This window comes from Marinobacter salinexigens, assembly GCF_008370345.1.
Classification (GTDB): domain Bacteria; phylum Pseudomonadota; class Gammaproteobacteria; order Pseudomonadales; family Oleiphilaceae; genus Marinobacter; species Marinobacter salinexigens.
Genome location: NZ_VTUU01000003.1, coordinates 57,672 through 519,044 on the forward strand (window position 1 = coordinate 57,672; position 461,373 = coordinate 519,044).

Annotated in this window: 395 protein-coding genes, 2 tRNA genes, 2 pseudogenes and 3 riboswitches (2 of these 402 running past the window's edge); of the genes and pseudogenes, 218 read left to right on the plus strand and 181 right to left on the minus strand. The window is 57.4% G+C overall.

Annotation, left to right across the window (positions count from 1 at the left end; translation table 11 throughout):
- A protein-coding gene (gene glnT, locus FWJ25_RS07645) for a type III glutamate--ammonia ligase (RefSeq protein ID WP_149599685.1) crosses the window boundary here: on the minus strand, window positions 1-21 show its beginning. 1,338 nt of this gene lie to the left of the window's left edge; 21 of the gene's 1,359 nt are visible here — the first part of the coding sequence; it begins with the start codon at window positions 19-21; its stop codon lies beyond the left edge, outside the window.
- 142 nt (window positions 22-163) lie between these two features.
- On the opposite strand from glnT, the gene FWJ25_RS07650 reads away from it, so the two are divergent.
- The 4 genes from FWJ25_RS07650 to atzF all read left to right on the plus strand — a co-directional run bounded on the left by FWJ25_RS07650 (window position 164) and on the right by atzF (window position 4,944).
- Entirely contained in the window at window positions 164-1,192 is a 1,029-nt protein-coding gene (locus FWJ25_RS07650) for an alpha/beta fold hydrolase (RefSeq protein WP_149599686.1), read from the plus strand.
- Between the two features lie 184 nt (window positions 1,193-1,376).
- A riboswitch (guanidine-I (ykkC/yxkD leader) is annotated at window positions 1,377-1,490 on the plus strand.
- 51 nt (window positions 1,491-1,541) lie between these two features.
- Window positions 1,542-2,357 (plus strand): ABC transporter permease, encoded by an 816-nt coding sequence (locus tag FWJ25_RS07655; protein WP_149599687.1) that lies wholly within the window; start codon window positions 1,542-1,544, stop codon window positions 2,355-2,357.
- Entirely contained in the window at window positions 2,357-3,142 is a 786-nt protein-coding gene (locus tag FWJ25_RS07660) for an ABC transporter ATP-binding protein (RefSeq protein ID WP_149599688.1), read from the plus strand. The genes FWJ25_RS07655 and FWJ25_RS07660 overlap by 1 nt, the downstream gene beginning before the upstream one ends.
- 8 nt (window positions 3,143-3,150) lie before the next feature.
- Entirely contained in the window at window positions 3,151-4,944 is a 1,794-nt protein-coding gene (atzF, locus tag FWJ25_RS07665) for an allophanate hydrolase (RefSeq protein ID WP_149599689.1), read from the plus strand.
- Between the two features lie 16 nt (window positions 4,945-4,960).
- Here atzF and FWJ25_RS07670 read toward each other — a convergent pair whose 3' ends face one another.
- From FWJ25_RS07670 to FWJ25_RS07755, 18 genes are all read right to left on the minus strand, one after another.
- On the minus strand, window positions 4,961-6,271 hold the full coding sequence (locus FWJ25_RS07670) for an MFS transporter (RefSeq protein ID WP_149599690.1): 1,311 nt from the start codon (window positions 6,269-6,271) through the stop codon (window positions 4,961-4,963).
- Window positions 6,272-6,349: 78 nt separating this feature from the next.
- Window positions 6,350-7,429 (minus strand): NAD(P)H-dependent flavin oxidoreductase, encoded by a 1,080-nt coding sequence (locus tag FWJ25_RS07675; protein ID WP_149599691.1) that lies wholly within the window; start codon window positions 7,427-7,429, stop codon window positions 6,350-6,352.
- A gap of 6 nt (window positions 7,430-7,435) precedes the next feature.
- On the minus strand, window positions 7,436-9,268 hold the full coding sequence (gene glmS / locus FWJ25_RS07680) for a glutamine--fructose-6-phosphate transaminase (isomerizing) (protein ID WP_149599692.1): 1,833 nt from the start codon (window positions 9,266-9,268) through the stop codon (window positions 7,436-7,438).
- 31 nt (window positions 9,269-9,299) lie between these two features.
- Window positions 9,300-10,664, minus strand: coding sequence for a bifunctional UDP-N-acetylglucosamine diphosphorylase/glucosamine-1-phosphate N-acetyltransferase GlmU (gene glmU, locus FWJ25_RS07685; protein WP_149599693.1), 1,365 nt, complete (start codon window positions 10,662-10,664; stop codon window positions 9,300-9,302).
- A 137-nt stretch (window positions 10,665-10,801) separates the two neighbouring features.
- A complete protein-coding gene (locus tag FWJ25_RS07690; protein WP_149599694.1) occupies window positions 10,802-11,224 on the minus strand; it encodes a F0F1 ATP synthase subunit epsilon in 423 nt (140 codons plus the stop codon).
- A 47-nt stretch (window positions 11,225-11,271) separates the two neighbouring features.
- Window positions 11,272-12,663 (minus strand): F0F1 ATP synthase subunit beta, encoded by a 1,392-nt coding sequence (gene atpD, locus FWJ25_RS07695; RefSeq protein WP_149599695.1) that lies wholly within the window; start codon window positions 12,661-12,663, stop codon window positions 11,272-11,274.
- Between the two features lie 55 nt (window positions 12,664-12,718).
- Window positions 12,719-13,582 carry a F0F1 ATP synthase subunit gamma gene (atpG, locus tag FWJ25_RS07700; RefSeq protein WP_149599696.1) on the minus strand — a complete coding sequence of 288 codons (864 nt, stop codon included), beginning with the start codon at window positions 13,580-13,582 and terminating at the stop codon, window positions 12,719-12,721.
- Window positions 13,583-13,656: 74 nt separating this feature from the next.
- Window positions 13,657-15,201 (minus strand): F0F1 ATP synthase subunit alpha, encoded by a 1,545-nt coding sequence (gene atpA / locus FWJ25_RS07705; RefSeq protein ID WP_149599697.1) that lies wholly within the window; start codon window positions 15,199-15,201, stop codon window positions 13,657-13,659.
- Window positions 15,202-15,229: 28 nt separating this feature from the next.
- Window positions 15,230-15,766: a F0F1 ATP synthase subunit delta gene (locus tag FWJ25_RS07710; RefSeq protein ID WP_149599698.1), complete on the minus strand. Its 537-nt coding sequence runs from the start codon at window positions 15,764-15,766 to the stop codon at window positions 15,230-15,232.
- Between the two features lie 15 nt (window positions 15,767-15,781).
- Complete coding sequence (locus tag FWJ25_RS07715) at window positions 15,782-16,252, minus strand: F0F1 ATP synthase subunit B (RefSeq protein WP_188093589.1); 471 nt, start codon at window positions 16,250-16,252, stop codon at window positions 15,782-15,784.
- Between the two features lie 66 nt (window positions 16,253-16,318).
- Window positions 16,319-16,576 carry a F0F1 ATP synthase subunit C gene (gene atpE / locus FWJ25_RS07720; RefSeq protein ID WP_012138088.1) on the minus strand — a complete coding sequence of 86 codons (258 nt, stop codon included), beginning with the start codon at window positions 16,574-16,576 and terminating at the stop codon, window positions 16,319-16,321.
- 80 nt (window positions 16,577-16,656) lie between these two features.
- The gene (gene atpB / locus FWJ25_RS07725) at window positions 16,657-17,529 is read right to left on the minus strand and encodes a F0F1 ATP synthase subunit A (RefSeq protein WP_149599699.1); all 873 of its coding nucleotides are present in this window, start codon (window positions 17,527-17,529) and stop codon (window positions 16,657-16,659) included.
- Window positions 17,530-17,548: 19 nt separating this feature from the next.
- Window positions 17,549-17,950 carry a F0F1 ATP synthase subunit I gene (locus tag FWJ25_RS07730; protein WP_149599700.1) on the minus strand — a complete coding sequence of 134 codons (402 nt, stop codon included), beginning with the start codon at window positions 17,948-17,950 and terminating at the stop codon, window positions 17,549-17,551.
- Between the two features lie 269 nt (window positions 17,951-18,219).
- The gene (locus FWJ25_RS07735; RefSeq protein WP_149599701.1) at window positions 18,220-19,095 is read right to left on the minus strand and encodes a ParB/RepB/Spo0J family partition protein; all 876 of its coding nucleotides are present in this window, start codon (window positions 19,093-19,095) and stop codon (window positions 18,220-18,222) included.
- A gap of 50 nt (window positions 19,096-19,145) precedes the next feature.
- Entirely contained in the window at window positions 19,146-19,940 is a 795-nt protein-coding gene (locus FWJ25_RS07740) for a ParA family protein (RefSeq protein WP_149599702.1), read from the minus strand.
- A 19-nt stretch (window positions 19,941-19,959) separates the two neighbouring features.
- Window positions 19,960-20,604, minus strand: a complete 645-nt coding sequence (rsmG, locus tag FWJ25_RS07745; protein ID WP_149599703.1) for a 16S rRNA (guanine(527)-N(7))-methyltransferase RsmG — start codon at window positions 20,602-20,604, stop codon at window positions 19,960-19,962.
- A 6-nt stretch (window positions 20,605-20,610) separates the two neighbouring features.
- Window positions 20,611-22,497, minus strand: coding sequence for a tRNA uridine-5-carboxymethylaminomethyl(34) synthesis enzyme MnmG (mnmG, locus tag FWJ25_RS07750; protein WP_149599704.1), 1,887 nt, complete (start codon window positions 22,495-22,497; stop codon window positions 20,611-20,613).
- Between the two features lie 331 nt (window positions 22,498-22,828).
- The gene (locus FWJ25_RS07755) at window positions 22,829-24,127 is read right to left on the minus strand and encodes an MFS transporter (protein ID WP_149599705.1); all 1,299 of its coding nucleotides are present in this window, start codon (window positions 24,125-24,127) and stop codon (window positions 22,829-22,831) included.
- Window positions 24,128-24,348: 221 nt separating this feature from the next.
- Here FWJ25_RS07755 and FWJ25_RS07760 point away from each other — a divergent pair, with 221 nt between their 5' ends.
- Window positions 24,349-25,623, plus strand: a complete 1,275-nt coding sequence (locus tag FWJ25_RS07760; protein ID WP_149599706.1) for a sensor domain-containing phosphodiesterase — start codon at window positions 24,349-24,351, stop codon at window positions 25,621-25,623.
- A gap of 15 nt (window positions 25,624-25,638) precedes the next feature.
- Here FWJ25_RS07760 and FWJ25_RS07765 read toward each other — a convergent pair whose 3' ends face one another.
- Together FWJ25_RS07765 and FWJ25_RS07770 are read right to left on the minus strand one after the other, a co-directional pair.
- On the minus strand, window positions 25,639-28,785 hold the full coding sequence (locus FWJ25_RS07765; protein WP_149599707.1) for an efflux RND transporter permease subunit: 3,147 nt from the start codon (window positions 28,783-28,785) through the stop codon (window positions 25,639-25,641).
- Window positions 28,786-28,788: 3 nt separating this feature from the next.
- Window positions 28,789-29,883 carry an efflux RND transporter periplasmic adaptor subunit gene (locus FWJ25_RS07770; protein ID WP_149599708.1) on the minus strand — a complete coding sequence of 365 codons (1,095 nt, stop codon included), beginning with the start codon at window positions 29,881-29,883 and terminating at the stop codon, window positions 28,789-28,791.
- A gap of 377 nt (window positions 29,884-30,260) precedes the next feature.
- Between FWJ25_RS07770 and FWJ25_RS07775 the strand changes: the two genes are divergently transcribed.
- Entirely contained in the window at window positions 30,261-32,081 is a 1,821-nt protein-coding gene (locus FWJ25_RS07775) for an acyl-CoA dehydrogenase C-terminal domain-containing protein (RefSeq protein ID WP_149599709.1), read from the plus strand.
- A gap of 85 nt (window positions 32,082-32,166) precedes the next feature.
- On the opposite strand, the gene FWJ25_RS07780 is transcribed toward FWJ25_RS07775, so the two are convergent.
- From FWJ25_RS07780 to rpmH, 6 genes are all read right to left on the minus strand, one after another.
- Window positions 32,167-32,916, minus strand: coding sequence for a substrate-binding periplasmic protein (locus FWJ25_RS07780; protein WP_149599710.1), 750 nt, complete (start codon window positions 32,914-32,916; stop codon window positions 32,167-32,169).
- A gap of 158 nt (window positions 32,917-33,074) precedes the next feature.
- The gene (gene mnmE, locus FWJ25_RS07785) at window positions 33,075-34,445 is read right to left on the minus strand and encodes a tRNA uridine-5-carboxymethylaminomethyl(34) synthesis GTPase MnmE (RefSeq protein WP_149599711.1); all 1,371 of its coding nucleotides are present in this window, start codon (window positions 34,443-34,445) and stop codon (window positions 33,075-33,077) included.
- 71 nt (window positions 34,446-34,516) lie between these two features.
- Window positions 34,517-36,232: a membrane protein insertase YidC gene (gene yidC, locus FWJ25_RS07790; protein WP_149599712.1), complete on the minus strand. Its 1,716-nt coding sequence runs from the start codon at window positions 36,230-36,232 to the stop codon at window positions 34,517-34,519.
- A 4-nt stretch (window positions 36,233-36,236) separates the two neighbouring features.
- Window positions 36,237-36,530 (minus strand): membrane protein insertion efficiency factor YidD, encoded by a 294-nt coding sequence (gene yidD / locus FWJ25_RS07795; RefSeq protein ID WP_149599713.1) that lies wholly within the window; start codon window positions 36,528-36,530, stop codon window positions 36,237-36,239.
- Window positions 36,530-36,937 (minus strand): ribonuclease P protein component, encoded by a 408-nt coding sequence (rnpA, locus tag FWJ25_RS07800; RefSeq protein WP_149599714.1) that lies wholly within the window; start codon window positions 36,935-36,937, stop codon window positions 36,530-36,532. The genes yidD and rnpA overlap by 1 nt, the downstream gene beginning before the upstream one ends.
- 14 nt (window positions 36,938-36,951) lie before the next feature.
- Window positions 36,952-37,086, minus strand: coding sequence for a 50S ribosomal protein L34 (rpmH, locus tag FWJ25_RS07805; RefSeq protein WP_149599715.1), 135 nt, complete (start codon window positions 37,084-37,086; stop codon window positions 36,952-36,954).
- Between the two features lie 657 nt (window positions 37,087-37,743).
- Between rpmH and dnaA the strand changes: the two genes are divergently transcribed.
- From dnaA to FWJ25_RS07835, 6 genes are all read left to right on the plus strand, one after another.
- On the plus strand, window positions 37,744-39,192 hold the full coding sequence (gene dnaA, locus FWJ25_RS07810; RefSeq protein ID WP_438616563.1) for a chromosomal replication initiator protein DnaA: 1,449 nt from the start codon (window positions 37,744-37,746) through the stop codon (window positions 39,190-39,192).
- Window positions 39,193-39,247: 55 nt separating this feature from the next.
- The gene (gene dnaN / locus FWJ25_RS07815; RefSeq protein ID WP_149599717.1) at window positions 39,248-40,351 is read left to right on the plus strand and encodes a DNA polymerase III subunit beta; all 1,104 of its coding nucleotides are present in this window, start codon (window positions 39,248-39,250) and stop codon (window positions 40,349-40,351) included.
- A gap of 10 nt (window positions 40,352-40,361) precedes the next feature.
- Window positions 40,362-41,633 (plus strand): ABC1 kinase family protein, encoded by a 1,272-nt coding sequence (locus FWJ25_RS07820; protein ID WP_149599718.1) that lies wholly within the window; start codon window positions 40,362-40,364, stop codon window positions 41,631-41,633.
- Window positions 41,634-41,763: 130 nt separating this feature from the next.
- On the plus strand, window positions 41,764-42,891 hold the full coding sequence (recF, locus tag FWJ25_RS07825) for a DNA replication/repair protein RecF (RefSeq protein ID WP_149599719.1): 1,128 nt from the start codon (window positions 41,764-41,766) through the stop codon (window positions 42,889-42,891).
- Window positions 42,892-42,973: 82 nt separating this feature from the next.
- The gene (gyrB, locus tag FWJ25_RS07830; RefSeq protein WP_149599720.1) at window positions 42,974-45,388 is read left to right on the plus strand and encodes a DNA topoisomerase (ATP-hydrolyzing) subunit B; all 2,415 of its coding nucleotides are present in this window, start codon (window positions 42,974-42,976) and stop codon (window positions 45,386-45,388) included.
- A gap of 227 nt (window positions 45,389-45,615) precedes the next feature.
- Window positions 45,616-46,308, plus strand: coding sequence for a P-loop NTPase family protein (locus FWJ25_RS07835; protein WP_149599721.1), 693 nt, complete (start codon window positions 45,616-45,618; stop codon window positions 46,306-46,308).
- Window positions 46,309-46,390: 82 nt separating this feature from the next.
- Here the strand turns inward: FWJ25_RS07835 and FWJ25_RS07840 are convergent, their stop codons facing one another.
- Entirely contained in the window at window positions 46,391-47,155 is a 765-nt protein-coding gene (locus tag FWJ25_RS07840) for a VC0807 family protein (RefSeq protein WP_149599722.1), read from the minus strand.
- 187 nt (window positions 47,156-47,342) lie between these two features.
- Between FWJ25_RS07840 and FWJ25_RS07845 the strand changes: the two genes are divergently transcribed.
- On the plus strand, window positions 47,343-49,148 hold the full coding sequence (locus FWJ25_RS07845; RefSeq protein WP_149599723.1) for an ABCB family ABC transporter ATP-binding protein/permease: 1,806 nt from the start codon (window positions 47,343-47,345) through the stop codon (window positions 49,146-49,148).
- A 56-nt stretch (window positions 49,149-49,204) separates the two neighbouring features.
- Here the strand turns inward: FWJ25_RS07845 and recD are convergent, their stop codons facing one another.
- The 3 genes from recD to recC are packed head-to-tail and all read right to left on the minus strand — an operon-like array spanning window position 49,205 to window position 58,754.
- The gene (gene recD, locus FWJ25_RS07850) at window positions 49,205-51,439 is read right to left on the minus strand and encodes an exodeoxyribonuclease V subunit alpha (RefSeq protein WP_149599724.1); all 2,235 of its coding nucleotides are present in this window, start codon (window positions 51,437-51,439) and stop codon (window positions 49,205-49,207) included.
- Complete coding sequence (gene recB / locus FWJ25_RS07855) at window positions 51,436-55,164, minus strand: exodeoxyribonuclease V subunit beta (RefSeq protein WP_149599725.1); 3,729 nt, start codon at window positions 55,162-55,164, stop codon at window positions 51,436-51,438. Before recB ends, recD begins: the two co-directional genes overlap by 4 nt.
- Entirely contained in the window at window positions 55,161-58,754 is a 3,594-nt protein-coding gene (recC, locus tag FWJ25_RS07860) for an exodeoxyribonuclease V subunit gamma (protein ID WP_149599726.1), read from the minus strand. The genes recB and recC overlap by 4 nt, the downstream gene beginning before the upstream one ends.
- Window positions 58,755-58,878: 124 nt before the next feature.
- Between recC and FWJ25_RS07865 the strand changes: the two genes are divergently transcribed.
- From FWJ25_RS07865 to FWJ25_RS07875, 3 genes are all read left to right on the plus strand, one after another.
- Window positions 58,879-60,612 (plus strand): VRR-NUC domain-containing protein, encoded by a 1,734-nt coding sequence (locus FWJ25_RS07865; RefSeq protein WP_149599727.1) that lies wholly within the window; start codon window positions 58,879-58,881, stop codon window positions 60,610-60,612.
- Entirely contained in the window at window positions 60,609-62,855 is a 2,247-nt protein-coding gene (locus tag FWJ25_RS07870; RefSeq protein ID WP_149599728.1) for an ATP-dependent DNA helicase, read from the plus strand. The genes FWJ25_RS07865 and FWJ25_RS07870 overlap by 4 nt, the downstream gene beginning before the upstream one ends.
- A 118-nt stretch (window positions 62,856-62,973) precedes the next feature.
- A complete protein-coding gene (locus FWJ25_RS07875; protein ID WP_149599729.1) occupies window positions 62,974-63,366 on the plus strand; it encodes a globin family protein in 393 nt (130 codons plus the stop codon).
- A gap of 12 nt (window positions 63,367-63,378) precedes the next feature.
- On the opposite strand, the gene FWJ25_RS07880 is transcribed toward FWJ25_RS07875, so the two are convergent.
- Together FWJ25_RS07880 and FWJ25_RS07885 are read right to left on the minus strand one after the other, a co-directional pair.
- On the minus strand, window positions 63,379-65,748 hold the full coding sequence (locus FWJ25_RS07880; protein ID WP_149599730.1) for a sensor domain-containing phosphodiesterase: 2,370 nt from the start codon (window positions 65,746-65,748) through the stop codon (window positions 63,379-63,381).
- A gap of 28 nt (window positions 65,749-65,776) precedes the next feature.
- Window positions 65,777-67,330, minus strand: coding sequence for a methyl-accepting chemotaxis protein (locus FWJ25_RS07885; protein WP_149599731.1), 1,554 nt, complete (start codon window positions 67,328-67,330; stop codon window positions 65,777-65,779).
- Between the two features lie 318 nt (window positions 67,331-67,648).
- Between FWJ25_RS07885 and FWJ25_RS07890 the strand changes: the two genes are divergently transcribed.
- The 3 genes from FWJ25_RS07890 (at window position 67,649) to FWJ25_RS07900 (ending at window position 72,435) form a co-directional block, all read left to right on the plus strand.
- The gene (locus tag FWJ25_RS07890; protein ID WP_438616564.1) at window positions 67,649-69,928 is read left to right on the plus strand and encodes a putative bifunctional diguanylate cyclase/phosphodiesterase; all 2,280 of its coding nucleotides are present in this window, start codon (window positions 67,649-67,651) and stop codon (window positions 69,926-69,928) included.
- A complete protein-coding gene (locus tag FWJ25_RS07895) occupies window positions 69,928-70,794 on the plus strand; it encodes a phosphate/phosphite/phosphonate ABC transporter substrate-binding protein (RefSeq protein WP_149599733.1) in 867 nt (288 codons plus the stop codon). Before FWJ25_RS07890 ends, FWJ25_RS07895 begins: the two co-directional genes overlap by 1 nt.
- Before the next feature lie 84 nt (window positions 70,795-70,878).
- Window positions 70,879-72,435, plus strand: a complete 1,557-nt coding sequence (locus tag FWJ25_RS07900) for a phospholipase D family protein (protein ID WP_149600055.1) — start codon at window positions 70,879-70,881, stop codon at window positions 72,433-72,435.
- A gap of 32 nt (window positions 72,436-72,467) precedes the next feature.
- Here the strand turns inward: FWJ25_RS07900 and FWJ25_RS07905 are convergent.
- Window positions 72,468-72,544, minus strand: a tRNA-Pro gene (locus tag FWJ25_RS07905).
- A 183-nt stretch (window positions 72,545-72,727) separates the two neighbouring features.
- On the opposite strand from FWJ25_RS07905, the gene FWJ25_RS07910 reads away from it, so the two are divergent.
- Window positions 72,728-74,173: a TrkH family potassium uptake protein gene (locus tag FWJ25_RS07910; protein ID WP_281292529.1), complete on the plus strand. Its 1,446-nt coding sequence runs from the start codon at window positions 72,728-72,730 to the stop codon at window positions 74,171-74,173.
- Window positions 74,174-74,186: 13 nt separating this feature from the next.
- Here FWJ25_RS07910 and gmhB read toward each other — a convergent pair whose 3' ends face one another.
- The 7 genes from gmhB to def form a co-directional block, all read right to left on the minus strand.
- Window positions 74,187-74,735 (minus strand): D-glycero-beta-D-manno-heptose 1,7-bisphosphate 7-phosphatase, encoded by a 549-nt coding sequence (gene gmhB / locus FWJ25_RS07915; protein ID WP_149599734.1) that lies wholly within the window; start codon window positions 74,733-74,735, stop codon window positions 74,187-74,189.
- Between the two features lie 27 nt (window positions 74,736-74,762).
- Window positions 74,763-76,844 carry a glycine--tRNA ligase subunit beta gene (glyS, locus tag FWJ25_RS07920; RefSeq protein WP_149599735.1) on the minus strand — a complete coding sequence of 694 codons (2,082 nt, stop codon included), beginning with the start codon at window positions 76,842-76,844 and terminating at the stop codon, window positions 74,763-74,765.
- Window positions 76,845-76,846: 2 nt separating this feature from the next.
- Window positions 76,847-77,875 carry a glycine--tRNA ligase subunit alpha gene (gene glyQ, locus FWJ25_RS07925; RefSeq protein WP_149599736.1) on the minus strand — a complete coding sequence of 343 codons (1,029 nt, stop codon included), beginning with the start codon at window positions 77,873-77,875 and terminating at the stop codon, window positions 76,847-76,849.
- A 128-nt stretch (window positions 77,876-78,003) separates the two neighbouring features.
- Window positions 78,004-79,407: a Trk system potassium transporter TrkA gene (gene trkA / locus FWJ25_RS07930; RefSeq protein WP_149599737.1), complete on the minus strand. Its 1,404-nt coding sequence runs from the start codon at window positions 79,405-79,407 to the stop codon at window positions 78,004-78,006.
- Entirely contained in the window at window positions 79,404-80,705 is a 1,302-nt protein-coding gene (rsmB, locus tag FWJ25_RS07935) for a 16S rRNA (cytosine(967)-C(5))-methyltransferase RsmB (RefSeq protein WP_149599738.1), read from the minus strand. The genes trkA and rsmB overlap by 4 nt, the downstream gene beginning before the upstream one ends.
- A complete protein-coding gene (gene fmt / locus FWJ25_RS07940) occupies window positions 80,705-81,640 on the minus strand; it encodes a methionyl-tRNA formyltransferase (protein ID WP_149599739.1) in 936 nt (311 codons plus the stop codon). The genes rsmB and fmt overlap by 1 nt, the downstream gene beginning before the upstream one ends.
- An 89-nt stretch (window positions 81,641-81,729) precedes the next feature.
- Entirely contained in the window at window positions 81,730-82,233 is a 504-nt protein-coding gene (def, locus tag FWJ25_RS07945) for a peptide deformylase (RefSeq protein WP_149599740.1), read from the minus strand.
- Window positions 82,234-82,647: 414 nt separating this feature from the next.
- Here def and FWJ25_RS07950 point away from each other — a divergent pair, with 414 nt between their 5' ends.
- From FWJ25_RS07950 to FWJ25_RS07985, 8 genes are all read left to right on the plus strand, one after another.
- On the plus strand, window positions 82,648-83,664 hold the full coding sequence (locus FWJ25_RS07950) for a LysM peptidoglycan-binding domain-containing protein (RefSeq protein WP_149599741.1): 1,017 nt from the start codon (window positions 82,648-82,650) through the stop codon (window positions 83,662-83,664).
- Between the two features lie 72 nt (window positions 83,665-83,736).
- Window positions 83,737-84,918 (plus strand): DNA-processing protein DprA, encoded by a 1,182-nt coding sequence (dprA, locus tag FWJ25_RS07955; protein WP_438616560.1) that lies wholly within the window; start codon window positions 83,737-83,739, stop codon window positions 84,916-84,918.
- 43 nt (window positions 84,919-84,961) lie between these two features.
- Complete coding sequence (gene tsaC / locus FWJ25_RS07960) at window positions 84,962-85,534, plus strand: L-threonylcarbamoyladenylate synthase type 1 TsaC (RefSeq protein ID WP_149599742.1); 573 nt, start codon at window positions 84,962-84,964, stop codon at window positions 85,532-85,534.
- Between the two features lie 8 nt (window positions 85,535-85,542).
- Complete coding sequence (hemF, locus tag FWJ25_RS07965) at window positions 85,543-86,469, plus strand: oxygen-dependent coproporphyrinogen oxidase (RefSeq protein WP_149599743.1); 927 nt, start codon at window positions 85,543-85,545, stop codon at window positions 86,467-86,469.
- Window positions 86,462-87,289 (plus strand): shikimate dehydrogenase, encoded by an 828-nt coding sequence (gene aroE / locus FWJ25_RS07970; protein ID WP_149599744.1) that lies wholly within the window; start codon window positions 86,462-86,464, stop codon window positions 87,287-87,289. Before hemF ends, aroE begins: the two co-directional genes overlap by 8 nt.
- Window positions 87,290-87,297: 8 nt before the next feature.
- A complete protein-coding gene (locus FWJ25_RS07975) occupies window positions 87,298-88,071 on the plus strand; it encodes a motility protein A (protein WP_149599745.1) in 774 nt (257 codons plus the stop codon).
- Window positions 88,072-88,075: 4 nt separating this feature from the next.
- A complete protein-coding gene (locus FWJ25_RS07980) occupies window positions 88,076-88,909 on the plus strand; it encodes a flagellar motor protein MotB (protein WP_149599746.1) in 834 nt (277 codons plus the stop codon).
- 180 nt (window positions 88,910-89,089) lie between these two features.
- Window positions 89,090-89,407, plus strand: coding sequence for a PA4642 family protein (locus FWJ25_RS07985; RefSeq protein ID WP_149599747.1), 318 nt, complete (start codon window positions 89,090-89,092; stop codon window positions 89,405-89,407).
- 88 nt (window positions 89,408-89,495) lie between these two features.
- Here the strand turns inward: FWJ25_RS07985 and FWJ25_RS07990 are convergent, their stop codons facing one another.
- The gene (locus FWJ25_RS07990; RefSeq protein ID WP_149599748.1) at window positions 89,496-90,038 is read right to left on the minus strand and encodes a gamma carbonic anhydrase family protein; all 543 of its coding nucleotides are present in this window, start codon (window positions 90,036-90,038) and stop codon (window positions 89,496-89,498) included.
- Window positions 90,039-90,247: 209 nt separating this feature from the next.
- Here FWJ25_RS07990 and prlC point away from each other — a divergent pair, with 209 nt between their 5' ends.
- Entirely contained in the window at window positions 90,248-92,293 is a 2,046-nt protein-coding gene (prlC, locus tag FWJ25_RS07995; RefSeq protein ID WP_149599749.1) for an oligopeptidase A, read from the plus strand.
- A gap of 55 nt (window positions 92,294-92,348) precedes the next feature.
- Window positions 92,349-92,615, plus strand: a complete 267-nt coding sequence (locus tag FWJ25_RS08000) for a YheV family putative zinc ribbon protein (protein WP_149599750.1) — start codon at window positions 92,349-92,351, stop codon at window positions 92,613-92,615.
- Window positions 92,616-92,993: 378 nt separating this feature from the next.
- Here FWJ25_RS08000 and FWJ25_RS08005 read toward each other — a convergent pair whose 3' ends face one another.
- Together FWJ25_RS08005 and FWJ25_RS08010 are read right to left on the minus strand one after the other, a co-directional pair.
- A complete protein-coding gene (locus tag FWJ25_RS08005; protein WP_149599751.1) occupies window positions 92,994-94,316 on the minus strand; it encodes a Na+/H+ antiporter family protein in 1,323 nt (440 codons plus the stop codon).
- 114 nt (window positions 94,317-94,430) lie between these two features.
- Entirely contained in the window at window positions 94,431-94,661 is a 231-nt protein-coding gene (locus tag FWJ25_RS08010; RefSeq protein ID WP_149599752.1) for a DUF1653 domain-containing protein, read from the minus strand.
- A 164-nt stretch (window positions 94,662-94,825) separates the two neighbouring features.
- Between FWJ25_RS08010 and FWJ25_RS08015 the strand changes: the two genes are divergently transcribed.
- Window positions 94,826-96,625, plus strand: a complete 1,800-nt coding sequence (locus tag FWJ25_RS08015; RefSeq protein ID WP_149599753.1) for a sensor domain-containing diguanylate cyclase — start codon at window positions 94,826-94,828, stop codon at window positions 96,623-96,625.
- A gap of 11 nt (window positions 96,626-96,636) precedes the next feature.
- On the opposite strand, the gene FWJ25_RS08020 is transcribed toward FWJ25_RS08015, so the two are convergent.
- The 3 genes from FWJ25_RS08020 to FWJ25_RS08030 form a co-directional block, all read right to left on the minus strand.
- A complete protein-coding gene (locus FWJ25_RS08020; protein WP_149599754.1) occupies window positions 96,637-97,023 on the minus strand; it encodes a DoxX family protein in 387 nt (128 codons plus the stop codon).
- A gap of 103 nt (window positions 97,024-97,126) precedes the next feature.
- Entirely contained in the window at window positions 97,127-97,780 is a 654-nt protein-coding gene (locus tag FWJ25_RS08025) for a hypothetical protein (RefSeq protein WP_149600058.1), read from the minus strand.
- A 193-nt stretch (window positions 97,781-97,973) separates the two neighbouring features.
- A complete protein-coding gene (locus FWJ25_RS08030) occupies window positions 97,974-99,245 on the minus strand; it encodes an MATE family efflux transporter (protein ID WP_149600059.1) in 1,272 nt (423 codons plus the stop codon).
- 264 nt (window positions 99,246-99,509) lie between these two features.
- On the opposite strand from FWJ25_RS08030, the gene coxB reads away from it, so the two are divergent.
- The 3 genes from coxB (at window position 99,510) to FWJ25_RS08045 (ending at window position 103,230) form a co-directional block, all read left to right on the plus strand.
- A complete protein-coding gene (coxB, locus tag FWJ25_RS08035) occupies window positions 99,510-100,634 on the plus strand; it encodes a cytochrome c oxidase subunit II (RefSeq protein WP_149599755.1) in 1,125 nt (374 codons plus the stop codon).
- Window positions 100,635-100,688: 54 nt separating this feature from the next.
- Window positions 100,689-102,272, plus strand: a complete 1,584-nt coding sequence (gene ctaD / locus FWJ25_RS08040) for a cytochrome c oxidase subunit I (RefSeq protein ID WP_149599756.1) — start codon at window positions 100,689-100,691, stop codon at window positions 102,270-102,272.
- A gap of 70 nt (window positions 102,273-102,342) precedes the next feature.
- A complete protein-coding gene (locus tag FWJ25_RS08045; RefSeq protein WP_149599757.1) occupies window positions 102,343-103,230 on the plus strand; it encodes a cytochrome c oxidase subunit 3 in 888 nt (295 codons plus the stop codon).
- Window positions 103,231-103,248: 18 nt separating this feature from the next.
- Here FWJ25_RS08045 and FWJ25_RS08050 read toward each other — a convergent pair whose 3' ends face one another.
- Window positions 103,249-103,452 (minus strand): twin transmembrane helix small protein, encoded by a 204-nt coding sequence (locus FWJ25_RS08050; RefSeq protein WP_149599758.1) that lies wholly within the window; start codon window positions 103,450-103,452, stop codon window positions 103,249-103,251.
- 39 nt (window positions 103,453-103,491) lie between these two features.
- On the opposite strand from FWJ25_RS08050, the gene FWJ25_RS08055 reads away from it, so the two are divergent.
- The 8 genes from FWJ25_RS08055 (at window position 103,492) to hrpB (ending at window position 112,547) form a co-directional block, all read left to right on the plus strand.
- Complete coding sequence (locus FWJ25_RS08055) at window positions 103,492-104,292, plus strand: SURF1 family protein (protein ID WP_281292531.1); 801 nt, start codon at window positions 103,492-103,494, stop codon at window positions 104,290-104,292.
- Window positions 104,273-104,917: a redox-active disulfide-containing membrane protein gene (locus FWJ25_RS08060; protein ID WP_246166708.1), complete on the plus strand. Its 645-nt coding sequence runs from the start codon at window positions 104,273-104,275 to the stop codon at window positions 104,915-104,917. The genes FWJ25_RS08055 and FWJ25_RS08060 overlap by 20 nt, the downstream gene beginning before the upstream one ends.
- Window positions 104,918-104,932: 15 nt before the next feature.
- The gene (locus FWJ25_RS08065; protein ID WP_438616561.1) at window positions 104,933-106,036 is read left to right on the plus strand and encodes a COX15/CtaA family protein; all 1,104 of its coding nucleotides are present in this window, start codon (window positions 104,933-104,935) and stop codon (window positions 106,034-106,036) included.
- Window positions 106,033-106,944: a heme o synthase gene (gene cyoE, locus FWJ25_RS08070; protein ID WP_149599759.1), complete on the plus strand. Its 912-nt coding sequence runs from the start codon at window positions 106,033-106,035 to the stop codon at window positions 106,942-106,944. Before FWJ25_RS08065 ends, cyoE begins: the two co-directional genes overlap by 4 nt.
- 134 nt (window positions 106,945-107,078) lie before the next feature.
- The gene (locus tag FWJ25_RS08075) at window positions 107,079-107,744 is read left to right on the plus strand and encodes an SCO family protein (protein WP_149599760.1); all 666 of its coding nucleotides are present in this window, start codon (window positions 107,079-107,081) and stop codon (window positions 107,742-107,744) included.
- Between the two features lie 82 nt (window positions 107,745-107,826).
- Window positions 107,827-109,038, plus strand: a complete 1,212-nt coding sequence (locus FWJ25_RS08080; RefSeq protein WP_149599761.1) for a YbfB/YjiJ family MFS transporter — start codon at window positions 107,827-107,829, stop codon at window positions 109,036-109,038.
- A 197-nt stretch (window positions 109,039-109,235) separates the two neighbouring features.
- On the plus strand, window positions 109,236-109,829 hold the full coding sequence (locus tag FWJ25_RS08085; protein WP_149599762.1) for a GNAT family N-acetyltransferase: 594 nt from the start codon (window positions 109,236-109,238) through the stop codon (window positions 109,827-109,829).
- 231 nt (window positions 109,830-110,060) lie between these two features.
- Window positions 110,061-112,547, plus strand: a complete 2,487-nt coding sequence (gene hrpB / locus FWJ25_RS08090; protein WP_149599763.1) for an ATP-dependent helicase HrpB — start codon at window positions 110,061-110,063, stop codon at window positions 112,545-112,547.
- 30 nt (window positions 112,548-112,577) lie between these two features.
- Here hrpB and FWJ25_RS08095 read toward each other — a convergent pair whose 3' ends face one another.
- From FWJ25_RS08095 to FWJ25_RS08115, 5 genes are read right to left on the minus strand one after another with little or no spacing between them, the layout of a single operon-like run.
- Complete coding sequence (locus tag FWJ25_RS08095; RefSeq protein ID WP_149599764.1) at window positions 112,578-113,324, minus strand: sulfite exporter TauE/SafE family protein; 747 nt, start codon at window positions 113,322-113,324, stop codon at window positions 112,578-112,580.
- On the minus strand, window positions 113,321-114,127 hold the full coding sequence (locus tag FWJ25_RS08100; protein ID WP_306462855.1) for an SDR family oxidoreductase: 807 nt from the start codon (window positions 114,125-114,127) through the stop codon (window positions 113,321-113,323). Before FWJ25_RS08100 ends, FWJ25_RS08095 begins: the two co-directional genes overlap by 4 nt.
- Window positions 114,127-115,068 carry an SDR family oxidoreductase gene (locus FWJ25_RS08105; protein ID WP_149599766.1) on the minus strand — a complete coding sequence of 314 codons (942 nt, stop codon included), beginning with the start codon at window positions 115,066-115,068 and terminating at the stop codon, window positions 114,127-114,129. Before FWJ25_RS08105 ends, FWJ25_RS08100 begins: the two co-directional genes overlap by 1 nt.
- A 4-nt stretch (window positions 115,069-115,072) precedes the next feature.
- Window positions 115,073-115,987, minus strand: a complete 915-nt coding sequence (locus tag FWJ25_RS08110; RefSeq protein ID WP_149599767.1) for a bile acid:sodium symporter family protein — start codon at window positions 115,985-115,987, stop codon at window positions 115,073-115,075.
- 6 nt (window positions 115,988-115,993) lie between these two features.
- Entirely contained in the window at window positions 115,994-117,292 is a 1,299-nt protein-coding gene (locus tag FWJ25_RS08115) for a flavin-containing monooxygenase (RefSeq protein WP_149599768.1), read from the minus strand.
- 99 nt (window positions 117,293-117,391) lie between these two features.
- Here FWJ25_RS08115 and FWJ25_RS08120 point away from each other — a divergent pair, with 99 nt between their 5' ends.
- Together FWJ25_RS08120 and FWJ25_RS08125 are read left to right on the plus strand one after the other, a co-directional pair.
- Window positions 117,392-118,363: an AraC family transcriptional regulator gene (locus FWJ25_RS08120; protein ID WP_149599769.1), complete on the plus strand. Its 972-nt coding sequence runs from the start codon at window positions 117,392-117,394 to the stop codon at window positions 118,361-118,363.
- Between the two features lie 68 nt (window positions 118,364-118,431).
- Window positions 118,432-119,250: an ATP-grasp domain-containing protein gene (locus tag FWJ25_RS08125; RefSeq protein ID WP_149599770.1), complete on the plus strand. Its 819-nt coding sequence runs from the start codon at window positions 118,432-118,434 to the stop codon at window positions 119,248-119,250.
- Between the two features lie 21 nt (window positions 119,251-119,271).
- Here the strand turns inward: FWJ25_RS08125 and FWJ25_RS08130 are convergent, their stop codons facing one another.
- Window positions 119,272-121,068: a PAS domain S-box protein gene (locus FWJ25_RS08130; protein WP_149599771.1), complete on the minus strand. Its 1,797-nt coding sequence runs from the start codon at window positions 121,066-121,068 to the stop codon at window positions 119,272-119,274.
- Window positions 121,069-121,353: 285 nt separating this feature from the next.
- Here FWJ25_RS08130 and FWJ25_RS08135 point away from each other — a divergent pair, with 285 nt between their 5' ends.
- Complete coding sequence (locus FWJ25_RS08135) at window positions 121,354-122,529, plus strand: type III PLP-dependent enzyme (RefSeq protein ID WP_149599772.1); 1,176 nt, start codon at window positions 121,354-121,356, stop codon at window positions 122,527-122,529.
- A gap of 151 nt (window positions 122,530-122,680) precedes the next feature.
- On the opposite strand, the gene FWJ25_RS08140 is transcribed toward FWJ25_RS08135, so the two are convergent.
- The 4 genes from FWJ25_RS08140 to FWJ25_RS08155 are packed head-to-tail and all read right to left on the minus strand — an operon-like array spanning window position 122,681 to window position 127,185.
- Window positions 122,681-123,883 carry an MFS transporter gene (locus FWJ25_RS08140; RefSeq protein WP_149600063.1) on the minus strand — a complete coding sequence of 401 codons (1,203 nt, stop codon included), beginning with the start codon at window positions 123,881-123,883 and terminating at the stop codon, window positions 122,681-122,683.
- Window positions 123,884-123,893: 10 nt separating this feature from the next.
- Window positions 123,894-124,289 carry an ectoine synthase gene (locus FWJ25_RS08145; protein ID WP_149599773.1) on the minus strand — a complete coding sequence of 132 codons (396 nt, stop codon included), beginning with the start codon at window positions 124,287-124,289 and terminating at the stop codon, window positions 123,894-123,896.
- 50 nt (window positions 124,290-124,339) lie between these two features.
- On the minus strand, window positions 124,340-125,770 hold the full coding sequence (locus FWJ25_RS08150; RefSeq protein ID WP_149599774.1) for a GTPase/DUF3482 domain-containing protein: 1,431 nt from the start codon (window positions 125,768-125,770) through the stop codon (window positions 124,340-124,342).
- Entirely contained in the window at window positions 125,767-127,185 is a 1,419-nt protein-coding gene (locus FWJ25_RS08155) for a DUF2868 domain-containing protein (protein ID WP_149599775.1), read from the minus strand. Before FWJ25_RS08155 ends, FWJ25_RS08150 begins: the two co-directional genes overlap by 4 nt.
- A gap of 87 nt (window positions 127,186-127,272) precedes the next feature.
- Between FWJ25_RS08155 and FWJ25_RS08160 the strand changes: the two genes are divergently transcribed.
- From FWJ25_RS08160 to FWJ25_RS08200, 9 genes are all read left to right on the plus strand, one after another.
- The gene (locus FWJ25_RS08160; RefSeq protein ID WP_149599776.1) at window positions 127,273-127,635 is read left to right on the plus strand and encodes a DUF6164 family protein; all 363 of its coding nucleotides are present in this window, start codon (window positions 127,273-127,275) and stop codon (window positions 127,633-127,635) included.
- A 295-nt stretch (window positions 127,636-127,930) separates the two neighbouring features.
- Entirely contained in the window at window positions 127,931-130,042 is a 2,112-nt protein-coding gene (locus tag FWJ25_RS08165) for a 3-hydroxybutyrate oligomer hydrolase family protein (protein ID WP_149599777.1), read from the plus strand.
- 147 nt (window positions 130,043-130,189) lie between these two features.
- The gene (locus tag FWJ25_RS08170) at window positions 130,190-131,602 is read left to right on the plus strand and encodes a sigma-54 interaction domain-containing protein (RefSeq protein ID WP_149600064.1); all 1,413 of its coding nucleotides are present in this window, start codon (window positions 130,190-130,192) and stop codon (window positions 131,600-131,602) included.
- Window positions 131,603-131,925: 323 nt separating this feature from the next.
- Window positions 131,926-132,978, plus strand: coding sequence for a TRAP transporter substrate-binding protein (locus FWJ25_RS08175; protein WP_149599778.1), 1,053 nt, complete (start codon window positions 131,926-131,928; stop codon window positions 132,976-132,978).
- Between the two features lie 114 nt (window positions 132,979-133,092).
- On the plus strand, window positions 133,093-133,731 hold the full coding sequence (locus tag FWJ25_RS08180) for a TRAP transporter small permease subunit (RefSeq protein ID WP_149599779.1): 639 nt from the start codon (window positions 133,093-133,095) through the stop codon (window positions 133,729-133,731).
- Window positions 133,731-135,095, plus strand: a complete 1,365-nt coding sequence (locus FWJ25_RS08185; protein WP_149599780.1) for a TRAP transporter large permease — start codon at window positions 133,731-133,733, stop codon at window positions 135,093-135,095. The genes FWJ25_RS08180 and FWJ25_RS08185 overlap by 1 nt, the downstream gene beginning before the upstream one ends.
- Window positions 135,096-135,107: 12 nt before the next feature.
- Window positions 135,108-135,887, plus strand: coding sequence for a 3-hydroxybutyrate dehydrogenase (locus FWJ25_RS08190; RefSeq protein ID WP_149599781.1), 780 nt, complete (start codon window positions 135,108-135,110; stop codon window positions 135,885-135,887).
- A 16-nt stretch (window positions 135,888-135,903) separates the two neighbouring features.
- Window positions 135,904-137,895 carry an acetoacetate--CoA ligase gene (locus FWJ25_RS08195; RefSeq protein ID WP_149599782.1) on the plus strand — a complete coding sequence of 664 codons (1,992 nt, stop codon included), beginning with the start codon at window positions 135,904-135,906 and terminating at the stop codon, window positions 137,893-137,895.
- A gap of 473 nt (window positions 137,896-138,368) precedes the next feature.
- A complete protein-coding gene (locus FWJ25_RS08200; protein ID WP_149599783.1) occupies window positions 138,369-140,612 on the plus strand; it encodes an NADP-dependent isocitrate dehydrogenase in 2,244 nt (747 codons plus the stop codon).
- A gap of 99 nt (window positions 140,613-140,711) precedes the next feature.
- Here the strand turns inward: FWJ25_RS08200 and ybaK are convergent, their stop codons facing one another.
- Window positions 140,712-141,182, minus strand: a complete 471-nt coding sequence (ybaK, locus tag FWJ25_RS08205) for a Cys-tRNA(Pro) deacylase (protein ID WP_149599784.1) — start codon at window positions 141,180-141,182, stop codon at window positions 140,712-140,714.
- A 219-nt stretch (window positions 141,183-141,401) separates the two neighbouring features.
- Here ybaK and FWJ25_RS08210 point away from each other — a divergent pair, with 219 nt between their 5' ends.
- Window positions 141,402-142,547 carry a sensor domain-containing diguanylate cyclase gene (locus FWJ25_RS08210; protein WP_246166709.1) on the plus strand — a complete coding sequence of 382 codons (1,146 nt, stop codon included), beginning with the start codon at window positions 141,402-141,404 and terminating at the stop codon, window positions 142,545-142,547.
- Window positions 142,548-142,671: 124 nt separating this feature from the next.
- A complete protein-coding gene (locus FWJ25_RS08215; RefSeq protein WP_149599786.1) occupies window positions 142,672-143,958 on the plus strand; it encodes a serine hydrolase domain-containing protein in 1,287 nt (428 codons plus the stop codon).
- 1 nt (window position 143,959) lies between these two features.
- Here the strand turns inward: FWJ25_RS08215 and FWJ25_RS08220 are convergent, their stop codons facing one another.
- Window positions 143,960-144,304, minus strand: coding sequence for a hypothetical protein (locus FWJ25_RS08220; protein WP_149599787.1), 345 nt, complete (start codon window positions 144,302-144,304; stop codon window positions 143,960-143,962).
- 223 nt (window positions 144,305-144,527) lie between these two features.
- Here FWJ25_RS08220 and FWJ25_RS08225 point away from each other — a divergent pair, with 223 nt between their 5' ends.
- Entirely contained in the window at window positions 144,528-144,782 is a 255-nt protein-coding gene (locus tag FWJ25_RS08225; protein ID WP_149599788.1) for a hypothetical protein, read from the plus strand.
- A gap of 15 nt (window positions 144,783-144,797) precedes the next feature.
- Here the strand turns inward: FWJ25_RS08225 and FWJ25_RS08230 are convergent, their stop codons facing one another.
- The gene (locus FWJ25_RS08230; protein WP_188093590.1) at window positions 144,798-145,805 is read right to left on the minus strand and encodes a hypothetical protein; all 1,008 of its coding nucleotides are present in this window, start codon (window positions 145,803-145,805) and stop codon (window positions 144,798-144,800) included.
- Between the two features lie 47 nt (window positions 145,806-145,852).
- Here FWJ25_RS08230 and FWJ25_RS08235 point away from each other — a divergent pair, with 47 nt between their 5' ends.
- From FWJ25_RS08235 to FWJ25_RS08245, 3 genes are read left to right on the plus strand one after another with little or no spacing between them, the layout of a single operon-like run.
- Window positions 145,853-149,461: a response regulator gene (locus FWJ25_RS08235; protein WP_246166710.1), complete on the plus strand. Its 3,609-nt coding sequence runs from the start codon at window positions 145,853-145,855 to the stop codon at window positions 149,459-149,461.
- Between the two features lie 33 nt (window positions 149,462-149,494).
- A complete protein-coding gene (locus tag FWJ25_RS08240; RefSeq protein ID WP_149599790.1) occupies window positions 149,495-150,052 on the plus strand; it encodes a hypothetical protein in 558 nt (185 codons plus the stop codon).
- 36 nt (window positions 150,053-150,088) lie between these two features.
- Window positions 150,089-150,502: a response regulator gene (locus FWJ25_RS08245; protein ID WP_149599791.1), complete on the plus strand. Its 414-nt coding sequence runs from the start codon at window positions 150,089-150,091 to the stop codon at window positions 150,500-150,502.
- A 37-nt stretch (window positions 150,503-150,539) separates the two neighbouring features.
- On the opposite strand, the gene FWJ25_RS08250 is transcribed toward FWJ25_RS08245, so the two are convergent.
- A complete protein-coding gene (locus FWJ25_RS08250) occupies window positions 150,540-150,812 on the minus strand; it encodes a hypothetical protein (RefSeq protein WP_149599792.1) in 273 nt (90 codons plus the stop codon).
- Between the two features lie 546 nt (window positions 150,813-151,358).
- On the opposite strand from FWJ25_RS08250, the gene FWJ25_RS08255 reads away from it, so the two are divergent.
- A complete protein-coding gene (locus tag FWJ25_RS08255) occupies window positions 151,359-151,598 on the plus strand; it encodes a hypothetical protein (RefSeq protein ID WP_149599793.1) in 240 nt (79 codons plus the stop codon).
- A 19-nt stretch (window positions 151,599-151,617) separates the two neighbouring features.
- On the opposite strand, the gene FWJ25_RS08260 is transcribed toward FWJ25_RS08255, so the two are convergent.
- Window positions 151,618-152,142: a 3'-5' exonuclease gene (locus tag FWJ25_RS08260; RefSeq protein ID WP_149599794.1), complete on the minus strand. Its 525-nt coding sequence runs from the start codon at window positions 152,140-152,142 to the stop codon at window positions 151,618-151,620.
- A 190-nt stretch (window positions 152,143-152,332) separates the two neighbouring features.
- On the opposite strand from FWJ25_RS08260, the gene queC reads away from it, so the two are divergent.
- Both queC and queE read left to right on the plus strand, forming a co-directional pair.
- On the plus strand, window positions 152,333-152,998 hold the full coding sequence (queC, locus tag FWJ25_RS08265) for a 7-cyano-7-deazaguanine synthase QueC (RefSeq protein WP_149599795.1): 666 nt from the start codon (window positions 152,333-152,335) through the stop codon (window positions 152,996-152,998).
- Window positions 152,998-153,654: a 7-carboxy-7-deazaguanine synthase gene (gene queE / locus FWJ25_RS08270; protein ID WP_149599796.1), complete on the plus strand. Its 657-nt coding sequence runs from the start codon at window positions 152,998-153,000 to the stop codon at window positions 153,652-153,654. Before queC ends, queE begins: the two co-directional genes overlap by 1 nt.
- On the opposite strand, the gene FWJ25_RS08275 is transcribed toward queE, so the two are convergent.
- The 4 genes from FWJ25_RS08275 to FWJ25_RS08290 form a co-directional block, all read right to left on the minus strand.
- Window positions 153,655-154,725 carry an AraC family transcriptional regulator gene (locus FWJ25_RS08275; RefSeq protein ID WP_149599797.1) on the minus strand — a complete coding sequence of 357 codons (1,071 nt, stop codon included), beginning with the start codon at window positions 154,723-154,725 and terminating at the stop codon, window positions 153,655-153,657.
- A 138-nt stretch (window positions 154,726-154,863) separates the two neighbouring features.
- The gene (locus FWJ25_RS08280) at window positions 154,864-155,751 is read right to left on the minus strand and encodes an alpha/beta fold hydrolase (protein ID WP_149599798.1); all 888 of its coding nucleotides are present in this window, start codon (window positions 155,749-155,751) and stop codon (window positions 154,864-154,866) included.
- Window positions 155,752-155,883: 132 nt separating this feature from the next.
- Complete coding sequence (locus tag FWJ25_RS08285; RefSeq protein ID WP_246166712.1) at window positions 155,884-157,599, minus strand: ExeM/NucH family extracellular endonuclease; 1,716 nt, start codon at window positions 157,597-157,599, stop codon at window positions 155,884-155,886.
- A 9-nt stretch (window positions 157,600-157,608) separates the two neighbouring features.
- The gene (locus FWJ25_RS08290; RefSeq protein ID WP_149600067.1) at window positions 157,609-158,511 is read right to left on the minus strand and encodes a helix-turn-helix transcriptional regulator; all 903 of its coding nucleotides are present in this window, start codon (window positions 158,509-158,511) and stop codon (window positions 157,609-157,611) included.
- A gap of 279 nt (window positions 158,512-158,790) precedes the next feature.
- Between FWJ25_RS08290 and FWJ25_RS08295 the strand changes: the two genes are divergently transcribed.
- The 6 genes from FWJ25_RS08295 to FWJ25_RS08320 all read left to right on the plus strand — a co-directional run bounded on the left by FWJ25_RS08295 (window position 158,791) and on the right by FWJ25_RS08320 (window position 164,800).
- Window positions 158,791-160,074, plus strand: a complete 1,284-nt coding sequence (locus tag FWJ25_RS08295; protein ID WP_149599799.1) for an MFS transporter — start codon at window positions 158,791-158,793, stop codon at window positions 160,072-160,074.
- 160 nt (window positions 160,075-160,234) lie between these two features.
- A complete protein-coding gene (locus tag FWJ25_RS08300) occupies window positions 160,235-160,660 on the plus strand; it encodes a MarR family transcriptional regulator (RefSeq protein ID WP_149599800.1) in 426 nt (141 codons plus the stop codon).
- Window positions 160,661-160,663: 3 nt separating this feature from the next.
- Window positions 160,664-162,055, plus strand: a complete 1,392-nt coding sequence (locus tag FWJ25_RS08305) for an MDR family MFS transporter (RefSeq protein WP_149599801.1) — start codon at window positions 160,664-160,666, stop codon at window positions 162,053-162,055.
- Window positions 162,056-162,103: 48 nt separating this feature from the next.
- A riboswitch (yybP-ykoY riboswitch) is annotated at window positions 162,104-162,295 on the plus strand.
- Window positions 162,296-162,302: 7 nt separating this feature from the next.
- Window positions 162,303-162,872, plus strand: a complete 570-nt coding sequence (locus tag FWJ25_RS08310) for a TMEM165/GDT1 family protein (protein WP_149599802.1) — start codon at window positions 162,303-162,305, stop codon at window positions 162,870-162,872.
- Window positions 162,873-162,988: 116 nt separating this feature from the next.
- Window positions 162,989-164,011, plus strand: coding sequence for a L,D-transpeptidase family protein (locus FWJ25_RS08315; RefSeq protein WP_149599803.1), 1,023 nt, complete (start codon window positions 162,989-162,991; stop codon window positions 164,009-164,011).
- A 36-nt stretch (window positions 164,012-164,047) separates the two neighbouring features.
- Window positions 164,048-164,800, plus strand: a complete 753-nt coding sequence (locus FWJ25_RS08320; protein ID WP_188093591.1) for an SDR family oxidoreductase — start codon at window positions 164,048-164,050, stop codon at window positions 164,798-164,800.
- A 90-nt stretch (window positions 164,801-164,890) separates the two neighbouring features.
- On the opposite strand, the gene FWJ25_RS08325 is transcribed toward FWJ25_RS08320, so the two are convergent.
- The 3 genes from FWJ25_RS08325 to FWJ25_RS08335 form a co-directional block, all read right to left on the minus strand.
- Window positions 164,891-165,172, minus strand: a complete 282-nt coding sequence (locus FWJ25_RS08325) for an Lpp/OprI family alanine-zipper lipoprotein (RefSeq protein ID WP_149599805.1) — start codon at window positions 165,170-165,172, stop codon at window positions 164,891-164,893.
- Window positions 165,173-165,369: 197 nt separating this feature from the next.
- Window positions 165,370-165,927 (minus strand): L,D-transpeptidase family protein, encoded by a 558-nt coding sequence (locus tag FWJ25_RS08330; protein ID WP_149599806.1) that lies wholly within the window; start codon window positions 165,925-165,927, stop codon window positions 165,370-165,372.
- A gap of 117 nt (window positions 165,928-166,044) precedes the next feature.
- Complete coding sequence (locus FWJ25_RS08335; protein ID WP_149599807.1) at window positions 166,045-167,769, minus strand: potassium/proton antiporter; 1,725 nt, start codon at window positions 167,767-167,769, stop codon at window positions 166,045-166,047.
- Between the two features lie 71 nt (window positions 167,770-167,840).
- Between FWJ25_RS08335 and FWJ25_RS08340 the strand changes: the two genes are divergently transcribed.
- Window positions 167,841-167,914, plus strand: a tRNA-Gly gene (locus FWJ25_RS08340).
- 25 nt (window positions 167,915-167,939) lie between these two features.
- On the opposite strand, the gene FWJ25_RS08345 is transcribed toward FWJ25_RS08340, so the two are convergent.
- Together FWJ25_RS08345 and FWJ25_RS08350 are read right to left on the minus strand one after the other, a co-directional pair.
- Complete coding sequence (locus FWJ25_RS08345) at window positions 167,940-169,250, minus strand: NAD(P)/FAD-dependent oxidoreductase (RefSeq protein WP_149599808.1); 1,311 nt, start codon at window positions 169,248-169,250, stop codon at window positions 167,940-167,942.
- Window positions 169,251-169,401: 151 nt separating this feature from the next.
- Window positions 169,402-171,528, minus strand: coding sequence for a NosR/NirI family protein (locus FWJ25_RS08350; RefSeq protein WP_149599809.1), 2,127 nt, complete (start codon window positions 171,526-171,528; stop codon window positions 169,402-169,404).
- A 166-nt stretch (window positions 171,529-171,694) separates the two neighbouring features.
- Here FWJ25_RS08350 and FWJ25_RS08355 point away from each other — a divergent pair, with 166 nt between their 5' ends.
- On the plus strand, window positions 171,695-172,255 hold the full coding sequence (locus tag FWJ25_RS08355) for an LOG family protein (protein ID WP_149599810.1): 561 nt from the start codon (window positions 171,695-171,697) through the stop codon (window positions 172,253-172,255).
- Window positions 172,256-172,302: 47 nt separating this feature from the next.
- Here FWJ25_RS08355 and FWJ25_RS19590 read toward each other — a convergent pair whose 3' ends face one another.
- Complete coding sequence (locus tag FWJ25_RS19590; RefSeq protein ID WP_188093592.1) at window positions 172,303-172,473, minus strand: hypothetical protein; 171 nt, start codon at window positions 172,471-172,473, stop codon at window positions 172,303-172,305.
- Window positions 172,474-172,548: 75 nt separating this feature from the next.
- The gene (locus FWJ25_RS08360; protein WP_149599811.1) at window positions 172,549-173,289 is read right to left on the minus strand and encodes a spermidine synthase; all 741 of its coding nucleotides are present in this window, start codon (window positions 173,287-173,289) and stop codon (window positions 172,549-172,551) included.
- 157 nt (window positions 173,290-173,446) lie between these two features.
- Here FWJ25_RS08360 and FWJ25_RS08365 point away from each other — a divergent pair, with 157 nt between their 5' ends.
- A complete protein-coding gene (locus FWJ25_RS08365) occupies window positions 173,447-174,070 on the plus strand; it encodes a YbhB/YbcL family Raf kinase inhibitor-like protein (protein WP_149599812.1) in 624 nt (207 codons plus the stop codon).
- A gap of 7 nt (window positions 174,071-174,077) precedes the next feature.
- Here FWJ25_RS08365 and FWJ25_RS08370 read toward each other — a convergent pair whose 3' ends face one another.
- On the minus strand, window positions 174,078-175,154 hold the full coding sequence (locus tag FWJ25_RS08370) for a substrate-binding domain-containing protein (RefSeq protein WP_149599813.1): 1,077 nt from the start codon (window positions 175,152-175,154) through the stop codon (window positions 174,078-174,080).
- A gap of 82 nt (window positions 175,155-175,236) precedes the next feature.
- Between FWJ25_RS08370 and FWJ25_RS08375 the strand changes: the two genes are divergently transcribed.
- The 13 genes from FWJ25_RS08375 (at window position 175,237) to FWJ25_RS08435 (ending at window position 192,126) form a co-directional block, all read left to right on the plus strand.
- Window positions 175,237-175,773, plus strand: a complete 537-nt coding sequence (locus FWJ25_RS08375) for a formate dehydrogenase subunit gamma (protein ID WP_149599814.1) — start codon at window positions 175,237-175,239, stop codon at window positions 175,771-175,773.
- A gap of 10 nt (window positions 175,774-175,783) precedes the next feature.
- Complete coding sequence (locus FWJ25_RS08380; protein ID WP_149599815.1) at window positions 175,784-177,322, plus strand: formate dehydrogenase beta subunit; 1,539 nt, start codon at window positions 175,784-175,786, stop codon at window positions 177,320-177,322.
- 22 nt (window positions 177,323-177,344) lie between these two features.
- Complete coding sequence (fdhF, locus tag FWJ25_RS08385) at window positions 177,345-180,245, plus strand: formate dehydrogenase subunit alpha (RefSeq protein ID WP_149599816.1); 2,901 nt, start codon at window positions 177,345-177,347, stop codon at window positions 180,243-180,245.
- Window positions 180,208-181,092: a formate dehydrogenase accessory sulfurtransferase FdhD gene (fdhD, locus tag FWJ25_RS08390; protein WP_246166713.1), complete on the plus strand. Its 885-nt coding sequence runs from the start codon at window positions 180,208-180,210 to the stop codon at window positions 181,090-181,092. The genes fdhF and fdhD overlap by 38 nt, the downstream gene beginning before the upstream one ends.
- Window positions 181,093-181,104: 12 nt before the next feature.
- Window positions 181,105-181,341 (plus strand): formate dehydrogenase subunit delta, encoded by a 237-nt coding sequence (locus tag FWJ25_RS08395; protein ID WP_149599817.1) that lies wholly within the window; start codon window positions 181,105-181,107, stop codon window positions 181,339-181,341.
- Window positions 181,342-181,469: 128 nt separating this feature from the next.
- Window positions 181,470-182,321 carry a UDP-2,3-diacylglucosamine diphosphatase gene (locus tag FWJ25_RS08400; RefSeq protein WP_149599818.1) on the plus strand — a complete coding sequence of 284 codons (852 nt, stop codon included), beginning with the start codon at window positions 181,470-181,472 and terminating at the stop codon, window positions 182,319-182,321.
- 281 nt (window positions 182,322-182,602) lie between these two features.
- On the plus strand, window positions 182,603-184,795 hold the full coding sequence (locus FWJ25_RS08405; RefSeq protein WP_149599819.1) for a dihydrolipoyl dehydrogenase family protein: 2,193 nt from the start codon (window positions 182,603-182,605) through the stop codon (window positions 184,793-184,795).
- On the plus strand, window positions 184,786-185,757 hold the full coding sequence (locus tag FWJ25_RS08410; RefSeq protein WP_149599820.1) for a radical SAM protein: 972 nt from the start codon (window positions 184,786-184,788) through the stop codon (window positions 185,755-185,757). The genes FWJ25_RS08405 and FWJ25_RS08410 overlap by 10 nt, the downstream gene beginning before the upstream one ends.
- 389 nt (window positions 185,758-186,146) lie before the next feature.
- Window positions 186,147-187,550: a sodium:solute symporter family transporter gene (locus FWJ25_RS08415; RefSeq protein ID WP_149599821.1), complete on the plus strand. Its 1,404-nt coding sequence runs from the start codon at window positions 186,147-186,149 to the stop codon at window positions 187,548-187,550.
- A gap of 10 nt (window positions 187,551-187,560) precedes the next feature.
- On the plus strand, window positions 187,561-188,505 hold the full coding sequence (locus tag FWJ25_RS08420) for a hypothetical protein (RefSeq protein WP_149599822.1): 945 nt from the start codon (window positions 187,561-187,563) through the stop codon (window positions 188,503-188,505).
- A gap of 153 nt (window positions 188,506-188,658) precedes the next feature.
- Entirely contained in the window at window positions 188,659-189,174 is a 516-nt protein-coding gene (gene ectA / locus FWJ25_RS08425) for a diaminobutyrate acetyltransferase (protein WP_149599823.1), read from the plus strand.
- Between the two features lie 180 nt (window positions 189,175-189,354).
- Window positions 189,355-190,623 (plus strand): diaminobutyrate--2-oxoglutarate transaminase, encoded by a 1,269-nt coding sequence (gene ectB / locus FWJ25_RS08430; protein ID WP_149599824.1) that lies wholly within the window; start codon window positions 189,355-189,357, stop codon window positions 190,621-190,623.
- A 51-nt stretch (window positions 190,624-190,674) separates the two neighbouring features.
- Entirely contained in the window at window positions 190,675-192,126 is a 1,452-nt protein-coding gene (locus FWJ25_RS08435; protein WP_149599825.1) for an aspartate kinase, read from the plus strand.
- 148 nt (window positions 192,127-192,274) lie between these two features.
- On the opposite strand, the gene FWJ25_RS08440 is transcribed toward FWJ25_RS08435, so the two are convergent.
- From FWJ25_RS08440 to pdxH, 3 genes are read right to left on the minus strand one after another with little or no spacing between them, the layout of a single operon-like run.
- The gene (locus tag FWJ25_RS08440; RefSeq protein ID WP_149599826.1) at window positions 192,275-192,856 is read right to left on the minus strand and encodes a DNA-3-methyladenine glycosylase I; all 582 of its coding nucleotides are present in this window, start codon (window positions 192,854-192,856) and stop codon (window positions 192,275-192,277) included.
- A 9-nt stretch (window positions 192,857-192,865) separates the two neighbouring features.
- The gene (locus tag FWJ25_RS08445) at window positions 192,866-193,621 is read right to left on the minus strand and encodes a 4'-phosphopantetheinyl transferase family protein (RefSeq protein WP_149599827.1); all 756 of its coding nucleotides are present in this window, start codon (window positions 193,619-193,621) and stop codon (window positions 192,866-192,868) included.
- Entirely contained in the window at window positions 193,590-194,225 is a 636-nt protein-coding gene (gene pdxH / locus FWJ25_RS08450) for a pyridoxamine 5'-phosphate oxidase (protein WP_149600069.1), read from the minus strand. The genes FWJ25_RS08445 and pdxH overlap by 32 nt, the downstream gene beginning before the upstream one ends.
- A 322-nt stretch (window positions 194,226-194,547) precedes the next feature.
- Here pdxH and FWJ25_RS08455 point away from each other — a divergent pair, with 322 nt between their 5' ends.
- Complete coding sequence (locus FWJ25_RS08455) at window positions 194,548-197,370, plus strand: DUF748 domain-containing protein (protein ID WP_149599828.1); 2,823 nt, start codon at window positions 194,548-194,550, stop codon at window positions 197,368-197,370.
- Window positions 197,371-197,381: 11 nt separating this feature from the next.
- Window positions 197,382-197,975: a 5'-deoxynucleotidase gene (yfbR, locus tag FWJ25_RS08460; RefSeq protein WP_149599829.1), complete on the plus strand. Its 594-nt coding sequence runs from the start codon at window positions 197,382-197,384 to the stop codon at window positions 197,973-197,975.
- A 5-nt stretch (window positions 197,976-197,980) separates the two neighbouring features.
- On the opposite strand, the gene FWJ25_RS08465 is transcribed toward yfbR, so the two are convergent.
- Together FWJ25_RS08465 and FWJ25_RS08470 are read right to left on the minus strand one after the other, a co-directional pair.
- On the minus strand, window positions 197,981-199,018 hold the full coding sequence (locus FWJ25_RS08465; RefSeq protein WP_149599830.1) for an SPFH domain-containing protein: 1,038 nt from the start codon (window positions 199,016-199,018) through the stop codon (window positions 197,981-197,983).
- A gap of 3 nt (window positions 199,019-199,021) precedes the next feature.
- Window positions 199,022-199,480, minus strand: a complete 459-nt coding sequence (locus tag FWJ25_RS08470) for an NfeD family protein (RefSeq protein WP_149599831.1) — start codon at window positions 199,478-199,480, stop codon at window positions 199,022-199,024.
- Window positions 199,481-199,707: 227 nt separating this feature from the next.
- Between FWJ25_RS08470 and FWJ25_RS08475 the strand changes: the two genes are divergently transcribed.
- From FWJ25_RS08475 to FWJ25_RS08485, 3 genes are all read left to right on the plus strand, one after another.
- Window positions 199,708-200,523 carry an SDR family NAD(P)-dependent oxidoreductase gene (locus FWJ25_RS08475; protein ID WP_149599832.1) on the plus strand — a complete coding sequence of 272 codons (816 nt, stop codon included), beginning with the start codon at window positions 199,708-199,710 and terminating at the stop codon, window positions 200,521-200,523.
- Between the two features lie 112 nt (window positions 200,524-200,635).
- Entirely contained in the window at window positions 200,636-201,748 is a 1,113-nt protein-coding gene (locus tag FWJ25_RS08480; RefSeq protein ID WP_149599833.1) for a GGDEF domain-containing protein, read from the plus strand.
- Between the two features lie 50 nt (window positions 201,749-201,798).
- Window positions 201,799-202,584: a class II glutamine amidotransferase gene (locus tag FWJ25_RS08485; protein ID WP_149599834.1), complete on the plus strand. Its 786-nt coding sequence runs from the start codon at window positions 201,799-201,801 to the stop codon at window positions 202,582-202,584.
- Between the two features lie 79 nt (window positions 202,585-202,663).
- Here the strand turns inward: FWJ25_RS08485 and FWJ25_RS08490 are convergent, their stop codons facing one another.
- Window positions 202,664-203,569: a metal-dependent hydrolase gene (locus FWJ25_RS08490; protein ID WP_149599835.1), complete on the minus strand. Its 906-nt coding sequence runs from the start codon at window positions 203,567-203,569 to the stop codon at window positions 202,664-202,666.
- Between the two features lie 221 nt (window positions 203,570-203,790).
- Here FWJ25_RS08490 and FWJ25_RS08495 point away from each other — a divergent pair, with 221 nt between their 5' ends.
- The gene (locus FWJ25_RS08495; protein WP_149599836.1) at window positions 203,791-204,897 is read left to right on the plus strand and encodes a helix-turn-helix domain-containing protein; all 1,107 of its coding nucleotides are present in this window, start codon (window positions 203,791-203,793) and stop codon (window positions 204,895-204,897) included.
- Window positions 204,898-205,263: 366 nt separating this feature from the next.
- The gene (locus FWJ25_RS08500) at window positions 205,264-205,671 is read left to right on the plus strand and encodes an NINE protein (RefSeq protein ID WP_149599837.1); all 408 of its coding nucleotides are present in this window, start codon (window positions 205,264-205,266) and stop codon (window positions 205,669-205,671) included.
- Here FWJ25_RS08500 and FWJ25_RS08505 read toward each other — a convergent pair whose 3' ends face one another.
- From FWJ25_RS08505 to FWJ25_RS08525, 5 genes are all read right to left on the minus strand, one after another.
- A complete protein-coding gene (locus FWJ25_RS08505; protein WP_149599838.1) occupies window positions 205,672-207,039 on the minus strand; it encodes a WS/DGAT/MGAT family O-acyltransferase in 1,368 nt (455 codons plus the stop codon).
- A gap of 108 nt (window positions 207,040-207,147) precedes the next feature.
- Window positions 207,148-209,025: an MFS transporter gene (locus FWJ25_RS08510; protein WP_149599839.1), complete on the minus strand. Its 1,878-nt coding sequence runs from the start codon at window positions 209,023-209,025 to the stop codon at window positions 207,148-207,150.
- Window positions 209,026-209,124: 99 nt separating this feature from the next.
- Window positions 209,125-209,490, minus strand: coding sequence for a nitrite reductase small subunit NirD (gene nirD, locus FWJ25_RS08515; protein ID WP_149599840.1), 366 nt, complete (start codon window positions 209,488-209,490; stop codon window positions 209,125-209,127).
- 159 nt (window positions 209,491-209,649) lie between these two features.
- Window positions 209,650-212,157 (minus strand): nitrite reductase large subunit NirB, encoded by a 2,508-nt coding sequence (nirB, locus tag FWJ25_RS08520; protein ID WP_149599841.1) that lies wholly within the window; start codon window positions 212,155-212,157, stop codon window positions 209,650-209,652.
- A 28-nt stretch (window positions 212,158-212,185) separates the two neighbouring features.
- On the minus strand, window positions 212,186-213,418 hold the full coding sequence (locus FWJ25_RS08525; RefSeq protein WP_149599842.1) for an NAD(P)/FAD-dependent oxidoreductase: 1,233 nt from the start codon (window positions 213,416-213,418) through the stop codon (window positions 212,186-212,188).
- Between the two features lie 346 nt (window positions 213,419-213,764).
- Here FWJ25_RS08525 and FWJ25_RS08530 point away from each other — a divergent pair, with 346 nt between their 5' ends.
- Entirely contained in the window at window positions 213,765-215,072 is a 1,308-nt protein-coding gene (locus tag FWJ25_RS08530) for a nitrate regulatory protein (protein ID WP_149599843.1), read from the plus strand.
- 6 nt (window positions 215,073-215,078) lie between these two features.
- On the opposite strand, the gene FWJ25_RS08535 is transcribed toward FWJ25_RS08530, so the two are convergent.
- Genes FWJ25_RS08535 through FWJ25_RS08550 form a run of 4 tightly spaced genes read right to left on the minus strand, consistent with a single transcriptional unit; the run spans window position 215,079 to window position 218,752 of the window.
- Window positions 215,079-215,936: an ABC transporter ATP-binding protein gene (locus tag FWJ25_RS08535; RefSeq protein ID WP_149599844.1), complete on the minus strand. Its 858-nt coding sequence runs from the start codon at window positions 215,934-215,936 to the stop codon at window positions 215,079-215,081.
- Window positions 215,937-215,945: 9 nt separating this feature from the next.
- Entirely contained in the window at window positions 215,946-216,941 is a 996-nt protein-coding gene (locus FWJ25_RS08540) for an ABC transporter permease (RefSeq protein WP_223163233.1), read from the minus strand.
- Window positions 216,942-216,964: 23 nt separating this feature from the next.
- Window positions 216,965-218,302: a CmpA/NrtA family ABC transporter substrate-binding protein gene (locus tag FWJ25_RS08545; RefSeq protein ID WP_438616565.1), complete on the minus strand. Its 1,338-nt coding sequence runs from the start codon at window positions 218,300-218,302 to the stop codon at window positions 216,965-216,967.
- Window positions 218,303-218,356: 54 nt separating this feature from the next.
- Window positions 218,357-218,752, minus strand: coding sequence for a hypothetical protein (locus FWJ25_RS08550; protein ID WP_149599846.1), 396 nt, complete (start codon window positions 218,750-218,752; stop codon window positions 218,357-218,359).
- Between the two features lie 106 nt (window positions 218,753-218,858).
- On the opposite strand from FWJ25_RS08550, the gene FWJ25_RS08555 reads away from it, so the two are divergent.
- Entirely contained in the window at window positions 218,859-221,549 is a 2,691-nt protein-coding gene (locus tag FWJ25_RS08555; RefSeq protein WP_149599847.1) for a nitrate reductase, read from the plus strand.
- Window positions 221,550-221,552: 3 nt separating this feature from the next.
- On the opposite strand, the gene FWJ25_RS08560 is transcribed toward FWJ25_RS08555, so the two are convergent.
- The 3 genes from FWJ25_RS08560 to FWJ25_RS08570 all read right to left on the minus strand — a co-directional run bounded on the left by FWJ25_RS08560 (window position 221,553) and on the right by FWJ25_RS08570 (window position 225,536).
- Window positions 221,553-222,251: a hypothetical protein gene (locus FWJ25_RS08560; RefSeq protein ID WP_246166715.1), complete on the minus strand. Its 699-nt coding sequence runs from the start codon at window positions 222,249-222,251 to the stop codon at window positions 221,553-221,555.
- 106 nt (window positions 222,252-222,357) lie between these two features.
- Window positions 222,358-224,070: a bifunctional protein-serine/threonine kinase/phosphatase gene (locus FWJ25_RS08565; RefSeq protein WP_149599848.1), complete on the minus strand. Its 1,713-nt coding sequence runs from the start codon at window positions 224,068-224,070 to the stop codon at window positions 222,358-222,360.
- A complete protein-coding gene (locus FWJ25_RS08570; RefSeq protein WP_149599849.1) occupies window positions 224,067-225,536 on the minus strand; it encodes a NarK family nitrate/nitrite MFS transporter in 1,470 nt (489 codons plus the stop codon). Before FWJ25_RS08570 ends, FWJ25_RS08565 begins: the two co-directional genes overlap by 4 nt.
- A gap of 70 nt (window positions 225,537-225,606) precedes the next feature.
- Between FWJ25_RS08570 and FWJ25_RS19595 the strand changes: the two genes are divergently transcribed.
- Window positions 225,607-225,780: a hypothetical protein gene (locus FWJ25_RS19595; RefSeq protein ID WP_188093593.1), complete on the plus strand. Its 174-nt coding sequence runs from the start codon at window positions 225,607-225,609 to the stop codon at window positions 225,778-225,780.
- Between the two features lie 130 nt (window positions 225,781-225,910).
- On the opposite strand, the gene FWJ25_RS08575 is transcribed toward FWJ25_RS19595, so the two are convergent.
- The 7 genes from FWJ25_RS08575 to FWJ25_RS08605 form a co-directional block, all read right to left on the minus strand.
- Window positions 225,911-226,429 (minus strand): Hcp family type VI secretion system effector, encoded by a 519-nt coding sequence (locus FWJ25_RS08575; protein ID WP_149599850.1) that lies wholly within the window; start codon window positions 226,427-226,429, stop codon window positions 225,911-225,913.
- A 210-nt stretch (window positions 226,430-226,639) separates the two neighbouring features.
- A complete protein-coding gene (locus FWJ25_RS08580; protein WP_149599851.1) occupies window positions 226,640-228,370 on the minus strand; it encodes a bifunctional protein-serine/threonine kinase/phosphatase in 1,731 nt (576 codons plus the stop codon).
- Window positions 228,371-228,414: 44 nt separating this feature from the next.
- Window positions 228,415-229,269, minus strand: a complete 855-nt coding sequence (locus tag FWJ25_RS08585) for a formate/nitrite transporter family protein (RefSeq protein ID WP_149599852.1) — start codon at window positions 229,267-229,269, stop codon at window positions 228,415-228,417.
- A 346-nt stretch (window positions 229,270-229,615) separates the two neighbouring features.
- A complete protein-coding gene (locus FWJ25_RS08590) occupies window positions 229,616-230,350 on the minus strand; it encodes a TonB family protein (protein ID WP_149599853.1) in 735 nt (244 codons plus the stop codon).
- Complete coding sequence (locus tag FWJ25_RS08595) at window positions 230,347-230,757, minus strand: ExbD/TolR family protein (RefSeq protein ID WP_149599854.1); 411 nt, start codon at window positions 230,755-230,757, stop codon at window positions 230,347-230,349. The genes FWJ25_RS08590 and FWJ25_RS08595 overlap by 4 nt, the downstream gene beginning before the upstream one ends.
- On the minus strand, window positions 230,754-231,149 hold the full coding sequence (locus FWJ25_RS08600) for an ExbD/TolR family protein (protein WP_149599855.1): 396 nt from the start codon (window positions 231,147-231,149) through the stop codon (window positions 230,754-230,756). The genes FWJ25_RS08595 and FWJ25_RS08600 overlap by 4 nt, the downstream gene beginning before the upstream one ends.
- Window positions 231,136-231,939 carry a MotA/TolQ/ExbB proton channel family protein gene (locus FWJ25_RS08605; protein ID WP_149599856.1) on the minus strand — a complete coding sequence of 268 codons (804 nt, stop codon included), beginning with the start codon at window positions 231,937-231,939 and terminating at the stop codon, window positions 231,136-231,138. The genes FWJ25_RS08600 and FWJ25_RS08605 overlap by 14 nt, the downstream gene beginning before the upstream one ends.
- Before the next feature lie 214 nt (window positions 231,940-232,153).
- Between FWJ25_RS08605 and FWJ25_RS08610 the strand changes: the two genes are divergently transcribed.
- Window positions 232,154-234,526 carry a diguanylate cyclase domain-containing protein gene (locus FWJ25_RS08610; RefSeq protein ID WP_306462856.1) on the plus strand — a complete coding sequence of 791 codons (2,373 nt, stop codon included), beginning with the start codon at window positions 232,154-232,156 and terminating at the stop codon, window positions 234,524-234,526.
- 3 nt (window positions 234,527-234,529) lie between these two features.
- On the opposite strand, the gene FWJ25_RS08615 is transcribed toward FWJ25_RS08610, so the two are convergent.
- Both FWJ25_RS08615 and FWJ25_RS08620 read right to left on the minus strand, forming a co-directional pair.
- Entirely contained in the window at window positions 234,530-235,294 is a 765-nt protein-coding gene (locus FWJ25_RS08615) for a sulfite exporter TauE/SafE family protein (protein WP_149599857.1), read from the minus strand.
- A complete protein-coding gene (locus FWJ25_RS08620) occupies window positions 235,285-236,421 on the minus strand; it encodes a transglycosylase SLT domain-containing protein (RefSeq protein ID WP_149599858.1) in 1,137 nt (378 codons plus the stop codon). Before FWJ25_RS08620 ends, FWJ25_RS08615 begins: the two co-directional genes overlap by 10 nt.
- A gap of 52 nt (window positions 236,422-236,473) precedes the next feature.
- On the opposite strand from FWJ25_RS08620, the gene FWJ25_RS08625 reads away from it, so the two are divergent.
- Entirely contained in the window at window positions 236,474-237,976 is a 1,503-nt protein-coding gene (locus FWJ25_RS08625; RefSeq protein ID WP_149599859.1) for an amidase, read from the plus strand.
- A 114-nt stretch (window positions 237,977-238,090) separates the two neighbouring features.
- Complete coding sequence (locus tag FWJ25_RS08630) at window positions 238,091-238,699, plus strand: hypothetical protein (protein ID WP_149599860.1); 609 nt, start codon at window positions 238,091-238,093, stop codon at window positions 238,697-238,699.
- A gap of 11 nt (window positions 238,700-238,710) precedes the next feature.
- Here FWJ25_RS08630 and FWJ25_RS08635 read toward each other — a convergent pair whose 3' ends face one another.
- The 4 genes from FWJ25_RS08635 to FWJ25_RS08650 all read right to left on the minus strand — a co-directional run bounded on the left by FWJ25_RS08635 (window position 238,711) and on the right by FWJ25_RS08650 (window position 242,772).
- Window positions 238,711-239,832 (minus strand): HupE/UreJ family protein, encoded by a 1,122-nt coding sequence (locus FWJ25_RS08635; protein ID WP_149599861.1) that lies wholly within the window; start codon window positions 239,830-239,832, stop codon window positions 238,711-238,713.
- Window positions 239,832-240,956, minus strand: coding sequence for a tetratricopeptide repeat protein (locus FWJ25_RS08640; RefSeq protein WP_149599862.1), 1,125 nt, complete (start codon window positions 240,954-240,956; stop codon window positions 239,832-239,834). Before FWJ25_RS08640 ends, FWJ25_RS08635 begins: the two co-directional genes overlap by 1 nt.
- A gap of 82 nt (window positions 240,957-241,038) precedes the next feature.
- Complete coding sequence (locus FWJ25_RS08645) at window positions 241,039-241,275, minus strand: hypothetical protein (protein WP_246166717.1); 237 nt, start codon at window positions 241,273-241,275, stop codon at window positions 241,039-241,041.
- A 12-nt stretch (window positions 241,276-241,287) separates the two neighbouring features.
- Window positions 241,288-242,772 (minus strand): DUF4331 domain-containing protein, encoded by a 1,485-nt coding sequence (locus FWJ25_RS08650; RefSeq protein WP_149599863.1) that lies wholly within the window; start codon window positions 242,770-242,772, stop codon window positions 241,288-241,290.
- Between the two features lie 154 nt (window positions 242,773-242,926).
- Here FWJ25_RS08650 and FWJ25_RS08655 point away from each other — a divergent pair, with 154 nt between their 5' ends.
- Together FWJ25_RS08655 and FWJ25_RS08660 are read left to right on the plus strand one after the other, a co-directional pair.
- Window positions 242,927-243,484, plus strand: coding sequence for a sigma-70 family RNA polymerase sigma factor (locus tag FWJ25_RS08655; RefSeq protein WP_149599864.1), 558 nt, complete (start codon window positions 242,927-242,929; stop codon window positions 243,482-243,484).
- On the plus strand, window positions 243,481-244,179 hold the full coding sequence (locus FWJ25_RS08660; RefSeq protein WP_149599865.1) for an anti-sigma factor: 699 nt from the start codon (window positions 243,481-243,483) through the stop codon (window positions 244,177-244,179). The genes FWJ25_RS08655 and FWJ25_RS08660 overlap by 4 nt, the downstream gene beginning before the upstream one ends.
- A gap of 5 nt (window positions 244,180-244,184) precedes the next feature.
- Here FWJ25_RS08660 and FWJ25_RS08665 read toward each other — a convergent pair whose 3' ends face one another.
- Window positions 244,185-245,603 carry an HDOD domain-containing protein gene (locus tag FWJ25_RS08665; RefSeq protein WP_149599866.1) on the minus strand — a complete coding sequence of 473 codons (1,419 nt, stop codon included), beginning with the start codon at window positions 245,601-245,603 and terminating at the stop codon, window positions 244,185-244,187.
- 209 nt (window positions 245,604-245,812) lie between these two features.
- Here FWJ25_RS08665 and FWJ25_RS08670 point away from each other — a divergent pair, with 209 nt between their 5' ends.
- The 4 genes from FWJ25_RS08670 to FWJ25_RS08685 all read left to right on the plus strand — a co-directional run bounded on the left by FWJ25_RS08670 (window position 245,813) and on the right by FWJ25_RS08685 (window position 249,890).
- Window positions 245,813-246,820, plus strand: coding sequence for a methionine ABC transporter ATP-binding protein (locus tag FWJ25_RS08670; RefSeq protein WP_149599867.1), 1,008 nt, complete (start codon window positions 245,813-245,815; stop codon window positions 246,818-246,820).
- Window positions 246,820-247,485 carry a methionine ABC transporter permease gene (locus FWJ25_RS08675; protein WP_149599868.1) on the plus strand — a complete coding sequence of 222 codons (666 nt, stop codon included), beginning with the start codon at window positions 246,820-246,822 and terminating at the stop codon, window positions 247,483-247,485. Before FWJ25_RS08670 ends, FWJ25_RS08675 begins: the two co-directional genes overlap by 1 nt.
- A 182-nt stretch (window positions 247,486-247,667) precedes the next feature.
- Complete coding sequence (locus FWJ25_RS08680) at window positions 247,668-248,450, plus strand: MetQ/NlpA family ABC transporter substrate-binding protein (protein WP_149599869.1); 783 nt, start codon at window positions 247,668-247,670, stop codon at window positions 248,448-248,450.
- A 177-nt stretch (window positions 248,451-248,627) separates the two neighbouring features.
- Complete coding sequence (locus FWJ25_RS08685) at window positions 248,628-249,890, plus strand: YncE family protein (protein WP_149599870.1); 1,263 nt, start codon at window positions 248,628-248,630, stop codon at window positions 249,888-249,890.
- Between the two features lie 3 nt (window positions 249,891-249,893).
- On the opposite strand, the gene FWJ25_RS08690 is transcribed toward FWJ25_RS08685, so the two are convergent.
- Window positions 249,894-250,547 (minus strand): peroxiredoxin, encoded by a 654-nt coding sequence (locus FWJ25_RS08690; RefSeq protein WP_149599871.1) that lies wholly within the window; start codon window positions 250,545-250,547, stop codon window positions 249,894-249,896.
- Window positions 250,548-250,664: 117 nt separating this feature from the next.
- Window positions 250,665-252,029, minus strand: a complete 1,365-nt coding sequence (locus FWJ25_RS08695) for an alanine/glycine:cation symporter family protein (protein ID WP_149599872.1) — start codon at window positions 252,027-252,029, stop codon at window positions 250,665-250,667.
- A gap of 249 nt (window positions 252,030-252,278) precedes the next feature.
- Here FWJ25_RS08695 and FWJ25_RS08700 point away from each other — a divergent pair, with 249 nt between their 5' ends.
- Window positions 252,279-252,710 carry a CBS domain-containing protein gene (locus FWJ25_RS08700; RefSeq protein WP_149599873.1) on the plus strand — a complete coding sequence of 144 codons (432 nt, stop codon included), beginning with the start codon at window positions 252,279-252,281 and terminating at the stop codon, window positions 252,708-252,710.
- A gap of 16 nt (window positions 252,711-252,726) precedes the next feature.
- Here the strand turns inward: FWJ25_RS08700 and FWJ25_RS08705 are convergent, their stop codons facing one another.
- Together FWJ25_RS08705 and FWJ25_RS08710 are read right to left on the minus strand one after the other, a co-directional pair.
- On the minus strand, window positions 252,727-253,851 hold the full coding sequence (locus FWJ25_RS08705; protein WP_149599874.1) for an HD-GYP domain-containing protein: 1,125 nt from the start codon (window positions 253,849-253,851) through the stop codon (window positions 252,727-252,729).
- Window positions 253,852-253,965: 114 nt separating this feature from the next.
- Window positions 253,966-255,384 carry an MATE family efflux transporter gene (locus FWJ25_RS08710; RefSeq protein WP_149599875.1) on the minus strand — a complete coding sequence of 473 codons (1,419 nt, stop codon included), beginning with the start codon at window positions 255,382-255,384 and terminating at the stop codon, window positions 253,966-253,968.
- A 157-nt stretch (window positions 255,385-255,541) separates the two neighbouring features.
- Between FWJ25_RS08710 and FWJ25_RS08715 the strand changes: the two genes are divergently transcribed.
- The 3 genes from FWJ25_RS08715 (at window position 255,542) to FWJ25_RS08725 (ending at window position 259,689) form a co-directional block, all read left to right on the plus strand.
- Window positions 255,542-256,411 (plus strand): carboxylate/amino acid/amine transporter, encoded by an 870-nt coding sequence (locus tag FWJ25_RS08715; RefSeq protein ID WP_149599876.1) that lies wholly within the window; start codon window positions 255,542-255,544, stop codon window positions 256,409-256,411.
- A 157-nt stretch (window positions 256,412-256,568) separates the two neighbouring features.
- Window positions 256,569-258,140: a methyl-accepting chemotaxis protein gene (locus FWJ25_RS08720; protein WP_149599877.1), complete on the plus strand. Its 1,572-nt coding sequence runs from the start codon at window positions 256,569-256,571 to the stop codon at window positions 258,138-258,140.
- 157 nt (window positions 258,141-258,297) lie between these two features.
- Window positions 258,298-259,689 (plus strand): sodium-dependent transporter, encoded by a 1,392-nt coding sequence (locus FWJ25_RS08725; protein ID WP_149599878.1) that lies wholly within the window; start codon window positions 258,298-258,300, stop codon window positions 259,687-259,689.
- 69 nt (window positions 259,690-259,758) lie between these two features.
- On the opposite strand, the gene FWJ25_RS08730 is transcribed toward FWJ25_RS08725, so the two are convergent.
- The 4 genes from FWJ25_RS08730 to FWJ25_RS08745 form a co-directional block, all read right to left on the minus strand.
- Complete coding sequence (locus tag FWJ25_RS08730; protein WP_149599879.1) at window positions 259,759-261,069, minus strand: TRAP transporter large permease; 1,311 nt, start codon at window positions 261,067-261,069, stop codon at window positions 259,759-259,761.
- A complete protein-coding gene (locus FWJ25_RS08735) occupies window positions 261,066-261,614 on the minus strand; it encodes a TRAP transporter small permease subunit (RefSeq protein WP_149599880.1) in 549 nt (182 codons plus the stop codon). Before FWJ25_RS08735 ends, FWJ25_RS08730 begins: the two co-directional genes overlap by 4 nt.
- 103 nt (window positions 261,615-261,717) lie before the next feature.
- Window positions 261,718-262,764 (minus strand): TRAP transporter substrate-binding protein DctP, encoded by a 1,047-nt coding sequence (gene dctP, locus FWJ25_RS08740; protein ID WP_149599881.1) that lies wholly within the window; start codon window positions 262,762-262,764, stop codon window positions 261,718-261,720.
- A 180-nt stretch (window positions 262,765-262,944) separates the two neighbouring features.
- Window positions 262,945-264,543, minus strand: a complete 1,599-nt coding sequence (locus FWJ25_RS08745) for a class I adenylate-forming enzyme family protein (RefSeq protein WP_149599882.1) — start codon at window positions 264,541-264,543, stop codon at window positions 262,945-262,947.
- 143 nt (window positions 264,544-264,686) lie between these two features.
- On the opposite strand from FWJ25_RS08745, the gene FWJ25_RS08750 reads away from it, so the two are divergent.
- From FWJ25_RS08750 to FWJ25_RS08815, 14 genes are all read left to right on the plus strand, one after another.
- Complete coding sequence (locus FWJ25_RS08750; protein ID WP_149599883.1) at window positions 264,687-265,481, plus strand: SDR family NAD(P)-dependent oxidoreductase; 795 nt, start codon at window positions 264,687-264,689, stop codon at window positions 265,479-265,481.
- Entirely contained in the window at window positions 265,481-265,921 is a 441-nt protein-coding gene (locus FWJ25_RS08755; RefSeq protein ID WP_149599884.1) for a PaaI family thioesterase, read from the plus strand. The genes FWJ25_RS08750 and FWJ25_RS08755 overlap by 1 nt, the downstream gene beginning before the upstream one ends.
- Before the next feature lie 75 nt (window positions 265,922-265,996).
- A complete protein-coding gene (locus FWJ25_RS08760) occupies window positions 265,997-267,199 on the plus strand; it encodes an acyl-CoA dehydrogenase (RefSeq protein ID WP_149599885.1) in 1,203 nt (400 codons plus the stop codon).
- 165 nt (window positions 267,200-267,364) lie between these two features.
- Window positions 267,365-268,132: an SDR family NAD(P)-dependent oxidoreductase gene (locus tag FWJ25_RS08765; protein WP_149599886.1), complete on the plus strand. Its 768-nt coding sequence runs from the start codon at window positions 267,365-267,367 to the stop codon at window positions 268,130-268,132.
- Between the two features lie 148 nt (window positions 268,133-268,280).
- Window positions 268,281-269,345, plus strand: a complete 1,065-nt coding sequence (locus tag FWJ25_RS08770; RefSeq protein ID WP_149599887.1) for a phosphotransferase — start codon at window positions 268,281-268,283, stop codon at window positions 269,343-269,345.
- Between the two features lie 14 nt (window positions 269,346-269,359).
- A complete protein-coding gene (gene surE, locus FWJ25_RS08775) occupies window positions 269,360-270,139 on the plus strand; it encodes a 5'/3'-nucleotidase SurE (protein WP_149599888.1) in 780 nt (259 codons plus the stop codon).
- Window positions 270,140-270,164: 25 nt separating this feature from the next.
- Window positions 270,165-271,829: a long-chain fatty acid--CoA ligase gene (locus FWJ25_RS08780; RefSeq protein WP_149599889.1), complete on the plus strand. Its 1,665-nt coding sequence runs from the start codon at window positions 270,165-270,167 to the stop codon at window positions 271,827-271,829.
- Window positions 271,830-271,996: 167 nt separating this feature from the next.
- Complete coding sequence (locus FWJ25_RS08785; RefSeq protein ID WP_149599890.1) at window positions 271,997-272,860, plus strand: branched-chain amino acid ABC transporter permease; 864 nt, start codon at window positions 271,997-271,999, stop codon at window positions 272,858-272,860.
- A gap of 2 nt (window positions 272,861-272,862) precedes the next feature.
- Window positions 272,863-273,897 carry a branched-chain amino acid ABC transporter permease gene (locus tag FWJ25_RS08790; protein WP_149599891.1) on the plus strand — a complete coding sequence of 345 codons (1,035 nt, stop codon included), beginning with the start codon at window positions 272,863-272,865 and terminating at the stop codon, window positions 273,895-273,897.
- Window positions 273,890-274,657 (plus strand): ABC transporter ATP-binding protein, encoded by a 768-nt coding sequence (locus FWJ25_RS08795; RefSeq protein WP_149599892.1) that lies wholly within the window; start codon window positions 273,890-273,892, stop codon window positions 274,655-274,657. The genes FWJ25_RS08790 and FWJ25_RS08795 overlap by 8 nt, the downstream gene beginning before the upstream one ends.
- A complete protein-coding gene (locus tag FWJ25_RS08800; protein WP_149599893.1) occupies window positions 274,644-275,351 on the plus strand; it encodes an ABC transporter ATP-binding protein in 708 nt (235 codons plus the stop codon). The genes FWJ25_RS08795 and FWJ25_RS08800 overlap by 14 nt, the downstream gene beginning before the upstream one ends.
- A 49-nt stretch (window positions 275,352-275,400) precedes the next feature.
- Complete coding sequence (locus tag FWJ25_RS08805; protein ID WP_149599894.1) at window positions 275,401-276,549, plus strand: ABC transporter substrate-binding protein; 1,149 nt, start codon at window positions 275,401-275,403, stop codon at window positions 276,547-276,549.
- A gap of 26 nt (window positions 276,550-276,575) precedes the next feature.
- Window positions 276,576-277,358: an SDR family NAD(P)-dependent oxidoreductase gene (locus FWJ25_RS08810; RefSeq protein ID WP_149599895.1), complete on the plus strand. Its 783-nt coding sequence runs from the start codon at window positions 276,576-276,578 to the stop codon at window positions 277,356-277,358.
- A gap of 34 nt (window positions 277,359-277,392) precedes the next feature.
- A complete protein-coding gene (locus FWJ25_RS08815) occupies window positions 277,393-278,328 on the plus strand; it encodes a ketopantoate reductase family protein (protein WP_149599896.1) in 936 nt (311 codons plus the stop codon).
- 56 nt (window positions 278,329-278,384) lie between these two features.
- On the opposite strand, the gene FWJ25_RS08820 is transcribed toward FWJ25_RS08815, so the two are convergent.
- From FWJ25_RS08820 to FWJ25_RS08830, 3 genes are all read right to left on the minus strand, one after another.
- A complete protein-coding gene (locus FWJ25_RS08820) occupies window positions 278,385-279,146 on the minus strand; it encodes a class II aldolase/adducin family protein (RefSeq protein WP_149599897.1) in 762 nt (253 codons plus the stop codon).
- A 111-nt stretch (window positions 279,147-279,257) separates the two neighbouring features.
- Window positions 279,258-280,400, minus strand: coding sequence for an acyl-CoA dehydrogenase family protein (locus tag FWJ25_RS08825; protein ID WP_149599898.1), 1,143 nt, complete (start codon window positions 280,398-280,400; stop codon window positions 279,258-279,260).
- A 10-nt stretch (window positions 280,401-280,410) separates the two neighbouring features.
- Window positions 280,411-281,607, minus strand: coding sequence for an acyl-CoA dehydrogenase family protein (locus FWJ25_RS08830; RefSeq protein WP_149599899.1), 1,197 nt, complete (start codon window positions 281,605-281,607; stop codon window positions 280,411-280,413).
- 326 nt (window positions 281,608-281,933) lie between these two features.
- On the opposite strand from FWJ25_RS08830, the gene FWJ25_RS08835 reads away from it, so the two are divergent.
- The 3 genes from FWJ25_RS08835 to FWJ25_RS08845 all read left to right on the plus strand — a co-directional run bounded on the left by FWJ25_RS08835 (window position 281,934) and on the right by FWJ25_RS08845 (window position 284,451).
- On the plus strand, window positions 281,934-283,247 hold the full coding sequence (locus FWJ25_RS08835; protein ID WP_246166719.1) for a DcaP family trimeric outer membrane transporter: 1,314 nt from the start codon (window positions 281,934-281,936) through the stop codon (window positions 283,245-283,247).
- A 203-nt stretch (window positions 283,248-283,450) separates the two neighbouring features.
- Window positions 283,451-283,777, plus strand: coding sequence for a hypothetical protein (locus FWJ25_RS08840; RefSeq protein ID WP_149599900.1), 327 nt, complete (start codon window positions 283,451-283,453; stop codon window positions 283,775-283,777).
- Between the two features lie 74 nt (window positions 283,778-283,851).
- A complete protein-coding gene (locus FWJ25_RS08845; protein WP_149599901.1) occupies window positions 283,852-284,451 on the plus strand; it encodes a CBS domain-containing protein in 600 nt (199 codons plus the stop codon).
- Between the two features lie 25 nt (window positions 284,452-284,476).
- Here the strand turns inward: FWJ25_RS08845 and FWJ25_RS08850 are convergent, their stop codons facing one another.
- The 4 genes from FWJ25_RS08850 to FWJ25_RS08865 form a co-directional block, all read right to left on the minus strand.
- Window positions 284,477-285,790, minus strand: a complete 1,314-nt coding sequence (locus FWJ25_RS08850; RefSeq protein WP_149599902.1) for a tetratricopeptide repeat protein — start codon at window positions 285,788-285,790, stop codon at window positions 284,477-284,479.
- A gap of 102 nt (window positions 285,791-285,892) precedes the next feature.
- Window positions 285,893-286,381 (minus strand): hypothetical protein, encoded by a 489-nt coding sequence (locus tag FWJ25_RS08855; RefSeq protein WP_149599903.1) that lies wholly within the window; start codon window positions 286,379-286,381, stop codon window positions 285,893-285,895.
- Window positions 286,378-287,064, minus strand: a complete 687-nt coding sequence (locus FWJ25_RS08860) for an anti-sigma factor family protein (RefSeq protein WP_149599904.1) — start codon at window positions 287,062-287,064, stop codon at window positions 286,378-286,380. The genes FWJ25_RS08855 and FWJ25_RS08860 overlap by 4 nt, the downstream gene beginning before the upstream one ends.
- A gap of 10 nt (window positions 287,065-287,074) precedes the next feature.
- The gene (locus tag FWJ25_RS08865; protein ID WP_246166721.1) at window positions 287,075-287,662 is read right to left on the minus strand and encodes an RNA polymerase sigma factor; all 588 of its coding nucleotides are present in this window, start codon (window positions 287,660-287,662) and stop codon (window positions 287,075-287,077) included.
- A gap of 299 nt (window positions 287,663-287,961) precedes the next feature.
- On the opposite strand from FWJ25_RS08865, the gene FWJ25_RS08870 reads away from it, so the two are divergent.
- Window positions 287,962-288,249, plus strand: a complete 288-nt coding sequence (locus FWJ25_RS08870; RefSeq protein WP_149599906.1) for a hypothetical protein — start codon at window positions 287,962-287,964, stop codon at window positions 288,247-288,249.
- 31 nt (window positions 288,250-288,280) lie between these two features.
- Here FWJ25_RS08870 and FWJ25_RS08875 read toward each other — a convergent pair whose 3' ends face one another.
- Window positions 288,281-289,486 (minus strand): 3-oxoadipyl-CoA thiolase, encoded by a 1,206-nt coding sequence (locus tag FWJ25_RS08875; RefSeq protein WP_149599907.1) that lies wholly within the window; start codon window positions 289,484-289,486, stop codon window positions 288,281-288,283.
- A 148-nt stretch (window positions 289,487-289,634) separates the two neighbouring features.
- Here FWJ25_RS08875 and FWJ25_RS08880 point away from each other — a divergent pair, with 148 nt between their 5' ends.
- From FWJ25_RS08880 to FWJ25_RS08910, 7 genes are all read left to right on the plus strand, one after another.
- Window positions 289,635-291,008 (plus strand): hypothetical protein, encoded by a 1,374-nt coding sequence (locus FWJ25_RS08880; RefSeq protein ID WP_149599908.1) that lies wholly within the window; start codon window positions 289,635-289,637, stop codon window positions 291,006-291,008.
- A gap of 256 nt (window positions 291,009-291,264) precedes the next feature.
- Window positions 291,265-292,089 (plus strand): IclR family transcriptional regulator, encoded by an 825-nt coding sequence (locus tag FWJ25_RS08885; RefSeq protein WP_149599909.1) that lies wholly within the window; start codon window positions 291,265-291,267, stop codon window positions 292,087-292,089.
- Window positions 292,090-292,268: 179 nt separating this feature from the next.
- A complete protein-coding gene (locus FWJ25_RS08890) occupies window positions 292,269-294,365 on the plus strand; it encodes a 3-hydroxyacyl-CoA dehydrogenase NAD-binding domain-containing protein (RefSeq protein ID WP_149599910.1) in 2,097 nt (698 codons plus the stop codon).
- Between the two features lie 64 nt (window positions 294,366-294,429).
- Complete coding sequence (locus FWJ25_RS08895; RefSeq protein WP_149599911.1) at window positions 294,430-295,614, plus strand: acetyl-CoA C-acyltransferase; 1,185 nt, start codon at window positions 294,430-294,432, stop codon at window positions 295,612-295,614.
- A 16-nt stretch (window positions 295,615-295,630) separates the two neighbouring features.
- Window positions 295,631-297,433 (plus strand): acyl-CoA dehydrogenase, encoded by a 1,803-nt coding sequence (locus FWJ25_RS08900; protein ID WP_149599912.1) that lies wholly within the window; start codon window positions 295,631-295,633, stop codon window positions 297,431-297,433.
- Between the two features lie 31 nt (window positions 297,434-297,464).
- Entirely contained in the window at window positions 297,465-298,571 is a 1,107-nt protein-coding gene (locus tag FWJ25_RS08905) for a zinc-binding dehydrogenase (RefSeq protein WP_149599913.1), read from the plus strand.
- 10 nt (window positions 298,572-298,581) lie between these two features.
- Window positions 298,582-299,997 carry an aldehyde dehydrogenase family protein gene (locus FWJ25_RS08910; RefSeq protein WP_149599914.1) on the plus strand — a complete coding sequence of 472 codons (1,416 nt, stop codon included), beginning with the start codon at window positions 298,582-298,584 and terminating at the stop codon, window positions 299,995-299,997.
- Between the two features lie 144 nt (window positions 299,998-300,141).
- Here FWJ25_RS08910 and FWJ25_RS08915 read toward each other — a convergent pair whose 3' ends face one another.
- Window positions 300,142-300,723 carry a QsdR family transcriptional regulator gene (locus tag FWJ25_RS08915; protein ID WP_149599915.1) on the minus strand — a complete coding sequence of 194 codons (582 nt, stop codon included), beginning with the start codon at window positions 300,721-300,723 and terminating at the stop codon, window positions 300,142-300,144.
- Window positions 300,724-300,980: 257 nt separating this feature from the next.
- Here FWJ25_RS08915 and FWJ25_RS08920 point away from each other — a divergent pair, with 257 nt between their 5' ends.
- The 4 genes from FWJ25_RS08920 to msrB all read left to right on the plus strand — a co-directional run bounded on the left by FWJ25_RS08920 (window position 300,981) and on the right by msrB (window position 304,778).
- A complete protein-coding gene (locus FWJ25_RS08920) occupies window positions 300,981-301,271 on the plus strand; it encodes a pentapeptide MXKDX repeat protein (protein WP_149599916.1) in 291 nt (96 codons plus the stop codon).
- A gap of 51 nt (window positions 301,272-301,322) precedes the next feature.
- Window positions 301,323-302,024, plus strand: a complete 702-nt coding sequence (locus FWJ25_RS08925) for a response regulator transcription factor (protein ID WP_149599917.1) — start codon at window positions 301,323-301,325, stop codon at window positions 302,022-302,024.
- 3 nt (window positions 302,025-302,027) lie between these two features.
- Window positions 302,028-303,488 (plus strand): sensor histidine kinase, encoded by a 1,461-nt coding sequence (locus tag FWJ25_RS08930; protein WP_149599918.1) that lies wholly within the window; start codon window positions 302,028-302,030, stop codon window positions 303,486-303,488.
- A 99-nt stretch (window positions 303,489-303,587) separates the two neighbouring features.
- Window positions 303,588-304,778, plus strand: coding sequence for a peptide-methionine (R)-S-oxide reductase MsrB (msrB, locus tag FWJ25_RS08935; protein ID WP_149599919.1), 1,191 nt, complete (start codon window positions 303,588-303,590; stop codon window positions 304,776-304,778).
- On the opposite strand, the gene FWJ25_RS08940 is transcribed toward msrB, so the two are convergent.
- The 4 genes from FWJ25_RS08940 to FWJ25_RS08955 form a co-directional block, all read right to left on the minus strand.
- The gene (locus FWJ25_RS08940; protein ID WP_149599920.1) at window positions 304,779-305,477 is read right to left on the minus strand and encodes a 3'-5' exonuclease; all 699 of its coding nucleotides are present in this window, start codon (window positions 305,475-305,477) and stop codon (window positions 304,779-304,781) included.
- The gene (locus FWJ25_RS08945; RefSeq protein ID WP_149599921.1) at window positions 305,470-307,344 is read right to left on the minus strand and encodes a putative nucleotidyltransferase substrate binding domain-containing protein; all 1,875 of its coding nucleotides are present in this window, start codon (window positions 307,342-307,344) and stop codon (window positions 305,470-305,472) included. Before FWJ25_RS08945 ends, FWJ25_RS08940 begins: the two co-directional genes overlap by 8 nt.
- Window positions 307,345-307,480: 136 nt before the next feature.
- The gene (locus FWJ25_RS08950; RefSeq protein WP_149599922.1) at window positions 307,481-310,483 is read right to left on the minus strand and encodes a parallel beta-helix domain-containing protein; all 3,003 of its coding nucleotides are present in this window, start codon (window positions 310,481-310,483) and stop codon (window positions 307,481-307,483) included.
- 20 nt (window positions 310,484-310,503) lie between these two features.
- Window positions 310,504-312,996, minus strand: coding sequence for an amidohydrolase family protein (locus tag FWJ25_RS08955; protein WP_149599923.1), 2,493 nt, complete (start codon window positions 312,994-312,996; stop codon window positions 310,504-310,506).
- 234 nt (window positions 312,997-313,230) lie between these two features.
- On the opposite strand from FWJ25_RS08955, the gene cobU reads away from it, so the two are divergent.
- Window positions 313,231-313,773, plus strand: a complete 543-nt coding sequence (gene cobU / locus FWJ25_RS08960; protein WP_149599924.1) for a bifunctional adenosylcobinamide kinase/adenosylcobinamide-phosphate guanylyltransferase — start codon at window positions 313,231-313,233, stop codon at window positions 313,771-313,773.
- Here cobU and FWJ25_RS08965 read toward each other — a convergent pair.
- Both FWJ25_RS08965 and cobT read right to left on the minus strand, forming a co-directional pair.
- A complete protein-coding gene (locus tag FWJ25_RS08965) occupies window positions 313,756-314,385 on the minus strand; it encodes a histidine phosphatase family protein (RefSeq protein ID WP_149599925.1) in 630 nt (209 codons plus the stop codon). The genes cobU and FWJ25_RS08965 overlap by 18 nt on opposite strands.
- A 2-nt stretch (window positions 314,386-314,387) precedes the next feature.
- Entirely contained in the window at window positions 314,388-315,443 is a 1,056-nt protein-coding gene (gene cobT / locus FWJ25_RS08970; RefSeq protein WP_149599926.1) for a nicotinate-nucleotide--dimethylbenzimidazole phosphoribosyltransferase, read from the minus strand.
- 142 nt (window positions 315,444-315,585) lie between these two features.
- Here cobT and cbiB point away from each other — a divergent pair, with 142 nt between their 5' ends.
- The 13 genes from cbiB (at window position 315,586) to map (ending at window position 331,837) form a co-directional block, all read left to right on the plus strand.
- Entirely contained in the window at window positions 315,586-316,518 is a 933-nt protein-coding gene (cbiB, locus tag FWJ25_RS08975; RefSeq protein WP_149600075.1) for an adenosylcobinamide-phosphate synthase CbiB, read from the plus strand.
- The gene (gene cobD / locus FWJ25_RS08980; RefSeq protein ID WP_149600076.1) at window positions 316,518-317,528 is read left to right on the plus strand and encodes a threonine-phosphate decarboxylase CobD; all 1,011 of its coding nucleotides are present in this window, start codon (window positions 316,518-316,520) and stop codon (window positions 317,526-317,528) included. Before cbiB ends, cobD begins: the two co-directional genes overlap by 1 nt.
- 21 nt (window positions 317,529-317,549) lie before the next feature.
- A riboswitch (cobalamin riboswitch) is annotated at window positions 317,550-317,779 on the plus strand.
- A 147-nt stretch (window positions 317,780-317,926) separates the two neighbouring features.
- Window positions 317,927-319,780 carry a TonB-dependent receptor domain-containing protein gene (locus tag FWJ25_RS08985; protein WP_149599927.1) on the plus strand — a complete coding sequence of 618 codons (1,854 nt, stop codon included), beginning with the start codon at window positions 317,927-317,929 and terminating at the stop codon, window positions 319,778-319,780.
- 22 nt (window positions 319,781-319,802) lie between these two features.
- Window positions 319,803-323,954, plus strand: coding sequence for a cobaltochelatase subunit CobN (locus FWJ25_RS08990; protein WP_149599928.1), 4,152 nt, complete (start codon window positions 319,803-319,805; stop codon window positions 323,952-323,954).
- Between the two features lie 30 nt (window positions 323,955-323,984).
- Window positions 323,985-324,890, plus strand: a complete 906-nt coding sequence (locus FWJ25_RS08995) for a cobalamin-binding protein (RefSeq protein ID WP_246166722.1) — start codon at window positions 323,985-323,987, stop codon at window positions 324,888-324,890.
- Entirely contained in the window at window positions 324,887-325,861 is a 975-nt protein-coding gene (locus tag FWJ25_RS09000; RefSeq protein WP_149599929.1) for a FecCD family ABC transporter permease, read from the plus strand. Before FWJ25_RS08995 ends, FWJ25_RS09000 begins: the two co-directional genes overlap by 4 nt.
- Entirely contained in the window at window positions 325,858-326,628 is a 771-nt protein-coding gene (locus FWJ25_RS09005) for an ABC transporter ATP-binding protein (protein ID WP_149599930.1), read from the plus strand. Before FWJ25_RS09000 ends, FWJ25_RS09005 begins: the two co-directional genes overlap by 4 nt.
- 16 nt (window positions 326,629-326,644) lie before the next feature.
- Window positions 326,645-327,988 carry a cobyrinic acid a,c-diamide synthase CobB gene (locus FWJ25_RS09010; RefSeq protein ID WP_149599931.1) on the plus strand — a complete coding sequence of 448 codons (1,344 nt, stop codon included), beginning with the start codon at window positions 326,645-326,647 and terminating at the stop codon, window positions 327,986-327,988.
- The gene (gene cobO, locus FWJ25_RS09015; RefSeq protein WP_149599932.1) at window positions 327,981-328,592 is read left to right on the plus strand and encodes a cob(I)yrinic acid a,c-diamide adenosyltransferase; all 612 of its coding nucleotides are present in this window, start codon (window positions 327,981-327,983) and stop codon (window positions 328,590-328,592) included. The genes FWJ25_RS09010 and cobO overlap by 8 nt, the downstream gene beginning before the upstream one ends.
- Window positions 328,593-330,092, plus strand: a complete 1,500-nt coding sequence (locus tag FWJ25_RS09020) for a cobyric acid synthase (RefSeq protein ID WP_149599933.1) — start codon at window positions 328,593-328,595, stop codon at window positions 330,090-330,092.
- The gene (bluB, locus tag FWJ25_RS09025; protein WP_149599934.1) at window positions 330,089-330,808 is read left to right on the plus strand and encodes a 5,6-dimethylbenzimidazole synthase; all 720 of its coding nucleotides are present in this window, start codon (window positions 330,089-330,091) and stop codon (window positions 330,806-330,808) included. The genes FWJ25_RS09020 and bluB overlap by 4 nt, the downstream gene beginning before the upstream one ends.
- Before the next feature lie 56 nt (window positions 330,809-330,864).
- Window positions 330,865-331,071 carry a ParD-like family protein gene (locus tag FWJ25_RS09030; RefSeq protein WP_149599935.1) on the plus strand — a complete coding sequence of 69 codons (207 nt, stop codon included), beginning with the start codon at window positions 330,865-330,867 and terminating at the stop codon, window positions 331,069-331,071.
- Entirely contained in the window at window positions 331,064-331,837 is a 774-nt protein-coding gene (gene map, locus FWJ25_RS09035) for a type I methionyl aminopeptidase (RefSeq protein ID WP_149599936.1), read from the plus strand. Before FWJ25_RS09030 ends, map begins: the two co-directional genes overlap by 8 nt.
- Before the next feature lie 35 nt (window positions 331,838-331,872).
- On the opposite strand, the gene FWJ25_RS09040 is transcribed toward map, so the two are convergent.
- Window positions 331,873-332,655 (minus strand): adenosylcobinamide-GDP ribazoletransferase, encoded by a 783-nt coding sequence (locus FWJ25_RS09040; RefSeq protein WP_149599937.1) that lies wholly within the window; start codon window positions 332,653-332,655, stop codon window positions 331,873-331,875.
- 66 nt (window positions 332,656-332,721) lie between these two features.
- On the opposite strand from FWJ25_RS09040, the gene FWJ25_RS09045 reads away from it, so the two are divergent.
- Entirely contained in the window at window positions 332,722-333,390 is a 669-nt protein-coding gene (locus FWJ25_RS09045; protein WP_149599938.1) for a DNA-3-methyladenine glycosylase I, read from the plus strand.
- 14 nt (window positions 333,391-333,404) lie between these two features.
- Here the strand turns inward: FWJ25_RS09045 and FWJ25_RS09050 are convergent, their stop codons facing one another.
- From FWJ25_RS09050 to FWJ25_RS09085, 8 genes are all read right to left on the minus strand, one after another.
- Window positions 333,405-335,153 (minus strand): ArnT family glycosyltransferase, encoded by a 1,749-nt coding sequence (locus tag FWJ25_RS09050; RefSeq protein ID WP_149599939.1) that lies wholly within the window; start codon window positions 335,151-335,153, stop codon window positions 333,405-333,407.
- A 20-nt stretch (window positions 335,154-335,173) separates the two neighbouring features.
- Window positions 335,174-335,842, minus strand: a complete 669-nt coding sequence (locus tag FWJ25_RS09055; RefSeq protein WP_149599940.1) for a TVP38/TMEM64 family protein — start codon at window positions 335,840-335,842, stop codon at window positions 335,174-335,176.
- 1 nt (window position 335,843) lies between these two features.
- Window positions 335,844-336,611: a glycosyltransferase family 2 protein gene (locus FWJ25_RS09060; RefSeq protein WP_149599941.1), complete on the minus strand. Its 768-nt coding sequence runs from the start codon at window positions 336,609-336,611 to the stop codon at window positions 335,844-335,846.
- 93 nt (window positions 336,612-336,704) lie between these two features.
- Window positions 336,705-338,126, minus strand: coding sequence for an ATP-binding protein (locus FWJ25_RS09065; RefSeq protein WP_149599942.1), 1,422 nt, complete (start codon window positions 338,124-338,126; stop codon window positions 336,705-336,707).
- On the minus strand, window positions 338,123-338,809 hold the full coding sequence (locus FWJ25_RS09070; protein WP_149599943.1) for a response regulator transcription factor: 687 nt from the start codon (window positions 338,807-338,809) through the stop codon (window positions 338,123-338,125). The genes FWJ25_RS09065 and FWJ25_RS09070 overlap by 4 nt, the downstream gene beginning before the upstream one ends.
- The gene (locus tag FWJ25_RS09075) at window positions 338,715-340,274 is read right to left on the minus strand and encodes an ArnT family glycosyltransferase (RefSeq protein ID WP_149599944.1); all 1,560 of its coding nucleotides are present in this window, start codon (window positions 340,272-340,274) and stop codon (window positions 338,715-338,717) included. Before FWJ25_RS09075 ends, FWJ25_RS09070 begins: the two co-directional genes overlap by 95 nt.
- Complete coding sequence (locus tag FWJ25_RS09080) at window positions 340,258-341,265, minus strand: glycosyltransferase family 2 protein (RefSeq protein WP_246166724.1); 1,008 nt, start codon at window positions 341,263-341,265, stop codon at window positions 340,258-340,260. The genes FWJ25_RS09075 and FWJ25_RS09080 overlap by 17 nt, the downstream gene beginning before the upstream one ends.
- Complete coding sequence (locus FWJ25_RS09085) at window positions 341,225-341,650, minus strand: GtrA family protein (protein WP_149599946.1); 426 nt, start codon at window positions 341,648-341,650, stop codon at window positions 341,225-341,227. Before FWJ25_RS09085 ends, FWJ25_RS09080 begins: the two co-directional genes overlap by 41 nt.
- 240 nt (window positions 341,651-341,890) lie before the next feature.
- On the opposite strand from FWJ25_RS09085, the gene FWJ25_RS09090 reads away from it, so the two are divergent.
- The 7 genes from FWJ25_RS09090 to FWJ25_RS09120 all read left to right on the plus strand — a co-directional run bounded on the left by FWJ25_RS09090 (window position 341,891) and on the right by FWJ25_RS09120 (window position 350,606).
- Window positions 341,891-342,610: a thermostable hemolysin gene (locus FWJ25_RS09090; RefSeq protein ID WP_246166725.1), complete on the plus strand. Its 720-nt coding sequence runs from the start codon at window positions 341,891-341,893 to the stop codon at window positions 342,608-342,610.
- Window positions 342,594-344,765 (plus strand): AMP-binding protein, encoded by a 2,172-nt coding sequence (locus FWJ25_RS09095; RefSeq protein WP_149599947.1) that lies wholly within the window; start codon window positions 342,594-342,596, stop codon window positions 344,763-344,765. Before FWJ25_RS09090 ends, FWJ25_RS09095 begins: the two co-directional genes overlap by 17 nt.
- Window positions 344,752-345,534, plus strand: a complete 783-nt coding sequence (locus FWJ25_RS09100) for an SDR family oxidoreductase (protein WP_149599948.1) — start codon at window positions 344,752-344,754, stop codon at window positions 345,532-345,534. The genes FWJ25_RS09095 and FWJ25_RS09100 overlap by 14 nt, the downstream gene beginning before the upstream one ends.
- Before the next feature lie 120 nt (window positions 345,535-345,654).
- Window positions 345,655-347,145 carry a sensor domain-containing diguanylate cyclase gene (locus FWJ25_RS09105; protein WP_149599949.1) on the plus strand — a complete coding sequence of 497 codons (1,491 nt, stop codon included), beginning with the start codon at window positions 345,655-345,657 and terminating at the stop codon, window positions 347,143-347,145.
- A 100-nt stretch (window positions 347,146-347,245) separates the two neighbouring features.
- Window positions 347,246-348,112 carry an MBL fold metallo-hydrolase gene (locus FWJ25_RS09110; protein WP_149599950.1) on the plus strand — a complete coding sequence of 289 codons (867 nt, stop codon included), beginning with the start codon at window positions 347,246-347,248 and terminating at the stop codon, window positions 348,110-348,112.
- 8 nt (window positions 348,113-348,120) lie between these two features.
- On the plus strand, window positions 348,121-349,854 hold the full coding sequence (locus FWJ25_RS09115) for a SulP family inorganic anion transporter (protein WP_149599951.1): 1,734 nt from the start codon (window positions 348,121-348,123) through the stop codon (window positions 349,852-349,854).
- A 92-nt stretch (window positions 349,855-349,946) separates the two neighbouring features.
- Window positions 349,947-350,606, plus strand: a complete 660-nt coding sequence (locus FWJ25_RS09120; protein WP_149599952.1) for an energy-coupling factor ABC transporter permease — start codon at window positions 349,947-349,949, stop codon at window positions 350,604-350,606.
- Between the two features lie 10 nt (window positions 350,607-350,616).
- Here FWJ25_RS09120 and FWJ25_RS09125 read toward each other — a convergent pair whose 3' ends face one another.
- The 3 genes from FWJ25_RS09125 to FWJ25_RS09135 form a co-directional block, all read right to left on the minus strand.
- Complete coding sequence (locus FWJ25_RS09125; protein ID WP_149599953.1) at window positions 350,617-352,743, minus strand: putative bifunctional diguanylate cyclase/phosphodiesterase; 2,127 nt, start codon at window positions 352,741-352,743, stop codon at window positions 350,617-350,619.
- Between the two features lie 242 nt (window positions 352,744-352,985).
- A complete protein-coding gene (locus FWJ25_RS09130; RefSeq protein ID WP_149599954.1) occupies window positions 352,986-353,519 on the minus strand; it encodes a response regulator transcription factor in 534 nt (177 codons plus the stop codon).
- Window positions 353,516-354,808, minus strand: coding sequence for a sensor histidine kinase (locus tag FWJ25_RS09135; protein ID WP_149599955.1), 1,293 nt, complete (start codon window positions 354,806-354,808; stop codon window positions 353,516-353,518). The genes FWJ25_RS09130 and FWJ25_RS09135 overlap by 4 nt, the downstream gene beginning before the upstream one ends.
- Before the next feature lie 136 nt (window positions 354,809-354,944).
- Between FWJ25_RS09135 and FWJ25_RS09140 the strand changes: the two genes are divergently transcribed.
- The 3 genes from FWJ25_RS09140 (at window position 354,945) to FWJ25_RS09150 (ending at window position 361,466) form a co-directional block, all read left to right on the plus strand.
- Window positions 354,945-356,963: a TonB-dependent receptor domain-containing protein gene (locus FWJ25_RS09140; RefSeq protein WP_246166727.1), complete on the plus strand. Its 2,019-nt coding sequence runs from the start codon at window positions 354,945-354,947 to the stop codon at window positions 356,961-356,963.
- A 214-nt stretch (window positions 356,964-357,177) separates the two neighbouring features.
- A complete protein-coding gene (locus FWJ25_RS09145; RefSeq protein WP_149599956.1) occupies window positions 357,178-358,248 on the plus strand; it encodes an efflux RND transporter periplasmic adaptor subunit in 1,071 nt (356 codons plus the stop codon).
- On the plus strand, window positions 358,245-361,466 hold the full coding sequence (locus FWJ25_RS09150; protein WP_149599957.1) for an efflux RND transporter permease subunit: 3,222 nt from the start codon (window positions 358,245-358,247) through the stop codon (window positions 361,464-361,466). Before FWJ25_RS09145 ends, FWJ25_RS09150 begins: the two co-directional genes overlap by 4 nt.
- Before the next feature lie 15 nt (window positions 361,467-361,481).
- On the opposite strand, the gene FWJ25_RS09155 is transcribed toward FWJ25_RS09150, so the two are convergent.
- Complete coding sequence (locus FWJ25_RS09155) at window positions 361,482-361,907, minus strand: potassium channel family protein (RefSeq protein ID WP_188093607.1); 426 nt, start codon at window positions 361,905-361,907, stop codon at window positions 361,482-361,484.
- A gap of 134 nt (window positions 361,908-362,041) precedes the next feature.
- Here FWJ25_RS09155 and FWJ25_RS09160 point away from each other — a divergent pair, with 134 nt between their 5' ends.
- Together FWJ25_RS09160 and FWJ25_RS09165 are read left to right on the plus strand one after the other, a co-directional pair.
- Window positions 362,042-363,274, plus strand: coding sequence for an efflux RND transporter periplasmic adaptor subunit (locus FWJ25_RS09160; protein WP_149599958.1), 1,233 nt, complete (start codon window positions 362,042-362,044; stop codon window positions 363,272-363,274).
- Window positions 363,271-366,441: an efflux RND transporter permease subunit gene (locus tag FWJ25_RS09165; protein ID WP_149599959.1), complete on the plus strand. Its 3,171-nt coding sequence runs from the start codon at window positions 363,271-363,273 to the stop codon at window positions 366,439-366,441. Before FWJ25_RS09160 ends, FWJ25_RS09165 begins: the two co-directional genes overlap by 4 nt.
- A 9-nt stretch (window positions 366,442-366,450) precedes the next feature.
- Here the strand turns inward: FWJ25_RS09165 and FWJ25_RS09170 are convergent, their stop codons facing one another.
- The 6 genes from FWJ25_RS09170 to FWJ25_RS09195 form a co-directional block, all read right to left on the minus strand.
- The gene (locus FWJ25_RS09170) at window positions 366,451-367,659 is read right to left on the minus strand and encodes an ammonium transporter (protein ID WP_149599960.1); all 1,209 of its coding nucleotides are present in this window, start codon (window positions 367,657-367,659) and stop codon (window positions 366,451-366,453) included.
- Between the two features lie 213 nt (window positions 367,660-367,872).
- Entirely contained in the window at window positions 367,873-368,790 is a 918-nt protein-coding gene (locus FWJ25_RS09175) for a flagellar motor protein MotB (RefSeq protein WP_149599961.1), read from the minus strand.
- Between the two features lie 3 nt (window positions 368,791-368,793).
- Window positions 368,794-369,570: a flagellar motor protein PomA gene (gene pomA, locus FWJ25_RS09180; RefSeq protein WP_149599962.1), complete on the minus strand. Its 777-nt coding sequence runs from the start codon at window positions 369,568-369,570 to the stop codon at window positions 368,794-368,796.
- A gap of 78 nt (window positions 369,571-369,648) precedes the next feature.
- Window positions 369,649-370,068 (minus strand): YkvA family protein, encoded by a 420-nt coding sequence (locus tag FWJ25_RS09185; protein WP_149599963.1) that lies wholly within the window; start codon window positions 370,066-370,068, stop codon window positions 369,649-369,651.
- 111 nt (window positions 370,069-370,179) lie between these two features.
- The gene (locus FWJ25_RS09190) at window positions 370,180-371,826 is read right to left on the minus strand and encodes a phytoene desaturase family protein (protein ID WP_149599964.1); all 1,647 of its coding nucleotides are present in this window, start codon (window positions 371,824-371,826) and stop codon (window positions 370,180-370,182) included.
- Complete coding sequence (locus FWJ25_RS09195; protein ID WP_149599965.1) at window positions 371,817-372,311, minus strand: DUF6231 family protein; 495 nt, start codon at window positions 372,309-372,311, stop codon at window positions 371,817-371,819. The genes FWJ25_RS09190 and FWJ25_RS09195 overlap by 10 nt, the downstream gene beginning before the upstream one ends.
- 337 nt (window positions 372,312-372,648) lie before the next feature.
- Here FWJ25_RS09195 and FWJ25_RS09200 point away from each other — a divergent pair, with 337 nt between their 5' ends.
- The 14 genes from FWJ25_RS09200 (at window position 372,649) to FWJ25_RS09265 (ending at window position 385,562) form a co-directional block, all read left to right on the plus strand.
- Window positions 372,649-372,885, plus strand: a complete 237-nt coding sequence (locus FWJ25_RS09200) for a hypothetical protein (RefSeq protein ID WP_149599966.1) — start codon at window positions 372,649-372,651, stop codon at window positions 372,883-372,885.
- Window positions 372,886-372,903: 18 nt separating this feature from the next.
- Window positions 372,904-373,326 (plus strand): TadE/TadG family type IV pilus assembly protein, encoded by a 423-nt coding sequence (locus tag FWJ25_RS09205; protein WP_149599967.1) that lies wholly within the window; start codon window positions 372,904-372,906, stop codon window positions 373,324-373,326.
- 52 nt (window positions 373,327-373,378) lie between these two features.
- Window positions 373,379-374,248 (plus strand): Flp pilus assembly protein CpaB, encoded by an 870-nt coding sequence (gene cpaB, locus FWJ25_RS09210; RefSeq protein ID WP_149599968.1) that lies wholly within the window; start codon window positions 373,379-373,381, stop codon window positions 374,246-374,248.
- Entirely contained in the window at window positions 374,238-375,392 is a 1,155-nt protein-coding gene (locus FWJ25_RS09215) for a type II and III secretion system protein family protein (RefSeq protein WP_246166729.1), read from the plus strand. Before cpaB ends, FWJ25_RS09215 begins: the two co-directional genes overlap by 11 nt.
- A gap of 4 nt (window positions 375,393-375,396) precedes the next feature.
- Window positions 375,397-376,557 carry a CpaE/TadZ family protein gene (locus FWJ25_RS09220; protein WP_149599969.1) on the plus strand — a complete coding sequence of 387 codons (1,161 nt, stop codon included), beginning with the start codon at window positions 375,397-375,399 and terminating at the stop codon, window positions 376,555-376,557.
- A 35-nt stretch (window positions 376,558-376,592) separates the two neighbouring features.
- On the plus strand, window positions 376,593-377,795 hold the full coding sequence (locus FWJ25_RS09225; protein ID WP_149599970.1) for a TadA family conjugal transfer-associated ATPase: 1,203 nt from the start codon (window positions 376,593-376,595) through the stop codon (window positions 377,793-377,795).
- Window positions 377,795-378,712, plus strand: a complete 918-nt coding sequence (locus FWJ25_RS09230) for a type II secretion system F family protein (RefSeq protein WP_149599971.1) — start codon at window positions 377,795-377,797, stop codon at window positions 378,710-378,712. Before FWJ25_RS09225 ends, FWJ25_RS09230 begins: the two co-directional genes overlap by 1 nt.
- Entirely contained in the window at window positions 378,705-379,574 is an 870-nt protein-coding gene (locus FWJ25_RS09235; protein ID WP_149599972.1) for a type II secretion system F family protein, read from the plus strand. Before FWJ25_RS09230 ends, FWJ25_RS09235 begins: the two co-directional genes overlap by 8 nt.
- A gap of 57 nt (window positions 379,575-379,631) precedes the next feature.
- Entirely contained in the window at window positions 379,632-380,318 is a 687-nt protein-coding gene (locus tag FWJ25_RS09240; RefSeq protein ID WP_149599973.1) for a tetratricopeptide repeat protein, read from the plus strand.
- Window positions 380,315-380,596, plus strand: a complete 282-nt coding sequence (locus FWJ25_RS09245) for a hypothetical protein (protein WP_149599974.1) — start codon at window positions 380,315-380,317, stop codon at window positions 380,594-380,596. Before FWJ25_RS09240 ends, FWJ25_RS09245 begins: the two co-directional genes overlap by 4 nt.
- Before the next feature lie 2 nt (window positions 380,597-380,598).
- Window positions 380,599-382,332, plus strand: coding sequence for a Tad domain-containing protein (locus FWJ25_RS09250; protein WP_149599975.1), 1,734 nt, complete (start codon window positions 380,599-380,601; stop codon window positions 382,330-382,332).
- Window positions 382,333-382,357: 25 nt separating this feature from the next.
- Complete coding sequence (locus FWJ25_RS09255) at window positions 382,358-384,442, plus strand: sensor domain-containing diguanylate cyclase (RefSeq protein ID WP_149599976.1); 2,085 nt, start codon at window positions 382,358-382,360, stop codon at window positions 384,440-384,442.
- A complete protein-coding gene (locus FWJ25_RS09260) occupies window positions 384,439-384,936 on the plus strand; it encodes a transporter substrate-binding domain-containing protein (protein WP_246166730.1) in 498 nt (165 codons plus the stop codon). The genes FWJ25_RS09255 and FWJ25_RS09260 overlap by 4 nt, the downstream gene beginning before the upstream one ends.
- Window positions 384,937-385,130: 194 nt before the next feature.
- A complete protein-coding gene (locus tag FWJ25_RS09265; protein ID WP_149599977.1) occupies window positions 385,131-385,562 on the plus strand; it encodes a hotdog fold thioesterase in 432 nt (143 codons plus the stop codon).
- Here FWJ25_RS09265 and FWJ25_RS09270 read toward each other — a convergent pair.
- Entirely contained in the window at window positions 385,559-386,548 is a 990-nt protein-coding gene (locus tag FWJ25_RS09270) for a GGDEF domain-containing protein (protein WP_246166732.1), read from the minus strand. The two genes, FWJ25_RS09265 and FWJ25_RS09270, sit on opposite strands and share 4 nt — an antisense overlap.
- Window positions 386,549-386,619: 71 nt before the next feature.
- Window positions 386,620-387,351: a sulfite exporter TauE/SafE family protein gene (locus FWJ25_RS09275; RefSeq protein ID WP_149599978.1), complete on the minus strand. Its 732-nt coding sequence runs from the start codon at window positions 387,349-387,351 to the stop codon at window positions 386,620-386,622.
- A gap of 97 nt (window positions 387,352-387,448) precedes the next feature.
- Between FWJ25_RS09275 and FWJ25_RS09280 the strand changes: the two genes are divergently transcribed.
- On the plus strand, window positions 387,449-387,907 hold the full coding sequence (locus tag FWJ25_RS09280; RefSeq protein WP_149599979.1) for a YchJ family protein: 459 nt from the start codon (window positions 387,449-387,451) through the stop codon (window positions 387,905-387,907).
- 4 nt (window positions 387,908-387,911) lie between these two features.
- Here the strand turns inward: FWJ25_RS09280 and FWJ25_RS09285 are convergent, their stop codons facing one another.
- Window positions 387,912-388,292 (minus strand): rhodanese-like domain-containing protein, encoded by a 381-nt coding sequence (locus FWJ25_RS09285; RefSeq protein WP_149599980.1) that lies wholly within the window; start codon window positions 388,290-388,292, stop codon window positions 387,912-387,914.
- Window positions 388,293-388,323: 31 nt separating this feature from the next.
- Entirely contained in the window at window positions 388,324-389,670 is a 1,347-nt protein-coding gene (locus tag FWJ25_RS09290; RefSeq protein ID WP_149599981.1) for a CHAD domain-containing protein, read from the minus strand.
- 237 nt (window positions 389,671-389,907) lie between these two features.
- Here FWJ25_RS09290 and FWJ25_RS09295 point away from each other — a divergent pair, with 237 nt between their 5' ends.
- The 11 genes from FWJ25_RS09295 (at window position 389,908) to FWJ25_RS09345 (ending at window position 403,125) form a co-directional block, all read left to right on the plus strand.
- Entirely contained in the window at window positions 389,908-391,584 is a 1,677-nt protein-coding gene (locus FWJ25_RS09295; RefSeq protein WP_149599982.1) for a methyl-accepting chemotaxis protein, read from the plus strand.
- Window positions 391,585-391,716: 132 nt separating this feature from the next.
- Entirely contained in the window at window positions 391,717-392,781 is a 1,065-nt protein-coding gene (locus FWJ25_RS09300) for a TRAP transporter substrate-binding protein (protein WP_149600083.1), read from the plus strand.
- Window positions 392,782-392,913: 132 nt separating this feature from the next.
- Window positions 392,914-394,032, plus strand: coding sequence for a spermidine/putrescine ABC transporter ATP-binding protein PotA (gene potA, locus FWJ25_RS09305; protein WP_149599983.1), 1,119 nt, complete (start codon window positions 392,914-392,916; stop codon window positions 394,030-394,032).
- Entirely contained in the window at window positions 394,025-394,882 is an 858-nt protein-coding gene (gene potB, locus FWJ25_RS09310) for a spermidine/putrescine ABC transporter permease PotB (RefSeq protein WP_149599984.1), read from the plus strand. Before potA ends, potB begins: the two co-directional genes overlap by 8 nt.
- A complete protein-coding gene (gene potC, locus FWJ25_RS09315; RefSeq protein ID WP_149599985.1) occupies window positions 394,879-395,649 on the plus strand; it encodes a spermidine/putrescine ABC transporter permease PotC in 771 nt (256 codons plus the stop codon). Before potB ends, potC begins: the two co-directional genes overlap by 4 nt.
- Window positions 395,646-396,683, plus strand: a complete 1,038-nt coding sequence (locus FWJ25_RS09320) for an extracellular solute-binding protein (protein ID WP_149599986.1) — start codon at window positions 395,646-395,648, stop codon at window positions 396,681-396,683. Before potC ends, FWJ25_RS09320 begins: the two co-directional genes overlap by 4 nt.
- 161 nt (window positions 396,684-396,844) lie before the next feature.
- A complete protein-coding gene (locus FWJ25_RS09325; protein ID WP_149599987.1) occupies window positions 396,845-397,930 on the plus strand; it encodes an extracellular solute-binding protein in 1,086 nt (361 codons plus the stop codon).
- Window positions 397,931-397,935: 5 nt separating this feature from the next.
- The gene (locus tag FWJ25_RS09330) at window positions 397,936-399,030 is read left to right on the plus strand and encodes an ABC transporter ATP-binding protein (protein ID WP_149599988.1); all 1,095 of its coding nucleotides are present in this window, start codon (window positions 397,936-397,938) and stop codon (window positions 399,028-399,030) included.
- Complete coding sequence (locus FWJ25_RS09335) at window positions 399,030-399,890, plus strand: ABC transporter permease (protein WP_149599989.1); 861 nt, start codon at window positions 399,030-399,032, stop codon at window positions 399,888-399,890. The genes FWJ25_RS09330 and FWJ25_RS09335 overlap by 1 nt, the downstream gene beginning before the upstream one ends.
- Window positions 399,891-399,893: 3 nt before the next feature.
- A complete protein-coding gene (locus tag FWJ25_RS09340; RefSeq protein WP_149599990.1) occupies window positions 399,894-400,748 on the plus strand; it encodes an ABC transporter permease in 855 nt (284 codons plus the stop codon).
- Window positions 400,749-400,836: 88 nt separating this feature from the next.
- Window positions 400,837-403,125 carry a sensor domain-containing diguanylate cyclase gene (locus FWJ25_RS09345; protein WP_149599991.1) on the plus strand — a complete coding sequence of 763 codons (2,289 nt, stop codon included), beginning with the start codon at window positions 400,837-400,839 and terminating at the stop codon, window positions 403,123-403,125.
- Here FWJ25_RS09345 and FWJ25_RS09350 read toward each other — a convergent pair.
- From FWJ25_RS09350 to FWJ25_RS09385, 8 genes are all read right to left on the minus strand, one after another.
- Complete coding sequence (locus tag FWJ25_RS09350) at window positions 403,093-403,536, minus strand: universal stress protein (protein WP_149599992.1); 444 nt, start codon at window positions 403,534-403,536, stop codon at window positions 403,093-403,095. The genes FWJ25_RS09345 and FWJ25_RS09350 overlap by 33 nt on opposite strands.
- A 28-nt stretch (window positions 403,537-403,564) precedes the next feature.
- Window positions 403,565-404,851, minus strand: coding sequence for a TRAP transporter large permease (locus tag FWJ25_RS09355; protein WP_149599993.1), 1,287 nt, complete (start codon window positions 404,849-404,851; stop codon window positions 403,565-403,567).
- Window positions 404,852-404,886: 35 nt separating this feature from the next.
- Window positions 404,887-405,480, minus strand: coding sequence for a TRAP transporter small permease (locus FWJ25_RS09360; protein ID WP_149599994.1), 594 nt, complete (start codon window positions 405,478-405,480; stop codon window positions 404,887-404,889).
- Between the two features lie 118 nt (window positions 405,481-405,598).
- On the minus strand, window positions 405,599-406,624 hold the full coding sequence (locus FWJ25_RS09365) for a TRAP transporter substrate-binding protein (RefSeq protein ID WP_149599995.1): 1,026 nt from the start codon (window positions 406,622-406,624) through the stop codon (window positions 405,599-405,601).
- Between the two features lie 149 nt (window positions 406,625-406,773).
- On the minus strand, window positions 406,774-407,307 hold the full coding sequence (locus tag FWJ25_RS09370) for a YqiA/YcfP family alpha/beta fold hydrolase (protein ID WP_149599996.1): 534 nt from the start codon (window positions 407,305-407,307) through the stop codon (window positions 406,774-406,776).
- Between the two features lie 51 nt (window positions 407,308-407,358).
- Window positions 407,359-408,357 carry an LLM class flavin-dependent oxidoreductase gene (locus FWJ25_RS09375; protein WP_149599997.1) on the minus strand — a complete coding sequence of 333 codons (999 nt, stop codon included), beginning with the start codon at window positions 408,355-408,357 and terminating at the stop codon, window positions 407,359-407,361.
- A gap of 117 nt (window positions 408,358-408,474) precedes the next feature.
- The gene (gene nadN / locus FWJ25_RS09380) at window positions 408,475-410,325 is read right to left on the minus strand and encodes an NAD nucleotidase (RefSeq protein ID WP_246166734.1); all 1,851 of its coding nucleotides are present in this window, start codon (window positions 410,323-410,325) and stop codon (window positions 408,475-408,477) included.
- A 123-nt stretch (window positions 410,326-410,448) separates the two neighbouring features.
- Window positions 410,449-412,932 carry an ExeM/NucH family extracellular endonuclease gene (locus FWJ25_RS09385; RefSeq protein ID WP_149599998.1) on the minus strand — a complete coding sequence of 828 codons (2,484 nt, stop codon included), beginning with the start codon at window positions 412,930-412,932 and terminating at the stop codon, window positions 410,449-410,451.
- Window positions 412,933-413,061: 129 nt separating this feature from the next.
- Between FWJ25_RS09385 and FWJ25_RS09390 the strand changes: the two genes are divergently transcribed.
- Both FWJ25_RS09390 and FWJ25_RS09395 read left to right on the plus strand, forming a co-directional pair.
- Window positions 413,062-413,916, plus strand: coding sequence for an Nmad3 family putative nucleotide modification protein (locus FWJ25_RS09390; RefSeq protein ID WP_149599999.1), 855 nt, complete (start codon window positions 413,062-413,064; stop codon window positions 413,914-413,916).
- Window positions 413,916-414,722 (plus strand): putative 4-mercaptohistidine N1-methyltransferase, encoded by an 807-nt coding sequence (locus FWJ25_RS09395; RefSeq protein WP_188093596.1) that lies wholly within the window; start codon window positions 413,916-413,918, stop codon window positions 414,720-414,722. Before FWJ25_RS09390 ends, FWJ25_RS09395 begins: the two co-directional genes overlap by 1 nt.
- A gap of 124 nt (window positions 414,723-414,846) precedes the next feature.
- Here FWJ25_RS09395 and FWJ25_RS09400 read toward each other — a convergent pair whose 3' ends face one another.
- A complete protein-coding gene (locus FWJ25_RS09400) occupies window positions 414,847-415,623 on the minus strand; it encodes a GntR family transcriptional regulator (protein ID WP_149600000.1) in 777 nt (258 codons plus the stop codon).
- A gap of 235 nt (window positions 415,624-415,858) precedes the next feature.
- On the opposite strand from FWJ25_RS09400, the gene FWJ25_RS09405 reads away from it, so the two are divergent.
- The 4 genes from FWJ25_RS09405 to FWJ25_RS09420 are packed head-to-tail and all read left to right on the plus strand — an operon-like array spanning window position 415,859 to window position 420,542.
- Window positions 415,859-417,547 (plus strand): L-lactate permease, encoded by a 1,689-nt coding sequence (locus FWJ25_RS09405; protein WP_149600001.1) that lies wholly within the window; start codon window positions 415,859-415,861, stop codon window positions 417,545-417,547.
- A 40-nt stretch (window positions 417,548-417,587) separates the two neighbouring features.
- Entirely contained in the window at window positions 417,588-418,415 is an 828-nt protein-coding gene (locus tag FWJ25_RS09410; RefSeq protein WP_149600002.1) for a (Fe-S)-binding protein, read from the plus strand.
- Window positions 418,412-419,869 carry a LutB/LldF family L-lactate oxidation iron-sulfur protein gene (locus tag FWJ25_RS09415; RefSeq protein ID WP_149600003.1) on the plus strand — a complete coding sequence of 486 codons (1,458 nt, stop codon included), beginning with the start codon at window positions 418,412-418,414 and terminating at the stop codon, window positions 419,867-419,869. Before FWJ25_RS09410 ends, FWJ25_RS09415 begins: the two co-directional genes overlap by 4 nt.
- A 1-nt stretch (window position 419,870) precedes the next feature.
- Window positions 419,871-420,542 (plus strand): LutC/YkgG family protein, encoded by a 672-nt coding sequence (locus tag FWJ25_RS09420; protein WP_149600004.1) that lies wholly within the window; start codon window positions 419,871-419,873, stop codon window positions 420,540-420,542.
- A 4-nt stretch (window positions 420,543-420,546) separates the two neighbouring features.
- On the opposite strand, the gene nfsA is transcribed toward FWJ25_RS09420, so the two are convergent.
- Complete coding sequence (gene nfsA / locus FWJ25_RS09425; RefSeq protein WP_149600005.1) at window positions 420,547-421,284, minus strand: oxygen-insensitive NADPH nitroreductase; 738 nt, start codon at window positions 421,282-421,284, stop codon at window positions 420,547-420,549.
- Between the two features lie 214 nt (window positions 421,285-421,498).
- Between nfsA and FWJ25_RS09430 the strand changes: the two genes are divergently transcribed.
- Window positions 421,499-422,911 (plus strand): ethanolamine ammonia-lyase subunit EutB, encoded by a 1,413-nt coding sequence (locus tag FWJ25_RS09430; RefSeq protein WP_149600006.1) that lies wholly within the window; start codon window positions 421,499-421,501, stop codon window positions 422,909-422,911.
- Window positions 422,904-423,734, plus strand: a complete 831-nt coding sequence (eutC, locus tag FWJ25_RS09435) for an ethanolamine ammonia-lyase subunit EutC (RefSeq protein ID WP_149600007.1) — start codon at window positions 422,904-422,906, stop codon at window positions 423,732-423,734. Before FWJ25_RS09430 ends, eutC begins: the two co-directional genes overlap by 8 nt.
- Before the next feature lie 36 nt (window positions 423,735-423,770).
- On the opposite strand, the gene FWJ25_RS09440 is transcribed toward eutC, so the two are convergent.
- From FWJ25_RS09440 to FWJ25_RS09465, 6 genes are all read right to left on the minus strand, one after another.
- Complete coding sequence (locus tag FWJ25_RS09440) at window positions 423,771-424,301, minus strand: cytochrome b (protein ID WP_149600008.1); 531 nt, start codon at window positions 424,299-424,301, stop codon at window positions 423,771-423,773.
- An 84-nt stretch (window positions 424,302-424,385) separates the two neighbouring features.
- Window positions 424,386-425,132: a siderophore-interacting protein gene (locus tag FWJ25_RS09445; protein WP_149600009.1), complete on the minus strand. Its 747-nt coding sequence runs from the start codon at window positions 425,130-425,132 to the stop codon at window positions 424,386-424,388.
- A 12-nt stretch (window positions 425,133-425,144) separates the two neighbouring features.
- Window positions 425,145-425,966, minus strand: coding sequence for an ABC transporter ATP-binding protein (locus FWJ25_RS09450; protein ID WP_149600010.1), 822 nt, complete (start codon window positions 425,964-425,966; stop codon window positions 425,145-425,147).
- Complete coding sequence (locus FWJ25_RS09455) at window positions 425,963-427,075, minus strand: FecCD family ABC transporter permease (protein WP_246166735.1); 1,113 nt, start codon at window positions 427,073-427,075, stop codon at window positions 425,963-425,965. The genes FWJ25_RS09450 and FWJ25_RS09455 overlap by 4 nt, the downstream gene beginning before the upstream one ends.
- Window positions 427,072-428,058 (minus strand): FecCD family ABC transporter permease, encoded by a 987-nt coding sequence (locus FWJ25_RS09460; protein ID WP_223163234.1) that lies wholly within the window; start codon window positions 428,056-428,058, stop codon window positions 427,072-427,074. The genes FWJ25_RS09455 and FWJ25_RS09460 overlap by 4 nt, the downstream gene beginning before the upstream one ends.
- A 20-nt stretch (window positions 428,059-428,078) precedes the next feature.
- Window positions 428,079-429,029 carry an ABC transporter substrate-binding protein gene (locus FWJ25_RS09465; protein WP_223163235.1) on the minus strand — a complete coding sequence of 317 codons (951 nt, stop codon included), beginning with the start codon at window positions 429,027-429,029 and terminating at the stop codon, window positions 428,079-428,081.
- A gap of 138 nt (window positions 429,030-429,167) precedes the next feature.
- On the opposite strand from FWJ25_RS09465, the gene FWJ25_RS09470 reads away from it, so the two are divergent.
- From FWJ25_RS09470 to FWJ25_RS09480, 3 genes are all read left to right on the plus strand, one after another.
- A complete protein-coding gene (locus FWJ25_RS09470; protein WP_149600012.1) occupies window positions 429,168-430,124 on the plus strand; it encodes a LysR family transcriptional regulator in 957 nt (318 codons plus the stop codon).
- Window positions 430,125-430,319: 195 nt separating this feature from the next.
- Window positions 430,320-432,341 carry a TonB-dependent receptor domain-containing protein gene (locus FWJ25_RS09475; RefSeq protein ID WP_149600013.1) on the plus strand — a complete coding sequence of 674 codons (2,022 nt, stop codon included), beginning with the start codon at window positions 430,320-430,322 and terminating at the stop codon, window positions 432,339-432,341.
- 129 nt (window positions 432,342-432,470) lie between these two features.
- Window positions 432,471-433,658: an MFS transporter gene (locus FWJ25_RS09480; protein ID WP_149600014.1), complete on the plus strand. Its 1,188-nt coding sequence runs from the start codon at window positions 432,471-432,473 to the stop codon at window positions 433,656-433,658.
- Between the two features lies 1 nt (window position 433,659).
- Here FWJ25_RS09480 and FWJ25_RS09485 read toward each other — a convergent pair whose 3' ends face one another.
- Window positions 433,660-433,977: a hypothetical protein gene (locus FWJ25_RS09485; RefSeq protein ID WP_149600015.1), complete on the minus strand. Its 318-nt coding sequence runs from the start codon at window positions 433,975-433,977 to the stop codon at window positions 433,660-433,662.
- 184 nt (window positions 433,978-434,161) lie between these two features.
- Here FWJ25_RS09485 and FWJ25_RS09490 point away from each other — a divergent pair, with 184 nt between their 5' ends.
- The gene (locus FWJ25_RS09490) at window positions 434,162-435,058 is read left to right on the plus strand and encodes a LysR family transcriptional regulator (RefSeq protein ID WP_149600016.1); all 897 of its coding nucleotides are present in this window, start codon (window positions 434,162-434,164) and stop codon (window positions 435,056-435,058) included.
- Window positions 435,059-435,064: 6 nt separating this feature from the next.
- Here FWJ25_RS09490 and FWJ25_RS09495 read toward each other — a convergent pair whose 3' ends face one another.
- From FWJ25_RS09495 to FWJ25_RS09505, 3 genes are all read right to left on the minus strand, one after another.
- On the minus strand, window positions 435,065-435,862 hold the full coding sequence (locus tag FWJ25_RS09495) for a transporter (RefSeq protein ID WP_149600017.1): 798 nt from the start codon (window positions 435,860-435,862) through the stop codon (window positions 435,065-435,067).
- Window positions 435,863-435,962: 100 nt separating this feature from the next.
- Window positions 435,963-436,994, minus strand: a complete 1,032-nt coding sequence (locus FWJ25_RS09500) for a sulfatase-like hydrolase/transferase (RefSeq protein WP_223163236.1) — start codon at window positions 436,992-436,994, stop codon at window positions 435,963-435,965.
- Window positions 436,951-437,928: a sulfatase-like hydrolase/transferase gene (locus FWJ25_RS09505; protein WP_188093597.1), complete on the minus strand. Its 978-nt coding sequence runs from the start codon at window positions 437,926-437,928 to the stop codon at window positions 436,951-436,953. The genes FWJ25_RS09500 and FWJ25_RS09505 overlap by 44 nt, the downstream gene beginning before the upstream one ends.
- 480 nt (window positions 437,929-438,408) lie before the next feature.
- Here FWJ25_RS09505 and FWJ25_RS09510 point away from each other — a divergent pair, with 480 nt between their 5' ends.
- Window positions 438,409-439,476: a BMP family ABC transporter substrate-binding protein gene (locus FWJ25_RS09510; RefSeq protein WP_149600020.1), complete on the plus strand. Its 1,068-nt coding sequence runs from the start codon at window positions 438,409-438,411 to the stop codon at window positions 439,474-439,476.
- Between the two features lie 60 nt (window positions 439,477-439,536).
- Here the strand turns inward: FWJ25_RS09510 and FWJ25_RS09515 are convergent, their stop codons facing one another.
- Window positions 439,537-440,898 carry an amidohydrolase family protein gene (locus FWJ25_RS09515; RefSeq protein WP_149600021.1) on the minus strand — a complete coding sequence of 454 codons (1,362 nt, stop codon included), beginning with the start codon at window positions 440,896-440,898 and terminating at the stop codon, window positions 439,537-439,539.
- A 536-nt stretch (window positions 440,899-441,434) separates the two neighbouring features.
- On the opposite strand from FWJ25_RS09515, the gene FWJ25_RS09520 reads away from it, so the two are divergent.
- The 9 genes and pseudogenes from FWJ25_RS09520 to FWJ25_RS09555 all read left to right on the plus strand — a co-directional run bounded on the left by FWJ25_RS09520 (window position 441,435) and on the right by FWJ25_RS09555 (window position 447,380).
- Complete coding sequence (locus FWJ25_RS09520) at window positions 441,435-442,466, plus strand: isopenicillin N synthase family dioxygenase (RefSeq protein WP_149600022.1); 1,032 nt, start codon at window positions 441,435-441,437, stop codon at window positions 442,464-442,466.
- A gap of 68 nt (window positions 442,467-442,534) precedes the next feature.
- Window positions 442,535-442,603: pseudogene (locus FWJ25_RS09525) on the plus strand (type II toxin-antitoxin system prevent-host-death family antitoxin); the annotation flags it as partial.
- Between the two features lie 162 nt (window positions 442,604-442,765).
- The gene (locus FWJ25_RS09530) at window positions 442,766-443,023 is read left to right on the plus strand and encodes a type II toxin-antitoxin system Phd/YefM family antitoxin (RefSeq protein ID WP_091812420.1); all 258 of its coding nucleotides are present in this window, start codon (window positions 442,766-442,768) and stop codon (window positions 443,021-443,023) included.
- Window positions 443,011-443,313: a type II toxin-antitoxin system RelE/ParE family toxin gene (locus tag FWJ25_RS09535; RefSeq protein ID WP_149600023.1), complete on the plus strand. Its 303-nt coding sequence runs from the start codon at window positions 443,011-443,013 to the stop codon at window positions 443,311-443,313. Before FWJ25_RS09530 ends, FWJ25_RS09535 begins: the two co-directional genes overlap by 13 nt.
- A gap of 11 nt (window positions 443,314-443,324) precedes the next feature.
- A pseudogene (locus FWJ25_RS09540) lies at window positions 443,325-443,588 on the plus strand (tyrosine-type recombinase/integrase); the annotation flags it as partial.
- A 280-nt stretch (window positions 443,589-443,868) separates the two neighbouring features.
- On the plus strand, window positions 443,869-443,964 hold the full coding sequence (locus tag FWJ25_RS19875; RefSeq protein WP_246166737.1) for a BREX-1 system adenine-specific DNA-methyltransferase PglX: 96 nt from the start codon (window positions 443,869-443,871) through the stop codon (window positions 443,962-443,964).
- A gap of 60 nt (window positions 443,965-444,024) precedes the next feature.
- Window positions 444,025-445,155, plus strand: a complete 1,131-nt coding sequence (locus FWJ25_RS09545) for an AAA family ATPase (protein ID WP_149600024.1) — start codon at window positions 444,025-444,027, stop codon at window positions 445,153-445,155.
- A 95-nt stretch (window positions 445,156-445,250) separates the two neighbouring features.
- Complete coding sequence (locus FWJ25_RS09550; protein WP_149600025.1) at window positions 445,251-445,916, plus strand: hypothetical protein; 666 nt, start codon at window positions 445,251-445,253, stop codon at window positions 445,914-445,916.
- A 117-nt stretch (window positions 445,917-446,033) separates the two neighbouring features.
- Window positions 446,034-447,380 carry a tetratricopeptide repeat protein gene (locus FWJ25_RS09555; protein ID WP_149600026.1) on the plus strand — a complete coding sequence of 449 codons (1,347 nt, stop codon included), beginning with the start codon at window positions 446,034-446,036 and terminating at the stop codon, window positions 447,378-447,380.
- A 257-nt stretch (window positions 447,381-447,637) separates the two neighbouring features.
- Here the strand turns inward: FWJ25_RS09555 and FWJ25_RS09560 are convergent, their stop codons facing one another.
- From FWJ25_RS09560 to xdhA, 7 genes are read right to left on the minus strand one after another with little or no spacing between them, the layout of a single operon-like run.
- Window positions 447,638-448,834, minus strand: coding sequence for a urate hydroxylase PuuD (locus FWJ25_RS09560; RefSeq protein ID WP_149600027.1), 1,197 nt, complete (start codon window positions 448,832-448,834; stop codon window positions 447,638-447,640).
- Window positions 448,835-448,837: 3 nt separating this feature from the next.
- The gene (guaD, locus tag FWJ25_RS09565; protein WP_149600028.1) at window positions 448,838-450,229 is read right to left on the minus strand and encodes a guanine deaminase; all 1,392 of its coding nucleotides are present in this window, start codon (window positions 450,227-450,229) and stop codon (window positions 448,838-448,840) included.
- Window positions 450,229-450,573 carry a hydroxyisourate hydrolase gene (gene uraH, locus FWJ25_RS09570; RefSeq protein ID WP_149600029.1) on the minus strand — a complete coding sequence of 115 codons (345 nt, stop codon included), beginning with the start codon at window positions 450,571-450,573 and terminating at the stop codon, window positions 450,229-450,231. The genes guaD and uraH overlap by 1 nt, the downstream gene beginning before the upstream one ends.
- Window positions 450,570-451,070 (minus strand): 2-oxo-4-hydroxy-4-carboxy-5-ureidoimidazoline decarboxylase, encoded by a 501-nt coding sequence (uraD, locus tag FWJ25_RS09575; protein ID WP_149600030.1) that lies wholly within the window; start codon window positions 451,068-451,070, stop codon window positions 450,570-450,572. Before uraD ends, uraH begins: the two co-directional genes overlap by 4 nt.
- Window positions 451,067-451,930: a xanthine dehydrogenase accessory protein XdhC gene (gene xdhC / locus FWJ25_RS09580; RefSeq protein WP_149600031.1), complete on the minus strand. Its 864-nt coding sequence runs from the start codon at window positions 451,928-451,930 to the stop codon at window positions 451,067-451,069. Before xdhC ends, uraD begins: the two co-directional genes overlap by 4 nt.
- Window positions 451,930-454,284 (minus strand): xanthine dehydrogenase molybdopterin binding subunit, encoded by a 2,355-nt coding sequence (xdhB, locus tag FWJ25_RS09585; protein ID WP_149600032.1) that lies wholly within the window; start codon window positions 454,282-454,284, stop codon window positions 451,930-451,932. Before xdhB ends, xdhC begins: the two co-directional genes overlap by 1 nt.
- Window positions 454,277-455,740 (minus strand): xanthine dehydrogenase small subunit, encoded by a 1,464-nt coding sequence (gene xdhA / locus FWJ25_RS09590; protein WP_149600033.1) that lies wholly within the window; start codon window positions 455,738-455,740, stop codon window positions 454,277-454,279. Before xdhA ends, xdhB begins: the two co-directional genes overlap by 8 nt.
- A gap of 237 nt (window positions 455,741-455,977) precedes the next feature.
- On the opposite strand from xdhA, the gene FWJ25_RS09595 reads away from it, so the two are divergent.
- The 6 genes from FWJ25_RS09595 to puuE all read left to right on the plus strand — a co-directional run.
- On the plus strand, window positions 455,978-457,513 hold the full coding sequence (locus tag FWJ25_RS09595) for an ABC transporter ATP-binding protein (protein ID WP_149600034.1): 1,536 nt from the start codon (window positions 455,978-455,980) through the stop codon (window positions 457,511-457,513).
- Window positions 457,500-458,606 (plus strand): ABC transporter permease, encoded by a 1,107-nt coding sequence (locus tag FWJ25_RS09600; RefSeq protein ID WP_149600035.1) that lies wholly within the window; start codon window positions 457,500-457,502, stop codon window positions 458,604-458,606. The genes FWJ25_RS09595 and FWJ25_RS09600 overlap by 14 nt, the downstream gene beginning before the upstream one ends.
- Window position 458,607: 1 nt before the next feature.
- On the plus strand, window positions 458,608-459,528 hold the full coding sequence (locus FWJ25_RS09605) for an ABC transporter permease (RefSeq protein ID WP_149600036.1): 921 nt from the start codon (window positions 458,608-458,610) through the stop codon (window positions 459,526-459,528).
- Window positions 459,529-459,589: 61 nt separating this feature from the next.
- Entirely contained in the window at window positions 459,590-460,366 is a 777-nt protein-coding gene (locus FWJ25_RS09610; RefSeq protein WP_149600037.1) for an outer membrane protein OmpK, read from the plus strand.
- Between the two features lie 69 nt (window positions 460,367-460,435).
- Window positions 460,436-461,125, plus strand: coding sequence for a TetR/AcrR family transcriptional regulator (locus FWJ25_RS09615; RefSeq protein ID WP_149600038.1), 690 nt, complete (start codon window positions 460,436-460,438; stop codon window positions 461,123-461,125).
- A protein-coding gene (puuE, locus tag FWJ25_RS09620; RefSeq protein ID WP_149600039.1) for an allantoinase PuuE crosses the window boundary here: on the plus strand, window positions 461,122-461,373 show its 5' end (the start). The gene runs 681 nt beyond the window's last position; the window shows 252 of its 933 coding nt (coding positions 1-252); its start codon is at window positions 461,122-461,124; its stop codon lies beyond the right edge, outside the window. The genes FWJ25_RS09615 and puuE overlap by 4 nt, the downstream gene beginning before the upstream one ends.

Sequence of the window (461,373 nt, forward strand, 5' to 3'; positions counted from 1 at the left end):
GGTGCTGGTCAATTCAGTCATCGTCGTTTCCTCTCTGCAGCCCTTTGGGCGGGCGCTCATTGAATAAGTGTTTCTGGCACAGAACTTTCATTCAACTTACATGCCAGCATGTATATATAATTGAATTTAACAGCCCTGAAGAGCTATCGGAAAGGAGAATTAAATGTCTGATTTAAATTGGGTTATTGAGGATTTCGAAGTTCAGGATTTTTCTCTGTCCAGTGGCAAAACACTCACGTCAGCCCGCCTTCGCTACCACAGAATCGGGACGTTGAATGCACCAAAAGATAACCTGATACTGCTTCCCACGTACTATGGTGGTGCAGCAGAGGGTAATTATCCCTGGGTTGGGGGTGACAGCCCACTGGACCCCGAACGCTACTGCATTGTTATCCCCTCATTGCTGGGAGCCGGCGAATCATCATCACCCTCCAATACCCACGATGATCAGGCTGGAGGCAACTTCCCGCACGTCAGCCTATATGACAATGTGATGCTGCAGAAGCGACTGGTTGATGAGGTATTTGGCGGAGCGTCTCTCGCCATGGTCATGGGCTGGTCCATGGGCGGCATGCAGGCGCTGCAATGGGGTTGCCTGTTCCCTGACAAAGTCAGATCCGTTCTCGCCACTTGCTGTACCGCACGCTGTTATCCCCACAATTACGTGTTCCTGGAGGGGGTAAAGGCTGCCCTTACCTGCGATCAGGACTATCAGGACGGGCAGTATCAGCATCCACCGGAACGCGGGCTTAAGGCATTTGCACGGGTGTATGCCGGCTGGGCATATTCCCAGTCATTCTTCCGCCAGCAGCTATGGAAAACCCTTGGTTTCCAATCCATCGGCGAACTGCTGAGCTTCTGGGAAGCGGATCATCTTGCCCAGGACGCCAACGACCTTCTGACCGTGCTTCATACCTGGCAACAGGGCGACATCAGCAACAACCCTGTATTCAACGGTGACTACGAGGCGGCACTGGCAGCCATCACGATGCCCACCCGGATCATGCCCAGCACCACCGACCTGTATTTCACCGAAGTGGATGCCGAAAGCGACGCACAGCGTATGCCCGGAGCCAGCTCTATCCCCCTGCCTTCAGACTGGGGTCACATCGCGGGTGGGGCCGGCCGCGAGCACGCGAGCCACGAACGGATTATGGCTGCTGCACACAAACTTCTCGGCGAGGCGCAATAACGGTGCACCAAAACAATGCAAGCACAGTTTTGGTGCGCGAAATTGCGCCAAAATTTCGAAATAACCCCATAAAAACCGGCTTTTACAAGCTGGCACATACCCTGCAAGTACCCAAGTGCATGCAAAAAGGTTTCAGAGCCTTTACCGCTGCGATACCGCAACACGCGCGGCACACACAATTTGATCAATGGGTGACTAGGGTTCCGGCCCGGGCAGAGAACTTCAATCAGCCTGGGCGGCTGGTCCGAGAGTTGCCGACCTCTGGGAGGTTACACGGCGGGACAAAAGCCCGGGAGATTGAATCGGACTCGATTCTGTTGCCGTGTTGTATAACCAGAGGAGACGCATAATGCGACTGATCAACCGCCACCCCGGGCGAAGTCTGGCCTTGATTCTTGGCCTGCTGCCGTTCCTGTTGATAATCCTTATCTACGGAATAGCCTCTCAGGAACGTCTGGCGGAGAACCCCAACGACAAACTTCTGCCCGGCCTCGAACAGATGACTGCCGCGGTTGACCGCATGGCCTTCCAGGAAGACCGCCGCAGTGGCGACATCCTGATGTGGCAGGATACAACCGCCAGCCTGGCCCGCCTTGGCATGGGCGTTGGTATCGCAGCCCTTCTGGCTCTTGCCGTTGGCCTGCTCAACGGGACCCTGCCTCTGGTTCGTGCCAATCTGGCTCCACTGGTTTCCGCGCTTTCCATGGTCCCGCCGCTGGCGATACTGCCGATACTGTTTATTGTCTTCGGCCTCGGGGAGCTCTCCAAAGTCATGCTGATTGTCATCGGCACCGCTCCAATCATGATGAGGGATGTCGCACAACGGGTAAGGGAGCTGCCCGGTGAACAACTGATCAAGCTCCAGACCCTTGGTGCCAATTCCTGGCAAGTGATCACCCGCATGGCGCTGCCCCAGGTACTGCCGCGACTGATCGACGCGGTGCGCCTGAGCCTCGGGCCCGCCTGGCTGTTTCTGATCGCTGCTGAGGCCATCGCTTCCACGGAAGGTCTCGGCTACCGAATTTTCCTGGTGCGCCGCTACCTCGCCATGGATGTGATCCTGCCCTACGTTATCTGGATCACTATCCTCGCCATCGTTATCGACCAGTGTCTGCGCCTTGCCAACCGCAGGCTGTTCCCGTGGTACAACGCAGGAGGCCACTGATGAGTTTTATTTCTGTTAATAACGTCTGGAAGGAATACGGCGATCAGGTGATCCTCGAAAAACTCAACCTGGAGGTTGATCAGGGCGAGTTCTGCACCCTGGTGGGCGCCTCAGGTTGCGGTAAATCCACCTTCCTGAAGATGCTGCTGGGGCAGGAACAACCCAGCCGCGGCGAACTCCTGCTCGAGGGCCAGCCCTTTCCGGGAGAGCCCGACCGCAACCGGGGCATCGTCTTCCAGCGCTACTCCGTATTCCCACACCTGACCGTTCGTCAAAACGTCCTGATGGGTCTGGAACTGGAACAGAAACCATTGCTCGGCAAGCTCTTTGGCAGTGCCCGTCGCAAGGCACTGGAGCAGGTCGACGCCATGCTGGAATCGGTGGGGCTCACGCCGGCAGCCCACAAATGGCCTCATGAACTGTCTGGCGGTATGCAACAGCGCCTGGCCATTGCCCAGTCACTGATCATGAAGCCCCGCGTCCTTTTGCTTGATGAACCCTTTGGTGCCCTCGACCCCGGCATTCGGGCCGACATGCACGAACTGCTGTTGAAGCTGTGGAAAGAGACCGGAACCACGATTTTCATGGTCACCCACGATCTCACCGAAGGTTTCTATCTGGGCACCCGTCTTCTGGTGTTCGACAAGATCCGCAGGGATCCGCACGACCCCCAGGCTTACGGAGCCACCATTACCTACGACCTGCCGATCGGTAAAAACGATCGGGCGACATTCCAGGATATTTCTGATTCGGTTTCGGCCACTGCCCGAAACCAGGCTGCTTGAGGTACCACATGAAGCCACAAAACAATCCACTTGCCCTGTCCACTCTCAGGGAAGCATACGAGAAAGGAACCTTGACGCCGCGGGCACTGATCAAGGATCTGCTGGCACGGGCTGAAACCTTTAAAGACCGCAATATCTGGATCCATCTCGCCACCGTGGAAGAACTGGAGCCCTACCTCGCCCGTCTGGATAAGGCGAGTATGGAGGATCTTCCTCTGTACGGCGTGCCCTTTGCGGTAAAAGACAACATTGACGTGGCCGGCATGCCCACCACCGCCGCCTGTGAAGCATTTCGCCATACCCCGGACAGCCACGCCACGCTGGTCCGGAAAATGGTCGATGCCGGTGCTATCCCCCTGGGCAAAACCAACCTCGACCAGTTCGCCACCGGCCTCGTTGGCACCCGTTCACCCTGGGGCGAATGCCACAACAGCTTCAATCCGGACTACATCTCCGGTGGTTCCTCTTCCGGCTCTGCCGTAGCCGTCGCCCTCGGGCTGGTCAGCTTTTCCTTTGGTACCGATACCGCAGGTTCCGGCCGGGTTCCCGCCTCATTCAATAACCTGGTTGGCGTAAAACCCACTCTGGGCCGCCTGAGTGTCAAAGGGGTTGTTCCTGCCTGCCAGACCCTGGACTGTGTGTCCATTTTCGCCCGCGATGCAGAGCAGGCTGGCGTACTACTGTCACTCTGTGACGGCACCGACCCTGAGGATCCGTGGCAACGCGCCATGCCGACTGGCATCCGCCCTATTCCACAGCAATTCCGGTTCGGCGTGCCAAAGCCGGACCAACTGGATTTCGACGGTGACGAAAGCGCCGCTGAGCTGTTTCAACACAGTATCGCCAACCTGGAACGCCTCGGCGGCATCCCCGTGGAAATTGATTTTGCGCCGTTCCTGGAAGCTGCACAGCTGCTGTACGAAGGCCCGTGGGTAGCGGAACGCTTCCTGGCGACCTCGCCACTGATCGAAGAACAACCTGATGCCCTGCTGCCGGTCACACGGACCATCATCGAAGCAGGTCGGGAAGGCGCAGCCAAAGATGCGTTTACCGCCCAGTATCGCCTCAAAGCGCTGAAACATCGGGCGGACCAGATTCTAGCCTCTGTCGATCTGATGCTTACCCCGACCGCTCCGACCATTTACACCATTGACGCTGTCAACGCCGACCCGATTGCCCTCAACAGCAAACTCGGCACCTACACTAACTTCATGAATCTGCTGGACTACGCTGCCGTCGCGGTACCGGCCGGACAGCTGGCCAATGGCATGCCCTGGGGTGTCACCCTGTTCGGTGATGCCTTCCAGGATGAAGAATTGCTCACTCTGGCCGACCGCCTGCATCCACTGGCCAGTGAGACCGTTGGCGCACTGCCGGACCGGGTCAGTGAAATTCAGCTGCCTCCTACAAGCCGCACCATTGATGTACTGGTGTGCGGTGCACACCTGAGTGGTCTCCCACTGAACCACCAGCTGACGTCCCGGGGAGCAACCCTGATCTCCGAAACCCATACCGCCGACGCCTATCGGATGTATGCGCTGGCGGGTGGCCCGCCATTCCGGCCAGGCATGATTCGCGACACCGAAAAAGGCACTTGGTTACCGGTGGAAGTGTGGCGGGTACCTGCCGATCAGTTCGGCAGCTTCGTAGCCGGCATCCCGGCTCCTCTCGGAATTGGCCAGGTGGAGCTGGAGAGCGGTGACTGGGTTTGTGGATTTATCTGTGAACCCGTGGGGCTTGAAGGAGCCACAGAAATCACCGAACTCGGCGGCTGGAGAAACTATATGGCACAGAAGTCCTGAATCGCGAAGGTGGGAATCAGCCTGCTTGCTTCCCACCGACCATTCCTCCGAGACGATCCAGTTCTGACTCATCGTAGAAACTCGGATCGTCAAACAGGTCCGGCTGGGACTGATCCAGAATCAACTGCAGAACTTCACCTCCGGTCTGCATCATGGGCTCAAAATGAGCCGTCTCGCCAGTAGTCAGATCCGAAACATGCCGCCTGCGGTAGGCAACGTAAATGCCCAGTACCGCCAGCACGACAGCGATGTATATGGGTAGTCCGTAGGGCCCTGTAAACGTCATGATTCCACCTGCGAGCAACGGAGCCACAGCGCAGCCTGCTCCGTGTAGCACCAGCATGTCTGAGGAACCGGATACAACCTCCTCCGCTGACAACTGGTCGATCAACTGAGCCACTGCCAGGGGGTATAGCGCAAACGCCAGTCCGCCCCACAGGGTAAACGCACCAAACATCAGTTCCCGGGTGAATGCCAACGGCATCAGAGCAGCGACAACGCCTGCTGCCGCCACAACCGCCAATAGCACAACCACACGGTCGTGGCTGTCCGAGTATCGTCCAATGGGCAACTGCAGCAACGCACCTCCCAGAATCGCCAGGCTCATGACCGTACCCACCTCGACAGCCCCGTAGCCGAGACCTGACACATAAACCGGCGTCATCCCCCAGAAAGCCCCCATTGCCAGCCCGGACAGGAGTGCGGTTACGACCGGCAACGGCGCTATCTTCACCCATTTCCTCAGGCTACTGCCGGCATGATCGGATAGCTGAGGCTGCGGGCGCCGTGTCAGCGTCATGGGCAACATTGCCCAGCAGATAAACAGGGTAACCAGGGCAAATAACAGGAAGGGAACGCCACTATCCAGCCGAAGGATCTGCTGGGCCAGAGCCAGGGCGCCCAGGTTAACCACCATGTAAATCGCAAAAATGCGGCCACGCTCATGACGAGCCGACTGCCCGTTAAGCCAGCTTTCGATCACCGTAATCAGGGTGATGTAGCAAAGGCCGTATATAAATCGCAGGAAAAGCCAGAACCAGGGATCGACCACCATGATGTGAAGCAAGGCACAGGTGGCACAAATTGATGCACAGAACGCAAAGGTACGAATGTGCCCCATTCGCCTTATCAGGCGACCGCTTACCCAGGTTCCGCAAATAAACCCGCCGAAATAGGCGGACATGATGGCGCCAAGCATCAGGCTTGAAAACCCCGCCTGGCTTCCGCTGAGCGTCAGTAAGGTATTGATCAGACCGTTACCCAGTAGCAGTAACGCCACGCTCCATAAGATAGAGCGGATCGGTTTGAGCAACTGGAAACTGAGCATTTGAGCACCTCCTGTTCGTGCAAGCACTGTTCAGGAGGTGCAGTTACCGTGCCAGCGAATGGCGGCTTAAGCCTTTACTCACATGCTGGAATTTTGAAAAAACCGACATTCCCGTATCAGATTCTCGATCAGTTCCCCTGCTGGCAACTCACGCGCCAGCGGAGCACCCTGCCCGGCCCAATAGGCGGAAAAGTCTTGGCTACCTTTTGATACAGCCGCAGCTGCAAGCGCTTTTCCTGCATCATAGGCAATCGGGTAGTCCGGTATCGTCGGAGCCTCGGTACAATCGATATCAGTATAAAACCGGTTTACCATACCCCGGGCGGGACGACCCGAGATGACGCTGGTGATCTGCGTTTCCCGGCTCTGCTCACTTTTCAGCATCGCCCGATAACCCGCATTGGCCGCCGATTCCGGACAGAGAATAAAGGCGGTGCCCAATTGGGCACCGACCGCACCGGCTTCCATAACAGCGCTGATTGCCTGGCCATCCATCAGGCCACCCGCCGCGATTACTGGCACCTTTGTAGCACCATTGATCAGACGGATCAGCGCCAGAGTACCGATCAGCCGGTCACCTTTCTCAGGCTCGAATACCCCGCGATGCCCACCAGCCTCAGCACCCTGAGCCACAATGAAATCAATGCCTGCTGCCTCAACGGCGAGTGCTTCTTCTGGCGTCGTTGCACAGCCAATTGTGACAATTCCGGCCTGGCGGAGTGCCTGAACCCATTCAACAGCTGGTACACCGAAATGAAAACTGACAACCGCCGGCCTCTCTTCCAGCAGCATGTTCAGGGTGGCACGGTGCTCGTTGAAACTTGGATAAGGCACGGCTAGTTGTTGGGGTGGCGGCGTATCAAACTCCTCGAAAAATGGTCGAAGGTAGTTGATCCAGCCTGATTCATGATCGTGGTCAGATGTCGCGGGCCGATGACAGAAAACATTGACGTTAAACGGCTTGTTCGTCAAAGCACGAGTCGCTGAAATCAGCTCTCGCGCTTTTTCTGTCGAGCTTGCGCCTATCCCGATCGAGCCCAGCCCTCCGGCATTGGATACCGCTGCCGCAAGCTCCGGGGTTGAAACGCCCACCATCGGTGCCTGAATGATCGGGTAGCAAAGCTCAACGACACGAGTCAGCTGATTCGAAAAAGCCATCAGGAATTACTCGACCGTCACACTCTTAGCCAGGTTGCGGGGCTGATCCACATCGGTACCTTTCAGGACGGCGACATGGTACGACAGCAGTTGCAGCGGCACGGTGTAGACAATCGGTGCTGTAATTTCATGCACGGACGGGATCTGCATGACGTGGAGGCCCTCTTCCGGCTTCACACCAGCATCCTGGTCGGCAAAAACAAACAGTTCACCACCCCGCGCCCGAACCTCTTCGAGGTTTGATTTAAGCTTTTCGAGCAGATCGTTATTGGGTGCCACGGTGACGACCGGCATTTCACTGTCCACCAGTGCCAGAGGGCCATGCTTGAGCTCACCGGCCGGATAGGCTTCGGCGTGAATGTAGGAGATCTCCTTGAGCTTGAGCGCACCTTCCATGGCCACCGGGAACTGGGAACCACGCCCGAGGAACAGGCTATGGTTCTTGTCCATAAAGGCCTTGGACATTTCCTCGATTTCACCATCCAGAGCCAGCACGTCATTCACCTGGCCCGGCAGCAAATGAATCGCTTCAACGATCTCTGTTTCCTTCTCGGTGGACAGGCCATTGTGGCGGGCCAGGGCGAGCGTAAAGATCAGCAATGCGGTCAGCTGCGTGGTAAAGGCCTTGGTGGAAGCGACACCGATTTCCGGTCCCGCCTGGGTCATGATCACCAGGTCTGACTCACGGACCAGTGAGCTGCCCGGAACGTTACAGATCGCCAGGGCTGCGCGGAAACCTGCTTGTTTTGCCTGACGCAGTGCTGCCAGCGTGTCTGCGGTCTCACCGGACTGGGAAATACACAGGAACAGGGTATCCGGCTGGATCACATGCTTGCGGTAGCGGTACTCGGAGGCGACTTCCACCGAACAGGGCACGCCAGCGAGATCTTCGATCCAGTAACGCGCCACCATGCCAGCATGATAGGACGTACCGCAGGCAATAATCTGGACGTGACGAACGTTCTCAAGCAGGTCCGCCGCTTCGGTACCCAGAGCCTGTTCCAGTACGCTTGTACCGGTCAGACGTCCTTCCATGGTGGCCTTCACCACCTTCGGCTGCTCGTAGATTTCCTTGAGCATGTAGTGACGGTACTCGCCCTTGTCGGCGGAATCTGTACCGTGCTCAAAACGGGTAATGCTGCGCTCGACCGGGTTGCCTTCGCGGTCGTGAATCAACACCTTATCCTTGCGGATATCGGCAATGTCACCTTCTTCAAGGAACATAAAGCGATCGGTCACCGGTAGCAGTGCCAGTTGATCAGACGCTATAAAATTCTCTCCAATACCTACACCGACCACCAGCGGGCTACCCTCGCGGCAGACTACCATGTGATCCGGCTCGTCAGCGTGGATAACCGCCAGGGCGTAGGCGCCGCGCAGGCGGCCGATAGCCGCTTTAACGGCATCATAAACAACGCCCAGGGAACGGTAGTTTTTCTCGATCAGGTGAGCGACAACTTCGGTATCGGTCTGTGAGGTGAAGACAAACCCATCCGCCTTCAGCTCTTCCCGCAGTTCCTGATAGTTCTCGATAATACCGTTGTGGACAATGGCCAGGCGTTCCCCGGACATGTGAGGATGGGCGTTGAGCTGTGAGGGCTCGCCATGGGTTGCCCAGCGTGTGTGGGCGATCCCCAGGTGACCGGACAACGGATTTGCTGCGACAGCATCCCCCAGGGCAGCGACCTTACCGACTTCCCGGGCTCGCTGGACCGTCTGTTCACCATCGATAACCGCCATACCAGCGGAGTCGTAGCCCCGGTATTCCAGACGGCGCAGGCCCTCCAGCAAAATCCCCTGGACATCCCGTTCCGAAACCGCACCTACAATCCCACACATACCACATTCACCTGTTCGTTAAGCGTTCTGATCAGTGTTTCTTCGGCCGTTCCCAGCCGGAAATATTACGTTGCTTGCCGCGGGCTACAGCCAACTCATTATCACTGACATCCCTGGTGATCGTTGAACCGGCACCAATCGTAGCTTCCTTCGCTACAGTCACCGGCGCGACCAGAGAGGTATTCGAGCCCACAAAGACGCCATCACCAATGGTCGTCCTGTGCTTGTTCACCCCATCATAATTACAGGTGATGGTTCCTGCACCCACATTCACATTACATCCCAGTGAGGCATCACCAACATAACTCAGGTGATTGATCTTGCTGCCTTCACCAACCACCGCTTTCTTTGTCTCAACGAAGTTGCCGACCTTGGTATTGGCAGCCAGCTCTGTCCCCGGACGCAGCCGCGCAAACGGGCCGATCTGTGCACCCGCACCGACAATCGCACCTTCGAGAACGCTGTTGGCCTTGATCTCCGCGCCGTCGGCAATCGTACTGTCGGTGATCACGCAACCCGGGCCAATCACCACGTTGCTGCCCAGGTTCACTTTACCTTCAAAGACCACGTTCACATCAATCCACAGATCATTGCCGATAGTCAGCTCTCCGCGGACATCCACCCGGGCCGGATCTGCCAGTGTCGCTCCCTCGGTCATCAATCGCTCAGCCTGCCGGCGCTGGAACCAACGCTCCAGTTCGGAAAGCTGAATACGATTGTTCACACCCTGGACTTCAAACGGGTTCAGCGGCTGTGACACCGTCACTGTCAGGCCATGAGCCACTGCCATGGCAATGATGTCGGTCAGATAGTATTCGCCTTGGGCATTGCTGTTGGACAGGGTAGGCAACCAGCTCTTCAGGTGCCGCGCCGATACCGCCAGAATACCGGTATTCACTTCCTTGATGTCCTGCTGCTCGGCAGTGGCATCTTTCTGTTCAACAATGGCCTGCACCAGACCATTCCCGTCACGGACAATCCGCCCATAACCGTGGGGGTTATCCATATCCACCGTCAGCAGAGCGAGATTGCTATCGTCGAGATCCCCAACCATAGCCTCCAGCGTCTCCCGGCGGGTCAGCGGAACGTCACCGTAGAGCACCAGAACCCGGGCGTCATCCGGCAGATCAGGAAGCGCCTGTGCCACTGCATGCCCGGTGCCCAGCTGTTCTGTCTGAAGTACCCAGTTCACTGCATCGTCCTGCAGTGATCCGCGAACCTGCTCCGCCCCATGGCCGATCACAGTATGAATTTTCTCCGCGCCCAGCTGCTTCGCGGTATCGATAACGTGATGCAGCATCGGTTTGCCTGCTACCGGATGCAGTACTTTGGGCAGGGCAGATTTCATTCTTGAACCCTGACCAGCAGCCAGGACGACGACGTGTAACGAGCTCATGGAACTTAAGGCTCCCGGAGTTTTTGGAATTCAATAAAAAAGCCGCTGCCCTTGAGGCTGGAGTACCAACGCCAGGCGTTGGTACTCCAGCCGCTCAGGATGCGGCTTTGGTGTTCGGCAAACCCGAAACGAAATGCTTAACGCATTTTGTTACGCAGCTGCTGAATGGTGCGAAGCTGGGCAACAGCTTCGGCCAGTTCTGCAGCCGCACGGGTGTATTCGAATTCACCGGTCTTGTCAGCAAGTGCTTTCTCGGCCTCTTTCTGGGCTTCGATAGCTGCAGCTTCGTCCACATCCTTTGCACGAACTGCTGTGTCTGCCAGCAAAGTCACCAGATTGGGCTGAACCTCCAGATATCCGCCGGATACGTAAAGAATTTCTTCTTCACCACCCTGCTTGATAATCCGTACAGGACCAGGCTTCAGCTGGGTCAGCAGCGGGGTGTGACCCGGGGCAATACCCAGGTCACCTTCAGAGCCCGCAGCGATCAGCATTTCTACCAATCCGGAATAGATCTTTGTTTCGGCACTTACGACGTCACAATGCACGGTAATACCCATGTCAGTTGCCTCTCTGATCGATCCGGAAATTCGTGCAAGGGCTCAGATTACTCGCCCTTGCTCTTCATTTCCTTCGCTTTCTCGACCGCTTCCTCGATGGAGCCAACCATGTAGAACGCCTGCTCAGGCATATCATCATAGTCGCCGTTGAGGATGCCCTTAAAGCTGCTGATAGTTTCCTTCAGCGGAACGTATTTACCGGGGGAACCGGTGAATACTTCAGCAACGTGGAACGGCTGGGACAGAAAACGCTCGATCTTACGGGCACGGGCAACAGTCAGTTTGTCTTCTTCTGACAGTTCGTCCATACCCAGGATGGCGATGATGTCTTTCAGCTCTTTGTAGCGCTGCAGGTTGGTCTGCACGCCACGAGCCACTTCGTAGTGCTCTTCACCGATGATCAGCGGATCCAGCTGACGAGAAGTGGAATCCAGCGGATCGATCGCCGGGTAGATACCCTTGGAGGCGATGTCACGGCTCAGTACCACGGTCGCATCAAGGTGCGAGAAAGTGGTAGCCGGAGACGGATCGGTCAAGTCATCCGCAGGTACGTATACCGCCTGGATGGAGGTGATGGAGCCGTTCTTGGTGGAGGTAATACGCTCCTGCAGCTCACCCATCTCCTGGGCCAGGGTCGGCTGGTAACCTACCGCTGAAGGCATACGGCCCAGCAGTGCAGATACTTCAGTACCGGCCAGGGTGTAACGGTAAATGTTGTCAACGAACAACAGTACGTCACGACCTTCGTCACGGAACTTCTCAGCCATGGTGAGGCCGGTCAGGGCCACACGCAGACGGTTTCCAGGGGGCTCGTTCATCTGGCCGTAAACCATGGCAACCTTATCGAGAACGTTGGACTCCTTCATTTCATAGTAGAAGTCGTTACCTTCCCGGGTACGCTCACCAACACCGGCGAATACGGAGAGACCGGAGTGCTCTTTCGCGATGTTGTTGATCAGTTCCATCATGTTTACGGTCTTGCCTACACCGGCACCACCGAACAGGCCAACCTTACCACCCTTGGCGAACGGGCAGATCAGGTCGATAACCTTGATGCCAGTTTCCAGCAGGTCGGCAGAGGCAGACTGGTCTGCGTAGCCAGGAGCTTTGCGGTGAATACCCCAACGCTCTTCTTCGCCGATGTCGCCCTTCTCGTCGATGGGACGACCCAGAACGTCCATGATACGGCCCAGGGTCTGAGTACCAACCGGTACAGAGATTGCCTTGCCAGTGTTTTCTGCTTTCAGGCCACGCTTGAGGCCTTCTGTGCTGCCCATTGCGATGGTACGAACAATGCCGTCACCCAGCTGCTGCTGGACTTCCAGAGTTGTTTCGCCACCTTCAAGCAGCAGTGCGTCATATACGTTGGGTACGGAGTCACGTGGGAATTCCACGTCGATAACCGCGCCAATGATCTGAACGATTTGTCCGCTACTCATGCTCGGTTCCTCGTTATCTTAGTAGTCAATAAAACCAGTTGGATTGTTGGGTGGATCAAACCGAAGCCGCACCGCTCACAATCTCTGAAATCTCTTGCGTAATGGCTGCCTGACGCGCCTTGTTGTACGCCAACTGAAGTTCGTCGATGATTCCACCGGCGTTGTCAGTAGCGCTCTTCATGGCAATCATCCGGGCTGCCTGTTCACATGCCAGATTCTCTACCACGCCCTGGTACACCTGGGACTCAATGAAACGCGGTAGGAGGCCATCGAGAATCTGTCTGGCATCGGGCTCGTAGAGATAATCCCACTGGTTCTTGATCTCTTCTTCGTCTTTACCTTCCGGCAGGGGCAGAAGCTGCTCCACCTTCGGGCTCTGGGTCATGGTGTTGACGAATTCGTTGCTGACAAGATAGAGACGATCAATCTTGCCCTCAGCAAATGCGTCCAGCATGACCTTGACGTTGCCGATGAGCTTGTCGGAGCTCGGGGTATCACCCAGATGGGTCAATGCCGCAACGACATTGCCACCATAGCTCCGGAAAAAAGATGTACCTTTCTGCCCGATGGCGCACAGATCGGTTTCTACACCTTTTTCTTTCCACGCTTTCATTTCACGGACAAGCGCTTTGAACAGGTTGATGTTCAGACCACCGCAGAGGCCACGATCAGTTGACACCACAATATAGCCGACACGCTTTACATCGCGCTCAACCATGAAGGGGTGCTTGTACTGAGCGTTCGCCTTGGCAATGTGCCCGATCACCTGACGCATCTTATCGGCATACGGGCGAGTCGCCTGCATGCGATCCTGAGCTTTACGCATCTTACTGGCAGCCACCATTTCCATGGCGCTGGTAATTTTCTGCGTGCTCTTGATGCTTGATATCTGGTTACGTATTTCTTTGCCGACGGCCATAACTCACTGCCTTCTCAAGTTAGACACTCGTTGCTACGAAAGCGGCCTGCGGCATTTGACGCAGGCCCCGTTTCTTACCAGCTCTGAGTGGTCTTGAATTTCTCAAGTGCAGCTTTGAGGCCGGCAGCGATATCGTCGTTGAAATCGCCTTTCTCGTTGATCTTGGCCAGAAGCTCGGATTGCTCCGCACGCATCCAGTCCAGAAGCTGCGCTTCAAAAGCAACAACCTTATCTACGTCAACGTCGTCCAGGAAGCCTTCGTTGGCTGCAAACAGAACCGTACCCATTTCAGCCACAGACAGCGGGCTGTACTGGTTCTGCTTCATGAGTTCAGTTACACGCTGACCGTGCTCGAGCTGCTTACGGGTTGCTTCGTCAAGATCAGAAGCAAACTGAGCGAAGGCAGCCAGTTCACGGTACTGGGCCAGAGCCAGACGGATGTTACCGCCAAGCTTCTTCATGATCTTGGTCTGGGCCGCACCACCAACACGGGATACGGAGATACCAGCGTTCATCGCCGGACGGATACCGGAGTTGAACAGGTTGGTTTCCAGGAAGATCTGACCATCGGTGATGGAGATTACGTTGGTCGGTACGAACGCAGATACGTCGCCGGCCTGTGTCTCAATGATCGGCAGAGCGGTCAGGGAACCGGTCTGGCCTTTCACTTCACCGTTAGTGAACTGCTCTACATAGTCAGCGTTAACGCGGGATGCGCGCTCAAGCAGACGGGAGTGCAGGTAGAAAACGTCACCCGGGTATGCTTCACGTCCAGGCGGACGACGCAGCAGCAGGGAGATCTGACGGTAAGCAACAGCCTGCTTGGACAGGTCATCGTATACGATCAGGGCGTCTTCACCGCGATCACGGAAGTATTCACCCATGGCTGTACCGGCATACGGTGCCAGGAACTGCATCGCTGCAGGATCAGCAGCGCCAGCGGCAACCACGATGGTGTGGCCCATGGCGTCGTGCTCTTCCAGCTTGCGCACAACGGCAGCAATGGAAGATTGCTTCTGACCTACGGCTACGTAGATACATTTGATGCCAGTGTTCTTCTGGTTGATGATCGCGTCGATCGCAACAGCGGTCTTACCGATCTGACGGTCACCGATGATCAGCTCACGCTGGCCACGACCGATGGGAACCATGGTATCGATGGCTTTCAGACCAGTCTGTACCGGCTCATCAACGGACTGACGAGCGATAACGCCAGGTGCAACCTTCTCGACCGGAGAGGTCAGGTCGGTGCCCAGGTCGCCCTTGCCGTCGATCGGGTTACCCAGACCGTCAACAACGCGGCCCAGCAGTTCCGGACCAACCGGTACTTCCAGGATGCGGCCAGTACAACGAACTTTCTGACCTTCGGCCAGGTCGTCGTAGTCACCCAGAACAACCGCACCTACGGAATCGCGCTCCAGGTTCAGAGCCATACCGAATGTGCCGTTGGCAAATTCAATCATCTCACCGTACATAACGTCGGCGAGACCGTGGATCAGTACGATACCGTCAGAAACGGCGAGAATCGTACCTTCGTTCTTAGCTTCGGAAGAGATGTCGAGTTTCTCGATTCTCTTCTTGATGATGTCACTGATCTCGGATGGATTCAGTTGCTGCATGCCAATATCCTCAAACCTTGTGCTGAAATCAGGAGCCCAGAGCGTCCGCCAGCTTGCTCAGCTTTCCGCGTACAGATGCGTCAATAACCAGATCGCCGGTGCGGATAACCACACCACCAATCAACGACTTGTCCAATGACGCTGCGAGTGACACTTTCCGCTCGAGTTTGGCGGAAAGGGCCTGGGCGAGCTTCTGCTGCTGTTCGTCGGTCAGCTCGAATGCGGCTGTAACGTCGATATCAACAGTGCGCTCCAGATCAGCCCGGTACATGTTGAAGAGCGTTGCAATCTCAGAGAGAAGAGGCAGCCGGCGGCTTTCCGCCAGTACAGTAAAGAAGTTCCGTACCTGATCGGTTACGCCGTTCTCGACGATTTCCAGAATCAGTTCGGCCTTCTTCTGCTCCTCCAGTCCTGGATTTGCGAGAAGCTGTCGAATGTCTTCATTCGCGGTGACCTGTCCTGCGACGGTCAGCACCTGCGACCACTCAGCCAGCTGATTCTGCTCCTGAGCGGCAGCAAATGCTGCTTTAGCGTATGGACGGGCCAGCGTTCTCAGTTCTGCCATGATGAACCTCGTCGTTTAGAGTTCTGCCGCCAGTTTTTCCAACATTTCGTTGTGCTTGGAGGCATCGACAGAGGTTTCCAGGATCTTCTCAGCACCAGAAACTGCAAATGCGGCAACTTCTGCACGCAGTGCGTCACGAGCCTGATTACGCTCCTGTTCAATTTCGGCCTTGGCCTGCTCAATCAGCTTCTCGCCTTCCCTGCGGGCATCGTCTTTTGATGCTTCCACAATCTGGTTAGCGCGCTTGTTGGCCTGCTCGATCAGGGCCGCAGCTTGCTGCTTGGCTTCACGCAGTTCCTGAGCTGACTTTTCCTGAGCCAGTTCCAGATCGCGCGCCGCACGGTCTGAAGCAGCCAGGCCGTCAGCGATCTTCTTTTGACGTTCCTGCAGTGCGGCCATAATCGGCGGCCACACGTACTTCATGCAGAAAACGACAAAGATAAAGAACGCGATGGCTTGACCAATCATCGTCAAATTAATGTTCACGTCTTCACCTCTCGCCTGTTTTGTTAAGAATCATCTGACCGGGGAACCCCCCGGCTGGAGACTCGATTAACCGGCGATCTGGCCGACAAACGGGTTGGCGAAAGTGAAGAACAGAGCGATACCAACACCGATCATGGTTACGGCGTCAAGCAGACCAGCAACGATGAACATTTTAACCTGCAGCATCGGAGTCATTTCCGGCTGACGCGCAGCGCCTTCCAGGAACTTACCACCGAGGATACCAAAGCCGATTGCAGTACCCAGGGCACCCAGGCCGATCAGCAGTGCAACAGCAATCGCGGTCATTCCAACTACAGTTTCCATAACAACTCCCAGTTTTCAGTTTAAGTTTAGGTTTTCAGTTTAACGGTTAGGGTTTCAAACTACGGTTCAACGATGCCCGATCAATGACTGTCTTCGTGAGCCATGCTCAGGTACACGATCGTCAACATCATAAAGATGAATGCCTGCAGGGTGATGACCAGAATGTGGAAGATCGCCCAGGGTACAGACAGTGCCCACTGAGCCCACAGCGGCAGCAATGCAATCAGGATGAAGATCAGCTCACCGGCGTACAGGTTACCGAACAGACGCAGCGCCAGAGAGATCGGCTTGGCAATCAGGCTCACGCCTTCCAGCAGCAGGTTCACCGGAATCAGGATGATCTTCAGAATCAGGTTGTCTGAGGAGAAGGGGTGCAGAGTCAGCTCACCGACGAAACCACCAACGCCTTTGACCTTCAGACTGTAGTAGATAATCAGCGCAAATACAGACAGAGACATGCCGAGCGTGATGTTAACGTCGGTGGTCGGTACGACCTTCATGTAGTCAGCGCCCATCAGATGGAACAGCTGCGGCAGGAAATCGACCGGGATAAGGTCCATCAGGTTCATCATGAACACCCAGCAGAAGATGGTCAGCGCCAGCGGGGCGATCACCTTGTTCTTGCCGTGGAAGGTTTCCTTGACGCTGTTATCCACAAACTCAACCATCACCTCCACAAAATTCTGGAGGCCTCCCGGCTGATCGGATGTGGCGCGCTTGGCCGCCATGCGGAAAATAATCAGGAAGATCAGCCCCAACGCCACAGACCAGCCGAGCGAATCGACATGAAGGGCCCAGAAGCCCATATCTGAGGCTTCCTGGGCATTGTGTGCCAATGTCCAGGTTGCTTGTTCAATTACGGTACCGTCGGCACGCTCATAGCCTGCCGGCAATTCTCCGTAGGTAAGGTTCTGGAGGTGATGCTTTATATATTCGGATGCACTTCCTGCCATAACGGGTTCCCAGGTCCAGTTAGCTTTGCTGCGTATTGCTGCCCGCCAGAAGCGGTGTCAACCAATTGGTGACCAGCATGATCGCAAATGTTAAAAAAAGTGCCGCAATATCAAGCGGCTGAATCCATTTAAACACCATCGTAAAGAGGATGGCGCACAAGATGAGCTTGCCGGCCTCACCCTGGTAAAAAGAACTCATGATCTTTTTGGCAGACCGCGCGCCGGAGTAGCGGAATGCCTTGAGCGCAAAGTAACCATGGGGCAGCAAGAAAATAAGACCGCCCACTAGCGCTGAATAACCTGAAACCTGGCCACGTAAAACGAGAAACGCCAGGCTCACGAAGACAAGTACCACACTTTCTATTACAAACCATCGTGCGATGGGCGGGCGGCGAATACCGCTCGGAGTTGCCTTCGTCATGCTTGTCCCGAAAAAACGGTGTTTTTCACTCGATTCCGTTTAAAAAATAAGCAAACACACGGATACGAGCGCCGAGATTATATGTGTTCAATGTGCACGAATCAACAAAACCCGGTTCCGCCAAACCGCACGAAAACGCCATAACGGCGCTATTTTCGGGCGTCTCGACACAAATAGGTGAGTGTAGACCAGAACACCACAATATGTTGTGTAATACACACATCAGGAACTTTGGTAGGGGGTCTAAAGATGGAGCGATTCTGTCGAATTTATTTGATGTGGCCCAGGATGCCATCCAGTTCATCGAGCGAGCTGTATTCGATCACCAGCTTGCCCTTGCCTTTCTGGCCGTGAGCGATGGAAACACGGGCCCCCAACCGTTCGGCAAGATCATCCTGCAGTGCACGAATGTTGGGATCCAGGGCCGGCTTTCCGGTGGTCTTCTGCTCGGGTGACTGCTGTTGAATCCGGCGGACCAGCGCCTCGGTCTGGCGCACTGACAGAGATTTGGCAACCACCTGCTTCGCCACCTGCATCTGAAGCTCCGGGGGCAGGGTCAGCATGGCCCGGCCGTGACCCATTTCCAGATCTCCGTGTTCGAGCATCAGGCGCACATCTTCTGTCAGTCCGATCAGACGCAACAGGTTGGTGATCGTGGTACGTGACTTACCTACAGCTTCCGCTACCTGGGCCTGGGTCAGACCAAACTCTTCCTGCAGCCGCTGGAGAGCGAAGGCTTCTTCGATCGGATTGAGATTTTCACGCTGGATATTCTCGATCAGCGCCATGGCGATGGCGGCTTCGTCCGGCACCTCACGAATGATCGCAGGAATGCTGTCCAGTTCTGCCATCTGAGTCGCCCGCCAGCGTCGTTCACCGGCAATCAGCTCGTACTGCCCATCCTCGATGGGGCGGACCACCACCGGTTGCATGACACCTTGCTGGCGAATGGAATCTGCCAGTTCCTGCAGGGCAGCGGGATCCATATCACGACGAGGCTGATAACGACCACGTTGGATAAGATCGATCGGGATCTGCCTGAGTTCACCGTCATGATCTTTCGGCTCCTGATCCAGGTTGACCTTGGAACCCGCCAGCAGCGCGCCCAGACCACGCTCACCCAATCCTCGTTTCTTCGCCGCCATGGTGTCAGTCTTTCTTCCCGTTGAAATTGGTCATGCAGAGGCGTTGTATGTTACACCGCAACCGGTGTGGCTGTCTTTTTCGAGCCATGCCGGCGAACCATTTCGCCTGCCAGGGCAAGGTAGGCCACCGCTCCCTTGGAACCGCGATCATACTTCAGGGCGGGCATGCCGTAGCTTGGCGCCTCCGCGAGACGTACATTCCTTGGAATAACCGCTCGGTAGACCTTGTCGCCGAAATATTCGCTGAGCTGGCCGGAAACATCGAGGGTGAGGCTATTCCGGGGATCATACATGGTACGCAGGATACCCTCGATCTGCAGATTCGGATTCACGGTTTCCTGAATCTGTTCAACCGTGTTCATCAGCGCCGCCAGGCCTTCCAGGGCGTAGTATTCGCACTGCATGGGAATCAGTACGGTGTCAGCCGAGGAGAGTGCATTGACTGTCAGCAGGCTCAGCGAGGGCGGGCAGTCGATCAGGATATAGTCGTAACGCTCACTGACCTCACTCAGCGCCAGTCGCAGGCGATGCTCACGACCGATTTCATTCATCAGTTCCACTTCAGCAGCGGTCAAGTCGCCATTGGAGGGGAGGATGTCAAAACCGGATGCCTCCGCCAGGAAAATCACCTCGGACGCCTTGGCCCGCTTGGTCAGGACATCATAGCCAGAGAGTTGCAGGCTGTTTTTATCCACACCACTGCCCATGGTGGCATTGCCCTGGGGATCCATGTCCACCAGCAGAACCCTGCGCTTGATGGCAGCCAGCGAGGCAGCAAGATTGACGCAGGTTGTGGTCTTGCCCACACCGCCTTTCTGATTGGTCACTGCAATCACGCGCGCCATGCTCGCCTCCTGTTGTGAGTTAGTGGGATTGTTCTGTCCGGGCGACCACCAGCAGGTGGCGCTCGCCGTCAGCACCGGGCACGTCCAGAGTGTGATGAGACATGACCTGCCAGCCTGCGGGAAGTGCCGCCACCTCATCATCCGGAAACTGGCCTTTCATGGCAAGGAACACGCCATCTTCTGCCAGCAATGAGCCACACCAGTCCACCAGGTTTTCAAGAGCGGTGAATGCGCGACTGCTGATCTGGGTGTAGGGCTGGTCCGGCTTGCAGGCTTCCGCCCGGCCGTGGATAACCTCCACGTTCTGCAATCCAAGCTCCAGCACACACTGGTTGAGGAAGCGGGTTTTCTTGCCATTGCTATCGAGCAGGGTAAAGCGTTTCTCTGGTAAGGCAATCGCTAACGGGATTCCCGGAAGCCCACCTCCGGCCCCCACATCCAGCAGGTGCCCGGTGGTTATCCAGGGGAAAATGCTCAGGCTATCCAGCAACTGGCGGGACACCATTTCCCGTTCATCACGAACGGCGGTGAGGTTATACGCCTTGTTCCACTTGGTGAGCAATGCGAGAAAGGCCAACAACTGATGCTGCTGGCCTTCGCTCAGGGACAGGTTCATAGCGGCCAGCCCGTCCCGGAGCTGGCGCGGCCACAATGGATTGGTCATAGGTTGTCAGGCGCTCTGTTTACGCAGCAGGTCCCGTTTCTTCAGATACACCAGGATCTGGCTGACCGCAGCCGGAGTCACGCCCTGGATCCGTGAGGCCTGTGCCACGGTTTCGGGGCGTATATCCTTGAGCTTCTGTTTGATCTCATTGGAGAGGCCACCGATCACGTCATAATCCAGATCCAGCGGCAACCGGGTATTTTCATTCCGGCGCAGGCGCTCGATTTCGTCGGCCTGACGGGAGATATACCCCTCGTACTTGATCTCAATTTCCACCTGGTCCGCGACATTCGGATCGTCGGCACGTTCTGCACCAATCTCAGCGATGTGATGGTATTCAATCTCGGGACGGCGCAACAGCTCTGCCAGAGACTGATCCCGGGTCATTGGTTGCTTGAGGAAGCCGTTGGCCCGATCTCCGGCATCGGTACCCGGATGAATTCGGGTCGTTTCAAGACGATTGCGCTCCCGGCCGATGCCGTCCCGTTTGTCGTTAAACTTCTGCCAGCGCTCATCGTCCACCAGCCCCAGTTTTCGACCGGTTTCGGTCAACCGCAGGTCGGCGTTGTCTTCACGAAGTATCAGACGGTATTCCGCACGGCTGGTGAACATCCGGTACGGCTCGTTGGTTCCCATGGTGATCAGGTCGTCAACCAGAACACCCAGATAAGCCTCGTCCCGGCGTGGATACCATTCATCTTTTTCCTGGGCCTTGAGGGCCGCATTGATTCCGGCCAGCAAGCCCTGTGCGCCTGCCTCTTCATAGCCGGTGGTACCGTTGATCTGACCGGCGAAGTAGAGTCCCGCGATAAACTTGGTTTCCAGGGTGTGTCGCAGATCCTGCGGGTTCAGGTAATCATACTCAATGGCATAGCCCGGGCGGGTAATATGAGCGTTCTCGAAACCCGGAATCGAGCGAACTGCTGCAAGCTGGATATCAAACGGCAGACTGGTTGAGATGCCGTTGGGGTACAGCTCGTGGGTCGTCAAGCCTTCCGGCTCGACAAAAATCTGGTGTGAGTCCTTGTCCGCAAAGCGGTTCACCTTGTCCTCAATCGACGGACAATACCTAGGGCCGACGCCTTCAATGGCACCGGCAAACATCGGCGAGCGATCAAACCCACTGCGAATGATGTCATGGGTCTGCTCGGTGGTGCGGGTAACATAGCAGCATACCTGCTCGGGGTGCTCTTCCTCGCTGCCAATAAAAGACATAACCGGTGTTGGCTGGTCGCCCCACTGTGTGTCCATGACAGAGAAATCCACAGAGCGGGCATCGATCCGTGGTGGCGTTCCGGTTTTCAGGCGGCCGACATTGAACGGCAGTTCCCGTAACCGCCTGGCCAGAGCATTGGCCGGCGCATCGCCAGCACGGCCACCGGCGTGGTTCTGCATACCAATGTGGATAACTCCGCCCAGAAAAGTGCCCGTGGTCAGAACGACTGTTTTGGCGTGAAAACGAATGCCGGTCTGCGTGACCACGCCGGTAACCTGGTCATTTTCCACGATCAGATCATCGGCGGCCTGCTGGAACAGCATCAGATTCTGCTGGTTCTCCAGAATATTCCGGATAGCCGCTTTGTACAGTACCCGGTCTGCCTGAGCACGGGTGGCCCGAACGGCCGGCCCCTTACGACTGTTCAATACCCGGAACTGGATGCCGCCCTTGTCTGTTGCACGGGCCATGGCACCACCCAGGGCGTCGATTTCCTTCACCAGATGACTTTTCCCGATACCGCCAATGGCAGGGTTACAGGACATCTGGCCCAGCGTTTCAATGTTGTGGGTCAGCAGCAGGGTCTGCGAGCCCATACGCGCCGCTGCCAGGGCAGCTTCGGTACCAGCATGGCCACCACCAATGACAATGACATCGAAACGAGTCGGAAAATCCACAGGTCACCTCAGAATTCGGGGGGGATAAATTAGGGCCGCGAAGTATAACGCCTGGCCGGGAAAATTGCAGTCTGAATGTGCAAATTTTAACCAGATATCGCGATCCATAAAAGCGTATTACCCGGAAACTCCTGGTCGTTTTACAAACAATCGGTAGGTGAATACCGAAATTTCCGTTTTTTCAGAGGCTTGGAGAGCCCTTCTCAGAAAAGTTTTCAAAAAAGTTATCCACAATATTGGATAACCGATATACCCCTCAAAAAAACACCTAACCTGTTATTTTTATTAATTAAAATATTATTGATCCAGAGCTTGTCACCGGATTATTCAATCAATTATCCACAGAGTACACCGGTACCCTACGGTGCAGACGCCATACCAGCCCCCAGGCCAGGGCATTAACCAGGGACAACAGGAGCAGAAAGCCCGGGATGGTGAACTCAAACACTCCAAGAAACAGAATTCCGGCCAACGCACTGACCACCATGAACAACGCATTGATCACATTCAGTGCTGCAATAATTCTGGCCCGTTTATCCACAGGGGTCTCATGCTGGATAAACGCGTACAGAGGCACAATGAACAGCCCGCCACAAACACCGATCCCCACCAGATCCAGCAACACCCGCAGATAGACCGGATCGGTGATCAGTGTCCACCAGGTCGAGCTGATTGGCTGTTCCGGCACCGCAAAGTAAAGATCAACACCCAACAGCGTAAGCCCGAGAGCTCCCCAGGGCACCGGCACAAGTGTAATACGGTGCCTGGTAATCCGTTCACAGAGCATGGAACCCAGGGAAATTCCGATGGTGAACATCGCCAGCAGCAACGTCACCACGGTTTCATCGCCCAACAGATTAACCCTGGCAAAGTTTGGAAACTGGGTCAGGTAGGCGGCACCAAGGAACCAGAACCAGGAGATGGCCAGCACGGCCAGCAGCACCTGGCGACGCTCGGCTGCAACCGACATCAAGTGCAGGGTCTCCCGCACCGGGCGGAAATTCACAGGCACATTGGCACTGAGGTCTCCGGTTGCCGGAACCTTACGAGCGGCTAGATAACCAAGAACAGCCATAACCAACACCCCGATTGCGATGAACCGGGCGGCAGACTCCAGGCCCATCAACAACCCCGCTGCAATGGTGCCCAGCAGAATCGCCACAAAGGTACCCATACCCACCAGGCCGTTGCCCCCTACCAGCTCATCGTCGCTGAGCACTTGCGGCAGGATGGCGTATTTGACCGGGCCGAAGAATGTCGACTGGGTTCCCATCAGAAACAGCAACACCAGCAACAGGCCATACCAGCCGAACCAGAGCCCGACGGCAGCAAGCAGCATTATGACAATTTCCAGGGCCTTCACCGATCGGATGATGCGGGACTTTTCATAATGGTCCGCCATCTGTCCGGCAATACCGGAAAACAGGAAAAACGGGAGGATAAACAGAAACGCTGCCACATTAACGACCACATTGGCCGACAAGCCCATCACACTGCCTGCACTGTAGGTAATCAGCAGTAACAAGGCGTTCTTGTAGAGATTATCGTTAAAGGCCCCGGAAAACTGGGTGAGATAAAAGGGAAGAAAACGCCGCTGACCGAGCAAACGAAACTGACTGTGTACTGCCATAAATGACCCTGATTGGTGCGCTTACACTGGAAACCTCCCCGGGATGCACTGAAATAGAACATACGGCCAGCCAAACCTTGGGGAAAGAATTGCCTCGGAGCGGTTCATACCGCAATTATCCTGTATTTTCAGCAAGCTGGCATAAAACCTGCGAACCGGATCTTCCCGATTCAAGTAACTCAGTGGCCAGGATGGCTCAGTTGTGACCAGGGTTCCTGACCATGAGCAGCGTAGTTCGATTTTCCCGACAAAGCCACAGACCCGGCCCCGAAGAGCCTGAGCCTGCCATAATAGACAGCCATCATTTCAGATCGGTTTATCAACCGATTGTCAGCCCCACCCATCAAAAACTGGTCGGGTATGAAGCACTGACACGGGTTATCCACAACCAGCAATCCGTATCGCCCGTGGATCTGTTCAAAGCCGCCAGCGATCGGGGACAGTTAGCCGAACTGGACAGACATCTGCTGAGCCTGCACCTGGACAGTTTTTCTGCGGCCTTGAGCCCTGTCTGGCTATTCCTCAATATCGAGCCCCACACCTGTGTAACAGACGACTCTCCCCTTGACCACCTGATCGGGCTCTGCCGGAAAAATGGACTCGCACCGGACCGGGTGGTACTGGAACTTGTGGAAACCGCTACTGACGACCCCGGCAGACTGATGGAATTTATCCACAGGGCCCGATCCTACGGTTTCCAGATTGCCATTGATGATTTCGGACAGGGCGATTCCAATTTCGAGCGCCTGTGGCTGATTAACCCGATGATCGTCAAACTGGACCGCACGTTACTGGTTAATGCTGAGAAAAACAGCCGGGCGAGACTGCTTCTTGAAAGCCTGGTGCGTATGATCCGAGAAAGCGGAAGCCTGGTTCTGCTGGAAGGTATCGAAAACGGTACTCAGGCAAGAATCGCTCTGGATACAGAGGCCGACCTTCTACAGGGGTTCCTGTTTGCCCACCCCGGGCATATAGAACAGGACAGCCGCTCGAAAGCTGAACGCCGCCTGCAGGCCGTTGTTACCGATTCCCGGGAGTGGTCGCTGCAGGATAGCCAGGATCAGGGCGACTACCTCAAACTGCTGCGTTATGAGATCCTCGACGCCTGCCATGAAATGATGCGTGGCCTGCCCTTCAGACAGGTGTGCCAACGCCTGCTCCAGATCAACGGCGTCAAACGCTGCTTCCTTCTGGATCACAACGGCGTGCAGCAAGGCAACCTTGCACACACACCCACTGGCGACCAGACCGGCCGGTTCAATCCACTCTATCAGTCAGCCGGCGCCAGCTGGGCACACCGGGAATACTTCCGAAACGCCCTTGAACGCCCAAACCACGTCAACAGCTCCCGGCCATATGTAGCCTTGCCGGATGCCCGCCGAACCATCACGTTATCCACAGGCTTGCGTATCCCAGACGGTCAACACGTTCTGTGTGTGGATATCCATCCGGATGAAGTGTTCGCCGGCAAGATGGTTTTTCCAACCACCCTCTGACGCGGTCATCATGATTCAGAACTCATCCGCCCTGCTCTGCGGAGCGGATGCCAGTCCAGTGCCACCAGCTGCCCCTGAAGCCTGCTTTTCCAGCTCCTGTTCAATGGCATTGGCGGATTTGGCAAACCGCGCCAGTAAATTGTATAGCACCGGAATGATAAACAGGGTCAGCGTCGTGGCGAAAATCAGCCCGCCAAGAATAACGGCCCCGATGGCTGCCCTGCTCTCGGCACCGGCCCCGGTCGCAATCACCAGAGGCACAGCACCAAATACCGTTGAAATCGTTGTCATCAGGACCGGCCTGAAGCGCAGGATAGCCCCCTGCAGGATGGCTTCCCGGACTTCATACCCCTTGTCGCGCAGCTGATTGGCAAATTCGACGATCAATATGCCGTTCTTGGCCATCAGTCCCAACAACATAATGATGCCGATCTGACTGTAGATATTCAGGCTGATGCCAGACCACAACAGCGCAAGCAGAGCACCGGTCAGCGCCAGCGGAACCGCCAGCATGATGATCAGCGGATGAATCCAGCTTTCAAACTGAGCAGCCAGAACCAGGAAGACGATCACAAACGCCAGCCCGAAGGTCACAAAGATTGCCGAGGAAGAATCCTGGAATTCCCGGGACAGCCCCTTGTAGCTGACCCGCGCTTCCGGCGGTAAGTTATCCACAGCCAGATTGTTCAGATAGGTCAGTGCAGAACCAAGATCATAACCATCAGCCAGTGATGCACTGATCACAACCGCCGGCAGACGGTCGATGCGCCGGAGATCCGGGTTAGCACCCACTTCATCCACAGACACCAGGGCCTGCATGGGGATCAGATCGCCCCCTTCCCTCGGCCGGAGAAATATCTGACCGAGATCCGCCGGGGTTGCCCGGTCACCGTCCGTGGCTTGAACAATCACATCGTATTCACGGCCGCGATCCATATAGGTTGTCACCTGTCGGGATGCCAGCATGGTTTGCAGTGTCAGCCCGACATCCTCAACGGTGATATCCAGATCTGCTGCCCGTTCGCGATCAATGGTGACCCTCAACTCGGGACGAGTCAGTTCAAAATCCGTCTCTACATTGAGCAGATTGGGATTCTCTTTGGCCCGCTCGGCGATTTCTTCACTCCAGGCTTGTACTGACTCGTAATCCGGGCCGGCAACCACAAACTCCACCGGCTGATTGAACCCGCGCTGACCTAACCCGGGTGGATTAACCGCGACTATCCGGATACCGGACACCTGACTCAGTTTACCCCGAAGCTCACTGGTGATCTGCTGCTGTTTGACGTCCCGCTCTTCCCAGGGTGCCAGCCCCATGATCATGAATGCTCTGTCTTCCTCATCGCGAAAGCCAGTGATCGAGAGCAGGCGCTCTGCTGCACCGCTTTTCAGATAAGGCAGCAAATAATCTTCTGCCTCGCGGACATAGTGATCAGTGAATTCCACTGTGGCGCCGCGGGGGGCATTCGCAGGCATGATAATCACGCCACGATCCTCAGTAGGCGCCAGCTCTTGGGGCAGCTTCGGATAAATCACCACAGCGATGACAAATCCAATCAGGCCAAGACCAAGCAGCAAGCCGGGCTGGTTCAGGGAAAAGCGCAGCAGCCGTTCATACCCGTTGGTCAGGCCTCCCAGCACCCGCTCACTGGCGGCCCATAAACGGTGCCCTTCCACTGTTTCGGGACTGTGCCGCAACCATTTGGAACAGAGCATAGGCGCAAGGGTCAGTGCCACCAGGCTCGACACCACCACAGCCGCCGCCAGGGTAAAACCAAACTCGGCAAACAGACGGCCGATATTTCCGCCCATAAATGAGATCGGTACAAACACGGCTACCAGGGTGAGCGTTGTCGCAATGACAGCAAACGCAACCTGCTTGGCGCCCCGGTAAGACGCTAACAATGGCGGCTCGCCTTCATCAATCCGACGCTGGATGTTCTCCAGCATCACAATGGCATCATCCACCACCAGGCCAATGGCCAGGATGACCGCCAGCAGGGTCAGTACGTTGATGGAAAAGCCCAGAAAGCCAAGGCCGATGAAGGCACCAATGACAGACACCGGAATCGTCACCGCCGGGATCAGCGTCGCCCGCCACGATCGCAGGAATACGAAAATAACCAGGATGACCAGAGATACAGCGATGATCAGGGTAGTGATGACCTCCTTGATCGAAGCGCGGATAAAGACCGATTCGTCATAGCTTTCCGCAATGGACACCTCCGGTGGCAGGGTCTCCCGAATTTTCTCAAGCTCTGCCCTAACGGCATCGGACACCGCTACGGTGTTGGCCTTGGACTGACGAATCACCCCCATACCAATGGCTGTCTGACCGTTGGCCCGTAACCGGCTTATATCCGACTCCACGCCCATCTGGACATTGGCAACCTCCCCAAGACGCAGCAGATCGTTGCCATCACGGCGAATCACCAGATCGCGGAACTGTTCGACTGTGGATAACCTGCCTTCTGCGCGCACGGTAAAGTTACGGGTCGAGGAATCCACGGAGCCGGCAGGTAATTCAACGTTGTTGGCCCGCAACGCACTTTCCACTTCAGCAACCGTGATATCCCGCGCTGCCAGCCTCTCGCGATCCAGCCAGACCCGGATGGCGTAGCGGCGCTCACCGCCAATACGCACGTCAGCCACGCCATCGAGTACGGACAGGCGGTCAGCCAGCACCCGGTCGGCAAAATCACTGAGCTCCGCACTGTCCCAAACGTCGCTGCGCAGCGTCACCCACATCATCGGGCGGGCATCGGAATCGGCTTTGCGCACCACCGGAGGATCGGCTTCGTCCGGCAACTGGTTGGCGACCCGGGATACCGCATCCCGGACATCGTTGGCGGCGATATCCACATCCCGCTCTGTGGAAAACTCGATACTGGTGCGAGATTCACCCTGCTCTGTGGATGACTCGATGGAGCGGATACCTTCGATACCACTGATCGCGCCCTCGATCACCTGGGTAATCTGGGAATCCACAACTTCCGCTGCAGCGCCGGTGTAATCGGTGGAAATGGAAACGACGGGCGGGTCAATATCCGGGTATTCCCGCACCGGCAGCCCTAGCAGGGCAGCCAGACCGAACACCACAATCAGCAAGCTCAGAACGGTTGCGAAAACAGGACGTTTGATGGAGACATCGGAGAGAATCACGGATCAGGACTCCACTGAACCGACAAAGCGATTCTCCGGGATAGCATTCTCTTTATCCACAGCCTGAACCCTGTCACCACTGCTGAGCCGGTCCTGGCCAGTCACGATCACCTCGTCTTCAGCCGTCAGTCCTTCTGCCACTTCCACCATTCCCGGCATCCGCGATCCAAGCACCACGGAACGGCGGCGGGCAATGCCGTCTTCAGCGACAAAGATATAGGTTTCGTCACCACGGATCATCACAGCCTGTTCTGGAATAACCAGAGCCTGACGCTCCCGCAGGGTCAGTGACGCAGACATGAACTGCCCCGGTCGCAGTTTACCATCGGGGTTATCGATCAGCGCACGAACCGGCAGGGTCCTGCTCAGCTCATTGATGCGACTCCCTAATTCCACCAGCTTTCCGGTGAAGTCCGTACCCGGAAACGCCGGAGACAGGCCATGAACGGTCTGACCCAACCCGACCTGTGACAGAAACCGTTCCGGAATGGAGAAATTCAGTTCCATCCGATCCACGGTATCCAACGTGGTAACGGTTGTTCCCGAGGTAATGTAGGCGCCAACGCTGAGATCGGTGAGCCCCACCACCCCATCGAACGGGGCTTCCAGGCGGTGATTTTCCAGCCGCACCCGGGCCGACTGCCCCTGAGCCTGGGCCACGTCCACGGCCGTTCTGAGTTCATCGACCTGGGATTGGGAAATGCTGTTGTTGGAGCGCAGGCTCTGGGCTCTCTGCAGCTGGCGGCGGGCATCGGCCAGCTGTGCTTCGATCACCTGCAGGTCAGCCCTGGCCTGACGATCATCCAGGCGCAGCAGCAGATCCCCCTTGCTCACGTGCTTTCCAGCCCGAATGTTCAGCTCAACAATCCGGCCACTTACCTCTGTGGTCAACTCCACCGCATTGCTCGCCTGAAGATTTCCCACCGCCTTGACCACGTCCGTCACCGTATTCATCTCCGGTAACCGGGTGTTCACCACACTGGCCGGGCGCTCTCCTGCCTGTTGCTGGCCCTTTCCAGTGTCAAAGGACTGATAGGTTACCGCGGCCCCAACCGCCACCACGACCAGAACCAGGGCAATGATCCATTGCTTCCACATAGGGTTTTCAACATCCATCAGACAGTAATAAGGGTTATTTGACCCGGTTGAAGGCCATAAGTTCGACGACAATTCCAGAGCTGGTAGCAACCTTATCGACTAACCATACAAAGGGCCGGGGAATCTCTCCAGTAGCCAAAACGATAACAGGGATTATTTGCATAACCTTTACACTCCCTGAAAAGTTATCCACAGCGTGTTTTGCGCATTCAAGCCCTCTCTGTAGCTAATCGTCATTTCGGCCAATTGATCATTCTGACAGGGTTCGTAGCGATTTTCGTCAATGGCAGCGCCTCAGGAATCCCGTACAACAAAAAGCATCAGGATCACATTCCGTGCTCCGACCCTTATTTAATGACAGGTACAGAGGAATCGTTATGCCGGTCTACAAGGCGCCCCTGCGCGATATGAAATTCCTGCTCAATGACGTGTTTGACTACCCGAAGCACTACGAGAGCCTGAACAGTGGTGAGAACGCCACTCCCGACATCGTCGATGCCATCCTCACCGAGTGCGGCCGGTTCTGCGAAGAAGTTCTGAGCCCTCTGAATCAATCGGGCGACGAGGAAGGCTGCAAGCTGGAAAACGGCGAAGTTACCACCCCTAAAGGCTTCAAAGAAGCGTACAACCAGTATGTTATGGGCGGCTGGCAGGGTTTGTCGGCACCGGAATCGTACGGCGGCCAGGGCCTGCCCGCGTCCATGGGGCTGCTCAAGCAGGAAATGATGGGCACCGCCAACTGGTCGTTCTCCATGTACCCGGGTCTGTCCATGGGTGCCATGAACACCATCTTCCTGCACGGTGATGAGCAGCAGAAGGAAACCTATCTGGCGCCGCTGACCGAGGGCCGCTGGGGTGGCACCATGTGTCTCACCGAACCGCAATGCGGTACCGACCTCGGCCAGGTGAAGACCAAGGCAGAACCTCAGGCCGACGGCAGCTACAAACTGACCGGCACCAAAATCTTCATCTCATCCGGTGAGCACGATCTGACCGAGAATATCGTACATATCGTTCTCGCCCGGCTGCCGGATGCTCCCAAAGGCACTCGCGGGATCAGTCTGTTTATCGTGCCGAAGTTCCTCCCCGATGGAAACGGCGGCGCAGGCGAACGTAATGGTGTTAGCTGCGGTAGCCTGGAAAAGAAAATGGGCATCAAGGCCTCCGCAACCTGCGTGATGAATTTTGACAATGCGACCGGCTTCCTGATCGGTCCCGAGAACGAAGGTCTGGAGTGCATGTTCACCTTTATGAACACTGCCCGGATCGGTACCGCTATCCAGGGTGTAGGGCCGGCAGAGCTGTCCTATCAATGGGCACTGGATTACGCCAGAGAACGTCGCTCCATGCGCGCACTGTCCGGCAAGAAAGAACCGGAACAGGTTGCGGATGCACTGATTCACCATGCCGATGTCCGTCGCATGCTGCTTACCCAGAAAGCCATCGCGGAAGGCGGACGTGCCATGCTGTATTACTCTGCCCGTCTCGCCGATCACATGGTGGAAGGCCATACCGAGGGTGACACTGAAAAGGCCGAAAGGTACGACGACAAACTTGGCTTCCTGACGCCGATCCTCAAAGGCTTCCTCACCGAAATGGGCAACGAAGCGGCCAACCTCGGAGTACAGGTCTTTGGTGGCCACGGCTATATTCGTGAACATGGCATGGAACAGATTGTCCGGGACACCCGTATTGCCACCCTCTATGAAGGTACAACGGGCATTCAGGCACTGGATCTGCTGGGACGCAAAGTGTTGTTGATGACTCAGGGAGGTGCGGTTCGTGAGTTCACCCTGAAAGTGGCCAACTTTGCCCGCAAGCACCTGACAGACAAGCGAACACGGCCGTTTGCTGTGGAATTGCTCAAGCTTACCGCGCAGTGGAACCTGCTGACCGTGCGGGTAATGCTGGCGGCCCGCAAAGACCGGGATGTGGTCAGCTCCGCTGCCTACGACTTCCTGATGTACAGCGGCTACGTCACCATGGCTTACATGTGGGCGCGCCAGGCTGCCGTCGCGGCAGACAGACTGGATAACGGTGGCGAGGAGTCGGAAGCTTTCTACAACGCCAAGTTGGCAACCGCAGAATTCTACTATGAGCGGCTGTTGCCCAGAGCCCAGACCCACGCAACCAGCATGCTCAGCCCTACCAAGAACCTGATGCAACTGGATGCGAACGATATGGCCTTCACCGGCTAGGCAAGCAAGTCCGGTGGCTTTGTTCCCGGGCTACGGCCCGGGATTTTTTATCCACAGGCTCACCAGCCTGGCTTTCTATAAAGCCTTACAGGCCGTATTTAGTCTCAATCGCTTCGTAAAGGCCATTGTTCTTGATGGTTTTCAGACCTTCATTCAACTTATCCACAACCTCATCCGGCGTTTCCAGATTCATGGCAAGAAACAGCTCAGTGTTGTTGAATGAATACACCGGAACAAGACCTTCCACATTCTGTTGGGATGCGAAGTAAGGTCCAGCCAGTCGGTCCGCTATCCACAGGTCGACCTGCCCCAGCTCCAGGCGCTTCGGGTTCAGATCGTCACTTTCCATTTGAGAGACCTCGTAGCCACGCTCCAGGAGGTACTCGGTCATGACATCACCGCGGTATCCTGCGTATACCATGTTTTTGGTGTCTTGGAGCTCATCAATCTTCAGATCAGAACCCGCGGGAGCAAAAATTGTCCACAGGTTGCTGGTCAGCGGCCCGACCCATTTGAACTGGGGCGCACGATTCTCTGTGTAGGTCGTACAGAAGATACCGTGGTTCTTTTTATTCAGTGCCCGGTTGTAGCCATAGTCCCAGTTGCGGAGCTTGATGACGTAGTCGAGACCGGAAGCCTCAAGAACCGCCTTGACCATCTCGGTACACAAACCATCAATTCCATCACCGTTGTGCTCGAAAGCCCGACCGGTTGAACTCATGTTGTACGGGGGGAAGTTCTCAGTGTAGATATACAGTTTTTCAGCCCCCAAAGCAGGAACTGAAGCACTGGCAAAGACCAGAAAAGCAGCAAAAGTGCTGATCAACTTACGCACGGGTTATCTCCTTGACCGTTAAAGCGTGTACTGCGGAAACCGCAGCAGGATCCAGAAAAGTGGCGGAGTTTACCCGAGCTGTTAACGTTGTTTTACAGATAAACTGTTAGTTTTCGTAAGGTCGGCAAGGGCTTCAGAGCCCGCCGGATAGAGTGTTGTTATTTTCCGATACAGAAACTGCTGAAAATCTTGCCCAGCAGTTCATCCGGCGTCAGGTGGCCGGTAATCTCACCCAGTGCATCCTGGGCCGCCCGCAGGTCTTCGGCGAGTAGTTCACCTGCACCAAAGCCTTCCAGTTGGGACTGACCCTGAAGCAATAACTCCCTCGCCCGTTCCAGAGCATCGAGATGACGACGGCGAGCCAGGAAGCCGCCTTCGGTGGTGGTAGCGAATCCCATGCACTGCTTCAGGTGATCTCTGAGCACGTCCAGCCCTTCGGACGACTTTGCCGCAAGCCGGATCACCGGTGCTGCCTGGTCTGGTTGGTCCAAGAGTCCTACCGTTTCACTGGAAAGATCGACTTTATTTCGGATAACAGTAACCGGTGCCTGCTTCGGTAGTTGGTCGATAAAGTCTGGCCAGATATCGTGGGGCTCGGTTTTATCCGTTGTGGTGGCATCTACCATGAGCAGGATTCGATCGGCCTGCCGGATTTCTTCCCAGGCCCGGGCGATGCCGATCTGTTCCACCTCATCGGGGCTGTCTCTTAGCCCGGCCGTATCGATGATATGCAGAGGCATTCCATCAATGTGGATATGTTCACGGAGGACATCCCGGGTCGTACCTTCAATCGCGGTTACGATGGCCGCTTCCCTGCCGGCCAGGGCATTGAGCAGGCTGGACTTGCCGGCATTGGGTCGCCCGGCAATCACCACTTTCATGCCATCCCTCAGGATCGTGCCCTGTTGGGCCTCGGCCAATATGGTTTCAAGCCGGTCCAGGAGGCTCTGCAGGTCCGTAGCGACTTTCCCGTCGGCAAGAAAATCAATTTCCTCTTCAGGGAAATCGATTGCGGCTTCAACGTAGATACGTAAATGGGTAACCGCATCCACCAGGTCATCCACCTGCCGGGAAAACACCCCCTGCATAGAGCGCACGGCGCACCGGGCGGCCTGCTCCGAGCTGCTTTCAATCAGATCGGCAATGGCTTCAGCCTGGGCAAGATCCAGTTTGTCGTTAAGAAACGCCCGTTCCGAGAACTCCCCGGGGCGGGCCAGGCGGGCTCCCAACGCGCAGACTTCCCGCAACAGAAGATCAAGAATAACGGTGCCGCCATGGCCCTGAAGCTCAAACACGTCTTCGCCGGTGAAGGAATGTGGGTTCGGGAAAAACAGGCCGATACCCTCATCAATGAGTTCACCGTTGCCGTCATGGAATGGGCCATAGTGAGCGTAACGAGGCCTGGGCTCAAACCCCAGCATCTGACTGGCAATCCTGGCGGCTGCCGGCCCCGAAACCCGGACAATCCCGACACCGGCCTGGCCGGGTGCGGTAGCAATTGCGGCAATGGTATCGGAACTGTGATTCATGACGGGTCCTTGGCAAAAACAACAGAGGCCCCGTAACGGAGCCTCTGTCGGGATCATATCAGCGGTACAGGTCAGTATTTCTTGCCTGCGGTTTCCGCCTCAATCTTACGGGTAATGTACCACTGCTGACTGATGGACAAAATGTTGTTAACCAGCCAGTACAGTACCAGACCTGCCGGGAACCAGAGGAAGAACACCGTAAAGATCAGCGGCATAAGCTTCATGATCTTGGCCTGCATGGGGTCCGGCGGAGTCGGATTCAGGTGCATCTGCAGGAACATACTTGCCCCCATCAGAATCGGCAGGATGAAGTACGGATCCATCTGTGAAAGATCGTGAATCCACAGCATGAACGGAGCCTGCCGTAGCTGAACGCTCTCGAACAGAACCCAGTACAGGGATATGAATACCGGCATCTGGACCAGAATCGGCAGGCAGCCGCCCAGCGGATTGATTTTTTCCCGCTTGTACAGAGCCATCATTTCCTGGGACATGCGTTGCCGGTCATCGCCGTATAGCTCTTTCAGGCGCGTCAGTTGCGGTGCGACAGCACGCATCTTGGCCATGGAGCGGTAGCTGGTTGCAGACAGGTGGAAGAACACAGCCTTGACCAGAACCGTCAGCAGGATGATGGCGGCACCCCAGTTACCCACAATGCTATGGAACCATTCCAGTACGATGAACAGCGGCAGCGAGATAAAGAACAACCAGCCAAAGTCCACGGTACGGTCGAGATTCGGGGCAACGGCTTCCAGACGATCAATAATCTTGGGGCCCACATAGGCCTGGGCGCCAACTTCAACGGTTTCGCCCGGGGCTACTGATGTGGCGGGATAGACAAATCCCATGACATGCAGATTACCGCGTTTGGTGGTCTGGTATTGAGCGGGCAGGTCTTTTGCAGGAACCCAGGCGGTCAGGAAGTAATGCTGTAGGAATGCCAGCCATCCATTCGTAACTGATTGATTTATATTGGTTTCTGACAGATCGTCGAATTCGAACTTCTCGTAGGGATCCTCCGGTGAACTCATCACCATACCGAGGAAAGCGCGGATACCTACGCTGGCCTGAGAAGTCGGATCGGCAGCCTCGTCACGGACAATTTTACCGGTAAAGTTGGCTTTCCAGGTTTGATCAGAGCCGTTTTCAATCAGGTAGCGGACGCCAATTTCGTAATCATCGCGGCCAAACTGGTAGCGTTTGGTGATCTTCACGCCAGAATCGGTCGTTGTCACCAGATCAACGGTCAGTTGATCCTCACCTTCGGACAATTCGTAACTTGTTTCCAGCGTCTGGTAAACAGGGGCAGCGCCGTTTTTGCGACTGTCCGGGCCATTCTGGCCAATCAGACCGCTTTCGAGCACATACGTTGATGTTTCTGTGCTGTTAAGCAACGCCAGAGGCTGTTCACTGTTCAGGGATTTGTCGTAATTGAGCAGGGACGCTCTGACCAGATTGCCACCTACCCGGTCGATGGCCAAATCATAGACGTCCGTGCGTACAGAAATATAGCGGTTTTCCAGCTCATCACCATTGGATTCACCGGTGCTGGCAGCCAGTTGCTGGCCGCTATCCGGCGTCGCGAACTCTTCGTTGCCCGCTGTGCTGGTTTGTTCACCAGGAAGCACCATGCCATCACCGGCACTTTCGCCCATTCCCGGATTGGCAATGCTTTCAACGACCTGTTCTGTCGCAGGCGGCTGGTGATAATCCTCATTCCAGGCAAGCACCATCAGATAACTGACAATAGCCAGGCCGGCAAATAATACGATGCGTTGAATGTCCATAGAGTTACTGTCTGGTCTGGGTTGTGGAGTGGGAAAAGTCAGCCTGCGAACAGGAATTCATTGAGCACTCACAGTCGGAGTGTGTGGTTCCCGGTACGGGATCATACCCGCCTTCGGCCCAGGGATGACACCTTAAAAGCCGTCGAATGGCGAGATAAGTGCCTTTGGCAGCACCATGATGATTGATTGCTTCAACAGCGTAATGCGAACAGGTGGGATAGTGGCGGCAGTGACTGGCCATCAGAGGACTGATTGCGTACTGATAGAAACGAATGGGCAGTAGCAGGAGTTTGCGCATTACCCCTTTCCTCTACCGGCAGGGCCTGTGTTCTCTACCCGGGATGACTGGGATTGACGGTGTTTTTTCTTCAACCGGTGCCAGAGATCGTTCAATGATGCCTGAACAGCGGTGTTATCGAGATGGGTCAGTCCCTGTCTTCCCAGAACCACAACATCAAGGTTCGGGAGATCAGTCTGCTGTCTGAAGCTTTCTCTGACCTGGCGTTTGATCCGGTTTCGCTGAACAGCCAGCCTGAGGTTCTTCTTGGAAAAAATCAGACCGACCCTGGCATGACCGAGAGAATTCGGTGTTGCCAGGATCAGGAAATTCCGATGCGGAACTTTCAGCTGAACGTCGTCGAAGACTTTGCCGTAATCAGCAGGTCGAAGAAGCCGATGTGATTTCGGGAAACTCAAAGCCTTCATCAGGCGAACAGGTCTTACGCAGACAGACGAGCGCGACCTTTCGCACGACGACGGCTAATAACCTTACGGCCATTGGCTGTAGCCATACGGGCACGGAAGCCGTGGGTGCGCTTACGCTTCAGGACGCTTGGTTGAAACGTTCTTTTCATGGTGATGATCTCACAATTCTGGTTAAAAATTCGGTTACTGGCTGGAAAATGTACAGCCAAAACAGGAGCGGCATTCTATGCAAATACCGAGGGAAATTCAATGGTTCTGCATAAGGGGTTTTGACAATGTGCCGTGAGGGAGGCTGTTGGCAATCGAATAATAGATTAATCAGGTTCTTTTAGAATTCTTTTAAGGATTATTTATTACTGTTATTAGTACCCTGTGTTTTTGTGGATAAGGGTAAAAAATACAATTTTGTCAGTGGCTTGTAAGGTTGACAAGGATATTGACAAGGCCGGATGAGCCCTGTGGAGAAATGACCAATGAATTGTGGGAAAGTCGGATCTCTGGTCAGAGTCCAGGTTATCCACTGATTGGTCCTGTGCTTCCTCACAGGGTTAAACGCAAGGTATACACACAGGGCTGTGGGTAAGTTTTATTGATGGAATTTTCTGTACACAAGCCTGTAGGTAAGTCTGTAAGAATCTGAAAAATAGAAAAGAAAGTTTCCACAGGCTGTTTATGAACAGGTCTGAAGCCCTTTTACTGGAAGGTCTGGCGGGTTAGAATCCGAGGTCTTCTCTTTAAGTCCGGAAGGGTGATTTTCCGGATGAGGCAATCTGGGTTATCAGGAGCAGGCTGTCGTGCCTAATAGTATGTGGCATCAATGTCTTGAAGTACTCCGGGATGAGTTTCCCGCACAACAGTTCAACACCTGGCTCAGGCCTTTGCAGTCCGATCAGCGGGATGGGCAGCTTATGCTGTTCGCGCCTAACCGCTTTGTTATGGATTGGGTCAATGAAAAGTACCTCCGGCGCATAGAGGAAGTCCTTAAAGATCTGCACGGCGGCCAGGCACCCCGGGTTAATATGAAGGTCGGGTCTGCACCCCGGGAGACCGAAGCGGTCTCAAGGTCTGTGGCCGAAGTGCCCGTAAGCAGAGCCAGGGTTCAGGAAGAAGCGGGAAGCCAGGTCACTGATGAGGAAAAAGGGGTAGCTGCGACCTTGGCTCCCGAGCCCGCGGCTGTAAAACCGAAGGCTGAGCCCGAGCGTCGGTCTGTTCAGGTCGAGGGTGACATCAAGCACCAGAGTTTCCTTAATGAAGGGTTCACGTTTGAAACCTTTGTTGAAGGTAAATCGAACCAGTTAGCCCGTGCGGCCTCAATGCAGGTTGCGGAGAACCCGGGTGGTGCCTATAACCCGCTGTTTCTCTATGGTGGTGTTGGCCTGGGTAAAACCCACCTTATGCATGCGATCGGCAACGAAATTGTTCGTCGTAACCCGAAGGCCAAGGTAGCTTATCTGCGATCCGAACGATTTGTGGCGGATATGGTCAAGGCGCTGCAGTTGAACGCGATCAATGAATTCAAGCGGTATTACCGGTCGGTGGACGCGCTGCTGATTGATGATATCCAGTTCTTTGCCCGCAAGGAGCGATCCCAGGAAGAGTTTTTCCACACCTTTAATGCGCTGCTTGAAGGTGGGCAACAGGTTATCGTGACCTGTGACCGTTTCCCGAAAGAAATTGCAGATATGGAAGAGCGCCTGAAGTCCCGTTTCGGTTGGGGGCTGACGGTCATGGTTGAGCCACCCGAACTGGAAACGCGGGTGGCGATTCTGATGAAAAAAGCCGAGCAGGTTAACGTTAAACTGAGCAGCGAAGCTGCCTTTTTTATCGCTCAGAAGATTCGTTCAAATGTTCGAGAGCTGGAAGGGGCACTTCGTTTGGTGATAGCGAATGCTCACTTCACCGGTTCGGAAATAACGCCGCCGTTTATTCGGGAAAGTCTGAAGGATTTGCTGGCCCTGCATGAGAAACAGGTCAGTATTGATAACATTCAGCGTACGGTGGCTGAGTATTACAAGATCAAGGTGGCGGATCTGTTGTCCAAGCGCCGGACCCGCACCGTAACCCGTCCCCGCCAGGTTGCCATGGCATTGTCCAAGGAATTGACCAATCACAGTTTGCCTGAGATAGGCGACGCTTTTGGTGGCCGGGACCATACAACCGTCTTGCACGCGTGCAAAAAAATCGTGGAACTCCAGGAGACAGATCCAGGCATCCGCGAGGATTATCAGAACTTTATGAGACTGCTGACCACCTGATTCGGGGTGTTTAGCGACACACATTCATCCTTTCAATCAAAGTAAGCTGAGTGCCATGAAACTGACGATCAGCCGTGAATCCCTGCTTACCCCGCTGCAAAGCATTGCTGGCGTGGTAGAGAAGAAACAGACCATGCCGGTGTTGTCCAACGTATTGTTGGTGGCAGAGGATAATACTCTCACTCTCACCGGTACCAATATGGAAGTGGAACTGGTTGGCCGGGTGACTCCGGTTCATGTGGATCAGCCAGGTCAGATTACGGTTCCTGCCCGTAAATTGGCGGATATCTGCCGTGCATTGGGTGATGAGGCACCGATTGAGCTATCTCTGGAAGGTGATCGCCTGCACCTGCGTTGTGGTGCCAGTCACTTTACTCTGTCCACGCTGCCTGCAGAACATTTTCCGAATGTAGAGGATGAAGCGGAAAGTTTCCGTCTGGAACTGCCCCAGAAAGAACTCGGGCGTATGCTGGACGCGACAGCTTTCGCCATGGCGCAACAGGATGTCCGTTATTACCTGAATGGGCTGTTGCTGGAAGTCGATGAACAGCATATTCGCACTGTAGCAACTGACGGCCACCGTCTGGCTATGGCCCATCTCGAACTGGCGACGGGCTGCCCGGACGCCCGTCAGGTCATTGTTCCCCGTAAGGGTGTGCTTGAGCTGGCCCGTTTGCTGGATGATGTGGAAACACCGGTAACTCTGGTGATTGGTGATAACCATCTGCGTGCTACGGTTGGTGCTTACACCTTTACCTCCAAGCTCATTGAAGGCAAATTCCCGGACTATAACCGGGTTATCCCCAGGGGTGGGGATAAAGTGGTGTTGGCGGACCGTGCGACGCTCAAGAATACCCTGCAGCGCGCCGGTATTCTGTCCCATGAAAACATCCGTGGGGTACGGCTGAACCTGGCATCGAATGAGCTGCAGGTGTTTGCCAACAACCCAGACCAGGAACAGGCCGAAGACGCGCTCTCTGTGGACTATCAGGGCGAATCACTTCAGATCGGATTTAATGTAGGTTATCTGGTAGATGTGATGAACGCGCTCGATGATGATCAGGTCAAGATCACGCTGTCCAACCCTAACAGCAGCGCCTTGATTGAAGCGCAGAACGATAACCGTTGCCTCTACGTGGTCATGCCGATGAGGCTATAGGAGAATACTGATGGGCACCGTGACGAATGGAATCAAGGGCGCTTTTCGCGTTGGGCAGACGTTGTCCGTGCTTGGACGTACCGGTGTCAACTGGCTCAGGGGGGATCGCCCCCCTGCCCCGCGCATGCTCCGGCAAACGTTCGAATCCCTTGGGGCGACCTACATCAAGCTGGGGCAATTCATCGCCAGCTCCCCGACTTTCTTCCCCAAGGAATATGTTGAGGAGTTTCAGTACTGCCTCGACAAAACACCGAACCTGCCGTTTGGTGTCATCAAGAAAATCATTCGTGAGGAAATTGGAAAGCCGCTCGATCAGGTCTATTCGGAAATCGATCCGGTAGCTCTGGCTTCTGCATCCATCGCCCAGGTTCATGCTGCCCGTCTGATAACCGGTGAGGAAGTCGTCATCAAGGTTCAGAAGCCCGGTGTGGAAAATATTCTGCTCACGGACCTTAACTTTCTTTACCTGTCGGCACGAATTCTGGAAACGCTGGCACCTAAGCTGTCCTGGACGTCGCTCTCCGGCATTGTGGAGGAGATTCAGCGCACCATGATGGAAGAGTGTGATTTCATCAAGGAAGCCAATAATCTCAAGGTGTTCCGGAATTTCCTCAATGATACCCATAATGAAGATGCAACCGTACCTCGGGTCTATGAGCAATGCAGCACCCGCCGGGTGCTGACCATGGAGCGGTTTTACGGAGTACCGCTGACGGATCTTGAAAGTATCCGGGGTTATGCACGGGACCCTGAGCGTACGTTGATCACCGCGATGAACACCTGGTTTTCGAGCCTTACCCAGTGTGAGTTTTTCCACGCGGACGTTCATGCCGGAAACCTGATGGTGTTGAAAGACGGGCGCGTCGGCTTTATCGATTTTGGTATTGTTGGCAGGATCAAGCCGGATACCTGGCAGGCGGTAAGCGACTTTATTTCCGCAGTGATGGTTGGAAACTTTGAAGGTATGGCCGATGCGATGATACGCATTGGGGTAACGCGACAGAGTGTTGCGGTCAACGATCTCGCGTCTGACCTGCGTCGTTTGTACCAACAGATGGACAAGATGGTTCCGGACCAGGTTCCTTACGAAGCGGATCAGGCGGAAGATGACGTCAACCATATTCTGATGGATATGGTGAGAATTGGTGAAAGCCACGGGCTGCACTTCCCCCGGGAATTTGCGCTGCTACTCAAGCAGTTTCTGTATTTTGATCGCTACGTCCATATCCTCGCACCGGAGATGGATGTGTTTATGGATGAGCGACTCAACATGCTGCATTGATTCATCGCCTTCCGCAGTAGGCTTTTGTACACTAAGGCAGCGTTGTTCAGAACATCGCTGCCTTTTTTATGGCTGTTGATAACGTTATCCACAATCACTCCCCGTGCTCTAATTTCCCGGCTTTTCGTTTATGGCGCTCGTAAAACTGCAGACCGAACACTTTCGTAACTTGTCGCCTGCGCCTGTCAGTTTTTCTCCTTCGTTCAATCTTCTTTATGGAGAGAATGGCAGCGGTAAAACCAGTATTCTCGAAGCCATTGGCTATCTTGGTTTGGGGCGTTCGTTCCGTGTAAGCCGGCACCAGGCTGTCGTTAGCCACGGCGAGCACAGGTTTACTGTGTTTGGCGGGTTGGATTGTGGCTTTGATGATACAGGCTTAGGCGAGGCCGGAGAGGTTATTCACCGGCTAGGAATAGCCCGCGACGTGGCTCAGAAGGAAACCATGCTGCGGGTTGATGGCGAGGGCGTTCGGAGTCTTTCGGCGCTGGCTGCTCATTTGCCTGTATCGGTTATTGATCCCGGGGTATTTGATGTAGTGGCGGGTGGTCCGGGAAAGAGACGGCAGTTTCTGGATTGGGCTGTGTTCCACGTGGAACATTCGTTCGCGTCGACGTGGCAACAGTGTCAGAGAGTAACATCGCAGCGGAATCAAACCCTGAGAAATGGTAGACTAGACGAATCTCTGCTCCGCGTGTGGGATGCCCAGTACACCGCTCTGAGTGAACGTATCACCGAGGTCAGACAATCGACGTTCGATCTCTTTAAAACGCATTTTGAAGCGCTGGTGGCGGAAGTGGATATCGGCTGGACTCAGGGGCTGAAACTGGAGTTCTATCCAGGGTGGGATACGAGCCAGTCTCTGGTGGACATACTCGCCAACCACCGAGAACAGGAAAGGAGGATGGGACATACGCTGTATGGGCCCAATCGCGCAGACATACGCCTTAAGTTTCAGGGGCGTCCTGTTGCTGAAACCTTTTCTCGTGGACAGCAGAAGACCCTGGTTATTTTGATGAAGATCGCCCAGGGGTCGATATTGAGTGAAATGGGCAAGCAGGTGACATTTTTACTCGACGACATTAACGCCGAGTTGGATATTGGTCATCGGGCTATGTTGGCCAGCAAACTGAGGTCACTGGGCTGCCAGGTGTTTATCACGTCGATTGAACACCCGGAACCTGATGTGTTGTGGCCTGGGGAAGAGGCGCCCGATTACAGGATGTTCCACGTGGAACATGGCAAATTGACGGAAGAATAAATTGTCCGGAGAGAGCTCAGTAGCTGCCTTCATTGCGAGCAGTTGCAGAGGTCATTCCGGTACATTCCTTCAGGAGTCTCGAATGAGCGAATCGAACTACAATTCCTCCAGCATCAAAGTCTTGAAAGGACTGGATGCGGTGCGAAAGCGTCCCGGCATGTACATCGGGGATACCGATGATGGTACCGGCCTGCACCACATGGTCTTTGAGTTGGTGGATAACTCCATCGACGAGGCTCTTGCCGGTTACTGCTCCGAAATTGGTGTGATTATTCACCCCGATGAATCCGTGACTGTAAAAGACAATGGTCGCGGTATTCCCGTGGATCTTCACGAAGAGGAAGGTGTTTCCGCGGCGGAAGTCATCATGACAGTTCTTCATGCCGGCGGTAAGTTCGACGACAACTCCTATAAGGTGTCCGGTGGTCTGCACGGTGTGGGTGTTTCCGTAGTAAACGCGCTCTCCTCTACCCTGACTCTCACGATTCGTCGTGAAGGCAAGGTCTACGAGCAAAGCTACACCCACGGTGTGCCGAATGCGCCATTGTCGGAAGTTGGCGACACTGACGCCTCCGGAACCAAAGTGCACTTTATTCCTTCTCCGGATACCTTCACCCATATCCAGTTCCACTACGATATCCTGGCCAAGCGTCTTCGTGAGTTGGCATTCCTGAACAGCGGCGTTCGGATTCGTCTGACGGACGAGCGCACGGGTAAGGAAGAAGTCTTTGAGTATGAAGGCGGTCTGAAGGCATTTGTAGAGCACCTGAACACCAACAAGACACCGTTGAACCGGGTGTTCCACTTTAACCAGGAACGTGAAGATGGCATTTCCGTAGAAGTGGCAATGCAGTGGAACGATGCCTTCCAGGAGAATATCTTCTGCTTCACCAATAACATTCCCCAGCGGGATGGTGGTACTCACCTGGCGGGCTTCCGTGCGGCCCTGACCCGTTCGCTGAACAACTACATCGAACACGAAGGGCTGGGCAAGAAATCGAAGGTGAGCACCTCTGGTGACGATGCCCGTGAAGGCTTGACGGCGATCATCAGCGTTAAGGTTCCCGACCCGAAATTCTCATCTCAGACGAAAGATAAACTGGTGTCGTCAGAGGTGAAGACCGCCGTTGAGCAGGAGATGTATCAGGTCTTTGCTGAGTATCTCCAGGAACAGCCTAATGAAGCCAAGCAGATCGTCAATAAAATGATCGAAGCTGCTCGCGCCCGGGAAGCGGCACGGAAAGCGCGGGATATGACCCGCCGCAAGGGTGCCCTGGATATCGCAGGCTTGCCCGGAAAACTGGCAGACTGCCAGGAGAAGGACCCTGCCCTCTCTGAACTGTTCATAGTGGAGGGTGATTCTGCGGGTGGCAGCGCCAAGCAAGGGCGTGACCGTAAGACTCAGGCCATTCTCCCGCTAAAGGGTAAGATCCTGAACGTCGAGAAAGCCCGATTCGACAAGATGCTGTCTTCTGCTGAAGTTGGCACCCTGATCACCGCTCTGGGATGTGGCATTGGACGGGAAGAATTCAACCCGGACAAATTGCGCTATCACTCCATTGTGATCATGACCGATGCTGATGTGGATGGTTCCCATATTCGGACCCTGCTTCTCACCTTCCTGTTCCGTCAGATGCGTGAAATCATCGAGCGTGGTCATGTCTTTATCGCGATGCCACCGCTGTACAAAGTGAAGCGTGGGAAGCAGGAGCAGTACCTGAAGGATGAGAAGGCTAAAGAGGCCTACCTTACCCAGACGGCTCTGGAAGGTGCTCAGCTGTATGTGAACCCGGAAGCCCCTGCGATCAAGGACTCTGCGCTTGAGACCATGGTTAAGGACTATCAGGCGGTGATGGCGATGATTGATCGCTTGTCTCGCGCTTACCCGGCCAAGGTACTTGAGCAGATGCTTCACAATGTGACGCTGAAGCCGGAACACCTGAAAGAAGAAGCGGACGTTGCCCGATGGGTAGCCCGTCTTGGCGAAGGTCTGAACCTGGATACCCGTACCGGCACCAAGTACACCTTCTCCGTAACCAAGGACGAAGAACGAGATCTCTATCTGCCGAAAGTGACCATTTACGTTCATGGCATGCCCAATGATCATGTATTTGGCCACGAGTTCTTTGAATCATCTTCATACGCAGCCATCGCCCGCATGGGTGAGACACTGGATGGCCTGATCGAAGACGGAGCCTACATCCAGCGTGGTGAGCGCAAGCAACCGGTACTTTCTTTTGAAGGTGCTCTTGAATGGCTGATGAAGGAAGCCCAGCGCGGACTGAATATCCAGCGCTACAAGGGACTGGGTGAAATGAACCCGGAGCAGTTGTGGGAAACGACCATGGATCCGGAAACCCGTCGCATGATGAAGGTAACGATCGAGGATGCCTTTGCTGCTGATCAGATCTTCACAACCCTGATGGGTGATGATGTTGAACCTCGGCGCGACTTTATCCAGACCAATGCACTGGAAGTGACCAATCTGGACGTTTGATTCTTCATTATGCTGTTTAAAAAACGAGGACCTTGTGTCCTCGTTTTTTTTGCCCTTCATAAACTGCCCGGTTGCCTCACAACCGCCCTCGCCCGCTTTCATTGGTTTTGCCATCAACCGGACATGGATTGGCGTTACGCTAAATAGATGAACCTTGGCGGGCACACCTATTGCTTTAGCCTTAAATGAATACGGTCATTCCAATAAGTCTCATACAGGGAACTCACATGAGTAGCATACATTTTATCGGTGGTGAAAAAGGTGGTGTAGGGAAATCAATGACCTCCCGGCTCCTGGCACAGTACTACATTGATCGGGAGACGCCGTTTCTGGGGTTTGATTCTGATGCATCCCATGGCACCTTTTCGCGGTTTTACGGGGAGTTCGCTTCGTCAGTGATTGTGGCGGAAGACGACAGCCTTGACGGGATTATCGAAGCCTGTGAATCGCAGCCGGATCACGACCTGATTGTTGACCTGGCCGCGCAAACCTCAACCAGACTCGGAGAGTGGATCGAAGAAGCGGATGTGTTCGGGCTGTTTTCCGAACTTGGTTATACGGTTTACCTCTGGCATGTGATGGATGACGGAGCGGATTCCGTAGACCTGCTGGCCAGGGTATTGTCACGTTATCCACAGCCGGAACTGCGGTTTGTGGTTGTACAAAACCTGGGGCGTGGTAGCAATTTCAGTGAGCTGCATGATTCCAAACCCTACCAGGAAGCAATGGCACGTGGTGCCTACCTGTTCGAGTTGGGCAAACTCAATCCAAAGCTTGCCCATAAAGTGGACTTTGCCAATGCCAGTTTCTGGGCGGCGGCCAATAACCGGGATCTTATGAATATGGCTGAACGACAGAGAGTCAGAGTTTGGCTGAGGAACAACTACGGCCAACTGGATAAACTACTGGCAAACGAATAGCCGAAGGAATTGGGCGTGGCAGGTATTTGCTCAGACACTGCCTGAGAGCGATGTCTGAGCAAGATGAAGGCTATGAAGCAGGCTACTTTCCGGTAGCTGATTCGTTTGATGCTTTTTTCTTCTCATCCTTTTCCTGAAGGTGTGGCGCCATGACCTCCTCCAGAGTGTAACCGGTGAGACGGCGAATGGTTCGCCACAGGTAATAGAAGATCAGCATCATCATGATCATCGAGGGAATGGCGATCATGGGATAACTCACCAGGGTCATCCTGCCGAGTTCTTCATTGAAAGCCTGGGTGCCTGCCGGGCTGGTGACAATCCAGCGGGCAATCACGTAGTTCATGATAGATGAGAACAGGAAGGTACCTGAGAAATAGTAACTCGCCTTAAGCAGCCGCAGCTCGAACTCATCGACACTGCCCTTCTCTTCCAGCGACCTGTGAATTTTATCCACATCCAGAACACTGGGATTGTAGAGCAAGGTACGAACCAGAGGGTACTTGGTTCGGGTGGATATCAGCACAGCGAGCCCGATAACGGCAGGGACTGCTGCTTCCTTGATGGCCAACCACTGTGGATCCAGTTCCATCAGACCAATGCCGCCGGTCAGACCTACGCTGACAAGACCGAGAACCGCAATGAAGTTCTTCTTGTTGTAGCGTATAAGCTCAAACAGCCCCCACCCGAGCGGGAAGGCCAGGCCGAGCAGCAGTGCGTTCACATTTCCCAGGTATTCATCGCCACTGAGTTTCATCAGGATGACGGACGGGATGACAATACTGACCAGTAAATCCACCCAGGGGCGGGGTTTGTGGTCGGGCGTGGCGGAATTGCTCGGAGAGGTCATAGATCAGCCTGGATTGGTTCGACAATAGCGGTGACAGGCTCCTTTCAGGGATCTGTCAGAAACAGGGTGTTCAGGCAGTATACGATGAATTCCTGGCCAATCGAAGGCCGGGAAAATCTATCAACTGGGGTAAACTCGTCTTTATCCACAGCTTTGAATAGACAGCTCTGAATAAAAAGGAATCTTTGTGCGCGCCTACGCTGATAACGATTACCCTGCTGACCATAAACCCGACTGGAAAGTGATCTCCGGGCTATGGCCCTATCTCGCCGAATACCGTGGCCGGGTTGTGTTGGCGCTGGTCTTTCTGGTGTTCGCCAAACTGGCCACGGTGGCAACGCCGATTGCCCTGAAATACATCATCGATTATCTGGATCAGAACCGCGGAGACGAGCTGCTGTTGTGGATACCGGTACTGCTCGTGGTTATCTATGGCGCACTGAGATTTGGCAGCACGCTGTTCGGTGAGCTAAGGGATGCAGTCTTTGCCAGGGTGGCGGAAAGGGCCATGCGGAGAATTTCCCTCAGGATCTTTCGACACCTGCATCAGCGTGAGTTGTCGTTTCATCTGGATCGGAAAACCGGTGGACTGGCCCGCGACATTGAACGCGGTACCAACGGCATCAGCTTCCTTTTGCGTTTCACCCTGTTCAATATCGTCCCTACCCTGCTCGAAATCCTCATGGTTGCCGGAATCCTGTTAGTGGCGTTCAACGTTGCTTACGTCGTGGCTATTCTGGTTTCGGTCGTTGTGTATGTCGCGTTTTCTATCAAGGTAACTGAATGGAGAACCCGGTTTGTGCGGGAGGCCAACGCCCGGGATAACCAGTCCAACTCCCGGGCTGTGGACAGTTTGCTGAACTACGAGACGGTGAAGTACTTCAATAACGAGGCGTTCGAAGCGGATCTCTATGATCGTGACCTCGAGGACTGGGAGCAGGCACGGCTGAAAAACCGGCTGTCACTGGCTACGCTGAATGCGGGACAGGCGCTGATTATCGGTGTGGCGCTGATCACCATCATGGCAATGGCGGTACAGGAAGTGGCTTTGGGCAAGATCACTCTTGGCGACTTCACCATGATCAACGCCTACCTGATCCAGCTGTTCATTCCCCTCAATGCGCTCGGTTTTGTTTACCGGGAAATACGCCAGGCGCTTGTGAACGTGGAGCGGTTATTCAAACTGCTTGGGGATAACCCGGTTGTTGTGGATAAACCCGATGCGCCACCGTTGATTGTGGATAACGGCAAGGTCTGCTTTGACCATGTGGATTTCTCCTACCGCCAGGACCGGCCGATATTGAAAGACGTGAGTTTTACCATTCCGGCCGGTAAGACCCTCGCCGTGGTAGGCGCCAGCGGTGCCGGAAAATCTACCCTCGCACGGCTGTTGTTCCGTTTTTTCGATGTGGATAACGGCAGTATCCGGATCGATGGCCAGGATCTCCGTGACGTGACTCAGGACAGCCTGAGGGCGGCGATAGGCGTGGTTCCCCAGGATACGGTACTGTTCAACGATACCCTGTACCGGAACCTGGCCTACGGTCGGCCGGGGGCCAGCGAAGAAGAAGTCCATCATGCTGCCAGGCTGGCGCATCTTGAGACATTTATCCACAGCCTGCCGGAAGGCTATGAGACCCGGGTCGGAGAGCGAGGGCTGAAACTGTCCGGAGGCGAGAAACAGAGAGTGGCCATTGCCCGGGTTATCCTCAAGAATCCGCCACTGCTGATCCTCGACGAAGCCACGTCGTCCCTGGATTCAATATCCGAACAAGCGATTCTTGGTGCGCTGAGGGAAATCAGCCGGCAGCGTACAACGCTGGTCATTGCCCACCGACTGTCTACCATTCGGGATGCTGACGCCATATTGGTGATGGATGCTGGCCGTATTGTGGAAGCCGGTCACCATGGGGAACTGCTGGCCCGGGGTGGACACTACGCCCGCCTCTGGGAACAGCAGAACTGCAGTGAGCAATCAAACGCTGATCTCTGACAACTTATCCACAAGTCGTGCGCTGTCCCCAGATGCTGTGGACAGCGTGCATTGGTTTACCGTTGCATTAACTGCCGTGCGAGCCCGGAAGCCCGGTTTACCTGTTGCCCGGTACTTTCTTTGAGTACCTCCGGGTTTCCGGTAATCAGGCTGAACCAGTTTTTTGCCCGGGTAATGCCGGTGTAGACCAGCTCTCTTGTCAGCACCGGGCTCATGCGGTCAGGCAGCACCAGGCAGGTGTGGTTGAACTCGGAGCCCTGGGATTTGTGAACGGTCATGGCGTAGACAGTTTCAAGCTGCTGCAAACGGCTGGGGGATATCCAGCGGATACCATCGGTACCGTCGCCACTGGGGAAAGCGACCCGGGACACCAGGGATACTCGCTCACCGTCGGGTTCGCCCCAGGGAACCCGGAACGTGATACCTATATCTCCGTTCATCAATCCGAGGTTGTAATCATTCCCGGTGATCAGCACTGGCCTGCCTGCATACCACCACCCTTCCGAGCTGTGGATAAGTTTTTCGGCCAGCAGTTGCTGAGTGATCAGTTCATTCAGCCCCTCGACTCCCCAAGGCCCCTGGCGCAGGGCGCACAAGATCTGGAAGTCATTGAAGGCGCCGATAACCTCGCGGGCAAGTTCATCCCACTCGGCCCGGGTACTGTGGGCGCCGAGCTGGTGGTTCCTGATCAATGAAAGGTAGTGGCGGTAGCCAGTGGGTGTGGATAACTCCTGCCCATGGACGATCCGGCCATTGCCGCCGTTGTGGAAAGCTTCTGGCGACCCGCTGACACTGTGCCGGGCGATACGGGCCAGGGTGGCGACAGGATCTGGCCTGTGGTCATGGCCGTTAAGCCAGATAACGTCGCTAAAGCCACCGGTACGGATTTGTTCCAGTATGTTGGCGCCCAGAGTGCCATCGTTGACCGCTTCGGCCAGCTGGCGTATTCCGCTGTCTTCGGTGAACCGGTAGCTTTTGCGCAGCATGGCCACCGCCTGGTCTAGGCCAATGCCATTGTTATCCACAAGCTCGTCAGGCAGTGACTGTCCGCTCACCGCGTTGAGCCATTTTACGGTCTGCGGTCGGTAGTGTGCTTTACGGGCCCGCTGGCAGAGCTCTCCGAGAACGGCTCCGGCGTCGACGGACGCGAGCTGGTCTTTGTCACCCAGCAGAACTAACTGGGCATGGGATGGCAGGGCGTCGAACACGGAGGCCATCAGGTCAACGTCGACCATGGAGGCTTCGTCAATGACGAGGATATCCACAAGCAGTGGGTTGTCGTGATTGTGGCGGAATTGTCGTGTGTCTGGTCGGCTACCCAGCAGTCGGTGCAGGGTCGTCACCCGGGTAGGAATATCCTCCTGCGTGACGTTGCCAGGTAGTTGCGTAAAGGGCAACTTGCTGACGGCGTTGCCGATGGATTCGTTTAACCGCGCTGCGGCCTTTCCGGTCGGAGCCGCCAGTCGGATACGGAAACGCCGGCCAGCCCGATCCGGGCTTTCGGTGGCAACCGCCTGCAGCGCGGCAAGCAGGTTAACCACCGTGGTGGTCTTGCCGGTACCCGGCCCTCCGGTAATCACCGCAAACCGATTACGGGCTGCCAGGGCACAGGCTGCCCGCTGATAATCCACCCCGGGCTGGGGTTGGAAAAGTACGTCCAGAGCCCGGGCCAGTGTTTGTGCTGCTGGCCCCTGAGGATTCTCCAGTGCGGTCTGTGCTGCCAGCCGGGTTTCAATACCTTCGGCTATGCGTTGTTCATAACGCCAGAGCCGGCGCAGGTAAAGGTGAGTACCATCCAGTACCAGGGGTGTAGTGTGTGAGCCATCACTTACTGCCTGGCTATTCTCCAACAAGGCCATAGCCTGAGATAGAGACACTTGAGCGAGAACCTCGGCGGGGTTCAGTGTGGCCAGAACCTCGAGCTGCTCGTCTGACAGATGTCCGTTCCGGCCCTCTTCGGGAGGGATCGCCAGGGCGCGGTCGGCATCGTCCAGCAGGGATGCCAGGTCGATGCAGACATGGCCGCGTCCTACCTGATGGGAAGCCAGGGCCGCCAGCAGCAGCACCAAAGGTTCTGGCGTCTCTCCCTGCTCTTTGCACAGAGAATGGATCAGGTTGGCAAAGGCGACATCCAGCGGGCGGATCCACTCCGCCTGGCGCCAGTGCTCCAGCAACTCATTGAGTTGTGTCAGGCTGTTCAGCTCCGGGGCCTGGCTGGTTTGTCGGGGCGTATCGTCTGGTGCGTCCAGGTCCAGCGTGAACTGGTTGTCAGTCTGTCGGGTGCGGCTCATGCGGCATCCTCCGTAGCCGGTCCGGCGCCATCGAAGAGCCGATCCAGCTGTTCAATCAGTGCTCGGGGAGGTTTGTCGGTGAACGCCCCTGCTCCCCGCGCATGGATGCCGCGAAGGAAAAGATAAACCGCGCCGCCAATGTGCTGGTCGTAGTCGTACTCCGGCAACCGGGCTTTCAGCAAACGGTGGAGGGCCAGCAGGTAAAGCACGTACTGCAGGTCGTAACGCTTGTCGAGAATGGCCTGGCCCATGGTCTGTTCGGTATAGGCATTGTGGTCATCGCCGAGGGCGTTGGATTTATAGTCGAGCACGTAGTATCGGCCCTCATGTTCAAAGACCAGGTCGATGAAACCCTTGAGCATGCCGTTGAATCGTCGGTTATCCACAAGCATCCGGTCGGCCTTCTCGAGGGTATGCTCACGGACCAGATTATCCAGAGCGCGGGTGGATACCTCACAGCTTTCAAACCAGAACTCCAGCTCTGCACGAGCGCCGACCAGCGCTTTCAGGGCAACCCGACGGTCCTGCTGCCGGTTCAGGGGCAGCGGGGTGGTAATCAGTGCCAATACCCACTGTTCCAGAGTGTCGACCCATTCGCTCCAACCCCGGGTGGCACAACGACGGGTCAGGTACTCCCTGAGTAATTCAGAGTTATCCACAACCTCTGCAAAGCCCTGCTGAGTGCACCATTCAAGCACCTCATGGAGGAAGGTACCGGGGCCAGCGCCTTTCGGGAACTGATGCAGGGAATACCCGGAGACGGACAATGCGACGCTCTCTTCGGTGTTCTGGGCAGCTTCCTCAAGCAGGTTCTGGCTTTCAGCATCTTCTACTTCTCCCGCAAACACGACGCCGGTACCGGCCAGCCCTGTGTACTCGATGGACGAGTAGCTGGCAATCCACCAATCCTCCCTGGCCTCCCGCGTGGATTCGAGGGCTGGGCCCAGAGCGTCAGGTGCCTGCTCGCTGTAGGCCAGTTCACTGGCCTCCGGCAAGGGCATCAGCGTTATCGTCTCGTCGCCGTTGGCCAGGGGTTGAAGACTCGCTGTCAGCCCTCGCTGTTCCATGGCCTCACCACCCAGCAGGTAGCCCAGTCCACTGCGGGACCAGCTTTCAATGGCGGCGACACCAACCCATGTGGCATAGCGGGCCCGGGTCAGTGCGACGTAGAGTTTCCGGATATCCTCACCTAGTCGTTCCCGGTCAGCCCGAACGAGGTCTTCAGGCTCCGGATCAAAGATGGTTGTCAGGTGGCCGTTGTTGTCGTGATAACGGACATAGGCCTGGCGTTCGTTTTCAGCGCGGAAAGCTGTGCCGAACGGCAGGAACACCAGCGGGTATTCCAGGCCCTTGGACTTATGCACAGTGATCACTTTCACCAACCCGGCATCGCTTTCCAGACGCAGAGTCCGGTATTCATCTTCTTCATCCGCGGCTCTCAGGATCTGGGCGTAGTGATGCACCAGAGCATGCTCGCCGTCGAGTTGCAGGCTGTCTTGCTGGAGTAGTTCGGCGATGTGCAGAATGTCCGTAAGCCGACGTTCACCGTCGGGCTGTTTGAGCAGCCGGGCAGGCACATCGAAATCCATCAGGAAACTGCGAAGCATGGGCAGGACGCCCTGGTTTTGCCATTGCTCGTGGTAACCCATGAAGCGCTGAATTTCACGTTCCAGGGCAATTTCGTCGGTCAGAAGCTGGTCCAGGTCCTGCCAGGACTGCCCGAGTGTCGGGGTGGCCAGGGCTGCCCGGGTCAGAGCCAGTTGCCGGGGCTCGGCAAAGGCCCGAAGCCAGGTCAGCACCTCTTTGGATTCGGTGGAAGTGAGTACCGAGTCCCGGTCTGACAGGTAGACGCTCTTGATCTGGCGTTGGCCCAGGGCGTTGCGCACCGCCGCCGCTTCGCCACGGTTGTTTACCAGAATGGCTATGTCCTTCGGCTGCACCGGTTCCAGATCCGAGGGGCTATCCGCCAGGCTGAACCCGGCCTTGCCCTGCTGCCCAAGCGTCAGCAGGCGCGCAATCTCACTGGCACAGGATTCTGCAACGTCCGCCGTGGCTGTGCCCTTTGCCAGGGCTTTGAGGTTGCCGTTTTTATCTTCTTCCTGGCTGTCCAGTGTCCAGAAGCTGAGACTGGGCTGGGCGATACCTTCGATACACCACTGCCGTTTGGTGCCATTGGCATCCACGCTCTGGAACGGGAGTGGCGTCGCGTTTCCCTTGCCAAACAGGAACGCGCCGTCCTGGCTGTGCTGGTCGGCGTGCTCGAACACCCGGTTAACGGCATCCACCATGGCTTTTGAGGAGCGAAAGTTCCGGCCCAGGGTCCAGGTACGGTCCCGGGCGCCCTCCCGGGCCTCAAGATAGGTGTAGATATCCGCACCCCGGAAACCATAGATGGCCTGTTTGGGGTCACCGATCATCAGCAGGCAGGTAGCGGGGTCGTTACTGGCAACCCGATAGATGCGATTGAAGATCCGGTACTGGACCGGATCCGTATCCTGGAATTCGTCGATTAATGCCACCGGGAACTGGCGACGAATGGTGGCCGCCAGTTGTTCACCCCGGGGGCCGTGCAGGGCATCATCCAGCCGGGTGAGCAGATCGTCGAAGCCCATTTCCGAGCGCTGCTGCTTTTCCGATTCCAGCCGCGCTGCCACCCATTGACTGGCATGGCGGAGGATGTCTGAACGGGCAGTGGGCGGGTTGCGGCCGAACTCCACCAGCTCATGGATGGCATCGAATGCCGGATGATGGGGGGCAGGCCCCTCACCTTTGAGGATGGCCTCTAACCCCTCCGGGGTCTGATTTCTGAATCCGGCTTTGTCGAGTCCGTCCGGGAGCAGGTCCTCGGATGTAGCCCAGGTTGCCAGCGTGTCCCAGACTTTAACCATGGCATTTTTACTGGCGCCATGCAGGCGTTTGGATTTGTTGAGGTCGTTGAGCAGAGCAACGACGTCTTCCTGCCACTGGCCCCAGGGCCGGGTCTTCAATTCCCGGGAGCGGGCCAGGCGTTCGCTGACCACCCCGTTGATGGTTTCGCGAACATCGCCTCGGGTTGGTTCGAGCTCGCTGGCATCCGGCAGCAGGTTGCGGATGGACTGACGCAGCACGTCCGGGGTTTTCCAGTGGTTCAGAACTTCATCGGTCAGTTCGTCGGGTAGCGGGTAAATAAAGGTTCGCCAGTAGTCCCGAACCACATCGTCCAGCAGTTCACTCTGATCTGTCTCCAGGGTCAGTTTGAACAGGCTGCCGCTGTCAAAGGCGTGCTCGCTGAGCATGCGGTTGCACCAACCGTGGATAGTGGAAACGGCGGCTTCGTCCATCCATTCCGCTGCCAGCAGCAGCTTCTTGCGGCAGTCAGGCCAGGTCTCCGGATCTGGATAGCAGGCGTCACGAAGGTCAAACAGCAGCTGTGTTTCAGCCGAGGGTTCACCACTGTGATCCGAGAATACCTCGGCGGCCTGGGTCAGTCGGTTGCGGATCCGGTCCCGCAGCTCCTTGGTGGCGGCATCGGTGAAGGTCACCACCAGCAGATTGGGTGGCAGAATGCCTCCGGCCAGTGGTTCCCCGTCTTGCTGCCCGTGGCCGAGTACCAGGCGCACGTAGAGAATGGCGATGGTGAAGGTTTTGCCGGTCCCGGCACTGGCTTCGATGAGGGTGCTGCCACTCAGTGGCAGGGTCAGGGGATCCAGGTTCGGATTGCGGTTGGGCGTCATTTCGTTGCTCATGCCATACCCTCGATCTGGTCTGCTGCTCGTTTGCCCTGTTCCGCCTCCCACAGGGGTACATACAGTTGGTGTAGCAATGCCTCGAATTCACCACTGAGTATCAGAGCATCAGGATCGTTAAATGATCCACGCAGATAGCCGGTGTCCCGTTCAAGTGCGGTGGCGTAGGCCTGCCCGGCTTCGCTTTGGGCGCGTTCGTGGTCACCCAGATATTTTTTGCTCTGGTAATAGCTGGTGATCCAGGCAAACCCGGCCTCGCAATGTATTGGCAGGGTGCGGGTCGTGGCTTCCATCCAGGCGTCCAGTATGGCGTCCAGATGCTTTCTCGCCAGTTCCGGGGCTAACGGGGCGAACCGGAAGAGTCGTTTTTCCTCCTTGGCGAGTATCAGGGTCTCGAACGGCTGTGCGGTTAACTGTCCGGCGAGGTGAATCAGCCAGTCCCGCATCAGGTTGGCGTAGCGGACCTTTTTGCCGGACCCGGCTGTGGATAACAGGCTGGATGCCGCTACCACCAAGCGACATAGCTGACCCTCAGGGTTGCGGCGAAGTTCTCCGATCAGGTCTGCGACTTCAACGCCGCCCCGGGCGCTCTGATAGCCGTAATCGAAGGCCACCGGTTCTTTCAGAACTTCAGGCCATTCCGTCAGGGCGTGGCGGTATCGGCTATAAAGATCGGGCAGCCGCCCCGCCAGCTCACCGCGCAAACGGTGCTCGGTGACTCCCATGCCAAGATCACCCCGGCGCGCCATCCGATCCAGGGTGGATTCAATGCGTTCAGACAGCTCGTCTTCGGAGCCAGCCTTGAGCACGCCCTGCCGGATCAGTTCATTGTCCAGCCGCCAACGATCGAGGCCGTTAAGATCGAAGTTTTCGTTATCGGTATCCTCGTCATCCACATCCTCGAAATACACCTGCAAGCGGCGCTGATAGAAGGTATCGATGGGTTTCCTGAGGAAGTTGGCCAGGTCGTTGAGGGTCAGCGGTTCCTCCGGTGCCTGGTAAGACAATGTTTGCTGCTCTGTCGATAGACCGTCGGCGCCGTGGGCGCTGCGCCATTCCTGTTCGTAGGTGAACAGGCTGCGTGTGCGAAGCACCTCAGGCAGAGGCTTTGGAAGATGGCCTTCGCTGCCGGCAGAGGCATTCGACAGAGGGAAATAGTCCCGGCTGAAGGGTTGTAGCGGGTGTTGAGTAGTCAGCGCCCGGGTGACGGAAGGAGCGCTCTCTCCTGCAAGCGCCCAGAGGCAGTTCAGGTGGTCCTGAAGCTGTGCTACCAGAACCGAGGGTGGCCGTTCCGAGTCGTCTTTTATGCTGCGGCCCACCCAGCTGATATAGAGCTGTTCCCGGGCCGAGAGCAGCGCTTCAAGGAACAGGTAGCGGTCGTCTTCCCGGCGAGAGCGGTCGCCTGGCCGGTAGTCGTTGGCCATCAGGTCGAAGTCGACCGGGGGACGGGAACGCGGGTAGTCGCCGTCATTCATACCCAGCAGACAGACCCTGCGGAATGGGATGGCGCGCATCGGCATCAGGGTGGCGAAGTTAACTTTGCCCGCCAGGAAACGCTGGTTCAGGCCGCCTTCGTCCAGACCGGCCAATAGCACATCCCGGATGATGTTCAGGGGCAACGACTGTTCACTCAGCCCCGCCGCGAGAGAATCGTCCAGCCATTGCTCAAGCTGGCGGCGGAAGCGGTTCAGCAAGAGCAGGTCGTGGCCTTCCACCTTGTGGAAAAAGTGCTCAAGCATGTCTGAAAACAGAGTTTCCCACGCGTCTGGGGTTCTCGGTGTCTGAAGCTTTTGCCAGAGCTTTTCCAGACGATCCACAAACTCTGCCAGGCGGCCGGCAAGGTCAGCCTGGAGCCCACCGACTTCGCCATAGGGTTCTGTCCCGGACCAGGGGTCATCCTCGCCCATGCCGTAACCAAGCAGCATGGCCCGCAGCCCCGACTGCCAGGTGTTTCGTTCCAGATCCGCCGGCAGGTTCAGGCTCTCACGGTGCCTGCCATGCAGGCCCCAACGAATATTGGCACCTTCCACCCAGCGTCTGGCCAATGGAATGTCGCTCTCCTCAATGCCGAACCGGGAGCGAATACCGGGGACTTCCAGGAGGCTCAGGATCTCACTGACACCGAACCGGCTGCGGGGCAGTGACATCAGGGTTTCCAGGGCAATGACCACCGGTTCATGGTGGCGCTGGCCCTGATCGGAAATGGTGAACGGAATGTGTCGTTTACTGCCTGCACGGTAGCGGCCGAATACCGCCTGGATATGAGGGGCGTAGACGTTGATATCGGGCACCATCACCATGATGTCCCGGGGTCGGAGATCGGTGTCGGTATTGAACGCGGCCAGCAGCTGGTCATGGAGAATCTCGACTTCTCTCTGCGGGCTGTGGGCATTGTGAAAGGCCACGGAATGATCCCGGGTCAGCTCCAGATGGCGCTGCTCGCTGCGAATGTCCTGCAGGGGTGTCAGGTTGTAGATGTCGTTCTGCAGTTGGTGCAGCAGTGTTGGGTCGGCTGGGTCACCGTGGTCGGAAAAGATGTCGATCTTCTGGTCCGGGGTGCCGAGCCTGCCCTGGTATTCCTCAGGATTGTCGAATTCATCGAGCAGACGGATATAGTCCCTGCCCTGTTTGCCCCAGGCGGCGAGCAGAGGGTTTGCATGCTGGTGCAGGTGGTCCGGGTCGGCAATCTTCGAGAGTGCCGGGTGGGTGGCGCCACGCTTCCGCTCAGCGTGCAGGAGATCCCGGTCACTGACAATATCGGCCCAGTAGTACTGGCAGGGGTTGTGGACACACAGCACCACCTGGCTGAACCGGCTCAGTACCGACAAAGCCTCCAGAGCCTGCCTTGGCAGCGATGATACACCAAAGACCACGATGCGCCCGGGCAGCCGGGAGGGGTTTGCCGGAGACGGCAGGCGCTCGCCCTCTGCCATGAATCGGGTGTGGATCTGTGACCGGCTGGTGTGGGCCTCGGGCCCCACGTCTTCCACCAGTTTTCGCCACAGCAGTGGCTGCCAGAGGGTTTCTGGCGTCAGGGCCTTTTCTTCCCCCCTGGCGCTGATCAGCACATCGCGCCCCTGTTCCCAGGCGCTGAGCCAGTCTGCCCGGAACACCTGGTACTGATCGAACAGGTCCGCCACCTTTTCAGCCAGCTGGAAATTGCGCAGATCGCTATCGGCCCCCTCCAGAAAGCGCGCCAGTGGGAGAAACGCGTCGTCCTGCCCCACCAGTTCCGGCAGTAGTCGGTACAGTCGCCACACCAGACGGCGCTTGTCGAAGGGGGATTGCTCAGGAACTTCGCCATCAGGCAAAACCGCCCGGTAGGCCTGCCAGATAAAGCGGGCGGGAAACAGGAAATCCATGCCGGCGGCAATGCCCAGACCACCCTCGATACCGTCGTCTGAACGCTTCTCGGCCAGCGCCAGCTTGAGCCACTGGGCGATACCGTTACTCTGAACCAGAAAGGTTTCGCTCTCCAGAGGTGGCAACGGGTTCTCCCGGCACAGGAACACCACAGCCCGGCGGAGGTCTTCCAGATGGTTGGCGTGGATAGCGTGAAAACCCGGTTTGATGGCAGATGGTGCGGCCATGTGACTCCCTGTGTGAATTGCAATGCTGTTCCCCGGTACAGGGTACCGTAACTGGCACCGGAAACGGACCGTGATAGAGTTGTAAGCGGTATAAGCACTCGCATCAAGGTTTTCCTGTTTCCCTATGAAGCAACTAACGCAGGCGTCCCCGCCCAGGGCAGCCGATCTCGAAAATCCCCTGTATTACCTGGAGAACATGGAGACAGTTCTGGGCTGGGTTCTGACCCACCACAGGGATCTGCTGACCGCAGAGGAATCGATACAGCTTGATCGGTTTTTTCACCTTTCCCCCGCAGCACGGGCGTTGTTGACCCGGATGGTTATGCGCACCGGAGATCTGTTTCGTGTGGATAAGTTGTCCTATCCGGAAATCGGCGTTCCGGAGGCTGAGGCAATCTCGGAACTTGTTCAGGGACATTGGCTGGACAATAGCCCCCTGCTCTCCCTGGACGATCTGTTTCGTCTGTTCACTCTCGGAGATCTGCGCAACGGTTTTGCTCGGGTACTGGCGGATCTCGGTCAGCCAAAGACTGTGTCCAAAGGGCGGATGCGGGATCTGCTGGCTGAGGCATTCTCTGAGCCCCGGTTGCTGACTGACTGGCCCGGCGATGGATACGGGCCGGTGGCTCGAGTCTGGGGGATGGATCTGTTCGAGCGAATTCGGTTGATGTTTTTTGGCAACCTTCGCCAGAGCTGGCCGGATTTCGTGCTGGTGGAGCTGGGCCATCAGCGATATGAGGAGGTGGCCTTTGAGCCGGAATCCAGAGCGTTCCAGCGGCGTGAGGATGTGGATAACTATCTCGCCATGCACCAGTGTCGGGAACGCCTGGATCAGGGAATGCCGGCAAACGAGGTATGGCCCATGGTGCCGGATGCCACCGACAATCCGTGGCTTGCTGGCCGGCGGGATCGTCTGCTGCTTGAGCTGGGCCGGCAGGCAGAGCGCCAGGGTGAACGGGAACTGGCCCTGGCGGCGTACACGGCCGTTAACCACCGTGAGGCACGGTTGAAACAGCTGCGCCTGCTGGAGCGGATGAAGCGGTTCGAGGAAGCCTGGAGGCTTGCCCTGAGCTGGCAGCAAAAGAGAGATAGCGCGGCCAATGAAGCCGAAGTGCAGGGTATGGAACGGATCATCAAGCGGCTGGCGGTGAAAGTCGGAGCACCGGTGCCGGAGATTCCGGAGCGGCCATCGCTGGAGGAATGGACATTAAGCCTGCCAAAGCCGGACAGCCTGTCGGTGGAGATAGCCGTGCGGGACCACCTGACCACAGAGCAGGCACCTGTGGCCTATGTGGAAAACACCCTGATCAACGGCCTGTTTGGCCTGCTCTGCTGGCAGGCAATTTTTGACCCCGTACCCGGCGCTTTTTTCCATCCGTTTCATGTGGGGCCAGTGGATCTGACCCGGGAGGATTTTGTTGCCCGTCGGCAAGCTCTGTTTGATCAGTGTTTCGGCGCCCTCGACCGTGGTGATTATCGGGAGCGTATTCTGCAAACCTGGGATACCAAAGAAGGTATCGCAAATCCATTCGTGATCTGGCCAGCGTTAACCCGGGAGTTGCTGGAAGTGGCTATGGACTGCATTCCCGCAGATCACCTGACGGCGATTTTTAAGCGTTTACTGGGCAATATCCGGGAGCATCGCAGTGGCTTTCCCGACCTGATCCGATTTTATCCACAGGCCGAAGCTGTGGATAACCGTTATGAAATGGTTGAGGTTAAAGGCCCGGGTGACCGCTTGCAGGATCATCAGGTCCGCTGGCTTGAATTCTTTGCCGAACAGGGCATTCCTGCCAGCGTCTGCTATGTCCGCTGGCAGGAGGATGGCGCCGTCGATGCATCAGGTGAATCCGGGTGAAGGTTGCCGTCCGCACCCTGTGTGAGTTTGCCGCCCGCCGCGGGGATCTGGATTTCCGTTATACCCCGGCGCCCAGTGCCGAAGAGGGGATTGCCGGGCACCAGGCGCTTCAGGCTCGTCGGGGCTATGGCTATAAAAGTGAATACCTGCTGAGCGGAACCTGCCTGGGCCTGGAGTTGTCCGGCCGGGCGGATCTGTACCATCCCCACCGCAACAGGCTGGAAGAGATCAAGACCCACCGGGGCGATGTGTCGCGCATACGGGAGCACCAGCGAGCACTGCACCGGGCCCAGTTGCGTGCCTATGGCGCCCTGCTGTGTCGACAGCAACAGCGCCGCAGTATTGAACTGTCTCTGGTGTATTACGATGCCAGCCGCGACAAGGAATCGCCGCTGACCGAGACCGCCGGTGCCGGGGAACTCTGGCTGGAGCTGGAAGCCCTTTGCCGACTGTACAAAGACTGGGCTGAACAGGAAGAACACCATCGGGAACAACGGGATGCGTTGCTGAAGCAACTGAGGTTCCCGTTTCCGGATTTCCGGCCCCGCCAGAGAGCCCTCTCTGAGGCCGTATACAAAAACACCATGCGTTCCGGAACCTTGTTACTGGAGGCACCCACGGGTCTCGGCAAGACCATGGGCACATTGTTTCCGGGATTGATGGCGATGCCGGCCGCAGGGCAGGACCGGCTGTATTATCTCACCTGCCGAAACACCGCTCGCCAGCTCGCGGTCGAGGCAATTGAGCGCTTGCGCCACGCCCGCAAAGACCCCGGACCCTGGCCACTGAGAACCCTGGAGCTGGTGTCGAAAGACGATGCCTGTGAACACCCGGACAAGGCCTGTCATGGCGACTCTTGCCCTCTGGCCCGGGGCTTTTTCGACCGGTTGCCGGATGCCCGGGCGGAAGCAGTGCAAAGCAGGACGAGCCTCACCCGGGAAGAAGTGGCGCGTATCGCTGCGGGGCATGGTGTCTGCCCCTACTTCCTGGCACAGGAACTGGCTCGTTGGAGTGATGTGGTGATCGCGGACGTAAACCGGATGTTTGACCAGTCCGCCCTGCTCCATGGCTTTATTCGCCAGAATGGCTGGAAGGCCGGGATATTGGTGGATGAGGCCCACAACCTGGTGGACCGTGCCCGGGGCATGTATTCCGGCCAACTGGAGCAGCAACGGTTGTTGCAGGTCCGGAAAAAAGCGCCCAAGGTGCTGAAAAAGGCCCTCGATAGAACCGCGCGAACCTGGCAGTCGATGATCCGCGAACGGGACGACGACAGCGTTGAATTTCTTGATACCCTGCCGCCGGGTCTGATGAGCAGTCTTCAGGGCATGGTCTCGGCGATCACCGATTACCTTGTGGATAACCCTCCGGATCAGGGTTTGCAGGAGCTGCTGTTTGAAGCCGTTGGCTTTATCAAGCTGGCGGAAGAATTCGGTCAACATTCTCTCTGTGAATTCCGGCGAGTCGGCCGCGGGCGTGCCCGCCTGGCCATCCAGAACCTGATACCGGCGGACTTTCTGAGGCCCCGCTTTGAGGCTGTCGATTCAACGTTGCTGTTTTCTGCCACGCTGAGCCCCGGCGTGTATTTCCGGGATCTGCTGGGTATGCCGGATGACACCTCGTTCCTGGCACTGCCCAGCCCCTTCCGGGCCGACCAGTTGCAGGTAAAGTTCACGCCTGGCATCAGCACCCGCCAGGCCGATCGGGAGCACTCACTGGAACCCATAGCGGATCTGATCGCCAGCCAGTACCGGGAGTGCCCCGGGCATTACCTGGCGTTTTTTAGTAGCTTCAGATACGCCCGTGCGGTCAGCGATGCGCTGGCTGAGAGGGCGCCGGATATTCCCCAGCGTTCCCAGCAACCAGGCATGTCGGAACAGCAACGGCAGGCCTTTCTGGACGAATTTCAGCAAACACCGGGCAAGGTAGCCTTTGCGGTGCTGGGAGGCGTGTTTGGCGAAGGGATTGACCTGCCGGGCGAGCAGCTGATTGGTGCTTTCGTGGCAACCCTTGGATTACCACCGTTTGATGACTGGCATGAAATTCTGAAACAGCGACTCCACCGGCGATTCGGCGCTGGCCAGGAGTACACCTACGTCATACCCGGATTGCAGAAGGTAGCCCAGGCCGCGGGCCGGGTCATTCGAACCCCTGACGACCGGGGAGTGATCTGGTTGATTGATGATCGGTTCATGCAGCCAGCCATCAAACGTTTGCTGCCGGAATGGTGGTTTTCGGCATAGATATATATGTCGCATGTGTTGTCAGTTGTTACATATATCTATGGAAAAGTTGTGATGTCTCTCTAGAATGCGTGGCCTGATTGGACAACCCCGGATTTTTCAAGGACACAGGCTGCAAATGAACCAGACCGATCTCGTATTCCAGAGCTATGGCCGCTGTTGCCGCAAGGACGATTTTTTCGTGGATTTCTACGATTTCTTTATGTCCAGCTCAGATGTCATTCGTAATCGCTTTGTGGATACGGATATGGCCGCCCAGCGCCACCTGCTGCGAAATGGCGTGATGCAGCTGATCCTGGTTGCCCGGGGTATGTCAGACCGTAAATTGCGGGATCTTGGGGAAAGCCACAACCGGAGCAACTACAACATTGATCCGGGTTGGTATGACCTGTGGCTGAATTCGCTGCTGAAAACGGTACGCCTGCATGATCCCGAGTACACACCTGATTTGGGCGAAGCCTGGCGGGATGTGCTGAGACCGGGCATTGATCTTATTCGTGGTGCCTACTGACGCCCCAAGCTTTCAGGCCTGGGGAAGACCGGTATGGTGATGTCCCCAGGTGAACTGCTCGGCCCAGGCCAGGGCATCGGCCAGCGGTACTGGTTTGCTGTACAGATAACCCTGGGCTGAGCCACAGCCCAGTTCGATCAGACGGGCTTCCACCTCCGGATCCTCAATGCCCTCGGCGACCGTGCGGCGCCGGAAGCTGTGGGACAGATTGAGAATCGCCTCGACAATCATCCCATCCTCCCCATCAAGCATATCGCTGACGAACGACCGGTCAATCTTGATTTCCTGAACGTCCAGTTTGCGAAAGTGATTAAGTGACGAGTAGCCCGTGCCAAAGTCATCCAGAGCAATCTCAACGCCCTGCTGACGGCAGAACGCCAGGTTTTCCACCACCATATCTATGTCATCCAGGGCGGTGGTTTCGAGTACTTCCAGGATCAGACGTGACCGCACCTCATTGTTGCACGGGCCCAGAATTTCCCGCATATCGCTGCGAAACTGATCACTCAGAAAGTGGGACGGGCTGAGGTTGACGCTCACACGAAACGGTAGTCCGTTGCAGACAAAGCGTTTGATTTCCCGGATGGCGGTATTGAGAACGAACAGGCCGAGCCGTCGGGCGTGCTCTGTATATTCAATATGCACCAGAAAGTGGGCGGGGCTGAGTAACCCTTCTTCCGGGTGCCGCCAGCGAATCAGTGCTTCAAACCCCTCTACCTGCCTTTGTTGCAGATTTATCCTTGGCTGATAGAAGAGCTCCAACTGATTATGGGCCAGCGCGGACTCAATCTGTTCCAGAACCCGAACCCGCTCCTTCCGGTTCAGGTGGCTTTCCACATCAAAGACCTTGTAGCGGTTCTTGCCGGATTCTTTGGCCGCATACATGGCCTGGTCTGCGTGGCGTAGCAGCAGGTCGGCATCGGCGTCGTGATCCGGGTAAACGGCAACGCCCATGCTGCCAGACAGCTGGAGCACGAAGTGCTGGTAGCTGATGGGGTGACGTACCACCTCCAGTAAGCGACCGTAGACCCTGGGATCGTCCACATCCCTGAGGATGGCCACAAATTCATCGCCACCCAGGCGAGCAACCAGGTCATGGCTACGCACGGCCGACTCCAGGCGCTGGGCAATACTCTTGAGAACCGCATCACCTACGGCGTGGCCGTGCTCGTCGTTGATCTCCTTGAAGCCATCGAGATCAATAAAACACACCGTGACGGTCCCCTGTCGCTGATCCGCTTCGTACAGTTCCTGCTCGAACAGCTCCGTCAGGCGGCGACGATTCGGCAGTCCGGTGAGCGAGTCGTAATTCGCTGCCTGCTCCAGGCGCTTCTGGTGCTCCCGTTTCTCCTGGTAGAGCTGTTTCCGTTCTATCAGATTGCCGACGGTCTGAAGCAGAGGTGCCAGTTCTTCCGCCATGACCTTCCTGTACCCGCCCGCCCTGTTGGCAAGCCCGACCAGGCCGATTTTCCGGTCTGCGGAGAATACTGGAATGGCCATGAAACAGTTGATTTTGGGGTGCCCTGGAGGAGCGCCTCCGCTGCGGGAATCGTTGATGAGGTCGTCGGAGATCACGACGTCGTCAGACTGGATGGCGGTGCCAAGCAGGTTGTCGGGATTATCGAACACCATGCCCCGCCGCTCAACAGACTGATACAGAGCCTGGGTTTCCGGGTTCCAGGCGATGTTGGTGATCGCCCCGACTTTGAGGTATGGCTCCCCGGCGGGCTTGTGCAGGATCTCGCCGATCAGACCAAACTCGCTGCCGGTCAGTGCCAGAAGGTCGGATAATAACTGCTCAAACGCAGCGCGCTCATTGTCGCTGGTCAGAAAAATATTCTGGGCCCGCTGAATGGACCGGTTCAGATGGGATAAGTGGAAGTATTCAGCTGCATCTTCGCTGTGGGCGGCACGCTCAAGCTCGTCTTCTATGATGGTACCGAGGGTGCGGAGAATATCGAGGTCGACTTCCTCTATTTTCCGGGGTTTGTCGTCGATGATGCACAGGTTACCGATCTTGAACCCGCTGGGTTCGCGAATGGGCTGGCCGGCATAAAAGCGGATATGAGGGTCGCCGGTCACCAGAGGGTTATTGCGAAAGCGGGGATCTTCAGTGGCATCCTCGACCACGAAGACCTTGTCCTGGCGAATGGCGTAGTCACAGAAGGCTTGTGAACGACAGGTCTCCTGAAAGTCGATTCCCTGTCGGGACTTGAACCACTGGCGCTCTTCATCGAGAATCGTAAAGAGCGCGCTCTTGACCTGGTAGTACTGACGGGCAATCCGGGTAAGCCGCTCAAACCGTTCCTCCGGGGGTGTGTCCAACAACCCCAGCCGCTCAACGGCAGCAAGTCTCAGCTTTTCTGTTGAACGGGAAACCATCGACGTGCTCCTTCCCGGATCATGCCCATTACTTGAATCGAACGACCAGTTCGTGAAGACCTGCAGTGATCCTCTCCATTTCCTCCACACTGTCTGTGGATTCCTGCCCTTTCACCAGATTGTCGGAGGCCAGTTGCGAGATGTTATCCACCTGCTCGTTGATCTGGTCCGATACCTGAGACTGCTCTTCAACCGCTGCTGCCATCTGGGTGGCCATTTCAGCGATGGTGCCCACATTTTCCGCAATATCGTTCAAGGTCTGTTCGGCGGTGATCATCTTCTCCAGCCCTGAGTCGGCGGCCAGCTTGCCTTCTTCGGCTTTATCCACAGACTGCCGGGAACTGGTCAGCAGGGCTTCGACAATGCCCTGGATTTCACTGGTGGAGTCCCGCGTCCGTTTGGCCAGACCGCGAACTTCCTCTGCGACGACGGCGAAGCCGCGTCCATGCTCGCCAGCCCGGGCGGCCTCAATGGCAGCGTTTAGGGCCAGCAGGTTGGTCTGGTCCGCGATGTCTTCGATGATCTTGGCCGCAGACACAATTTCACTGGTCTGCTGTGACAGCGATTCCACTGCGTCGCCGATGGCGTGAACGGATTGTTTGAGTGAGTCGATGGCTTCCCGGGTTTCCATGACCACCGTGCGCCCTTCATCGGAGAAAGATCTTGCCCCCTCCGCCCGCTCGGCGGTGCGCTGGACGTTGGAGGAGACTTCGGCAATGGTCATCGACATCTCATGCACGGCAGCGGCAACCTGTTCAATCTCCGATTGCTGCTGACGCAGTGTATCCTGAGACTCAATGCTGGCCTGGGCACTGCGTGATGAAGCCACTTTCATTTCCTCGGAGGAGTCCTCGATCCGCGTTAATACCGCGTCCAGATGGGCCTGCTGCGAGAGAACGGCAACCCGGATCCGGCCAAGGGCCAGGTCATCATCTGTGTAGCTCCTGGCAGCGAGGTCGTCGGTAAAGCTGCGGGACAGCTGCTCGCTGATTTCGGTAAGGGTCCGGCGCCGGAAGAAGTAATTCCAGGCACCGTAAAGAACGACGTCAACGACCAGGATGAGTTCTGCAGCGGTCCTGAATCCGGCGAGAAACAACAAGCCGGCAATCAGCAGCACCGAAATGGAGAAAATCATGCTGCAGTCCAGCTTGCTCCAGAACGTGGCTATCTTCTTGCCGGCCCGAATCTTTGCATACAGTGCCTCGGCCCGCTCCACATCAGCCCGGTTGGGGCAGGATCGCACGGACTCGTAGCCCACTACATTACCGCTGTCGGTTACCGGGGTAACGTAAGCGCTCACCCAGTAGTAATCACCGTTCTTGCAGCGGTTTTTGACCAGACCCATCCAGGGTTCGCCGGCTTTGAGGTGCGACCACATATTTTCGTAAGCTTCGGGGGGCATGTCCGGATGACGAACGATGTTGTGGGGCTGGCCGATCAGTTCTTCTCTCGAAAAACCACTGAGATCCACAAAATCCTGATTGCAGTGCTGGATCTTTCCCCTGAGGTCGGTTGAAGAAATCAGTTTTTTCCCGGGTGGAAAGGGCTGTTCTCTGTCAGTAACAGGTAGGTTCTTGCGCACGGTGACTCCCTAATCAACGGCTCCTTATAACTTCATCGTAGGACAGGGATGCCGTTTGCGCCTTTGTTATATACACATCTGTTAGATGAGTTTTTTCTATGCAATGACAGATAGTGCAAAAAATGAAATTAGCGGAGAGAGCCGTGTGCGAGCCCCGGCGAAACGTCCTGTCATTACAGTGTCATAGAGCAACTTCACGCTAAAGGTATGCTATTGGCGCCATCGGATGGCTTTCAATGTTGTAGTAGGTCCCCGGTGTCAGAAACAGAATTACCCTCCAAGTCTCATGTCAGCCCGTTGAGTGGCGTTCACGTTGCCATGTTGGTGCTCGGCGCACTGATCGTTGTGTTTATCTGGGCATTGTTTATCTATCAATCCGTTCATGCCCGCCACGAAGCCCTGGATACCCGTGGTTCTGAGCACCGAAACCTGGCGTTGATTGTGTCGGAAAGTCTCAAGCAGATGACGGATAGGGCAAAGTCCATTGGTTATGAGGTCGCAGTCCAGTCGAACCATCATGGGTATGAGCGGGTCCTTAACTTGCTGGCAGAGGATCCGGTCTTTAACCGTTTGAGTGTTTATGACGCGGAAGGCACACCGATCTTCTTCAGCCACCCGCCTTCGGGGCGTCCAGGGTTGGCGACCTGGTTAGCGCAGCTCAGCCAGCATGTTCAGGCTTTCGGCTATGAGCCGATACTTCCTCTCAGGAGAGTCGGTTCGGGTGATGAGGAAGGCGCTCCGGTGTGGCGGTTGCCAATGCTCGTTCCCGTTCCCGAACGGGTTGGCGGATCGTTAAAAAAGGTGGTCATTATTGAGCTCGACATCGGTTACCTGGCAGGCCTGCTTCAGCATATCGAACTGGGCTCCAGTGGTTTCCTGCAGGTACTGGATTCCCGCGGGGCCGAGTGGATGCGTGCCGATAGCAGTGGTGTCATTGTCGGTGGCGCGGAGTTACCGCCGATCAGGCCGGCCTCAGACGGACGGGTTGCCAGTGGCCACAGTGAGTTCGAATTGGGTAATACCCGGTTCCAGTATGTCTATGTAACCCGACCGCCTAATGGTTTCTCTGTAGCCATTGCCCAACCTGAACCGGAAATCCTTGAGTCCCTTGTGGCAAACCAGCGTTTGCAGTTCGGACTTAATGTACTCATGACGGCGTTAGTGGCAGGTATCATCATCTGGCTTAGATCGGCACTGCACCGGCAGCAATCGGCATTACACGATCTCCAGATTTCCGAGAGAAAGAATCAGCGGCTCATAGATCGCCTTGAGAGCGAACATGCCAGAAGTAGCAGGGCGGCGGCTATTGATCATCTCAGCGGCCTGTTCAACCGGCGACAGTTTATAGAAACGGCAACCGAGGCCTTGAGTGAACAGCGCCGGAAACGTCGACTGACGGCTTTAATGTTTATTGACCTTGACCGCTTCAAGGCCATCAACGATTCGCTTGGGCACAAGGTGGGCGACCTGCTATTGCAAGCTGTTGCAGGTCGTATCCAGAACTATCTCGGGCCGGAGGATCTGGCAGCCCGGTTCGGCGGCGACGAGTTTGTAGTGTTACTGGGGGGCGATCGGCGTGAGTCGGATATCGAGGATACAGCCCAGGGCCTGCACCGGCGCTTATCACAGACTTATGAGCTGGACGGTATCGAACTCAACAACAGTCCAAGTATCGGTATTGCCATCTGCCCCAGGGACGGCCAGACCATCGATGATTTGATCCAATCTGCGGATGCAGCCATGTACTCGGCGAAAAAGGCGGGCCGCGGCCAATACCGGTTCTTTGATCAATCTCTGAATGTGACGGATGCCGAGGCGTTTCACCTTGAACAGGCCTTTCCGGAGGCCCTTGCCAAAAGGCAGTTCGTTCTTCACTTCCAGCCTCAAGTCTGTCTGGAAACCATGCGGCTATCCGGTTTTGAATCCCTCGTTCGTTGGCAGCATCCTGAGTTTGGTCTGCTTTACCCGGATCGTTTTATCGACATGGCCGAAACCACCGGCCTGGTTATCCCTATGGGGCTGGAAGTGCTGCGGCTGACCTGCGAGCACCTGTTGCTGTGGCGCGATGAAGGTCTTGAGGTTGAGACCGTGGCGGTAAACGTATCACCGGTCCAGTTAACCCAGCCGGATTTCGGGGCAACGGTACTGGAACTACTGAAATCCTACGGCCTGCAGCCAAGGGATCTGGAGTTGGAAATCACCGAGACTGCGGTACTGGATGCCAGAGCAGCGGAGCAGATCCACATCCTGAAAAATGCCGGTATCGTCGTCAGCCTTGATGATTTTGGAACCGGCTATTCCGGCTTTGCCCATCTTGAGTCGGTGCCGGTCGACAAACTCAAAATTGACCGCAGCCTGATCGCAAGAATCAGCAACAGTCATGACGACAGCCCGATCGTGTCCTCCACCATCATCCTCGCGAAACGTATGAACCTTAAAGTGGTGGCTGAAGGTGTGGAAACCCGGGAGCAGCTGGTTCATCTCAAGGTAGCCGGGTGTGATTTCGCTCAGGGGTATCACATCAGTCGGCCAATCCCGGCAGATCAGGTGGCCGGGTTTATAGGAAAAGCAGTGGAAGCGCTGGAGGAGCCAGTTTAATGATGCGTTGGTCGGTAGGCTTTTTCATGATGATCTGGGTGACCGCTGCATGGTCTCAGCAGGACACACCGAATGCTTGTGAGATGCAGGCTCTCACCATCACCATGGTGCCGGAAAAGAACATTGATGAGCAGATCAGGGCACATCAGCCGCTCATACGGCTACTGGGTGAGAAATTGGGTATGCCGGTTGAGATCATTCGTGCCACTTCCTACGAAAGCGTGATCGATTCCATGGTTTCCGGAGCTGTCGACCTGGCTGTGATGGGCCCCGCTGCCTATATGATGGCGTTCCAGAGAAATCCTGACATCGAGGCCTTTGCATCCCTGGCTCAGGCAGGCGGCCTCTACAGCCCGGCAGGCAGTTACTACAACTCGATTTTGCTGGTAAACCATGGCAGTGGTATCCGGACAATTGAAGACCTCCGGGGCAAGCGGGTTGCCCTGGGCGATCCCGCCAGCACCTCCGGAGCAGTGGTACCCCGGGCAGAATTTCCGGAGGTCGTGGGTGAAGGGCTGGATACCTACTTTGAGTCTCTGCTGTATGCCGGTGCTCACGACAAAGCTTTGAATGCGTTGCTGGAGAACCGGGTGGACGGTGCCTTTGTTGCCAGTACGCGGGCTGATGCCTACCTGAAAAAAGGGCTCATCAATGAAGAGAGCTTCCGGGTGCTCTGGTCCTCCCGCCCGTTGCATTTTGATCCATTCGTTTTTCGGGCGGGTCTTTGCCCGATCATACGGGAGCGCATCCGGGCTGTTCTGATGGCGCCGTCACCGGACCGGCAGGCCTATCTTGAAAACCTCAACGCGACGGATATCACACCGGTTTCCCACACGGATTACCAACACCTGCAGGAATTGTTGTAGTAACCTCACCGTTATGGGTTAAAAAAAGAGCGGTTTGCTCTGAGGTGAGGGCTACAATCAAGGAGCCGATGTTTGGGGATGTTGATGTTTGTCCGGCGGTCAGTTGTGTCACTGGCGGTCTTCGTTGCCTTTCTCGCGGTCACCGGTTGTGCCTTGCCTGCGCTGAGTGACCGAACGGAAAGCTATGCCATTCCTCCCGCCCAGACCTCTGATACCCGTATCGGCCGGGCAATCGCTGAAAAGGTCATTAGCAACCCGGGGCTGAGCGGGGTGCATCCATTAGCCAACCCCCACGATGCGTTTGCAGCCCGTGCCCTGCTGGCGGAAGCGGCGGACGTCTCTATGGATGTCCAGTACTACATCTGGCGTGATGACATTACCGGGACCATGCTGCTGCATTCCCTGTACCGGGCCGCCGAGCGAGGTGTCCGCGTGCGTCTGTTGCTGGATGACAATGGCATCGCCGGGCTGGATCAGGTTCTGGCAGCGCTTGATCGCCACCAGAGCATTGAGGTCCGACTGTTCAACCCCTTTGTTTTACGCAGCCCCAAAGTCCTGGGTTACCTGACGGATTTCAGACGCCTGAACCACCGAATGCACAACAAGTCGTTCACGGTGGATAACCAGGCCGCCATCATCGGCGGACGCAATATTGCTGACGAGTACTTTGGAGCTGGCCAGGGTGCACTGTTTGCTGACCTTGATGTACTCACCATTGGTTCGGCCGTTGAACAGGTGTCTGCAGATTTTGATCGCTACTGGGCGAGTTCGTCCTCCTATCCGGCGGCCGACATACTGTCTGAACCTGGTGAGCAGGATCTGCAGCAATGGCTGGAGAGCGCCCGATCCCTTGAGAGTACTGACGAAGCCCTGCAGTACGTGCGGACCCTTGAGGGTTCCCGGTTCCTGAAAGACCTGCTGGCAGGCGAGCTGGATTATGTCTGGGCACCGGTCGATATGGTTAGTGATGACCCTGCCAAGGCCCTCGGACAGGCAGAAAAAGATCAGCTTCTGAGCCAGCAGTTACGCAAAGCCCTAGGCGATCCCAAGCGTTCCGTCACCCTGGTTTCGCCTTACTTCATCCCGACCGATGCCGGTGTGGAGCTGTTCCGGAGTCTTGAGGAACGCGGGGTTGAAGTAAGGGTCCTCACCAACTCCCTGGAAGCGAATGATGTGGCCATGGTGCATGCAGGCTATGCGAAATATAGGGAGCCGTTACTGGAAGCCGGGGTCGAGATGTATGAACTGCGCCGGATACCCGGTAACGACTCCGCCGAGAAAACTCTGCAGAGTGGGCTTCGGGGAAGCTCTTCTGCAAGCCTTCATGCCAAGACGTTTGCAGTGGATGGCGAGACGGTGTTCGTAGGTTCGTTCAATTTTGATCCCCGTTCCAACCACATCAATACTGAACTGGGTTTTGTGATCGAAAGTGCTGAACTCGCCCAAGCCCTCGAATCTGTCTTTGATGAACAGGTGAAGCAGGGCGCGTACCAGGTACAGTTGGATGATGACGGTGAGATGGCGTGGATTGCACACAATGGCGACGAAACGGAACGCTATGAACACGATCCCGGTACCGGCCCGCTGAAACGGATGCTGGTATTTCTGTTCTCGTTGTTACCGATAGAATCGTTGCTGTAATGCAGGAGAAATCGCGAGAGGAAAGCGGGAAATGGTCGGCGTGGCAGGATTTGAACCTGCGACCCCTTCGTCCCGAACGAAGTGCGCTACCAAGCTGCGCCACACGCCGAACAACGGCCGGTATTATACGGATTCACTGTGGTTTTACCACCCCTTTTGAGCGGGCCACAAGAAATCGCCGGAAACAGCCTTGGGAAACGGAATCAATGGGTGTATAAATGCCGCGTGGCCTGGTTCTCGGTATCACTTGCCGACCTGACGTTCTTCTCTGGGACCCGGAGTTCAGTCCGTTTTGAACATTTTACCGATCATTCAGATTCTGGGATTTTTGCTGATCCTGCTCAGTTTTCTGATGACGCTTCCTGTCAATTTGCTGATGTTCGGTGAAACTCCGGACTGGCTGGCATTTGTGACCTCCTCGGCGATCTGTTTCACCTCCGGCTTGGTGGCTCTGGTGATGGTGGGGCGCAAAAAACATGTGCTACGGCAGCGTCAGATGTTCATGCTGACGGTGTCTGCCTGGATTGTTATCCCGCTGTTTTCTTCCCTGCCCCTGCTTTTGAGTGACCTGAGGCTAACAGTCACCGACGCGTTCTTCGAGAGCATTTCCGGAGTTACTACTACAGGGTCAACCATCTTCACCGGCCTCGACCGGATGCCATCGGATATCCTGCTCTGGCGCTCCATCATGCAGTGGATGGGAGGCATTGGCATTATTGGCATGGCAGTCGCCATCCTGCCCTTCCTGCGGATCGGTGGGATGAAACTGTTTGCCACCGAATCCTCCGAATGGAGCGAGAAGGTCGTACCCCGGACAAACAGTCTGGCCCGCAGCCTGGTAGGTATCTACCTGGGACTGACTGCCGGTTGCACTCTGGCCTACTGGTTGCTGGGCATGAACTTTTTCGAAGCCCTTAACCATGCCATGACAACGGTTTCAACCGGGGGGTATTCCACCTCGGACAGTTCCATGGGGCAGTTTGATTCCAACGCCATCCTGTTGACGTCCAGTATGTTCATGGCGCTTGGCAGTATGCCTTTCTTCCTGTTTGTGCGCTTTATCCATGGCCAGCGCCAACCACTTCTGAAAGATCAGCAGGTACGTTTTTTCCTGGTGATGCTGGTGGCCATTGCATTGATGCTGATGGTCTACCGGGTGGTCAATAACAATGCGGATGCGTTTGATGCCTTTGTGCATGCTCTGTTCAACGTGACGTCGGTGGTAACGACGACCGGCTATGCCTCCACGGACTACTCGCTTTGGGGGCCCTTTGCAGTGGTGATCTTTCTGTTCATTACTTTTGTGGGCGGCTGCTCCGGTTCCACGGCCGGGGGCATGAAAATCTTCCGCTTCCAGCTGTCGATGCTGCTGCTGCGTGAGCAGGTGCGTCGGCTTCTGCACCCTCATGCAGTGTTCGCCCGCAACTACAATGGCCGGGTGATCGGCGATGACATTGTTGCGTCGAGTGTGGCGTTTTCGTTTATCTTCCTGGCGACCCTGGCCTTTGTGACGGCGATACTGGGTGCTCTGGGGCTGGATCTGATCACCAGTCTGTCCGGAGCGGCGACCGCATTGACGAATGTTGGTCCCGGACTAGGGGATATTATTGGCCCGGCGGGGAATTTCGAGACGCTGCCGGATGCGGCGAAGTGGGTGCTGATGGCGACGATGATTCTGGGAAGACTGGAGTTGGTCAGTGTGCTGGTGATGTTGTCACCGGATTTCTGGCGCAGCTAACGCCCTTTTACTCCTACAAACCCGCTCCAATCACCCAGTCGGCAACCTGCGCGAGGTTGTCGAACACGCGGGTGTCGGCAATGGGCCGGGCTTCGAGATGGCGTTCGGTATCCAGTCCATTGCCGGTGCGCACCAGTATTGGCTGACATCCCTCTGCGGCCCCTGCTTCCAGATCCTTGCGACTGTCTCCCACCATGATGGCTCCGGTCAGTGCGCTGATGTGGAAGTGCCCGCGAATTTGTCGGAGCAGTCCGGTCAGAGGCTTGCGGCAGTCACACTGGTCGTCGGGGTGGTGGGGACAGTAAGCAATGAAATCGATGTGCCCGCCGGCGGCCTCCACCAGCTGTGCCATCTTGTCGTGCATGGCGTCCAGCTCGTCGGTGTCGTAATAGCCTCGGGCAATGCCGGACTGATTTGTGGCTATGGCGATCCGGTGGCCAGCGTTGCAGAGCCGGGCTACCGCGTCGATGCTGCCGGGAATGGGGTGCCATTCTTCGGCCGAGCAGATGTAGTTGCCATCGTACTCGTTAATTACCCCGTCCCGGTCAAGGATGATCAGCATCGTTGTCTGGTAGCCCTGATCCCGGCCTTAGTTGGCCGCTGGCAGCAGAGATATGTCAGCAACCCTCAGGAACAGGTTACGCAGACGATTCAGCAGTGCCAGGCGGTTATCGCGGATGGCTTCGTCGTCGGCCATGACCATGACCGCATCGAAGAAGTTATCCACAGGCTCTCGCAGACCCGCCAGAGAGCTCAGGGCACTGGCATAGTCGCCCTGCTCGAACAGAGGCAGAACCCTGGCTGCCTGCTGCTCGACCTGGTCTGCCAGGGTTTTCTCTTCTGCGTCCTGAAGCAGGCTGTTGTTGACGGCTTCGCCCACCTGATCACCACCCTGTTTGGTGAGGATGTTGGACACCCGCTTGTTGGCGCCGGCCAGGGCCTGAGCTTCAGGCAGCTGGCGGAAGGCTTCAACAGCCTTCACACGACGGTCGAAGTCCAGCGGACGGGTTGGGCGACGAGCGTGCACCGCCAGGTAGACCTCGGCACCTATGCCCTGCTCTTCATAGTGAGCACGGAAACGCTCAAGCATGTAGTCAACCACGGTATCCGCTACGTTGGGCTCGCTGATCGCCGAGTGTTCGTCTTTCGCCCATTCGCACAGGGTTTGCAGATCCAGGGGCAGTTCGCGTTCGATGATAATACGCAACACACCGAGGGAAGCACGACGCAGGGCGAACGGATCACGGGTACCGGAGGGCGGCTGGTTGATACCGAACAGGCCGACCAGGGAATCAATCCGGTCGGCGATGGCAACGGCACAACCGGTCAGGGTGGTAGGCAACTGATCACCCGCGAAGCGCGGCATGTATTGCTCGTTCAGAGCCTTGGCCACGTCGGCTGCCTCGCCATCGTTGGTGGCGTAGTACTGGCCCATGATGCCCTGAAGGTCGGTAAATTCCAGAACCATTTCAGTGCACAGGTCAGTCTTGGCCAGCATGCCGGCACGGGTCGCCAACTCTGGCTCGCTGCCAATGGCAGCGGCAATCTTGCCGGCCAGGGCTGCCACCCGGACAGACTTGTCATACAGGCTACCCAGCTTTTCCTGGAACACGATCGGCTTGAGTTGCTCGATACGGTCTTCCAGGCGGGTCTTGCGGTCCGTCTCATAGAAGAAGGCGGCGTCGGACAGACGCGGGCGGATAACCTTCTCGTTACCGGAGATAACCTGGGACGGGTCTTTGCTCTCGATGTTGGCCACGGTAATGAACAGCGGCATCATGTCACCGTTGGCGGAGACCACGTGGAAGTACTTCTGGTGTTCTTTCATCGAGGAAATCAGGGCTTCTGCTGGCACTTCCAGGAAGCGTTCCTCGAACCGGCCCATCAGCGGCACTGGCCACTCGTTCAGCGCAGTCACTTCGTCCAGCAGGTCTTCGTCAATGACGGCCTGGCCTTTGGCTTCTGTTTCCGCGAGTTTGGTCACACCTTCACGGATGATGTCACGGCGCTCGGCAAAGTCAGCAATCACGTAGCCTTCCTGTCTCAGCACCACTTCGTAATCGCTGGGCGTGGGTACGATCAGTGATTTGGGGCAGTGGAAGCGGTGGCCACGGGTCTTGTTGCCGGGAGTAAGGCCCATGATCGGCGTATCGATCACAGTGTTGCCGTACAGCACGATGGCCCAGTGTACCGGACGTACAAACTCGGTCCGGTGAGCACCCCAGCGCATTCGCTTGGGAATCGGCAGGGCTGCCAGGGACTGTTCAATCAGTTCCGGCATCAGTTCGATGGTAGGCTTGCCCTGTTCCACGGTGCGGTAAATCACCCAGGCACCCTTGTCGGTTTCCAGAGTGTCGAGCTGATCCGGAGTGACGCCCAGAGAGGTGGCAAAACCGGTCAGTGCGCGGGTCGGGTTACCGGCGTCGTCGAATGCGGCTTTGACTGCAGGACCGCGCTTCTCCACCGACTTGTCGGGCTGGGCGTCAGCCAGGTCGCGGATTCGTACCGCCAGGCGGCGTGGCGCTGCAAAGGCTTCAACCTTGCCGAAGTCGATGCCGGCTTCTTCCAGACCTTTGACGATACCCTGGGTGAAGGCATCAGAGAGTGGTTTGAGGGCCTTGGGGGGCAGCTCTTCGGTGCCCAGTTCGACCAGAAAATCCTGTGTAGCCATGATTATGCGTTCCCCTGTTCCTGCTCAGCCTTCTTCGCTTTCTTGCCTTTCTTCTTTCCATTCGCCTTGGCTTCGGCAGCATCTGCTGCGGCCATGACTTCTTCACGCAAGGCCTCCGGAGCCAGCGGGAAGCCAAGCTTGCGACGGCTGTCGAAATAGGCCTGGGCGACGGAGCGTGCCAGGGTACGTACGCGAAGGATGAAACGCTGACGCTCGGTCACGGAAATGGCGTGGCGGGCGTCCAGCAGGTTGAAGGTATGGGAGGCTTTCAGCACCTGCTCGTAGGCGGGCAGTGGCAGGCCGGCTTCGATCAGGCGGGCGCTCTCGCGCTCGTGAACATCAAAGCTGTGGAACAGGAATTCGGTATCCGCCTGCTCGAAGTTGTAGGTGGACATTTCCACTTCCTGCTGGTGGAACACGTCGCCGTAGGTCACCACACCATCGGGACCGTTGGTCCACACCAGGTCGTAGACGCTGTCCACACCCTGCAGGTACATCGCAATCCGTTCCAGACCGTAGGTCAGCTCGCCGGTGACCGGGTAGCATTCCAGACCGCCGACCTGCTGGAAGTAGGTAAATTGGGTGACTTCCATGCCGTTGAGCCAGATTTCCCAGCCCAGGCCCCAGGCGCCCAAGGTAGGTGATTCCCAGTTGTCCTCAACGAAACGGATGTCGTGAACCAGAGGGTCCAGGCCCAGAGCCCGCAGAGAGTCCAGATAGAGTTCCTGAATGTTGTCCGGGGACGGTTTCAGAACAACCTGGAACTGATAGTAGTGCTGCAGACGGTTGGGGTTTTCACCGTAACGGCCGTCAGTGGGACGACGGCTTGGCTGAACGTAGGCCGCATTCCAGGTCTCCGGACCAATGGCCCGCAGGAAGGTAGCCGGGTGGAACGTGCCAGCGCCCACTTCCATATCCAGGGGCTGGAGAACCACGCAGCCGTGCTGCGCCCAGAAATTCTGTAGAGCCAGGATCAGACCCTGGAAGGTCTTGATATCCGGCGCGGAGGTGTTCGTTGCCTTGTCTGTCACGACGATTGCCTGCTGATTCAGTCTGTGTGTGGCGCCCCGCTATTCCCCTCGGGACACTCCGAAAAAAGGCGCATTATACGCTTGCCAAAGCGGTATTTCTAAGTCCGATTCACTGCCTTGATTTTGAACTAGAAGAATGTCAGTCCCACCTGGAAAAGCTTCTCCACATCCCGGATCCGGGATTTGTCCACAAGGAACAGGATCAGGTGATCATCTGGCTGTACCCGGAGGTGGTCGTGGGCAACGAGAACCTCGCTGTGGCGCACAATCGCACCGATGGTGGTGCCTTCCGGGAGATTGATTTCATCCAGCCGTTTTCCGACCACTTTTGACGACCTGTGGTCACCATGGGCGATAGCTTCTATGGCTTCTGCCGCCCCCCGGCGAAGGGAGTGCACGTTGACGATATCGCCCCTGCGAACATGGGTGAGGAGGCTGCCGATGGTGGTTTGTTGTGGCGAGATGGCTACATCGATATCGCCGCCCTGGATCAGGTCCACATAGTCCGGATTGTTGATCAGGGTCAGTACCTTGCGGGCGCCCAGGCGCTTGGCCAGCAACGAGGCCATGATGTTGGCTTCGTCGTCGTTGGTGACCGCACAGAACACATCGGTGTTTTCGATGTTTTCTTCAAGCAGGATTTCCTTGTTGGCGGCGTTGCCTTCCAGAACCACCGTTTTGCGGAGACGTTCCGACAGCATCACGCAGCGTTCGCGGTCACGCTCCAGCAACTTGACCTGATACCGGCTTTCCAGGGTATTGGCGAGACGGAAACCGATGTTGCCGCCGCCGCAGATGAAGATGCGTTTGTAGGGTTTGGCCAGCGGCTGGAGTTCGCTCATCACCGAACGGGTATGGTCGGAGGCAGCAATGAAGAACACTTCGTCGCCGTCTTCGATCACCGTGTCGCCCTGAGGCATGATCGCCCGGTCCTTACGGAAGATGGCGGCTACCCGGGTATCGATCCGGGGCATGTGGGTGCGCAGATGGGATAGCTCCTGGCCGACCAGTGGACCACCCTTGGTTGCCCGCAGAGCTACCAGTCGTGCCAGACCCTTGGAAAATTCCAGCACCTGAAGGGCGCCCGGATATTCGATCAGACGGGTGATGTGCTTGGTCACCAGGTGTTCGGGGCTGATCAGTACGTCGATGGGAAAGCCCCGCAGGCTGTCCAGATCCTTGGCCTGATCGCGCTGATAAAACAACTCGGTCTTGGCGAGGTAGGCGTTGGCCCGTACCCGACAGATGGTGGTCGGGGTTTTATACAACAGCTTGGTGACCTGACAGGCCACCATGTTGGTCTCATCGCTGTTGGTCACGGCGATGATCATGTCGGCATCCTCGGCTCCGGCTTCACGCAGGATGTTGGGGTAGGACGCGGGGCCGTGCATGGTGCGTATATCGAGCTTGTCCTGTAGCTCCCGGAGGCGAATGCTGTCGCTGTCCACCACGGTGATGTCGTTGGCTTCGTTGGCCAGGTTTTCTGCCAGGGTACCACCCACCTGGCCAGCTCCGAGAATCAGGATTTTCATGGTTCGGGTTTCTCCAATACGGCGTAGAAAAAGCCGTCATGGCTGTCTGGATCCGGGAGCAGCTGCCGCCCTGCACCCATATCCCGCCCCCACTGAACATCCGGTTCAATGAGCACGGCGCTTTCCTGCTGTTTGAGGAATCGCTGGATTATACGGTGATTTTCCTGCGGGAACACCGAACAGGTGGCATACACCAGCCGTCCTCCGGGCTTCAGTATTGACCACATGGCCTTGAGGAGTCCGAGCTGGATGGCAGCCAGGGGCGTGATGTCAGACTCCCGACGCAGCAGCTTGATATCGGGATGGCGTCGCACCACTCCGGTAGCACTGCAGGGCACGTCCAGAAGAATCCGGTCGAAGGGCTGGCCGTCCCACCAGCTATCTGTATCGGCAGCATCCGCCTGTTTCAGGCTGGCATCCAGATCCAGGCGGTCAAGATTTTCCTGAACCCGGGGCAGCCGATCGGCGGATTCATCAATTGCCACCACCTCCTGCAGCTCGCCACAGCTTTCCAGAATGGCGCAGGTCTTGCCTCCCGGTGCAGCGCAGGCATCGAGTACCCGCTGGCCGGGTGCCAGGTCCAGCAGTGTGGTACAGAGCTGGGCGGCTTCATCCTGAACGCTTACCGCGCCGTCTGCGAACCAGGGCAACTGGTCCACAGGGACAGGTGTCGCCAGTTGGATGCCCATGGGGGCGAATACGGTGGGCGTGGCGCCTATGCCGGCTTTTTCCAGCAGCGCGAGGTATTCCTCGCGGTTGAACCGAAGTGCGTTAACCCGGAGGGTCATCGGTGCCTGGGCATTGTTGGCACCCAGAATGTGTTGCCAGTCTTCCGGCCAGTTGTGGCGCAGCTTTTCCACGATCCATTCGGGATGGCTGAAACGGCTGGCATCGTTCGCTGGCTCAGGGGCACCCTCCCGCTCGGCAGCCCGGAGCACGCCGTTGACCAGCCCGGTCAGGTGCGGTTTGTTCAACGCTTTGCAGGCTTCCACGGATTCGTTCAGCACCGCGTAGTTGGCCTGCTGACTGAATCGCAGTTGAAACAGGGCGACCAGCATCAGGTGATGCACAACCCGGTCGGGTTTGCGCAGCGGCTTTTTCAGCCTGCCCCCCAGTTCTCCTTCAAGCCGATGAAACCAGCGGCAGGTGCCATAGCAAAGAGCCTGCAGCACCGGGCGTTCGTTCGGCGCCAGTCGCGTCAGAGCCGGCGGCAGACACTGGGACAGGGACTGCCCGTTTTCCACGGCCAGCAGCACGTTGGCAGCGAGTGCCCTCAGGGGTAGCGGCTGACTCGCCATCAGCTCAGCTCCTGCCCCGGCAACAGTATCTGTTTGCCGCCGTTGATCAGGTCATTGATGTCCTGGGCGCGAGAGCCTGGTAATTGCACGCGGGTAATGCGTAAAGAGCCTTCGCCACAGGCCACGTCAATGCCACTGCGCTCCCGGCGCAATACCGTACCGGCTGGTTGGTCAGAGGTTTCCGCCAACGGTTCGGCCTGGTGGAGACGAATCCGCTGTTGTTCGAGGTCAGTATAGGTGCCCGGCCAGGGATTGAAGGCCCTGATCAGGCGGCTGATGTCTGCGGCACCGCAGTTCCAGTCGATGTGACCCTCTTCCTTGGACAGTTTGTGGGCATAGCAGGCAAGTGTATCGTCCTGGGCCTGACCGGAGAGTTGGCCTCGTTCCAGCTTCTCCAGGGCTTCAACGATGGCCTCTCCACCCATCACGGCCAGCCGGTCATGGAGGCTGCCGCCGGTATCGTCGGGGTTAATGGGGGTGCTGGTCTTCAGCAGCATGTCGCCGGTATCAAGGCCGACATCCATCTGCATGATGGTGATGCCTGTTTCTTCATCACCAGCGGCAATGGCTCGCTGAATGGGTGCGGCTCCCCGCCAGCGGGGAAGCAGTGAAGCGTGGATGTTCAGGCAGCCCCGGGCCGGTGTATCCAGCACTGCCTCGGGGAGAATCAGGCCGTAGGCGGCCACAATCATAACGTCTGCCTCCAGAGCGGCGAGCTCCTGGCGGGCTTCTTCTATTTTGAAGTTCTCTGGCTGGTATACCGGAATCCCGGCATCCAGAGCCACCTGTTTGACCGGGCTGGGCATCAGTTTGCGGCCGCGACCTGCGGGTCGATCAGGTTGGGAGTAGACGCCAACAATGGTATGTCGGGTGTCCAGCAGGGCTTTCAGGGCAGTTGCGGCAAAATCCGGAGTTCCGGCAAATACGAGTCGCACGGTGTTGAATCTCTGTTCCGTTGAATACGAAAAGACCGGGTCTGAAACCCGGTCCGAATTCTGTTCTGGTGTCCTGGGGGGCTGTGACCTCAGGCGCTCTTTTTGTGCAGTTTCTCCAGTTTCTTGCGAATCCGGTTCCGCTTCAGAGCGCTCAGGTAATCAACGAACAATTTGCCGTTCAGGTGGTCCATCTCATGCTGGATGCAAACCGCCAGCAGACCGGTGGCCTCCAGTTCAAAGGCATTGCCGTCACGATCCAGTGCCTTGATAAGACAATGTTCTACCCGCTCTACGTCTTCGTAGAATCCGGGTACGGAAAGACAGCCTTCCTGCATGGCTTCGTAGTCGCCATCAAGAACGGTCACTTCCGGGTTGATGAATACCCGGGGCTCGTCTTTGTCTTCTGACAGATCCATGACGATGATCTGCTTGTGCACGTTGACCTGTGTCGCCGCCAGGCCAATACCCGGCGCATCGTACATGGTCTCGAACATGTCGTCGATCAGCTTGCGGATGTCGCCTGTAACCTCATCAACCGGTTTGGCAATGGTGCGCAGACGAGGATCCGGGTATTCGAGTATTTCTAGTATCATAAGGCTCGTACTTTAAATGACCTGTTTGACGGTTTCCGGCGTTAACATTTGTTTCTGGTGTAACTTTCTGAAAACACGTGAAAGCGATCACCAAAATGCGACTGTGTACTGCGCAAAAATTCACCCGTTACCTATGATTATCGGGGCAGACGCGCAGTATTCAAGGCGCCAGGGCCGGTCTGATTACTGATACCCTATTATCTAATAATTCGTCGATTGAGTACAAACTGAACAGTTAATAGTTAAAATCTTTTGTTGGCAGGATAGAATTTACTGGAAGAACAAAAGATAACATCACAAATTCCGGGACTTCTTCTATAGTATCAGGAATTACAACGTAATAAGCTGCAGGTAAATCAGGCTGCATCCCAACAGAATGCAAAGATTCAAGGCACGCGATCAAGGACTTAGACAATGAGGAAACTGCTGTACGCTCTGGCAGCAACTACGCTGCTGATTTCATCCTGGGTTCAGGCTGCACCTGAGCTGCGGTCCGATCATCCCGAGCGTTACACTGTCGTGAAGGGTGACACCCTATGGGATATCTCGGCCCGTTTTCTGAGCAATCCCTGGTATTGGCCGGAAATCTGGCACGTGAACCCCCAGGTGGCCAACCCGCACCTGATTTATCCTGGTGACCGTCTTGCTCTGGTCTATATCGATGGCGAGCCCCGCATTACCAAGGTGGCTTCCAATGATGTGGTGAAGCTGTCTCCCCAGGTTCGTTCCGAGCCGATTGATACGCCGATCCCTGCAATTCCTCTGGATGCCATCAGCAGCTTCCTGACGGATATCCGCATTGTGGCACCTGAAGAACTGGCCGGAGCGCCCTATGTGCTTGAGGGCGAGGATGCGCGCATCATTACCGGTGCGGGCGATCGTATCTACGCTCGTGGTGAGAAGCCTGCGAACAATGTGGGTATCTTCCGCCGCACCAAGGAATTCCGTGATCCGGAAAGTGGCGAATTCCTGGGGCTCGAAGCCCGCAGCATCGGTTCTGGCAAAGTGACGGCGGAGAATGGCGACGTCCTGACCCTGGAACTTACCAAATCCAATCAGGAAATCCGTATTGGTGACCGCCTGCTGACCAACATAGACCGCCCGATTTCTACCAGTTTCGTACCCAGTGCTCCGGAAGAGCCGGTTGAGGGCCAGATGATTTCCGTTGATGGCGGCGTCACACAGATTGGCCAGTTCGATGTGGTCGCTATCAACCGCGGCGAACGTGAAGGCCTGAAGTCAGGTAACGTCATGGCGGTGCTCAAGGCTGGCAACATGGTGCGCGACCCGATGACTGGAGAAACCATCGAGCTGCCTTCCGAGCGTGCAGGCCTGATGATGGTGTTTCAGGTCTATGAGAAGATGAGCTATGGCCTGATTCTGCAGGCAACCCGCCCGCTGGCGGTTGGTGACAAGGTAACCAACCCCTGATCGGACGTTAGCTGATCATGAGTGACGGCCGGGCCAGGAAGGTCCGGCCTTTTTGTATTCAAGGAAGAAGCCGTGACAGATTCCCCTCTTTTGGCATCGGAACAGACCTGTTCCGATGTATTCAATGACTCCAATGCCCCCTGGATTTTACTGACCCGATTACCAAAATTCGGCACCCGGCGCCGTCAGTCGGTGTTGGCACAGACGGCGCAACTGACTGACCTGCTGACCATGAATCCGGCAACCCTTAAAGCCATGGGGCTGCTTCAGGAGACCATCTCTGGAATTCATGCCTGGCAAGACCGGGATAACAGCCACCCTGTGTTTCGTGCTGTTGCGAAAACCCTGAGTGACTGTGAACGTCTGGGTATCGGGATCATTACCTGGCCTGACCGGCGATATCCGGAAGCGCTTCGACACGTGCACGACGCACCTCTGGTGCTCTATACCCGTGGAGACCAGTCCCTGATTCAGCTCGATCAGATTGGCATGGTGGGTAGCCGGAATGCGACCCGGGCCGGACTGGACCATGCGCGCCGGTTTGCCGCTGAACTGAGTTCCCGGGATTTGCTGGTCACCAGCGGACTGGCGCTGGGTATCGACGGTGCCGCACATGCCGGCGCTCTGGATTCAGGTTATCCGACAGTGGCAGTGATTGGCTGCGGGCTGGACCGTATCTATCCGGCACAACATCAGCGGCTGGGAGAGCGCGTTATCGAACACGGGTTGTTGGTGTCCGAGTATCCCCCGGGAACACCGGCCCGGGCTTCCCACTTTCCTCAGCGCAATCGGATTATCAGTGGGCTGAGTCGGGGGGTACTGGTTGTTGAAGCCGGGCTCAAGAGTGGTTCTCTGATCACCGCCCGGATGGCACTCGAACAGGGCCGGGAGGTGTTTGCCATACCAGGCTCGGTGCACAGCCCGGTGGCCAGGGGATGCCATCATCTGATCAAACAGGGCGCCAGGCTGGTGGAAACGGTTGACGATATCCTCGAAGAGCTGGGCACCTGGTGGTCCATGTCATCGGGCCAGACGGAACCGGGAGCTTCCGGTGCTCAGAATGCACTGGATCTGTCGAGTCTGGATAGCAGGGAAATCGCGGTGTTCGAGGCTTTAGGGTATGATCCACAGTCAACAGACGCACTGGGTTCAGCGACCGGTCTGCCGGCCGATCAGCTTATGCAGGCCCTGCTTTTGCTGGAGTTGCAGGGGCTGGTAAACGCGGCTCCGGGAGGCTATCAGCGAAGCGCCTGAGCCGGTGCAGAGATCAATCCGATTGGTGTCAGACGATATCCCTATGACCATTCCCTGTCCGCTCAGCGACTGGCAAATACATTGTGCTCGCCGCACTCTTTTCGGGGGTGGCGTGATCGCCTACCCCACTGAAGCAGTCTGGGGGCTGGGTTGCGATCCCTGGGATCAGGAAGCGGTAGAGCGGATCCTGGAACTGAAACAGCGACCGGTGGAAAAGGGCGTCATTCTGGTGGCGTCCTCCGTGGAACAGGTCCGGTTTCTGCTCGATCCCCTGCCCGCCGAGTTGCGTGAGCGTGCTCTTAGCCACTGGCCCGGGCCGGTAACCTGTCTGCTTCCTGATGTGAACGAGCAGATTCCTGCCTGGGTTCGTGGCCGCCACAGCTCTATTGCTGTCCGGGTCAGCGAGCACCCGGTGGTCCGCGCCCTTTGCGAATCCGCAGGCATGCCTCTGGTATCCACCTCCTGCAACCCTGCCGGCCGCCAGCCCGCGCGCCACATCTGGCAGGTTCGTGGCTATTTTGGCGAACAGCTGGACTGGATTGTTCCTGGCGACCTGGGGGGTAACCGTAACCCCAGCCGCATCATTGATATTGTCACTGGCCAGCAGCTTCGATAGGAGAATTCATGGCACAACAACCCGACATTCAAGCCGTTAAAGAGTATCTGCTGAGTCTTCAGGAGGCGATATGCAGCCGGCTGGCAGCGGTGGATGGCGATGCTTCGTTCATCCGGGACGCCTGGGATCGCCCTGAAGGTGGTGGCGGTATCAGCCGGGTTATTACCGACGGCAAGGTGTTCGAGAAGGGCGGTGTGAATTTCTCCCATGTGATGGGGGATACCATGCCCGCCTCGGCAACGGCCCATCGGCCGCATCTGGCCGGTGCCCCCTGGCAGGCCATGGGGGTCTCCCTGGTGATTCATCCAAACAACCCCTACGTACCGACCTCCCACGCCAACGTGCGGTTCTTTATCGCTACCCCGAAAGAAGGCGAGCCGGTGTACTGGTTTGGTGGCGGCTACGACCTGACGCCCTATTACGGTTTTGATGAAGACTGCGTGGAATGGCACCGGACCGCCAAAGCCGCCTGCGCCCCGTTTGGCGAAGGCACCTACGAACATTTCAAGAAATGGTGCGACGATTATTTCTACCTCAAGCACCGGGATGAACCCCGGGGTGTCGGCGGTCTGTTTTTTGACGATCACAACACTGGCGACTTCGGACAGGATTTTGGTCTGATGCAGTCCGTCGGGAACAGCTATATTGAAGCTTATGAGCCGATTGTCCGGCGACGGATGGACATGCCTTACGGCGAGCGGGAGCGGGAATTCCAGCTGTATCGCCGGGGCCGGTATGTGGAGTTCAACCTGGTGTACGACCGCGGCACTCTGTTTGGTCTGCAGTCCGGTGGCCGCACCGAATCAATCCTGATGTCGCTGCCACCGCTGGTGCGCTGGGACTACAATCGTGTACCGGAGCTGGGAACAGACGAAGCCCGCCTGACGGATTACTTCCTGACCGGCCGGGAATGGTTGGAGGGCGTAAATGAGTAACGACCTGTACGCGGTGGTCGGCAACCCGATCAGCCACAGCAAATCGCCCCGTATTCACAGCCTGTTCGCCAGCCAGACCGGTGAAGCGGTCGAGTATACGGCTATTCAGGCACCGATTGATGATTTTGAGAGGACAGTCCGGCAGTTTTTTGAGCGGGGTGGCAAAGGGCTGAATGTCACTGTGCCGTTCAAGGAACAAGCCTGGAAGCTGGCCGCCCGGCGCACCGCGCGGGCCGAGAAAGCCGGCGCTTCCAACACGCTCTATTTCAGTGAGGATGGCGTGCTGACGGCTGACAACACCGATGGCCAGGGACTGGTGCAGGATCTGACCAGCAATCACGGGGTCACCCTGAACGGTGCCCGCATCCTGATTCTGGGGGCTGGTGGTGCGGTGCGGGGTGTTATCGCGCCGATTCTGGCCCGGGGGCCGGCGGCGCTGACCATCGCGAACCGTACCGTGAGCAAGGCCGAGGCCCTGGTGTCACTGTTTGCGGATGATGCGGGTAATACCGAAATGGCGGCCTGCGGCTTCGAGCAGCCGGATCAGCCGTTTGACGTGATCATCAACGGCACCAGCGCCAGCCTTCAGGGGGATTTACCGCCGGTGTCGGCAAATGTGATCGGTGAAAATACCGTTATCTACGACATGATGTACTCTTTACAGACCACCACCTTCAACCAGTGGGCGCTGGATCATGGTGCCAGCCGGGCGTACGACGGCCTGGGCATGCTGGTGGAACAGGCGGCCGAGTCCTTCCGGGTCTGGCGGGGTATTGCACCGGAAACCAGCCCGGTTATTGACGAACTGCGTAACGATTGAGGTCGTGAATGGATATTCTCACCCTGGTAGGGCTGCTTGCAGGTATTCTCATTGTCGGACTGGCCATGCTGGCCAATGCGTCCCTGCTGACGTTCCTGAACCTGCCCGGGTTGGCCATCGTATTGGGCGGAACCTTCGCCGTCACCCTGATCAAGTTCCGGATGTCCTCGGTGGTCAGTGCCTTCCGCCTGGCCATCGGCGCCGCCTTCATTGATCGCGTCGCCCGCCCCACGGACCTGATCCGGGAGGTTGGTGAACTGGCCCGGGTGGTTCGCAAAGAGGGCATTCTCGGCCTTGAGAACCACCAGAGCGATAACGAATTCCTGAAAAAGTCCATTAATCTGTGTGTTGACGGACACCCTCCGGAACTGGTGGAAGAAGCCCTTTTGCAGGAATCCCAGCAAACGGCTGAGCGTTATGACGTGGCTGAACGTGTGTTCCGGGGGATCGGCGAGTCCGCGCCTGCGATCGGCATGCTGGGTACTCTGGTGGGGCTGGTGCAGATGCTCAACACCCTGGATGATCCCTCATCCATTGGTCCTGCCATGGCTATTGCGTTGCTGACCACGCTTTACGGTGCATTCATCGCGCAACTGGTTGCCCTGCCCCTGGCCGACAAGCTGCAGCTGAAGGCGGAAGATGAAGCCCGCAACCAGATGCTGATCATCACTTCGATCAAGAACATCATGCGGGGAGAGAATCCCCGGGTTATGACCGAGTTGCTGTCGTCCTTCGTCCATCCGGATCAGCGTACCGGACTGACCCCGGAGCGGGAGGGTTAAGCTCTTGCAGTTACCCGCCCAGAACAAAAAATCACGTCCCAAAAGCGATTCGCCGGCATGGATTGTCACGTTTGCGGATCTGGCGACCCTGCTGCTGACCTTTTTTATCCTGCTGTTGTCATTTGCCGAAATGGACGTGGAGAAATACCGCGCCATGGCTAATTCCATGGCGGTGGCTTTCGGTTCCAGCAATGTGCTTGCGGATAACGTAGGGGGCTCGCCGATCACCCTGGTGGAATCAGACACCGTCTCCCTGCCTGAGCCGACGGACACCCTGACCCGGGATCCGGAATTCATTGATGAACGAGACGAAAGTGATGCTCCGACAAAAATCCCCGGAGGAATCATTGATCTGGCCAGCCGACTGATCCGCGAACTGGAATCGGAAGTGGCTTCCGATGCCCTGAGCGTCAATTACGATCCCCGCCAGGTTGTCATTCGTTTTTCCGAGGAGTCTACATTCCGGTCTGGTGAGGCGGCGATCAAGCCGGAAATGATCCCGATCATCGACCGGGTGGTGGACGTATTGTCGGCCTGTACCGGTGATGTGGTGGTATCCGGATTTACCGATGACTTGCCCATATCCAGTGGCCGCTACCGTTCAAACTGGGACCTGTCAGCGGCCAGGGCGGTGTCGGTTGTGCATGAGTTGGTGATGAACCGGAAAATTGTGGCGGATCGCGTCATGGCGGCTGGCCGGGCGGAAACCAATCCTTTGGCTCCGAATGACTCTGCGGCAAACCGTGCCCGGAATCGCCGCGTGGAAATTTCCATCCGTAATCCGGAATGTGATGATTCCATTTCCACGGGTGATCTGCCAATAGAGATCAACCCCTGACCCGTATCCCTGTCCGCGCCTCCTCAGAGCACGTATTGCCGCCACTTATGCTTGGCATGTAGATTCTCATGCTGAATTCATATAACTGTTGAGGTTTCAGAGCTTTATACTGTTTCGCCCGTGGTCGGATGTGTCCGACCCGATTGCATGCCCAATGAATACGAAGATGAGAGAGCGAGTATGAGCGGACCAGACAAGCCCAAGGTAATTGGCGAAGAGTGGAGCGATGAGCGGGTCAAAGGCTTTCTCGCCATTGATATCTATGACAAGGCGGAAAACCCGGACTATCACGTGCTGCTGAAAGCCTACCAGGCCATGCGGGCCGGCGATTTCGAGCGTTTTATCGGCTTTTTTGTGGAAGCGGGTCGTGACGTGAATGCCGCCAATAGTGAAGGTGAGACCATCCTGGATCTGATTTCACAGCATCGCAAAGGTGGAGATTACGCCCAGGCTCTGGAAAAGGCTGGCGCCAAGCGCAACTCAGCAGCCGGCAACTGATCCGGCCGCTGCGAGCGGGCTGCGGATGTGCAGTCGGTATTACTTACTGCACATCCACTTCAATAATGGTCCTAGGTCCTGATCTCTATCAGGAGCCGGATTCGGCCAGATATTCGTCCTTGAGCTTCACATAGTTGGCTGCGGTATAAGTGAAAAACGTGCGTTCCTTATCCGTCAGCGGGCGCGCCTGTTTGGCCGGCGCTCCCACATACAGATAACCGGACTCGAGCCGCTTCCCGGGTGGCACCAGGCAGCCCGCGCCAACGATCACGTCATCCTCTACCACGGCACCATCCATGATCGTGCTGTCCATGCCGACAAGTACCCGGCTGCCGATGGTGCATCCGTGGAGCATGGCTTTGTGGCCCACCGTCACGTCATCACCCAGAATCAGCGGATAGCCATCGGGGTTGTAGGAGCTGGCGTGGGTAATGTGCAGAACGGAACCGTCCTGGATATTGCAGCGGTCGCCAAAGCGGATTTTGTGCATATCACCGCGCACCACGGTCATTGGCCAGATAGAGCAATCGGCTCCGGTTTGCACATCTCCGATCACGACCGAACTGGGATCCACCCAGTTACGTTCCCCTAATTCTGGTGTTATACCCTTGTGAGAGCGTACATTCGTCATTACATATACCTTTCAGGTGATTGTTACTTCCGGGGTGGAGTCCCTGGGGAGAGGCTTTCCGAAACACGCTCCTTGCGGCACGTCCATGTGACGCTTGGGCTCCGCCATCCATGGCTCCGCACAGTTTCGGAAAGCCTCTCCCCAGGGACTCACCAGACAGTGCCATTGTCTGAAACTAACTTATCCACAGAGTGCTGAGAAGAGGACTTATGAATAACCCATTGTTGACCGATGATCTGCTGCCGAAGTTCGACCACATCCGGACCGAGCACATGGAAACGGCCATGGATCAGATTCTCAGTGAGAACCGCGTTAAGATTGAGCAGCTTGCACAGCAGGACGATCCCACCTGGGATACCCTGGCCCAGCCGATGCAGGCTCTGGACGACAAGCTGAGTAATGCGTGGTCCGTGATTTCTCACCTGAACGGGGTGATGAATACCGACGAACTGCGCAAGGTGTACAAGAACTGCCTGGAAAAACTCACGGAATACGGCACTGAAGTCAGCCAGAACAGTGATCTGTGCGATGCTTACAAGAAGCTGGCCGCGCGGGATGATTTCAAGGACCTGAGTGAAGCTCAGCGCAAGGCTGTGGATAACACCCTGCGTGATTTTCACCTCGGTGGTGTTGATCTGCCGGAGGACAAGAAAAAGCGTTATGCCGATCTGTCCCGTGAGCTGGCGGAACTGTCCAACAAGTTCAGTGACAACGTGCTGGATGCCACCCAGCACTGGTATAAACACATCACCGATGTGAATGAACTCTCCGGTATCCCGGAAAGCGCCATTGAAGGTGCCAAACAGGCGGCCAGCCAGAAAGAGCTGGACGGTTATGTGATCACTCTGGATTTCCCCAGCTTCTTCCCGGTGATGACCTACTGCGACAACCGTGAGTTGCGTCGGGAAGTCTACGAGGCATTTGTCACCCGGGCTTCAGACCAAGGCCCGGATGCAGGTCAGTGGGATAACACCCCGGTGATGGCGGAAATCCTGAAACGTCGCCATGCACTGTCGCAACTGCTGGGTTTCAACAACTATGCCGAGCGCTCCCTGGCCACCAAGATGGCCCGCAGCGTAGACGAAGTGATTGAGTTCCTGAATCAGTTGGCGGCCAAGTCCAAGCCGATTGCCGAGCGCGAGTTCGCCGAGCTCCAGGCCTTTGCGAAAAATGAGCACGGCGTTGAGGACTTGAAAGCCTGGGATGTGGGTTACTACAGCGAGAAGCTGCGACAGAAACAGTACGACATTTCACCCGAAACCCTGCGCCCCTGGTTCCCTGCGGATAGAGTGGTGCCCGGCTTGTTCCGGGTTGCTGAAAAACTGTTCAACGTACAGATCGAAGAGAGACCAGAAGTAGAAACTTGGCACGAGGATGCCAAGGCCTACTGTATCAGCCGCAATGGCGAGCCGGTCGCCTGGTTCTACTTCGACATCTACGCTCGCCAGGGCAAGCGCGGTGGTGCCTGGATGGCTGACTGCCGCACCCGCTGGCGCAACCAGAAGGGTCACCTGCAGTTGCCGGTTGCCTTCCTGACCTGTAACTTCACTGCGCCGGTCAATGGTAAGCCGTCGCTGCTGACCCATGACGAAGTGACGACCCTGTTCCACGAATTCGGTCACGGCCTGCACCACATGCTGACTCAGGTGGAAGTGCTGGATGTCTCTGGCATCAGTGGTGTTGCCTGGGACGCCGTCGAGCTGCCAAGCCAGTTCCTGGAAAACTGGTGCTGGAGCCCGGAATCCCTGGCTCTGATTGCCAGCCACCACGAAACCGGTGAACCGCTTCCGGACGATCTGCTGCAGAAGCTGCTGGCAGCCAAGAACTTCCAGTCCGGAATGGGCATGGTTCGCCAGTTGGAGTTTTCGCTGTTCGACTTCCGGCTGCACGCGGAATTCACCGATGAGGCGCCAACCAACCCGCTGGACATGCATCGCAAGGTACGGGAAGAAATAGCCGTGGTGGAAGCGCCCGAGTTCAATCGCTTCCCGAACGCCTTCTCCCATATTTTCGCGGGCGGATACGCGGCCGGCTACTACAGCTACAAGTGGGCGGAAGTGCTCGCGGCGGATGCTTTCTCACTGTTTGAGGAAAACGGCATCTTCGACCCTGAAACCGGCACAGCCTTCCTGCAGAACATTCTGGAGAAAGGCGGCTCCCAGGAGCCGATGGAACTGTTCAAAGCCTTCCGTGGCCGCGAACCGCAAGTGGATGCGTTGCTGAAACAATCCGGCATCACGGACGAAGCCGCCTGAGCCCATTGGAACCGGCCGTCTTCAGGGCGGCCGGTCAGTTTATCTGGAGTTGAGTATGGCGAGTCCGAAACGCTTTATCGCCGGCGCCGTCTGTCCCCGTTGTGCGGAGATGGACAAGATCATGATGTTCACTGACGACAACGACAAACAGGTTCGCGAGTGTGTGGCCTGCGGGTTTACCGATGCCATGGCTGAAGAGCCGGAGGCTCAGGACCAAACCCAGGTATTGGAGTTGGAGACGCGGGTGAACAAGCGCAAGAACGAAGACGACCACACGGTTCAGCAGGTGGTGTTTTTCAAGTCTACCGGGCAGGATGACTGAGGTATTGGTGTTTTCTGCTTTCTGCTTTGTAGCCTGACCGCTTTGGTGGCTGCGAGGAGGCAGGGGGATCTTTTTCCCTTGGAAATGGAACTCGCTTCGCTCAGACAGCCATTTCTGGCGGGAAAAAATCCCCCTACCCCCTCACGAACGAACCATCACGATATCGTCTGGAAAACATACGAATGTCGCTGGTTATGGTTCGTCGCTCTGAAATTTACGGGCGTTCCGTTTGAGGTCAGAACGAGAGGGTGTGGGGAGCTTTTCTGCCGGGAAAATATGTCTGAGCGAAGCGAGTTGTTTTTTCCCAGAAGAAAAGCTCCCCGCGCCCTCGCAGCCCCCAAAACAGGCAGGCTACGCAAGGCAGGCCAACTCCAAACGTTAAAGAACCATAGCCGCCAACCAGCCAAAGCCGAGCAACGGCAGGTTGTAGTGCAGGAACGTTGGCACCACGGTGTCCCAGATGTGGTTGTGCTGGCCGTCGACGTTGAGGCCGGCGGTGGGTCCCAGGGTTGAATCGGAAGCCGGGGAACCTGCGTCACCCAGGGCACCAGCGGTGCCGACCAGGGCCACGATGGCCAGGGGGCTGAAGCCCATTTGCAGGGCCAGGGGCACATACAAGGCGGCGATGATGGGGATGGTGGAGAAAGATGAACCAATACCCATGGTGATGAGCAGGCCCACGCCCAGCATCAGGAACGCTGCCAAGGGCTTGTTGTCGCCAATGGCGGCCACGGAGCCTTGCACCAGGCTGGCGATGTCGCCGGTTTCCCTCATCACTTCGGCGAAGCCGTTAGCGGCGATCATGATGAAGCCGATCATCGCCAGCATTTTCATGCCTTCGGTAAACAGGTCATCGGCTTCTTTCCACTTCACCACGCCGGACAGGTTAAACAGTACGAAGCCGGCCAGCGCGCCGAGGATCATGGAGCCAAGCCAGAGCTGGACTACGAAGGCTGCTACGATGGCAACCAGGGCCATGATCAGGGTCCGGGGGCTGTACTGCACATCAACCCGCTCGGTCTTTTCGATCGCTTTCATGTCGTACTGACGCTCGCCGCGGTAGCTGAAGAACACAGCGATCAGGAGGCCAACCAGCATGCCGAGTGCTGGCAGCGCCATGGCGGACATGACGTTAAGGCCAGAGGCATCAACACCGTTGTCGGCTACGTTGGCCAGAAGGATCTCGTTGAGGTAGATGCCCCCGAATCCCACCGGCAGGAACATGTATGGGGTGATCAGGCCGAAGGTCAGGACGCAGGCGACCAGGCGACGATCCATGTTCAGTTTGGCCATGACATACAGCAGTGGCGGCACCACTAGCGGGATGAACGCGATGTGGATCGGCAGAATGTTCTGGGACGAAATGGCAACGGCCAGCAGCAGGCCAATGATGAGGAAACGGATACCGGTTGCGGCGGCGCCGTCTTCCTGTCTGCCCACGAGGGCGAGGGCTCTGTCGGCCAGGGCGTGGGCCAGGCCGGATTTGCCGATGGCTACTGCGAAAGCACCAAGGGTGGCGTACGACAGGGCAACGGTGGCTCCGCCGCCGAGGCCGCTATTAAACGCATTGATCGTGTCTTCGAGGGAAAGCCCCGCGATCAGGCCACCGGAAATGGCTCCAATGATCAGGGCAACAACAACGTGGATGCGGCACAGGCTCAGAACGAGCATGATGGCAACCGCGGCAACAACGGCGTTCATGACAGACTCCGGGTAGGAATGGCTGGGTTATCCAGCTCCTTTTGGGAGCCGGGTTCACGAAAAGCCGGCTAATGTGCAGGAATTGACCACAACAGTCAAAGCGGAATTGTAACCTCAGGCATCGCCGATACGGGCAAACCGGGGCACCTGTTCTCCGGCGACTTCCACGGTCTCCCGGAACATCGAAAGCGGCCGGACCCACAGGCTGTGGTCGCCGTACAGGCAACGGTAGACGACCAGCCATTCTTCGGTTTCACTGTGCCGTGCCAGGTCGATCACCTGGTAGTCCTTACCTTTGTAGTGGCGATAACGGCCGGGTTGGAGCGTTGGTGTTTTCTCGGTCATCGGTTGGTTCTCCGGAGGCGGGTCGGTGTATCACCTTTGGGTGGGGTGTGGAGACGCTCCCAAAGGTCTAAACTGGTATAAAAAACTGACAGGGACGTTTATGTCCCTGCTCGGGGCTTCGGAAGTTTAGTTCAAGTCGCGAGACCCGAAAACCGGAACCTTCTATGAAACATTCCGCCCATGTTGCGGTGCTTTTGCTTGTTTGTCTGGCCTTTTGGTCATTCTCGGACCGGGCGGTTGCTGCTGAACCCACGTTTCATTGGTTCGAGGATGTTCATGGCGGCATGGGGGTCGTTGACGTTGCCGGAATGAAAGCGGATCAATGGCAGGCCTTTGACGGTGACAAGGTGCTCAACCTCGGCTTCTCCGATGGTGCATTCTGGCTCAGGATTGATGTGCCACCGAAGGCACCTAATCGGGTTCTGGACATCAGCTATCCCCTCCTGGACGTGGTAGATGTTTACTGGTTTCGGGACGGGGCATTGTTGGAAGAACACCTGACCGGCGATCACAGGCCCTTTTCAAGCCGCCCTATCCCCCATCGCGAGTTCCTGTTCCCGGTTCCTTCCCGAAGCTCGCCACTCACGGCGTATATCCGGGTAGAGACACAAGGATCTGTCCAGATTCCGGTCGCCATCATGACATCCGTAGAGTTTCTGGCGAAAGACCAGATAGCCTCGGGCTGGCAGGCCATGTTTCTTGGCATTATTGTGGCCCTGGCGCTTTACAACCTTTTCCTGTTCAGTATTGTTCGCCATCCTGCCTATCTCTGGTACGTGTTGTCGGTGGTGTCGGCGGGGCTGGTTCAGCTGAATTTTCATGGTGTCCTGTTCCAGTGGCTGTGGCCGGAGCTACCCTGGTTGAACCGGTATTTCACCGCACCGATCGTTTCCGTTGCCCTGTTTTCCGCCACCATGTTTACCTTGCACTTCCTGGCCGTCCGGCGATACAGCCCGCTGGGATTCCGCTTTTTGCAGGCGATGCTGATCTGCTCCGCAGTAACGTTTGCCTACGGGTTTCTCGGCGGTTACCAGAGTGGAATTATTCTGATCAGCACCCTGGCCGCTATTGCGACGCCCGCTGCCTGGTTGGTAGGTATCCGGGTGTGGCTGAAAGGTCAGAAGCTGGCAGCGTTCTATGTTCTGGCCTGGACACCGCTGCTATTTGGTCATCTCTTACTGGCGATCAGCAAACTGGGGTATCTGCCCCGGAACTTCCTGACGGAATTCGGGCCGCAGATCGGTGTGGCGCTGGAGGTCATCCTGCTGTCGTTTGCGCTGGCGTACCGGATCAATGTGGAACGGCATCGCCGGATGAAGGCGCAGGATCAGGCACTGGAGATCCAGAAGCGGGCGAATCAGACACTCGAAGAGCGGGTTAGCGAACGCACGGATGAGCTGGAACGGGCGAATTCCCGATTGAAGTCGATGAGCCTGACTGATGGCCTCACTCAGGTCGCGAATCGGCGTCAGTTTGACGACGTGCTCGTCACTGAATGGAGTCGAGCGAGCCGACAGGCGTACCCTCTGAGTCTGTTGATACTCGACATCGATTACTTCAAGTCAGTGAACGATAAATACGGTCACCTGATAGGAGACGACTGTCTGATTACCGTGGCGGCCATTTGCGGCGCGGAGGTTCAGCGCTCCGGGGATCTGTTGGCCCGTTACGGTGGTGAGGAGTTTGTGGTGCTGTTGCCGACCACGCCGATTGAAGGGGCCGAGCGTGTTGCCGAGCGATTGCGGCAGGCGGTTGAGGATGCAACGGTGCATCCGGGCGCCCAGGTAACACCGATCAGCCTGACCATCAGTATCGGGGTTGCCAGTATGATTCCGGATCGTAGTACCAAGCCGGGAGAACTGGTTCGGCGGGCGGATGAGGCGCTCTATGCTGCCAAGGGTGCAGGGCGGAATCGTGTCATGTTATACCGCGGATACCGGGCAGTATCCGCGGGTGATTCCTGAAGACCTTCGGTTCAGTTTTTCAGCTTGTATCGACCCGGGCCGAGGAACACAACGGCCAGGGCGGTGAACAGGAAAAATCCCTGCAGTTCCAGAGCCCAACCTCCACTGCTGCCCAGGGTCAGAAGCTGATGGCTGTGCACCAGCACGATGGCGACCAGCATGTTGAACACAATCAACAGAGCGCCGATACGGGTCTGGTATCCGAGAATGATCATCAGGGGCGCGATGACTTCGCCGATATACACCCCGTAGGCGAGAAAGGCTGGAAGGCCGTGGCTTGCCAGCTGTCCTTCAATGAAGCCTACACCGTGAAGCAGCTTGGCAATACCGTGAAACAGCATGAGGCCGCCCAGACTCAGGCGGATAATCAGTTTTCCAAGATCGGCGTTTTCCAACACGTAATGTCTCCAGGTGGAATTGCTTAAAGGTTCGACAGCATACCGGGTTCATGGTGGCACTCAAAGAACTGCGGCCTCGGATCGGGACCTGTTCCGGGCTTTGTCAGATCAGTCCGGAGCCGAGCTGGAAGCGGATGTGGTTACGGTCTAGCAGGTTCTCCCAGTACTGACGCATCCAGTCCCAGGCAACATGGTTGACCTGATCCACAAAGGGGTCCAGATCAAGGTTGTAATAATCGGGGGTGCCGGCAATCTGTTGCACGGTCACGATGATGGACTCATCGAGTTCGTTGGCGAACGGTTCTCCGATCAGTTGGTGAGCCAGCAGATTGGCGCGGGTGGCGTCGATGTCCACCAATTCCCCTGCCCGGGTTGACCGGTTGTTCTCGTACATTTCCTCCATCAGGCGATGGCACAGGTAGGCCCGGATCAACAGGCCATCCAGCCCATCAAATCGGACCAGTTGGGCAGACGGCTGGGTGAAGTAGCGGGTAGCTGCTTCAATAAACGGCGCAAACAGGTCTGACTCCCCGGCCTCCCGGGCACAGGCATCAACACACTCGATCAGCCGTGGCGCCATCTCGATGTACTCAACCGCGAACTGGAACAGGCAGGTCGCGGGCTGGTAGCCGTCGATGATCGTAACGGCAGCCGGAAGCTGTGGGGCTTTCTCCCTGAGTTGGCGAAGGAAAGTGCCTGAACGGGCTTCTTTCTTTCGAGCCTGGTCAATAATTTCCAGTACAACCTGTGGTGTCATTTCAGGAGATGCCGGTGTGTGAACAGTGTGAGGTCGCAAGGCGCCTCCTGTTATCTGTAAAGGGTACCGAGGCAGGCTGGCAGAGGTAGTCACCGCCGCGCTGCCGTTTATGACAAGTGTAGTCGACATTTTGTCGACTGCCGGTCGGGCAAGATTAAATCCGGCGCAGAATTGTAACAAATTTAATACAGGTTTAACTATCGGCGAACCAGCGGTCATGACGGGTATGTGACCAGAACAGCCATCCCATGCTCAGGGCGCGTGCCAGCATCAGACAAATCAGGGAAAGCCAGAGACCGTGATTGCCCCAGCCGGTTGTGAGCCACCAGACCGGCAGGAATACCGCCAGGGCAGCAAACAGCATGGTGTTCTGCATATCCCGGGTTCGGGTGGCGCCGATGAACACACCGTCGAGCAGAAACCCCCAGACTGAGGCGAAAGGCAGTAACCAGAGCCAGGGCAAATACTGGATGGCCGTGTTGCGGACCTCTGGAATACCGGTCAGCAGAGTGATCAGGCTTCGCCCTCCAAACACGAAGAGTACGGTCAATAACACTGCGCCCCACAGGGACCAGCGCAGTGCGCTCTGGAAAACACGCCGGAAACGGCGCCGGTTGCCCTTGCCGATGGATTCTCCGATAAGAGCCTCGGCGGCGTTGGCAAAACCGTCCAGGGCATTCGAGATCAGCAGCAGGAAGGTGATCAGCACCGCATTGGCAGCCAGTACGGTGTCACCCTGCCTTGCGCCCTGGGCGGTAAAAAATGTCAGCACCAGCAGCAGAGCGATGGTGCGCACCATGATGTAGCGATTCACCCGCAGGATTTTCAGGTAGTCCGACAGTTCGCCGATCAGCGCCCGGGTCAGCTTCTGCCCTTCCGGCATACGGGTCAGGACGATGACAAAGCCGATGGTAGCTGCGCCGTATTCCGCAATGACCGTTGCTATGGCCACCCCGCGGCTATTCCAGCCCAGGACGGTGACGAACAGCACATCGAGGAGGATATTCAGGCCATTGGCGACGATCAGCATAAGCATCGGCCCCCTGGGAAACTGGGTGCCGATGAGCCAGCCCACGAGGGTGTACTGACATAACACGGCAGGCGCACTCCAGATCCGTATGGCTGCATAGTCTGCCGCCAGGTCGGTGACATCCGGACTCGGATTCATCAATGCCAGGCCCGTCGTAATGAGGGGGTTGTGAAACAGGATCAGCACCAGCCCGATCGCGATGGCCAGCAGTACCGAACGTAGCAACAACGCGACCTGACCAAAACGATCCCGTTTGCCCCAGGCCTGGGCAGCGAGCCCGGTGGTACCCATGCGCATGAATCCGAAGGTCCAGTACAGAATACTGAACAGGTTGGCCCCCACAGCCACGGCTCCCAGGTACTCGGGACTGTCCAGATGGCCCAGTACTGCGGTATCCACCAGGCCAAGAAGCGGTACGGTCATGTTGGTCAGCATCAGGGGCCAGGCAAGGGCCCAGAGGCGGCGGTCGGTGCTTGCAATCGGAAACCTGATATTCACTTTGATTCTGAAAAATCCATGGTTAGATGTTTTGGATTTAGGCTATTTTTTAGCCTTTTGTTGATCTGTGTCTATACTCGAACTTGGTATATCCGTAAGCAGGCTTCCACTCTGGCTCCGACGCGGTGCGTGCGAACACCCGTTGGAAATCAGAGGGATTACGCAAAATCTGACAAGAATAACACTCTGTGGAGACACAGTATGCGCGTGCACGCTAAGCGGGCAGGTGCCCTTGTCGGCGGACTATTGTTCTCGGCCTGGTCCTTTGCGGACTGGACGATGAACATGACGCCCGGGGTGACCGGCACCAGCAACAGTATTTTCAGCCTTCACATGACCATTCTCTGGATCTGCGTCGTTATTGGCGTCGTGGTATTCGGGGTGATGTTCTGGTCTATCTTTGCCCACCGAAAATCCCAGGGCTATAAACCAGCAAACTTCCATGAGAACACCGTCGTCGAGGTGCTCTGGACCATTATCCCCCTCGCCATTCTGGTTGCCATGGCCATTCCCGCCACAGCCACGCTGGTTGATATGTACGACACCAGCGAATCGGAGGTCGATATCAAGATCACCGGTTACCAGTGGAAATGGCAGTACGAATACCTTGATGAGGAATTCGGCTACTTTTCCAACCTCGCGACACCCCGCGACCAGATCAACAACCGGCAGGAAAAGGGCGAAAACTATCTGCTGGAAGTGGATAACCCGCTGATTGTTCCCGTAGGTAAGAAAGTGCGCCTGTTGCTGACAGCGAACGATGTTATCCACTCCTGGTGGGTACCGGATTTCGGCGTGAAAAAAGACGCGATCCCCGGCTTTATCAACGAAGCCTGGACCCGGGTAGACAAGCCCGGCATTTATCGGGGGCAGTGCACCGAGCTGTGCGGCAAGGATCATGGCTTCATGCCCATCGTGGTCAAGGCGGTTCCCGAAGAGGAATACAACACCTGGGTTGCGGAACAGAAAGCTGCTGCCGAGAAGGAGCGAGAGCTGACCCAGAAGGACTGGACGCTGGCCGAGCTGATGGAACGGGGGGAAAAAGCCTACCAGACCAGTTGCGCTGCGTGTCACCAGCCTGACGGCAGTGGTGCACCTCCGGCTTTCCCGGCGCTTAAGGGCAGCCCGATTGCCACTGGCGACATTGCCGCTCACATGGACATTGTTGTGCATGGGAAATCCGGCACGGCCATGCAGGCGTTTGGCAGCCAGCTGAGCGAAGTGGATCTGGCCGCGGTGATTACCTTCGAGCGTAATGCCTGGGGGAACAACACCGGGGATATGGTCACGCCGAAGCAGATATTTGATTACAAGAACCAGCAGTAATCGACACCAGATAACGGATTTCGCCAGCCGGTAACGGCGGTAACGGGGGTTTTCATGAGTGCGGTTGCAGATACCCACACCCAGGAACATCATCACGGCCCGGCCAGAGGCATCAGCCGCTGGCTGCTGACCACTAACCACAAAGACATCGGCACCATGTACCTGGTGTTCAGTTTCACCATGTTCCTGCTCGGAGGTTGCATGGCGATGGTGATCCGGGCGGAGCTTTTTCAGCCCGGCCTGCAGATTGTGCAGCCGGAATTTTTCAATCAGATGACCACCATGCACGGTCTGATCATGGTATTCGGTGCGGTCATGCCCGCGTTCGTGGGGCTGGCTAACTGGATGTTGCCGCTGATGATCGGAGCGCCGGATATGGCTCTGCCACGGATGAACAACTGGAGCTTCTGGCTGCTTCCATGCGCTTTTCTGATTCTGGTGTCCACACTGTTCATGGAAGGCGGTGCACCGAACTTTGGCTGGACCTTCTATGCCCCGTTATCCACAACCTACGGGCCACCGAGCACGACCTTCTTCATTTTCGCTGTCCATATCATGGGTATTTCTTCGATCATGGGCGCGATCAACGTGATCGCCACCATCCTGAACCTGCGGGCTCCGGGCATGACCCTTATGAAGATGCCATTGTTCGTCTGGACCTGGTTGATCACCGCCTTCCTGCTGATCGCGGTCATGCCGGTGCTGGCGGGTGTGGTGACCATGATGCTGATGGACATCAACTTCGGCACCAGCTTCTTCGATGCCTCTGGTGGTGGTGACCCGGTACTGTTCCAGCATGTGTTCTGGTTCTTCGGACACCCGGAGGTGTACATCATGATTCTGCCTGCGTTCGGGGCGGTGTCTCACATCATCCCGGCCTTTTCCCGCAAGCCGCTGTTTGGTTATGCCTCCATGGTGTATGCGGTGGGCGCCATTGCCCTGCTCTCGTTCATCGTCTGGGCGCACCATATGTTCACCGTTGGTATCCCTGTGGCCGGGCAGTTGTTCTTCATGTACGCCACCATGCTGATCGCCGTCCCTACCGGGGTGAAGGTGTTCAACTGGGTGGCGACCATGTTCCGGGGCTCTCTGAGTTTCGAGGCGCCGATGCTGTTTGCGGTGGCCTTCGTCATTCTGTTCACCATCGGTGGTTTTTCCGGCCTGATGCTGGCGATTGCGCCATCGGACTTCCAGTACCACGACACGTATTTCGTGGTGGCTCACTTCCACTATGTACTGGTACCGGGCGCCATCTTCGGGATCTTCGCCTCCGCCTATTTCTGGTTACCCAAGTGGACCGGTCACATGTACGACGAAACCCTGGCCAAGACCCACTTCTGGCTGTCGTTCATTGGCATGAACCTGGCGTTTTTCCCCATGCACTTCCTCGGGCTGGCAGGCATGCCACGCCGGATTCCGGATTACGCCTTGCAGTTTGCCGACTTCAACATGGTGTCCAGTGTCGGCGCCTTCATGTTCGGTGCCACCCAGTTGCTGTTCCTGTTCATTGTGGTGAAGTGCGTCAGAGGTGGAAAAGCCGCAGCAGCCAAACCCTGGGATGGTGCCGAGGGCCTGGAATGGACGGTGCCGTCACCGGCGCCATACCACACCTTTGCGACGCCGCCGGAGGTGAAATAACCGGCGGCGCCAGGAACCGAGTCAATAAACACAACAACAAACGAAAACGGCTAAGCCATTGGAGACAGCTATGGCGGATCAACAGACCTACTACGTTCCGGAACAGAGCAAGTGGCCAATTGTTGCGACCGTTGGCCTCGGGGTCACCTTGTACAGCGTGGCATCGATCATGGTGAAGAGCGGCCAGGGTGAGAGCACTACCGGCGCCTGGGTGACGTTCTTTATCGGCGCCCTGATCATGGCCTATATGCTGTTTGGCTGGTTTGGCAATGTCATCCGGGAAAGCCGGTCCGGGTTATACAGCCCACAGATGGATCGGTCATTCCGCTGGGGCATGAGCTGGTTTATTTTCTCGGAGGTCATGTTCTTTGCGGCTTTCTTCGGGGCTTTGTTCTACGTTCGGGTGTTCGCTGTACCCTGGTTGGGTGGTGAAGGTGACCGCGGTAGCAGCGCCATGCTCTGGGACGGATTCCAGGCGACCTGGCCGCTGATCAACAATCCCAACCCGGAGGCCTATCCGGCTCCGGAAAGCGTGATCGGTCCCTGGGGCCTGCCGCTGGTGAACACCATACTGCTGGTGACATCCTCCTTCACCATCACCGTTGCCCATCATGCCCTGAAGGCCGGTCACCGGAAGAAGATCAAGATCTGGATGGCGGCGACCATCGCCCTGGCGCTGGGCTTCCTGATCCTGCAGGCCGAAGAGTACATGCATGCCTATCAGGAGCTGAACCTCACCCTTGAGTCGGGTATCTACGGCAGTACCTTCTTCATGCTGACCGGCTTTCACGGGGCTCACGTGACACTCGGAACCCTGATGCTGGTGATCATGCTGATTCGGGTGAGTAAGGGGCATTTTACTGCCGACCAGCACTTCGGGTTCGAGGCGGCGGCCTGGTATTGGCACTTTGTGGATGTGGTGTGGCTTGGGTTGTTTGTCTTTGTCTACATCATTTGAGGCAGGTAGCGAACGACCTCAGGGTGTCGGGTTCATGGTCAGGCTACCTTGCCACAGGGCAATGAGGATGACCGCCAGAAGCAGGACGCTGAGGGTAACGCGTACGGCCAGTGAATTGACCACCCGGTTGGTTTTACCGCCATCCTTGATCAGGAAGAACAGACCACTGAACAGGCTCGCAACAACCATGAACAACAAAATCACGATGATCACTTTTAACATGGGGGTGCCTCGTTTGTTATCAGGATTGTCGGCGTCCGAATGACGGATCTTCGAGTATCCGCTCCGGTCACTATAGCAGAGCCGACCGAGCGCGAGCAGCACGAGATGGCGGTGCGGAGCAAGACCCGGAAGTGGCACGCTGACTGGCGTCTCCTGGCGTTCAGCGGTTTTTTCCTGCCACTGCTGATCGGCCTGGGGCTATGGCAGCTGGACCGCGCAGAACAGAAACAGACCATGCTGGACCGATGGCAACAGCAAGCCCGGGTGGTGCCCTGGGCGGAGCTGGTTGCCGACGGCCTGGAACATGGCAGGCCGGTGGCGCTGTCGGGCCGGTATGGGTCAAGGACCTGGTTGCTGGATAACCGGACCCGCGACGGAATCCCCGGCTATGAGGTACTGACGGACTTCTATCCCCTGGCGGGGCCTCCTGTCGTGTTAAACCGGGGCTGGATTGCAGCACCGAGGCAGCGGGATGTGTTGCCAGACATTACAACGCCCCGGGAGATACTTGATATTCAGGGACGGATTGCAGCGTACCCGACCCCCCCGGTACTGAGTGAGAACAGAGAGCAGAGCGAGGGCTGGCCAAGGCGGGTGCAAAGCCTGCCCCGGGAACAGGCGAAAGACGTGGTTCCGGAGCTGCCAGGCGCGATTATCAGGCTGAGCGGCAAGGACCAGCCTGGCGCCTTCCGGGCCGACTGGGCACCGGACATGATGGGGCCACAAACCCACTACGGTTACGCTGCCCAGTGGTTTGCGCTTGCCGCTGCACTGACTATATTGACGGTAGTAGCGAGCTACCGAAAGACAGGAGCCAATAATGACAATGACAATGGCTGACCAGATTTCAGAACAGAACGAAGGCCCGACTCCGGAACAGATCCAGCGTGGGCGCAGAACCGCCATCCTGCTGTTTGCGGTGGGGTTTGGGCCGATGCTGTTCGCCACCATCATGTTTTATACCGGTTGGTTGAATCCGGCTGGAAACACCAACAATGGCACCCTGATCGACCCGGTGATGCCGATCAGTTCCCTACACCTCCAGACCGCCGCTGGCGAACCCCTGGAGGGTCGTTTCGGCCCCGAAAAGGCTGACGCTCAATGGTTGATGATGGTAGTTGCAGGCGAATGCGGTGCGGATTGTGAGCAACTGCTGTATCTGGCCCGCCAGGTGAACATCGCCCTTGGCAAGAACGCCAACCGGGTTGGTCGTGCCGCGCTGCTGGAGTCGCTCCCTGCTGATCTCTCCAGCCGCTGGAGTTCCGAATACAGTCTGATGGAACGTCTGTCTCCGGCACCGGGCACCGCTCCGGTCTGGCCACCGGGCATTGATCCACAGACCTCTCCGCGAATCCTTCTGGTCGACCCGTTCGGCAATCTGATGATGTCCTACGGCGCGGGCAATACCGGTAAAGAGATACTCAAGGATCTCAAACATCTGCTCAAACTTTCCCAGATCGGTTAAGGGCAGGTGCCGGTTATGACAGCACACCCCAATATCTCCGATCCCTGCCCGAAGACCCGCGTGATGGCCCGCTGGGCAACCATTGCTGCCTTGCTGGCTGTTGTTGTGATCATGCTCGGAGCCTGGACCCGTCTGGTCCATGCCGGCCTTGGCTGCCCCGATTGGCCTGGCTGCTACGGTTTCCTGACCGTCCCCCAGAGTGATGCACACATTGCCATTGCCAACGCCCGTTTCCCGGAAACCCCGGTGGTGGTAGAAAAAGGTTGGCCGGAGATGATTCACCGCTATGCTGCGGGCACCTTGGGGCTGATTGTGTTTGGTCTGGCGGGCTACGCACTTCGGCACCGGCGCTCCGGAGTACCGGTAAAGCTGTCTCTGTTCATTGCAGGGTTCATCATTCTGCAGGGTGCCTTTGGCATGTGGACAGTCACCCTCAAGCTCTGGCCACAGGTGGTTGCCCTGCATCTGCTGGGTGGCTTCACCACCCTGAGCCTGCTGACCCTGCTCACGTTGCGGTTAAGGGGACGTTTGCGAAGCCCGGGCCCGGAGCCTCGGGGCCTGGCCAGAGGCAGTATGCGTCCCTGGCTATATGGAGGGTTGCTGCTGGTTGCTGTGCAGATTGCGTTGGGGGCCTGGACTGCGGCCAACTACGCCGCCGTGGCCTGTACCGATCTGCCCACCTGCCAGGGCCAGTGGTGGCCAGAAGGGATGGACTTCCGGCATGGCTTTGATATCGCCCAGCATGTTGGCCCCAACTACCTCGGGGGGCAGCTTACGGCGGATGGCCGGGTAGCCATCCATGTGACTCATCGCCTCGGAGCCGTCATCGTGCTGGGATACCTCTCCTTGCTGTTGGCCATCCTGTGGCGCCACCGGGAAGAACACGGCCTGAGCGGCTCCATCACGCTGGTGGCCGCAGCCCTGTCTGCCCAGATTGCCCTGGGGCTTGCCAACGTCCTGTTCCATATTCCCCTACCGGTGGCTGTGGCCCATAACGCCATGGGTGCGGGCCTGCTGCTGTCCGTCATTCACCTGATCTGGCAGTACCATCGACTCTCCCTGGCTCACAGAGCACAGGCTGAACAGACAACAACAATCAATCGGGAGGTTACCGCATGAGCGAGCGAGTGGAAGCGCTGGCGGTCCAGTCAGCGGAAAACCAGACCATCTCATGGCGTGATTATCTGGAGCTCACCAAGCCAAAGGTCGTGGCCCTGATGATCCTGACCTCGGTGATCGGCATGCTGCTGGCCGTGCCCGGTGTGCCGGGATGGCAGGTCATGCTGTTCGGCAACCTGGGAATCGCCCTGCTGGCGGGTGCGGCAGCTGTGGTTAACCATGTGGTGGATCAGAAAATAGACACCATCATGGCCCGCACCCGCAAGCGCCCGGTTGCCACCGGCAAGATCGCCCCGTTCGATGCCATCCTGTTTGCCATCATCCTCGCCTGTGTCGGCATGATTGTGCTCATGTGGCAGGTGAACGAACTGACCGCCTGGCTGACCCTCGCCTCGTTAGTTGGCTACGCGGGTGTTTACACCCTGTTCCTGAAGCGTGCGACTCCACAGAACATCACCATCGGCGGCCTGGCCGGCGCCATGCCTCCGCTTCTGGGCTGGACTGCAGTGACCGGCGAAGTAGAGGGCCATGCTCTTCTGCTGGTGCTGATCATCTTCGCCTGGACACCTCCGCACTTCTGGGCATTGGCAATCCATCGCAAGGAAGAATACGCCAAGGCCGGCATTCCCATGCTGCCGGTGACCCATGGCAACCGTTTCACCGAACTCCATATCCTGCTCTACACCCTGATGCTGCTGGCAGCCAGCCTGCTACCTTTTGTCACAGGCATGTCCGGCGGCATCTACCTGATCGGCGCCCTGGCCCTGGGTCTGCGCTTTCTCCAGTACGCAATCCGGCTTCTCAAGGGAGATGACCGCCGAGTCGCCTTCAACACCTTCAAATACTCCATCACTTACCTGATGGCCCTCTTTGTGGTACTCCTAGTGGATCATTTCGTCTTCTTCTGATTGGGAGTTGACGCCCCGGGGGTGGGGGATACTTTTCCTTTGGAAATGGAACTCGCTGCGCTCAGACAGCCATTTCTGGCAGGAAAAGTATCCCCCACCCCCGACGCTGTCTGTCTCCGATATTTGAGGTCTCTATGGATCGTTCTGTGCGGATAACGTTGTTCGCTCTGTTGCTGTTAGTCCTGCTGGTGTTTGGTCTGGTAATTGCCCGGCAGGTTTACCTGGTGGGCGGCGATGATCCGGAGCCGGCCCCTGTGCTGGCGGAGTTGAACACGTATGTCTATGACGAACCGAGGGAGTTGGTGGAATTCACCCTGACCGACGAGAACGGCGAGACCGTGACCCGGGAAAGCCTGCGGGGGCGGTGGACATTTGCCTTCGTGGGTTACACCAACTGCCCGGATGTCTGTCCGGCGGCTATGGCGAACCTGAGACGTACCGATCAGTTGTTGTCGAAGGAATTGCCGCAGCCGGAGTACCTGCTGGTAAGCGCCGACCCTGAGCACGACACGCCGGAGAAACTGAAGGCCTATACCGGCTTCTTTGGTGAACACTTCCATGGTTATACCGGCGATATTGATACCTTGCGGGCACTGGCCAAGAGCCTGAGTGCGGTGTTTGTGCACCGGGACATCAACGGCGAGACGCTGGTGGACCACAGCGCCCATTTTGCGCTGCTGAACCCGGACGGAAAGCTGGCTGCGCTGATCCAGCCGCCCCATAAACCGGAAGCGGTAGCCGAGGCGTTTGAGCGTATTTACATCTGGGCACGGGACAATCGGGAGCGGGCGGGGAGCTGATCTGTACTGCACCCAAGGTCCCACTGACACAGGGACTCGGGTGCATTAGACTGCCTGGTCCGCATTAAGACGAGTCGAGCCCATGCCCACCCATTCGCAAAGCTGCACCAATCCCCGACAACTGTTTACCGTTCTTGCTGCCGGTGCCATTGTTCTTCTCGTTGTTCATGGGCTTGGCCGCTTTATCTACACGCCGTTGCTGCCCTATCTGGTGGATGATGGTCAGTTCAGCGCTGCCAATGGTGCCGCGGTCGCTACCTGGAATTACCTTGGTTACCTGATGGGCGCGATGCTGGCGATTCGCTGGCACCGTATCGAACAGATCCGAATCCTCCTGCCTATAGGCCTGGCAGTGCATGTGGTTACCACCTTGTTGGTGACCCAAGTCGACTCACTGAGCCTGATCGCTGGCAGCCGCTGGCTCAATGGCGTCGCCAACGGAATGGTCTTCGTTCACGCCCCTGCGCTGATTCTCGAATGGCTGGTGCTGCGTAATCGTGCGTCCATGAGTGGCCTGGTTTACATCGGTGTCGGCCTGGGCTTGCTGGTGTCCAGCGGCCTGGTGACGGGCAGTGCGAGCTGGCTGGAAGGTGCCCAGCGTTGGTGGCCGGCGGCGGTTCTGTCTATTCCCCTGGCTTGGTGGGGGGCAATGAAACTGATGCGTCTTGAGGTCGCTGAGCGCAAGCATGACGATCAGGACCCGGTGGTCAACACTCCCTTGCTCGACCGTGCCAGCATCCCCCTGTTTCTCTCCTACGCCGGTGCCGGTCTGGGCTATATCCTGCCGATGACCTTCCTGCCTTTGCTGGCCAAGATAGAATTGCCCGAGAACCACTGGATGCTGGATGGCACCTGGCTGGTCGTGGCCCTATGTACTCTTCCGGCACCCTGGATATGGAACCGCCTGGGGGCGAAACTGGGCGACCTTCTGGCTTTGAAGCTGAACTTCCTGATCCAGCTTCTCGGCGTATTGTTCGCTGTGATCTGGCCCGGACCAACGGGTTTGTTCCTCTGTGCCGCGCTGGTTGGCAGCACCTTCCTTGGCACGGTCCTGCTCACCCAGCGCATCGGCCGAGCCCTGCATCCCCATCAGGGGCCCCGCTTATCTGCGGCGACGGTAGCGCTTTATGGCTTCACCCAGATGGTTGGTCCCTGGCTGACGAAACAGTGGTTGGATATGGGCGGGACTCTGGGTTCAGCCTTTGGCATCGGGGTGGCGGCGTTGGCCTTTGGGTTGGTGTTTGTGTTTTTTGTGCCTCGGCCTGACGACTGGCATGCTTCTCGGGGCGCTTAGGTCTTGATCTGGTAAGACTGTTGGTTGTGGGGGTTGATCGGGGTGGTGGGGTATTTTTTCCTTGGAAATGGAACTCGCTTTGCTCGGACAGCCATTTCTGGCGGAAAAATACCCCACCACCCCGCTCTGAGTAACAACGGCGTTTTCTCGGCAAAAAATACGTGTTGGTTGGATGTTGTATTGAGGGTGAAGGGGCTATGTCTGATATTGAAATCGTGACATTGAAAGGTGCGGCGTTGGAGCCTTGGCTAAACGACGTGGCCGAGTTGCGTATCCGGGTATTTCGGGACTTTCCTTATCTGTATGACGGTTCGCTGGCGTATGAAACGGAATATCTACGCACTTATATCGAGAGCGACACGGCAATTTGTGTGCTGGCGAGGTCGGGCGACCGGGTGGTCGGTGCGTCCACGGGACTGGCGCTGGATGATGAAACCGAGGCGTTCAAGCGGCCCTTCCTGCAGGCAGGCATGGACACCAGCCGGATTTTTTACTGTGCCGAGTCGATCCTTCTGCCGGATTATCGCGGCGGCGGTATCTACCGAGAGTTTTTCAGCCGCCGAGAACAGCAGGCCTTGGACCTGGGTAAATTGATCTGCGCCTTCTGTGCCGTGCAGCGACCGGATGATCATCCTCTCAAACCGGCCGGCTACCAGCCGCTGGAACAGGTGTGGCAACATTTCGGTTATCAACCGCGCCCGGATCTGATAACCAGCTTCAGCTGGAAAGACGTCGGCGAGCCCGAGCAGACAGACAAATCAATGCAGTTCTACCTGAAGCCGCTCAGCTAGGCGGTTTGCGGTGTAACAGGCGTAGACAACCCTTACCGACTTAACCCAATACAGACCATGGTAAGCTAACGAGAAAGCACGATTTATCTAAGGGTGTGGGGGTGTTTTGAATTTTTGGGTGGACAAAGGTGTCTGAGCGCAGCGAGTTCTTTTCCACCCAAAAATTCAAAACACCCCCATGCCCCACCCCCAAACCAAGCAGTCCCGAACCCAAGCCCAAAGCAAAGCAGAATGCTCCCGATAGATGAGATCCTCCCCACCCTGAAGCAAACGCTGGAATCCACCACCACAGCACTGCTTCAGGCACCTCCCGGCGCCGGTAAAACCACCCGTGTTCCGTTGGCCCTGCTGGATGCGCCCTGGCGGCAAGACCGCAAGATCCTGATGCTGGAACCCCGGCGGCTGGCAGCCCGCTCTGCAGCACGGTTTATGGCGAACCAGCTGGGTGAGAAGCCCGGGCAAACGGTGGGTTATCGAACCCGGTTGGATACCAGGGTCTCCGGAGATACCCGGATTGAGGTAGTGACGGAAGGCATCCTTACGCGGCTGATCCAGAACGACCCCATGCTCGAAGACTATGCCGCGGTGTTGTTTGATGAGTTTCACGAGCGTTCCCTGCAGGCGGATCTGGGGCTCGCGCTGGTGCGGGAATCCCAGCAGGCATTACGGGAGGATCTGAGGTTGCTGGTGATGTCGGCAACGCTGGATACCGCGCCCATTGCCCGGGTGCTGGGGGATGTGCCCGTGGTAACCAGTGAAGGCAGAATGTTCCCGGTGGATGTGTTGTATCGTCCTTCGCCCTCCCGCGACCAGCGTAGCCGGTTTGACGATCGGGTGGTGGCGGTGATTCGCGAAGCCCTGGCGGATCAGAGCGGTTCGTTGCTGGTGTTTTTACCCGGGGCCGGCGAGATCCGACGGGTGGAACGTCAGTTGCGGGAGTGGTTGCCTGGTAATGTGATCGTGGCACCGCTCTTTGGAAACCTGAAATCCGAGGAACAGGACCGGGCGATTTCGCCGGCACCGGAAGGTATCCGGAAGGTTGTGCTGGCGACGGCCATCGCGGAGACCAGTCTGACCATCGAAGGCATTCGGGTCGTCATTGACGCTGGCCAGCAGCGTCGGGCCGTGTTCGATGCCAACAGTGGTATGACGCGGCTGGTAACCGGGCGGGTGTCGAAAGCATCGGCAGAGCAACGGAAAGGGCGTGCGGGACGGGTTGAGCCGGGTGTGTGTTATCGGTTGTGGAGCGAATCCGAACAGTTTGGCCTGGCAGAATTCACGCCACCGGAAATCCAGGAAGCCGATCTGGCGCCTCTGGTGCTGGAGCTTTCCCAGTGGGGCGCCCGGAATGCGGATCAGGTAGCCTGGGTGGATACGCCGCCGTCAGCACACTGGAATCAGGCGGTCACTTTGTTGCGGTGGCTGGACATGCTTGATGAGGATGGCGGCATCACTGAGCACGGTAAACAGGCCCGGGCGCTTGGCGTTCATCCGCGACTGGCTCATATGATTTTGCGGGGGCGGGATCTGAAACTGGGTCTGGTGGCTGCAGAACTGGCGGCCCTGTTGGAAGAGCGGGATCTGTTGGGGCCGGGCTCCGGTTCCGACATGCATGAGCGGCTCAGGGTGTTGCGTGGTGAATCCCGACAGGGTCAGACCGACCCGGCACGGTTGCGTTCCGTCCGGCAGTCGGCCAAGCGGCTGAGCGGCCCAGACGCCGGCTCCGGGAAAATGCCCACCGATGTGGAGGTGGGGCGACTGCTGGCACAGGCCTATCCGGACAGGATTGGCCGCCGGCGCCCGGGCTTGGTACCCCGGTATCAGCTCAGTAACGGCAAAGGCGCAGCACTCAGGGAAGATGATGCCATGGCCAGGCAGGAATGGCTGGTGGCAGCAGAACTGGACGGCAAGTCCCGGGAAGCGACGATTTACCTGGCTGCTCCGGTGGATCTCCGGGATCTGGAACAGGATCTTGCCGGTCATATCGTTGAATGCGAAGAAGCGCTCTGGGATGAAAAACGGGGCACGATTATCGCTCGCCACGTGCGTCGTCTCGGAGAATTGGTCCTTGAGCAAAAGGAGCTGGCCAATCCGGAGCCCGGGCTGATCCAGCAGGGCCTGATGGATGCAGTCAGGAGAAAAGGTCTGAACAGCCTGCCCTGGACGCAGGCGTCGAAGCAGTGGTGCGCCAGGGTGCGGATGCTGGCCAGCGCCATCCCCGGGGAGTGGCCCGACGTCAGCGAACAGGCTCTTCTGGATACGCTGGAGAGCTGGCTTGGACCGTTCCTGCCGGGACTGAAAAGGTGGGCTGATCTGGAGAAACTGAATCTGCTACCGGCACTCAACAGCCTGCTGGATTACCCCCAACAGCAGAAGCTGGCCGAGCTGATGCCAGAAACGCTGACCATTCCAACCGGACAACATGTTTCTCTGGATTACACGGCGGACAATGGTCCGGTTCTGGCTGCCAAACTCCAGGCCCTGTTTGGCTGGACCGAGACGCCCAAAGTAGCCGGAGGCCGAATCCCGGTGGTTATTCACCTGCTGTCCCCGGCCCAACGTCCCTTGGCAGTAACTGCCGATCTGGCCAGCTTCTGGGTGAACGCCTATCCGGAAGTGCGCAAGGATATGCGGGGCCGCTACCCGAAACACCCGTGGCCGGAAGATCCCTTCACCGCAGAGCCACAGCAGGGAACGAAAAAGCGCCCCGCTCGCTGATCCAGGTGCGGTTTTTCGAGTTATCAAGCCTCACGTAAACAGCGGGCTCGCTCGCAGGATCAGCAGCACCCCGGTGATCAGCAGCACGCCATAGACCGCCCGGCGGAAATGGTCCTCATGGAGCCGGTGGTGAAGGAATTCACCGACAAATACACCGATTACCAGCAGTGGCAGATACCACAAGAGCTGCCTGGCGTTGGTCATCAGGCTGCCATCGAACAGGTAGAGCAGGCTCAGGGTCAGGTTCAGGGTGAACCAGACGCTGAGCAGCGTTGCCCGGGTACGGCTCTTGTCGAGCTGGATGCCGGCCATGGCATAGACCAACAATGGCCCGCCGGATGCAAACAGCCCATGGGTAATACCGGCAGCAAAGGTGACGCACCGGCTGGTCATCAGGCTGTGAGGCCTGGCCTGGTGGCCGCCAAGCAAGCGCCACAGTTCCTTACCGGCAAACCAGGTCACCAGCACGCCAAACAGCAGCTTGAGGCTGTTGGCGCCAAGCCACGGCATCAGCAGGTAGCCAGTCAGGGTGCCTGCCAGCATGAGTGGCAGGATCAGGGTTGCCAGTAGTCGCCAGTCGATGTGGTGGTGATGTTTCCAGGTCAGGTACCCGCTCATAAAGACATTCAGAGGTACCAGTATCGGGAGCATGTCCTGAATGGGCAGCATCATCGCCCCGATAGAGAGGGCGATGACGATGGAGCCGAAGCCGGTGATGGCTTCAATGGTGTAGGCCAGCAGGATCGCCAGACCAAGCCATAGCCAGGGATCGATCATGGGGTCGGGTTCCCGGGACCGGCGTGGAGATCGCTGGCGAATTTCCGGCGTACGGTTCTTAGATAGAACGCCGGGGCGATCCGCCACAACAGGCTGCCAACCCGGGATACCGGCTCGGGCATCAGCCACCGCTTACCCCTGGCCAGGGCGTGGTCGATCATTTTTGCCATGTCATCCGCACTGGACATGCCGCCAATGGTGGATCTGGCATGTTGTGCCCGCTTGCCATCGGCTCCCAGAGCATTCTGCTCGATTGGCGTATCCAGGAAGCTGGGGTACACCATCAGCACGTGGATACCTTTCGGCTCCAGTTCCAGCCGAAGCACTTCGAAGAACTGGCTGAGGGCACTCTTGGCGGCGCAATACCCGGCCCGGCCAGGTACCGGCATCCACCCGGCCATGGAACCGATACAGATGATGCTGCCACGGCTTTGCTCCAGCAACGGCAGCGCCAGTTGAGTGAGTTCCACCGGGCCTTGCCAGTCCACGGCCATTACCTTGCGGAAGACGTCCGGATGAGTGTCTGTTGCCGGGGAACGGTGCGTGATGCCCGCATTATTGACGAGCAGATCGAGTCGCCCGAAGATGTTTTCGGTCTCCCTGACCAGGCGTTCAAGGTCAGCCGTCCGGGTCACATCAACGGTGACCGTATGTACCCGGTCGTCAGCCCCCAGCTCCGTTTTGCGCAGGAGCAGGGCCTGAGTATCGATGTCTGCCAGTACCAGATGGTGACCGGCCCGATACCAGTATTGGGCCATGGCCCAGCCCAGACCGCTGGCGGCTCCGGTGATCAATGTAACCATCACAGGTCTCCCTGCTGGCGGGCCTGGGCAATAAAGTAGTCAAAGGTCTCGGCCGAGGTTTTCCGAAGCGAATATCCGAATTCCTCTTTCAGTCGCCGGTTACTCAGTACCGGGCGGTAGCGCAGGAAGTTTACCTGCTCCGGCCCGACAGGTTTGCCCAGCCATTTGGCGACCTGCAGGCCGGCCCTGACCACGGATGCAGGCAAGGTGATCAGGGGTTTGTCGAGCCTGCGGGCGATCTCCTGCATGGTGAGTGCGCCGTCACCGGCCATGTTGTAGCGCCCAGCGCGATCCTGTCGGATACCCTGCTCCATGGCGTCCAGCACGTCCTGATCCCAGATGAATACGAAGGGTGAATCGCTGCCCCGAATGGCCAGCAGTCTCGGCGCAAGAAACAGACTGGTGATCTGGTTACGGGTTTCGGCGCCCAGCACGGTGCCGGGGCGGAAAATCAGCTGCTTCAATTCCGGATGTTCGGAGCGATAGGTTGCCAGCATCTCTTCCACCAGACGCTTGTGATCCGAGTAGGCAAACTCCGGGTTGCCCCGCAGAGGATCTTCTTCGTCAATCCACTGGGGATTGTCCGGGTGGTAGCCATAGGCTGCGCCTGAGCTGGTCACCGTCAGGTGTTGTACCTTGGCTGCGAGACAGGCCTCCAGTACGTTGCGTGTGCCGTTCACATCAATGTCATAGTCACGTTCCCGGTCCGGAGATGCCCGCAGGATGGAGGCCAGGTGAATCACATGGGTGATGCGGTGCTCGGCCAGGGTCAGCACCAGATTGGAGTCCCGTACATCCAGCACTTCGAGGGGGAAGTTCAGTCCCTTACGGTGTTGAATGTCGGTGCCGATGACAAAATAGTCCTGGGCCAGCCGGTTGCCCAGCTGATGGCCGATATAGCCGGCAGCGCCAGTAATCAGAATACGTTTTTCTGTGCTCATAGGGTCAGGTTTCTTGTTGTAGGGGTTCGGGGAAAGAGCGATGAGCCCAGATCTGGGACAGTGTCAGGCCGGATACCAGGTGCCAGACACCCCAGAAGGCGGTAATCAGCATCATGCCGCCGGCATTGGGGAAGAAGGTGAACAGAATCACCAGGCCCAGACCAGAGTTCTGGATACCTACCTCCATGGTGACCGCACGCTGATCCGGTACGGAGAGCCTGGTCATCCGCGCGATGCCATAGCCCAGCCCCAGGGCCAGCAGGTTCTGGCTGACCACGAGCCAGAAGAAGGTGTGGAATTTCTCCACGAACAGGTCAACGTTGTTGAAGAAGGCGATGGCGACAAACGCCAGAAAGATGACCAGAGACATCATTCGCAGAGGCTTTTCGCTGCGCTCGGCCAGTGCCGGAAAACGGCCGCCGACCAGCATGCCCAGCACCAATGGCAGGGCCAGCACCAGCAGAACCAGTATCAGAATGCTCTCGGGCTGCAGGGAAATCTCCTGTAAGTAATCCCGGGTATGAGGGTTAAGCCAGCCGTAGAAGGCAAAGTTCAGCGGTGTCATCACCGTGGCGGCGAGGCTGGATACTGCGGTCATGCTCACAGACACAGCGACACTGCCCTTGCCGAGCCAGGTCATGATGTTGGAGAAACTGCCGCCGGGGCAGGAGGCCACAAGAATCATGCCCAGGGCCAGCTGGGGGTCGATCTCCAGAGCCCAGGTAAACAGGCAGGTTGCCGCCGGCAGTAACAGAAACTGGGCGATCAGCCCGGCAACCGGAGCCCGGGGAATGGTCAGCACCCGTTTGAAGTCGGCGGGTCTCAGGTTGAGAGAGACCCCGAACATCATCAGCGCCAGTATGCCATTGAGCATGACCAGGCTGGCGGGGTCAAAGTGCACCGTTGCAGATGGGGACATGCGTCATTATCCCCTTGCTGGTTCGAGCTTGTTGATGTGCCCAGCCAGGGCCTCCAGATAAGCATCCTTGTTGACATAGTAGGCCATGCGGGCGAGCTTGATGTAGTTATAGCCGCCGTCCAGGCGTTCGTCAGCATGGCTTTTTTTCCGTTGCTTCAGTTCACTGGCAGCCGCAGTGTCGTTCTGTTGCTCGCGAATGTAGATGGCGGCCAGGCGTGCCTGTTGATTGCGACCTTCCCATCCCAGACCTGTGGCTTCGACCATGCCCATCAGGAACAGGTTGTCGTATTCCGGGTGCATCATGTTCAGGTAGAGGCTTGGGGCATCCTCGTTGGGACGCCAGTTGAGGTGCTTCTTGTCGATAAACGGGTAATCCAGCAGATAGCCGGTGGCCATCAGAATCAGATCGTAGTCGGTGCTTTCACCGTCGCTGAAGTGAACTGTCTTGCCTTCGACCCGTTCAATACTCCGTCTCGGCGTAATGTCACCGTGCCCCAGGTGGTGCAGGATCAGAGAGTTGATAACCGGGTGAGATTCATACATTCGGTAGTCCGGGTCTGGCAGGCCGTAGTCAGATGGCTTACCCATGACCATCCGGATCAGCGCACTGTCCACCCGTTGTTTGACGGCGCGTGGCAGCTTGAGTTTGCCGCCGATGGTGTCGACCGGTTTGCCTTTCAGGAACTTGGGCAGGAAGTAGTAGCCCCGGCGCAGGCTCATGTCGGTGGAACGGGCGTGGTGAACGGCGTCCACAGCGATATCAGCGCCGGAGTTGCCGCAGCCAACGATCAGCACACGCTTGTCCCGGAACACCTCCGGGCTGCGATAGTCGGCTGAATGCATCAGCTCACCGGTAAATTCACCGGGCAGTTCCGGCATGTTGGGTGTGTGCAGGGTTCCGTTGGCAATCATCAGGCCGCTGAAGGTGCGGGTCTGCTGCTGGCCATCGCACTCAGTGGTGATCTGCCACAAGTCATCTTCCCGTTCGACACGGATGACCCGGGTGCAGAATTCGTAGTGCTCTCTGAGGCCAAAATGATCGACGAAATCCTGAAAATAGGTTTTGAGTTCATGATGGCTGGGGTACTGGGCCACCGAGTCTTTCATCGGAAATTCTGCAAACTCGGTCATCCGCTTGGATGAGATCAGATGGGCTGTTTCGTACATGGTGCTGTGGGGATTATCGATGTCCCAGAGCCCGCCCACATCACTATGGAGTTCAAATCCGGTAAAAGGGATGCCCTGCTTCTGGAGATTTCTGGCACAGGCAAGGCCCATAGGGCCGGCACCAATGACTGCATACATGATGGTTTTTCCTGAATTTGTTGTTGTCATCCCGTATCTTATGTACTTGCACGCCGGTTTTCCTGACCGGACAGGACACAAAAAACGACAATTCGGGTCATGATCGGATCTTCAGCTACGGTAACTCATCTTTACGCCCAGGCCATACTCCAGGCTGCCCAGCGCCAGGGAATTGCACTGTCGGAGGACGTTGTCCGGCAACTGGTGCCCGGCCAGCGGGTGCCTCTCGCTGTGCAGGATCAGCTCTGGGACAACTATTGCCAGTTGGCTGGCGACCCGCTGTGCGGTCTTGAAATCGGTCTGGACCTGCAGGTGGGGCATCTGGACAGCGCCGGCATGTTGCTGGTGAGCTGTGACACCCTGCGAGAAGGGCTGGAGGCGCTGGTGGAGTACGCTCCGGTGGTGGGTGATGGCGGTGAATTCTCCCTATCGGAGGACGATTCCCGGATCTTCCTGTGCTACCAGCCGGGATACACGGTAAGGGTCACAGAACGGGTTGATGCAGTTATGGCGTCGGTGGTTCGGCTGACTCGCTGGGCGACAGGCGGTGCGCTGGAGCCGGATACCCTGATGCTCGCTCACGGGCCGCAGGCTAATGGCGCCGAATACTCACAGCGCCTGGAGGTACCAGTAGTCTTCGAGGCGGGGCGGAACTGCCTGACGCTGAACCGGGATCAGGGCAGCCTGCCGCTGATTCAGGCCAATGCCGCATTGCGGGATCATCTGCAGCAGCTAGCCGACCATACCCTGGAAACCCTGGGCCAGCAGAGCCTGAGTGGTCAGGTGTGTGCACTGGTGCGCACCAATCCTCGCTGGGGCAAGGAGCGGGTGGCTTCGGAGCTGGCGGTCAGTGGTCGCCACCTGAACCGCTTACTGGCGGAGGAAGGGCTCTCGTTCAAATTACTCCGGGAACGGGAACTCAACCGAATGGCGGTGGACCTGCTGCAATCCGGCCACAGCGTGGCCGCCGTCAGCGAGCGACTGGGCTTTTCCGAAGAGGCCGCCTTTGCCAGGGCATTCCGGCGCTGGGAGGGTGTTAGCCCGGCTCGTTTCCGTACTCAGGAGCAGTAAACAAAACGCTTGCCAAACCCGGGGTTGTGCATAAAATACACAGCTTCTTCCCGAGTGCCCCTGATACCATGCGCCTGGTTTCCTTCGATATTTTCCGTACCCTCGGTTTCCCGGATACGACCGTGCTTAAACCCGAACATTTCCTGCGTCACAAACAGGAGCTTCGGGAAGCAGATTGGGTGTTGTTCCCGGAATACTGGCAGCTGAATGCTCTGGTGCATGGTCTGAAGTGCCGGGTCTTTCCCAGCATTGCCAGCTACCGCATCGGTCATGACAAAGTAGAGATGACCCGGGCCTTTCAGACCGTTGCTCCGGAGCATACCCCCTGGACAATGATTGAAGCCAATGGTCCCCTGGAGCGGGAAGCCCTCTGGGAAACCATGTCACTGCCGTTCGTTGCCAAGTTACCCAAAGCCAGTATGGGAGAGGGTGTATGGCTGATCGAAAACCGCCAGGACTGGCAGACCTATTGTGAGCGCACTGACGTACTCTACGTGCAGGAATACCTGCCGATTGACCGGGACGTGCGGGTGGTGATCGTGGGCGATCAGGTGCTCACCGCCTACTGGCGTACCCAGGCGGAACAGGGTTTCTACAATAACGTGGCCCGAGGGGGCGGTATCGACTTCGGCCCGGTGCCGGCTGTAGCAACCGACCTGGCGCTCCGGCTCGCTCAACAACTGGATGTGAACCACGCCGGTTTCGATATCGCACTGGTGGAAGGTTACCCTTACGTACTGGAATTCAACCGCCTGTTTGGCAATCAGGGGCTGAGGCACGGCAGCGAGCTGCAGAACGCCATCGTCAGCTATCTGAGGGACCAGAACGAACCGCGGGACCCGGATGGCCCTGTGGTTCCTCCACCGGTATGGCCCGTGGTTGCCTAGCGTAGCGGCTAAGGTGCTGGCCTAGTCCGGGCCTGCCTGTTTCCGGGCTGCCGAGAGTTCGTCCGACGACACATCGTTTAACCGGCGCAGGGAGTTGGCCAGATCTTCAACCCGTTGCGTGGTTTCTGCCACCAGCCGGTTGATTTCGTCCGCTGACTGGGTCGAGCGCTGGGCAAGCTGGCGAACTTCATCAGCCACCACGGCAAATCCGCGACCGGCCTCTCCGGCTCTGGCGGCCTCTATGGCGGCATTGAGTGCGAGCAAGTTGGTTTGGCCGGATATTTCATTGATCACACTGACAATCTTCGATATCTCGTTGGAAGAGCTCAAGACCAGCGCCATTTCCTCATCGGTGACCTTGGATGCTTCCATCTTTGAATTAATATCAATTCCATAGGTAACGATGTAACGGACGTTGCCTTCGAAATCGGCAATCGGGCAAACCGTGGAATCAAACCAATGCTCCCTGCCCTGGGGATCTTCGATGCTGAAGCTACCCTGGAGCTGTTCTCCCTGAAGAACACGGTTAAAAATATCGGCTCCGACAATGTCCCGGAGGTTCCTCGCCCTGGCCAGAAGTGCCTGCTCATTGGGATCACCCAGATGCTCGACCATATAGGGGTTGGCGTGGGTCAACTTGCCATCCAGTGCCCACTCGCCGACGCCGTTGCTCTGGCTAATGGCTTCAAATCGGCGGGTAAACTCCAGGGATTGTTCCTTGGTCTCGGTCACGTTGGCCTGGATGGAGATGTAGTGCGTGAGGGTGCCTTTGTCGTCGAACACCGGGTTGATGGCCAGTGAAACCCAATACGGATTGTTGTTGCGATCGTAGTTCAGGATTTCATCGTAGAAGGGTTCGTTGCGGCTGAGTTTGTGGCGGATCTGGTTGACGGTGGACTGATCGGTATGGGGCCCTTGAAGGAGGTCCCCGGGCTTCTTTCCCTCCACCTCCTCAAGGGTATAACCGGTCAGTTGAGAGAAGCCCTGGTTGACGTACACAATCCGCTTGTCCGGATTGGTAATGATAACGGCGTTATCGGTTTCGTTGGCCACCATAGACAGCATCCGGAATTCGTCCCGCCGGGCCACTTCTTCCGTTACATCCTTCAGGAACGCGGTATACAGGATACGGTCATCCAGGCGGATCTTGGAGAGCGACAGGGAGGCCCAGCGTCTGTCTCCGTCCTTGCGGAAAATGGGTACTTCCCGGGTGGTTCCGACGATTTTATCCACGCCGGTTTTCCGGTTGGCATTGACCAGGTCATCGTGCCGGTCGCGAATGTCTGCCGGCACCAGCATCTTGACGTTCTGGCCAATTATTTCGGAACGGTCGTAGCCCCACAGTTGCTCGGCTGCGGAGTTCGCGAAGGTAATATTGTTGTGTTCGTCGATGGTGACAACGGCGTCCAGTGCCTGCTCCAGGGTCTGATTGATGATTTCCCGGCTGGCTCTTTCCGCGGTGATGTCCCGGACAAACGCGGTATAGGTAATCGATTTTCCCTGAACCACCTTGCTGAGCGCCAGGTTGGCCCAGAGCTGGCTGCCATCCTTTCGGGTCATCAATACATCGCGGCTGGTGCCCACGATCTTGTCCTGGCCGGTGTCCCTGTTTGTCTGAACGTAGCTGTCGTGTTTGCCCTGAATGTCCGTGGGTACCAGCATTTTTACGTTGTTGCCGATGACTTCTTTTCGGTCATAGCCCCACAGCTTTTCAGCGGCCGCGTTAAAGAAGGTCACGCAGTTTTTTTCGTCGATACTGACGACAGCGTCGAGAGCCTGTTCCAGAACCTGCTTGAGATGATTGTTGCCGAAAAGCATGAGCCGCACCCTATGTGTTCTTTTTAGACATGTTTCTCAATTTAGTGCGTTCTGCAATATTTGCAGTTGATAACAGGCATAAATTTTGTAGCTAAATGTTTTATTGCGTTCCCGCCTGCAAATCCCGGTCCTTCGGGCACAGGATTTCGGCGTTTTCTTATGGGTAGATATGCTCATTTCCGGGTATGAAAAAAAGCCCGATGATCGCGCCAATTCCGGGGCCTGCAGCCATGCTGTGGTGCCCTTTTTTTATGCCTGTTTGCCCTGTGGAGGGAAACACCATCCATGACCGAAGCCGTTAACGCCAACATTGCTGACTACTACGACGCAGAGACCTTCAAACGTATTAAGGAATTCGCTGATACGAAGGAAACACCGTTCGTGGTGATTGATACCAACATCATTGATCGCCAGTACAACGAACTGGTGGAAGGCTTTCCCTACGCCAAGGTCTATTACGCGGTGAAGGCAAATCCGGCTCCGAAGATCCTGACCATGCTCAGGGACAAGGGCGCCAACTTTGATATTGCCTCGGTATATGAACTGGAAAAGGTCATGGCGCTGGGTGTGGGCGGCGATCGCATCAGTTACGGCAACACCATCAAGAAGGCGAAGGATATTCGTACTTTCTATGAAAAGGGTGTGCGGATGTTCGCCACTGACTCGGAGGCCGACCTGCGCAATATCGCCAAGGCGGCTCCGGGTTCCAGGGTTTATGTGCGTATCCTGACTGAGGGCACACTGACAGCAGACTGGCCGTTGTCCCGCAAGTTTGGTTGCCAGACCGATATGGCCATGGATCTGCTGATTCTGGCCCGAGATCTGGGCCTTGTGCCTTATGGGGTGTCGTTCCATGTCGGCTCCCAGCAGCGGGAAATCGGTGCGTGGGATGCGGCTTTGAACAAGGTGAAGGTGATTTTCGAGCGCCTGAAGGAAGAAGATGGCATCGAGCTCAAGATGATCAACATGGGCGGCGGTTTTCCTGCCAACTATGTCACCCGCACCAATGAACTGGGGGTGTATGCGGAGGAGATTGCCCGTTTCCTGCACGAGGATTTCGGGGATGAGCTTCCGGAGATCATCATTGAGCCGGGCCGGTCGCTGATTTCAAATGCCGGTGTGCTGGTGAGTGAGGTGGTGTTGATTTCCCGCAAGTCCCGCACGGCGCTGCACCGATGGGTGTTCACCGATGTGGGTAAGTTTTCGGGTTTGATTGAAACCCTTGATGAAGCGATCAAGTTTCCGATCTGGACTGAGAAGTCCGGCGAGGGCGAGGATTGTGTGATTGCGGGGCCGACGTGCGACAGTGCGGATATTATGTATGAGCACCACAAGTATCCGTTGCCGTTGAATCTGGCCATCGGAGATCGGATGTACTGGCTTTCTACGGGGGCTTATACGACGACCTATAGTGCGGTGGAGTTTAATGGGTTTCCTCCGTTGCAGGACTATTATTTGTAACTGGAGTTGGGCCGGGCAGCGGGGGGTAGTTTCCTCTGGGAACGAACAACTCGCTGCGCTCAGACAATCGTTCCCGGCGGAAACTACCCCCCGCTGCCCGGCCTTGCGGCCATTGGGTGGGGGAGACTGAGGAACAGGTTTTTTTATGGGGTCAGCCTTTGGGGTGGCCCTTTTTTCGTTTCAGGTCCAGGGTGAACGCCAGGGGGAGAACCAGGACGGCGTAGGCAATGATGGTGGCGATGGCGTGGCGGGTGTCTCCGGTCCAGTCGGCCAGGAGGCCGCCCAGCATGGGAATGGAGAACGCCAGGGTGTAGCCGATCAGGAAGTTTCCGGCGGAGAGGCGGCCGGTTTCTTCGGGGCTGACCAGCAACGGTGGTAGTGCCACAAGCAGGATCAGGAGGATTCCGGCAACGCAGCTCATCAGGGTGGCGCTGACGATGAACCACCAGCCTTCGAGGAGGACGGTGCCGGCTGTGCCGGCGATGCTGAGGACGGCCATGGTGATGATCAGGGTTCGTCGGCCAACCCATGCGCGGGCCATTTTCAGCATGATCAGGGAGGCGATAACCTGGGCGGCGTTGTACCAGAACAGGGTTTCCGGCAGCAGATCAAGGCGGCCCTGTTGTTCGAGCAGGTTGCCCATGTAGGCGTTAAGGCCGAAGAACATGGAGCCGGACAGGCCGAGTAGCAGGCCGATTCTCAGGGTCAGGGGGTTGCTCCAGTCTGGCAGCCAGGCTGTTTTCCGGGAGGGGCGGCCGCGGTCCCGTTTGGGCAGGTAAAGTGCTGCAGCGACCAGCAGTGCGGGTAGTGACCAGGCTATCATCGCGGCGCGCCAGCTGTTGTCTACCATGGGCATGAGCACCGGGAGGGTGATGCCGGCCCCTATGAATTCCCCCATCAGCATGCCGTTCATGTAGATCGCCGAGCCGAGGGCAAGATGGTGGGGTTCGAGCCACCTTGGCAGCAGCGCAGGCAGTGCCGGTTGCATCATGGCGACACCGAAACCCATCACCGCGCTGGCGATCATGAGTGTACTGATATCGGGAACCAGGCCGCGTCCGGCGGAGCCTATCACCATGATGACCATGGCCAGTGCCAGGGTGTTGCGGGGGCCGATGCGGGAAATCGCCAGGGATCCGGGCATGGCACCGGCGGCCAGCATCAGGATGGGCAGGGTTGTCAGGGCCCCGGTCAGGGTTTGTGAGAGGCCCAATTCTTCGCTGATGAATGGGGCCAGAGCCGGTGCTACCAGCACCGGCACTCTCAGGTAGACGCCAGCCAGCCAAAGCAGCACCGCCACCGGCAGCAATTTCGCTGGCGGTGGCGGTGTGGTTGCAGCTTGATGTTCTGGCAGTGACAACCGATCAGTCTTCGCTGGTATCCGGCAGGTAAGCGCCGTCTTCGTCGTGGATTTCACGGCCAGTGACCGGCGGGTTGAAGGCGCAGATCAGGCGCATGTCTTCGGTGCCACCGTACAGGGTGTGGCGGTCATGGTTGTCGAGAGCGTACAGAGTGCCGTCTGTGATTTCGTGCACTTCGCCGGTGGCAAGATCCTTGATTCGGCCATTACCTGCAACACAGTAGACTGCTTCCAGGTGGTGCTTGTACCAGAAGGTGTGCTCGGAGCCGGCCTTGATGATGGTTTCGTGGAAGGAGAACCCCATGCCGTCTTTCTTCAGCAGCAGGCGGCGGCTGGTCCACTGCTTGTCGCTGACTTCGCGTTCGGTACCGATAATGTCTTGCACACGTACGATTTTCATTAGCGTTCCCCTATCAGGTGTTGGAAAGCCATACAGTATAAACATGCGCCTCAGGGGCGGTTCAACCGCCAACCGTCGTAAATCTGCATCGCCTGTTCAATGGCTAAGGCCAGTTTCCGGCGTTGGCGATCATCCAGCAGGCGCTGTTTCCTGGCCTTGTCGAAGGCTTTCTGGATCTCTTGACGGCTGACTTTGTCGAGTCGGCTAAGCCAGTGATCGTCGGCGGGTTCCAGGTCCAGCAGGTCGCGTCCTGCGTGGTTGCGATGGCTGATGTGCCACCAGTGGTCAACGGCCCGTCCGAGCACTACGTAGCCAAACTGGCTGTCCTGCACGGGGCCAAAGGTTGCGGTTTTGAGGCCGTCTTTCAGGACGCCGATATTGAGGGCCGGCAGAGCCAGTTTGTCGCCATAAAAATAACTGCCGGCGGCACCGATGATGCCGCCTACCAAGGCGCCGGTGCCCAGGGACGAGCCGAAGGTCAGCGCGTCGATCCCCGCACCGCTGACGGCCCCCGCGCCAAAACCGGCGGTGGCCAGGTAGCGTTTGCTGACGGCCCAGGTCTTGCGGCTGCTTTCGGAGAACAGGTCGTGTTGGCTGTGCCATTCCAGTTCCGCTTCCTGGCGCCGGATCTTCTGATGCTGGTATAGGTGCTCTACATCAATCCGCAGTGACTGCTCCCGCTGCCGTTGGTTACGGTACCAGCGTTGCCGCAACTGGTCCGCCAGGGCACTGTCGCTGGTGGCGGTGGCCTGCTCAGCGGTCAGGGTCCGCTTTTCCTGGTACGACATCATGTTTACCAACGCCTTCCCGATGAGCTGAGCGGACTGTTCGCGGCGCCGGCGGCGCTGTTCAGAGAGGAACTCAGTGGCCTTCTCCAACGGTTGTTCCCAAGCGGGTTCAAGTTGTCCGAATGCACGTAAAAGGCTCAGATGTTGATCGAAATGGGCGCGAACAGCGTCGAACTTCCGGACGACCTGGAAGAACTGTCCGAGCGCAGCCTGCCAGGTGTCGCTATGGTCATCGGGGCCGATGCTGTTGATCAGGGCCAGGCTCGGGCGCCCCGTCCAGCGCAGGATGGTCATTTCCGCTTCGTGTTCGCTGCTATAGGGTACGGAGCCGTCCACCACGTAGATAATTCCGGCGCCTTCCAGCAGTGGAGCCAGCAATTCACATTCGTCGGTGAAGCGGCCGTCTCCCTGATGCTGGGTGACAAAGGCCTCTACGGTTTCTGCTCTGTCAGATGCTGATACGCTGTGGGCTTCGAGCCATTCAAGGACGCGTCGTGGGCGCTGAAAGCCCGGGGTATCCACCAGGGTATACAGCACCTGACCATCCACGCTCAGCGGGTAGGCCTGGCGCTTGCGGGTGGTTCCCGGTTCCAGGGCTATGGCAATGGCGTCGTTCTGGGAAAGCGTGGCCACCACGCTGGATTTACCCTTGTTAGGGTGGCCGACGACGGCGAACACGGGGGCTGCGGTCATGTTCGGTCTTCCTCCAGGCGATAGGGATCCTGCCATGCCAGCTGCGGCACGCTTACCTGAAGATGGGGGTCAGCCATCCGTTCGGTAAAACGCAGCCAGGGTTGCAACTGGTGTGTCGCCGGCGCTTGTTCGGCGTTCTGGGCCATGGGCACCAGGGCAATCAGGGTGTTGTCTGGCCAGTGTTCACGTGCAGATTCGAGAAAATCCTGCAACTCACCGGTGGGTGGTTCCCAGCTGCGGGTGATGACGAGTATGGCTCCTGCGCCGCGTTGGCTGAGTGCGGTTCCGGCCTGCTCGATGGCGTGCCGGTCTTCGGCCAGGGTTGCTCGTCCGCCGGCTTTCAGGATCAGGCTGTGTGGACCGGCAAGGCTGTCCGGCAGTTCCGGGTCACCGCCACCAGCCCAGCACAGCAGGATGTGGGTGTCTGGCAGTGGTTGAAGGCTGGCGTTGGTTCGGGTGTCCGGCTGATCGGCGGCGTCATTGTTTTCGTTGCCGGTGTCCAGGGTTGGGGTTTCCATCCGGTACAGCAGTGCGTGCATGCCCGGGTGATTATTCAGCGCCGTACGGGCCCGGTGATGAACGAGGCCCGTTGCGATAAGAGCCAGCAACAGCCGGGGCAGCAGCACCCAGAACGTCCATACCATGGCGACGAATGGCCACCACTGCCCCCAGGCAAGGGGCGCGGCGCCTGAACTGCCGGAATCGGCCCGGAAGAACCGGGTTGCCTCTACCAGCTCCAGGGTCGGTACGGCGTCTGGCCAGAGCCAGGACCAGGGTGCGGCTATGGCGACAACAAGCTGGTGATAACTGGCAGCGGCGGTATCAAGGGTGGTACTCCAGCCGAAGGCCAGATCCTGAATAACCACCATGATCAGCAACGTGACTAGCCCGGTCAGAGCGAAGCAGGTGCCACCCCGGTGTGCCGCTTCGGCCATCAGTAATGGCTGCATCCCGCCGGGCATGCTTCCGGCCCCGGGAGTGTGAGCACCGAATCGTCGCAATAACCAGTGCCAGGGTTGCCAGCCGATCAGCGCCTGCAGGCTGGTATACAGAGCGAGCAGTATCTGCAGCAGGACAAAACCCAGAATCACCGTGATGTTGATGCGTTGGCCGGCATCGTAAAACAGCAGGCCCGCCATGGTGAGGACGCCAAATACGGCACCGACCAGCATGAACAGCATACGGATGCGCTGCCAGAGCCGCAGTAGCTGCTGGCTTTTGTCAGCACTCGCACCCGGACCGCTCAGGCGGTCCATATGTGCCATCCATCGTTCGGGTGTGGGGGCCAGACCCTGTTCCTGACAGGTCAGGGCAAATTTCCGGTCCCGGCGGTGCAGAAAAGCCGGAGGTTGTTCCTTGTCCCGCTGGCTGCGTGCATCAAAATCCAGCAGCAATCGGAGGGGGCGGTTGGTCATGCAGTATCCCGGTGGTGAATTCGGTCGGTCGTCCTTTGCTGTTAGGATATAGGGATTCCCGCTTCCGATACCAGATAACGAGTCGATATGCCCCACCACCTGATGAACCTGCGCCATGTCCCGGATGACGAGGCTGATGAGATCCGTGCCCTGTTTGAGGAACATGAGGTTCGTTACTACGAAACGCCGCCGAGCCGCTGGGGGATCAGCATGGGTGGTTTCTGGGTCCACGACGATGACGAAGCCGAGCGGGCCCGGCAATTATTGCAGCACTACCAGCAGCAGCGGCTGGAATCCCAGCGCCGCTCGTTCGAAGAGCGTCAGGTCCGGGGTGAAAGCGTCAGTGTCGTGGCGATGCTCAGGAAGCATCCGGTGCGCACTCTGGCGGCCCTGCTGGCCATTGTCGTCATTGCCGGGTTCAGCCTTTTGCCGTTTGTTCGTATTGGCTAGTACCCTGGGGTTCGTCACTGAAATGTCCTGAAGGCCGGACACCGTCCGGAATCCGGGACGCCCATCCCCCATAGCCCCGTATCCTGCTGTTTCACCTCCGTGTCCATGTCTGTGGTGTCCGGATATCCGGATTCTCCAAGGAGCCCTTTTCCAACATTTCATATAAAATCTATAAAAATCAATAATCTGCAGGGTTGGCACAGGATGCGCATAGCCGCCGGTAGGTATTCATACCTATGGGCCCTGGCCCAGAACGCCTGGCCCGTTCGTTAACAACAACAAACAAGGAACGACCATGAAGCGATTGATGATCTGCACGTTGATCGGAGCCTCCGGGCTTGCCCTGACCGGGTGCAAAGAGGATCTGCCCCCATTCAACCAACTCCCGGATTTCATCCAGGGGGATGTTGCGTTTAGTCATTACGATGGTGTTACCGATGACCTGCTTACCGCGGGTCTGGGTGCTACCGGGCTTGCATCAACGCCTGCACCGGCGTTTGCCGATACGTTGAACCCTACGCCTGCAGAACTTCGGCGGCTGGCGATCTACAACAATTACCGAGCCTTGGTAGATACGGTGCCGGGTGGCGGCTACGGTGAGTTTTTCGGGCCTCAGGTCGGCGCCAGCGGTGAAGGCATGATCGCGGGGGACGAGTATCTCGCTTTTATGACTGTACCGGGCAGTGACCACCCGGTGAGCGTTATGGCTCAGGTGCCGGACAGCTTTGATCCGGATTCGCCCTGTATGGTGACGGCCCCCTCCTCCGGATCCCGCGGGATATATGGCGCCATTGGCACCGCTGGCGAGTGGGGTCTGAAAAAGGGCTGTGCGGTGGTCTATACCGACAAAGGCACTGGGACCGGCTCTCACAACCTGGAAACCGGTGCGGCCCAGCGAATCGACGGTACCCTGACCAGTTCTGACGCAGAGGCTGTGCAGTTCCGTGCGGACCTGAGCGATGCTGAACGGGCAGATTTCAACGCCACCTCACCGGATCGGTTTGCCTGGAAACACGCCCACTCCATGGCCAATCCCGAAAAAGACTGGGGGCTGCATGTGTTGCAGTCTATTGAGTTCGGGTTCTATGTGCTGAATGAAAAGTTTGGCCGGGAATTGGGTAATGATAAACGCCTGATCACCATCGACCCTGACAATACCCTGGTGATTGCGTCCAGTGTTTCTAATGGTGGAGGTTCATCGCTGCGTGCCGCAGAGCAGGATGAACTGGGGCTGATCGACGGCGTGGCGGTATCCGAGCCCAACGTCAATCCGGTGGTCGATACCGGTTTTACCATTCGTCAGGGTGATGGTGCGGTGATCACCGGCCACAGTCGTAGCCTGTTGGATTACACCACTGCCCTGTCGGTCTGGCAGGGTTGTGCCAACCAGGCGCCGGAGGTTCGTGATGCTGCCCCGTTGAATGCGGTGTTCAACCCACCGGCGGTGGGTGAAAATATCTGTAACTCCCTGGCTAACAAGGGCCTTGTGGCCGGGGCTACCCTGGATGAGCGGGCCTCGGATGCGCTGCGTATCCTGAATGAGGAGTTCGGTATTCAGCCCGAACAGAACCTGTTGGCACCGGTGCACTTTGGCCTGGCCGTGGCCCAGAGCATTTCCATGACATACGCGAATGCCTATGGCCGTGCCGGCGTGGAGGATCGTGTCTGCGACCTGACCCTGGCAGCGACAGATGGCGCGGGTGCTGTGACTCCGATTACCGCTGGCGCTGAAGCCGTGTTGTTCTCTTCCAGCAATGGCATTCCGCCTTCTGCGGGAGTCAACATTGTTTACGACGGAGCTGAAGGTCAGCCAACCCACCTGGCCAGCAGTGTCTCGCCAAGTTCGAGTCAGGCGGATTACGGGCTGGATGCGTTGCTGTGCCTGCGCAGCCTGGCCCAAGGCAGTGATGTGGTCACCGGTTCCGATCTGACCGGCAATGCCGCTGATCTGTCCGCGGCCATTGCCGGTGGTATTACCGAGGTGCGTGCCAGTGGCAATCTGCGCGGTAAGCCAGCGGTTTACGTCACAGGGAGGGCCGATGCCATACTGCCCATCAATCATACCGCCCGCCCATACTACGGGCTCAACCAGCAGGTTGAGGGCGAAGACAGCAATCTGCACTACTACGAAATCCTGAATGCGCATCACCTGGATGTGTTGAACGGCTTCCCTGGCGTAGCCGATCGGTACGTGCCTTTGCATCACTACTACTTCCAGGCCCTGGACCTGATGTGGGCGCATCTGACCGATGAACAGCCGCTGCCACCGAGCCAGGTCGTCCGGACGGTTCCTCGCGGAGCGATTACCACGCCTTTGTCGGCGGTGAACCTGCCTGACATTGCGACCGATCCGGCGGTCGAAGACCGGATCGTCTTTGAGGAGAACCAGCTCCGCATTCCGGAGTAAGCAGGTGCCTGTCTGGTGCCTGCGGTGCCGGACAGGCTTGGTTTGCCCCCGAATCGGGGGCCCCATATACTTCCGTGACTGTACCCGGCGTCGTCGGGTACCAGGGTTTATACAATGAACAATATTCAACCCGATGGTGCGCGGTACATGACTGAGCTGTTTACCGAGAATTCCAGGAGTGGCATCACCCGAGACCTGATCGAGGCTCTGTTTCCGATGTTTGAGGAAGCGAGTGCCGGAGCTATTGCTGTTGACCGTGAGGCCCGGATTACCTGGATCAACAGTAGTTACTCGCATCTGCTCGGGCTGGGAGATCCGGACTCTGTTATCGGTAAACCGGTCCGGCAGGTGATCCCGCACACCCGCATGCCGGAGGTCGTGGAAACCGGCAAGCCGCTGTTGCTGGACATCATGGAACATAACCATCAGCAGTTGGTGGTGACACGGCTGCCGTTCTATGACGATAGAGGCAGCATCGTCGGTGCTGTGGCCTTTGTTCTGTACGATGACCTGCAGCCGTTGACGCCATTGGTGTCCAAGTACCGGCGTCTGCATCAGGATCTGGCGGCAGCTCGCAAAGCCCTTGCGAAGAAAGCCCGGGGTACCCGCTACAGTCTGGGGGATTTTGTCGGTGCCAGTCCGGCAGCCCTCGAGGTCAAACGCCGTGCCCGACTTGCCGCTGGCCGCGAAATGCCGGTATTACTGCTTGGCGAGACCGGTACCGGTAAGGAAGTGCTGGCCCAGGCCATTCATACGGTGTCCGGTCGGGCAGAAAAGCCGTTTGTGGGGGTCAACGTGGCGGCGATTCCCGACAACCTGCTGGAAGCGGAATTTTTCGGAGTGGCTCCGGGTGCCTACACCGGAGCTGATCGTCGCACCCGGGAAGGCAAGTTCCAGCTCGCCAATGGTGGAACCCTGTTCCTTGATGAGGTGGGTGATATGCCGCTGCCGCTGCAGGCCAAGCTGCTCCGGGCTTTGCAGGAAGGCGAGATCGAACCTCTGGGCTCCAACAAGGTCAGCCAGGTGGATGTGCGAGTCATTGCGGCGACCAGCCGGAACCTGGAAGCGATGATTGCCGACGGCAGCTTCCGCTCCGATCTTTACTACCGTCTCAACGTTCTGGAAATCCCGATCCCGCCCTTGCGGGATCGTCTGGTGGATCTCGGCGTGCTGTGCGAGGCACTACTCGGAGAAATCTGTGAAGGCCTGGAGATGCGGGGCGAGATAACCGATGCCGGGGTCTCAGCGCTGGGCAGTTATGACTGGCCAGGCAACATTCGTGAGTTGCGCAACGTGCTGGAACGGGCGCTGACTATGAGTGAGGACGGGGGGCTGCTGGATGCCGATGCCATCTTCAAGGTGTTGCCCCGCAGTGGCAACCGGCCGACCTCATCACTGACGCCCCAGCCTGTCAGACCCTTGTCCCAGACCTTGGCAGAAGCTGAAGCACAGGCCATAGAAGAGGCCCTGGTTGCCAGCCGTGGTAATCGTACGCGGGCTGCGAAACTGCTGGGTATTTCCCGCTCTGTTCTCTACGAGAAACTTGGCAAAATGTCCTGATTTCAGGACAGGTGTCCCGTAATCCGTACAAACACCTACGACTGATGTCTATATGCGTCCGGATGCCCGGACGTTTCCCCTTCTTCTGAATGTTTAAAAATTCTTAACATTATGAAAAATAACAAAAAAGTCTTTCTGGCATAGTGTCTGCTTTTGCTGAAGCGCAGGACGTCAGAACAACGTAGAGAACAAGACTGGCGCAATCTGTTGGACCCCAAATTCACGTGTCCGTCTGTTCCTGCGTTGGCTGACTATACTCAGACCAGGCCTTTCAGGTGCGAGCCACCGGGCCAGATACAATAACAATGCTAGGAGACTTGCCAATGAAACTTCTCAAGGCTCTCACCGGAGTTGCCGGTGCGATTGCTCTCACCACGGGTTCCGCGTTCGCTGACGATCTTCGCTGGAAAATGCCCGTTGCCTTCGCCACCAATCTCCCGGGGCTGGGCTCCCCCGCCGCCTGGGTTGCAGACAACCTCACCACTGCATCTAACGGCAGTATTCAGGTTCGTGTCTACGAGCCGGGCAAGCTGGTTCCCCCGTTCGATATTCTGCAATCTGTCTCTGATGGCAAGGTCTCTGCCGGTTATACCTGGATCGGTTACGACCAGGGTAAGGTTCCGGCGGTACCTCTGTTCGCAGCGGTTCCTTTCGGTATGAAGCCATGGGCCTACATCGGCTGGTACTACTACGGTGGCGGCCATGAATTGCTGCAGGAAACCTACCACAACAAAGGCTTCAAGGTTCACGCACAGCTGTGTGGCATCATCGGGCCGGAGACAGCTGGCTGGTACGCCAACAAGATTGAGTCCCTGGATGACTACAAGGGGATGAAGATCCGCTTTGCCGGACTGGGCGGCAAGGTGCTGGAGAAGCTGGGTGCATCCGTCACCATGATGCCTGGCGGCGAGCTCTATCAGGCGCTGGAAAAAGGCACCATTGATGCCACTGAATTCTCCATGCCAGCCATTGACCAGATCCTGGGCTTCGACCAGGTCGTCAAATACAACCTGTTCCCCGGTTGGCATCAGCAGTTCACCGCCCAGTACATGCTGATCAACCAGGATGAGTGGGACGGTGCATCCGATTCCCAGAAAGCGCTGGTGGAAGCTTCCTGTACTGCTGCTACTACCCTCGGTCTGGCCGAAGGTGAGTACAAGAATGGCGCTGTACTGGCGGGCTTCCAGGAAAACGGTATCCACGCTGACCAGATTCCCACCGACGTTCTCAAAAAGCTGAAAGCCGTTACTCAGGAAGTACTTGAGGAAGAAGCCGCCAAGGATGCTGACTTCAAACGTGCTTATGAAAGTCAGCAGGAGTTCCTGAAAACCTACAAGGTATGGGACGAGCGTGCCTACCTGCCGGCTGACCTGTAAGGCTGGAGTCTGACTCCTGGCGCCGGACGGAGTTCCGGCGTTCAAGACCCCACGGATGGCCCTTCGGGGCCATCCGCCTTTCACGCAACCGCTTTCTGAGTGAGGAACTCCACCATGACGGTGTCTGATCAAGACTCTCTGCATACACCGCACGCGTCGGTTTCCGACGCTGACGAACTTTTACATCACCATACCGAACTGCCCACCACCCGGATCAGCCAGTGGCTGGACAGCATCCTGACCCTTATCGGAAAAGGTGCTTCCTGGCTTTGGGTTGTGGTAACCGGTGTCATCATCTGGGCGGTGGTTGGCCGCTATGTATTCGGGCAGGGCTCGGTCCTTCTGGAAGAAGTCCAGTGGCACCTGGCTGGCACGGGGTGGTTGCTGGGTCTCGCGTATACCCTGGTCGTGGACGACCACGTCCGGGTTGATGTTCTGCATGAGCGGTGGTCACTGAAAACCCAGGCCTGGATCGAACTGTTGGGACTGCTGTTTCTGTTGTTGCCCTTCCTCGGGCTGGCGGTTTACGAAATGGTGCCTTACGCCCTCAGTTCCTGGGAAATTGGTGAAACCAGCCAGGCACCGGCGGGTCTGTCCCATCGCTGGGTACTCAAGGCGGTTCTGGCGCTGTCGTTTGCGCTGATCATCATTGCCGCGCTGTCCCGTCTGCTCAAAGTGACCGCGCTGTTGTTCGGATTCCCGAAACCCATCCGGATCGAAACGCCAGATAACAAGAAAGAGGATGCATCCTGATGGAGCTTGAAGCAGTTTTTGTAATCGGCATGTTCCTCACCTTCGGGGTGCTGCTGATGACAGGTTTTCCGGTAGCCTGGGTGCTGGGTGGCACCGCGGTGATCTGGACTCTTATCGGGGTTATAGCGGTCGAGGACTTCGGCGCTAACCTGTGGTTCGACTATCCCTCATCCATGGGGCTGGTTCCAGAGCGAATCTGGGGTATCGTTGAAAGCGATACCCTCGTAGCATTGCCCATGTTCATCTTCATGGGGATCATGCTGGATCAGTCCGGTGTTGCGGAACGCCTGATGAAGAGCATGGTCAAGCTGTTCGGTAACGTGCGCGGAGGGTTCGCCGTCACCGTCATCGTGATTGGAGTATTGCTGGCCGCGACAACCGGCATCATTGGTGCATCCGTGGTGCTGCTGGGCATGCTGTCCCTGCCGGTGATGATGGAGAACAAATACGACAAGGGGTTTGCCGTGGGCACCGCCTGTGCCACCGGAACCCTCGGTATCCTGATCCCTCCGTCCATCATGCTGGTATTGATGGCTGACCGGTTGGCGGTACCCGAAGCGTCTGTCGGTGACCTGTTCATGGGGGCCTTCCTGCCGGGGCTGATGCTCGGAGCCATGTATGTGGGTTATGCCCTGATCCGCCCGCTGCTGCAGCCCAATGTGGCCCCGGTTCCTCAGGGGCTCGAGAAAGTCAGCTGGAGCGTGGTCTGGGATGTTGCCAAAGCGGTACTGCCGACAGCGGCCCTGATACTGGGTGTGCTGGGTTCCATCTTTGCCGGTGTTGCCACCCCGACAGAGGCCTCTGGTGTTGGCGCCTTTGGCGCCTTGATCCTTGCTCTGGCGGCGGGACGGCTTAACCTGAAAGTACTGAGTTCATCGTTGCAGCAAACAACCCGTACTGCTGCGTTCATCTTCGCCATCTTCCTTGGTGCGACGGCCTTCTCGGTTGTGCTGCGTGGCCTTGGCGGTGACACGGTCATTGAAGAAGCCCTGCTGGGGCTGCCCTTCGGCCCTTATGGCGTGATCCTGACCATCCTGTTTGCAGTGTTCCTGCTGGGCTTTTTCTTGGACTGGGTAGAAATCACTCTGATTATCCTGCCGCTGGTGGCACCGGTGGTACAGCAACTCGGTTTTGATCTTGTCTGGTTCACCATCATGTTCGCCATGTGCCTGCAGACCTCATTCCTGACACCGCCTGTCGGCTTTGCCCTGTTCTACATCAAGGGTGTGGCGCCACCGGAGATCAAGGTCACAGATATTTACCGCGGCGTTGTGCCGTTCATCATCATTCAATTGGTAGCCCTTGCCATTGTTTTCCTGATTCCGGAAATCGCGACCTGGCTGCCGAGCGTAGCTTACGAGTAAGGAGAAACCATCATGCGTCTGGAAAACAGGATTGCCCTGATCACCGGGGCGGGACGTGGAATCGGCCGGGCCATTGCCGAGCACTATGGCCGCGAGGGGGCAAAGGTCGCAGTTGCAGACCTGACTCTGGAGGGTGCGCAGGAGGCCGTGGCTGCCATCGAGCAGGCTGGCGGAACAGCCATGGCCCTGGCTATGGATGTCACCAATGAGCAGGCGGTTGATGATGGTGTGGCTGCCATCGTGGAAAAATGGGGCGGACTGGACATCGCCCTGGCCAACGCGGGTATCCAGCACATCGACCCGGTTCACAAGCTGTCCTTCGCCAACTGGAGCAAGGTGATGAGTGTTCACCTTGACGGAGCGTTCCTGGTGACGCGGGCCGCACTGAAACAAATGTACGCCAGTGGCGGTGGCACCATGCTCTATATGGGCTCGGTGCATTCTCTGGAGGCTTCACCGCTGAAATCGCCCTACGTGGCGGCAAAACATGGCATGCTGGGTTTGTGCCGGGCGGTCGCCAAAGAGGGGGCTGAGCACGGCGTTCGCAGCAACATTATCTGCCCGGGCTTCGTCCGCACACCGCTGGTCGACAAGCAGATTCCCGAACAGGCAAAAGAGCTGGGTATTTCCGAACAGGAAGTGATCAGCAAGGTCATGCTGAAAAATACGGTGGACGGCGAGTTCACCACCCTGGAAGACGTCTCGGAACTGGCGGTTCACCTGGCAGCTTTTCCCTCTGCGGCCCTGACCGGCCAGTCCATCGTCGTCAGCCACGGCTGGCACATGCAGTAACGAACAGGAACGACAGATGAGCACAACAGAACAATCACCGGTAGTCTGGTCTCCTTCCGAAGACACGTTGAACAACTCGCGCATGGGGCGTTTCAAAACCTGGCTGGAAGACCAGGGCTATGGCCCGTTTGCGGACTATCATGCGCTGCACCAGTGGTCTGTTAAGGACCTGGATACATTCTGGGATAAGGTCTGGGATTACTGCGGCCTGGTCTGTGACACCCCGGCCAAAAAAGTGCTGGGAAAACGGGACATGCCGGGCGCCGAATGGTTTCCGGGCATGCGCCTTAACTTTGCCGCCAACCTGCTGCGGCTGGCCGAAGGCGAACATGCCGGCCGGGAGGCCGTGGTGGCCTACTGCGAAACCCGGCCTGTATTGCGTAAAACCTACGCTGAACTGAAGGCTGATGTTGGCGCCCTGGAAGCCTTCCTGCGAAGCAAGGACATTGAACGTGGCGATCGGGTGGCCGGGGTGGTCACCAATGGTTACGAGGCCCTTGTGGGTATGTTGGCAACGACCAGCCTGGGCGCTATATGGAGCTCGGCCTCTCCGGATTTCGGCATTGGTGCCATTCTCGACCGCTTTGGCCAGATCGAACCGTCCGCACTTATCGTGGTGAATGGTTATGGGTACGGCGGCAAGGTGTTTGCCCGTCAGGATGATTTTGCCGAACTCATTGCCGGCCTGCCGAGCCTCAAAGCGGTGGTCAGCGTACAGCAGCTACCAGACCAGGCTCCGTTGCAGGGTGAACGGGTGAGCACCTGGGAAGACGCCCTGGCGTTCGGCAACGGCAAAGCGCCGTCTTTCACCCCGCTGGCTCCTGACCATCCGGTGTACATCCTTTATTCATCCGGTACCACCGGCAAACCCAAATGCATCGTTCACGGCAACGCCGGATTGCTGGTGAACCACGCCAAAGAACTGATGCTGCACGGCGATGTGGGCCCTGAGGACCGCTTCCTGTACTTCACCACCTGCGGCTGGATGATGTGGAACTGGCAGGCCTCTGCCCTGATGACCGGAGCGGCTGTGATCACCGTGGACGGCTCCCCGGGCTACCCGAGCCTGAGCCACCTTTGGAATGTGGTGGCGGAAGAAAAAGTCACCCATTTCGGAACCAGTGCCCGTTTCATTGCCGGATGCCGCAAGGGCGAACTGAAGCCCGCCAAGGACCTGGACCAGAGCAACCTTCGGGTCGTTTTCTCCACAGGCTCTCCCCTGCTTCCTGAAGATTACGACTGGATCTACAGCGACGGCTCACCAAATGCCCTGCTCGGCTCCATCGCCGGAGGCACCGACATCTGCGGATGCTTCGTGGGCGCGACGCCGCTGCTGCCGGTGCGCCGTGGTGAAATCCAGTGCCGCTTCCTGGGTGTAGATGCCGTGGCCTACGGAGACGATGGTCAACCGGTAACCGACGGTCGTGGCGAACTTGTTTGCCGGCAGCCTCTGCCCTCCATGCCTGTGAGCTTCTGGGACGATGCAAACGGTGAGCGCTACCGAAGTGCGTACTTTGAGACATTCCCCGGGGTGTGGGCCCACGGTGACTTCATCGAATTTACCGAACACGGTGGTGCCATCATCTACGGCCGCTCCGACGCGACCCTTAATCCCGGTGGCGTGCGCATTGGAACAGCGGAAATCTACCGTCAGGTAGAAACCGTGGCCGAAGTGAAAGACAGCCTTGTCGTCGGTCGCCAGATTGACGGCGACGTGGAAGTGGTCCTGCTGGTGGTGCCGGCTGATGGCCAGCAGGTGACTGACGAACTGCTCAAACAGCTGAAAACCCGAATCCGCGAAGGCGCGAGCCCCCGGCACGTACCCAGGCATATAGTCCAGGTTCCAGACATCCCCTACACCCGTAGCGGCAAAAAAGTCGAACTGGCGGTGGCTCGTCTGATCAACGGTTCCAAGAAAGCCGACAACCGGGACGCCCTGGGCAACCCGGAAGCTTTGGACCAGATCCGGGATTGCCTGGCAGCAGCGAGCCTGCTGCCCGAGAGCTGAGACCGAATGTCTCCAGTGGCGCGTGGCCGAGTGCAAAGCTCGCCCCGCGCCTTTTTTATGCCTTAGAGCGTAATCCAGGAAGGCGCTGGGAAAACCGGATCAGCGGTTGTGGCTCTGCTTCCCAAAACTGTGCGGAGCCATGGATGGCGGAGCCCAAGCGCCACATGGATGTGCTTGAGCGGGTTTTGAGAAGCAGAGCCATAACTGCGTTAACTCCCGGATATACAACTGGCTCCCATATTCCTGAATGTTAGAAAGTTTCGTAAATTCTGGTCATTTCATACTCTTGTCACGGAAGATCTGGCATTTTTAGTCCGTTCTTATACTAAGATCGTAACCAAAATTTCCCGAAAAATGCTATCTTAGTAGGTCTATCAAAAGTTCCAATTCAGTCATCGCTGTGGCCAGACGTCCACAAGACGCCAGACCCAGCCGTGGCCGTCCTGAACCCACCCATTAGCCTGAGGACGAAAATGACATCATCCAAAGCAAAGATTGTCTACACTCTGACCGACGAGGCTCCTGCCCTCGCCACACGGTCTCTTCTTCCCATCCTGGAAACCTTCGCCAAGCCGGCTGGCATTGAATTCGAAACCAGCGACATTTCTCTCGCGGCGCGTATTCTGGCGAATTTCCCGGACTATCTCGAAGAAGATCAGCGGGTTCCGGATGCACTGGCCGAGCTGGGTGAATACACCAAAGACCCTGAAGCCAACATCATCAAGCTGCCGAACATCTCCGCGTCGATTCCTCAGCTGCGTGCGGCCATCAAGGAGCTGAACGAGCAGGGTTACAAGGTTCCCGAGTACAAGGAACACGCAGAGACTGACGAAGAGAAAGACATCCAGTCCCGCTACGCCAAAGTACTGGGCAGTGCAGTAAACCCGGTTCTGCGTGAAGGTAACTCTGACCGTCGTGCACCGGCTGCGGTTAAAGCCTTCGCTCGCAAATACCCGCACTCTATGGGTGAGTGGAGCCCGGCGTCCCGCACCCACGTAGCGCACATGCGCGGTGGTGACTTCTACTCCAGCGAACAGTCCGTAACCCTGGACAAGGCGACCACAGCCCGCATCGTATTTGAAAACGCCAAGGGCGAGCAGACTGTACTGAAGGCAGAGCTACCGCTGTTGGAAGGCGAAGTGCTGGACGGCATGTTCATGAGCAAGAAAGCGCTGGTGAAGTTCTTCGAGGACGCGATTGCGGACTGCGAAAAAACCGGCGTGATGTTCTCCCTGCACGTGAAAGCCACCATGATGAAAATCTCCCACCCGATCGTTTTCGGTCACGCGGTGAAGGTTTTCTACAAAGACCTGTTCGACAAGTACGGCGATCTGTTTGATGAAATCGGCGTTAATCCGAACAACGGTCTGTCTTCCGTGATCGAAAAGATCAAGCAGTTGCCTGAGTCCAAGCAGGAGCAGATTCAGGAAGACCTGCACGCGTGCTATGAGCACCGGCCGGAAATCGCCATGGTGGATTCCGTCAAGGGCATCACCAACCTGCACGTACCGAGTGACGTTATCGTTGATGCTTCCATGCCGGCGATGATCCGTAACTCCGGCAAGATGTGGGCGCGCGACAACAAGCTGAAGGACACCAAGGCGGTTATGCCTGAGTCCACCTACGCCACCATCTATCAGGAAGTGATCAACTTCTGTAAGACCCATGGCGCATTTGATCCGACCACCATGGGCACCGTGCCCAACGTTGGTCTGATGGCCCAGAAAGCCGAAGAGTACGGTTCTCACGACAAGACCTTCGAAATGAAGGAAGACGGTACCGTTCGTGTGATTACCGAAGACGGCACTGTGCTGACCGAGCACAAGGTCGAGCAGGGCGACATCTGGCGTGCCTGCCAGACCAAAGACCTGCCGATCCGCGACTGGGTCAAGCTGGCGGTGAACCGTTCCCGTTCCAGTGGTATGCCTGCGGTATTCTGGCTGGACGATGAGCGTGCCCACGATGCGCAGCTGATCAAGAAGGTTGAGGCATATCTCGCAGAAGAAGACACCGATGGCCTGGAAATTCACATCATGTCTCCGGTTCGCGCTATCCGCTGGACCATGGAGCGTCTGATCCGTGGCCTGGATACTATCTCCGTCACCGGTAACGTTCTGCGTGACTACCTCACCGACCTGTTCCCGATCCTGGAGCTGGGTACCAGCGCCAAGATGCTGTCCATCGTACCGCTGCTCAACGGTGGTGGTCTGTACGAGACCGGTGCTGGCGGTTCCGCACCGAAGCACGTACAGCAGGTGATTGAAGAGAACCACCTGCGCTGGGATTCCCTGGGTGAGTTCCTGGCAACCGCAGTGTCCCTGGACGAGCTGGGTGAGAAGAAGCACAACCTGCGCGCCCGTCTGCTGGGTCAGACCATGGATAAAGCAACCGAGCGCCTGCTGGAGAACAATCAGTCTCCGTCACGGGTTACCGGTGAGCTGGACAACCGTGGCTCCCACTTCCACCTGGCGCGTTACTGGGCGGAAGAACTGGCGAACCAGGATGATGACAAGGAGCTGAAGGACTTCTTCGCCAAGCTGTCTGCTCAGCTGGAAGCGAACAAGGACAAGATCCTGGAAGAAATGACGGTGGTTCAGGGTCACCCGGCTGATCTGGGCGGCTACTACCATGCTCCGATGGAGAAGGTATCTGCGGTCATGCAGCCGAGCGCTACCCTCAACAAGATCCTCGATGATGCCCGCGCATCTGTAAACTGAGGTTGAGGTGAACAGCCGGACAGGGTTTCGGCTGTTGCAGATCAGAACCGGAGTGCTGGATACAGCACTCCGGTTTTTTTATGGCCGTTGTTCAGCGGATCATTCCTGTTGCAAAGGGGTGAACTCTGCCCGGGTCAGTTTCGCCAGGTCGGTTGCAGCCAGTTCAATTTCCAGCCCGCGCCGGCCGGCACTGACAAAGATGGTGTCGAACTGATCGGCGGAGTTATCCACAAAGGTACGTAGCCGCTTTTTCTGGCCCAGTGGGCTGACGCCACCCAGCACATAGCCGGTGCTGCGCTGTACCGCCTGAGGGTCTGCCATGGCGGCCTTCTTGCCACCGGCGGCCTTGGCGATCAGTTTCATGCTGAGCATGGCTGAAACCGGCACGACTCCGACCACCAACTCCTTGTTGTCGATGGCTACCACCAGGGTCTTGAACACCTGGTTCGGGTTGGCACCTGTCTTTTCTGCCGCTTCTGCGCCGTAGTTATCCGTTGCCGGGTCATGTTCGTATTCATGAATGGTATGAGCAATACCGGCCTTTGTGGCCGCGTTGATACCCGGGGTCATTGCTGTCTCCTGACCAGTGTTTTGCTGTCCGCAAGACGTTACCACACTCTTCGGTGGGAGTGGGTACGGCGTTTCCAGCTCGACTTACCGGGGGTGAGTGGCTATTTTTTAGGCATACTTTGGTTGTCAGAATGGGCCGTTGCAATGACACGAATACCCGACAGGGGCCAGGTCAGAGAAAGACTTTCGACGCAGTTGCGTCCTGTACGGAGGGCCCTTGTGGTTACTTCGGTGTATGCCGTGGCGGGATTGCTCTGGATCACCTTCTCAGATCTCATTGTCGGAGCGCTGGTGACTGATGCGGATACCCTGTCCCAGGTACAGACCTGGAAGGGCTTCTTCTTCGTGTTTGTAACGGCACTGGTTCTTTTTCTGGCTCTGTTTCGCCTGCTGACCCGTGATCGGGCGTTACTTCGCCTGCAGCATGATCAGAGCCTGGCCCTGAGAAAGCGGGAGCGTCAGCTGACAGTCCTTATGGACAGCCTCCCCGGCATGGCTTACCGCTGTCGATACGATGATCACGGCACCATGCTGTTTGTCTCGGAGGGGTGCGTGGAATTGACCGGTTATGATCCCGACGAACTGATGGGGAGCCGGGCAATCAGTTACGGCGATATGCTGGATACGGAGAGCTACCGGCATTTGCTCTTTGAGATCCGCTCCGCCCTGGCGAAAGAGGAACCCTATTCGGTGGAGTACGCATTGAACCGCAAAGATGGCCAGCAGGTCTGGGTATGGGAACGGGGGCGGGCCATACACGAAGGTGCGGATGGCACCATGCTGGAAGGCATCGTACTGGATATTTCCGACCGAAAGCGTTTACGGGATGAGCTGGAAGAACTCGCCACCCGGGACCCCCTCACCGGTTTGCTGAATCGTCGGGAAATGAGTCGGGTGCTGGAGGAAGAACTGGAGAGAGCGAGGCGTTACCAACGGCCGATGGCGATGTTGTGGATCGATTTCGATCGTTTCAAGGAAATCAACGACACCTTTGGTCATGCAGCTGGGGACTCGGTATTGCAATCGGTCACCGGTTTGCTGGAGGAAAGTGTTCGCAGCGTGGATTCCGTAGGGCGTTTCGGTGGTGAGGAATTCGTGATCGTGCTGCCAGAAATGGGCGTGGCGGAAGCCCAGGAAACCGCAGAGCGTTTGCGGCGCCAGGTGAGCGCCACCCCACAGCCTTTGGGTGATGGCCGGATGGTGTCGTTGACTATCAGCGTCGGAGTAGCGGTGTATCCGCGCCACGGGCTGACGGGTTCGGCCCTCTGTGCCGCAGCGGATAAGGCCATGTACCAGGCAAAAACCGCGGGCAGAAACTGCGTGGCCTTGGCGCATGTGCAGGAGCAGGTCCATAATGAACAATGAAAGCTGATGGCCACAGGACGGTTGGATTCGGTGACAGTCATCCCTCCGGGTCTCGGCCAATGCGGCTTTGCCACCAGGCATCGACACTAGAATAAAAACAGAAAGCTGAGAAAGGTTTACCCGGATGAATCGAATTGCCCGACGTGTCCTGCATACCTGTCAGGTTCCGAAGGACCTGAGCACCATAACGACCCGCGATTATAAGGGAGAAAAACCGGAAGCCGTGGGTGTCAGCCCTGATGCGGTGGAAGCCGTCTGGCGTAATGTCGAGGCACTCTATCGCACCGGCGTTCATCCCGGCATCCAGATTTCCATTCGTCACCGTGGCGAACAGATTCTGCATCGGGCGATTGGTCACGCAACCGGTAACGGCCCCGGCGACTCTTCCGATACGCCAAAATCCTTGATGACGACGGACACACCGATCTGCTATTTCTCCGCCTCCAAGGCTGTAACCGCCCTGTTGATGCATATGTTGGTGGAACAGGGGCTGGTGAACCTGATGGACCCGGTATCCTATTACTGCCCGGAGTTTGCCCAGAGTGGTAAACGGACGATCACGGTGCACCAGATCCTGTCCCATCGCGGTGGTATCCCCGCGATTCCCCGCGAAACGTCGATTGATGTGCTCTGGGACAAGGATGAAATCTGGCGATTACTGTGTGAAGCACGGCCGGTAGAGGTGGATGGAGCCAAGGTGGCCTATCATGCCATTACAGGTGGGTTCGTACTGCAGCGGGTGCTGGAAAAAGTAACCGGCGGTACTATAGAGGAATATCTGGATACACACCTGCGAAAGCCAATGGGGATGACGTGGTTTACCTACGGTATCGCTGGAGATGATCTTGCGTCTCTGGCCACCAATTACGCTACGGGCCCGGCGCCGGTGTTCCCGGTGTCCTGGATCATCAACCGCGCCCTGGGTGGCGATATTCAGACTGTTGAGCGGGTTACCAACGATCCCAGGTTCCAGGAGGCGGTGATTCCGGCGGGCAACCTTTGTGGCACCGCCGAGGAAATGGGCCGGTTTTTCCAGATGATGCTGAACGGCGGTGTCTGGAAGGGTAAACGCATCTGCAGCGAGATGACCGTGCGACGGGCGATCCAGCAGTTCGGTTCGCTGCAGATTGATCGTACCATGCTGCTCCCGGTTCGCTTCAGTGCCGGCTTGATGCTGGGGGGGAACCCGGTGGGACTTTGGGGCCAGCAAAGCCGCTATGCTTTCGGTCACATCGGCCTGATCAATAAACTGTGCTGGGCCGATTCAGCGCGGGATATTTCGGTCAGCCTGCTTAATACAGGCTTCCCTGTGGTGGGACACCACCTGCCATCACTGGCCCGCTTTATCTATACCGTTTGCGACCGTTTCCCGTTGATACCAGAGAGTCAGCGTCCCCTCGTCGCCGCCTGAGTCAAAGGGTCTCCAACTGGGCTTCAAGAATACCCAGCACTGACGACAGGATATCCCGGAAGTCCGTCAGTGTCTGGGTCCGCTGGATCACGTCTTCGCGGTTTTCATCCAGACGCTCCAGTTTGGGTACCACTCGCCGGATACCTTCCGTAATCACCTCATAGGGGTAATGGTGATCCTGAATACTGAGTTTGTTTATTTCTGCGACCTCCTGATTGAAGATGCTGATGATGTCGTAAAGCATGTCCTTGTGGGGGATGGTGCTGGCTTCCCAGTAGGCATCGTCCAGCAATTCCAGCAGCGACAGGTATTCACGGAGAGTGTCGGCGACGGAGGTCTGGCTCATGGTGGGGATAAACTCCTGATCAGGGAAATTTTCTGCAACGATTGATTGCTGTAGAGGGAACTATAGCAGGCATATTCTCGTGTAAAGAACGAGAACAGGTCTGATGCCATGGCCTGCAATAAAAGTGAAATACTATTCATTTTTGTTGTGCTTTGTCTGGTGCTGATGCAGACTTTCGCCATGGAAGAAGGATCTTTCGGAACTCAATGGATGAGGAATAACAATGGACAAGCCAATACCACCGGCCGAGAGCGGGACCGGGCGCGAGGTCAAGCTGGATGAGCATGACAGCGTTCGCAGCCACGTCCAGCAGCAGATCAATTCGGAAGTCGAGCGCCTTGAACGGCGTATCGAAACGTTACGCCTGACCAAAGCTCCCCACGCAGCGATCATGATTTCCACCTACGAGCGAATGATCGACCGAAAGCGTGGGTTTATGGCGAACTGGAATATGACCGGCGGTGGTGTCCAGCACTGATCGCCGCGAACACGCTCAGGGCCTCAGGGTAATTGCTGTGCCCTGATAGCTGTCATCCGGTGCTTCCTTGTTCAGACAGTATGCCGGGTTACTCTCCCCTCCATCATTGGGTGCTTCATCCAGAGACATGAAGACGGCCACGGTCTGGTTCGTGTAATTCATGGTGACTTTTACACAGTCTGCCTGAGTGCCGGCAAATTCGAAGTCCGGCCCACCTCTACTGCCGTTGCCGGTGCCTGTCGCTGTACCGTCAATATTGATTACATCGGTATCCAGTCCGTCGTACTCCCGTACAAACGCCATTTCCCGCTCACCCTCAATGACAATGCTGCCTTCGCTGTGGAGTCTGGCGGCGTCGTTATAGCCAATTGCCTGGAAGTCCCGGGGCAGGAATTCCGTGCCCAGGGTGGCGCTGGGGCGAGTGCTGCCCTCCGGGAAATTCCCGGAAGCCACCCAGTTGATGATGCGGGTAACCCGGTTGGAGGTGTCCGGGGTGTAGCTCCATTTCAGGATCGGATAGATCCACTGGTAGTCGCCGACCGGGGCGCCGTCCAGCAATGCCTGCTGATCGCTGAAGCGGATGGATACGTCATTGCTGATGTTGCTGTATTCGCCGGCGACACCTTCATCAATCCTTGAGCTGATGTACTCCCGCCCGTTCCGGAAATTGCCAATTTCATCCTCGCCGATCACTCTGTGCATCAGATCGAGAGGGTTCCGAACCGACACCAGGGCCGGCTGTTCGTCAGTTGAGTAGTCAAGGTTCAGGAATCCGGCCAGCTGACTGCGAATGGCGGCAGCCAGCTCGGTGGCCCGGACATCGTTGGTATCTGCTGGTTGCACGGCATGGAACAGATCGCTGAAGAGGAATGTGTAGGTTGCTTCAGTTAACGTAAAACTGGAAAAAGTGACATCCACATTGGTGGCGGGATTGAATGCAACTGGTCCGCTATCCTCCATGCCACATCCGGAAAGTCCGGCAGCGGAGAGAGAAATAGCGGCGAAAATGCAGGAATGTCTCATTTCAGGTGGCCCCGAGGTGCTTATCTGTTCGTAAACGGCTAAAGTGGATGCTGCGGGCCCTGATCCCTGCCCGCCTGCTGACAATAAACAAAACATCCGGCACCTACGCTCGTGGAGATCACATTTTGCGGCAACGGTTATTTCTGGCATCCCGGGAACTGATCCTGTTCCTGCTGGCGGTTCTGGCGCTGGCAGGTGCACTGGTACCTGCAAAGGTGCTGGCACAGACACCCTGCCAGAATGGCACGATCGTGCTGAGCCCGGGTACCGAGTCTGTCCGGGATCTCGGTAGCTGTGTCTGGTACCTGGAGGATCCGGACAAGAGCCTGACCCTGGAGAACGTGGAAGCTCTCGGCAGGGAAGGCCTGACCCGCCATGAACGGGGTGTACTGAATTTTGGTTATACCGAGTCCGCCTACTGGACACGGTTCGATCTGAACATCCCGGACAGGTCTGCCGCTACCGAATGGATTTTCGAGTTGGCCCTCCCCCTGGTGGATGAAGTCCGGCTTTATCTGGTACGTGACGGTGAGCTTCTGGATCAACGTCGCACGGGTTATGCCGACAGCTGGGCCGAACGGGATCTGGAGTTACCCAACCCCACCTTCCGGCTCGAACTTGAGGCCGGAACGGTCACCTCTGTTTACCTGAGGGTGACCAACACCAATACATTCCGCCTGCCGATCAGTCTCTGGAAACCGGATAGCTACGTTGCCAAGGTCTCGGTGGATGAAGCCGTGCGCGGTATTCTGTTGGGTGCCATCCTGGCCATTCTGGCCTACAACCTGTTTGTGGCAGTGTCGGTTCGTGAGCGCAGTAACATCTACTATGTGCTCTATCTGGTGTCAGCAACGGTGTTCATTGCCACCGAGCAAGTGCACGGTATCCAACTTCTGGATACTCGCCCCCTGCTGTTTCACAAGGAATTCCTGCACTTCCAGATCATCACCACCTGGTTCTGGGGGTTGTTGATGGCCCGTTCCCTGCTGGAAACCCGGGAACGCTCTGCGGACCTCGATCAGGTTATTCGCCTGTGTCTGTACTCGGTGGCAGCCACCCTGGTGCTGTCCATATTTCTGCCCTATCACATCGCCATGCAATGGATTGTGGTGGGCTCCATTTTACTCAGCCTGATCCTGATCGTGGTGAGCTACCTGTCCTGGCGTTATTACAACCCGGCGGCCCGGTCCTACTTTTTCGCCTGGACTCTGGCATTGGTTGGCTTTGGGATCTACGCCCTGACAGTTATGGGGGTACTACCCCTGAACACCTTTACCAATTATTCGCCGCAGTTCGGGCTGGTGGCGCAGATCATCCTGTTCTCCTTTGCCCTGGCGGATCGGATCAAGCAGGTGCAGGGTGAGGCTCTGAGTTGGAGTCAGCGGGCGCTGTCCAACCTGCAGCGTTATCAGTCGTTGTTCGATAACGCCATTGAGGGTGTATTCCAGATGTCGACGGATCGCCGCTTTGTCACTGCCAACCCGGCAATGGCCAGGATGATGGGTTACGGCAGCAGCCGGGAGTTACTGGGCAGAAATCCGGATGTGCTGGAGACGGTGATCGCAGATGAGCGCCCGCGCCGGCTGGTGGTTGAGCAGCTCGAAGCCCGGGGAACGGTAAAGGGGATTGAAGCCCGTTACCTGACCCGGGACGGTGCAGAGCGCTGGGCCACGATCTCACTACATACAGTGTACGATGGCGACGGCGAGCCGACCCATCTGGAGGGCACCTGCATTGACGCCACGGAAAGCCATCAGCGTCAGCGAATTGAACGGGAGCGCGAGCACGAGCGACTGGAAAAGGAGCTGGCCCGAAACTCTGCTGAGGCCAAGAGCCAGTTCCTGGCAAACATGAGCCATGAGATCCGTACCCCGCTGGCGGCCATCATCGGCTATGGCGAAACCCTGCTGGACCCGGACCTTGATGAACAGGAAAAGCGCAGCAGCGCAGAAACTGTCGTGCGCAGTGGCCGGCATCTGTTGGACCTGGTGAACGACATTCTTGATCACTCGAAGATCGACGCCAACAAGCTGGATGTGGATATCGTATCGGTCAATCTGCCGGATTTGCTGGATGAAGTTCGCGCCTTCTTCGAACCCCGGGCCCGGGAAAAGGGACTGGAATTCCATGTAATCTGCGAGTTTCCCCTACCGGAGCAGATCCTGACGGACCCTACCCGCCTACGGCAAATTATCATCAATCTATGTGGTAATGCCCTGAAATTCACTGATAAAGGCTCGATCTCCCTGGCGATCCGTTGTGATCGTGATGCTGAAAGACTGGTGGCCAGGGTCGTGGATACCGGGATCGGTATGAAGCCGGAGCAGATCGGCCGGCTGTTTGATCCCTTTGCCCAGGGCAGTGCAGCCATTTCCCGGCAATATGGCGGCACCGGGTTGGGGCTGAGCATATCCCGGCGTCTGGCGGAGATGCTGGGCGGTTCCATTCAGGTCAACAGTACCTATGGTGAGGGCAGCGAGTTTGAGCTGGTAATACGTACCGGGCCGCTGACCGACGTTCACTTCCTGCGGGATGCTTCCGAACTCAGCCAGCGTCGACGCAACCTTCCCATGGTAGTAGCACCTCAACTGGCGGGCAGGATCCTCTGTGCGGAGGACAACGAAGTGAATCGGCGTCTCGTTTCCCTGCTGGTGTCCCGGACCGGGGCCGAACTGATGCATGTGTCCAACGGTGCCGAGGCACTGGAACTGGCACTGAGGGAACCGTTTGACGTCATCCTGATGGATATCCAGATGCCGGTGATGAACGGCCGGGATGCCACCGCCGCGCTTCGGGAGGCCGGTGTTAATACCCCGGTTATCGCGTTGACCGCCAACGTAATGTCCGAGGACATTGCCGATTACCGGTTGGCCGGCTGCAACGAACATCTGGCAAAGCCCATCGACAAGCAGCGTTTCTATGAGGTTCTGGCCCGTTACCTCAACGTGCAACCGGAACGGACGTTGAGCGCAGTCCAGGGGTACTCCGGGACCGTGCTGGTGGCAGAGGACAACGAGGATAATCGCTATCTCGTCGAGCGGATGCTGGCTCGTTACGGGTTGGATGTAGTGGCGGTCACGGCGGGCGACGAAGCGGTCCGCAGGGCGCTTGCTGATTCGATCCAGCTAGTCCTGATGGACCGCCACATGCCAGGCATGGACGGTGTTGCTGCCACCCGTCTGCTCAGGCAGGCCGGGTTCCGCCGTCCGATTATAGCCTTCACGGCCGGAGATCAGGTGGAAACTGAGGCCCTGTGCGAGGCTGGCTGTGATGGTGTACTCAACAAACCGATCGACGATACTCATCTGCAGGTGCTGTTGGAACGGTTCCTCCCGGCCGGACAGTCCAACGCATCGGAAGTCGGCGATGATGACATCTCCGCTCTGGCAGGTCAGTTCCTGGAAAGTCTGCCTGAGCGCATGCAGCGCATGGAACAGGCCGTGATCGGGCGGGACGCATCTACCCTGATGGCAGAAGCCCATCAGATAAAAGGCACGGCGGGCGCTATGGGGTATCCGATGATGACTCGCCAGGCCGGCGTGATTGAGACTCTGGTGAAGGCTGGAGATCAGGATTGGGACGGAGTTCACAGCGAATTCGAGACGTTGAAGGCGATGATGGCCCGGGCAGTTGGCTCGCTGGCGGCATCACATTGAATATCCTTTAGGGAAAACGACAGGTAACAGGTAATGATTAACAACCCGCAACGCAGTGAGAGCCACGCACTGAGCATGATGTACGGCACCTACGCGGATATCCTATTCGTGCTGTTTCCGTTTCTCGTTGTCGGCATGCAGCGTTTATGGGTTGGCCGCCTCTACGAGACACTCATGCGCCCGGATCTGAGTATTGCCGCTGCGATCCTGGCAGGGCTGGCTATCGGAAAGTTTGTGCTCGGGCTGGTGACCAACCGTGATCTCGGGCGTTACAAGGAGAGGATCGTGTTCTTTATCGCGCTGACGCTCTTTGTGGTGCTGGGGCCATCGATCATTCTTATCCTGAGTATCCTCGGGAGCGTTGAAGTTCCGGGGTTTGTGGCTTTTGTACAGCCGATTCTGCTGATCATCGCAATTTCCCTGTACACCACGGCGGTCAGTATCAGCAACATCCTGACCGGGTTCGGTACCGGCTTCGCGGCTGGTCAGACTGATATGCCAGCGACACAGAACATGGTATCCGGAGGGTCTGCCGATACCCGTCCAGCTCCCCTGGATCTGCCCAGGCGGGCGGGCAGTGATGGTCTGTAGCAGGACGAAAAAACGCGAACATACAGGAGATAAACAATGACAGATCTGACGGTTCTGGTGGTGGAAGACGAACCGGTTATGCGCGAGCATCTGGTGTCGATGCTGTATAAGGCCGGCGCTACGTCAGTGGTCGGCTGTGAAAATGCTCAATCAGCCCGTGAGGCCTTCGACGAGAGGGAGTTTCATATCATTCTGCTGGACCTGGGGTTGCCGGATGGCGATGGTCATGACCTCATGCGATCGTTCAAATCGATTCGGGAAACCCAGCATATTGTGTTAGTGACGGCGGATGATTCCATCGAAAGTATCCAGCGAGCGATCAGTGCAGGGGCCAACGGCTATGTGGTGAAGCCCTACTCCCAGGAAAAAATCCACGATGTGGTTAATAACTATGCCATGGTTCACGGTGGCGATCTGAGCATGATGCAGAGCCTGAACCGCTGTCACTGAACGGTTCAGGCCCCTCAGGCCCGTTGGTGTTTCTGTATCAGGCGACCTGTCGGGCAATCCATGAGTTGTGGCGGGTTGCCAGGGCGCGAACGTAACGAGCCTCGGCACCGTCGAGACCGCTCAACACCCCTTTGAAAATCCAGCCCCGCTCATAGAGACCCAGCACCCGCTGCTCGTCATCCAGATTGACGCGCTGATTCAGTTTCTTGCAGATGGCATCCAGCAGCGGCAGCTTCTCGGGGCGTCTGATCGGACCCTGGCGATGGTTAACCGGCTGGTTTGCTGCCCGTGTTGTCGGATGTCTTTTCATGATGTTCTCCTTGTCGTTTTGCGGCTGCAAAAACAAAACCCCGGTGCCTGAAGCAACCGGGGTCTTGCGGAGAAGCTTGGCCCGGTCGCTGCAATGGCTCCCGGGACTGACCGAAAGCCGTTAGATGTCTTTTTCCATGGCACGCGCAGACTGCCCGCGATGGCAGTTGGTTGCGGTGTTAAAAATGGTCTTTGGAATCATCGGGCTCATCTCGCCTTTGGGATTTCGGTTCAGGGATCAGTGTATAGGCTATCCGCCGGTTTGCAAGAGGCTGATGGCTTCGGCAAACCCGTACAGACGGGCGGCTCCCGGTAACCGATAATCCTCACCGTCACGTGTTTTACGTTGTGCAATCCTCGATACCTGCCGCGCCAGGTATCGGATGGATCTCTCCTTTCTACGCAGCCCAATGGGCTGCGTTTTTTTGCGGTAGTGGAAACTTCGTAGCCACTAATTCGTACAGCTTTTTCCCGGCATTTCGGCAACAATTCGCATGCTAAGGTATAACGCTTTCCAATTGCTATTCAGAGGTTGAAACCGAAGAAAATGTCCGACGAAGCCGGATCCGCACGTTCCAAATTTCGCTCCCATATTGTTATTGAAGTTGCTCTGGTTGCCGCGCTGGTGGCCTACATGGTGTTGGCTCAGGAAAAAGCCGTCGGCGAAGATTTCGCCTTTACGGTCGCTGGTGCCGGATTGATGGCTCTGGTGAGCTACTGGACCCTGCACACCCTTCGCGATGGGCTGGAAGTGATTGTCTCCCGGGTTCGTGGCGTCGGGCACTGAGCGGCCCGATCATCAGGGATCAGGATTGTGGGAGCGTCGCTGAGGGTTCGCCCTGCGGCACAATACGCTCCCAGGTCTTATGGAGAATCAGCGCATCGTTGGCCGCCCGGTGAACGGGAAGGCCCAGTTCGCTGATGACCTGCTGGCGTACGCCGGCCCATTGCCGTACCTGTTGGCTATCCAGCAGCATGGATACGGATTCCAGCTGGAATGCCGGGCGAACGCGGGCTGCCCGGAACAGTCTGTGTAGCCAGAAGCTGTCGAAGGTCCAGGCATCACAGAACACCTGATCCGGCAGTAGGCGGTTCAGGCTTTCAGCTACTTCGCTGACCGCTGAACCTTCCAACGTCAGGGTGTCCCTGGATATGCCATGGATCTGTTCCGCGCTTTCGGACCAATCGCGCCAGAGTACGTGGGGAGAGATCAGCCAGCTGTGGAGTGTGCCGTCCGGCATGCAGATGCCTACCTCAATCGGGTAGCTTGCAATCAGGTCGAGGCTGGATGCCTCAAAGTCGATGAAGGCCGGGCGGATATCAGTTGTCATTGGCAAAGTGTAGTTTATATATCGTTTTTTTTAGTTGAGTGTACCCGTCCGGATGCCGAGACGCGAACCCAACCTTGTTCGTCCACTGTTACAATATGTCCATTCATTGTAAAACCCGGATGACACTGCGCTGCTCCGGGGTGGGCTAGTAAACCAGCCCAGGTTTTAAAACTCTATACGGGGAGCCCGCATGACTGACACTGTCGTCGTAATCTATTCAGGAGGCATGGACTCCTACACGCTGCTGCACCTGGCCCGCGCCCGGGGGCTGAAAGTGCATGCCCTCTCCTTCAACTATGGCCAGCGCCATGTCCGGGAACTGGACTGCGCCCGGTCTGTGTGTGAAACCCACGGTATTCCCCACAAGGTGATTGATATCCGCGCGATGAGTGACGTTATGGATGGCTCGTCTCTGACTTCAGATATTGATGTTCCGGAGGGGCATTATGAGGAAGACAGCATGAAGTCGACCGTGGTACCCAACCGCAACATGATCTTGCTGTCCCTGGCCACCGGCTATGCAGTGACGGTAGGCGCCGGTGAGGTCTGGTACGGAGCGCACGGCGGTGATCATGCCATCTATCCGGATTGTCGCCCGGAGTTTGTTGAAAAGATGGATGCCGTCTGTCGGGTCGCAAACTACGAGCCGGTCGGTATTAAGGCGCCGTTCATGAGGATGGACAAGGGTGAAATCCTTGGCGAAGGTCTGAAATTGGGCCTCGACTACCGTCAGACCTGGACCTGTTACAACGGCCGTGACAAGGCATGCGGTCGCTGCGGTTCGTGCGTTGAACGTCTGGAAGCATTTGCGGCCCATGGAATCACCGATCCGGTGGCCTACGAGGAAACCGCTTGATGTATCGGGTAAAGGAAGCCTTCTATACGCTTCAGGGCGAAGGTGCCCAGGCGGGTCGTGCTGCGGTGTTCTGCCGGTTCAGCAAGTGCAATCTGTGGAATGGCCGGGAAAAGGATCGGGCCGGTGCGGTGTGCAATTTCTGTGATACCGACTTCGTTGGAACCGACGGCCAGAATGGCGGCCAGTTCGAAACAGCTGAAGCACTGGCGGCCCATATTCGCAGCCTGTGGCCGGATGCACCCGGACAGCCGTACGTGGTTTGTACCGGTGGCGAACCGCTGTTGCAGCTGGATGCACCGCTGATCAAGGCGTTCCACGAGCAGGGATTCGAAGTCGGCGTTGAAACCAATGGCACATTGCCCGCACCGGAAGGTATTGACTGGCTGTGTGTCAGCCCCAAAGCGGATGCTGACGTGGTGATTGAACAATGCAGCGAATTGAAACTGGTCTTTCCCCAGTCGCTGGCGCCCCCTGAACGTTTTCAGCACATCCGTGCCCAGCACTATTTCCTGTCGCCCATGGCCTCCCCGTCGGTGCCGGAAGGCGGGCCGGATCCGGTCAAACAAAGCAATACCCGTAAGGCAACGGATTACTGCCTGGCGCATCCCCGTTGGCGTTTGACCCTGCAGATGCACAAGATCATCGGTATCGACTGACTACAGTCGCGCCGTCAGGGAGGAGTGGCGCCCGGGGAACGGCGGTTTCAGCGTTTCAGCACGATACTGGCTGGGGCTTTTCCCGGTCCAGCGCTTGAATGCGCGGGTGAAGTTTGCCGCATCGGCGTAGCCCAGGGTGTCTGCGATCTGGCTGAGGTTCATGCCAGTGTTTTGCAGCAGCTCTCCGGCGCGGTCCAGGCGTACCTGATCAACCAGATTCTGGAAGCTGGCCTCTTCTTCCTGCAGTCGTCGCTTCAGAGTCCGTTCGGACACAAACAATGTGCCGGCCACACGAGCCAGCTTCGGCGGGAACGGATGGCTGGTTTCAATGACCCTTCGTACCCGGCAGGCAAACCCTGCATCCTCGGTCAGCTCTTTCAGGGCATCTTCACATTGTGCTCTGGAGCTGGCCGCAAGCTGGTCGTCTGAGAACCGGATGGGCATGTCCAGCGCGGACAGTGGTATCACCAGGGCGTCTTCGGTCGCGCCGTACTCGACAGGTACCGGGATCTGCTGCCGGAAACGGTGGAAATAGTTGGGCTCGTTGCCACTGCGTAATACCCTGGAGCCAGGCACTGTGGCACCTGTCAGCTGGGCTCCCATCGTGACACATCCGAAGAGCATCGCATCCATGATGAAGCCTTGCAGCGGCCCCAGATCCCTGTCACAGGTCACCCGATACCATGCATGAGCGCCTGTATCGCGACGGGTCACGTGTAGATGGGGCGCGCGCAGGGTCAGGTAACGACTCATCAGCTCCAGGGCTTCGCCAAGTGTGGGGCTGCTCATCACTGCAGTACCGAGGGCGCCGTGAAGGGGTAGCTTAAGCTCCCGGGCGAGCATGATGCCAAGGCCGGGTTCGCCGCTCTCGATAATGGCCCGGGTCACAAACTCACTGGCCTGCGACTGACTGACCCGCAGGTCGGCAGAATTGAGCCGGTTAGGGTCCAGGCCGACCCGGAGCAGAAGATCCCGTTCATCGACACCAATAGTATTCAGCAACTCGGCCAGCAAGTGCAGATAGATGGCCGGCATGCCCAGGTCCTGTGCGGTTGCTATCGAAGCGCGCATCGGGTTTTCCTCGTTATGTGCTGTTCTTTTTATAGGTAAGGGATCGGTAACATGGCTTGATTATGCCTAGTCCGGGCAGTTGCCCCCATGACTTCGCTGACGGGTCAATGGGCCAGACGGGCCAATTGACCCTTAAAATCAGTGGCTGTGGCGGTCGACGAATTCCATTAGCACCCGTGCAGAACGGGCCGGGGTTTCCAGCATCGGTAGATGCCCGACACCCCGGAATACATGAACTTCCGCATGGGGTGTGGCGGATTCGAACCAGTCTACGCAGCGGGTCGGGGTGATGACATCGCGGTCTCCCCATTGCACCTGAAGCGGCGGCGTCTGGTGGCCGAGATAGCGGGCCGGGGCCAGCGCATCGGCCACCATATCGCTGAAAATGTGGCGAAGTGCCTCAGTACGCCCGAGCAGGTCCGGCCCCAGCAGACCTGCCATGGCGATACCGGAAACGGTGGGTTTGCCGTTTCCGACGCTGTTGAACATGCGGTAGACGGCTTTCCAGTTCTGGGGGATGAGTATGCTGTCCCGATCCGATGTGACGGGTATATCCAGATCTGTATCCGGGCGTTCGGGGATGCCGGCACTGTTCAGCAGAGTGACCGAGCGCGGAGGCGTGCCCAACTGGTGGGCGAGAACCGATGCGATAGCGCCTCCCATGGAACTGCCGACAAGATGAAGGTTGTCACCAGGAAACCCGGAGAGCCATTCTGCCAGCCTTCGGCCCTGGCATTCATAGCGGTAACTGGCATCTGCCCGATAATCACTTTCTCCCAGCCCGGGTACATCGGGAACCAGGATGTGCCAGCTCCGGGGCAGGCGTTGCAGCCAGAATGCCCAGTTTTCCTTCATGGCGGCAAAACCGTGGATCAGCACGACTGTGGGAGTGTCTGGTCCCGGAACGCCCCGTTCCAGGAAAATCATCCTGTGTCCGTCAACCATGGCTTCTCTGCGCCGGGCCTGCAGTAACAGGCGTTGCCCGGTTCGTGCTGCCGGCCAGAGGTTCGGTGCTGGAATTCTCATGTTTTGCCCTGTGGTTACTGTGGATGTTATTTATCCAGTGTACCGATGCCGGCAGTGGGGGCGTTGGCCTCCCTGCCACGGAGGCTCCGGCAGGTAAGCAACCGTATACCGGACAGAAGAGATGGCTGTCGGTCAGAGAGCAATATCGATAATGACGGGATTATGGTCAGAGGAACGCCAGGGTGAAGGTTGGTGAGTCGCCGGCGTATCCCGGTAACCCAGGCCCCGCGGTTCGTCTGCGTTGATCAACCAGGACTGTGCATCCAGCACCCGGGGTATCAGCGTCTGCGAGGCCAGGGCGTAGTCGAGGGTGCCCTTCTGCCCTTTGTAACGGTAAGTGTAATGGGGGCAGTGATCTGCACTGCAGGGATGGAATCTGTGCATCATGCTGGTATAGCCGGCCTGCTCAAGCGTCGCGATGGGTGTTTCCCGTGCATAGCTGTTCAGGTCACCGGTGATCAGGGTGCCCGCAAGGTCGCTGTCGTGTGCCAGTGATTCAAGCCATTGGGCGATACCCCGGGCTTCCCGGGTGCGTCGCTTGGCGTAGCATCCTTCGCCCCGGTCTTCATCCGCTCCGCTGGCGCCCCGGCAGGATTTGGATTTCAGATGCGCGGCGACAACCCGGATGGATGCCTTGCCGCCTGGCTTCCGGAATGTCTGGGCGATTGGGGGCCGTCCGCGGGTACTGAATGCCCCTCGGGTCAGCCGTTCAGCCTTGCCTGCCGGAACTGCCCGGTCATTGCGGTAGAAAATAGCGGTACGGATTTCGTCGTTTCCGTCTTTGCCGGGAGTGGCAATCATCCGCCATTGCTGGCCGAGTGCTTCGGCCAGCGCTCTGGCGGCACTGTTTTCTCCATAGCCGTCGTTTTCGAGTTCCGCTACGGCGAGGATGTCCGGATCCGGTGCCAGCAGTGCGTCTACCAGGCGTTGTTGTTGCGCCTGATAGCCTTCCGCTGTCCGGGCGCCCCGGGAGGTTGGAAAGTCGCCGTTGAACAGATTGCCGAGATTCAGGGTTACGACTCGCAGGTGTTCTGCAGCGGGCCGTGCAGGTGCTGGTCGGCGAGGGTTGGTTGCGCGGAACCCGGGTGCCTGAGTGGGCTGAATGCGCCAGGCGTCAAAGCGGTAATCCAGTACTCCCTGTAGCTGATGGACGGAGCTGCCGGCGCGGATCGAGTTATCTCTGCCCAGTCCGCCCACCGGCCAGGGTGTGGGGCTTGGATTCTGCTCACTACGCCCGTCATCCAACAGCACAAGGTTAGCGGTGCTTGTTGTGGTGCCTGGCGTTCGGTATTCGTTCGGGTTGACCAGATCAGACGCCGCCAGGGTCAGTTCTCCGTAACGGGTCAGGTTGTAGCTGTCGACCACGGTCAGGGGGTGATTAAAGATGACCCGCATGTTTTCGTAGCTTTCAGGGTTGCGGGGCCAGGGTAGCGACAGGTGGATGGCCTCAGGCAGGGCTTCTTCTCCACAGACCTCGATCGAGGTGATGTTTGTTAATTCTGTCAGCCCGTGGAACTCTTTGACCTTTCCCTGCACGCGCAGGCGCTCGCCTGAACGCCCCTGCTGTCGTTTGGTATAGACAAACAGGGCTTCGGAGGTATTCGGGTCGGCATCCGTCTGATGGTCGGCCTGCTGCAGGTAGAAGCCGCGAAACTCGCCCTTGCCTCGGGCATCCCGCGTCAGTATTGCCTCGACGGTAACGGTGTCGCCAACGTAACGGGACTGCTCTGAGCGGCCCTGAATGTCAGAGATAGGGGTGCTGGGATCACCACAGGTTTCTGCTGCTGCGACAGAGGTCGCAAGCAGCAGTACAAGAGCCCCGTAGCCAGGGCAATGGCGGATAAGCACTACGGATTATTAACGGAGACCGGCGACGGATTTCAGCGCTCGTTCGCGCTTGCTGCCAAAGCCGAGCTGGTCCGGGTTGGCCAGTTCCAGTTGCTGAACCAGGGGGTCCGGGTGCTGGTTATCAAGGGCAATGCCCAGTCGGGAGAGCACATAGGGTGCTAATGCCGCCCTGGTGTCGATCTCGAGTTGCCCGTTGGTCATGCCGTAATCGCTGGCGATGATTGCCTGCTGAGCTTCAGTCAGACGCGGGTCGGGAGTAACCACCATGGTGACTTCGCGGTTCCAGTCCTCGTCTTGCTGCTGGCTGTGCTTGGCCTTTATGCGCAAGGCTTCCGGGGCGCGTTGGAAACGGCTCAGGGAGAAATCCCGGAATTCCCGGTTGGAGTCACACCAGGCCCGCAGATGCCAGCTGTTGCCGTCACACACCAGGGTGTGGGGTTCCAGAATGCTCTCTACGGCTTCAGGGCGGCTCAGGGAAACATAGCTTGCCCGCAGTTGCCGGCCATGGCGGGTTGCGGTTACCACAGCGCGCATGGTTTCCGGGGAGATGATTCGATCCGGGGAACGAACGACAGTGCTGTCCGACAGGCCGAGGTTGAGAGATTCAAAGGTATGGCTGAGGTTCTGCTGTCGGGCCAGCAGGTCCAGATATTCACTAACCAGACCGCGGGTAACGACCGGGCTGAATGTCTTCGCCGGTACATAACCTTTCAGATGGCGGTCATAGATCAGGTTGCCGGGCGCCAGTTCCCGGAGATAAGTGTTGATGTCCTTGGATGCCTGCTGCCGTCCGATCCCGAAACTGTGGCAAATGTGGTTAGTGGTCAGTCGACCTTCCCACAACGCGATAGTTTCAATCAGGCGATAGCGAAGCAGCAGATCCCAGCGGATGGGCCAGTCCGTTTTCTTCATAACGAGGCGCTCACGGTCCAATGAATAGCTCACCGACCATGTTACCTGCTCTCGCAAGCGGGTTCTGTTACGGCACATTAATAATGTAAAACTCTGTAAAAGCAGGGTGGGCGGGGCTTCAGGGATGGGTTTTAAGAACCCGTCTGCAATTTTCGGAAAGTGCGTAGTAGTGCCTTCTGGCAGCGGCTGCTCTAATACAGGGTCGGCAAAATCCGTCTCTGGATACTATGCTTTCCCCAATGATCTGAACCAGTCCCACCGGGGGACGGAGAACACCTGATGACCCGAATGGTCGCGTCCCTTTCTGCGCTGATTCTCAGCATTATCCTGCTGGTCAGTGGCAACGCCTTCCTGATGACCCTGTTGGGTATCCGTTTGAGCCTTGAGGCTGTCTCGCCGGATAAGATCGGCTGGATTCTGGTCTGCTATTCCGTTGGCTTTGTGCTCGGTACCCTATACGTACACCGGATTATCGGGCGGGTTGGCCACATTCGTGCGTTCGCGGCATTTGCAGCGATTGCGGCTGGTGCAGCGCTTATGTACCCGATGGCTGTTTCCGAAGTGTTCTGGGCGGCGCTTCGGGTCGTGTCGGGTTTCAGTGTTGCCGGCGTGCTGGTGGTGATCGAAAGCTGGTTCTCAAGTCGTGCCACCAACACCAACCGGGGTGCCTTGTTCGCGGTTTACATGGTGGTGTTCTATTTATCTGCCGCTGGTGGCCAACTGTTCGTGAATATTGGCGATCCGGGCAACTTCATGCCTTTTTCCCTGGCCGCCATTCTGCTGCTCCTGGCGCTGGTTCCCCTTTCTCTGACCCGGATGGAAGCGCCGGTGATCGAGCAGGTACAGCGAATCTCCATTTTCACTTTGGGTCGGGAATCGTTTTCCGGTGTTGCCGGCGCAGTGATCTGTGGCGTGATGATTGGTGGTTTCTATGCGCTCGGGCCGGTCTATGCCACGTTAATCGGGCTCGATGTGGCCGAGACTTCCAGCTTTATGGCGACGGCTATTGTGTCGGCCATGGTGCTGGCCTGGCCGCTGGGTTGGCTATGTGATCGTCTTGACCGGCGTCGGGTAATGTTTTCTGTGACTCTGCTGGCCGCAGGAGCTGCCATTGCAGTGGCTCTTCTGGGGGCTGCAAACCTTTGGCTGCTGACCCTGTTTGTGGGTATTTTCACCGGGTTGTCCGCGACGATCTATCCGATTTCGGTAGCGATCACCAATGACCGGATGGAAAGCAATCGCATCGTTGCCGCCAGCGCCACACTGCTGCTGAGTTACGGTGTTGGCAGCGTGATCGGTCCTGTCGCCATGGCCCAACTGATTGACCTGTTGGGTCCCTCGGGGCTGTTCTTTGGAAATGCGGGCTTCCTGCTGGTTTTGGCGGTGATCACCAGTTACCGGATAAGTCACACCGAGGATGTGCCGGTGGAAGAACAGGAGCACTTTATTCCTGCTATGCCTGAAACCTCGCCAGTACTGACTGAAATGGATCCGCGGAACGAGGAATTCAGCGAATCCCCGGAGGTCGAGGAGGCATACGAGGAGCAGCGTCAGGCCAGTTGACGCTGGCCTGCTCTCGGTTTTCCCCAATTATATATTTGCATTCATATCTGTTTTTATCTCAATGGTTAGCATACTATTGGTGCCTTTCCGATAGTAATAGACTCAGGCCGTTTCCCGGATGCTCGGGAAAAAGTTCGGCCCCCTGACGGAGTATTGGACCATGAGAGATCAGTTTCCATTTGCAGTAGCCCGGGTGACCCGCCGTTGGAGAAAGATGCTGGATGAGCGTCTCAAGGACCTTGGTGTGACCCAGGCCCGATGGAGCACGATGGTGTATCTCGAGAAAGGTGGAGAGGGCCTTACCCAACGTGAGCTGGCCTGCCTCATGGCGATCGAGAATCCCACCCTGGTGCGGCTGTTGGACAGTCTGGAGCAGCAAGGGCTGATTGAACGCCGGCCCTGTCCGGATGATCGCCGGGCACGCCGCCTGTTCCTCACCCCGGCTGGCCGGGAGTTTATGGATGACCTGTCCGCGAGGGCAGAAGCCCTGCGCGATGAGCTGCTTGTCGGTGTCAGTGACGAAGATATCGAATGCGCAGTGAAGGTGTTCGAGAAGATCATGGCAAACGCCCAGAAGCAGAAATAAGCCTTGGCGGATAATTCTGTAGAGGGCCTGAGCGCCCGTTACGGTGAACGCTGGCGCTGGCTGGCGGTAACAACCGTTATGCTGGGAACCATGGCAACGGTACTCAGCGCGACGGTCGTTAACGTCGCGCTCCATGACATCATGGAGGAGTTCGGCATCAGCCAGGGCCAGGTGCATTGGCTCGCTACCGGTTTTATTGCAGCCATGACCACCACGATGCTGGCTTCCAGCTGGTTGCTGGACCACTTTGGGGTACGCAAGACCCTGGCTGTGGCAATGTTACTGTTTACCGTGGTTTCTATTGCTGGCGGTTTTGCCCTGACTCCCGGCCAACTCATTGCCGCGCGGATTGGTCAGGGCGCCATGGCCGGGGTGATGCAGCCGATGGGTATGTACCTGGTGTTCAGGATCTTCCCCAGGGAAAAACGTGGCCAGGCAATGGGCATCTACGGCATGGGTGTCATTCTTGCGCCTGCGCTCGGTCCCGTTCTGGGTGGCTTCCTGGTGGATCAGCTGGATTGGCGCTACGTAATGTTTGCACCTGCTCCGGTAACGCTGATCGGTGTTTTCATGGCGCTGCGTTTCCTGCCTCTGCCCCGAACCCGGCCCGCCCCCTACCGTTTTGACATGCCGGGGCTGATTCTGCTCGGCGCTACCCTTGGTGTCTCCCTGGATACCCTCAACCGGTTACAGGACCTGTCGGGGCAGGAATCCAGAGTGATTCTGGGTGGGTTGGTCACATTGGCATTGCTGATTGGCTTTGTGGTGCGTGAGCGCAGGGTCCGGCACCCGCTGATCAACCTGTCTTTGCTTGCCATCCCCTCCTTTTTCTACGCGAATCTGGGTGCTATTGCCCTTGGGCTGGCACTTTACGGCTCAACCTACCTGGTGCCGCTGTTCGTGCAGACGGCGCTGGGGTTCAGCGCCACCGAAGCGGGTATGCTGATGCTGCCTGCAGGGATTGTGCTCGGGATAACGTTCCCGCTGGCGGGTCGCCTGGCAGATAAGCAGAGTGCCAGAGGACTGGTGGTTGCTGGCATGGTGCTGTTCACTCTCTCTGCGGTGCTGTTCGCTGTGTCAGACCTGTCCCTGGCCTTTGTCTGGCTGGCTCTTTGGACAGTGCTCGGGCGCATCGGAATAGGGTTCATGTTGCCGGCCCTGTCGACCGGAGCCCTCAACCCGCTGGCGCCGGAACAGCTGGGCGCCGGTTCAAGCACCATCAACTTCACCCGTCAGCTCGGTGGGGCCTTCGGCGTTAATATTGTTGCCCTGACCATCGAATTCGGGGAGCACAGCGGCGGAATGCCTACCATCGGCGCTTTCCATTCCGCCTGGTGGCTGGTGGCGCTGTTTGTTGCCGTGGCTGCGATTCCGGTCTGGAAAATGCGGGCCTGATTCAGGGCCTGCTTGTCCTCACCGGAGCAATTGGCTATGATTCGGATTCCTTCAGGGGAGTAGCCTCTGCGGCAGGTCATCGACCTGGCCGCGGACGATAGTCAACATACTTGGAGCTCAATCTCCATGGCTATCGTGTTTCAGCCGTTACGTCGGTGGAATTGGCAAGACCTGGGGCAGATCACCTCCAAAGGGCGGAAGGTGCGCTGTCTCATGTCTGATACTGTCCGCCCTGGAGTTGTTGTTCATGGATGCATTTCTCGCTTCGACCTTCGCTGTTGCCATCGCCGAAATCGGTGATAAGACCCAGCTGCTCTCTCTCTTCCTTGTTGCGCGCTACGCCACGCGCATGCCGATCATCCTTGGTATTTTTATTGCGACCGTTCTGAACCATGCTCTCTCTGCCTGGTTAGGCGCCTGGGTTGCTTCGTTCATTCCGGAAGCCTGGCTGCCGTGGATTCTGGCGGTTAGCTTTATTGCCATTGCCCTCTGGTTGCTGATCCCGGACAAGGACGACAGCGAAGACTCGAAATTCCTGGGCATGGGTGCCTTCATGGCCACCACGATCATGTTTTTCCTGGCCGAGATCGGGGACAAGACTCAGGTGGCAACCGTTGTTCTTGCGGCGAAGTTTACCGAAACCTATTGGGTCATCCTTGGTACCACCGTGGGGATGTTGCTGGCTAATGTACCGGTTATCATGGCAGGACGCTGGTTGATGGAGCGGTTGCCCCTGGCGACAGCACGTATCGGGGCCAGTATCCTGTTTATCGTCCTGGCAGTGATTACTGTATGGACAACATTTATGAACTCCTGAGCTTCAAAGCTGTCATTATCGGCTGTGTGAGTGCGGGAGTAAGCGCAGTTAAACGTGTGCGCAGTTAGAGCGCAGCGTGTAGAAAGTAACGTGTAGAGAGTAACGTGGAAAAGTCTATGTCGTTCAGATTGCTATGGGTACTGGCCCTGATCCTTCCTTTGGGGGTTCAGGCCTCACAGGGAACCGATGTAACGCAGGGGGAGACTGACCGCTCTCCCCGGGTGCCAACGTTCGAAATTCACGGTGACCTGGCAGGTGAACTGCGGGCCATGAAAACCCATTACGAAGATACCTTTGCTGCCATTGGCAACCGTATCGCGATGGGCTTTCTGGAGCTGGTCAAGGCGAATCCGGGGATTGACCCATGGCTGCCGGGAGAAGGCACCACGATTACCCTGCCCATGCAGTATGTGATGCCGGATGCGAGGCGTGAAGGCATTGTTATCAATCTGGCTGAGTATCGCCTGTATTACTTCACTGACAACGGTGTGCAGGTATACCCGGTGGGTGTGGGGACTGAAGAAAACCCTTCGCCGCTGACCAAAGCGACGGTCACCATGCCGCTGGAGTCACCGGCGTGGTATCCGCCGGCCAGTATCCGGGCTGAGTATGAGCGATCCGGGGAGTTCCTCCCCAAGATGATTCCTGCGGGCCCGAATAATCCCCTTGGCACCCATGCCCTGTTGTTAAGCGAAAAGGGCTATCTGATCCACGGCACCAACAAGAAATTCGGTGTGGGTATGGCGGTGAGCCATGGTTGTTTTCGCATGTACAACGAAGACATTTCCCGCTTTGTCTATCAGGTTCCCAAAGGGACCCCGGTGCAGGTAGTGCGGGACCCAATCAAGATCGGCTTATCGGGTGGCGAAGTCTGGCTGGAAGTACATAGGCCTGATGATGACTACCCCGCGGAAGACCGTGAGGCTCTGTGGCAGCAGGCATTGCAGGAAGTTGAGGCATTCCGGGCCAGACACCCGGGCATTGAGGTACAGCGCCAGGCGATTGAACTGGCGGTGGACCAGGCTGATGGTATTCCGACCATGGTGGGCGAACAGCTGACCCAGGTGGCGAATGATGAATCCGGAGAAGACAAGGTTCCCGAAGGTAAGGCAGAACCGGAGCAGAAGCTGTACTTCTGATCAGTGGTTTAATCTGATGGCAAACAAGGAGTGTCAATGAGTCGTACCATCCTGATTACCGGGGCCAGTTCCGGCCTTGGCGAAGGCATGGCCCGTGAATTCGCGGCCCGGGGCGATAACCTGGCGCTCTGCGCACGTCGAACGGAGCGACTGGAGAGCCTGAGGGACGAACTGCTTGCCAGTCATCCTGGCCTTACGGTCAGCCTCAGGGCATTGGACGTGGATAACCACGATCAGGTCTTCGAGGTTTTTCAGGGTTTTCTGCAGGAATTTGGTCAGATTGACCGGATCATCGTCAACGCCGGAATCGGCAAAGGGCAGCCCCTGGGCACCGGAAAGTTCCGGGCCAACCGCCAGACGGCGGAGACCAACTTCGTGTCTGCCCTGGCCCAGATGGAAGCAGCGATGGAAATCTTCCGGGCCCAGAATCATGGCCATCTGGTGACCGTATCATCGGTCACGGCGGTCAGGGGGATGCCAGGCAACGTAACGACCTATGCGGCGACCAAGGTGGGGCTGGCGGCATTGTCGGAGGGGTTGCGGGTTGAGCTGACAAAAGCGAAATCGCCGATCCGGGTGGCAACGCTGTACCCCGGCTATATCCGGACGGAAATCAACGAGAAAGTGAAAAACACACCCTTTATCGTGGATGCGAAAACAGGGTGCAAGGCGATGGTGAAGGCCATTGAGTCCGGTAAGCAGGAATGCTTTGTACCGGCCTGGCCCTGGACGCCGATCGGATTCGTGATGCGCCGATTACCCGTCTCACTGCTGGCCAGACTGTTCTAACGCCACCCTCCCGGATTCCTTTCAGGACGGGTCACAGGCACAAAAAAAGGCCGGATTGACCGGCCTTTTCAGCATCAGCGTGAACTGAGCTTATTTCATGCTGGACTGCTCAAGCATGCGCTTGGCACGCTCGTTGGCTTCGTCAGCAGCTTGCTGAGCAGCCTTGGCAGCGGCCAGAGCTTCTTCTGCAGTCTGCTGGGCAGTACGTGCATCGCTGGCAGCGCTGTTAGCGGTGTTCAGTGCATTTTCAGCAGTCTGCTCAGCGGAGCTTGCAGTTGCATTGGCTTCGTCCAGAGCTGCTTGATCAGTAGTGGCACAACCTGCAGTCAGTGCAGTAGCCAGTGCAAACCCGGCAATCGTCAGTTTACGCATGGTAAATCCCCTTATTGGTCGTTTTATTTCCTGTGATCCGGAAGTCAGTATAGACGACCTCCTGTCAACATGGCCCGATAGGCAGTGACTACCGGAGTCGTTAAACAGTGTAAAACAGGAAGAGACAAAATGTTAACTAAGGATACGTAAAATTTCCTAGCTTATGACAACAACTTAATGCGGCTGTCATCAGCTATTCACGGAAGAATACGGATTGGGGTTCCATCATCGACCAGTTGCCAGATCTCGTCGATTTCGTCGTTGTTTACGGCGATGCAGCCGTTGGTCCAGTCCAGGCCCTGATAGGCAAAGGCCATATCGCCGGCATTGTTCGGGAGGCCGTGAATCATGATGCTGCCACCAGGGTCGAGGCCCCAGGCACTGGCGAGTTCGCGATCCCGCTCGCTTGGGTAGGAAATATGGATGGACTTGTAGAAGTCACTGTCGGCATTGCGCCAGTCCAGTGTGTAGTCCCCTTCCGGTGTGCGTTCATCGCCTTCATAGAGCTTATGTCCCTTGGGGTTGTCTCCCAGGGAAATCCTGTAGCTCCTGATCACTCTCTCGCCATTCATCAGATCCAGGCGCCGTTCGCTTTTGCGAACCACAACCCGACTGATGAACGGGGATTTCGGCTGCAGGGCCTCGATCGTGGGCATCTGGAGATCTGCCTTCGCCAGCAGCTTTTCTGCGGCGGTGCCGGAGATCGGTAGCAGCAGGAATAGGGATATCAGCCAGCCTGTAACCAGAAAGCGCATGTACACAAACCTGATAAGTTACCAATGATTAATCTTCGTACAGGGCAGTTTATATCATAGCCGACGGAATGACTGTTAAGGGGTTTTGTTAACTTTTTTGATTATCTTATTTCCCGGTCAGCTGTTTTGTGAATGATCCATCTTAAGGCCGACTTTGGTGACTTGATCAGCATCGGTTGCGCGGGCAACCAGAGTCACCGGTCCGAGGGTTACTATGTCACCTACCACCGGATGTCCCTTGGTGCGGCGAGCAAAGCATTCTGCCAGTGATAGCTCTGGCGGAAGATCATCGAACTCAATCCCATACACCTGCTCGACATCTCCCAGCAGCGCGTCGCCGTTGAGCACGAAGTCACCGAAAAAGGCCCGTTCGGCAAGATATTCCGGTGCATGGCGGCCGCTGAGCGATTTGCCAAGTTCTGACAGCACGTTAGGGGTTGCGAACATGGCCACCATATCACCACTGGAGACTTCCAGATCGGCTTTCGGCTGAAGGCAAACACGATTTCGGAACACTCCGGCAACGGCCGTGTTTTCAGGAAAGCGCAGCTGGCTCAGTTTGCGCGGTGTTTGCCAGCTCTCACCTCTGAGCGGGAACAGCATCAGTTCGTGATCACCGGCAGCCGGCGCATCCAGCGGCAGGCGCCGGTACGGGTCTTCGCCGGCAGGAACCTCCAGCCTCAGTTTGCGGGCCAGCGGGGCCATGGTCATTCCTTGCACCACCAGCGATACCAGCACGATAAAGAAGGCGACATGGTAGACCAGTTGCGCTTCCGGCAGATTAGCCATGACCGGGAACATGGCCAGTACGATGGGCACGGCACCGCGTAATCCCACCCAGCTGATAAATCCCAGCTCGCGTTTCTTGAAGGCAAAGGGCCATAGGGTAAGTAGCACGGTTAGCGGCCGGATCAGGAAAATCAGTGCAAAAGCCAGAATCAGGCCGCCTCCCACCAGTGGCATTAACTCCGACGGGTTGATCAGCAGGCCGAGAATCAGAAACAGGCAAAGCTGGGCCAGCCACGACAACCCGTCATGCACCTGCAGAATCATTGGCATCATACGTACCCGGCGGTTACCGATAACCACACCGGTCAGGTAGATGGCCAGAAAACCGCTGCCGCCGATGGCATTGGTGGCAGAAAAAACCGACATGCCCGCAGCTGCGACCAACAGAGGATAGAGGGACGGTGTCAGGCGGATGCGGTTGGCCAGCTCGACGACTGCAAAGCCGCCCGCAATGCCGGCCAGTCCACCGATGCCGAATTGCTTGATCAGCATCAGAAGGGCTTCCCAGCCGGCGTTGGCACCGTCGTTACTGATCACGGTCACCAGGGTCAGGGTCAGGAAGATGGCCATGGGGTCGTTGCTGCCGGACTCGATCTCGAGCGTCGCGCTGACCCGTTCATTAAGGTGGAGGCCCCGGCCCTGAAGCAGCGAAAACACGGCAGCGGCATCGGTGGACGAAATGATCGCACCAATCAGCAGCGCTGTCGGCCAGTTGAGTTCGAACACCCAGCGGGCCACCAATGCCGCGCCCGCAGCAGTAATGAAAACGCCCAGGGTTGCGAGTACGAGGGCGGGCCTGAGGCCGACCCGGAAGGTCTCTGCCCGGGTTCGCATTCCGCCATCAAGCAGAATGACGCCCAGCGCCAGGTTGGCGACCACAAAGGCCAGCTCAAAGTTATCGAATACGATGCCGCCCGGGCCATCTTCCCCCATCAGCATGCCGACACCGAGAAAAATAAGCAGGACAGGCATGCCCACCCGGCTGGAGATGGGGCTGAGAACGATGCTGATGACCAGCATCAGGGCGCCAATCAGAGGCAGAGTCGGATCCATTTATTCTCCAGACAGAAAACTTGCCCACGGGGCAAAAGACCGCTTATATTGCTGTCGCGGCCACCGTGAATGCGGGTGTAGTTCAATGGTAGAACGGCAGCTTCCCAAGCTGCATACGAGGGTTCGATTCCCTTCACCCGCTCCACAGCCTTCCCGGCCGGGCTTCCTCTCTAGTGTAGTTTGAGACGCGGGTGCATCGCACGGCTGATCTTGTCCATCAGCCAGATAATACCGGTACGCACGAAACCGTGCAGTGCCACCTGATGCATGCGATACAGGGAAACGTAGAACAGCCTGGCCACCTTTCCTTCGATATACATACTGCGACCGGACAGGTTGCCCATCAGATTGCCGACCGTGGTGTAACGGCTGAAATTGATCAGCGAACCGTGGTCATTATACACGAACGGCACATCGTCCTTGCCTTCCAGACGGTTGCACAGGGTCTTGAACAGCGCATCGGCCTGTTGGTGTGCAGCCTGCGCACGGGGCGGTACAGGGCGGTCAGAGTCCGGTTGCGGGCAGGCAGCGCAGTCGCCGAACGCGAAGATGTCCACGTCCTGGGTGGTCTGAAGGGTTTGCTCCACCACCAGCTGGTTGCCCCGGTTTACTTCCAGTCCGTCGAGTTCGGCCAGGAACGCAGGCGCCTTGATGCCAGCTGCCCAGATGGTCATTTCCGAAGGCAGTTCGGTACCGTCCTTCATTACGATACCGTCTGAACGCACCTCACTCACCGGTTGGCCGGTCAGGACCTTAACGTGCTGGCGCTCCAGCTCGCGGGTTGCCGCCGCCGACAGGCGACCTGGCAGGGCTGGCAGAATGCGGTCGGCAGCCTCAATGATGGCAATGGACACGTCGGAAGACTTCAGGTGATTCATACCGTAGACCGGTAGCTCCCTCGCTGCCAGGCGCAGCTCGGCGGCGAGCTCCACGCCGGTGGCTCCGGCACCGATGATGCTGATGTTCAGGGTGTGTTCCTTGCCCTGTTCCGCTTCATGGTTGGTGCGCAGGAAAGCGTTCAGCAGGAGTCTGTGGAAGCGCTGGGCCTGGCGAAGGCTGTCCAGGAACAGGCAGTTGTCCTGGGCACCGGGTGTGCCGAAATCATTGGCTGTACTGCCCACGGCAATCACCAGCGTGTCGTAGCTGATGCGGCGCTCGGGAACCACTTCTGCGCCTTCCGGATCAATAAATGGGGCAATGACCAGTTCCCTGGCCTTGCGATCCAGCCCGCTCATGCGTCCGAGCTGGAACTCGTAGTGGTGTTTGCGGGCGTGGGCCCGGTAGTTGATTTCGTTGGTGCTGGTATCCAGCGAGCCAGAGGCCACTTCGTGTAGCAGAGGCTTCCAGACATGGGTCAGGCCGGCATCCACCAGGGTAATCCGCGCCTTGCGTTTCTTGCCTAGCTTGTTGCCCAGGCTGGTGACCAGTTCCAGACCGCCGGCACCACCGCCGACAACCACGATGTGAGGGATGTGTTCCATAACGCTCAGACCTTTAAGTGAAGAAAGCCAAGCGCTCTTGCTGCGAAAACGCTTGGCTATCGTCACTGGAGGTCTGTAAAAGGTAGGGTGCTAATGCTACCAGATCAATAGTGACTTGTGCGTGCTCCCTTGGGTGTTTGCGATCTGTGCATTATGTCACCTCTATGATGTCGATTGCATCCGTCGCCAGAATTTCGGGTTGCTTTTTTCGTTTTGCTTTCAGTCGTTTATCAACACACTGTTGGCTGTCTTGAAGGATCACCACGCATTCCAGACACTGGATGCACTCATCGTAGTCTACCCGCCCGTCCTTGCGGATGGCGTTGATGCCGCATTCGTTCTTGCAATGCTGGCAGGGATTGCCGCAAAGCTCGACGCGGTCCAGCCAGCTGAACAACCGGAACCGGCCCAGCGCGGCCAGACCGGCACCGAGTGGGCAGAGGTAACGGCAATAGAACTTGTGGATAAACAGGCTTGCCGCGACCAGAGCGATGGCATAGGCCACGAACGGCCAGTAGCGGACAAACAACAGCGTAATACTGGTTTTGAACGGTTCCACCTCGGCCAGTTGTTCGGCCAGGGTCAGCGAGTAGAAGGCGGTGCCCACCAGACCCAGGAGGATCGGGTATTTCAGCAGGATCAGTTTGCGATGCCAGCGTTCGGGCACCCGGATCTGGCGCACTCCAAGCTTTTGCCCGAGCCAGGAAGCCATTTCCTGCAGAGCGCCGAACGGGCATAGCCAGCCACAGAACAGCCCGCGTCCCCAGATAAACAGGGTGACGAAGGTGTAGCCCCAGAGAATGAAGATAATGGGGTCCAGCAGGAAGACGTCCAGCGAGAAACCATCCCACAAGGCCAGAAGCAGAGTGTAGATGTTTACCACCGAAAGCTGGCCCTGAGCATAAAAACCGATAAAGAACAGGGTAAAGAACAGGAATCCCCATCGGAACCGGTGCACGGCTTTGGGGTATCGGCTGAGGGTTCGCTGTCGGGCGAAAAACACAGTCAGGATAGTGAGCCCCGCAACAAGCAGGGAAATCTGCCACCAGCGCTGTTGCCACAGGCTGACCCATATAGGTTGCTGACGCGAACCCGGGCCCGGACTGACGTCGACGGTTTCAAACAGTTCGCCGGCAAACGCCACGGGCACCTCGAGGGTGGTTTTATCCACAAGCAGATGGTTGCGGGCGAGTTCTACCGTGAGCTTCATTTCGGCGGGGGCCCCGGGGTTGTAGCCGGCATTACCACCAACCCGGAACAGCGACTGCCGATCAAACGCCGGCATGCCCCGGGCCTGGAGTCGGATGCCAGTGTCGAACATGTTCAGATCCCGCATTTCCACGGAGAGGTTGTTTTGTACCATGCCCAACCTGTCCGGTGTGCTTGCGGGCACAAAGTCCGGCCCCAGATGTGGGTAGGCGCCCCGTGACATCACTGCCAGCACCTGGCTGTCATCACCTGTCTTCTCCATCAGCTGACGGTACCCCTTATCGCCCAGCAGGTTCCGGCCAACCATCGGTGAATTGATGTAGGCGAAATAGAGTTCGGTGAAGGGCTTGCCTGGCTCGGCCTCAGGCGCATCAGGGTAGTCCCCGAGGGTGCGGCCCAGACTGTCTTCGACAGCGGCGGTACTGAGCCGCCAGTGGCCAATGTAGCCCCGGTCCACCAGTTCGGGCCAGGACAGCGATTCGTAGAAATCAGAACGCGCCCGGGTTGGCGCTGCCTGGGTGAAGCCCTCGAGTTTGGCTCGGGCGACCTTTAGCGCCGAAGACAGCATCGTGTCGTTGATGATCAGCACGGATACGGTCGCTTTGCTGACACCGTCGAAATGAACAACATCACCATCGCTGGTTTTGCCGCTGTGCCGGGAATTGGTTGTGTCGATAATGATCTGCTGACGCAGTGAATGCCCGGGATACTGATTGACGAAATCGAACAGGGGCTCCTCCCCAAGCCCGTGCAGAAAGACCGGCTCATGGTGATCCAGTATCCTGACGCCGGTAAAGCGGCCGCGGGTGTCCAGACCGATTAGCATTCTGATCGGTTTTCCGGCAAAGCCCTGCAGGTTACTGAAGTCCACCGATTCATAGGCATAGCCGATCAGTTCGGTTACCTGGTAAACCGGGTAAACAGGAAAGTCCGGCAGCTTGTTCTCGATGGAAGTTGCCTGCGGAAACAGTGCCTGAATCTGTATTCTGCGCTCGGGGGTTAATTCTGCGTGGGCAAAACCTGCAAACGCCAGAAAAAGCACGAGCAAGCGGGCCAGAGGCCGTGCCATGGAGAACTCCTGAGATTTTTTGTTGTTTATCCCCCCATGCTAGAGTTTTCGTCATCGGGGACAATGCGACCTCAGAGCCAGCAGGATGCTACTTTGTGCGTAGTTCCCTACCGGAATAGTCCCGATAACCACCCTGTAGGATTGTCAAAGGAGCAGAGCGAGCACCATGAAAATAGCCGTGTATTGTGGATCCCGAGCCGGGAACAACGAGCTGTATGCACAGAGTGCCAGGGAACTTGGCGAGTACATGGGCCATCACGGCATAGACCTGGTATTTGGTGGCGGGCATGTCGGTCTTATGGGCATCATTGCCGATGCGGTGCTGGACAACGGTGGGCGGGTTTACGGGGTCATTCCCGAACACCTGCGGGACCGGGAGCTGGCCCACGACAGCCTCACTGAGCTGCATGTGGTCAGGGACATGCACGAGCGCAAGGCCAAGATGGCTGAGCTGGCGGATGGCTTCGTCGCGCTGCCCGGAGGAATCGGGACTCTGGAAGAGATTTTTGAGGCCTGGACCTGGGGGCAGCTGGGTTTTCATCACAAACCCTGTGCCCTGTATAACGTTAACGGGTTTTATGAACCTCTGTTGGCCATGGTGCGGGAAATGGAGGTGGAAGGTTTCCTGAAGCAGGAATACATCGACATGGTGATTGTCGAGCAGACACCAGAGCAACTGGTTGCCCGTTTCCGGGGCTACCGTCCGCCCCACGAGAAATGGACCTGACTCACTAGCAGGGGCGGTGCTCCAGGGCGCCGCCACCGAGTGCCAGTTTATCCTTCCCTTGCTTTCTTCAGGGCCTCCAGTTTGTCATGCAACAGGGCCTCAAGTTTGATCAGCTTCTGGCGGTTTTCCTCATTGGGTTTGTTGGTATAAAGGTCCACGTAGGTTTGGGTCACCTGGGTCAGGATAGGGTGCAGTTGCTTATACTCTTCTTCAGACATAGGCAGTCTCCTTCCACAACGGGCTGTATATACTCTAACTATGGATCATCCTGAGGCGGGTTCAAGGCAATCGCACTAAACCCGGGTGACTTTTGCCATCAGTTGGCGCCATCCGATCGGGAAGCGATCTTCCAGTGACTTTAATCTCGGGTCTTTCGACGACAGGGCATCAAATCCCTGCTTGCTGGCGTAGATCACAGTGTTGTTACTTTTGGTGCGCAGCATTAGCAGTACCGAAAAGTGTTTACGTAACTGTTGGAAGTACGGACCGTCAGGGTCGGGTGTGCGGTGATAGTTGAGTACCAGCCAGCCCGATGGCGTCAGTACGCGACTGCACTGGTCAACGAACTGCTTCTGGGCCTGGGTCGGACTCATACGTTCATGGGAGTACAGATCGGACAGCAGCAGGTCTGTGCTCTCCGTGGACCGCCTGGCCAGAGTGTCGCCGGCATCCGCAACGGTGATCTTTATTCGATCACTGAGGGGCAGATCGAAAAACTCCCTGGCTACATCTACCACCGCCTGCCTCAACTCAACGGCATGAATGTGGCAGTCGGGAAGGAGATGATGAAACCCGCTTACCATGACGCCACCACCAAGACCCAGGACAGTGACATGCTGTGGGGTGAAGAACGCCGCAGGAAGGATCATGGCGCGGTTGTATTCGTGTACCGGAAGATAAGGATAGCGGCGATCAATCTTGCTCTGTTCAAAAATGGAGTTGAACGTCATAACACGGTGTTTACGGTAGTCAACAACGAGGATGCTGCCGAACTCATCCCGCGTGTGGTGAACAATTTCGCCCTGGTTGAACATGTGATGGTATCCGGTGTGTTTCTGGTTGTGGTGGTTGATCTGGACAGACGTGCGGCTGCACTGCTAAAACCGTTGTACCAAAGACGTACCACAGAACAGGCGTGCCTCAGGCACCCTGAGAAACCGTAAAAACCATTGTTTTACAGGAGACAAGGTCGTGAAACTAGAGGTTCGAGGTATTGACGAGGGGCAGCCGATCCCCGAGAAGTTCGCATTTGGTGTATTCAGCGAACAGGACCATATGAGCTTCGGCCCCAATCGCAACCCTGAAATGGTTTGGGACGACGCCCCCGAAGGCACAAAAAGCTTTGCGGTCATCATGTTTGATCCGGACGTGCCCAGTGTTGCCGATGACGTGAACCAGGAAGGCAAGACGGTATCGAAAGACCTGCCCCGGGTGGATTTCTTTCATTGGCTGCTGGTGGATGTTCCTGCCAGTGTCAGCCGCATTCCGGAAGGTGAGGACAGCGATGGCGTCAGTCCTAAGGGCAAGGAGCCGGGTGCGGCTGCCTTTGGTGTCCGCGGGGTAAATAACTACACCCAGTTTCTGGCTGGAAATCCGGATATGGCAGGCACTTACGGTGGCTATGACGGCCCTTGCCCGCCCTGGAACGATGAACTCCTGCACCACTACTGCTACGAAGTGTATGCCCTGGATGTGGAGACCCTGGGGCTGACCGGAGAGTTTGATGGTCCTGCCGTGCGCGAGGCCATGGACGGGCACATATTGGCCAGTGCCCGGGTGACCGGAACCTACACCCTGAACCCGGATCTTCGTTAAGACTGTGCTAGCCGTCCTCGGCGATCAGCTGATCAAAAGTGATCACATCGCCAGGGCGGTCCGGGGTGTAGCCCTGAACCTCCTCAATGCGCTCAATGAACGGTGGTGACCGCATCAGATCAAGCAGGTGCTGGAGGTTCGGGTCGTTGAGCCGCTCTTTGTGGCACAGCAGCAGGTAATGCTCGGAGACAATGTCCACAAAGTCGAGATTGAACTGGCGGGCGGCCGATTCAACACCGAACCCGACATCAGCCATGCCTGCAGCGACGAATGCGGCAACGGCGGTATGAGTCAGCTCCTGCTGGGGCATGCGATTCACGGCATCTTCTGAGAAGCCGGCCTGTTTCAGCAGCAGATTGAATAGCAGCCGGGTGCCGGAGTGCCGGTCGCGACCGATAAAGCGGGCCTGGCTGCTGATCAGATCCTCAAAGCTGCCGATGGAAGGCTCCAGTTGCTTGCGCATCATCAGCCCTTCGCGACGGGTGACGAACCGGATCAGCCGGTACTCATGGCCCTTGAGGTGGTGGCGGTAGTGTTCGAGAACCTTGTCTGCCAAAGCCGGTTGGTTCGGGAAGTGGAAGCTGGCGACGTCGCAGTCTCCCCGGTTGAGTGCGGAGAGCGCCTCTTCCGGATTGCGGTACTGCAGGTTGATCTCGATGGTATCTGAAAACTCCGGCAGCAGGGCGACGGCATAGCCATGGCTTGCATGCAGCCTCAGCACCCGATGGGAGCCAGCGAGTATCTGCTGGATCTGGTCGTTGAACTCGGAAGCCATGCTGTCGATCTGTGGTCCCAGTCTGGCTGTCACACGGCGTTCCGCCCAGAGCAGTTTCTCGCCGAGTGCGGTCAGTCGGGTGCCGTGACCTTTTCTCATCTGGACCAGTGGCAAACCGAAGATTTCGGTACCACGATTAAGGAGGTTCCAGGCGTGTCGGTAAGAGATGCTGGCAGCATGGGCGGCTTCAGTCAGTTTGCCGCTTTCCCGGACGCCTTCGAGAAGCCGGAACAGAACCGGTTCGAACCATTCGCCCTGGTCGGTATGAAAGATCCAGGCGGGACGGAGAGTGAGCTTTTTTTTATGCATTATTATTCATATTCCGTAAGCGGGATTTGAGTGATAGCTTGGCCAAAATACTGTATCAGAATAAAAATACATAGGAATAACCATGCATATGTCAGCCCAAAGTGGCCAACCATTGAATCCGGGATCCTCAACCGGCTCCATGGAATGGAATCCTGACATGATCCGCTCGATAGTGTCGGACCTTAAAGCCAAACCTGGTTCCCTGTTGCCGATTCTCCATGCCATTCAGGACTGGATCGGGTTCATCCCCCCGGATGCTGTTCCGCTGATTGCGGAAGCTCTGCAGCAGACACGTGCCGAAGTTCATGGCGTGATCAGTTTTTACCATCACTTCCGAACGACCCCTCCGGGCAGCCACGTGGTACAGGTGTGCCGGGCCGAGGCCTGTCAGGCGATGGGCGGCCGGGCGCTGGAACAGCATGTGCGTCAGCGACTGGCTGTGGACTATCACCAGACCACGGCAGACCGTGAGATCACTCTGGAGCCGGTCTATTGCCTCGGCAACTGTGCCTGTGCGCCCTCCATTCGAGTGGATGACAGCATCCATGGTCGTATGACGCCTGAAAAATTCGACCGACTGACGGAACAACTCACCACGTCGACGCTCGAACTGAAATAGGGGGCAGACTATGACCACAAAAATTTATGTACCCTGCGATACCACCGCGCTGTCCCTCGGGGCGGATCAGGTCGCGCAGCTGATTGAACAGCAGGCTGCCGAACAGGGGGGCGACATCGAGGTGATCCGTAATGGCTCCCGCGGTCTGTGCTGGCTTGAGCCTCTGGTGGAAGTGGATGCTGGCCAGGGGCGTGTTGCCTATGGCCCGGTAGAACCTCACGACGTGGCCGGGTTGGTGGCCGCAGGGCTGCTTGAAGGCAAGTCCGGACATGATCTCTGGCTGGGTAACATCGAAGATCATCCTTACCTGGAACGCCAGCAACGGCTGACCTTTGCCCGTATCGGCATTACTGATCCGTTGTCGGTGGATGACTACCGCGCCCACGGTGGTTTTGACGGCCTGGCCCGGGCTGCCGGCATGGAACCCCAGGGCATTGTCGATGAAGTGAAAACCTCGGGCCTGCGTGGCCGTGGCGGTGCGGCCTTCCCAACGGCCATCAAGTGGCAGACAGTGCATGACCAGCCCTGGCAGCAGCAGAAATACATCGTCTGCAATGCCGATGAAGGGGATTCGGGCAGTTTTGCCGATCGCCTGGTGATGGAGTGCGATCCGTTCATGCTGATCGAAGGCATGGCCATAGCCGGTCTGGCGGTAGGGGCTACCCAGGGCTACATCTACCTGCGCTCGGAATACCCGGTTGCCCAGAAGATGCTCAACGAAGCCATTGCCCGCGCCGAAGCCGCCGGTTACCTGGGCGGCAATGTCTGTGACAGCGGCCGGGCGTTCCATCTGGAAGTCCGTCTGGGAGCCGGGGCCTACATCTGCGGTGAGGAAACCTCTCTGCTCGAAAGCCTGGAAGGCAAACGTGGTCTGGTACGGGCGAAACCACCCTTGCCCGCCATTGTCGGGCTCTTCGGCCAGCCCACGGTGGTCAATAACGTGCTGTCGCTGGCCGCAGTACCTTTTATTCTCGCTCAGGGTGGCGAAGCCTATGCCAATTACGGGCTGGGCCGATCCCGCGGTACCCTGCCGGTGCAACTGGCGGGCAACATTCGCCGTGGTGGTCTGATCGAACTGGCGTTCGGTGTCAGTCTCAAGGCGTTGCTTGAGGATTTCGGCGGTGGTACTGCAACCGGCCGCCCCATGAAGGCGGTACAGGTGGGAGGCCCCCTGATGGCCTATCTGCCAGAGAGCCAGTGGGATACTCCCATGGATTATGAGGCTTTTGCCGCCATCGGTGCAGGTGTCGGCCACGGTGGTGTAGTGGTATTTGATGATTCTGTGGATATGGGGGAGCAGGCCCGGTTTGCCATGGAATTCTGCACCGTTGAATCCTGTGGCAAGTGCACACCGTGCCGGATCGGTTCCGTTCGCGGTGTAGAGGTTATTGATCGTATACGTGCCGGTGAAAACCGTGAGGCCAACCTCGGCCTGCTGGAAGACCTGTGTGAAACCATGGTCGATGGGTCGCTGTGTGCCATGGGGGGGATGACGCCTTTCCCGGTACAGAGCGTGATGAAACACTTCCCCGACGATCTGGCGGGCTGACCGAATCAAGCGGAGGCAAATCATGCTGCAATATTTTGATCCCGGAAAACCGGCCCTGAATCCGGACCTTGATTACGGCACACCACCGGCGATATCAGAGGCCACGGTTTCCCTGTCCATTGACGGTTATGACATCGAGGTGCCAGAGGGAACGTCCGTGCTGCGTGCGGCATCCATACTGGGTATCCAGATCCCCAAGCTCTGTGCGTCTGACAACCTGGATGCCTTTGGTTCCTGCCGTTTGTGTGCGGTTGAGATCGAAGGTCGACGGGGGTATCCGGCCTCGTGTACCACGCCGGTGGCCGAAGGCATGTCGGTAACCACCCAGAACGGCAAACTGGCGAAGTTGCGGCGTAACATCATGGAGTTGTACATCTCCGACCACCCGCTGGACTGCCTCACCTGCCCGGCCAATGGCGATTGTGAATTGCAGGATATGGCTGGTGCGGTCGGATTGCGGGAGGTGCGTTACGGATTTGAGGGTGAAAACCATCTGGCTGCCGAAACCGACGATTCCAACCCCTATTTCAGCTTTGATCCCAGCAAGTGCATTGTCTGTTCACGCTGTGTGCGGGCTTGCGAAGAAGTTCAGGGCACCTTTGCCCTGACCATCGAAGGGCGTGGTTTTGACTCGAAAGTCTCTGCGGGCCAGAGCGAGCCATTCATGGATTCCGAGTGTGTGTCCTGCGGGGCCTGCGTCCAGAGTTGCCCGACGTCAACGTTGATGGAAAAGAGCGTGATTGATGCCGGCCAGCCGGAACACAGTGTGGTGACCACCTGTGCATACTGTGGCGTTGGCTGTTCTTTTAAGGCGGAAATGAAAGGTGATCAGCTGGTGCGCATGGTGCCCTACAAAGGCGGCGATGCTAACCATGGGCATTCCTGCGTGAAAGGCCGTTTTGCCTTCGGCTACGCGACCCATAAGGATCGCATCCGCGAGCCCATGATCCGGGGATCCATCAGCGAGCCCTGGCGCGCTGTGTCCTGGGATGAGGCGATCAGCTTTGCCGCGAGCAGGCTTAAGGCAACCCAGGCCCGATATGGCCGTGAAAGTATCGGTGGTATCACCTCATCCCGCTGCACCAACGAAGAAACCTATCTGGTGCAAAAGCTCATCCGCGCCGCGTTCGGCAACAACAACACCGATACCTGCGCGCGGGTCTGCCACTCACCCACCGGCTATGGCCTGAAGACAACGCTGGGGGAATCTGCCGGTACCCAGACGTTTGACTCGGTGATGGAAGCCGACACTATTATGGTGATCGGCGCCAACCCTACCGACGCCCACCCGGTGTTTGGCTCACAGGTTCGTCGTCGTTTGCGCCAGGGCGCCAAGCTGATTGTGATTGATCCGCGCCGGATCGACCTTCTGAAAACCCCCCATGGCGGCGAGGCGATCCATCTGCCCCTGCGACCGGGCACCAACGTGGCCATGGTCAATGCTCTGGCATACGTGATTGTGACCGAAGGTCTGGAAGACCGGGCGTTTATCGAGGCACGCTGTGATCAATCACAATACGCAGCCTGGCGTGAGTTTATTCAGCAAGAGCGGAATTCGCCGGAAGCCATGGAAGCGGTGACGGGCGTGCCGGCTGATCTGGTACGCCAGGCGGCTCGGGCCTACGCTACCAACGGCAATGGAGCGATCTATTACGGCCTTGGCGTTACCGAGCATAGCCAGGGCTCCACCATGGTCATGGGCATAGCCAACCTGGCGATGGCGACAGGAAATCTGGGCCGGGAAGGTGTCGGTGTGAACCCGCTGCGGGGCCAGAATAACGTACAGGGTTCCTGTGACATGGGTTCTTTCCCCCACGAACTGCCGGGCTATCAGCATGTAGGCGATCCCGATGTCCGGGCACGTTTTGGAAAAGTCTGGGGCGTTGCCATCGACGAAGAGCCGGGGCTGCGAATTCCCAACATGTTTGATGCCGCCATCGCAGGTACTTTCAAAGGCCTGTACGTACAGGGTGAGGATATTGCCCAGTCGGACCCCAACACCCAGCATGTGGAAGCCGCCCTGACCTCCCTCGACTGCCTGGTGGTGCAGGACATCTTCCTGAACGAAACCGCCAAGTACGCTCATGTGCTGCTGCCGGGCTCCACGTTCCTTGAAAAGGACGGCACCTTTACCAATGCCGAACGCCGGATTAACCGGGTGCGGAAAGTGATGGCACCGGTTGCCGGGCTGGCGGACTGGGAAGTCACCATGGCGCTCTCCAATGCCCTGGGTTATCCCATGCATTACCGGCACCCGTCGGAGATCATGGATGAAATCGCGCAACTCACGCCAACGTTCACCGGTGTCAGCTACGACAAGCTGGAGCGACTGGGTAGTATCCAGTGGCCCTGCAACGATGAGCACCCGGAAGGCTCACCGACCATGCATGAGGTGGATTTCCCGATCGGCAGGGGGCGCTTTGCCGTCACCGAATATGTGGCTACGGAGGAAAGAACAACCCGGAAATTCCCGTTGGTGCTCACCACCGGCCGAATCCTCAGTCAGTACAACGTGGGCGCCCAGACCCGGCGTACCGAGAACGAGCGCTGGCATGAAGAGGATCTGCTGGAGATCCATCCCAGCGATGCTGAATTGCGGGGCATCCGGGATGGCGACTGGCTGGGTATCTCCAGCCGTGTCGGGCGAACCGTGCTGCGGGCAAAGGTCAGTGAACGGATGCTCCCGGGAGTGGTGTACACCACCTTCCACCATCCTGGCAGCGGTGCCAACGTGATTACCACCGACAGTTCCGACTGGGCCACCAACTGTCCCGAGTACAAGGTGACGGCGGTACAGGTGGAGAAAGTATCGCAGCCATCGCAATGGCAGCGCCATTTCGAGGATTTCGACGAGCGTCAGCAGCAACTGTTGGAGACGGCCATTCATGGGGAGAAAACCGATGATGTTGGCGTCTTCAAATAATCCCCCCGCCGGGGAAAAAGCCGCCGACGGCCGCGACTTGCCTGCCGCAACCATGGACGTTGAGGTGGAGGTGCACGGCCGTGTTGATCATGCAGGCATGGTCGATGTGGTTGCAGAAGAAGTCCCGGTAGCGCTGGTCTACAACGGTGTTTCCCATGCCGTAATGATGGCAACGCCCGGGGATCTGGAAAATTTCGCCCTGGGTTTCAGCCTCACCGAAGGCATCCTGCAAACGCCCGATGAACTGTTTGGCCTGGACATTCGTTCCCTGGCTGACGGCATCGAAGTCGATATGCACATTGCCGGTGATCGGTTTGCCAATCTGAAGATCCAGCGCCGGAACCTCACGGGGCGGACCGGCTGTGGGCTGTGCGGAACCGATTCCCTGGCGCAGGCGATCCGGGGGATCGGCAAGGTTCCGGTAGCCGTCAGGCCGGATGATCAGGCGGTGCAGACTGCGGTTGACCATCTCCGGGAGCACCAGCCACTGCAGGCCAAAACCGGAGCCACCCATGGTGCTGCCTGGTGCTCTCTTGCGGGTGACGTCTTGATGGTTCGCGAGGACGTGGGCCGCCACAACGCTCTGGACAAACTGATCGGTGCCCGTATCGCGGAAGCGGGAATGCAGGCGTTCAGCAAGGGATTCGTTCTGGTTTCAAGCCGGGCCAGTTATGAGATGGTACAGAAGAGTGCGCAGGTCGGAATCGGTTGCCTGGTCGCCGTGTCTGCCCCCACTGCCTTGGCCATCCGGGAAGCGGAAAGTGCTGGAATGACCCTGATCGGCTTTGCCCGGCCAGGCCGTCATGTCACCTACACACGAGGCCCATCCGGGCCGGTATCAGTCTGAGGAGAACGGACGTTGAGCAATGACCAACTCCATCACCTGATTGTCATGGTCAATCAGATCAGCTCAAATCTTCATCACACGGGTACCGACGATGAGGCTGCGGAAGCGGTTGCCGGTCACCTGAAAAAGTTCTGGGCCCGCAGCATGAAGCAAATGATCATCGAGTATGCGGATCAGGACGGTAGTGAGCTGTCGCCATTATCCCGCGAGGCGGTGGCGAAGTTGCAGAAACCCGTCGAAACAGTTTGACGCCGCATGGTGCGTTAGCCGCAGGAGAAGTAACCAAACTGTCGCGCCAGTGTCACCGGGCTGTCACCCGGCCTTGCCAAGGTTAGCTCAGGAACCCTGATATAGGTCCTGAGAGACCGGGAGGTACCGTGCGACAGTATCGCAGTGTATTCATTTCTGATGTTCATCTGGGGACGGCTGATTGCCAGGCCAGCTATCTGCTGGATTTCCTGGACAACGTCCAGTGCGAAACCTTGTACCTGGTTGGGGATATCGTCGACCTGATTGCCATGCAGAGGCGCGCTCACTTCCCCGAAACCCACCATAGAGTCATCCAGAAGCTGATTGATCTGGCGGCCAACGGTGTACGGGTGGTCTACGTGCCGGGCAACCACGATGAATTCTTCCGTCGCTTCAGTGGCCAGACCATTTCCGGTATCGAAATTCTGGAAAAAACCGCCCACACGACGGCGGACGGACGCCAGTTCCTGGTCTGCCACGGAGACCAGTTTGATCAGGTAGTTCGTTGTAGCCCTCTGATGTTGCTGGTGGGTGATCGTGCCCATGGACTGCTGTTGCGGTTGAACCGATGGTTCAATGCCCTCCGGCGGCTGCAGGGCAAACCCTATTGGTCGCTGGCAGCCTGGATCAAGAGCCGGATAGGGCGGGCACGCACTTTTATCCGTCGCTTTGAACTGGCGGCCCTGACGGCGGCGGAGAAGGGCCGGTATGATGGCTTTATCTGTGGACACATCCACTCAGCAGGGTTTCTGCGCAGCGAGGAAGGGTTGTATTGCAACGACGGCGACTGGGTCGAGCACTGCACCGCGTTGGTGGAAAATGCTGACGGCAAACTGCAGCTGCTGCATTGGTCCGAAGCGCCCGCGATCCTGGCTTCGGAGCCTGATATGCCCAATCCGGGATTGTCCGGGGATGCTCGCCCGGTTCTGGATCCACTGCCCGCCGCGTTTGTCGAACAGGTGAACCGACTGGCAAGCTAGGCTTGCCAGTCCACCAGGCTTCTCCGCAATCTCCTGTCTTTTTTTAAAGTTTTCTCCTTTCTCCCGTAGACTCCCGTTCTGATTTCCCACCAACCTGTGAATTCTGGATCGCGGCCCGGTCAAGCCCCGGGTGCCCGTTTTACGGGAGAGTTAGCCAAGGTTTATAACTCTGTGACAACTTGAACGTCACTTATGGGTTAATCTCGAAATAAGACGAATCGATCTGTAACAAGCCCCGGGTTCGGGTGTTTATAGCAGGCACAGAGTCGACGGAGACACAAATGAACGCGGGAAAACTGGTTCTGATCACGGTGATCGTTACAGCCATCATTGCCTTCTGGGTGTTTGGGGGTGCCGAATGGCTAACCCTGGATGCTCTCAAGCAGAACCGGGAGGTGCTTGACCAGTGGATCACTGACCATCTGCTGCTTGCGTTGGCCATCTTTGCTGGTGCCTATGTGCTGGTGACGGCGCTGTCACTCCCGGGAGCTGCGGTGATGACACTCGCCGGTGGCGCCTTTTTCGGCAATATCTACGGTCTGATGGCAGTGTCCCTTGCATCCACCATCGGTGCGTCTGCGGCCTTTCTCGTTGCCCGCTTTCTGTTGCGCGACACCCTGCGGAACAAATATCGAGACACCATTGCGCGCCTTGATCGAGGGATTCACAAAGATGGTGCTTTTTACCTGGCGACTTTGCGCCTTGTCCCGGTTTTTCCCTTCTTTCTGATCAACCTCACCATGGGTCTGACCGGCATGCGATTATGGACCTACGCCTGGGTGAGCTGGCTGGCAATGCTGCCAGGTACTTTCGTCTATGTGAACGCCGGCACCCAGCTCGGACAGATCAATACCCTCGGGGATATCGTTTCCGGCGAGTTGTTGATGTCGTTTGCCCTTCTTGGTGTGTTTCCGATCATTGCCAAACTCATCGTCGGCTTCCTGCGCCGCAGGAAGGTCTACGCGGGCTGGCAAAAGCCAGACAGCTTTGATTACAACATGATTGTGATCGGCGGTGGCGCAGCGGGTCTGGTGGCTGCCTATATAGCGGCTGCTGTCAAAGCCAGGGTGGTGCTGGTCGAAAAGGATCAGATGGGAGGTGATTGTCTCAACACTGGCTGTGTGCCCTCCAAGGCGCTGATACGAAGTGCAAAGGCCGCTGATACGTTGCGCCACGCCAACCGCTATGGGTTGGAATCGGTCCCGGTCAGGGGCTCCTTCCGCGCGGTCATGGAGCGGGTGCAGGCGGTGATTGCAAAAGTGGAGCCCCACGATTCTCCGGAACGTTACCGGAAACTCGGGGTCGACTGCATCCAGGGCGAGGCAAGCTTCGTATCTCCATGGGAAGTGGAAATACGTTACGGAGCTGGCCGGACGGAGCGACTGACGGCCCGGAGCATTGTCATCGCCACCGGGGGCAGGCCCGCAGTACCGCCGATACCGGGGCTTGAGGACATGGAACCGATGACCTCGGAAAATCTTTGGGCTTTGCGGGATCGGCCAGAACGATTACTGGTTCTGGGTGGTGGGCCAATCGGCTGTGAACTTGCGCATGCTTTTGCCCGACTGGGCTCGAAAGTCAGCCAGGTGGAGAGATCTGACAGGATCCTTGGGCGTGAAGATGACGATGTGTCGGCCTTGGTCATGAAACAGTTTGAGGCGGATGGCGTTGACCTGCGCCTTGAACACTCTGCCACTGAGTTCCGGTTGGAAAACGGAGAAAAAGTTGCCTACTGCGATCACAACGGTGAGCGGGTCCGGATCCCCTTTGACGAAGTACTGGTGGCGGTGGGTCGGGCTGCCAACACTTCCGGTCTCGGCCTTGAACGTATCAACATCGAAACCCTGCCGAATGGTACGGTTCCTGTGGAAGAAGATATGAGCGTGCGCTACCCCAATGTCTTTGCCTGCGGTGATGTGGCCGGCCCCTACCAGTTTACCCACGCAGCGTCGCATCAGGCGTGGTATGCGGCGGTGAACGGGCTGTTTGGTCAATTTAAACGGTTCCGGGTGGACTACCGGGTGATGCCCTGGGTGACCTTTACTTCACCGGAAGTGGCACGGGTCGGGTTGAGTGAAGCGGAGGCCCGGGAGCAGGGGGTGGCCTATGAGGTAACCCGCTACGGTCTTGATGATCTTGATCGGGCCATCGCGGAAAGCGAGGACTACGGTTTTATCAAGGTGCTGACACCGCCGGGCAAGGACCGGATTCTCGGCGCGGTGGTTGTCGGAAACCATGCCGGGGAGATCCTGGCGGAATTTACCCTCGCGATGAAGCATGGTCTGGGGCTCAACAAGATCCTCGGCACCATCCATCCGTACCCGACCTGGAATGAATCGGCGAAATTCGCAGCAGGCGAATGGAAGCGTGCCCATGCGCCCCAGGGTGTATTGAAACTGCTGGAGAAACTTCATGGCTGGCGGCGCGGCAAGGCGTCACAGGCTGATAACCGAAAGGAGCAGATATGCCCCTGATTGATGCACCACAACAAGCACGGAAACGCATTTCGGCGGTAGAGGTTCTTGAGCCCAGAGCTCGCGACAGCTGGACACACACCCGTAGCGGTGACCCCCGCGGGTACATTGAGGCAGACAAGCTCAAAGAACTCTGGATTCATACCGGCACCGCTTGCAACCTGGCCTGCCCCTTCTGCCTTGAAGGCTCCCATCCCGGTGATGGACGCATTCCCGGCATGAAGCTCAGTGACGTGAAGCCGTTCATCCGCGAAGCGGTCGATATGGGCGTTGAGCAGTTCAGCTTCACCGGGGGCGAACCATTCGTCATCCGGGACTTCGTGAACATCCTCGATTACGCCAGCCAGCACCGGCCCTGTTTCGTGCTCACCAACGCCACCGATCCCCTGCTTAAGCGTCGCCAACAGGTGCTGCCGTTGCTGGATAACCCCTACCCGATCCATTTTCGGGTCAGCCTGGATTTCCCGGACGCTACCCGCCACGACAGGGATCGCGGTGAAGGCAGCTTCGAGCTGGCCCTTGAGGGCATTGCCTGGCTGGTCGAGCAGGGTTTCAAGGTGTCGATTGCCCGACAGACAGACCCCGGAGAAACCCCTGAAGACGTTGAAAGCGCCTTCCGGGCCATCTTTCGTGAGCGAGGTATTCCGGAGGATCTGGCGTTCACGGCCTTTCCTGATCTGGGAACTCCGGGGACCGATGATGGCAGTCCGGAAATCACCGAAACCTGTATGGAGAAGTACCCGACGAAAGAGGCCCGGGCTCATTTCATGTGTACCTATACCCGGATGCTGGTGAAGAAGGGAGACCGGGTTCGGGTGTATGCCTGCACGCTGGTGGATGACGATCCTCAGTATGACCTTGGGGGGACGCTGGCGGAGAGTATGGATGAGCGGATTATGTTGAGGCATCACCGGTGTTTTGCCTGCTATCGGTTTGGGGCTAGTTGTTCGGCGCCTGGGTGATTGTTTTGGGCTGGGGTTTTTAAGACTGGGAAAGGTGCAGTTGGCGGTCTGTGGGTGGGGGATTTATTTCCTTGGAAAAAAGAACTCGCTTTGCTCGGACAGCTTTTTTCTGGCGGAAATAAATCCCCCACCCACAGACCGCGGAGACGACTTTGCTGTTCGCCAGATGTGAAAGGACAGGTAGTCAATTGCCGGGGAAGGCTGACATGGGGATAAGCCAGGGGATGGCAGGTTGGGGCGCAAAAAATGTGGAGCGCCATGGACGGCGCGACCAAGCCCCCCATGGATGGGTTCACGGGCGGTTTTTTGCGCCCCAACCTGCCAGCGCCGGTAGCTCCAGATATAAGAACACGGGAATAGTCCCGGAAAACAAAGGATAGGAAACGACGATGAATGTTACTGAAGCTTCCCTGTTCTGGGGATTTCTCTTGGCCTACGGTGTGGTGATGTATGCCCTGTCGCCTCGCAGCCGGAATGCGGCGTCGTTTTACCGGGGGGCGGATGATCAGGGGAACCCGGTGGGTCAGTGGTCACTGACAGCCAGTATTTTTATCAGCTGGATTTTTGCCAAGTCGGTGACGAATGCGGCCAATCTGGGGGCTGCCTATGGGGTGGTTGGTGGTCTGGCGTATGCCAGTTACTGGCTGTCGATTCCAGTGGCGGGGTACGTCATTTACCTGATCCGTACGCAGACGGGGGCGCGGAGTCTGCAGGAGTTTCTGACGTCTCGGTTTGGGCGGTTGGCGTCGCTGGCGTTTGCGGCGGCGATTCTGATCCGGCTGTACAACGAGGTGTGGAGCAACACCGCCGTTGTTGGTGGTTACTTCGGGCTGCCCGGTGAGTGGGAGTACTACGCAGCGGCGATGTTGTTTACCGCATTCACCCTCGCATACAGCCTCAAGGGCGGTTTGAGATCGTCGATCTTTACCGATGTGATTCAGGCCTTTGTGTTTGTGTTCTTTGTCGGGGCTGTGTTGTTCCTGATTATTCCGGCCAACGACACCAGTGCGTTGCTGACTAATGGTGAGTTTCGTCTGGAAGCAGGTTTTGATCTGTTGCTGGTGGCTTTGCTGCAGCTGTTCAGCTATCCGTTCCATGACCCGGTACTGACTGATCGGGGCTTTGTGAACAAAGAAAAAACCATGCTCAAGAGTTTCGTGGTGGCGGGGTTGCTCGGGTTTGTGGCGGTGTTTATCTTCAGCCTGGTGGGTGTGCATGCGCGGCTAAACGGCATTGAGGCGATGGGTAATGCGCCGGCGGCGGTCGGGCAGTCGCTGGGGCTGGCCGCGTTGTTTTTTATGAGCGTCGTGATGATGACCTCGGCGGGGTCCACGCTGGATTCCACATTTACCTCCCTGGCCAAGTCGCTGGCGGTGGATCTGCCCAATCTCGCGCAGCGGGCCCGGGACCGGTTGCCCAGTATGCGTGTGGGAGCGGTGGTGATGGTGGTGTTTGCGCTGCTGGGTAACCTGCCGATGTTCGCCGGCACGGATATCCTCAAGGCCACCACCATTTCCGGCACCATGGTGATGGGGTTGGCGCCGGTGTTTCTGTTCTACAGCTTTACCCGCTGGTCGCCCTGGAGTTTCCATCTCAGTTTCTGGACCGGCATTGGCCTGGGGATTCTGCTGGCCACCGGAATGATTCCGGCCAGTTGGGCGATTGGTGACGGCAAGTACGCCATGTTGCTGGGTGTGAACGCCTATGGCTTCCTGATCTGCAGTGCGGGCTTTTTCCTGCCGTTGCTGCTGCGCCGGTTGGCGGGGCGTTCACTGGCCGCAGGGGAGGCTTGAGGTATTTGCGATGACTGAAGGACGGAGTTGCCCTCTTGCGTACCGTTATGATCCGGCAACTCTGTGCCGGGAGCCCGAGCCTGTTACCGAGGATGTGATTTATGTGGTGGGCGGGCTGTACGGCAATCCTTTCGCGCTGGATGAAATTGAGCGTATGGCGGCGCAAGAGGAGCGGTTGGGACGTCGGGTCCGGCTGGTGTTCAACGGCGACTTCAACTGGTTCAACGCCAGTGATGAGTTGTTCCGGGACATAAACCAGAGGGTTTTGAATCACACTGCGAGTCTGGGTAATGTCGAGTATGAGCTGGCCAACCCCAGTGACGGTGCCGGTTGTGGTTGCGCCTACCCGTCGTTCGTGGATCAGGGGGTGGTTGAGCGGTCCAACCGGATCATGGTCAGACTTCAGGGCATTGCGGACAAGCATCCCGACTTGCAGGCACAACTGGCCAAGTTGCCTCGCTATCGCTGCCTGATGTTTGGAGGCCTAAAGATTCTGGTTTTGCATGGCGACCCGGAATCCCTTGCCGGCTGGGGGCTGTCACACGAATCCTTTAGTGCTGGAAAAGATTCAGAGGTGAAGTGTTGGCTGGAGGTGGCGGGTGCAGATGCCATCATTTGCACCCATACCTGCCTGCCCCTGATCTGGAGCTCGCGGGTTGCGGGATGTGACCGGATGGTGGCCAATAACGGTTCGGCGGGCATGGGCAATCTCCGGGATGATCCCCGGGGGCTACTGGTCCGGATAGCGCTAGAGCCAGCTCCCGAAACGGCTTTGGTGAGCCGGAATATCGCGGATATGGCGGTTTCCTTGGTGCCAGTGCCTTTCGACCATGATGCCTGGCTGGACCGCTTTGATCATCTCTGGCCTGCCGGGACTGAAGCGGCGGAGTCCTATAGAAATCGCATTCTGAGCGGTACTGAGCTGTCTGCGGAAAACATGCTGTTCCCTTCATGATGTTCATAAAGTTGTCACCTCCAGTTGATGCAATCTGGTCTATTCTTAGGGTGTCTGAAGGGCATCTTGTTGTCGCCGGAAGCGGCCCAACTTGAAATATATTTTGTGGTCTATATAATTCAGCACTAACTTTTGAAGCGAATTGATCACGTTATGACATCTGAAGGTTCGAATACCACCGCCATCACCCTGCGCGTACCGACGAAGGATGATGGCTTCCGGCTTAACCAGCTGGTGGCTGAATGCCCGCCGCTGGACCCCAACTCGATTTACTGCAACCTGTTGCAGTGCAGCCACTTTGCCGACACCGGCGTGGCCGCGGAGAAGGACGGCGATCTGGTCGGCTTTATCTCCGGATACATCCCTCCCCAACAGCCCGAGACCGTGTTTGTCTGGCAGGTGGCGGTTCACGAGAAAGGTCGTGGACAGGGCCTGGCCAAGCGGATGCTGAATGACATTGTTTCCCGTGATGCCTACAAGAGCGTCACTCACATGGAAACAACCATTACCGCAGACAACGAGGCTTCATGGGCTCTGTTCCGTTCATTCGCACGTGATATGGGGGCCGAACTCACCTATCACGAGCACTTCGAGAAAGACGCCCACTTTGGCGGGAAGCACGATTCTGAATTCCTGCTGCGTATCGGGCCTTTCAAGAAGCCTGTCTGAGAGCCTGAACTCACGACGATTGTCGTGAATGACTGTGATTGGAGTAGCCGGCAGGCCACCCGAGGTGGGTCTGCTATCCAAGGCTGAAACCAACGCACGGCGGGCTTGTCGCGACCGACATGTTTTACCGACAGGCTGCCGCGCATCTACCTCGAACCTGAAATGCTAAGAGGCAAGACAATGGAAATTTTTAAGTCAACTGAATCCGAAGTACGTGTTTATTCCCGTGCCTTTCCGGTGATTTTTAACCGCGCCAAGAACGCGCATCTGTACACCGAAGATGGCAAGGAATATCTGGACTTCCTGGCCGGTGCCGGTTCCCTGAACTACGGCCACAACAACGATATTCTCAAGAAAGCCCTGATCGAATACATCGAGGCGGATGGTGTGAGCCAGGGGCTGGATCTGTTCACCACTGCCAAGCATGACTTCATGGAGTCCTACAAGAAGTACATCCTTGATCCGCGTGGACTGGACTACAAGATGCAGTTTACTGGCCCTACCGGTACCAACTGTGTGGAAGCGGCCATGAAGCTGGCCCGTAAGGTGAAAGGCCGTACCGGCATCATCTCCTTCACCAACGGTTTCCACGGTGTCACCACCGGCGCCGTTGCTGCCACCGGTAACAAGCACCACCGTGGCGGTGTCGGTATGCCGCTGAACAATGTGGACTTCCTGTTCTACGATGGTTACCTGGGCGAAGATGTCGACACCCTGAAGATTATGGACAAGGTGCTGTCTGACAGTTCTTCCGGTGTTGAGCTGCCGGCGGCAGTCATTGTCGAGGCGGTTCAGGGCGAAGGCGGTCTGAACGCTGCCCGTGCTGAGTGGCTGAAAGGGCTGTCTGAGCTGTGTGAGAAGCATGACATCCTGCTGATTCTGGATGATATCCAGGCAGGTAACGGTCGTACCGGCGAGTTCTTCAGCTTCGAATTTGCCGGCATCAAGCCGGACATCGTGACTGTGTCCAAGTCCCTGAGTGGCTACGGTCTTCCGATGGCACTGGTACTGTTCAAGCCTGAACTGGACGTTTGGGAATCCGGTGAGCACAACGGTACTTTCCGCGGTAACAACATGGCGTTCATCACCGCTCGTCTGGCCGTGGAAACCTACTGGAAGGACGACGCCTTCGCCAACGAAGTGAAGGCCAAGACCAAAGTGCTGGGTGATGCCCTGCAGACCATCTGTGACAAGTATCCGGGTGAGTTCCACGTAAAAGGTCGTGGTCTGATGCGTGGTATTGAGGCCAAAGACGCTGACCTGACCGGTCCGATTACCCGTCGTTGCTTCGAACGTGGACTGATTATCGAAACCAGTGGTCCCAACGATGAAGTGATCAAGTGCCTGATGCCGCTGACTACCAGTGAGGAAGACCTCAAGAAGGGTGTTGCACTGCTGGCGGAAAGTGTTGACGAGATCATGCAGGAAGGTGTGAGCGAGGCGTCCTGAGGCGCCCGCTGTTCACGACTATTCATTCTGCAAGGTAGCGAAGGCAACCCTATGACCACTGCACAACACACCGTCGAGAAAATCGGCGGTACGTCCATGAGCAATTATGAGGCAGTGCGCGACAACATCATTTTTGGTGACCGCCACAAGGACGACCTCTATCAACGAATTTTCGTGGTATCCGCCTATGGTGGCGTCACCAACGAATTGCTTGAACACAAGAAAACCGGTGAACCGGGCGTTTACGCCCTGTTCGCCGATGCCGAGTCCGACTGGGCCTGGGGCGACGACCTCTCCAAGTTGGTGAAGTTTCTCACCGACATTAACGGCGAGCTGTTTGAAGACCCGATGCTCAAGAACCAGGCAGACCAGTTCATCACTGATCGCGTAGAGGGTGTCCGTGGCTGTCTGATTGATCTGCAGCGCCTGTGTTCCTACGGTCAGTTTCAGCTTGAAGAGCACCTGCTGACGGTGCGCGAGATGCTGGCGGGTATCGGTGAGGCCCACAGTGCTTTTAACACTGCATTGAAGCTTCAGCAGGAAGGCGTCAACGCTCGCTTTGTCGACCTGACCGGCTGGCGTGATGCTGAGCTGCTGCCGCTGGACGAGAAGCTTCAACAGGCGTTTGAGGCTATCGATCTGAGCCGGGAACTGCCGATCTGCACCGGTTACGCCCAGTGTAAAGAAGGTCTGATGCGTACCTTCGACCGGGGCTACAGTGAGATGACCTTCAGCCGTGTTGCGGTGATGACCAATGCTCGCGAAGCGATCATTCACAAGGAATACCACCTGAGTTCCGCCGATCCCAACATCGTTGGCGAAGACAAGGTGGTACCCCTGGGGCGGACCAATTACGACGTTGCTGACCAGCTGGCTAACCTGGGGATGGAAGCGATTCACCCTCGTGCCGGCAAAGGCCTGCGTCAGAATGAAATTCCGCTCCGGGTGATGAATACCTTTGAGCCGGAGCACACCGGAACGCTGATCACCGGGGATTACGTCAGCGAGACGGCCCAGGTGGAGATCATTGCCGGTGCCAAAGGTGTCTTTGCCATTGAAGTGTTCGATCAGGACATGCAGGGCGAGCCTGGCTCAGACCGCAAGATTCTGGACGTACTGAGCCGTTTCAAGGTGCGTTTCATGTCCAAGGACACCAACGCCAATACCATCACCCACTATGTGGATACCACGCTCAAGCACGTCAAACGTGTGGTCAAGGCGCTGGAAGAAGCCTTCCCGAACGGCGAAATCAGTACCCGTAAGGTGGCGCTGGTATCCGCCATCGGCAGTGACATGAAAGTGCCGGGTATTCTGGCCCGTTCTGTGAAATCACTGGCGGATGTGGATATCAGCGTACTGGCCATTCACCAGTGCATGCGCCAGGTCGATATCCAGTTTGTGATTGATGAAGACCACTACGAAAGCGCCATCAGTGCCCTGCACGGCGTATTGATAGAGCCGCACAACCACGAATATGCCATCGTGGCGGCATCTATCGAGTAAGAGGATTACCGGCAGGCGGAACCGGTCGCTCCGCCTGCTGGTAATGGAGGACGTCTTGCCTCCAGATCGGGGCGCCCGGCTGGCCGGCCCTGCACGGGTTATTCATTCTGGGCGCCACCCGATCACCTTTCATCAGGGAAACAGCGAATCAGAGCGCAAGTTCCCTGCAGGCCGAGTGTTGTGGGCACTGTGCCAGGTGATCATTCACCATGCCGGTTGCCTGCATGAAGGCATAGACGATAGTCGGGCCAACGAAGGTGAAGCCGCGACGTTTAAGCGCCTTCGACATCGCCTCCGATTCTGGTGTTGTAACCGGTACATCACTCATACTCGTCCAGCGATTCTGAATGGGTGAATGGTTCACGAAAGACCAGAGAAAATCGCTGAAACTGCCTTCATCTTCCAGGATTTTCAAATAACCCCGCGCATTCTTGATGACCGATTGCACCTTCAGGCGATTGCGGATGATGCCGGGATTTTCCAGCAATTGGGCAACCTTTTCGTCGTCGTACTGGATGATCTTTTCCGGATCGAAGTCGTCGTAGGCTTCCCGGTAGGTGCCCTGTTTGCGCAGGATGGTGATCCAGCTCAGACCGGCTTGTTGGCCGTCCAGGCACAGCTTTTCAAACAGTGCCCGGTCGTCGTATTCCGGGCGCCCCCAGACGGTGTCGTGGTAGCGAACGTAGAGCGGGTCGTTGCCGCACCAGGAACAGCGTTCCGTGTTGGTCATGAACTCTCCTTAGTCAGAACGCCGGGTGATTGCCGTAAACACCAGAGGCTTCACGAGCTGGGTGTCGGCTGAGGCGGGCGCCAGCTCCAGACTACCTGGCGGCTCCGGCAGCAAACGGATAACCGGAGGTGTGGCGGCTCCGGCGGTCCGGAACACCAGTGTCACCAGAAAGTTGCCGACCCGGCTGCAGCTGGCGTACCAGTCGGGTTCAGATTGATCACCAGCCAGCCGGAAGTCAGGAGATACCTCCAGAGTTTGCAGATTGCCGGCAATACCGCGCCCTGTGGCTTTCAGCCAGGCTTCCTTGAGCGTCCACACGGTCAGGAACTGGTCGGGCTGATTTCGTCCAAGTAACCAGGCCTGCTCATGGGCGGTAAACCATCGTTTTACCACTTTCTGCCATTGTGGATGCCGCTCGGCAGGTTCGATATCCAGCCCGATCACACCCACGCTACTGGTGGCACAGGCGCAAAGTCCGTTGCTGTGGCTGAGGCTGAGTCGCCAGCCAGTGGGATGCTGCGACTCAATGGGCCGGCCCGGGACAGGACGGCACACGGCGGCATCTTTGCCACTGGCACCGGCAATGGCCTGGCGGAGCAGCCAGCGGCTCGCCAGATATTCCCGTCGCCGGGGGCCGGAAAACAGGCTGACGGTAGATCGCTCTGTTTCGCTCAGCCAGTCTGGCAAATCCGTTGTTTCAATCTCGCCCTGGCGACAGATCCATATGGCAGGATCAGGGCTGGAGGCGCTGGATAAGCCAGTCATCGCCATCCCTCACGTATTCAAAACGATCGTGCAGGCGACTCGGGCGGCCCTGCCAGAACTCGATTCGTTCGGGAACGACCCGATAGCCGCCCCAGAAGCTGGGCAATGGGATATCACCTTCACTGAATTTGCGTTTTATTTCGGCGACCTTCTGTTCAAGCAGACCCCGGGAGGTAATGGCTTTGCTCTGCTCAGAAACCCAGGCACCTATCTGGCTGCCTCTCGGGCGTGACGCGAAATAACGCAGGGACTCAGCTTTACTGACCTTTTCGACCGCGCCTTGAATACGTACCTGTCGGTTCAGTCCAATCCACGGGAACAGCAGGGCGGCACGAGGATTTTCCTCCATTTCGAGGGCTTTGCGGCTGCCGTAATTGGTGTAGAAAACGAAACCGTGCTCATCGAAATATTTCAGCAGCACGGTACGCAGATCTGGCATGCCGTCGCTGCCGGTCGTCGCCAGGGACATGGCATTGGGCTCCAGGATCCCGGCGTTGCGGGCATCTTCGAACCAGTGCTGAAACTGCTGCACCGGGTTGTTGTTCAGGGCATCGCGGTCTAGTCCTTCACTCTCGAAATCCCGGCGCATATCGCCAATGTCCATTCGTGCCTCTCTTTTGCTCAATGAGTGTGCAGTGGTTGGTACTGAATTACGCTCAACGAGCATAACGAGTTCACCCTCACTTGTCAGTGGCTGTGTCAGTGGTGTGTTTCGGACATAAAGCTGATCCGTGCTGCTATCATTCCGGGTGGGGTGTCGAACATTGGGCGCTTCGTCAATGGTCACGAGATTGACACGCCCTTGCCTGAAAGTCGCATAAGCGGCGGCTGACAAACGGGTAACGAGGCGATTATCCTTGATAGAGATCAGGGTAGATGGTGCTCTGTGAATCAGAACGGCGGAATTACCGATTAAGGAGAGCCTTGTGGCAGAAAGCAGTAAACGCAGTCACCTACCGAGGAATCTGTCCATCGGATTTGTTGTGCTGTTTGTTTTGTACACTTGCGCAGGCTTTCTGATTCTGCCCTGGTGGCTGGAGAAAACACTGCCGGAACAACTTGATCAGCGCATGGGCTGGCAGGCGGAAGTAACCGATATCCGGTTCAACCCGTTCCTGCTGACTCTGGATACCGAGGGCTTGAGCGCTGAAGATTCCGGCGGCGAAAAAGTGCTTGGTTTTGACCTGCTGCATGTGGATCTGAACGTGTTCCAGCTGGTGCGGGGTATTGTCGGCTTCGAGGCCATCCGGTTGCAGGAGCCCTATATCCGGTTGGACCTGCTTGAGGGTTACGGTGTCAACTTTGCCCGTGACTGGCAGGAAAACAACCCTGAGACAGCTGAATCGGATCAGGAACCCGTTGCCGCCGAAGAGTCATCCGGCCCGCCCAAGCTCTATTTTGGTCAGGTCGCCATTGACGGTGGAGAGTTGTTGTTCCGTGACTATAGCCAGTCAGAGCCTGCAGAGTTCCATATTACACCGCTGGACCTGACCCTGAACGATCTTGCTACCTGGCCGCGGGATGATCGGGATAGTGACTATTACTTTATGGCGGCCATTGGAAACCAGACAGTGGAGTGGGAAGGGGATCTCAGTGTCACCCCGCTTTACTCGAAAGGTCACCTGAGGGTTGCGGGTGTCGGTTATGAGACCCTGAAGCACTTCATTGCCCCTTATCTGCCCTATGATCTGCGTGGCGGTAAGGTCACCCTGAGTTCCGACTATGAGCTTCAGGTCGCTGACGGGGTCTTCCTGAGTACCGCCAACGGCAATCTTGAGCTTGATGAACTCGCTCTGGCGATTAGTGAAGGCAGTGACGCGACCAGTCTGACCACAGGTACCCTGGCCATCGACAAGATTGGCTTCGACCTGACGGGTATGGACGCCAGTGTCGGCCAGATCTCGCTGGATGGTCTCGACGTTACCCTGGTGCGTGACGAAGAAGGACAAATCGACTGGCTGAAGCCGTTGTCGAACACCGATGGTGACGAGGCTCCGGAAGCCCCGGAAGCCGAATCGTCATCAGGAGCGGGACTGACCTGGTCGGTGGCTGGTATTGAACTGTCGGGTGCCCGTGTCCACTGGCTGGACCGTCAGCCGGCGACCGATGCTGATCTTGCTCTGGAGCAGGTCGAGCTGAAGGTTGGCCCTGTCACCCATGATCTTGAAGAACCGGTGACCTACAGCGTGAATGCATCGCTGGCCAGTGGTGGCAGGTTATCGGTAAACGGGCAGGCAACACCGGCTCCGTTCACTCTCGAGGCGGCGATTTCGGGCGCGGACATTGCCCTGGCTGCGGTCGAGCCCTACGTGCAGGAAGGGGCCAACCTGAACATTGCCGGAGGCACTCTCGGGGTCGACGGTAATCTGGATCTGGATGCCCAGACAACGCCGCTGACCGGCACGTTCAGCGGTACGGCCCAGGTTGAGGACTTTGCCGTTGGCCTGCCGGATGACCAGGACCGTTTGCTGTCGTGGCAGACTTTGCAGTTAGCGCCTGTCGAGTACAACGTGAACCCGGCACGTCTGGAAATTGGTACGGTCACGCTGAAGCAACTCGCGGCCAATGTAGTTCGTGGGCCGGATGCCATCCACAATGTAGAGCGTATTGCGCGCTCTGCCGGGGCGGACTCGTCCGAGGCCAGCGATGCCGGTACTGAAACAAGTTCCGGGGATGAGCCTGGATTCATCTTCAGAATCGGCCAGGTGATGCTGGAAAATGGCGCTATCGGATATACGGACCGGACCCTGAGCCCGGCGTTCACAACCTCTCTCGACGAGTTGAACGGCTCGGTTACAGGCCTCAGCAACATTCCGCCCCAACAGGGTAAAGTGGCCATCAAGGGGCGGGTGGACAGTGTTGCCAATCTGGATTTTCAGGGCACCATCGGGACCCTCGGCACCGAGGAACTCAGTGATCTGAAACTGAGTATGAACGACCTGTCGTTGCCGGTGCTTTCACCCTATTTTGGTCGTTACCTGGGTTACGGAGTGGACAGCGGCAAGCTGGATCTGGATCTGGACTACAAGATCTCGGGTACCCGCATTGAGGCTGAGAACATCGTCATCATGGATCAGCTGGCACTGGGGCAGTCTGTGGAAAGCGAAGATGCCGTCAACGCGCCAGTCCAGTTAGGGCTGACCTTGCTGAGGGATACTGATGGCGTGATCGAGGTGGATCTGCCAATCAGCGGCGACCTCTCAGACCCGGAGTTCAGTGTGGGGAGAGTGGTGATGCGAGCGTTCGTAAACCTGCTGGTCAAAGCGGCAGCGTCTCCGTTCAGCATGCTGGGTTCCATTGCGGAAATGGCAGGCCTGAGTGGTGAAGAGCTGGGGATGGTCAGCTTCAGTCCGGGCAGTGTGAATCTCGCCGAAGGTGAGTCTGAAAAGCTCGCAGCATTGGCCGACGCCCTGAAGCAGCGTCCTGAGCTGCTGCTGAATATTCGCGGTGGCGTGTCTCCGGAAGCCGACGGTTTGGCACTTCTGAAAGAAAGCCTGACCCGGGGCGGCCAGGACCTGTCCGATGCACAATGGGACGTGGCCCGGACCGCGTATCTGGCGGGCGAGCGAGAGCTTCCCCCGGAAGCCCTGAACAACCTGGCAACTGCCCGGGGCGTTGCTGTCCGGAAGATGCTGCAGGACACCCATGAAGTGCCGACAGACCAACTGTTCCTGCTGGACCCGTCGAGGAACGCAAGCGTGGGTGATACCGGCGACGTCATCGTAGAGTTTTCTCTGGGAGCCCGTTAAAGGCTGACGCTATGGCCCATTCTCTCAGTCATTTTTTTGCCTATGTGTCCCGGCTGCGCTGGATCAAACGTTGGGGCCTGATGCGTAACGCCATCGAGGAGAATGTGGCCACTCACTCGTGGGAAGTGGCGACCCTGGCTCACGCTCTGGCGCTCATACGTAATCGCCATTTTGGCGGCCAGGTAAATGCTGACCGTATCGCCGCTGCCGCTCTGTATCACGATGCCACCGAGGTGATTACCGGGGATCTGCCAACCCCGGTGAAGTACCATTCGAAAGTGATGAGGGAGGCTTTTGGCGATATTGAGCACAAGGCAGAGGCAGAATTGCTGGCGTTGCTACCGGATGATCTGCGGGATGATTTTGCACCTTACGTACGTGAATCCCGCTTGCCGGCAGAGGATAAGGAACTGATCAAGGCAGCTGACCGCTTGTCCGCCTGGCTGAAGTGTCAGGCGGAAATCCGGGCGGGAAACCGGGAATTCGAACCGGCGGCGGAGCAGATCCGGCGCCGGCTAGAACAGGAAGGTCTGCGGGAAGTGGCCTACTTCATGGAAGTATTTGCACCCAGTTACGAGCAGCCACTGGATAACCTTCTGGAGTAGCCTTCTCAGCCGTGGCTGGCGGCCGAACCAACGACTCCGCCACGAAGGCCATCTTTCTGCAGGGCATGGCGCACGGCATCCTCGGGCGAACCGGCCAGTTCCCGGAACATGCCCATGGAGCCCAGCAGCGCCGACGATTCGTAAGGCACGAATACCCGCTCCCCGTCCTTGGCCATGGTGGGCAGAGCCTTGATGTAGCTTTGTCCCAGCAGGTAGCCGATAACGGTCTGTTTGTTCTCTTCGGTGTCGCCTATGGCACTGAGGACCAGTCGAATGGACTCCTGCTCACCCTGAGCGCGCAGAATAGCGGATTCCTTGTCGCCCTGGGCATTCAGGATAGCGGACTCCCGCTGCCCCTGAGCCATGGCAATCGCTGCTGCCTTCTCACCTTCCGCTTCGGTCACCGTTGCACGGCGGCGGCGCTCTGCGGCCATTTGCAGGCGCATGGCTTCCTCAACTTCTTCCGGCATGCTGATGTCCTGGACCTCGACACGGGTGAGCTTTACCCCCCACTTGGACGCAGGCTCTTCCATCTCCGCCTGGATTGCGTTGTTGACCTCACTACGGGATTCGAACAGCTTATCCAGTTCCATCTTGCCAACCACGGAACGCAGCGTCGTCTTCGCCAGTACCTCAACCGCCTGACTCATGTTGGCCACTTCGTACACCGCGCGGCGAGGATCGATGATCTGGTAGTAAAGAGCGCCATTAATGTTAACCGTGACGTTATCTGTCGTGACCACTGGCTGTCCGGGGAAATCCATAACCGTTTCGCGGCGGTCAATGCGGGTTTCATCACTGCTGACAGGATGGTATTCCTCACCCATGCGGATGTAGCGGATCATGGAAATCGGGCGGGGTCTTTCGATGAACGGAATGATGATGTTCACGCCACTTTCCAGAATCCGGTTAAACGAGCCCAGACGCTCAATCACCATCACTTCGGACTGGCGTACGATCACCAGGCCCTTGGCGATGATGAAAATTCCGACAATGACAAAAATCAGGCTGATGACCAGCCCTGGAGTGAGAAACGTTAACATGGGTTACTGCTCCTTGTGTGACGTAGTCCTGACGACGGCGGTGGTGCCGTCAAAGTGTTGAAAAATGACCTCGGTACCTTCCGGTAACTCGGTGGCTCCCGTCTCGCTGATTCTCAGGCGATAGAAATCACCGTTTACCTTGATGCCGATGGCTCCGTCGAAATCCCGTTTCAGGGTGGTGTAGCGCTGCCCCTGCTCGACGCCGGTCCCGGTGGTGCCATAGGCCACACCTTTCGGGGAGAATCTGGGACGGATCCAGCGAATGGCGACAGGCACCAGGATGCCGGAAAACACACCCATGCCCACCAGCTGCCATTCAAACGGCACGTTCAGAAAAGCCAGTCCGGCTGTCAGAGCGGCGGCTATAGCCAGGGCAAGCAGCAGAAGCACACCGGAAGTCAGCTCGGCCAGACCGAGGACCAGGGCGAGAATCAGCCAGAAATGCGTGAGACTCCATTCCATAAACAGTTTCCGTTTGCCAGTAAGGACATTGACGCCGCTGCCGGAGAGCCAGTCGGCGAAAGCCGATTGTACCCAAATCCTGTCGATACGTCAGAGGTGACCGTAGTGCCTTGAACAGAGCTGTTGTTGAGCCATATCCAGTGGCCGGGCGATTGTTAGAGTATTTGCTTTAATAAGGATGGCCATAGCGCTTTTCCGGACACAAAACCAACAAGAGGTCGAAGACCATGAAGGATCTTAACAATAAGGTAGCGGTTGTCACGGGTGCCGGTTCCGGTATTGGCCGGGCCCTTGCACTGGCGCTGGCCAAACGTGGATGCCGGTTGGCAGTGTCTGACGTGAATAAGTCAGGACTCGCGGATACCGTAAAAGCGCTCAAGGGCTCTGAGGTGAAGAGTTACCACCTCGATGTGTCAGACCGTGATGCCATCTACGCCCATGCGGAAGCGGTCCGGAAGGATTTCGGTGAGGTCAACCTGGTGATCAACAATGCCGGTGTGGCGCTCTCTGCCACCGTTCGGGAGATGACCGATGATGATTTCAAGTGGGTCATGGACATCGATTTCTGGGGAGTGGCCCATGGTACAAGGGCGTTCCTGCCACACCTGATTGCCTCGGGAGATGGTCATGTTGTGAACATCTCCAGTGTTTTTGGCCTGATTGGCGTCCCCAAGCAAAGTGCCTATAACGCGGCGAAATTTGCTGTTCGCGGCTTCACCGAATCCCTGCGCCAGGAGATGCAGCTGGAAAATCAGCCGGTGTCGGTCAGTTGTGTGCATCCGGGCGGCATTCGCACCAACATTGCCAACGCGGCGCGGATGGGCAAGTCCGAGAACGCTGACGCCCAGCGCAAGGGCTTCGACAAGCTGGCGATGACCACGCCGGAAAAGGCTGCGGAGATCATCGTCAAGGGTATCCTGAAGGATGAATCCCGTATCCTCGTGGGCCCGGATGCCTGGGGTATCGATGCCATCAACCGCTTGCTTGGCTCCGCCTACCAGCCGCTGGTGACCCGTTTCTCCCGGAAAAACCTGTACGTCTGAGTGGTTATCCCGGTACAGCAGGTTGAGCCGGACTTTTCAGCTTGCTGTACATTTTACATACAGCCAAAACGTCCTATACTTGCTGTTCTCCAGGGAACAGGGATGAATCAGCATGAATTGCCCACGCCACACGGATCTGGTGGCTACACTTGAACATAGCCGCTCGGGTCTTCGCGATAGCCACCGTCGCTCATTGATGCGGGTGCTTTTTGCCGTTACCGGCTCGGCTTTGTTGCCGTTTGCCTTTCTCCAGATGATCAATGGCTTCTGGTGGGTCGGTGCCAGCGAATTGGCGGCCTCCACCACCCTGTTCTATGGCATGGTGCGGCTTCGTACCACCCCCCACCTTCAGCAGTGGATTTACCTTTACCTGGTCACTCTGTTTTCCTTTTTCCTGGTCATCATGTTGCTGCCAGAGGCATCGGTGGCGGCGTTTGTCTGGGTGTTAATGATGCCAGTGCTGTCCTATCTGCTGCTGGGCAAGCACGAAGGCATGATTCTCAGTGTGCCCTTCATGCTGCTCGGAGGGGTGATCTATTTCATTCATCTGGGCAATGTGGGGTCAGCCAGCCGAATGATCGACCTGCTGAACCTGGTGCTTTGCGGAGCCCTGATGCAGTGGTTTATTCACCTTTACGAAGTGAAGCGAGAGGAAGCGGAACAACGCCTGGTGGACATGGCCCAGACTGACGCATTGACAGGGCTAGCCAACCGCAGCAGCTTCCAGAGCACTCTGGGCCGGACCATTGCAGAGTGTGAGCGCAGCGGCACAGGGTTTGCGTTGGTGGTCATGGATATCGACCACTTCAAGCTGGTTAACGATACTCTGGGTCACGATGCCGGTGACCACGTGCTCAAGCATATCGCAGTGAGCCTGAACGAGCGGCTGCGGGGAACCGATTTTGTGGGCAGGCTCGGAGGTGAAGAATTCGGGCTGATTCTGAGGGATGTGAAACCCGCGGATGCGTTTGAACTGATGGACGAACTGCGTCAGCGGATCGCCTCCCGCACTATGAGTTACGGCGAAGCGGATGTTCGTGTTACGGCGTCGTTTGGTATTGCCCAGTGGCCGGATCATGGCCGTGAAATGGAAACGCTGTTCAGTATTGCGGACCGCTGCCTCTACAGTGGTAAACGATCCGGCCGCAACCGGGTGGCCGGGGCTGATATGGCCAACCACGCGCCTGCCCGGCAAGGTGACCTGTTGGCTGGCAGCTCTCGCTGATTCGGGTATCCTTGAAAGTTGTGAATCACTTTCAGGACTGATGCTGCTCGATGTGTGAACTGCTGGCCATGAGCGCCAATACTCCGACAGACCTCTGTTTCAGTTTCACCGGGCTGACCCGGCGAGGTGGCGATACCGGCCCTCATAAGGACGGCTGGGGGGTGGCCTTCTATGAGGGGAAGGGTGTCAGGGCCTTTCACGACGCCGATGCCAGTGCCAACTCGCGTCTCGCCGAAGTCGTTCAGACACACCCGATAAAGAGTGAAGTGGCTATCTGTCACATCCGACAGGCTAATGTGGGTGACATCTGCCTGGCCAATACCCATCCATTCATGCGGGAAATGTGGGGACGTTACTGGGTCTTTGCCCACAATGGCCAACTGCAGTCTTTTCAGGCCAGTGAGGGTTTTTATGAGCCGGTGGGAAGTACCGACAGTGAAGCCCTCTTCTGCGATATCCTCAACCATCTGAGGCGATACTGCCATCGCGATACACCAACAGAAGAGCTGATTGAGCGCCTGGTCCGGATGTCGCGCGCCTACGCCAGTGAAGGTGTATTCAACCTGTTACTCAGCAATGGCGACTGGCTGTATACCTACTGCACCACGAAAATGGCCAGCATTACCCGGCGGGCACCGTTCGGCCCTGCCCGTCTGAAAGATGCAGACGTCACTGTGGATTTTGAATCGGAAACCACACCGAACGACATTGTCAGCGTGATTGTGACCGAGCCTTTGACTACGGATGAATCCTGGGACGTGTATAAGCCGGGCGAGTGGCGATTATGGCGTAAAGGTGAGGTGGTCATGCGGGGCGTGGATCAGGCGGATCACTGAACATACCGAACCGGAAGCTGTTTCCCGCCTCCGGTTCGATGTCCGATGACTCCGGTCATGACCGGATAAGTCTTCGGGGTTACTGAAGTGTGCGACGGTTGCCGTTCTTGTACTGGGGCGCGATATGTTCCTGGATCTGCGCTTTGAACCGGCTGATCAGCTCGCTGTTGTCGTGGTCCCAGGGATGAAAATTCGGCTTGAAATACTCCAGCCAGGTGGGAATAAGGCTGGAGAAGGTGCCGTTCTTGCCCCACATGCGCCACAGGCCCTTCGCGCTGTCCTTGAGGGAGAAATTCTTCGGATCGTTGACCATCATCCGGGTGGTGAAGTAACCGGCCATCACAAACAGGGCGCTGGTGCTGAAGACCTGATAGAACGCACGCTCGGCGTAGGTGCCACCGACCTGTTGAAAAACATCGTAGGTTACCGCTTTGTGTTCGGTTTCCTCGATGGCGTGCCACATCCACAGTGGGCGCATGGATTCATCCATGTCTTCCCGAACATCGCTCCGCTCCAGCAGCATGTCAGCCATCATCGCGGTCATGTGTTCCAGCGCACAGGTAATGGCCAACTGATGGCGTTTTGGCAGTTTCTTGGCAATGCCCAGCACCACTTCCAGGTGCTTCTCAAGTTCTTCTACTGGCATGCCCTGGTCACGAACGTGCTGGTTCATGGCAATGTGCTCCAGGGAATGCATGGCTTCCTGGCCAATGAATCCACGAACCTCTTCCTTGAGCTTTGGATCCTGGATCTGGTCGCGATAGGCCCGTACCGAGTCTACGAAGAACTGCTCACCCTGAGGGAAAAGCACAGACAGCGCGTTCATCATGTGGCTCAGGGTGTAACTGTTATCAAGCCAGTAACGGGGTACCTTCTGCCCGAATTCGAAACCCATACGCTGGGGTTTGATTGACACGTTATCCGGGGTCTGGGATACACCGGAATGTGCAACGGAAGCCTTGGTTTGTGTTTTTGTGGTCAGCATTCGTGTACTCCTCACTTTGGCTGATGTCATGGGATCAGTCTGGAGGAGGCAAGGTGTTTGGTGAATGCGAGAAAGGGACGGCCATCGTTCAGGATGGGACAACCCATGAACAAGATTGGCTTTGGTGACGTCCTGACAACGGTATGCTGCCCCAGTGTGGAGAGGTTCCGTGTCTGCTAAAGTCGGAATCATGTTATTTCAGACTTTAATCAAGGATCCCTATGGCCAGTACCGGAGCAGATAAAGAACGGCAGATGCTGGGACTGTTTCTGGTGCCAGGTGTCTACATGCGGGTCATGGCGGAGACTGTCCGACAACTGGGATACAACGACCGGCCCTTGTATGAAGGCCTGAGCTTCACTCCGGATGATCTGAAAGAGAATGACAGCAGGGTGTTCGTGACGGACGCCATCCTGATGACCCAGCGGGCACTGGACCTGGCGGGCAAGGATGGTTTGAGTTTCATGCTCGCCCGTGAACTGCGAGTGACCATTCACGGAACCCTTGGCTTTGCGGCACTGACCAGCCCAACCTTCGCGGGTGCTTTGGATTCCGTGCGCCGCTATCTGCTGCTGCGGGCGCCCTTCCTCAGCATGAGCCAGTCCGAAACCAGTGACGAAGTGCTGGTAAAACTTTGTTCGGATTTCGACGTTCCCGGCCTCTACCCTTTCCTGGCGGAAACGGTCAGCGCGACCCTGATCCTGCTCACCGACCAGTTACTGGACCGGGACGATGCTGAAAAACACGGGTTCCAGTTGGTCGACGGTAAGCTACCCGGAGTGACCGTCAGGCTCAGCACTCCCGAGCCGGCTTATTACCGTGAGTTCGCCAACCAGTTGCCAGTGCATTTTGAGTACGATCAGCCTGACGAAATGATGGTGTTCCCGAAAGCTCTGCTCGACGTGCGAATGCGGTTGGCGGATGCCGAAGCTTCCCGTATGGCGAGAGAACAGTGCGAATTCGAACTGCAGAAAGCGCTCAGAGAGCAGGGGGACATTTCTCTGGCTGTACGCAATATGTTGCGCACCATGCCCGCCCCGCTTCCGTCTCTTGAGGCCATGGCTGAGCGCTTCTGCGTGTCGTCAAGAACCCTGAAGCGTCGGCTGGCGGAGAAAGACACCAGTTACCGGGAGATCCTGGAAGCGGTTCTGAAAGACCGGGCGATTCAGTTGCTTCGTTACACTAATCAGTCGGTCAGCGAAATTGCCTACGAACTGGGGTATGCGGACCTGTCAAACTTCAGCCGGGCGTTCCGCAAATGGACCGGGAAATCCGCATCTGAGTTTCGCGAGGGTGGCCCTGATCCGGCGCCTGAGGTGGGGCCCTGAGTTCTGATTGTCCTGGGTTTTGGCGTGGGGTCGCGGGGTGGGGAGGTGTTTTCTTCTGGGAAAAAGAACTCGCTGCGCTCAGACATCATTTTCCCGGCAGAAAACACCTCCCCACCCCGCGCCCTTCTGACAAAGCAGTGGCCTGCCCGGAACGAGTTATGCAGTTGTTTGAACTTGCTTTTATTGACTATCCGTTCATAGTCTGCCGGACGGAGGGGTGATATTTATTCCCGCCAGGAAAAGCTGTTTGAGCGCAGCGAGTTCTTTTCCCAAGGGAATAAATATCACCCCTCCGGCCAGCCACCAAACCTGACAGGCTAGGGTCTAAACATACAGACCAACTCTAAAGTGAGGACCAAAGAGAACATGACAACCAAACCAGACACCCACAGCAAAGTCTTCGGCTACCTGCTCTGGATCTTCGGATTCCTGGGGTCGCATCGTTTTTACTACGGCAAACCCGTCACCGGCACGATCTGGTTTTTCACTCTGGGGCTGTTTTTCATAGGCTGGATCATCGACCTGTTCCTGATTCCAGCCATGGATCGGGAGGCGGATCTGCGATTCCGGGACGGAGAGGTCAGCTACAACATCGGGTGGTTGCTGCTGACCTTCCTGGGGGTATTCGGTATCCACCGGATGTACATGGGCAAGTGGATCACCGGTATTATTTATCTGTTCACCGGTGGCTTCTTCCTGCTGGGTATTCTCTATGATTTCTGGACGCTGAACGACCAGATCTCTATTCGCAACGAGGAACACCGCTTCGGCTGATTACAGCCCGGCAGCGGTTTCCAGATCGGCCAGGCCCTCATCCAGTCCGTCGAGCATTCGTTGCAGGCTGGGAAGGGTCCGGCGGCAGCCGATCAGCCCGAATTCCACCTGATCCTTGTAGCTGGTCAGGGTCATGTTCAGGGCCAACCGGTCCATGGCAATGGATACCGGGTACATTCCTTCCAGTTTTGCACCGTTCCAGTAACAGGTCTCTTTGGGGCCAGGTACGTTTGAGATCACCACGTTGAAGGTCTGCCAGTTCGGAGCCATGCCGGTGAGCAGATGGAAGGCCGCAGGCGCGAGGGTCAGCGCGGTGTAGTTAATGATTTCCTCGGGTGACATGTGGCGGTAGCGTTCCTTGGCTTCCTCCATGCCCCGGTGGATTTTAAGCAATCGCTCTCCGGCATCTGTTTCGTCGGTGTGCAGGTTGGCCAGGATGACCCCTACCTGGTTGCCGCCATCGCTGTCATCCCGTCTCAGGGAGACCGGAACCATCGCCACCAGCGGTTTGTCCGGCAGGGCATCCTGGTTCATCAGGTAGGTGCGCAGTGCCGACGCACACATGGCGGTCACCACGTCGTTGACCGTTGTGCCGGAGGCCTCGCAGATAGCGCGGATGCGTTTCAGGCAGTAGGACTGGGAGGCAAAACGCCGGGAGCCGGTGATCTTCTGGTTCAGAACGCTGCGTGGCGCGTGGAAGATGGAGTCGTAGGCCGGGTCTTTGCGGGCCTGGTTGACGGTCTTCAGGAGTTCCTTGGCTACGGTCGGGATGGTGCCCAGCTGGCGCCCGGAGGAACCCAGCAGGTGGCTGACGCTGCCCCACAGGGATGGTCCGCCATCGTCGGATCCGCTTCGCTCCCGGGGTGGTAGTGCCCAGATAGGAGGCATACCGCTCAGGGTTGGGTCCGGGCTGAGCATGCGGGTGGCCATTTTCATCGCGGATACGCCATCCACCAGCGAATGGTGCACCTTGGTGTAAAGGGCAAACTGCCGGTCTTGCAGTCCTTCGATCAGGTGAACCTCCCACATGGGCCGTTCCCGGTCCATCAGGTGGGAGTGTTCTGCTGACACAAAGGCGAGGAGTTCCCGGATGCGGCCAGGTGTGGGCAGCGCTTCGAACCGGAAATGGTGTTCCAGATCCAGGTGTTCGTCGGTGACCCAGTTTGGTTGTCCGAACCGGTAACTGAGCCGCTGGTTGAAGGGGGGAGTTACCACCGAGTGTTGCCGGAGCTGGCTGGCCAGCTGTGCTACATAGTCATCCGGCGCGCCTTCAGGGAACGAAAACAGCTGCAAGCCGCCAACGTGCATGGGTTGCTGGCGTCTTTCGAGCCAGAGAAAGAGTTGATCCGTGGGGCTTAGAGGTCTCACAGCGCGTCCCTTGTTCTTGGTTTTTAACCGGATACTAACGCAGCTTCCCGACTCTGTGATTGACCCAAAGCACGGTTCGTTGTGCGGCTGCGGCGACCTGCCAACGGGTCAGGTCTCAGTGCCGCGCAGCGCCTTCACCTTGCCTTCGAGTACTTGAGCATTGGCCTGCTCTGCGGGCACAGGGTGGTCAGCCAGCAAATGGATTCTGGACCAGAAACGCCGTGGCCAATGGCTGAATGCCGGCCCTCCGCAGTGACTGAAGAAACTGCCCCACAACCCCTGCAACGCCATCGGAACCACCGGTACCGATCTGCGTTCAAGAATCATGTCGACGCCAGGACGGAAGGTGTCCACCTCGCCGTTTGTGGTCAGCCGGCCTTCCGGGAAGATGCAGACCAGATGGCCTGCGGCCAGCTCCTCGTCGATCCGGTCGAAGGCAGCGCTGTAAATCTCCGGAACCTTGGCTTTAGGACCAATCGGAATGGTTTTGGCCAGCCGGAAGAAGCCACCCATGATGGGGGTTTTGAAAATGTTGTGGTCCATTACAAAGCGCACCGGGCGACGAACGGCACCGGCAATAACCAGTGCGTCCATGTAGGACACGTGGTTGCACACCAGCAACGCCGGGCCCTCCTCGGGAATCCGGTCCAGATTGTGATGGGTAACGCGGTAGATCGTGTGGGACAGAACCCAGATCACAAAGCGCAGGGCGAAGTCCGGCACCTGTTGGTAGACGTAACCCGCCACCACCAGATTCATAATCGACAGCACCAGGAAGAATTCCGGGATACTGAGCCCGAACAGCCCCAGCATCACCATGCCCAGCAAGGCACTGACCACCATGAACAGGGCATTGAATATGTTGAGCGCGGCAATGACCCTGGCCCGTGTTTCCGGTGGTGTTTCCTGCTGAACATAGGCATACAGGGGAACAATGAACAGACCGCCGAAAATGCCGACCGCCAGAAGATCGATAGCAACCTGGCGGTAGTGCGGATCGGTGATGATCATCCACCAGTCGGATGGTATCGGTTGGTCTGGAATGTTCAGGTACAGATCAATGCCGAAGAAACTCAGCCCGATCGAGCCGATGGGAACAATGCCCAACTCGATTTTGTGCCCGGACAGCCGCTCACAGGCCACGGAACCGGCGGCGATGCCGATAGTAAAAATGGCAAGCAGGATGGTGACGACGGTTTCATCGCCCAGCAGGTCAGTCTTGGCGAAGTTCGGGAACTGGGTGAGGTAGGCCGCGCCGAGGAACCAGAACCAGGAAATCGCCATGATGCTCAGGAACACATTGTGATTGTCCCGGGCGATGGCCATCAGTTTCCAGGTTTCCTGCAAAGGGCGGAAGCGGATCTTGAGATCCGGCGCCGCTGCTGCGGCCTTTGGAATCTTCAGTGCCGCAACCAGTCCGATGATCGCCAGCAGAGCGACCGCCACGGCTACCACTGGTCCCGGAGCGGACGCTTTCATCATCACTCCGGCCACCAGGGTCCCTAACAGAATGGCCACAAACGTGCCCATCTCCACCAGGGCGTTGCCACCCACCAACTCGGACTCCTTCAGAGCCTGGGGTAAAATGGCGTATTTCACCGGGCCGAAGAAGGCAGACTGGACGCCGGTGAGGAACAAAAGCAGCAGTAACAATTCGTGCCAGCCAAACCAAAGCCCGACTGCAGCGGTGCCCATGATCACCACCTCGGCAAACTTGATCCAGCGGATGACCCCGGATTTCTCATACCGGTCGGCCACCTGGCCGGCAATGGCAGAGAACAGGAAGAAGGGAAGGATGAACAGCATCGCTGCCAGGTTCACCACCACATCTGCCGACAGCCCGAAAAGCCCTCCTGCGTTGTAGGTCACCAGCAACAACAACGCATTCTTGAACAGATTGTCGTTAAAGGCCCCGGCAAACTGGGTCGCAAAAAACGGAAAGAACCGCCGCTCGGACAGCAAACGAAACTGACTGTGATCTTCCATACGCCTGAGGCACTCCAAATCCCTGAAGAGTTCGCCGCAGACTACCCTTGCCCACCGGGGCGGTCAATACTGTTCAACCTGCTGAAACCCGTCGAAAACTCAGGCAGCAACCGCCGCCTGAGCCACCGGGATCTCCAGCCGGATTTGATCATCGTCCAGCAGAACCGGATACACCTTCACCTGCACCGTCTCGTCCTCCAGGCATTGCCCGGAACGCAGGCTGAAGTGCTGCTTGTACAATGGCGAAGCCACCACTGGCTCACCTTTCAGGTCCCCGGTAATACCCCGGGCCAGCACGTTAGAGCCACTGAATGGATCGGTATGACTGATCGCAAAAAGCGCAGGAAGACGATCCGGCAGATAAAACACCGCAACGGGTCCGTCTTCGGTCCAGACCGCGATACCTGAATCCGGCACCAGATCAGCAACAGAGCAAACAGCATCCCAACGAGTACGAGCTTTCATAGTCTTCTCCAAATCCAAGTTATTCCGTTATCCCACAATGGTTGGTAAGCGTGGGGTATGGGGGCCTTTCCGCAGGGAAAAATCTGTCCGAGCGCAGCGAGTTATTTTTCCCGGAGGAAAGGCCCCCATACCCCGCGCATACTCCCGGCGTTACATGTCTTAGGCGGATTCCAGAACCGGCCGCCGCTGATCCCGCTCCGTCGTCCACTCCTGCACCGGATCCTTTTTCTCCGGCGCATTCACAAACTCCCGGAACCGCTTGCGCTTCTCCGGATCCTCCACCGCCGTCTTCCACTCACACTGGTAAGTGCCAACGATGTCTTCCATATGCTGCTCCAGCTCCTCGCCAATACCGAGACTGTCCTCGAGCACCACCTGCTTCAGATAATCCAGGCCACCCTCGAGGTTTTCCATCCAGACACTGGTACGCTGCAGCCGGTCAGCGGTGCGCACGTAAAACATCAGCACCCGGTCAATGGCGCGGATCAGCTCCTCATCATTCAGGTCCGTGGCAAACAGGTCAGCATGACGGGGGCGCATCCCACCGTTGCCGCAGACGTAGAGGTTCCAGCCCTTGTCGGTGGCGATCACGCCAATGTCCTTGCTCTGGGCTTCCGCGCATTCCCGGGTACAGCCAGAGACGGCCAGTTTGATCTTGTGGGGCGCACGCAGGCCCTTGTAGCGATTTTCAAGATGGATCGCCATGCCCACGCTGTCCTGCACCCCATAGCGACACCAGGTGCTGCCAACACAGGACTTCACGGTACGCAGCGACTTGCCGTAGGCGTGACCGGTTTCAAAGCCGGCGGCAATCAGCTTCTCCCAGATTTCCGGCAACTCGGTCAGCGTGGCGCCGAACAGGTCGATACGCTGACCGCCGGTGATCTTGGTGTACAGGTCGTATTCCTTGGCTACCTGGCCCAGTACAATCAGCTTGTCCGGAGTGATTTCACCACCCGGTACCCGCGGTACGATGGAATAGGTACCGTTCTTCTGCATGTTGGCCATGAAGGTGTCATTGGTGTCCTGCAGCGGCACGTGGTCGGATGCCAGAATGTGATCGTTCCAGCAGGTGGCCAGGATCGAGCCGACGGCAGGTTTGCAGATATCACAGCCATAGCCCTTGCCATGCTGACGGATCAGCGAACGGAAGCTGCGGATGCCATTCACTTTCACGAGATGGAACAGCTCCTGACGGCTGTACGGGAAGTGCTCGCAGATGTCCTTGCTGACCTCTACACCCCGTTTTTCCAGCTCGTTATCCACCACGTTTTTGAGCAGGGCGGCACAACCCCCGCAACCGGTACTGGCTTTTGTCTCGCCTTTGACGCTACCGAGATCGCTACAGCCGGCATCAATAGCGCAGCAGATGTCTCCTTTGGTGACGTTATGGCAGGAACAGATAGAGGCCGTTTCCGGAAGAGCATCAGGGCCCAGCGCGGGGGCACCTCCCTGGCTTTCCGGGAGAATAAGGCTTTCGGCATTTTCCGGGAGATCGATACCGTTAAGGGCATATTGCAGCAAGGTGTCATAGTAACTGTTGTCACCGACCAGAATGGCACCGAGCAGCTTTTTGCCGTCGCTGCTGACCACCATCCGTCTGTAGTGGCCGGCCTGTTCATCGTTGTAGCGAATATTACGCGCACCGGGAGTCTGGCCATGGGCATCGCCAATGGAGCCGACATCCACGCCAAGAAGTTTCAGTTTGGTGCTCATGTCGGCACCGGTGAAGGCGGCGTCACTGTCGCCGTTGAGCGCCGCTGAGAGGGTGCGTGCCATGGTGTAACCAGGCGCCACCAGGCCGAAGATACGCTGATTCCAGAGGGCACACTCGCCGATGGCATGAATGTGCGGGTCCGAGGTGGTGCACTGGTTGTCGATGACGATACCGCCGCGCTCGCCAACATCGAGGCCGCTCTGGCGGGCGAGAGTGTCCTGGGGGCGGATACCGGCTGAGAACACAATCAGATCGGTTTCCAGGTGGCTGTCATCGCTGAAGTTCATCCGCAGCCGGGCTTCGTCGCCCTCGACAATCGCTGTGGTCGCCTTCTCGGTGTGTACCTGAACGCCCAGTTCCTCGATCTTGCTGCGCAGCACCGCGCCGCCGTCATCATCCAGCTGTACCGGCATCAGGCGCGGGGCGAACTCCACCACATGGGCATTCAGTCCCAGGCTTTTCAGAGCATTGGCAGCCTCAAGGCCCAGCAGGCCGCCACCGACAACAACGCCGGTTTTGCCGTCCTGGGCGCTGGCGCGGATGGCATCCAGATCTTCCAGGGTACGGTAAACAAAGCAGGCAGGGTGTTCCTTGCCCTCAATGGGGGGAACGAACGGATAGGAGCCAGTGGCCAGAACCAGTTCATCATAGTGATAGTCCCCTTTCGGGGTCGTCACGGTTCGGTTTTCGCGGTCAATGCCGGTAACCTGCTCGTTCAGGCGCAGGTTAATGCCTTGCTCGGCATACCAGTCGGCAGTGCCCATGGCGAGGTCGGCGTGGGTAGAGCCTGTGAAGTACTCCGACAGGTGGACCCGGTCATAGGCCAGTTGCTTCTCTTCGCCGAATACGATGATGTCGAAGCTGCTGGCAGCCTCTGATGCGGCAAACTGCTCAAGGAAGTGGTGGCCAACCATACCGTTGCCGATAACGATCAGGGTTTTCTTGCTCATGGTGTTGTCCTCTCTCATGGACAGCGGATTACGCCGCTGCCTGGCAAAATTGTTTTCCAAAAGGCAGGAATGCCCGGTAAGGCGCGATGTTGGTGCCGTCGCTGATCAGTTCCTGGAACCAGGGGCCCTGGCTGGCATCTCCCACGAGGATGGCGCCCACCAGGCGGTTGTCGCGAACCAGGAGATGGCTGTAGGTGCCATTCTCGAAGTCCTGAGAAACCAATGATTCGGTCCGCATGTCGGGTGTCTGCAAACCGCAGGAGAACACCGGGATACCGCTGATCTTGAGTCGGGTGGCGATTTCGGTCCGGGCGAATCCGTGGTCTCGCGCCTGGCCTGACAGCACTTGTGCCAGCACGCTGGCCTGTTGGTAACCTGGCTCTACAAGTCCAAAGGTCTGCTCTCCCAGCTGGCAGCATTCGCCGAGTGCGAAAATGTCGGGGTCGCTGGTCTGTAGCTGATTGTTCACCTGAATACCCCGACCGCAGTCCAGGCCAGCGCTCATCGCCAGTCCCCGGTTGGGAGTAATGCCGGTGGCGATGACCACCAGATCGGTACTGATCAGAGTCTGGTCTTCCAGCTGCACCGCCCGCACCTGATCCTTGCCCAGCAGGCGAACGGGAGAACGGGAAGTGAGTATATGAAGACCTCGGTCCTCAAGGGCGTCGGCGAGCAGTTCGCCACCGACCGGATCGAGTTGGCGGTTCAGCAGGTGTGAACCGCGATGTAGCAGGGTGACATCCATACCGCGACGACGCAGGCCGTCAGCAGCTTCCAGGCCGAGGAATCCGCCACCGACGACGACAGCCCTCTGGTGTTTCTCGCTGCGTTCGATGAGCTCGCGTGTGTCCCGAATGTCCCGGAACGACAGCACACCTTCAAGTTCTTCGCCCGGGATGCCAAGGTGCGCTGGACGAGAACCAGTGGCCAGTATCAGAGTGTCATAACCCTGAACGCGGCCTGTTACGGTGGTCACTGTATGGTGTTCGCGATCAATCGACTGAACCGGCTCACCGTCATGCACCTGAATGCCGTTGGCCCGGAACCAGTTATCGGGGCGAAGAGTCAGGCTGGATTCGTCCGTATCACCAGCCAGCAGGCCCGAAAGCTGGATGCGGTTATAGGCGGGCCGGGATTCGCCGTTGAATACGATGATGTTCCGGTAAGCATCCGGGGCCCGGGCTGTCAGCTCTTCCAGGAACCGTTGAGCGACCATGCCGTGGCCACAAACCACGAGTGTGCGTGTTCTGTTAACTGCCATAGTGCCTGTCCTCTTCGGTTTCCGGACAACAAAAAAAGCCGGAGCATCTCATCCCGTCAGGGAATCGATGGTCCGGCGCCAATGCCAACAACAATGATCTGATGGTCCGGCCTAATCCGTGGCCGGGACGTTCATCCTTACTGAAACTATTAGCGAGGTTCGTGCCAATTTTATAAGTTCTTTAATATCATGCGGTTGAATGATTTCTGGCGTTTTTGCTGGCGGGAGGTCTGAAAAAACTGCCCTGCGATGGGGCGGTTTGCACGACTTTGAGGCTTTCGGTGGCGCATTAATTGCTGAGTAATTCGGGATAGCAATGATTATGGCCTTGGGCCTGGAGTACTTTATGAATACCCGAAAGCGGAAAACCCCCCCCCAGACTCCGAGCGCAGCGGACTACCTGATTGCCTCCCGGCAGTGTGAGTTGATGAACCTCCAGTACTTCCTGCAGATGGGAAAGCTGGTCCAGACCATCAGCAATCTGGTTCATGGGCTGCAAAGGGAACGGGGCGCTTCCAATGTATTCCTTGGTTCCGGCGGTGAGAAGTTCGCACAGGAAAGAAAAGCCATGGTTGCGGATTCAGAACAGCTGGCGACGCTTTTTTATCAGGCTCTGTCCGAAGTGCACGGTGAGCTGACCGGGCACACCGTCAGCAGCCATCTGCTGAACCATATAGCCGCCGCCCTGCATGGGCTGGAGGCCTTGCAGAGCTTGCGTGAACAGGTGCACAACCAGGCTCTGACCGCAGCCGAGGCTACAGATGCATACTGTAGCCTTATTCATAACCTTATCACCGTGGTATTTGAGGCCGCCGACACGGTGGCAGATCCCTCAATTGCTGGCCTTTTGGTGGCGATGGTGCACCTGATGAACGGCAAAGAGTATTGCGGACAGGAGCGGGCCGCGGGGTCAGCAGGTTTCTCAAGTGGTGCCTTTGACAGTGCACTAACACAGCGCATGATGCACCTTGTTGAGGCGCAGGAACGCTGCTTTGACGTGTTTTTCGGGTTTGCGGACGATGAAAGCAAGGGGCTATGGCAAGCTTTGAGGGCCCATGAGCGCGAGCAGGAAATTGAACGCTTCCGCCAGTTGGGCTGTTCTGTGGGCCGATACAAGACTCTGGATCCGGAGCTGGCGGACAGCTGGTTCAGCCTGATGACTGAGCGAATGGATGCGCTCAAGGAAGTGGAGGATGCAGTTGAGGGCAGTTTCCATGCCCGCTGTGTTGAGCGTTTCGCCGAGGCGCGAAATTCCCTGGCACACCAGGAAACTCTGATCGCATCGCTGGATGGTCAGGAACAGGGGCCCAAGCCCGTGCTGGTGCTGTGTGAAACTGCAGGCGAGTCTGGTACCAGTCAGGCTGGTGAAACCTGGTCCAGCGAGGGTGTGAGTCAGCAGTTCGGACGTTCCATCTTTGATCTGGTGCAGGAGCAAAGCCGCCGTTTGCAGCAGATGCAGGATGAACTGCAGTCAGCCAAGGAAGCACTGGAGGACCGGAAAACCCAGGAAAAGGCCGTGCTGCTGTTGATGGAAAGCCGTGGTATCGATAATGATCAGGCGCACCGGGTATTGCGCAAGCTGGCCATGGACCAGGGCCGAAAACTCCCGGAGGTTGCCCGGGCCCTGGTGTCCATGGCCGATTTACTGAAGTGATGAAACTCAGGCCCTCGCGGCCTGAGCCTCTTCCTGTTCTGGTTCAACGGTGCTGGCGCGGGTGGGTTTGATGGTTTCCAGCTTGCGCTGCTTTTCATAGAGAAATTTCAGGACTTCCTGGCGGTAATGCACATAGGTGGGATCGTCGGCCAGGGTGACCCGGTTGCGTGGTCTTGGTAAATCAATGTGCAGATCCTCGCCTACGGTGGCTGCCGGGCCGTTGGTCATCATGATGATACGGTCGGACAGGAGTACGGCTTCGTCGACATCGTGAGTGATCATGATCACGGTGTTGTTCAGCTCCTGCTGGATCTCCATCAGGGAATCCTGAAGATGCGCCCGGGTCAGGGCATCCAGTGCACCAAAAGGCTCATCCATCAGCAACACACTTGGCTTCATGGCCAGAGCCCGCGCGATACCGACTCGTTGGGCCATCCCTCCGGAAATCTCGCCAGGGCGCTTGTTGGCAGCATGGGCCATGTTGACCAGTTCCAGATTGTGCGTGATCCAGTCCCGGCGTTCCTGTTTGGACATAGTCTTGCGAAACACCTGTTGCACCGCGAGTTCCACGTTTTCGTGCACCGTCAGCCAGGGCATCAGGGCGTGGTTCTGGAACACCACGGCCCGTTCCGGGCCGGGAGAGTTCACTTCATGGCCGTTGAGCACACAGCCGCCTTTGGTGGCCTGTAGCAGCCCGGCAACAATGTTCAGCACAGTGGATTTACCACAGCCGGAGTGGCCAATCAGGGACACGAACTCGCCCTTATTAATTTTCAGGTTGACGTTATCGAGGGCGATAAACGAGCCTTTCGGGGTATCGAAGGCCATTTCTACGCCGGTCAGTTCCAGATGTGACTTGCTCATGGGGATACCTCACTCGTTCCAGGCGACTTTTTTCTGAATCAACAGCATGATGCGATCAAGCATGAAGCCGATAAGGCCGATGGCCAGCACCGCGACCATGATTCGGCTCAGGGACTGGCTGCTTCCGTTCTGAAACTCGTCCCAGACAAACTTTCCGAGGCCGGGGCTCTGGGCCAGCATTTCAGCGGCAATCAGTACCATCCAGGCAATACCGAGGGAGACCCGGAGGCCGGTGAAGATCATTGGCACTGATGAGGGCAGCACGACCTTGCGGACGTGAGTCCAGAAAGACAGCCGGAGAACACGGGACACGTTCAACAGATCCGGGTTGACTGCCGCCACGCCAACACTCGTGTTGATCAGGGTTGGCCACAGGCTGCAAAGGGTGACGGTGATCATTGACGTCAGGAAGGACTTCTCGAACATCGGGTCGTCACTGACATAGGTTGCTGACACCACCATCGTCACCAGCGGTAGCCAGGCCAGAGGGGAGACCGGCTTGAATACCTGGATCAGCGGATTGACCGCCGCCTGAAAATAGCGATTGAGACCGAACACGATACCCAGCGGAACTGCAATCACCGTGGCAAGGACAAAACCTGCCAGGACGGTGACCAGACTGGTGCCCACCTGATCGAGGAAGGTCGGAGCGCCCGGATAGGGGCGGATTTTGACCTCCGCAGATGGGTCTTTCTCCAGGAGGCGCTGATTGCGTACTTCCTGCATGGTGACGAACTTGTCTGCCCGCTCCCGCTGATTGACATGTTCCTGCCAGAGCTGGCCGCCCTGCTCCCAGACCTGGACCGGCCCGGGAAAGGCGCCCAGAGAAGTGTTGACCTGTGGCGCGGCGAGGTGCCAGAAACCCAGGAAAACCAGGATCCCGATCATTGGCAGCAGTATCTGCTTGCCGACGCTGGCCGGATTTGGAACCGACAGCCTGGCGATCAGGGCTTTGACGCCGCTCGTGGGACTGTTTTCAGGCGCTGAAGTGGTTAACGTAGTCATATCATCCTCCTGTAGACGCCGGTTCAGGGCGTCTCTGAGCCTTTCAGCCCGATCTCGAACTGGTCGATGTAGGCATTCGGTTGACGAGGGGTGAAGGCGACACCATCAATCAGTTCGCCCTGACCCGGACGGGCAAAGTTTTCCTCACTGAAATCCGGGAAGTCCTCTGCACTGAGCAGGCCGTCCTCAATCAGGGATTTGGCGGCTTCTGCGTAAATGTCACCACGGTAGACCCGGGCCGCCGTTTCCATGTACCAGGCGTCGGACTTGGCTTCCGGAATCTGTCCCCAGCGACGCATCTGGCTCAGGTACCAGATGGCGTCTGACGGGTACGGGTAGGTGGCGTGGTAACGGAAAAACACGTTGAAGTCCGGGACTTCCCGAATATCACCTTTTTCGTATTCGAAGGTGCCGGTCATGGAGTTCGCGATGACTTCTGCATCGGCGCCCACGTAACTCGGACGGGACAGAATTTCCACCGCTTCCTCACGATTGGCGTTGTTGTTCTCATCCAGCCAGTGGGCAGCGCGGATCAATGCACGAAGCAGGTGCAGGTGGGTATTCGGGTTTTCCTTGGCCCATTGTTCTGTCACCCCGAAGACCTTCTCAGGATTGTTGGGCCAGATCTCGTAGTCAGTGATGACAGGAACACCAATGCCTTTGAACACCGCCTGCTGATTCCATGGTTCACCGACGCAGTAGCCCTGTATGGTGCCGGCCTCCATGGTTGCCGGCATCTGCGGCGGGGGGGTCACGGACAGATGCACATCGGCTTCCAGAGTTCCGCTGGTATCCCCTCGCTGTGGCGCGTAGTAGCCAGGATTCAGGCCCCCGGCTGCCAGCCAGTAACGGAGTTCGTAGTTATGGGTCGATACCGGAAAGACCATGCCCATGCGGAAGCGCTCACCTTCTGCCTTTGAAGCCTCAACCACCGGTTTCAGGGCACTGGCGCTGATGGGATGTACCGGCTTGCCGTCCTCGGCAGGCAGGTTTTTACTCATGTCGTCCCAGACTTGATTGGACACTGTAATGCCATTGCCGTTCAGGTCCATACTAAAGGCGGTGATGATGTCTGCCTGAGTTCCATAACCAATGGTGGCGCCAAGGGGCTGGCCTGCCAGCATGTGGGCACCATCCAGTTCGCCGGTGATGACCCGGTCCAGTAACACCTTCCAGTTGGCCTGAGCCTCCAGCTCAACGAACAGCCCTTCATCCATAAAGAAACCCTGTTCCCAGGCAACGGCAAGAGGGGCCATGTCTGTCAGTTTGATGAAACCGAGTTTGAGGTCCGGTTTCTCTGCCGCTCCGATCTCGGCCTGGGCTATCCCGGCACCGGAGATCAGGGAGATGGTTGCTGCCATACAGGCGGCGCGTCTGAGCTTTCTGATGAACTGCTGTGGTTGTTTCATGCTGTGCTACCTCGCCACGTTTTTTGCAGACAAAAAAAAGCGCCTGCCCTCCGTTACCGGAAGGCAGGCGCCTATGCCTGATGGAATGTCTAATGGTCCAATGTTCTGAAGTTCTGTCTGGTGTTTTCTGAGCACAGCCTGTGCCATGTAAAAATAAGTCAATAAAAACAGATGGTAAGAGCTTTTCTGGAGGTTTTGGTGTTGATGTTTCTCAAGTATCGGACGAATTCTTTTAGTGCGTTTTGTATGTTTTTGCACCAATGTGACCCGTATTTTCGCGGCATTCAGGCGTTCTTGATAAACATCAAATACAGGCTGTCCGCGGGTTTCGGCTTCCTGGGCCAGTGCGCGCTCGAATGGCCCTGATATTGCAGGGCTAACCTCAATAAAGGTGTGATCCACACCGACACTTGAATATGAATCGGCAAAGAAGCCCGCCCTCCTGGCTCCGTGAAACACGGTTACCAGGACGGCGGGTTTTTTGTTGCCAGATCAGAGAGGAACAGACATGGATACCAGACCTGAACCTGCATTGGTTGCGACAACCTGTCCTTATTGTGGTGTTGGATGCGGAGTGATGGCTGAGCCTTCCGGGGTGCATGGAAATCAGGCTCATCCGGCCAACTTCGGGCGTTTGTGTGTCAAGGGGTCTGCCTTGCATGAAACCCTGAAAACCGATGGCAGGTTGCTGGAACCCAGGGTAAGAGGCGACGCGGTTTCCTGGGACACAGCGCTGAGTGCAGTGTCCGATGCGATCGCCGACGCTGTGGCTCGCTTCGGTCCAGGCTCTGTGGCTTTCTATTTGTCCGGTCAGTTGCTGACGGAAGACTACTTCGTGGCTAACAAGCTGGCGAAAGGCTTTATTGGTACTCCTCATGTGGATACGAATTCCCGTCTGTGCATGTCGTCAGCGGTCGCTGCCCACAAGCGAGCGTTCGGCGAGGACTGCGTTCCGGGCTGCTATGAGGATTTTGAACTTGCTGATTTGCTGGTATTGGCCGGAAGCAATGCGGCCTGGGCCCATCCTGTTCTGTACCAGCGAATGGAAGCCAGTCACCGTGCGGGCCGGCGGGTCGTGGTGATCGATCCCAGGAAAACGGCGACATCGGAGTTGGCAGATCTGCATCTGCAGCTGAAACCGGGCACCGATACCATTCTGTTCAATGGACTGCTGGCCTGGCTCAACGAGCAGGGTGCGGTCGATCAGGACTATCTGGATGCTCACTGTGACGGATATCAGGAAGCACTGGAATCCGCACAGCGGGCCGCACCATCAGTCAGTGAGGTGGCGCGCCAATGTGATCTGGAGGTGGCCGATGTGGAAACCTTCTATCAGTGGTATGCCGACACTCCCAGAACCGTGACGGCTTTCTCTCAGGGTATTAACCAGTCGGTCGCAGGCACCGATAAATGCAATGCCATCATTAACTGTCACCTGGCGACGGGGCGTGTCGGCAAGCCTGGTGCCGGGCCCTTTTCCCTGACTGGCCAGCCTAACGCTATGGGTGGGCGGGAAGTGGGTGGCCTGGCAAACACCCTGGCGGCTCACATGGAGTATGACACGCCGGGAGCGCGGGAGTTGATATCCGGGTTCTGGGGCAATGATGCCCTTCCGGAATCGCCGGGGCTGAAAGCAGTGGACCTTTTTGAAGCTGTCCACCGGGGTGATATCCGCGTGCTCTGGATCATGGGAACCAATCCGGCGGTGAGTCTTCCGGATTCTCCCAGGGTACGTCAGGCTCTGGCCCGCTGTCCGACGGTGATTGTGTCTGACTGCATGGCTGAAACCGACACCACCGCATTTGCCGACATTCTGCTTCCAGCCGCGGGTTGGGGTGAAAAAGATGGCACAGTGACGAACTCGGAACGTCGGGTCTCCCGTCAGAAGTCCTTCCTGCCGCTACCTGGTGATGTCCGGCCTGACTGGTGGATGATCAGCGCCGTGGCGCGGGAACTGGGGTATGGCGATGCCTTTTCCTACCAGGGTCCTGCCGACGTATTTCGTGAGCACGCAGCGTTATGCGGGCTGGCCAGTGTCCGGACGGGAACAATACTGGATCTGTCTGGCCTGCAGAACCTGAGTGATGATGAGTACCAAGGCCTTGAGCCCATACAGTGGCCAGTACGCAGCCCCTCAGGTGGCGGCATTTCGGGTACCCCACGGCTGTTCAGCGATGGAGTCTTTGCCACACCGAATGGTCGCGCCCGGTTGGTCAGTGTTGAGACCGCGTTGCCTGCCCAGCAACCTTCGGGTGCCCGGCCGCTGGTGGTGAATGCCGGAAGAATCCGTGACCAATGGCATACCATGACCCGGACGGCAAAGGCTTCCCGATTGCTGTCCCACAGGTCGGAACCGTTTATTGAAGTGAACCCGGAAGATGCCCGGCGCATTGGCCTTAGCGAGGGTGGTCTGGGCAGGCTTTCCGGACACGACGGAGCTTCGCCCTATGTTGGTCGGATACGGATCACCGGGAATCAGCGCCAGGGCGAAGTGTTTGTGCCTATACACTGGAGCGGCCAGTTTGCATCCCAGGGACTGGCCAGCAATCTGATAGCAGCGGTTACCGACCCGGTGTCAGGGCAGCCTGAGAGCAAGCATGGCACAGCGGAGCTGAAGCCCCTTGCAACCCGTTGGCAGGCGAGATTGCTACGACGCGGCGATAACCCCTGGCGTCAGGAAGACGAAGCCCTCTGTGATTATTGGAGCAGGCAGCCCTTGAGCCATTGCGAAAGCTGGTGGCTGGCCGGTGGCTGGCCCGTGCACTGGCAGCAGGATGCGGCCTCCTGGATGGGCGGAGAGCCTGATGTGATGCTGGCAGATGCGGCGGAAGGGCGGTTCAGGGCTGCCCGCATCGTCGATGGACAATTGCAGGCGGTGCTGCTGGTTGGACCCTGCGCTGAGGCCCTGCCCGACCTGGCTTGGCTGGACCAGTGTTTCGCTGCTGAACAGCTCAGCCGCGAGCAGCGTCAGTGCTTGCTGGCTGGCCGTGCAGTGGATACCGAAGATACCGGGAATCTGGTTTGCAGCTGCTTCCAGGTGGGGGAAAAGCAGATAACCGGGGCCATTTGCGCGGGGCATGCTTCGGTCGATGCGCTGGGCAAAACCCTGAAATGTGGAACCAACTGCGGCTCCTGTATCCCCGAGCTGCGGGGATTGCTTGAGAAAACGGTTGTTGCACTGGAACCGGTCAGTCCCTGAAGCTTATCCAGCCCGGCGCAACATCTGGAAAGGAACCCGATAGCGAACGCCCCGGGACTTGCCTGCGCCGTCCACCGTGCAGGTTTTGCGATTGATACGGATGATGTGCCCGAGGATTTCCTTCGGCCCTTTGCCAAACACCACGGAATCTCCCACCTGCCACCGGTGCCTTTGGTGGGCGGGTTCGGGCAGGGAAAAGGCGGATTCGGACAGCTCCAGGCCTTTTGAGCGTGCGCCGGCTAACAGGGCTGAGCGGGTTGCGGCTGCTCCGCCGCTGGCGTGCAGCTCATCCAGGATATGGTAGAAATGCCGGTTATGGACTGAGCCGCGAAAACGTTTGCCTTCCGAGTGTTGTAACAGATGGGCGAATTCGTGGCAGCAGGTATGCGCCAGCAGGTTAAGCGGGCTGAGTTCACCACTGAAATAGCCGCGTTTTATAATCTCTCGGCTGGAGAGCCAGCCACTGGCCGTATCCGGTTGCTGTTTGGCCTCGATCATCCTTGCACCATAAGTTATCAGGTGCTGTTTTTGCTGGGTATCGAACCGGTGATAGGTTGCCTGGCCGGAGCCTGTTCTGCAGGCCAGATCGCTGCCCGGTTGCCTGGCACGAATCCATTGCGAGGCGGGTTGCCACAGAACGTTCCGGGTAGTTTCGCACATCAGGTCGCCGAGCTGGCGGGCGTGGGTTGTCAGGGAACTCATGTTTTGCTGGGGGTGCCTGGCTTCGGAAATGACAGAACCCTTAGATTATCGTCCGTTGGAACAATTTACCACGGTGCTGATTACCCCTGTACTACTTACCACGCTACTACTGGGGGCCTGCCAGCAGCCAAAGTAGTAGCAGGCTGTTGACCAGACATGAGATCAGCGCCAGCGCACGCCAGGTGTCTGTGGAGACCCTGGCCACTAACGGCGCTGATCTGGAGGGCAGCAGCTTCGGGTTGGGGTGTTCCAGGTCGTGGAGGAACTCCGACAGGGCTGGATAGCGGTCCAGAGGCCTGAGGGCGACCGCTTTCTCGAGGCAGGCGTCCAGCCATTTTGGCAAGTCCGGGTTGATCAGGCGTGCACTGCGGTAATACAGCTTGCGCCTGACCGATGATTTGGGGGGGCGGGCATAGGGGAGTTGCCCGGTGAGCATCTCATAGGCGATGACTCCGAGGGCATAGCGATCAGAGGCTGGAGTGGAGAGGTCCCCATCCAGACACTCGGGGGCGGCATAGCGAACTGTCCCGAGGTAGGTGTCGCGCCCCCAGGGGACATCTATTTCTTCAATGCCACGAATACGGACTGAGCCCAGATCGATGATCTTTACCGTGCCATTGCGGTCGATGACAATATTCTCTGGCTTCAGGTCCTGATGGATCATTTCCAGTCGGTGCAGGGCTCTCAGGCCGGCTGCGATCTGGCGGATGATATTTCGCACCTCGGAGGGTTCTGGTTGTGGGTGGTCGTTCATCCATTCGCGCAGGGTCGGTCCGTCGATGAACTCGGTCAGGCTGTAAAGACACTGGCGCTGTGCCGGCGGTTGGACGGCCTTGACGACATGGGCGTTGTTGATGCGCCTGGCAACCCAGGTTTCGGTCATAAAATGGTCAATGTAGCCGGCGTCGTCCTGATAGTTCGGAGATGGCGTCTTGAGGATGACCGGATCTCCGCCGTCGGGGGGGGATACGAGATAGACCTGGGTGCGGTTGCTGGCGTGGATCTCCCGGACGATGCGGTAGCCGTCGAGGCTTTGACCGGCATCCAGTGGTGGTGGGAAGGGCAGCGCTGAAAGTCGCTCGTAGTGGGCTTCGAGGTCCTCCGAAGGCAGGTGATCAATGGCAATTACCTGAGCACTGAGATTATCCGGGCTGCCCTTATCATAAGCGGCAGATACCAGTTGCTCGGCCGCAGTTTCCGGATCTTCGGTGCTGGCGCATGCCCTTACATCCGCTTGGCTCAGGTGGCCATGAATACCATCGGTTGTAAGGATCAGGCGGTCACCGGATTCCAGCCCCAGGCGACAGACGTCGATTTCGACGTTGACTTCCACCCCCATGGCGCGAGCCAGGGCCTGCTTGTCAGCGCCCACGATGACATGGTGATCCCGGGTCAGGCACTCGAGTTCACCGCCCCTGAGCAGGTATACCCGGCTGTCGCCGACATGGAATACATAGGCGCGATTGTTCTTGATGACTACCCCGCTGAACGTGGTAACCATGGCGCGGGTATCTCCATGACTGGCATGGCCCCGGCCATGAAGCCAACGGTTAAGGGCTCCGAGCACCCTGCTGGCAGCCGTTTCCACGCTCCAGGAGTCGGGCGTGCTGTAATAGTCATGCAGGAAGCCTTTCACGCAGGTTTCTGCAGCTTCGCGGCCTGCCAGAGAAGCACTGACACCGTCGGCGATGACCGCACAGACGCCCTTCATGGCCAGCGCTTCACCTTCCGGATAGCAGGCTCCCAGACTGTCCTGATTTTCCGGCTTGCGGCCAGCGATGCTGTGCTGGCCGAGCCTCAACTGGAGCGGGATGGTCACGAGACTTCAATCATCCGAACTGAGCCATCAGGCATGACTTCGCTTGTTTGGGGGCTGGGTTCATCCATAAACATGCTCACCAAGGCGAGAATACCGACGGCAAAGCATCCAAGGACGACGAAGAACATTGATGGAGAAACCAGAGAGAGTACCAGCAGAAAAACCACCCCTCCCACGTTGCCATAGGCGCCCGCCATGCCGGCGACCTGCCCTGTCAGCCGACGCTTGACCAAAGGTACGGAGGCGTAGACCGCACCACAGCCAGCCTGGACAAACACGGAGCAGAACAGCACCAGCAATACGGCCAGAGGCAATGGCCAGTCGCTGTTAATCTGACTCATAAGCAGGTAACCGGCGGCAATACCGGACAGGGTGATCAACGTGGTCAGCTTTCGTCCGATTCTGTCCGCAACATAACCACCGCCTGGTCGGCCGATCAGGTTCATCAATGCAAAACTGCCACCCAGCATGCCGGCCAGTACCGGTGAGATGTCAAACGTGTCGAGGAAGTACAGCGGCAGCATGGAGACGACAGCAAGTTCCGATCCAAATGCCGCCATGTAAGTCAGGTTGAGCAGAGCCACCTGCTTGAACGGATAGCGATCAAATTCCGGTACCGGCTTGCTGAAGATGTGGCCGTTGACTTGCCAGATCCGAAGAAGCTGGAATGCCAGCATCAGGAAAACCACACCATACAGACCGTAGGTCACTGTGTTGCTCAGCATGCCGAGGTTGGACGGACCCAGTTTCCAGACGATCAGTGCCAGTGCGATTGAAAGCGGCAGGTTTACGGCCATGTACAGGAAAAAGTCTCCCTTGCTGGTCACCTCCATGGCACCGCTCTTCTTGGGCTTGAAGTAGGTGGAACCTTTCGGGGTGTCGCGGGCCATGGCATAGAACACGGCGGCATAGGCAATGGCGATGACACCCGTGGTGCCGACAGCGCATCGCCAGCCATGCTCTCCACCGAAGAACAGTGCAAGAGTAGGAAGTGACAGGCCGGCGAAGGCGGCGCCGAAGTTACCCCAGCCACCATAGATACCCTCAGCGAAACCCACTTCCCTGGCTGGGTACCATTCGCTGATCAGGCGAATGCCGACGACGAAGCCGGCTCCGACAAACCCAAGCAGGAAACGGCTGATAGCCAGTTGCTCAAATGTTTCAGCAAAAGCAAAGCCCAGGCAGATAACACCGGATACCACCAGCACGATGGAATAGACCTTACGAGGACCGAGTGCATCTACCAGCATTCCGATCAGTATTCTGGCTGGGATGGTGAGGGCCACGTTGAGCAACAGCAGGGTGTTGACCTCAGAGTCGCTCAGGCCGAACTCTTCCCGGATTGCAGCCATCAATGGGGCGTGGTTGAACCAGACGAGAAAGGTGATGAAGAAAGCCATCCAGCTCAGGTGGAGAATCCGGGTTTTCCCCTCGAACGAGAAGAAGCGGAAGGATTGATTATTCATAGCACGGACCTGTTCAAAAGCGGTTTGGGAATCCGTCGGGTTGCAAACCGCTGAAGGAACGCGAACTGGGGTGGCACAGCAGGCTGCTATGAAACAGATTCAAGCAGGCAGGGCTGTCATCAGGACTGACGGCGGGATGCTGGCCAGCATCGCTGTTCTTTCAGCAGTGACGCCATTGCCAGCAGCCGTTTTCGGACATGAAAAACTGAAGAAATTAAAGCAAAGGGTATACCAGAGGCTGTAAAAGCGGGCCGTGAAGGGCAGATAGGGAACTTATGAGAGGGTTGCCGGAACGGGTTTATGCACCACCATCATGCAGAGAGAGGGCGTGTGCCGCTGAATGGTGCGCACCGCCCCCTCCATCAAAACGTATCTTACGCTTCGATCGGCGCACGCCAGTCATCAGCACCAGACGTGCCGGCAACAGCGTGTTCCCACGTCACCTTGCGGTACGACAGGGACACCGTCACCAGTTGGGTGAAGTCCGCGTTGGCGGCGTCCTGGCAGTGGGGCATGTTGCAGTTGATGTCGATGATGGTGGCATCTTCGAGGATGGTGGAGAAGAAGTGCTCCTGCTTGCCTTCCACGGAGGTGCGGTACCACTTCAGCTCAACCTTCGGCAGCATTTCACCGGAGGCGAGGGCGTTGTACATCAGCGGGGTGGATTTGTTCAGCGCAGAGGTGAACTTGAACGGCTTGTGCACACGCTGGCCTGAAGGCTGACCGGACTGAGGGTCTGTGGGAACGGTCACAACGTGGCTGAATTCCTGTACCAGCACTTCGTCTTCGTGGCCTTCCACATAGATGTTACCGACGGAATCAGAGGTGAAAGCACCTGCGGTGATGTGCCCCTGGGTTTGGCCTTCGATACTGATATAACAAGGAGTTGGCATAGTCTGCTCCATGACTGATGAATGAATGTGTCCCCGGGCTCTTCCCTGGACGCCGGGTGTATAACAAGCCCTGTGCCAGGATATAAAAACCTTTATTAATCAATGGGTAATGGGTTCTATTCTGCGACGAAAAAGGCTTTGGGCAAGCTGGTGCCCGATGTTCAGGCGAGGGATTGCTGGCTGGGCAATAAATGGCTTGGCAAAAGCGGGTCAGAAGGACGTCGTCAGGGACATCAGCAGTGCCAGGAACAGCAGGGCTGACAGCGTCTGCCAGAAGGCGACGGGGTGGCGTTCCATCAGTGGCGGCCGGTGGCGCCTTTCCCAGTCACTGCCAGGTTGGCGAAGATCGTTGAGGAACTCGGACAATGCGGGGTATCGCCGGTGAGGGTCTGGGTGAACGGCTCTCGCCATGGCGTCATCAAACCATAGTGGCAGGTCATCGCGGAGTGCTCTGGCGCTTTGATAGGTCAGTCGGCGCTGGTCCCGGAGCGAGCGTATTTTGGGAACCTCTGCGCCAAACGGAAGTTGGCCAGTCAGCAACTGATAGCTGATAACGCCGAGTGAGTACTGGTCTGAGAGCCAGCTGGCAGGCTCCCCGAGGAAGGTTTCCGGTGCACTGTACAGAGCTGCGCCCCTGGGAAGGCCGTCTTCGTCTGCGGTGTGCATCTCCTGTAAGCCGGTGACCCGGGTCGCCCCGAAGTCGATCAGGGTGACTTTGTCATTGGCGTCCACCAGAATGTTTTCGGGTTTCAGGTCCTGGTGCACCATGGCCAGCCGGTGAAAGGCCCGCAGGCCCCGGGCAATCTGTTCAACCAGGGCCCGGACGGTTTCGAGGGTTGGTCGGGGGTGGTCGAGCATCCATTGTTTCAGTGTGCAGCCATCGACCAGCTCTGTTGCAAGGTACACGCAGCTGCGTTGTCGTTCCGGGGCGAACGGGCGCACAACATAGGGGCTGTTGATACGGCGGCCAATCCATTCTTCGGCGGCAAATTGCTCCAGGTACTCCGCATCGTGGCGAAACTCCATGGAGGGTGTCTTGATAGCAACGGTCTGATTGCTCGCGATATCCGTGGCTATAAAAACGTGACTGCGGCTGCTGGCATGAATCTGCCTGACGATGCGGTAACCATCCAGAAGCTGTCCGGGGGCCAGTTCTGGTGCGAACGGGAGTTCTGACAGTGCCCTGTGCAGCTCGGTACTCTCTCGACTGGTAGCAATGGCATCGACCCGAACCAGTTGTACGCTCAGGTTGTCATCGCTGCCCGCGGCCAGAGCCGCGTCCGAGATTGCCCGGGCTGCGCGATCCAGGTCTCTGGCATGTTCTGCAATGAGTTGGCTGATCGATTTACCGTCGAGGTAGTCGTAAATGCCATCGGTCGTCAGCACGAAAACGTCGCCGGGCTGAATGCTGACCACTGAGCAGTCGAGGTCTAGCCGGTGGTCCATCCCCATGGCCCGGGTCAGGCAGCTTTCGGATTGCGACAGCCAGAGGCGATGGTCGGTGGTCAGTTGCTCAAGGTGTTCCCCACTGACCCGGTAAATACGGGTATCGCCAACACTGAACAGGTACGCCGACGCTGACTTGAGGATCAGCACGCTGAGGGTGCACAGGTAGCCACGATCCCGGTCATAGCGGTACTGGCTTTGTCGGGTCTGGGCATGGAGCCAGGCGTTGGTCGCCTGCAATACCCGTTCGGCAGATTGTTTGACCGGCCAGCTGTCGGGGGTCGAATAATAGTCGTTGAGGAATCCGGCAACCGCAGCTTCACTGGCGACCTGGCTGACTTCGCTGGAGCTGATGCCATCTGCCATAGCGATGGCGGCACCTTTGGTTGTGAGCTGATGCCCGTCGGGAATCAGCATTCCATGGAAGTCCTGGTTGACGGGCTTCAGGCCTTTGTCGGAGTACTGGCCTGTCGCCAGAGTCAGTTGGGTGCTCATAAGAAGGCTGGCCCCGACCGGTGCGGCAGTCGGGGCCCTCCGGATCAGGCGCGATTGGCGCCGGCCAGGGTGGAGGCGTCCAGAGCCGCCGGTGCCGGGCGCTTGGGTGCGGTCCGAATGTGGGTGGTGTACAGGGTCAGGCCTGTGAAGGCGAGGCCGCCCACCAGGTTGCCCAGCGCGGTGGGGATTTCGTTCCAGATGAGATAGTCCATGACCGAGAAGTTACCGCCCATCATCATCGCAGACGGGAACAGGAACATGTTGACCACTGAGTGTTCGAAGCCCATGAAGAAGAACAGCATAATGGGCATCCACATGGCGATCACCTTGCCGGTTACGTTAGTGGAGATCATGGCGCCTACAACCCCCATGGATACCATCCAGTTGCACAGCATGCCGCGAATGAAAATGGTAGCCCAGCCGGCGGCGCCGTATTCGGCATAGCCCAGGGTTCGTGCTTCACCGACACCGGCGATTTTGCTGCCGACTGCACCGGGGTCCGTGTTGAAACCATAGGTGAAGACAAATGCCATCATCACAGCCACTGTCAGTGCGCCGGCAAAGTTGCCAACAAAGACCAGTCCCCAGTTCCTCAGAATGGCTTTCGGGGTTACGCCCGGGCGCTTATCCAACAGAGCGAGCGGGGTGAGCATGAATACACCGGTCAGCAGGTCAAAGCCCATCAGATAGAGCATGCAGAAGCCCACCGGGAACAGTATGGCGCCGATGAGGAATACCCCGGTCTGCACCGCGACGGTCACTGCGAATACTGCTGCCAGGGCAAGGATCGCGCCGGCCATATAGGCACGGATCAGAGTATCCCTGGTGGACATGTAGATCTTGGATTCGCCGGCGTCCACCATTTTGGTGACGAATTCCGAAGGCAAGATGTAAGACATGATCGATTCCTCTGGTTTTCTGGCTCAGGTGGCTGGTGAGGGGCTTACAACTCCCGTCACCTGAAATTTGGCCACAAAAAAACGGCGCCACATGCGGCCTGCAAAAACTGCAGGTGCATGTAGACGCCGTCGTCTAAGTGTCTGTCCTGGTGCGAAGCCAACATTGACTTCACTAACTATAGTGACTGCATGGACTGTGCCAGCCCTCTGAAAGCAGGGCTTATCCTCTATAACTCAATTAGTTATGAGAGAGTTGAGAGAATTTTCGGGCGAATGTTTTCAGGTGATGGCGCACCTGATCGGTGCGCGATTCGTTGGGGATGCTGCACCCTGGATCAGGGCAGCCTCAGCGCAGGGCAAACCTCACCGGTAGGGCGTAACTGAATTCCTGCCCGGTCATTTCATCAGGGACCGGCGGCAATGGCGCTGCCTGGCGCAACATGTCCAGGGCCGCCTGGTCCAGGAGTTCATGGCCCGAGCTGGTACGCAGTTCGTGTTCCAGCAGTGTCCCGTCGCGACTGAACCGGAATACGATAACCGGTGACCCCTCCTGACCCAGCCGGCGGGCGCGCCGTGGATACTCGTAGTACCGGCTGAGGTGTCGGCTCAGCCGGGTCAGGTAGTTATCCACCGCGGCGGATGAACCCGCGTTGAGTTGTACCTGCTGATTCTGCATCTGGCCTTCTGTTGCGCTTGCGGATGGAGCGGCATCTGAAGGCGTTGCGGTTTCCGGCACATCCTGTGCCACCGGCTTGTCAATCGGTGCCGCTTGCGCCACCGTTTCTGGCTCTGGCTCTGGCTCTGGCTCTGGCTCTGGCTCTGGCTCTGGCTCTGGCTTTGATTTTGGCTTGGGTTCAGGTTTGGGCGCCGGAGCCGGTGCGGGTGTTTCGGGCTCGGTGACGGTTTCCGACTTGCCCGCCAGGCTTATCCTGATGGCGGGTGCCGTATTCATCGCGGCATCGCCCAAAGTGTTCAGCTCGATTGGCCTGTCAGGAATGGCGGCGTAGGCCACGAATGAGGTGATAATAACGGCGACCAGCAACAGGCCGGCGCGGGTGATCTTGCCGGAGCGGTCATTCATGAGGCAGGCTCGGTCAACAGCAGGACATCGGTATAGCCGCCTTGCTCAAGCTGGCGGAACAGGGATTCCAGGTCTGCCATGGAGAGGGTTTCGGCTGCCGCAATTTTCAGGGGTTGATCCGGGTTGGGAGCAGGTAGTTTGCCGAGTAGCTGATCGGCGTTGACCTTCTCGCTGGCAACCTGCCAGTCGCCGGTTTCGGTGATCACGAGATCTGCGTAAGGCTGTTGTTGCTGATCGGTGGCAGCGGTTGTTGGCAATTCCGGTAGCGGGTCGTCGGCAATCTGGCCGGCAACGATGAAGAACATCAGTAGCAGGAAAACCAGATTGATGAGTGGCAGGAGTGCGTCTTCCACTCGCTCCATAAGTGACTTGCCGGACGTGGCAGGTGGTGGAACCAGGTTATTCATGGGTTAGCTTCGGTTGCCCGCTTCCAGTGGGTTTTGATGCCCTTGGCATCCAGTCCGGTGAGTACTCGGGTGAAGTGGCCCAGGCCGGTGTCTGGCTGTGTGCCGACGTTGACTTCGGTAATACCCGAAGCAGTCAGCTCCTTGATGGCGTCATTGAGGGACAGTGTGTCCTGATTCCAGAGCACCGAGCCAGCGACATCAACAGTGAGAACCGGGATGGGCTCTCCGGTGACCGTATTACGCTTGCTGGTATTGTTACCCAGTTCCAGATACCCCACCGGCAGCAGGCGGCTGGTGAGCATGAAGAACACCAGCAGGATAAACACCACATCAATCAGTGGCGTAATGCGGATAGGGATCGGGCGGCTGGGCCTGGGTTCAACCAGCTGCATGAGCGAGCTGCTGTTTGGCCGGCATCTGGAACCCTTCGGGCTTTTTCCCGTCTTCAGGTACAACCACTTCGGGTTCGAGCGGGGCTTCGGTGGCGTCTGGTTGAACCAGAGCCTCACTCTGGGCTGGGCTGTTGAGCACGGTCACAAGTGTACTGTTGATGACCTTGTGAATACGGCGCAGGCGAAATTCGATCCAGGCGGCCAGTGCGGCGAAAGGAATGGCGATGACCAGACCAGCCGCGGTCGTGGTCAGGGCCTCATAGATACCACCACTGAGTTGGGTAGCGTTGGCACGACCCTCGGTGGCGGCCATGGCGCTGAAGGCTTCCATCATGCCCATAACGGTGCCTAGCAGGCCGAGGAGAGGGGCCAGTGCTGCGATGACCTCAATAATTTTCAGGGGTGCTTCGAAAGGTTCCAGAGCGTGTTGGGCGTCGCGGGCGGCGGTTTCGCGGATCTGGCCGGGGTCCTTGTCATCCTGGCGGGCTTCTATGGTGTTGGCCACCAGATGCAGCAGGGGATTCATTCTGCCGTAGGTGCCTGCTTCCTGACGGACTTGCGCGGGCTTCACGTTGTCAGGAGAGGATTGCCAAAGTTTCACGGTCTTTTTGAGTCTGCCGGTAAGGCGGGGTGCGTACAATGCACCGCAGAGCATGAGATAAATGAAGGTAACGAAACCGGCTAGGGCGATAACAGCAAGAACCATCATTACAGGTCCGCCCATCTCGAAGAGCTGGCCAAGGGGGCCATCGAAGATTGCCGAGGAAGAAAGCATGGCGGTGTCAGACATGGGATCGCTCGCGAGTAGCATGGAAGTGTAGTCGTAAATAGTAACGATTATCAGTAAGTTTGCAAGTGGTAGATCTGACATTCCCGGAGGGTTTGTTAAAATTCATACAGTGCAATCTGAGACCGGAATAGTGGATTGGCGCTGGGTGCGTTGAACGGAGGCTTTCTATTTTTTCCCTGTATTACCTGTCCTCAATAACCGGAGCTGATCGACGGTGGTGATCAAACACTGGTTCGAAAGCCTTGCAAACCGGGCGGTAGCCCTTGTGGTTGTCGTTATCGTGCTTTCCGCGCTGACAGTCACAATTGTGGGTGCTCTGCTGAGCCGTGGGGAGCTTGAGCAGCAGGCAACCAATCAGGTAGTTACCATTGCCCGGCTGGTGGCCAGTGAGCTGGATGAAAAACTCGCGAGCCGCCTGAAAATCCTCAATCATGTTGCTCAGAGTTTCACCATGGATGCCCAGGTGTTCGAGTCCCGGGCCCGGGTTCTGCTCCAGCAGCAGACCGCGCTGGAACATCTGTTTGACGGGCTTTACCTTATTGATTCCAATGGCCGGGTCATGGCGGAGTTTCCCGAGGAATACGGGCTGATTGGTCAGGACGTGAGCCAACGGGACTACTTCCGCGATGCGGGCAACTTCAATACACCGGTCATCAGCGAGCCCTACCTGTCCCTCTACCGGGATACCCCTGCGATTATGATTGCAGCGCCGGTGTTCAATCATAGTCACCGGTTCATCGGCATGATCGGAGGTGCGCTCATGCTGGAAGGCGAGCAGTTCATGCAGGAGTTCGCCCGAGTTCGTATCGGTGAGACCGGCTACCTCTCTATCGCTACCCGGGCCGGAACCACGCTTGCTCACGGCGGTACCGGTGAAGTGATGGTGCCCGTTCGGATAGAGAACCCGGTGCTGCGTGACGCCATGTCGGGGTTTGAAGGCACTAAAAGCAGTAAGAGCAAGGACGGTTCTGCAGTCATCGTTTCGGTGCAGCAGATGGCTCAGGTGCCCTGGTTTGTGGCCGCTGTCTGGCCAACCCGGGAGGCCTTCGCGCCGATGACCAGGACCGCCGATGCCTTTGTCTGGACCCTGTTGGCGGTTATTGCGGTTATGGCTCCAGTGGCGCTGTTTGTGTTCCGCCGATTGATGCGGCCACTGACGACACTGGGAGATGAAATAAACGAACGCCATCTCGGAGTGCGAACTACGCCGGTCAGTGTTGCCGGAGGCCGGGAGATTCGCCACGTTGCCCAGATCTTCAATACAGTGATGGACGAACGGGACGAAGTGCTGGGGTCGTTGGCGGAGCGCGAGGCATTTTTCCGCTCGCTGACACAGAGTGCCCCGATTGGCATCATCCAGACCGATGTGCTCGGGCGGATCGAATTCGTCAACCCGGCCTATGAACAGCTGATCGGCCGCCCCGCCTCGGACCTCCAGCACTCTTACCTGGGTAACAGTATCTACCCCCCGGATCGGGAACAGGCGTTGTCCGGCTGGCAAAAGTCTCTGCAACAGCATGAGGTTTTCCGGGGCAGGCTGCGGCTGCTGAGCCGGAATGATGAGCAGCTGATCTGGGGGGATGTCATGACTTCTGTCATCGAAACTCCGGATAAGGCATTGGGTACCATCACGGTGGTCCGTGATATTACCCGGGAGCTGGAAACAGAGACCGCATTGCGGGAAGAGCAGCAGCGTGCCGAACACATTCTGGGTGTACTTCAGGAAGGTGTGCTGATGATCGATGTTGAAGGCCAGATCCGGTATGCCAACCAGGCTGCCTGCCAGTTTCTGGGTGGCGGCTTCAGAGGCGATTGTGTTCAGGTCAACTTCTTCGAGCAAGCCGTCATCAGGGATGCCGAACGGGAACTGGGGCGATCTGATTTCCTTGGGGCTGACGACATGGATAGCCTGTATGTCACGTTGAGAAATTCTGCAGGAGAGGTCTTTGATATTGACCTGACAATGCTCCACGTTCGCAAGGGCACGGCGGACGAACGCATGGTCTTTGTACTCAGGGATGACAGTGAACGTCGGCGTGAAGAGGAACGTTTGTCCTGGGAGGCAACCCACGATAGCCTGACCCAGCTGGCGAATCGCCGGGCCTTCACGGCGGAACTGGTGAAGTGTCTTGGTGAGTCGCCACGCCAGAAAGCCCGTTCAGTGCTGATTCTGATCGACCTCGATTATTTCAAACCCGTTAACGACGAAGGCGGGCATTTGCTGGGCGATGATCTTCTGAAACAGCTGGCGGAGCTGTTCATGGCGTCTGTGCGCCAATCCGACACGGTGGCGCGCCTCGGCGGCGATGAATTCGGGATCATCCTGCCCGCCTGCGGGCTCGACCATGCGAAGGCTCTGGCGGAAAAAATCCGGGTGGGCGTCGAGGCGCTGCGCATTGAGCAGGACGGCCGTAGCTTCGGAGTGACTGCGAGCATTGGCGTTACTGAGATGACGGCGCAGGACAGCGGTACGCGGGAAGTGGTGTCCCGGGCCGACGAGGGAACCTATATTGCCAAATCCCGGGGCCGTAACATGGCAATCGTGGTGCCAGCGCCGCCGGACGTTGAAGAGCCTGACGTGAGCTGAGTCTTACCACCAGCCAGCGGATACACCTGCGAGCCAGATAAGCCTCACGGCCAGGGCCGTCAGCACCACATTAAAGGCATGGTTGAACCAGCGATTGCTCAGGGTCTTCAGCAGGTGCAGGCCTAGCCAGGTTCCGCCAAAGCCGGCGACGATCATCGCCAGGATGAAGGGAATCCAGTCGGGAAAAACAAAGCCGGCCACGGTGAATACCAGCGCCTTTGGCGCATGCTGCAGGGTCATCGCCGTAGCAAAGGTCGAGACTGTCCGAAACCGGTCGGTATGAATCTGTTTGATAAACGCGGCAACCAGTGGCCCTGTGGCGCCCACGAACAGGCTGATAAAACTGGTCAGCCCTGAGGCAAGAAAAACGCCTGCACTGCCAAGGGATCCTTTGGGCAACGGCGGTCCCCAACACAGGTAAAGCACGAACGCCGCGATGGTGAGTTGCCAGATGTGGCTGGGCAGATCGACCAGCAGCCAGGCACCCACCCCAGCCCCAACCACCACACCTGGAGCAAACGCGGCAATCACCTTCCAGTCGATGTGTTGCCGGGTCAGGGCTGCCCGGCCCGCATTGGAGCCCAGCTGAATCATGCCATGGACCGGAATGATCGCAGCCGGAGGCATCCAGCTTGCCATCAGTACCAGCAACAGCACCCCTCCACCAGCCCCCAGGCTGGCGGTGATCATGGAGGTCAGCGTCGAGCTGATGAGCAGGAAAATGGCGACGGCCAGGCTCAGGCTGTCCGGTAGCAGAGTCAGTTCCATTTACAGAATTCCGAGGCATTCAGGGTGTTGGTTCGGCACAGAGCGCGAGTGGCGAGTTCGACATCCGCAACGTAGTACAGGGACGCCAGGCCAAGCCGATCGCGCCCGAGGTTGTGGAAGACCATACCGAAGGCAATGTCTCCGGCAGTGAAGCGCTCCTGGTGTTCGGCAAAATAACGGGCCGGCCTGGAAAGCAGGTCATCGCTGATCAGGGATTCTACCCGGCCAGCTCCGCCATGATAGGCCTGGATCAGCAGCAGCGTAAACAAGCGGTTGCGCTTGTCCTCTGGCAAATGTCCGAAGCGTTCTTCAAATGCTGGCCCCAGATTTCGCGCATTCTGATTCATCAGCTTCAGAGCGCAGTCAATCTGAGCCAGGCGATGCCAGTAGTTCCGGGGCTTGATCTGGCAATCGGACAGCGCGGAAGGCGAGAGCTGGAGAATACCCCGTGCATTGGCTCCGGAATGGGCGCGAGCCTGCCCGCCACTCTCGATCAGAAGCTGGCCGGCGAGATAGACCGGCAGCTCGGTTGGCAGCTGCAGTCGCTGCTGTTCCATTCGTTTGCCATATACATACAGCAGTGCCTCATGCAGCGAGCCCGGTTGCCCGCTGGAAGCGAACGCCAGATCATCCCAGGCTCCCCAGATCCGGTCTGCCGGCAGCGTCCCCAGATAGCGGGCAATAGCTTCGTTGAGATCCACATGGGGCTGATCGCAGGCCAGGGCGAAAGGGTATCCGGTAATGTCGCTCCCGCCCGCCACCCAGGTTTCTGCCCTGCCATCGTCATGCAGGGAACGGCGGATGTCGTTGAGACGTATCTGGGTATCGGTACGGTCATTACCATCGGACATCCACGCGAGAAAACGCCCACGCAGATCAAACAGGATATGCCTGTTTACATCACTGCAGTAGCCCGAGGATTTCAGCACCCACTGGCGAACGGTCAGGATGTTGCTGTAGACCCCCTGGCTGGTCCAATAGGGCGATGAGCGAACCACGCGGGTCCATCCCTCATCTTCCGGCGGGTTGGAATCATCGGTGGGTTCAGCGTGAATTGGCCCGCAACTACCTGCTGCCAGGATGAAAATAAGTGCTGCCTGTCGTAGGCTATTGAGTTTGCATTTCATACATGTGCAATCCGTGACCTGCCCGCTTACACAATAACAAACGGAACCCGACATGAAACAATCCGAATACCTGCGCTATGACGCCACCGCCCTGGCCGACCTGATCCGCCGTGGCGATGTATCCTCCAGGGAAGTGTGCGAGGCCGCAGTTGAGCGGGCAACACGCGTTAACGGTACCATCAACGCCATCTGCTATCCCCAATTCACCGAAGCACTGGCTCAGGACTTCCCGAAGGGTGCGCCTTTTTCCGGTGTCCCGATGCTGCTCAAGGATTTGTCCCAGGAACAGGCGGGGCACCCCTGTACCTATGGTAGCCGGGGATTGGCAAAGAATGTGGCACCCCAGGACTCGGAATTCGTGCGCCGTGCCCGGGCCGGAGGACTGACGTTTCTGGGGCGTACGGCGACGCCAGAATTGGGGCTCAAGGCTGTCACCGAATCAGAGCTCTGGGGCCCTTCCCGTAACCCCTGGAACCCGGACCTGACCCCCGGTGGCTCCAGTGGAGGTTCCGGCGCTGCGGTGGCTGCGGGCATCGTGCCCATGGCAGGAGCCAATGATGGTGGTGGGTCCATACGGATTCCTGCGGCCTATAATGGCCTGTTCGGACTGAAACCCTCCCGGGGCCGGATTTCTAATGGTCCATTTGCGGGGGAAGCCTGGACTGGAGCCTCCTCCGATCACGTGGTTTCCCGAACGGTACGAGACAGTGCAGCGATGCTGGATGTTCTCAGTGGCCCCGCGCCTGGTGACCCGTTTGTGATTCCGGCACCTGCGGCGCGGTATTCTGATCTGATCCAGAAATCTCCGGGTAGCCTGAAAATCGGGGTGTTTACGGCATCCCCGTACGACACCGAAGTGGCCCCGGAATGTGTTGCTGCGGTTGAGTCCACGGCCAGAATCCTGGAAAACCTTGGCCACAAGGTTGAATATGCCCGTCCCGAGTTCGACGGTATGGCGCTTGCCCGTTGCTATCTGGGACTCTATTTCGGTGAAGTGTCCGCGATGATGCAGCGGGCCCGGGAGCAGTTTGGTGCCAAAGATGAGGACTTCGAGCTGGATACCCGGCTGCTCGGAATGCTCGGTGACAGCATGCCGTTGCCGGAATACGTTCGCCGACGCCAGCAGTGGAACGAGTTCGCCCGCGCATTGGGCGCCTTTTTTCAGAGTTATGATCTGTATCTTTGCCCGACGACGGGCCAGTTGCCCGCCCGTGTTGGCGAGCTTGATACCCCGGTACATATGAAGCTCGCGGGTAAGCTGATGCTGGCCTTGAAAGCGGGTAAATTAGTGCATCGCACCGGCCAGGTGGATCAATTGGCCATGGAAAGCCTTGGCCGGACACCGTTTACCCAGCTTGCCAACCTCACTGGTACACCAGCGATGTCTGTCCCCATGCACTGGAGCGAGAGCGGGTTACCCGTAGGTGTGCAGTTTGGTGCATGTCACGGTAATGAGGCCGGACTGCTGCAGTTGGCAGCCCAACTGGAGGAGGCCAACCCCTGGTTTGGTCAGTACGAGCGGTTGGACCGCGATTTTTCAGAACAGGGGTTGTGATCTGATTGTTGCACCTCCACGTTTATTTTTGTGCCGAGAACAGGCTATGCTGTTGAACAGGAGGACCTGTTCCTTCCAGACAGACCCTGATGGCATCGAGGAGGCGAGCGCATTATGAACCAACCGATGGCAATCGATGAACTGGTATCTGTAGCACAGGCTGAAGCCATGGGGGAGCTGGATGCGCCCATGATGGCTATTGTCCTGTCCAGTGAGCAAAGCTACGACTTGCCCATCAACTCTCTTGAAACCGATGCCGACAAGGCCCGTTGGGGATTGATCCTCCGGGCTGCGCGCGAGCATGTGGAGGCAGACGCCGTGGCTGTCCTCTACCCGGCATGGACCACCATTCGACAAAAAGCGGAGAAATCAGAGGCAGCGGAAGAATCTTCTGCGGAGAGCGCCGGTGAGGATGGCGAAAATGCTCCGATCGACACTCTGTTTGTGCAACTCCATACCCGGGACCATGTCTACTGGCGTGGTTTTGAGCAGATCCGGGACCCCAAACACCAGCGCATTATCGGTTTCCGCCGCATCAAGGCGCTGTCCACAGATTACAAACGCGATGAAGCGCCCTCGGTGACCGCCTGGCTGAGCACCCTGTTTGAGCCGCTGCCTGAGGAAGGTGAGGAAACCGCTGTTGATCGGGAACTCGCGGACCTTCTGGAAGAACCGGAAGTGACTGCGGCACTCTACCCCAGGCAACTGCGGGCGTTGCACTGAGCCGGACACCGTCAGATCTGGGTTGCCCGTTCAGCAACCCAGGTCAGGCTGGTGATGGCTACGCCCAGCAGAATCAGGGGAACGGCGGCCCGGCGATAGAGAGGGCTGTGCCCGAACAGGTACAGTAGCGGGAAGACGGTGATCAGAAGGGCCAGTTGGCCGAGCTCTACGCCAAGGTTAAATCCGGCCAGGGCGATGGTCAGATTCGCTGTACCGCTGGTCAACCCCGAGAGCACGCTGGCGAAGCCAAAGCCGTGGATGAGCCCGAACCCGAAGGCTAGTTTCCAGGTTTTCCGTCCAAGGAACGGCCATGCCACGTTCAGTGCAGCCACGGCGATGGACAGGGCGATCACCGTTTCAACCCAGGCAATGGGCAGCCTGATGATATCCAGGGCCGACAGCGCCAGTGTCAGGGAATGGGCGATGGTAAAGGCGGTGACGATGCCAGCGAGTTGCATCAGGCGTTCCCGCAATGACGGTTGGGGATGCGCTGATGGTTCCCCGACCACCAGGCTGGCTGGCAGGACGAGGACCAGAAGAAACAGAATGTGGTCCAGGCCGATCAGCAGGTGAATTACCCCTTCATGGATAAACGTGGAAAAGGTTCTCCACGGTTCGGGCTGGTGCCCTTTCAGGGGCAGAACCTGTTTATCCGGGGCCAGCACCGCAAGGCTGGTTTCACCGTCCTGACGCAGCTCCATCAGCCCCCGGTGAAGGCTGTCCCGGTCAAACAGGAGGTTGTAGCCCAGGCGTGCCGGCGGCTCATCTCCGGGGCAGCGCACCCGATACCGACTGGCGACGTAGTGTCCGTCGCTGTGACGGCTGATTCCCCATTGCTGACCATCAAGTTGACAACGTTGCCCCCTGGCAGTTTCCAACGTGAGGCCTCGTTCAATCACGCGGGTTATGTCGGCACGAGTGGCCTGCAGTTCCCGCCAGGTAATCTGCCGGTCGCTGTCGAGGTCTATCGGAACCAGTAACGCGATGTCACGAACGGCGACGTCAATCCGAAGACCTGAACTATCCAGATCGACGTAGAGGAAACTGTCGCTTGCCTTGTGGCCAAAAGCGGTCGCTGAAGCGAGAGCCAAGACGACCAGCATGATCGCCTTGACTACGAACTGACTGTCCATCAGTAGCCCTCCGGATATCTGGCATCGACTTGCTGGTTCTGGTCCAGCCATTGAGAAAGTTCGGTCAGTGCTGATGAGGATTGGCCAGCCATTGCGGCCCTCAACGCCAGCCGGGTGTCCAGAGGTTCACGCTGAGTCTGCCAGTTTTCCAACGCGTATTTGAGAGCGATGTCTGTTTGCCCTTCCACGTCGAGTTTGAAGCGTGAAAATTCCCGTTTGTGCAGCAGGGAACCGCGCCATTGAGCTTCTTCAAATCGCTCCCTGAGGGTCTGCGCGAGTGCGGTGAAGCCGGGATCGCCAGCCTTCTTCAGGGTAATGACCCGAATGACAGACAGTGCATCTACCTGTTCGTACCCCGACGTCAGCGTCAGAACTTCCTCAAACCTTTCGTTCATTAGCAGCCAGTCGGCCAGTTGCGCCCGAGCGTAAAGGTCATCGGGGTTGTCGGTGATGACATTGCTCCAGTGATCTGCCGTCGAGTCCAGCCCCTGCTGCGCGGCGATCTCGGCCAGCGTTCCCTCAGCCCAGACTCGCTCCACCGGGTTTGTGCTGGATGTTGTGGCGAGTTGTTGTGACAGCCAGCGGTAGGCTTTCGGGGCGTCACCGGTCCGGGCCTGGACCAGGGCCCTGCAACTATCGGCGACGAGGCCCGGATAGAGGGCGTCCAGGCTCTGGCAGTGATTTAGCGATTGGGTGTAGCGACCTTGTACCAGTTCAAGGTTCGCCAGGGTCAGGCGAGCCTGAATCCGCTGGCTCCGGTCGGTTGTGTCCGCGAGGACGCGGTTCAGGTCTGCTCTCGCATCTTCAAATCGGTGAAGACTCTGAGCGAGCGTTGCCCGCAGTACCCGAAGCCGGTCATTGATATCCTCATCAGGGACTTGTTGGAATAGCCGGTCTGCGTAGCCCAGGAAACGGGGGTCTCCGGATGCACGGGCCTGTTTGATCAGACTTTGAATCTTGTCTGCTAGTGCATCCCTCGACATGGCGGCTGTCGTGTCTTTCGGGAAGGGGGCCGGAAGCCCGGCCGGCAGCGTCGCAAGGACTGTATCGTCGTGAAACTCCGACTCAATTGGCGCCGGCGAAGCGATGGCCGATGCCGACAGGAGCCAGATCGTCGTGGTCATAACAGCCCTAAAAGCCCAGCCCCGAAGGGCTGGGATAAAGGGCACCGGCGTTACCCGGAGGTTTGGCCGGCACGGAGACACCTTACTGGAGCAGGTCATTGTAGGCCTGCGGGTTGTCGTTATCGTTGAAACTGAAGTCCACCGGATTGACGGGGACGGGCTTCTTGAGCGCGTCGGTAGCTGCGACCTGAGCCTTGACGAACGCGGTGAAATCGACTGTTGGATCAGGTCTGGCACTGTTGCTGCCTGAGTTGTTTGAGCAGCCTGCCAGCAGCATCATGCCTGCTGCGAGAACACTCAATTGGGTTATCAGCTTCATAGCTGGCTCCTGTTAGTTGTTGGGTGAGCCTGCAACAGGCGTTGCCAGGTATGGGAAAGCATCACTCAACTCGGCAGGGTCAAGCTGAACCCCGTCGGTGTAGGCGAGATTGCCATCCGGAGCATCAGAGCCAGCGGCCCCGTCGGTGTAGACGAGTACCCCCATAGCAACGCGGAGTGCGATGTCCACGGTGTCGTCGACCGGTCGGCGTCCATTGGGGAAGCCGGCGTTATCGCCACCCAGTACTCCGAGGTCGTTTTGCGTACCCACAGGCGTGGCCGCAATAGCCGGGTTCAGACGCAGCATTTCCGATGCGGTGACGCCCACTGGCCGGTTAACGCCATCGATGCCCGTCAGGAAGGCGGTGACCAGGTCTGTCCTCGGAAAGTTATTGGGAGCGGTGACCGGGAACAGCACTTCAATCAATTCGGGCAATGTCGGATGGGTTACGTACGTTGCGAACTGGCCGTCATCCGCAGGTTCACTGGCATTGAAGCGATCCTTGTCCTTCAACCCGATCACCACTTCATTAACCAGCGGCATACCGAGCCTGGAGATCTGTGTATAGGCCCCGCCCTCCACAGTGGCGCCCTTGCCGTTTGCCTTGGGTGCCGGGTTGATGATTCTGGCCTGTCGCACGCTGGCTGTTGTCCAGCCACCCAGAACCGGATCCCCGGCAGAGGTTTCTGCCGTTCCGGTCAGGCAACTGGTCGGGACTTCGAGGGCAAGCGAGGTCACGTTCTTGTCTGCGAGATCACCTGCCCCCTCACCATCCCTGGCTCCTAGGGGGTTGGTGTTAACCAGATCGAAGATCTCTCCAAGATTAACCGCGAAGGCTTCTTTCCGCTGGCCGACAAATACTTTGCCGGTGGTTCCGCAGCCCGGTATGGCCATGTCGAAGATGTGGGCGTCGGCGTACCCCGCGTAGTCGGCAAAGGACTTGCCGCCGATGTTGTCCAGGGGCTTTTCGAAGGTGTCTGTGCCGGTGGTCGCATTAGTAATGGTTTGTTGGGTGCCGGTGCGACGGTCTCCGCGAATGACGGTGATGGTGTACTGCTGGCTGAGCTGGACGTTTCCATCTGCGCTCGCGTCACCGATGTTCTTGAGCGGAACCGAGACCATTTCCTGCTGGCCGTCGGGACCTACCGGTAGCTGGATATCGTTGAGGATATCGGTGAACTGGAACTGGAATGTGATGTCTTCCTGCGCGTCACCGGAGTTCTCAATATGAATCTCATAGATGGCATCGTCATCCAGGTCGAAGTAGTTCGGACCGCCGTAGGCGTCCTGCAGAGGCAGGTAATTGGCAATCAGGGTGACGTAGTCCTCCCGTCCTGCTTCATAGCTCCGGAACATGTAGAAATCGGTGCCATCCAGTTTCGGGGTTTCTGTGATGAAAGGTGCTTCCCGGTGACTGGAGGCATAACCGCTAGTGGCACCGAGGCATAGCCCCGAGATGGTAAGGGCGAGGGCTGAGCGTTTGATGGTTTTGTTCATTGCATTTTCCTCGACTGTTTTTGGGTTGTGCCGAGGAAGAAACGCACGAGGTGTCAGTTCAGATGCAGGTGAGTTACAAAAAAAATGGCGGATCCATGCATCCCCATCAAGGAAGTGGGCGTAGAGGTTAGTAAGGACAGATAATGGAGCAAACATGGCAGAACCCAACTCAGATCAGTCCGACCTCATGCACTTGCTGGTGGCTGTCTCCCGGCAGGACCGCGACGCCTTTCACGAGCTCTATAGCAGGGTGGCATCACGCATGTTTGGGGTATGTCTCAAACTTGCCGGCCACCGGGAACTCGCGGAAGAGGCGTTGCAGGAGGCGTTTATCCAGATTTGGCATCATGCCCGGGAATACCATAGTGATCGTGGTTCGCCTATGGGGTGGATGATGACCATCGCGCGCTACCGTACGCTTGATCTGATTCGCTCCCGAAAGGTGCGTCAGACCGGGAGTGATGAGCATATTGACCAAATGCGCGATGAGCGCGCAGGTCCTCTGGATGAGTCACTGAGAAGCGCCGGAGCAGCAGAACTGACCGGCTGTCTGGACGAACTGACCAATGCCCAGCGGGACAGCATCTTGCTGACCTTCTACAAGGGGTTGAGTCACGAAGAGCTATCGCTCGCTCTCAGTTCTCCGTTAGGCACGGTGAAAAGCTGGATCAGGCGAGGACTTTTGGCGTTGAAAAGGTGTCTGGACCAATGAAGAAAACGACCGAACGTGTCGAGACGCTTGCGGCTGAATACGTGCTTGGAACACTCCATGGCAAGGCTAGGCAGGGGTTTGAACGCTGGATGATGGAGTCCGTCCGGGTTCGTCAGGAGGTCTGGTTCTGGGAAGAAAAGCTTGGGGCTCTGGCCTCGGAGGTACCGGAGCAGGTGCCTCCGGTTTCGGTTTGGCATGCGATCGAGAAGCGCCTCTGGCCCGACATCCAGGCAGCGAATGACGAGTCCGGATCCAGCAGTCGCTGGTTGTGGCCTGGTTGGAGTCTGGTGGCGACAGCTGCTGCGATTGTCATGGCTGTTCTTCTGGTGCAGCAACCCCGGCCGTCAGTTGATGGCCAGCTTGCAGGTGCCGTTGTGCAGGCGGATGTGGACGACCCGCTGTGGCTGGTGAGCGAATCCGGCAGAGATCGCTGGCTGAAGTTGAAACCGGTAGCCGCGAATGCGGCTGAGACCGGCAAGGATTATGAGCTCTGGATTGTGCCAGAGGAGGGCGATCCGCTTTCCCTCGGTGTGATCCCCGCAGGTGGTGTTTATCAGGTCACCTTGAACGACGAGGCGCGGGAAAGCCTGTCCCGGAGTAGAACCCTGGCTATCAGTCTTGAGCCCGTGGGTGGTTCGCCAACCGGGGCTCCTACCGGGCCGATACTCCACGTGACCAGGCTCTACGAGCTTTGAGTTGGTCAGTTTGCAGACATCATGTTCAGGCACAGCTGGGCGTTTTGAATGAAGTGGCTGAATGCAGATAGTTGCTGCTCGGAGGGCACATAGTCTCCGGCTGCGTTGTCCGCATAGAACAGCCCGACCAGGCGCCCTCTGGCCTTGAGAGGACCGATCAGCGCGGGGACCCGCCCGAGCCAGCGATCGTATGGTACGCCGGCGGCATTGGCTGCTGGCCGATAGATGGCGCTGGCGGTGTTGGGAAGCAGGCTGCCCAGTGGCCCCGTTCCGTCTCTGGCGATAGTGAATTGTTCGCGCCATTCCTCGGTCCCCCGTCCCCCGACCTTGCGAGGCACCAGCAATTGACCTTCGCGGTCAGTCATCAGCAACGCGACCCGCTGCATACCAATAGCCCGGTGAATACCTTCAATAACCAACTGGCAGATTTCATTGATGTCCGGTTTTTCAGCGAGGGTCTGGGTCATGTCCCGCAGCACCTGCAGTTGCAGTTCGGGATCGATGTCCGGCGCCTTTGAGGTTCCGTTGGCTCCCCCGCTCTGGCTCCCCGGCATCAGTGCCGTCACCTGAGGAATACCCAGGGAAACAGCAACCCTGGCCGCTTCAGAGGCATTTACCTTGATTTGATCCCGAATCGCCGCAGGTGCTACCCCTGTGTCTTTACCAAGCTGTTCAAGCAGCCTGTCCATCTCTGAACCGCTCCATCCATTTTCGGATAGCCGGGCCATTTCAACTGAGTGCCGGACCAGGCTTGCACCAGGAGAATTGGGTTGGCCGGAAGACACCACGTCGCGGATAAACGGGCCCAGAGACCAGGCTTCTACCAGGCCACGGGTGATCTCGGGAAAGGTGGTATGCAGAACAGCCCTTTGGGCCTCGGCCGGCGGTTCTTCCAGACGCAGGCGCTGCTCCAGTTCCGTTGCCTGCTCGGTATCGCAGGACCAGAACGCGAGTTCGCCGATGGTCATCAGCAAGCCGCCGATAAACACCTCTTCCAGAGCCGTCTCGTTTCGTTTCGGCATAAGACACCGGGCCTGTACTGCGGCGTGGATGGCGCGGGCCAGGCAGCGTAGCAAGTGAGGACGGTCATTGCGCTGGAGCAGTGCGTCCACCACCAGAGACGAAATAGCCATGGATTTAACGGCATCGTATCCGATCAGAGTAATTGCCCGGCTAACCGTGCTGACCTGGGTACGGGTCTGGTTGTAAAAGACGGTATTGGAGAGCCGGAGAACCTGCGATGTGAGCTGCGCATCGTTCAGGATGACATTGGCAAGCTCATTCACCGTGCTGTTCTTGCTGTCGGTGAGTTCGTCGATGCGGCGCAGGGTGTTGGCGAGAACCGGTAATTCAACCTTACTGAGGTAATTGACCCAGGCCTGGGTTGAGGTAAGGCGTTCCGTGGGTGTGTTGTTTGTGGTCAAAGTGGCGATCTCTGCCAGAGTGTTTTTAGAGTGTGATCAAGTGACAGTCTAGCAGTGTCGCATCAGGTGTCAGGTAACCGTTTGTGTCGGCTTTATACGGGGATTTACCCATGCCCGTCCCCACACTGTGGCATCGATTCACATTCGGGTTTGATCATTGTTTGCGCTATAATCGCGCGTTTTAGAGTTGCACCCACAAGGCGCTGACTGTGATTGTATTTGACCAGGTACAGAAGTCTTATCAGGTAGGCGGCCGGGCGATCCCTGCGCTGCAGCCTACGGATATGACCATTGAAACCGGCGAGGTGTTTGGCATCGTCGGTCATTCCGGTGCGGGAAAGTCCACACTGATCCGTTTGATCAACCTGCTGGAGCCGCCCACCGGTGGCCGTATTCTGATCGACGATGAAGACATCACCGGATACAACCCCGCCCGGTTGCGGGATTTTCGCCGCAAGGTCGGGATGATTTTTCAGCACTTCAACCTGCTGTCCTCGAAGACGGTTGCGGACAACATTGCCTTCCCGATGAAGCTGGCGGGTACCTACTCGAAAGCTGAAATCCGCGAACGGGTTCAGGAACTGCTGGCCCGGGTCAGCCTGACGGATCACGCTAACAAGTTTCCATCCCAGCTGTCCGGAGGCCAGAAACAACGCGTGGGTATCGCCCGTGCTCTGGCCTGCCGCCCGACCATTCTGCTGTGTGATGAGGCCACCAGTGCACTGGACCCGCAAACCACCCAGTCAGTATTGAACCTGTTGGCGGACATCAACCGCGAACTGGGCCTGACCATTGTTCTGATCACTCATGAAATGGACGTGGTGCGCCGGGTCTGCGACCGGGTGGCGGTGATGGATGCTGGTCGTGTGGTGGAGATGGGGCCGGTGAGTGACGTGTTCCTGCACCCGAAGCACCCGACCACCCGGGATTTTGTCTTCGAGAGCGAAAACATCGATGACGAAGAGCTTGAGCAAGATCTGGCCAAGGCCGATGGTCGTATCCTGCGTCTGACATTCAAGGGCGAGTCTACTTATAAACCGCTGTTGGGCAGTGTGGCCCGGGAATCCGGTGTGGATTTCAGCATCCTGTCCGGTCGTATCGATCATATCAAGGACACCCCCTACGGCCAGTTGACCCTGTCGCTTGTGGGCGGTGACCTGGACATCGCCATGAAGCAATTTGAAGCCGCCGACGTTCACGTGGAGGTCCTGCGCTGATGGAAGCACTACTGAGTAACGTGGACTGGACGGAAATCGGCTGGGCGAGCTGGGATACCCTGGTGATGGTGGGCATGTCACTGCTGTTCAGTGTGGTGATCGGCCTGCCGATTGGTGTGCTGCTGTTCCTCACCGGCAAGCGCCAGTTGCTGGAACAGCCAGTAGCCTATGCGGTGCTGTCGTTCGTGGTGAACGTACTGCGTTCGGTGCCGTTTATCATTCTGCTGATCGTGATGATTCCCTTCACGGTGATGCTGATCGGCACCTCACTGGGTGTTGCCGGTGCCATCCCACCGCTGGTCGCTGGTGGCGCGCCCTTCTTTGCCCGCCTGGTGGAAACCTCCCTGCGCGAGGTGGACCGGGGCATCATTGAGGCGACCCAGGCCATGGGCGCCAGTGTGCGTCAGATCATCTTCGGCGCCCTGCTGCCCGAAGCCCTTCCCGGCATCATTGCCGGTGTGACCGTAACCGCCATTACCCTCGTTTCCTACGCGGCCATGTCTGGCGTTATAGGCGGCGGTGGTTTGGGTGATCTTGCTATCCGGTTCGGTTATCAACGATTCCAGACTGACGTCATGGTGATTACTGTGGCGTTACTGGTGATCTTTGTGCAGGTACTGCAGATGGTGGGCGACCGCCTGGTGCTGTACTTCAGCCGGAAGTAATCACCGTTTGGGGGGAAGCCGTCGACAGACGCTGCTTCCCGAAAAACGCCCGTGAATACGTCCCTGTAGGGCTCGGTCGCGCCATCCCTGGCGCTCCACGTTTTCGGGAAGCAGCGTCTGTCGACGGCCCGAGCCTCCAGTGATCCTTGAAAACAAACGTTCCTATAACAGGAGTACAGGTTATGAATCTGAAGAAGACTTTCGCGGCACTCGCCGCTGCTGCAACATTCTCTGTTGCTGCTTCCGCCGAAGAACTGTCCGTTGCCGCAACTCCGGTTCCCCATGCCGAGATTCTGGAATTCGTAAAGCCGATGCTGGCGGAAGAAGGTGTGGAGCTGGACGTTAAAGTGTTCACCGATTACATCCAGCCGAATATTCAGGTAGACCAGAAGCGGATGGACGCCAACTTCTTCCAGCACCAGCCGTACCTGGACGAATTCAATGCTGGCCGTGGTACCGATCTGGTCACCGTGACCGGTGTTCACGTTGAGCCGTTCGGTGCCTACTCCAGCAAGATTGATTCCCTGGACGCCCTGGAAGACGGTTCCGTAGTTGCCATCCCGAACGACCCCACCAATGGTGGCCGTGCACTGCTCCTGCTGCAGAAAGCCGGTTTGATCAAGCTGGCAGACGAGAGCAAGATCACTGCGACGCCTCGTGACATTGCCGAGAACCCGAAAGACCTGGACTTCAAGGAACTGGAAGCAGCCACTCTGCCGCGTATCCTGAATCAGGTCGATCTGGCTCTGATCAACACCAACTACGCTCTGGAAGCGGGCCTGAACCCGTCTGAAGATGCTCTGATCATCGAAGGTTCCGAGTCTCCTTACGTGAATATTCTGGTTGCGCGTCCGGACAACAAGGACAGCGACGCCATGAAGAAACTGGCTGCTGCCCTGCACTCTGATGCGGTGAAGGATTTTATCCTTGAGAAGTATGAAGGTGCTGTTGTTCCGGCCTTCTGATCCGGGATTGCATCTGTGAGAAAGACCGGTCCTTGTGGCCGGTTTTTTTATGCCTGGAGGTTACTAGCGACACAATTGGCTGAAGTGACGGAACGGTGGGCAGTCATGTCAACGACCGAGACTTAAGCAGGTGCAATAGTTGTCATTCCCAACAATAAAACAAAACGGGTGAAGGTAATGGCAACGTCGAATGGCAACAACCTCAGAAAGCAGATAACAGCCCTGGTCGCAGGGGCCGTGCTGTCTGTCATGGGTACACCGGCGACGGCTGGCTGGTTCGGTAGCAGTGGAAACAGCGACACCAGCCCCGGGAAAACCCGGGATGTGATCTTTGTTGGCAATAACTGGGAAGGCATGATCGATGTTGTGGATGCCTCCAGCTATGACCGGATCGGGCGCATCAACGGTATTCCGGACAAACGCCAGCGCCTGACCGAAATTTACCTCAATCCAGTGCGATTTGCGTTTTTTGAGGGCATTCGCTATCTGATCGGCGAAGGTCACGACCAGTACGTGGATGATATGTACAGCAGTCCGGACGGACGCCTGCTTATTGTCTCAAGGCCGAGCTTTGCCGATGTGGTCGCTATTGAAACGGCAACGGGTGATATTGCCTGGCGCTTTGAGGTGGCAGGCTATCGCTCGGATCACATGGCCATTTCGCCAGACGGCCAGCAGGTAGCAGTATCGGCTTCCACGGGTAACGTGGTGCATATCCTCGATGTTAAAACCGGCACAGAACTGGGGTCATTCCCGACGGGTAATTCCCCCCATGAAAACGTCTACTCAAAGGACGGTTCAAAGATTTACCACGCCAGTATCGGACACGTTTTTACTCCGTTGGACAACGACCTGATGGATTTCACCAAGGGCGAGCGGGTGTTCCAGATAGTGGATGCGGATTCCCTGGAGATTCTGGAGAAGTTCGACTTTGCTGAGAAGCTGAGTGCGGCCGGTTATGACGATCTGAGCCCCGCCATCCGGCCCATGGCACATACCCCGGACGAGCGTTTCTTTTATTTCCAGCTGTCATTCCTGCACGGCTTTGTCGAGTATGACATGGAGGGCGGTAAAATCACCCGGTTGGCACGCCTGCCCAATCTGGTGCCGGATTTGCCCGAAGAGCTCTACGTGAATGACTCGGCTCATCATGGTATTGCGATGAACGGCGCCGGGGATACCCTCTGTGTGGCGGGAACCATGAGTGATTACGTTGCCATTGTTGATCGTGAAACTTTCAGCTACCAGCTGTTGGAAGGCCTGGGCGAGAAACCTTATTGGGTGACGTCCGATGCTTCCGGAAAACACTGCTATATCTCGTGGAGTGGCACGGATCAGATGTCGGTGATTTCCTATAAAACGGCCACCGAAGTGGCCCGAATTGATGTCGGGGATCACCCCCAGCGAATCCGCGAGGGGCGAGTCCCGAGCGATTGGTAAGGGTCAGTCACCGCCCCAATTGGTCTTGGGATCCGGTGTCATCCTCAGATAGGATTTCACCGCCTTGTAGCCTTTCGGGAAGCGTTGTTTGATCTCCTCCTCGTCCTGCAGGGATGGAACGATGACCACATCGCCGCCACTTTCCCAGTTACCCGGGGTGGCGACCTTGTGTTCGTCGGTCAACTGCAGGGAATCGATCACCCTGAGAACTTCGTTGAAGTTGCGGCCGGTGCTGGCCGGATAAGTGATGATCAGGCGCACCTTTTTGTTCGGGTCGATGACAAACAGCGAACGTACCGTCAGGGTGGCGTCGGCGTTCGGATGGATCATGTCATAGAGTTCCGAAACCTTGCGGTCTTCATCGGCGATGATCGGGAAGTTGACCGCGCATCCCTGGGTTTCCTCGATATCCTTGATCCAGTCCTTGTGGGACGGGACCGGGTCGACACTCAGGGCAATGGCTTTGACATTGCGTTTGGCGAACTCGTCTTTCAGTTTCGCGGTGAGCCCGAGTTCGGTGGTGCACACCGGGGTAAAGTCCGCCGGGTGCGAGAACAGCACACCCCAGCTGTCGCCCAGCCAGTCATAGAACGAAATCATGCCCTCACTGGAGTCCTGTTGGAAATCCGGTGCGGTATCTCCCAGACGTAAGCTCATAGATGTTCCTCCTTTGATGGTGCTTCCGAAAGCTCCGAACACCCCACGAGTTTGGATGTGGAATGTTTCGGGCCTATACGGTCTATCTGTGATTTACGAGGCCGGAATGCAAGGGGGTCAATCCTTACCGGACATTGCCTGTTTTTCAAAATGCTCTTTGGTGAGTTTGAACACCACCGGGCTGAGCAACGCCAGTGCAATCAGGTTAGGCAGTGCCATCATGGCGTTCAGGGTATCGGCTACCAGCCAGACGAAACCCAGATTCAGGGTGGCGCCAAGTGGGATGGCCAATATCCACGCAATCCGGTACGGCACGATGGCTTTCACGCCGAACAGATACTCGACGGATCGTTCGCCGTAAAACGACCACCCCAGGATGGTGGTAAAGGCAAATACCGCCAGGGCAATGGCAACCACATAGTTTCCGATACCGGGAAGGGCCTCGGCGAAGGCCATGGAGGTCAGCTCAGCGCCTGATACACCCGACGTCCAGGTGCCGGAGGTAATGATGACCAGACCGGTGATAGAGCAGATGATGATGGTGTCGATGAAGGTACCGAGCATGGCCACCATACCCTGGTTGATCGGGTTCTTGGTCTGTGCGGCAGCGTGGGCAATAGGGGCGGAGCCCAGCCCCGCCTCGTTGGAGAATACGCCGCGGGCAACCCCGAAGCGGATAGCTGCCCAGACAGCAGCGCCGGCAAACCCGCCTTCTGCGGCGATCGGGCTGAAGGCATGTTCAATGACAAGGGCCAGCGCGTTGGGGATTTCTGCCGCGTTGATGGCCAGTACCACAAGGCCCGCCACCAGATAGGAAATGGCCATGAGTGGCACCAGCGCACTGGCTACGTGGCCAATTCGGCGGATGCCGCCTATCAGCACGGCGCCGACCAGCACCATCAGTATTACTCCGGTTGCCCAGTGCGGCAGGCCGAAGTTGGCTTCCATCACATCCGCCACTGAATTCGCCTGTACCGTGTTGCCGATGCCAAATCCGGCGATGGCTGCAAATACCGCAAACAACAGGCCAAGCCAGGCCCATTTGGGGCCGAGACCATTGCGAATGTAGTACATGGGGCCGCCAACATGGGCGCCGCGCTCATCCACTTCCCGGTAGCGAACCGCAAGCACCGCTTCGGAATACTTGGTGGCCATGCCCACCAGGGCGGTCAGCCACATCCAGAACAGGGCGCCCGGGCCACCGAGGAAGACCGCGGTGGCAACGCCCGCAATGTTTCCCGTGCCCACCGTGGCAGACAGGGCGGTCATCAGTGCCTGAAACGGCGGGATTTCCCCCTCAGACTCGGCACCGGTTGCGCTTCGGCCCTGCCACAATAGCCGGAATCCGGCACCGAGTTTCAGTACCGGCATCAGTTTGAGCCCCAGACTCAGGAACAGACCCACGCCAAGGATCAGCACCAGCATGGGAGGCCCCCACACCAGAGAGTTGATTTGACTGACAAAGGATGAGATTGCTTCCATGGGGGTCTCCCGTTGTTGGCGTGTTTTTTTAGTGACTGTATTAGTTACTATGCCCTTGTGAGGCTTAACCCTTTGAGTTTAAGTGAAAATCATTATCTGTAAACCTGAACAGGTCAAAACTGACCGGGATCAGCTCCCGTTAAAGTGGATGCGATTGTGTTTTCCTTTCCTCCCCGCATTGCCTATGTTTATACACAGGGGCCCCGGAAAGCGGCTCACATCTGAATGCAACGGGGAGGAGGGCTGCCCATGCGATCACTGAAAGTCTCGGATGTTATGTGGAATCATATCGAACCGATTCGATGTGGTACGCCGTTGACCCGCGTTGTGAAGGCCCTTCTGCACAACCACGTCACCGGGTTACCGGTGGTGGATGAACACCGCCATGTCCTTGGGTTCGTCTCGGAACAGGATTGTATCCATGCTCTGCTGGTGAGCAGTTACCACTGTGAAGGTGATCCGATTGTGGACGATGTCATGTTTCGGGAGCCGGTCACGGTTTCAGCGGAAATGGCGGTGGTGGATCTGGCCCAGAATCTTGGTGCGGGCAAGCCCAAGGTCTACCCCGTGGTGGATCATGGCAAACTGATCGGCGTTGTCACCCGGTCAGCAATTCTGTCAGAGCTGGCCCGGGCCGGGTGTGGTATCGACGCGCCGAAATTCGCCGGATCGGCCAGTTAGCTGCGGTTCAGTCAGATCAGGAGCCAAAGCCCCAGATCAGGCTGAAATCCATGGAAGGCATGATTTCGGGCTCTTCCAGAGCCCGGATGTTGTATTCCAGCAGGCTGGTGTCCCGCTCAAACGTTCCGCTGTAGCGGTTACCCCTGGGCCCGAATATAGCTTTAACGAACGGGCCACGGGCTCGCACAGGGCGTGCTGTCACCACACCCACTTCATTATTGTCGAGGCGTACAAGAATCCCGGGCGGATAGTCCCCCAGAACATGTAACAGGGCTTTGGGAATGGCGGGGCGGAAGCTGCCATCAGCAAGGTTGGCAATGAGTTTTCGGGCATCGGTCACGTTCATCCGGTGCCGGTAAGCCCGCTTGGTTATCATCGCAACATACCGTTCCGAGAGTGCCAGAATTTCCGCCTCCGGGCGGATTTCCGTACCACTGAGTCCCTTGGGATAGCCGCTGCCATCGGCCTGCTCATGGTGCTGGGCAATGATGGTCAGCAACAGGTTGTTGCTGATGCCGGCGGCCTTCAGGGCCTGGATACTGCGTTCAGGGTGTTTTCGGATGACCTGTCGCTGTTCGTCGGTGAGTACCTTGTTGGAAGCGTTTAGCTGATCAGCAACCGGGATTAGCGCCAGATTGGCTGTCAGGGCAGCGGCTGTCAGGACACTGGCACGTTTTTCTTCGAGCCCGAACTGGCGGGCGATGAAATGGCTGAGAATGGCGTAGAAGAGGGTTTGTTCCAGGCTTGTCGGGCCGATGGAGTAGAGATGCACTAGGGCAAGGCTGGCGTCCGGGGCTTCATCGCACATCCGCTCGACCATCCGGCCCAGGCCCAGCAGCCGTTTTTGTGCTGATGGATCGACGTTGGTGATGGCCGCCAGGGTTGCCTCCAGCGCCTGCAGCAAGTCGGGATAGTCGGAGAACGGGTTTCGTTTCCGGCTGTCCTCGAACACTTCCTCGTCAGGCCGTTCGATTTTCCGGGGTTTGAAGCGGCCCCGCTCGAACAGTTGTTCCAGTTGTGTGTCGGTCTGGATCACATAGCCCTGGCGCAGCAGAACGTTGCCGTCCGCGTCATAGACATTCCAGGGCAGCGGGCGGCCCAGTTCCAGGGCTCCGGGTGCGATCCGTATAAGATTATCCAATTCAGGGGTCCTGATTACTGCTTATTGTTCAATAGCCCAGTTTAACCCTGAAAAGCCCCGGTACTCCAGATGGCTATGAAAGGCAGATTTTCTGCCTGAGGACCTGGTGAGACATCAGGTATCAGTGATGGGCCTGGGCGGATGTGCCTGGGTGGAAGGTGCGAACCGGAAAAGCCGCCACCCCAGAAGCGTACTCGCGGAAACCAACCCGACCGTGAGCCCTACCCAGAAGCCTGCGGCTCCCATGGCTTCGGTTATGGCGTTGGTAAACGTCAGCGCATAGCCCAGTGGCAGGCCCAGTCCCCAGAACGAGAACAGCATTATAAACATGGGGATGCGTGTATCTTTATAGCCTCGAAGGGCGCTGATGCAGGTGACCTGGATAACATCGGCAATCTGGAACAGAGCGGCGAAGGCCAGCAGACGGACACTCACCGCCCGAACATCCGGATCCGCAGTGTAGAGCGCTGCGATACTGTCGGTAAACAACCAGAGTGACGTTGCGAACACCAGCGCCGTGGTTGCTGCCAGTATCAGGGAGCTGCGGGAAATCAGGCGTGCGGTATCCGGTGCTCCAGCCCCCATCAGGAAACTGATTCTCAGGGTCAGCGCCATGCCGATACTCAGAGGCAGCATGAACAGCAGGGAAACCACGTTCAATGCAATCTGATGGCCGGCTACAACGACCGGTCCAAGTGGAGCGATAAATAGTGCGATGACGGCAAACATACTGGCTTCCACGAAGATTGTGAAGCCGATGGGGATGCCTATTTTCAGAATGTAGGCAAGGCCTGTCTTGTCCGGCTTGGCCCAGTCAGCAAGCAGGTGGAAGCTGCGGTAGACCGGGCTTCTGTTGAGGTAAATCAGCAGCGCGATGGCTGCAACGCTGTTGGACAGGGCCGTTGCCCAGCCACAGCCAATACCTCCCATGGCGGGAAGTCCGAGCTTGCCGTAGATGAAGATGTAGTTCAGGGGCAGGTTTATCAGGGTGCTCAAAACAGAGAAGGCCATGATTACCCGGGTGTGGCCCAGGCCATCAGTAAGCCCTCTCAGGGCTGTTATCAATAACAGAGCTGGCACGCCCCAGCAAAAAGCATCGAGATAGCCCTGGGTAATGCGGGCAGTGTTGGGTTCCAGTTCAAGCCTGGCCAGGACCGGGTGGACATTGGTCAGCAGAAGGATCATCAACACCGTACCGGCTGCCGCGAGGTACAGCCCCTGCCAGGTCGTGGGCATAACCTTTTCGACCGTACGGGCGCCGTTAAAACCGGAAATAATTGGCTGTAATGCACTGAGGGTGCCCACGAAGAACAGGAACAGTGGCATCCACAGGCTACCGCCAATACCCACGGCGGCCAGGTCTTCGGCACTGGCGTGTCCGGCCATGATGGTATCAATCACGCCATTGGCCATCTGTGCGATCTGCGCAATCAGAATGGGGCCACCCAGTATGGAAAGGGTGCGCCATTCAGAAAGGGTCCGGGGTATCAGAGGTTGGCGGGCTTCCGGCAGTGGCTGATGGGTTTCATCCATAATCCAGGTAGTGTCCTTTGCATTTGTAAGACCTGATTGCGGGAGCGAAATAGTACTCGATCAGGGCCCGGCTCCGCATCGGGGATTTCCCTGCCCGCTGACACTGTGAGGCAAAACCGTTACAGTACGCGCCTTGATCAGAACAGGTAGTGAAGCGATGGGTTTACTGATTTTTGTCACGGTCCTCTGGGCATTTTCATTCAGCCTGATCGGCGAGTTTCTTGCCGGCCGGGTAGACAGCGATTTTGCGGTCCTCAGCCGCGTATTGCTTGGCGCCCTCGTATTCCTGCCGTTTACCCGCTGGCGAGGCGTACCCTCCGGTATGAAGCTGGGAATCATGGCGACCGGTATGCTGCAGTTCGGGATTACCTACCTGTGCCTGTACCGCTCGTTCAGTTATCTCACTGTGCCCGAAGTCCTGCTCTTCACCATCTTCACGCCCCTGTACGTTACGTTGCTGGATGATGCCCTGTTCCGCCGCTTCTCTCCCATAGCGCTGGTCGCCGCCGCGATCGCCACGGTGGGCGCGGGTATTATCCGCTATGACGGGCTCAGCGAAGACTTCATTACCGGCTTCCTGTTACTGCAGGTGGCCAACTTTACCTTTGCTGCAGGCCAGGTAGGGTACAAGCATGTGATGCAGCACTACACGCTGGAGCTTCCTGCGTACCGCACCTTCGGCTTTTTCTTCTTTGGCGCACTGGTCATCGCCCTGCCCTCATTCCTGGTGTTCGGTAATCCCGACAAATTGCCTGCAACCGGGCTGCAGTGGGGCATTCTCGTCTGGCTTGGATTAGCGGCGTCCGGTCTGGGTATGTTCCTGTGGAATCGGGGAGCCTGTCGTGTAGATGCGGGTACCCTGGCCATCATGAACAATGCCCTGGTCCCTGCCGGGTTGCTGGTTAACCTGCTGATCTGGAATCGTGATGCAGATCTGGTCCGCCTCGCGGTTGGTGGTGCTGTGATTGCCTTCTCGCTTTGGGTCAATGCCCGCTTCCGTTCTCGTGCCCGCCTGGTAAATGCCTGATAAGTAGTAACACGGACTAAGGTTTTTGCCGGCCTGGCCGTTAAGTTTGCTTACGCAGGGTAACTTTTGACGAATATCAAATGTGTTCGTTTGAGTATACCCTTGCGACTCTTTCCAGCTCCCTCGAGCACCGCTGACATAGAGAACAGGCAGGCGAATGCGTACAAATCTCCCGGTAACCCAACGAGAAGTGATGATGAAGGACGGTGGGCGGTTGATCACAACCACCGATCTTAAGGGCGTAATCACCTACTGCAACGACGAATTTGTAGAAATCAGCGGCTTCTCCCGGGACGAACTTGTCGGCCAGGCGCACAACATCATCCGCCATCCTGATATGCCACAGCCGGTATTCAAGGGTATGTGGGACTATCTCAAAGCCGGAAAATCATGGATGGGGGTGGTCAAGAACCGAGCCAAGAACGGCGACTTCTATTGGGTGAGTGCCTATGTAACCCCGATCCTCGACGGAGGAAAAATGGTGGGTTACGAATCCGTGCGCGTGGCTCCGACGCGGGCACAGGTGGCCCGGGCAGAGAAGCTGTACGCCCGTATCTCGGCCGGAAAATCCGCCATGAGTGGTGCTGGAAGGCTCAGGTCCATGTTTGCTTCGGGCTGGCCCTTCCTGGTTTCCCTGGTGCTGAGTCTTGGTGCCCTGAGCCTGAATCAGCCATGGCTTTCAGCAGGTCTGATTGTGATTGGCCATTTGCTGGGTATCGGGTTGGTGCTCGGCTCCATTACCGGTCGTCTCAAACGACTGCTTGCCCTGCGGCCGGATGCGTTCCAGGATGCAGTGGTGTCGCGTACTTACAGTGATGAGATCGGGTTGTTCGGACGCCTGTCGATGGTGCTGATGAGTGAAGAGGCGCGGATTCGCACCGTGCTTGCACGCATAGAAGATCAGGCCGAACTGCTCTATGAGCATGCCCGGGCGTCCCACGGCTACATTCGGGATGGTGCGGACGCCATAGCACGGCAACGGGCGGAAACCGAACAGACTGCGTCAGCAATCACCGAAATGACGGCCTCCATTCAGGAGGTCACTGAGTCGGTGACCGGCAATGCGCGGGCCGCGGAAGAAGCGAATCGTCTGGCGGGTGTGGGCAGTGACCGCAGTTCCGAAGCGCTGGATGCGATAGAAGCCCTGGTGACCCGGGTGAATGGAATTGGCGACACCATCGGCAAGCTGGGCGAGTCCACCAACAGTATTGGTGATGCAGCCAGTCTGATTTCAGAAATTGCTGACCAGACCAATCTTCTGGCGTTAAACGCTGCTATCGAGGCGGCTCGCGCGGGTGAACAGGGCCGGGGATTTGCCGTCGTGGCCGATGAGGTCCGCTCTCTGGCAGCCAGGACCCGGGAATCAACGGTGAAGATCCAGGAAGTGATCGATGATTTCCGGACTCAGGTAGATTCCGCTGTGCAGGCTACCCGGGATGGTGAAGCGGTTGCGGGTCAGGGTCTGGAGAAGGTGCGGGAAGCCGAGAATTCCCTGCGTGATATTGTCACCTCTATCGGCACCATCTCCGACAGCTTCATCAGTATGTCGGCAGCATTCGAGGAACAGAGCCAGGTCTCCGAGGAGATCAACGGCCAGATCGTCAACATTGCCGAGCTGGCGGATTTCAGTGATCAGCAGGCGGATTCAGCGAAGCGCAGCAGTGACGAGCTGAGTTCCATGTCCCGTGGCCTGAAAGATCTTGTTTCCCGTTTTATCAGTAAAAACTGACGGTTAAATCACAGCGCCTGCCGGAGCTGCATTTTCAGGGCACTCCGGCACTGGCATCAGCCTGTGAGTGCTGGCAGAATCCCGCCCCAATTGCCGGATTGAACATCCGGTATACAACGATTTTCGTATTCCCTAGCCAAAAGCACAGGAAAACATCATGAACAACCCCACCCCGGCTTCGAACAACGGAGCGGCTCGTGGCCTCTGGTCTTCGCGACTGGCCTTCATTCTCGCTGCCACCGGTTCTGCCGTCGGCCTTGGTAATATCTGGAAGTTCCCCTACGTCACTGGTGAGAATGGTGGCGGTGCCTTCGTAATCGTGTATCTGGTGTGTATCGCCGTACTTGGTATTCCCATCATGATGGCCGAAGTTTTCGTTGGCCGTAATGGTCGTCATAACCCGATTACCAGCATGCGACTGGTTGCCGAGCGCAATCTGCGTTCGCCCATGTGGCGGATCTCAGCCATCGTCGGCATGATTGCCGCATTCGCTATTCTGTCGTTCTACTCAGTGATTGGCGGTTGGGCTGCGTCCTATATCGGTCATGCTGCCCAGGGCGATTTTACCGGCGGTACCGCCGAGTCGATTGGTGATCTGTTCGGTGGCTTGTTGGCTAGCCCGGGTCAGTTGCTGATCTGGCACACGGTATTTATGGCACTGGTCATTCTGGTGGTGTCCCGTGGCCTCAAAGGTGGTCTGGAGCGTGCTGCGACCATCCTCATGCCTGCTCTGTTCCTGTTGCTGATTGTGGCTGTGGGTTATGCGACGACCACGGGACACTTTGGCGAGGCCGTAGATTTCCTGTTTACACCGAATTTCGGTGCACTGACCATAAACGGTGTCCTGATCGCCCTGGGTCATGCGTTCTTCACCCTGAGCCTGGGTATGGCCATCATGATGGCGTACGGTTCCTACCTTGGCCGGGACGTTTCCATCGCCCGGACGGCTGTCAGTGTGGCCCTGATGGATACCGTGGTGGCCCTGATGGCTGGATTGGCAATTTTCCCGGTGGTGTTCGCCAACGGGCTGGAAGCCGGTGCGGGCCCTGGCCTGATTTTCCAGACGCTGCCGCTGGCGTTCGGTAACATGCCCATGGGCGGTCTGTTCGGCACCCTGTTCTTCGTGCTGCTGCTGTTTGCAGCCTGGACCTCCGGTATTTCACTGCTTGAACCGGTTGTGGAATGGGTGGAGGAGAAAACCTCTCTGGCCCGCTCCAGCAGTGCAATTCTGGTGGGTGTTCTGTGCTGGGCGCTGGGTATTGCCTCTATCCTGTCGCTAAACCTGTGGTCAGACGTTACACCGCTGGATATGTTTGCGCGTTTTGAAGGCAAAACGATTTTTGATCTGCTGGACTTCTTCACCGCCAACGTGCTGCTGCCGCTGTCAGGCCTGTTGACGGCGATCTTTGTGGGCTGGTTTGTGGCCAAAGAATCGCTGATGCGGGATCTCAATCTCGAAGGTGCTGGCTTTGCTCTTTGGCACAACCTGATCCGGTTTGTAACGCCGGTGGCAGTCATCATTGTCTTTATCTACAACCTGACGGCCTGACCGATACGGTTGCAGGAAAGCACGAAAACACAAAGGGCCCGTCAGTGACGGGCCCTTTGTGTTTCTCGGTCAGAAGAACAGGTTGGGTAGCCAGGTGGCGATTTCCGGGAAGATCATGATCAGGATGATGCCGACGATTTCCACGATGACGAATGGAATGATCGACTTGTAGATATCCTTCATGGTGATCCACGATGGCACCACGCCCTTCAGGTAGAACAGGTTGAAGCCGAAGGGCGGCGTCATATAGCCGATTTCCATGTTGATCACGAACAGGATGCCGAACCAGATCGGATCGAAGCCCAGGGATTCGACGATGGGCATGAACACTGGCAGGGTAATCAGCATGATACCCACCGGATCCAGCACCATGGCCAGCAGGAACACAATCACCATCATCGCGATGATGATGCCCCAGGGACCACCTGGAATCATGGACATCAGACCTTCAATCAACTCCTGCGCACCCATGCTCTGATACGCTGCACTGAACGCGTGAGCGGCAAACAGAATCCACAGGATCATACCGGTGAGTTTGAAGGTGCGGATGGCGGCTTCCTGCAGAATGCTCCATTTGAACTGGCGATAAACCGCCGCAGAGATCAACGAGCCGAGCACACCCATGGCGGCAGCCTCAGTTGGGGTGGTAATGCCGCCAATAATGGAACCCAGTACCATCACAACCACACCAATCGGCAGCAGTACTGCACGCAGTGCCCGGAACTTTTCCGGCCAGGTGCCACGCTCTTCCTTTGGCAATGCCGGGGCCAGTTCCGGCTGCAGATGGGCGCGAACCAGTATATAGATAGCCGTCAGTACCATGAGCAGTATGCCCGGCATTATCCCTGCCGCAAACATCTTGCCTACGGATACGCCGGTGATCAGCGCGTAGAGGATCATCAGGATGCTGGGAGGGATCAGGATGCCCCAGCCACCACCGGTATTTATAACGCCGAGAGCCATGTTCTTGTCGTAACCACGCTCAAGCATAGAGGGCAGAGCAATGGTGCCCATGGCCACAACCGCAGCGCCACTGATACCCACCATGGCTGCAAACACGGCACAGATACCCAGGGTGCCCAGGGCGAGTCCGCCTTTCAGTCCGCCGCACCAAAGATGCATCATCCGATACAGGTCTTTGGCCACGCCCGTGCGTTCCAGCACCATCGCCATAAAGACGAACAGCGGAATAGCCACCAGTGTAAAGCTGCCCATGGTGCCCCAGATCTGGGAGGCCACCATGTAGAAGGAGTCGAAGCCCCAGGTGAAATACAGGAAGACAACAGACACACCGCCCAGCACAAATGCCAGCGGCAGGCCCAATAGCAGGAAAAACAGCAGAGTGCCGAAGAACAGCAGGGTCAGGACTTCAATGCTCACAGCTGCTCTCCTTCAGATTCGTTCTCATCAGGGGTGTAGTAATCCAGATTGAAGGCAACCGCGATGTCCTCCAGAAGTTTGACCAGGCCCTGCAATACCAGCAGCGCAGTACCAACGGGAATGGCGAGCTTCACGGGCCAGATTGGTGGGTTCCAGGCGGAGTAGGAGGTTTCCCAGCTGGAAATGGACTCCCGCGCCATATCAATCCCGAACCACAGTAGTGCCAGGGTAAAGATGAAGAACACCACGGAGGTTAAAATATCGGTAAACGCCCGCTTACGGGGAGGCATATGGGAATGCAACAGGTCCACGTTCACGTGGCCCCGGTGGGCCATGATGTAGCCCCCGGACATCACGGCATAGATCCCAAAGAGCATCTGAGTAAGCTCATTGGTCCATACCGTCGGCGAATTGAGGAGATAGCGGAAGCCCACCTCAAGCAACAGAAACGCGAACATGGCAAACACGAGCAGGGCTATCCATCGCCCGATAAAATCATTGAGACGGGTAACCCCTCTCATGAAGGCGGAAATCATCGCACCCATGGCACTCTCCGTACGATCAACAGTGTCCAGGAGGACGTTGGTTCAGGGGGATAAAAAAGGCCGGGGCTCAGGGCCCCGGCCCTTGCAACTCAATCAGTGAGGCTTAGAGGTAGCCAAGATCAGACAGGTAGGACTTGAGCATGTCGAGAGCCTTCTTGGCCTCTTCGCTGCGCTCGCCTTCAGCGTCCCACATGGTCTGGGCTGTTTTCACCAGATTGTCCTGAACCTCGTCCGGAAGCTTGTTCACCTGAACGCCCTGCTCGGCGATGGCCTTGGCCAGAGTGATGCGCTCCTTGTACTGGTACTCATTGGTACGAATCCAGAATTGCTCGTTCAGGGCATCCTTGACGATTTTCTGCATGTCTTCCGGAAGCTTGTCGAGTGCCTTCTGGCTGACGATGAAAACGTCGGTACCGGCGATGTTCAGTGCTGGCTGAACGTGATATTTCGCAACTTCGTAGAGGCCCATGCTGTAGGCACCCTGTGCGGCACCCCAGTGGGCGCCGTCTACAATACCGGAGTCCAGGGCGGAGTACAGTTCGCTGCCCGGAATGTAGGAAGCGGCAGCACCGGCTTCAGTCAGGAATTTCTGGAGCGCGCCGGAGGAGCGAATTTTCAGGCTGGTGAAATCATCCCAGTTGTTGATCGGCTTCTTGACCACCATCTCGGTCGGGTAGACCTTGTCGGTTGCCCAGTAGACGCCGTATTTGGACGCTTCGTCACGCAGCATCTGCTCGAAGCCCAGGTTCTGGTGGAAATATGCAGCTTCCCAAACGTTGCGGAAGGCGAAGGGCAGGCCAGAAGCGATACCTGCGAGAGAAATTTTGTCCTGAGCGTAGGCCGGAGAAATGGTGCCCATCTCCAGGATGCCGCGACTCACTGCGTTAAAGGTCTCCTTTGCTTTGAACAGAGAGCCTGCTTCGTAAAGCTGGAGCTTGAGGCGACCATCGGTGCGCTCTTCGAGAACCCGCTTGATGCGTTCAAGGCTGTCAGTGTAGGAGCTGCTGGAGCCGGGCCAGTGAGACTGGACCTTCCAGGTGAAGGTATCTTGTGCAACGGCGGGTGTTGCGCTCAGTGCCGCGGCGGTTCCCAGGGTCAGAGCTGACGCATAAACGGTCAGGGTTTTTCGTAGATTGGCGATGAGCTTCATGACTGTGCCTCACTCGTTGTTGTAATGATTGTTGTTCCGGTTGTTTAAAACTCTTCCGAGAGCTCTTTTGAAAAGCTAAAGTTTCACTGTGCGAAACAATTAATTGCACAGTGAATCTCGAATTTCTGAATCTATCACAAGATCCAGTTATTGCAATAGCACGATTATAGATATCTGGTCTTACCTCTCCTGGCCTTCCCAGTACGGCGTGCGCAGTTCCCGCTTGAGGATTTTGCCAATCGTCGATCGGGGCAGTTGCTCCCGAAATTCAATTCCCGACAGGCGCTGGGTTTTGCCAAGGCGTTCATTCGCCCATTCCAGGATCTCGGATTCCGTGGCCGTGGACTCCGGTGTCGTTACTACCAGCCCGAGCGGGGTTTCACCCCATTGTTCGCTGGGTACACCGATGACAGCGACATCAGCTACCTTGGGATGATTCAGTACGACTTTCTCAAGGTCTGCGGCGTAGATGTTGAAGCCACCGGAAATGATCATGTCTTTGCGCCGGTCGAGGATATAAATGAAACCATCGTTATCCATCCGGCCCATGTCGCCACTCCGGTAGAACACGTCGCCTTCAGGGCTGGTCCATAGCATTTCCTCGGTTTGTTCAGGGCGGTTCACATAGCCGCGCATCATGGATATGGCGCGACCGACAATTTCGCCGATCTCACCCCGAGGTACTTCACGTCCGCTTTCATCAATGATGCGGACTTCCGCACCTTCGGTAGGTACACCCACAGAGTCCCATTTATCCGGGAACGTATTGCAGTCGAGGCTGGTTGAAATTCCGCCCTCGGTGAGGCCATAGATTTCCCGGACGCTGCCGGGCCACCTGGCAATGGCATCGGCAATGACACCGGTGCGCAGCGGTGCACTGGTGCAGAGTTTCAGTTTGTAGCTGCTGAGATCGAAGCGGTCGAACTCGGGGTCCGAAAGAATGCGCTGGTATTGCACAGGAACCAGCATTGCATGAGTGACACGGTATTGCTCTGACAGTTCCAGGAAACGCCGCGCATCAAACTTGGCCATAGTCACCAGAGTGCCGCCAAAGAACAGCGTAGGCAGTGCGGATACAAGGGTGGTGTTGGAATAGAGCGGCGTGGAAACCAGGTTGATGGCGTCACCGTCGAGACCAAAACGACTCATGCGTACCAGTTGGCGCTGGCGGAATCGGTAATCGTGCAGGATGCCTTTCGGTGTGCCAGTGGTGCCTGAGCTGTAAATAATATTAAACGGATCATCCAGTGATACTTCTGCGGGATTCGGGGTTGAACTCGCCCCCTCCAGCCAGTCAGAGATGGATGAGCCGATACCTGCTCCGTCGTCATCCAGGGCGATGATACGGTCTGCAGGCAGGGATGTCTGGTCGCGGAATTCGGACAGCAATTCCCTGTTTTTGGCAGATACAAACAGGAAGCGTGCACCGCAGTCGGCCAGCATCAGGCCCAGGGCTTCGGCGCTGGCCATGCCAGACAGCGGCACCATGCAGCCACCGGCCGTCAGCGTGCCAAGGTACAGGGCGACGTAGTTTGCGCTGTTCTCCGACAGCGCGGCCACGGTGTCTCCGCGCGTTAGCCCGGCATCCCGCAGCCGGTTTGCGATCTGGTTGACCCGGGTCAGCAGATCCTGCCAGTCCAGGGTGCCGCTCTCACTGATGACGGCGGGTTTGCTGCCCTGAAGGCTGGCGAATTGCTGGATCCTGTGTCCGATAGGTTCCATGGTTTCGTCGGAGGTTACCGGGGCGTAAACAGGCATTTCACTCAAGCTATTTGTCATTTTTGTTACCTCGTTTGATTTCGAGTTTTGTCTGGTGAAATTAGTTTTCAATTATATTGACTCAAAACCGGGGAGCGTGACAAATTAAAGAAAATGAAAAACCGTATGTATAAAAACAAAACTGAACGTTGAGGAGTTTCGGCATGGATCGTTTTGATCAGCGGGTTGCCATTGTGACCGGAGCTGGCAGCGGCATCGGCAGTGCAACAGCCCTGAGGCTGGCACGGGAAGGTGCGCACGTAGTTATGGCGGATACCTCCGAGGCTGGTCTGCTTGAAACTGAGAATATGATGCCCGAGGGCAGTCGATACCTGCGCCGTGTTGTTGATGTGGCTGATGAAGGACAGGTTCAGTCTCTGGTTCAGGAAACTGTAGATACATTTGGCCGGATCGACGTGCTTTGCAATATCGCGGGCATTGCCAGTATCACCGGTGGCCATCCGCCGGTTACCGGGAACGACCGCGGTGAGTGGGACAAGATCCTTTCGGTAAACCTGATTGGCACCATGTTGCTGATCAAGCATGTAGCGCCTCACATGCAGAGCCGGGGGCTGGGAGCCATTGTGAACACCGCCTCGGTTGCCGGTATTCGTTCCGGGGCGGGCGGCAATGCCTACAGCGCCTCGAAGGCAGGTGTGATCAATCTCACCATGACCGCAGCTTGTGATCTCGGCAAAGACAACGTCCGGGTTAATGCCGTCTGCCCCGGGCTGGTTGAAACCGGCATGACCAAAGCCGTGTTCGATTACGCCAGGGCCAATGAAAAGGCCCATAAGCTGGGAGCTCGTTGCGAGCTTCGGCGCTACGGGGACCCCGAGGAAATCGCGGCCGCCATACTGTTTCTTGCCAGTGACGACGCCAGTTACATCACCGGCCAGGCGTTACCGGTGGACGGTGGTAATACCGCATCTCTTAACCTGCCGGGAATGAAAGTCTGATGAGCGAACAACAGGGTCACATCACCAGCGCAAAGGACCTGACAGGATTCCACAACCTGTTGGGATACCACCATGAATCCTGGACGGAAGGCGAGACAGTGATCGCGCTGGAGGTCCGGCCTGAGCACCTGAACCTTGCCGGAGTTATTCATGGTGGCGTACTGACCGCATTGATGGATATCGTCATGGCGGATTCCGGTACCTACTGCCCCTATCCGGGCCGCCGGCGCAAAGCGCTTACTCTGACCATGACCACGACATTTACGGGCCAGTGCAGTGGCGGGGTAATCCGCGCAACCGGTCGAAAGAGGGCTGGGGGCAAGAGGATTTTCAACAGTACCGGCGAGATTCATGACCAGGACGGCAATCTCCTGGCAATTGCTGAAGGCACCTTCCGCATACGTTCCGGGAGTGAAGGTCCTGAGGGTGTTCCGATCTGAGTGATCTGAAAAACATACACTGGCCGGCCAGGATTGACTGGTTGCGGACTCAATAACAAACAAGAGGAAGCGGACATGTTCGAGCTATCTGATAAAGCCAAGAAACTGCAAGCTCAGTTGAACGAGTTCATGGATGCATACATCTATCCGAACGAACACAAACACCACGAGCAGGTTTCCCAGGCAGAAAACCGCTGGGCGCCTGTTCCCATCATTGAAGAGCTGAAAGACAAGGCCAAGGCAGAGGGTTTGTGGAACCTGTTTCTGCCGGAGAGCGACTATGGCGCGGGGCTGACCAACTTTGAATATGCCCACCTGTGCGAAATCATGGGCCGTTCTGAAATGGCGCCGGAAGTGTTCAACTGTTCGGCTCCGGACACCGGCAATATGGAAACCATTGCCCGCTACGGTAATGAAGAGCAAAGAAAACAGTGGCTGGAGCCGCTGCTGGCCGGCGAGATTCGTTCCTGCTTTTCCATGACCGAGCCGGACGTTGCCTCTTCCGATGCCACCAATATTGCCTGCCAGATTCGCCGCGACGGCGATGAGTATGTGATTAACGGGAAGAAATGGTGGTCCTCCGGCGCCATGACGACAACGACCAGGATCGCCATCGTTATGGGTAAAACCGACCCGGATGCGCCCAAGCACCAGCAACAGTCGATGATTCTGGTACCGCTGGACACTCCGGGTGTGAAGATGGTGCGTCCGCTGACTGTCTTTGGTTACGACCATGCCCCGCATGGCCATGCTGAGATTCACTACGAAAACGTCCGCGTGCCGGCCAGCAACATCCTGCTGGGCGAGGGTCGTGGGTTCGAGATTGCCCAGGGACGCCTCGGACCGGGCCGTATCCACCATTGCATGCGCACCATCGGCGTGGCGGAACGTGCCCTTGAACTGATGTGTAAGCGTGCCAATGAGCGGGAAGCGTTCGGTAAGCCGCTGGCGAACTTCGATTCCATCCGGAAGGACATCGCCCGCAGCCGTATTGAGATAGAACAGGCCCGTCTGATGACTTTGAAAGCCGCACACATGATGGACACCGTAGGTAATAAGGTGGCTCGTCAGGAAATTGCGATGATCAAGGTGATTGCGCCGAGCATGGCCCTGAAGGTGATCGACCGTGCCATTCAGGTTCATGGTGGGGCTGGTGTCAGCCAGGACACCTTCCTGGCGTCGGCCTGGGCGAAGGTTCGTACTCTGCGTTTGGCAGATGGCCCGGACGAAGTGCACATGGACGCCGTTGCCAAAATGGAGCTTCGTCAATACCGCTGATTGATACGGCCCGTTACTTCGGGTGAATGAACAAACGGGGAGGGCTCTGCCGGGACACGCCGTTAATACGTCCTTGTAGGCTTGGGCAAAACATCCATGTTTTGCACAGTCCCGGCAGAGCCCTCCCCGTTCGTTCCCCAGGCACTGAATATGAGGATCGAACTCGTGACTAACCCGCTTTTTGATATGACCGGCAAGGTCGCCGTAATCACTGGCTCCACCAAAGGTATCGGCCGCTCCATTGCTGAGGAAATGGCCAAGTGTGGCGCCAAGGTCGTGATTTCCAGCCGAAAGGCTGAAGCCTGTGAGCAGGTAGCTGCTGAACTGAAAGAACAGGGCTTCGAAGCCATGGCGATTCCCTGCCATGTCGGTAAGAAAGAAGACCTTCAGAAGCTGGTCGACAAGACCAACGAAGCCTGGGGCACGATTGACGTGCTGGTGTGCAACGCCGCCACTAATCCGGTCTACGGCACCACCGCCGAGATGACCGACGAGGCCTGGGACAAGATCATGGATACCAACGTCAAAGGCACCTTCTGGCTGACCAACATGGTCCTGCCGCAAATGGCGGAGAAAGGCGAAGGCGCTGTTGTGTTGCTGTCCAGTATTGCCGGTATCCGGGGCAACACCACCATCGGAACCTATGGTGTTTCCAAGGCTGCAGAAGCGGCACTGGCCCGTAATCTGGCCGTTGAATGGGGCCCGAAAGGCATTCGTATCAACAGCATTGCCCCTGGCCTGATCAAAACTGATTTCGCCAAGGCACTCTGGGAAGATCCGGTACGTATCAAGCGTGCAGAGGATAAAACCCCACTCCGCCGTATCGGCGATCCGGTCGATATCGCTGGCCTGGCTGTCTTTCTGTCCACCAAGGCCAGTGCCTACATCACCGGCCAGGTCATCGTAGCTGACGGTGGCGAAACCATCTGTTAAAGCAGTCAACTGATGAGCAATGCCGAGGCAGGTGTAAGGGGTGCTCCTCCGCAGGGAAAAAGATGTCTGAGCGAAGCGAGTTGCTTTTTCCCGGAGGAGGAGCACCCCTTGCGCCTGCCGCTGCCCCGAAACAAAGGCAATAGAAGTTATGACAACAGCACCAGAGTTGGTAGACGTCCTGCCAGCACACAAGTTTGATGAGGCGCGCCTTCTGGAGTGGCTTCAGAGGGGGTTGCCGCAGATTGGTAGTCGCCTGGATGTGAAGCAATTCCAGGGTGGTCAGTCTAACCCTACTTTTTTGCTGGAAACTGATGGCGGCCGATACGTTCTGCGTAAAAAACCACCAGGAAAGACATTGCCGTCTGCTCACATGGTGGAGCGGGAATACAAGGTGATGAAGGCGTTGGCGGACCATACGGATGTCCCGGTCCCGAATGTTCGAGTGCTCTGCGAAGACGAGTCGGTCATTGGTACGCCGTTTTATGTCATGGATTTCCTGGAAGGCCGGATTGTCAGCCATTCGGCGTTGCGGGCTTTGGATCGCAAGGATCGTCTGCCCGCCCACCAATCGGCCATCGACACCCTGGCTGCCCTCCATTCTGTGGATGTGAATACCATCGGCCTTGGCGATTACGGCCGCCCGGAAGGCTATGTGGCCCGACAGGTTTCTCGCTGGAGCAAGCAGTACCTGGCATCGAAGACCGATGATCTGCCGGCGATGGACAAGCTGATGGCGTGGTTGCCGGAAAATCTGCCGGCGAAGGATGAAATGTCCATTGCGCACGGGGATTACCGGTTCGGCAACCTGATGCTGGCACCTGACAGCCCGAAGGTGATTGCCATTCTGGACTGGGAGTTATCCACACTGGGGCACCCGCTGGCCGACCTGGCCTATTACTGCCTTCCCTATCACATGCCGTCCGACATGGAGGGTATGCGCGGGCTTCGTGGTGAGGATCTGGAAGCGCTGGGTATTCCCGACGAGCAGGAAACCATTGCCCGGTACTGTGCAAAAACCGGTCGCGATGGCATAGACGACTGGCATGTGTTCCTGGCGTTTTCCCTGTTCCGGTTAGCCGCCATATTGCAGGGCGTCTACAAACGGGCGCTGGATGGCAATGCTGCCAATGCCAATGCCCTGGAAGTTGGCAAGCGCGCAAGCGTGCTGGCGGAAACCGGATGGAAGATCGCCTGTGAAGGTTCCAGGCCCTGAGAGGAGAAAAACACATGCAGGGACCATTGGTTCAACGCATCCTGATCACCAACGATGATGGTATCAACGCGCCAGGCTTGGCGGTTCTGGAGACGGTTGCCCGGAGGCTGGCTGAAGAAGTATGGGTAGTGGCACCGGAACATGACCGCAGCGGTGCCGGCCAGAGTATTTCCATTCACAGCCCACTACGGGTTTATCAGAGTGGTGACAAGCGTTACGCCGTTTCCGGTACACCCGCAGACTGCGTGTTGTATTCACTGGCTGAGTGGTTTGGTGAAACACCGCCGGATCTGGTGCTGTCTGGCGTTAACTGTGGCGCCAACATCAGCGACTCGGTGCAGTACTCAGGCACCGTCGGCGCGGTACTCAGTGCCGAGCACATGAACATTCCCGCTATTGCCCTGAGTCAGGCATTTCTGACCCGGGACGGAATTCAGTGGTCGCCGGTGGAAACCCATGCTGAGGCCATTATCCGCAAATTGTATCAACCCGGGGAAACCCGCGCCTGGAATGTGAATTTCCCGGCTTGTGATGCCAGTGAGATTCAGACGGCCAGATGGTGTCGTCAGTCCACAGGCTCTATCCAGCGCCCCCGGCTTTTGTCCGGCCGGGATGCCCGCAGCCTGCCCTATTGGTGGCTCGGGTTTGAGCGCAGTTCCCGACATATTGTGACTCCGGATGTGGACGTTACGGTACTCCGGGATAAGGCCATTGCGATCACTCCATTACGACACGAAGACCCCCTGCCAGGGGGCGCCCATGAAATTGACTTGTCCGCACCTGCGGCTGACTGATTGAACCCTGGGGAGCACAACAACGATGTTTACACGCCATTACAAGGTCTGGCCCAAAGAGTTGCCAAAGACCATGACCCTGCCGAAGACCAGCCTGTGTGCCAATCTGGACGTCACGGCCCTCCGTTACCCGGATCATAACGCGATCATTTTCTACGACGCGCCCATTACCTACAGCCGTCTGCAGGCGGAAGTCGAGAGTATGGCGGGTTATCTGCAGTCCAAAGGCGTCAAAAAAGGGGACCGGGTACTGCTGTATATGCAGAACTCGCCCCAGTACGTTATTTCCTATTACGCCATTCTGCGGGCGGACGCGGTGGTCATTCCGGTGAACCCGATGAACCGGGCTGCGGAGCTTGAACACTACATCTCCGACACGGGTGCGGCAGTGTGTCTGGCGGGCCAGGAGTTGGTGGAGTTTATTGCGCCCCTGGTTGGCGAGACCAATCTCGAGGAAGTGATCGTTGCCTCATACAACACCTACATCAACCCGGAAACGGACCTGACCCTGCCAGCGGAGGTTGCCGCTCCAGCCTGGTCCAAAGAGGTGCCGGGCGTTGTTGCCTGGGAAGCCGCGATGGCAGAGGGCCTCAAACCCTCCGGGTATACCGCCGGGCCGGAAGATCTTGCGGTCATTCCCTACAGCTCGGGAACCACCGGAGCCCCGAAAGGTTGTATGCATACCCACCGATCCGTCATGGCCACGGCCATGCATCGTGTGTTCTGGAATCTTTCAACCCAGGATAGTGTGCAGCTCGCCACGCTCCCGTTCTTCCACGTGACGGGCATGACGGGCTCAATGAACGGCCCGATACTCTGTGGCTCCACGTCGGTCATCATGACGCGATGGGATCGGACGACCGCTGCGACCCTGATTGAGCGGTACAAGGTTACGGGCTGGACCAATATCGTCACCATGGCGGTGGATTTCCTGTCCAATCCGGATATCGGTCACTACGACCTGAGCAGTCTTACCATGATTGGCGGCGGCGGTGCGGCCATGCCGGTTGCTGTCGCCGAAAAGCTGAAGAAGATGACCGGTCTCGATTACATCGAAGGTTATGGTCTGTCTGAGACCATGGCGGCCACTCACATCAACCCGACAGCCCATCCAAAAGCCCAGTGCCTGGGTATTCCGGTGTTCGATGTGGACAGCCGGATTATTGATGTCGACACCCTTGAGGAAAAAGGGCCGGGTGAAACCGGAGAAATTGTCTCCTGCGGTCCTCAGGTCACGCTCGGTTACTGGAACCGTCCTGCGGATACCGAAGCGGCCTTTGTCGAAATCGACGGCAAACGCTTCTTCCGTACCGGGGATCTCGCCTACTACGACGAAGATGGCTACTTCTTCATGGTGGATCGGGTCAAACGGATGATCAACGCCTCCGGCTTCAAAGTCTGGCCATCGGAGGTGGAGGGGTTGATGTATCGCCATCCTGCCATCCATGAGGTGTGCATTATTTCCTCCCCCGACCCCAAACGGGGCGAGACCGTAAAGGCTTGCATTGTGCTGACACCTGAAGCGGAGGGGAAAACCACCGAAGCAGACATCACCAGCTGGTGCAAAGAGCAGATGGCGGCTTACAAGGTGCCGGCCATCGTGGAGTTTGTCGAGGCCCTGCCCAAATCGCCTACCGGCAAGCTGATGTGGCGTGCGCTGCAGGAAGAGGAATGGAAGAAAGGTTCATAAAATCGAAACATAATTAGTGTTGAGGTCCGCACAGCGAAACATGATTTTAATATGTTGACATGTGAGACGATCAATGTAATTGTTTCATGGAAAGCGCAGGGCAGGACTCGCCCTGCGTACTAAAGCCTCAAAAACTCCTGATAAAAACAAACAACGGAGGGGCAGACTTGAACCTTTTCTTCCAGCAAATCATCAATGGGTTAACCCTGGGCAGCATCTACGGACTCGTTGCTCTTGGCCTTACCCTGGTCTATGGAATTCTCCACGTTCCTAACTTTGCACATGGCGCGCTCTACATGGTTGGCGCTTTCATGTCGTACTTCTTCATGGTCGATCTGGGTGTTCATTACTGGGTTGCCATGGCGGGCTCTGCCGGCGTTATTGCGGTACTGGCCATTCTTTGCGAACGGTTGGTTTTCCATCCATTGCGGAACTCTCCCCCGATTCACGACAAGATAGCGGCCATTGGCATACTGCTGTTTCTTGAGGCCGTAGTGCAGATGTTCTGGGGATCGGATTTCCGCCGTATGACCTCTCCTTTCACCGGCATCATGAATTTTGATGGCCTGATCATTCCGGAACAGCGCCTGCTTATCATCGTTGCAGCGTTTGTGCTGGTTTTCGTACTACAGATGTTCCTGCGCAAGACCATGACCGGAGCGACCATCATTGCCATGGCTCAGAGCCGTGAGGGCGCGTTTCTTGTCGGTATCGATGCCAACCGGGTGGCGATGATGACCTTTGCCATCTCTGGCGCACTGGCCGCCATTGCCGCCACGCTCTATGCGCCGATCAACCTGGTGTATCCCGCCATGGGGCATCTGGTGATCATGAAAGCGTTCGTCATCATCATCCTTGGTGGCATGGGCAGCATTCCCGGCGCCATCGTTGGCGGAATGATCATTGGATTTGCCGAGGCCTTTGGTGGTTTCTACATCTCCACGGCCTACAAGGACATTATCGCCTTCGGGCTGCTGGTACTGATTCTCTCCGCTCGCCCACAGGGGCTGTTTGCCAAGGGAGCGCACTGATCATGTTATTCAAACTCGGATCCCTGTTGATGAAACCCGGTGCCAAAATGGCCATGCTCGCCTTTGCGCTGGTGTTTCCCTTCCTGGCCAGTAACGAGTACCAGGTATACGTGATGGCCTCGGCCTTTGTCTGGGCGATTGCGGTGTATGGCCTGAATATCATCACCGGGTATTGCGGTCAGCTGAACCTGGCCCATGGTGGCTTCTTCGCCATCGGTGCCTACACCCTGGGACTGCTGACGGCTGATGCCGGCTGGAGTTTCTGGCCAGCCTTTGTCGCCGCGCTGCTGGTTACAGCTGCGTTGGGCTTTCTGGTGGGGGTTGTATCCCTGCGCCTCAAGGAACATTACTTCGCCATCTTTACTCTGTGCGTGGGTTTCATCATCTACCTGCTGATTGATAAGTGGGAAGAACTGACCCATGGCCCGATTGGCGTTCGTGATATTGCTGCACCCTATGGCTTCGGCGTGGTGGATTTCACTGAAACCACCCCGTTCTATTATCTGGTGCTTGCCTTCCTGGTGTTTTCCATCTGGTTCATGAGCCGTTTGTCTCGCTCTCTGCTGGGACGCACCTTTATTGCCATCCGCAACGGCGATGAACTGGCTCAGTCCCTGGGTATCAACCTGATGCGCAACAAGGTGATGGCGTTTGTGCTCTCCACCACCTATGCCGGGCTGGCCGGGGCGCTGTATGCCGGTATGGTTCGTTTCATCGGCCCCGAAGAGGCCAACATCGTTCACACCTTCGACATGATCACCTATCTGCTGGTAGGAGGTATCGGCACCCTCACCGGACCGCTTCTGGGCACCGTAGGCATTGTCTGGATTACCCAGTCCCTGCAGTTCCTGGAAGAGTACCGAATGATTATTTTCGGTCCGTTGCTGGTGATCCTGGTGATTTTCTTCCCCAGGGGCATTACCGGTCAGTTCCTGACCTGGATGCATCACAAGGCTCAGTCCATTGCGCCTGCAAACAAGCGCAAGGAAAGCAAGGTGGTGAATACACAACGTCGGGAGGTCGAAAACAATGCTTAAGGTAGAACACCTGACCAAGATGTTTGGCGGCCTTGCGGCAGTGAATGATGTGTCGGTGGAATTCGAGGCAGGGAAGATTAACGCCATCATTGGTCCCAACGGCGCGGGCAAGAGTACCTTCTTTAACCTGATCTCCGGGATGCACCAGCCTACCTCGGGCCGCATCCTGCTCGATGGCGCCGATGTCACTCAGATGCCCAGTGATCAGGTTGCCCGGCTTGGTGTGGGTCGCACTTTCCAGACCACCAATCTGTTTGAACAGGCCACCGTTGTGGACAACCTGATTGTGGGGCATCGGCTGCGCACGAAGTCTGGCCTCTGGGACGTGCTGATCAACAGCAAACGCCTCCAGCGTGAGGAAAAAGCTGCCCGGGACAAGGCGATGGAAGCCCTCGACTTTGTCGGTCTCACCCACGTGGCGGGCCAGTTCATTGCGGATATTACCCAGGAAGAACGCAAGCGTGTGGCGTTTGCTCTGGCCCTGGCAACGGATCCGAAAATCGTGCTGCTGGACGAGCCTGCTGCGGGGGTAAATCCGGAAGAAACCGAAGGCTTTGCGGCGCTGATGCGCAAGATGGTGGACAACGGCCTGACGGTCTGCCTGATCGAACACAAGATGGACATGATCATGAGCCTGGCTGACAAGATCATGGTTCTCGACCACGGTGAGAAGATTGCCGAGGGTACGCCGGAAGAGGTTCGTAACAACCCTGTGGTGATCGAAGCCTATCTGGGAGGTGAAGACGATGTTGCAGCTTAAGAACGTCGACGTCTGTTACGGCAGCTTCAAGGCCCTCTCGGATATCTCCATGACGGTCGATACCGGTGAACTGGTGGTACTGCTTGGTGCCAATGGTGCGGGTAAAACCACCCTGTTCAACGCGATCAGCGGGCTGGTTAAACCGTCGGCCGGCGACATCCAGTTTGAGGATAAGCACCTTAACGGCATGAAGCCCAATGCCGTGGTGTCCTCCGGTGTGGTTCAGTGTGCCGAGGGGCGCAAACTGTTTCCGCAGATGAGCGTGATGCAGAACCTGATGATGGGAGCCTTCGTGCACCGTCGCGACCGCGCCGGAAACCGCAAGCGTCTCAATGAGGTGCTGGAACTCTTCCCGATTCTGGAGGATAAGGCCCAGCAGCCTGCCGGCTCCCTTTCTGGCGGCCAGCAGCAGATGGTGGCCATTGGCCGGGCGATGATGAGTCGCCCCCGCCTGCTGATGCTCGATGAGCCCTCGCTGGGGCTGGCGCCTCTGGTAGTCAAACAGATGTTCGAGACCATACAGCAGATCAACAGTCTGGGTACCACTGTACTGCTGGCTGAACAGAATGCCTTTGCGGCTCTGAAAATCGCACACCGTGCCTATGTCATGGAGAACGGCCACCTGGTTATGGAAGGTGACCGGGAGGCCATGCTGGGTAACGAGCAGGTTCGCAAGGCCTACATCGGGGCCTGAGGGCCTGACAGTGACAACAACAACGAGCGCAACAAACCAGGAGAAAACAATGAAAACAGCAAAAACACTGGGTCGTGCCATTGCAGCGACAACCTTCGGCCTGAGCCTGTCTGCGGGAGCTTTCGCAGGTGAGGTAAATATCGGGTTTACCGGTCCGTTAAGTGGCGGTGCCGCTTTGTACGGAGAAAATACGCTGTCTGGCCTGCGTATGGCCGCAGAGGAAATCAACGCCGCTGGCGGATTTGATCTGAATGGTGAAAAAACCACCATCAATCTGGTGGCGCTGGACGATCGCTACTCCCCGGCTCAGGCCGCCACCAATGCCAAGCGCCTCAAGCAGGAGTCTAACGTTCCGGCTATTTTCATTCCTCACTCAGGCGGTACCTTTGCCCTTCAGGACTTCAACGAGAAAGACGATTTTCTGGTCATGGCCTACACCAGTGTGCCAACCGTTACCGAAAAGGGTAATTCCCTTACCCTACGGATTCCGCCAACCTTCGACGGTTACGTTCATGCCTTCACCGACTATGCACTGGAAAATCTGGGCACAACCCTGGGCATGGCGGGAGCGACTCACGAGTACGCCAAGATCTGGGGCTCGATGATTGAGAAGGAATGGACTTCCAAGGGTGGCAAGGTAGTTGCCAATAACCCCATGGACTACAACAAGTCGGCAGACTTCTTTACCGGGGTTAGCCGTATCATCGCCGAGAACCCGGACGTCATGTTCGTAGGCGGTGCCTCGGAGCCGACCGGTCTGGTGGTTCAGCAGGCGCGTCAGATGGGCTTCCAGGGCGGCTTTATCGTCATGGATCAGGCCAAGATCGACGAAGTTGCCAATGTTGCCGGCGGTCTTGAAATGGTGGAAGGTGCGGTGGGCGTAGTACCGCTCAGTGTTTATGAAACCGAGGAGGCAAAGTCTTTCCTGAAACGCTACGAAGAAAAGTACGGCAAGACGCCGGGTTCTGAGGCTGCCTATAACTACCTGGCACTGCATGGACTGGTAGCAGCTATGGACGCTACCGAGTCTACAGACCCGAAAGTCCTGCGTGGCGCTATCGGTGAGGCCCTGAAGAATATGGATTCAAGCAAGAACCCTTATGCAGTGACAGATGTCACTGAAAAAGGCGGCTTTGTCACTAACACAACACTGGCAGTGGTCAAGGACGGCAAAATCGTTCGCGAAGCCATCAAGTAACCTACAGACCGGGTACAGGACACGCTATGAAACTCAAAGACTCTGTTGCTCTCATCACCGGATCGTCATCCGGAATTGGCGCCGCGACGGCAAGGTTGTTCGCCGAACATGGCTGCCACGTGGTGATTAATTACAGCAGCAATGAAGCGGGTGCCCGAGCCGTGGCTGCAGAGTGCGAGCAGCAGGGTGTCAGAGCGCTGGTGGTGCAGGCCAATGTGGCAGACGATGCGGATTGCCGGGCCCTGGTGGCCGCTACGCTGGCTCACTTTGGCAGGCTGGATATCCTTATCAATAATGCAGGCACCACCAAATTCTGCGACCATGCCAATCTCGATGGCCTGAACAAGCAGGACTTTCTTGACCTGTACTCGGTCAACACTGTGGGTCCATTCCAGATGACCCGGGCCGCTGAAAAGGCTCTGCGGGCCAATGGTTCCGGGCACGTGATCAATATGGCTTCTATTGCAGGCCTTGCAGGTATTGGTAGCTCCATCGCCTACGCTGCCTCCAAGGGTGCGTTGGTTACGATGACCCGGTCACTGGCCCGGGTAATGGGGCCGGAGGTCCGAGTGAATGCGGTATGCCCCGGATTTGTTCAGGGCGAATGGTTGAAGAATGGGCTGGGCGACGACCGCTATAATACCCTGCTCGAAAAGAACAAAGCCGCTGCACCGCTGAATGATACGGCATCTCCGGAAACCGTGGCGGATGTCTGCCTCGGGCTGATTATCGGTGGCGACCTGACCACCGGGGAAACCATACTGATCGACGGTGGCGCCCATCTCGGGGCTGCCCCGGTTCGCCGTTAACCACAACAAATCCCAGCAAGGATCCACAGAAAATATGACTAGCAAGCCCAGTATTCTGATCGTCGGTGCCGGTGCCATTGGCAGTTTCTACGGAGCCATTCTCAAGAAAGCCGGATGCCGGGTAAGCACGGTACTGCGCTCCGAGTACGATGCGGTCAAGGCAAACGGTATCACCATCACAAGCCCGCTCGGCGACCTGTCATACCAGCCGGACAACGTGTACCGGGACGGTGACACACCGGCTGAAACGCCGGACTACCTGATCCTCTGTGTAAAAGTGCTGCCCGGGGTTGACCGGGTGGCCCTGGTTCGTCCGTGGATGGGGGAAAACACCCGCCTGGTTCTGATTGAGAACGGCCTGGATATCGAACGTGAGCTGGCAGAAGCCTTCCCTGAAAACCCGCTGATCAGCTGCCTTGCGTTTATCGCTGCCAGCCGTACCGCACCGGGTGTTGTGGAGCACAAGGCCTATGGCAAACTGGTGATGGGAAGCTACCCCAAAGGCATTGACGAATCCTGCCAGGCATTGGCGGATCTGTTCATTGAAGGCGGCATCAAGATTACTCTGTCCGAGCAAGTGGTCGGCGAGCGCTGGCGGAAGTGTCTCTGGAATACGCCCTTCAATCCGCTGTCAGTGATTGCCAATGGTGCGGATACCCTGTCGATTCTGGATGCCGAAGGCGGCGAGGATTTGATCCGGACGATGATCCGTGAGGTCATGGCGGTTGCTGCGGCTGAAGGCTATCCCATGGACGAAAAAGTCATTGAAGAAAACATCGACGGTACCCGCGGCATGCCCGCCTACAAGAACAGCATGGCGCTGGATTACCTCAATGGTCGCCCCATCGAACGGGACGCGGTACTGGGGAACGTGGTTGCTATTGCAAAGCGCCACGGTATTCCGGTGCCTCACTTGAATACGGTACTGGTGACACTGAGGATTCGGGCGATGCTGGACGGTGCCAGCTGACGGCGACGCATACTTGTGGCTGACAGCCTGCCAATGAGCAGACTGCCAGCCAGTGCTCAGACCGCGTAGCCAGGGTTCTTGCTGTCGAGCAGGCGTAGAAGCGCGGGCCAGGTCAGTTTGGCGCCCATGCCCAGATTCTGAGACTGATCCGCGGTGGTCTGGATAGCCTGCTCGGAAGGCATGTAGACCGGGCCGCAACTCTGGGCTTTCACCTGGATCTCGCAGGCCTTCATCAGGAAATAAAGATAGGTGAAGGTTTCCGCAACGTCCCTGCCCGCAGTGAGAACGCCGTGGTTACGTAGCATCATCATGGATTTGTCCCCGAGGTCCCGGATCAGGCGTTCCCGTTCGTCCAGATTCAGCGCGACCCCTTCGTAATCGTGATAGCTGAGGTGGTCCAGGCAGAGCATGGCTGTCTGGCTCAATGGCAGAAGACCATCTCTGTGAGCTGAAACCGCAACGCCATCTGCCGCATGCAGGTGCATCACCGCCCCGGCGTCCTCACGCCCCATGTGAACCGCACTGTGAATCGTGAAGCCCGCAGGGTTTACCCGGGCCAGTCCTCCGGCCTCCACAACCTGCCCGTCCTGATCCACTTTTACCAGCGAGGACGCTGTGATTTCATGGAACAGCAGGCCGTAGGGGTTGATCAGAAAGTGATGCTCCGGCCCGGGTACGCGGGCAGAAAGATGCGTGAACACCAGGTCGTCCCAGCCAAACAGGGCGACCAGCCGGTAGGCGGCAGCGAGTTCGGTTCGGACTTTCCACTCGGCTTTGCGGAGGGCTTCCGGATCGGTTGCATCAGTCATTGTTGTCATAGTGCTCACCTATCGTTTTCCTGAATGAAAAAAGGGGGTGGCCTGGTGACCACCCCCGAACAAGGCCTCTGACTGGTGGAGAGAGACCCCAGGCTCACTGATGAAGGGGTTTTAGCTGGCCTGTAAAAGGGTGGCGTAACGTTCCAGGTGGAAGTCGTCATCGCCGAGCTGGTGATTGATCATCACCAGACGTTTGGCGTAGTGGGCGAAGTTGTATTCCCAGGTCATACCGATCCCACCGTGGGACTGAATGCCCTTTTCGGAGATAAACTGGCCGCTACGACCGATGACGTTCTTTGCAGCTGACAGGATACGGCGACGTTCATCGCTTTGTTCCTCGTCGGCCACACTGGCGGCAAGGATGGCCATGGAACGTGCCTGCTCCAGCTCGGACATCATATCCACCATGCGATGCTGGAGCACCTGAAACTTACCGATGGGCACGCCAAACTGCTTGCGCTGCTTGAGGTAATCCAGGGTCAGTTCATTGGCTACTTCCATCACGCCGACGGCCTCTGCACACAGAGCAGCGATGGCACGGCCGGTCTGGTATTCAATGGCATCTGCTGCCTTGCCTTCCTCTCCCAGAAGGGCGTCAGTACCTACCTGCACGTTGTTCAGGGTGATGTCGCAACCTTTGGCGCCATCAATCGTTGGGTACACGCGGCGTTCCACACCAGCGGTATCAGGAGAGATCGCGAACAGGCTGATGCCGTCGCTGTCGCGGCTGTCACCTGAAGTGCGGGCGGAGACCAGAATCAGATCGGCACACTGGCCGCCAATCACAACCGCCTTACGGCCGTTCAGTACGTATCCGTCGCCGCTTTTCTCGGCACGGGTGTCCACGTCGTTCAGGTTGTAGAAACTCTGGGGCTCCTGCAGGCCAACTGCGGCCTTGAGTTCGCCACTGGCGATGCCGGCCAGCCACTGCTCTTTCTGGGTGCTATTGCCAGCCTGACTGATCAGGCCCCCGGCGAGAATGACGGATTGCAGGTACGGCTCCAGGCACAGGCCCTTGCCCAGCTCGGTCATGACTGACTGCACCTCAACACCACCACCGCCGAATCCGCCCAGCTCCTCGGAGAAAGGAACCGCTGTCAGGCCCAGCTCGCCCAGCTGCTTCCAGAAATCCTCACTGAAGCCAGCCTCGGATTCACTGAATTCAAGACGCTTCTCGAAGTTGTATTCACCGCGTACCAGACGCGCCACGGTGTCCTGCAGCATTTGCTGCTCTTCATTGAGTCGGAAATCCATGGTCGTCTCCTTAAAGCCCGAGAATCATTTTCGACACGATGTTCTTCTGGATCTCGTTGGATCCGCCGAAAATCGAGAGCTTGCGGTTGTTGAAATAGTGGGCGGCCACCGGCGCGGCGTTTTCGTCCGACAGGAACTCTCCCTCATAATCAAGGTTCAGTTCTTCTTCTACGAAAGGTAGCGCATAGGGTCCGATCGCCCGACGTGCAAGATCATTGATGGACTGGCGGATCTCAGTACCTTTTACCTTAAGCATCGAACTCTCGGCACCCGGAACACCTCCGCCCTCTACCGAGGCAATGATGCGCAGGTTGCTTATGGCGGCAGCTGTCAGGTCGATTTCAACCTGGGCAATGCGCTGGCTGAATGAGGGGTCTTCAATCAGCGGGCGGCCATTCTTCAGTCGACGGGAAGCAAGTTGTTTCAGGTGTTCCAGCGCTGCCTTGGAGAGGCCAATACCGGCCAGACCAGTACGCTCATAGGTAAGCAGGTACTTGGCGTAGGTCCAGCCTTTGTCTTCTTCGCCTACCAGGTTTTCCACAGGGACTTTTACGTCCTCGAAAAACACTTCGTTTACTTCGTGTTCGCCATCAAGGGTGATGATCGGACGAACCGTAATGCCCGGAGTGTTCATGTCAATCAGCAGGAAGGAGATGCCTTCCTGTGCCTTGACTTCAGTGTTGGTGCGCACCAGACAGAAGATCATGTCGGCGTGCTGGCCCAGAGTAGTCCAGGTTTTCTGACCGTTGACGATGTAGTGGTCGCCATCCCGAACCGCCCGGGTTTTCAGGGATGCGAGGTCGGAACCGGCACCAGGTTCGGAGTAACCCTGACACCACCAGTCTTCGCCACTGAGGATGCGCGGAAGATATTGCTGTTTCTGCTCCTCGTTGCCGAACTTGATGATAACCGGCGCCACCATATTGACCCCGAACGGGATTGACCGAGGTACGCCATACCGGCAGGACTCTTCGTCCCAGATGTGTTTTTGCACCGGGGTCCATTTCACACCGCCGTACTCTTCCGGCCAATGGGTGGCGTACCAGCCCCGTGCGACCAGGATTTTCTGCCAGCGCAGGTGATCTTCTTTGGACAGGCGGCGGAAGCCTTTCACTTTGGCAGCAATGTCTGCCGGCAGCTTCTCATCCAGGAAGGCGCGCACTTCATCGCGGAAGGCGAGCTCTTCAGCCGTGTAGTTCATGTTCATGACATAACCTCTTTTTGCATAACAGCGAAAATATATACCGCATAGCAGAATTGCTCAATGATCCAACATGTTTTCGGTGCATGTCAATGAAAATGAAATGCTCAAATCAAAATTAGAGTAAAAGTTATCTGAAAACGAATTTTGAAAACTTGTTGATCGAAAAACCTTGGTTTATAGTCCATTTCACGGAAGCTGGTACTGCTAGGCGGAATAATAATTCATACAAATACCGCACTGCGAAACTGGTGAGTTGGGTTGGCATTCCGTTTGTGCCAGCTCCGGGTAATTTCAATAACAACGAAACCAACTCCGTTAAGAGGTTTGAAATGACAACAAAAAGACACATCAATACGCACCCACTGACCCGTGCCCTGGCCCTGGCCGGGCTCCCCATATTTGCCCTCGGCTCCGCTGGAGTCTCAGCCCAGAGTAATTCCGAACTGGAGCAACTGCGTGAGCGCATTCAGATTCTGGAAAAGAAGTTGGAAGGTGCCGTATCGACCGCGCCAGAGCTGAGTGAAGACAATCCTTACATTCTCCGCGAAGGTGACGGTCTCAAAATCGGCGACACCACTATTTCCTTTGGTGGCTTCATCAAAGCCGACATGATTTATGGCTCGGACGGTAACGGCACCCTGAATGGTTACTCTATCGGACTGCCGCGAACCTTTGCCTCAGCAGCGGCGTCCGGCACCAGTGACTGGAAAGCAGGTTTTTCTGCGAGGGAATCCCGGATCAGCATAGGAACCGAAACGGACGACGTAGCGGGCCATAAGCTGCGTACCTACGTAGAGATGGATTTCAACCAGGCGCGAACGGCTGATGGGAACGAGGTTGTTTCGAACAGCTACTCGCCACGTCTGCGCCAGGCCTACGGTAACTGGAATGGCTGGGACTTTGGCCAGACCTACACAACCTTTACGGATCTGGCGGCCATGCCGGAGATTCTGGATCAGGGCAAACAGGCTGCCTTCATCTATAGCGCGCAGCCGATGCTTCGCTACACGATGGCGGCACCTGGCGGTAAGTTGATGGTTGCCCTTGAAAACCCGGAAGACGGTTTTGGCACCACTTCCTATGACGATCAGTCGTATCCGGACCTCACGGCCCGTTATCAGATTCGGGGCAAGTTTGGCTTCTACTCCATAGCGGGTCTGCTTCGTAACCTGGAAGATGACGGTGCGGAGGATACCAAGCTGGCGGGTGCAGTTTCCCTGAGTGCCCGGATTCCGACCATCGGTCGCGACGATATCAGGATGCAATACAGCTATGGTGCTCTGGGGCGTTATATGGGCTTGTTCACCTACCCGGATGTGGATCTCGGGGCGCAGGCTGCTGGCAAGGTTGAGCCACTGAATGTCTACGGTGCGACAGCGGCCTATCGCCACTTCTGGTCACCGGCATGGCGTTCAACGGTTACGGTATCGCATACCGAAATTGTGGATGACCTGGAGTTCTCCCCGGCCGGTACTCTCAGCTACTTTGACTCTTCCAGTTCCGTACACGCCAACATTCTCTGGTCTGCCCACAAGAACCTGATCCTGGGGCTGGAATACGCCTACTGGGATTTCGGGGAAATCGCCAGCAGTAGCAGCCAGCAGTACGAACAGGTGATGGCTTCGGCCAAGATGAGTTTCTGATCTGCACTGAAGCCAAGGGACCTTTCAAGAGTTAACCCGCCTTGTCAGGCGCATTGCCTGTAACCCCGGTACACGTCCCCCGCGTGCCGGGGCTTTTTATGTCGTTTGTTTAATGCTGCCCAACGTCAATTTCCTTGATTTGTGTCAAACAACCCTTATGTTTGAATAGTAGAGACCTGCAACAAACATCGTCGGGCCAGTACATGTCAAACTGTTCGTCACAGAAAAGTGTTCTGCGTTTCAGCCTGTATTCGCTGCTGATCACAGGGCTGTTTATTCTGTGGGCGGGTGTTTCGGGCCAGACCTTTGCGGGTGAGCAGGTAGCCGATCATCATTCGCCGGAACTGGTTTCCTCCGACTTCTCCGGTGATTCTTCATCTCCCGAGCCTCTGGCGGTTGCCACTATCCTTCTGCCGTATTCGGAGCAGAGTGTTGGTTCTGCCTTTTCGGACAGTCTGGGCTTCATTCGTCCGCCCCGGCGACTCCTGAGTTATCCTGCCTTACCTCAAGCACCTCCATTCCTCGTCTGATTCCGGCAATAACATTCAGGGAATACGGCTCTGTCCGTCTGTCCCGTCCGAATTCAGTGATACGAGGTTTTACCATGAATAATGTATTCAGCGCCCTTCCTGTGCAGGATCTGGCACGTACTGGTGCAATCAGCACCGCCAAGCCGGTATCCCATATCGGTAGCGAAGACTCTGCCGTTCACTTACTGAAAGATTTTGCAGAACAAAAGCCCGCTGTGCTCAGCTCGATCATGCCGGTTTCCGAAGCCCGTCTGTGGATGAGGCTGGCGGACACGCCGATCAAGCTGGTCGAGAATCAGACCGGCGACTGCATAGGTATTCTGACCATCCACGACGTAAACGGCGAGAAGCCGATGATGGCTGCAAACCGTCAGGGAACTGCAATCCCCGATCTGCGGGTGAGGGACATCATGCGCCCTCTCAGCGACTTGCCTGCCATCCACTACCGCGATCTCAAGTCGGCGACGGTGGGTGATCTGGTCAGCACGTTCCGTGAGGTTCACGAAGAGTATTTGCTGGTGCTTGATGATGACTGGAAAAATCCCGGCCAGACCTATCTGAGAGGGTTGGTGAAAGCGCGGGAACTGGTGCAGAGGCTTGATCTGACCATCGATCTGGAACACCGGGCAACCAAGTTCTACGAGATTGTGAACGTGGTTCAGGGAGGGTTCTAGGCAAGCACTACGCTAGCGTTTCTTTCTACAGGCGGACGGTCACGTCGATGGTGGCTGTCCGTCGATCGTAGTCATAGCGGGGGATGTTGCTATTGTTTTGGACATCCTCCAGCTCAAAGCCTACCGAAAAGCTGCGGCTGATCTCGATCTCGCTGTTGATCGACCAGGAAATGCGATTGTCCTCGCGATGAATGATCCATAAACCCTCGGGAATGGTCAGGCGGTGGGCGGTCTGGTAATAGCGGAATTCGTAGTGGGTTGATGCGCCTATGGTCCAGGACGGGGTCACTGTGTAATCCAGGCCGAACAACAGGTTCTGGCTCAGGGGAGAGACGCTGAAGTACTCGGTGCCAGTGTCCAGATCACGCCGGTCGTTGTAGTCCACCCGGTAGCGGAGGTCCCCGGTCCAACGCCCAAAGCGGGTTTTGTAGCTCGTATTCAGGCGATAGCGCTGGCCATCGTAGGGCCGGTAGCGTTCGGTAGCATCAACCTGTTCAGCTTCCACAGCGACAAGGCATCGGTCCCGGCCAAACGCCCTGAAGCACCCTGATTTTCTGTATTCGGTGAAAACCCTCGCTCTATGTTCCCGGTCATTCCCGCCTTGCCACAGTTGGTCTCCCCCCAGTCCGAGGGTGTAATGAAATGCTTTAGGCAGGTAGGCCCAAGCCAGGTTTACCCGGGCCAGGTAGGTATCGAAGTCTCCATAGTCGGCGTAGGCACGACCGTAGAGCAGTAGCTGGGTTTGCAGGGCATGGTTGCCCCTTCGTACCGGGAAACCGGAAAGGACATTCACAGACTCAAGGAAAGCGTCATCAAGGCTGGTTGCAGCACTGTCAGGAAACAGCGCAATATTTTCTTCATAGCCAGCCGCCAGTGAAAACAGGGCCTGCCAGTTGTCTTCTTTAATATCCTGACCGATTTCTTTTAATTGTCCTGCGGCGAGCCTGGCAAGCTTCTCATCCGGATCTTCGGACAGGGTAGCGATAAAGGCTTCTCTGGCGGCGGCTTCATTCTCCAGAGCCAGTGCGATCAGCCCGAGGTTGTACCGGGCAAGTGCCCGCTGGTCGGTCGGCAGCAGGGACTCGAACCTCAAGCGGGCGAGGTCGTATTCCCCCAGGTGGTAATACACAACGCCGAGATTGTAGGTCAGGGCCCGTGAGGAGATTTCTTCTGCAGCAGTCTCTAGTAACTCCCTCGCGCGCTGGAGATTCCCGGCCTGGAAGGCCTGAATACCGGCCCGGAACTTTTCTCGTGCAGACGACTCCTGTTCTGCGTTGGCAACGGGAGAAAGCCAGGCAAGGGTCAGGAAAAGAAGAAAGAGGGGAACTCGATGGACCAAGAATGCAGCGCCCTTAGAAGTGATGTCTTAGGGGAAGCTTAGCGCACAATGGCCCACAAGATAAGGAAGCTCACCGGATCGTCCTGACGCCGATCCGAGGGTTTATTGCTCAGACTCTCTGTCGGGGTTGAGATGTCCGCCATCCAGAAGGTTGAGGCCGTCTTCGTCGAGCAGGTTGAGATCACTATCTCCGGGTAGAAGATCCAGTGTGTCACGCAGAACATCCTCTACCGGCAGGATGTCGTTCAGCGTATCACGGGTGTCCCGGACCTGATTGGACAGGCTATCTACCAGGGTTCTGGTATCGTCCGATACGTCATTCAGGTCAATGGTTTCGAGGCCGCTGCTGTCGATCTCGCCGGTTTCCAGATTGCTGCTACCCAGCTCACCCGGTCCGATGGTATCTATCTCGGGGAGGGTCTCCGGGATTTCCATTTCCTGTACGAACGATGAATCCAGAGCTTCGTCATCCATCACCATGCGCATGGTGACGTCGTAGTCGGATTCGGCAGCCGCTACACCAGGCAACAAGCAAAGCCCGAGTAGCCCGGCGCTCAGCAGTCCGGTCAGGTTGCGCATGTCAATTATCATGACGATGGCTCCGTTTTCTGTTCTCGTATTTCGGTCCGGAACGTCTTCCGGTTGTTTCCTTCTCCCAGGTGGGCTACCAGAGTGCCCTCACCGGGAAACAAAATGTTCAGAGGCAGTGCAAGCAGGTTGTCACCGGGTTGCAGGTTAACTTTCCAGCTCACTGTCTGATGTCCGGGGAACGGTGCAAGTTCCATGTTGGCGGGCAGTTCCAGTGTCAGTGTGACATTCTCCAGTGCCTGAGAGGCGGTGAATGCAAGCCGGACAACCTGCTGCCTGGTCTGCAGCTGCGGTTCCTGCACCGGGGCGTCTGCAGTCTGGCTGGGCGCTTCGGGCTCGCGGCCAACTTCACTGCCGATAAACAATCCGAGAACCAGTGCCGCGGCCACGGCACCACCCCATAGAGGTGTCGCCATAGATCGTCCGGACCGCGGAATGGAACCCGAGGCTACACTGCCAGCGGGATTGCCGTTTCGAATTCCTCTGAACATTCTCGCTTCGAAGCCGGCTTCGGGTTCAGGGGCATGCCCGGAAGCGATTCGCTCAGCCACGAATCTGGCTGCCTCAAGGTCTACCGAGCAGGCGGCGCAGGTCCCGGCATGTTCGCGCATGCGCGTGGCGAGAACCTCTGGCAGCTCGTCACCCACAAAGGCATCCAGGCATTGTTTGAATTCGTTGCAGTTCATTGCAGTCACCTCAGTGAGAGTCACGCAATTGCTCCTCAAAAGGTTCCAGCCGCTCCTGAAATTTACTGCGCACCAGAGCCCGCACCCGGTGCAGTCGTGATTTTATGGTTCCCAGCGGGACTTCAAGAATTTCGGCAATGTCTTCCTGGCGCCAGCCGTCGCTGTCATGAAGAAGCAAGAGGGTTCGCTGGTCCGGCTGCAGTTCGCTGATGATCTGGCGGAGGATGTCGCCCCGCTGGTCACTGTCTGAGTGTCCGAGGGGGTCTGGTTCGTTGCTGGCCAGTGTCTCGATAAAGGTGGTCTGATGTTCGGGGTCATCAAGTGCGCTGGTGTGGATTTCTCGTCCTGCGGGCCGTTTTCGGACATTATCGATAAATTGGCGGTAGACAACGCGCGCCAGCCAGGGACGGAGCTGGGAAACCTGTTCCAGTTCTTCGAGTTTCGGGAACAGTTTGGTGACCACTTCCTGAACCAGATCTTCCGCATCATGGGGCCGCCCGGTCAGTCGGAACGCATAGTTGTACATGGGCTTGAGATGCGGCTGAATCAGCTGCTCGTACCGCTTTGCTTTTGATTGGCGGAATTGGAGTAAGGCCAAACGGATACCTCTGGATGACATTCCCCGACATCAGATGGCGGGACTTCTGGCGTAGTCGTCTTGCCATGGTACCAGTGCTCAGGAGCTGCCGGTATGTTGATTTGTTAAAAACCGGCACGTTCGGTATCTGATTGTACGTGTGGAGAGGATTTTCGACGAAGAACTAAAAAATGCATCGTGCGTGGAACTTTTGCGGCTGTCTTCCGTGGTGTGGATAGGAAGGCGACAGGAAAGCCAATTCTGATAACACTTTCTTATAACACTGCGACCGTAGTCGGGACCTGGGAGAGAGTAGTACGATGCTGCTGGATGGTACTCTGCACGATGTTGAGAAACGACTGATTTTCCGGGAAGGTAACTGGCGGGTTCGTACTCGCGAAGTTCCCGAGTTGGGCCCTTTTGGGTCCCGGAGCGAGGCGATCGACGCGCTGCGCCGTCACGTTATTGCTTGTGAAGCCATGCCCGGGCTTCGCGAAGGGGAGGCTGCCAATCGTCAACAGCACTCCATTGTTACCTGCAAGCTGACATGCTGCCAGCAGTGCGAAGATATTCTGGCGTTGTGTCCGGAGCTGCTGAGGACCAGTTGAGGCCCTGAGCAGCCCGTCCCTGATGCCTGAATCAGCCGTCGACGCGCTCAATAATGGCTGCTATACCCTGGCCGACGCCAATACACATGCTGATCAACGCGTAACGGCCTCCGCTGCGCTCAAGTTGGCGCGTGGCCGTCAGTGCGATCCGGGCACCGGAAGCGCCCAGTGGATGGCCGACTGCGATGGCGCCACCGTTCGGGTTCAGGCGCGGGTCTGTGGGCTCAATGCCCAGTTTCGTGGTGCAGCCAAGTACCTGTGCCGCGAAGGCTTCGTTGATCTCGATAACGTCCATGTCGTTCAGGGTCAGTCCTGCCCGTGCCAACGCTTTTTCGCAGGCGGGAACCGGGCCGTAGCCCATCACCCGAGGTGGTACACCTGCGATAGCGGCGGAAACGATCCGCGCCCGGGGCTGGATGCCGGCACGTTCTCCGGCTTCCCTGGAGCCGATAATCACTGCGGCGGCGCCGTCGTTGATGCCGGAGGCGTTGCCTGCGGTGACCACCCCGCCCTCAAATAGCGGGCGAAGACCCGCCAGTGCTTCCGCTGTGGACTGAGCACGCGGGTGTTCGTCAGTGCTGACGCTGATCGGCGGCTTCTTGCCCCCCTGAGGGACTTCAATCGGCAGAATTTCTTCGTCAAAGAACCCGGCACTGCGTGCGGCTTCATAACGAGCCTGGCTCTGGGCGGCAAAGCTGTCGACGAGTTCCCGGCTCAGGTTGAGATCCCGGGCGATGTTGTCGGCTGTTTCCGGCATGCTGTCGCTGCCGAATTCCCCCTCAATACGAGGGTTCGGGAAGCGGGCACCAATAGTACTGTCGAACGCCCGGAAATCCCGGCTGAACGGGGACTCTGCTTTGGCCATAACAAACGGCGCCCGACTCATGCTTTCGGCACCACCGGCAACGAATAAATCCCCTTCTCCGCAACGAATGGCTCGTGCGGCGTCGATAATCGCAGCCAGCCCTGAGCCGCAGAGTCGATTAACGGTCAAACCGCCGGTCTCAACCGGCAATCCCGCCATCAGGCCAGCATGGCGGGCCAGGTTGCGGGCATCTTCACCTGCCTGGTTTGTGCACCCGGCAATGACGTCCTCGTAAGCGCCCTTTTCAAAAGCGTTCCTCTCAACCAGCGCCTTGATGACACTGGCAAGCAGATCGTCCGGTCGAACTCTGGACAGGCTGCCTGCGTGCCGCCCGAATGCGGTACGGAGGCCATCGTAGATGTATGCGCTCATGATTGGTTATCCCTTTTTGCATTTGTGCTAACATAGTTTCATCAAGCGAAACTGTATTTTGTAATTAATTCGAAGAGACTAATTCGAGCGTAGTGGAAATGCAAGCAGAGGTCGTTGTCGGTTACATGGGCCCGAAGGTGGCGGATTGATGGTCGGGGTCAGGAGTTATCTGATCCGGGTCATGCTATCCGCGGCTACCGTGTTGGCGCTTCTGGCTATGTGTATTGATAGTCGGTCGGTCTCTGCGACTGCCGGCGTGTTGTTTCTGGTTGGTTTCCTGCTGGACGGCCAGCGTATCCATGGCTACGCCAGAGGCTTGTTAGGCATTGCACTGGTTGTCACCGCAGGGCTGGTGGTTCAGGGGCGCATGAGTGCCGGGCTGCTTGAAAAGGGGCTGGCAGATGCAGGGTTCTACTCGGCCTTTCTTGCCAGTCTGGGCATGATGCAGTGCCTGGTCCGGCGCTTCGAGGTATTGCGCCGGATCCATGATGTGCTGTTGGGAGGACATCATGTCTGGCTTTATCCGAAGTACGCGGTGGTCAGCGGCGCCGTTGCCTCGGTTTTGAGTTTCGGCATGATGAGCCTGTTGTGTGGGAGTTTGTCAGATACGCTGAAGGAACGAGGCATTACCGGGGCTTCCCGCTTGCGATGGGTGAGGAGTGTGTTGATCAGCGCACTTCGGGGGTTTGCGCTGGTTCCGCTGGTGGCGCCGACCAGTGTGGCGGTGGCGATCCTGACCCGGGAGCTGCCTCAACTCAGCTGGTCGATGCTGGTGCCCTACGGCGTTGCCGCAGCATTGGTTCTGATTGGTGTTGGCTGGGCACTGGAGCAGCGCCGGTTCCGGGCAGTCAGTAGCGAACGTGTAGCTTTGAGGCAGTGGCCGAAAGGCTCGCTCAGCCTCGTTGGTCTGGTGCTGGTGGTGTTTGCGGTTATGTGTGTGCTGGTCGTACTCACGGGTTTCAAGGTGTCAGCAGCGGCAATGCTGGCCGTTCCGGGGATAACGCTTCTTTATATGCTGTGGCAGGAGCGCTCTTTGAGCGCGGTGGTGAACGAAGCAGCCGATCAGGTTGCCGGGATGACCAACGAAATGTCTATCTTTGCCGCTTCGGCTTTGTTGGGTGTATCCCTGTCGTCCGTCATTCCGGATACAGCGTTGACCGGCCTGGCCGGGAGCGCCGCGGGTACCTGGCTGATTGCTGCTGCGGGGTTGCTGATCATGCCTTTGTTGTCGGCGATTGGCATCATTCCAATCACCGTGCTCAGTATTCAGGCCGGTATGTTGCCGCCGCTCGTCGCCGAGGGTGTGGATCCGCTGCCGGTTGCCGTTGCCCTGGTGACGGGCTTCTCTCTGGCTATGATGTTGTCGCCATTTGGCCCCTCAGTGATGCTGCTGTCGAGATTTGGCCAGGTTTCCCGGTGGGTCGTGGCATTTCGTTGGAATGGTGTGTTTGTGGTGATCGTTGTGCCGTTGCTTTTGTTGCTTCTGTTTCTGGAAGCGCTGGTGCTGCCGGCTTCAGGGTAGAGAATAAAGTTAACTTGCTATCGATGTTTCGCTAATTGGAATGGTATACCGAATTAAATCTGCACCTGGGGTGTTTTGTGGTGAGATTTGCCTGATATCGTGAAACATAAAGGTGGAGTGTTTCATATTTGGCACGGGTTTTGAAAAGCAATTCTGGTACTTGATTTCACCAACGATTAAAATACTGCATCTTTTATATGCACGGTGCTTATACCCTTGCACCGGATCAGGCGTAGCTGTCGGAGGGCGCCCTACTATGTCAAAAGCACGAAACCTTTCACCGGAACTGGTGGTTGCATCCGGTGACGGCGAGCCAGCCAAGCCGGAGAAAGATCGCAAATTCGTCGAAGCACTCTCCCGGGGGCTCGACGTGTTGCGGGCGTTCAGCCAGGGCTCGGTTATCCTTGGAAACCAGGATATCGCGAGGATTACCGGGCTGCCCAAGCCGACCGTATCCCGCATGACCTACACGCTGACCAAGCTCGGCTATCTCAGCTACAACACCCAGCTTGAGAAGTACCAGCTGAGCTCCGGCGTCCTGGCGCTTGGTTACGCATACGTGTCCAACCTCAAGGTCCGACAGCTTGCCAAGCCCTATATGGATGAGTTTGCCCGCCAGACCAACATGTCAGTGGGCCTCACCTGCCGTGACCGCCTGCACATGATCTACGTTGAGAACCGTCTGCCACCAGAAGCATCCTTGCTGAGGATGGACATTGGCCTGAAACTGCCGATGGCCACCACGTCAGCTGGCCGAGCTTATTACTGTGCCATCACTGACAAGGGCCGGAAGCTGATCGATGAGGCAATGGCGGCCAAGTACGGGGAACTGTGGCCGGAGAAGAAAGAAGGTCTTGACCGGGCCATGGAAGACTACAAGCAGTATGGTTTCTGTCTTTCCCTGGGCGAATGGGACCGCAACATTAACTCCGCCGGCGTGCCCATTCAGCTGCAGGACGGCACCATTATGGCGCTGACCTCCGCTGCACCTTCGTATCTTGTGTCTGGAGAAAAGCTTCGGGAGTCCATTGCTCATCAGTTGGCGATGCTGGCGAGTGATATAGAATCGCTCGGGGTGTAACGCCCTGTCCGAAGCCTTCTGGCTCCAGCCTTCCTGAAAAGCCGCAGAGGAAACTCTGCGGCTTTTTTGTGCATGCCTGTTTAATTGATGGTTGAAACCGGGAAAAAACTCGTATTAAATCGTACGCATGTTTCGCTGGTTAAAACACCATTTCAAATAATATAGGCGAGGAGAGATTTATGTCTGAGGTCGTCAGTTACCGTCTTGAAGGCAATATTGGCGTTATCACCGTCAACTACCCACCGGTTAATGCATTGGGTCATGCGGTGCGATCCGGCATCCAGGCCGCCATCACCCAGGGGCGTGAAGATGCTGATGCCAAAGCTCTCCTGATTGTCTGTGAAGGGCGTACCTTCATTGCGGGCGCCGATATCCGTGAATTCGGAAAGCCTCTTCAGGAGCCAAACCTGCCGGGCCTGGTGAACGAGATTGAAGCGACAGACAAGCCCGTGGTCGCTGCCATTCATGGCACCGCCCTGGGCGGTGGCCTGGAAGTGGCTCTGGGTTGCCATTACCGGATCGCTGTGCCCAGCGCCAAGGTAGGACTGCCGGAAGTGAAACTGGGTATTCTCCCCGGTGCCGGTGGTACTCAGCGTTTGCCGAGACTGACTGGCGCCCTCAAGGCACTGGAAATGATCACCACCGGTGATTTTGTGAGCGCGAAGAATGCCCTTGAGTTCGGCATCATTGATGAAGTTGCTGGTAGTGACGATATTAAAGCAGAGGGCCTCGCATTTGCTCGCAAGGTTGTGGATGAAGGTCGCCCGGTTCGTCGTGTCAGTGAGCTGAATGACAAGCTGGAGGCGGAAAAAGGCAGCGACGTGTTTGATCAGTTCCGCGAAGGCCTGAAGAAAAAGGCACGTGGCCTGCTCGCTCCGTTCAACTGTGCGAGTGCGGTAGAAGCTGCGTTCACGGCTCCTTCGTTCCTGGATGGTCTGAAGCGTGAGCGTGAGCTGTTCTCCGAGTTGATGGCATCGGATCAGCGCGCTGGCCTGGTCCACTCGTTCTTTGCTGAACGGGAAGTGTCCAAGGTTCCGGGCTTGCCCAAGGATACCCCGGTGCGTGACATCCAGTCTGTGGGTGTTATTGGTGCCGGCACTATGGGCGGTGGTATTGCCATGAACTTTGCCAATGTTGGTATTCCGGTGCGTCTGCTGGAGTTGAAGCAGGAAGCGCTGGACAAAGGCCTGGCCATTATCCGTAAAAACTACGAGAACACTGCGAAGAAAGGCCGCCTGACCATGGAGCAGGTGGAAGAGCGGATGAGCCTGATCAACGGTACGTTGAGCTACAGTGACTTTTCCGATGTGGATCTGGTGATCGAGGCTGTATTCGAACGGATGGATGTGAAGAAGAGCATCTTTGGTCAGCTCGATGAAGTCTGTAAGCCCGGTGCGATTCTGGCGTCCAACACGTCCACTCTGGACATCGACGAGATCGCTTCTGCGACCAAACGTCCGGAAGATGTGATTGGCCTGCACTTCTTCAGCCCGGCTAACGTTATGAAGCTGCTGGAAATCGTGCGCGGTGAAAAGACTGCTGACGATGTCAAAGCCACAGCCATGCAACTGGCCAAGCGTATCAAGAAGGTTGGTGTACTGGTTGGCAATTGCCACGGTTTTGTGGGCAACCGCATGCTGCACAAACGCGGTGCAGAGGCCATGTCCCTGGTCGATGAAGGCGCCACGCCACAGCAGGTGGACAAAGTACTGACCGATCTTGGTTTCCCCATGGGGCAGTTCGCCATGGGCGACCTGGCGGGTATCGATATCGGCTACAGCATCCGCCAGGAACGCCGAAAGAATGGCGAGGATGTGCCTGCGAGCTGGATGGATAAGCTCGCAGAGAAGGGCCGTCTGGGCCAGAAGACCATGGCCGGTACCTACCGTTATGAAGAAGGTAGCCGCAAGCCGATTCCTGATCCTGAGGTGGATGGCATCATTGCTGAATTCCGTCAGGAGCAGGGTATGACTGCCCGCGAGGTTACCGATCAGGAAATTCTTGAGCGTTGCATGTACGTAATGATCAACGAAGGCGCCAAGATCCTTGACGAGGGCATCGCCTACCGCTCCCTTGATATCGATATCACCTGGATCTATGGCTACGGCTTCCCGGCCTATCGTGGTGGTCCCATGTTCTGGGCGGATCAGATTGGCCTGGACAAGATTCTTGAGGCAGTGAAGAAGTACCAGAAAGAGGTCGGTGGCAAGCAGTGGGAGCCATCTCCGCTTCTGGAAAAACTGGTGGCTGAAGGCAAGAGGTTCGGCGACCTGTAACGTTCTTCGCAAATATCTGTGGGGCCGGTGCCCCACGGCAAAACCGTTTCAAGAGGACTTATTCATGTCAGACGCAGTTATCGTATCCACAGCACGTACCGGGCTTGGCAAATCCTACAGGGGTGCCCTGAACAACAGTCACAGTGTCGACCTGGCCGGTCACGTCATTCAGCATGCTGTTGAGCGTGCGGGAATTGACCCGAATATCGTCGAAGATGTCATTCTGGGGGCAACGTTCCACGAAGGCGCCCAGGGCAAGAATATGGCCCGTCTGGCAGCTATTCGCGCAGGTTTGCCAGTCACCACCGCTGGCATGTCCATAAACCGGTTCTGCTCGTCCGGACTACAGTCTATCGCCATCGCTTCCCAGCGGGTCATATCCGAGCAGATTCCCGCCATCGTTGCTGGCGGCGTGGAATCCATCTCTCTGGTGCAGAATGACAAGCTCAACAGCTTCCATGCCACCAACGACTGGCTGATGAAGAACAAGCCGGAGCTCTACCTGTCGATGATCGAAACTGCGGACATTGTGGCGCAGCGCTACGGCGTCAGCCGTGACTCACAGGACGAGTACGCCCTGATTTCCCAGCAGCGTACGGCGGCGGCACAGGAGGCTGGTAAATTTGACGATGAAATCGTGCCTTACGATGCCACCATGCTGGTAAAAGACAAGGAAACCGGTGAGATCAGTGAGAAGGCGGTCACGCTCACCCGTGACGAGTGCAACCGGCCCAACACCACCCTTGAAGGCCTTCAGGGATTGCAGGCAGTGCGCGGTGAGGACCAGTTCGTGACTGCCGGTAACGCTTCCCAGCTTTCAGACGGCGCGTCCGTCTGTACAGTGATGAACAGCACATACGCCGAGAAGAACAACATTGAGCCGATGGGTATTTTCCGTGGCTTTGCCGTTGCAGGCTGCGAGCCGGATGAAATGGGTATCGGACCAGTCTTTGCCATCCCGCGTCTGCTGGAGCGTACCGGCCTGAAGATGGATGACATTGACCTTTGGGAACTGAACGAAGCGTTCGCCTCTCAGGTCGTGTACTGCCGTGATCGCCTCGGTATCCCAATGGAGAAGCTGAACGTTAATGGCGGTTCCATTGCGGTTGGTCACCCGTACGGCGTCACCGGCTCACGACTGACAGGCCACGCCCTGATCGAAGGTAAACGTCGCGGCGCCAAATACGTTGTCGTCACCATGTGCATCGGTGGTGGGCAGGGCGCTGCCGGCCTGTTCGAAGTGGTATAAACAGGCGGAGCTGAGTATGGCCCAGAAAATCATCAATCCCCAGGATCTCGCATTTCAGCTCTATGAGCTGCACGAGGTTGAGAAAACCCTGGGCTATGAGCGCTACGCCGATCACAGTCGGGACACCCTTCAGGCGGCTCTGGATCTCGCACTGAAGGTAGCGTCTGAGGAGTTTGCTCCCCACGCACGGCTGGTGGATGAGGAGGAACCGCGGTTCGAGAATGGTCGTGTCGTCATGCGTCCGGAAGTGGGCAAGGCGCTCGACGTTCTGAAAGGCACGGGCCTGATGGCTGCCAGTCAGGACTACGAGCGCGGCGGCATGCAGTTACCCGCCGCTGTCGCCCAGATGTGTGTCGGGCTGCTCAAGGGTGCCAATGTGGGGACCCAGGGCTACGCGGGGCTGACGATTGCAGCGGCCAACCTGATCATGGTTCAGGGCTCGGAAGAGCAGCAGAAGCGCTATGCCGAACCGATGATGGCTGGCCGTTTCTTCGGCACCATGTGCCTCACAGAGCCGCATTCCGGGTCCTCCCTTGGGGATCTCCGAACCCGCGCAGAGCCGCAGTCAGATGGAAGCTACCGTCTGTTCGGCAACAAGATCTTTATTTCCGCTGGCGACCACGAACTGAGCGATAACATTATCCATATGGTGTTGGCCCGTTTACCGGATGCACCGCCTGGGGTTCGTGGTATTTCCCTGTTTCTGGTTCCGAAGATTCTGCTCAATGCGGATGGCAGCCTTGGGGAGCGAAACGATGTGGCCCTGGCCGGACTTATCCACAAGATGGGCTATCGTGGAACCACCTCCACCATGCTCAACTTTGGAGAGAAAGACGGCGCGGTGGGCTATCTCGTAGGTGAACCGAACAATGGCCTGGCGGCGATGTTCCATATGATGAACGAAGCCCGGATCGGAGTAGGGCTTGGCTCCGTGATGCTGGGCTACACTGGATATCTGCATGCGCTGGAGTACGCCCGGGAGCGTAAACAGGGCCGGCCCATTGGTGACAAGAACCCGGAGTCGCCGCAGGTGCCGTTGATACGCCATGGCGATATCCGCCGCATGTTGATGGCGCAGAAAGCCTATGTAGAAGGCGGGCTGGCATTGTGCCTGGAAGGCTCCATGCTGGTGGATCAGAAAAAACACGCCGACACCGAGCACGACCGGGAACTGGCGGCAGGCTTGCTGGATTTGCTGACGCCGCTGATCAAATCCTGGCCGTCCAGATATTGCCTGGAAGCCAACAGCCTGGCCATTCAGATCCATGGTGGTTATGGCTATACCCGGGAGTATCCGGTGGAACAGTTCTATCGGGACAATCGCCTCAATCCAATCCACGAAGGTACCCACGGGATACAGGGGATGGATCTGCTGGGCCGGAAAGTGGCGATGGCTGGTGGCCGGTTCTATGAAGAGCTGATGAACCGGATCGAAACCACCATCGGTGAAGCCCGGCACTATGATCGGCTGGCGGAGGCTGCCAACCGGTTGCAGCAAGCTGCCCGAGCCATGGCTTCGGCCACAGAGACTATTAACGGTGTAAAAGCCGGCGGTGAAGTGGAAAAGGCACTGGCCAACGCTACCCTGTATCTGGATGCGTTTGGTCAGATGGTCGTAGGTTGGCTCTGGTTACGCCAGGCCATTAAAGCGCTGGAAGGTCTGGCCGGTGCCGGCAGCCAAACGGCCGAATTCTACGAAGGTAAAGTCAGGGCCTGTGATTACTTTGCCCGGTATGAATTGCCGTATGTGGTCTCCACTGCCGACCTCCTGAAGACAATGGATACTACAGCTCTGGATATGAGGGACGACCTGTTCTGACGACATTTTCTGCTACGGGAGTACAACAATAATGGACAGAAAAGCCAAAGCCGTGGTCTGCCGTGAATGGGGACAGCCCGTTCAGGTGGAGACCATTACTGTAGAAGGCCCCAAATGGGGCGAAGTGACCATCAAGGTTGCCGCTTGTGGTGTCTGCCACAGTGACCTTTCTGCCACCACCGGCAAGATCCAGTATCCGCCACCGCTGGTGCTGGGCCATGAAGCGGCAGGGGTGGTTGTGGAAGTCGGCGAAGGTGTCACCGAATTCAAAGAAGGTGACCACGTCGTCAGTTCCTTTATCTCCATGTGCGGCAAGTGCCGCCAGTGCGTTCGTGGCCGTCCGGTACTGTGTGAGAACGCCCGCAAGGCCATGTTTACGCTGCCGGACGGGACAGTCCGGACCAAAGACGCCAATGGTGAACCGTTGAATGTGTTCGGTGCCTGCGGTGTGATGGCGGAATACGCCACCATGCATGTGGATAACTGTGTGAAAGTGGATGACACAGTACCCATGCAGAATGCTGCATTGGTGGGTTGTGCGGTGATGACCGGTGTTGGTGCCGTATTCAACACAGCGCAACTTGAACCAGGTTCCCGGGCAGCTGTCTTCGGTATCGGGGGGGTTGGTCTGAACGCCATTCAGGGCTGCGCCACTGCCGGAGCGGAAATGATCGTGGCAGTGGACAGCAACCCGAAGAAGCTGGAAATGGCCAAAGAGTTCGGCGCGACTCATACCGTCAATATCAACGAGGTGGAGGATGCCGCGAAGGCTGTCAAAAAGCTAACCGGCGGTGTCGATTACGCCTTTGAGTGTGTGGGCGCCGGTCCCGTTGTGGAGCAGGCCTACAAGTGTCTGGGTCGTGGTGGTACTGCCATTGTGGTGGGCGTTGCCGATCCGAAAGACAAAACATCCATTACCACCCTGACTTTGCCTGCCGACGAGCGCACCCTGAAGGGCAGCTGGCTCGGCTCCGCGCGGCCTCAGCATGATTTCCCGAAAATTCTCGGCTTGTACAAAGCAGGCAAACTGAAACTGGATGAACTCATCACCCGCACCTATTCCATCGAAGAGGCCGCTCAGGCGTTTGACGATATGGTAGCCGGCAAGAACGCCCGTGGCGTTATCGTATTCGAGTGAGGAGAACGCAATGAATGATCTGAGCAAGAATTACATCAACGGCCAGTGGGTGACCTGGCAGGGTGAAACCATTGATGTCCATGAAGCCGGCACCGGCGACGTCATCGCCCGGGTACCCGCCTCAGGCCGCGAAGAGATGGAACAGGCCATCACTGCCGCCGATGCGGCGTTTGAAGCCTGGTCTGAAAGCACCCTGGATGAACGACTCAAGGTACTGGAGCAACTGCATTCGGGCCTGAAAGAACGTGCGGCGGATATCGCCGACGCGGTCTGCCGTGAAGTAGGCATGCCCATCAAACTGGCCACCGGTATCCAGGCGGGCTTGCCTGCTACCGTCACCAAGACCTACCTGAAGATGCTGCCGGATTTCCCGTTCACCGAAACCTCCGGCAACTCCGAAGTGCAGTACGCCCCGGTGGGTGTAGTGGGCTGCATCACCCCCTGGAACTACCCGCTTCACCAGGTCATCCTGAAAATCGTGCCGGCCATTGCCGCCGGTTGCACCGTGGTACTGAAGCCGTCTGAAATCGCCCCGCAGAGTGCCTACATACTGGCCGACATCCTCGATGGCACCGACCTGCCCAAAGGCGTCTTCAACCTCGTATGCGGTGAAGGCCAGACCGTTGGCGACACCCTGATCAAACACCCGGCAGTACGCATGGTCTCGTTCACCGGCTCCACCCGAACCGGTCACCTGATTTCCCACGCAGCTGCCGATGACTTCAAGCGTGTTGCTCTGGAAATGGGCGGTAAATCAGCCTCAGTCATCCTGCCGGATGCGGACCTTGGCGCCGCCGTAAAAGGCACCGTCAACAATTGCCTGCTCAACTCCGGCCAGACTTGCACCGCGCTGACCCGCATGCTGGTTCCCGCGGACAAACACGACGAAGCCTGCGAACTGGCTGCCGCCGCTGTCGCAAAAATGACCCCGGGCAACCCGCTGGAAGAAACCACCCGCCTCGGCCCACTGGCGTCCGCCCAGCAGCGTGACAAGGTCATCGACTACATCAGACTCGGCATAGACGAAGGCGCTACCCTCGTGGCTGGCGGACCAGAAGCACCGGAAGGCTGCGACAAAGGTTACTTCGTCAAAGCCACCGTCTTCGGCAACGTCAAACCCGACAGCCGCATCGCCCAGGAAGAAATCTTCGGCCCGGTACTGTGCGTGATTCCCTACACTGATGAGGCCGAAGCCATCCGCATCGCCAACGGCACCCAGTACGGCCTGTCCGGCGCGGTCTGGTCAGCTGATGATGCCAAAGCGAAAAAAGTGGCAGGAAAACTGAGAACCGGCCAGGTCACCGTCAACGGAGGCGCCTTCAACCCGCTGGCCCCCTTCGGCGGCTTCGGACACTCCGGCCTGGGCCGCGAATTCGGCAAATGGGGCCTCGAAGAATTCCTCGAAGTCCGCTCCCTGCAACTCTAATCAAAAAGCCTGATCGGTCTGGGGGCTAGGCCGGGGGTGGGGTGCCTTTTCTTCTGGGAAAAACAACTCGCTGTGCTCAGACATTTTTTCCCGGCAGAAAAGGCACCCCACCCCCAGCCTGAATCGACTATGGCACGTTGCTCCTTAGGCCTTTCCGCCAAGGAGAATTCGGACCGCCGTGCAGGCGTCTTCCAGCTCTTCCTCCCGCGGCTCCCGCCCACCGATGATGTCGCTATAAAGGCAGGATTCGGCCAGTCGAACCATAAAATAGGAGAGGCTTTCGATGTTCATCGGAGGGTCGATGTAACCGGAGGCGACCTGGTCCCGAAGGGTCCGGGTATTGGCTTCCACGGTCCGGCTGTGCAGTGTGGATTGTGACGAAGTCAGAATACGCAGGGCGTATTCAGGATCCTGATGGATGAAACGCCGCAACGGCTCGAAATGCAGGATGGTGGAGTTGATCTGGCGGTAAACGCCAACAATGAAATCAACACCCTCGCCGGGTGTCGACGACAGAGCCTGCAGGCGAACCGGTTCATAAAGCGACCAGAGCACTTCGCCAATCAGCAGATCCTTGTTACCAACCCAGCGAAACAGCGTGGCACGACCGATGTTGAGTTCATCTGACAGCGACGCCAGATGGATACGTTCGCCCTTGAGCCACATACGACGGGCCCGCTTGAACGCATCGGCGGGGGTTGCCCTCATTGTTGTCTGTTCTGCCACTGAAACCTCGTTCGATTTTTTGAATCATTCTAACGACAAAACCAGTGTGTCGCTATGAAGCCCCCCCCCCTGCGGTGCTCTCTATCGGACCGGAAAACATCCGCTCTGTGCCGTGACAGTTCTGTGATAATTCCGCTATACACTCTCTATATCTCCGTGAATTTGCCGTGACAGCGTGCTGCCAGGATGACAGTGTCGCCGTCGGAAAACATCGGCGGTTTCGTCTCAGAAACAGAAAAAGCAACGGAGAAATCACAATGCGACACATGACCCGAATGTTGACCGTAACCTGCATTACCCTGATGGCATCGTTGTCGGCGGTAGCCGGAGATATGAAGAAAGATGAAGGCATGATGCAGAATGAAACCATGATGGAAGATGAGATGTCGAAAGACACCATGTCCGAGCATGGTATGGCAAAAGATGACAAGGCCAAGGACATGGGGCAGGGTATGAAGGACGATGCCATGGAGTCCCACGGCATGGATGACATGAAAAAGAAACCCATGGACGACATGGGTATGGACGAAGACAAGGATGGCATGTAGTAACGAGTGCCGTCATTCAGATAGCCCCATAGCAGGTAGAGCCCGGAGCCTATGACCCGAACGGTCCTGATAGTTGAAGATAATCCCGGCATCGGTGAACTGGTGCGTATGCAGGTTACCGACCTGGGTATGCAGGCTGTTCTGGTGGACCGTGGCGATGATGGTCTGGAGCGTTTCCGTCAGGGCGGCATCGATCTGGTGATCCTGGATCTGATGCTGCCGGGGATGGATGGACTATCGGTTTGCCGCGAAATTCGTGCCTGCCCGGGCTATGTCCCGGTGCTGATGCTGACAGCAAAGAGCACGGAACTGGACAGGGTGCTGGGCCTGGAAATGGGCGCGGATGACTACCTCACCAAACCCTTCAGCGTGGCCGAGCTGGCGGCCCGGATCAAGGCGTTGTTCCGCCGGGTGGATGCCCTGACATCCAGGGAGTCGGAGGCGGTGCCGGAAGAAGAGCTCAGCGTTGACGGCTTGCGGATTGACCCGGTCCGGCGTCGGGTGTTTGTGGATAACCAGGAAGTGGAACTCACCGCACGGGAATTTGAGCTGCTCTGGCACTTCGCCTGCAATCGTGGTCGCGTCTTTAGCCGGGCGCAGTTGCTCGATGCGGTTTGGGGGTACAATCACGAAGGCTATGAGCATACCGTGAACACTCACATCAACCGGCTCCGTAACAAGATCGAAGTGGACCCCGCAGAACCCAGATACGTTCAGACGGTCTGGGGCGTTGGTTACCGGTTTATGGACTAGGCAATGGCCCTTTCTCTGTTTCGTACTCTTTATGCCCGTCTGGCTCTGGGACTGTTCCTCCTGCTGGTGACGGTGGGTGCGCTGTTTACCGTGCTCAGTCTCTATTCTGTGCGGGAATACTCCGCTGCTATCAACCAGGAACTGAACCGCGACCTGGCGAGCACTCTGGTTTCTGACCGAAATCTGGTCACCGGAGGTCGAATCAATCGCGATGCCCTGAAACAGCTCTTCGCGCTGTATATGAACATCAATCCCAGCATCGAAATCTACCTGCTGGACCGGGATGGGAACATCTTGTCCTTCTCGGCCGAACCCGATCGAATCAAGCGTAACCGGGTGTCCCTGGAGCCTATCCAGGCCTTGCTGGAAAACCCGGGTGCCTTTCCGCTACCGGGGGATGATCCCCGAAGTCACGACCGTCGCAAGGTATTTTCCGTTACCCCGGTACCCTTGCAGGATGAGTCCGGTGGTTACCTTTACGTGGTGCTCAGAGGTGAGGAATACGATCTGGCCGAAAGCATGGTGCACAGTGACAAACTCCTGCAGATGGGCGTCGGAGCGTTATTTGTCAGCCTCGTTGTAGGGATGCTGGGGGGGCTGGTGTACTTCCGTCTGCTGACCCGCCGGTTGTCCCGGCTGACCGGCCAGGTTGAGACCTTTGAAACCGGCGGTCAGACCGACGTGCAGCCGGTACCGGTGCAGGGTGATGATATTGACTACCTGAGTGCACGCTTTGATCAGATGGCGCAGCGTATAGAAGCGCAACTCGACCTGCTCAAGGACAAAGACCAGCAGCGCCGTCAGCTTGTGGCTCAGGTGTCCCATGACTTGCGAACACCCCTGGCGTCTATACAGGGCTATCTGGAAGCTCTCAAGCTGAAACAGAATACGCTTTCCGGTGAAGAGCAAGCGAGGTTTACCGACGTGGCGCTGGCAGAAACCCACCGGCTGGGCACTCTGGTTGACGAGTTGTTTGAACTGGCGGCCCTTGATGCCCGGGAAAAACAGCCGTCTCCGGAACCGTTTCTGATAACTGAACTGGTTCACGACGTGGTCCAGAAGCATCAGCCCGGAGCCGCAGACGCCTCTGTCAGCCTCAGTATTGCTCAGGCCGAGGCTGTTATGGTTCGGGCGGACATCGCCATGGCCGAGCGCATACTCGATAACCTGATCAGCAATGCGATTCGCCACTCTCCGGAACTCGGTACTGTGAATGTCAGTGTCCGGCTTGCCCAACAGGGTGGAGAAATTCGGGTGTCGGACACCGGGCCAGGTATCCGCGACGAAGATCTTGAGCACCTGTTTGAGCCTTTCTACCAGGCACCTGGCAGTCATCGTTCTGGCCATGCCGGGTTGGGGCTGGCCATTGCTCAGCGCATGGCCGGGCTACAGGGTGGGCGGATTGAGGCTGCCAACCGGGCATCCGGGGGCGCGGAATTCCGCGTCTGGTTACCTTTAGCCTGAAGAATCCATTCCGTTATAGATTCGTAAGAAACCATAAACGCTTTCGTGAATTCCGGGCGATACCCTGACAGTAACGGAATCTGTCACAGGAGAAGTCTTATGAAACGCAACATCATGACAACAGGCGCTGCACTGCTGCTGGTTATAGCTGCCGCGTTAGGCGTGGCTTATGCCACCGCTGATAATCACCCGCAACGAAGCAAATACGCGCCGGAAGATACCTCTCTGGCTGTAGCGACCTTTGCCGGCGGCTGCTTCTGGTGCGTGGAAGCCGGGTTTGAAAAAGTACCGGGTGTAGTGGAAGTGGTGTCTGGATATTCGGGCGGCACAGAAGCAGATCCAACCTACAAGCAGGTGTCTTCAGGGCGTACCGGGCATACAGAAGCGGCCCAGATCTACTACGACCCCACAAAAATAACGTACGAAGGCCTGGTTCAGGGATTGTGGAGGATCATGGATCCGACCGATGCCAATGGACAGTTTGTAGACCGGGGCAAACAGTACAGACCGGCGATTTTCTACCACAATGCCGAACAGAAGCAGATTGCAGAAACGGCGAAGCAGAAACTGCAGGCTTCCGGGCTCTATGACAAGCCGGTGGTGATTGAAATTGTTCCTTTCACGGCGTTCTATCCAGCGGAGGAATATCACCAGGATTATTACAAGAAGAATCCCATCCGGTACAACTTCTACACCTTTAACTCTGGCCGTTATCAGTTTATCGAGAAGGTGTATGGTGAAGACTATGAGCTGGATTTCTCGCCCTACATGCCAGCGGCCGGGAAGAATGACCAGGGCATGAACGACGCTCAGGCAGGCAGCGCGAAGAAGGGCTTTGACCCTGCCGCTTTCCAGAAACCGGATTCGGCCACGCTGAAAAAGCGGCTGACCGGACTCCAGTACGATGTGACCCAGAAAGACGGAACCGAGCGGGCCTTCAGCAACGCCTATTGGGATAACAAGAAGGCGGGCCTCTATGTGGATATCGTATCCGGTGAGCCGCTGTTTTCCTCTCGGGACAAGTACAAGTCCGGTACCGGCTGGCCGAGTTTTACCCGGCCAATCGCCTCCGATGTGGTCACCGAGCATGAGGATAATACCCTGTTTACGACGCGCACTGAGGTGCGTAGCCGTTACGCGGATTCACACCTCGGGCATGTGTTCAACGATGGGCCTGCACCCACGGGCTTGCGCTACTGCATGAACTCAGCCGCCATGCGTTTTATCCCGCTGGAGGATATGGAGGCTGAAGGCTATGGGGACTACATTGATGAGGTTACCGGAAGCTGATTAAAGCCAGAGGTCACCGATGGGTGTATCGGGGCTGAAGTGATGGCGGATCTGCGCTTGTAGCAGCTCCGCCGTAGCGGCTGCATCCATCAGGGCGTTATGGGCGGCGTAATGCGGCAGGCCATAACGCTTTCGGCTGTCGGCAAGCCGGATGGATAAGGGCTTCTTGCCCATCCATTGTTGCCAGAAATTGGGTCGCCGGTCCGGATGCAGGTGTGCTTCGATCGCCATGGTATCCAGCACCGGAAAACGAATGCCTTCGCCCAGTCGCCACTTCAGGGCAACGTCCAGGAACCCGCGCTCGATATCCCGGTAGTGTACCACGGCAATACGGCCATTCAGCATGCCGAATACCTCTTCGAGAATTTCGGACAGGTCTGGTGCGTTGTCGATATCACTGTGAGTAATACCGTGAATGGTGATGGACGTCTGGTGTAGCGGAAGCTTGGGGCGGACGACCCAGTGCCTGGCCCTGCCGAGCTGGATTCCCGTGAGGTTAAAGGGAACAAGACCGACGCTCACGATGGAATGCTGCTCCGGGTCCAGACCAGTGGTTTCAAAGTCCAGGGCTACCAGGGGTACCTCTGAAACGGGGGTGTCGGGGGAAACACAGCCCGCCTCATAATAGGCCTTCAGCAAAGGGTGAGTAGCGTCCTGGGCCAGCTTCCGAAAGCGTTGCTGCCAATCTACATCAGGCATTCCGTCCGCCCCCGGCGTTGTAGCGGAAACGCAGGAACTTCTGGGAGTTACTGACGATCTGGAAGGCATCCTTGAGATGGCTTCGCTCAAACGGTGAGAGATCCTGAGGCCGGACATTATTATCTGGCTCCCGGCCCTCCTCGATAGCCAGTGCCTGGTGCCGGATTCTGACGATGGAAATGAACTCCAGGGCGTCCCGCAGATTATTCAGATCTTCGTCCATAATCAGCTTGGTCTTGGCGATGGCTGATAGCCGGTCGAAGGAGTTCTGGGCCCGGGAGCCGCAGGCCAGAGCGTGGATACGGATCAGGTCTGAAAGCGGTGCGGTGCCGCGCCGCTTGAGATTAAAGGTTTTGCGGTGCTGGCCATCCTCTTCCAGTACAAAGGTCCGGAAGAATCCCAGTGGCGGCGTCCGGTTCAGGGCGTTACGAGCCAGCAGCGTAAGGAAGCGCTGACTGTTACTGGCACGCTCTGCTACAAGGGCTTTCAGTTGCTCGGCAAACCGGGTTTTTCCGTGGATGCCGTCGAGATCGAAGAAGATGTTGCTGTTGAGCAACGCTTCCGCCTTGGGATTGTCAATCCAGTCTATGAAGTAGTCTTTCCAGACCTTCAGCGGCTGTCGCCATTTGGGGTTGGTAGCCATGATGTCGCCGGTACAGTACTTGTAGCCGCATTCGGCGAGCCCGTCGCTGACGAATTTAGCGAGTGCCAGGAAGTAGGCGTCGTGTTCCTCGGGGACAAAGCTGTCGTCGAGGATCATGGCATTGTCCTGATCGGTAACCACCAGTTGCTCGTCCCTCGCCATGGATCCCAGTGCCATGAAACAGTAGGGAATGGGGGGCGGTCCCAGCTTTTCTTCGCCCAGTTCAAGCAGGCGTTGGGTGAAACTTCGCCCGATTCCGGCCATAGCGCTACCGATCATGTGGGAGTTGGCGTCTTCGTTCACCATTCGGACAAAGCTGTCCCGTACATCCCGGCTGATCTTTTTGAGGCCTTTCACATCCTGTTGATGATAGATGTTGCTCACCAGGTAAAGGCTGCTCTGGCTTTCATATTTGACGATATCGGAGAGCGCAATTACCCCGCGCACTTCGTCTTTTTCCATCACAGGAAGATGATGCACGTTGTTGTGCAGCATGGTGAGCATGGCTTCAAATATGAAAGCGGTGGACTTTATGGTGATCAGGTCTTCCGACATGATGTCGCAGATGGGTGTCTCCGAGGGCAGCGCTTCGGTGACGGCGCGGGTGCGGAGGTCTCTGTCAGTGACAATACCGTGGAGTAGTGGCTTGTCCCCTTCTTCATCCATCAGCAGCAGCGCGGATACGCCGTGGTCGGTCATGATCCGGGCCGCCTCCTGAAGGCGCACCGTGGAGGGGGCTGCGACGGTGGCCCGGGAGATGAGACGGGTTACCCGGGAGGTCATCAGGTCGTTGGATTTCTCCCGTCTTGAAAGCGCGGAGCGCAGGCGGGAGCGGTCTTCAATTTCAACAAAATCGGCGAAGTTGTCGTCATTTTCAAACAAATATTTAAAAACTTCGCCGGAAACCCGGTAAATCAGCGTATCTTCCAGAGCCTTTGCCGGGAACCGTACCTTGCGGTTCATCAGCAGGCCGAACTGCCCGAAAATCTCCCCTTCGCTGACCCGGTTATACAGCTCACCGGAACGCCGGAACAGTTCGACGGCACCGCTGCGTACGTAGTAGAGCCAGGTGTTCTGATCGCCCAGTTCGAGGATCTGGGTGCCGGCCCTGAAATACTCTACTTCGATGCTTTCCACTACTCGCTCGAGCAGATCGTCCGGCATCTCGTCAAAGGGCGGGTACTGGGCCATGTGATTGCGGATGTCGATAAGCTCGGCCTGCATGATGCTCCCTGTAATGCGTCGGCTGTAATCCGGAAAAATTGTTGTAATCAGGGACTATAGCAACCAGGTGCAGAACTGACCATCGACGAACCGGGAGATGGCAACCCTCAGGTTGCCATCCCGTCTACACGACCAGTTACGGATTCAGCGACTGGAAAATGCTCTGGTTACTGCAGGCATCCCCATTCTCGTAGTCCGTGTCCACCACATTGTTGATCCAGTACGTCAGCAGTTCCACGCCCTCGTCGTGAGCGACACTTCTCGCAATGGGGGGCATACGGCGTTGAGGATCATTCTCGTCGGCCACCCGGCAGGCAACTATCGAACTGTCGGCATCGCCCGGAACCACAATGTGCTGGCGGCCACAGGAACCACCACCGGTGGCCGTTGGCTTCTTGCAGATGCCATAGCCTGCATCAATGTTGCGGTAGTGGTCGAGGTAGTAGCCGGTGTTAGAGGCTGCGCCACGATCATTATGGCAATGCTGGCAATTGACCTCCAGGTAGGCACGCAGGCGGGCCTCCACGTCGGCATCGGAGCCGGCGACTTCACCGCTGTCCCCCGGCAGGTTCCAGTGTGGAAGTCGCTCTATGTTGGTGGCAATGCCGGCACCATTGATCTCCAGCGGAGGCGCGTTCGTGAGCAGCCCCTGGTCGATCCAGTACTTCAGCTGGTTTACCTCCGGGAAACCGCCCTGGCCACTGGCCCCCATAAATGACGACTCAGGTGCATAGGCCCGGTTGAGGTTGCGGGGTTTCGGGCCGATGGGAGCCGAACCGGATTCCAGGTCGTCGTTGCTGTGGCAGGTGATGCACTGGTTGGCGTTGGGAATGGCGTAGGCATTGGTGGAGCCGGCATGCAGCTTGCCGGTAGTGACATCCTGATAGTGCCAGCTGACCGACCGGGTGCCGCCGCCCATGGCGAGTTCCGCAACCGGCTGGCCGTCTGCATCAGTATCCCAGATGTAGGTGAGTCCATCCCAGAAGGCCTTGCCGCTCTCACTGATGCGCTTGATCAGCAGGCGGGTTTCCACCAGTTCCTCGGTTCCGGCGCTTTCATCCGTAAAGGCAAAGGTCTTGGCGATCACCGTGCCGGTGGGGAAATGTATGCTGCCATTGAGGTTGCCACCACTCTGGCCATCCATGTACACCGCTCTGGTGCCGGGCGGAATGAACGCAACCCTGTACTTGGTCGCATAGTCAGAGAACAGCTTGCTGTTCAGCGCGTAGGGAACACCGCCCTCGTGGGGTGTGCTGCGCGGGTCCGTGGAGTCCGCAAACAGGTTGTACTGATCCAGCGTCGGACAGTTGAGTGCCAGCGCCTCACGGTTCACGGCGCCCGGCTTCATCTTCTTACCACAGACGCGGCTTACATAGTCTTCGCTGGGGGCCGGGTCGATCGTACCGCTTGGTTCGAACGGCGGGATGGTTACCCGCGGCAACGGAGGCAGTAACTCGCCGAAGCGGGCCTGGCAGTCATGGACCGAGGCATCGGTGTCGGCGACGATTCCGTTCAGGCCTTCCAGTACGGATTGAAGACCCTCCAGGGTGAGAATGTCTGGATCCTGTTCAGCTGCTGCCAGCACCAGCTCAAGCCCTTCCATACCGTGGAAATTCATATAGGGCTGGCTGTCGTCAGACATTTCGTTGTTGTTGAAGCAGGAACCCCACTGGGGCAGTTTGCGTTCGCCGGTGCTGTCGAATTTGTAGGTGTTGTAGTGGCAGGCGGGGTTGGGGTGTTGGTTGGTGTGGATCGGTTTTCCGCTTTCGTCACTTGGGACTGGTTGGCCATTGGCATCCAACGGGTAGGGGCACTCGCTATCAAGCTCGTCCAGCAAACCATCCCAGACAATATGGGCACCTTTGCCGGGATTGGTAATATTCTTCAGCCCGATCAGGGTCGGAAGCACCGTTTCTACCTGACCCTCCAGCAGAACTTTCTCGAAATTCGGTGGTGGCAGATCGTACCCTGAGTTGCGCATCACGTTGTTATGTATGTGCAGGCCTTCCGTGTAGGGGTCCAGTTTCTTGTCGGCCGTTTTGTCCTTGCCGTCAATGAGTTCATAACTGGTGTAGATGACAGCAGCGGTGCTGTGATCCTCGAAGGTGTTGTTGAACACTTCGATATTGTCGTAGCCGAGGGTGATGAAGCCAGTGCCGCGGGGTACGGCTGACACCAGGCCGCTGTGGGCGAAATTGTAGGTGTTGTTGTTCCGGGCAATGTTGTTGAGCATGACCGAGGTGTCGCCATACTGGGTGATGTTTTCCAGGTCGTAGATCAGGAAACCACCGGTGTTGCACTCGGCCACGTTATTGTCGTACTCGCCGCCCTGGACATTTTCGATCTCGAACCCCATGACGTTGTAGATGGCCCGGCTGTTGCGGATGATCGCCGTGTTGGTCTGGCCAACGTAGATACCGGCATCGGAAGCACCGACGGATTCCGAGTTATCCACAAGTATGTTTTCTGATTCCACCGGGTAAATACCGTATCGGCCGCTGGCGGAGCTGGGAATGTAGTCCGGAGTCGGGTCGCCTTCGTTAAAAGGCGGGTTGGTGCAGGCTACGTTAAGGCGCTCTGTGTAGTTGTTCGCCGTAATCGGCTCTCCGCCACCGGACCAGATGGCACGTACGTTCAACAGTGTGCCCCATTTAACACCCTTGAGCTTGAACGCATCGCCCGGTGAGTCTGCAATGGTCAGGTCCTTCACCGTTATACCACGGACATTGAGGGCCTCCAGGCCGGTTACGTTGTCGCTGTTCACGAAGGACAGAACGGTTTCATCCTTGCCGCAGCCTTTGATAACCACGTCCTCGGTGGCCTGAATCAGCAGGCCGTGTTCAAGCTCAAAGAAACCACAGCCGAACTCCAGGGTGTCGCCCGGGCGCAGCTGGATCATGGCGTTGATCATCTCGGTTGTGGCGGTGTCGCCGGGTTCGACCCGGAATACCCTGCCTTCGCTGAAGCGTTGTTGAGAGGGAGAGGTTGTGGATGGTGTGGCAGGTTGCGTGGTGCTGGTTTCTTCGCCGCCGCTGCCACCAAGGCAGCCAGAAAACAGGGGCAGGGCCAGAGAAATGGCCAGGAGTGCGGGCCGAAACGTGGGTTTTGCCAGGAACTCTGTTGAGGCTTTGTACAGCATGACTTCTCTCCTTGCCGGTATTACAGAGGCGCGTTCTCGATGCGTTCCCACATGCGAAGATAGGCTTCTGCCGAGGTGAACAACTGGTTTACCGCATCACTTACCTTGGACTCAGACCGGTCGCTGTTGCGAATCATGTCGGCAATCTGGTCCGGGTAAAGCCCGTAATGGGCGACACCGCGGCCGTCATACAGACCGAAGGCCCGGTCCCCTGTGACCTGCTTGTCGAAACGAACCCGGCCATCAATGGAAGTGAACGGGTAGAGCTCACTCTCCTGTTCAGGTGTACCCGGGTTGGAGGCCAGTTGGGCGATGCCGTTTACATCGGAGGCAAAGCCCGAGCCTCCGAAAGGACCTACCATGAAGGCGTCGCTCCGGGGGCGGTTGCCATCGCGGGACAGTTTGTCGACCCAGTCTCCTCGGGTGCCACCGAATGACGCGGTGATTCCGCCCTGGGCAGCAATCCGGTCGCGGAGTGCTTCGGTTCCGCCCCATCCGCCGTGGCTGTTTATGACCGGGTAGTTGAGGGGTTCCGTCAGCGCGAGGATTCGTGCGGCGGCCTTGCGACTGATGTGATCAGTTTCAATCATCATCTTGCGGCGTATCAGTTCCTGGATCAGGAAGTCACCCAGGTCACTCAGCCCTCTGCGGTTACACAACTGATCGGTGCCCCGACGGGGGTCCAGAGCAGCCAGCTCCTCCGGGGTTTCGGGGAAACGCTCCCCCAGGTAGTCGATCTGATAGAGCAACTGATCCACCAGCCCGAAGGGTTGCAGGTCGGCGTTCTGGTCAGGCTCATAACCGCTGTATTCCACCTCTTCCGGACATTGTTCGAACTCGACAGGATGACCCGTTTCCAGCAGGTTGCCGCCGTATAGAATGGCCCCGATACCGATCCCTGTGGATAAGTCCGGAAGGTGTCCGCCAAAGGCATTATCGAATTTGTGCACCGGGAATATGTTGCGCACTCCGAGCTGGTACATCTGGTCCAGGCGCGCAACGATTTCCTCCCGCGTGCACTCGGCCACACCCTGGAATTCCCCACATCGGAAGACCTTGGACATCTCGATGCCGAGCACCACGGCCAGTTTGCCGTCGCCAATGACTTCCCGGGCCTGGCCGGGACTGGTGACGATCCGGAACCAGCCTTCGCCGGGGCCTCCATGCTGGGCATCGATGTAGTCCTGCATTTCATACATGCGCTGGATCTGCAGGAGAATTGCTTCCATCGGGTCGCAATCGTTCTGCTTCTGAGGGTTGATGGCGCAGAGCACCTCATTGTGGACGAGGTGATTGACCAGGATTTTCATCCCGGCCAGATGGGCCCTTTCCAGCCAGCGATAGTAGCTCTGATGATGCTGTAGGGAGTTGTATCGGGGCCAGTCATTGAAGCTGGGCCAGCCCTGAGTATCGTGAAGGCCGATACCGGTGGTTGCCAGCTCGATAAAGCCGGTGGCACCCCATGGGCCGTGGTTCGCTTCACAGTCTTTCAGAGCGTGGGTGACGCCGAACCTGTGGAAGGGCGCCCCGTAGTTGATCCGCCCCCCAATGAACTCATAGGCAGAAATGTGGGAGTGGGTATCCACAAAGCCGAATACATCATCCTGATCGACACCCTGCACATTGCGGAAGCGATCGACCTCCTTCAGATAGTTGGCCGGACCTTTGTCGTCCAGAACATCGGCGCTGAGTTCCGCTTCCGGATAGCTTGCGCAGCCGGTTGCCGCTGTCAGTTGAAACCGGTTGCTATCATCGGCCAGCGACGGGGATACCAGGGCGAGCTGGTTGTCCTGAATGCCTAGCAGCAAACCGGTAACTTTTGAGGCCAGGGAAAACGTTTCGTCGCTGACGGTGTTCAGTGACCAGACCGCGAGGTCGCTGGGCTGGGCCAGCATGTCGAGTGCCGGATTAACCGTTACATTCGCCAACTGGTCGCCGCTGAACTCGAGGCTTTCGCCAATCGCCCTGACGGCACTTCCCAGCGGTGCGACGGGGTCCAGCACCACGTTGGTGGTATCCCCCAGTCCGGCAACCAGATAACTGACCTCGCCAATGAAGGTGCCGGTGTCATCCAGAAACTCTCCTGCAGGGTCGCTGATGCCCAGCATGTCGAATGTCCCCAGCTCGCCGGCATCGCGGCGGTAGTCGCTGACCAACAGGTAGGAGCCGAGCTCAGTGGGACGCAGGTAGAAGGGAATGGCGCTGGCTTTGTCGTCGGTTACGCTGTAACTGCCCGCCTGTTGATCGGTGCTGAGGTAGTGACCATTAGATTCCAGCAGGTAGCACTGATTGGCGACGTTGTACTGGTTCAGGGCAACCTGCTTATCGCCTTGAACGGCGGTAGGTGGTTGCTCTGAGGTTGCGGTTTGCGGCGGTGTCTTCTGGGCCGTGTCCTGAGTGTTTCCGGGGGCACTGTCCTGCCCGCTCTCCAGGCAACCGGAAAGTGACAGGGTGGAGGCGATCAAAAGCGTAGCCAGGGCAGAGCGATGCCCCGGCCGGAACGGACTGGTCATGGTGTTACCTCGATTGGGTCTGCTTGGCCTCAACTCGCCGGCCGACGTTTTATTGTTTTAGAGGTGCTTGTAGTTCCATCCATCACTGTCACGGAGTGGCATTCATTTGGTTCCAAACGTGACAGAGTGTTTTATGTTTTCAGGGTGTGATGCAGGTCACATTGGCCAGAATTTGCGACGGGCCGTCGTTTCGGTCAGGATCCAGCCTTTACATCCGAATAGAGACGAATTCCGGTGAGCAAGACACACACTCTGGTGCTGGGCGGCATCCGCTCCGGCAAAACTGGTTTGGCCGAACAATTGGCGGGGCAGGGATCTGACTGCGTTGTCTATGTGGCAACGGCGACAGCGGGCGATGATGAAATGGCGGATCGAATCCACCGGCATCAGCAGAGCCGGCCACAGCAATGGGGGCTGGCAGAAGAGCCCATCAGCCTAGGGGCGTTGCTGGCCCGTATGGGGCGTGAAGACGAGCCACCCATGCTGCTGGTGGACTGCATGAGTCTGTGGTTGAACAACCTGCTGTTTGCCGGTGACGAAGTATTCAGCTGCGAACGGGCCGACTTTCTCGCTGCTATGGAGCATTACCCGGGTGAAATCGTTATTGTCAGTAACGAAGTCGGGCTCGGTACCATCGGCATGGACCCGCTGACCCGTCGGTTCTGCGATGAGCTGGGCTGGCTCAATCAGGCCCTGGCCCAGCGCTGCGAGCGGGTGGTTATGAGTGTCGCCGGACTGCCAATGGTGTTGAAGGGGCGGTTACCCGAGCAGCTCTGACGAGAAATGGCTGAGCAGGCTTCGGAACTCGCCATGAACGGACTGGTCCACCCGGATCCGGCTGCGGTTGGCGTAGGGCACGGAGACGCTGGCAAATGAACGCTCCAGTGGCACGCCGAGAACGTCCGCCAGAATCATTCGGATGACGCCGCCGTGGCAGACTACCAGTACCCGCTGGCCTGCCAGTTCGTCCTGCCACTGGCGAAAGCACTGCACCACTCGATCCCGGAACTCTACCATGGGCTCACCTTCCGGTGGCGTGAAACTGCCGGGGTTGGACCAGAAGCGGGCCAGGTCGTCACCGAATTGTTCATTGATCGCTTCGGCCGTCAGCCCTTCCCATACTCCGAAACTGACTTCCCGAAGGTTCTCGGCGATATGCAACGGGATGTCCCGCGCCCGGGCCACTTCTTCAGCAAAAAACCGACATCGTTTCATCGGCGAGCTGACCACCGCATCCCAGCGGTCCTTTTCTGCTATGGCGCCCCGCATCTGCTGCCAGCCAAGCTCACTGAGCGGGTCGTCCAGAGCGCCCCGGAATTTCTGACCGCCTTCGGGCTCACCATGGCGGATCAGGTCGATGATGGTGGAGGTTGATGTGAATTCGCTCATGATCAGCTCGCTCCGCTTACGCCGGCATCAGCAAAACTGGCCATGCCGTTGTGCAGGACGCAGGCGGATCTGAGCAGTGGGACTGCCGTTGCTGCCCCGCTGCCTTCGCCCAGACGCATGCCAAGATCCAGCAGGGGATCGGCGGCGAGAGCATCCAGTACCAAGCGGTGCCCGGGCTCAGCAGAGCGGTGGCTGAAATGCAGCCAGTCCCGCAAGGCAGGTTGTTGTCTGACGCCGATCAGGGCCGCGACAGAAACGATATAGCCGTCGACCAGCACAGGAATGCCCCGGGCTGCGGCACCGAGGAACGCTCCGGTCAGGGCCGCAATCTCAAAACCACCGAGGGACGCCAACAGGGCCAGAGGAGAGCGATCGCTGCCGTGGCGAATCAGTGCCTGCTCAATGACCTGTGCCTTGTGGGTCACGCCTTCCCTGTTCAGACCGGTGCCGGGGCCCGCCAGTTGTTCCGGTCGCTGGTCCAGTAGTAGGCAGGCCAGGGCGGCCGCGCTGGTGGTGTTGCCTATGCCCATATCGCCACCGATGAAAAGCTGGGCGCCGTTCTGCGCTGCCCGTTCGGCGGCCCGGTCACCGGCATCCAGGGCCGCAGCGACCTGTTGTTCGTTCATGGCGGGCTCACTGGCGAGATTTCCTGTGGCCGGCGCAATGTACTCATCAATTACCCCGGCAAGCCCCTGAGGGACGTCACCGACAGTCCCGAGGTTGACGACTTCGAGGTTGGCATTGAGCTGCTTCGCCAGCACACTGATGGCCGCGCCGCCGTGTGCAAAGTTGGCGATCATCTGGGCGGTGACCGCCTGAGGGAAGGCTGAAATGCCCTCGCTGCAAACGCCATGATCCCCGGCAAACACGGAAATATGAACCTTATCCACAGCTGGAGTCTGGCTACGCTGCTGGGCGCTCAGGGCGATTGCCAGCTCTTCCAGTCTCCCCAGGGAGCCCGGAGGCTTGGTCAGCACACCCTGTCGGGTGCGGGCCAGTTCGGCAAACTTGTGGTCGGGTTGATCAATGGCAGAGGTCCAGCAGGCTGGTAGATTCATGGTCGGGATTCCGGTCCGGGAGACAGGCGGCTGATAGTCCACCGTGGCCGAAACAGTGTCAAGGTCGGTGCCGGGTCGAGTAGACTTGGCGCTCATTGTTGGTAATGGATCAATCAAGGGGCCCGGATTGGACGGTTTTTTTATCTCGGTACTGGTGTGTTTTGCGGCACTGTTGCTAGATCAGTGGGTGGGCGAGCCGTCGCGCTGGCATCCGGTGGTCGGCTTCGGGCGTATGGCCGCTGCCCTTGAACAACGCTTGAACCGGCCGCAGGGGCAGGGGATTGCTCGCGGGTTACTGGCACTGTTGATTCTGGTTGTTCCGGTATTGCTGATACTGCTTTGGCTGAACAGTTGGATGCCGGAGCCGTTGTGGTGGGTAGTTGAGTTGCTGGCTGTGTGGACAGCGTTGTCACTGCGGGGGTTGGCTGAACACGGTGGCGCCGTGGCCGAAGCCCTGAATAAAGGCGATTTGCCCCTTGCCCGAGAACAGGTCAGCCGAATTGTCAGCCGGAATGCCCAGGCACTGGATGAGCCGGGCGTAGCGGCAGCCGCCACCGAATCCATGCTGGAGAACGGCGCCGATGCGGTATTCGCCAGCCTGTTCTGGTTTCTGGTGGCGGGGGTGCCCGGGGTAGTGCTGCATCGAATGGTGAACACCCTGGACGCCATGTGGGGTTACCGGAACAACCGCTACCTGCGCTTTGGCCGGGTGGCTGCGCGGCTGGATGATGCGCTGAACTGGATCCCTGCACGGTTGACGGCTGCCACCTACACACTGCTGGGTAACAGTTCCCTGGCCTGGCGCTGCTGGCGGACCCAGGCACGGAGCTGGGATAGCCCTAATGCCGGGCCGGTAATGGCCGCTGGTGCAGGTGCGCTTGGCGTTACACTGGGCGGCCCGGCCCCCTACGCAGGCGGTATCAAGCAACGTCCTACTCTGGGGCAGGGAGCCGCGCCGGATGCCCGAAGTATCCAGGGCGCGATCACCCTGGTTCGCCAGGGCGCCTGGCTCTGGCTAATGTCTCTGCTGGCAGGAGTAGGGCTTTGGGTGGCGTTTGTGGGAGGCGGTTTGTGATGGAGCCTTCCGCTCCGGAACATGGCGGCCGGCTGGACCAAGCTATTCAGCAGTGGGGCATTCCGCGTCACCAGTGGCTTGATCTCTCGACCGGCATCAACCCACGGCATTGGCCAATACCGGATATTCCAGCCGAAGTATGGCAACGGTTGCCGGAAGACGGTGACGGCTTGCCTAGCTCCATACTCCGCTGGTGTGAAGCACCTGCCAAAGCCCGCTGCCTGCCGGTGGCGGGCAGCCAGGCGGCGATTCAGACTCTGCCTCGATTGAGGTCACCCTGCCGGGTGGGCATCCCGGTGCCGGGTTATCGCGAGCATGGTTACTGGTGGCAGAAGGCGGGACACACCCTGGTACCTATAGAGCTTGATCAGCTGCGCGGGGGAGATCAGTGGCTGGATAACCTGGATGGGCTGGTCTGGATCAATCCCAACAACCCGACGGGGTTGTCCCTGCCGGTTGAGCGGTTGCTTGAATGGCATCACCGATTGCAGGCGAAGGGCGGTTTCCTGGTGGTGGATGAAGCCTTCGTAGAGAAACAGCCCGGCTACAGCATGGCTCCCTTTACAGGTGTGGCCGGACTGGTGGTTTTGCGTTCCCTTGGCAAGTTCTTCGGGCTGGCAGGTATCCGTGCGGGCGCAGTACTGAGTGATGGCACCACTGTGTCGGCTCTGGCCGAACAGCTCGGACCCTGGGCTATGAGTGGGCCAGCCCGGTTCATTATGAAACAGGCGCTGGAAGACCTGCCCTGGCAGCAGGCTGCTGCCCGTGAGCTGGCTGTTGCCAGTGATCGGCTGCATCGGCTGCTGATGGACTATGGGTATGGCGAAAGTACCGGAACAGCACTGTTCCGCTATCTGCCCCACTCTGACGCTACCCGAATTTACCGCTCCCTTGCCAGTCGCGGTATTCTGGTTCGGCACTTTGAGCGCCCACAGGCGCTCCGTTTTGGTTTGCCCGCAGGCGAGCCGGAATGGCAGCGCTTGGCCGACGCTCTTGCCGAATGTCATTGACCAGAGAATGGCCCGTTGGTAGCCTTGCCAGCGTTTTCAGGTGCCCTGCGCAAAGCTGCCAGGGTGAAACGGGAAGTCGGTGCGCCCTGGAGCCCTCCAGAGTCAGTCCGACGCTGCCCCCGCAACGGTAATTGAGTCAACATCCATCAAGTGCGCCACTGTGCCAATGGCATGGGAAGGTGATGGATGAGGATCGGCCCCGCCGAATCCCGCTCATGAGCCCGGAGACCGGCCTGAACTCACACCAGATGCTGCGGAGGGCGGTATAAGGTGGGTGAATCTCCGGCTCGACTTTCCCCATTGGGAACCTTCTATCCGACATTCAGCCCAGCCTCTCCTTCGCAGTCTGATCATGAACTGCCGTGCGGGTGCGCACGAAGTGCAAGCGAGAGTTTATTATGGGTTTTTCCAAGGCCACCCCGGCCCTGCTGTGTTCCTTTACTGTTCTTCCCCTGGCATCAGCCATTGCCAATGCGGCTGAATCTGAGCCCCTGTTGGTGGCCGAGCTGGATCCTATTGTCGTTACTGCTACTCTCGGCCCTCGTACGGTAGGTGAAAGCCTGTCATCGGTCACAGTGGTCAGCGAGGAGGATCTGGAACAGCAGTCTCCTACCGAGTTTTCCGAAGTGCTGCGTGGCCAGCCGGGTATCAATGTCATCAGCAATGGCTCTTTCGGCAAGAACACCAGCGTTTATACCCGGGGTACCGGCAGCGAATCGACTCTCTTCATGATTGACGGCGTACGCCTGCGTTCTGCTACGAGTGGCAGTGCACCCTGGCAGTTCCTGCCTGTGGACCTGGTCGAGCGGGTGGAAATTGTTCGTGGTCCGAAGAGTTCGCTCTATGGTGCTGATGCGGTGGGCGGCGTGGTTCAGGCCTTTACGTTGGAACCCACGAGGGAAAACAGCGGATGGGCAGAGCTGGCTGGCGGCTCGTTCAATACCGGAAAAGGCATGGCGGGCGTTTCCCTTGGGAATGGCAACACCCGGGCCAGCATCAGCGGCCTGCACCAGGAAAGTGACGGCACCGCGATTATTGAAGACGGCGAAGATCGCGGCTATCGCAACACTGCCGGTGTCGCCCGGGTGGTTCACGACCTGGACAATGGCGGCCAGGCCTCCGCGGTAGTGATGCAGTCTGAGGGCAACACTGAGTTTGAGGGTGGCAACACCGATTTTATGATCCGGACCCTGGGGCTACGTCTCGATACCCCGGTCAGTGACCAGTGGCGCACGTCCATCCAGTTCTCCGAAGCCCGGGACGAGCAGGAAACCTTCAATGACCTGTATGACAATTCGGTATTTGATACCCGCGCCTTGACCGGTCGGTGGGAGAATACCTTTACCATGGATGTGCACGAACTGGTTGTGGGCACCGAACTGGTCAACGACGAAGTCAGCGGAACCACAGACTTTGACGAAACCAGCCGTTTCAACACCGCCCTGTTTACCCAGCTGCGCCTGAATTTCGGCCCTACGGATCTTCAGTTCAGCCTGCGCGGCGACGACAATGAAGCTTACGGTAAACATGAAACCGGCGGTGTTGCGCTGGGCCATGCCTTTGACCGCGCTCATCGTGTCCGCCTCAGTTATGGCACCTCATTCCGGGCGCCCACCTTCAATGATCTTTACTACCCGCTGGAAGTCTACGCCTGGGGCGGCGCTTATTCCGGTAACACGGACCTGAAGCCGGAAAAATCAGGTTCCGTGGAACTGGGGTTCAGTGGTCGTTATCAAAACTGGTTCTGGGACCTGGCGCTGTACCAGCTGGATGTGGAAAACCTGATCTCACTGGAAACCGACAACACCGGACTGATGGCGCCAGCCAACGTCGACAAGGCCCGCATCCGGGGTGTTGAAATCGCCAGTGGCTTCGAACGGGATGGCTGGAACGGCCGGGCAAGCCTTGCTCTGGCAGATCCAAGGGATAGGGAAACCGACAACCGCCTGCGCCGTCGCAGTGCCCAGACCTTAAGGCTGGCGCTGGACAAGACTATTCAGACATGGTCCTTCGGAGGCACCTTTATCGCGGAAGGGTATCGCTATGATGATGCAGCCAACGCCAATCGCCTGCCCGGCTATGGCACCCTGGATCTGCGTGCTGGCTGGGAGTTCGCACCCGGTTGGTCCAGCCGGGTAACCGTAGCCAACGTACTCGACAAAGAGTACGCAACGGCTGAGCGGTTCGATGGCAGTCGATACATTGCTGCGGGTCGTACAGCCCTGTTAAGTGTCCGTTACGACTTCCAGTAACAGCGATCTCAGGGAATAACGCATGTCCAGAACCCTTGGCCTGCTGATCCGGGCGAGCGTTGGCATTATCGTCTGGCTGCTGGCCGCAACCGGGGGTGCCTCGGCAGCTACCGTGGTCGGCCTGGTCTCTGACCGGTCGGCGGCGGAACTGGCTGCTGGTGCACAGCGGTTCGTTCAACACTACCCGGAGCATCGTGTCGTATTGCGTACCCCGGGGCAATTGGCGGCCCTGGACGATCAGGCGTTAAACGGGATTCTGGATCAGGCGGATGCCTTGTTGGTCGCTGCCGTTTTCGGGGATCAGGTCGGGCGCCTGGAACAGTTGTTGAGTGAGCGGGAACAGTCCCGGCCAGTGCCGTTGCTGGCGATCAACGGTGACCGCCGGTTGACCCGGCTCTCCCGCTTCAATGGCAGGGCGCTGTTGAAAGGCGCGCCTGATGAGTTGCTGACTCGCCTTATGGCAGCTCCTGAGCCGGGAGCAGACGTGCGGGCCCATCTTGCCAGTCTCGCTGCGAATAACCCGGAGCATACCAGGTGGCTGGCTGGCCGGGCATTGTATCAGGGGCGCACACCGCAACATCTGGACGCACTTCTGCGCTGGCTGCTGGTCGAGGCGGGAGAAAGTCTGACGGTTCCGGTACTGCCGCCCCGCGAGCTGATCCGGTACTACCGCAACGGGGAATCGGTTACAGGCGCCCCGGAACTCAATCTGGAAGCGGGGCCGGCGGTGGCCGTGCTGGATCTGGACAGCGGTGACCGGCCCGGAGACAGGGACCTGCTGGATGCCGCTTGCCGGGCGCTGGAAACCAGGGGCCTGCAGTGCTTTTCGGTGCTGTCTCGCTGGGGGGGTGCCAGTCTCGAAGCGATCCGCTCGCTGCCACAGGTTATCGGGCCGGCAACGTTGACAGGTATCGTCAGTCTTCAGGACTTCACTGTCGGGGGTGGTGAAGGCAGGCAAGGAGTGACTGAAGAACTGATCAAGCTGAATGTGCCGGTGCTCAAGGGCATTCGCTTGTCGGACCTTACGGAAGCCGAGTGGCGGTTGTCAGTGGACGGCGTGCCGGCAGACAAGGTGCATTACCAGTTGGCGATGCCGGAACTGCAGGGCATTAGTCAGCCGATGGTGCTGGCGGTGGCCCAGCCTGCGAAGACTGACCCTCTGACAGGTGTTGCCCTTACCCTGACCGAACCGGTGCAGGAACGGGTAAACGCCATGGCGGGCAGGCTGTCCCGCTGGTACCAGTTGCAGGTGAAGGAAAACCGTGACAAGCGGCTTGCCATTATCTATTACAACCATCCACCGGGGCGCCAGAATATCGGTGCCGATAATCTGGATGTGCCCGCTTCGCTCTACGAGATACTGCACCGGCTGAAAGAGGACGGATACAACACCGGGCCGCTGCCGGAGAGCCCGGAAGCCCTGCTCGAACTGATCCAGCAGCGGGGAGTGAGCCTGCCGGACGACCCCGTGGGTCTCCGGCAAATGGCCCCGATGCTCGAATCCCTGTCTGCTCCGGAGTACCAGCGTTACCTGGAAACCCTGCCGGACGTAGTTCAGCAAGAAATAGTTCATGGCCCTCTTGGGTATCTGCACGAGCGCCTTGAACAGGCTCACGATCTGGGGCAGCAAGAGCTGGCACTGGGGTTATTGGACCGGGGCATCCGGGATCTTCGCCACCTGATTGAGCATGTCCAGCATCCTGGCCGTCAGTCAGCACTGGCTGCTCTGGATCACTACGGGGACCGGTGGAGGACGCGCCTCCAGCAGGGCGGGCAACTAGACGTGTTGGCGTCGCTGCGTGAGGAACTGGCCGCGTCGGGTATTCCCGGCTTGCGAGGCTGGGGTGAAGCACCGGGCAAGTCCATGGTGGTTGGCAATAAACAGGTGTTCCCTGGCCTGACATTCGGCAACGTTTTCATTGGCCCGCAGCCGCCCCGTGGCTGGGAAGTGGATGAAGAGCTGCTGCATGCCAACACGACGTTTCCGCCGACTCACCAGTATGTGGGTTTCTATTACTGGCTGAGGGAAAAATTCCGGGCGGATGCTCTGGTTTATCTTGGTCGCCATTCGACCCGTGAATTTCTGCCCCGTCGCCGGGCAGGGCTCACTGATGATGATTATCCCGATGTGTTAGGGGGAGAGCTCCCTTTGATCTACCCCTACATCGTCGATGGAGTGGGTGAGGGCATTCAGGCCAAGCGGCGGGCGCTGGCGGTGATGATCAGCCATCTGACGCCACCACTGGCGGCCACCAGGCTCTACGACGAATTGCTGGAGCTGCGACAGCTGGTGGAAACCTGGGAAGCCGCCAATGAGCCGAACAGCCCAACCCGTGAGCGGGCTCTTGAGCTGCTCAGAGACAAAATCCGGGTGCTCGATATACGACAGGACCTGGAACAGGAAATCGCTGGAGAGATGGGCCTGTCTGCCGATCAGGTTTCCCTGGACGACATCTCTCCGGATCTGCTGGTGCATGAAGCCGGGCACTATGTCACCGATATGCAGGAGCATTTCATGCCCCTTGGACTGCATGTATTCGGTCGTGACTGGAGCGACGAGATGGTGGACACCATGCTCGAATCCATGACCACTGAAGCCGATGCACCGGCCCTGCTCTGGCGCCAGAAACTGGAAGTATCGCCCTCGGAAGAGCGGCGCCAGTTGCTGGCTGCGCTGAATGGCCGTTTCGTGCCGCCGGGCCACGGTAATGATCCGCTACGTACACCGGAAGTCCTGCCTACAGGGCGCAACTTTCATACCCTTTCGGATGACCTGATCCCCACGCGGGTGGCGTGGTCGCTGGCATCCGAGCTGGTGAACGATGCCAGTAAAAATCCCGCTGCTATGACCGATGGCAGTGATGCCCTGGTGCTATGGGCGTCGGATACGGTCCGTGATGAAGGCGTGATGATCGCGTTTGGCATGCAGTTGTTGGGGGTGCGACCGGTCTGGAACAGTCGTGGCATCGTCAAAGGCCTGGAACGGTTGCCCGTGGGGGCGGGTATGGTCAGCGCCCGGCGCCGGAATGTGGTGTTTACCACCTCTGGTCTGTTCCGGGATTTATACGGCAGCCAGTTGATCTGGCTTGACCGGGCCGTGTTGATGGCGCTGGCAGGCGCGGGCACGACCATCAAATGGCAGTATCCGGAGCTGTCTCACCCGTTGGACCAGGCGCTTGAAGCTCTGCCTCCGGAACAGAGAATCCTGGGAGACGAGTCGCTGGAAGTGAATGGTGTGGCTGAACGCTGGGTTGCGGATGCCGGCGCCCTGATTGCTCAAGGCGTTTCTCCGGCTGACGCCGGCGTGGAGGCCGCGTTGCGGGTTTTCGGTACGGCGCCGGGCGCCTATGGGGTTGGCATCAACCGCTTGTCGACCCGCTCCGGGGCCTGGGACGACCGGCGACAGCTTGGCGACGTGTACCGGCGGCGAATGGGGCATGCTTACGGTCAGCAAAGAGAGGGCGTACCGGCGCAGCGGGCTTTTGAACAGCAACTGGCCTCGGTGCAATACACCTATCTTGGGCGGGCGAGCCACCTCTACGGTCTGCTGGATAACGACGACGGCTTTGATTTCCAGGGCGGGTTGTCGAATGCGGTGGAACACTTGCGAGGCACTCCTCCCTTGAACCGTGTGTTGCAATACGCCGACCCGGATAACCCAAGGGTGGATTCCCTGCAGCGCGCCTTGCAGGTCGAACTCCGGGCCCGCAATCTGAACCCCCAATGGCTGGCGCCGCTGATGGAACATGGTTATGCCGGTGCCCGGACCATGGCTGCGGACTTTCTCGACAACCTCTGGGGCTGGCAGATCACCAGTCCACAGGTTGTTCGCTCCAGCGTCTGGGACGAAGTGAACGATGTGTACTTCAGGGACCGACATGGCCTCGGGCTGGATCAGTTCCTGTCCAAAGGCAGCAACGCCCACGTTAAATCCCACATGCAGTCGGTGGCTTTGCTGGCGGCCAAGCGAGGGTACTGGAAGGCGGACCCTTTCACCGTCCAGACTCTCGCCCGTGACTTTGCCGCTACAATCATTGACCATGGCTTGCCCGGAAGCGGCCACACCCGGCCAGGTCACCCATTGATGGACTGGATCGCCGATCAGCTCGAGCCAGCCCAGCGGGAAGCATTTGACCATGCCCGCATGGGCGGTAGTACAGAATCAGATGAGTAATCTATGGGTCACTGTCAACGGATAGTCACATTGAAAGCGGTTGCTACGCTGGTATTGGCGGGTTTGTGTCAGACAGCACTTGGCTCCGTCTGCGCCACCGACGATCGGGACCGACAGGTGTGCCTGGAGCAATCGGCACAGCGCATCGCAGCACTGTCTCCGGGGGCTACGGAACTGGTATACGCCTCAGGCGCGGGTGATAAGGTGGTGGCTGTGGTGGCTTACAGTGATTATCCGCCTGCGGCGAAAAAGGTGGCGTCGGTGGGCAGCCACACCCGGCTGGATCTGGAACGGCTGGTTGCTTTGCAGCCGGACCTGGTGATTGGCTGGGTTACCGGCAATCCACAGGCCCAGCTGGCGGCGCTGGATGAGCTGGGTATCCCGATCTTTTACATCGAACCCCGCAGTTTCGACGGAGTATCATCGACCATTGAACGGCTGGCCACGCTGGCGGGTACCGAAGACGAGGGATTTGCGGAGGCTCGACGGTTCCGTGAAGGTATAGACGAACTGGTGGCCAGATACCGCGATGCGGACCCTGTCCCTGTGTTCTATCAGGTATGGGACGAACCGCTGATGACGGTGAATAATCAGCACCTGATAGGGAAAGTTATTTCCTTGTGTGGTGGGACCAACGTCTTTGGTGATCTGGAACGCCTGGTGCCACGAATCAGCGACGAAGCAGTACTGGCTGCAGATCCCGAGGCCATCCTTGCCGGCGGCATGGGTGAGGAAAACCGGCAGTGGCTGGATCGTTGGGCAGCCTTCCCACAACTTGCGGCCACGCAGCAGGACAATCTCTACTTCGTGCCACCGTCGCTGATCCAGAGGCCAACGCCCAGGCTGCTTCAGGGCAGTCGCCTGTTCTGTGAAAAACTCGATGAGGCGCGTGCACACCGGACCTCCTCTGCCGATGCGGAGCCCGGTCAGCCATGAGTCGTTCACCGGCGCCTTCGTTTCTTGTTCTTGCGGCTATGAGCCTGTTGGCCATGGCGCTGTCGGTCAGTGTCGGCAGCGTGTCGGTGCCGGTGGGGGATTTACTGTCTGTAATATCCGGCAGTGGCAGCAAACTCCATCAAACCCTGATTTTTGATCTCCGTCTGCCCCGCACCCTGGCCGCGTTTGCGACTGGCGGGCTGCTCGCTGTGGCCGGAGCCCTGATGCAGGTCCTGCTGCGTAACCCCCTGGCGGATCCGTATGTGCTCGGGCTCTCGGGAGGCGCTGCCGTGGGAGCGTTGCTGGCCATGCTGGCGGGTTTAGGGACTGCACTGATCTCTGGCTCTGCCTTCGCCGGAGCTTTGCTGGCCACCCTGCTGGTGTTCGGCCTGGCCCACGGTACCGGCAGCTGGACATCGTCCCGACTGTTACTGACAGGTGTCGTCGTTGCGGCGGGTTGGGGGGCAGTCATTACCCTGATGCTGGCCATTGCTCCAGCCCAGCGCCTGCCAGGCATGTTGTACTGGTTGATGGGGGATGTGTCCTATGCCCGCACGCCATGGCCCGGGCTGGTTCTGCTGTTGCTGGTTTGCCTGCTGCTGTTTCCGTTGGGCCGCAGTCTCAATGTGCTGGCCAGGGGAACCATGCAAGCGGCGGCGCTTGGGGTGGCTGTCCGGCCCCTGGAGTGGTTGATCTATCTTGTGGCCAGCCTGCTCACGGCTACCGCCGTTACGACTGCTGGCAGCATAGGGTTTGTCGGTCTGGTGGTGCCTCATATGCTGCGGCTGGTGCTTGGTAACGACCAGCGCATTATCCTTCCTGCCTGTGCCCTTGCCGGTGGGACGCTGCTGGTTCTCGCGGATGCCCTGGCCCGGGTGGTGATTGCGCCGGAGCAGTTACCGGTCGGGGTTATTACCGCTTTACTTGGCGTACCGACTTTCCTCTACCTGTTATACCGGAGTCGGGGATGAATCCTCTGAACGCCCACAATCTGGTGATTGATGTGCCCGGGCGACCGGGTGGCCAGGTGATGGATTTCACTGTGGAAAAGGGGCAGATCTGGGGTGTGCTTGGGCCAAACGGTGCCGGTAAAACTACTTTGCTGCACACATTGGCCGGGTTGCGGCCGCCAAGGGCGGGCGAGGTTCGCCTGGGCTCCTCCTCGCTGGCTGGCATGAAACGGCGCATTGTGTCGCAGCAGCTGGGGCTGGTGTTTCAGGAACGTCACGATGAATTTCCGGCAACGGTTCTGGAAACGGCTCTGATCGGACGCCACCCCTGGCTGTCACCCTGGCAAATGGAATCCGGTGAAGACATCGAGATTGCGGAACAAGCGCTGAAGCGACTCGATGTCGCCCATCTGGCAGATCGTTTGGTCAGTACCCTCTCTGGCGGTGAGCGGCAGCGGGTAGCGATCGCCACGGTTCTGGCCCAGAAGCCCGATACCTGGCTCCTGGACGAACCGAGTAACCATCTCGATCTCCATCATCAGGTGGCGGTAATGCAGTTGCTTAAAGCCCGGGCTGGGGACGGATGTGCGGTTTTTATGTGCCTGCATGATCTCAACCTGGCGGCCCGCTGGTGCGACCACCTGCTGTTGCTGTTTCCCAACGGCGAGGCCTGTTGGGGCCCGGCGGAAAACATGCTGGTGCCATCGGCCCTGGAACGGCTTTACAACCAGACACTGGTGACCGTGGACGTCGATGGCGCGCCGGTCTTCGTGCCCGCCCAGGTATAAACTCAAGGAAAACCTCATGATCAAGGCGCAAGTCCCTGCTGCAATGATAACTGCTCCCGGCTCAGGTCAGGGCAAATCCATCGTGACGGCGGCACTGGCCCGCCTGCATCGTAATGCCGGCCGGAACGTGCGTGTGTTCAAACACGGACCGGACTACCTCGACCCCATGGTGTTGGAGGTAGCATCAGGAAACCCGGTCTACCAGCTTCACCCATGGATGACGGGCGAGGATGAATGCCGTTGGCGCCTGGCGGAAGCGGCGAAAGATGCGGACCTGATTCTGGTGGAAGGGGCCATGGGGCTGTTTGATGGCGATCCATCCAGTGCTGACCTTGCCCGGCTGATGGGTATTCCGGCGCTACCGGTGATTGATGCCCGGGGCATGGCCCAGACATTTGGCGCCGTGGCGCTCGGGCTTGCGAGCTTTGATGCCCATCTACCGGTGCAGCAGGTGATTGCCAACCGCATTGGCAGCAGCCGTCATGGCGATATGCTCCGGGAAAGCCTGCCCGAAGGTATCCGCCTGCTCGGGGCGATTCCCCGCAATGAGGCCATGTCGATCCCCGACCGGCACCTGGGGCTGGTGCAGGCCAGCGAGGTGGCGGATCTGGAACAACGGCTGGATGAAGCCGCACAGGTGTTGACGGAGGCCGGAATGGATACCTTACCGGACGTCGTTGAGCTGGAGGCGGAACCGCCGGTGAAACTGCCTGAATGGCTGAGCGGGTGGCGTATCGCTGTTGCCAGGGATGCCGCGTTCGGATTCATCTATCGGGCCAATCTCGACCTGTTGCAGGCGCTGGGAGCGAAAGTGACAGAGTTCTCGCCATTGTCTGACAAGGCCTTGCCGGCCGCCGATGCCCTCTGGCTGCCGGGTGGCTACCCGGAACTCCATGCCGGTAAGCTGGCAGCCAATACGGCCATGCTCCAGGCTATTCGTGAGCATCATGCCTCGGGTAAACCAATGCTGGCGGAATGTGGTGGGCTGATGGCCTGCGCCGGGCAGTTGGTAGACAAAGACGGTGAAGCCCACACCATGCTGGGGCTGATCCCCGGAAAGGCCGAGATGGCAGGAAGACTCCAGGGATTAGGTATGCAGAGCCTGACAACAAAGCTGGGGGAACTGCGTGGCCACACCTACCATCACTCACGCCTGGATTCGCCCGCACAGCCAGATGCTTTCACCCGCACACTTGCTGGCACCGAAGCCGAGCCGGTATTTTGCCGGAACGGGCTGGTTGCCAGTTATTTCCACGGATATTTCCCCTCAGCTCCAGAACTGGTCACTGCCATTTTTACCGGCCAGCCTCTGGAGTTTACGAAACCGAACACCAGTGCCAAGGAGCCTGATCATGCGTGACCGCGCGAAAGATCCCGAACGCCATGCCCGCCGGATGGCTGCGAAACAGAAAATCATGCAGGACCGCATCGCCCGTGCCCAGAACGAGCAGGGCGTGTTGCTGGTACTGACTGGCCCCGGTAAGGGTAAGAGCAGTTCCGGCTTCGGTATGGTTGCCCGTGCTCTGGGCCACGGTATGAAGGTGGGCATTATCCAGTTCATCAAAGGCGCTTTCAGCACGGGTGAAGAAGCCTTTTTTCGGGATCTTCCCAACGTGGATTACCACGTTATGGGGCAGGGCTACACCTGGGATACCCAGAATCGTGAGCAGGATGTGAAGGCCGCCGGCGAGGCCTGGGCCATTGCAGCGAGAATGTTAAAAGACGAAAGCTATGATCTGATTCTGCTGGATGAACTCAATATTGCCCTGAAATACGACTACATCGATCTGGACCGGGTGCTTGACGATCTTCAGAACCGCCCGGAGATGCAGCACGTTGTTGTGACTGGCCGTTCCGCACCTCAGGAACTGGTGGATCTGGCCGATACGGTCACCGAAATGGGCGTGGTCAAACACGCCTTCAAGGATCAGGGCGTGAAGGCCCAGAAGGGCGTGGAACTGTAAATGACCACTCTGATGGTTCAGGGCACCACTTCCGATGCCGGTAAGACCACCGTCGTTGCAGCGCTGTGCCGCTGGCTTGCACGTCAGGGGATAGCGGTGGCGCCGTTCAAACCCCAGAACATGGCCCTGAACAGTGCGGTAACGGTGGATGGTGGCGAAATCGGGCGCTCCACCGCATTGCAGGCCCTGGCCTGTGGTCTTGAGCCCCATAGTGACATGAACCCGGTGCTGCTGAAGCCCCAGAGTGACTGCGGAGCCCAGGTGATCCTCCGTGGGCGGGTGCACGGCAACATGGATGCGCTGGATTATCACGGTTACAAGGCGGAAGCGAAACAGGCCGTGATGGCAGCATGGCAGTCGCTCAGTGCACGTTATCAGATCATCATTGCCGAGGGCGCAGGCAGTCCGGCAGAGATCAACCTGCGGGCAAATGATATTGCCAATATGGGCTTTGCTGAGGCGGCCGACTGTCCGGTTCTGCTGGTGGGTGATATCGATCGTGGCGGTGTGTTTGCGCAACTGGTCGGGACACTGGAACTGGTTACCGATAGCGAACGGGAGCGTACCCGGGGTTTTGTCATTAACCGGTTCCGGGGCGACAAGACGTTGTTGGACCCGGGGCTTGAGTGGCTGGAGGAGCGCACCGGCAAACCGGTAACAGGCGTGCTGCCTTATTTGCACGGCCTGGTGATTGATGCGGAGGACAGTGTTGGCACCAGCGGCGAGAGCGAAGCCGGTGCCCTGAACGTTATCGTGCCTGTGCTTCCACGTATCAGTAATCACAATGACTTTGATCCCCTGCGACTGCATCCCGGTGTGAATCTCCGGTTTATCGGGCCAGACGAGGTAATCCCGCCTGCGGATCTCATTATCCTGCCCGGCAGTAAAAGCACCCGAACGGACATGGCCTGGCTCAAATCCCAGGGTTGGCCTGACGCCATCCGGCGCCATCTGCGCTACGGTGGCAAGGTGATGGGGATTTGCGGCGGGTTCCAGATGCTGGGCACGACCGTTGAAGACCCGGATGGCCTGGAAGGGGAAAAAGGTGCGAGTGATGGCCTGGGATTGTTCGATATGGCCACACGAATGGTGGCGGGAAAGCAGCTGAGGAACATCTGTGGTGAGTTGATGGGCTTGCCATCCTTGCCGGGAGAAGACTCTGCGCACACTGCCGGTCTGAGCGGCTATGAAATGCACAACGGCGTGACCACCGGCCCGGCGTTGGCAAGACCATTAGCCCAATTGGATGGTCGGACCGATGGCGCCGTCAGTGACGATGGCCTGGTCATTGGTAGCTATGTGCACGGCATCTTCGACGAGCCCGCGGCCTGCGAAGCTCTGTTGGCCTGGGCAGGCCTCGTGGGCAAGGGCAAGGCCATCGACTACCAGCGGCACCGCCTGGCTCAGCTGGACCGGCTGGCGGACCAGATCGAACAACATCTCGATACCGACTGGTTGAAGGAATTACTGGGATTGAGCAACACAGGAGCCGCCGGATGACTGATCACAATCGCCCCTTCTCCAGGACGGAAACCGAAGGGCTCTACCGTGCCATCTACGAGCGCCGGGATGTTCGCTCCCAGTTCCTGCCCGACCCAGTCCCCAATGATGTGCTGGCGCGCCTGCTCGATGCTGCCCACCACGCCCCCTCCGTGGGCTTTATGCAGCCCTGGGATTTTATCGTGATTGACAGTGTCGAGGTGCGCCAGCAGGTGCTCTCCATTTTCGATCGGGAAAACCAGAGAGCTGCCGAAAACTACACCGGCGAACGCAACAGGCGCTACCGCAACCTGAAACTCCAGGGCATCCTCGAAAGCCCTGTCAACCTCTGCATTACCTGCGACCGCAGCCGCGGCGGCACCCACGTGCTGGGCCGCAACACCATCGTCGAGACCGATCTGTTCAGTACCTGCCTTGCTGTCCAGAATCTGTGGCTGGCGGCCAGGGCTGAAGGCATCGGTGTCGGCTGGGTGAGCATTATTGACCAGCAACAACTGGCTGACACCCTCCAGCTTCCTGAACACGTCTATCCCCTGGCTTACCTTTGCCTGGGATACGTCAGCGAATTTCTTGACCAACCGGAACTACAGGCCAAAGGCTGGCGCTCCCGTTTGCCGCTGGAAGGGTTGGTTCGTCGAAATGGGTGGGGTACGCCACTGGAAGAAGGCGAACTCAGGGATGCGTTGGCGGCGTTAATGTCGGCGACCACGTATTGATCCCTTCATGTTCGGGATATACGATCCGTATACATTTTGTATAGTCAGGGTCTGCTATGGGTATCGTCAAGATTAACGATGAGTTGCACGAGGACATTCGCAAGGCCAGTTCGGTCATGGTGCGCTCCATCAATGCGCAGGCGGAATACTGGATCAAAGTAGGCATGCTGGCCGAGGCAAACCCGGATAAGTCGTTTTCAGACATAATGCGCGAACAGATGAAGCTGGCGGACGTTGAAATCAGGAAGGTGGCCAATGTCTGACGTGAAACTGAAGAGCTCTGAGGAGTTGCAAGTGATGCGGGAGTCCGGGCGCCTGCTCGCGTCGGTGTTCCGATATCTGGACGACCGGATCGGGGTGGGTACGTCCACCATGGATATCAATAACCTCGCCGAGAAGTTCATTGTCGAAGAATTGGGTGCTCGTCCTGCCAGTAAGGGGCAGTACGATTATCCGTATTCCCTGAACACGTCAGTAAACCGCGTGGTGTGCCATGGAATGCCCTCGGAGACCCAGCTGCTCAAGTCCGGGGATATCGTTAATGTGGACATCACACTGGAGCAGGGTGGCTTTATTGCGGATTCCAGCAAGATGTACATGGTGGGTGAGGTGACTCAGCCCGCAAAGCGCCTGGTTGAGAAAACCTATGAAGCCATGTGGGAAGGCATTCGCGTAGTGAAACCTGGCGCGACTTTGGGCGACGTTGGTTATGCGATCCAGCAGCATGCCCACAAGAACGGGTACTCCGTCGTGCGGGAATATTGCGGCCATGGGATTGGTCGCGAGATGCACGAGGAGCCGAATGTGCTGCACTATGGCCAGAAGGGGAAGGGGCTCAAGCTGAAAGAAGGTATGACCTTTACCATCGAGCCGATGATTAATCAGGGCAAAGCCAAGACCAAACTGAAAAAAGATGGCTGGACGGTGGTTACCAGCGACAAAAAACTGTCTGCACAGTGGGAGCACACGATTGCCGTAACGGCTGACGGTTATGAAGTACTTACCCTGCGCGACGAGGAGCGGGTATAACCCGGGTTAGCCGGTTGTTCCTGCCTTGATCACGGTCAGGCCGGATTTAGCGCACTGAATCCGGCCAACAGCACCAACTCTGACAACACGACGCTGGCACCCAGCGCATCGCCGGTGTATCCACCGAGCTGCTTCTTCAGGTAAAACCCCCAGCCCAGTGCGGCCGCCAGGGTGGCCAGTAATGCGCAGAACAGCAGTCCGCTAGCCGGGATGGCGGCAATCAGTGTCACCAGAAAAACAAATCCGCTTGCGAATGCCAGCCGCTGGAGGGAAAAACCATCGGCGACCGGTTTGCTTTTGCTCTTGTCCGGGTCGGTCACGTAGGGCAGGAAACCCATCAGCAGCAGCGGTGTTAGTCGTGAAATGGCCGGTGCCACCAGCAGTGCCAGCCCGGTCAGCCGGGTGTCCAGCAGGAACGCTGCCTTGAGACCCAGCGCCATGATGAGGGCCACCGTGCCATAGGTGCCTATCCGGCTGTCTTTCATGATCTCCAGCTTTTTTGCCACCGTATAACCACCGCCGAGGGCGTCGACGCTGTCGGCTAGGCCGTCTTCGTGGAAGGCACCGGTGATCCACAGATGGAAACTGATCACCAGAAGGACGCTGGCAACCGGGCTCCAGAACAGCTCGGTGACGCTGAACAGTGCAGCATAGAGTGCTCCCAGGAGAAGGCCGACCAGAGGGAAGTACATACTGCTCTGGTTCATCAGGTGCTGGGAATAGTCAATTTTCACCAGCATCGGGATTCGGGTCAGAAAACCGATCGCCAGCCAGAAGGCCTGCCATTCCTGTTGCAGTCGGTTACTCTGTGCACTCATGTCATGTCTCCGGTTCGGGGGCACCTATTGTAGTGGTAGTTGGCCAGATTTACAGATGAGGGTGAGATGGGGTTTTCAAAAATCTACCAGTGGGCTGCGGATCGCAAAGGTGGCGAGGCAGCGATGAAGGCAATGATGCCCCGGGTTGCCGAGCCCGGCGAGCTGGCCGCCATTCCGGATGATCGTTACCTGTCGGAAATCACCCGTTGTATCTTCAAAGCCGGGTTTGTGTGGCGGGTGATCGACAACAAATGGCCGGATTTCGAGGCGGCCTTCGAGGGGTTTGTGCCCCTGTACTGGCAACAGGTGCCGCCGGATATACTGGAAGACCTGGCCGCGGACGAGCGCATAGTTCGCAACATGCAGAAGATTCGCACGGTACCCGACAACGCCAGGATGATTGTGGACGTAGCCCATGAGTATGGCAGTTTCGGGCAGTTCCTGGAGCAGTGGCCCGCAGAGGATGAAGTGGGCCTGCTGCTCTGGCTGAAAAAGAACGGCGCCAGGCTCGGGGGTAACAGTGCCCAGTACTTCCTGCGCCGTATGGGGTGGGATGGATTTATCCTGTCGAACGATGTGGTCACCGCACTGCGTCGGGAAGAGGTGCTGGATGCGAGCCCCTCGAGCCAGAAAGCATTGAAGCAGGCCCAGCAGGCCTTCAACGACTGGCACAAGGAAACCGGCTTGCCTTACAGTCATCTGTCCCGGATTCTCTCCTTCTCGGTGGGCGACTGACGCCACCCACTCAATTAGTCCATCCAGCTACCCGGGCTTTGTGTGGTGAACTGCCGGACGCGTGCAGGTGCATCGCATTCCGGCTTCATTTGCTCTGGCCCCAGCAGCAGCCAGCGTTCGCGGTGAGCAACACCCAGCTCCCGGGCACCGTCCAGGTTGAAACAGCTCAGTTTCAGGTTGTCTGCTGAAATCAGGTAACGGTCTTCACCTTCGTTCATCCAGCGCCAGGCATTGCGTTCTTCCTCCTGACGGCCGGTGAAGAAGCTGAAGTGCACAAAGTCCCGTTTCGAGAACAGAAGGAACTGTTCGCGGAAATCCAGCATGCCCAGCTGGGCATCCTGTGGCAGAACCTGTTCCGCGGCTGCGAGAATGTTGCGGGGGGTCCGCAGGGGCTCAAGTATCCGGTAGCCCCAGGTAGTGATCAGCACCCAGCTGATCATCATGGCAGCGAACATTCTCCCCAGCGCCCGGGAACGCCAGAACGCCAAAAGGCTGATCAGCCACACCACGCCGATGGTGAAGATCAGGGACCCCGCTTCATGTAACCGGCTTGGGTCCGTCGAGTAGTCGCTGACCTTTTCCACCAGTTTGGGGTGATCGTTCCATGCCAGTATGCCAAGACTGATCAATGCCACTGACAGTAGCAGGTGGATGCCTGTCAGCAGGGGTGGGAACCAGCCTGCGGGTCTTTGGCTGGCGACCAGGGGAGACAGAATGAGGGCCAGCATCGGTAATGCGGGCAGCAGGTAAACGCCACGCTTGCCGGGGCTCAGGCTGAAGAACAGGACAACCACGGCAATCCAGACCAGCAGAACAGGGATAACCGGGCGATATCGCATTGTTTCCGTCAGGGGACGTAAGAAGGCGAGTAGCAACAGCGGCAGCGGGAACCACAGCGATGGGATAACGCTGGTGATGTAGTAATACCAGGGCTGGAAGTGCCCCCAGGAGTTGGCGTAGCGCTCACCGGTCTGTTTGAACAGGATGTTGTTCTGGTAGGCGATGGCTTCATCGGTTCCCACCGATTGCACGTAAAGCACCATGGGAATCAGCCAGGAAGCAACAACCGCAAGCATCACTAATGGCCCCAGCGCGCACCGCCAGGTCAACGTTCCTTCAAACTGTGCGCGGTCCCGGGCTTTCAGAAACAACAAGGGCAGGAACATGAACACCGGCAAGAAGCCGACACCCTTGGTGATAATGCCCAGTCCCATGAACCCCCAGGCGGTAAAATACCAACCCCAGGAAGCACGAACGAAAAAGTGCCGAATCAGACCATAGCAGGCAATTGCAATCCAGCAGGCCACCATGGCATCAATCTGCGCTTTCTGGGCCTGTAACAGAAACTGCGGGGCCAGCATCAGCAACATGGCGGCAACGGCGCCAGTACGCTTGTTCCAGAGCCGGGTGCCGATGTCGAAGGTCAGGCCCAGAGTGAGCAGGCTGCACAGGGCATTGGGTAGCAGGAACGCTATCTTGAGGTTACCGGTCAACCAGTAGAAAAACGCAATGCTCCACATGAAAACCGGAGGTTTGTCCGGGTAGAACTCGCCACCGCGCATGGGGATCAGCCACTGGCCTGACGCCACCATTTCCCGGGCGACTTCGGCAAACCGGGGTTCATCGGCGGGCCAGGGAGAGCGCAGGCCAATGCCGGTAAAGATGATCACGGCCGCAAAGGCCAGCAACAGCAGTAGCAGCCTGTTTCGGGGCAGGTTGAACAAGTAGTCCGGCAAGTGACGAACAAACGGCGTTGCGGGCATATCGGGGCCTCAGGGGCGATTCAGTGAGTGTCGGAAACGGAATTGGCGAGGTTTCTCGCCCGGTGACTCTTGTAGAGCAGTGCGCCCAGCAGGGAGGCCGCAACAAACAGCACCGCACTGACCAGTACCTCATAATGGTCTGCTGATCCGATGCCGGCGCCCGCCAGGGCAAACACCAGCATTTGAGGCACATAGCCCAGGAAGCTGCCGGCGAGAAAAGGACCGAAGTGGATTCTGGAGCAGCCAGACACCAGATTGGTCAGGAGATTACTGCCGACAGGCAGTAGACGAACCATCAGAATTTTTACAAACGTCTGTTCTCTAAACAGGGTGTCAAACTGTCGCATCCGGTGGTCGAAGCGCTGGGCGAGTGAGGTCTGAAGGAGCAGGCGTGCGGTATAGAAACTACCTGCCGCGCCAAGAGCGGCAGCAATGCTCGACAGGAGCGTGCCGTTGACGGCGCCCATGGAAAATCCGAACACGAAAGCCAGTAGTTGCCGTGGCGCACCAATACCCGTAAACACAGCGCCGGCAAGGGTAATCACAAGAAGTCCGGTCTTTCCGTGGCTTTTGAGGTAGTTGGCTACCTGATTCTCGTCGGCCAGAAAGTCCAGCCAGCCATAATGGATGGCCAGGTAAGCGCTCAGAGTCAGCACTCCGAACAGGAGCCAGCGGAAAGGACTGCCCATATCAGAAGAGCCCCGGTCTGATTTCCGTCGACTCCGGGCGGGTGACTTCTGTGATAACCGGTACCCGGGTGCGATGAAGTATCCACATTACGCCGAAGAGATCGAGTATGCCAGCCCATGCCCGGTTCCAGGCCGTGTATTTGGATGTGCCGCCGCCTCTCTGTCGATGGTTGACCTCGACCACAGCGACCTCTCCGCCGATGCCTTTCACCAGAGCAGGAATGAAGCGATGACCATGGTCGAACCAAGGTAGTTTGAGGAAGGTGTCCCGCGGAAACAGCTTCAGGCCGCAGCCGGTATCAGGTACGCCGTCGTGCAGCAAAGCATCGCGAACCCGGTTGGCCAGCCGTGACTGGAATCGCTTCCAGGCGGTGTCTTTGCGGTTCTTGCGATAGCCGGCGATGCAGAAATCTGCGGTGTGCATGGAATTGGCCTTGTGCAGCAGGGCTGGAATATCCGCCGGATCGTTCTGGCCGTCACCATCCATAGTGGCAATAAAGCGCCCCCGCGCCTGCCGGATGCCGCTGGCCAGTGCAGTGCTTTGGCCGTAACTTCTCTGGTGCTGCACGGTCACCAGCCGACCGCCGAGGGATTGCGCGGTTCTTTGCGCTGTTTCCAGGGTCTGGTCGGTGCTGCCGTCATCCACCAGGACTACTTCAAATCCGCGATAGTCTCTCATGACCCGGAAAATCTCGGTCAACAGGGCTGAAATATTGTCCTGTTCGTCCTTGGCGGGGATAACAAGCGATACGGTTTTCTCCTGGCTCATGGATGCCTTCTTGTGACAGGTGGCCAAACAGATGGGCTGGTTCAAGGCCCAACTTTCCGGAGCGCAGTATCGTTCTGTTACCTTAAATGAACCTTAAGATCGCCCGAGCCGACTTTTTTTCGGTCTTGCCGGTAGCCAGACGTTGACGCACAGGCCGTCCTGGTGATCTGGTCGTTCGCTGAGCGTCAGGTGGCCATCATGAAGTTCAGCAATCCGACGGGCAATAGCCAGCCCGAGCCCGGCTCCGCCGCCCTTGCGTTGATCGAGCCTGACGAACCGGGACAGGGCCCTTTCCCGTTCTTCCGGCGGAATGCCGGGGCCCTGATCGCAGACGCTGATGTGGTATCCATCCGCCGACGGTTCAAGGCGTGTTGTCACAGCCGTTTTCTCGGGGCTGTACTGAATGGCGTTTGCCAGAAGGGTGCGCATCAGGGTGTTGATAAGGGCGACATTACAGGACACCAGTGCTTCCTTTGCATCGTCCTCCAGTACGGGTTCGATGTCCTTTTTCAGAGCCAGAGGAACCACATCAGCAATGCTCTGCTCCAGAATCGCCGAAAGATTGTGATATTCCGGGGAAAAATCGGTGCCGGCATCCACCCGGCTCAGCAGCAGCATCTGTTCCACGAGGTGTACCATACGGTCTACCGACTGGATAAGATCCCGGTATTGTTCCGGGTTATCCTCACAGGCTTTCTCCAGGTTGAGTCTGAGTGCGGCCAACGGCGTCCGCAGCTCATGGGCTGCGTCAGCTGAGAAGCGGCGCTCCCTTTCAAGGGCCTGGTCGAGGCGTCGGAGCAGGCCATTGACTGCCTGAACGATACCAACGACTTCCTTGGGTGCCAGACTTTCGTCCAGAGGGTGAATGTTCTCGGGGGCCATGTTGCGGACAGGCTTTTCCAGTTTCCGCAGAGGCTGAAATCCGAACTGGATCGACAGGGCCATGGCAATCGCCAGCAGCGGCAGGATGACCAGGAAGGGGAGGACATTGCCCAGGGCGATTTCCTGGCTCAGTTCGTCACGTACGTCCTCCCGTTGGGCGGTTCGTATCCAGTAACCCGTTACGTCATCTTTGAGAGTAAAGGTACGCCACTGGAATCCGGCGACTTCCTGCCAGGCAAAACCTGGCTGAACGTTATGGGTATCGTTGGCTTTGAGTGTGTCCAGGACAGGAACTTTATCGGGGGACCAGACTTCGAAAGCAATTTTGCGTTCGTAGCGGTGGCCGGCACCTCCTGGCAAAATCTCGTCTCCCTCTTCTTCCTCTCCGGTTCCGAAAATGTCGTCTGGCAGTTCGAGGGTTTTGGTCAGGGTTTCCGAAAGCTGGTCTTCGGATTGCGTCGTGGACAGATGCTCCACCAGGCCCTGAACAATGCGGGTACTCTGGGCCAGCTCTGCGTCAAACAGCTCTTCGAGCTGATTGTCACTGACGAAAAAGCCCCATCCAGCAGCAATGAGTGTTACGAAGAAAACCGTACTGGTTGTCAGTATGGTAAGTTTGCGGGTAAGGCTCATTCGGAACCCTCGCTGGCAGCCGCCTCACTATCCAGCAGGTAGCCCACGCCACGAACAGTACGAATGGTCTGCTTGCCCACCCGGCGACGCAGGTGGTGCACATGTACTTCAAGAGAATTGCTCTCGGCCCCGTGTTCCCAGCCATAGAGCTGTTCTTCAAGGCGCCGGCGGGTAGCCACCTGATCCGGGTGGCGCATCAGATATTGAAGAATCTGGAATTCGCTGCGGGGGAGGACAACGTTCTCGTCACCGATCCTTAGCTGGTTGGAGTCCGGGTTCAGCATGAGCCTGCCGACCTTGAGGCCGTTGGTGCGCGAACCAGAAGCACCGCGCCGAGTCACGGCACGAATACGGGCTTTCAGCTCAGCCATGGCGAATGGCTTGGTCAGATAGTCGTCAGCGCCATAGTCCAGGCCCAGCAGTTTCTCATCCAGTTCGCCCCGGGCTGTCAGTATGATCACCGGGGTGTCGATACCCTGCTTTCGGGCTGTGCGAACCACTTCAAGGCCATCCAGCCTCGGAAGCGTCAGATCAAGGATGGCAAGATCGAAGGTCTCGTTCAGCAGAGCATTCAACGCCTGCTGGCCATCATCCAGCCAGTCCACGGTGTTCTGACCATCCCGCAGCATCGCCAGCATGGTTTTGGCCAGTGGGTGATCGTCCTCTATCAGCAGTATTCTCATCGGGCTCCAGCCTGAAAATGATGAATCGTCGATCCTGATCAAAGCGGGTTGCCCGGTCTTCAACCAGTTTCAGGGTACGTTTATCGCCTTTCCCCACGGCAATATACATTGGCCCGGTGAAGGATGCGTCCCTCATCTGTCGGTCGATCTCGTCCGTGCTGACCGATTGGACCTGGCCTTCGCTGTAGAACCGGGCTGAAAAAGGTGCCTTATCAACATAGACCAGATTTTTTGCGGACACGCCAGGCATCTGTTCGATGCGCTGGACGACCTGCTGTTCGCTTTTGATCAGGCTCGGATGAAACGCGAGCCAGCCGCTGGCAAGAATGGCGATAACCGGAGTCAGGGCGATGGATGCACGGCGGAAGCCGCTGAGACGTGACCCCGCGTTGGCAGGCAACAGCCTGGCAATCCATATGGCGAGGAACGGCAGCCCGGGCAATACGTAGGTCCACAGGATATTGCCAGACAGAGTAAAGAACAGTGCCGGGCTCAGAGCCGAGGCGAGAATCAACCCGGGAATGCCCTTGTAATCGGTCTGCCACGCAGACTCGGGGAGACTTCCGCTTCTCCGCAAAAGCTGCTTGCCCAGAGCGGCCAGCGCAATGATGCCCCAGGGAAAGCTGGCCAGCACCAGATACCACCAGATGGTGCCGCGGGGGAATTCATGGGCATTGCCATAGAGGTCGCCTTGCCAGCTGCTGACAAGGAACCGTTTGAAATGCTCACCAATGATGAAATAGTCGATAAATCCCGGTGTTTTCAGTTCTGCAAGCACGTACCAGGGTGTGGCCAGCGCAAGCATCAGGGCACTGCCTCTGACCCAGGGAACAGCCCTGTAGAGGAGGTTCCACTGCCGTGTTGCCATAACCCAGAGAAACACGGGGAGGCCGGTCAGCACGATGACCAGCGGACCTTTTGCCAGTAGGCCCACAGCCAGCCCGACAAAGAACAACCAGCCCCATGCTCGGGATCCGCCCTGAAGCCGGATAACCAGGCTGGAGAGGGTCAGGGTGGTGCCGAGCACCAGAAACGAATCGGTCATCACGGTGCCCGCGCTGACAAACCCCAGGCTTGTGGTGGCATAAATCAGGGCTGCCCACAATCCGTTGGTGCGGGCGCTAACGCTGTTGTGGTCGGCATGGAGGTATCGGCCCAGGGTGTAAATCAGGTAAACGACACCGCCATTGGCCAACCAGGATGGCAGACGGGCAGCGAACTCGGACACGCCAAATATTCTGAACGATACGGCCTGTGACCAGAATGAAAGGGGTGGTTTCCCCCAGAACGGAACGCCGTAGTCAAACCACGGAGTGATCCAGTCCCCGCTCTCGGCCATGATGCGGGCAATTTCGGCATAGCGGGGTTCGGTGGTATCGGCCAATGGCAGGATGGCGGTCAGGCCCAGGCGCACCGCGAGTATGCCGAGCAACAGCCAAATAAGTGTATTAATGCTTCTGGTCATTGCCTGCTACTCGTAGCTGGGGAACAAAGTGCCGGGCTGATTCGTTGCTGTCCTCGGCGACGATGAATACCGGACGCTGCTTGGTTTCCATGTAGATCCGGCCCACGTATTCACCCAGCAAACCAACACACAGGAGCTGAATGCCGGAAAGGAAGGTGATCATCGCGATCATGGATGCATAGCCCGGGGTGGAAATGCCGTACACCAGGGCGCGGATCACCTCCCAGGTGCCGAATAGTCCACCACAGGTGGCGGCCATCAAGCCGAGAACCAGGGCGATGCGAAGCGGGCGGGTAGAAAATGAGGTGATACCCTCCATGGCTAGGTGCATCAGCTTCAGATAGTTCCATTTGGTCTGGCCTGCGATGCGGGGATCCCTGTCAAATTCCAGCGTGACCGTTTTCATGCCGACCCAGGCAAACATACCCTTCAGGTAGCGGTTGCGTTCGGGGAGTTCATTGAGGGCATCGACGGTACGCCGGCTCATCAGTCTGAAGTCTCCGGTGTCCACTGGAATCGGGGCATCGCTGATCTTGTTAATGGTGCGATAGAACAGGCTGGCGGTGGTCCGTTTGAGCCAGCTTTCGCCAGCCCGGGATCGGCGTTTCATCAGCACCACATCGGCGCCCTTCTGCCACTCCCTGACCATATCGGGTATGAGTTCCGGTGGGTCCTGGAGGTCGGCATCCAGCAGCACAATGGCGTCGCCGCTGGCGTGGCTGAGCCCGGCACTGACCGCGGCTTCCTTACCGAAATTGCGGGATAACTGAAGCACCCGGATATCCGGATTACTCAGGCGAGCCTGGAAGAGCAGAGCAACCGAGTTGTCCCGACTGCCATCGTCAATGAATAGCAGCTCCACGGACCCGCCGATTGACCGGCAAACCTTGCTCAGGCGGGGCAAAAGTAGCGGAATGACCTCCGCTTCGTTATGAACCGGAATCACGACACTAAGCATGGGGCGATTCGATGTTGGTATTCGGCTCTTCATGGAATACATACCTGTCTGCAAGGAGGTAGTTGGCAAATGCGACGAGTCCGGTGGTCACTACCTGGCTGACCAGAGTGTCGGCCCCGGCGAACCGGATGAAAGAAAAAAGCGCCAGATTCAGGCCCCAGCCCAGTGCGGAGGTGCTGAGATAACGGGAAAACGCCACCCGATGCGGCAGGGCAGATCTAAAGGCGTATCGATATTGCAGGCTGTAGTTGGCCAGAAGGCCGAGGGCTGCACCGAAGGCTGTGGCAGGTTCTGCTGTCATGCCAAACCGGATCAGCACGTACATGGACAGCCAGTGCACGAACGTGGCCAGTCCGCCGGCAATCAGAAAACGGCTTAGTCGTTGTTTGCCTGAAATCAGGGTTTTCAGATGTTTCATAGATCGTCTGCACACGGATGGAGTGGACGGAAAGCCAGATCAGTAGTGTGCAATCTACGCAGTCATTCTTAAGACAGCCTTAACGCCGGGATACCGGAATCCTTAAAGCTTGTTTAAGAATTCTGCGGTTCTGGCTTAAGCCCCGATTAAGGGTCTGTCGATAACGTGGTAGGCATTGAGAAAGGGTAACCCGCCTGGGGCCCTGGTTCCCGAATTGGGCGAGAGCCCGGGAGAGTGCTTATGTCAGACCCGTTGTTGATGCCTGTGAGTTGTGCGCCAGATAAGGCCGACGTGAGGCAGGTTGTCCGTTGTGCCGGTCGCTGGTTGTCTGAAGTCAGGCCAGAGTCCGACGTTGCAGGGCGTGTAGCGGACTTTATCAGTCGCCGTTTTCGTCTTGCGTATGGTGCCGAACCGGTCCTGCGGATTCCTCGTCTGCTGGCGCTGACGACTGCTCAGGGTGCCTTGCTGGCGGCAGTGGGTGTTCGTAACGCAGCAACAGAACATCTGTTCCTTGAGGATTATCTGGACGACCCCGTCGAGTCCTATCTGCCTGAACCGCTGTTGAAACGCAGCGATATTGTCGAAATTGCGCATCTGGCAGGTGTCGAAGCGGGCGTGAGCCGCTATCTGTTCGCCGGGCTGGCAGTTTGGTTGCACAACGCGGGATGCCAATGGGTTGTGTGTACAGGAACGAACCAGTTGCGTAACAGCTTCCGGCGGGTCGGCATTGATACCCACGTCATTGCCAGCGCTGATCCGGATCGTCTGTCAGACGGTGGAGCCGGGTGGGGCAGCTACTACGAACATCAGCCGGTGGTGATGGCAATGAACGTGGCCCAGAGCATGGCAGCCCTGGGCGGCTCGGGTCTGCTTCGTACCACCCGTTATCTTGGTGAGCCGTCCTCTCATATCAACGAGGAAAACGACATGAGCGGAGGCGCATATGGCTTCCTTGCCTGAGCTGTTGCAACAGCAGGCGGATCGATTTCCTGCGCGTCCGGCCTTGCGCTTTGACGGACGGGAACTGAGCTACGGTGACCTGATCGCTGCTGCTTCTGCGGTAGCTGAACAGCTCCGGATACAGGGCATCACCCGTGCAGGACTGGCTGGCGACAACAGTGCGGCCTGGGTGATTGCAGATCTGGCCTGCCTGATGGCCGGTGTGGTCTGTGTACCGGTACCGGGCTTTTTCTCTGACAGCCAGCGTCAGCATCTGATGGCCCGTGCAGGGCTGGATGGCCTGCTTTGTGGTGATGTCGGCGCTGCCGGTCAAGCCCTGGGGTTTGGCCTGCATCTGGAATTTTTGTCAGTCCGCGCTGAGCCGGCCCGTATGCATGAGGGCACCGCCAAGATCACGTTTACGTCCGGCAGCACTGGCACACCGAAAGGCGTTTGCCTCTCTGCAGAACAGATGGCAGCTACCAGCCTCGCCCTGAAAGAGCGGCTGGGGCAGGTGTCGCTCAGCCATCACCTGTGCATTCTTCCATTGGCCACCCTGCTTGAGAACATTGCAGGTGTCTATCTGCCGCTGTTGATGGGGGCAACGGTAGAACTGGCGTCCCTGGCAAGTCTCGGTATGACCGGAAGCAGCGGACTGGATTCCCCGCGCCTGATTGAAAGCCTGAACCGGATTCAGCCCGATTCCCTGATTCTGGTTCCGGAACTGGCCGCACTTCTGGTGAGTGCCGCCGAACAGGGGCATCTGACGACTGACGGTTATAGCTTCCTGGCCGTTGGTGGGGGAAAGGTATCGCCGGATCTGCTGTCCCGTGGCAGAGCCTGTGGCCTGCCGCTTTATGAAGGCTATGGCTTGTCCGAGTGTGGATCAGTGGTTGCACTGAATGTACCTGGCGACGAACGGCCCGGCAGTGTGGGGCGGCCGCTGAATCATATCCGGGTTGAAATGGGTGCGGACCGGGAAATCCTGGTTCAGGGTAATGCCCATCTTGGTTATCTCGGCGATGACGAGAACTGTCAGAGGGTTATTCACACCGGAGATCTGGGCGAGCTGGATGGTCAGGGTTTTCTCCGGGTTGATGGCCGTTCCAAGAATCTGTTGATCACCAGTTTTGGCCGTAATATCAGCCCGGAATGGCTGGAAAGTGAACTGGTGCAGGCGATCGGTGCCCGCCAGGCCGTCGTCTTTGGAGATGGTGAGCCGCGTCCCAGTGCCCTGATCACGTTCCAGGATAACCGTTCTCCTCAGGATATCTCCCAGGCACTTACCGAACTGAATCAACGTCTACCCGATTATGCGCAGTTAACGGCGGTTTATGTCCGTCGGCAACTACTGAATCAGGCGGAAGGCTATCTGACCGCCAACGGTCGCCCGGTTCGTGGGCAGATCCAGTCTGATTTGCCTGCTTTGCTGGCAAAGGCTTTCCCCATCTACCCGAATACCACCGATTTGAACCCGCCAGGAGGATCTCACATGGCATTTTTTGACAGATTGCAAAAGGAAACCGCCGAAGCCCGTAACCATGTACAGGGGGCACCGGTTATTACCGCTATTCAGGAGCAACGCTTCAGACTTGAAGGCTACACCTGGTTCCTGACCCAGGCCTACCACCACGTCAAACATACCGTGCCACTGATGATGGCGTGTGGAGGCCGGCTGCCCGAAAGGCTCGAGTTCATCCGAAAGGCGCTGGTGGAGTACATTGAGGAGGAGTACGGCCATCATGAGTGGATTCTGAACGATCTGGCAGCCTGTGGTGAAGACAAGGAACGCATCCGTCATGGCCGACCGGACACCTCAATCGAGCTTATGGTGTCTTACCTCTATAACCAGATCGACCGAGGCAATCCGGTGGCATTCTTTGGCATGGTCCAGGTTCTGGAAGGCACGTCTATCGAGCTTGCGACACCTCTCGGTGAACAGATCCAGAAGCAGCTTGGCCTGCCGGATCAGGCATTCAGCTATCTCTACTCCCACGGTGCGCTTGATCAGGATCACTTCGAGTTCTTCCGGGAACTGATGGACTCCATCACCGATCCTCAGGACCAACAGGCGATCATTGATTCCGCAAACATGGTGTATCGGCTGTATGGAGACATGCTGCATAGCATCCCGCTTGCTGAGCAACAGGGAGAGCATCGCCATGAGGCTGCATGATCGCGAATTTCTGCTGCTCGGGGGTACCGGAGGTATTGGCCAGGCCTTGGTCGAACCTCTGGTTGAGGCCGGGGCAAGGGTCATCGTGGCGTCTCGTCACCCTGACCGGGTGCGTCATGGCTCCGGCATCTCTGCTGTCCGGCTGGATCTGGCCGCGGAGGATCTGGATCACCAACTCCAGATGCTCAGCGAAGCCTACCCGGATATTGATGGTGTGATTCACTGTGCCGGCCAGAACCATTTTGCCGGGATTGACCACCTCCCGGTGTCCGCCATTGACGCCCAACTGTCGGTCAACCTGCGCTCGGCGATGCTGGTGGCCAGGCATTTTGCTCCCCGCTTCGAGCGCAGCGGCCTCGGTGCCCTGGTGTTTGTGGGCTCCACCTTTGGCAGCATCGGTTTTCCGGGCTACACCGCCTACTGTGCGAGCAAGTTTGGTTTGCGTGGGTTCTCTGAGGCCCTGCGAAGGGAGCTGGCAGATACCCCGGTGCAGGTCGTCTATGTAGCGCCCCGGGCTACGGCCACGGCGATGAATCCCGCGTCGGTTAATGAACTTAATCAGGCGCTTGGAAACCGTATGGATGCCCCTGAGGCCGTGGCTTTACAGATCATGCGGGCGATGGAGAACGATGAAAGACGACTGTTCCTGGGGTGGCCGGAAAAACTGTTTGTCGTACTCAACGGTATCCTGCCTAGGCTGGTGGATAAAGCGATGCTGAAGCAGTTGCCGGTCGTACGCCGTTTCCTTAACCGGGAGGTGCTGTCATGAAATGGTTGGTCCCTCCGTTCTGGATGACTTGGCCCGGGGATTGAGCTCGCCGGGTACGGAGCCTTGCACTACACTTCAGGTGTGGAGGGCTCTTGCCTTCGAACGGACCCAGTGATCGTTATGGCCTCATGGAAAGACCAACAGGCAGCCTCTGCGGATGCTGCCCCACCCCCGGACTTTTTCCGGAAGCTGGCCGATTCAGGGAGCGGCATTTTCTATACCTACTGGCGCTCCCGGGATGGAACCGCTCACCGGTTTCCATACGTCAGTGAACAGGTCCGGGATCTGTTTGGCCTGGATCCTGCTGAGCTTCAGACAGACGGAAATGCACTTTTTGCACTCATCCATCCGGAGGATGCCCAGGACCTCGGCCAGAGCATCCTCGACTCGGCACAAAGCCTGAACCCCTGGCAATGTCGTGCCCGGCTTCGTCTCGCCAGCGGCGAGTACGCCTGGTACGAAGGGTTTTCCCGGCCGGAGCGACAAAGCGACGGCAGTCTGCTCTGGTATGGCCAGTTTCACGATATCCAGCACTACAAGGAGCTGGAACAGGAACTCCGCGCCAGCGAGGCCGAGTATTCCTTTCAGGCCGGTTTTCAGAATCTTGTTGCCCGCCTTTCCCGAAACTTCATCCAGCCCGGTCCGAAGACCATGGATGACTGCATTGACGAATTGCTGAATGACGTCGGCGAGTATCTGAGGGCAGATCGGGGATATCTGTACGCCTTCGACGACGATTACGAATCCATGACGAAAACCCACCTCTGGTGTCGTGGTGGGATTCCATCCCTGGTCGACCCTGACCAGACCATCTATCTGGACGAAGGCCTGCCATGGCACCAGAAGATCGTCTGGATGATCCGGAATAATCAGGTGGTGTTTACCGGCAGCGAAGTGGAGCGTCTGACCCGTGAAGGTGAAGATGCCTCAACACTGGCTTCGGTCTTCAATGTGCCTCTGAGCGTACAGGGACGGGTGGTTGGATTCATGGGGTTGGACTTCTACGTTGACGGCAGTTGGCGTGAGGATCTGGACGATTTGCTGATTATTCTTTCTGGTCTGTTGTCCGGTGTACTCGAAAGACACCTCCTGGAAGAGCGGTTGGTGAACCAGTCCCTCAAGGATCCGCTGACCGGGTTGTACAACCGTCGCTATCTGATGCCACGGCTGAATGAAATGATCCAGCGGGCTGATCGCTATCAGGAGGATTTCTGCCTTGCCATCATCGATATCGATCATTTCAAGCGGATCAACGATACCCTTGGCCACATGGCTGGCGATGCTGTGTTGTGCCAGTTTGCTGAGATCCTGAAAAGGGAAACCCGGGGAGCCGATATCGTCGCGCGATATGGTGGCGAGGAGTTTGTGGTGGTTTTCCCTGATCAGGGTAGCAGGGAAACCGCGCTGGCTATGGGGCGCATTCTGCAGGCCGTGCGGGACGGCGGGTTCTCGTTCCAGGGCAAGGATATCCCTTTGACCGCCAGTGCCGGGCTGGCAGCGGCCTGCGAGAAAGGCGTCTGCGAGGGTGCTCTTGATGAGGTTCTGGGGTTGGCCGATACGCGCCTTTACCAGGCCAAACAGGCGGGCCGGAATCAATTTGTCGATTCATGACGCTAATCACCTATATAAGAAAACAGCATTTCACCTCATATTACTAATTGGTATATCCTTAGAATTAAATTAAGGTACTGATTCCGGCAGAGGTGATTCCATGAGCAACCCGATCGTCCAGCATTTCTTTGATGAGCCAACCAACACCTTTAGTTACGTGGTGCGGGACCCGGACAGCCAGGCCTGTGCCATTCTCGATTCCGTTCTGGATTTTGATTACGCCGCAGGGCGCACCGATGTGCGCTCGGCTGATGAGATCATTGAGTACGTCCGCAACCATGATCTGACCGTCGAGTGGATACTGGAAACCCATGTCCACGCTGACCACCTCTCGGCTGCGCCCTATCTGCATGAGCGTCTGGGGGGTAAAACCGGTATTGGAGCCCACATTCTTGATGTGCAGGACATCTTTGGTAAAGCGTTTAATGCCGGCACCGAGTTTGCCCGCGATGGCAGCCAGTTTGATCGGCTCTTCCGTGAAGGGGACACCTTCAGCATCGGAGGCCTCGAAGGGCGGGTTCTGCATACCCCGGGGCATACCCCGGCGTGTCTGACCTATGTGATGGGTGATGCCGCGTTTGTGGGCGACACCCTGTTCATGCCGGACTATGGCACTGCGCGATGCGACTTCCCCGGTGGTGATGCGCGGACTCTGTTTCAGTCGATCCAGAAGGTTCTGAGCCTGCCCCCGGAGACCCGGATTTTCCTGTGTCACGATTATAAGGCTCCGGGGCGTGATGAATATGCCTTCATGACAACGGTGGCTGAGCAGCGGGCATCCAACGTTCATGTCCACGAGGGCATCAGTGAGGACGAGTTCGTCAAAATGCGCACAGAGCGGGATGAGAGCCTGGATATGCCGAGGCTGATCCTGCCGTCGGTACAGGTCAACATGCGGGCCGGGCACATGCCTCCGGCGGAAGATAATGGCCAGGTGTACCTGAAAATTCCGGTCAACCTGTTCTGAGGTGGCCGATGAACATCAAACACTACTTGCCCATTCTGGACTGGATCCCGGACTATGGTCGCCGCCAGGCGACCAGCGATCTGGTAGCGGCGGTTATTGTGACCGTGATGCTGATTCCCCAGTCTTTGGCTTATGCCCTGCTGGCGGGATTGCCTGCTCAGGTGGGGCTTTACGCCAGCATCCTGCCGCTGGTGGTATACGCGGTGTTCGGTACCAGTAGAACGCTCTCTGTTGGTCCGGTTGCCGTAGCGTCCCTGATGACGGCGGCGGCACTGGCCCCGCTGGCGGATATGGGAACGCCGGAATATATTGCCGGAGCGGTGTTACTGGCGGTTATGTCGGGCCTGATGCTCACGGTGATGGGTGTGCTGCGTCTGGGCTTTTTGGCCAATTTCCTCAGCCATCCGGTCATATCCGGTTTTATCACCGCATCCGGGCTGGTGATCGCAGCCAGTCAGCTCAAACACATCTTCGGGATTGAAGCTTCAGGTCATAATCTGATCGAAGTTCTGCAGTCGGTCATCTCCGGTATCGGCGACACCAACATGGCGACGCTGGGTATTGGTGTTGGCGCACTGGTGCTGCTGGTGTTCGCACGCAAGCGTCTGAAGCCTTTGTTGACCGCCTTGGGGCTGACACCCCGGATGGCCGATATCCTTACCAAGACCGCGCCGATTCTTGCTGTTCTGATCACCACCCTGGTGGCCTGGGGTTTCCAGTTGGATCAGCAGGGCGTGAAGCTGGTGGGTGAGGTGCCCTCCGGGCTACCTGGTCTGACACTTCCGACGATGGATTTGCAGCTGTGGCAGCAGTTGGCTGTCAGCGCCTTGCTGATCAGTGTGGTGGGCTTTGTGGAGTCCGTGTCCGTGGGCCAGACCCTGGCAGCGAAGCGGCGCCAACGGATCGATCCGGACCAGGAACTGATTGGTCTGGGCACCGCCAACATCAGCGCGGGCCTGTCGGGTGGTATGCCGGTCACCGGTGGTTTTTCCCGTTCGGTAGTGAATTTTGATGCGGGCGCAGAAACGCCAGCAGCCGGAGCCTATACCGCTGTCGGGATTGCCCTGGCGACCCTGTTCCTGACCCCGGCCATTGCGTTTTTACCCAAAGCGACACTGGCTGCGACGATCATCGTGGCGGTGAGCACACTGATCGACCTGCCGGCTCTGGGCCGGACGTGGCGCTATTCAAAAGCCGATTTCGGCGCCATGCTGGCAACCATCGTGCTTACACTGGTGCACAGTGTGGAAGCGGGTATTATCTCCGGGGTAGCGCTCTCAATCGGGCTGTTTCTCTATCGTACCAGCCGCCCCCACAGCGCAATTGTCGGGCTGGTACCGGGTACCGAACACTTCCGGAACGTGCTGCGCCACGACGTCCAGCTCTGCCCGAAGATCACGTTCCTGCGGGTAGACGAAAGCCTCTACTTCGCTAATGCGAGGTTTCTCGAGGAAACCGTGATGGACCTGGTTACCAGGGAACCAGAGCTTAAACACCTGGTGCTGGTCTGTCCGGCGGTGAACCTCATCGACGCATCGGCACTGGAAAGCCTGGAGGCCATTAACGAGCGGCTCAGGGATGCGGGTGTGAATCTGCACCTGTCAGAGGTGAAAGGTCCGGTAATGGATCGGCTCAAAGGCAGTGATTTGTTAAAGCACCTTACCGGGCAGGTGTTCCTGAGCAGCTTCGGGGCATGGCAGAGCCTGACGGGTAAAGCCCGGGACCTGAAGCAGACCGCCTGAATCATCGGCCGGCTTGTCTCGTGGGTAGCTGGGGTAGGAGGTGGCCGGTATCATGGTGCCAGCTTCCAATGACCGTTCAGTGGTAAGTCGCCATGGGTATGACCGAGAACCTGCTTTCCACCAGCCAGTGGTTGGTGACCTGTGTATTGTTTGTCCTGATTCTGGTCAGCGCGATACGAACCGTGAACTGGCACGTTCTGCGTGAGGATAATGCGCTCCAGCATTCTTTCTTCGGGGCTGCGGTAGCGCTTGGCTTTATCTGGCAGATCCGGGCCGGGATCTCACCCGGCCTGGCCATCCACATCTTCGGTATTACGGCCATTACCCTGATGCTGGGGTGGGCGCTGGCTATACTGGCGGGCCTGATGGCGTTGGTCATTACGGTCGTCACCGGGCGTGAGCCGTTGTTGATGTTTGCAGCCAACGGCCTGGTGACAGTGATGATCCCGGCCCTGGTCAGCCATGGCATCATGCTCTGGGAACGTCGCCGCAATTTTCGGAATTTCTTCGCCTATATTTTCTTCTGCGGATTCTTTGGCGCCGGCATTGCGGTAGGCGTGGCAGGTGCTGTCATGTGCCTGATGTTATGGACCAGCGGAGTCTATGAGTTTCCCGAACTGATCCATGAATACATCCGCTACCTGCCGTTATTCATGCTGCCGGAAGGCTTTGTGAATGGTGCGTTTGTGACCGGAATGATGGTATTTCACCCGGACCGGCTTATGACGCTGGATCAGCGCAGGTATCGCTGACCGGGGTGAATCAGGCCTCTGGTGAAGCTGCGATGCCTGACGATTCGGGCCCTGATCCTGAAGTGCGCTTCTGTTGCCAGCCGGAAACCCAGGTGAGAACCTCTTCTGCAGGCATGGGGCGGGCAATACCATAGCCCTGAATCTGGTCACATCCCATGCTCCGGAGAACCCGGGCATGCTCCAGGGTTTCCACACCTTCTGCCAGGACCGGCCGCGAGAAGCGTTGGGCCAGGAAAATCACACTTTCCACAATGGCCCGGTCATTCGCGTTGTCCAGCATGTTCAGAACGAAGCTCTGGTCAATCTTGATCATATCGACTGGCAGGGTGCGCAGGTAGGTCAGTGATGAAAAGCCAGTGCCGAAGTCATCCAGCCCGACCTGAAGACCCAGCTCCCGGCAATGTGTGAGGACATTGCTGGCCTGCTTGGTATCTTCGAGCGCCGTTGATTCGAGCACTTCCAGCGTGATCAACCCCGGATCCAGCTCCGGATGACTGTGCAGGTAACTTTCCAGATAGCCGGCAAACGTCCGGTCCATCAGGTGCTGGGCGCTTATGTTGATGCTCACACCCAGTTGGTGACCGGCTTCTTTCCAGGTATTGACCTGATGCATGGCTTCCTTGAGAACCCACTGGCCAAGTGGCACTTCAAGATAACTGTTTTCCACCGTTGGCAGGAACTGCCCCGGGGAGAGAAGACCCCTCTGTGGATGCTGCCACCGTATCAGTGCCTCCATGCCCGTCAGCTGGTTATCTGAGAGGAGTATCTGTGGTTGGAAGTAGAGGCAGAATTCCTCGTTTTCCAGTGCCCGGGAAATTTCGATCAGTTGCTCACGCTTCTGTTTGCGGTGTTCGTCGAGGTCGGGGTCGAAAAAATGGAACTGGTTACGGCCCTTTTCCTTGGCAGAATACATAGCCTGATTTGCATGCCGGATCAGCCCCTCGGCATCGTCTTTATCTTCCGGATAGCGGGTGATCCCCAGGCTGGCGGTCAGAGAGAAACTTTGGCCATCCTCAACCTGAAGTGGTTCGGAGACCGAGGCAAGCACACGCTGATAAACGCTTTCATGTCCGTCGCTCTTGAGTAACAGCACGAACTCATCTCCTCCGATTCGGGCAATGATATCGCCGCTTCGAAGGGTCTGGGTCAGGCGATCGGCAGTGGCTTTGAGTATGCGATCGCCTTCGGCTCTGCCGTATTGATCGTTCAGGGTCTTGAAGCCGTCCAGATCCAGATAGCAGATGGATAAGGTTCGTTTTTGTCTGTCGGCATAAGACTTGGCTGACTGTAGTCGTTGTTCCAGTAGCTGACGGTTTGGCAGCCCGGTCAGGTCGTCGTAGTTGGCTGCGCGTTCAAGCTCATGGGCGTGGTTTTTCAGCGCTGTAATGTCGGAGAAAGCGGCCACATGGTAGTACTGCCCGGGTTCTTCCAGGTGTACACGGCTGATCGACAGCAGTTCGATGAATTCTTCGCCGTTTTTCCGCCGATTCCAGATTTCCCCACGCCAGTGTCCCGTGGTTTCTATGGAGTGCCAGAGAGACCTGTAGTACTCCGGTGAGTGTCGACCCGAGCTGAGAATCGATGGCGGCAATCCCAGAACTTCTTCCCGGCTATACCCAGTGATCCTCGAGAATGCGGGATTGACGTCCAGAATCTGGTTGCGGTGATCCGTAATGATAATTGCTTCATGGCTGCGGTCGAAGACGCTGGCAGCAATGCGGAGACTGCGCTCACCGTTCTTTCTGTCAGAAATGTTGTTCTGGATAACCACGAAGCCGGGATGCTTGCCTTCCCGGGGCTGGATGGGGTGGCAGTAGGTATTTACCCAATAGGGTTGGCCGCTTCGGGTGTAATTGAGAATGTCTGCCTCATAGGCTTCTCCCCGGAACAAAGCACGGCGAATTCGGTTGACGGTTTCCTGATCCGTGCCCGGCCCGCAAAGGAAGTCTCTTGGCGACTTGCCTTTCACTTCGTCAATGAGATACCCGGTGTGCTCTTCGAAGCTGGGGTTGACCCATTCGATGACGCCGGCTTCGTCGAGAACGATAACGAAGTTTCTGGTGGCAAAAGCAACACTGGCTAGCCGACCGGCAAATTCATCGGGCAGGATGGACGTCGGGTCATCGGACTTCGGCATTTAAAGGGTTCTTCGATATGAATGGGTTTGGTTTGGATTCTCCCTCCCTTGAGAACTCAACAAGTATACTGAATTGTCTCGCCCATCATTGATCAGTATTTATCCGCAACGGAAATGATAGGTAACTACAGGAGCTTGCTGTCACCCAATGCTACAGATATAGGGCGCCAAACCTACACCTGAATAGTCGAACGAGAATTGATGGATGTCAATTTCTGATGCAATTGTCTGCTTACGATGGTTCAGGTACGCCAGCGGGAGTGTTTTTGCAGCTTCCGTTGCAAGGTACGGCGATGCATGTTGAGGGCCCTCGCGGTGGCAGAGACGTTGCCCTCGTGTTCGTTCAGTACCCGCTGTATGTGTTCCCATTCCATTTCTTCCACGGATGGCGGGGCAGCCCGCAGGTCCGGAACAGTCTCCAGCGGTTCAAAACCGGTCATCAGCTGGCTTACCGTGACGGGTTTACACAGATAGTTGATGGCACCACGGCGCATGGCCTCCACGGCCGTTGCGATGCTGCCGTAGCCGGTGAGAACCACGACCTCCAGTTCCGGTTGTACTGATAGCAGTTCCGGAAGCAGTTGCAGCCCACTCTCCCCCGCAAGGTTCAGATCCAGCACACAGCGATTGAAGTGATTTCCGGCAAGTGCATCCAGGGCTTCGCCAGGGCTGGTGGCTGTGGTGGGGTGAATCCCCTGGCGTTCCAGTGAGCGTTGCAGCACTTGCAGAAAGGCATCGTCATCGTCGATCAGTAACCAGTTGTCCTGCTCGCTCATGGCTGCTCTCCTGATGCTGACGTGGGGTTCTGCTGCAGTGGCAGCTCGATGATCATGGTTGTGCCCTGGGATGACGACCTGGCTTTGAGAATGCCGCCCAGGCGCTGGATGGTGGCATTGGACAGAAACAGGCCAACGCCAAGTCCGTTTTCGGACGTGACAATGGTTTCCCCCGGAGTGCCTTCCCGTGCCAGATCGAGACCGTCGCCGTGATCCTCTACGATCAGCTCCACTTTACCGCTACCCAGTATCCGGGTGCTGACGCCAACCCAGGCCGGGCTGGCAGTCAGGGCATTGGCCAGAAGATTCAGTATGGCCTGGTCCAGAGTGGCATCCACGGCAACCTTGACGCTGTCGGATGCGATTGTCCATTCGATGGCTCCGGCCGGCCAGAGCAGGGTGGCGGATTCGCGAAGTCGCCGAAGCCAGCTCTCCAGATCAAGCGTTTCCAGCTGTGCGGTCTTTGCCTGCACTGCCGCCGCCGTCAGTTGTTGCAGGTGTCCGGAGCACAGCGCCAGTTGCTGTTCCATCGTGTCGAGATCCTGCTCCAGCTCGCCACTGTCTGCCTTTTCTGCACTGGAACGCATTTCATCCACCAGCAACGCCATGGTGTTCAGGGGCGTACCAAGACGGTGGGCAACCGCGGCGGCGGAGAGGCCTAGGGCGATAATCTGCTCATCCCGAAGTCTGGACTCCCGGATGTGCGACAGCAGCGCTTGTTGTTGTCGCATGCGTTGGGCCAGGGTGCCGACAACCAGCAGCAGGATAACGGCCGTGAGCACGAACGTAATCCACATCCCGAACAGATGCAGCTCGGCCAACAGGCCTGGACTGTGGGCCCCGTGGGATGCGTTGTCGCTGACCGGAGAGTGCCAGGCGACGAGCATGGTATAGACCGCAATGCCGAGTACCGTCAGCACGATGCCTTGCTTCAGGGGCACCAGAATGATCGACATGGCGATCGGCAGCAACAGCAGAGAAGTAAGTGGGTTGGTGTAGCCGCCGGTCAACAGAAGCCAGGCGCCGATCAATACCAGATCCAGGGCCAAGCCGGCACTGACTGTGGTCACGGAGACGGGTGGCCTTCGGGTAAACCACAACCATCCAAGCGTGGCCAGCACGGCATACAGCATGCAGAACAGCAATGCCGGGACCTGATGGGGAAACGCCACGACAGTTTCTGCCACAGCCAGCGCTACCAGCTGAATAGTGGCGATGGCCAGACGCATGCCAAGGAGATAACGGGCTGCCTGCTGGAAACCGGTCTGAGAGTGTGTAAGCCATTCCATGAGCGGCATTCTAGCGGGTTTTGGCGTCGTGCACCCGGAGAATACCGGAAGCGGGATGCGGCATTCTGTCTCACGCGCCATCATCTGCCACCCGTTACTATGGCCAGCAGATAGAGTCTGTACAGGATGTGAGTGAATGGGATCGAACGTTGTTGGCCGGGTGGCCATTGTGGTGGTGGCCGGAGCCATGGGCGTACCCCAGATTGTACTGGCGGACGAGGCTGTGGAAAGCGGTGCGGAAACCCTGCCAATGATTCGGGTGACGGAAGGTCGAATGGCTGCTCCGGCGTCTGAAGTGCTGGCATCCGAGCCGGTTGAACGGCTGGCATCGGATCCGTCGGTGTCGCTCTCAAGAATGGGCGGGCGGGGACTGGATCCGATCATCCGTGGCCAGGGGCAGGAGCGTGTTGATGTATTGCTAGATGGCATCCGGGTTGAAGGCGCCTGCCCGAACAGGATGGACCCGCCGACCAGCCGCCTGAGCGCTGCGCTGGCTCCGGTGCTGCAAGTGCGGACCAATAATCAGACTCTGCGTTGGGGGCCGATCAGCGGTGGCCAGTTGGTGGCGACGACGCCGGTTCCGGATCTGGGCGATGATGGGCTGGCAGGGCATGTCACGATTGGTGGTTCGGATAATGGCAGCGGCAAGCTGGTGAATGGCGGTGTTGCCGTTGGTGGCGACAGTGGTTGGGTGCGTCTGGCTGGTGGGTATGAGGAAGCTGACGATTACGAAGACGGCGACGGTAATGTCGTCCGAAGCGCCTTTAAAAATTCCGAGGGCCGTATTGATGCTGCCTGGTTGGCGGATAACGGCTTTTACATCAAGGGCCTGTTCAGCCGACAGGAAGAGCGGGATGTGAAATACGCCGGCTCGGGGATGGATGCACCGAAGACTGACACCGACATAGCCCGGATTGAACTGGGGGCACCCGTTGCCCGCGGCGAATGGAATCTGTTGGCCTGGCAGGCTGATGTGGATCACATCATGGACAACTTCAGTCTGCGTGATTCTGCCATGAACATGCTGACCGATTCAGAAACCCTGACCCGGGGCATGAGGCTGACGCTGGATCAGAGTCCGGATGCCCGTACCGACTGGGCGGTTGGTATCGATGTGGAAACTAATAACTGGGAAGCCGAACGCTTTGGTGGCGCAACACTGGACACCCTGACATCCGTACTCTGGCCCGATGTTGATCGTAACCGGGTCGGACTCTTTGCCGAGCGCTTTTACCGTGTGACACCGACGCTCCAACTTGGTGGTGGTGTCCGGTACGACCGGGTTGAAATGGAAGCCGGAACATCCGACAAGCCGTTCGGCAACGCCATGATGCCGATGTCTGCGGCGAGCATTTATGAAACGGTATACGGCACGACGAACACGGATGCGGAAGACAATAACGTGAGTGGTTTCATTACCAGTGACTGGCGTTTTTCCAGACGTCAGTCGCTGGAAGTGACCGCAAGCCACAGCGTCCGTAGCCCGGGCGTCACCGAGCGTTATATCGCCAGCTGGAGCATGGATCCTGCCATGCGCTGGGTCGGTAACCCGGCTCTGGATACGGAAAAACACAACAAGCTTGAAGTGGCCCTGTCCGGCCGGACGAACGGCTGGCACTGGCGCCCGGCGCTGTGGATAGATCAGGTGGATGATTTTGTCCTGCGTACCCGGAACCTGAGCCAGACCAGTGTCTATCGCAATATCGATGCACGATTGCTGGGAGCGGAAGGTCTGTTGGGCTGGAGCGACGGTACCTGGAGCAGTACCAGTTCCCTGGCGGTGGTGCATGGTGAGAATCGCGATGACAACCAGGCTCTGCCACAGATTCCACCGGTGCAGTTTGTTCAGACCGTAGGTTGGCAGCGTTTGGGGCATCAGATCGAGCTGGAATGGCAGTTGGCCCGTCGACAGGATCATGTGGATCTGGCGTCCGGGCTGGATGCCGGCAGGTCGCCGGGATATGGCGTACTTAATCTATCCGGCACGCATCCGCTTGTGGATGCTCTGAGCTTCAGTTGGGCGGTGGACAACCTGTTTGACAATACCTGGGCCTATCACGTCAGCCGGGCCAACACTGATCCGTTCAACCCCGAGGCAGTGCGGGTGAACGAACCGGGACGAACTCTCAGGGCCGCGTTGACGGCCAGATGGTGACGTAAGCCTGAGGAAAGGCCTGAGGAAAAGCCTGAGAAAGGGCCTGAAAGACAGTTATGGCGGTTGCCCGCTTCTCATAGCCGGCGGGTAACATTCTGCCTCGTGTGAAACTAATCTTCATACGAGGCTTTTTTTTATGAGATTATTGATAACCATTAATTATTAACTAATTCCATATAATTTGGTTGATTCTGACGTGTTTGGGAGGTGTTCCGTGACTCGGATAGCTGCAGCCCTGGCCTGGGCGACATTGGTCTCGCTGGTGCCCGTCGGAGGCTCCTTGGCGCAAACGCTGACGAATGACCTTCCCTATACGCTGGTGGAACGCAATCTTCTGCAGGAGACGGTGCATCTGGATGGCGTCATCGAAGCTGTTCAGCAAAGCACGGTATCGGCCCAGACCAGTGGCACGGTCCAGAAACTGCCGTTCGATGTGGATGACTCGGTGTCTGCCGGGGACCTGATCCTGCAACTCGAAGACAGCAAACAGCAGGCGCAGGTGAACCAGGCGCAGGCGGGAGTCCAGGAAGCTAATGCTGCGCTGATCGATGCGGAACAACAATTTGCCCGCATCGAATCCGTCTATGAGCGCAATCTGGTATCGCGGCAGGCCTATGATCAGGCGAAAAATGCGCTGGCGGCGGCAAAGGCGCGGGCAGCGCGGGCAGAGGCAGCCCTGTCTGAAGCCCGGGAGCAGCTGGGTTATACCCGGATTGTCGCGCCCTACGGCGGCATTCTCACACAACGCCATGTAGAAATGGGTGAAGCAGTGAACCCCGGTCAGCCGCTGTTGAGCGGGATCTCCCTGGAGCAGCTTCGGGTCGTGGTGGACCTGCCCCAGAAATACGCCGACCTTGCCCGCAGTGAGCGTCAGGCCACGGTGTCGTTGACCGATGGCCGGGTTCTGGAAACCGGAGCCATGACCTTCTACCCCTATGCTGACCCCGACACACACACCTTCCGTTTGAGAATGCAGCTCAACGAACCCAATGGATCGCTGTTTCCGGGCATGCTGGTCAAGGTCGGGGTGCCGGTGACCAGCCGGGAAACCCTCTGGGTACCGGCCAGCAGCCTGGTTTATCGCAGTGAACTCCGGGCGGTTTTTGTGCTGGATGACCAGGGCCGGCCCAGGCTGCGGCAGGTGCGTACCGGGGTATCAGAAAACGGTCGGGTTGAGATTCTTGCCGGTGTCAGTGAGGGTGAGCGGGTGGTGAGTGATCCCTCTGCTCTGGTGGGTAGTGACCGGCTCGGTATGCAGTCCGGCGGTCGGGGGGCAGTGGAATGAGCGACGAACTGCCTCGTGTCGGACCTTCCGGCGCGATCGCCCGGGTCTTTCAGGATAATCGTCTGACCCCACTGCTGGCGGTATTGGCGATCCTGCTAGGCATTCTTGCCGTCGTTGTTACCCCCAAGGAAGAAGAACCCCAGATTGATGTCACCATGGCCGACATCATGGTGGCGTTCCCCGGAGCCAGTACCCGGGAAGTGGAAAGCGTGATTGCCACGCCTGCGGAACAGGTGATGAGCGAGATCAAGGGGGTGGAGCACGTCTATTCCGTATCCCGGCAGGGGCAGGCAGTGATCACCGTACAATTTGAAGTGGGTGTACCCCGGCAGGAAGCCCTGGTCCGTCTGTATAACCAGGTCTATTCAAATCAGGACTGGCTGCCTCCTGAGTTGGGTGCACTGCAGCCTGTCATTAAACCCAGGGGCATCGATGATGTGCCGGTGATGACTCTGACCCTCTTTGACCCGAGCAGCCGACACTCCGGTGAGGAGCTCACTCGACTGGCTCATATGCTGGAAGTTGCGCTCAAACGGGTGGAGGGTACGCGGGATGTGTATACCGTCGGCGGCATACCGGATCGCGTCGATATACGGTTTGATCCGGCGTTGCTGGCCGGTTTTCAGCTGACACTCAGTGATGTCACGGGTGCCCTGCAGGCGGCCAACAGCAGCACCGAGGAAACCCGGATTACCCGCAATAACCTCTCAATCCCGGTGCAGGCCGGCACCTTACTGGAAAACCTTGAAGACGTTCGCCGGTTGGTGGTGGGGATGAGTCAGGGAGCCGCGGTCCATCTGGAGGATGTCGCTGACATTCGGCGTGGCGGTACCGTAGCAGACCAGAGTGTGATGACCGGATTCGGCCCTTCCCATCCTGCGTCCTCAGCAGCGGTTGCGGGCGAAGTCTACCCTGCAGTGACACTGGCCATTGCCAAGAAGCCCGGGGAGAACGCCGTTGATATAACCACGGCTATCCAGGCTCGGCTGCATCAGTTGCGTAATCGGGCATTGCCGGATGATGTTGAAGTACTGACCACCAGGAACTACGGCGAAACCGCTTCCCACAAGGCGCAGAAACTGATCAGCGACCTGGTGTCCGCGACTGTATGCGTCGTCCTGCTGGTGCTGGCGGCCATGGGATGGAGACAGGCGCTGATTGTTGGCATTGCGGTATTGATCACGCTGTTGCTGACGCTGGTGTTTTCCTGGGCCTGGGGATTCACCCTCAATCGCGTGTCGCTGTTCGCGCTGATTTTTTCCATCGGCATTCTGGTGGATGACGGCATTGTGATTACCGAAAACATCAATCGCCGTATCCAGAATTCCCGCCGCCCGGTGAAAGAGGTTATCCCGGCTGCTGTGGAGGAGGTTGGCACTCCCACCATTATGGCAAGCCTGACCATTATGTCGGCACTGATTCCCATGGCATTTGTTTCGGGACTGATGGGGCCGTACATGAGCCCGATCCCGATCAATGCCTCGGCGGGCATGGTGTTGTCGCAGATTGTGGCGTTTGTGGTCGCACCCTGGCTTGCCCTGCGTCTGTTACGACATCGCAAGGGTGAAACTTCCGGTGAAGGAAGTAATTCAGCCGATGGCGTCAGTCCTCTGTCATTGAGGATTTTCCGGGGCTTATTGTCGCCCTTTCTTGGCGACCATCGCTGGCGTCGGCGCCTGCTTGCCCTGGGTGTGGCAGGGCTCACTCTGGCCGCCGTTTCTCTGCCGGTAGTCCAGGCGGTGATCCTGAAAATGCTGCCTTTCGATAACAAATCGGAGCTGCAGGTTGTGGTGGATCTGCCCGAGTATTCGCCGATGGAGCAGACCCAGCGGGTGCTGTTGGAAATGGGGCAGTACCTCGAAACAGTCGACGAGGTGGCCAACTGGCAGACCTACGCAGGTACGTCTTCTCCCATCAACTTCAATGGGCTGGTGCGCCAGTATTACCTGCGGGGTGATCCCTACCACGGAGACATCCAGGTGAACCTGATTGCTGCGGAAGATCGGGAGCGCCAGTCCCACGACATCGCCCAGGCTCTGAGGGCGCCACTCAAGGTGATTGCTGACCGCTACGATGCGAAACTCAAAATTGTCGAAGTACCACCTGGCCCGCCGGTCATGTCTCCACTGGTGGCTGAGGTCTACGCGGTGGATGAAGACCGCCGGGCTGTGCTCGCCCAGGCGGTGGCCGATGGCATGGAGGCGGTGAACGGCCTGGTGGATATTGATACCACGCTGGAAGCGCCCACCCGGCAATGGGAAGTTGTGGTGGACCGGGACCGTGCGGCCAGGCTCGGAGTGGCGCAGTCCCAGGTTGTGATGGCTTTGCAGACGGCGTTGGGTGGGAGTCGTGTCAGTTTTCTGCACGATGAACACGCCAAGTACCCGGTGCCTGTCCGTTTGATTCTGACGGAAGGTGACAAGGCTCAGATTCCGGTTCTGTTGTCGATGCAGGTGCGCAGCCGCACTGGCCAGTTGGTGCCGTTGGCCAGCATCGCGGACGTGCGCGAGGCAGACTGGCAGGGTGCCATCTATCACAAGGATTTGCTGCCGGTAACCTATGTGACCGCAGATATGGCCGGAGCAATAGATTCACCACTGTATGGCATGTTCGACATGGTGGATCGTCTGGAGCATCAGGAAGGCGCGCCGGAACAGTACTTCATACGCCAGCCGGTTCTGCCGGAAAAAGGCACGCTGAAGTGGGATGGCGAGTGGCAGATTACCTATGAAACCTTCCGGGATATGGACGCCGCCTACAGCGTGGGTGTGTTCATGATCTTCGTGCTTCTGGTCGCCCAGTTCCGTTCCTACATCCTGCCCCTGGTGATCATGGCTCCGATCCCACTGACGCTGATCGGCATCCTGCCGGGCCATGCGCTGATGGGCCGTGAATTCACCGCTACCAGCATGATCGGCATGATCGCCTTGGCAGGGATCATCGTACGTAATTCCATTCTGCTGGTGGTGTTCATCCGGCAACTGCTGGATGAAGGTGTGGTGCTGGATGAGGCAGTGGTGCTCGCCGGTGCAGTGCGGGTCAAACCCATTGCCCTGACCGCGATATCGGCGATGGTGGGCGCTTACTTTATTCTGAACGACCCGATTTTTAACGGGCTGGCGATTTCGCTGGTGTTCGGGCTGGCGATGTCGACCCTTCTGACCATCCTTGTGGTACCGCTGCTGTACTACACTCTGGCCCGGTGCAAGTGGGTATGAGGGCCGCCGTTGTTATTACCGCGTTGGCCAGTAGCGTTGCATTTCCACAAACAGGAATGAGGCGCTCCAGGTGATCAGCACCAGACCGGTCAGTCCCTCGATACCGGTGAGAAAGCGCAGGTCACCCAGTGGCTCGATATCGCCATAGCCCACGGTAGTAAAGGTGGCGAAGGAGAAGTAGACGCAGTCGAGGAAGCTGCCGGTGAAGTTTCCGGCCAGTTGACCCCATTCCTCCGAATGGTGCATGACGAAGTAGGCGGCGGCGAAGATCCAGACCTGGATAGTGTGGGCAACGAGGATGCCGAATACGGCGATGCTCATACGGAAATGACGGCTCTGGCGCATCCGCGCGAGCACGCTGCTGAGGCGGTTGAGCGCTTCATGGTGGATAAACACCACCACTGCCACGATCAGGATATTGATCAGCGTGATGGTGATCAGGCTCATATGCGCATAGAGAAACAACGGCGGCGTTCTCCGAGTGTTGGGGGTTAATCCCTTGTTCTTTGTAGATTGTATAGTAATTTGGCGCATTGCGTGTGGTGCGCTCCAATGACTCTGGTTGGCTGATAATAATGTCTAGAAAACTGCTCCCTCTCCTGATTCTTGCCATCGGTATTGCCGGCTTTGTATTGCTGAAGATGACGCGCCCGGAACCGGCTCAGGTTACGGCGACAGAGCGCAGCTGGCGCGTGCAGGTCCAGACAGTGGAACCCGGCACCCATACCCCGGTGTTGCCGCTTTATGGAGAAGTGGTTGCTCCGGATCAGGTTTCCATCGCCGCAACCCTTGCCGGGAGAATTGGCGAGCGGCCGGTGGCGGAAGGCCAGCAGGTCCATCAGGGCGATTTGCTGTTAGCGCTGGATCAGATGGACGTCAAACCGGTACTGGCGCAGGCCGAAGCCCAGGTGGCGGATTTGCAGGCGCAGATCCGGTCTGAGCAGGTACGTTACCGAAACGATCTGACGGCTCTGGAGAGTGAGACAGCGATTGAAGCCAATGCCCGTCGACAACTTGAGCGTACCCGTTCCCTGGTCGAACGAAATCTCGCCTCAAGGGAAGCGCTGGAGTCGTCAACGGATGCGCTTGCCCGGGCAGAGTTGACGGTGCGGACCCGGCAGCGTTCGGTGGATGAGCACCCGGCTCGTAAGCAAAGTCTTGACGCCCGACTGGCCCAGGCGGAAGCGAATCTGGAATCTACCCGCCGGGACGCAGAAAGAGCCCGGGTCGTTGCGCCTTTTGATGGTGTTGTGACAGGAGTCCAGGTGGCTCCAGGGGACCAGGTATCCCGTAATCAGACCCTGCTGACGATCTATCCGGACCAGGGTCTGGAGCTTCGTGCCACCGTACCTGAAATGTTCCGGGCCGAGTTGCAGGCAGCGCTTTCCGCTGGTGAACAGCTGAGGGCCTGGAGCGAAGGTGGCAGGCATGCGTTCAGACTGGCCCGGTTTGCCGGGATGGCGGATCCGGCCGGAACCGAAGCCATTCTGACGCTGGCAGGCGAGGCTTCCGGTTTGCGACCGGGTGCCTTGTTGCCGGTAACTCTGGAGCGACCTGCCCGGGCGCAGTCCGTGGCGATTCCGTTCAGTGCTCTTTACGGGGCGGATGCGGTCTATCTGATGAACAGTGAAAACCGCATGCAGCGGGTTCAGGTTGAACGGATTGGTGAGGCAAGGTCTGACAACGGCGAACGGCAGCTGGTCGTAGCCGGTGAGGATCTGGTGCCTGGCGCCCGCCTGATTACAACCCATCTGCCAAACGCGGTTACCGGACTGAAAGTGGATCTCGCGGGGGAGCCTGAGGAATGAGGCGCAGAAAGGGCGTAATCGGCTTTTTTGTCCACCACCGGGTAGCCGCCAATCTGGTGATGCTGGTTATGTTGTTGGGAGGTGCTCTGGCGCTGTCCCGAATGAACATCCAGTTCTTTCCAACCTTCGCTCTGGATGTGGTCAGTGTTCGCGTGGTCTGGAGTGGTGCATCTGCGGAAGACGTCGAACAGGGCATTACGGACCCGCTGGAGCAGCGGCTCCGGAGTGTCGACAAGCTGAAGAAAATGACGTCGACGTCGGCGCAGGGCGTCTCGTCCATCACCCTGGAATTCCACGAGGGCACCAATCCGATTCAGGCTCTGGACGATGTGCGCCAGCAGGTGGATGAATTTACCAACATGCCTGCCGATGCGGAGGAACCGCAGGTCACACGGGTTGAGCGTTATGAACCGGTGGCCAGGGTGCTGGTGTTCGGGGATGTGGATCGCAGCGAACTTCGGGACCTGGCCTATCGTTATGAAGACGAATTGCTGGATAGGGGGATCGACCGGATTTCCATTCGCGGCCTGCCGGAACAGCAAATCAGCATTGATGTTCCGGTGGAACGGCTGGAAACCCTTGGCCTGTCGCTGGAACAGATTGCTAACCGGGTAGGTGCGGTTTCCCGGGATTTACCCGCGGGCATGATGGCGCAGCAGGACGCCACCCGGGAATTGAGGGCAGTGGAGCAGCGGCGTAGTCCCCAGGCATTCGAAAATATTCCTGTGCTCAGTGGTGAGCGAATTCAGCTAAGGCTGGGGGACATCGCGATCATCCGGCAGGAGGCACGGGAAAGTCAGGTTTCTCTCAGCCGGGATGGCTTTCCGGCCGTGGAACTGCAACTCCAGAGGGCAGAAAACGGAAACTCGCTGGCTGCGGCGGAGGTGCTGGATGGCTGGCTGGAAGAAACCCGCATGAGCTTGCCACCGTCTCTGCATCTCGAGGTCTACGATGAAACCTGGCAGTTGCTGAATGACCGCATCTCGCTGCTGGTGAGTAATGGCTTTGGTGGTTTGCTGCTGGTGGTCGCGCTTCTATACCTGTTCCTGCCGGGGCGTGTGGCACTCTGGGTGGCCATTGGAATCCCGACAGCATTCCTTGCGGCGATGGCTGTGCTCTGGGGGATTGGCGGTTCGATCAATATGATCTCCCTCTTTGCTCTGATCATGGCCCTTGGGGTGATTGTGGATGATGCGATTGTTGTCGGAGAGGACGCTGATGCTCATGCAAGGATGGGGGAAGAGTCCATTTACGCCTCCGAGGGCGCGGCCAAACGGATGGTGTGGCCGGTTCTTGCTTCCTCCCTGACCACAGTGGCAGCGTTCATGCCGCTTCTGGTCGTCGGAGGCGTCATAGGGAATATCCTGGGTGATATTCCGACGGTGATGATCTGTGTGCTGGCTGCATCCCTGCTGGAGTGTTTCATTGTATTGCCCGCTCACCTTCGTCACGCTTTTGTGCCGCGGGGAAAGAAGGTGGCAGGTCAGGAACCTACTGTCATTGAGAGGAAACCCAATCCTGTAACCCGGTTGCGCAACGGGTTTGAACAGGGCTTTGATCGCTTCCGTGAGGGCTCTTTTCGACGATTTTCCCTTGCCAGCCTGAAGCACCGGGGGCTGACCGTAGCAGGCGCCGTTGCCCTGGCGTTGGTGACCGTCGGCCTGTTGGCCGGAGGGCGTCTCGGGTTCAATTTTTTCCCGACGCCGGAGCCGTCGGTGTTTTACGCCAACGCCAGCTTTGTGTCGGGAACGGACCGGGGAACGGTTGACGCTTTCCTGGGGCAGATGCAGAGGGCTCTGAACGAGACCGAAGAGGCCCTGGGTGGGAATCTGATTCTGCATGCGGTGACCACTGAGGGAGCAACACTCGGAGCGGAAGGGGCGTCACGGACCGGTGACGAACTGGGCTCGATGATGATTGAACTGGTGCCGTCCGATCGGCGCTCGGTGCGCAACCCCGAATTCATCACGGAATGGCGTGGCCGTCTTTCTTTGCCTGCGGGTCTGGATAGCCTGAATATTTCCGAGCGTCAGGCCGGACCACCAGGCCGGGACGTCAATGTCCGTCTGACGGGTAATGATGCGGTCACACTCAAACGGGCGGCAGACGAACTGAACCAGGCGCTGTCGACCTTGCCGGGGGTTCTTGATGTGGAGGACGACATGCCCTGGGGCCGGGAACAGCTGATCTACCAGGTCAGCGCCTATGGTGAAGCGCTGGGGCTGACGACGGCAGATCTGGGGCGACAACTGAGGGCGTCGTTCGATGGCCGGGTCGCGCAGATCTATCAGGCCGGACGGGACGAAATCGAAGTGCGAGTGCAGTTGCCCCGGGAACAGAGGGAGAGTTTTTCCACCTTGTCCCGTATGACCGTGCGGGTGCCGGACGGGCGTTTCGTGCCGCTGACCCAGGTCATGAACCTGGATCACCGCCAGGGTTTCCAGGCATTGCGCCATGCGGATGGCAAGCTGGCGGTGGAAGTGACCTCCGGCCTCAATACCAGCGTCAGTACCACGGATCAGGTCATTAGCAGCCTGCAGGCCGAGGCGTTGCCGGATATCGCCAGTCGCTACAACGTCGGCTACAGTTTTGAGGGCCGTGCGGCGGATCAGCGGGAAACCATGGAGGATATGAAAACCGGTCTGCTGATTGGTCTGGGGCTGATGTATGTGGTCCTCGCCTGGGTGTTTGCTTCCTGGAGTCTGCCGCTGATTGTCATGGCGATCATCCCGTTTGCCCTTGTCGGAGCGTTGATCGGGCATTGGTTGATGGGGCTTCAGTTAACCATTCTGTCGTTGTTCGGCCTGTTCGGGTTATCCGGAATCGTGGTCAACAACGCGATCATTCTGGTGGCGTTCTACAACCAGCAACGGCAGAAAGGGCTGGGAATTACCGAAGCGCTGAATGAGGCGGCGGTGCAACGGGTACGTGCAGTGATGCTGACTTCCCTGACCACAATCGGTGGCCTGTTACCGCTGCTGTTCGAGACGTCATTGCAGGCCCAGTTCCTGATTCCCATGGCGACGTCCATCGCGTTTGGGCTTGGGCTGTCGACGTTGCTGGTATTGCTGGTGATACCGGCCTTGCTGTCCTGGCTGGAACAGTGCCGGGAGTGGTGGGCCCAGCGGCATGGCACGGTGGCCCGGCCGCTGGGGGCTGAGGAGTAACGCCGGCGGTTAGTCCGTGGCGTTGGCGCCGATGCGGTGAATGGCGAGATCCGCACCGTTGAACTCTTCTTCGTCGGTCAGGCGCAGTCCGGAGATTGTACTGACCACTCCGTAGACGATCAGGCCGCCGATAAAGGCGACAACCACGCCAGCGACGGAACCGATGATCTGGGAGGTCAGGCTGACGCCGCCGAGTCCTCCCAGAGATTGCTGCCCGAAGATTCCACAGGCGATCGCACCCCACACACCGCAAACCCCGTGTAACGGCCACACACCGAGAACGTCGTCCAGGCGTACAATCTTCGCTTGTGCCCATTCAAACAGGTACACGAAGATGGCGCCGGCTACCCCACCGGTGATCAGTGCACCGACCGGGTGCATCAGGTCGGAACCGGCACAGACCGCAACAAGACCTGCCAGCGGGCCGTTGTGGATAAACCCCGGATCCTTCCGGCCCAGCACCATAGTGACCAGGATGCCGCCGACCATGGCCATCAGGCTGTTAACCGCAACCAGTCCGCTGATGCCGTCCAGAGTCTGGGCAGACATCACGTTGAATCCGAACCAGCCAACCGTAAGAATCCAGGCGCCAAGAGCCAGAAACGGGATATTGGATGGGGCAAAGGCGACGACCCTGCCATTGCGATAACGGCCATTCCGGGCACCCAGCAAGAGGATGGCGGCCAGCGCGACCCATCCGCCAACGGCATGCACCACAACGGAGCCGGCAAAGTCATGGAAACTTGCACCAAACCGGGACTCGAGCCAACCCTGGAAGCCGTAGTTTCCATTCCAGATAAGCCCCTCAAAGAACGGGTACACAAAGCCGACGATCAGGCCAGAAGAAATCAGCATGGGATAGAACTTTGCCCGCTCTGCAATACCGCCGGAGACGATGGCAGGGATGGCTGCGGCAAAGGTCATCAGGAAGAAGAATTTGACCAGTTCGTAGCCGTTGCCGGCCGTCAGTTCGGAAGCGCTGGTCATGAAATGGCCGCCATAGGCGATGTAGTAACCGACAAAGAAGTACATGACGGCTGAGATGCCGAAGTCGGTCATGATTTTAACCAGGGCGTTGACCTGGTTTTTGTGGCGAACGGTACCTACCTCAAGAAAGGCGAAGCCCGCGTGCATGGCCAGCACCATGATGGCACCGATTAGGATGAAAAGCGTGTTGGCGCTTTCAGTCAGGGTTTGTACTGCACTCGTGATGTCCACGGGTTATTGCTCCTGATGTTATATCTGGGCCTCTGACGGGCCTTCTGTGCATTGATGGGGTGCACAATAAGCAATAGGTGTTCCAAAAGAATGCATTTGCTTTGGTTCTGGTACGTTGCACGGGTAGCCGCGAGAACGCGGGCATAATCCTGATCTTTTTTTGCACTAAATATGTGCATATTGCATGGTAGCGCACCGAAATGGTTGCCGGCATTACCAGGAGATCTGTTCGGCCGGCTTGGTGCCGGATTCGATACCGATAACGGCTTCCTGATCGCTCGCCTGTGACTCAATAAGCTGATGGAGCTCGATTTCCTGCTCTTGCAGCGGCCCTGCGAGGTCAATGATGATCTCGACGCGGCGATTTTTTGCCCGATTCTCAGCCGAGTCGTTGGCGACCCGGGGTACCGTATCTGCGAGTCCTTTGACTGCGAGGCGGGTCGGGTCTACCTCGCCAGTGTAAAGCAGTACGTTTGCGACAGCGGCGGCCCTGGCGGCTGACAGATCCCAGTTGCTGTAAAACCGCTGTGTACGGATGGGAACATCATCGGTATGTCCCTCGATGGTCAGCTGTCCGGGGATATCAGCCAGTACTTCGGCCATTTCCAGCAACATACCCTCGAACTCCCAGGTCAGCTCGGCCGAGCCGGATGAAAAGGACCCTTTCTCTTCTACCCGGATTACGATGCGTCTCTGGTCCTGGGCTACGTTAACCCGGCCGTCCTGGATGGCATCTTCGAGCACCGCCATGATTTCTTTGGCGCTCTCATCCACTTTTTCCTGCATGGCCGCTTGCACGGCCTGTATGGTCGGGCTTTTCAGGGTTTGCAGCTCAGGATCTTCGGTGGATGTCGTCTGTTTTACCTGATTGACGACCGTGGGCTCCGGTGGGGCTGGCGAGAACTTGTCGAAGATCGGGCTGGTCCCCATGGGAATGTCCAGGGCTTCAATATCTCTCTGCACTCCAAAGGCCTTGGAGAGCTCGCCTGCTATCTGTTTGAACTTCTGGGCATCAATCTCGGAAAACGACAGCAGCAGTACAAAGAAGCACATCAACAGGGACATCAGATCGGCAAAGGTGACAACCCATGCCGGAATGCCCGGTTTTTCCTCTTCGGGTAGTTCGTCCATGATTCAGCCACCCGCACCTTCTGCTTCGGCGAGCTTTTCCCGCTCCTTCGGGGGCAGGTAGCTGGAAAGCATCTGCTCAATGATTCTTGGGTTGGTGCCCTCCTGAATGGCTACCAGCGCGTCGATGTACAGCGATTGAATGCGTGCCTCCTCGGTCATGCGGAGAGAGAGTTTGTCCGCAATGGGGGTGGCGATCATGGTGGCGATCATGGCGCCATACAGTGTCGTAAGGAGCGCAACGGCCATGGCCGGGCCGATAGATTTCGGATCTTCCATGTTGGACAGCATCTGTACCAGGCCGATCAGGGTTCCGATCATGCCCATAGCCGGGGCCACATCAGCCTTGGCTGTAAATACTTTGGCTCCGGAGCGGTTATGATCCAGGGTCATCAGCCGTTCTTTGCTCAGCAGTTGCTTGATGGTTTCGCCATTCTGGCCGTCCACCAGCATCTGAATACCTTTACCCAGAAACGGCGTACTGACTTCCCGGCCTTCAAGGCCGAGCACGCCTTCCTTTCGTGCCACGTTGGCAATTTCCACAAGTTCTTCAATGCTGGCCTGGGTTTCCGGAAGCTTGAACTTGAAAGCGCGAAGAGCGGCTTTGAAGGCGCCAAGAAACTGCGCAAAACTGAATTTGGAGAGCACCACCAACAACGTTCCGCCCACGACAATCAATAGCGATGGGGGGTTGATGAATACACTGGGGGAAGTGCCGAGTATGACGGCAGAGGCGATGAGCAATATAGCGCCGACAAGGCCTATGAGAGTGGCGAAATCCACGTTTTCTCCGGGTAAGAATGCTGGGTGGTTTGGGCTGTGATTCAGAGCTCGGAAGACTACCTGTAGTTCAGAATCTGATCAATCGGGATGAGCAGCCTTCCTGCGTACCTCGTCTTGTTCCTTCCATGCTGCGTATCGATGCAGGTCCGCCTCGACCACTTTCAAGCATAGTGCCACGACACTGGCGTCGTCCAGAAAACCAAAGCCAAGGATCAGGTCGGGAATGACATCCAGCGGATTCAGTACGTAAATCAGCGCTCCTGCAACCGCGGCAATGGTTTTCCAGGGCACGCTGCGGTAATTGCCGTACCAGTAGTCCCGGATCATCGAGAACATCAGACGGATATCGGCACCGAAACGCCTGAGCTTGCCGCTGCCTTTCACTTTGTCTTCAATGGCGCGTTGGCGATCAAGGAGGTCCTCAAGATCAGAGCGGTGAACCTTTTCTGCTTCGGCGCTGAGTTGTGATTCGGCCTTTTTCTGGCTGAACAGTGGCATATAACTTGATCCTTTTTACCGTTTTGAAGCGTTTTACAGCCTTCTTCAGCATTGTACCGCGATGGTTGCGCTAATGGCGTTAATGATTCCCTGGCCCGCATGCATTGCCTGTTATCCCATAAAGATACGTCGTGCCAGGCCAGCCCCGCGCCAGCCACGAATGGCCAGGGTCGTGACCAGACCTCCGATCATGGCTCCAACCACGCCGCAGGTCAGTATATCCTGGCCGGTCAGGTATAAACCGGGAATGCCGGTTTTCGGCTTCAGCCAGTCCTGTTCGAAGCGCTCAGGGGTATGGTCCAGCCCGTACAGTTCGCCCCGGCCGTAGCGGCAGAACCAGGCGGTGGACAGCGGCGTTGAGGTTTCCACATAGTCCACTTTGCCCTTCAGTTGCGGCAGCTTTTCATACATGACGTTGAGGATTCTCTCGGTCACCTGCGCTTTGAGGGTTTCATAATCGTCACCACGCTTTCCCCAGGTGGTTCCCTGCCAGGGAGCAAACAGCTCCCAGGTGGTAGGTGCCACAATTTCGATGGTGGAGGTGCCTGGCCAGCGGTTCTGATAATCCGGGTCCTTAGCGGCAGGAAACGAAATATACACAACCGGGAGTGGGCTGGTATCAGGGTGCTTCAGGAAACGCTCGACGTTGCCGTCGTGGTCTGCACTCGGATAGATCCAGAAGTTGGTCCGGGGTAAGCCCAACTCCTCCGGTGTACCTTTCAATCCGATGTAGAGGCCGATGTGAGGCATGGAGGGCGTGATGTGTTCTCGCTTGCCCTGGTAACCGACCCTGCTCGCGACCTCTTCCGGCAACAGGTGTTCGAAGGTATTGATAACCCCGGCATTGCTGATCACCAGTGGTGATCGGACTTCTTCGCCATCGGCCATGCGGACACCGCTTGCCCGCCCTTTCTCTAAGAGAATGTCGGTGACGTCTGCATAGGTAAACACTTCCCCGCCGGATGCCTGGATCACCGGGATGATGGTTTTGGCGATCTCTGAGGCTCCGCCCACCGGGTAAAATCCGCCGTACAGGTAATGCTTGGCAATCAGCGCGTGCACCATGAAGCTGGACTGCTTTGGCGTTACCCCGCAATCGCCCCATTGGCCGGTAATGGCGCCGATCAGTTCTTCGTTGTCTGTCAGATCGCTGAGAACGTCCCAGGTTGTGCGGTTGAAACAGTCGGGGAGGGTGAAGTCGAGCCCCTTCTCCACCAGTGGGCTGAGCATTCCGGGACTGAGTTTGGACAGGGTGTACCACTGCATGCCGTCTGCCACATCCCCGAGGAGTTTGATGTAGCGGTCTATGGCTTCCTGTTCTTCCGGAAAGCTGTTGAGCAGCGATATTCTGAGGCCTTCCTTGCCAGCCCGCAGGTTCACGACCTTGTCCCCGAGAAAGAAACGGTCGTAGTTCTCGTCCATTGGCGCCCATTCCAGCTTGCCATCGGTAATGTAATCGAACAGGCGTCTTCCCAGCGTGTGGGGGGAGCCCATGTCGCCGATGTAGTGTACGCCTACGTCCCATTCATAGCCGTTACGGGCATAGCTGTGGGTGTAGCCACCTGCAGTGTAGTGCTGCTCCAGTACCAGTACTTTCTTGCCGGCCTTTGACAGACACGCGGCGGTAGTCAGCCCGCCGATACCTGAGCCGATGACAATGGCATCGTACGGACCGTTGAGGCGGTTGGCCCGGTATCGTGTTCCGATGCGAATGCTGCTGGGCTTGAGTTTTCCTGAAGACGAGTTGGTCACCACCATGCTTTCCCCCACATTTCCGGATTGGCCCAGTGTTTAGCATTGTTCCAGGCCCGTTTGTGATTGTAAGTATCCAGATTGTAGGTGTAGAGCGTGAGTGCGCCGTTATCAGTTTCGATCACGGCATGGCGACGAAAGCCCAGGGCGATGAGATCCCTGAAGCAGAGGCGGGCGTCCTGGCCCAGAGCAACGGCAATGTGACGGGTGCCCAGATTCCGGAGCGTGCCAATCAGTTGGCTGCTTTGTTCGGGGGGAAGCTGGTCAATCGGTGACGACAGCAGGGCCAGGCCGGTGCTGAATCCTTCTGGATTGTCCGGGACGCTGTCTTCGTTGCTGATGTGAATGTGCTTACGGGTGGCGTCGGAGGCGTGTGATGCCGCCTCAGCGGCCGCATTGGCCACGTTGCCGAATGTAACGATGGTGGACGGTAATGTAGTAGCAACAATCTCCGTGAAGACCTGTGTTAACGCTGAATTGTACTGGCTCATCGGTGTTGTGCCTCTCTATGAATGTCGCCTGTCTTTCTGTGTTTTTATGTGGCTGTTTTAAAAGCAGCTTTCGTCCCGGCATAGATCTTTCGACTGTCAAAAATGACAGACAATTCGTTCTTTTGTGCCATCTAAAGTGATGAGTGTTATTTGCTAATGTTGAGAAGGAATATGCCGCTGACGCGTGATCCTGTCTGCAAAAGTATGCAGGGAAATGATTGACAACGGTAATTCACATTGACCATCCGTTACAAAAACGTCGCTAAAAAAGGCAGAAGAACTGCCGATAACTGTCTACAGTGAAAGTACGTGGTTATACGCATAAGGGAGAGATGCCATGTTTATTAAAACGATTATTCATATCGCGCAATTGATAATGGTTAATTTGCAGTGCCGTTCAAGCCGTATTGGTGGGAAGCAGGCGGGTGCTTCGGCGCTGGAATACTTGGTGCTTGCCGCCATTCTGATCGTCATCCTGGGTGTGGCTTTGAACAACGATACTGTTCAGGCCAAGATCCAGTCCATGTTCGAAGGTTTGTTTGACTCTGCTGCTGATCAGGCCCCGGCTGCGTAAGGGGTGAAGGTGAGATCTATGACGTTAAGGCAATCTCAAGGGGCGGTAGCATTGGAGTTTTTGCTGCTGTTTCCGTTTGTAGTCGGAATTCTGTACGCCTCCGCCAGTTATGGCGTGGTGTTTTTCGAACGCTATGAGATGCAGAAAGTTGTAGATCAGGCGGTACAGGCTGCATTGAGGGTTGATCGAACGGAGGTTGAGAACATCAGCGAGTCGAACAACCCATTCAAAGCTGCAGCCGAGGCCGCCCTGCCAGCCATCGCTGCTGAGTCTGGGCTGGAGGCCGGATGTGACGTGTCGAGCGGAAGCAACATGTTGCAATGCACGTTTGTTCGCAACAACGCGGATTATCCTCTTCTGCCCAGGCTGAGTTTCGGGTTCCTTGGCGAATTCCCGCCAATGCCTTCACAAATCAGTGCAACGGCGTCGGTAGCCTACTGACGCCGAATAATAATGATCAGCGATTTCGTGCGACTCAGAACAAGGATGAGTAATGAACAAGCGACTCGTGTACGCGCTGCCGGCTATCGTTCTGGCACTGGTGGCGCTGGCTTTGGCTGCGCTTGGGTTTCTGACCCGTAATCAGGAGACTGTACAGTCCGTGGTGCCGGCGTCGGTGTCGGATCCGGTGCAGCCGGAGCCTGATCCGGCGTACGAGTACCTGGTAGCCATTGAATCCATCACCCCGGGTACGGTGTTATCGGAAGAGGCGTTTTTACCGGTTACCTCGGACAAACCTGTCGCCGATGCCATACTTGCCTCTGAAGTGCCCATGGGCGAGCCGGTTAAAACCGGTCTGGCTGCGGGGCAGATCCTGAGTGCCAATCACCTCCGTAACGAAAGCCTGCTGGAACAAATGGTAGAGCCGGGCTTCCAGGCCATGGCGATTGCCGTGGATGATCTTTCCGGCGTTGGCGGTTTGCTCCGCCCGGGAGACCGGGTGGATGTAACCGCCGTATTTCGCAAGTCTGACCAGGATGAACCTGCGGCCATGCGCCTGTTGACAAACATTCTTGTGCTTGCAGTGCGGGGGGTTCCCCATCAGGGTGAGTCTCTGGAGGGTAACGATCAGCGTCGCAACGCAACGGTTGTTCTTTCAGTCCCTGTTGATGTTGCCCCCCGCTTATTGCTCGCATCCGCCGAGGGAGACCTCAGGCTTGCTGCTTCCAGTATGGTTGCCGATGACGCGACTCCGGAACTTGTGGCATCCGCTGAAGATGGCAAGGATGAGAAAGAAAAGCCGGTCTACCTGAAAGACCTCTTCCCAAAACCGCCCGCGCCGAAACAAGTGGCTGCCCCACCGCCGAAACCCCAGGTGGAAGTGTATGAAGGTGCTCAATCGAGGAAGGTGTATGTCAACTAACAGGCTGAGAATATCCCCATGGACGCTGGTGATGTTTGCGTTGTTGGCAACATCGCGAATGATTTCTGCCAATACGCTGACGGATGAGCCGGTTGCCCTGGGTGCCGGTGAGCAGGAGGTGTTTGCGTTTGATGAGGCCCTGAAACGGGTTGCTATCTCCAACCCCGACGTTGCCGCGGTCTCTGTTTCGGACGAGCGGGAAATATTGGTGACAGCCCGGGGTGAAGGTACAGCCATTCTATCGGTCTGGACAAAAAGCAGCAAAGAGCCGATTCAGGCACCGGTCATCGTAGCCGCGACCCGGGGCAACTCCCTGCCTTTTGGTATGCAGGTGCAGACCGATATCCGGATTGTCGAAGTTAACCGAAGCGAGCTGAATCAACTCGGAGTGTATTACGAAAAGCTGTTTGATGGCGGTACGTTCGGGGCGTCATTCGCGGCTCCGGATGCCATTTCGCCAGCGCTCGGGGCAGCCACCGGTTTTAATTTCTTCCGCTTTGGCAGTAGCTCCCTTGCGGTGATCAATGCCCTGGAATCCGGCGGCTTCGCCTATACCCTGGCTGAGCCTTCGCTGGTGTCATTGAGTGGCCAGAGCGCGACGTTCCTCTCCGGCGGTGAGTTTCCGATTCCCATCGACAGCGGGACGGATGGCATAGAAATCGAATACAAGAAATTCGGGGTCAGCCTGAGCCTGACCCCCACCGTTGTGAATGAAGACCAGATCATTCTGAAAGTCGCTCCGGAGGTCAGTGACCTGGATTTTACATCCGGCGTGTCCTCTGGCGGCGTGACGGTTCCGGGACTTCGGGTCCGGCGTACAGAAACCACCGTATCCATGGGCCCCGGCGAGACCTTCATTATCAGCGGCCTGGTTAGCCGGAACACCATCAATAACAGTGACCGCATCCCGGGGCTCGGCAGCCTGCCAGTGCTTGGCGCTTTGTTCCGCTCGGACCGCATTTCCAGTGAAGACCGAGAGCTGATCATGGTCGTCACGCCTCATATTGTCAGCCCCAGCAAGCAGTCTGGCCGTGACCTGAGTGCGATTGCCAAGGATTATGAACAGGGTAGTACCCGGTTTATTGATATGGCGGTAGGTACTGAGCCGGGAACGCGCCCGATCAAATACGGATTCAGTTGGTGAGCCTATGTCCACAGAAGAAATACTGGTTTGTGTCTCTGACGATATTGGTATCCGAACCTGGCTTGAGCGGAGTCTCCAGGGAGCGTGGCCGGTTGAGTTCGTTGGCTCTTCCGATCTGTCCCGGATAACACGCCTGGTGTCTGCGACCGGCACCGGTGTGGTGATGGTCAGTGCGGATGAAAACGACCCCGGCAAAGCGCTGCGGATTATTTCGGCGCTCACCAAGGCCGATGAAGACCTGGTGGTTGTCAGCGTCGTTCGCCGGGTAGCTCAGGATTTTCTGCTCCAGAGCATGCGGGCGGGAGCCCGGGACTGCTTTGTGGCCAGCAGCGACGGCGAGGAACTGCGCCGCCGGATCATTGAGTTCCGGTCCGGGACGTCGTCAGTGCGTCAACGGTCTGAATCGGTTCATGAAGACAAGATTGTACTTGTTACCAGTGCCAGTCCGGTGGTGGATACCCGGTTTTTCGCCCAGAACCTGACCTTCGCAACGAATTACTATCATCCGGAAGCCCGGGTACTCGGGCTGGACACGATGGCGGATGATCGACACGCATTCTACCTGGACAGCAATAACCGGCTGACCCTGGAGAACCTGCTGCGGAATCCGGATTCGCTGGATGCTTCCCTCATCGAAACGGCGCTGGAGGAGTATTTACCCAATCTGAGATTCCTGTCCGGTCAGTTGCCGACGCTGAGTGAAGGCGAGGAGTTGAATACGGATCTCTTCATCGTCATGAGGCAGTTGGCCAGCCTGTTTGATCGCATCATCGTCAATGTTGATCCTGCTGTTGCGGACTTCTGGGTGAATACGGTGGGTCTCAATGCGCGGGACCTGGTGATGCTGATTCACCCGGTTGTGGAACAGGCTCACGAGGCGCGGCGGCGGCTCGATTCCTGGCAGGAATGTCTGCCATCGAGTTGCGCCCAGAGCTTCCTGCTGGATGGCTTTGAGGGCGGAAGGGGTGTGCCGTCCATGGCTGAGCTGGAGCGTGCTGTGGGTATCAAGGCCCTGGGTGCACTGCCCCTCGACTGGACCAACCGTCTGAGCGCGATCAATGCCGGCATTCCCCTGCATCAGGTGCCAGGCCGCTCGAATTATCAGCGGGAACTTCTGAAAGTGCTCAAGCGTTACGAAGCGGATCGCATCCAGGACGTGGCCTGACATCAGTCACGGAAAACAGGGCTAAGAGATAAGTTATGGCGAGCAGAACCGATCAGGAATATCAGGATCTGAAAAAGCGAGTCCACTACTATCTGGTGGAGCGCCTGGACGAAGAGGGTGTCGAGGTCACCAACGTCACTAATGACATGCTGACCACGTTCGTGCAGACCAATGTCTCGAACTTTGTTGCCCAGAATCGGATTCCTCTGTCCGCTCAGAACCTGGCCGATCTCACGCGGGAAATTGTGGATGAAGTAGCGGGCTTTGGCCCCCTGGAACCTCTGCTGTCGGACGATGTCGTTAACGATATTCTGGTGAACGGGCCGCAAGATGTGTTTGTCGAGGTGGCGGGTGTTTTGCAAAGGGCCAACACCCGGTTCATTGATGACGATCACGTGCTGCGTATTATTCGCCGGATTCTGGCACCGCTTGGGCGACGGCTGGATGAATCCTCGCCAATGGTGGATGCACGTTTACCGGATGGCTCCCGTGTTAATGCCATTATTCCGCCTATCGCTCTGGATGGCCCCTCAATCAGTATCCGGAAGTTTACCCAGAAGCATCTCAGTGCCCAGGATCTGGTGAACAGTGGATCGATGACCGCAGAATGTCTCGACTTGCTCATCAGCCTGGTTCAGGGCCGCCGGAATATCCTGGTCAGTGGCGGTACCGGTACCGGTAAAACGACCATTCTGAACCTGCTTAGCCAGTACATTCCCCGGGAAGAGCGGGTCGTAACCATTGAGGACTCGGCCGAGCTTCAGCTCAATCATCCCCATATCGTTCGTCTTGAAACCAGGCCGGCCAACGCAGAGGGCAGCGGTCGGATTACCGCGCGGGAACTGGTGATCAACTCACTGCGGATGCGTCCTGACCGGATTATCCTGGGTGAGGTGCGGGCCGGCGAGATTATCGAGCTGCTGCAGGCGATGAACACCGGCCACGAAGGCTCCATGAGTACCATTCACGCTAATACCGCCAAGGATGCGCTGGTGCGTATCGAGACGTTGCTGGCGGTGAACGGGTATGACGCCAGTGAGCGGGCGGTAGGCCGTTTGATTGGCTCGTCGCTGGATGTGATCGTTCAGCTGACGCGCTTGCCCACCGGCCGCCGTCTGGTCAGCGAGGTGGTCGCCATGCGCCACGACTCCGAGGACGCATACGCGATGGAAAGCCTCTATCGTGCGGATCGCGAGGTCATGGATGAAGCTGAGTCTGTTCTGGGGGAAGGCATCTGATGCAGGCTCATACCCTCTTTGCCGCTTCCGCGATTGTCGCTGCGCTCACGTTGGTGCTGCTGATGGGGCAGTGGATCTGGGTGCGCAGAGCCGGTGTGCGAGCCATCGAAAAGGCAACCCGTACCCGGCTGTTTCCTGCTGAAGAAAGCATGGTTCTTGGTGGGGCGAGGGTGGATCTGGGGCCGTTGGAAACGTTCCTCATCCGGGCTGATCTGTCCATTACTCCGAACCGGATGCTGCTGCTGTTGACGATCGTGATTGCCGCACTGGCAATCCTGTTTGTAACCCGGGGGTTTGTGGAACTCGCGGTGACAGTTTTTTTCCTTGTGATCGGGGCCGTCGTCTGGTGGCGTGTGCGGTTCCAGCGGCAGCGACGCATCATCCATGAAGAGCTGCCGGGAATTATTGATTCAGCGCTTCGTAACATGAATGCCGGGCGGTCCCTGGAGCATTCGCTGGTGGTGGGCTTTGATGAATCGAGCCCGGTTTTCCAACCCCTGGTGTTCCGTCTGCGCAATGCGGTGGAGTCAGGTCGGGAGTACACCGGGCTCTTTGATGACTTCGCAAAACTCTACAACACACCAGCACTCATTCTGGTGGCCCTGGCGTTAAGAACATCATCCCGCTTTGGTTCTTCGATACGGCCGGTGCTCGAACAGGTTGCAGCGTCTCTACGCTCTCAGCAGGAGCTGCGGCGCGAGTTCCTGGCGGCTACCGCGGAGACCCGGTTTACTGCTGCTACCTTTGCTGTTTTGCCTCCGGGACTTGCTGCGTTCATGGTGCTCACCAATGAGCAGTATTCCGACATTCTTGTTAATACCGAAACAGGGCACAACCTGTTGATCACGGCGGGTGTCCTGCAGTTGCTGGGGATAGCGGTGATCTGGCGGATGATTCAGGGGGTGGGGCGTGCGTGAATTATGGTGGTTTGTGCCCGCAATACTTGCGTTAGCCTCGATCTGGATGGCTCTCTACCATGCCCCCCGCTGGTTTTTGCGGGTACGGATTCGTGATCGACTGCTGAATACGGTGCAGGGTGATGGTGAAGAAGGAAAATCCTGGTTAACCCTGTTTGCCGAGCGATTTGCGGGCCACAGTGTGACCCGGGGGGATTATGAGGAGATCGAACGGGCACTCGATGCCACTGGCCGCAGCCAGACTCAGGCACAAATGATTTATCTGATCATGTGCTGGCTCATTCCGTTGATGGGTATTGTTGCCGGGTTTTTTATTGCTGGCGCCTTGGGAGGCCTACTGATTGCCGGGGTGCTGTTTGTCCTGCCAAGACGGGTCATCCGGGGAATGGGGGCAACGGCGGAAAAGCAACAGAATATTGAGGCGATCGAACTGTGCCACATGACCCGGATGCTGATGGAAGCCGGTCTTTCGATCGAACGTGCTATCCGTCTGATTGCGTTGCAGGCGCGCCCGGTCATGCCCCACTTGTGTGTTCGTCTCGACCGTTTTAATCGGGTGATGGAAAGCGGTGCCGAGCGAACCGAGGCTCTGGATGAGCTTGGGAAAAACCGGCAGATTCAGGTGCTCAGAAATTACGTCAACCTGATGAAGCAGAGCGGTAGTCTGGGCTCCGGCGTGTCTGCGAGCCTCGACCAGATCATTCACGAAGCGCATCAGAATGAACGTAGCCGCCTGAAGGAAGACACTAACCGGATCGGGGCCAAGATGACCATTGTCATGATGGTCTTCATGCTGCCGGCTCTGTTCATACTGATAGGCGGCCCTGCGGTGCTGTCTATTGCCGAATCGTTGGGTAGTTGATTAACCATGAAACCAGACAGGAGCGATACCAAGTTGCGACAAGGATCGACCAAGCAAATGTCCAGTTTAATCCGCCCCATGGCCGGGGTACTGGCATCGATACTGTTGGCGGGCTGCGCATCCAGTGGTCCCCCGAAAATGGTGTCCTACGATGAAGAGCCTCCACTTATGGTCAGTTGCCGGACCACGGTGCAGCCTGAGGAGAGGCTGCAGCTCGATGCTATTGATGAAAAAATCGAGCAGGGCCAGATATACGCTGCCCTGGCCCAGCTGGAAAGCGACCAACTCGGGACCGAGCAGCACTGGTTGAGACGAGGCCAGCTGTATGTGCTGACCGGGCAGGTGCTTAATGCCCGTGAGCTGTTCGAAGCCCTTGTTAAGCAGTGCGACTCGGCAAGCAGCCATCATGGCCTTGGGTTGGTATCCATGCGGCAGGGACGCATGGCTGACGGCATTGAGCACCTGGCGGTCGCACGGATGAAAGCGCCCATGTCGAGCAAGGTTCGCAACGATTACGGCTATGCTTTATTGCAGGCGAATGAGAGAGCGACCGCTATTTACGAATTGAGAACCGCCTTCGAGCTGGCTAATGGCGAAGGCAGTGCCCGTCAGAATCTGGCTATGGCATACATTCTCGACGGCGACGCGTCGGGGCTGAGATGGATGGTAGAACGTTACGGCCTGACCAGCGAAGAGGTGGCGCACGCCAAGGCAACCGCGGAAAAGATGAGGAGATCCCAATGAACCGGTACTACATCCTTTTTACCGCAGTGCTCACCGGGGCGGCACCCGCGATGGCGGCAGACGCTTATGACTCCGGTTTCAGCTCCGGCGTGATTGAGCCTGTCGAAGCACCTCATAGCTCGAAGGTTCAGGAAAAACTCGCTCAGCAGGCCCGATCTCCTGCACCCGAGAAAGGTGAGCTGGCGCTTGAATTGTATGTCGACAGTCAGGCGAGAATTGCAGAAACGTTTCGCAGGCCGGTTCCTGACCAGATGACTGAAGACACTCTCGGTAACTGACGATGACACTCAAGAGGCAGTCCGGCGCACTCATGGTGATCACTCCTGTGGTGATCACCGCTGTTGTATTGTTCACAGCCCTTGCCCTGGATGGTGCCCGACTGTTTTCCCTGCGAGCGGATATGCAAAGCCAGGTCAACGCGGCGGCGACTGCGGCAGCGGATGCGTCACAGGCGTGTGGCGGCGAGAACATCTCGTTGGCTAACATGACTGGCCGGGCACTGGCGGCCGCGCAGGCCCAGGGCTTTGAAGGTGATGCCTCGGAGCTGGTCATCCAGCCGGGTGTCGTGGAGCCTTCGGCCAGTGATCCGAATACACTTGTGTTCAGGGCAGTGTCGGATATTGCCCAATCCAATGCAACACGGGTCAGCTTGAGTCGCGATGAGCCCATTTCCCGTTTGCTGCCGTCCGGCATGCTGGGGGATGTCACGCTTGACGTAAACGCGGCTGCCCGGAAGGAAGTGATTGCGTCGATCAGTGCTGCAGGTTCAACAGCGACGGTGGACGAAGGATTGCTGGGGGTCCTGCTCGAAGGCATCACGCAAGAACCGTCACTGAATATTACGGACTTCGACAGCCTTGGCGATACGCTGTTCTCAGTCGGCGATTTGCTGGGTGCCCTCGGTGTTGGTTCACTTGAAGATGCGCTGTTGAACAGCACTGCCGATGATCTCGCCGCTGCTATAGTTGCCCTTGCTGGCGCTACGTCGCCTGTTGGTGAGGTCGCCGATGCGTTATTGGGAAATGCGACCAGTATCAGTGTGAGTGAAGTGCTATCTGTGCTTGAAGGTGCTCAGGTTCCCGATAGTGCACAGGTTCGGGCATACGACCTTTTGATCAGTATTGCCCTGAACATACTTGAGTCCAGTGCTGACAGGGTTGAAGTAGACCTGTCTACCTTGCCTCTTGGCCTTGGGGCGGCCTTGCCTCCGGGCTTGATTGATCCGGACACGATTACGGTCGATATATTTGTAGAAAATGCGCCATCTGTCGCCATAGGACCTGCCAGGCAGGATGAGAATGGCGAATGGATGACGGCCTTTGATGAGGCCGACGTCAGCATCAGAGTGATGGCCGATGCGGAGGTTAACGTTCCCTTTCTGGCGAGGGCGACGGTGACTTTACCATTGGTCGTAAAGCTGGGGGGGGGTACAGGAGCTCTTCAGGGTGCTGACTGTGCACGGGGAACAACGAATAGCGTAGATTTTCTGGTAAACCTGAGCCCTCAGGTGGCTAGTATCGGGTCCGGAGACAGTTCTGATAGTAGTGATGAGGGCGAGTTCAGCACCGATGGAAGTATCGGTGTGACAGTCGATCTTCTGACAATAATCCCTCTCCTCCCTTCAGTGTTGGATCTGCAGGCCGATCTCGATGTATCGGTTGAGGACGCAACGCCGGATACCGAGACAGTTGAGGACTTCGAGCTATACTGTCCAGAGGGTGAGGTATGCCCTATGACCGCCGCCGTATCGGGTGGTGGTTTGTCTGGATTGTCAGTCGAACTGAGTTTGGATGAGGCCAGTGTTGCGGGATTGGATTTGGCGCCATTGCTAGACCCTGTAATCTCACCCTTGCTTCAAGGGGTGGGATTGGCTGTAAGTCCCCTGATGGAGTTATTGGTTGATCCGCTTGCCCAGGCTCTTGGACTGAAAATCGGGGGCATGCAAGTCGAGATTCAGGAAGCGAGTCAAAGCGGCAGCCAACTCATCGAGAATATTGAGGTGGTAGGGAGCTGACCCCCTACATTCAGGGAACAGGCCTATGCTGACAGGTCTTGGAGATAACTGGTGGGATACAGGCCAGCGGGCGCTGTTCGTGGCGCTTCCCTATCTGGCGATAGGCCTGGCAGTGGCGCTTGGAGCGCTTGTTCTGTATGTCCGCAGACTAAAACGGTCGGTGGACCTGTTGTCGTTCGAGGCTGGAACCAGTTCCCGTAGCCTGCGTAACGCCAACCGGGAACTCAAGACCCTCTTCGATCAGTCTCGCATTGCTGTTTTCTTGCTGGATAAGCAATCATCATCCGTTCTGTATGCCAATGCCACCGCTTTGGAGGCCTTTGGTGTTCGAACTCCGCAGGAAATGACGGATAACGTACTCCATAACCCTGATGCCTGGGGCCCGGCACCCTACAGCCTCCTGGATTTCGAAAAAGCGCTTGCAGAAGCCTCTCCCGCGGGCATGAAATCGTTTGAGTGGCGTGTCGGCCGATCTCAGGACCATGAAGTATGGCTGGATTGCTCCTTTTCGTTTCTGACCTACAAATCGAACCGGGCCATCATGTTTTCCGGGGTGAATATCACCGCCAGGAAGCGGGCCGAGCATCAGGAAAAACTGCATCAGCAGGTCATGGCTTCGATGGCCGGTGATCGTTCATTGCAGGAAACACTGGAGCGGGTGGTCCGTGTTGCAGAGGCCTCTATGCCGGGCGGTCGTTACGTTGTGATGCTGCGTGACAGTGGCCAGGGCCGGTTACGTTGGGGCGGAGGTAGTCTGTTCCCTGCCGCCTTCCGTCAGGCCCTGGAAGATATGCCCGTGCGCTACGGCGAGGGGGCGCCGGGCACCGCGGCTTTTACCAGAACGCGGGTTATCACGGAAAATATGTTGACGGATGAACACTGGCATTCCCGGAGGCAGGTACTGAAAGAGGCGGGAATTCAAGCCTGCTGGTCCGAGCCGATTGTCGGGCGGGGCGGCGAAGTACTCGGGACCTTTGATATCTATCATGATGATCCCTGGTTGCCTTCCGATGAGGATGTGGACGCATTGACCGGGCCGATCTTTCTGGCCAGCTTGGCCATTGAACGCCATCGCTCGCGGCTTGAGCTGGAGCAGATGGTGGTATCGGAGCAGGCCGTACGACGAATCAGTACAGAATTGCTGACCATTGAGCCCGACGCGGTCGAAGAAGGGCTGGAAGGTATTTGTGCAAGCCTGGGGCGTTATTTCAGGGCTGACCGGGTGTTTCTGTGCCGGGTGGATGACGTTTCCCAGGAGCTGAATCTCGTTAATGAATGGGCGGTTGAGGGACTTCCCCCGCTTCGGGAGCAGGTAATTAATCCTTTGCCGGTGATTCCGGTCAGCCTGGATGCTCTTCTCACGGTTTCCCGGCTGCAGATTTTTGATGGTCACAACCCCCTCCCCCCAATGCTGGAATGTTTTGCCGAACACCTTGCATTGGGGGATAGCCGTTCCCTGCTGCTGAAAGGCGTCTATCAGGGAGATCGGTTGATTGGCGTTCTGGGGATGGTCAAGACCGCCATGGCGGCTACCTGGCAGCCCGAGCACCTGGCCAATATCCGGCTGATGGTCCAGTTACTGAGCAACGTGCTTATGAGGCAGAAACTGGTTCGTACGCTGACGTTCCAGGCCGTGCACGACCAGCTGACGGGACTGTATAACCGGCATAAGCTCGAAAGCTTTATGGAGCAGGAAGTGGCACGATGTGAACGCTACGGTTCCACATTTTCTGTGATTATTTTCGATCTCGATTTTTTCAAATCGATTAACGACCGGTTTGGTCACACGGGTGGCGATGCGGTACTTGAGGAGGTGGCGGCCATTGTGGGGGGGGGTATCCGGGAGTCGGAAATTGCTGGCCGATGGGGGGGTGAGGAGTTTCTGATATTGCTGCCGGAAACCAACCTGGACAGCGCTCATGCGGTGGCGGAGCGGATTCGCAAGGGTGTGGAGACCTATCGTTTCACCATACCCGTCGATGTGACGATCAGTGTCGGTGTGGCGGTTTTCCAGCCAGGGGATAAATCTCAGAATATGCTTCAGCGTGCAGATGGGGCCTTGTATGTGGCCAAAAATGAAGGCAGAAACTGTGTGAGGCTGGCTGCATGAAGCATTCAACTGGCCTCACGCGACTCATTACTATGCTCCTGTGCACGCTGCTGGCGTTGCCTGTATTCGGGCAGCAGGGTACCGAAACGGTTGCTCCGCTGACCGTTACGGTCGGGGCAAATCATGCACCGCCTTACCGTATCCTTGAAGGCGGAAAACAGACAGGTCTCTATCTGGACATTTTTGAGCAGGTTGCCGAGCGGCTGGGCTGGGAGGTTCTGTACCGGGAGGCGCCGTTTCGTCGTGTGCTTCGAATGATGCAGATGGGGGAAGTGGATATCATGCTGGGCCCGCTCAGGACGCCTGATCGGGAAAGCCTGATGGAATTTGTGGCTCCTGCCTTTCCTCCGGAGCGGCGCCTGTTCTTTTATCTGGATGAGTCCAACCGGATCAATCGATACTCGGATCTGAAAGGCAAGCGGATCGGTGTCCTGGAAGGCGCGATCGTATATCGCGGTGGCCAAAAACTCCCCGGTGCTGACCTACGCCGATGATATACGGGCGGCGCTTAAGCTCGTAGAGATGGAGGGTATTCACGAGAACCTGGTTCTGAAGTATCTCGAACAGACCGGGCGATAGCGGAGACAGGTTTTACCATGAGGCGACTGTGGTGGTTTGGCTCACAAGGTTATAGACTTTCCAGACCGTAAAAAAATTAGTGAGCAAACCATCTATTAAGGTAAACCCTATGGCCATATGGACCCGTACCCCCCAACTGGACCAACTTGCTGAAGCGAGCCGAAACACAGCTGTATCTCATATGGGGATCGAGTATCTGGAGATCGGCGATGATTACGTCAAGGGGCGTATGCCAGTGGACGAGCGTACCGTACAGCCATTTGGCATTCTTCATGGCGGCGCATCGGTGGTACTGGCGGAAACTCTGGGCAGTATGGCGGCAAACTGCTGCCTTAAGGATCCGGACACCGTTGCTGTTGGTCTGGATATCAACGCCAACCATATCCGCCCGGTGAGCAAAGGTTGGGTTTATGGAACGGCCAAGGCCGTTCACATCGGCAGCGCGACCCAGGTCTGGGAAATTCGTCTCGAAAATGAAGAAGGCAAAACAACCTGCATTTCACGGTTGACTATGGCGGTCACCAAGATGTCCCGGCGCTAGACTTTTCGGGCGGGGTACAGGTGGATCTGATCTCGCCCGTTGTTCTTCGATTGGTACATCGCTTCGTCGGCCCGCGACAGTATTTTCTCAAGACGGCTGTCCTGAGGCTCGAGCAGAGCAATGCCAAAACTCGCACTGATTCTGATTTCCTGGTCCCGGTAATGGATCGGGCTTTCGCGGAACAGTGAGGAAAAACGATGAGCCATCTCGATAGCATGGTCGGCGTCGGCATCCGGCAGCAGGATGGCAAATTCCTCGCCTCCGACCCGGGCGGCAATGTCCGAATCCCGTCCTTTATCCCGTAGCAGTTGTCCCACATGCCTGAGTACGGCATCGCCGGCTTCATGGCCAAACCCGTCATTGATCAATTTGAAGTGATCCAGATCGAACATGATGATGGCCAGCGGAGACTGGCTTCTTTTTGCCTGGTGTAGCAGCTGCTGGCCAAACTGGAAAAAAGCGCGTCGGTTGTTTATCCGGGTCAGATCATCCTTCAGGGCTGTGGCCTCGGCTTTTTTTCGGGCCGCCTGAAGTGCAAGTTCCATGTTCTTGCGGTCGGTAATATCTGTGGCGATTTCCATCCGAACCAGACGGCCATCTGTCCAGCGAATGGCCTGGTCCCTGCACTGGTACCAGCGCTGATCTACGGTGTTCTGGAACTCCCAGACGTGTGGTGGTTTGGGGGTGCCGTCATGGTCAAGAAGCAGGTGGTTCGAGCAGAAACTGCAGGGGCCGTCTCCGTTTTGCAAAACGCTCCAGCACTTTCGTCCCTCATAACTACCCCAGATGTTGCGTCCAAACGCGTTCATGTAGAGCAGTTCGTAGGTGTCGAACGTGGAGACATACACCAGGGCGTCAAGGTTATCCAGAATGGCTGTCAGCCCCTCTGGGTCCGTGTGAACCGGGGGGCTGTCGTCTGCGCTTGCGGTGGGAACATCACGGGTAATGATGCCGGAGTTCATTGGTGTTGGTATTCTCTCGGTCATTTTATGATCAGTATAGCAGTCCCGACAGAGTAAAAACCGGATTTTGGTGGCATATCCGGGTTTTACCGACGTCAAAGTGTCATAAAACCCCGGATCAGTGCAGCGGTGCCGGCGACGGCAGCGATGCCCAGTATGATCGGGCGGAGACCCTCCAGGGGGATGTGGTGAACCAGTCTTCCGGACAACCAGAAACCAACAAACACGCCCGGGAAGGTGACGGCGAATAACTTCAGCTCCCTGAGTCCCAGATAGCCCGAGGCGATCAGGGCGAGGAGGCTGAACATGCTGGCGACCAGGAAAAATGCAGACATGTTGGCACGTACGAGGGGGCCCTTTTCGTTCTGGTAGATCATGGCAATAGGCGGCCCGCCGACGGCAGTAATGGTGCCCATGTATGTGGATGCAGCGCCGGCAATCATGCTGTTACGAGGGTTGAGCGCGGGCTTGAGTCCACCGATGCTGAGTACCACCCCGGCAAGAATCAGCCCTCCGAACATCAGTTCGAATCCCTTGGTCGAAACCAGTAACAATGTAATGGCAGCCAGTATCGCACCCGCAACACCGCCTCCGACAGCGAAACGTACCTCTGTGAGTCTTAGCGCGCCGCGGTTACGGATCAGCATCAAAACTGTAAGCAGGATGGCGTTGAGTACCAGGGGGCCAGGCAGCAAAAGAGGGCTGATGAGAAACAGAAGCGGCGCTGATAGCGTACCGATGCCATAGCCTGCAACGCCCTGAAGGCAGGCGCCGGCAAGAATCGCGAGGTTGGCCAGCAAGATCTGTAAAAGAGAAACGTCTGTCAAAAGGCACCATCAGGTCTGAGAAAAGGGAGGGCGGGGCGTAGACGGCTGGATGCTGATAAACTGCGCTCAAGAGCACAACAACTACAGATGGCGATCCATGATACCGGAATCCAAACACAAACCCTGTCCATGTGGCAGCGGTAGACCATACCGCGAATGCTGCGAGGTTTTCCATCAGGGTAAGCCCGCACCTACCCCGGAAGCACTGATGCGGTCACGGTACACTGCCTTTGTACTCAAACTGACACACTATCTGCGGGATACCTGGCATGAGAGCACCCGCCCTGCCGGACTGGATCTGGAAGGCTCTCCTGACTGGGTTGCGCTCAAGGTCATGGGTAGCGGGCATCAGGGTGATCAGGGCTGGGTCCATTTCCGTGCGATATATCGTGCGGGGGATGGCTGGGGTTTTCTGGAAGAAAAATCCGGTTTCTGTAGAGAAAAAGACCGCTGGTACTACCTGAGTGGTGATACCAGCGAAGGCATGCTCAAGCCGGGCAGAAACGAGCCTTGTCCCTGTGGGAGTGGCAGAAAGTACAAGGCATGCTGCCTCTGACGGGTTACTCGAACGAAGGCAGCTCGGGTTTATGGACGGGCTTGCCGGCTTCCTGCCAGGCGTCGAAACCGCCTGCAATGGACTGTACGTGCATGTAACCCATTTCCTTCAGGGCTTTAGCGCTCAGTGCTGCGCGCCCGGAGGTCTTGCAGTAGCAAACGATGCTCATGTCCCGGTTCTCAAAAGCCGGGTCGTTGGTGAATTTGAACTCCAGCATTCCACGGGAGATGTTGATTGCGCCGGGTATGTGGCCGGTGCGGTACTCGTCTCCATCCCGCACATCCAGTAGCAGGTCGGCCTGGCTGATCGCTTCCTCGGCCTGATTCAGGGACACTTCCCGAATCTCTTGTTTGGCGGCTTCGACGAGATCGTGAGCTGTTTTCATGAGGCCTCCCCTTTGATTAATTTGTATAAGCTTATTCCATTTTGGTGTCTGGCGTACAGTCAAGGCTGCCCAGAGCCAGGATTTCGGTTCTTGAAAGGGCCTTTTTCGCTGACAGGGCTGAATGGACTGGCAGCAGGTTGGCGTCCGATGCTCCTGCTTCCCCGGCCATAAACTCTTCAACCAGTTTGATCTGTACGCACAGATCCTGGAAGCGGCCATAGCGATCCTGGCGCGCTTTTATCCCCTTCAGCGGCTTTTTCCAGTGGGATGGTGCCAGTTCCATCAGGTAGCGAAGGCGCTTCAGGCGCTTTCTGAGGCTGTGGATGTCTTCATCCGGTGACAGATGAGTCAGTTCGGCTGTTCGCCTGTTGAACTCTCTGCCTCTGCGCGTCACAGCTTTGCAAATACTGGCAGATGACAGCTTTGAGGCCAGCTTGCGGAAATTACGGCTCTCGATGAAGCCTTCCCAGACCGCAATACTGTCCAGGTAGCGTTTACTCGACAGACGTTTAACCAGCTTTTTGTGTTCTTTTCCGGCTCGCCGGGAAAGATAAGCAACCAGTGTCTGTCGGGTTTGTGAGTCCTCCTGGCAGAGTTCGGGAAGATCCGAGAGAAAAACATGAAGGTCTCTCAAGTGGCTGGTTGCATTGGCATGCCGCTTGAGCTGCAGAATCGAGCGCGCCAGCAGTTTGTCCCCGGTCACCTCCTGCAGGGACTCCGCGATAGCCCGGCTCCGGCGAATTGCGACCCGGTACTGGTGCAGGAATTCGTCATCAAGCCCTTGTACAACGCCGGGTTGCAGTTGTTGGATCAGGGCCGTTTGTTCGAGGAGTGACGAGGGAATATCGCTGTCGTTTGCCGGCTTTTTCCGTTTCCGGGCGAAGTGGCCATAACTGTATTCTGCCGGCGTGAGGAAGGTTTCCAGCTTGCCGGTGTGCCGGGCCAGCTGATCCCAGTGTTTGATGGAAAGTCTGATGTGGATAAGGCTTGCTGTTGGCAGGTGTGCCGGTGGATGTTTCAGTAACCAGCCAGCCAACTCCAGCAGGGCCGGGTTGTGGCCGACAATCGCTACGCAGTCTCCATTATCGAGGTGCTGTAGCCAGTGCGCCAGTTTACGCCAGTTAAACGTATAGAGTTCCGGACAGGTTGTGACCTGACCAGGGCGGAGAGGCTCGGGCAGTATCCCTTCCAGCGTTTCCTGAGCCCGGGTGGCGTCGCTGGCATAGACCGGGCCATCGAACGCCCCGGCTTGCGCGAGCGCTCTTCGGAAAGGGAGCAGCTGACTCAGTCCCCTTGGGTTCAGGGGGCGTTCTTTATCGCTCAGTTGCTCATCTGTCCAACTGGATTTTGCGTGGCGTATCAGGAACAGGTGTTTCATGGGGCAGCCTTGGTACTGGTACTTTAGTCGTAGTTTATGCTCAAGGAACTGGCAGGGCTGCCGATAGGCTATCTGCATGAATATTAAGAATTCATGACAATTTCCTGCCAGGGCTGGCCATTAAAGGAATGAGCATCCATGTGCGCCCTTTTACAAACTGGAACAGCTCGTTCTGATTGTCTATGGATAATGCTCGAACAACTAAACCATAACAAAGATTTTTGAGGGCTCTGCACCATGAACTTCCTGTCTCGTCTTCGAATACGCACCCGGCTGCTGTTTGCCGTATTGGTACCGGTCCTGATTACGGCTGCAACGGTTGCCTGGATAACCATCAGTCAGATTCAGGCCAATGGCGAGGCAGAACTGGAGCGGCTCGAAAACAGCCTGCTGGAGGCGCGTAAAACCGGACTGAAGAACCTGGTTGAAGCTGCCAAAGCTGTGGTTCTGGAAGCCAAAGCGGACCCTGCATTGTCTGAAACAGAGGCGAAAGCTGAAGCAGCGTCCCGCATCCGCTCGATTCGTTTTGATAAGTCCAACTATGTGTTTGCCTATACCCGCGATGTCTACAACCTGGCATACGCGCCGGACCCTTCCAAAGAAGGGCCTACGACCAATCCGGTGCTTCGCAAACTGGTCGGTAGCCTGTTTGACGCGGCTGGCTCCAACGGGTATTTCGCCTACGACTGGATGAACCCGGCGTCCGGCAACGAAGAGCCCAAGGTGTCTTATTCCACGACAATTCCCGGTTGGGACTGGATGATCGGAGCCGGGGTCTATGTCACTGATATCAAGACGCAGGTAGCTGCTGCACGGGAAGACATTGAGGCCCAGACCGCATCGACCCTCGGCTTTGTTCTTGCGGTGACAGCCATGGTAGTCGTCGTCTCGCTGCTTATCGGGGCGTTTGTGGGCCGCACCGTCACTAAACCCCTGAGAAATGTCAGCGATATGATGCAGGAGATTGCGGCCGGTGAGGGTGATCTGCGCCACCGACTGCCGGAAGATGGTTCTGATGAACTATCTGAACTGGGGCGCCGCTTCAATGCGTTTGTGATCAAGATCCAGAACACCATTCGCGAAGTGGGGGCGACCACCGATCAGGTAGCTTCAGCGGCCGAGGAGCTGAGTCGGGTTGCTAACGAAACCCGGGCGTCGGTACAGGAACAGGGCTCGGAAACGGATCAGATCGCCTCGGCGATCAACGAAATGGCGGCCACTATCCAGCAGATTTCGGGGAATGCCAACGAAGTGGAAAGCGCCGCGTCAGATGCGGACCGGGTAGCCCGGGATGGCGGTGAAACCATTACCGGTGCCCAGGCGGCGGTAAACAAACTATCAGAAGAAATCCAGGACAGTGCCAACAGCATCGATGCCCTGGCTGAGAAATCCAATGATATCCAACAGGTTCTGGACGTGATTCACGCGGTAACCGAGCAGACCAACCTGTTGGCGCTCAATGCTGCGATCGAAGCAGCCCGGGCAGGAGAACATGGTCGGGGCTTCTCGGTGGTCGCTGATGAAGTCCGGCAGTTAGCCAAACGCAGTGCCGAATCTGCAGACCAGATCCGCGAGATGATTGGGGGCTTTGTTACTGAGTCCAGGGCTGCGGTTGAGCGTATGAACCAGTCCCGTGATCGGTCTTCAGAAACTGTGGAACGTATCAACCATGCGACCAGTGCTCTGGGGACCATCGAGCAATCTGTCGGGCAGATTCATGATCAGGTGACCCAGATTGCGACAGCTGCCGAGCAGCAAAGCCAGGTGGCGGAAGAGATTAATCAGAACGTGGTACGTATCGTTGATGCTGCCCAGCGTAGCGACACAGGGGTAACCCAGACGAATGAAGCGAGCCAGGAACTGGCCCGGCTGGGAGAAACCCTGAGAGGGTTGGTGGCCCAATTCAAGGTCTGAGGACGATAGCCGGCTGTAATCCGGAAAAGGTGCTGCCGGCGACTCTTGGCTTGAGATTTATCGCAAGCTACTATTGTGACGCTTTAATGAACGCAAGACTTAATAACAGACCAACAAGTGGTGCCAACAATGATGACTCGTCTGTTCAGAATGGCGGTAGCGGTATTGGCGTTTTCTGCCAGTTCGCTCAGCCTTGCTGAAGAAAACTTTACTCTGCGGCTTGCGCAGACCTGGGGACCCAATTCACCGATTCTCGGTGAAACCGTACAGCATATGGCCGACATGGCAGAGACCATGTCCAACGGCCGCCTTAAGATTCGTATTGATGCTTCCAACAAGCACAAGGCGCCTTTCGGTATTTTCGACATGGTGCGTAACGGCCAGTATGACATGGGCCATACCGCCTCTTATTACTATAAGGGTACGATCCCGAACGCCATGTACTTCACCACCGTGCCTTTCGGCATGACTGCGCCAGAGCAGTACGCCTGGTTCTACTACGGTGACGGCATGGAACTGATGCAGAAGGTGTACGAGCCATTTGGTCTGCTGTCGTTCCCCGGCGGTAATACCGGCAACCAGATGGGTGGCTGGTTCCGCAAGGAAATCGAATCGGTTGATGACCTCAAGGGCCTGAAGATGCGGACTCCGGGTTTTGCCGGCGAAGTGATGTCCGAACTGGGCGTTGCAGTCACCAACCTGCCGCCGGGAGAGCTGTACACCGCGCTGGAACGTAACACCATTGATGCTCTGGAATGGGTGGGTCCGGCACTGGATTTCCCTATGGGCTTCCATCAGATCGCCAAGTACTACTACTCCGGCTGGCAGGAGCCCGGCGCTGAGGTGCAGTTCCTGGTCAACCAGAAGACCTGGAATAAACTGCCTGCTGACCTTCAGGAGATCCTGAGAGTGGCCATGCGTACGGCTGCCTATGACATGTACATCCAGAGCACGCACGAGAGCGGCGTGGCCTGGGCGAACATGAAGGAAGAATACCCGGACGTGACCCACAAGGTCTTCCCGCCGGAAGTCATTGAAGCCCTGCGTGCGGCAACCAACAAGTTGCTGGAGCAGGAAGCCGAGAAAGACGAACTGGCCCGTGAAATCATCAATTCACAGCGCGGCTATCTGAAACAGGTTCGCCAGTGGACCAATATTTCCGACAAGGCTTATCTCGATAGCGTAGCCGGCGAGTAATCGTCGGGCCTGAAACACAGGCCCATCGAGGGTGCAAGCAAAAGAGGCGTCAGGATAATCCGAATCCTGGCGCCTCTTTTTGTTTGCTAACGTTTCTGGAAAAATAGGCCCCTTATCTATTGGGCAGGGCCTATGAACCAGACACTGCTTTCTCTGCGAAGTCTTTCCAAGCAATTTGATGGCAAATCCATCCTGGATTCGCTGGATCTTGATATCTATGACGGTGAGTTCCTGACTCTGCTGGGGCCATCCGGCTGTGGTAAAACCACGCTCCTGCGCCTGATGGCAGGGTTTGAACATCCCGATGCCGGCTCCATTACCCTCGCCGGACAGGATCTGACTCATACTGCTCCGGAGCATCGCCCTCTTAATACCGTATTCCAGAACTACGCGTTGTTCCCGCACATGACGGTGTTTGACAACGTCGCCTACGGGCTGAAGATGGAGAAACGGCCGAAAGAGGAAATCCGTCAGCGGGTGGAAGAAGCGCTGGCCATGGTACAACTGGAAGATTTTGCCGGGCGTAAGCCGCACCAGCTCTCCGGTGGACAACAGCAGCGGGTAGCCATCGCCCGCGCTGTGGTTAAGCGGCCGAAGGTGCTGTTGCTGGATGAACCCCTGTCGGCGCTGGATTACAAGCTTCGCCGCACCATGCAGGTAGAACTTAAACGCCTGCAACGTGAGTTGGGCATCACGTTTGTGTTCGTGACTCACGATCAGGAAGAAGCTCTGTCTATGTCAGACCGGGTTGTCGTGCTAAAGGATGGGCTGATCCAGCAGCTCGGCACGCCCAGAGAAGTCTACGAACGTCCGGCTAACCTGTTCACTGCCCGATTTGTCGGTGAGACCAATTTCTTTCCGGGGCACGTCGACAGGGCCAATGGCGATGAGACCATCACTGTTGATGTGTTCGGCCTGAAACGGACCTTCCGCAAACCTGATTTCCCGGTCTCTGAAGGCCAGCCGCTTCACGTGCTGTTACGGCCGGAGGATATCCGGGTCCTGGCACCGGATGATGCGGACGGCGTTCCGGGCAAAGTGGTTGAGCGTAACTACAAAGGCAGCACTCTGGACTCAGTAATCCATCTGGCAGACGGTACCGAAGTCCTGGCGTCGGAGTTTTTCGATGAGGATGACCCGGCCTTTGATTACCGGCTCGGCGAGCCCGTTCGTGTGAGCTGGGTGGATGGCTGGGAATGGCTGCTGCCGCAAGAAGGCGAACCGGAACAGGAAGCCGCCACGGATGCGTAACCTGATGCAGCAGCCGTTCAGGACGGCGGTGCTGGTGTTGGTCTGGGGCTGGTTACTGTTCCTGGTACTGGCCCCCAACCTGCTCGTCGTGGGCGCCAGTGTGATGACCCGCAGCCCCGGTACCTTCATTTCACTGCCGCTGACCCTGGATGCCTACCGGCAGCTGTTTGATCCGCTGTACCTGGAGGTTTTTCTTCACTCCCTGTACATGGCCGCGGTAACCACGACGGTCTGCCTGCTGATCGGTTATCCGTTTGCCTGGTCCCTGTCGAAGGTGGGCAAGCAGCGTCAGGTGCTGCTGATTTTCCTGTTGATCGTCCCGTTCTGGACCAACTCCCTGGTTCGGACCTACGCCTTGAAACTGATTCTGGCGACCAACGGCCTGCTTAACAGTGCGCTGATGTCTCTGGGCTGGATCGACGAGCCGGTGCAGATGTTATATACCGAAGGTGCGGTGGTTATCGGCCTGGTCTACCTGTTGCTGCCGTTCATGATTCTGCCGTTGTACTCGGTATTCGAAGACCTCAGGGAAGACCTGTTACGTGCCTCCCATGATCTCGGTGCCGGGCGCTTTTCCACGTTCATTCATGTCATCGTTCCCATGACCCTCCCGGGGGTGCTGGCGGGGATTATGCTGGTCTTGCTGCCTGCGATGGGGCTCTTCTTCGTTCCGGATATTCTGGGTGGCTCCCGCAACCTGCTGGTGGGGAATGTCATCAAGAACCAGTTCCTGGATGCCCGGAACTGGCCGTTCGGTGCTGCGGCGAGCATCATGCTGACCCTGGCGATGGCTTTCCTGATGTTTGCTCACCGGCTGAGTAAACGGCGGATCGGGGAGGACGGCGTATGAGCCACTGGTTGCCCCGGACCTACCTCGCGCTGGTATACCTGTTGCTGTACGTGCCCATTGCGGTGCTGGTGGTGTTCTCGTTCAATGATTCCCGCACCGGCTACGAGTGGGGTGGCCTGAGTCTGCGCTGGTATGAAGCCCTGTTTGATAACCGGGCTATGGTCAGGGCAATGTGGAACTCCTTGTGGCTTGCGCTTTCTGCGGCCACGGTTTCCACACTGATCGGTGCTCTGACGGCACTGGCGCTGCACCGTTACCGGTTCAGGGGCAAACAGATACTCAACGGCATGCTGTTCGTGGTGATGATGTCACCGGAGATTGTACTGGCCATCTCCCTGCTGGCGCTGTTCCTGCTGGTAGGGATGCAACTGGGCTATGTCTCCCTGTTGCTCGCCCACGTAACCTTCTGCCTGCCTTTTGTGGTGATCACGGTCATGGCCCGGTTAAGCGGGTTTGATGAACGGTTGCCGGAGGCGGCCCGGGATCTGGGGGCCAGTGACTTTGTCATGACCCGAACCGTATTGATCCCGGTCATCATGCCAGCCTTGCTGGCGGGCTGGCTGCTAGGGTTTACACTGTCACTGGACGACGTGGTAGTGAGCACCTTTGTCAGCGGGCCGACCTATGAAATCCTGCCCCTGCGTATCTATTCCATGGTGCGTGTAGGGCTGAAACCCGAAGTAAATGCCCTGGGTACGCTATTGTTGGTGTTCTCACTGGTGATGCTGATCTTGTCTCAATGGATACTGTTAAGGAGTAGACGATGAAGAAACTGGCACTGGCCGGCCTGCTTGCTGTGGGCCTGACTGGCTGCAGTTCCGAGGAACCGCAGGTTCTGAACCTGTACAACTGGTCTGAGTACATGCCCCAGGAAGTGCTTGACCGGTTTACCGAGGAAACCGGTATCCAGGTGGTTTACACCACCTATGACAGCAACGAAGCGATGTATGCACGTCTGAAATTGCTGGATGACAGCGCGGCCTACGATCTGGCTGTCCCGTCTACCTACTACGTGAGCAAGATGCGTCAGGAAGATCTGCTGATGCCGATTGATCGCGCCAAGATCGAAGGCTTTGACCAGTTGGACCCGGATCTGGTGAATCTGGACATTGACCCGGACAACGCCTACAGCGTGCCTTACCTGTGGGGAACCACCGGACTCGCGGTGGATTCAGCGGATGTGGATGGCGAAGTGACTGCATGGGCAGACCTGTGGGACGATCGCTTTGATGGCCGGGTCATGCTGACCAACGACATGCGTGAAGTATTCCATGTGGGGCTGCGGGTACTGGGCTATTCCGGCAACAGTACCGATCCTGAAGAAATCAGGCAGGCGTACGAAAAACTCCAGGAGCTGATGCCATCGGTGCGCACCTTCAACTCGGATGCGCCTCGTATGCCGTATCTGGAAGGCGAAACCGATATCGGCATGATCTGGAATGGTGAAGCCGTGATGGGTAAAGAAGTCCTGCCAACTCTGGAGTATGTTTATCCGAAGGAAGGCATCATCGCCTGGCTGGACAGCTTCGTGATTCCCAAGAACGCGAAGAATCCGGACGCGGCCCACAAGTTCATCAGTTTCGTACTGAAGCCTGAAATCTCCGCGTTGATCAGCGAAGAGATCGGGTACGCCACTCCGAACCTGGCATCCCGTGATTTACTGGACGATGCCGTTGCCAGCGACCGGGCCAGTTACCCGACGCCGGAAGACATGGCCAATGCCGAGTTCCAGACCGACATTGGTGATGAAGCCCTGCAGGTGTATGCCAAGTATTGGGAAATGCTGAAATCCGGTCAGTAATCGAGACGGATTGGCGTTATTTAAAAAACGGAGGCTTTGACCTCCGTTTTTTGGTTTTGGGCTTCACAAAATTGACATAATTGGTCTATACCTTCTGATAACAAAAGCTTAGCAAACTCCCGAATTCACGATCTTCAACTCAGATGAGTCAAGGAAGCGTTATGAGCAGGTTTGATCGCAAGACAAGGAAACAGGCGTTGGTGCTGTCGGCTGCCGTGGTTGTCGCGGGTTTCACCGGCAGTGCTGCGGCAGAAGAACTTCGGCTGATTACCTGGGGTGGTTATGCACCGGATGAGGTGGTCGCCCAGTTCGAAAAGGAAACCGGGATCGACGTGAAGATTACCCTCTCCAATAACGAGGACATGATCTCGAAGTTGAGAGCGACGGGTGGCGCCGGGTTTGATCTTGCGCAGCCGAGTCAGGACCGCATTGTGGGTGTGCAGCGCCAGTTCAACATCTACAAGCCCATTGATTTCAGCCGGGTGAATACCGATCAATTGCAGCCGTCCATGGTCAAAGCCACTCAGGATTCCACCGAACTGGATGGAAACTTCTATGGGGTGCCGTCTGTCTGGGGCACCAGCGGCCTGATCGTTCACCGTTCTGCTGCGGATACTGTTAAGGACTACACCGATTTGTGTGACCCTGCAGTTGCCGGCCAGGTGAGCTATCGCCTCAAGCGCCCGACCCTGATCGGGTTCGGTTTCGCGCTGGGTATGGACCCCTTTGCCGCCTACAGCGATCAGGGCAAGTACGAGAGCATACTGGCCAAAGTGGAAGATAAGCTGATTGACTGCAAGGCCAATGTGAAAACCTACTGGACCGGTGGCGACCAACTGCTGGCGTTGTTACGTACTGGTGAGGTGAAGGCAGCCATGGCCTGGGATGCCGGTGGTTGGAAGCTTAATGCTGAAAACCCGGACATCCGCTTTGTGGCACCTGCGTCTGGGGCTCTTGGCTGGATAGATACCTTCGCGATTCCGCGCCGGAGTGAAAACGAAGATGCTGCCTACAAGTGGATCAACTTTGTCATGCAGCCGGAAATTGCGGCGAAAATCACCAATGCTTCCGGAAACTTCACCGCAGCTAAAGGCGCGGATGCGTTTGTTCGGGCAGAACTGGCGGATGCCTATCGTGCCAGCTTCAATGATGCCGCTATCAACAACATCAAGTGGTATCCGCCTGTGCCCCCGGGGCTGGAGGCCGTTGAAGGCCAGGTTCTGGATCGGGTTCAGGCTGCCAACTGATCGCTATGGCATCTGACTCCGACCTGTCCTGTACAGGGCTGGTCCGTCGCTTTTCCGGTCATGCGGCGGTGGACCATGTCTCCCTCAACGTGCCTGCGGGCACGTTCTTCTCCATTCTGGGTCCTTCCGGGTGCGGTAAAACCACGTTGCTTCGGATGCTGGCGGGGTTTGACAAGCCTGATCAAGGGGATATTTACATCCGTGGCCAACGGATGAACGATGTTCCGCCCAATCGTCGGCCGGTGAACATGGTGTTCCAGCATCTGGCTCTGTTTCCCACCATGTCGGTGGGCGACAACATCGGCTACGGCCTCAAGCGCCAGAAAGTACCCTTGGCCGAGCGCCGCAAACGCATTGCCGAGGTATTGGAGCAAGTGGGGCTGCCGGGCCTGGAAGGCCGAAACCCCCAGCAGTTGTCGGGAGGTCAGCGCCAGCGAGTCGCCCTGGCGCGCTGCCTGGTGCTGAAGCCCACACTGTTGTTGCTGGATGAGCCCCTGGGTGCCCTGGATCTGAAACTACGCGAGCAGATGAAGGTTGAACTCAAACACCTGCAAAAAGCGTTTGGCACGACGTTTGTGTACATCACCCACGATCAGTCGGAAGCGATGGTGATGTCGGATCAGGTGGCCGTGATGAAAGATGGCCGGTTCGATCAGGTTGCGCCGCCGGAAGCCCTTTATCGGGAGCCGGCAACACCGTTCGTGGCGGGATTTGTTGGCGACAACAACCGCATTAGCGGTGATCTGGTCGCGGTGCAGGGTGAGCTGGCAGAGATCCGGTTGGACGATGGCTCGCTGGTGCGTGGCAGAATAGCCTCTGATGATCTGGAAACCGGTGGTCGGGTTGATCTGTTCATTCGTCCCGAATCGCTGGTGCTTGCCGGCGACGCCCTGAACAGCGGGTATTCCGGAATGGATGCCTGTATCAGGAGTACCCTGTTCGATGGTGCCAATAGTCGGGTGGAAGCCGAGGGAGCAGGGAATAATACGCTGTATGCCCGCTTGCCCCAGGATGGATCTGCCCCCCGTTTCAACGAAAATGCGACGGTTCGGCTGGCCTGGGATCCGGCGCTTGCACGGGTATTCGGAGCGCGGATCTGATGCAGTCTTCTGTCAGCCGTTTATCTCTGTGGCTGTTGCTGACGCCGTTTTTGCTCTGGATTGTGCTGCTGGTGTTGCTCCCCCATCTGCAGATGCTGCGGGTCTCCTTTCAGGTGCGTGAAAGCTGGGACACCCTGGCCTGGGGCATTGACCAGTACCGGAACTTTTTTACCGAATCCTATTACTGGCGAACCTTTGTCCGGACCGGGGTGATGTCTCTTTTCACCACCTTTCTGACGCTGATCATAGCCTTTCCAATCGCCTGGTATATTGCCCGACTGGCACGGGGCAAAGCCCGGGGGCTGCTATTTCTGGCCTGTCTGATTCCGTTCTGGGCCAGTGAGCTGGTGCGCACCTATGGCTGGATGATCCTGTTGCGGGAAAGCGGACTCATCAGCTCATGGTTGCAGCTTCTGGGGCTGGCAGATGCCCCCGTAGAGATGCTCTATAACGATGTCGCCGTCATTATCGGACTGGTCTATAACGGCTTGCTGTTCATGGTGGTGCCCCTGGTCACCACGCTGGACGGGCTGGATGAAAACCTCGTGGAGGCCGGGTACGATCTGGGCGGCGGCCACCTGACCGTCATGCGGGAAGTGGTGGTTCCCTGGGCCATGCCGGGGATTGTGTCTGGCTGTATCGTAGTCTTCATGCTCACCCTGGGCAGCTACCTGACGCCGATCCTGATGGGGGGCAAAGACAGTGCCTGGTTTACCCAGCAGATCTTTACCCAGTTCATTACCCGCTTCAACTGGGAACAGGGGGCCGCTCTGGGGGTTCTGCTGCTGGTGCTGTCGTCGGTGATTGTCTGGGTTGGGCTGCGTCTCTCCGGCCAGTCCCTGCGCAAGGTCATGGGGTAGGCCATGATTCGCTCGGTGCCCCGCTCCCGCTGGTTCGATGCCCTGTATCTGGGCTATCTCGTCGCGTTCTTTCTCTATCTGGCCTTGCCGCTTGCAGTGACCGGAGCCTTTGCCTTCAATGATGCGCCGTATCCGTCACTACCCTGGAAAGGTTTTACCCTGGACTGGTACCTGGCTGATGGTACGGGAGGTCGAACAGGGCTGTTTCACGACGATGGGCTGCTGTCCGCGTTGTGGGTCAGTGTCCAGATTGCTTTCTGGGTAACGCTGGTGAGCGTGGCCCTTGGATGCGTGAATGCCGTTCTGTTCGAACGGCTGGATTTTCGGGGCAAGGAGTTCCTTTACCTGTTGATGCTGCTGCCTCTGGTGATCCCGGGGGTTATCCTTGGGGTGTCTATCCTGGTGTTTTACAGCGGTATGGCCAACGATGCGTCGCGTTCGTGGGGCATTGAACTGGATGTGTTCCGGCCCGGTATGACGTTGGTCGTGATGGGGCAGGTAGCCTTTATTTCCACACTGAGCACGCTGGTCATCGCTGCCCGGCTGCGCAAGTTTGACCGGCAGCTTGAAGAAGCGGCGCTCAATCTCGGCGCGACACCGCTGGTTGCCTGGTTCACAGTGACGCTGCCCTGGCTACTGCCTTCCATTGCTGGTGCTGCGGCCATGGCCTTCCTGATGTCGTTTGAAAATTTTAATACCACGGTGATGCTCACCGGGAGTGATACGCCCTTGACGGTTGCCCTGTTTAACCGGCTAAGAGAGGGCTCAACGCCGGTGCTGAATGCCGTGGCGCTATTGCTGATGGTGGGGTCGGCGTTGTTGGCCCTGATTGCCATGGGGCGCTCTGACAAGGACTGATTGCATTTCCTGTAAATGGATGCCCTGCTACAACCTGCATGATCTATACTGCTTTTAAAAATCCTCTCTCAGGCCAACTCTCCGACTCATGAACGTGGTTCGTTTCGTTCAGTTCATCGCAATTTTTATGCTGGTGCTGGCACAGGTCTCTGTTGCTTACGCCAGCTCTGAACCCGTTGATAAGGGGTGGGAATACCGCTGGGGTGACTCTTCCTTCGACGCATCGGGTGTACCCGAGTGGGCCCGGAATAGTCAGCCAGACCAATGGCACGGCATCGGATTCCCCTCGAATCCGCCGGGGCGAAATGGCCGGGAGCAGGTCTGGTACCGGGTAACCCTGCCGGTTGGCGAGTTCCAGGAACCGGTGCTTTATATCTACAGCGTCGATATCATCTTTCAGGTCTATCTCGAGGGCGAGAAGATATATCAATATGGTGCCTTTGATGACCAGGGCCGGGGGCGCTTTGAAGGTTGGCCATGGCATGCCATATCTCTTCCTGAAGACTATGAAAACAAGACCATTTATTTCCGGGTCTTTTCCGATTACACGGATATTGGTCTTTGGGGAGAAGTGTCGGTCATGGATGAGCCGGATCTGCTCCTGTACATCTTGGGCAACTCCATGGAGTCGCTGGTTGTTGCGGCTTTTTCCTCGCTGATTGCACTCCTGGCGCTGGTCTTCGCCTTGTTGCAGACGGAAAAGAAATCGTTTGCCAGTATCGCGCTGTTTACGCTCTCCTCCTCAATCATGTTGTTGTCGGAAAGTCAGGCCAGTCTTCTGATCTGGTACAAGCCGCTGCTGTGGGATTACCTTGCGGCAGGCTCTTACTATATGGTGCCTGTCGCCATGGCGTTGCTGCTTGAGCAGTGGCTTGCCCATGAGAAGCCCTGGCTGATCAATCTGGTCTGGAAAGTACATCTGGTTTATCTGGTGGGGGCCATTGGCAGTGCCCTGACGGGCGTGATTGATCTGTCCTCGACCTTTCCGCCGTTTGATGCCCTTTTCCTGACGTCTCTGCTTTCCATGGCTGTGGTGGCTCTGCTGCGCTTTCGGCATTTGTTACGGGAGCAGCAGGTGCTTCTCCTGGCCTACGGCGTGTTTAGCAGCCTGCTTGTGGCGGATATGGCCGTCGCACATGGCTTCCTGCCCTGGGGACGAGTTCCGGTCAATTACGGAATGCTGTTGTTCTCGGTTTCCGTCGTGGCGATTTCGCTCTGGCACTATGCCTCGACGCAACAGGCACTTCAGCGGATGAATGTGTCGCTGGAGCAGAAGGTCGCTGAACGTACTGCTCGGGCAGAATCCCTCGCAAGGCGGGAGCAGGCCCGTGTGCGAATGCTTACTTTCGAAAATGAGAAGAGTCGCATACTTGGCGATATCATCGCCGAGCTCCAGGATTGCCTCGGACAAACCCAGGCCTTTCAGGTCGTGACCAAAATGATGCCGGAGCTTTGCAGCCCTCTGCGAGGTGCGTTTTACCGGCGGGTTTCGGATAGCCGTTATGAGCGGGTGGCCGAGTGGGGTACGGGGACCAAATCGAAAATCCTGCCTCTGGTACTCGATGTGGCTTCGGGTCTTCCCGAGCCTTCAAAGCTGCCGGCACGCTCCGGGTTGCTCGATGATGGGGCGGAAAGCACGGGTGAGGCGTCCATGTGCTTCTGGGTCAACGTGGAGTCGGCTGAGGGGATTGTCACGGAGGCTGTCCTGTTGCTGGAGAACGATGTAGGCCTGATGACGGGCGTCGGGCAATACGGCTCGGCCCGCCTGTTTTCGTCGCTCAATCAGGCAATTCAGCGGGTATCCATTACGCTCTCGAGTATCGCCCTGAGGGAGGAGCTTCAGAAGTTCTCCTACGAAGACTCGCTGACCGGGTTGAAGAATCGCCGATACTTTGATCAATTATTCCAGCACGAGAGCCTGGTGGCCCAGCGTAAAGAGCTTTCGCTGGCACTTCTGGTTCTCGATATCGATCATTTCAAAACGTTCAATGACCGCTATGGCCATGAGGCTGGGGACAGGGCGTTGCAGGTAGTGGCGTCGGTATTGCAGGCTCAGTTCCGGGAAAGTGACATCGTCTGCCGGTATGGCGGAGAAGAGTTCGTAGTGATCATGCCGGGAGCCGCTACCACAGATGCTGTTGAACGAGCCCGACATTTTCGTGAGGCAGTACGGCGTATGCCCGTTGTGCATCATGGCCGCTCCATTGGACACCTTACGGTGTCCGTTGGCGTGGCTTCCTGGCCCGATTGTGGGGAATCCCCGTCACAGCTGCTGGGATTGGCGGATCAGGCTCTATATGAGGCCAAAGCAGCCGGCCGTGACAGGGTCATGAATTACGGCGAGTCAGACAACCAGCACCGGACACTTGGCACGTGATGCTACCCGGTGCGACACACTCCCGAGGAATACACCGTCTTTATCGCTGTTGGTGCCCTTGGTGCCGACTACAATAAGGTCGGCTTCCTTTTCGACTGCGAACTTGATGATAACCCGGGAAGGCTTGCCGGCCTTCACAAACCCCCTCACTTTGGTGGCACCATGTTCCTTCGCCAGCTCCTTGGCATGGTTGACCACTCCCTTGGCGTAGTCCGACAGCACCTTGTCCGGAATGTCCATCTCATCAGGCCGTCCGATGGAGAGTGAAGCCTCGAAAAGACTGTGGTGCTTGTAGACACAGAGGATATAGATTTCTGTTTCGGGCATCAGTTTCTGTAGGTCAATCGCCTTATCCAGTGCCTTCAACGAGGTCCTGGAACCATCAACGGCAACCAGTATCCGCTTGAACATGAGTTCTCTCCTTAAATTCCGAAGACTGTCAGTCTCTGAAGGCAACGTCCCGCAGGAACAGCGCAATGTCCGGGAAGGCAATAATCAGCCCGGCAGCGGCAACCAGCATGAAGATAAACGGAGGTGTGCCCCGGATAACTTCCATATAGGGGCGTTTGAAGATCGCAATCGCGGTAAATATGTCACAGCCAAAAGGCGGCGTGGCAGAGCCTATCGCCACCTGCAATGTGATCAGAACCCCTACGAGAACCGGGTCCAGCCCCGTGGCTTCAATAGCGGGTGCGAAGATAGGGGTCAGAACCAGGATGACCACAATCGGATCCACGAACATGCAGGCAATGAAGAAGGCCACACAGATGGCAACCAGCACACCCACCGGGCCCGCTTCGTTGACACCTACCGCTTCGAGGATGGTTTGCGGGATCTGGGCGAAGGAGATGATCCAGGAGAAGCCGTTACCAACGCCCACCAGAATAAAGACCACAGCGGTAATCAGGCCGGTAGACTTGGCAATCTTGTAAACATCGGCGAGTTTGAGCGAGCGGAATACCACGAATTCCAGCAGGAACGCATAGAGCACGCAGACCGCTGCGGCTTCCGTCGGGCTGAAAATGCCTCCGTAGATACCGCCTACGATAATAACCGGGAAGAACAGCGGCCACAGGGCTTCACGTATGGAGACCATGCGTTGGCCCCAGGTGGCTTTCTCTTCGGTAGGCACGTTGTTCTTGTAGGCATAGAACAGGCAGTAAAGTGAGAACATTACCAGAATCAGCAACCCGGGCCCGATACCGGCAATGAACAGCTCGGCAATGGAGGTCTCGGAGATAACCCCGTAGATGATCATTCCGATACTTGGCGGGATCAGGAAAGCGATGTCACTGGAGTTGATGATCAGTGCCAGGGTGAATGGGTCCGAGTAGCCGGCTTTCAGCATTTTCGGGCGCAGGGGGGAACCCACTGCAACAACCGTGGCCTGGGTGGAGCCGGACACTGCACCGAACAGGGTGCAGGAGGCGGCGGTACTGATAGCAAGACCGCCTTTTACGTGTCCGATAAACGACATGACCATATTGATCAGTCGGTCAGCGGACTGGCCGCGGGTCATGATGTCCGCAGCAAGAATAAACATGGGAACAGCAATCAGCGAGGCTGGGCGGATACCACCCATCATCTGCTGGACAAATGTGCCCATCTGGCCGAAGCCATCAAACATCATTACAAAGCCGACCACCGCGCCGGTGATCAGCGGAACCATCATCGGGAAGCCCAGCAGCAATAGCCCGATCATGATCACCATCATTATAGTTGCCATGATTTTCTATCCTTTGTCAGTGCAGCTGCAGGGTTTCAGACTTCCGATTCGGTATCGGAGTATCCATCGATAACACCCGTGGACAGGTAAACGTCCTTGCTGGTGAAGTTCTTGATCGCCGTCAGGAAATACTGGATACCGGTGATGGCAAAGCCGACAGGCGCCCAGATATAGATCCACCAGATTTCGAAGCCGAGTGCAGGAAGAATGCGGCCCCGGCTGTACAGGGTCTCGATGTACCCGTAGGAGTGGTAGCAAAGGAAGAACATGACGACCGACGTAAACAGGGCGATGAAAATCATCAGAACCTTGCGGCCCTTGACCGGCACTGCGTCGTAAACCGCAGACATCCTGATGTGGCGACCATGGCGCGCCGCATAGCCGATGCCGGCAAAGGTGATGAGGATGATCAGGATCCGGTTGATCTCTCCCGAGAAGAACAGGCCTTCACCGAATACAAAGCGTGCAATCACATTCACGCAGGTGTTGATTGCCATCAGCAGCACGCCCGCAGCGAGCATGACGGCTTCGACTTTACTGATGAAAACGTCAATGGTTCCCAGAAACCCGGGCAAGCCGGACTCATAGGTGCCGGTATCGTCTTCTATCTCCGGGGCATTCTCGGACATGGGGGTCTGCTCCAGCGTAAGCGCTCCCTGCCGGCGGGCAATCCCCGGCGGGGCGGGGTTAATACAGGCGACCGCCGGCGCATTTCCAGTGCCGGCGATTGCCGTGTCGTTCAGCGAATTACTTCTGAACTTTTTCGAGGTCTTTCTTGAACTGGTTTAGCAGCTTTTCGCCACCTTTGCCGGTCATTTCGATGAACTTCTCCTCAACCTGAGGTGCGCGGGCCTTGAAGGCTGCAATCTGTTCGTCGTTCAGGCGGGTAACCGTGACCTCATCCGAAGCGGCTTCGATTTTTGCGAGTGCTTCTTCCGCCAGGCCATTGATGTGATCAATGATCTGCTCGAAGGCATAGTCAGCAGCGTCCTGAACCAGCTTTTTGTCTTCGGAAGGCAGATCGTTGTAGAAGTCCTGGTTTGCCATCATAGCCGTGGTGAACCAGCCATGGCTGGTGAACACCAGGTTCGGGGACACTTCGTACAGTCCGCCGGATTCGATCCAGAAAATCGGGTTTTCCTGGCCCTGGATCATGTTGGTCTGCAACGCTCCATACACTTCACCCCAGGGCAGCGGTGTCGGAGTGGCACCGAATGCGGAATAGGTTTCTGACAACAGCGGGTTGGTCATAACCCGGATTTTCTTGTTGGCAAAATCTTCTGGCTTGGTCACCGGCTCATCCACGGTAACGACCATTTCCCCTTCCGGATACATCTTGAGCAGTTCCAGGCCCTTGTCGGCATAGAGCTTCGGGAAGTCCTTGTTGATGGCTTTGCTCTCGCGGAAGAACTTGATCACCGTGTCCATGTCGGTCGGCATCAGGTAAGGGATGAAGAAAATCTGGGCTTCAGGAATCAGGGAGCCGGTGAAGCCGGGTGACTGGTTGACGAAATTCAGAATGCCCGCCTGGGTCTGTTCCATGATGTCATCGGATTCGCCCAGTTCACCGAAACGGTAGATCTGCAGGGTGTGGTCGGAATTCTCTTCAATATATTCCTTGAACTTGTATGCGTATACGTCCTGTACGTCGCCTTCATACTCCTCGTGGGCGTAACGCCAGTTATCGGCGCTAGCGGAGTTAGCGGCAGTCATAGCCGCGAAAGCGAACGCTGAAATTCCGGCCAGTTTTCTGAATTTACTCATGCTGCTCATCGGGTTTCTCCGTTCGTTTTCTCGTTTTTCTGCTGAAATCTATTGTTACAGTACTAAAGACTGGCAAAACAAAATGATTTACGCAAGAAATTGACCAAAAACAGAAAATCCGATTTTTCGATCTGAGTGGTGATTGCAACTTTTTGAATTCACAGTTGATTCAGATCGGAGGTGCAGGTTTCGAGGAATTCCCGGAACTCGGAAACCACCTTATCGAGGCTGTTTTCGAGGCGGTGTCCATCTGGTAGTACCAGTGTTGGAATCTCCTGTTCCCGGGCCAACTCCAGGACCGGCATGACCGGAACCACGTCGTCGGCCCAGCCATGGATGATCTGACGATAGCGGGCCTGGATGACGGGGCTGGATTGTGGATATTTGGGCAGCGCGAGCGCTGGCGCCAGCATGAAGCAGCCGAGAACGGGGCTAACTGAACTGGTTTGGGCGCATACCCATCCACCCATGCTGGAACCAGCCAGTACAGTGAGTTCCGGGACCGCCCCTGCCTTCTCCATAGCGGTCTGCATTTGCTGAAGCCTGACCTCAGGGTCCTTGCTACTGCGGTGATCCAGGGCGAGTGCGGTGACGCCGGGAAAAGCTTCTGCGGCTTGTTTCATGGCCTGCACCTTGGTGCTGCCGGGGCCGCTCTCGAGTCCGTGGGATAGAAAAACGTGAAGACGGGTCATGATCGGGGCTCCTGGGATTGATCAGAATGCCCCGAATCATGGTGCCCTGAGTCAGGCCTGTCCAGTCCTGGTGGCTGAGAGGATATCCAGAGCGTGGCGGCGTCTGTCGGGATCATAGATGTCGGCGGTGAACATCAGTTCGTCCACCTCAACAGTACTGAGCAGCTCGTCCAGTTGGCTACGGATATCGTCGGCGTTTCCGAGTACCTGCAGACCGAGAAAGTCCAGAACGCCCGCCTTTTCTCCGGCATTCCAGAGACCGTCCATGCTTTCTACCGGCGGGCGCATCCACAGGGGCTGTCCCCTGAACAGGGACAGGATGCGCTGGTAACTGGTGGTGGCGAGGAATTTAGCCTCATCCATTGAATCCGCGGGCACTGCTGGAATCGCCAGCATCGCATAAGGAGCCTGTAGCTGTTCAGACGGCTGGAAGTGCTCGCGATAGACCCGTAGCGCTTCACGGTACAGCCGGGGCGCGAAATGCCCGGCGAAAGCATAGGGAAGCCCTCGCATGGCAGCCAGTTGTGCGCTGTACAGACTCGATCCCAGTAGCCAGATGGGTACGTTGGTACCGGCACCTGGGATGGCTTTAACCTGCTGTCCGGCCTGAAGCGGGCCCAGTAACGTTTGCAAAGCTGCCACGTCTTCCGGGAATTGTTCGGCTCCCAGGCCATCCCGGCGCAATGCCCGGGAGGTGATTGGGTCCGTACCGGGGGCGCGGCCAAGGCCAAGATCAATCCTGCCCGGATAAAGGCTTTCCAGGGTGCCGAACTGTTCTGCAATGACCAGAGGTGGGTGATTGGGCAACATGACGCCGCCGGAGCCAACGCGAATCGTATCGGTTTTGCCAGCAATATGGCCGATCAGTACCGAGGTGGCGGAACTGCTGATGCCTTCCATGTTGTGGTGTTCTGCAAGCCAGAAGCGCTTGAAGCCAAGGGCTTCGGCATGTTGTGCATAGGCCACGCTATTGGCCAGGGTGGTGGCAACGGAATCGCCTTCGCGGACGGAGGCAAGCTCCAGGAGTGAGTAACTGGGTGCTTTGGACATGGTGCTCCCGAGGTTGGAAGAGGCTGGGTCAGAACCTCCTATCTGGTGATCCGGAAGCTTGGTTTCAAGGTGTGATCGAAGCCCGGCTTTAATGCCGGGCTCCGGTGATCCTTTGGATCAGGGCGCGACTGGAGTGTAGGACTGGGTTGAGTAGTCAGCCTGGACAGGTTTGCTCAGGGTGCCGACTTCCATTACGTAGTCCACGAAAGATTGTGCGTAGTCGAGGTAGGTGTCGACCGCACGGCCATCGTCAGAAACAGTGCCGAAAGTGACATAGCCGTCCTGGCCGCTGGCGGTGAAGCTGTTGGACACAACCGTCAGGGTTTCATCGTCAGCCAGTGCTCTCCAGGCATCCTCACCCTGGGGTTTGACCTGAATGCCATAGAGGCGTGAGCCAGAGGCGAGGTTCATGTCCACCATCCAGCGCAGGCCTGCTGCGTAGGGGTAGGCACCGCTGGAACTGGCGTGGGCATAGTCTACCGCTTCGTTCAGCACCTGGCGGATCTCAGCGCCGGTCATGGTCAGGTTAGTGAGGGTATTGGCGAACGGCAGGAGGGTGTAGGCATCGCCGATGGTGATGTTGCCTGCCGGAATGTCAATGCGGACTCCGCCGGCATTCTGGATGGACACGTCTGCATCCTTGCTCTGGTACAGGAAGGCCTGTGCTACCAGGTTTGGAATGTCGCCGCCGCGAACCGGGTCTTCGCCCTGGCAGGTCTCATCACCGTAGGCCACGCCGGGAATTCGTGCTAGGCAGAGGTCTTCTGTCGCCGTTCCAACCACTTCATTGCGGAAGGTATCAAGCTGAGTGGTGTAGTAGGCCAGCATCTCGGCGGAAACCGCATCTTCTTCAACGATGCTCAGTTGCGGGTCGGCATCAACAGCAGCCATGATTTCGGCCAACTCTGCGCCTTCCGGGGTGTACTCGGCGCCAGTATCGTCTTCACGAACAATGTCGTCACCCAGCAACAGGTGTGGCACGCCAGCGCAGGAGGTGACTGCACCGGTGTTGTCCCAGGTTACGTTCAATTCGCCCACCACCATGGCATATTGCCAGGCCTGGGCAACGCACACCTTGTCACCATCAGCGTTGGTCAGTTCTGTCGGGTAGGCTCCGGAAGAGGCTAATCCGTAGTCGCCGAAATCACCCAGCAGGGTGTGGGAATCACCGCCGATGATGACGTCGACGCCGGACAGGCTCTCGGCCAGGGCCATGTCGTTTGCGTATTGATAATGTGTCATCAATACGATCTTGTTGACGCCCTCGGCTGTCAGTTCGTCGATCATCGCCTGGGCGGTCTCGGTCTCATCCAGGAACTCGGTAGTGTCCAGAGGGCTGGAGCTGTTCTGGGTCTTGGTGGCGATGTCGATACCGATGATGCCGATCTGTTCGCCGGCCACTTCCTTGATGATGTAGGGCTTGAGGTAGTCGTCTTCGGCAAACGGTGCCAGTGGTGTGCCCACCTGCGGCTTGACGTTGGCTGCGACCACCGGCGTGCTGCAACTTCCGGAGTCGAGCATGTCCAGGAAAGATTTGAGGCCTGCGTCGCCACGGTCGAATTCGTGGTTACCCAGGGCGAACGCGTCGAAGCACACCTGGTTCATCAACTGGGCATCGGCTTCACCTTCAAATGAGGTGAAGTACAGAGTGCCTGTGATTGCGTCACCGGCATGCAGCTTCAGCACGTTATCCAGTGCCGCTTCCCGCTCTGCGATTTTGGCGGCTACTCGTGGAAAGCCACCGGCGGAAAACTCGGTGTCCTGGCCGGCAATGGTCAGTGACTGGCTCTCGGCTTCCAGGTGCGAATGGTGATCGTTGATGTGCAGGATGCTGGCAGTGAACTCGGTATCGGCGTCGTTTACAGGGGCCGTGGTGTTGTCACTGTCGTTGTCATTGCATCCGGCAAGTGCAACGAGGGGGACGGCCAGCCACAGTGTCCTGCTGAACATGGGTGTCTTACGAAACATGTCTGAACTCCTTGTTGAATATCCCATCAAGGATGGGTGATTCAGGTGTCAGTAACGTTATGGTTTTGTTGCGAAAAAAAGAAAAGCGCCCGCGTGAAGCGGGCGCCTCTGTGAGGGGTGGGATCAGTGGCCGCGCATGGCGTTGATCAATGCGAACATGTCGTTGCGGTCAATGCTGCCGTCTCCGTTAATGTCGTAATCCGGCGCAGTGGCCCGGCCAAAAAGCAGGGCCAGCACAAACCGGGACAGATCACGACCTGTTATACGGCCATCACCGTTGAGGTCGGCTCGTTCGGAGGCCGTTCGAACGTCCATTTCCAGGGCGACAATCACCGGGTCGTGATCGGAGGCGCGGTAGGCATCAGGGGCGTACAGGCTTGCCTGCTGCTCCGGGCTCTTGTACTCGGTGTTGTAGTCCAGGGCGCGTGGTTCATCGGCGTTGATCGCCCATACCGTGGCATCCTTCACCTTTGAAAGCAGTGCATTGTTGGCCAGCCCGTGGTCAAGATAGCCAGCCTGGCCGTAGTAGACGTAGGAGTATGCCTGCTCTCCTTCAAAGCCGGCGATCAGGTTGGTGAAGCCGTTTGTGGTCAGGGCTGTAATCGGATCTTCCTTGGCATAGCTGTTCAGGTCGCCAATGATCAGTACGTCTTGTTCGCCGGTGCCGGTGGCGTCGCTGGTCAGCCAGGCGGACAAGGCTTCGGCAGCTGCCGTGCGTGTCGGGTTCCAGCAGCTCTGGCCATCGCCCTGATCTGCATCGGGACCTTCGACGTCATAGCAGCCCTTGGATTTGAAATGGTTAACCGCGATGGTGACACCATCCTGGCTGTCGAGCAGGCGGAAGGTCTGTGCCAGAGGCTGGCGGTTCAGATCATCAAATGGCACACCGTTCAGGGTGGCAGCGTTGCCAACGGTTTCAACCCGGTCCGTACGGTAGATAAAGCCTACCGCAATCTCGTCACTGCCGAGTTGTTCAAGCCCCGGGTTCACATAGCCCCAGTTGCCGCCGAGGGCGCTGGCCAGTTCGGCGATGGCGCTGTTTTCATCGTAGCCGTCGTTTTCGATTTCCATCAGGCCGACGACATCAGCGTTCAGGGCGCTGATCGCACTGACCAGTTTGTCGGTCTGCCGGCTCAGTTCCTCGGGGGTTGTCGCGCCGCGGGATGTCGGGAAGCCGCCGCCGAGGCCGTCACCGTTGAAGAAATTGAGCACGTTGAAGGATGCGACAACCAGGTTACCGCGGTCTTCCAATGCCGGCTCAAAGGTGCGCGGATTGCTCTGGCTGAATGAAGGTGCGGAGGTCGGCTGCAGGCGCCACTCCGAGTAGCTGTAATCCAGGATGCCTTCAAGGTCGTGAACTGTGTCACCCGAGCGGACGGTCTGGCTGGCGCTCAGTTGCGGGCCGGGGTAGGGAATCACATCCGGATTCTGGAGGGTGCTGGCATCGTCCAGGATGATCCGGTCCAAAGTGTTCATTTCATCTACCAGTGTGGCGTCAGTGCCCGGGCTGACAATGCTGGTTGGCACGAAATGGCGGCCGGAGCCAAGGGTCAGGCTGCCATAACGGCCAAGATCGTAGTTGTCGTTGACCGTCAGGCCTTCGGCAAAACGCACCCGCATGGACTCAAAGGCTTCCGGTGCTTCCGGAGAAGACCATGGCAGAGTGACCGTGGATACGGCGGGAAGCTCACTGGTACCACAAATGGCAGAATCGGAGATCGACGTCAGCTCGGTCAGGTTGTAGTACTCGGTGACCGTGCCGGCCAGCCGAACCACCTGACCGGGTACTACTGAAAGGTCGCGGTCATAGACAAACAGGCCTTCGGAGGTCTGACTGTTATCATCCTGGTCTGAGGCTTCTTCCTGAATGTAGAAGCCGTTCAGACCGCTGAAAGCGGCGGTAACCACCGCCTCGACAACCACGTTTTGTCCTTCAAGCGGGCTGATGTCTGTAGGGCCCTGAATGGAGGAAATCAGAGTGGCCTCGGCACCGCAGCTCATATTCGGCGCCTCAGGGTTTTCACCACCGTTGTCGCCACTGCCTCCGTCCGGGTTGCCGGCGGCGCCAAGATCGTCAAAGGAGTCCTGGGCGAATCCTGAAAATGAAGTCGCAGGATCGTACGCGTCGTACGGATCGGTGTCGGCACTTGAGCCCTCAACGCGGCGTAGTGTGTGGTTCTGGGTGGTGATGTCACCGCTGCCCCAATAGCTGCCGGGGTCAAAGCCTACCTGTCCGATGCTGTCAGCGACGTTGCCGCCGTTCAGGAGAACCACTGCGTCGTCGCCGTTGAACAGGCCCGCACCAGTGGTCTGGTTGGCCACCGCAAGTATCTCGGCGGCCGCAGAACTGTGCGAAAATACGAAGTTGCTGCCGGGTTCCACGGCGCCTTCAAGGTCAACGGTCAGGCCGGCTGTCGACGAGCCGTTGAAAAAAACCTGAAGTTCCCACGCGGTCAGGTCAACAGTCTGATCACCGGTGTTCAGGAGTTCGATCGCCTTGTTGTTGCTTGAACCCTCGATATACTCGCTGATCACCAGCGAAGCCTGGGCTGTCGTTGTCAGCAGACCACCGATAGCGGCGGCCAGCAGAGAGCGCTTCATTGTCATGGTTCTTTCCCTGATTCTCGATTGTCGTGTAAGGGCAACTTTTTGCCAGCCTCAGTGTGGAATCGCTCTGTGACGAAAGCGGGAAAGAACTGTGACGTTGAAATGAGAGTTTTATGAAAGGACGATCGGATGCGTTTGATCCTGAGCCGTAAGGGCTTTGATTCTTCGGCCGGTGGCTGCCCCAGCCCGGTGCTGCCCGATGGCTCCCTTTGTGTGCTTCCCATTCCCGATGGCCGTTCCGGTATTCGATATGGCGATGTGTCCTATGCGGGACGACGGTTGGGTAAAGTTGCGCGGGATCTGACCGGGGGTCGTATCCGGGCAGGCAGTGGCGCTCATCTGGACCCGGATCTGGTCAGGAGTTCCATCGAGCGTTCAGAAGGTTGGCGCCCGGTGCTGGGGCAGACAGGTTCGGCCCAGGGGCATCTGCGGAATCAGGGCGTTCAGACCGGCGACCTGTTCCTGTTTTTTGGTGTGTTCCGTCGGGCCGAGCTGTGGCAGCGCCGTTGGCGGTTCGTGCCGGGTGCCAGGCCGTTTCACGCCATCTGGGGCTGGCTGCATATTGACGAAGTGCACCGTATTGATGATATTCCGCAATCCGCCATGGAGTGGGCCCGTTATCACCCACACTTTCATGGTGAACCGGATGCGGGCAATACTCTCTACGTGGCCTCGGATTCGTTCAGGTTCCCCGGCAGTAACGTGCCTGTTGCCGGTAGTGGCGTATTCCCGATGCTTGAAAACCATCGGATTCTGACTGATCCGGAAGCTCGACTACCCACTCGCTGGCGCCTGCCAGACATTTTTTACCCGGAGACGGGGCGAGAGCCCCTTAGTTACCACGCCCGATCCGACCGGTGGCATCTGGCATCGCCCTGGTGCTATCTGGAATGTGCCGCCCGGGGCCAGGAGTTTGTGCTGGATATGGAAGCCTACCCGGGAGTTGCTGATTGGCTGGAGCGGATACTCGAAAGTGGTTCATAATGAGACGAATACCTCAGTGCCGGGCCAGTCATTCATTGCCCTGGGAGAGTACCTTGCAGACACCGGACTTCTATGAGAACGACGCTGCCCTTGCTCAGTACCTGGAGTTTCACTTCGGAGAATCGTGGCATGGGGAACCCAACTTCCCGAAGGAGTTGGCCGATGCCGCGCTGGCTGCTCTGGATGGACGTGACCCGGGCAAGGCGCTCGATATCGGCTGCGCCTGTGGCCGGTCAAGCTTTGAGCTGGCTCGCGAGTTCCAGCATGTAGACGGCATCGACTTTTCCGGCAGATTTATTGAGGCCTGCCGGTCCATCGCCAAGGAAAAGCGGGTCCGCTATGCACGTCCGGAAGAAGGCGAGCTGGTGAGTCATCAGGAGCGGTCGCTGGATGCACTCGGACTGGCGGCAGCCAGCAACCGCGCAGTGTTTCATCAGGGGGATGCCTGCAAGTTGCAGCCGGAATTTGCCGGTTATGACCTGGTACTTGCGGGTAATCTGATTGACCGTTTGTACCAGCCATCGCTGTTTCTGAGGCATATCCATGAGCGAATCAACGACCTGGGCTTGCTGGTGATTGCTTCGCCGTACACCTGGCTTGAGGAATACACGCCGAAGGAACACTGGTTGGGCGGGTTTCGCCGGAACGGTGTTGACGTCACAACTCTCGAGGGTCTCAAAGAAATGCTGGCACCACATTTCCGGTTGCTGGTCGAACCTCGGAGCCTGCCGTTTGTGATCAGGGAAACCCGGAACAAGTTTCAGCACAGTTTCTCAGAGCTGACGGTATGGGAGAAAGTCCGGTGAGTTGTCATGAAACGGTCATGGGGTGGGCGGTAGGATAAAAGCTCATCAGGACGAAATGCATTGTGTTGGTGCATCGTGTGAATGTTTAACCGGGGCCAGGCCCCGGTTTTTTTATGTCCGGTATTCAGTCCGGATGCATTTGTCCCCGCCGCCGGGCCCGCTCAAGTCTCCGGTTGTTCTCAGTCCGCTCCGAAAGCTGTTGCTGCACATACTGGATGTGGTTTCCCGCCAGGTTCCGGGCTTCGTCCGCGTTGCCCTCGATAATCGCTTCAAACAGAGCCTGATGCTGTTCTTTCAGTTTGTCCCGTGTTTCCGTTTCGCTGGCATAAAGGCCATCAATGTTCAGTAGCAGATTGCTCTTGAACATATTGAAGAGGTTGCGGGTTGTGTGAAGCAGGATCACGTTGTGGCTTGCTTCTGCAATAGCAAGGTGGAAGCTTGAGTCGGCAATCCCTTCGGCTTCGCGGTCGGGTTCAGCGCCATCAGCGTAACAGGCCTGTAAGTGGTTGTAGGCAGATCGCAGATGGTCGCGGTCGACCTCCGTAGCCCGAAGTGCCGCGTAGTAGGCACAGTCTGACTCCAGTGTGCGCCGGAATTCCAGCAGGTCTCGCTGGGCATCTGGCCGGTTCTCAAGGAGGTGGATCAGCGGATCGCTGAAACTGGAGCCGAGGCTTTCGGTAACGTAGTTGCCTCCGCCCTGGCGGCTCTTGAGTAATCCCCGTGCAGCCAGTCGCTGAACGGCTTCCCGAAGAGATGGACGGGAAACCCCGAATCGCTCAGCCAGAACCCGCTCCGGGGGCAAGCGTTCGCCTGGTTGCAGCGCACCTTCCAGAATCATGGTTTCCAGTTGTTCGACGATGGTGTCTGCCAGGCGGCGGGGGGCAATTTGTCCAATGGGCATAGGGAGTTCCGTCATGATTCCGGTGTTTTTGTTATTAGATTGGTCTTACCAAAATATCAGCATACCGCTTTTTCTTTCTGTTTTTACAGTAATTCCGCAAAGCAATTAGACTAATGTCTTAGATTGCCGTTTTGACACCGCGTTGACGCCTCACATACCTTAAGCAGCTGCTTGTTGTAAATTGGTAATACCAATTATCCAAAAAATAACTTCATAAAAATTCTCGGAGAGCTGTATGTCGTCCGGATTACTTGCCTTACTGGCATTCACCCCTATTCTGCTGGCCGGAATCCTGTTGCTGGGACTTCGCTGGCCTGCTCGTCGAGCCATGCCGCTGGTCTTTGTGGTAACTGCTCTGATCGCCTATTCCGCCTGGGATATGAGTTTCAACCGTATTCTCGCTTCGTCCCTGCAAGGGTTGGTGATTACGATTGGCCTGCTGTGGATCATCTTTGGCGCTATCCTGCTGCTGAACACGCTCAAACATTCAGGTGCCATTACCGCTATCCGTGCCGGCTTCACCAATATCAGCCCGGATCGCCGGATTCAGGCGATTATCATTGTCTGGCTGTTCGGTTCGTTCATTGAAGGCGCGTCTGGTTTTGGTACCCCGGCAGCCATCGCGGCTCCGTTGCTGGTCGCTGTAGGTTTCCCGGCCATGGCAGCGGTGATGCTTGGAATGATGGTGCAGAGCACGCCGGTATCTTTCGGTGCGGTTGGTACGCCGATCATCGTGGGTGTGACTACCGGCCTGGACCGCAACACCATCGGTGAGCGTCTGGAACATCTGGGTTCCAACTGGGACCAGTATCTGCACCTTATTACCTCGGAAGTCGCCATCACCCACGCCATTGTTGGTGTGGTCATGCCGCTGTTCATGGTCATGATGATGACCCGTTTCTTTGGCCGTAACAAAAGCTGGCGAGAAGGCCTCGAGGTGCTGCCATTTGCCATTTTTGCCGGTATCTCCTTTGTCGTACCTTATGCCATTACCGGCGTGGTGCTCGGGCCGGAGTTCCCATCACTGCTGGGCGGTCTGATTGGTCTGGCTATTGTGACCACCGCGGCACGCAAGGGCTTCCTGTTGCCGAAAACCACCTGGGACTTCGCCGGTCGCGATGAGTGGCCGTCCGAGTGGTTCGGACGTATCGAAATGAAACTGGAAGATCTTGCCGCCAAACCCATGAGTGGATTTCGTGCGTGGCTGCCGTACATCCTTGTGGGCGCTGTGCTGGTCGTCAGCCGGGTCATTCCGGAAGTGAAAGCGGTCTTTACGTCTGTGGGCGTCGGATTTTCCAACATCCTTGGTGAAGCGGGCATCAACGCAGGCGTTCAGCCGCTGTACCTGCCCGGGGGTATCCTCGTGATGGTGGTTATTGCCACATTCTTTATCCATCGTATGCAGGTGCGCGAGCTGACCGCTGCGGTCAAAGAATCCAGTAGTGTGCTGCTGAGTGCCGGTTTTGTATTGCTGTTTACCGTGCCGATGGTGCGTATTCTGATCAACTCCGGTGTGAACCTGTCGGACCTGCCGAGCATGCCGATTGCCATGGCGACCTGGGTAGCGGATACCGTTGGCGGAATCTATCCGTTGCTGGCTCCTGCCGTTGGCGCACTGGGTGCTTTCCTTGCCGGTTCCAATACGGTGTCTAATATGATGTTCAGCCAGTTCCAGTTTGGTGTCGCAGAAAGTCTCGGGCTGTCTACTGCTCTGATTGTCGCGGTACAGGCGGTGGGTGCTGCTGCCGGTAACATGGTGGCGATTCACAACGTTGTGGCTGCATCTGCTACGGTGGGACTGCTCGGTCGTGAAGGCCAGACCTTGCGCAAGACGGTATGGCCGACGCTGTACTATCTGGTGATGACCGGTCTGATTGCGCTGATCGCGGCCTATGCATTGGGCCTTACCGATCCGCTGGTCTGATATCTGATACCGTTTCAGGAGCTTTCGTAAGGAGCTGATCATGAGCGAACTGTTCTACGATGCCGCCCCCAACGCAACCCGGGTTGCCCCGCCTCGACCAACCGAGAGGGAGTACCCGGACAAACCGGAGGAAGTCATTCTTTTCGGAACCTGTGTTGTGGATCTGTTCTTTCCGGAAGCAGGCCTGGACGCCATCCGCCTGCTGGAACGCGAAGGCATCCGGGTACATTTCCCGGAAGCCCAGAGCTGTTGCGGCCAGCCTGCGTGGACCACCGGTTATGCCAGGGAGGCCCGGGAGGTTGCCCGGGCCCAGCTGGATATCCTGGATGCCGGGATTCCCGTTGTGGTGCCCTCGGGCTCCTGCGCTGGTATGTTCCGGCAGCACTACCGCGAGCTTTTCGCGGAGGAACCTGACACCCTGAAACGGGTTGAGTCCCTTGAGGCGCGGACCTTCGAGCTGACCGAATTTCTGCTCAAGGTTTGCAAGGTACAGTGGCAGGATGCCGGGCAGCCAACCCGAATTGCGCTGCACACCTCCTGTTCTGCACGCCGTGAAATGAATACCCATCTGCATGCCCGGGAGTTGCTAGGCACTCTGGGGAATGTGGAGCGCATCAACCATGACCACGAAAGTGAATGTTGTGGATTCGGCGGCACCTTCTCGGTACGCATGCCGGAAGTCTCTGGTGCCATGGTGAAAGACAAGACCCGTTCGCTGATGGACACAGGCGCCGATGAAATGGTGACTGCTGACGGCGGTTGTCTGATGAACATCAATGGTTCGCTGGACAAGCAGAAACAATCGTTCCGTGGTAGACACCTGGCCAGTTTCCTGTGGGAGCGTGTCAGTGGGGAGGGGGCGGTATGAATCAGCGTATTCCTGTAACCGAACTGACCAGCACTTTCCGGGAGCGGGCCACCGGCGCGCTGGCGGACCAACAGCTCAGGACCAACTTCCGCACGGCGATGGATTCGCTGATGCAGAAACGGGCTGATGCTTTCCCTGACGAAGACGAGCGTGAAGGCCTGCGGGAGCTGGGTAACCGGATCAAGGCCCGGGCGTTGTCACAGCTGCCGGATTTGCTTGAGCAGCTGGAAGCTAACCTGACGGCGAATGGTGTAAAGGTTCACTGGGCCGAAACCACCGAAGAAGCTAACCAGATTGTTCACAGTATCATTGAGGCTCGCCAGGGCACCCAGGTGGTGAAAGGCAAGTCCATGGTCAGTGAAGAGATGGAAATGAATGAGTATCTGGCTGACCGGGGCATCGAGTGCCTGGAGTCGGATATGGGGGAATACATTGTCCAGCTGGACCATGAAAAGCCCTCGCATATCATCATGCCGGCAATCCACAAGAACCGTCATCAGGTGGCCCGTCTGTTTCATGACAAGCTGGGTGTGGATGAAACCGACGATGTTGACGAACTGATTCAGATTGGCCGTCGTACCTTGCGCCGGAAATTCCTGGAGGCCGATGTCGGTGTCTCCGGTGTGAACTTTGCCATCGCTGAAACCGGCACTTTACTGCTGGTGGAAAACGAAGGTAACGGCAGGATGAGCACCACGGCTCCTCCGGTACATATCGCGGTGACCGGTATCGAAAAAGTCGTGCAGAACCTGCGTGATGTGGTGCCGCTGTTGTCATTGCTGACCCGTTCCGCCTTGGGGCAGCCGATTACCACTTATGTGAACATGATCTCCAGCCCTCGCAAGCCGGATGAGCTGGATGGTCCGGAAGAAGTCCACCTGGTGCTGCTGGACAATGGCCGTAGTGGTGCGTTTGCGGATGCCCAGCTGCGCCAGACCCTGAACTGCATCCGTTGCGGTGCCTGTATCAACCATTGCCCGGTGTATGTCCGGGTGGGCGGGCATACCTACGGGGAAGTCTATCCCGGGCCTATCGGCAAGATCATCACGCCGCACATGGTCGGTTTGCAGAAAGTGCCGGATCATCCCAGCGCCTCCTCTCTGTGCGGTGCCTGTGGGGAAGTCTGTCCGGTGAAAATTCCGATTCCGGAAATGCTGCAGCGTCTGCGCCAGGAGAATGTCAAAAGCCCCGCGGAAGGCCCGAAGGTAAAGGACGGTGGTGCCAAGTATTCGGCGAAGGAAAGGCTGATATGGCGGGTGTGGAAAACCCTGAATACCAGCCCGGCCCTTTACAGGCTGTTCCTTTGGGGTGCTACGCGTTTCCGCAAGCTGACGCCGAGCAATGTCGGACCATGGACCGAGAACCATACCGCGCCGGTGCCGGCCAGGCGATCGCTGCATGATCTGGCCCGGAATCATCTTTCCGGTAACGGTTCCGCAAAGGGAGGGCAGTGATATGAGCGCCCGCAACAATATCCTGCAAAAACTGCGCTCGGGTCTGGTGGGTACCACTCCGCGCCCCGATGACTTTGATGAGCGACTGGTCACTGAGCCGTGGCAGTACAATCCTGATGACCGCATCAGGCAGCTGCGAACCCAGATGGAAGCGGTTCACACCGAACTTTATCAGGTGACCAGCCAGAACTGGCCTGAGAAAGTGGCGGAGGTACTGGCAGCCCGCAATCTGGGTAACCTGTTGCACGCTCCGGGCACGGAACACGGCAGTCAGTTGGCGGAATACTGGCAGAGCAGTGGCCAGTCGGTAGAGCTGCTGACCTATGACCGCCCCATTGAAGAGTGGAAGGACGAACTGTTCTGGAATGTGGATGCCAGTGTGACGGGTACGCTTGGTGCCATTGCCGCCACCGGATCGCTGGTGGTCTGGCCGGATCGCATGGAACCAAGACTGATGAGTCTGTTGCCGCCGCTGCACATTGCCTTGCTCAAAGCCAGTGAGATCGAGGACAACCTTTACACCTTCATGAAGCGCAACAACTGGTCTGCCGGGATGCCGACCAATCTGCTGCTGGTGTCCGGGCCGTCCAAAACTGCGGATATCGAACAGGTGCTGGCGTTCGGGGCCCACGGCCCGAAAGAGTTGGTTGTCCTCATCCTTGAGGACGCGTAAGCACTTACTTCATCTCAAAGCCGCGCTTGGTGAGGAATTCACGCATGTGCGGCCGCAACTTGGTGGTAAACAGGGGCGCCAGCTGTTCTGACCAGTTGGTGTCCTTGTTACCGCCGGTTCTTTCGTTGTAGTAACGGTGCATGGTCGCATCAAAAGCGGCTACCTGCTCTTCGTCCCGGCTGTCGTCGTAATAGTCTTCCTTAAGAATAGTCTCCAGTGACAGGCGCGGCTTTACCTCCGGGTCCTGATCCGGGTAGCCCAGACTCATGCCGAATACCGGGTAGACGTGATCCGGCAGACGGAGCACTTCCGCGACTTCTGCAGGGTTGTTTCGAATGCCGCCAACGTAGCACAGTCCAAGGCCTTCCGATTCCGCCGCGATGGCGACGTTCTGGGCCATCAGCGCCGCATCAATGCTTGCCACCAGCAGCTGCTCTGTCATGCCCCGGATAACCTCGGCACCAGCCCGCTCGGCAGCTTCTGTGGAGCGCTTCATGTCAGCGCAGAAAACGAGGAAATCCGACGCCCTCGCTACGTGTGCCTGGCCGCCGGCCAGTTCCGCCAGTTTCTCGCGATTCTCCGGGTTTACCACGTGGATAATGGAGTAGGCCTGAACGTGGTTGGAGGTGGCTGCGCACTGGCCCGCCCGAATCAGCTCTTCAAACAATTCCCGGGGAATCTTCTGGTCCTTGAACTTGCGGATGGAGCGGTGAGATTTCTGGAGTTCTATGATCGGATTCATGGCCTCTCTCTGGATTTGTTCTGGCTAATGGGTCTGGTTGCGCTATGTGTCCTGTTCGTGTGCTCCGAACTATAAGATAGCTTGCGAATCAGGTCACCATAAGCCGAGCATGGGCTGTGGCGCAATCATCCATGCGCATTAGTGCGATAGACAATAGTACGGATCCGCGCGCCGTTTCCCGAGAGAGGGCTAAACTGGGGTCAGGGAGGCCAGAATGAACCACAAATATTCATACATGCTCGGGCAGCGGACCTGGCAGTTCCGGGATCTGGCAGATCTGATGGCCAAGGCTACACCTGCCCGATCCGGAGACCGGCTTGCAGGCGTTATTGCCGAATCGGCCGAAGAGCGTGTTGTTGCCCAGATGAGGCTTGCGGAATTGCCACTCAGGACGTTTCTGTCCGAGGCGCTGATCCCTTATGAGAAGGACGAAGTGACACGGCTGATCCTGGATGATCATGACGCCGTGGCCTTTCAGGCTATCGCCCATCTTACCGTCGGGGATTTCAGAAACTGGCTGCTAAGCGACCATGCGACACCCGAAGCGTTGGAGCGATTGCGTCCCGGCCTGACTCCGGAAATGGTGGCAGCGGTGAGCAAGTTGATGCGCAATCAGGATCTGATTCTGGTGTCCCGGAAATGCCACGTGCATACCGCTTTTCGTAACACCATCGGGCTGCCTGGCCACCTTTCCACACGACTGCAGCCGAATCACCCCACGGATGATGTCGCGGGTATTGCAGCGAGTATCCTCGATGGCCTGCTGTATGGCAGCGGGGATGCCGTTATCGGTATCAACCCGGCAACGGACAACGTGTCTCAGGCTGTGAAACTCATGCAATTAATGGATGAGGTGATCCGCAAATACGATATTCCAACCCAGTCCTGTGTCCTTACTCACGTCACCAACACACTGGAGGCGATTGAGCAGGGCGCACCGGTGGACCTGGTGTTCCAGTCGATTGGTGGCACCGAAGCGACCAACAGCAGTTTTGGTTTCAACCTTGCGAATCTTCAGGAAGCACGGGATGCCGCCCTCTCCCTGAACCGGGGCACTGTCGGGCAGAACGTCATGTATTTCGAAACGGGTCAGGGCAGCTCGCTATCGGCAGATGCTCACCATGGGCTGGATCAGCAGACATGTGAGGCCCGGGCTTATGCCGTCGCCCGAAAGTTTGAGCCGTTGTTGGTTAATACCGTGGTCGGGTTCATTGGCCCCGAATACCTGTTTGATGGCAAGGAAATCATCCGGGCGGGTCTGGAAGACCACTTCTGCGCCAAGCTTCTTGGCGTGCCTATGGGTTGCGACATCTGCTACACCAACCACGCCGAAGCCGACCAGAATGACATGGATAACCTGCTTACCCTGCTGGGCGTGGCGGGCTGCACCTTCATCATGGGCATTCCCGGTTCTGACGACATCATGCTCAATTACCAGACCACATCCTTCCATGACGCGCTCTATGCCCGCCGGGTACTGGGTTTGAAACCGGCACCGGAGTTTGAGGCCTGGCTTGAACGGATGAACATTTTTGAGGACGTTCAAACCCATTCCCCTAACGAAGCATTACCCCATGCGTTCCGGGGCAGTCTGAAAGGTATTGCCCAGGAGGTCCGTGATGAGTGACCAGAACCGCCCCATTGTTACCGGTAATGTCTGGAGTGCGCTGCGTCGCTATACCGATGCCCGGATCGGCCTGGGCCGCGCCGGAATCAGCCTGCCGACGTCCGAACTCCTGAAGTTCCAGCTTGCCCATGCCCAGGCTCGGGATGCCGTTCACCTGCCCCTGGACGTGAACCGTCTGACCGCTGAACTGAGCCAGCTGAGTGTGGGGGATAAACCGTTGGTGCCTGAGGTTATCCACAGCCAGGCTGAGGACCGGTTTACCTATCTCCAGCGGCCGGATCTCGGGCGGCGCCTGGCAGAAAGTTCCCGGAGCAGACTGCAGGCCCTGTCACAGGCTGATGATTCGAAGTCTGATCTGGCCATTATCATCGTCGATGGCCTCTCATCGTCTGCCGTTCAGAGCAATGTGGTGCCCTTCCTTGAACAGTTTCTGGCGGATCTGGAAGCAGAACCCCGGCCCTGGCAGTTGGCTCCGGTGACCGTGGTCCAGCAAGGCCGGGTGGCTATCGGTGATGAGATTGGAGGCTTGTTGAAGGCGGGCATGGCGCTGGTGCTGGTTGGTGAGCGGCCGGGGCTGAGTTCGCCGGACAGTCTGGGCATTTATCTGACCTTCGGGCCGGAAAGCGGGCTCACCGATGCGCGCAGGAACTGCATTTCAAATGTTCGCCCTGCCGGGCTGGCGTTTGCCCATGCCAGCCAGCGCCTGCTTTACCTGATCCGTGAGGCGGATCGTCTGAAATTATCCGGCGTTGGGCTCAAAGACAGGACCGAAGAAGTGGTGATCGATAACAGCAGCAAACACCAGAATTTTCTGACTGACTGACTGAAACCAATGGGGCCGTTGACGGCCCCAGATCGGTCAGTTACCCAGCATCCTCGGCAGTACATCCTCATGGGAAGGGCTGCGGCGGTGTACTTTTACCATCACGATGTGGCCAACAATCATCGCCAGCAACAACCAGCCAAGCCAGCCATGGAGAAGATTTCCTGGCTCGATCATCCAGCCGATTTTTTCCTCGAAGCCTGCAAACAGTGGAATCCCGAAAGGGTCAAAGGCGCGCCCTGAACCATACTGCCGGAGCAATGCGAGGGCCGGCACCACGATGAGCAGAGCATACAGCCCGAGGTGACCGAGGGTAGCCAGTTTATTGAGGGAAGCCGGGCGCCGGGCGCTGTTGGCCAGAGCCCAGATTAGCCTTATTGCCGCCAGAATCAGCAGCAGGAAACCCAACGGCTTGTGGACCGACCAGAAGAACTGCTCGATGGCCGTGTCCTCGGCCACGACCCTGAATATCGCAGACAGGAACTGCCACAGAAGAAGTAGGGCCATGCCCCAGTGCAGCAGCCGGGAGATGCTGCCATAGCGTTGGGAGTTATCTTTCAGGCTCATTCTATTGGTCACTCCTTTGGGGCGTGTTAGCTGGGCCGTATTCTATACGGCAGGCCATAATAGAAAGCCTTCTTTACACCAGATTTACAATCCCTCTTTCTCAAGATCCCGCTTTTTGGCAGCTTTATGGCCATCTTCAGACTGTCCGATTTTCCAGTAGCTGGAGATGTACAGATGATCCCGGGGGACGTCCTGCTCCTGCTTCAAATACTTACGCAGTGCTCTCATGCTGTTGAATTCGCAGGCGGCCCAGACTGCTACCTGACCCTCGAGCCAGGCCAGTTCGCGAACCCTCGCAAGCAGGGTTTCGCCGCTGTCATCCGGTGTCGGGTTGACCAGCCAGTGCAGCTCCACTCCGGCCGGGTGATCAATCGGCCGGATGTCGTCTTCACTGATCACCTCGATCACGGCATAGCCGCGGGCATCGTCCGCCAGGCTTGCCAGGTTAACGGTGATGGCGGGCAGGGCTGTCATGTCTCCGGCGATCAGGAACCAGTCGCCTTCCGGGTTGATCAGCTTTTTGGGGCCCGGCCCGCCGATCAGTATGCGATCGCCCGGTTTGGCCTTTGAGGCCCAGGCGGATGCTGGCCCGGCATCTTCATGGATAACGAAGTCCACGTCGATTTCACCCGGGCGCTGGGCTCTGATGGTGTAGGTACGCATCAATGGCTTGTCTTCGCCTTCACGAGGGAAAATCAGTTTGATGTAGGCGCTCTCCTGATCGTCGGGGATGGTGCCAATATTCTCGCCCCCGAGGGTGACGCTGAGCATGTGGGATGAAAGGTAGGTGGAACGGACCACCTCCATTTCCCGAATCTGTGGTTTGGCCATCGTTCTGTTCTCCTAGCCGGTGGGGTTCTGCCGAAAATTGACCAGCACGGGATTGCCGGATCCGGGGTCGGGGATCACGTCGCAGTATACGCCGTAAAGGTCACGGATCAGTTCCGGTGTGATGATGTGTTGAGGGATACCTTCGCCGATAATCCGACCATTATTCATCGCAACAATGTGGTCGGCATATCGACAGGCACCGACGATATCATGTACCACCATGGCGATGGTCTTGCCCTCCCTTGAGAGAGTCCGGATCAGTTCAAACACTTCGATCTGGTGTCCAAGATCGAGAGCCGAAGTGGGCTCGTCCAGTAACAACAACGGCGTTTGCTGGGCGACGCTCATGGCGATCCAGGCCCGTTGTCGTTGGCCACCGGAAAGGGTATCGAGGGGCCTGTCAGCCAGATCGAGTACGTCGGCGGCGGTTAGCGCATTATCCAGCGCCCGCTGGTCTTCACCTGACCACTGGCTGAGCCAGCTTTGATGAGGGTGGCGGCCGAAGCGTACAAGGTCCGATACGGTCAACCCTTCCGGCGCGCTGTTTTCCTGGGGTAAGAGAGCCAGTTTCTGCGCTACATCCCGTGCCGGCAAGCGGTGGATATCTTTGCCGCTGAGGATGACTGAGCCATGCCTGGGTTTGTGAATACGGGCAAGGCCATTGAGCAGTGTGGATTTTCCGCACCCATTCGGGCCAACGATGGCGGTGACTTTTCCCGCGGGTAATTCGAGATCCAGGTCGGGAATGACCTGGTAACTGCCGTGGGCCATGGCCAGTTTGCGGGCTGCCAGAGGCGACTGGCCGGAACTGACGAAGGGAGGAAGTTGGGTCATCGGCTGATATCCGGTGATTTTCGCAGAAGTATCCATAACAGATAAGGGCTTCCAGCCAGCGCTGTCACGATGCCAACCGGGATTTCCAAAGGTTCCAGAAGCGTTCTTCCTGCCAGATCTGACAGGGTCATCAAGAGTGCGCCGGCCAGTGCTGATGCGGTCAGCGGTATCCGGCCGGGGCGGCTAACGGTGCGGGCAAGTTCGGGGCCAAGCAGTGCAATCAGGCCGACGGGCCCTGCCACCGACACAGCAAACCCTGTCATCAGAACGGACAGTGCGAGCGCGGCAAAGCGTACCCTGCCGGGCCGGGTCCCAAGACTGACCGCAACGGACTCAGGCAATTGAAGTGTCGACAGTCCCCGGCGAACCGCCAGGGACAGGAGATAGCCAATCCCCAGCCCCACGGTGAGTACGATCACGGATGTCGGGTTGCGGGCATTGAGGCTTCCTACGGTCCACGGGTAGGCAGCATTGGCATCGTCCAGGGCAACACCGCTGAGCATGACTTGCGTAACGGCTCCGGAAACGGCCCCGATGGCCAGTCCCGCAATGATGAAACGATACCCCCGGGTACCGGTGGCTCCGGCCAGGCCAAAGGCTACCGCTGTTGCCGTTGCTGCTCCGGCCAGAGCCATCGCCGAGGGTGCCAGACTGATGGTGGTGCTGACGATGGAAGCCACGGCGAACGCTGTCGCCGCGTTATCAATGCCGATGATGCCGGGTGTGGCCAGCCGGTTGCGGGCCAGCGTTTGCATCAGGCAGCCGGCCAGGGCAAGAGCCGCTCCGGACAGGGCGCCTGCTGCAAATCTGGGTAAGCGTAACTCCTGGATAACAAAGCTGTGGATCGTTGAGCCATTGCCTTGCAGGGTGAGCAGGATGTCCGGAACCGATATGGATAGCGATCCGGAGGCCAGCGAGGCAATGGCCGAGAATGCCAGCAGGATGGCCAGAATACTGTTGACGGCAATGGCACGTCGGTCCAGTAGCAGGCTGTGCTGAGCGCCGTTGAATCGCCAAAGCCAGAATCCCCTGGGAGGTGAGGACGGCGAAAGAGTCGGCGCAAGACGAGACGACGCCCGCTCAGTTTTGGTGTCGGTGGCAGCGGTCACAGTGTTGGTATCCTGCGGGAACGGATAATGATCATCAGTACCGGCGCCCCAATGATGGCGGTGATCACTCCGAGGGGCATTTCGGACGGTGCAACCAGTAAACGGGATACGGTATCGGCTGAAACAATCAGTGCGGGTCCAAGAGGCAGGCAGAGCCACAGAGTTTTACGGATGTCTGCGCCGCCGAAACCCCGGGCGACAAAGGGCACAACCAGTCCGACAAAGGCCAGTGGTCCGGCGAGGGCGGTTGCACCCCCAACCAGCAGAGCGACGGCAAGGATAACGGCCAGTCGAATAAGCCCGGGATGATGACCAAGCCCCATGGCCACTTTCTCACCAAGCGCCAGGGATGCCAGCGGGCGCACCACGGCCACAATGATCAATCCGGCGAGAATCATGCTTGGCAAGGTAGCCAGAAGCTGATCCCAGCTCCGGCCAGCGACGCTGCCGGTTACCCAGAAACGGATTTCATCGGCTGCCCGCTGGTCGATCAGCATCACCAGTGAGCTCAGGGATAACAGTAATCCGGTCAGCGTTGCACCAGCCAGCACCAGCCTGACCGGATCCTGGCCGACACCCTGCATGCGGGTCGCTGCAATCACCAGTGCGCAACCGGCAAGCGCTCCGAGCTGAGATATGAGCGTAGTCAGGCTGGCGGTGGTTGCGCCCAGCAGGATGGCTAGTGTGACGGCAAAAGCACTGCCGGCACTGACGCCCAGAAGGCCGGGTTCAGCCAGAGGGTTCCTGGTCAGTGTCTGTAGCAGTGCCCCGGCGACTCCCAGCGCCAGACCGGTAACCAGGCCCACCACCAGGCGTGGCAGGCGAAGTTCCATAATGACGAACCGGGCTTCCGGGTCGTCGTTGCCCATGAGAAGTCCCAGTGCGCTGTCGGGTCCGATCGAACCGGCGCCGAAAAGCAGGGACATCAAACAGGCGATCGCCAGCAGAAGCCAGGCGATCATGTGGTAGTGGGGCAGCTTCATTGCGGCTATGCCAGAACCCCTTAAGGCAGTTGGTTCACGGCGGTTGCTATATCATCGAGCAGAGCAAGTGCGGCAATCGGGCCGCTGGCGCTGGTCCATAACTGGCCATTAACGGTCACAATCCGGTTGTTCTGATTTGCCTGCATACGCTCAAAAGCTGGAGATTTGCGGGCGGTTTCCAAGGCTTCGCGGCCGTCGGCATTGAGGGTTGCCAGGAAGACCCACTGGTGGTCGATCAGACCCAGATTTTCCTGGCTCAGAGGACGACTGTGGGGGCGCCCCTCCTGAACAATGCCTGCGTCATCAACATCGAAACCTGTAGCCTGGAGCAGTGAGGATGAGAACAACCCCTCTGCCATAACCAGTGCACCTTGCGGCATCCAGCGGATCAGAGCGGTTTTTCGATCATCTCCTGCAATCTTCGCGGCGACCAGTTTCTCCACTTCGGCGGTCCGCTCCTGCACACGCATAAGGACTTTCTCAGCGTTTTCCGACTGGTTCAGCGCTTCAGCAAACAAACGGGTTTCCTTGATCCAGGTATCAGGCTGGTACGCCTTGAAATCCGGTACCACAGTCGGGGCGATCTGAGAGAGCAGTTTGTACTGCTCTTCACTCAGGCGGGAGGACGCAAGAATAACGTCCGGGTTCAGCGCGATGACCGCCTCAAGGTTGGTTTCTCCCGGTGTACCGACGATTTTTACATCGCCGGCCTTGGCCTGGATGTAGTCGGCTACCGAGTCTCCGCCCCGGGTGATGATGGCGCCTACCGGTGTTACGCCAGAGGCCAGCGCCGCATCCAGAGCGCCTTCATACAGGGTTACTACCCGCTCCGGAGATCCTTCGATGGCAACGGGGCCGTAGGCTGTATCAACGGTGTGGGTATCGGCCTGTACGGTAAAGCTGACAGCAGCTGCGATGGCAAAGCCACCGAGTATTTGCCTGAGCAGGCCGGTAGAACGGTTTTGTTGCATGAAGAACTCCATAGAACGAGGACAGGGTCGTGGATAGAGGATGCTGGCTCCGATCTTAAAAATGATAATAGTTCGCATTATGGTTTGGAAGGTGTTAATTTGGCACGCGAAGTTGCAAAAAACGGGACGGAGCCGCGCATGTATGACCTGAAAGAACTGGAAGCGTTTGTTTCAGTTGTAAAAACCGGAAGCCTGACTGTCAGTACCCGAGAACTGAATCTTCCAAAATCGACCCTGAGCCGCCGTATTCGGAATCTGGAAGATGTGGTGGGCCAACCCCTGCTGCGCCGGGAATCCAGAAGGATATCCCCGAACGAGGCCGGGCGGGTGTTCTATCGCTACAGCAGCGATATTCTGGCCCTTGCCAGTCAGGGCCGCGAAGCGCTGGATGAGCTCAAGGAAGAAGTCAGTGGCACCCTGGTGCTGCGGTGTCACGAATCTCTGGTAAGGGGCTGGTTTTCGCAGTTGGTGGAATCCTTCATGAGCAGTCACGAGGGCTTGCGGGTGTCTGTACAGACACAGCAGCGGTTGCCGGAGTCCGTCGATGACGGTGTCTGTATCTGGCTGGGTGATCCCGGTGATACGGCACTTCGGCTGGAACCGCTGGGTCAGTTGACACAGGGGGTTTATGGCAGCCCCGGTTATTTTACCCGCTTTGGTTACCCGAAAACCCCGGGGGATCTCAAACGCCACGCCTGGGTGGACGTGCTGGGAGCTGGTGATGCTGGTCTGGCATTACAGCATCCATGTCATGGAGCCTACCCACTGAGTCCGCCGGAGCGGGGGTTTACGGTTGATCAGCTCTGTGTCCAGGGCGATGCTATTACCAAAGGCCGGGGTCTTGGGCTGATGCCGCATTGGTTGGTGGAGCGCCGGTTAACAGCTCATCCAGGCACGCTTGAGGCCTGTCTGCCAGAGTGGCACGGGCCGGTGTTGCCGGTGTCGATGCTGTACTCCCATGGCATATTGCCAAGGCGTGTCCGGGCCTTTATCAGCCACGTCAGACAATCTATTCCGGCTGGTTGGTGGGGTGGGGGGGCGACCTTGGATTCTGACCATGTTCCGGAATACGGAACGCATCATGCCACCCTCTGAAGACTTACCTTGTGTTAATGTTCGTCGCCAATGAGTTTCATTCGCATCTGGTGAAGCCCGGGGGGACGTACCTTTTCTGTCGGGAAAAACAACTCGCTGTGCTCAGACATATTTCCCGACAGAAAAGGTACGTCCCCCCGGGCTCCAGGCAGGGATGTGATGGCGTCGAACATCTGAATAAACAAGGAGTCTTCTATGCGTCGTGTATCAATGTTGGCATCGGCAGTAGCCCTCGCCGGTACCGGAGCCCAGGTCAGTGCCCAGTCTGATCCCGTTGAATTGGGGGAAATTGTTGTAACAGCCTCGGGCTTTGAGCAGGCCATCTCTGATGCACCCGCCAGTATCTCGGTGATCTCCGGTGAGGAGTTGCAGAAGCGCTCCTACGAAGACATTACCGATGCGGTGAAGAATATTCCTGGCGTATATGTGAACGGCGGCGGTAACGCCAAGGACATTACCATTCGCGGGATGACCGAGAGCTACACCCTGTACCTGGTGGACGGTCGCCCGGTTTCCGCCGGCCGTAACATCAATACCAATGGGATCGATGGGGGTAAGCAGATTGCCCTGCCGCCGGTATCAATGATCGAGCGTATTGAGGTCATCCGGGGGCCGATGTCGTCTCTCTATGGTTCGGAAGCCATGGGTGGTGTGATCAACATCATTACCAAAAAGACCGGCGATGAATGGTCCGGTTCCATCTCGACGGAGTACACCAAATCCCTGTCTGACCTGAACGAAGATGAACAGCAGGTCAACCTGTTTGCTGGCGGGGCCATCATTCCCGGCCTGCTGGGAGCACAGGTTAATGGGTCTTGGGAGGGCTCAGAGGAGTCCCATTATATCGGTGGCGATGACAATGCCGAAAGCACCCCGGACAAGTCCCAGAAACAGGGCGGCGCAAAGCTTATTCTGACTCCGGATGCCGCTAACGAATTTGCATTGAGCTACGATTCGTCGCAACAGGATTCCCGGCATACGCCGGGTCTGAGTATTGCCGCGACGGATGACCCCAGCAGCTATACCTATCACAAGGACGTCTATGCCCTGACTCACCAGGGAACCTACGGCAGCCTGATGCTCAATTCCTACCTCCAGCATGATGTATCCGAGCGCATCGACCTTGATGAAAAACGGGAAGAAGTGTCGGTATTCAACACCCAGGGCACCTGGTTCCTGGGTAATCACATGCTGACCTTTGGTGGGCAGTACAAGTATGAAGATCTGGTGGATGAAACCAACGGCCTGATTGGCACTCTGGACTCAGCCACCGCACAGGTGGACCGGTGGATTGCCGCGGTATTTGCCGAAGTGGAATGGTCGGTAACCAATGACCTGAACGTGACCACGGGCGTGCGTTACAACGACGATGAGCTGTTTGGCGGCCATCTGAGCCCGAGGGTGTATGCGAACTACCATCTGACGCCTTCGCTGACTTTCAAAGGGGGCGTGTCCACTGGCTACAAGCAGCCAACCCTGCCGGAAGCAACGGAAGGCTTTGGTCGTGGCACCGGTGGCGGTGGTTCGCCGGCGGGCTACCCCCGTGCTCTGATTATCGGAAACGACGATCTCGATCCGGAGACCAGCACCAGCTATGAAGTTGGTTTTGTCTACGATGATCGTGCAACCGGTATCAATGCCAGCGTGATGCTCTTCCATACGGACTTCAAGGACAAGATTGCTGAGGACCGCTTATGTGATCTCGGTGGTGACCGCAATGATCAGTCCACCTGGCAGTGTGAGTATCAGGGCCGAAACTACCTGTTCCTGAGCACCCGGAAGAACATTGATGAGGCCATGATGCAGGGTGTGGAACTGAGTTTTGACTATGGCATTACCGATGCCCTGAGTTTCAGCTCCAGTTACACCTTCACCGATTCTGAGCAACAGTCAGGAGACTTCGAGGGCGAACCTCTGAACCAGGTGCCGCGTCACATGCTTAACGCAGGATTCGACTGGCAGACCAGTTCACGCCTGGAACTGTGGCTGGACGGCAATGTCCGTGGTGAAACCAGCGATTACCTGGGCCGCAGCGCCATGAGTGAGGGCACTCCGGGGTACGGCTTTGTGGATGCCGGTCTGGTTTATCGTCTGAACGACAGTGCCCGGGTCAAAGCGGGGCTCTACAATATTGGCGACAAACAGGTAACCACGGAAAGTTATGGGGTGGTGCTGGATGGCCGTCGTCTGAACCTCGGCCTGGCCGTCGATTTCTAGCGACAAGGTCTTATTGGCGGACATCGGTGGGTCTGTCAGTCTAGGAGTATTCAAGGCGCGGACGTCCCGTAAGGGACGACTCCGCGCTTTTTCCTTTTTTTCACATCCTGTTTTCCGGAGTCCAAGCCTTTGAGCCGTGATGTACGCTCGTCGGAGGATGATGCCAGGCAAAGCTTCATTGCGGTCTGTGTTTCCCTGACGTTCTGTTTTGTTGTCTATTCCATGCTGCTGGTGACGGTTCCGGTTTATGGTCTGGAATTGGGGGCCTCTCCGCTGATGCTGGGGGTGGTACTGAGTTCCCAGTACCTGTTGCCATTACTGCTGGCCATACCGCTTGGCGGCGTTGTGGCCAGAATGGGGGGGCGGGTGAACCTGATTGCCGGTGGTCTGGTCATGGTGGCCGGACTGATGGTCGTGCAGCTTGTTCCGGGCTACCCCGGGCTGATCATCGGCCAGCTGTTGGTGGGCCTGGCACATCTGCAGATGGTGTTGTCAGCTCAGACGGTCATCTCATCCCTGGGATCCGGCTCAAAACTGGAAAACTATTTTGGTTGGTATTCCACCTGGCTGTCCGGCGGTCAGGTGATTGGCCCGTTGCTGGCGGGGGCCTGGATTGAGTCTTTCGGGGGCGTTGGGAATCTGTTTCTGGTGATGGCGCTTATCGCCCAGCTGGGGTGTGTCACGGCGTTCTGGCTTACCGGTGAGGCAACCAGGGGTATTGCGGTCAGCCGGGCCCAGTCGGGATTCAGGGCTCAGGCTGCACTTATGCGGCGCAACACCGGGGTTCAGATGTCGGTGGCGGTCACGGTAGCGGGTATGTTTGCGTTGGGTGTGTACGGCAGTTATCTCCCCGTTTACTTGCACAGTCTTGAGGTCAGTGCGGCTTTGATCGGGGTTCTGGTCAGTCTTCGTGCGGGTGTTTCCATGCTGATCCGTCCGTTCATTCCCCGGATTATCCAGGCCGCTGGCGGTCGGGAGAAAGCCACGGTGCTGGCGCTTGCGGCGCTGGCACTCGGGCTGGGCGGGCTCGGTTTTGCCGGCGGAGCCACGGTCGTGATTCTGCTGTCGATACTGGTGGGCATTGGTGGTGGCCTCAGCCAGCCGCTCTCGATGGTGGTGCTGGCAGAGAGTGTTGCCCGTGAACAGCGCTCTGGTGCGCTGGGGATGCGCCTGATGGCGAATCGCGCCATCCATTTTCTGGCGCCACTGTGGTTCGGTGCGCTGCTGGAACTCGCCGGGTTTGGCGTTTCATTTGCCCTGTCGGGGCTGGTGGTGGCAGGGATTGCCTACCTGTTGATTTGCTTGTGTCGCCAGTGAATCAGAAACGAATGCCTTCGGCCTGGTTGCGCCGCCGGTAGTGGGTGAGTATCACGTTCACCGCTGTCAGTGCGAGAAATAGCGCAATGCCCTTGCCAACCAGGGCATGGATGTCCGGATTGGGTGCCGTGCTGGCGGTGACCAGAATAAGGCCAAGGACGTTGCGGGCCAGTCGGATGGTCAGCATGGCACCCAGATACCCTGCGTCCAGTGCGCTTTCAGCATTGCGCAGGCAACGGTTGAACGCGGGCATCAGGTGCACAGTGTGCAGCATGAGGGCGGCAAAAATCAGAACCTGGAGAACAATCAGAAACGTCATAACGGCAAAATATGAGCGCTACGGCTGGTTAAAATTTGTTCGCGATTATCCCCGAATAGCCAGAAATTGCAACCGTCACGCGGCCCCGGACACCGTCAAAGATGCCGGGATAGGTAAAATAAAGCATGAGAAATAGTGCTATTATTTTATTTTTCCATTAATCCTATTCATGATTTGGTGTTCTATGATTGAGCGAAGCCACCTTCGGATTGTCCGGGAGATAGAACGCCAGGGTTCCCTGACAGCCGCCGCTGAAAACCTCCACCTCACCCAGTCTGCGTTGAGTCACACCATCAGGAAGCTGGAACAGCAGGTGGGCACCGCTTTGTGGCGGCGAGAGGGAAGGCGTCTGCAACTGACTCAGGCCGGGGAGTACCTGCTGAAAGAGTCGCTCCGGCTATTGCCCCAGATGGAACGTATGGATGACGTCCTGGCGGGGTTCGCGGCTGGCGATAAAGGCACACTGAGTATCGGGATGGAGTGCCATCCTTGTTACCAGTGGTTGTTGAAAGTGGTTGAGCCCTTCCTTGCCCGATGGCCGGGGGTGGACGTGGATGTAAAGCAGGAGTTCCAGTTTGGCGGCATTGCGGCATTGTTCAGCCATGACATCGATATTCTGGTGACACCGGACCCGATCCGCAGGGACGGTATCCAGTTTGATCCGGTTTTCCCCTACGAGCAGGTGCTGGTAGTGAGCAGTGACAACCCGCTGGCAGAACTCGAGCATGCCTCACCCGGTGATCTGTCAGATCAAGTGCTGTACACCTACCCGGTGGCGGTAGAGCGGCTGGATATCTTTCAGCAGTTTCTGCTACCTGCCCAGCACAGCCCGAAGAAGCATAAAACCGTCGAAGCAACTGAAATCATGCTGCAGATGGTCGCAGCAGACCGTGGCGTGGCGACCCTGCCGCAGTGGTTGGTGGAGGAATATTCCCAAAGGCTTCCGGTCCGTTCGGTCCGGCTTGGAGAGCAGGGAATTCACAAGCATATTCACCTGGGAACCCGCACCGATGAGGCGCAAAGTCCGTTTGGTGAATCGTTCCTGGCCCTGGCACTTGAGAGCGCCGGGGCCCTGGATTAATGGCGATTACTTGGGGAATAGCAGCACAAAGTTGACGCGGGCACCCAGCCCCTCCGGACCACTTTCCGGTGATTCGGCGTAGTATCTCGGGCCGCCCTGAATCTGAATGGTCTGGCCGCCGGCGGTAAACACTTTGCCGACGAAGAAACCCACCGGAATAGTCCAGTTGTTGCCCTTCCAGTCGTAGGTGGAGTCTGCCGTCAGGGTGAAGCTCAGAGCCTCCGGTGTGGTGTATGTCATGAAGGGCTGAACAAAGCTCTGGCTGACATCCTGTCGGTTACTTTCACCGGCAAAGGACCAGATGTGATTAGCCAGGCCGCCGACGGTCCAGGGCCCGATCTGCTTCAGGGCAACACCGGTCGGCCCGGCGCCCCACTTATCGGCCGTGAGCAGGTCGTCCGTCCCCGTAGGCAACAGGAAAACCGGTCCCGCACCCCAGATCCAGCCACTGGCTGTTGGTTCTACTGGCGACAGGAACAGGCTTTGCACGGTATCACCCAGGCCTGACTGGCTACCTGCGCCTGGGGCAATGTCCTGCTGGTCAATGATCGGCAGAATGGTCCGGCTGATCAGGTTCCAGTCTTCGTTCAGGGAGATCGGGATCACCGGCTGTACATTGACGGTGACACGCTCGCCGTCATCTGCCGGGCCGATGTTGTAATCGAAGTTGGTCTGGAAAGGCACCGAGATCAGGCTGGCAACAGGGTTTGCCAACTGCTTTGCCAGGTCGGAGGAACTCTGGGCCAAGGCAACTGCTGGCAGAACTGCCACAAGGTATAACAAGGCTTTGGCGCGATGAATCATTCAATTTACCTCTGATAAAGCCCTCGGAATGCCTCAGGGGCACTCCGGGGGGAAGCCGGCTATGGCGGCTTGCTGGGTATGGTCGGGCGTTACAGAACGGTTACTGCTTGCCTGACGTCAGCTGTTTCATCAGTTCGCTGAAGTCCAGAGTGGCAGCTTTCTGAACCGGCGGGTATTCCTGCAGGGATTTGATGTGCTCACCGAGAATCTCCTGCACTGGTTCATTGAGCCACTGCTTGCGCTGAATAATGTCAGAGCGATCGGTGGTGCCGCTGAAGGATTCGAACGGGTCCATCCTCAGGTTATACATAATGGGGAACTTCTGTTTTTCATACGGTGCGTAGTAGTTTTCGCTGGTCTCGAAGTGCAGTTTCCACTGGTCGACGCGTATGGCCCGGATGGTTGACTCGTGGTAGTAAATGAAATTATTCCGGGCACTCTCGTCGGTTTTGCCTGCCCAGTAGTCCAGGTTATTCACTCCATCGATATACTGGCCCTGATCTTCCCGAAGGGTGTCTGCAACGTCTGGCAGCCCGGCAACTGCGGCAAGCGTTGTGAATACGTCCATGTGAGACTGGATGCCGCTCAGAACCTGCCCCTTGGGAATAACCCCAGGCCAGCGCACCAGCATTGGCACCCGGACACCGCCTTCATAGGTGGTCATCTTTTCGCCACGAAACGGCGTGGTACCGCCATGCAGACGGGCACTGTGCTCAGGGCCATTGTCTGTGGTGTAGACGATGATCGTGTTGTTGAGCACACCCATAGATTTCATGGTGTCGAGCAGTTCACCCATCTGCATGTCATGTTCCATCATGCCGCTGCCGTAAAAGTCATGCTCGGTGGTATAGTGGGCCGCGAGATAGCGGTGCTCGTCCTTGAGTCGGGTAAACATGTGCATCCGGCTTGGATTCAGCCAGACGAAGAACGGCTTGTCGGAGTCTTTTGATCTCTCCATGAAATCAACCGCAGCGTCGATGAATTCCTCATCCACAGTTTCCATGCGCTTGCGGTCCAACTGGCCTGTGTCTTCAATACGTTGCTTGCCTACCTTGCCGAAGCGCGGATCGACAGTCTCGTCCACTTCGTCAGTGGCCCAGGTATGCAGCACGCCACGGATGGAAGCCGGCATCGGGCCAGGCGTCTTCATTGGCGCCGTTATCGGAGGTAAAGAACACCAGGGTGTTGTCAGCAATGCCTTTTTCTTCCAGCTTGTGTATCAGGCGTCCCACGATGTCATCCACTTCCACGACGGCATCCTTGTAGGGCGTTCTGGCCAGGCTTTTACCTTTGAACTCACTGGCCGAGAAGTTGTCGTTATGAACTCGAGAGAAAGAGTGTACGAGGTAGAACGGCTTATCCGACTTGGCGGCCCGGTCGATGAAATCCTCGGAGAAATCGGCGAACTGCTGGTCGATTTCAGCCACTTTGTCCAGTGAGTCGAGGTCAGTGATCACCTTCGCCAGTTCGCCTTTCTTGCCGGCGGTTACCGCTGACGTGCTTAGCTGCTTCAGGGCTGCCATGCGTTCCGGATTACGGATGAGTTCCGGGTATTTGTGATCATCAAGTCCCTGAGTGAATTCGCTGACCACGCTGAGGATGCCGAAGTATTCGTCGTAGCCAACCTGTTGGGGCTGGCTTCCGTCACCCACACCCAAATGCCACTTTCCGGAAAGTGCAGTCACATAGCCAGCATCGCTGAGCAGGCTTGCTGCGGTTTCCTCATTGTCCCACGGGTTCACGCGAGCGGCTTCGCCGGTCAGGGTTGGTCGGGTCAGGCCGGTACGGGCAGGCAGGCGACCGGTCATCATTGCGGCACGGGTTGGTGTGCAGGTCGGCTGCGAGTAGGTGGATGTCAGCTTCAGACCCTGCTCGGCGAGTCGGTCGATATTGGGGGTGGCAGCACCAACGGCCAGCCCCCCACCAAATGCGCCGGGATCGCCCCAGCCCATGTCATCCACCAGGAAGATCAGGATATTCGGTTTTTTTCCTGTGCGCTCTTCCAGTTCCGCCAGTTTTTTCTCGGCCGCCGCCAGTTGTTCGGGGTGTTGGCGGACAGGTTCCATATTCTCTGCAAACGGCTTCGCCTTGATGAATGGATCTCCACCGCTGGCGTTGACAGCTATGGGGGCGGAGGCCAGGCACAAGGCCGATAACAGGGGAGCTATCAAACGTCTGCTTTTTGCAAACGATTGCTGATGAGTCGGGTTGTGATGGTGCACGGTGTGTTCCTTGCGGTTGTTAATTATTGGGGTTAGAAATCACCGACTCTAATCCTGATGCGGTATCGCGCCTTAAACTTGCGATATGGCGCCAAGTTTTTGTCTTTCTGCGCATCTTGATAGCGCAGCCGTTTTGGAAGGGAAGGGCCTGGCAGCACCAAAATGGTGCCTAGTGACGTGCTATTACGGTTGGGAGATTGCCTTAAAAGTCTTTTAAATCATGCAGATAAAATTCCTGAACGATTGGCCAGCTTTTTGCTGGTCTAGCGTGTACCCGTTTACACGGAAGCAACCACACAATCAGAATGTTCAGGAGATCTATCCATGAGCCTTAAACGCAGCCTGGCGCTTGCTGCCGCAATGTCTCTCTCGTCCTCGGTTCTGGCTGAGGACCCGATGAAAGTCGGTTTTGTCTACGTTGGCCCCATCGGAGATCACGGTTGGAGCTATCAGCACGACCAGGGCCGCCTTGCCGTTGAAGAACATTTCGGCGACAAGGTAGAAACCACGTATGTGGAGAATGTCAGTGAGGGTGCCGATGCAGAGCGCACCATTCGCCGCCTTGCCCAGGCCGGCAATGACATGATCTTCACCACGTCATTCGGGTTCATGAACCCGACTGCCAGGGTTGCCAAGGAATTCCCGGATGTAACCTTCGAGCATGCTACGGGTTACAAGCGTGCAGAAAATCTGGGTACATACCTGTCTCTGACCTATGAAGGACGTTATGTCACCGGTACTGCCGCCGGTCTTGTGACCGAGAGCAACACCCTTGGTTACATTGCCTCGTTCCCGATTCCTGAGGTTATCCGGGACATCAACTCGGTGTACCTGAGTGCCAAGAAAGTGAATCCGGATATCGAACTCAAAGTGGTCTGGGTCAACACCTGGTTCGATCCGGCCAAAGAAGCAGACGCGGCTAATGCCCTGATGGATCAGGGTGTGGATGTCATCGTTCAGCACACGGACAGCCCGGCACCGCTGATTGCGGCTGATAAGCGCGGTAAGTGGGGCGTTGGTCAGGCGTCAGACATGCGTAAGTTCGGCGATGGTGCTCACCTGCTGTCCGTGGTCGATGACTGGGCTCCGTACTACATCGACCGTGTTCAGGCGGTGATGGACGGCACCTGGAAGTCCGAGGATCACTGGGGTGGTATGGACGAAGGGCTGATCAAGGTTGTGGGCATCAGTGACCGCCTGACCGACGAACAGCGTGCCAAGGTTGAGGGTGTAAGGGATGCCATTATTGCCGGCGAATTCCACCCATTCACCGGCCCGATCAAGGATCAGTCAGGTACCGTGCGTATTCCTGAAGGGGAAACGGCAACCAATGAACAGTTGGCAACCATGGACTGGTACGTTGAAGGTATGACCGCCACGCTGCCAAACTAAGACAGCGCAAGGCGATATGAAAAAGCCGGCAGGGCGTTAGCCCTGCCGGCTTTTTTGCATTCAGGCAATGGCCAGCAGAGTGGCGACGCTTTCCTGAACGTTGCGGGTCAGTTCCTCTTCATCAAGCCCGTTGATCTGGCCGCCCTGAACAATCTGACGCCCCTGCACAAAGCTGTCGCGAACATGAACCGGTTCGCCGCACATAAGTGGTGCCATCAGCGGAGCATGGACCCCGGCGAAGCGAGGCTGGTTGATGTCATACAGGACCACGTCTGCGGACTTGCCAACAGCGAGACTGCCGGTGTTGTCCAGACCGAGCAGGCTGGCACCACCGCGACTACCCCATTCCAGAACCTGCTCCAGGGTTGTGGCGTCGGGACCATGAACCGCCCGGTGAATCAGCCACGTCAGGTTGAGTTCCTGCAGCATGGAACCGGATTCGGCGGATGCGGAGCCGTCCACAGCGAGTGAAATGGGCACGCCAGAGGCTGCCATGTCGATCACCGGGGCAATACCACTGCCCAGCCGGCAGTTGGAGGTGGGGCAGTGGGCGATACCGGTGCCTGTGGCGGCGAGCCTCTGAATGGCATGGGCGTCGCTGTGCACCAGATGGGCATACCAGACGTCAGAGCCCAGCCAGTCGCAGGACTCCGCGTAGTCGATGGCGCTCATACCGTATTTCTTCTGAGCCTGGATTTCATCGGAGTCCACTTCCAGCAGGTGGGAGTGCATTTTGAGACCGTTTTCACGGGCCCACTGGGCCTGGGCTTTCAGACCTTCCGGTGAACTGGAATGAACCAGACTGGTCGGCGCAACCACCAGCTGCTTCATGGCATCGGGGCCGGTCTGGTGGTGTTTCTTGCGGGAGGTTTCCAGGCGGTCGATGATCTGATCGATGGTTTCCGGCTCGATGTTATGTTCGATCATGCCTTCGTGAGAGCCGATTTCCGTCGCACTGCCCCGGCACAGCACCATGCGGATGCCCAGCTCATCGGCGGCCTGCCAGACCGCTTCTTCCAGCTCCGGGCTGGTGGTGCTGTGGTAAAGGTAGTGGTGATCGGCGCAGGTGGTGGTGCCTGAGCGGATAAGTTCATACAGACCGAGGCGGGCGGCATGGTACATCAGTTCCGGCGTGACTTTGGGCCAGAACCGGTAAGGCACACTGCTGAGCCATTCACCCAGGTTCTGATTCAGACCTTCCGGCACGCCCTTCATGATGGACTGTGCAAGATGGTGATGGGTGTTAACCAGCCCCGGCCATACCACGCAGCCGGAGGCATCAACGATGGTTTCAGGGTCTTCCGGTGTCGGGTTCAGGTCACGGCCCAGCTCGGCGATGCGACCGTCCCGGATGCGCAGATCACGGGCGTAAGGGGATTCGCTGGAAGCGATGCCGGCGGCGTTCTTGATCAGGTAGTTCAATGTTTGCTCCTTATGATGGCTCAGAGCAATGTCCCGAGGGGTACCGGTTTTCAGGGTACGCCTCTGACCGCTTCTACTCTTTGTGATATTCAACGGGATAGCTAATGCAAAAATTTGTCCAGTTTTCTGACCGCTTGGTCAGAACGAGGGGTTACGATTCCAGCGGGTGAATTCCTGGCACTCTGGCGGTGCGCTCGGTCGCATTCTGCACTGAATTGGCGCCAGGCCGCTCTGGGTGGCCTGGGTCAAAACTCCCAAGTTGTTGAATTTCATGGCGGCCAGATTCAGGGCTGACTGGCATGGATGCTGCTTCCTGAACTTTCAGGTACAGCCTGTTTGAAGGCTTGCCTCAGAGTCTGAGTAGAAGCAGTCAGGAATTGCCTCCGGTAATTTCGGGTCATTGCTCAGTCGTCGACCGTAGCGCAATCAGGCGTGGTTGGCGGCGATGGCAATGATGATCCTGCCTTTTTGCCCGTCACCTCCCCTGTTTGCCTCCGGAAACCGATGATCCCATTGAAGAAAGCCCGGGAGGCAATATGACCAACACTGCAGAAAAGTACGCACTCAAGGAACTGAACCTGGAAACCACGTTTGGTGGCATGGGTAAGGAGATCGAACGGGACGTGCCCGTGATCGATCTGACCGACTTCGATCAGCGCCGGGAAGAAATTACCGATCAGCTTTGGGAGGCCGCCACTGAGGTGGGTTTCTTCCAGCTGTCCAACCATGGCCTGGACATCGCCCTGATCAAGCAGGCTTTCGGTCTGTCTGAGCGGTTTTTCGCATTACCTGAGGACGCCAAGCAGCATTACCCCCTTAAGAAAGGGCTGAATGCTGGTTGGGAGTTCAAATCCCAGGTACGGCCATCGACCGGCACGGCAGATGACAAGGAGTCCTACCAGATCACGTTGCCCCACATGGACGACCTCTGGCCGAACCAGACGGTAGTGCCGGAATTCAACCGCGTGATGCTGGATTTTGAGCACAAGGCCTGGCAACTGGGCATGAAAGTGCTGTCCTGCTTTGCGGACCGGCTCGGCTTCGAGCGTGACTTCTTTACCCGCGCCCATGACCGGAGCAGCGAAGAATACCAGAGCACCCTTCGCCTGTTGCATTACCTGCCGCTGCCGGAAAGCAGCCGCCCTGACGAGTCCATCTGGCGTGCCGGAGCCCACACCGATTTTGACTGCCTGACCATGGTCTTCCAGCAGGAAGGGCAAGGCGGATTGCAGGTCAGCCCGGGCAAGGGCGCCGAGGGCAAAGGGGATGACCGTGAATGGTTCAGCGTGACCCCGAAGGAAGAGCGCATTACCTGCAATATCGGTGACATGCTGATGCGCTGGAGTGATGATCGCCTGAAATCCACCCTGCATCGGGTGCGCATGCCCAAGCCGGGCGACTACAACGGCCCTCGCTACAGCATGGCCTTCTTCTGCCAGGCGAATAAGGATCAGATTATTCAGGGCCCGGAGAAGAAGTACCCGCCGATTTCTGCACGGGATTACCTGTTGCAGCGGATTCAGGCGAACTTCGATGCCGCAGAAAAGGCGGCAGAAGCTCGTAAGTAATATCTGATTTGACCAAAAGGAGCCCCCGTCATTGGGGGTTCTTTTTTGGCTCATAAGCCATCAAAAAGGTACGGGGTAAGCGGAACAAAGCCGTTCTGGTTTCCGAGGAAGACTGGTCTGCAATTCAGGAAACACTGTCTAAGGTTCTCGGGTGTACTCCTGAGAGCAGGTTGGCGATGCAAGACAGGTATGACCTATGGGTGGCTCGCGGCACGCCGCAAAGCTAAGTGTTAACTGTGATTCCCTCACCCGTAAAGTGATACTATAGTGCCACTATCAATTTGGATCAGGGTGAGCCCATGAAAGTTGAGCTTGTTACGAACCTCAAACGCCAAGCCACAAAGATCCTGGCAGATCTTCATGTGTCTAAAGAGCCGGTACTGATCACGGAGCACGGTCAGCCATCCGCATACCTTGTCGATGTGCAAGATTACGAGTTTATGCAGCGCCGACTTGAGCTGCTTGAGGGGCTCTCACGAGGAGAGCGAGCTGTACTTGAGGGAAGAACGTACAGCCAAAGTGAGGCCAGGGAGAAAATGAGTAAATGGCTGAAGTAATCTGGACAGAGCCCGCCCTTCAAGAACTGGATGCCATCGCTGAGTACATTGCTCTAGACAATCCTTCTGCCGCAAGCGATCTGGTCCAACAGGTTTTCGATAAGACCGAGCGTTTGGAAAACTTTCCTCAATCCGGGCGGATTCCTCCCGAACTCCCCAATTCGGTATACAGAGAGGTAGTGGTTCCACCGTGTCGCATTTTTTATCGTGAGGATGAGAGGCGGGTTCTCATCCTCTGTGTCATGCGAGAGGAGCGGCAGCTTCGTGCGTACATGCTTGGAAGCAGCTAACCAGGCGCGTTACCCGGATGCGAAAGTTTGACCATATCACTACTCATCAATAGGCCCGTCTTGTCAAAAAGTGGATTACCAGCATTGGACTTGATCCTTCAGTCTACGCAACCCATTCAATGAGACGCAGCAAAGCGACATTGATCTACAAGAAGACCAAGAAACTTCGAGCCGCCCAGTTGCTGTTGGGACACACGAATATGTCGAGCACCGTGCGGTACCTTGGTGTCGAGGTCGAGGATGCTCTGGAGATAGCTGAGAGTATTGAGATCTAGGTACGTAACTTGTGTCCTTGGTCCCTTTGGATGCCGTAAACGCTGCCAGCCCCGGTCGATGATCACCCTCGGGTTTCGATCAGGCTCCTCCCGTTGCTAAACAAAAGCGAACATTAGTAATCTTTTTTTAAAGATCCATGCATCCATTGGAAAGCCAATGCCCAAAAGGGCTATTTTGGGTGGTCTGGATAGGTGCTCCAGCGCCAGCATAAGCAGGGCCCGACGGGGGTAAGTCCAATCTCTTTTCAGGCGTGTCCACAGTGACGGGGTAGAACTCCAGATGGAACTCGCCGAATTCGACGAAAAACTCCGCCATTACGCCGACCAACGTATTAGTCTGGATCTGGATGATTGGGGTAAGGGCGAGTTATGGTAAATTCAGCGATCTACAGGCAGAGGTCAAATTCATAACAGGGAATGCTCCCGGGGTAAGCGTGTGATCAAGTCAATCGAAATTGACAATTTCAAATCCCTAGTCGACTTCAAGTTGGAGCTGGCCAAGTTTAACTGCATCGTCGGTTTGAATGGCGTTGGTAAGTCGACTCTGCTTCAGGCTCTGGATTTTCTGTCTCAGCTTATGCATGGCGATATCAAGGGTTGGTTGGAGCGCCGTCAATGGGGGACCTCAGATCTTAACTCAAAGCTCATTAAGCGAAGCAATATTGAGTTCAAGGTAATAGTTGAATCCGAGGGAGTTGAAATCAGTTGGTCGGGTAGTTTTAACCGGACTTCTCTGCGCTGTACGAAGGAGTCCGTCGTCTGTGGGGAAAAACGTCAACTTGGTGTAGATGAGGGGGCGCTTAGCCTCAATGGTCCGCGACAACACATCTTCTTTGACTATCAGGGCTCAATTCTCTCCGGACTCAAAGAAGAGCTGCTTTCAGGCGAGCTCAAGGCTCTGAAGAGTCAGATGATCAACATCCGCTCCCTTGATTTGATCAGCCCAGAGCAATTGCGTAACCGTACGCGTTCCGCTGAAGGCAAGCTGGGCTTGGGAGGGCAGCATCTGTCTGCACTTATTCATGAGCAGGGCCCGGTGGCACAGAGAAAGCTTCGTGATGCCCTTTCAGCAGTTTACCCACAGTTGGCAGCGATAAATACCAAGTCACTAACTTCTGGGTGGAAGCACCTTGAAGTTACCGAGCAGTTTGGGAACAAAAGTTTGGTGTCTTCGGCACGCCATATGAATGACGGTATGCTGAGATTGATGGCCATTCTGCTGCAAATTGAGGTTGGCGGTGAGATGCTCTTGTTTGATGAGATAGAAAATGGAATCAACCCGGAATTGGTGGAGTACCTGATGGATAAACTGGTCAGCGCCAAGGATCAGGTGCTGGTGACCACTCATAGTCCGATGATTTTAAACTTCATCGAGGACAATATTGCCAAAGAGGGCATTACCTGTCTCTACAAGACGGAGGAAGGGCATACTAAGGCTATCCGTCTTTTCGATATCCCGTCCATGGCACAAAAGTTGGATTTTATGGGCCCAGGTGAAGCATTTATAGATACTGACCTGACAGAACTCCACAAGGAGATACAGCTAATACGCCTGATTGGAGCCTAGTCATGTATCTCTTATTGAGCGGTGAGGGGGTTGGTGACATTGGCCGCTGCAGGCACGGAACCAGTTGCGAACGCCCAGACTTTGAGGAAGGCCCAATGGCTATCATTATTGATCAGCTCGTTGAGATTTTTCAGGGATTCGACATGTCCCATCTCGCTAGCGATCTGGTCGGCTTTGTTTCTAAGAAACATCTAGTTGAAAGCAAACTGCCGTCCCAACGTAAATCAATGTCGCTGCCGGGCAAGAAAAAGCCGAAAGAAACCCAATACTATTACGAGAATGCCCGAGCCCTTGCAGCGTTGGCCAAGGATCGGGGGGAGCGGGAACAGTCGCCCGTCATTGGTGTTTTATTCAGGGATGCCGACGGGACTGCCTCCGCTGGTCGTGGAGACTGGCAAGACAAACGCAACTCGATGATTGCCGGGTTTAAAGCTGAGAACTTTGACCTTGGTGTAGCCATGATGCCCAAGCCCAAATCGGAAGCCTGGCTGCTATGTGCTTCACAGAAAAGTAGATATCAGAACTGCGCCCGACTGGAGAAAGAGTCAGGTAATGATGCCAGCCCAAACTCGCTTAAACAACAACTAGCAGCCGCACTGGACGGTGCTGACAATAGGGCTGAAATCAATGCAATGCTTTACAAGAAAGTGATTGATGTCGAGCGCATTGACATGCCTTCCTTCAACCTTTTCAAAGACGATCTGATGAGTGTGGTGAAATGTGCCCTTACGGCTGAGAGTCCACTGAAGGGGGAGCTTTAGCTATGAGGGAGTGGCTATGAATTATTGCAGTTTTTTGGCAGGAGGCAGTGAAGGGATTGTCTCTCCGATAAAATTTTCTAAAACATCACAGATTTTTATAATATAAGGGATTATGTAGTGAGAGCTCTAGTATTTGTTCTTGTTGTTTTCGTTTCAACATTTTCTTATGGCGAGGTGGAAACTAAAACTCTAGATCAACAATTTTCAGAGGCTTTAAAAATATTTGAAGAGACGGAGAATGAAGAAAAGGCTCGTGCAGCAGTCCTTATTATTCACGAGCTAAAGGATAAGGGGTATGTCCCTGCTAAATTCTTGGTTGGCAAATATACGAGTGGGACTGAAGGGTTTAAATTGGTCAAGCAGGCTGCCGAAAAAGGTTATGCAGAAGCTCAATACTATTTAGGCTCACTTTATCTTGATGAAAATGACAAGGCGGTTGTTAGAGATATAAAAGAAGCGGAGTTTTGGCTTTTAAAAGCTGCTGAAAATACAGGTGATTTTTCTACGGATGCTCAGGTTCGACTGATTCTGCTTTATGAAAATGAACCCGAACTAATCGACCTAAAGAAGGCTGAAAAATGGGCGGGGCAGCTGGTTCGATCCATGCAAGATCAGGGGTTTGATTTAAAGGAATATAACGAAAATGGATTCATGCAATCATTTTGGCGCGTAGCAAGGACAAATTCCTATTACAAACCCATTAGAACCGCTGCAGAGATGGGGCATGCTGCCTCTCAACAAATCGTTGGTTCAATATATCTAAATGGCTTTTCATTTTCTAACTCTGAACCTGTTGGGCGGTGGATCATACATAGAAATCGCAAGCTCGGTATCGATTGGCTTATAAAAGCTGCAAACCAAGGGGAGCCAAAAAGCTCACAAGAGTTAGGAATAATTTATGCGTCAGGTTTTTATCCCGAAGCCCGGGAGGTAACTCCTCTAGATTGGGTGACGGCTGAACGTTTTCTCAGAGTGGCCGCTGATGCTGGAATGGAGTACGCTCAAAAAATGCTCGATGAGCGACAAAAGTATCATACCAAGGAATGGAACGATGAATACTCACGCGGTACGGCGCATACCCATTATGTTCGTACAGATTTCACGAGCGTACGGCTTTTTTCAAAGATCGGTGTCAGCCAGGGCGGAACCTTTCGACTTTATTTCGATTTCCGGGATGATACCGATAAGAAAGGCTGCGATTTTCACGGACAGAAGCCGCGTTCATCAATCTGGAAGTTCAATGAGCAACAGGTTCGAATGGATGTGATGTGTAATAGAACTGAATCCGGATATGGAGATGAATATGCAACACCCAGTTCTCAAGCTGGTCATGAGTTTGTCGTGAATCTGTTTAAGAAATCAATTTCAGATATTGTAGTGGAAGCTTACGGTTATGAGTTTCCAGTCTCCGCCATTGGTTTTAGTAAGCTTTGGGGAGCAACCGGAGGGAGTAAAGTTCTCTAGTCATTGTCATGTTTAATAGCGATTGTTTGTACGGATAGCTCAAAATCATTTTGGCAGATAAGACTGGTGGCTGGACTTACCCCGGTACGCATGACAAACCCGAGCCTCAAACGGGGCCTTTGTGACTCGGATCTAACGTCCACTTTGCGACCAAAGGGGTACCTTTGGTCACCCACCCGCTCAACGACACGTGCAAAAGGCCCCCCAATTCGGGAGGCGATTTCGCTGGCGAAGCTTTGTTGAGGAAATTCAGCCGCTCAAGGCTTTGCCTGTAACCACTGCCCCAACTGCTGGCGCTCCTCCTCCGTCATCCCGGTCACGTTACCCAGTGGCATGTAGTGGGAGTTGACCGCTGCCTGAAGCACCTTGTCCCGATGGCTTGCCAGGAGCGATAGCTCATCCAGGCGAATACCGGCAGGCGGAGCCTGGAAGGCCGGATGGCTTGGTTTGGCGGAATGGCAGGCCAGGCAGTGAGTGCCTACCAGGGCGGTTACGGTTTCGTCGCTGACGGTATGGCTGGCGGACACGGGGCTTACGATCGGTTCCGGTGCTATGGCCCAGATCAGCACCGCTGTCATCAGGGCAGCCATCACCAGAATCCCGGGTTTATTGATGTCCCGGTGCTTCAGGTTGAAGTAGTGCCGGGCGAACGCGGCAATAAAACAAACAGCCGCCAGAACGGCCCAGCCATGGGCGTTGCCGTAAAGCATCGGGTAGTGGTTGCTGATCATGATGATGATGATCGGCAGCGTGAGGTAGTTATTGTGGGTGGAGCGCAGTTTCGACAAGTCGGCCAGGCGGGCGACCCGTGCATCCGGCTCACGGCCTTCTTCAATGGCGTTTACCAGTGCCCGCTGTGACGGGACGATCCCGAGGAACACGTTGGCGACCATGATAGTGCCGATCACCGCACCCACATGGATGTAGGCACCCCGGCCTGAAAATACCTGGAACAGCCCCCAGTCCACGAACAGCAGTATGCCGAACAGCACCAGCCCAAAGAGCTTGCCGTTATTGGCCAGGGGGCTTCTGATCAGTGCCTCGTAGAGCGCCAGTACAACCGCTACCGTACCCAGGCCGATAAGCGCGGCCATTCCAGGGCTGAGGTCAGCCTTGGTCGGATCAATCAGGTAACCGGGAGAGTTCAGGTAGTACACGATGCACAGCAGAGACAGGCCGCTGAGCAGGGTTGAGTAGGCTTCCCACTTGAACCAGTGCAGTTCCCGGGGCATTTTCTTGGGCGCCAGCTGGTATTTGGCCACTTCATAGATACCGCCACCGTGGATGGCCCAGAGGTCCCCTTTGATGCCATCTTTCTTCTTCCATTCCGGCGGTTCCCGGAGATGGTTGTCCAGCCAGATGAAATAGAACGAAGCGCCAATCCAGGCAACGCCGGCAATCACATGAAACCAGCGGACTAGTAGGGCGAGCCACTCGCTGAGGTATGCTTCCATGGATCAGGCTCCTTGCTTGTGGGTTAGAGGTTGGGATGAGGTGTCTGGCGCGGAGCTAGCAGATCGCTGATAACGAATATTGCCTGCAACGATGGTCGCCGCCACGGCCCGGTCATCGCCGAGGATCATCAGATTGAACAGGGCTTCCATCAGGGTGGTGGTGTAGGCCGATTTCATCTCCAGCAGTGGTGATGCGTTTTGGTCGAGTACCACAAAGTCTGCATGCTTGCCGGGTTTGAAGTTGCCGATCTGGTCGTCCTGATGGAGAACCCTGGCATTACCCAGCGTTGCCAGATAGAAGGCCTGCCAGGGAGTCATGGTCTGCCCCCGGAGGCGGCAGACTTTGTAGGCCTCCGCCATGGTGGTCAGCATGGAGAGGCTGGTGCCGCCGCCAACGTCCGATGCCAGCCCAACGGTCACGCCGGCTTCCCGGGCGTTGCGAAAATCGAACAGGCCGCTGCCGAGGAAGGTGTTGGAGGTGGGGCAGAATGCGATGCGGCTGCCAGTCTCTGCCAGTCGTTTCCGATCGCCATGGTTAATGTGAATGCCATGAGCCAGCACGGTGTGGTCACCGAGCAGGCCGTAATGATCGTAGACATCCAGATAGCTGCTCCGCTCCGGGAATAATTCCCGGATCCAGTCGATTTCACCGGTGTTCTCGGCCCAGTGGGTCTGGACCATGACGTCCGGGTGCTCCTGGGCGAGCCGCCCTGCCAGTGCCAGTTGCTCAGGTGTCGAAGTGGCGGCGAACCGGGGCGTGATGGCGTACCGCTGCCGGCCCCGGCGATGCCATTTTTCCAGCAGTGCGAGGCTGTCGTTGTAACTACCCCGGGCCGTGTCCATCAGATCATCGGGGGCGTACCGGTCCATCATGACCTTGCCGGCAGTCAGCCCCATGCTGCGCTCTTCCGCCGCTTCAAACAGCGAATCAACGGACTGGGGGTGAGAAGTGCAGAACACCAGAGCGGAGGTTGTTCCGTGGCGCAGCAGCAGGTCGGTGAAACGGGATGCCTCGGTCCGGGCCCAATCAACATCGCTGAAGCGAGCTTCATGGGGGAAGGTATAGGTTTCCAGCCAGTCCAGCAGTTGCGTACCGTAGCTCGCCATGACTCCGAGTTGCGGCATATGCACGTGGGTGTCGATGAAGCCGGGCACGATAAGTCCGTCCTGCCACCGGGTAACTGCGGTGCCTGACGGCAGGCGGGGTAGCCATTCGCTGGCCGGTCCGGTGGCGAGTATTTTGCCCTGATGAGTGATGAGCAGGCCGTCTTCAATGAACGCCATGCTGCCCTGCCTGGGATCGGGATCATTGCCGGGGTCGTCCAGGAAATGCAGCAGTGCGCCGCGATGAACCTCGCAGTCTTCTAGCAGTATTGTGTCGTTAACGGTGGTCATCAGCTCCCCCGGTAGGTTGAGAACCCCCACTGGTTCAGCAGCAGAGGAACGTGATAGTGGGAGCCCGGGTCGGTGATCCGGAAATCCAGACACACTTCCGGGAAGAAAGTCTCCAGGCCGGCGGCCTGGTACCAGTCGCCAGTGGCGAACCGGATGCGGTAGTGGCCGGCTTCGACGGCATCATCAAACCAGTTCATGATCCGTCCATCGCTGTCGGTGGTTCCCCGGGCGATGCAGGTTTCCTGCTGGTCATCCACCCGATACAGCGCGACGGCGACACCAGCGGCGGGCGTACCGCTACCAAGATCCAGAATGTGGGTGGTCACAGGGCTTTTTGAGGTCATAGCAGTTTCTCCAGACGCAACTCGGTGATCTTTGCCTGCTCTCGGGCTGCGTTTTCCAGTTCTTCGGCACGGCTGTTTGGCAGTCGGGATTCCAGCAGGTCGAGCATTTCCTGCGCAGACTTGCCGGTAGCGCAGACAATGAAGATAAAACCGAATTTTTCAGCGTAGGCATCGTTGCCGGCCTTCAGACGTTGCAGGATGTCTTCGGATGCATCACTGGCACCAGACTGTTCGCCGCTGGCCAGGGCTTTGGTGCTGGCGTATTTCGCTCGCAGGCTGTCGACATCCCCGATTTTGGGGTGGGCTTCAAAGGCCTGGAGCCAGTCCTGCTCAGTGAGGGTTGGCCACAGTGAACGGCTTTGGCCGATCAGGGCCTCCTGGTCGGCATAGGGCATCCCCAACAGCATGCCCTGAATCCAGGGTTCTGCTGCGCAACAGTCCCGGAAGCGGGCTTCGGCCATATCCGGAGCCAGATTGTTGATGGTTTCCAGTGTCATTCGAGCATGTCTCCGGTTTCTGGGTTCTTGATCAGCCCCTTGAGTTCCTTCCAGTCCAGTCCGCGGCGGATCGGGACCGCCCGGGTATTCTCCCCGGCAAGGCTCAGAAGTTCTGCGCTGATGGATACCGCCACTTCCATGGGGCGTTTGCCCGGAATATCGGAGCGACCGACCGGACAGCGGATACTGTCAATGGCATCCACTGCGAAGCCGCGATGTTCCAGGCGTTTTCTGAAGCGCTCCGCCTTGGTGTCGGAGCCGATCAGGCCAATGCCCGAGCAGTCATCGCTGGTTAGCAGGGTGCGGCAAAGATCAAAGTCCAGTTGATGGTTGTGGGTCAGGATCAGTACCTGTTTTCCGGAACAGAGAGCCGGTGCGTCGCCCACGGGGTCATCGGTGAGATGGGGGCGGACGTTGGCGGGCATGCTGGCAGGAAATTGCTCTGCACGCTCATCGACCCAGGTGATACGCCAGGGCAGGTCGCCGAGTATGGTGACCAGCGCTTTGGCGACGTGACCTGCGCCAAAGATAACCAGCTCCTGCTCACATCCGGGATGGGCCTCCACCAGTACCGACACGCTTCCGCCGCAGCACTGGCCGAGGCTGGCGCCGAGAGGGAAGTGGGCGATTTCACTGGTGTAGTCCTGATTTGCCAGGCGTTCCCGGGCCTGCTGGCAAATACGGTATTCCAGGTGGCCACCACCGATGGTGTCGTAGCTGTGTTCGCCGGTGACCACCATTTTGGTGGCCGGCTCCCGTGGCACCGATCCGGTGACGCCCAGTACCGTCACCAGCACATACGGCTCACCTTTGTCCTCGCAATGGCCAACGGCCTGGTACCAGTTCAGTCGACGCTCCATTACGCGCTCTCCTTTTGCCCGGCCAGCCAGGCTTGGCTGGCGTTGACCGAGCCCAGAACCCGCTCCGGTGTTGCCGGGGTATCCAGCGGTGCACTGAAGCGGTAATCGGTGATGCTGGATACCGCATCTCTCAGTGCGCTCCAGACGGCGATGCCCAGCATCAGAGGGGGTTCGCCTACGGCCTTGGAGTGGAAGATGGTGGCTTCGCGGTTCGGGCTGTTTGGCAGCAGTTCCACCCGCAGGTCTGGTGGGCAGTCAGACACGGCCGGAATCTTGTAGGTAGCCGGGCCTGTGGTCAGGAGCCGGCCTTCGTCGCTGTACACCAGTTCTTCGGTGGTCAGCCAGCCCATGCCCTGAACAAAGCCACCTTCGATCTGGCCAATATCGATCTCCGGGTTCAGCGAGCGGCCGACATCAAACAGGATGTCGGTGCGAAGCACCCGGTATTCGCCAGTCAGGGTGTCGATAACCACTTCGGAACAGCCGGCGCCGTTGGAGTAATACAGGAATGGGTGCCCTTTCCCGGTTTCCGCATCGTAGTGGATCTTCGGCGTGGCATAGAAGCCTGACGACCAGAGCGGAATACGGTTCAGGTAGGCGGTCTGTACGAAGGTCTGCCAGGGGATGACCTGATCGCCAACGATCACCTGATTGTCCGAGAAGGAGACCTTGTCCGGGGACGTCGACCAGTGCCGGGCGGCAAACTCGATCATCCCTTCCATGATCTTTTCGCAGGCATCCAGCGCAGCCATCCCGTTCAGGTCGGAACCGGATGAGGCTGCCGTCGGCGACGTGTTGGCGATCTTGTCGGTGCGGGTGGCCGAGACCTTGACCCGGTCCAGATCCACCTGGAAGGCGGAAGCCACGACCTGGGCGACTTTAACGTAGAGACCCTGGCCCATCTCGGTACCGCCGTGGTTCACCTGGATGCTGCCATCGGTATAGATGTGCACCAGCGCGCCGGCCTGGTTCAGGTGCTTGGCGGTAAAGGAAATGCCGAATTTCACCGGTGTAAGCGCCAGGCCGCGCTTGAGAACCGGGTTGCTGCCATTGAACTCGGCGATCTCTTCCCGGCGTTTGCGATAGTCTGAGCTGGCCTCGAGCTTTTCGAGCAGCTCCGGCAGTACGTGTTGCTCGATGGTCTGGTCGTAGTGGGTGGTATCGCGCCCCGGACGGTAAAGGTTGAGTTTGCGGATATCCAGCGGATCTTTGCCCAGATGGCGGGCGATGTCGTCCATCGCCTGCTCAATCACCATCATGCCCTGAGGGCCACCGAAACCGCGGAAGGCGGTGTTGGATACGGTGTGGGTCTTGCAACGGTGGCCAGTGACCCGGGCCTGATCCAGATAGTAGGCGTTGTCTGCGTGGAACATGGCACGGTCGACGATGGCGTCTGACAGATCCGGTGAGTAGCCGCAACGGCCAGCAACCATCAGATCGGCGCCGTGAATCAGGCCGTCGTCGTCAAAGCCAATGTCATAGGTGTTGAAGAAGTCATGACGCTTGCCGGTTTGTACCATGTCGTCCGGGCGGGACAGACGGTACTTCACCGGGCGCCGGGTAACATTGGCCAGCAGGGCGGCGATACAGGCGGGGGCTGCGGCCTGGGTTTCCTTGCCCCCGAAACCGCCACCCATGCGCCGAACCTCGGTATGCACTTCGTGGATCGGCAGTCCCAGCACTTCCGCCACCAGCTTCTGGACTTCAGTGGGGTTCTGGGTGGAGGTATGAACGAACATGCCACCGTCTTCGGTGGGCTCTACCAGGCAGGCCTGGCTTTCCAGGTAAAAATGCTCCTGACCCCCTACAAACTGCTGGCCGCTGAGGCGGTTGGGTGCTTCGGCCAGGGCTTTGTCCGGTTCGCCCCTTAGCTGGGTCTGGCTTGGTCGTACAAACAGTTCTTTTTCCAGTGCCTGGTCAACGGAAACCACGGCATCCAGTGGCTCATAGTCGACCCGCGCCAGTCGCGCAGCCTTGCGGGCTGCTTCATGGGAGGTGGCGGCGACGGCGAAGATCGGTTGGCCGATGTGTTCTACAACGCCGTCAGCCAGAACCGGGTCGCCGGGCAGAACCGGCCCGATATCGATATCACCGGGGACATCGCTGGCGGTAACGACGGCGACAACACCGGGGTATTCCCGGACCGCGCTCAGGTCCATTGACAAGATGCGGGCGTGGGCCTGCTCGCTGTGACCGACAGCTGCATGCAGCAGGCCTTCGGGCATCGGCAGGTCATCAATGTACCGGGCCTGACCGCTGACGTGCTTCCACGCGCTTTCGTGTTTGACGCTGTGGCCGGCCAGGCCGCGGGCGGAGTGGGCCGGAGTGGGAGTGTTAAGGGGGAGCTTACGCATAATCAGTCACCATCAGGTTTTCGCTGGTGTTTGAACTGGAGGCCAGGAGGGCACGACGAAGAAGGTTGCCTGCCACCTGCGTGCGGTAGCCGGCAGACGCGCGAACATCACTCAGTGGGGTGAAGTCGCTGGCGAGGGCCTCGATGGCCTTGGCTACGCTGGCGTCATTCCAGGGCTGGCCAACAAGTGCGGCTTCGGCTTTGAGGGCCCGGGCGGGTGTTGCCGCCATGCCGCCGAATGCCAGTCGGCAATCGCTGACTGTGCCGTTGTCGATCGTCAGGCGGAACGCCCCGAGTACAGCAGAGATGTCGTCGTCGATGCGTTTGGAGACCTTAAAGATGTATAGCTGCTCATTGTCTTTCGGTGCGGGGACCCGCACCGAATGGATGAACTCGCCTGGTTTCAGGTCGGTCTTTTTGTAGTCATGGAAGAAGGATTCCAGGGGAAGCTGCCGCTCACCATCCGGACCGTCGAGTACCAGAGTGGCCCCAAGGGCGATCAGTGGCGGTGGCATGTCTCCAATCGGGGAGGCGTTGGCGATGTTTCCACCCAGCGTTCCGCGATTCCGGATCTGCAGTGATCCCAGACGTTCGAGCATAGTGTCAAACGCGGGCCAGAGATCGCTGAGGCTGGCGCGGAGATTCCGGTAGGTGGTGGCGGCTCCGATCACCAGATCGTCGCCGTCGCGGGTGCAGCCTTTCAGTTCCGGCACTCGCTCAACGCTGATCAGGTGTTCCAGGGATTTCAGTTGCTGGGTGATTTCCAGTGCAAGATCGGTACTGCCGGCTACCAGCCTGGAATCGGGATAGTCACGGCGCAGAGAACGCAATTCATCGAGGCTGACCGGAGCATCGTAACGAGCGGTGTTTGCCAGAGAGAGGGAAATGCTTTCCTTGTGAATGCCCTCCAGGCCGGGGTTGCTGCTAGTGTCGCACAAGCTGGCCGCCGGGTGCGATGCCTCGGGTGTCCATTCTTCCACCATGGCGTCTTTACCTGCCGCAATGATGGGGCGGTAGCCGGTGCACCGGCACAGGTTTCCGGACAGGGCTTCCATAACCTGTTCTTCAATATCCTGACGGCCTTCCTTGTTTGCATGGAGGGCTGTCAGTGACATCACGATGCCGGGTGTGCAGAAGCCGCATTGGGCGCCATGCTTCTCCATCATATTGGATTGAACCGGGTGTGCCTGTTTGTCGTGGAAGGCCTCAATGGTGATCAGCTCTTTGCCGTGCAGGCTGCCAAGCAGGCTGATGCAGCTGTTAATGGCTTCATAGCGAATGCTGCCATTCTGGTCAGCGGTTCCCGTGATGACTGTACAGGCGCCACAGTCGCCAGAGGCGCAGCCCTCTTTGGTGCCGGTAAGTCGCATTTTGGTGCGTAGCCATTCGAGGATGCTCAAATTTGGGTCGACCTGGTCAACTTTTTCTATTCGACCGTTCAGAAGGAATTCGATCACGGTTCTCTCCGTCAGAGCTTTATTTACAGTGTTTTTCAGGTGCTTCCTGCCGTTTGGTGGCAGGTTTTCCGCAGTGTCTGGTGGTGTTTCTGCAAAAATCTGACCAATTGGTTGGTTTCGTGTTTTTTTCGGGTTTATTAACTATTGGCAAGCATATTGCTCGCTCTTGAAATGTTGATTGATTGGTCAGCTTATGGAATGGCCAGTCAGGTGAATCGAACGAACATGAGACTCTGTATGACTGCGGCGCTGCGCCTGAAACTGGAAAACATCGTCAAGGAATACCCGGGATGCCGGGCCAACGACGGTATTGATCTCACGGTCGAGGCTGGAGAGATCCATGCTTTGCTGGGCGAGAACGGCGCGGGCAAGAGCACCCTGATGAAAGTGATCTACGGTGTGGTGCAGCCGGACGAAGGCCGGATGCTCTGGAATGGGCATGAGGTGCGTGTGGAGAATCCCGCTCAGGCCCGAAGCATGGGCATTGGCATGGTGTTCCAGCACTTCTCACTGTTCGAGACGCTGACTGTGGCTGAGAACATAGCCCTCAGTCTTCCCCCGGAGGAAGCCCGTGATCGCGGTGCGCTTGATCAGCGGATCCGCGAGGTTTCTGAGCGCTATGGCATGGCGCTGGACCCACGGCGCTACGTCAGCACCCTGTCGGTCGGAGAACGCCAACGAGTGGAAATTGTGCGCTGCCTGATTCAGGAAACTACGTTGTTGATTCTTGATGAGCCGACATCGGTACTGACACCTCAGGAGGTGACTGCACTGTTCTCCACGTTGAGGCAGCTTGCAAAGGAAGGCTGCAGCATCCTGTTTATCAGTCACAAACTGGAGGAAGTGCGGAGCCTTTGTCACAACGCCACGGTATTGCGCCAGGGCCGAGTCAGTGGCGACTGTCAGCCTGCTGAGCTGTCTGCAGCAGAGATCGCGCGGATGATGGTGGGTGACGATACGCCGATTTCGACACAGGTCTCCACCGCAGAACCTGGTGATGTCCTGCTGGATGTGCGGAATCTGAACTGGAAGAGCAATGACCCGTTTGGTACCAGTCTTGACCAGGTCAGTCTTAACCTGAGGGAAGGTGAGATTGTGGGTATCGCGGGGGTGGCCGGCAACGGCCAGGACGAACTGCTCAAGGCGTTGTCCGGCGAGATTCGGACCGATTCGGGCTCGATGCGCTTTGCCGATACGGATCTGGGAAGCCTGGCTCCGGATCAGCGCCGCAAGCTGGGCGTGGCTATCGTGCCTGAGGAGCGGCTGGGGCGAGGCGCTGTGCCGGAGATGTCGCTGGCGGACAATGCCTTGCTGACGGCTTCTGGCCAGGGGCTGGTGGAGCGGGGAATGATTCGCTTCGGCAAAGTCAGAGAATTTTCCCGGGAAGTGATCCGCCGTTTCGGGGTTCGTTGTACCGGAGAAAACAGCGCCGCTGGCAGCTTGTCAGGCGGTAACCTGCAAAAGTACATCATCGGCCGTGAGGCCCTGCAAAATCCCCGGCTGCTGGTGGCATCCCACCCTACCTGGGGTGTGGATGTGGGGTCTGCGGTTGCTATCCATGAGGCTCTGGTCCGGCTCCGGGACGAGGGGGCGGCCATCGTGTTGATCTCTGAGGATCTTGATGAGCTGTACCAGCTCTGTAATCGCCTGGGCGCGCTGTGTCACGGTCGTCTGTCGCCGCTTGCACCAACGGCTGAGCTGAGTATCGAGCAGCTCGGGCAATGGATGGCTGGCGAATTCGAATCCGGGGAGGTGGCTCATGCTGCTGCTTGAGAAGCGCCCTGTTGATTCAACCCTGATGCGCTGGGCCTCGCCGGTACTGGCTTTGGTTCTGACGGTGATCACTGGCTTCGTGTTGTTCCTTGCGATGGGCAAGGACCCGGTGGATGGCCTGAAATTTTTCTTCATTACCCCCATCAGTGACCTGATCGGTCTGGCCGAGCTGGGGCTTAAAATGGCGCCTCTGCTGCTTTGTGCGGCGGGCCTGACGGTCTGTTACCGGGCCAAGCTCTGGAACATCGGCGCTGAGGGGCACTTCCTGATCGGTGCGCTCGGTGCCAGCGTAATGGCGGTGCAGCTTGTGGATAACTCCGGTTTCTGGGTGCTGCCCGTGGTATTGCTTGCGGGTGTGCTCGGGGCGATGGTCTGGGCCGCCATTGCGGCCGGGTTGAAAACCCACCTGCACTGCAATGAAATCCTGACCACCATCATGCTCAACTACATTGCACTGAATCTCCTGCTCTATGTGGTTCATGGGCCCCTGAAAGACCCATACGGCTTCGGCTTTCCCCAGTCCGTCATGTTTTCCGATTCCGCGTTGCTCCCGGCGCTTATTCCGGGCACCCGCCTGCACCTTGGGCTGGCGTTTGGCCTGCTGGCAGCAGTTGCCCTCTGGGTTCTGTTTGCTCGCAGCTTCATTGGTTTCCAGTTGAATGTGGTGGGGCAGGATCATCGCGCAGCGGCTTTTGCCGGTTTCGGAGCCCGTCGCCTGACCTGGTTCGCGTTCCTGATTGCGGGTGCTACCGCAGGACTGGCGGGGGCTTCGGAAGTGACTGGTCCGATCGGGCAACTCGTTCCCCAGGTCTCTCCGGGGTATGGCTATACCGCCATCATCGTGGTGTTTCTGGGCCGTATGCACGCGGTGGGCATTGTTGCCGCCAGCGCCCTGTTGGCACTGACGTTTATCGGCGGGGAAATGCTGCAAATCGCCATGAACATGCCAAAGGCAGTAACCGGATTGTTCCAGGGACTGCTGCTGTTCTATCTGCTTACCTGTGATGCCTTCATCCACTACCGCGTACGCCTGAAGCCGTCAGCGCACCAATCAACCAAGGCCGCCGTTACGGCGGCTCACGGGGAGGCTTGAAATGGAACTTCTGACCAACATACTGGCTGCGACTGTGGTGGCAGGAACCCCGCTGTTACTGGTAGCTCTTGGCGAACTGATCTGTGAGCGCTCGGGTGTTCTCAACCTGGGGCAGGAAGGGATGATGCTGATGGGCGCTGTGGCAGGATTCGCGGCCGCGCTTTCAAGTGGCAGCCTGGTCGTGGGGCTGGCTGCGGCTATTCTTGCCGGAATCGGAATGTCGCTGTTGTTTGCTTTCATGGCGGTAACACTGGCAGCGAACCAGTACGCAGCCGGATTGGCTCTGACCATTTTTGGCACCGGGCTGAGCGCCTTTTTGGGCGCGGGGTTTGTAGGCCAGTCTATTGACGGCTTCACCCGTGTTGCTATTCCACTGCTCAGCGATATCCCGGTTGTTGGGCGTGTCTTTTTTGATCAGGACCCGCTGGTCTACCTATCGTTGCTCATCTTTGCCTGCGTGGCTGTCTTCCTGCGTAAAACCCGGGGTGGGCTGCTGTTGCGCGCTGTGGGCGAATCACCGGAAGCTGCCAACGCAAACGGCCTGAAAGTACTGGTGGTCCGTTACCTGGCGGTGGCGTTTGGTGGCGGCATGGCGGGCCTGGCCGGTGCCTATCTGTCCCTCGCCTATACCCCGCTCTGGACCGAGAACATGACCGCCGGTCGCGGTTGGATCGCCCTTGCATTGGTGGTATTCGCCACCTGGCGTCCTGAGCGGGTGTTGCTGGGAGCATATCTGTTTGGCGCTGCCAGCATCCTGCATCTGGTGCTTCAGGGCCTGGGCTGGAAAAGCTCTACCGAGCTGCTGGCAATGCTGCCTTACCTGGTCACCATCCTGATGCTGGTTCTGCTGTCCTGGAACCCGGCGCGAACCCGTTTGAATACTCCCCTTTCCCTTGGCCAGCCCTACCGGCCGGGACGCTAATAAAAAACACCAACGTGCTCCAACAATGACTCAAAAAGAAAGTAACCAGAGAGGAATTACCATGAATGCATTTCGTAAAACGCTGATCGCTGGCTGTGTTGCTGCAGCTTCCTTTGCTCCTGCAGCCCATGCCGAAAAGTTCTTCGGCTCGTCCAGTATCTCCATCCTGCAGAGTAATCAGTATCAGGGCGTGCAGTTCGATGCTGGCGGTAATGGTGGTATGGAGTATGAAGCGACTTACTTCACCTTCGAAAACGCCACCGCCCATAACTGGGGCAGCACGTTCTTCTTCATTGACCGTGATCAGGGTCAGGGCGACGTGGAAGGCACTGACAATGTCTATGGTGAATTCGCGCCCAACCTCAGCACCAGTTGGCTGACCGGCGCCGATATGAGCTTTGGCCCGATCAAGGATGTGGTACTTGCCGGCCAATACGAGTTTGGTGGCGGCACTCAGGTCAACAACTACCTGACGGGTTTTGGTCTGGCCTGGGATGTTCCGGGCTTTATGTACTTCAACACCTCGTTCCTCTATGTAAACAACGAGCAGGTTAGCGACGATCTGCAGCTGACCGTTACCTGGGGTGCGCCGATTGAGGTGGGTCCGGCACGGTTCCTGATCGATGGTTATATCGACTGGTCAACCGCTGAAGACGACCACAAATCCGAGTTCCAGTTCACTCCGCAGATCAAGCTGGACGTGAGCAACTTCTGGGGCGAGCCTGGCGTTCTGTACGCTGGTGTTGAATACCAGTACTGGAACAACAAGTTCGGCCTGGGTGACACCCTGATTGACGATCAGAGCTCTGTCAGCGCCCTGGTGAAATTCCACTTTTGATCCATCGCAGGAGTCCGGCAGAATCATACTGTCGGACTCCTGATCAAATGGACAACAAGTGAGGCACGAATGACCAACAACTCAGTTGCAGAAAACCCGGTAAAAGAAACGGTGGATGAGAGCGCTCAAGGCCGCAAGTATCGACCGGGCCGGATCCGCGAGCGGAACAGGGAAAAGATTCTCGCAGCGGCAGAGGAAGAGTTTGCCTCTAACGGATACAAAGGGGCGACCATCCAGAATATCGCGGAAAGGGCAGGGTTGCCGAAGTCCAACGTGCTCTACTACTTCAGCAACAAGAAGAAGATGTACAGCGCCATGTTCGACGACATCCTGGGGCGCTGGAACAAGGTCTTCACCGAAATCCGGCCGGAGGACGATCCCGCTGAGGCGCTGGCCACGTTTATCCGTACCAAGGTTGAGATGTCGAGGCAGTTTCCTCTGGCATCCCGGTTGTTTGCCATGGAAATCATCCAGGGCGCGCCGTTTTTGATGGACCACCTGCGTACCAATATGCGGGAGTGGGTTCGGGGGCGGGCAGAAGTGATCCAGACCTGGATTGATGATGGACGAATGGCGCCGGTGGACCCGGTGCAACTGATCTTCCTGATCTGGTCATCTACACAACATTATGCCGACTTCCAGGTTCAGATCCTGATGGTCGAGAACAAGGCCGAGTATGAACAGCGTGATTTTGACCACGCGGCCGATTTCCTGACCGATGTGATCTTGCGGGGGTGCGGCCTCGAGAGCCCGAAATGACAGACGCTAACTCTTACCCGAGAGACATGGTGGGGTATGGTGAACATCCTCCCCACGCCCAGTGGCCCGACAATGCACGGGTTGCCGTCCAGTTTGTTCTGAATTACGAGGAAGGTGGGGAAAATTGCGTGCTCCATGGTGATGAGCATTCAGAAACGTTCCTCTCCGATATTGTGGGTGCTGAAGCCTACCGTGACCGGCACATGAGCCTGGAGTCACTGTACGAATACGGCTCCCGCGCGGGCGTA

Bases quoted from the DNA above. Each gene is read 5' to 3' on its own strand.
- FWJ25_RS07650 (WP_149599686.1), top strand. From the start codon at position 164: ATGTCTGATTTAAATTGGGTTATTGAGGATTTCGAAGTTCAGGATTTT.
- FWJ25_RS07655 (WP_149599687.1), top strand. From the start codon at position 1,542: ATGCGACTGATCAACCGCCACCCCGGGCGAAGTCTGGCCTTGATTCTT.
- FWJ25_RS07660 (WP_149599688.1), top strand. From the start codon at position 2,357: ATGAGTTTTATTTCTGTTAATAACGTCTGGAAGGAATACGGCGATCAG.
- atzF (WP_149599689.1), top strand. From the start codon at position 3,151: ATGAAGCCACAAAACAATCCACTTGCCCTGTCCACTCTCAGGGAAGCA.
- FWJ25_RS07670 (WP_149599690.1), bottom strand. From the start codon at position 6,271: ATGCTCAGTTTCCAGTTGCTCAAACCGATCCGCTCTATCTTATGGAGC.
- FWJ25_RS07675 (WP_149599691.1), bottom strand. From the start codon at position 7,429: ATGGCTTTTTCGAATCAGCTGACTCGTGTCGTTGAGCTTTGCTACCCG.
- glmS (WP_149599692.1), bottom strand. From the start codon at position 9,268: ATGTGTGGGATTGTAGGTGCGGTTTCGGAACGGGATGTCCAGGGGATT.
- glmU (WP_149599693.1), bottom strand. From the start codon at position 10,664: ATGAGCTCGTTACACGTCGTCGTCCTGGCTGCTGGTCAGGGTTCAAGA.
- FWJ25_RS07690 (WP_149599694.1), bottom strand. From the start codon at position 11,224: ATGGGTATTACCGTGCATTGTGACGTCGTAAGTGCCGAAACAAAGATC.
- atpD (WP_149599695.1), bottom strand. From the start codon at position 12,663: ATGAGTAGCGGACAAATCGTTCAGATCATTGGCGCGGTTATCGACGTG.
- atpG (WP_149599696.1), bottom strand. From the start codon at position 13,582: ATGGCCGTCGGCAAAGAAATACGTAACCAGATATCAAGCATCAAGAGC.
- atpA (WP_149599697.1), bottom strand. From the start codon at position 15,201: ATGCAGCAACTGAATCCATCCGAGATCAGTGACATCATCAAGAAGAGA.
- FWJ25_RS07710 (WP_149599698.1), bottom strand. From the start codon at position 15,766: ATGGCAGAACTGAGAACGCTGGCCCGTCCATACGCTAAAGCAGCATTT.
- atpE (WP_012138088.1), bottom strand. From the start codon at position 16,576: ATGGAAACTGTAGTTGGAATGACCGCGATTGCTGTTGCACTGCTGATC.
- atpB (WP_149599699.1), bottom strand. From the start codon at position 17,529: ATGGCAGGAAGTGCATCCGAATATATAAAGCATCACCTCCAGAACCTT.
- FWJ25_RS07730 (WP_149599700.1), bottom strand. From the start codon at position 17,950: ATGACGAAGGCAACTCCGAGCGGTATTCGCCGCCCGCCCATCGCACGA.
- FWJ25_RS07735 (WP_149599701.1), bottom strand. From the start codon at position 19,095: ATGGCGGCGAAGAAACGAGGATTGGGTGAGCGTGGTCTGGGCGCGCTG.
- FWJ25_RS07740 (WP_149599702.1), bottom strand. From the start codon at position 19,940: ATGGCGCGCGTGATTGCAGTGACCAATCAGAAAGGCGGTGTGGGCAAG.
- rsmG (WP_149599703.1), bottom strand. From the start codon at position 20,604: ATGACCAATCCATTGTGGCCGCGCCAGCTCCGGGACGGGCTGGCCGCT.
- FWJ25_RS07755 (WP_149599705.1), bottom strand. From the start codon at position 24,127: ATGGCAGTACACAGTCAGTTTCGTTTGCTCGGTCAGCGGCGTTTTCTT.
- FWJ25_RS07760 (WP_149599706.1), top strand. From the start codon at position 24,349: ATGAGCAGCGTAGTTCGATTTTCCCGACAAAGCCACAGACCCGGCCCC.
- FWJ25_RS07770 (WP_149599708.1), bottom strand. From the start codon at position 29,883: ATGTGGAAGCAATGGATCATTGCCCTGGTTCTGGTCGTGGTGGCGGTT.
- FWJ25_RS07775 (WP_149599709.1), top strand. From the start codon at position 30,261: ATGCCGGTCTACAAGGCGCCCCTGCGCGATATGAAATTCCTGCTCAAT.
- mnmE (WP_149599711.1), bottom strand. From the start codon at position 34,445: ATGAATCACAGTTCCGATACCATTGCCGCAATTGCTACCGCACCCGGC.
- yidC (WP_149599712.1), bottom strand. From the start codon at position 36,232: ATGGACATTCAACGCATCGTATTATTTGCCGGCCTGGCTATTGTCAGT.
- yidD (WP_149599713.1), bottom strand. From the start codon at position 36,530: ATGCGCAAACTCCTGCTACTGCCCATTCGTTTCTATCAGTACGCAATC.
- rnpA (WP_149599714.1), bottom strand. From the start codon at position 36,937: ATGAAGGCTTTGAGTTTCCCGAAATCACATCGGCTTCTTCGACCTGCT.
- rpmH (WP_149599715.1), bottom strand. From the start codon at position 37,086: ATGAAAAGAACGTTTCAACCAAGCGTCCTGAAGCGTAAGCGCACCCAC.
- dnaA (WP_438616563.1), top strand. From the start codon at position 37,744: ATGTGGCATCAATGTCTTGAAGTACTCCGGGATGAGTTTCCCGCACAA.
- dnaN (WP_149599717.1), top strand. From the start codon at position 39,248: ATGAAACTGACGATCAGCCGTGAATCCCTGCTTACCCCGCTGCAAAGC.
- FWJ25_RS07820 (WP_149599718.1), top strand. From the start codon at position 40,362: ATGGGCACCGTGACGAATGGAATCAAGGGCGCTTTTCGCGTTGGGCAG.
- recF (WP_149599719.1), top strand. From the start codon at position 41,764: ATGGCGCTCGTAAAACTGCAGACCGAACACTTTCGTAACTTGTCGCCT.
- gyrB (WP_149599720.1), top strand. From the start codon at position 42,974: ATGAGCGAATCGAACTACAATTCCTCCAGCATCAAAGTCTTGAAAGGA.
- FWJ25_RS07835 (WP_149599721.1), top strand. From the start codon at position 45,616: ATGAGTAGCATACATTTTATCGGTGGTGAAAAAGGTGGTGTAGGGAAA.
- FWJ25_RS07840 (WP_149599722.1), bottom strand. From the start codon at position 47,155: ATGACCTCTCCGAGCAATTCCGCCACGCCCGACCACAAACCCCGCCCC.
- recD (WP_149599724.1), bottom strand. From the start codon at position 51,439: ATGAGCCGCACCCGACAGACTGACAACCAGTTCACGCTGGACCTGGAC.
- recB (WP_149599725.1), bottom strand. From the start codon at position 55,164: ATGAGCAACGAAATGACGCCCAACCGCAATCCGAACCTGGATCCCCTG.
- recC (WP_149599726.1), bottom strand. From the start codon at position 58,754: ATGGCCGCACCATCTGCCATCAAACCGGGTTTTCACGCTATCCACGCC.
- FWJ25_RS07865 (WP_149599727.1), top strand. From the start codon at position 58,879: ATGAAGCAACTAACGCAGGCGTCCCCGCCCAGGGCAGCCGATCTCGAA.
- FWJ25_RS07875 (WP_149599729.1), top strand. From the start codon at position 62,974: ATGAACCAGACCGATCTCGTATTCCAGAGCTATGGCCGCTGTTGCCGC.
- FWJ25_RS07880 (WP_149599730.1), bottom strand. From the start codon at position 65,748: ATGGTTTCCCGTTCAACAGAAAAGCTGAGACTTGCTGCCGTTGAGCGG.
- FWJ25_RS07890 (WP_438616564.1), top strand. From the start codon at position 67,649: ATGTTGGTGCTCGGCGCACTGATCGTTGTGTTTATCTGGGCATTGTTT.
- FWJ25_RS07895 (WP_149599733.1), top strand. From the start codon at position 69,928: ATGATGCGTTGGTCGGTAGGCTTTTTCATGATGATCTGGGTGACCGCT.
- FWJ25_RS07900 (WP_149600055.1), top strand. From the start codon at position 70,879: ATGTTTGTCCGGCGGTCAGTTGTGTCACTGGCGGTCTTCGTTGCCTTT.
- gmhB (WP_149599734.1), bottom strand. From the start codon at position 74,735: ATGCTGATCATCCTTGACCGGGACGGGGTAATTAACGAGTACGATGGC.
- glyS (WP_149599735.1), bottom strand. From the start codon at position 76,844: ATGGCTACACAGGATTTTCTGGTCGAACTGGGCACCGAAGAGCTGCCC.
- trkA (WP_149599737.1), bottom strand. From the start codon at position 79,407: ATGAAAATCCTGATTCTCGGAGCTGGCCAGGTGGGTGGTACCCTGGCA.
- rsmB (WP_149599738.1), bottom strand. From the start codon at position 80,705: ATGGCGAGTCAGCCGCTACCCCTGAGGGCACTCGCTGCCAACGTGCTG.
- def (WP_149599740.1), bottom strand. From the start codon at position 82,233: ATGATACTAGAAATACTCGAATACCCGGATCCTCGTCTGCGCACCATT.
- FWJ25_RS07950 (WP_149599741.1), top strand. From the start codon at position 82,648: ATGAGGAAACTGCTGTACGCTCTGGCAGCAACTACGCTGCTGATTTCA.
- tsaC (WP_149599742.1), top strand. From the start codon at position 84,962: ATGACCATTCCCTGTCCGCTCAGCGACTGGCAAATACATTGTGCTCGC.
- hemF (WP_149599743.1), top strand. From the start codon at position 85,543: ATGGCACAACAACCCGACATTCAAGCCGTTAAAGAGTATCTGCTGAGT.
- aroE (WP_149599744.1), top strand. From the start codon at position 86,462: ATGAGTAACGACCTGTACGCGGTGGTCGGCAACCCGATCAGCCACAGC.
- FWJ25_RS07975 (WP_149599745.1), top strand. From the start codon at position 87,298: ATGGATATTCTCACCCTGGTAGGGCTGCTTGCAGGTATTCTCATTGTC.
- FWJ25_RS07985 (WP_149599747.1), top strand. From the start codon at position 89,090: ATGAGCGGACCAGACAAGCCCAAGGTAATTGGCGAAGAGTGGAGCGAT.
- FWJ25_RS07990 (WP_149599748.1), bottom strand. From the start codon at position 90,038: ATGACGAATGTACGCTCTCACAAGGGTATAACACCAGAATTAGGGGAA.
- prlC (WP_149599749.1), top strand. From the start codon at position 90,248: ATGAATAACCCATTGTTGACCGATGATCTGCTGCCGAAGTTCGACCAC.
- FWJ25_RS08000 (WP_149599750.1), top strand. From the start codon at position 92,349: ATGGCGAGTCCGAAACGCTTTATCGCCGGCGCCGTCTGTCCCCGTTGT.
- FWJ25_RS08005 (WP_149599751.1), bottom strand. From the start codon at position 94,316: ATGAACGCCGTTGTTGCCGCGGTTGCCATCATGCTCGTTCTGAGCCTG.
- FWJ25_RS08010 (WP_149599752.1), bottom strand. From the start codon at position 94,661: ATGACCGAGAAAACACCAACGCTCCAACCCGGCCGTTATCGCCACTAC.
- FWJ25_RS08015 (WP_149599753.1), top strand. From the start codon at position 94,826: ATGAAACATTCCGCCCATGTTGCGGTGCTTTTGCTTGTTTGTCTGGCC.
- FWJ25_RS08025 (WP_149600058.1), bottom strand. From the start codon at position 97,780: ATGACACCACAGGTTGTACTGGAAATTATTGACCAGGCTCGAAAGAAA.
- FWJ25_RS08030 (WP_149600059.1), bottom strand. From the start codon at position 99,245: ATGCTGACCAACATGACCGTACCGCTTCTTGGCCTGGTGGATACCGCA.
- coxB (WP_149599755.1), top strand. From the start codon at position 99,510: ATGCGCGTGCACGCTAAGCGGGCAGGTGCCCTTGTCGGCGGACTATTG.
- ctaD (WP_149599756.1), top strand. From the start codon at position 100,689: ATGAGTGCGGTTGCAGATACCCACACCCAGGAACATCATCACGGCCCG.
- FWJ25_RS08045 (WP_149599757.1), top strand. From the start codon at position 102,343: ATGGCGGATCAACAGACCTACTACGTTCCGGAACAGAGCAAGTGGCCA.
- FWJ25_RS08050 (WP_149599758.1), bottom strand. From the start codon at position 103,452: ATGTTAAAAGTGATCATCGTGATTTTGTTGTTCATGGTTGTTGCGAGC.
- FWJ25_RS08055 (WP_281292531.1), top strand. From the start codon at position 103,492: ATGACGGATCTTCGAGTATCCGCTCCGGTCACTATAGCAGAGCCGACC.
- FWJ25_RS08060 (WP_246166708.1), top strand. From the start codon at position 104,273: ATGACAATGACAATGGCTGACCAGATTTCAGAACAGAACGAAGGCCCG.
- FWJ25_RS08065 (WP_438616561.1), top strand. From the start codon at position 104,933: ATGACAGCACACCCCAATATCTCCGATCCCTGCCCGAAGACCCGCGTG.
- cyoE (WP_149599759.1), top strand. From the start codon at position 106,033: ATGAGCGAGCGAGTGGAAGCGCTGGCGGTCCAGTCAGCGGAAAACCAG.
- FWJ25_RS08075 (WP_149599760.1), top strand. From the start codon at position 107,079: ATGGATCGTTCTGTGCGGATAACGTTGTTCGCTCTGTTGCTGTTAGTC.
- FWJ25_RS08080 (WP_149599761.1), top strand. From the start codon at position 107,827: ATGCCCACCCATTCGCAAAGCTGCACCAATCCCCGACAACTGTTTACC.
- FWJ25_RS08085 (WP_149599762.1), top strand. From the start codon at position 109,236: ATGTCTGATATTGAAATCGTGACATTGAAAGGTGCGGCGTTGGAGCCT.
- hrpB (WP_149599763.1), top strand. From the start codon at position 110,061: ATGCTCCCGATAGATGAGATCCTCCCCACCCTGAAGCAAACGCTGGAA.
- FWJ25_RS08095 (WP_149599764.1), bottom strand. From the start codon at position 113,324: ATGATCGATCCCTGGCTATGGCTTGGTCTGGCGATCCTGCTGGCCTAC.
- FWJ25_RS08100 (WP_306462855.1), bottom strand. From the start codon at position 114,127: ATGGTTACATTGATCACCGGAGCCGCCAGCGGTCTGGGCTGGGCCATG.
- FWJ25_RS08105 (WP_149599766.1), bottom strand. From the start codon at position 115,068: ATGAGCACAGAAAAACGTATTCTGATTACTGGCGCTGCCGGCTATATC.
- FWJ25_RS08110 (WP_149599767.1), bottom strand. From the start codon at position 115,987: ATGTCCCCATCTGCAACGGTGCACTTTGACCCCGCCAGCCTGGTCATG.
- FWJ25_RS08115 (WP_149599768.1), bottom strand. From the start codon at position 117,292: ATGTATGCAGTCATTGGTGCCGGCCCTATGGGCCTTGCCTGTGCCAGA.
- FWJ25_RS08120 (WP_149599769.1), top strand. From the start codon at position 117,392: ATGATCGGATCTTCAGCTACGGTAACTCATCTTTACGCCCAGGCCATA.
- FWJ25_RS08125 (WP_149599770.1), top strand. From the start codon at position 118,432: ATGCGCCTGGTTTCCTTCGATATTTTCCGTACCCTCGGTTTCCCGGAT.
- FWJ25_RS08130 (WP_149599771.1), bottom strand. From the start codon at position 121,068: ATGCTTTTCGGCAACAATCATCTCAAGCAGGTTCTGGAACAGGCTCTC.
- FWJ25_RS08135 (WP_149599772.1), top strand. From the start codon at position 121,354: ATGACCGAAGCCGTTAACGCCAACATTGCTGACTACTACGACGCAGAG.
- FWJ25_RS08145 (WP_149599773.1), bottom strand. From the start codon at position 124,289: ATGAAAATCGTACGTGTGCAAGACATTATCGGTACCGAACGCGAAGTC.
- FWJ25_RS08150 (WP_149599774.1), bottom strand. From the start codon at position 125,770: ATGACCGCAGCCCCCGTGTTCGCCGTCGTCGGCCACCCTAACAAGGGT.
- FWJ25_RS08155 (WP_149599775.1), bottom strand. From the start codon at position 127,185: ATGACCAACCGCCCCCTCCGATTGCTGCTGGATTTTGATGCACGCAGC.
- FWJ25_RS08160 (WP_149599776.1), top strand. From the start codon at position 127,273: ATGCCCCACCACCTGATGAACCTGCGCCATGTCCCGGATGACGAGGCT.
- FWJ25_RS08165 (WP_149599777.1), top strand. From the start codon at position 127,931: ATGAAGCGATTGATGATCTGCACGTTGATCGGAGCCTCCGGGCTTGCC.
- FWJ25_RS08170 (WP_149600064.1), top strand. From the start codon at position 130,190: ATGACTGAGCTGTTTACCGAGAATTCCAGGAGTGGCATCACCCGAGAC.
- FWJ25_RS08175 (WP_149599778.1), top strand. From the start codon at position 131,926: ATGAAACTTCTCAAGGCTCTCACCGGAGTTGCCGGTGCGATTGCTCTC.
- FWJ25_RS08180 (WP_149599779.1), top strand. From the start codon at position 133,093: ATGACGGTGTCTGATCAAGACTCTCTGCATACACCGCACGCGTCGGTT.
- FWJ25_RS08185 (WP_149599780.1), top strand. From the start codon at position 133,731: ATGGAGCTTGAAGCAGTTTTTGTAATCGGCATGTTCCTCACCTTCGGG.
- FWJ25_RS08190 (WP_149599781.1), top strand. From the start codon at position 135,108: ATGCGTCTGGAAAACAGGATTGCCCTGATCACCGGGGCGGGACGTGGA.
- FWJ25_RS08195 (WP_149599782.1), top strand. From the start codon at position 135,904: ATGAGCACAACAGAACAATCACCGGTAGTCTGGTCTCCTTCCGAAGAC.
- FWJ25_RS08200 (WP_149599783.1), top strand. From the start codon at position 138,369: ATGACATCATCCAAAGCAAAGATTGTCTACACTCTGACCGACGAGGCT.
- ybaK (WP_149599784.1), bottom strand. From the start codon at position 141,182: ATGACCCCGGGTATCAACGCGGCCACAAAGGCCGGTATTGCTCATACC.
- FWJ25_RS08215 (WP_149599786.1), top strand. From the start codon at position 142,672: ATGAATCGAATTGCCCGACGTGTCCTGCATACCTGTCAGGTTCCGAAG.
- FWJ25_RS08220 (WP_149599787.1), bottom strand. From the start codon at position 144,304: ATGAGCCAGACCTCCGTCGCCGACACTCTCCGTGAATACCTGTCGCTG.
- FWJ25_RS08225 (WP_149599788.1), top strand. From the start codon at position 144,528: ATGGACAAGCCAATACCACCGGCCGAGAGCGGGACCGGGCGCGAGGTC.
- FWJ25_RS08230 (WP_188093590.1), bottom strand. From the start codon at position 145,805: ATGAGACATTCCTGCATTTTCGCCGCTATTTCTCTCTCCGCTGCCGGA.
- FWJ25_RS08235 (WP_246166710.1), top strand. From the start codon at position 145,853: ATGCTGCGGGCCCTGATCCCTGCCCGCCTGCTGACAATAAACAAAACA.
- FWJ25_RS08240 (WP_149599790.1), top strand. From the start codon at position 149,495: ATGATTAACAACCCGCAACGCAGTGAGAGCCACGCACTGAGCATGATG.
- FWJ25_RS08245 (WP_149599791.1), top strand. From the start codon at position 150,089: ATGACAGATCTGACGGTTCTGGTGGTGGAAGACGAACCGGTTATGCGC.
- FWJ25_RS08250 (WP_149599792.1), bottom strand. From the start codon at position 150,812: ATGAAAAGACATCCGACAACACGGGCAGCAAACCAGCCGGTTAACCAT.
- FWJ25_RS08255 (WP_149599793.1), top strand. From the start codon at position 151,359: ATGTCCGACGAAGCCGGATCCGCACGTTCCAAATTTCGCTCCCATATT.
- FWJ25_RS08260 (WP_149599794.1), bottom strand. From the start codon at position 152,142: ATGACAACTGATATCCGCCCGGCCTTCATCGACTTTGAGGCATCCAGC.
- queC (WP_149599795.1), top strand. From the start codon at position 152,333: ATGACTGACACTGTCGTCGTAATCTATTCAGGAGGCATGGACTCCTAC.
- queE (WP_149599796.1), top strand. From the start codon at position 152,998: ATGTATCGGGTAAAGGAAGCCTTCTATACGCTTCAGGGCGAAGGTGCC.
- FWJ25_RS08275 (WP_149599797.1), bottom strand. From the start codon at position 154,725: ATGCGCGCTTCGATAGCAACCGCACAGGACCTGGGCATGCCGGCCATC.
- FWJ25_RS08280 (WP_149599798.1), bottom strand. From the start codon at position 155,751: ATGAGAATTCCAGCACCGAACCTCTGGCCGGCAGCACGAACCGGGCAA.
- FWJ25_RS08290 (WP_149600067.1), bottom strand. From the start codon at position 158,511: ATGAAGAAAACGGACTGGCCCATCCGCTGGGATCTGCTGCTTCGCTAT.
- FWJ25_RS08295 (WP_149599799.1), top strand. From the start codon at position 158,791: ATGACCCGAATGGTCGCGTCCCTTTCTGCGCTGATTCTCAGCATTATC.
- FWJ25_RS08300 (WP_149599800.1), top strand. From the start codon at position 160,235: ATGAGAGATCAGTTTCCATTTGCAGTAGCCCGGGTGACCCGCCGTTGG.
- FWJ25_RS08310 (WP_149599802.1), top strand. From the start codon at position 162,303: ATGGATGCATTTCTCGCTTCGACCTTCGCTGTTGCCATCGCCGAAATC.
- FWJ25_RS08315 (WP_149599803.1), top strand. From the start codon at position 162,989: ATGTCGTTCAGATTGCTATGGGTACTGGCCCTGATCCTTCCTTTGGGG.
- FWJ25_RS08320 (WP_188093591.1), top strand. From the start codon at position 164,048: ATGAGTCGTACCATCCTGATTACCGGGGCCAGTTCCGGCCTTGGCGAA.
- FWJ25_RS08325 (WP_149599805.1), bottom strand. From the start codon at position 165,172: ATGCGTAAACTGACGATTGCCGGGTTTGCACTGGCTACTGCACTGACT.
- FWJ25_RS08330 (WP_149599806.1), bottom strand. From the start codon at position 165,927: ATGCGCTTTCTGGTTACAGGCTGGCTGATATCCCTATTCCTGCTGCTA.
- FWJ25_RS08335 (WP_149599807.1), bottom strand. From the start codon at position 167,769: ATGGATCCGACTCTGCCTCTGATTGGCGCCCTGATGCTGGTCATCAGC.
- FWJ25_RS08345 (WP_149599808.1), bottom strand. From the start codon at position 169,250: ATGGAACACATCCCTCACATCGTGGTTGTCGGCGGTGGTGCCGGCGGT.
- FWJ25_RS08350 (WP_149599809.1), bottom strand. From the start codon at position 171,528: ATGGCACGGCCTCTGGCCCGCTTGCTCGTGCTTTTTCTGGCGTTTGCA.
- FWJ25_RS08355 (WP_149599810.1), top strand. From the start codon at position 171,695: ATGAAAATAGCCGTGTATTGTGGATCCCGAGCCGGGAACAACGAGCTG.
- FWJ25_RS19590 (WP_188093592.1), bottom strand. From the start codon at position 172,473: ATGTCTGAAGAAGAGTATAAGCAACTGCACCCTATCCTGACCCAGGTG.
- FWJ25_RS08360 (WP_149599811.1), bottom strand. From the start codon at position 173,289: ATGTTCAACCAGGGCGAAATTGTTCACCACACGCGGGATGAGTTCGGC.
- FWJ25_RS08370 (WP_149599813.1), bottom strand. From the start codon at position 175,154: ATGCATAAAAAAAAGCTCACTCTCCGTCCCGCCTGGATCTTTCATACC.
- FWJ25_RS08375 (WP_149599814.1), top strand. From the start codon at position 175,237: ATGCATATGTCAGCCCAAAGTGGCCAACCATTGAATCCGGGATCCTCA.
- FWJ25_RS08380 (WP_149599815.1), top strand. From the start codon at position 175,784: ATGACCACAAAAATTTATGTACCCTGCGATACCACCGCGCTGTCCCTC.
- fdhF (WP_149599816.1), top strand. From the start codon at position 177,345: ATGCTGCAATATTTTGATCCCGGAAAACCGGCCCTGAATCCGGACCTT.
- fdhD (WP_246166713.1), top strand. From the start codon at position 180,208: ATGGGGAGAAAACCGATGATGTTGGCGTCTTCAAATAATCCCCCCGCC.
- FWJ25_RS08405 (WP_149599819.1), top strand. From the start codon at position 182,603: ATGAACGCGGGAAAACTGGTTCTGATCACGGTGATCGTTACAGCCATC.
- FWJ25_RS08410 (WP_149599820.1), top strand. From the start codon at position 184,786: ATGCCCCTGATTGATGCACCACAACAAGCACGGAAACGCATTTCGGCG.
- FWJ25_RS08415 (WP_149599821.1), top strand. From the start codon at position 186,147: ATGAATGTTACTGAAGCTTCCCTGTTCTGGGGATTTCTCTTGGCCTAC.
- FWJ25_RS08420 (WP_149599822.1), top strand. From the start codon at position 187,561: ATGACTGAAGGACGGAGTTGCCCTCTTGCGTACCGTTATGATCCGGCA.
- ectA (WP_149599823.1), top strand. From the start codon at position 188,659: ATGACATCTGAAGGTTCGAATACCACCGCCATCACCCTGCGCGTACCG.
- ectB (WP_149599824.1), top strand. From the start codon at position 189,355: ATGGAAATTTTTAAGTCAACTGAATCCGAAGTACGTGTTTATTCCCGT.
- FWJ25_RS08435 (WP_149599825.1), top strand. From the start codon at position 190,675: ATGACCACTGCACAACACACCGTCGAGAAAATCGGCGGTACGTCCATG.
- FWJ25_RS08440 (WP_149599826.1), bottom strand. From the start codon at position 192,856: ATGACCAACACGGAACGCTGTTCCTGGTGCGGCAACGACCCGCTCTAC.
- FWJ25_RS08445 (WP_149599827.1), bottom strand. From the start codon at position 193,621: ATGACTGGCTTATCCAGCGCCTCCAGCCCTGATCCTGCCATATGGATC.
- pdxH (WP_149600069.1), bottom strand. From the start codon at position 194,225: ATGGACATTGGCGATATGCGCCGGGATTTCGAGAGTGAAGGACTAGAC.
- yfbR (WP_149599829.1), top strand. From the start codon at position 197,382: ATGGCCCATTCTCTCAGTCATTTTTTTGCCTATGTGTCCCGGCTGCGC.
- FWJ25_RS08465 (WP_149599830.1), bottom strand. From the start codon at position 199,018: ATGTTAACGTTTCTCACTCCAGGGCTGGTCATCAGCCTGATTTTTGTC.
- FWJ25_RS08470 (WP_149599831.1), bottom strand. From the start codon at position 199,480: ATGGAATGGAGTCTCACGCATTTCTGGCTGATTCTCGCCCTGGTCCTC.
- FWJ25_RS08475 (WP_149599832.1), top strand. From the start codon at position 199,708: ATGAAGGATCTTAACAATAAGGTAGCGGTTGTCACGGGTGCCGGTTCC.
- FWJ25_RS08480 (WP_149599833.1), top strand. From the start codon at position 200,636: ATGAATTGCCCACGCCACACGGATCTGGTGGCTACACTTGAACATAGC.
- FWJ25_RS08485 (WP_149599834.1), top strand. From the start codon at position 201,799: ATGTGTGAACTGCTGGCCATGAGCGCCAATACTCCGACAGACCTCTGT.
- FWJ25_RS08490 (WP_149599835.1), bottom strand. From the start codon at position 203,569: ATGCTGACCACAAAAACACAAACCAAGGCTTCCGTTGCACATTCCGGT.
- FWJ25_RS08495 (WP_149599836.1), top strand. From the start codon at position 203,791: ATGGCCAGTACCGGAGCAGATAAAGAACGGCAGATGCTGGGACTGTTT.
- FWJ25_RS08500 (WP_149599837.1), top strand. From the start codon at position 205,264: ATGACAACCAAACCAGACACCCACAGCAAAGTCTTCGGCTACCTGCTC.
- FWJ25_RS08510 (WP_149599839.1), bottom strand. From the start codon at position 209,025: ATGGAAGATCACAGTCAGTTTCGTTTGCTGTCCGAGCGGCGGTTCTTT.
- nirD (WP_149599840.1), bottom strand. From the start codon at position 209,490: ATGAAAGCTCGTACTCGTTGGGATGCTGTTTGCTCTGTTGCTGATCTG.
- nirB (WP_149599841.1), bottom strand. From the start codon at position 212,157: ATGAGCAAGAAAACCCTGATCGTTATCGGCAACGGTATGGTTGGCCAC.
- FWJ25_RS08525 (WP_149599842.1), bottom strand. From the start codon at position 213,418: ATGGCAGTTAACAGAACACGCACACTCGTGGTTTGTGGCCACGGCATG.
- FWJ25_RS08530 (WP_149599843.1), top strand. From the start codon at position 213,765: ATGAATACCCGAAAGCGGAAAACCCCCCCCCAGACTCCGAGCGCAGCG.
- FWJ25_RS08535 (WP_149599844.1), bottom strand. From the start codon at position 215,936: ATGAGCAAGTCACATCTGGAACTGACCGGCGTAGAAATGGCCTTCGAT.
- FWJ25_RS08540 (WP_223163233.1), bottom strand. From the start codon at position 216,941: ATGACTACGTTAACCACTTCAGCGCCTGAAAACAGTCCCACGAGCGGC.
- FWJ25_RS08545 (WP_438616565.1), bottom strand. From the start codon at position 218,302: ATGGCAGCAACCATCTCCCTGATCTCCGGTGCCGGGATAGCCCAGGCC.
- FWJ25_RS08555 (WP_149599847.1), top strand. From the start codon at position 218,859: ATGGATACCAGACCTGAACCTGCATTGGTTGCGACAACCTGTCCTTAT.
- FWJ25_RS08560 (WP_246166715.1), bottom strand. From the start codon at position 222,251: ATGAGTTCCCTGACAACCCACGCCCGCCAGCTCGGCGACCTGATGTGC.
- FWJ25_RS08570 (WP_149599849.1), bottom strand. From the start codon at position 225,536: ATGAATAATCAATCCTTCCGCTTCTTCTCGTTCGAGGGGAAAACCCGG.
- FWJ25_RS08575 (WP_149599850.1), bottom strand. From the start codon at position 226,429: ATGCCAACTCCTTGTTATATCAGTATCGAAGGCCAAACCCAGGGGCAC.
- FWJ25_RS08580 (WP_149599851.1), bottom strand. From the start codon at position 228,370: ATGAGCACCCAACTGACTCTGGCGACAGGCCAGTACTCCGACAAAGGC.
- FWJ25_RS08585 (WP_149599852.1), bottom strand. From the start codon at position 229,269: ATGTCTTACATCTTGCCTTCGGAATTCGTCACCAAAATGGTGGACGCC.
- FWJ25_RS08590 (WP_149599853.1), bottom strand. From the start codon at position 230,350: ATGAATGACCGCTCCGGCAAGATCACCCGCGCCGGCCTGTTGCTGGTC.
- FWJ25_RS08595 (WP_149599854.1), bottom strand. From the start codon at position 230,757: ATGAATAACCTGGTTCCACCACCTGCCACGTCCGGCAAGTCACTTATG.
- FWJ25_RS08600 (WP_149599855.1), bottom strand. From the start codon at position 231,149: ATGCAGCTGGTTGAACCCAGGCCCAGCCGCCCGATCCCTATCCGCATT.
- FWJ25_RS08605 (WP_149599856.1), bottom strand. From the start codon at position 231,939: ATGTCTGACACCGCCATGCTTTCTTCCTCGGCAATCTTCGATGGCCCC.
- FWJ25_RS08615 (WP_149599857.1), bottom strand. From the start codon at position 235,294: ATGGAACTGACTCTGCTACCGGACAGCCTGAGCCTGGCCGTCGCCATT.
- FWJ25_RS08620 (WP_149599858.1), bottom strand. From the start codon at position 236,421: ATGAAATGCAAACTCAATAGCCTACGACAGGCAGCACTTATTTTCATC.
- FWJ25_RS08625 (WP_149599859.1), top strand. From the start codon at position 236,474: ATGAAACAATCCGAATACCTGCGCTATGACGCCACCGCCCTGGCCGAC.
- FWJ25_RS08630 (WP_149599860.1), top strand. From the start codon at position 238,091: ATGAACCAACCGATGGCAATCGATGAACTGGTATCTGTAGCACAGGCT.
- FWJ25_RS08635 (WP_149599861.1), bottom strand. From the start codon at position 239,832: ATGGACAGTCAGTTCGTAGTCAAGGCGATCATGCTGGTCGTCTTGGCT.
- FWJ25_RS08640 (WP_149599862.1), bottom strand. From the start codon at position 240,956: ATGACCACGACGATCTGGCTCCTGTCGGCATCGGCCATCGCTTCGCCG.
- FWJ25_RS08645 (WP_246166717.1), bottom strand. From the start codon at position 241,275: ATGAAGCTGATAACCCAATTGAGTGTTCTCGCAGCAGGCATGATGCTG.
- FWJ25_RS08650 (WP_149599863.1), bottom strand. From the start codon at position 242,772: ATGAACAAAACCATCAAACGCTCAGCCCTCGCCCTTACCATCTCGGGG.
- FWJ25_RS08655 (WP_149599864.1), top strand. From the start codon at position 242,927: ATGGCAGAACCCAACTCAGATCAGTCCGACCTCATGCACTTGCTGGTG.
- FWJ25_RS08660 (WP_149599865.1), top strand. From the start codon at position 243,481: ATGAAGAAAACGACCGAACGTGTCGAGACGCTTGCGGCTGAATACGTG.
- FWJ25_RS08675 (WP_149599868.1), top strand. From the start codon at position 246,820: ATGGAAGCACTACTGAGTAACGTGGACTGGACGGAAATCGGCTGGGCG.
- FWJ25_RS08680 (WP_149599869.1), top strand. From the start codon at position 247,668: ATGAATCTGAAGAAGACTTTCGCGGCACTCGCCGCTGCTGCAACATTC.
- FWJ25_RS08685 (WP_149599870.1), top strand. From the start codon at position 248,628: ATGGCAACGTCGAATGGCAACAACCTCAGAAAGCAGATAACAGCCCTG.
- FWJ25_RS08690 (WP_149599871.1), bottom strand. From the start codon at position 250,547: ATGAGCTTACGTCTGGGAGATACCGCACCGGATTTCCAACAGGACTCC.
- FWJ25_RS08695 (WP_149599872.1), bottom strand. From the start codon at position 252,029: ATGGAAGCAATCTCATCCTTTGTCAGTCAAATCAACTCTCTGGTGTGG.
- FWJ25_RS08700 (WP_149599873.1), top strand. From the start codon at position 252,279: ATGCGATCACTGAAAGTCTCGGATGTTATGTGGAATCATATCGAACCG.
- FWJ25_RS08710 (WP_149599875.1), bottom strand. From the start codon at position 255,384: ATGGATGAAACCCATCAGCCACTGCCGGAAGCCCGCCAACCTCTGATA.
- FWJ25_RS08715 (WP_149599876.1), top strand. From the start codon at position 255,542: ATGGGTTTACTGATTTTTGTCACGGTCCTCTGGGCATTTTCATTCAGC.
- FWJ25_RS08720 (WP_149599877.1), top strand. From the start codon at position 256,569: ATGCGTACAAATCTCCCGGTAACCCAACGAGAAGTGATGATGAAGGAC.
- FWJ25_RS08725 (WP_149599878.1), top strand. From the start codon at position 258,298: ATGAACAACCCCACCCCGGCTTCGAACAACGGAGCGGCTCGTGGCCTC.
- FWJ25_RS08735 (WP_149599880.1), bottom strand. From the start codon at position 261,614: ATGGGTGCGATGATTTCCGCCTTCATGAGAGGGGTTACCCGTCTCAAT.
- dctP (WP_149599881.1), bottom strand. From the start codon at position 262,764: ATGAAGCTCATCGCCAATCTACGAAAAACCCTGACCGTTTATGCGTCA.
- FWJ25_RS08745 (WP_149599882.1), bottom strand. From the start codon at position 264,543: ATGACAAATAGCTTGAGTGAAATGCCTGTTTACGCCCCGGTAACCTCC.
- FWJ25_RS08750 (WP_149599883.1), top strand. From the start codon at position 264,687: ATGGATCGTTTTGATCAGCGGGTTGCCATTGTGACCGGAGCTGGCAGC.
- FWJ25_RS08755 (WP_149599884.1), top strand. From the start codon at position 265,481: ATGAGCGAACAACAGGGTCACATCACCAGCGCAAAGGACCTGACAGGA.
- FWJ25_RS08760 (WP_149599885.1), top strand. From the start codon at position 265,997: ATGTTCGAGCTATCTGATAAAGCCAAGAAACTGCAAGCTCAGTTGAAC.
- FWJ25_RS08770 (WP_149599887.1), top strand. From the start codon at position 268,281: ATGACAACAGCACCAGAGTTGGTAGACGTCCTGCCAGCACACAAGTTT.
- surE (WP_149599888.1), top strand. From the start codon at position 269,360: ATGCAGGGACCATTGGTTCAACGCATCCTGATCACCAACGATGATGGT.
- FWJ25_RS08780 (WP_149599889.1), top strand. From the start codon at position 270,165: ATGTTTACACGCCATTACAAGGTCTGGCCCAAAGAGTTGCCAAAGACC.
- FWJ25_RS08790 (WP_149599891.1), top strand. From the start codon at position 272,863: ATGTTATTCAAACTCGGATCCCTGTTGATGAAACCCGGTGCCAAAATG.
- FWJ25_RS08795 (WP_149599892.1), top strand. From the start codon at position 273,890: ATGCTTAAGGTAGAACACCTGACCAAGATGTTTGGCGGCCTTGCGGCA.
- FWJ25_RS08800 (WP_149599893.1), top strand. From the start codon at position 274,644: ATGTTGCAGCTTAAGAACGTCGACGTCTGTTACGGCAGCTTCAAGGCC.
- FWJ25_RS08805 (WP_149599894.1), top strand. From the start codon at position 275,401: ATGAAAACAGCAAAAACACTGGGTCGTGCCATTGCAGCGACAACCTTC.
- FWJ25_RS08810 (WP_149599895.1), top strand. From the start codon at position 276,576: ATGAAACTCAAAGACTCTGTTGCTCTCATCACCGGATCGTCATCCGGA.
- FWJ25_RS08815 (WP_149599896.1), top strand. From the start codon at position 277,393: ATGACTAGCAAGCCCAGTATTCTGATCGTCGGTGCCGGTGCCATTGGC.
- FWJ25_RS08820 (WP_149599897.1), bottom strand. From the start codon at position 279,146: ATGACAACAATGACTGATGCAACCGATCCGGAAGCCCTCCGCAAAGCC.
- FWJ25_RS08825 (WP_149599898.1), bottom strand. From the start codon at position 280,400: ATGGATTTCCGACTCAATGAAGAGCAGCAAATGCTGCAGGACACCGTG.
- FWJ25_RS08830 (WP_149599899.1), bottom strand. From the start codon at position 281,607: ATGAACATGAACTACACGGCTGAAGAGCTCGCCTTCCGCGATGAAGTG.
- FWJ25_RS08835 (WP_246166719.1), top strand. From the start codon at position 281,934: ATGACAACAAAAAGACACATCAATACGCACCCACTGACCCGTGCCCTG.
- FWJ25_RS08840 (WP_149599900.1), top strand. From the start codon at position 283,451: ATGTCAAACTGTTCGTCACAGAAAAGTGTTCTGCGTTTCAGCCTGTAT.
- FWJ25_RS08845 (WP_149599901.1), top strand. From the start codon at position 283,852: ATGAATAATGTATTCAGCGCCCTTCCTGTGCAGGATCTGGCACGTACT.
- FWJ25_RS08855 (WP_149599903.1), bottom strand. From the start codon at position 286,381: ATGATAATTGACATGCGCAACCTGACCGGACTGCTGAGCGCCGGGCTA.
- FWJ25_RS08860 (WP_149599904.1), bottom strand. From the start codon at position 287,064: ATGAACTGCAACGAATTCAAACAATGCCTGGATGCCTTTGTGGGTGAC.
- FWJ25_RS08870 (WP_149599906.1), top strand. From the start codon at position 287,962: ATGCTGCTGGATGGTACTCTGCACGATGTTGAGAAACGACTGATTTTC.
- FWJ25_RS08875 (WP_149599907.1), bottom strand. From the start codon at position 289,486: ATGAGCGCATACATCTACGATGGCCTCCGTACCGCATTCGGGCGGCAC.
- FWJ25_RS08880 (WP_149599908.1), top strand. From the start codon at position 289,635: ATGGTCGGGGTCAGGAGTTATCTGATCCGGGTCATGCTATCCGCGGCT.
- FWJ25_RS08885 (WP_149599909.1), top strand. From the start codon at position 291,265: ATGTCAAAAGCACGAAACCTTTCACCGGAACTGGTGGTTGCATCCGGT.
- FWJ25_RS08890 (WP_149599910.1), top strand. From the start codon at position 292,269: ATGTCTGAGGTCGTCAGTTACCGTCTTGAAGGCAATATTGGCGTTATC.
- FWJ25_RS08895 (WP_149599911.1), top strand. From the start codon at position 294,430: ATGTCAGACGCAGTTATCGTATCCACAGCACGTACCGGGCTTGGCAAA.
- FWJ25_RS08900 (WP_149599912.1), top strand. From the start codon at position 295,631: ATGGCCCAGAAAATCATCAATCCCCAGGATCTCGCATTTCAGCTCTAT.
- FWJ25_RS08905 (WP_149599913.1), top strand. From the start codon at position 297,465: ATGGACAGAAAAGCCAAAGCCGTGGTCTGCCGTGAATGGGGACAGCCC.
- FWJ25_RS08910 (WP_149599914.1), top strand. From the start codon at position 298,582: ATGAATGATCTGAGCAAGAATTACATCAACGGCCAGTGGGTGACCTGG.
- FWJ25_RS08920 (WP_149599916.1), top strand. From the start codon at position 300,981: ATGCGACACATGACCCGAATGTTGACCGTAACCTGCATTACCCTGATG.
- FWJ25_RS08925 (WP_149599917.1), top strand. From the start codon at position 301,323: ATGACCCGAACGGTCCTGATAGTTGAAGATAATCCCGGCATCGGTGAA.
- FWJ25_RS08930 (WP_149599918.1), top strand. From the start codon at position 302,028: ATGGCCCTTTCTCTGTTTCGTACTCTTTATGCCCGTCTGGCTCTGGGA.
- msrB (WP_149599919.1), top strand. From the start codon at position 303,588: ATGAAACGCAACATCATGACAACAGGCGCTGCACTGCTGCTGGTTATA.
- FWJ25_RS08940 (WP_149599920.1), bottom strand. From the start codon at position 305,477: ATGCCTGATGTAGATTGGCAGCAACGCTTTCGGAAGCTGGCCCAGGAC.
- FWJ25_RS08945 (WP_149599921.1), bottom strand. From the start codon at position 307,344: ATGCAGGCCGAGCTTATCGACATCCGCAATCACATGGCCCAGTACCCG.
- FWJ25_RS08950 (WP_149599922.1), bottom strand. From the start codon at position 310,483: ATGCTGTACAAAGCCTCAACAGAGTTCCTGGCAAAACCCACGTTTCGG.
- FWJ25_RS08955 (WP_149599923.1), bottom strand. From the start codon at position 312,996: ATGACCAGTCCGTTCCGGCCGGGGCATCGCTCTGCCCTGGCTACGCTT.
- FWJ25_RS08965 (WP_149599925.1), bottom strand. From the start codon at position 314,385: ATGAGCGAATTCACATCAACCTCCACCATCATCGACCTGATCCGCCAT.
- cobT (WP_149599926.1), bottom strand. From the start codon at position 315,443: ATGAATCTACCAGCCTGCTGGACCTCTGCCATTGATCAACCCGACCAC.
- cobD (WP_149600076.1), top strand. From the start codon at position 316,518: ATGGAGCCTTCCGCTCCGGAACATGGCGGCCGGCTGGACCAAGCTATT.
- FWJ25_RS08985 (WP_149599927.1), top strand. From the start codon at position 317,927: ATGGGTTTTTCCAAGGCCACCCCGGCCCTGCTGTGTTCCTTTACTGTT.
- FWJ25_RS08990 (WP_149599928.1), top strand. From the start codon at position 319,803: ATGTCCAGAACCCTTGGCCTGCTGATCCGGGCGAGCGTTGGCATTATC.
- FWJ25_RS09000 (WP_149599929.1), top strand. From the start codon at position 324,887: ATGAGTCGTTCACCGGCGCCTTCGTTTCTTGTTCTTGCGGCTATGAGC.
- FWJ25_RS09005 (WP_149599930.1), top strand. From the start codon at position 325,858: ATGAATCCTCTGAACGCCCACAATCTGGTGATTGATGTGCCCGGGCGA.
- FWJ25_RS09010 (WP_149599931.1), top strand. From the start codon at position 326,645: ATGATCAAGGCGCAAGTCCCTGCTGCAATGATAACTGCTCCCGGCTCA.
- cobO (WP_149599932.1), top strand. From the start codon at position 327,981: ATGCGTGACCGCGCGAAAGATCCCGAACGCCATGCCCGCCGGATGGCT.
- FWJ25_RS09020 (WP_149599933.1), top strand. From the start codon at position 328,593: ATGACCACTCTGATGGTTCAGGGCACCACTTCCGATGCCGGTAAGACC.
- bluB (WP_149599934.1), top strand. From the start codon at position 330,089: ATGACTGATCACAATCGCCCCTTCTCCAGGACGGAAACCGAAGGGCTC.
- FWJ25_RS09030 (WP_149599935.1), top strand. From the start codon at position 330,865: ATGGGTATCGTCAAGATTAACGATGAGTTGCACGAGGACATTCGCAAG.
- map (WP_149599936.1), top strand. From the start codon at position 331,064: ATGTCTGACGTGAAACTGAAGAGCTCTGAGGAGTTGCAAGTGATGCGG.
- FWJ25_RS09040 (WP_149599937.1), bottom strand. From the start codon at position 332,655: ATGAGTGCACAGAGTAACCGACTGCAACAGGAATGGCAGGCCTTCTGG.
- FWJ25_RS09045 (WP_149599938.1), top strand. From the start codon at position 332,722: ATGGGGTTTTCAAAAATCTACCAGTGGGCTGCGGATCGCAAAGGTGGC.
- FWJ25_RS09050 (WP_149599939.1), bottom strand. From the start codon at position 335,153: ATGCCCGCAACGCCGTTTGTTCGTCACTTGCCGGACTACTTGTTCAAC.
- FWJ25_RS09055 (WP_149599940.1), bottom strand. From the start codon at position 335,842: ATGGGCAGTCCTTTCCGCTGGCTCCTGTTCGGAGTGCTGACTCTGAGC.
- FWJ25_RS09060 (WP_149599941.1), bottom strand. From the start codon at position 336,611: ATGAGCCAGGAGAAAACCGTATCGCTTGTTATCCCCGCCAAGGACGAA.
- FWJ25_RS09065 (WP_149599942.1), bottom strand. From the start codon at position 338,126: ATGAGCCTTACCCGCAAACTTACCATACTGACAACCAGTACGGTTTTC.
- FWJ25_RS09070 (WP_149599943.1), bottom strand. From the start codon at position 338,809: ATGAGAATACTGCTGATAGAGGACGATCACCCACTGGCCAAAACCATG.
- FWJ25_RS09075 (WP_149599944.1), bottom strand. From the start codon at position 340,274: ATGACCAGAAGCATTAATACACTTATTTGGCTGTTGCTCGGCATACTC.
- FWJ25_RS09080 (WP_246166724.1), bottom strand. From the start codon at position 341,265: ATGAAGAGCCGAATACCAACATCGAATCGCCCCATGCTTAGTGTCGTG.
- FWJ25_RS09085 (WP_149599946.1), bottom strand. From the start codon at position 341,650: ATGAAACATCTGAAAACCCTGATTTCAGGCAAACAACGACTAAGCCGT.
- FWJ25_RS09090 (WP_246166725.1), top strand. From the start codon at position 341,891: ATGTCAGACCCGTTGTTGATGCCTGTGAGTTGTGCGCCAGATAAGGCC.
- FWJ25_RS09095 (WP_149599947.1), top strand. From the start codon at position 342,594: ATGGCTTCCTTGCCTGAGCTGTTGCAACAGCAGGCGGATCGATTTCCT.
- FWJ25_RS09100 (WP_149599948.1), top strand. From the start codon at position 344,752: ATGAGGCTGCATGATCGCGAATTTCTGCTGCTCGGGGGTACCGGAGGT.
- FWJ25_RS09105 (WP_149599949.1), top strand. From the start codon at position 345,655: ATGGCCTCATGGAAAGACCAACAGGCAGCCTCTGCGGATGCTGCCCCA.
- FWJ25_RS09110 (WP_149599950.1), top strand. From the start codon at position 347,246: ATGAGCAACCCGATCGTCCAGCATTTCTTTGATGAGCCAACCAACACC.
- FWJ25_RS09115 (WP_149599951.1), top strand. From the start codon at position 348,121: ATGAACATCAAACACTACTTGCCCATTCTGGACTGGATCCCGGACTAT.
- FWJ25_RS09120 (WP_149599952.1), top strand. From the start codon at position 349,947: ATGGGTATGACCGAGAACCTGCTTTCCACCAGCCAGTGGTTGGTGACC.
- FWJ25_RS09125 (WP_149599953.1), bottom strand. From the start codon at position 352,743: ATGCCGAAGTCCGATGACCCGACGTCCATCCTGCCCGATGAATTTGCC.
- FWJ25_RS09130 (WP_149599954.1), bottom strand. From the start codon at position 353,519: ATGAGCGAGCAGGACAACTGGTTACTGATCGACGATGACGATGCCTTT.
- FWJ25_RS09135 (WP_149599955.1), bottom strand. From the start codon at position 354,808: ATGGAATGGCTTACACACTCTCAGACCGGTTTCCAGCAGGCAGCCCGT.
- FWJ25_RS09140 (WP_246166727.1), top strand. From the start codon at position 354,945: ATGGGATCGAACGTTGTTGGCCGGGTGGCCATTGTGGTGGTGGCCGGA.
- FWJ25_RS09150 (WP_149599957.1), top strand. From the start codon at position 358,245: ATGAGCGACGAACTGCCTCGTGTCGGACCTTCCGGCGCGATCGCCCGG.
- FWJ25_RS09160 (WP_149599958.1), top strand. From the start codon at position 362,042: ATGTCTAGAAAACTGCTCCCTCTCCTGATTCTTGCCATCGGTATTGCC.
- FWJ25_RS09165 (WP_149599959.1), top strand. From the start codon at position 363,271: ATGAGGCGCAGAAAGGGCGTAATCGGCTTTTTTGTCCACCACCGGGTA.
- FWJ25_RS09175 (WP_149599961.1), bottom strand. From the start codon at position 368,790: ATGGACGAACTACCCGAAGAGGAAAAACCGGGCATTCCGGCATGGGTT.
- FWJ25_RS09185 (WP_149599963.1), bottom strand. From the start codon at position 370,068: ATGCCACTGTTCAGCCAGAAAAAGGCCGAATCACAACTCAGCGCCGAA.
- FWJ25_RS09190 (WP_149599964.1), bottom strand. From the start codon at position 371,826: ATGGTGGTGACCAACTCGTCTTCAGGAAAACTCAAGCCCAGCAGCATT.
- FWJ25_RS09195 (WP_149599965.1), bottom strand. From the start codon at position 372,311: ATGAGCCAGTACAATTCAGCGTTAACACAGGTCTTCACGGAGATTGTT.
- FWJ25_RS09200 (WP_149599966.1), top strand. From the start codon at position 372,649: ATGTTTATTAAAACGATTATTCATATCGCGCAATTGATAATGGTTAAT.
- FWJ25_RS09205 (WP_149599967.1), top strand. From the start codon at position 372,904: ATGACGTTAAGGCAATCTCAAGGGGCGGTAGCATTGGAGTTTTTGCTG.
- cpaB (WP_149599968.1), top strand. From the start codon at position 373,379: ATGAACAAGCGACTCGTGTACGCGCTGCCGGCTATCGTTCTGGCACTG.
- FWJ25_RS09215 (WP_246166729.1), top strand. From the start codon at position 374,238: ATGTCAACTAACAGGCTGAGAATATCCCCATGGACGCTGGTGATGTTT.
- FWJ25_RS09220 (WP_149599969.1), top strand. From the start codon at position 375,397: ATGTCCACAGAAGAAATACTGGTTTGTGTCTCTGACGATATTGGTATC.
- FWJ25_RS09225 (WP_149599970.1), top strand. From the start codon at position 376,593: ATGGCGAGCAGAACCGATCAGGAATATCAGGATCTGAAAAAGCGAGTC.
- FWJ25_RS09230 (WP_149599971.1), top strand. From the start codon at position 377,795: ATGCAGGCTCATACCCTCTTTGCCGCTTCCGCGATTGTCGCTGCGCTC.
- FWJ25_RS09240 (WP_149599973.1), top strand. From the start codon at position 379,632: ATGTCCAGTTTAATCCGCCCCATGGCCGGGGTACTGGCATCGATACTG.
- FWJ25_RS09245 (WP_149599974.1), top strand. From the start codon at position 380,315: ATGAACCGGTACTACATCCTTTTTACCGCAGTGCTCACCGGGGCGGCA.
- FWJ25_RS09250 (WP_149599975.1), top strand. From the start codon at position 380,599: ATGACACTCAAGAGGCAGTCCGGCGCACTCATGGTGATCACTCCTGTG.
- FWJ25_RS09255 (WP_149599976.1), top strand. From the start codon at position 382,358: ATGCTGACAGGTCTTGGAGATAACTGGTGGGATACAGGCCAGCGGGCG.
- FWJ25_RS09260 (WP_246166730.1), top strand. From the start codon at position 384,439: ATGAAGCATTCAACTGGCCTCACGCGACTCATTACTATGCTCCTGTGC.
- FWJ25_RS09265 (WP_149599977.1), top strand. From the start codon at position 385,131: ATGGCCATATGGACCCGTACCCCCCAACTGGACCAACTTGCTGAAGCG.
- FWJ25_RS09270 (WP_246166732.1), bottom strand. From the start codon at position 386,548: ATGACCGAGAGAATACCAACACCAATGAACTCCGGCATCATTACCCGT.
- FWJ25_RS09280 (WP_149599979.1), top strand. From the start codon at position 387,449: ATGATACCGGAATCCAAACACAAACCCTGTCCATGTGGCAGCGGTAGA.
- FWJ25_RS09285 (WP_149599980.1), bottom strand. From the start codon at position 388,292: ATGAAAACAGCTCACGATCTCGTCGAAGCCGCCAAACAAGAGATTCGG.
- FWJ25_RS09290 (WP_149599981.1), bottom strand. From the start codon at position 389,670: ATGAAACACCTGTTCCTGATACGCCACGCAAAATCCAGTTGGACAGAT.
- FWJ25_RS09295 (WP_149599982.1), top strand. From the start codon at position 389,908: ATGAACTTCCTGTCTCGTCTTCGAATACGCACCCGGCTGCTGTTTGCC.
- FWJ25_RS09300 (WP_149600083.1), top strand. From the start codon at position 391,717: ATGACTCGTCTGTTCAGAATGGCGGTAGCGGTATTGGCGTTTTCTGCC.
- potA (WP_149599983.1), top strand. From the start codon at position 392,914: ATGAACCAGACACTGCTTTCTCTGCGAAGTCTTTCCAAGCAATTTGAT.
- potB (WP_149599984.1), top strand. From the start codon at position 394,025: ATGCGTAACCTGATGCAGCAGCCGTTCAGGACGGCGGTGCTGGTGTTG.
- potC (WP_149599985.1), top strand. From the start codon at position 394,879: ATGAGCCACTGGTTGCCCCGGACCTACCTCGCGCTGGTATACCTGTTG.
- FWJ25_RS09320 (WP_149599986.1), top strand. From the start codon at position 395,646: ATGAAGAAACTGGCACTGGCCGGCCTGCTTGCTGTGGGCCTGACTGGC.
- FWJ25_RS09325 (WP_149599987.1), top strand. From the start codon at position 396,845: ATGAGCAGGTTTGATCGCAAGACAAGGAAACAGGCGTTGGTGCTGTCG.
- FWJ25_RS09330 (WP_149599988.1), top strand. From the start codon at position 397,936: ATGGCATCTGACTCCGACCTGTCCTGTACAGGGCTGGTCCGTCGCTTT.
- FWJ25_RS09335 (WP_149599989.1), top strand. From the start codon at position 399,030: ATGCAGTCTTCTGTCAGCCGTTTATCTCTGTGGCTGTTGCTGACGCCG.
- FWJ25_RS09340 (WP_149599990.1), top strand. From the start codon at position 399,894: ATGATTCGCTCGGTGCCCCGCTCCCGCTGGTTCGATGCCCTGTATCTG.
- FWJ25_RS09345 (WP_149599991.1), top strand. From the start codon at position 400,837: ATGAACGTGGTTCGTTTCGTTCAGTTCATCGCAATTTTTATGCTGGTG.
- FWJ25_RS09350 (WP_149599992.1), bottom strand. From the start codon at position 403,536: ATGTTCAAGCGGATACTGGTTGCCGTTGATGGTTCCAGGACCTCGTTG.
- FWJ25_RS09355 (WP_149599993.1), bottom strand. From the start codon at position 404,851: ATGGCAACTATAATGATGGTGATCATGATCGGGCTATTGCTGCTGGGC.
- FWJ25_RS09360 (WP_149599994.1), bottom strand. From the start codon at position 405,480: ATGTCCGAGAATGCCCCGGAGATAGAAGACGATACCGGCACCTATGAG.
- FWJ25_RS09365 (WP_149599995.1), bottom strand. From the start codon at position 406,624: ATGAGCAGCATGAGTAAATTCAGAAAACTGGCCGGAATTTCAGCGTTC.
- FWJ25_RS09370 (WP_149599996.1), bottom strand. From the start codon at position 407,307: ATGACCCGTCTTCACGTTTTTCTATCCCACGGACTCGAGAGCGGCCCC.
- FWJ25_RS09375 (WP_149599997.1), bottom strand. From the start codon at position 408,357: ATGTCCAAAGCACCCAGTTACTCACTCCTGGAGCTTGCCTCCGTCCGC.
- nadN (WP_246166734.1), bottom strand. From the start codon at position 410,325: ATGTTTCGTAAGACACCCATGTTCAGCAGGACACTGTGGCTGGCCGTC.
- FWJ25_RS09385 (WP_149599998.1), bottom strand. From the start codon at position 412,932: ATGACAATGAAGCGCTCTCTGCTGGCCGCCGCTATCGGTGGTCTGCTG.
- FWJ25_RS09390 (WP_149599999.1), top strand. From the start codon at position 413,062: ATGCGTTTGATCCTGAGCCGTAAGGGCTTTGATTCTTCGGCCGGTGGC.
- FWJ25_RS09395 (WP_188093596.1), top strand. From the start codon at position 413,916: ATGAGACGAATACCTCAGTGCCGGGCCAGTCATTCATTGCCCTGGGAG.
- FWJ25_RS09400 (WP_149600000.1), bottom strand. From the start codon at position 415,623: ATGCCCATTGGACAAATTGCCCCCCGCCGCCTGGCAGACACCATCGTC.
- FWJ25_RS09405 (WP_149600001.1), top strand. From the start codon at position 415,859: ATGTCGTCCGGATTACTTGCCTTACTGGCATTCACCCCTATTCTGCTG.
- FWJ25_RS09410 (WP_149600002.1), top strand. From the start codon at position 417,588: ATGAGCGAACTGTTCTACGATGCCGCCCCCAACGCAACCCGGGTTGCC.
- FWJ25_RS09415 (WP_149600003.1), top strand. From the start codon at position 418,412: ATGAATCAGCGTATTCCTGTAACCGAACTGACCAGCACTTTCCGGGAG.
- FWJ25_RS09420 (WP_149600004.1), top strand. From the start codon at position 419,871: ATGAGCGCCCGCAACAATATCCTGCAAAAACTGCGCTCGGGTCTGGTG.
- nfsA (WP_149600005.1), bottom strand. From the start codon at position 421,284: ATGAATCCGATCATAGAACTCCAGAAATCTCACCGCTCCATCCGCAAG.
- FWJ25_RS09430 (WP_149600006.1), top strand. From the start codon at position 421,499: ATGAACCACAAATATTCATACATGCTCGGGCAGCGGACCTGGCAGTTC.
- eutC (WP_149600007.1), top strand. From the start codon at position 422,904: ATGAGTGACCAGAACCGCCCCATTGTTACCGGTAATGTCTGGAGTGCG.
- FWJ25_RS09440 (WP_149600008.1), bottom strand. From the start codon at position 424,301: ATGAGCCTGAAAGATAACTCCCAACGCTATGGCAGCATCTCCCGGCTG.
- FWJ25_RS09445 (WP_149600009.1), bottom strand. From the start codon at position 425,132: ATGGCCAAACCACAGATTCGGGAAATGGAGGTGGTCCGTTCCACCTAC.
- FWJ25_RS09450 (WP_149600010.1), bottom strand. From the start codon at position 425,966: ATGACCCAACTTCCTCCCTTCGTCAGTTCCGGCCAGTCGCCTCTGGCA.
- FWJ25_RS09460 (WP_223163234.1), bottom strand. From the start codon at position 428,058: ATGAAGCTGCCCCACTACCACATGATCGCCTGGCTTCTGCTGGCGATC.
- FWJ25_RS09465 (WP_223163235.1), bottom strand. From the start codon at position 429,029: ATGCAACAAAACCGTTCTACCGGCCTGCTCAGGCAAATACTCGGTGGC.
- FWJ25_RS09470 (WP_149600012.1), top strand. From the start codon at position 429,168: ATGTATGACCTGAAAGAACTGGAAGCGTTTGTTTCAGTTGTAAAAACC.
- FWJ25_RS09475 (WP_149600013.1), top strand. From the start codon at position 430,320: ATGCGTCGTGTATCAATGTTGGCATCGGCAGTAGCCCTCGCCGGTACC.
- FWJ25_RS09485 (WP_149600015.1), bottom strand. From the start codon at position 433,977: ATGACGTTTCTGATTGTTCTCCAGGTTCTGATTTTTGCCGCCCTCATG.
- FWJ25_RS09490 (WP_149600016.1), top strand. From the start codon at position 434,162: ATGATTGAGCGAAGCCACCTTCGGATTGTCCGGGAGATAGAACGCCAG.
- FWJ25_RS09495 (WP_149600017.1), bottom strand. From the start codon at position 435,862: ATGATTCATCGCGCCAAAGCCTTGTTATACCTTGTGGCAGTTCTGCCA.
- FWJ25_RS09500 (WP_223163236.1), bottom strand. From the start codon at position 436,994: ATGCCGGCTTCCATCCGTGGCGTGCTGCATACCTGGGCCACTGACGAA.
- FWJ25_RS09505 (WP_188093597.1), bottom strand. From the start codon at position 437,928: ATGGAACCTGTCCGCCAACACCCCGAACAACTGGCGGCGGCCGAGAAA.
- FWJ25_RS09510 (WP_149600020.1), top strand. From the start codon at position 438,409: ATGAGCCTTAAACGCAGCCTGGCGCTTGCTGCCGCAATGTCTCTCTCG.
- FWJ25_RS09520 (WP_149600022.1), top strand. From the start codon at position 441,435: ATGACCAACACTGCAGAAAAGTACGCACTCAAGGAACTGAACCTGGAA.
- FWJ25_RS09530 (WP_091812420.1), top strand. From the start codon at position 442,766: ATGAAAGTTGAGCTTGTTACGAACCTCAAACGCCAAGCCACAAAGATC.
- FWJ25_RS09535 (WP_149600023.1), top strand. From the start codon at position 443,011: ATGGCTGAAGTAATCTGGACAGAGCCCGCCCTTCAAGAACTGGATGCC.
- FWJ25_RS19875 (WP_246166737.1), top strand. From the start codon at position 443,869: ATGGAACTCGCCGAATTCGACGAAAAACTCCGCCATTACGCCGACCAA.
- FWJ25_RS09550 (WP_149600025.1), top strand. From the start codon at position 445,251: ATGGCTATCATTATTGATCAGCTCGTTGAGATTTTTCAGGGATTCGAC.
- FWJ25_RS09560 (WP_149600027.1), bottom strand. From the start codon at position 448,834: ATGGAAGCATACCTCAGCGAGTGGCTCGCCCTACTAGTCCGCTGGTTT.
- guaD (WP_149600028.1), bottom strand. From the start codon at position 450,229: ATGACCACCGTTAACGACACAATACTGCTAGAAGACTGCGAGGTTCAT.
- uraH (WP_149600029.1), bottom strand. From the start codon at position 450,573: ATGACCTCAAAAAGCCCTGTGACCACCCACATTCTGGATCTTGGTAGC.
- uraD (WP_149600030.1), bottom strand. From the start codon at position 451,070: ATGACACTGGAAACCATCAACAATCTGGCTCCGGATATGGCCGAAGCC.
- xdhC (WP_149600031.1), bottom strand. From the start codon at position 451,930: ATGGAGCGTCGACTGAACTGGTACCAGGCCGTTGGCCATTGCGAGGAC.
- xdhB (WP_149600032.1), bottom strand. From the start codon at position 454,284: ATGCGTAAGCTCCCCCTTAACACTCCCACTCCGGCCCACTCCGCCCGC.
- FWJ25_RS09595 (WP_149600034.1), top strand. From the start codon at position 455,978: ATGACTGCGGCGCTGCGCCTGAAACTGGAAAACATCGTCAAGGAATAC.
- FWJ25_RS09600 (WP_149600035.1), top strand. From the start codon at position 457,500: ATGCTGCTGCTTGAGAAGCGCCCTGTTGATTCAACCCTGATGCGCTGG.
- FWJ25_RS09605 (WP_149600036.1), top strand. From the start codon at position 458,608: ATGGAACTTCTGACCAACATACTGGCTGCGACTGTGGTGGCAGGAACC.
- FWJ25_RS09610 (WP_149600037.1), top strand. From the start codon at position 459,590: ATGAATGCATTTCGTAAAACGCTGATCGCTGGCTGTGTTGCTGCAGCT.
- FWJ25_RS09615 (WP_149600038.1), top strand. From the start codon at position 460,436: ATGACCAACAACTCAGTTGCAGAAAACCCGGTAAAAGAAACGGTGGAT.